Consider the following 461,373-nt stretch of genomic DNA (forward strand, 5'->3'; position numbering starts at 1 on the left):
GTGCCAAGAACACCCAACGCGATAAAGGGTAGTACAGCAGCCCATTGTTTCCATCCTTTCCGGAAACGGCGGCTCATGCTTTCTTGCTTTATCCTTGCGGCATTTAAACCCGGAGTTTCAATCTCCACTGTTATGCACTCCTTCCTATGAATCGCCGCATAGAGCTCTCTCACTTTTTCAAAACCGCCTCAATTTGTTTGGCTGCATCATTGAGGGCGTCCTGCGGCTTCACCTCTCCGCGCATGGCTTTCTCGAATGCCAGTGAAATGATGCCGTCCATTTCGCCGAATTGAGGAATCGGCGTACGGGCTACGGCTGTTTTCATCTGATCGATATATTCTTTAATGAACGGGGTTTCCATCACTTTCGGATCGTTGGCCGCTTTTTTGTTCGTAGGAATCAAGCCTGTTTTCGCCATGATCTTTTGCGGCTCATCGCCGAGCATCCACTTGGCGAACGTCCACGCTTCCTTCGGATGTTTCGAGCTATTGAATATGACCAGGTCTTCACCGCCGACTACAGACTTTCCGCCTCCGTCGCCAGCCGGGATTAAGCCTCTTACCGTGTCTTCTAAAGGTTTGAATTTGGAATCCTTTTCGGCCATCAGCAGGCTGTAGAACCACGGACCGTCATCGATCATCAAATAGTCATTGTTTTTCATGCCGTCCCAACTACTTGGCTCTCCCCCCAGAATCGGCGGGGAAACGAGTCCTTCTTTATTCCAACGTACCATTGTTTCAAGCGCTTTGACACTCCCCGGGCCGTTAAGGTAACCTTCCGCCTTGGTATAATCGTCGCTCGTAAATTTGCCGCCCAAGCTGTAGAAATAAGGAATCATAGCCCAAGGATTGTTGCCGCCGATTGTGATGCCGCCTTTCTTCCCTTTTGCCTTTGCAGCTTTGGCGTATTCTTCCAGCTCTTGCATCGTCTTCGGGGCTTCTTTCTTGCCGATTTCGTCCAGAATCGTCTTATTGTAAATCGCGACCTTCGTGTTGGTGTTGACCGGAAGACCGTAGTAACCTTCACCTTTGCTGTTCTTCAAATAAGTGGTCGCCAAAGGCGCTTCGAACAAGTTCGGCTTCATTTCGTTGAAGCCTTCCAGCTTGCTTACGTCGAGCAGCGCACCCATGCCCGCGAACTCCGGGACCCACACAATATCCATCCGCATCAGATCCGGGGCGGCGTCTCCCGAAACACTGGTAATAACCTGCTGCTTCAGGTTTTCATAAGGCATCCGGGTCAGTTTCAGCTCGATCCCCGGATTCTCCTTTTCGAAGAGGGGCTTGATTTCTTCATTTAAAAGCTTTTCTTCCGAGTCGCTATACGTGTGCCAGTACTCGATGGTTACCTTCTTGCCTGAAGCCGGCGCTTTGGGTTCTGTTGCAGGCTTCTCTGTGCCTGGGGCTGCAGCCGCAGTAGGATTGCTCGTTTCCGTGTTGGATCCGCAAGCCGCCATCGTGAATGCGAACGCTGCAGTCATAACCCCGATAAATACTTTTTTCATTGAACTCATCTTGGGAGGCCTCCTTTGTTTTCGTTGCTTCCCCATTATGGATGTTGATCATTTTATTCGAAACCGTTTTCATTTTGACGATGGTGTCATATATTTCTATATCCGTATTTGTTGTCACCACAGCCGATGTGACAGGTGTTTTATATTCGCATGGATTTTAGAAAAAGAAGACACCTTCCTCCCCTCGTAGCGCGACTATAATAGAATCAATCTCAGTCATAGACTGGAAAGGAATGAAACAATAATGAAACATTTTCGAATTGGCCTAATTGGTCTAGGTGGTATGGCTCAGGCACATATCAAGCATATTCAAGGCATTGAAAACTTCAGCATCACCGCGATTTGCGACGTTACGGAAACCTCTCTCGCCAAGGTAGGTGCACAATTGCAGCTTCCGGAGGACAGATGGTTCACCAATTACAAGGAGCTGATTACGGATTCTGAGGTAGACATCATTGCCTCCGTTACGCCTAACGATGTTCACGCAGAAATAATCCGAGCCTGCCTGGAAGCGAACAAGCCCTTCATGGCGGAGAAGCCGTTTACCCGCACCTTCGAGGAAGCTGCGGATCTGCATAAGCTGTATAGCGAGAACCCTGTCCCAGCCATGGTTAGCTTCGTCTACCGGTACACCCCGGCCTTCAGGTATGCGAAGGAACTGATAGCCCAAGGCAAGATCGGAACCGTTAGAAGCGCTTCCATTCAATATCTGCAGGGCTGGGGAGCGGTATATAAGAACGTGCCTTATCTCTGGCGCTTTAACAAAGAGATTAGCGGAACGGGAACCTTGGGAGATTTGGGCTCGCACATGATCGACATGGCTCACTATTTGTTCGGCTCGTTCCAGGAACTTTCCGCGCAGTTGCAAACGTTCGTTCCCGAGCGTGAAGATCCGTCCTCTGGTCGCATGGTCAAAGTTGAAGTCGACGATTTTGCCAGCTTCCAGGCGCGTCTCGAAAAGGATATCGTCTGCGTGTTCCAAACGACCCGCAATGCTGTCGGCTCCGGCAATCAGCATGAAGCGTCGATCTATGGAGATCATGGCACACTTCACGCTAGTACCGTCAACCCCGATGAGCTCGTTTGGATTTATGAGGACCAAGCAACCGGTCAACTGGTCCGCCAAATTGTCTCCGTTCCCGAATCCGTCAAAATCACGCAGTGGGACGACTTCTTGCAGCTGCTCCTTGGCACGCCCAGAGTAGGCGTACCCGGTTTTATGGACGGATACGAGAATCAAAAAGTGCTGGAAGCCATCGTTCGCGCGGATGCCACAAAGTCGACGGTACGTTTGGATGAAATGTAGTAAACGTTAAGAAAAACCTGGCCACTCGGGCTTGTTGACAAAAGCCTTTTTTTGAGAAATATGACTTTTAGAAGCCCAGTGTTTATGTGGGTTCCCAAACGTCAATTTCTTCATAAAGGTACTTTGTCAACAGCCCCAATTGCCAGATCCTTGAGCCTTACGTTTGGGAAAGAACTTGTCTTTGTAAATCCGCCATCTTCTCGTCTGTAAAGATGAAAAATATCGTTTGAGACACGATCGCAACATCCCCACATGTCTGTTACGATGAGAAACATCTTTCCAGCTTCGCTCAGCGTATAAGACTGCTTTTTTTCTCGTCTGTAAGTATTCAAAACATCGTTAGAGACACGATTTCATTTCCCCACGCCAGTTGTAACGATGAAAAACACCTTTCCAGCTCCGCACTTGCCGTTTGTGGTTGTACGCCGCTTTGCAACTTTCATGGTGACTTGCCTCATATTCCGAGTGCATTTCCCCTTCACATAAACGACAGACAAGGAGCTGCATGAGCAGCTCCTTGTTTCCTTTTTTTTCATAGCTTTGTTTTGCCTTTTATAACGTCGCCACAACCGGATAATGATCTGACGGATAGCGGCCATTGTACATGCTTCGATCGACATAGACGGAACGAACCCGGACATCCGGCGTTACGAAGATGTAGTCGATTGGCTCGCCCGCTTCGCCGCCGCAAAAGTCATGAAAGGTGCAGCCAACCTTGTTGTCCTGTATTGCCGCATACGTGTCGCTAAGCCCCGCTTCCGTCAGAATCGCGATGACTTCGCTGTCCGGTCCGCTATTAAAATCACCGGCCAGAATTGCGGGGATCCCTTCTTGCTCGCACATGGTTCGGATGCGCTCTACAATGAGCCGAATGCCGTTCGTTCTCGCTTCCTCGCTCCTGTGATCCAAGTGCGTATTGAACACGTACAACTCCCTTCCGTCTTGCTGTCTCAGACGTGCCCAGGTGCATATTCGCGGGCACCCGGTATTCCAGCTCGAGTATCCCAGCCGGTCCGGATATTCCGACAGACCGAAGTTCCCGCTCTCAACCGGCTCCAGCCATTCGCGCCGGTAGAAGACGGCGCAGTGCTCGTCTTCATGGCCTCCCTGACGGCCTTTCCCGAGCCAGGCGTAATCCGATAGCAGCGCCTGCAGATCCTGCAGCATGGCATAGGTTCCCTCCTGGGTGCAAACGATCGCTGCCCCCGCCTCTTTGATCGCCTCAGCAGCTTCCGCGTTGCGGTATGGCCATGCGTTGTCACCATCCTGTTCGACATGAACGCGCAGGTTAAACGTCATTACGGTTACATTCATCGTTGACCTCCAATAGAGTTATAAATAACCTGCCAACTTTTTAAGAATTTGCGCTTGTTCGGCCGTTAACTTCTTACCGCTTTGGGCATCCACTTCGTTAAGAAAAGCGTGGAGCATCCCTTCCTTGGCATTTAGATTTCCTCGTATCTCCGCTTCCTGCGCATTCAGAAGCTTGCTGCAAAGTCCATTTGCAATCCCCAGATCGTCCACCGCAAATTGACGAATGAGCTCGCACACCCCGTCATAGGTCACGGATACCTGGAACGTAAACGAAGCGGTGCCGGTGTTTCCTGCCAAGTCTGTAGCTGACACCGTTATATCATGGCTTCCAGGATCGAACGTATAAGCTGGAGCACCGACTAGTGGGGCTGAACAAGGATTGTTGGCCATTCCGGATAAAACGTCTTTAGCCGTACAGCCGATATAGACCGCTTGCTGTACAGTATACGAACGTTCGCCGGAGAATTCAATGACTGGCGCCGTTTTGTCGATGCGGATGTCCATCGTTCGAGGCGTCTCCTTGATGCCCGAGAAGTTCGACGCCGCATACGTAACATTCGTGACCCCTTCCGCAGCGACCGGGAATTGGACCGATGCACCTTTCACGGTCGTAGGAACAATCGGCTGCGCACCGGCAGCGGAATAAGTGATGGAGTAGGCGCGGTTTGCTTCAATCGTTACCACTGCATCCTTGTTGATCCAACCGTTCTCGTTTGGCGAAGGATTGATGCTTGCGACCGAGGTCGGCGGGACAGTATCTTTAACCGTAAGGAAAAAGTCATCATAATACGCCGATGAAATATTATATCGGCTCGTTACGGCGATTAGACTGGCATAAGCCGCATTATCCGGTGCTTTTCCTTTGAGCGTCACCTTCTGCCACTGGGCCAATCTGGATTCATCCAGATGGATTTCGAGCGTGGAAATCGTCGCATTGTTCTTGTCAAAGAATCGGAACATAAATCCCGGTTGGCCTGACTCGATATACAGATTGACGCCCGCTTGGTATTCTTCACCGGGTTTGACCGGAATCTTGTCGCTTTGTACGGCGACGGAAGCTGTCCGCAGCTTATCTGTTATCTTCAGGCTTTTGGAGCCTGAGAAGCTTCGTTCGCCGCTGATTTCATAGCGGTAATCGGCGCCTGTTGCGAACAAAGAAGTCCAGCCGGGAATAACGCCATTATTCACATTCTCTTCCAATCCGGCGTTGCGGACAGGCAGCGCGATGCCCGGCGGCTCCTCCACGATTTCCCCATCAACCTTCATGCGGTATAAAATCGTATTGGTCGCCTGATCGGTAAAGTATAAGTTGCCATCCATACCCAGATCAAATCTTGAAGTATCCGCTAATGTGCGGGATTCCAGCGTTTGAGGATCGATCACAGTCAGTTTGCTATTAAATAGGACATAGAGCAGTCCGTCCTCCGACCACCGAAGCGGATGGTGTGCCCATTGGCTGAAACTCAAGCTCGGATAGATCTTCTTGCTTTTTACAACATTGTACGTATTCGGATCAATCGCGAATATGTACTCGTAAGAGGCACCCCAGATCAAGCCGTCAGGTCCGACGGCCAGATCGCCGATGAAGATCGGTTTCGTCAAGCCGGGAACACGGAGCGGGAATTCTGCGATTTTTTGCTCCTTATCGACATCCCATACGAAAATCTTTGCTTCCTCTTCCGTCGGTTCGGAGCCCAGGCCGCCCCGGATCGTAGTGGAACCGAAAATTTTACCATTCAGGTAAGCTGTACTAAGCACGCTTTGATTCTGAACAACGTTGCGGTGCACTTTCGTTTCCCCCGTTGCCGGGTCGTACACCGTTATTGCGCCGCCTAGCGTCCCATAACCGGATATCGTGGAAATAAACAGTTTACCCTGACCGCCTGTAATATTGACGAGCCGTTCCTGATCGTTCCCGAGCACTGCTAACCGTTTTGGATTGGTATCGCTTGGCTCGGCAGCCAAGTCGTATTCATACAGAGCGCCTTCCGGGTAAACCCCCATGTATACTTTATTGCCTACAGGGTATACGCTGTCCGCTTGCCCGATGCTGAAGGGCTTGGCGGTGTTATCTTTCAGATTGACAAGCGATGATCGCGCCTGCGAACCAGTCGTGATCAGCTGTGTTTTCGTGACGCTCTGGAGCCGGTTCACCACCCCTGGAAGTCCCGGTATGACAGGCGGCTTGAGATAAACCTGCTTGGTCGCGATATTCATCAGTGTCACACCGCCGTCATAACGAACCGTTACCAAGGTTTTGCCGGGCAACTCGGGGTTGTTCGGAATGTCCACCCAATCCGCACCCCGCGAGCCGGAGGCGTATTCCATGCCCGTCAAGGCGACTTCATGCGTGGCAAGATCGAAAGTCTTCAGCTTTTTGTCGGACATGTAATACAGTTTACCGTCCAGCGAGTCCGTGGCGTGCAGTCCTGTCACATTCTCCAATTCTACGTCCAGCCATTTCTCTGTCTGTGTATCGTAAATGTAAGCCTCTCCCGGCACACCGCTGCCATCCGTGTAACGCGCGAACAAATAACGATTGTCAATCGTGTCGAGGTCGTACACGGTATCGTTCTTGACGACAAGGGAAGCTGCAATATCCGTTTTCTCCCCTGTTGCCAAATTCACCCTCACGATTTGCTTGTGTGCAGTTCCCGCATAGACATTGCCGCCCTGATAAGCGATAGAACGCACATATTCTTGATCTAGTGCGCCAATGACACGACCATAATCTTTAGTTTGCTTCGTAGCAGGGTCATATTGATACACTTTGCCGCCGGGATATGTCCCCACATAAACGCGTCCCTGCTCATCCGTTGTAATACTGTTTGGCACGGATTGCCCGTCAAATTGTGCCACTTGCGTAGGCGTATGCGTCACCGGCGAGTAGCTCCAAAGCCTGGCTCCGCTGCCATCGGCCGCCAAGTATAATGTTCCGTCAGGAGCGACCGTATGAGCCCATGAACTCTCCGAAGGGCCGATGGGAATGCTGCGCAGCAGTTTATAATCTTCCAGATCGATGACATTCAAATGTCCCGGCTTCCCTTTGCTCGTCGCATAAAGCACATAATGCCCGTCTTCCCGGCCCACAGTGCCGTTAAATACCGCAACCGTATAATTATTCGGAATTAGAAGCTCTTCCGGAGTCCCATAAGTTTTCTGTGAAAGCCGGCTTCCTTCAGCCGAAGCGGACACGCCTCCCCAACTTGTAAGTAAGATCAAAAAGCATATCATAAATACGAAAACACGATATTTGCTGATTGGCATTACATAACCTCCTTAGCGTTATCGCAGATTATTATGAAATCGATTTCACGAAAATTCGGAACCCGATTCTCAGTTCCTCCTTCACAGTCCGTATGCTCCCACCCTCAAGACCTATTTTTCGTATTTCAAAAGGGTGCCCATGACACTCCCGGGCTGCTCATAATTCCGATAAGCTTCATCCGCACGCTCCAAAGGGAAAATATTAGAAATTAGCGGCTCAACCTTGATACGCTTCTCTGCCAGCAGTCGAACGTATTCGCCGATATTCCTGCCCTCTGTCCAGCGCACATAGCCAATTGGATAATCGCGGTTTTCCAACTCATATTGCGCATCGTACCGGCCGGGACCACCAGCCCGAGAAATAAGAACCTCCGCTTCCTTGCCGAACATAAGCCCTCTGGAAAACTCAGTCGATAAATCTCCAACGATGACGATTTCCCCTTTATCCCGGATCCATGCCAAAGAGCGGTTGATCAGCGCTTCGCCGGGCCCGCCCGCACACAGAATCACGCAATCGGCGCCATGCCCTCCTGTAAGCTGTGCCAGCTTACCCTCCAGCTGCTCCTGATCGTCAAAAGCATGCCCGATCCCTTGCCGCCGAAGCAACTCAACGCGACCGGCATTCACGTCAAGCGCTGCTACTTGAAAGCCAGCCGCAGACGCGATTTGGGCCGTCATTTGTCCCAAAATCCCCAACCCTACAATGACGACGGATTCCCCGAAACGTAAGTCCGCTACGCGCAGCGCATGAATCGCTATAGCTCCCAGCCCGGCAAAAGCCGCTTCTTCCGGGCGGACGTGATCCGGCACCGGGGCCGTTAAATTGGACGGAACGGTCAGCCACTCTGCATGACGTACATAAGGAGCCCCGTAACAAGCTACCCGCTGGCCCGCTTCCAGTCCGGTCACTTGGCTGCCGATCTGTTCGATAACGCCAACGGCACTGTAACCAAGCAGACCCGGTTGTTCCGACGCGCGCTTGATAAACGTCATTTCCGTTCCGGGACTAATCGCCGAATACTCGGTGCGGATCCGCACATGGCCTTCCGGGATAATGCCAAGGTCAATTTCCGTAATGCTAATTTTGCCTTTTACAGCTGCTACTGCCTTCATTCTCATTTTCCTCTACCCGTCCGAAATTCCGACATGCAATCTACCGGCTTTTTGTACGGTATTCGCTCGGAGAGATGCCGTAATATTTTTTGAAAGTCGTGGTGAACGTGGATGAATTCAAATATCCTGTCTTTTCCCCGATTTCGGCGATGCTCAGTTCCGTATGTTTCAAAAATTCTCTTGCATGCGACAATCTAACCTTATTGAAGTATTCCACATAATTAACGCCGAACGTTTTCTTAAAATAGTTCGAGAAATATTTGGGGCTCGTATTCAGCACTTCAGCCATATGATCGAGATATAAATTCTCCATATAGTGCAGTTCGATGTATTGAGAGATGAATTCCGGATTCAGCTTGCTTTTCTGCTCATGACTCCGCTTCCCCGCAATAAAGCGAACCGTCTCAATAAGTGCGTCCTGGATTTCAGCATAACCAAAAGCATGATCCAATTTCCGGCAAAAATCCTTCTCCAGCTTGCAAAGTTCCTTATGTCCAGTTGAAGAATCTTCTAACTGTTTCGATAGATAGAAGAACACACTCTTGGCAATATGCACAAGCTGGTGGTAGTGGACATTGCGATCCTTATTCTCTTCGATGATTTCCTCAATGATGCGTATCCCTTCGCCCTCTTTTCCACTAAACAGCGTATGGGACAGCTTCTCGATCTTCTCAAACGGAAAATATATATCCGCAACGTAGCGTATGGATTCCATGTCGATTACAGCTCGAGACATATTGACATTCCGGTAAAACATACTATTTCTAATGTCTTGATAAGCCTCAATGCAATTTTTAACTTGAGCATCGTACAATTTGCTGACGCATCCCCAAAGCGAGTACCCTTTCAGCTCTTCTTTCACCGCACGATTCACAAAAGACTCCAGGGCATCCATAACCTTCTTCCGCTCAGATGCCTGATCGATTCCGATTAGCGCCACAAATTGCAAATGGCCTGCATGAAACACAGCCGCATGATCCATCTCGCCATTCAACCCGCTGCTCAGGAAATCCGTCATTTCCTCAATTCGCATAGGAGGCTGATCGCTATCACCATGACGTTTCACGTGCAGGGCAGCCATCACAAACTGACGTTTCCGGAAAAAGTCGGAATAATACTTTTGCATCTGAATTTCGTACTCTTGGGTGTGCGGGAAACCATCCAGCATTTGCAAAAAAACGCCTCTGCGCACCTCCGTATCGACAAAATCCATTTGATTTTTTAGCGATTCGTTTTCCGCCTGCACCTTGACAATACCGCTGTATATTTTCCTAAAATCGTTCCCCTTGGCATGCCCGCCGCCGAGCAATTTGAGAATATCTTTAACCGGACGGTACAAGTAGATACTGAGAAAAGCGGATAACAGGACAGCGCTGACGATCGCACTGATCATGATCATGTGATTGGCGGCTGAAACCGAGTTAATGTTTTGGAATTGGTACGGAACTTTATTGATATAAATGTAATCGTTGTACTCCGACTTGTAGAAGTTATATTCGAAATTCTCGCGAGTTAACGATCCTTCCTGCGACGGATTCACATAGACGTCATTTAGCACCTTATCCAGATTCCAATCTTTATCCGTGCTGAAAATCATATTGCGGTTCGTATCGAGGACGATCAGGGAGGCTCCCGGAATCATCGCACTGAGATCGACTTTCTTCAACAGTTTCTCGGCATTGATCATAACCATGACATTCTTGTCGGACATTCGGACTTTATTGCCGTCCATGGCCACCATCAACCGCTGATTCCTGCTCGTTAATCCGTCGTTAGAAACGGAAAAGTCTTCCACCGGGAAAAACGTTAGCCCATGCTTGGATTTGGCAAACGCCCTCCAATACTCATAACTAAGGCTTTCATTTTTGTACTTTTTATCGAAAAGAATCTTCAAATCGCTGGTGCCTTTGGCGGTAATGGCCAAGTCGATGTTATTGTAAAATACAATCACATCCTCGATATAATCTACTGAGGAGGCAAGTCTGGAGATGTTTTCCTGCATCGTATATGCCTTTGTCATATCGATTCGCTTGTCTTCCGCCGATTCAAGATTGTCGTAAGGCAGTCCTTGAATGCTAAACATGAGATTGTTAACGGTCGTAAAGCTGCTGTCGAACGATTGAATGATATTTTTGATGACTAACCGGTTGTTTTGCGTTACTTTCTCGTAGATTCCGGAGATGGAGTTTTTATAGACGACATAGTTGGATACAAACATGATCACGATGACCAAGAGCAATGCGAAAAAGATTTGCAGCAAGCCTCTGTTGGCAATTAATCGATTCATTGGCGTCACCTCATTACCTCTCTCGATGTCATCCAACTAATATTCCACATTTGTCCAATTAACCCTTCTCGGAACCGAGCATCACCCCTTTCGCAAAATATTTTTGAGCAAACGGGTAGATTAATAAAACAGGGATCATGGACAACACGATCGTTGCGTTTTTCATCGCTTGCGGAGCCAGTGCGGCCCGGTCCACAAGAGCGGCGTCATTTTCGGCGTTGAAGATCAGCATATCCCTGAGTACAACCTGCAAGGGGTACATCTCATTATCGCTCAAATAAATCATCGGGATGAAGAAACTGTTCCAATGTCCCATAAAATAGAACAATCCAATGGAAGCTAGCGCAGGCTTGGATAACGGAATGACGATGCTAAACAAGATCCGGTATTCGGAAGCGCCGTCAATGACCGCAGCCTCCCGAATTTGGCTGGACATGTTCTCGTAAAAGCTTTTAAGAATGATCAGTTCCATGGTCCAGATCGCATTCGGCAGCACAAGCGCCCATACGGTGTCCAAAAGCCCCAGCTGCTGAACAACCATATACGTGGGGATCATGCCTGCGTTAAAGAACATCGTCATCACGATCGCCAGCATAAAGAACTTTCTCCCGAAAAATGTTCGCTGCGAGAGCGGATATGCAGCAACCGCAGTAAACAGCAAGTTAATGAACGTCCCTAACGCCGTATAGTATATCGAATTCAAATAGGCTCTAGGTATTTTGTCGTTCTTCAGAACCTCCATATAGGCTCCTAAATTGATTCCTTTTGGTAGCAGAAAAACTTTCCCTTGAATAACGGAGGAGGTTTCACTTAAGGAGACTGCTGTCATATACAGGACCGGATATAAGGTCGCCATGGCAACACCAATCAGAAGGATCCCATTCAGGATGCCGTAGACTGTCCATCTGCGTTGTCCTACCATAGCCCGTTCCCCCCAATCCTTTTGCTCAAATAATTCGCTCCCAAGAGCATAACCATGGCTACGATGGCTTCGAACATGCCAACCGCAGCCGCATAACTGTAATTGGATTCCAACAAGCCTTTCCTATAGACATAGGTGGAAAAAACATCGGCAACGTCATAGGTCATCGGATTATACAAAAGCAGCACTTTTTCATACCCGATCCGGATCATCGATCCCGTTTTTAAAATAAACATCACGAGTAAGGTCGGCAGCAATCCGGGAATCGTAATATACCAGATCATCCGAAATCTGCTTGCTCCATCGACTCTGGCTGCCTCGTACAGCGTTGGGCTTATGCCCGCTATCGCCGCCAAATAAATAATCGCTTCATACCCCATTGTGCCCCATATTTCCGACACGACGTAGATTGGACGGAACCAGTCGGGGTCGATGAGAAAATATTTTTTTTCAAAGCCGACAGCGGACAAAATTTGATTGAATAACCCGTTGGTCGGAGAGAGGAAATCGATGATCATGCTGCTGATAATGACGACGGATAAGAAAGCCGGAAGATAGCTTAACGTTTGAACCGATTTCTTGAACCATTGCACTCTGACTTCATTCAGCATAATGGCTAATAGGATCGGAAAAGGAAAGCCAAAAATTAACGTATAGAAACCTAACAGAAGCGTGTTTCTAAACAGCATCCAGAAATCTTGATTGGTGAAAAACTGGATAAAATGCTTAAGCCCAACCCACTCACTGCCCAGTACGCCCGAGAAGACACTGTAATCCTTAAAGGCAATAATTAATCCGTATAGGGGTCCGTAGCGGAATAAGAGGTAGAAAATGATACAAGGAACAAACAGTATAAGCAGCTGACGATCCCGTCTCATATGCTTGATTGCTGCCGTAAGTCGCGATCGTGTCGTTGGATGTCTCTTCGATGGTGCTGCTGTTGGTGCTGACGATGCGTCTGCGATTGGTTGCTGCACGGTTCCTTCCCTCCTTTACCGATGAAGGGCACCCAGAAGCCGCCCTCTGAGCGCCCGCACACCTTTTCTAGTTGTTCGCATTCTTATTTGCCTGCATCATACCGTTTTTGGGCATCATTGTAGACTTTGATGTAGGCGTCCAGCCCTTTTTTGGCAATCGTTTTTTTCCATTCTTCCCACTGGCTGTCCCCGTATTTTTTATCCAGGATATACTTCGCATTAAATTCTTCGGATGCTTTTTGCAGCGAAGTTTGCAGCTGCGCCAAGGTCGATATTTCTTCATCGGTGAAATTCAAAATAGGGTCGACAGGCTCAAACTTTTTCGCTTTCAAAATTTTATCCTGAGCTTCGCGTTCTTTCTCGGAAAATTTGTAATACACGCTGCGCCGATCCGGCCGCAGGTAGGCACCTTCCAGCCACATCGCATAGCGGTCTTCCAACACGCTGATGTCAACCAGAGGCAAATCTTTCAGCTGAGGATAGACCGGGACGCCATCTTTGCCCCACTCAAAATTCACGCCCTCGACCCCGATGGTCATCAATTCGCCGCCGGACGGGCTCGTCAAGTAATCAAGCAGTTTTAAAGCCGCTTCCTTGTTCTTATTGCTCGAGACAGCCACGCTAAAGTCGGATACTTTAGGCAGCGTTCTTACGTTGCCGGTCGGTCCGACCGGATTAGCATACCGCAGGTTATATGCCGGATTTTTATCCTTAATCTGGTTATAGAATAAGTCCAAACGTCCAATCCAATCCCACGTAACAAAAGATTTCCCGGTAGTCATCTTCGTTGTCCAGGAATCCTGCGTATCCGTCAAAAACTCAGGATCCATCAAGCCTTCGTTGTACAGTTTCTTCATGAAATCCAGCATATCTTTGTGCTCGGGCTGAACGCTGGCATATTTCCAAGTTTTATCTTTCTCGTCATAATAGGCCGGATAATTGTCTACGTTGCCTAACCCCCAACCGAACGACCAATCTCTAAAAATATTGGCGAGGCCTTTCGAGGCATACGGATAGGAATCCGGATAAGCTTCTTTCAATTTTTTGAGCGCTTGATAAAACTCATCCGTATTCGTCCATTCTTGAATACCCAATTTGTCAAAAACATCTTTTCTGTACATGAAACCATGATTAACATCCCGGTTCAGGTTGTAAATCGGCCACGTATACAGCTTACCGTTCTCGTCGCCGTAAGATTTAATCACCCAGCTGTTTTCTTCCATATATAATTTTTTGAAATTCGGAAGCTGGTCGGCGTAGTCGTTGATGGCAACGACGCCTTTTTGTTTGCCGATTTTCTTTAATTCCGCAGGCTTGAGGCCACTGAAAATATCCGGCAGCTTGCCCGAGGCGACAACGACCTTGAGCTTATCTTGGTATGTTTGAGGCGAATACGTTTGGAACTCGACTTTAATGCCTGTTCGCTTCAAAATTTCCTGGACAATCAGCCGATCTTCTTTAATATTGGATGAGTTGCTCGGCAACATCCATGTCAGCGTTGTCGGTTTGTCCACAAGCGGAAGCTTCAAGCCTCCGGTGTCTCCGTAAGGATTGGCTGCTGCGGTAGGTGAACTTGCCGTTGTCGGTGTGCTAACCGCATTGCCGGCAGCGCCTCCGTCCTTGTTCACATTGGCCTTTCCGCTGCAAGCGGACAGAATCGCGATAATCATTGATAATACAGTCATGACGCTGATCAGCCTTTTTGTCATTTGCGTTCCTCCCTTTTATTTGCGGTCTCGCTTCCCTTTTTATCATAAGAGCGCTTCCAACGTCCGTAAATAAAACGATTTCCACCCGCTTGTTTTTTTCTCCGAACCCCCTTGAAAAAACGAAAAAACCTTGATATATCAAGGTTTTTCAGCGTGTAGAGAATGATAAAGAGGTGGAAAATCATGAAAATATAGGAACCGTAACACCATTATTTCTGCTCGCCTCAGCTGCTTCTAAAAAGCGGATGATTTCAAGCGACTCCTTGATATCGAGCGCCGGCCGGCCCGTAACGAACATCGGCACGACCTGTTCCAGCAGGCTGGCATAATACGTTCTATCTGATGAACGGATCTCCGCCCAAGCCGTACCCGCTTTCCGGTGCACAACCGCACCGAACGGGGTTTCGTTTCCACGGACTCCCCTGATCGTGCCGATCCTCCCGTCGCTCCATTTACCGACAATCAGATCATGGGATTCCGTAGAAACGGCAGAAACCGCCACACAGCCTGTGCCCAGAATCGCGAAGAGCATTTCCGCCATGTGGATGCCGTACCAGAAGTAATAAGACTGAGTCGTTTCCACGTTCATAGGTCCATGCACGTCAGCACCGATAATGGGGCCATTCTCGTTTTGTCTAAGCTCAGCAGTCAAGCTGTCGGCGTAACGTAAGGCCGATGCGCTCATGACCGGTACGCGATGCAACGCTGAAATTTTGACGATTTCTTCGGCGTCAATAGTTCGCAAAGCAAGAGGCTTATCGATAAAGACAGGTTTGCCATAGGGAGCGATCCGCTTGAACTGATCCATGTGTACGCGGCCATCTGCGGATATCAGAAGAATCGCATCGCACCGGGCCGCAACTTCTTCAGGCGTATCCACGATTTGAACGCCGTATTGTAGCCGCATTTCTTGGGTAAACCCTTCCACACGCCCGATACTCAAAGGAAAGTCCGGCGATCCTCCCGGATAAGCCATGGTCACTCTGCCTCCGGAAACATGATGCGCGTGATCCTGATCGTTTAACAATTTTGTAAAAGCAACCGCATGCGACGTGTCCAGCCCGATTATTCCTATATTCATGACTCGGCAAGCCATTCCTGCAAATGGACTTTGACAAAATCATCATCGTGCAAATGCGGATAATCCCTATAAATGCGCTCAATTTCTTCGGCCTGCCCCGGAGATAATGTTTCGTGAGGATTCAAGCACCAAGTTCCCTTTAAGAGGCCCTGCCTGCGAAGCACCTCATGGATACCGGGTATGCAACCTGCGAACTGATGCGCAGGATCGAAGAACGCGGCATTCGCATCCGTTACTTGAATGCCCAGAGTCAGCCATTCCTGCGGGATATCACGCCGGTCTCGAAAGACTTTGACGGCTTCCAGAAGCTCCACAGCCTTGCGCGTCCAAACGGCCCAATGGCCGAGCAGTCCGCCGACAATTCTTTTTTCAACCACTTGTCCGTCTACTTTGAACCGGTATGTCGTGAGCAGATCGTTCACAATATTATCATCGTTTCCGGTATACAAAGCAATCTCATCGCGCCTGCTGGAATAACAGACGGCGCGAACGACATCGATCGTCTGGTACCGGTTGAATGGTGCCATCTTGATTGCGACCACATTCGGAATATCCGCGAATTCGCGCCAAAAGTCAAAGCTGAATATTTTGCCCCCTACGGAAGGCTGCAAATAAAACCCAATGACCGGAAATTCCCTTGCTATCATTTCCGTACGCTTCAGGATATCTTTCTCGCTCCATTCCGAAAGCCCACCCATGCTCAGCAGCCCGGCGTCATAGCCAAGTCCTGCGGCGATTTGCGCTTCTTCGAGCGCCTGCTCCGTCGGACCGCACAAGCCTGCCACTTTAATGAAAGGACGGTCGAGCCGGGCTTTGCCGATTTCTTCCGCCGCCAGACGCAGCACCGGTTCATAGAGATTGATCGCCTTATCGCGAATTTCAAATTGCGTGGAATGCACCCCAACGGCAATGCCTCCGGCGCCGGACGCTGCGTAATATCGCGTCAATCCGCGCTGATGGCGTTCGTCCAGCTTGCGGTGCTCATCCAAAGCCAAAGGGTGCGCTGGAATAACCAGACCGTCGTGAAGCGCCTTTGATAACTCAGGGGAAAGCGATTTGTTCTGCGTACTCAATTAAAATTTCCCCTTTCTCTCTTGGAAGTGCGTCGGTTTGTTCCATGTATGCCCTCCGGCTTGAACCCATTCCGCCGCCCAATCGATCATCTGCATCAAGGAAACACGCGGGTAGCCGAATAATTGATGAGATTTCGAAGCATTGCTGAGAAGCGCGGTTTCCGCTTCCGTTCCTGCGAACACCGCTTCTTTGCCAAGTCTTGCAGCCAATTCGCCTGCCGCCCAGCGAATGGACATCGTTTCGGGTCCGGTTACGTTGATGATGGCCGGCGGGTTCGAGCAATGCAATAAGCATCGCAGTGCCATTTCATTGGCGTCCCCCTGCCAAATGATGTTCGCGTGCCCCATGGCCAACTGAATCGGACGCCCCTCGTGTACGGAACGGGCCAGCTCGAGCAGCACGCCGTAACGCATATCAATCGCATAGTTAAGGCGGTATATGGCCATAGGCGTTCCGTTTTGATGTGAGAAATATTCAAAAATCCGCTCGCGTCCAAGGCAGGACTGCGCATACTCGCCCAGAGGTTCGGGCGCTACCGTTTCATTGACGCCTCCGCTGCCAACCGGAGAGAAGGGGTATACATTCCCCGAGGAAAACACAACAATCCGCGAATCCTTATATTTCTCGGCAACACGTCCAGGCAAATATGCGTTCATGGCCCAAGTGAAATATTCTCTGCCCGTCATTCCGAATTTGTTCCCAGCCATATAAATCACATTCTGAACATTCGGCAGTTGCTTAAGCTCATCGTCATTCAGCAGATCGCAGGAGATGGTTTCGACTCCCGCCTCTTCCAGCTCACGCCTGGCCTCCTCATTGGAAAACCGTGAGACACCAATCACCCGCTTCGTCAAACCGCCTTCCCGAATGGCATTCTTCGCCAATCTCGCCAGGCTGGGCCCCATTTTCCCGCCAACACCAAGTACGAGAATATCCCCATCTACCGCGCTTAAATCCTGAATCAGTTTTTCCGACGGTTCCGCTAATTTGGCTTCCAATTCAGCAACAGTCAACATATCTGTTCATTTCCTCCTTTTTCCTTTTCTACTTCCATCATAACGATAGGATCTATATAAAGACAAATCTTTAAATCGTCTTTAAATATAAATAAAGAATCCGTCAGGGGCTTCCCTGACGGATTCTTTTGCTTGTAAATCCTTACGTTTGCGAAGAAGGAGCAAATTAAGTATGGCATCTGCCCGGTTCAAATCAGTAACGATGGAAAACATCATTCTGGGCTCGATTCCATTTTCTAATTCGACTGTAATGATGAAAAACATCGCTATTGCTTCGATCTGGGGTAGCCAAACTGCCCTTTGCTACTCTGTAACGATGGAAAACATCGCTATTCACTCGCTATCCATTTACTTTTACGTCCTGAACGCTGAATAACATCATTCCAGCTTCGATCAGCGTCCCATAGTCGAACTTACTTAGAAAGGTGAGCCAACCGTCCTCGTCCTCCCCTTCCCTGCCGGATGCTTTTTGCTCTCGCCTCTGTCAAACTGAAAATAGTAAAACAATAGAATAATAACTTGCAATGCACCAAGAACTAAGAAGATATTGCTGAATATGAAGCCCTTGGGATACGTATAAGCCGGGTTCCAAGAATTCACATGAGATGAGCCAAGATCCACCATCTTGCTGTAAACTCCTGTAGCTATCCCCTGTGAAATGAAATTCACCATCGAAAACATGCCCATTCCCACGCCAACCTGTTCCTTAGGCAATGTCCTTGAAATTGAGCCTGAAACCGCAATGTTCATGAAAGATTGGCCCACATTGCCGAGAATCAGAAAGCCTGCAATACATAGCGGAGAACCTCCGGAGAAGGTGGATAGTAATACAAAGCAAGTGACTAACAAGCCCGATGCAACATAGATGAGATACGAATTTCCTTTCAAGTCCGCCAGTTTGCCGCCTTTTCGTCCCAATAGGGCCGAGGCTATTGCAGCAGGAACCATCGCAAAACCGATCCAAATAGAAGGCAGCTCTTGGACATCCGACAGCAGCAGTGGACTCAGAAAATAGAACGCGCAGCCAATCCCGTTTATGAGAAAAGAAATCGTTAGCCCGAGTGTATACCTCTTATTTGTAAATAGAGCAGGTTGAACAAACGGTTCGGTTACGGAGCGGATTCGAGCTATGAACACGAGCAGAATGAGTAATCCGCCAATAAAAAACAACCAAGTTCCTTTCGTAACGCTCAAAAGAAATAATGCCACCGTGACAGCTAGCAACCCTCCGCCGACCCAGTCAAATTTTCCATGCATCCCATGCTGTTCCTCCTCTAAGTATTTTCGGTAGAAGGGCAGCGTAACTAAGATGAGAAGAGGTACTGCGAATAACCAGCGCCAATGAACCAAACTGACAATTAATGCAGATATGACAGGACCAAGCGCGCTGCCAAGAGCCAAGCCGACGGCAACCATGCCTAATGCGATACCTCTGCGTTCAGGTGCGAAATAGCGCACGGGGATCAGCATCGCTGTCGCTGGTATGACGGCAGCACCCATCGCCTGCAAGCACCTTCCCGCAAGTGCCATCCAGAATGCTGAAGAAGCCAGGCCGATCAATGAACCGATTGCAAATAACAGCAACCCGTACGTCAACAAATTTTTGAGCTTGTATCTGTCTGCCAGCTTACCGTACGTAACAGCTCCAATCGCGTAAATCAGAATATATGCTGAAGAGAGCCAGCTTACTTGAGCAATGGAAAGATCAAACTCACCGCTGATCTTGGGAAGAGCAATGTTGAACATTAATCCGCTCATCATGGAAATGATAAGTGTGAATAGTAGAATGCGCATGATTTTGTCTCCTGATTGCTGCAGCCCTTTGGTTTCCATGTTTCTCACATTCCTTTCGTTTTGACAGTCAGTACTGACTGTCATTCTATGATTAAAAAAACTAGGGGGTAATTGCCCTAGTGAATATTTGCACACTCTCTTGAATAAATGCGTCTAGCGAAACGGTCGGATAGTTCGTGCGGGCATCCAGATTGTTCATGAATGCGCCGTAGTTCATCATCATGAAGGAGAACGCCTGAAGTTCCGGGTTCGTTCGGATCATTTTGCCTTGTTCGGACATAACGGTGAAGTAATTCGTCAAAAATTCCAAAAGTTGCTGGGGATGCTTCTGAGTTCGTTCACGAAACCCGGGCAAATGGCCTTGTTCCTTCATGCTGATTAGAATCATTTTCCGGTTGCGGTTCATAATCTCATGATACGTCCGGCTGACCAGCATCAAATCTGTATGCAATTCCCAAACAAGCTTTTCGCTAAAAAGCTTTCTCATTTCTTCCGCGTAATGATAACGGTCAAAAGCGGTTTCCAGCAGATTTTGCTTGCTGCCAAAGTGGCGAAACAGCGTCTTCTCGCTCAAGCCGGCCGCGGCCGCAATTTCCATGGTGGATACTTGGCTGTAGCCCTTCTCCGCAATTAGATCGATTGCTGCCAACAGCAGCTTATCATGGCTGCTCAGATTGCTATCGCTGCTCATATTCCCCTCCATACAAATGTCTGTCAGTACTGACTGTCTATACAAATGATAATATTCCAGATTCTTCAAATTGTCAATGGGCCTTTTGTGAAAAAAGCGGGCTCCGCGTCGTTGCGCAAACCCGCTTTCGTCATCCATGAAAGATTCAAATCCCCTGCTCGCTAAGATTCGTGTCGTCAGACACTTGCAAAAATGTAAATGTAAATAGCTGTCGCGGTCTTCCGCGAGGTACCTTTTCCAACCCCGACACTTCCACGATTCCGTTATCGATCCAGCTTAGAAGCAATCGATGTGCGCTTCTTACCGTAATATCAAGCAAAGCCGCCAATTCGTGCACTTTGTATTCATATCTGCCAAACCGGGCCCGATTGTGAAGCAGTTTGCTCAAATAAGCGCTTGTCATTCCGGCGTCTTCTGCCCGTTTGATCAGCTCCGAATCCGTGACGGACAGCACGCTTTGCACTGGGTCGGCCATCTCCAGAGGACCGATTAAAGTTCCATCCTCTCTAACAATGAAACATGCGTTGCCTCCCGCTTCCTTGGCTTTTCTCATGGCTACTCTCGAATTGGTTCCCGCTGCGCTGGCGGATCGTCCGAATCCGATGCCAATGCTTAAAGAAATTCCATGCGTTTTATTCATATCTTTCGCGAGCGGAATCGTTTTATAGCCGCCCGTTGCGCTCTCAAAAAGACCGCGTGTCGTGAAGAACAGATATTCATCCCCGCCGAGATGAGTTAAGTATCCGTCCAGCGATTCTACATAATCCAGTACCATACGATGAATGTCCAGCTTCAGCTTTTGAACCTCATGCTCACTGCTGCGTTGTAGGGCCAGTTTGCCAAAATCGTCGATATTGATCAAACCGACTACGGTTTGAGATTCCTTGCTGCGCCGCGACTCGGTGGAAAGCAGAGCCCTTTCGAGGGCAACGACGATGTCCTGGTCGGAAGGAACCAGCCATTCATTAGGAATGCCCAGCTTGGTTAATTCTTGCGCCACAACCTCTATGCCTGTAAAAGCAATAGAGCAGTTTCCGGCAAGAAACTCTTTTTGATGAAAGTGGACCGTTTTATCCTTGGATGCATACGCAGGTCCGTCATAAACAACCGAGTTCGTACGAGGTATGCCTAAATCCTTCAAAGTTCGCGTGACCATCTTTTCTGTCAAGGTATCTACAGATATTCCCCCGTCGAGCTTGCCTGAGCGCTGCGCGTTAAAAAGTGCTTTATACAGACCTGCATCGGTAATAGGCACGTGGTGCACAGGGACTTCGATAATCGCCTTTTCCTTCACCTTTCTGTGTGAGAGAGGGTCGGATAGAAGGATCACTTCGACTTGATCGCTTATTCGTTCAGCAAGCGACGGCGCTTCTTCCGCATCCCGGAAGATGAGCGGCACGGGAGCAAATGAAGGGAACGACGCTATGACCTTCTTGATTTTATCAATGATAAATGGTGGTCCGATAAGACCGATTGGTATCTGATTAAAATGACTATTATTCCTATGCGTCATAAGGATCACTCCGTCTTAAGCTTGAGATTGCCGAAGCGCCAAACTCGTTCTGGAAATCCGGATCGCCATCAAAGCCGCAAACAAGCATACGAACCCGGCCCCGATAAACGGAATGGTATAAGAACCCATCCATTCTCTCATCAGACCCGTACCATAAGCCGCTGCCGAGGCGCCTAATTGATGAGAGACGACAACCCAGCCGAAAACCATACCGGCCTTTTCCTTGCCGAACTCCTTTGTAGCCAATTTCACGGTTGGCGGAACGGTAGCAATCCAATCCAGGCCGTAAAAAACAGAGAAAATGAGGAGTGTTGTTGGGCCGGAATCCAGCGCATAGGGCAAAAAAAGAAGGGAAAGACCGCGAAGTCCATAATACCAGAATAGAAGCCAGCGACTATCAAACCGATCCGACAACCAACCTGAGGCTGTCGTGCCAATAAGATCAAACAGCCCCATCAACGCGAGTAATCCTGCTGCCAACACTTCCGGAATGCCATAATCGCCGCATGCCGGAATGAGATGCGTACCGATCAGACCGTTGGTCGAAAAGCCGCAAAAAAAGAATGTGCCCGCAAGCAGCCAAAATGTTTTATTCGATAAGGCTGATCGCAAAGTTAGCAGCGGTGTAAGAAAGATGCTGCCTTGAAACGCACTCGGTTTGACAATATCTTCTGAACCATAGGCGGCAGCGCCTACATCATAAGGATGATTTCGCATCCAAAGAACAACAACGACAAGCATGATGAGGACGGCAGCAACGGCCGTATATATCGCATATCTCCAACCTATTTCTACCGTTATTTTGGCAAGCATCGGCAGGAACAGCAATTGCCCGGTAGCCGCGCTGGCGGTAAGCATGCCGACGACAAGCCCTTTTCGCTTAACAAACCATTGATTGGATACGGTTACGCCAAGCACATTCGCCATCATCCCAGACCCTAGACTTGCTACAAATCCCCACAATAATTCAAACTGCCACAAATGCTTCATTAGCGGCGTAACGGAGAGGCTTAATGCCAATACAGCCAGAGAGAATGCCATAACTCTTCGATTGCCGAACTTCGCAAGTAATGCTGCAGAAAAAGGGCCGATCAATCCGTATAAAAATATACCGATCGAGATGACACCTGAAATACCGCCGCGATTCCATCCGAACTCTTTTTCAAACGGAAGCATCAATATGCTTGGCATGGAACGGATACCCGCAGATACGAGCAGGGTAACAAAGGTGATGAGGACAACAACCCATCCGTAATATACACGAGACGACTTGACACTTGGGTTCATCTGCTTTTCACTCCATTTCTAATTTTTGTTGTACATACAAACTTATAGGCGACAACCTTTACTTCTCTAGCTGCGCACTTGACCGTATAATATCAGTAGATAACTGCTCGGATGCTTGCATACCAAGAATTTCTTCGTACCTTTGCCGCAAATTTTTCGATGCTTGACGTATTGTATCTTCCAGTACTTTGCCTTTATCAGTTGGATATACGAGAACAGTTTTGCCCTGCACCTTACGTTCAACCAATTGCTTGCCTTCCAATTTATCGACAAAACGGGTCAGCGTTGAAGGCGTGATGCAAAGTTTTTCCGATAATTCCTTTTGTGAAATGCCAGGGGTTCCGTTGACAAGCCGGATCAGATAACCGTACATAGGTGTCAAACCCGTGGCTGCAAATTCTTCTTCCGCAATCTTCGTTATGGCACGACTTAATCGATTAGCTGTGAAAAATAAACAAGTATGAAGGAAGCTGTCGTCCATGATATACCCTCTCTTTTCCATTTCAATTTTGTATGTACAACAAATATAAATCATCATTTTTCTATTGTCAATCATGAAAAAAAGATACAGATTTCCACTTGGGTCATCTGTATCTTTTTTTCATATCGACTTAGCCGAGAATAGAGCGGATGATTCCAATAATCGCTGTTTTTTCCTGCTCGTTCGCATGCGGTCGTTGTTCTTTTAAATAGCTGAATAATGATTTCCTCACATCTTCATCCAACTCGGATAGCGCCTTTCCCCGTCCATCCCATTCCGGATGCAGATCCCAGAATTCCTCTTTCCATCCGTGAATGAATTCGGTTATTTGATCGGGACGTTCGATGAAAACGCCTAATTCTTCCCCTGCTTCGTTAAAAAACACATAGGTCGGGATGTGATTACGTCCATCAGGGTGCAGATAAGCGGATGCGATATCTTGATTGTCTGGATCTCGAAGTAAAATGTGCAGCTTCAGCTTGCCGGTTGCCTGTTCGATTTTTGCAAATAATGGCAAGTTGGCAACAACATCTCCGCACCAGTCGTGAGCCAACACCAGTACATGTATTTGCTCGGAAAACTTCTCAAAATAAGCCAATTCCAGTTCGTTTAACGAATACTGCTCGAAATTCGCTTGAAGCCTATCAACATTTACTTGAGAATGATCAACAAATTGCTGATACGTTAACGCTTCCTCAAATGCTCTCTTTCTTCTTTCCTGCGAAATTCCCCCTACTTTTTGAAAACTCATGACCGTCATCCCTCCAATAAATACTCCGATTTAAGAATCAAATCTTTTTGATAGGCCAATACTTGATCCCAATCTCCGCTAAAGATCGGAATTCGATAATACCCGACCCGTTCATACAGAGCAGCAGCTTCCGGCTGTTTGGGACCCGTCTGCAGCTTGATGCTGTTATAGCCAAACTCAATCGCCAACCGCTCAATCTCGGCTAGTATCGATTGTGCCACTCCCTTTCGGCGGAAATCCGCACGCGTATACATCCGTTTGACTTCAACCGTGTTTTCATCCAATGGCCGTAACGCGCCGCAACCAACCGGATAACCTTCAGAACGGGCAACCACAAATGCCGCTCGGGGCACTTCGACGTCCGATGGTTTGAATCCCGCGCTTCCATCGGAATCGTAAAGTAAACCCAACTCCGCGCTCAACTCCCTGATCAATTGTTCGGAGTCCTCGCTGCGAATATCCTCAGGAGCAGCAGTAATCGTTGAGATCATTTTCATTTTCCTCCTTTATGCAAGCAAACAACACTTTATATTCACATAATACCCATCAGATTTATCGGTTATCATGAGATAACTGTATCATCTCCTCGCAAACGCGTCTAATAGGTTATTTCTATTCTAGCATTTAATGTTTCTATCATAAGAAGAATGCCCCTGATGGATTGAATTTGACGACTTTTAAGGGCGATGCTATAGTTGGAAAAGAGCCTGTCGACCTAACTTATGGAGACTTTCTTACTTCGCTGAGCAGCCTGGTAAGGGGGTCTTTTCTGTTTGTTAGGCACTAACGCGACAGCCAGCCACAAATTTCATTCGGTAAAATGGAGGAAGAATAATGAGCTATCGCACAATTGGAAAAACGGGGATTCGCGTTTCGAGCTTATGCCTCGGCACGATGTCTTTTGGCGGAATTGCCGACGAAGAAACATCAAGAGCAATTTTTCAGCGGAGCCGGGAAAAAGGAATTAACTTTTTCGATACCGCTAATGTCTATAACGGAGGTCGTTCGGAAGAAATTTTGGGGAAATTGATCCAAGGTTGCCGGGACGAAGTCGTTTTGACAAGCAAAGTATTCTTCCCTACTGGAACGGACGTGAACGCAAAAGGATTGTCCCGCAGACATATTTTCCTGTCGATTGAAGATAGCCTGCGAAGACTGCAAACCGATCGTCTCGAATTTTATTTTGTTCATCATTTTGATTCGCATACTGCAATTGAAGAAACGCTGCGCGCACTCGACGACCTGCAAAGACAGGGCAAAATCCTCTATCCGGCTGTCAGCAACTGGGCTGCTTGGCAGATCGCCAAAGCCTTAGGCATATCGGAAAAGATGGCGTTAGCTCGTTTCGAGCTTATTCAACCTATGTACAATTTGGTTAAACGGCAGGCGGAAGTGGAGATTCTGCCGCTTGCCGAGTCAGAGCAGTTGGGCGTGATTAGCTACAGTCCGCTCGGCGGCGGATTACTTAGCGGCAAATACGGGTTGCACAGCAAGCCCAATCAGGGCCGGCTGGTGGAGCAACCCATGTATGCGAAACGCTATAGCGAAGAAGCTTACTTTCAGGTTGCTGATCGCTTCGCATCATTTGCTAAAGAGCGTGAAGTGCACCCCGCCACGCTAGCAGTAGCCTGGGTGCAAAGCCAACCTGGAATAACGGCTCCAATCATTGGCGCACGCAATGTGGAGCAGTTGGAGCCATCGCTCGCCGCTCTTGAATATACCTTGGATGCGGAGACCCGCAAGGAAATTTCCAACCTATCCATTGCTCCTCCTCCGGCTACTGACCGCAGTGAAGAGGCTTGAACCGAAACATCACGGCATCGTTAAGGTTTCAACTCTGGTACGATATTCGGCGGGATCTGACCAGTTACACCGGCGACTACGTTTCTGGCCGCCATCATGGCCATGTCGAAACGGGTCTTTGCGGTGGCTGAGCCGATATGCGGCAGGGTAACGACGTTTTTCATTGTAAGCAAAGGGTTATTCGGGTCTATCGGCTCTTGCTCGAATACATCCAAGGCTGCGGCTTGAATAAGCCGTTCCTCCAGCGCTTCGATCATAGCCTTTTCATCAACCAGTTGGCCGCGTGATGCATTAATGAAAATGGCCGTCCGCTTCATTAATTTGAAGTGCTCTTTGCGGATCATATGATGCGTTTCAGCGGTCAGCGGGGTCATTACGACGATAAAATCAGACTCACGCAGCAACTGTTCTTGTGTCCGATACTGCGCTTCATACTTTTCCTCGGCGAGCGGTTTACGATTCCGGTTGGCGTACAGGATGTTCATATCGAATCCGAACCTTGCGCGTTTTGCGATCGCATCACCGATTCGCCCCATGCCGATAATACCAAGCGTGGCGTGATGTACATCGGTTCCGAAAAATGCCTCATCAGACGGTCCCCAGCCACCCTGCTTAACCAAGCTGTCCAGTTCGGAAGTGCGGCGCGCGGCTGCGAGCATCAAGGCTAGAACGAGGTCAGCTACTGTATCGTCTAGTACATCAGGCGTATGTGTGCCGATGATGCCATGCTTTTTCATAGCTGCCGTATCAAAGTTGTTGTAGCCGACCGAAATGTTGCTGACAATTTTAAGGCGAGGCGCATGCTGCAGTAAATCGTCATCAATCGTCACTCCTGATTGCAGCAGCCCATCCACATCGGCCAACGCTTGTTTCAACTGCTCCCGGCTGTGCGATTCGCCGCTGGACAAATCTACGATTTCACAATGCTCCGAAATATACTGTCCCACCTCTAGGGGCAGCTTCTTGAGAACGAGTACTCTTGGCTTATTCATTTACCCTATCCACCTCTTTGGTTATCCAGAATGAACACTTTAGCACGACTGCGGTTTGATGCCGTTAAACTAATCTTAACATGAATAACGTTCCGCATGCGCTTGTCATTTTCCTTCCAGAAAATCATCCGAAATAACAAAAGTCACCTATTCAAAAAATCATGGAGTCATTTCATAAATTACGATTTATCCACGGATTTGTCGAGTGGCAAGTCTCATAAAAAACACTCCTTTTGGCTCGCTCTTCCGCAGATTCGAATGCACATCAGGCAACCATCGGCCACTTTCAAAGAAATGAGGGGTAACCTTCGGGTCACCCGCTTGACAAAGAACAAAGGTCTTTATTTGTGAACAAGTTTGATGCTAAATTTCGGAGAAATAGCCATTTCGGGGCTCGAAAGAACAAAAGTCCATAAACAGCGAACGATCTTCGCTAATTATGGACTTTTATTCGTTCGAAGCCTGATCGGTGGTCATTTACACACCAAATGCGTCAAAATGTTCTCTATTTAGAGACCTTGGTTCTTTCCACGACGGGTAAGGGTCTTCTCTACATGCGATGGTTCAGAAACGAACCGAAAATTTTATATAAGACTTCTGCTCCTCGTTTTGGATCCCCAGTTGCTCGGCATACCATATCAAATCCATTTTTTGTAATAAAAAACAAGAAAAACAACAATAATACCAAGACTAGGAGGGTTTGATATGGCGAATATGAACAAACAAAAAATTGTGGCAAGCGTGCCGCAAGAAGGTTTCTGGGGTCATCCCAAGGGATTGTTTACACTTTTCTTTACAGAGTTTTGGGAGCGTTTCTCTTATTATGGCATGAGGGCTCTTCTTGTTTTCTATATGTATTATGAAGTATCGAAAGGCGGACTGGGGATCGATCAAAAAACGGCGCTTGCCATTATGTCGATTTACGGCTCGCTCGTGTATATGTCGGGTGTGATTGGCGGCTGGCTGGCCGACCGGATATTCGGAACGTCAAAAGCCATACTTTACGGCGGCATTTTTATCATGTTTGGCCATATCCTGTTAGCGGTCCCGGGAGGCGCGATAACACTCTATGTATCCATGCCCCTGATTATCCTTGGTACAGGATTACTGAAGCCTAATGTTTCCAGCGTAGTCGGCGAAATTTATAGTGAAGAAGACCGTCGCCGCGACTCAGGCTTTAGCATTTTTTATATGGGGATTAATCTTGGAGGCTTTCTTGCTCCACTCATTGTAGGTACACTAGGCATGAAGGTTAACTTCCACCTTGGATTTAGTTTAGCTGCCGTCGGTATGCTGTTGGGACTAGCCGTATTTTTGTTGACGAAAAAAAACAATCTTGGCCTTGCCGGCACCTTTGTAGCTAACCCCCTCTCCCCATCGGAAAAGAACAAGGTATTCGCCCGGATTGGCGCAGGCGCGGTTCTTATCGCCATCTTCGTGGCCGTTGCCATACCGGCAGGGCTGCTAACATTGCGTACATTTATTGCGCTTGTAGGCCTATTAGGAATTCTGATTCCAACCCTTTACTTTATAGTCATGTACCGAAGTTCTAAAACGACAGCAACTGAGCGTTCAAGACTGATTGCTTATATTCCGTTATTTATTGCTTCTATCATGTTCTGGGCTATTCAAGAGCAAGGCTCGACCATTCTTGCCAATTATGCGGATAAACGTACACAGTTAGACTACGCGGGCATTCATATTTCGCCTGCCTGGTTCCAGTCGTTAAATCCTTTATTTATTATCCTTTTAGCACCGTTTTTCGCCTGGTTATGGGTAAAGCTCGGGAATCTCCAGCCTTCCATTCCTAAAAAATTTTCTTTAGGCCTATTGTTCGCCGGCTTATCCTTCCTTGTCATTCTTTTGCCTGCTTACTTTAGCGGCGTTAATGCATTGGTTAACCCATTATGGCTGGTTCTCAGTTATCTCATTGTCGTCGTCGGGGAATTATGCCTATCTCCCGTCGGACTCTCGGCAACTACCAAATTAGCTCCCGCCGCCTTCTCGGCGCAAACGATGAGCTTATGGTTTTTATCCAACGCTGCGGCCCAGGCCATTAACGCGCAGATTGTTAAATTTTATACGCCTGAATCGGAGATGGCATACTTTGGCGTCATTGGCGGAGCATCCATCGTCCTCGGGATCTTTCTCTTCCTACTATCGCCGAAAATTCAGGGGCATATGAAGGGGATCCGGTAAGTTGCCTTCCTCGCGATCGTTATTTGAAATAGATGGGATTCGTAACGGCAGCCAAGAGCGTTTGACCGACTTCGGAAAAATGGCGCCAAACTTCCGCCCTGTAAAAAGTGCGGCCGGCTGTTTCAGCTTCAAGTTCAGTCCAAAGCTCTCCGTTGGGACTCGCTTGAAGATCTGCCGTATCGTGCTCCGCCAGTGTGATTTCCTGCTCAATCCCTTGATTGCTGATCAGTTTCACTCGATCTCCGGCGCTCAAACGGCTTGCACGCAGCCTTACCGGAGACCTATTCTCCGACATGTCGGCCGTGTCACCCGTCATAGACGAGCCGCACGTTAATTCCATAAAAGGACCGTTAGGCGCATAAGTGATGAACACACGCCCTTTCCCGATAGCTTCGAGAATATCCGCCGCCGTTCGGGCTTCCGCGAACACCCAGGTGCAAGGCATCGCATGCTTCACATACGGGTCCGGCCGGTGCACGTCGCTGCCTCCCACCGCCACCATGCGTCTGCCGGCAAGCAGCTGTTCATGCCACCAGTTCAGCGCTTTTTCATTGCGCGCCGTCCAGGGACCGTTCCAGATTTCGACTCCGTCGAAATCTGCGTTAAAGTCCCATAGCCATGGGCAATAATCGCAATGCGGATGGTTGAGGACGATAGCCGCCCCCCTAGCGCGCGCCTGGCCCATTTTCCGATTGACATCACCTTGTCCGGTTACGCGGAAATCGTCCAAAGGATCGGGAATGCCTAGAAAATTACTATGACCGAAGTTCGTCGTGAATTCCATGCCGGGAATCATGACAATCCGTGTATTCCGCGGGTACGCGGCATTTTGGCTCACCGTGTTATGGTCGGTCATCGCGATGAAATCGCAGCCCAATTGCTCCATGATCGCTGCATGTTCCTCCAGCGTGAATTTGCCGTCGCTGTGCACGCTGTGCGTATGCAAATCCCCTTTCAACCAGCGCGGCGAGCGCAAATACAGCCGTATCGTAACCGTTACCGTGCAGCCTTCTTCCGGCACTTTGTAGGCATTATGCAGCACCGCCCACGAACCGGGAGCAAGCTCTCCGGGAAGATAACCGGGCGTGGCTTGCTCCAGCCCGAGCCAAAATTCGCTTCGCGCGCCGCCGCTCCAGCCCCTTACCCTCCATTCGTCCCGGATACCGAGGTCGATCACTGCTTTTCCCGGGCCATGCGGCTGAACACTGTATGCAACATGGATTTCCTCCATGTTCTCCGGCATTTGAAAAGGTATGTCCAAATAGGCGCTTTCTTCAGAGTGTTCAATCCTGCGGGTTAACGTTATTGTACTGCCCGCTCTTTCCTTTTGGTCCATTTTCCTGCCTCCTGTTTACTCCTTAACAGACCCGAGCATGATGCCGTGGATAAAATATTTTTGCAGAAAAGGATACACCACAAGAATCGGCACCATCGAGACGACGATTTTGGCGGCGTTCAGCGTTTTATCCGATATCTTGGCAATCATCTCCTGCTGGCTGGAGTCGATCTCTGAGATATTCAGCTGTACGACCAGCTGCTGGATATAGGTTTGCAGCGGGTAATACTCCATGCTCCGCATGAAAATCATGCCGTCAAAAAAGGCGTTCCAGTGACCAACCACACTGAACAAGGTGACAGTGGCGAGCGACGGCAGAGAGAGCGGCAGGAAGATTTTAAGCAGCATGTACCAAGGCCCAGCCCCATCCATATAAGCCGCATCGGTCAATTCCTTCGGCATATTGCGGAAAAAATTCATCAGCAGTACGACGTTGAACACCGGAACAGCCCCCGGCAGCACAAGTGCCCATAGCGAATTAAAGAGTCCGAGCGACTTTACGGTCAGGTAAAGCGGGATGACACCTCCGCTGAACAGCATTGTGAAAAGCATGAACCACATGTAGACGTTCCGCAGCGGAAATTCCTTGTTGCTACGGGATAGCGGATAAGCCATCAATACAGTCATGAGGAAGTTAACGCCTCCTCCGAGTAAGACGCGTTTCACCGATACGAAGAACGAGTTCATGAAATGGGGTTCGTCGATGATTTTGCGGTAAGATTCGATATTAAAGCCAACAGGCCAAAATTCGACCAGCCCTCCCGCAGCCGCGGCCGTATTGCTGAACGAAACCGAAATCGTATGGACTACGGGCGCCAGCGAGACGAGCGAGATAAAAAGCATGAGCGCGATCAAAGCTGATTCGGTTAGCCGCGCCGACAGCGTTTTATTCCGTACCATGAGCGTTCACCTGCCTTGTCAGAAGATGCGGTAATTCGCGAATTTGTAAGCGATGCGATACGAAATGACGATTAAGATGAACCCGATGACCGATTTCAGCAAACCGACGGCTGTTGCGAAGCCATATTGGGCTTGGACCAGTCCGACTCGGTACACATAGGTGTCGATAATATCTCCCGATTGATAGACAACGGGATTGTATAGATTGAAGATTTGATCGAACCCGGCATTCAAAATGTTGCCGATGCTAAGCGTGGCGAGCAACACAGTCGTCGGCACCAGACTTGGCAGGGTGATGTACCAAAGCTGCTTGAACCTGCTTGCTCCATCCATCTCGGCGGCTTCGTAGAGAGAAGGATTGATGCCGGCGAGCGCGGCCAGGTAGACGATGGCAGCGAAGCCGAATTCTTTCCAGATGTCGGTGCCCACAACAATAGCGGGAAACCAAGTATTGCTGGTCAAAAACATGACCGGCTCCATCCCGAAACTCTTTAGCGTATTGTTGATAATCCCTCTTAAGGAGAACATCTCAATAATAACGCCGGCCAGAATAACCCAGGACAGGAAGTGGGGAAGGTACACAATCGTTTGCACCCAACGTTTGATCCCCATAAAGCGGACTTCATTCAGCAACACGGCAAAAACGAGCGGGACGATCAGGTGAATGATGATTTTGCATAATGAAATAAAAACGGTGTTGTATAAAATAAGGCCGCTATCGTTAATCTCGAATAAATATTTAAAGTTGTCGAGACCGATCCATTCCGAGCCGAAGATGCCCCTACCGATCCGGAAATCCTGGAAGGCGATGGCAATCCCGAACATCGGGACGACATGGAAAATGATCAGCAGGATAATGCCGGGAAGCAGCATCAGATGGTAATGCTTGTAGTAAGACTTGATGTTCACGTTAGAATCACCTCCGGTCGGTAAGAAAAGAAAGCACCGCCTTACAGAAAAGGAGGTGCTTCTTTATTTACCCTATGTCGATCGATTATTTGCTAGCCGCTTTCAGTTCATTCTGTACTTCTTTTGTAATCTCGTCGCCACCCTGAGCCTTCCAATCGCTAACGAATTTCTCAAACGAATCGAGCGGCTGATCGCCCATGACGATTTTGAAAAACGCTTCCGTCTCCAGCTTTTGCAGGTTCGCCCATTTCCGTTCCATCGTTTTGGTGACGGCTGTATATTCACTGTACACTTTATTGTAGTTTTGTTTCAGCAACTCGGCGGGAACCGTATACCCCCAGTATCCTCTCCAATCCTTGACGACTTTTCGAGGATTCGCTTTATCGCGCATTGCTTTGTCATACATGTCTTTCATTTCCGGATTCAGCTCTTCCGGCTTGATCTCCCCGCTCATCGCTTTTTTGAGCTTATCGGACTTCCGCTCCACGGCATCCGCATAATCATAGGTCGCGTTGCCGATCGGCCAATAGGAAGCGTCGATCGAGAAATCCAGCTTCAAGGCATCCGGATCCACTTTACGCTGTGCGGCGATAAAAGTGTTCGCATAAATCATCGCGGCTTCCGGATTTTTCATTCCTTTCTTGACGACGATGAAGCGGTTGCTGACAGGAACCATCAGATTGTTTTTCTGCCCTTTCGCGTCCATGATCAAATAGGGCGTGAAATCCGCATTCGGATTGTTCGTAAACGTATCCGAGATGATGCCAGTCGCCCACCATGGTCCGAAAAACATGCCCGATCTTCCACTCACGACGGCTGGATCCTCGTTTTTCTGGATGGCGAATTCCTTGTCGATCAAGCCTGCGGCGTACATCTCGCGAAGCTTGCCAAGAGCCTGCTTCGTCTCAGGCAGTGTGGAACCATAGACGACTTGCCCAGAGCTGTCCTTAACCCAATTCGTTGGGTAAGCGTTATATGCTTCGAATAGCCCTTTGAAGTTATGGAAGCTAGCCTTGCCACCGTTTTCGAACGCTTTTTCATATCCCGTTAACCCGATCGTATCCGCTTTGCCGTTGCCGTCCGGATCTTTCTCGACGAACGCTTTGGCAATCGTTGCGATATCGTCGACCGATTTCGGGGCTGGAAGCCCCAGCTTATCCATCCAATCTTTACGGACCCACAGGAAACTCATCGCATCCGCTTGCACGCTGATGTTCGGTATGCCCATTAACTTGCCTTTATATGTAGCCTTTTCAATCGCCTTATTCCCGGTCGAGTTATATAGTTCTTTCGTCAGAGGAGATGCATACTTTTCATATACTTTCGTCAAATCTTCGAGTTGTCCGGCAGCCGCGAGGCTCAGGAACGTTCCTTCGTCGACAAGCATGATGTCGGGAATATCGTTACTTGCAACAGCGAGGTTCAACTTTTGCGTATAATCCGCACCTGATGCGTACCAGAGCAATTTAAACGAAATGTTCGTTTTGTCTTTAATATATCGTGTGTACTGATTGTTTTCCGCCGTGTCTCCTTCCGGGAGCTTCGCACCTGCGGTGACACCTTTAAAGGTCGTGATTTCAATCGGATTCGGCATTTTGAACGGGTCGACTTTTGCGTTTGGTTCAGCTGAAGAAGTGCTGCCGACATCGGTACTAGATGCTGAATTTTGGCTGCTGCACGCTGACACGAGCGTAGCGGCAAGTGCGAGCAGAATAAGCGCTTTCCCTTTTTTCATACTTGTCCCTCCTCTGATAGGCCCTCTACCTTAATCATAGTTAAATTCACGGGTATAGGCGTCAGATTGCGTCTTGAATTTGGGAATATTTCGTCTCGTATTCTATCTCCTCGGCGTCTTATAAGACCAAAATGTACCCCATTGAAGACATATTGTGACCATGTCCCGCTAGTTCGAATGATAACATGGCCTTCTTCCTTTTTCTGCCGTTTTTTGTTAGCTGGGTATGAAGATTGGGTTAAGCGCTATACTTGGCTGTTTAAACCCTTTTCTTTTTTACGAAACTCGCTCGGCAGCAGCCCTGTCATTTCGCGAAACACGCGGCAAAAATATTTTTCATTCGGATATCCGGACTGCGCAGCGACCCATCCGATCGTTTTCCCGGTTTGCAGCAAGAGCGCTTTCGCATGTTCCACTCGAACATCCCTCATGTAATCGTTAAAAGTCTTACCAACAATATCCCGAAAGCATCGGCTGAAATAACTTCGGCTCATATTGACCCGCCCCGCCACCTCAATCAGATGAAGATCCGCCTGAAGCTCGCGCTGAATGTAATCGACAGCTTTCCATATGCTTGCTTTCACTTCTGCAGAATAGTCCTGTGTCCGGATATAAGACTGAGCGAGTGAACGTATTTCGTCCAGCCATGTGACCCAATCGCTCCAATGTGCGTACGGACGACCAAGCAAATTGTCCGGCAGGAAATCACTTCCGAACAGCCTCTTCCAATGATCTGCCGCTACATAAAATAATCGTTCCAACTGCGGAACCGTCAATTTTACACGATCGGTGTCATCCAGTAGATGCCTGAATATCCGCTCATCCATCATCCAATCCGGCCGCGACCATCGCTCCCCGATTTCCTGAAGTTTGTGCATTGAAATTTGATTCTCGATAAGATCAGGTTCGGTCTTTCCGCTCAGCCTGGCAGTCGATTCGGATTCAGCAAGCACTCTCCTCTCGTGTATGCGTTCAACAATCCGGCGCAGAACTTCATCCAGGTGCTCGTCTTCAAGCTCCACTTTGGTAATATAATCCAGTGCGCCGAGCCGTAGCGCTTCCTGAATCAATTCGAAATCCTGATGAAAGGTCAGAACGACCATATCCACTTCGGGATAGCGCTGCTTAACCTCCTTCATCAGGTCGATGCCTGACATAACCGGCATCGCTAGGTCGGTAATGAGCAAGTCCACATGGTATCCTTCCATGAATTCAATCGCCTTTTTCCCGTTGCCCGCCTCGCCTGCGACTCGAAGACCATATGTTTCCCAAGGCATCATGGCGATGAACCCTTTGCGAACCAAATGATCGTCATCCACGATTAACACGTTGATCATTACTGTCCACCTCCTCATGTATAATCGGCAGACGGAGCAGAATCGTCGTTCCGCCTCCCAATTGGCTCTCGATTCGAAAGATCGCAGATCCGCCGAATTGAAATTTGATCATGCGGTGCACATACTGTAGACCGATCCCCATGCCTACTTTTTTGCGAGTCTCCGTTTCCTCACTCAGCAATCGGCGAATTTCTTCTTCCGACATACCGTCCCCATTATCTTTAACGCTAATCATCACGTGCGTATCTCCGTCCTCTTCCACCCCGACCTCGATCACACCTTTGTCTTCAAGACCGTGGTAAAGCGCATTCTCTACGAGCGGTTGCAGAATGAATCGGGGGATCGCCCGTTCAAGCGCCGTATCGTCAGCGTGAATCTTGACGTCGAATTCAAAATTGTAGCGGATGCCCTGCAGTTCAACGTAATGCTTTAACGCTTCGATCTCATCCTTGATACGGGCTTGCCCCCCTTTGCCGAGATTATAATAAAGCACTTTGTTAAGCGTGGAAACCAATCTGTCGATATCTTTTTGCCCGTTGGCACGAGCGAGCCAGCGAATCGTATCGAGTGTATTGTGAATAAAATGCGGATTGATCTGCGTCATCAACTTCTCAACTTCAAGCAGCGCTTTGCTCTGTTCCTTCCGTTCCACTTCGCTGATTAATCCTCCAATTCGGCTTCGCATATCGGCAAATTCCCGATAGATGACGGCGAATTCCGCGATCCGTGACCGTCTGGTCGGAGAAGAATCACTTTTGTTTTTCACATTGCGGATATCACTAATCAGCAGGTTTAGCGGTCTGTACATCATACGCCAGATCATCCATGCGATCAGCACGCTGGCCGCAAGTGTCAGGAATGCCGACAATACGAACTGATTGATCCAGCGGTTGATCTCCATCCTATAGTCTGCATCCGGTATGGCGGCGACAACCTTCCACGACTGGTTGCTGCTCTCTTCGAAACGGTAGTACTTGCTCCATTCGCCCGTTTTCGCGTCTGAGGCGTAAATCGCACCGATCGGGAAATCTTGTTGGTTTTCGCTATAAACGATCCGTCCCTCGTTGTCGACAACGAAATGAGTCAGATTGTTTCCGAATTGCTCGCTTTTAATGATACTTTCGGCCAATTTGAAATTGGTCTCGATATACACGAACACGTCGTCTCGTCCCGGAATCTCGACCTGACGCATGATGGACAGAACCTGGTTGCCGTCAATTGGATTCAGTGAAAGATGGGGTCCGAAATAAGTGATCGTGTTAAAATTGAACAATTTGGGCAGCTTGCTTAGGTCTCTGTTCTCGCGTACGGAAAAGTTCTCGAACAAGGTCTGGTTCTCATTTCCCAGGTAATAAAAAATGAGGCCGAGCGTCGGGTTCGTAAAATGAATCAGATTGAGCTGGCTTTGAATCTCATCTTTCAACAGCTTCTTCTGGTATAGATCGGAAGTAAGATAGCTCTCCAGTTTTTGGCCGACCCGCCCGTCAAAAGCTAGCTGCTGGGACGTATGATTCAACTGGCTCAGCGTATTCTCCAGAGAGAGCCTAACCTGGTGCAAATTGCTTTTCACACCAGCTTCCGCTTTGTTCTTCAGGATCGCATACATCGAAAAATAGGATATCGTACCGATCAGCACTAAAGGGGTGAGCGAGCTGATGAACAACAAAAAGATAAGGCGATATTTCAGCGAATAAGGACGAGATGCGTTCAGTTTCCAATATTTCGAAGTAAACATCTACCAGCCTACTTCCCGATTTTTTGATAGGATTATATCTAGATTTTACGTCGGAAACTTGAAAAGAATGATAGGAAGCGCAAGTTTAGGAAAGCGCTTTCTTATTTGCTGCCAAAGACCACCTTTCCAACATTTATTCAGAAATACAATTACCTTACGGGAAATTGAAATCATGCAGCTTCAGCAGATTATGGAATAAATTCTCTATTAGTGTACCTGATGGACGCAAATTATTTGAAGGAATGTTCCAAACAGCCCTCGAACGAACAAAATTCCATAATTAGCGAAGATTGTTCGTTGTTTATGGACTTTTGTTCTTTCGAGCCCCGAAATAACTATTTCCACGAAATTTAGCGTCAAATTTGTACACTAATAACGACCATTGTTCTTTGTCAAGCGGGTGACCCGAAGGTTTCCCCCTCATTTCTTTGAAAGTGGCCGATGGTTGCCTGATGTGCATTCGAATCTGCGGAAGAGCGAGCCAAAAGGTGTGTTTTTTATGAGACTTGCCACTCGACATATCCGTGGGTAAATCGTCATTCCGAATCCTCAAGCCCCCACAATTAGCATTTTTGCATATTCTACTGTAATTTCCAATACAAGAAACAAAAACAGATCATACTCTGGTAAGAAGTTACCCGGATATGATCTGTTTTTGCATATCTCCCAAAGCTCAAAATCCAACTAGCTCACCAGACAACAACTCAATAACCCGGTCGGCCGGCACAGGTTTGCTGATGAGAAATCCTTGAATTTGATCGCACTGGTACGATTGGAGAAGATGAAGCTGCTCCGGCAGCTCAACCCCTTCCGCCACGACGGTTAACTGAAGCCGGTGCGCCATTTCGATTAAGGTCGAGACGACGACTTGACTTCGGACGTTATCTGCCAGTTGATCGACCAGCGTTTTATCAATTTTCATACATTGAATGGGGAGTTGACATACATATTTCATCGAAGAATAACCTGCTCCAAAATCGTCGATCGAAATCATAAAGCCTAAGTTTCGTAATTCGACGAGAATGTTGATCACTTCTTCAAAGTTTTCGATCGCAAAGCTCTCGGTCACTTCCAGCTCAAAATGGCAGGGATCCACCTTTTCTTCAGCAAAAACACTTTGAATCCGTTCAATAAAATTGGGCTGCAGCAACTGAACACCTGATATATTGATGGCAACAATGAGAGAGAAGTCTGCCGATTGCTTTTGCCAAGCGGTGAATTGCCGGCATGCCGTACGCATAATCCATTCGCCCATATCATTAATCATGCCGGAAGACTCGGCAATGGGAATAAATTCGTAGGGTGAAACTTGCCCAAGCAGCGGGTTCGTCCACCTGAGAAGCGCTTCCACACCGGCGATTTTATTTCGCGCCAAATCCCATTTGGGCTGATAATGAAGGGCAAGCTCTTCGCCTCTTATCGCACATTTTAGGTATTGCTCAATAAGCATTCTTCTTGTCCGAATATCCTCAATCGTTTCCGAATACCAACGGTAATTATTTTTGCCGGTTTCTTTCACATCCAGCATAGCCACGTCGGAACGATGCAGCAGGCTCTCCGAATCGGTACCGTGTTCCGGATACAAGCTTATTCCGATACTCGCTGAAATCGTGGCCTGATAGCTACCCAGCATATAGGGCGCATTGACCGTCTCTTTGATGACATTCGCCAGGCGATCGATTTGGCTAAAGTGGTGAACATCGTGAGAAACGATACAAAATTCATCGCCCCCTAACCGGCATACAAATTCACCTTCCTGCATGCAACGCCGCAATCTCCCGGCAACTTCAATCAGCAGCAGGTCTCCCGTATGATGTCCCATCGTATCGTTGATTAACTTGAATCGGTCCAGGTCGATAAAGATGACGGCAAAGCGCGAATTCAGCTGTTGACTGCGTCTAATCCTGATCTCCAGAAACTCAAAAAATGATTTTCGGTTAGCAAGTTGAGTCAAGCTATCATGATTCGCTTGAAATTGGATCTCGCTTTGCGATTTTTCGAGCGACGACATCATGTGGTTAAACGACTTCTCCAATTGTGTGATCTCGTCTCTGCCGGATTCCTGTATGCGGATCGAAAAATCTTGCTTCGTTTTGATGACATCCATCCCGCCTATTGTATGGTTCAATCTGGCAAATATCGTTCGCTGAAGAACGTAATTGATGATACAAAAGAACACCAATCCGAAAAGGCCGAAGTAGAGCAAGTAAAACATCATGCTTTTCTCTGCTTCTTTATATAATTCTCTCGGCTTAATGAACTGTAAAAGAATGGCAGGTTTATTATCGACGTCTGGAAGCAGAACGAAGCTTTTTATCGTCGAATCATCGGATTCTGTCCAAAATGGCAAGGATCGATTTTTGGAAACGGTTAAGGTTGTGGCTTGTGCAGGCGGTTTAAAAGACGGATCCACAACAGTTAATGTCAGCGGGATGTCTGCTTTTTCAGAAATATACCGAATATAGTTCGAATCCAAAAAACGTGCAAAAACCAAGGTTCCATGAACAGGCCCCTCATTATTGCTCGTTAAAACGGGGTATGAGGCGGCGATCAGAGGCTGCTTGTCCACAATCAATAACCCCTGCTTGCGGGAAGATGCGTCCGGCTGTTCAAAGAAAGAAGCGTGCTCTTTCATAAGCGTATCGATCAATAAACTTGGGTAGTCGAGAGGACGGTTATTGGTATAATCGTAAGCTTTTCCAAAATAGATTTGCTTCCGGTTATTCATCAGAAGTGTAATATTGAGCCGGCTTGATGTAAACAAAGAATCACTGTAATTTACTGTGAGATAAGGGTCGTTGTCAGCAGGGATTGTCGGTCTTGCAATATAGTTGTAGGTATCATCCCACCCCGCATAGTTGATCGTAATTGCGCCAAGATTGGTGTATTCGTCAAAATAGGAAAGCAGGCTTTGCTTCATATTTTCACGCAAACTGTCAAGCTCCATCCGCTCATAATTATGCAGCAGCGCCCTCTCCGAAATCAGGTACAAAAGCGTTAGCAGGCAAAGTGTGGTTAGCCCAACGTAGATCATAATTTTCCGGCGCAGCGACATGGCTGTATCAACCTCCGATGATGTAATCTCTTTTGCAATACCTTTTAGGTTGAAAGGTTGATACCTAACCAAAAAAAACCACATCAAATTAAAAGGAATGTGGTTGTTCTTCTGAATTTGATTATATACGATAACACAGTGAATAGTACATTAGTATTATTTAAATTAAATAGTTTCTAGGTACTAGAAACTATTTGCGATTCAGCCGTTCAGGCGCTGGTTCAGTTCAATACTTTTTTAAATGATAAAAATTGCGCGGGTGTTTGCGGTATTGGTTGGGACTGATGCCAAGCATTTTCTTAAATGTCCATTGAAAGTGAGTCACATTGTTGTATCCGATATGATAAGCGATATCCGTTATTCTGGCATTGCTGTATAACAGCATTTCTTTAGCCTGCCAGATTCTCTTAAATGTAATAAACTCAACAATCGTAAATCCAGTGTTTTGCTTGAACACCCGGCTCAAATAAGAGGGATTCACGCTAATATGCTTCGCGATTTTTTCCAGCGTAATGTCTTCCCGATATCCGGCGGTAATATATTCCATAGCACGACTGACGACTTCTTTGAAATGCACGCCATTTCGAGCTTGATCGAGCATGAGGTATGGTATGTTTTTGGAATACGCCTGACTCAACTCCAAGAGCAGCCATTGGAGCAGCGCTACCATTTTCCTAAGAGAGTATCCTTCCGTATTCCCGTATTCTTCGTGCATCAGCTCAAAGCACCAGTTTAGCTTCTTTTGTAAGCCATCAGCCGTTTGCAACTGGTGGGAAAAGCCGATATCCCGCTTATAGAAGAGCTCCAGCGGATCCACGCCGTCCTCCAGCTGTACCGCACGGGCCAACCGCGGATCGAACATGACAACCAGCACCTCGAACGGTTCCCGGTCGATCAGCTGGCTTTTATGAAGCTCATGGTTGCCGATCACAAATACATCCCCTGGGCCGAATACGTACACCTTATCGTCAATGTAGTATTTGCCTCTGCCCGATTTGACATAGAAAATTTCAAGCGGCTCATGCCATTCGAACGGCATTCTCCATTCGCCTTCATTGCGGTTGATGAATATCTGGAATTCATCAAATCCTTTGAACGTCTTCAAGGATTCGGGCAATTGCGGATCGGGCAGGAAGTTCACGTGGAAACACCTCATCTCTTTCGCTTCAGGGTCTAGATATGTAAGTCCGTTCCATACACTTTTCTGAACGACTCCTTCTTATGATCAAAGGCATCAGGGTCGTTCGATCGAAGCCACGCTGCATACTTCTGGCCGAATGATGCGCCTTCTGACCCCTGGCTGGTATGCGCATCCGCCGCTTCCCATTTTCGTTCCCAGACGTCTGAAACGTCCACCGCATAATTCGGTTCATCCGACCAAAACAGATAAACTTCCCGTGGTTTCCACGGATCGATGCCCTCCGTTAAATGCTCCGGGTAATACCAGCAGCCATCCGCCAAATAAGCCGCCTCCGTCGCTAGGAGCCCGAGCGCCCGATGGTCGGGGTGAAACTCCCATTTTCGCCACGGATCGAACGTGATGAGAATGTCCGGCTTTGCCAGCCGGATCAACCGGAAGATTCGTTCTTTCAAATCCATTGCTTCCGCCAGCGTCCCGTCATCATATTCCAGAAAATGGATACCCCTCACACCTAGTCTGCTGCACGCTTCCTGCATTTCTGCCCGTCTGACAGAGGCGAGGCGTTCCGGTGTGACGGTTCGATCATGCGTACCTTTATTGCCGTTCGTTGCAACGGCTACCGCCACTTCATGGCCTTGTCCTGCCAGCTTGGCAATCGTACCGCCACAGGCAGTTTCATCATCCGGGTGGGCAACGATCAACAAGATGTTCCATTTGTTCATCGATATTCACCTACCTTCCCGCTTATTTAGACAAGATTATTTCAAACCGGTTAACGTAATTCCTTCAATAAACTGCTGCTGCAGCCATATAAACAATGCGATCATCGGCAGCACGGCAAGCAGCATACCTGCCATCAGCAATGGATAATTCGTCATATACTGACCCTGTAAAGAAGCAAGTCCGACTGCAAGCGTCATCTTATCGGGCGAGTTGTTCACGATGAGAGGCCACATGAAATCGTTCCACGACCATAGCGTCGAAATAATCGCAAACGCGGTCAGTCCCGGTTTGGCCAGCGGCAGCATAATGCGCCAGTAGATCATGAAGGGACGGCAGCCGTCAATCTTCGCTGCTTCCTCTAATTCCGCAGGCAACGTCAGGAAAAATTGTCTTAACAAAAAAGTGCCGTACGCGCTAAACATCCCCGTCACCGTGATTGCTTTTAAAGAGTTCAACCATCCCAGATCTTTCATTAGTAAATATTGAGGGATGATAAACACCTGCGCCGGCACCATAAGCACCGACAGCATCACGAGAAATAGCACGGTCCTGCCTGGAAATCGGATTCTTGCAAAGGCATATGCCGCCATAGAGCAGAATAGCAAAGCGAACGCCGTTTTTACGATCGTCGTTGAAACCGTATTCCAATAATACCGTGCAAAAGGCAGCAAATCTAGCACTTGCGTATAATTGCGCCACTGGTATTTAGCCGGCAGAAACGTCATCGGTATGGCCACTGCTTCCGTAGATGTTTTGAGCGAAGTGAGCAGCGCCCATAGAAACGGGACAAGGATCAATACGGCGCCGGCACCCAGCACCCCATGTATGGATAGTCGCTTTAAAGCCGTTGTTCGAGCTTGCCCGCCAGTTTGCGCCACTCTTTTCATGTCCGCTCCCCATTTCATCTAATCGTAGTGAACCCATCTTTTTTGCAACTTCATTTGCAAGGCAGTGAGCAGCAGAACCACGATGAACAATACCGTCGCTACCGCGGACGCATACCCTTTGGCATTGAGTTGAAAGGCCTGCTTATAAAACAAATATACAATCGTGTCGGCATGCTCAATGGCTACCTGACCAATCATCATGTATACCAGATCGAATAGTTGAAACGCGCTGATCAGCGAAGTAACGGTAACAAAAAAGAGCGTTGGCGTCAGCAGCGGAAGCGTAATTCGCGACAGCACGGCCCAAACGCCTGCTCCTTCAATCGCCGCAGCTTCATAATAAGTCGCTGAGATTCCCTTAAGCCCTGAAAGAAGAATGACCGCCTGAAAGCCAATCATGCTCCACACCGCAACCGCTGCTACCGATAGAAGCGCTGTGCGCGAATCCGTCAGCCAGCTCAGACCATCCACATGCAAGGCAGCCAATAATTGGTTGATCAAGCCGTATTCTCCGTTAAGCAGCCACTTCCAAGCGAGACCTACGGCAGCCGGCATCAAAACGACAGGCAAAAAGTAAAGTGTCCGGTAGATGGCAACGCCGCGAATCTTTTGATTCAACAAAACCGCGAGCAGCGTGGAGAAGATCACAAGTATAGGCACGTACAGCGCGACGAACTCCAAAGTATGGAGAAAAGCGCGATAAACCGCAGGATCCCGGATCAGCAGCACGTAATTGCGCATGCCGGTCCAACGATAACGGCCGAAATCGCCCCAATCCGTGAATGAAAAATAAGTCGTCCGGAAAATCGGCCAGATGAACAGGACGCTTAAACCGATCATCATCGGCGCGACCATCAAATAGCCCCAGATGTAATCCTTTCGTTTCACCTCATTCACTCCCTCCCCGTTCTACAATGACTTCCGATTAGCTGAGCAAGCAGCCCAAGCCCTTCTGTTTGACAGCAGGACGTGGGCCGTTGTTTCGATTTTAACTTTTAAAATTTACTTTTAAGGCTTGAGTGTTTCATCGATTTTCCGACCCAACTCTTTGGCCGCAGCTGCTGCTGTTGTTTCGCCGGTAAAGGCTGCTTTGAGCGTTTCCTTCTCTAAGCCGTCCCATTTGGCGGAATTGAGCGTCGCCGGGTATTGAACCGATTCTTTGGCCATGTCGACGAACGCCTGAAGGTTAAACTGCGGTGTCGATTTCAGCCACAACGCTTCGCCGCCTTGGAGCGCCGGGAGCGCTGTTCCATCTTTGGCCTGAATATCCGCCGCTTCTTTGGAGCTAAGGAATTTCGCGAATTCCCATGCTTCCTTCGGGTGCTTCGTCTTGGCGGATACGACGTTGCCGAGACCATGAATAACGCCGGAACGGACTTTATCTTTGGGCAGTACGGCTACATCGACCTTATCTTTCGTGTAATCGTTAGTTGCAAAATCCTTCACATTCCATGAACCGTCCATCAGCATCGCCGCTTTACCGGACTTGAATAAATCCTTCGGATTCGTATCCGACATTTGAGCCAGTGTCGGCGATACTTTATGAACCAGAATCAGATCCGTCTGTAGCTGAATTCCGCGTACACCTTCCGGGGTGTCATATCCGGATTTGGTTCCATCTGAGGAAAGCAGGTTGCCGCCGGCCTCTAAGATGGTATTGTAAAAGCCGATTTGCCCCTGGAACTGCGCCGGCAGCCCCCAGATGCGTTTGGACGGATCCGTCAATTTCTTGGCGACTTCAACCGCTTTATTCCAATCCCAGCTTGCATCTGGATAAGGAAGTTTAGCCTCGTCAAAAAGCTTCTTGTTATACCATAATCCTATCGTATCATAATCCTTGGGAACACCGTAGTGCTTACCCTTGAAAGAATACATATCAACGAGCGATTTCGGATATAGACTCCAATCGAACTTATCCGCATCTGCAAGCTCATTAAACGCCAGTAATTGGTCATTCGCCGCAAATTTGACGATGCTGGAGCCGTTCATCCAGAAAATATCGGGGAGCGTGCCGCCGGTTGCTGCAGTATCCAGCTTTGTCCAATATTCATTCCACGGCGTCAGTTCGATTTTGACATTCACATTAGGATGCGTATCCTTGAACTTGGCAATGATGGCTTCCATCGCCGGTTTCTGAACTTGATCCCACAAACCGTAAGTTAGCGTAACCGCTTCTTTGGACGCCGCTGCAGTCGGTGCAGGTTGACTCGTCTGGCTCCCTTCATTGCTAGTCGCTTTGGGCGTATTGGGCGATTGACCTTCATTGCCTGCATTTCCGCTGCAAGCCGTCAGCGCAACAACTGCGATGATAGAGGCTAGCGATTGCAAAAACCTTATTTTCCTCATACCTTCACTCTCCCTTATTATCATTTTCGGTTTGGAATTGCTAACTCCAATTCTTTGAGTGTGGGCGCTCCGCTGTACCCCCCGACTTTCTCTACACTGCAACTTCCGCAAAAATTGGCGATTTCCAGACATTCGCCGAAGTCTCTGCGCTGCAGCCAGCCATAGATGAATCCTGCGGCAAAGCAGTCTCCTGCACCCGTTGCATCAAGCTGCTTTACAGAACGTACGGTTCTCCTGTAAACCTGACCGGCATATTTGCCGATCGCTCCCTTCTCACCCAGTTTGATGATAACAACAGGCGCAAGCTCAGCTAGAAGTTCCAGCGCTTCTAACGGATCTTCCTTACCCGTAATGGCTTGGGCTTCCTTCAGGTTCGGCATGAACATATCAGCAAAACGGATGAGCTCTCGAATCTCATCAGAAACAAGCCAGTCTTCATCCCACACCGTATCCAGACTGATTGACTTCCCCATTTTACGAACATCGGCGATCAGGTTCGCATACTCCGGTTGTGCGGTGATATGGTAGATGGATGCATCCGAGTTTCGAACAACATCAACCAGCTCCTCGGTGAATTGCTTCGAATGCCGTCTGTCCGAATAAGAGATGAATGTCCGATCGCCGGCGTGATTAAGCACCACCGTTACTTGCGGGTACGGATAAGGATATTGCCGGATAAATTCGAGCCCGACCCCCTCTTTGCGCAACTCGGACAAAATCAGTTCCCCCCATACGTCAGAACCGATTTCCACGGCCAGACCGGTGCGAAGTCCGAGTCTGGACATGGCAGCCGCCGAATTGATCATGCCGCCTGCCATCATGTCCATTTCCTTCGTCCATAGCTCCTCCCCTAACTTAGGCAATGACGCCATTCCTCCGAAAATCAGGTCGCAGCTTGCCGATCCTAACAATATAACGTCATACCTGGCCATTCTAACTTCCTCTTTTCTTAAAGTGGGATAAGTACGACGCATGACCTTCTATGTAGCCGTCTAAAATTTGCCGGGCGAGCGATTCGGAAGCAATAAGCGGATGCATCGCCAGCGCTTCCCATGCTTCATCATAGGAGCCTGAAACAGCAGCCGAAACCGTAAGCCGTTCATACTGCTTCACACCATGCAGCAAACCTTTGCACGATTCCGGCACGGATCCGATTGCGAGCGGCAAGGCCCCGTTTGCGTCCAGAACGCAAGGGACTTCCACGATATCATCCGGCAGCATGTCTGCTATGGCCCCGCGGTTCGGGACATTCAGAATCAAATTCGTCTTGCGGTTATGAATGATGCTTGAAACGATGGAAAGGGCTAATCCCGCGTAACCTTCATTTTCATACAGCGCATGCTGGAGCAAAGAAGGGTCAACCTTATCCGGCTCGGACGTTCGGCCGCTTTCCAAGGACATATAGCTGATCTGTCGCTGCTGCATCGTTTCGTCATATACATGGAACGCATCCTCCATCCGCCCGGACGAGACGGATTGCTGCAGTTGGCTGAACAACTTTTCGTTCAAACGGTTAATTTGTTCCCCTCTTGTCTCTTTGCCGTTAAGAATGTGCTGAACGGCTTGTTCCCGATAATAGTAATAATATAAATACTCATTGGGCAGCATCTCTAATCTTCGGATCAGCTCTACCGAGAAGCAAGACATATGCGGGCAAACCCGGATGAACTCGTCATACCGGTCAATGACTTCCGGCAATCGATCGCGGCCGTTAACCAGCACTTGACGAATCCAGCCCAAATGATTTAATCCGAAATATGCCAAATGAACGGATGCAGGATGCACATTTAGAAAGCGGGCAAGATCAAGCTGCATCGAGGAGGGAGCATCGCAAATGCCAAGAACTCTCACCCTGGAATGCCGGCTCAGCGCTTCTGTAATTAAGCCGGCCGGGTTCGTAAAATTAATGACCCATGCGTTCGGCGCCTCACGTTCAATGATCTCAGCATAATCTAGCATGACGGGAATCGTTCGAAGCGCCATGGCAAATCCGCCGGCTCCTGTCGTTTCCTGCCCGAGAATTCCCAAACGAAGGGGCACTCTTTCGTCGATGACGCGGCCCTGCTCCCCGCCGACCCGAATCGCGGTATATATAAAATCAGCATCCCGTACCGCATCTTGGAAATCGGTCGTCAACTCCACTTGAAATAAGCTGCCCCCCTTGCGGACCTCCTCCTTGATCATCTTTCCGATTGTATGAAGCCGCTCCGGCACGATGTCGTGTATGTATAGCGTCTGAATCGGTATTTCTGTATGCTTTCTTATTAAATCTCGCACCATGGCCAGTGCCCGTACTCCCGCTCCCCCGATTAATACCAGCTTCACGCTTCTAATTCCTCCTTATTCGGTCGGATTAACAAAATTTTATACCAAAATGCTTGTCCTTCGCTAACGATCCTTTGCCGTATATATTAGATATTTTTACCTTTTTTTGCGCCTAAGAAAAAAAGGCCAACCAGATATATCTGGCTGACCTGATGTTCTTATCCAGTCATCATGCTCGCACGAATCAGATGTGCCGTCGTTTCACCCTGACTGTTGTGAATTTTTATTTTCACGTGTTGATCTGAATTTCTCCAGTTGATTAGGATCAGGTCACATTCCTCTAAACTTAGAGGCTCGTCTCCATTTACACTCAGCATTACCCGACCCTCAGTGCAGTAAAATGCCTCCGTCCCTTGCAACGCTCCACCAGCATCCCCGCCGCATGCAACTTCATGAGACGTTCCTTTTTCAATTGACAAAGCCTCCAATTCTCCCCGGCATCCCGCAGCTGTCATCAGATTGAAATCCGTTATCTTCCCTATGCTTCGAGTGACCCATCCTCCGCTGAAGCTCGCCTGCTCGAAGGGCTTTAAAGCCACCCGATGAGAGCCTTCAAATTCAAGAATAACATCTCCCCTTATCACCATCAGCTGCCTCCAATAATCGGGAAGACAGGTGAACAAGGATTGCTCATCATGAATCTGTGCCGAGCTTATTCTCCACATAAAATCACGTTTACTATAATCCGCATCCTCAGGATAAATGGCAAGCTGCGTAGTCGTACCGCCTGACCATGCTGTCGTTACTTGCTCATCCTTTTTAATCACTTTTATCGAAATAGACATGTTACATCTCTCCCTATGAGCACATCGATTGTATAACGAACCATATAACGAACCATCGTCATTATTTATAACACAATTTGACGCTAAATGGTGGCGAAACGTTCAAGTCATGGAGGCCCCTTCCTCTTCACGTCTGTAAAGATGAAAAATATCGTTCTAGACACGATTCCAACTTCCCCACATGTCTGTTACGATGATAAACCATACAAAACTGCATACTACAAAAAAGGACTTGGAATTACCAAGTCCTTCGAAGTTATTTGATCAGAGAGCCCCTGTTAGATCCAGCCGCGCCATTTTATCGCTTCGACCATTCGCTTTAAACCAACAATATAGGCCGCCAATCTCATGTCTACCTGTTTTTGCTTGGACAGTTGGTAAACGTTATAGAACGATTTCTTTAATATTTGTTGAAGCTTTTCGCTCACTTCTTCTTCATTCCAATAGTAGCCCTGATTATTTTGGACCCATTCAAAGTAGGAGACGATCACACCGCCCGAGCTTGCCAACACATCCGGAACGATCAAGACGCCTCTCTGCGTCAAAATTTCCGTGGCCTTCAAAGTCGTCGGGCCGTTGGCCGCTTCCACCAATATCTTTGCCTTAATATCTGGCGCATTATCTTCCGTGATTTGGTTTTCAATCGCAGCAGGCACTAAAATATCGCATTCTTGAACTAAGAGCTCTTGATTCGAAATGACGTTCGTAAACAAATTGGTCACCGTTCCGAAAGAATCCCGCCGATCTAATAAATACTGCACATCCAAGCCTTCAGGGTCATAGAGCGCGCCGTGCGCATCCGATATGCCGACCACTTTGGCCCCAGCGTCATGCAGGAACTGAGCAAGGAAGCTGCCTGCGTTGCCAAAGCCTTGAATGATGACCCTGGCCCCTTCAATCGGAATTCCTGCAACATGCGCCGCTTCTCTAAGCAAAAGCACAACGCCCATCGCAGTTGACGATTCCCTGCCGATCGATCCGCCCAAAACGAGCGGTTTGCCGGTAATAAAACCCGGCGAATCGAATTCCCGAATTCGGCTGTATTCATCCATCATCCACGCCATAATTTGCGAATTCGTGAATACATCCGGCGCCGGAATATCTTTAGTCGGTCCTACCAGCTGGCTGATCGCCCTAACGTAGCCACGGCTTAACCGTTCCAGCTCGCCGAACGAAAGCGTGCGCGGATCGCACTGGATCCCGCCTTTGCCCCCGCCATAAGGAAGATCGGCAATGCCGCATTTAATGCTCATCCACATGGATAGTGCCTTCACTTCTTCTTCGGTAACTCCGGGATGAAACCGGATTCCGCCTTTGGTCGGTCCGACCGCATCATTATGCTGCGCACGGTATCCGGTGAACACTTTCACCGAGCCGTCGTCCATTTTCACCGGGATTCTCACGGTTAGTAAACGAAGCGGTTCTCTTAACAATTCGTACAAGGATTCATCGCACCCCATTGTTTCTAGAGCGGTTTGGATCACTTGCTGCGTTCGACTTAAAACATTCAAGTTTTCCGCCTGCTTCGGCTTCTCTTTCAACTCCGTCAAGGCCTCCATCAAGATCCCCCTATGGTCATGGTACGGATCGTACCTTTTACTGAATCAGTTTCCCGTCTGTGACAACCATTTTCCCCTGCTTGAAAACCGTATGAACGTGGTTAATCCCGAAATGATAAGGAAGGTAAGCCAAGTTATCGGCATTAAAAATAACAAGGTCCGCCTGTTTGCCTGCTTCCAAACTTCCTATCGAATCAGCTCTTCCGATCGCGTGAGCGGCATTGATGGTCACAGCCGTCAGAACTTCTTCCGGCGTCAGGCCTAAATTCAGGCATCCCAGCGTCATAACGAGCTGGATCGACTCGGTTGGCGAGCTACCCGGATTATAATCCGTGGACAGCGCTAGCGCCAGTCCCAGCTCGATCATCCTGCGCGCACGGGCATGGTGCTTCAGCCGCAAATTAAAGGATGTAGCCGGCAAACAAACGGCTATGACGCCAGCCTGCTGCATCGCTTCCAACCCATCGTCCGATGCCGCAATCAAATGTTCCGCAGAAATGCAGCCCAATTTACCGGCTAGCTGTGCGCCTCCCATCGGCTCAATTTCGTCCGCATGGATTTTCAGGCCGAAGCCCATCGCTTTCGCGGCCAGCAGAATTTGCTCCGATTCTTCCACGGAAAATACGCCGTGCTCGCAAAACACATCGCAAAATTCGGCAAGTCCTTGCCGCTTCACTTCTGGCAGCATCTCTTCAATAATCAGCCGGATATAATCTTGGGACCGGCCTTTATATTCTTCCGGCACCATATGGGCGCCCATAAACGTGGAAACCAGATCAACCGGATGCTCTTGATTCAGTTGCCTCACAACCCTAAGCTGCTTGAACTCATCCTGCATCGTTAGGCCGTAACCACTCTTCGCTTCAGCCGTAGTAACCCCGTGAGAAAGCATGATATCCAGGCTTTTTTTCGCTTTTGCGTACAGCTCTTCTTCCGTAGCCAGCCGGGTGGAGCGGACCGTGCTCAGAATGCCTCCGCCTTGAGCTAAAATATCCAAATAGGAAACGCCTTTCAGCTTTAAAGAGAGCTCATTTTCACGGGAACCGCCGTGGACCAAATGGGTATGCGGATCGATCAGCCCCGGGGTAACTAGCAAGCCTTGCGCGTCATGCTTTTGAACCACCGGCAAGCTTCCGATTTCAGCCATAACTTCATCTTCCGGCCCCGCAGCAATAATGATTCCGTCTCTAACCGCTACAGCCCCCATTTGAACTGCCGCTACCTCTGACATTTCACTGCCTTTGCGCGCTTCCTTGCTTCCTTGCATCGTGATCAGCGTTCCAATGTTATGGATCAGCAGGTCAATCCGATTGTTGTCCATCGTTTCTCCCCCTCCAAAATACAGCAAGCCCGATCGGGCTTGCTGCAAATGTACAAGATTTTATTATATGCCCAGCATCGGTACGCGAACGCCGCGCTCCTTCGCCGTTTCAATAGCCAGATCATAACCGGCGTCGGCATGACGAATGACGCCCATGCCCGGATCCGTGTTCAAGACGCGGGACAATCTTTCATCCGCTTCTTTGGAACCGTCCGCGACAACAACCATTCCCGCATGCAGGGAGTATCCCATGCCTACGCCGCCGCCATGGTGGACGGAAACCCAGCTCGCGCCGGAAGCCGTATTCACAAGCGCGTTCAAGATCGCCCAGTCGCCGACAACATCGCTGCCGTCCTTCATGGACTCAGTTTCACGGTTAGGCGAAGCCACAGAACCGCAATCCAAATGGTCGCGTCCGATGACGATCGGCGCGGAAATTTCTCCATTGCGCACCATTTCGTTAATGGCCAGACCCATCTTGACCCGTTCCCCGTAACCCAGCCAGCAAATGCGGGCAGGCAAGCCTTGGAACGCAACTTTTTCTCTAGCCATTTCGATCCATTTGCGCAGATGCGTATTTTCCGGGAATAGCTTGAGCGCCAGTTCATCTGTCTTATAGATATCCTCCGGATCTCCGGACAATGCCGCCCAACGGAACGGTCCTTTCCCTTCGCAGAAGAGCGGACGAATGTACGCCGGTACAAATCCAGGGAAGTTAAAGGCATCCTTAACGCCTTCATCGAGAGCCACTTGGCGAATGTTATTGCCGTAATCAAATACGATTGCGCCCATTTTTTGCAGGTCGAGCATAGCTTGAACATGGTCAGCCATCGATTTCTTGGATAACTTAACATACTGCGCCGGATCGTTTTTACGCAGATCAGCAGCCGCTTCCAAAGAATATCCCGCCGGCACATAGCCGTTAAGCGGATCGTGGGCTGAAGTTTGGTCGGTTACGAAATCAGGTACAATTCCCCGTTTCACAAATTCGGCGAAAACTTCAGCGGCGTTGCCTACCAGCCCAATCGCGAGCGCTTTTCCTTCTGCTTTGGCTTCGTCGGCCAGCTTCAGCGCCTCATCCAAATCATAAACCATCACGTCGCAATAACGCGTGTCGATTCTGCGTTGAATACGAGTCGGATCCACATCCACGCCGATAACAACGCCATCGTTCATCGTCACAGCCAGCGGTTGAGCGCCACCCATACCGCCAAGTCCGGCGGTTAATGTCAGGGTGCCTTTTAATGTACCGCCCGAATGCTGCCGCGCAGCCTCCGCGAAAGTCTCATACGTGCCTTGCAAAATGCCCTGCGTACCAATATAAATCCAGCTTCCAGCCGTCATTTGACCGTACATCATAAGACCCTGCTTATCGAGTTCATGAAACGTATCCCAATTCGCGAAAGCGGGAACGATGACAGAGTTGGAGATCAGAACCCGCGGCGCATGCGCGTGCGTTCTGAACACGCCTACCGGTTTACCGGATTGCACAAGAAGGGTTTCATCCGCTTCAAGGTTCGTCAAACATTCTACAATCTTGTCATAGCAAGCCCAGTTCCGAGCTGCTTTGCCGATTCCTCCATAAACGACCAGATCTTCCGGACGTTCTGCAACATCAGGGTCCAGATTGTTCATTAACATTCGGAGTACGGCTTCCTGCTGCCAGCCCTTTGCCGTCAGCTGTGTGCCATGTGCTGCTCGAATCGTACGTTTAACTGTTTGTTCCATGAATAGTCACTCCTCTATGTTGTGTTTAAACTTTCAAACTAAACTCGCTTCATATATCCCGTCAAGAATGTCAAGATGACATGCATGGCGGTTCTTACCGTCGCTCTGCGCGGGTCTTGCATTGGGTCTACGCATACAAGATCAAAGCCCTTCACCTTCGGATGCCTGCCCAGCATGAACACGGCTTCTAGCAGCTGCCAAGAGGTCATCCCGGCTGGAACCAACGCGGGTACGCCTGGCGCATAAGCTTGATCCAGCACATCCATGTCAACGGTTACATAAATCGCATCCGTTCCATCACCGGCAATCTCCATCGCCCGTTCGACCAAAGTTTCGATTCCTTCTTTGGCTACCTGACGCGCCGTAAATTGGGTGATTCCTTTCTCCATTGCGTATTCATGATAGGCCCTCGAATTAGCGAAGCTATGAAGGCCGATTTGGGCAATGTGACGACCCTCGACCGTTCCCGATTCGATCAATCCGCGGATCGGCGTTCCGTTGGAAGGACCTCCGTCCTCCAAATTCCGGACATCCATATGAGAATCAAGCTGAACAATCCCTACCTTGCCGCCGATATGCCGTTTAAATGCTTTGACGGAAGGACAAGTGATGGAATGGTCGCCGCCTGCGATAATCGGAAACAAATGTGGCATCGCTGCATAGACATTCGTCAGCCCTTGTTCGATATTGGCATGGCAGCGCAGCAAATCCGTTACGTGCATTTGGATATCGCCAAGATCGCGCGCTAGCAATTCTTGCAAGTCGACGCCATGATCGATGCTGTATGTCGTCACACCCGAAAATAATTCACGCAATGCATTCGGTGTCATCGAAGCGCTTGAAATGCTGATCGACGTCTTCGAAAGCGGAACGCCGATGAAACCGATAACGACACTTTCCTCACCATCCCAAGGAGTCAACCACTGCGCAACCTTCGTCTCATACCGATCCCGCCAATTGGAGCGTCTGACAAGCTCCGGTGGATTTAATAGATCAATTCCTTTCAAAGCTGCTTCCCTCCTTTGATGACTCTTGTGTTTTGTTTTTCTATGACTCCATCATACTTAAAAAAACAGACTCTGAATCTAGCCGAATTTGCGGAAAGGTAGCACAATATTACGAATTGATTCGGAATCAATTTTTCGCATGAAAACGCTTAAAAGCCAACCCTTGAGCGGGTTGGCTTTTTGAACTTATATTTAATACGCTAGCACTGGGCAGACGACCTGTAGTCCGACGGGCTGCATCCCATGATCATTTTAAATTTCCGGGCAAAATAGTTCGCATCCTGAAAACCGACGCGCGCGGCGATCTCTTGCACGGTCAATTCCGTTTTTTCCAAAAAGTAAACCGCCTTCTCAATACGAACTTTATTCAAATAGTCGACGAAGCTTAAACCCGCTTCTTTTTTGAATACATGAGCAAAATAATGGGTGCTCAAGTAACAATGCTGAGCAATTTCTTTTAATAACAGTTTGTCCTGATGATGTTCCTTAATATAGACAATGGCGGATCGCACAATGGGGGACACCTCTAGCGCGTGGTCGTCCGATACTTGCTTCGCCAGCTTCCTCCAGTAGGCGCATAGTTTTTTAACAAATTTGTCATAGCGAATCGTACTGTACAAGTCTTGAAGCATTCTTGTATTTTCAGATAAAATCTCAGAAGCATTTCCACCTAAATCGACAATCATTCTCGACAAGGAGATGACCAGATCGTAAGCCTCCGACTTGAATAAATCAATATTATGCTTATATGATTGGGAAAGCCTTTCTAACAACCCGACCAGATAAGTGATCGATCCTTCTTCATCGCCAATCCGGACTCGTGAAAGCAATTCGATTTTTTCTTCGTGCGTCACAGGCTTGGCGCGTTCTTCTTGAATATTTCTTTGTCCTTCATATTGAAAAATCATCCGGTTTCCTTGAAAAAAACGGTCGATCAGCGATTCTTTGGCCTCACTGTAGGAGAGATGAAGCTTGTACGGATCTTCATAAAAGGTGCCGATCCCGGCTGAAACGGAGAATCCCTTCTTATCGACGAAATTTTGAATTTTTCGGACAACACTGTAAGTGACTTGTTTATAGGATGATTCCGTAAGTTGATCCGGTTGGAGTTCCAATAATACGGCTAGTACGCCTTCCCCTACCCATACCCACAGGAACGGCAAGGTGATACTTTCAAAAATCGCTTCCACCAGCACTTGCCCGATCTCTATGCTCCATTGTAACGACTTATCCAAAGCCAAATCAGTGTAACGGTCTATGGATAACACGATAACGATCTGCGGGCGCGTTGCGATGCCAAGACGTTCACGCATTTCTTCAAAATCCGCTTCATGGATTAATGTCCCGGAAATGAGAAGTTGGGAAAAGGACGCCTCTGCTGTATTCAATTTCATTGTCTCATCACCTACCCCTAGCTTAAAAAAGGAAGCCGCTTTGCTCCAAACTTCAGAGAAAACCGCTTCCTTATTATTTTATTGTAGCTCACCGATCATGTCTTCGACTACACTTACAATGTCTCCCTCATGAATTTGTTGATAGATCGTTTCGATGTCAGGATAGAAGAATCGATCTTCCTCTACTGTCGGCACTTTCGTTCGTATCAGGTCATAAACTCGCTCAATAACCGGAGAAGATTTCAGCGGCCGGTGAAAATCGAGTGCTTGTGCGGCTGTCATCAATTCGATCGCCAGTATATACGACAGCTTTTTCGAAATTTGATAGGCTTTCTTCGAGGCCACGTACGCAAAACTTACAACATCTTCTTGATTGGCGCTAGTGGGAACACTTTCTACAGAGGCTGGATGAGAAAGAATCCGGATTTCCCCCAGCAGCCCAACAGCTGTATATTGAGGGATCATATATCCATTGTTTAATCCCGGATTTCTTACTAAATAACTAGGCATCTCGCTCAGGTGAAAATTTACTAATCGATCGATTCGTCGCTCCGCTATTTTCCCCAAATTACCCATGGCTATACACATGATATCTGCCTGGATACCGACATAAGTGCCGTCAAAATTGCCCCCCATTAAGGCAATCCCGTCGTCTTCCTCGGGAACAATAACAGGATTATCACTTACAGAGTTAAGCTCATTATTAATGGTGTAGGCGGCATCCTTCAAATTTCTTTTAGAAGCTCCATGAACCTGAGGAATGCATCTTAAACTTAAAGCATCCTGCACTCGATAGTTTTTATACGTTTCGGCAATTTCACTGTCTTTAAGGATTCGCAATAAATTTTGTGCCGTCTTGGCCTGCTCCTCATGTTGCTTTAAAGCATGGAGTCTTGGATCGAAGGCATGAATCGTACCTTTTAAAGCTTCGAATGACATTGCGCCCGCAATATCAGCTGTTTTCACCGCTTGAATGGCATTAAATAGGGTTAATATGGCCATGGCTGTGACGGATGACGATCCGTTGGTCAGTGCCAGCCCTTCTTTACAACTTAATGTCGTAGGGGTTAACCCTGCTCTTTCAAGAGCCTCTCTGCCTGGAAGGAGTTCCTCCTTGTGCCAAGCTTTGCCCTCCCCAATTAGCACTAACGCCATATGTGCTTCCGGGGCAAGATAACCGACGGATCCATCGCCTGGAGCAAACGGAGTGACTCCTTGATTTAAGAGCGATGCTATGAGCTCTAGCAGTTCCAATCGAACGCCGGAATAGCCACGCCCCAAATGAATGAGCATCATTAGTTGAATCGCTCTGACAACTTCTTTCTCCAGAGGATCGCCTACGGAAACCGCATGGGATCTAACGATATTGCGCTGCAGGGTTTCGGCATCTTCGGTTGAGATGATCTCTGTCACATTGCTCCCGAAGCCGGTCGTTACGCCATAAATGATTCGGTTTTCGTTTAAAAATTTCTCGATCAACCGTCTGGATTGATGAACGCGATCGCAATAGCTTTGTGAAAACGATACTTTTGCCCCATAACGGGCCACAGCGACGAATTCGGAAATCGCAATCGAATGATCCCCGAGAATCACTTCAGTTATATCCTTAGGATGAATAGGTGCATGGGCAGCGTTCATGGATAGCATCTCCTTTAAAACAATAACTACTATAGAATCGTCGTCAGTTCAATATGCATACAAGAGATGTCTGATAGACATCTTTTGGTAATAATTGCTTAATGATAATGAATGTTCTCATCCAGAGCAAGCGATTTCGTCTCCGGTGCCCAAGCAATCGAAACAAGGGTTCCGATTAAAAGGACTACGGTCATGCCAATCATGGAAGGTGTCAATCCCATGGAACTGACGCTTACGGGCAACAAAAATGTGCCAACAGCCGAACCAATCCGGCTTATCGCAGTAACCAGACCAACGCCAGTTCCACGAATTTCGGTTGGAAAGAGCTCAGCCGGATATACTAAGGTAAGATTGGAAGCAGCCGACATCACGAAAGTAAATAAACAGAATATCGTGATAGCCAGGATGTGTGAACCGGCAGGTAAAAGAGTAAGTGCAAGCAAAGATACAGTCAAAACTACGAACGTATTAATTATAAAGCTTCTGCGTGAATATTTCTCTGTAAACCACAGACCGGCAATGGAACCGACAAGAAGGAATAAATTTAGAACTGTGTCCATAAAGAAAGTTTCTTCAAATCCCATTTTAGCTAGAATGTCCGGCAGAAACGTATAAATCGCGAAGTAAGGAATGACTTGACATACATAAAAGAGACCTCCAAAAGCCGTGCGCTTCCAAAGCTGTTTCTTGAAAAGATCTTGAAACCGGTATGATTTGGAGAGATGATCCGAAACTGTTTCATCAATTTCCGCTTGTGGACCGATATGTTTCTTAACGATGTCCCTCGCTTCTTCTACACGCCCCATGCTGATGAGCCATCTAGGCGATTCAGGTGTTCCAATTCGCAGCAAGAGAACGATAACCGCCGGGATGGCCGCACTGGCCAGCATCCACCGCCAGGAATCCGGACCCGTCTTTTGCAGGTAATAACCGACAAGGTTAGATACAACATATCCGACGGTCCACATGACATTTAAGAAAGAGAGCAAAAACCCCCGATGCTTTCTAGGAGCGAACTCAGCCAATAATGTGGAGCCAATCGCGTAATCTCCGCCTAGAGCAAACCCAATCAATATACGCAAGATGAAAAGAATGGCAGGATCATGAACAAAGAATTGTAAGAAAGAAGCTAAAGCTATGACGACAAAATTACCCAGAAATATCTTCTGTCTGCCAATCCGGTCGGATAATCCGCCGAGAAGGAGACTTCCGAAAAAGAGTCCAATCAATGCAGAACTTCCGATTAATCCATTCCAAGTGGGGCTAAGGTTCATTTGCGGACCAATCAAAGTCAGAGCCATACCTATAATGCCAAGTGCGTAACCGTCGGAAAAATTAGAACCAAACGTAAGAGCGGTAATTTTAAGATGAAACCTGTTAAGTGGCGCGTCATCGATTTTGTATGGCTTCATGGATAGTTGTACGGACATAGAATTACCCCCGTTTATGATTAATTTCTTAACTAAGTCCTGATTTACGTATCATTTATGGATCAAGCGTCGAAAAGAACCCCCTTTTTTTATGTCAACTTACCTAACAAAAATACAGGTCTTGTTTTAACATTGCATTACAATGTAATATTTCTTAACACAAGAATACCTTCAAAACCGTTTAATGAATCTAAACAATATTGCCAAACATTAGCACGATTTTGCTTTTAGATACAGAATCAGTCTGATCCGAACATGTTGAATGGCAATTAACAAGTAATGCATTCAGTGTCTTTTTTTACTTTAAAGCGTTTTCAAATTCTGAATACTTCTTTTAATCGGGTACCGTAAATAAATTATAATCGCTCGTTATGAATCACGCTCTGGATAATAATTCGGACTGCTAGCACAATATTGCTGTAATGAAGCAGGACTACAAAGTAAATGCCATGACTCGGATTAGCCCCAATCCATTCAGCATGCCCTAATTTCACAACAAAAATAACCATACAGCATAGGCTGAATGGTTATTTGGGAATCTGGGTATGAGCAAGATGATCCGGTTTCACCCATTGAAATTATACAAAATAAGTGGTCGTCTGTACGAATAAAGCATTAGCTTTTAAACAAACTATTTACATGTATATTTATCCATGGAGGGTATGTATGAAAAAAACTATGATTCTCTTACTGTTGTTCTTTAGCTCTTTTCAAATGAATACCGGATTGACTCAAGCCGTAGTAATGGAAGAAGATTCTTCCATACAAGACCGCAATGCACCACAAATCGAATCGTACTCTTCAGGGAGAGGCAGCTATAGATCGCCTTCCGGTTCATTTTCAGGCGGCGCTAGAGGCGGCAGCTATACGACAGGTCCCCGTTCCCCCTCCTCGAATGTCACCCGCAATCCGCAATATCAGCAGCCCTATCAACCTGCCAACCGTTTTGGAGGTTTCTTTGGCGGATTAGCAACGGGAGCACTCATTGGTCATTTCCTAAACCCATTTAGCGGATTAGGGCAAGGCTATGGGATGGGCGGGGTCTCTATACTTGGGATCTTGTTCTGGATCCTTATTATTTATTTAGCTTATAAATTTTTCAAAAGACTCAGGAGTAAATAATGAAAATCATATTTAATGAACAAGATTTAATCGATTCGGCATGCGTATTTACTGCAGAACGTTATCATGAAAGCATATATGAGCTTCAGGCCGAAATCCGTCATGAACATGAGAATGGAATTACAGCGGTTGTCAACTTTCAAAATGGAAGAGATACCCACCAACTTACCGAACAAGATCTCATAGACGGGTCCGCCATTTACTTGGAAAAGTATCATAATTTCGATCCGAATAAGCTGTCTATAGAACTTATTTTTGAAGTTGAAGAAGGATTTTCGGCAATTATTGAAAAAAGGTAAATTCTCATGCAAAGCGATTCATTGAAAACAAGGAAATATCATTCTCGCTTCTGCCCGCCGTAACAAGTTGGCCTAAGATTTCGCCGACTACACTGCTAAATTTAAACCCATGTCCGGAAAACCCCGCAGCAAAAGCGATATGCGGATATTCAGGATGCGTGTCGATGATAAAATTTTCATCAGGGGTGAGGGTGTACGTGCAAGTTTTTCCCATGATCAACGCCTTCTCGGCAAGGGGCATAAAACTACGTAGAAACATTCTTACTTCTTCTTCGTCCTCTCGAAATGCCCCGAACTGTGGAATGGCTTCATCCGGATTGATAAGTTGTCCTCCATCATGACGCCCTACCTTGATGCCGGCCCCGCTCATGCTGGGAAAACCATAATAATGACCCAATGAGGTTTCAAAAGTAAACGCCGGAAATCGCTCGCTCCCAAATAAATGCTCATCTACTTCAAACCATGCAAAGGTTTTTCTTTTAGTCACAAGCGGCGGATGGATATTCATGAGCGACAGCAACTTAGAAGCCCACGCCCCGGCAGTAACGACTAAAGCGCGTCCTTGAAACCTTTTATCCTCGGTCTGGACCGTTACCCCGGCTGAATTGACATCTAACCCTTGCACGGGTGCATTCGTTAAAAGGGTAGCCGGATGTCTTTCCAACAGTTCCCGGTAAGCTCGGATACATTCCTCACTCTTAAGTACCCCTGATTCTGATTCAAAACATCCCATATAGCCGTCCGGAAGTGAAATCCCGGGCCATTCTTGATGAATTTGGGCGGAATTCAACTTATTCAATGGCAGAGAGTAAACGTCAGAACTCGAAATAACTTGCTGTATGAAGGTAGAATCGTGAGTCCCGACATTCAGGACCCCGGTTTGGTAGAACAATTTCCGTCCCGATTCTTTCTCTAAATCTAACCAAAGCTTGTGGGCTCTAAGCGCTAACGGAACATAGCTCTCCCCTTCTCCATAGGCATGCCGGATGATACGGGTATCTCCATGATGCGCCCCCCGGTCGTGCGGAGGATTGAATGAATCCAACATCAAAACGCTTTTTCCTTGACGTGCCAAATAATATCCTGTAGCCATGCCCATCGAACCTGCACCAACAATAATAACGTCATAAATCAACGAACAATCACTTCCTCTTAAAAATAGATCAACATTGTAACTGAAATCTGGCAAGAATCAACTTTTCATTATTGTAGCACATAATCACCACATTTCATTCTACATATTCGTCCAAGCACGTTCGAAAAAGTGGAATAAAATGTTAATCCGCGAATAAAATTATCAATGCTCTGTCAAAAAAAATGTCGAGGTGTGGAAATGAGTCTAAGAAATGAGGCAAAAGAAATGACGAATAAAAATAAAAAAGGAGAGATCATTCATTATTTAAAAATGAACTACCGAGGGCTCTATCAGATAAACAAAATGGTTATCGAGACTAAAACAAATAAGGGAATGTCCCTTAAGTAGATAAATCTGCTTGAGGAACATCCCTTTGACTTTAAACTGAAGTCATATTCGACGAAACGGTCTCGAATCCAATAAGATGATGACTAATAAATCGAAGAGTACGAGCGGTAATATAAAGGGGATAAACGAGACTTGAGCCTTATTTTTGCTGCTTCTCACTGTTTTTAAATAAACTTTATTCTTGTCTACCCTTACGATCGTGCCTTTGTAAGTCCCATGTGTCGTTTTTATCAAAACCTTATGTCCTAAATAGTTTTTACAAGCCCGATATTTATTTGAAGTGTCCATATGATCTCCTCCTTTCTATTATTCGTAATCTATTCTATGTTTTATTTTGAAATGCGTGTGTGTTAGTAAAAGGGAAGATAGCGGACACAGCAAAAAACTTCCGCATCCAAAGGATGGGAAGTTTTTTTTGTAAAGCTCACTATGAAGCGCTAATCGGCGCCTGTGTCTCAGCCTCTACGATCTCGCGCTTGGATAAAAGCAAATTCAATACAATGGCAGTCATTGAGCCGGACACAATGCCGTTTTGCAGCAGCATTTTAGCGAAATCCGGCAGCGCGTCAAACATTTGCGGGAGGGTCGCCGAGCCCAAGCCCACTGCAATGCTGCAAGCAGCTATCAACAGATTATCCCCTTTACGCAGGTCGACCTCAGCTAGAATGGACATTCCGGAAGCAGCAACCGAACCGAACATGACAATCATCGCACCGCCGAGCACTGCGTTCGGGATCACAGTCGTTAACGCCGCAAGCTTAGGCAGCAAGCCCAGGACGACCATAATGCCTCCGGCAGCAAAAATAACGCTGCGCGATTTAATGCGTGTGAGGGAGATCAGCCCGACATTTTGCGAGAAGGCCGTGTAAGGAAACGCATTGAAGATCCCGCCAAGCATAATCGCAAGTCCTTCGGAACGTAAGCCGTTTACAATCTGATTCTGCTCAACCTTCTGGTCGATCGCTTTTCCCACTGCCAAATATACGCCTGTCGATTCCACCATACTCACCAGATTCACAATAATCATCGTGATGATGGCCGTCAGGCTAATTTGCGGCATTCCAAAGTAGAAAGGTTGCGCAATACTTACCCAAGAAGCTTCCGAAACAGATGTGAAATGGACAATCCCTAGCGCGTATCCGGCTGTCGTTCCGACCGCAAGCCCGATTAGCACCGAGATGGATCGCAAGAAACCGGTCGCCAAACGGTTAACGACAAGAATAACGATCAGCGTTACAAGTGCTAGCAGCAAATTCCGCGGTTGACCGAAATCGGGGCTGCCCTGTCCGCCCGCTGCATTGTTCATCGCTACCGGAATCAGAGAGAGTCCTATAATCGTCACGACCGATCCCGTCACAATCGTAGGGAAAAACTTCAGCAATCTCCCATATAGCGGCGCGGCTAACACGACGAACAAGCCTGATAGAATAATGGCGCCGTATGTGGTTGCCAGATTGGATGCGGAGGCGATGGCAATAATCGGACCTACCGCCGTAAAAGTACATCCCAAAATAACGGGCAATCTGCTGCCAAAAAATCTGGTACCCATCACTTGCAAAATCGTCGCGATCCCGCACGTGAATAAATCGGCTGCGATGAGATAAGCCATCTGCGCCGCAGACAGCTTAAGTGCTCCTCCAACGATTAACGGCACGATGACGGCTCCCGCATACATGGCTAACACATGTTGGAATCCTAAAGTTAATGCTTTTTGTTTACTTAACATCTCGGTAATCTCCCTTAAGCTTGATGGACTAACTTATCGTCATCAATAAAATTCACTTCGCCTGGCGACATCGAAGCGATTCGAGCCAGCGAATGAATGCGCACACCTTCTTGCTCTAATAAAGAACGACCTTCCTGAAAAGCTTTCTCGATCACGCAACCGACACCCACAAGTTCTGCGCCTGATTGTCTGACGATATCGACCAGCCCTACGAGGGCCGCGCCCGTAGCGAGAAAATCATCCACGATGAGCACTTTATCGTTCGCGCTCAGATACTTTTGGGAAATGCTGACTTGATAAGTCTCTTGACGGGTGAACGAATGTACCGAAGCCGCATACACACTCTCCGTGAGGGTGACAGCTTTCTTCTTTTTAGCATAAATAAAAGGTACATTTAGCGCGATCCCTGCAGCCATCGCAAACTGAATCCCGCTAGCCTCGATAGTGAGCACTTTTGTAATGGTGTGCTGGTCAAACAGCCGTGCAAATTCCCGGCCGATCTCCAGCGCAAGCTGCGTATCCACCTGGTGATTCAGGAAGGAATCCACTTTCAACACGGTGTCGGAGAGGATCAATCCCTCTTGGCGTATGCGTTCTTGAAGTAATTTCATCGCGTGTTTATCGCTCCTTTTTTCGAATGAAAAAAGGACAGGTTCCCTTGAGTCATTTCTCAAGTGAAGCTGTCCTTCTGGGTTATTCCCCTATTGGCATAACACAAAAAAGTGCTTGCATCGTTCGGACCCGCCTTTCTTACTCATAGAAAAGAAACGGAACCCTAGATGCGCTTTCACTCATAGTCGGTCGATTCATGGTCGTCCGGTAGAAACTAGTGGGCCATATCCCCACAATTATACGAGTCTATGAAGTTTTACTTTGTATATGGTACACGATCTGCCCTATCGTTTCAAGAAAAAAAACTAGAATGGGACAAATTTCGACATTAATTAACCAATTGGTCAAAATTCCACTCATTGTGTTAAAAAAAGAACACAGCTTCGTAACAAGCCATGTTCTTTCTTTTCATCGTTAAGCTAGATTAATTTCTTTAATCAGTTCCAGAGGCACCTTCGGCTTCCGGTCCTCGGTCAGCAATCCGTTCACTTCCTGCTGCACATCCGTAATCTGCGTGTAACAGAATCCGCAAATGTAGTCTACATCTTTTATAGCCTGTGTAATGTTTCTGAAGCGCTCGATAAAGGCTTCTTGATTCTCAACCTGATTCCCGTAGCCCCAACCTTTTCCTGTCTTAAAAGCTATTCCCCCAAATTCACTGATGATGACCGGTTGACCGCGGTAAGCATACCCTTGCGCCAAGGCGTATTTCCAGTTGTTAAATGTAATTTCGTTATTCACGACCGGGGCTTTATCCGCGTAACGCTTGGAGAAATCAGCGCCGCTTTCCTCATAGTCATGCAAGGTCAGAATGTCAGAAACGGTATGCTCCCAGCCGTCATTTACAATTACGGGGCGATAAGGATCAAGCGATTTGGTCAAGTGATAGATGCTTTCGGTAAATTTCTGCTGCTTAAAATGGGTTAAAATTTGAGGGATCCCCCATGATTCATTAAATGGTACCCAAGTCACGATAGATGGATGATTGTACTGCTGACGAACGATCTCCGTCCACTCCGCAGAGAACCTTTCAATCGCTTCGTCATTAAACTCATAGGTCGCAGCCATTTCAGACCAAACCAGCACACCCTTCACATCACACCAGTAAAGGAATCGGGCATCTTCAATTTTCATATGCTTCCTTACCCCGTTATAACCCATCGCAAGTATGGCATCGATATCCTCAATCAAAGCCTCCTCCGACGGCGGTGTCAAATGACTATCTGTCCAGTAACCCTGGTCGAGAATAAGGCGCTGATAGATAGGCGTATTGTTAAGAAGTACTTTTCCTTTTTCAATCGAAATTTTCCGCATGCCGAAGTAAGAGTACACATGATCAATAATAGCGTCACCTTCATAAAGGACAAATTCCACATCGTATAAGTTCGGACTTTGCGGCGACCATGTGAGTATCTTCCAAGGCCCGTTGGCCTCATGAAACAGATCCAAATCCACTTGAAGCCACGGACGATCGATAAGGAGACTCGCTTCCTTCAGCACTTTCTCCCCTATACTGATTCGCGTTTCTAAACGGAGCGGTTTTGCATTCACAGCCCTGTTCACCTGATATTCAAAACGGACTGTACGATTATCGAGATCAGGTGTCATTTTAACAGCTTTTATATGCGAGGAAGCTACATATTCCAGCCATACACTCTGCCAAATGCCCGTTGTTTGCACATAAAAGCATTCAAAATTATCGTCAATCCAACGCTGTTTCCCTCTAGGCTGTGTGCAGCTCTGAGTGTCTTCCGCTTTCAAAACTAACTTGTTAGACGCTCCGAACTTAAGGTAAGCAGTGATATCAAAAGAAAAAGCAGTGTAACCACCATGGTGCTGTCCGACAAAAACGCCATTAACCCATAGCTTCGCTATATAATCAACGGCTTGAAAATGAAGGATAACTTTGTTGCCTTCCTGCTCCTTCGGGATTTCCAATGCCCGTTCATACCATACATTCGGATGAAATTTTTCTTCTCCAATACCGCTAGCCTTCGTTTCATAAGTGAATGGAACGGTTATTTTAAGATCCCCGTTCAGCTGTTTAAACCACTGCTCCGCTTCCCCAGCGTTGTTGTCGTCGAATCGGAAATCCCATTCCCCATTCAAATTGAGCCAGGAATCGCGAACGAATTGAGGTCTCGGATAATCTTTGATATACATCTTGGTTGTCATATACACTACACTCCTCTAATTTATCTATATTTGTACAAAAACAGTGTTGTATTACTCCGTCACAGAAACCTTATGAAAAATAATATCGGAACGATTGGAAAGCAGGCCGATCTTTCCATGGGTGTAAGCCCGCGGATCATAATAATCAAGTACCGGATCCGACGTTCCGTTCCAGTAGATCCGAATCCGATTGCCGGTAACTTGAACACTCATTTGATAGGTAACATTTTTCAGAATATCCATAGGAACGGTTTTCAGAATTTCCTGTTTCCCGTAATTCACTTTTTTCAGCGCAAGACCGTCTTGATTCACAGACGCATAATAACCCGTGAAAGCATCCTCAATTTGGTGCGGGTAGTAAGATTCATGAACAGATCTGACCAGCAGGCCTGCATCCGTTGTAGGCATCTCCCTAAAATGAAACTGGGCATCCATCCGGTAATTCGTCCAGTCTTCGCTGCCCGCGAAAGTTTTGATGTATTCATTTGCGCGAGTCTCATAACCTCCTTCCGTGGGAATCCACATACCCACCATGCCTTTAGGCACATTGTCTATAGGAGAAAACGCGGTTCCACCGGGATAGAACGATATCGTCTTGAAGGAAAGCGAGCCTTGCACAATCGAGATTTTCAGGTTCTCGAAGCCTTCTTTCAAGACCATGCTGCCGATGCGCATATGTTCCCAAGTCTGATCGGCTTTGCTCCGTTTTGGCAGAACAAATCGCTGCTTATTGTCACCGGCCGTAATCTCGATGGTTGTCTCCGTATCGGTTGGCAGCAGATCCATATCGATGCCATAGGTCCCTGACTGCTTGACCTGAATCGCGTACTGCAGCCAATCTCCGGCTCTCGGCAACACAGCCGCCATGCTTCCGTCATCCGCCGGGATCCCCGGACGCTCATCGGATAATGACTGTGCATACCCGCGATTCTTATCTTTCAAATAATGCACAGCTTCAATATTTCCAGGCACGGGTTTAATGGTTTCGTCATCGCTGCTCCCGTTCGCATCATTGCTAAAAGCGGTGAACAACATGGCAGGAGCGGACTTCGCATCGGCAGCGTACATGTAGCCAATCCCCCCTCCGTGTTCCTGCTTTACTACCTCGAGCTTATGCATATTGTCCCAGAACACCTGAATCTTCCCTTGGGCGCTGGATATGCGGATGGTATGCAGTTTACTTAGATCCGTATCTTTTGGAAGTTGAGCTTTTCCAAGTTCAACCGCTTTTCCGTCATTAACACTCTGCACCGACAGCTCGTGACTACGCGAATCCGTTTCCGTAAACATGTAATTGTTCTCATTCTCATAGGCAAATAAAACACCGATATGGGCTGACTCCTCAGCACCCGCCGCAGCACGGAAGTTATACTCGGCCGTAAACGTTTGTTCCGTCTTAGCTTCACTCACAACAATCGTTCTATCCTTCACTTGCTTCTGTTTCCAACCTGCCGTATTACCGGGAACTACTTCTACAGCCTGAAAATCAGGCATTTTGGCAATGGGCCGATTCATTGCGTAGGTAGGACCAAGCAGAGACATCCGATCCCCGTTAAACTGCAAACGGTCGATATTCAGCTTACGGACAGGCGGACCCAACGTTGATGCCCCTACCAGATTGTGATATACCAAATAGTACGAATCCATATCCGGTCCTAACACGGTTGAGCTATGGCCAAGCCCGTTGAAATCATCATCCGTGCTGATTACGAAGGGGTTGTTTTCCGGTGTCCGGTAAGGGCCTAAGGGGCCTTGATCCGAAATCGAGTAATTGATTCGATACCCTGTGCTGAACACATGATTGCCGGTATAGGTGATCAAGTATTTACCGTTCCTTTTTATAATCGATGAGCCCTCTGTCCAGCGCTGCAAAAAGGCTTCCGGGATCAGCTTATCCGGCCCGAACGTGTAGGGATCCGACATTCCGTTAGCCACTATGCCTCGATCCGATGCATGCGTAAAATACCATTTTCCGTCATCATCAATAAATACCGACCCATCGATCGTCATCCCCAGATTATCCGTTTGCACCGTAAATGGGCCTGTAGGACTTTCACTGCGAAGCACATAATGTCCACCGCCTCCAGGAGACGTGTACATATAAAAGTAACCGTTCCAATAGACGACTTCAGGCGCATAGGCAGCCTTAGTTGCCGGTTCCTCTGTAACGAGCCCCTCCGGCTTCCAATTCGCCAAGTCCGTTGAGCTCCAAGCTTTCACACCCGCTTGGTCGTCCCGGGTACTGCAATATAAGTAATACTTGCCGTTGTAGCGAAGAACGTATGGATCGCCGATTCCATAATCCTCCCACTCGTCTGCCAGTTGCATGGGATTACTATACGTAGGAACTTTGCGCCAACCTTCAATATCCATCCGCTTTGGATCCACTCCCTGACATGAAGCTAATATAACCCCCAAGCAGATCATAACGATAACAGTCACTAGTCTCTTCATTGGTTTACCCCTCCCGTTTTATCCACTTGGGGCGACCTAGGATAGACCTTTGAACTTATCGCGATCCGAATGAAAAAGCTGATTAGCAGAAGAATCCCCACATCAAACCCAAAGCCCTCTGCAGTACTCAGCAATAGCTGGTCCTGATTATGTTTCAAAGTAAATATCATCATATTGCTCATAAGCAGATATAGCAGCACATTTTGCCCTAACACGGTTAAAAATTTCGTATACTTCATTTTTAATGTCAGGACTTTTGCAACCAGGAAATACATGTACACCAAGAATGAAGAGCTTAGGATCCAAAACAATGAAGGCGGAAATCGTTCAGGAAGCCCATGTTTCACCGTCACGTATGCGATAAATATGCCGGTAGATACGAATGAACCCACCAAAAGCTTCCAGTTCCAGCCCAGCCTGTAGCGGGCGACAAACATCCCGATCAAATAGTAAGGGAAATATTGCACCACAGGGAAACTGGCAAACTTTCTGGAGCCGATTAGCAAACCAAGCTGGTTCATCGTCACTTTGTCATAAGGAAAATACGTCGTCATGAGCAGCAAAAGAACGACCACCCAAAAGATGAGCTTTCGCTCGATAAGCCAAGTCAAAGGCTTAAATAACGCCAGACCGACCAACATAATCAGCGAGAACGAGACTAGAAACTCCGACCAACCCGGAATATCCTGCAGCAAGAGAATAGGCTTGACGGTGCTCCAGGTTAGTGGTTTGCGATCCAGGAACAGCCGGTAATAGGTGCCTGAGATATAAAAGGCTATCAACGTTTTCACAGCTGTCGACAGCATTCTTCCACAAACGGCTTTTAACGGCTTACTGTAGTAAGCCAATTGACCAACATAGCCGAAGCTGAATACGAAGCCGCTAAACGTAACTATATTAACGACATCTATCACGCGCTGGGCTCCCGTGTAGACTTCGGGATCACTGAAAAACTGCAAAATGTGACAGTAAACCATCCCGATAACCAGTAGCCCTTTAAAAATATCGATGCTGTAATCTCTTTCCGTCTTCATGAATTACCCCTTAATCCCCGAAAAACTCAGACCTTTAACAATTTGCCGCTCGAAGAACAAGAAGGCAACCATGACGGGAATAGAGGATACGGAATTAATGGCCATAGGTCTTACATAATCTTCCGAATACTGCGACATCAAAGTAGGGATCCCCATCGGCAGCGTAAACAATTCTTCAGAAGTAATTGCGATGAACGGCCATAGGAAGTTGTTCCATTGGGCAATGAACGTAAGAATAACAATGGAGGCTAGAGCCGGTTTCGCTAGCGGCATTACGATGCTGACGTAAACCTTGAGCTTGCTCCCGCCATCTATCTCAGCACTTTCCAGCAGCTCATTGGGAACCGCATCAAAAAAGCTTTTCAGCACGACAACAGCGAACGGCGAAGCCACCGCGGGCAAAATTAAACCTAGATAAGAATCCAGCAATCCCAATTCTTTCACAACCTGATAGAGCGGAATGAGGATCGCTTCGCCTGGAATCAAAAGTCCAGCTAAGATAAATACGAACATAAACTTCTGATAACGGAACTTAATTTTGGACAAAGCAAATGCACTAAGCGAAGTAACCAATAGCGTTAGTACCGTGACGACAACCGCAACGACAAGAGAATTGAACATCCATCTCATCAGCGACGTTTCTCGAAAAATATACGCATATGTTTCTAAGGTATAAGGCGGTTTGTACCAATCCAGTACACCTGTAATTTTCATGCCTTCATCTTTTATAGATACAATCAGCATCCATGAGATCGGAACAAGGAAAAACAGTGCAAGAAGCACCGATAAGGATAAACGCAGAGCCCGCATCTAGACCGCCTCCTTCTTGGCGTTCATTCTCAGTTGGATTAATGAAAGAACAAGAAGAATGGCAAATAGCGCGTAGGACATCGTTGCCGCATATCCCATATGGTTGTTTTTGATGCCTTCCTCGTAAATATACTGAATGATTGGCCGAGTATCCGTACCGGGTCCACCACGCGTAATGATGTAAATTTGCAAAAATACTTTATATGATGCAATGATTTGGAGCAGCAAAATCGTTTTCGTAATGGGACCCAGAAGGGGGAGCGTAATTCTGAAAAACATTTGTCCCTCCGTAGCTCCGTCCAGTCGTCCAGCTTCATAAATATCGTCAGGAATGTCCTGCATGGCCGATAAGTAGAGAATCATGTTGACGCCTACCGTCCACCAAAGGGTAACGGCCGTGATGGCGATCCAAGCTAAAGAGGATTCAGTCAACCAGAAAATCTCTTGATCCGCTGCAAGAATTCCGACTAATTTAAGTAAATTGTTCAGAAATCCCGTATACGGCTGGATCACGAAAAGGCCTACATACGAAACGACAGATACCGATAATACACTAGGCAAGAAAAAGACGCTGCGGAAAAATTTCTGTAATCTCGTTTTTTGATTGGCGATGACGGCGAGCAGCAGAGCAAAGATCAGCATGCTTGGCGTAGATAAGATAACAAAGTACGTGGAGTGCCAAAGCGCACGCCAGAAATTGGCATCCTTTACCATAGCGATGTAATTGTCAAAACCGATGAACTCCATCCTCTTAATCAGCGTCCAGTTATACAAACTCATCTGGAGTCCTTTAATCATCGGGAATATCGTAAACAACGCGTAACCGACCAAAAAAGGCAAAAGAAATAAAAAGCCCAAAATGTCTAGCCGCCACTGCCTTGCTTTTGTTTTGGCGCTCACCCTGACAGCTGCTTTCTTGAATTCAACCTCATTCGTAATCATGCCGCCTCGTTCCCCGCTTTCTTGAACGTAACAAGCTTGAAGTCATCAGCACTTCAAGCTTGTTACCTTGTTTATCAAACAGCACTTATTTGGCAAGTAACGTTTTTAACTCTCCATCGATCTTCTTGAATACAGCGTCAGTTGGTGTTTTATTCAACCAAATCTCATCCAGGTATTTTTTCAAAATGTCATTTTTAGGCCATGTTTTGTCAGACACCTTAGGGAATACAACATCACCTGCAACGCTTGCATAATCGCTTCGGTATTTTAACCCTTTATATTCCGGAGTATCGAGAACCGTTTTATTAGCCGGGATATGGCCTGCTTTCGCCCATATTTGTCCGCCTTTTTCTGCCACATAATTCGCAAATGTAAGAGCAGCTTCACGCTTCTTAGGATCTTCTTTGGCCGTTACAGGCAAGATGATCGTGTGGGAATCTCCCCATGTTTTCGTATTGCCAAAAATATTCGGAATCGCCATTGCACCAAAATCAAGATCTTTCGTTGTCTCCCATGTGCCAGTAGCCCAAACGCCTGTCATCATGATTGCGCCCTTGCCGCTCTGGAATGTTTTATAAAAATCCGGATCTTGCGGCTTGATAACTTTGCTTGTGTAGTACAAGTCCTTGATGTAGTTCGCGGCTTTAATCGCTTTATCCGTATCAATCGCAGGGGATTTGCCGTCATCGGAGATCACGTCATTCCCGCCTTGCTGAGAGTAAAGCGCCCACCAAAGCCGATAAGGATCATCCGCATTATTAGAAAATGCAAATGGAGTTACATCTTTAGGAAGCTTTTCTTTCAATGTGGTCAAAAATTTCACGAAGCCGTCAGCGCCCGGCTCCAGCGTCGGTTTACCGTCTGCGCCGAGCAATCCGGCTGTTTGCAAATGCTTTTTATTGTAATACATGATGAACGGGTGCGTATCGATCGGCACTGCATAATGCTTCCCATTCACTGTCGCAGAGCTCAAAATATTGCTGTTATAGTTATCCCAGTTCAAGTTGATAGTCTTAGCCGTTGCATCCAGCTCGGTTACTACGCCCGCTTTAATGAGTTCAGGCAATTTGGACGTATGAGAGATTCCGATATCAGGCCCTTTACCTCCGGAAACGCCGGTAACCAGCTTGGTGTAATATTCGGCCCACTCTAACTTCACATTTTTCACTGAAATGCTGTCTTGGGATTTGTTAAAGGAACTGATGATTTGATCCATGTAATCGCCATCGCCGCCCGCAAACAGCGTCCAGAATACAAGCTCGGTTTTTTTACCGCCGCTAGTGTCAACCTTCGCCGTTTCTGCAGCTTGTTCTTTCTTTGGAGCTTCGCTGCTGGCTGGAGTTGCGGTTGAGCCACCGTTACTTGAGCAACCTGCCAACAGAGATACCGCCATCGTGGCGCCTAGCATTGACGTTACTAGTTTTCTTGTTTTCAATTCAATCGCTCCCTTTTTAATTTACAAGATACAAAATAAAACAAAAATAATGATTTATAACCGTTTTTATGTATCTTATAAGGGAATAATAACGCTTACAATCAATTTAGTCAATATTTATTTCAAAAATTATGTATAAAATGTGCTAAATCCATTTATTGTTACAATGTTTTTGTTCATAAAGGCAGGACCATACAATTTTATTGTTTTGTATGGCTCGATTTCTTTTCTTTAAACCGTATAGAATACTTTCATGGAGATCCCTTGTCCGTAATCCCCGAATTGGTTGCCGAATAAGTTAATACCGCCCTTGTGAGTCGCATCCTCTTTAACACCTAATCTGAAGTCGATGAAGCTGCTATGCTCAAGCCCTAATTGATGCAAGTTGACCGAAGATACTTGGACATTATCAATGGCTGTCATTGTTCCGTCCACGCTCAACGTTTTTAAGAGTCCGAATTGTGTCGAATTTTCCGGCCACCAGGCTGGATTCAACTTTCCTTTGCGCCCTCCGAAATCGCCTGGCGAAGTCCAGGTTCCCACATCAACGCCGTTTACCCAAAACGAGATGTCCGAAGGCCAATTATTATCGTAATTAGGTGCTTCCGAGCAAATCTCAAGACTGAATTGAACGGAATAAATCTTCGCACCTTTAGGAAGCTCCAGCGGAAAGCGATAATCTGCAAACCCTTTACGGAACCAGATGATTTGGGCGGAAAAGCGGTCAGGATGGAAGAAACCGGCAGGCGAATCCTCCTGAATAATCATTTTTTCCGTATTGGCCATCCCGCAGGTTGGCGATACCTGGCAATTCGTAAAATAGCCGATGGGCATCTCGATCTCATAGCAATTATTATTGGGCCGATCATGATAAAACTGTGGATTTAAAACAATATGAATGTCATGGTAAGTCCTCGTACATACTTTCATGGCGCCTCGGGTTGCCGGCAGCAGTTCGGTTTCAATCAGCCGGGCCTTTTCTAATATCTTTACATTGGACGCTGCCGTTGATACGGGAATCTGAAGCGCGTCGGCAATTTCATTAATGTTCAGTTTTTTTGTATTTAATAGCTGGATAATGTTAACTCTTAAATCCGTTGATAATGCATGAGCGACGAGGACAAGCTCTTCCGGATTTTTTATGTTCAACTCTAACATCGAGTTCACTCCCATTTTTTTGTATGAATACATATATCATATAACAAATATAAGCTTTAGTCCATGCAATCAAACACTGGCCGCATCCAGATTAAACGAAAGAAAAGCCTGAGCCAAATCACTTCTGCTCAAGCCTTTTTATACGTGTGTTCAAGCTTTCAGTTTCGCATTGCTTTGCTTATTCTTCGCCTTCTGTTTCCTCTTGATCTTCACCAGTCGCATCACCGGCAGCTTCATGATCGTGTTCCTGTTGTTCAACAATGTCGGAATCTGTCGTCACTTGAGGAGATAAAGTTCCCGCGGCATGCACAAATGCACTTCTATGTAACTGTCCTACAAATCCGCTGCCCAACACTACACTTGCTGCTACTGTCCCTACAATGAGCTTCTTACTAATAGGTTTCATCTGCCTTCTCCACCTTATCCATTGAAATTTTACTTACAATAGTAAGTGTGTCCACAATTTCTGATATTACGATGAACACAAAATTAACATTCGCTTTACAAGATTATGAAATAGCGTTCACATTCGCGATGTAGTTTAAAATTAGTAAATCTTACTAAGAAGCGAGGAACCATTCAATGAAAAAGACATTGAGAACATGGTTGGGAGTTACATTGACAGGAACAGCGCTGCTTGGCTGGGGCATACCGTCGGCGATTGCAGCAGACAACGGAAAGGCAGTTACGGCTACGGCACTGGCTGACGCTTCGCTGCGCCCGGCGATCGAGAGCCTGAACGGCACGCTTGGTTGGACAGCGGACACGCAGTCGATCACGATCGACGTTGGCGGTACGTTGGCCGTTTTGAAAATCGGATCGACCGATGCGACGATCAATGGACAAGCTGTTAAATTGGACAAAGCACCTTACATGGCGAATGGCGCAACGCTAGTATCGGATGCAACATTGAAGCAACTGCAGAACGTGATGAAAAATACCGATAAACTGTTGTTTACATTTTCGTCCGTCGGCGACTGCCGCATTGACGATACGGTGACCGACGCCTCTGCTCAGGACTTGAAATGGCTGGTCAACACGAAGGTGCTTACTCGCATGCTGGATGAAATGCAAGCTCAGAAATCCAACATGCTGTTCTATAACGGCGATATGATTATGGGCTATACGCCGAACTCCGACGTGAACATTCTTAACCGTGAGTATGCCTTCTGGCGCGGTGTTGTCGGTACGGCATTTGAGCATGGCATGTACGTATTCCCGGTGCCCGGCAACCATGAGACACAAGACAACTATAAGGACGACAAGGGGCAGACGGTAAAAAAATCAACGGTTGCGAACGAAAACACTTGGCGTGATAACATGGGCGATATCATCGTGGACGAAAAGCGATTCGCACAAATTCTAGGCGACCAAATCGCAGGCTGGGATCCGAACAACTATCCGCAGATCGGTGCCGACCACATTACAACGCAGCAGAAGCAGCTTGATTATTCCTTCGATTATCGGGGATCCCATTTTGTTATTCTTAACACGGATCCGACCGGCAACGATTCGCATGCCCCGACTGAGTGGCTGGCGAAAGACTTAGATAATGCTAAAGCGCGCGGCTTGAAGCACTCATTCGTCTTTGGCCATAAATTGGCCTATACATACTACTACGATTCTTCAGCTAAAGTGAGCGGCCTTGATGCGGATATGGATGCGGCAAATGCCTTCTGGAAGGTGATTCAAGACCATAAAGCGACGTATCTTAGCGGCCATGAGCACATCTTCAATGTAAGCCGTCCTAATAACGGAAGCGCCTATCAAGTGGTCGTAGGTTCCGGCGGTTCGCCGTTCGAAGCAAAGAAACCGACGAAAAACCCGCTTGACCGGGACTATGCTTACGTGACGGCAAAAGTGTACGAGAGCGGCAAGGTGCACTTCGATGCTTACGGATTCGACGCCAACTATGGTCCGACGCTCAACTTCATGAGCTGGGATCTCAACCCAGGCTTCTAACCAAACAGAAAAAAACAAGGAAGCCGGTTCTCGAGTGAATGAGAATCGGCTTCCTTGTTTCGTTCGCAAAATAAAAATCCGTATGACAAATTATTGTTGACATTGACACTAGTGCCATACTCTAGTATGTGGTTAAGCTCATATGAAAGGAGTTTTTCCAATGAAAACAAATTCCGGTGCCCATTCAAGGGTGACTATCATCGGACTAGGCCCGATGGGACAGGCAATGGCGAACGTGTTCCTGGATCATGGCCACGAGGTGACCTTGTGGAATAGGACCCCGAACAAGGCAGACGAACTTGTTGCAAAGGGTGCCATCCGGGCAGCCACGGTCAACGAAGCACTAGCCGCCAATGAGTTGGTAATCTTAAGCCTAACGGATTACGATGCAATGTACGCCATCCTCGAACCGGCTTCAGAGCACCTGTCCGGCAAGGTTATCATCAACTTGAGTTCGGACACCCCAGAGAAAGCCCGCGAGGCAGCTAGGTGGTTGAGCGCCAGGGGAGCCCGGCATCTCACCGGAGGCGTGCAGACTCCGCCTTCAGGAATCGGCAAGCCGGAGTCTTCTACTTTCTACAGTGGCCCGAGAGATGTCTTCGAGGTGAGCAAAGAGATTCTGGAGGTGCTGACAAGTACCGATTATCGTGGGGAGGACCCGGGACTTGCTGCGCTATATTACCAGATCCAGATGGATATCTTTTGGACAGCGATGCTCAGCTACCTCCACGCCACTGCGGTGGCCAATGCGAACGGCATCACGGCAGAGCAATTCCTGCCCTATGCATCTGCGACGTTCTCCTCGCTGCCGCAGTTCCTCAAGTTCTACACGCCGCGCATCGACGCAGGCGAGCATCCCGGCGATGTAGACAGACTAGCAATGGGCGTGGCGAGCGTCGAGCATGTCGTTCACACCACCAGTGATGCCGGCATCGACACCTCCCTGCCAGCCGCGGTTCTGGAGATCTTCAAGCGCGGTATGGCAAAAGGCCACTCCGGCGACAGCTTCACCAGCCTGATTGAAATTTTCGGGAAGTCTGCGGTATGACGCTTTGAAATGACAAAGGGAAAGATCCCGGTTCTTAATAAGAGCCGGGATCTTTCTTTATTTCATTATTTCGTTGCTTCAATAAGAGGAAGTTCCGTTTTTGTCATTCCTCGTTTTTCTGCAAAATGTATGATTTGTTTATCCAGCCGATGCTTGACAACTTCCAATGCACTAATCTGACTGTTGATTTGATCCAGCTTTTCTTGATAGGTATCTAGCATTTCTTCACAAAATACATAGTCATCGGGACCATTATCCTCACCAGACAATATGGCCTCAATTTGCTCGGTTGTTAGCCCCAATCCCAAATAGAGTTGAATGATTCTGATCCGTTTAATGGCAGAATCATCGAACTCCCGATAATCGTTTTCAAGGCGCACAGAAGTAATTAACTTCTTCTTCTCATAATGCCTGATGGATCGGGTACTGGCACCGGTTATTTTGGATAATTGACTTATTTTCAAATCAATGGCCTCCTTTGAAAGATGATCAATGAAAAGTATACATGACGGCAGCATGAAACAATAAAAATCTAACTGCGGTTCTACAGATATTTTAATACTTCCTCTTCCATCCAGCCAAGATGAATTTAAAGAAAGAAGAGCCCGGGGATAAACCCAAGCTCTTCTACCTGCTATAGAGTTGTAATGAAGTAATTGGCAGACTCAGTCTGAATTTCTATGCCTTTTTCATTTTGAACCCCATGAAAACTTTCTCTGTACGGGATTTCGTAACTATCTTCGGGAAGTATCTGCTTTGTGCCATTATGGGTCTCAACACTCCCGCTCCCACGAAGAACAATCGCTTGTTTGGATAGATAAGCGTCTAAGGTGTCCGAATACCCCATTAATCCAACATCCTGCAGTTCAATTTCTATCCGGTCTACGTCTTGTTGTTCTTCTTTTTTAATCATGATGCACTTCTCCCGATTGGCCTCGAACCAGCTGCATACTTCTTGTATCGTTAGTTCCTCCAAAGCGTATCCACTCCCAGCTTCTTCAAACTTAAAATCACAAATCCTATTGTGTCTTATCAAGGCGTATTTATTCGGTGATTGGGAGTACCGGCTATGAGGAAGCAAGACGAAATTTCAACGCCCGCTTCTCCATATTCCCTAAATTGATTGTCTACTGTCTGCCCTCGTAGGATGCTGCCACCTTTCACCCAAGACGCGTACCGCAACTATATCTGTTTCGCTTCGAACAGAGCATTCCGGCAAAAAATGTATAAAAGACGCAATCTTTGGCTCATAATATCGCTATCAAATGACAAGGAGTTTTCAATATGAACAGAGAAACGCGTGAAGAAATCGACAATCTGGATACAGCCGTAGAAGCATCGGAAATTCTCCCCGTTCCCGAAGGAGCGAAAGAATTTGTCGATATCATCGGCGACGAAAAATTCGAAACTTATGGCAACCCCGCATCTAACTTTGAGCAGCAATCTCCTTAAGTGGAAGTTGCCCTAATTGAGCCAGGGCAACTTTAGTCATGGTTACCGAAAAAACAGCGATCTTTATCTGCGATTTGCAGATACTCGATCGCTGTTGTGCTGACTTTTCCCCCTCTATCGCCGCCATCGGGCTCCATACCTTCTTCATATCATTCCTCCTCAAAAACATGTTAGGGTTATACGTGTATTTAAAAAAATGATATTATACGGTAATATTAGAGACTAGATCATATATAGCACTTTGCTATTGACCCCCTGCTTCGTTTATCTTTTAGTGTAAGCGCGGATGAATGGAAACATCTTTCAATGCCTTTATAAGATATTTATGATTTAATGAACTTAACGTTAATTGAAATTTCAGGGAAAAGGAGAATATTACTATGAAAATAGCCTCTTTTCTATTACCCAAAGACAAAGTTGCCTATATCACATTGTCAGCTTCCATGCGAGAAGCGTTAGAACAATTAGAACATCACTATTACACAGCACTACCCATTGTTGATAGTGACGGGAAATATGCAGGTACATTGTCGGAAGGTGACCTGTTGTGGATGTTAAAGAATAAACCAGGAATTGATTTTGATAACTTGCATCAAGTACCTGTTAGCGAAATCGAAAAGCATATTCATAATGAGTCCGTTTCGATTAATGCACACATGGAGGATATGCTGGCGCTGGCAGCCGATCAAAATTTTGTTCCGGTTGTGGATGACGAAAATATTTTCATAGGAATTATTCGTCGAAAAGATATAATTGAATATTACATGAGAAACATAACCGATTGATGAAGCCTGTCAGGTATTTGAGGGACACTTCAGCTGATTAAGGAATAAAGTCGCTATTAGCGCCCAGTTGGACGCAATTTCATTGGAGAAATGACCCAAACGGGGCTCGAAAGAACAAATGACCATATATAAAGAACGATGTTCTCTATATATGGTCATTTGTTCTTTAATCGATCCCTAGACGGGGATTCCTCCCCTTTTAGCGTCTCTCCGGACGCTATTAGCGAACGATGTTCTCAAAAGGTGGAAGTAAGGCCGAATGGACGGACTCCCAAGAGCAGGTACAGCCACACAATCAGCATCTTGCCAGCTACTGGGCTTCAACCGATTCGATATTCTGAAACGTATCGGTTACAGCCGATTTCTCTGCCTTCATGCACATGAGTGCGCTGAGAATACCCGATGAAAGCGGAGCTTGGGACTTCTCTCGCCCTAGCAGTACGCCAATGAAATTTTGCGCCAAGGCCGTATCACCGCCAAAATGGGGAAGTTTAGCCGTTTCCAAACGGTATGTTTCTACGCGCGGTGTATGATGCATGAATACGCTAACCTCGTCGCGATACCAATCGAATTCCGCGGTACCGTTGTAACCGATCAAGCGGGCTCCTCGTAAAGCTGCCGATTTTCTTGCATAAAAATTTTGCGAATATATGGCATGCATCCCCGATTCGTATCGAATCATCAGGCTCGCAGAGTCATGATTTCCCGTATCGACGGCAAAAGAACACATGTCCCCCGTCACTTCCTCATGCTTGAAGTTCTTCAACACGTACGGACTTTCTGGACAGGAGCGATACTCCTCGCAATCTACACATGCCAGATTCGCCGGTTTGTTTCCTTTGAAGACTCGCTTCGACTGCATCGCACTGATGACGGTCGGACGCAAACCGAGCAAATAATTGATATAATCCAAATCATGAGTCGCTTTCTGCAAAAACAATCCGCCAGTAAGCGAATCGTCACGATACCAACTATGATAATAAACGCCGCCGTACGGCACATTGTTAACGGCTTGCACATGCTCCACGGTCCCCAGTTTCCCGGAATCGACGATGTCTTTAACTAACCGGACGAGCGGCGTGAATCGAAGCGGGAACGAAACGACCGTCTCGCTGGTTGATTGAGCCGATGCCAGCCTTAGCCGTGCAAGCTCTTCCGGCGTCGTTGCGACCGGCTTTTCCAGAAACAGCGGAATATTTCGCTTCATAACCTTAACCGCCATTTCGGTGTGCAATGTGCAGCGCGTGCCGATCATAACCCCATCCAGCGATATGCTGTCCAACATTTCGTCGGCATCCATAAAGTATTGCATGCTGAATGAGTCTAAACCCTTTGCAGCCAGTAGAGATTTCGTTTTCGGCAGATCGACATCCGCTACAGCGACAATTTCTACACCCATATCAAGTTCCAAAAGTCGATCAACAAACGTGTTCATTCGGATTCCAAAGCCGATGATTCCTATTTTAATCCCCATACCATTCTTTTCACTCCTTGCAATCGCCAGCTTGTGCAATGATGTGCATGATCAACTCTCTTCGGCGAAGTCCAAATAACCCAGCTTGCGCTCCCGATATTCGCGGGGAGTCAACCCGACCGTTTTTTTAAACAGTTTCTGAAAGTAAATCTTGTCGGGATATCCAGACAAATGGGCAATCTCATATACTTTTAAATCAGGGTGATCCAGCAAAAATTGTTTCGCTTTTTTAAGCCGGATCCGATTCATGTAATCCGTAATCGTCTCTCCCGCTTCGCGGCTGAACACTTTACTGATATAGCTCGCGTTGTAGCCGATTTTATTTGCGATATATTTGAGATCGAGCTCGCGGTTGTATTCTTTCTCCAACAGTTTGCGAATCTTCTCGACAACCCCATTCTCTCCAGTTGACGCATCGGCAGCAGCCTGGACAGGGCCGCCACGGCCTTCACCTTCGCCTGTTTTCCCTTGCTCGCAGCGGTTAAGAAGCCGAAACAGTTCATTTTTGTCCATTGGCTTCAGTAAATAATCCGCAGCGCCAACCCGCAAAGATTGCCTGGCGTATTCGAAATCATTATAGCCGGTAAGAATAATGGCAAATACATTCGGCATTTTCCTTTTGGCCTGCTCGATAAAGCTCAGCCCATCCATAACAGGCATCTCGATATCCGTAATAATCACATCAAGTTCGTCCGGCTGCATCCCCGATATGTGCACAAGTGCTTCGAGCCCGTTTGCGTGCAAGCCCACAACGCGCAGTTCCCCGGAATATTTGCTTAAAATTTTGTCGATCCCTTGCCGGATGTGTTCCTCGTCATCCACAATCATGAGATTAAGCATGTTCGGACACCTCTTCCAGCATTAAATTTTCCGGCAAACGTATTGTAATTGCAGTTCCAAACTCTTCTTTGCTTTCCACGCGCAACCCGTAATTCTCTCCATATTGGATCTTGATCCGTTCATTTACGTTTCGCAGCCCGATTCCTCGGCCCGACTGGATCAAGCGAATACCGGAGATGTGCTCTCTAAGCGTTTTCAACGACTGTTCGTCCATGCCATTGCCGTCATCCGTCACCGTAAATACAATATGCATGCCCTGGCGGGCACCGTAAATGCGGATGATTCCATTTCCTACCTTATTCTTAAAAGCATGATGGATCGAATTTTCAACGATCGGCTGAAACATTAATTTCATACACGGATAGTCGTACAACTCTTCCGGAACGTCAATGGTAAGCTTATATTTGCCCGAGAACCTCAAATTTTGAAGAATGACATAATTATTCAGATGTTCAAGTTCGCTGCGAACCGTTACAATCTGATTGCCGTGATTGATGCCGTATCGCATCAGCTTCCCAAGTATAAAAGTCATTTCCGCGACTTCTTCGTCGTCGTTGATCTCCGCCCTCATCCGGATCATTTCCAATGTATTGTAGATAAAATGAGGATTGATCTGGTTCTGAAGGGCAGTAAACTCAGCTTCCTTCTTACGGGCTTGCGTAAACTTGACTTCGTCGAGCAAATTTTGCACTCGAACGATCATCGTATCGAAATGCTTGCCTAGCAATCCGACTTCGTCCCGGTACTTCGGGTTGAATCTTACATCCAGGTTGCCGAGCTGGACTTCCTGCATGAGCTTTTTGATTTTCCTTAGCGGTCTGGTCAGGGCGTAAGAGATGGCAATAGCAATAAAAGAAGCGAAAGCGATAAAAGCAATGGTGGCTAATAGCGTATAATTACGTGTAACCGTCGACTGCTTCGTCGCTTCCTCCAAAGGAATGTAGACGAACATTTTCCAATTCGTCAATGCGGATTTGGCGTACGTGCAAATGTAAGATTTTCCGTCCATACGGATCGGAAACGAACCCCGGCTCGTCGTCGCATTCCGAATCGACTCGTCCGTCGATAAATCGCGGGTTATCATCCGTTGATCGCTATCGTATAAGACCCTATTGGTTTCATCCACCAGGACAGTCTTCCCTTTCGTCACCTGATCAACATCCTGAATTGTCCGGTTAATCGCATTGATGTTCGTATCGAACGCGATAAATCCGATCGGCTCCATGTCCGAAAGCCGCTTTAACTGCCTGATTACCGAGAAGGCATAGTAAGTTGAAACCTTATCGTCCGTCGATACAGCCTGTGTACTTACCAGTCTAGGGCGTCCGTCTCCCTCCTGGGCCATTTCCTCCCACACGGCTTTGACCTCGCCCAGATTGCTCCGGATTCCAGTCGATTTGATATTGTAATAAACATTGCCATACCGGTCGAACACATATACGGATACCGTATCGGGTTTGATTTTATTCAAATTCGCCACATACAAGTCCATGGATTGCTGTTTATCCAGCCCCATATTCGGATCCTCCAGCCAGTACAAAAAATCGCTATTGTACAGCGGCATCTCCGACATGTTGTACAGATCCGTGACGTAATCGTCGAGCTTCGTCATCATATTGGACGTGATTTCCGTCGCGTAGGCCGTTGTGCTCGTTTGGATTGAACGGGAGTAGTAATAGGATGAGCCGTAGCTCACCAGCATGATCGGCAGCGTAACGAGAACAAGAAATACGATCAATAGCTTTTGCTGCATGCTCAGGTTTGTAAATGAGACCCATAATTTGTCCGAGGTCAATTTCTTGCTGCGACGATATTCCCCTTGCATGCCGTTACCTCCTAACTGCAATAGCCACTTGGTTTTACAGCTATTTTACTGCCCCGTTCACGATCCCGGCAAATACATATTTCTGAAAAAACAAGTAGAGAGCCACAATCGGAACCATAATCATCAAAATCGCCGCCGACATCAACTCCCATTCCGTACTTCGCTCTGATGAAAAGTTCATCAAACTTGTCGATACGACCGTCAATTCCTTAGAAGGCATATACAAATAAGGGATAAACATATCGTTATAGATGTTGATGGTTTTAATGATGACAACCGTAGCGATAGCAGGAGCGAGAAGCGGAAAAATGATCATTCTATAGATTTTAAACAAAGATGCGCCTTCCATCATCGCGCACTCGTCGAGTTCCTTGGGGATGTTACGGATAAACTGCAGGTAGATGAAAATCTGCAATACATCCGTCCCAAGATGCAGAATAATGGCCGCAAATAAAGAATTGTACAAATGCAGATTTTTGATGACAGTAAACGTAGCCACCTGCGTGGTGATCATCGGAATAAACGATGCGGCGATATAAGCGCCCATAATGGCGCTTTTCAGCTTGAAGTCGAATCGTCCGAGAATATAGGCTACCATTGTACCGATCGCGACATTGCCGATCACGGCTGCCGCAATAATGATTACCGTATTTAAATAGGCCATGTTCAAATGTGCCCGCTGAATCACAATCGCGAAATTATCGAAATGTAAGAAGCTTGCCGGCAGCTTGAACACGCTGGTTTGCGAAAACTCCTCTTTGCTTTTAAATGCATTCAGCACAAGTATATACGGCGGAAAAAAAATGATGAAGACGGCGCACCACAATACGCCGTGCTTCACGAGACCCCAAAGTCGCTGCTTAAGCATAATCATTGTTCCCACCTCCGAATGATGACCCTTTGCAAGCTGAGCAGAACGATGACGGCCGCAATCAGGGTTACGCTCATCGCCGAGGCAAGACCGAAATTGTTAAAGGAAAAGGCGGTGCCGACCGTTTTGGTCACGAATGTATCGCTTGCGCCGAGGGGGCCGCCTTTGGTCAGGAGAAACGGCAAGTCGAACACTTCCAAGGCGCCGATAACGGTCAGGAAGAGATTCAATTCGATAACCCTTACGATATTGGGCATAATGATGCGCCAAACGGTTTGCAGCCAGGACGCCCCGTCCATTTTGGCCGCTTCCAGCATTTCAGAGGAAATGGATTGTAAAGCGGCCAGATAGATAACCATCGAGAAGCCCATGAATTTCCAAAGATTAATAAAGCCAAGCACATGATTGACAAGCTTCGGCGAACCGAACCAGCTGATAGCCAAATCATGAAAGCCGATTGCTTGCAGAATCGCGTTCAGCGAACCGTACTCGGAATTGAACACATAATTAAACATGTAGGCGACAGCGACGCCGTTCATGATATAGGGCATGAACAAAATCACCCGGTACACGTTGCGTCCCTTGAGCTTGGAATTCAACAGCAAAGCGAAAAATAACCCAAGCGCGTTCTGCAGCAATCCCCAGAGCAAATAAACGAAATTATGCGAGAAGACGGACAATATCTCTTTGTTCGCAAACAATTCTTTGAAATTATCAATGCCTGCCCATGTTTTCTCCGGACTGTAGCCGTCCCATGACAAGAGACTTAAATAAAATAAATAAAGGGCGGGGTAGATGGTAAACACGCTTAACAACGTCAGCGGTATCAACAGAAACAGAACGATTAGAATCCGTTTCTGCTGATTATACGATAAATTCTTGACCATCACGGCTCCTCTTTCTGCTTCTCCTACGTACGCGTACGATCTGCGTTATTTGTTCAATGCCGCTTTGGACGTACTCCATTTTTTGTTGTAATCGTCGAAAACCGTCTTCATATCTTTGGCGATCGCTTCTTGAATGAATTTGAACGGATCGAACTGCATCTTTTTCTCAATCGCATCCACATCTGTGTTAATCGCCTGTGCTTCCATCATGGCCGGCTTGCTGCTCATGAACTGGTCGAGCTGCGGAATACTTTGCTTTTGATCCTTAATCGGCGAGATGATCATATGATCCGCATAATCCCCGGATTGTTCCAGCATGAATTTGATGAATGCCTTGGCAGCCGGTTTATTTTTGCTTGTTGCGCTAACCGCATAAGCCCAGTCATCGCGCATCATGCCTTTGAACGTTCCGCTGTTGTCGTAAGGCAGTGGAGCAAATCCTATGTCCGTAAGAGGCAGCCCGTTTTTGATCAGGTTGGAGAAGAACCAGTTACCGATGTACATCATCGCGGTTTTTCCGGTTGCGATATCTTTTTGGGTTTGATCCCAGTTCGCGGAATATAGGTCTTTTTCCAGATATCCTTTGTCGCTCAGCTGTTTAAGAATGCCTAAACCTTTGCCATATGGACCCTCCAGCGTGAAAGGCGTATCCGTTTTGATTTTATCGTTTCGAAGACCCGTGTTTCCGTAAATGAATTCAGCCGGATCCGTCCAGTATTGCAGCGTCCATCCATCCTTGAATGAGGTAGCCATCGGGACGATCCCGCTTGCTTTCAGCTTGGCTGAATCCGCAAATAGCTCATCTAGCGTAGTAGGCGGTGACGTGATGCCGGCTTTCTCGAACGCTTTTTTATTGTACACAAGACCGTTAAAAGCCACTTGCTGGGAGATGCCGTACAGCTTGCCATTGAAAGAACTAATTTCTTTGAAATAAATTTTGTCGCTCAGTCCGAGATCGTCCAGCGGCTCATAAAACTTCGGAAGCTCTTCCTGCTTTGTTTTTATCAATGACAATACATCGGGCAACTCATTTGCAGCCATCCTGACCCGCATCGTCTGCTCATAATCTTTCAACCCTTCGATTTTCACATTGACACCCGGGTATAACTTTTTAAAATTATCCACGTACTTTTTCAAATCGGTTTCGACCAGCTCGGTTCTATGGGTCGCCCATGTGATATCCCCTTTAATTTCCCCGTTCTGTCCCGCTGCCGCTTTCCCCGGATCAGGAGCGGTAGTACTCCCGTTCTTTTGAGTGGCTGGCGTACTCGTCTGCGCATTCCCGTCATTCGCCGGCTTTCCGGAACATCCCTCAAGCAACGCTGCAAATGCAGTTATGACCAAAGCAATCGTTAATACTTTTTTCATCCCTTTTCCCCCTGACTATTTGTGGTGGTTCACCTAATTTCATGTTAAGTTAATGCACACTACTTTGAAATGGCGTAGATTTGTTTTTATTATCTAATTTTTGTTTGTTTCATAAAAAAATTTCAATCTTGACAACCATGATTGCGATTACATTTTTTTGATTTCAAAATGATCAAGCTTCGTTTTTGTTGAAATTATTATACTTCGACTTTTAATTACATGTCATATATTCTAACATTTATGTGCATAACATTAAAAAAATCTACCTGCGGCTCAGAAACAGAGCGTACAGGTAGAGTCAAAGGTAGAAAATCGGAATTACCACTTCCGACAACAAATACAATGTGTCTAAGCTGCGCGTAACCCATTTAGCTCTAAATTGCAGCAGCCTCTAGCGCATTAATCATTTTCAACATCCGCTTCAGCAATTTCTCAATATCAGGATAGGCAGCAGCAAATTGCTTTGCTAGCTTGTCAGACTCCTTCCTTTGCACCGAATAAACTGTCGAACTTAAATTGTATTCATCCGCAAAGTCATCATTTGCAGGAAGCATTTGCGTTCTAAACTTCACCAACTTGCAGATCGGCCTTCCTGCCGCCAAGAGATTGTGAGCCTCCGCAACATCGGCGGGGTCCAGCACACGGCGTGCCCCCTTCATCGGATGGCTGCAGACTAGCGCAGCGATCATTTCAGTAAGCTCCGTAAAGTCAGCAATCGAGATGCCCGGACTGGAAACGAAATCGCTGTCGCGTTCTACGAACGTATCCAAACGGCCATAGAGCGCCTTTAGTGAATATAAGGTTTCTCGGATATCTATACCCACATTCGTGTCAAACTCTAAAAGAATATCAATGAATGACTCCGTATTCATGCTAGCCTGAAAGGTTGTTCTTCTTTCAATAACTGCCTCCGCCTTGACAGGTAGAACTAAAAAATTATCTTTACGACCGTATTGCTGCAAGACTCCATTCGATAGCCGACCTTTATAGGAGTGGCCGTCTTCCGATTCCATGTGGAATGTTCTCTTTGCCAGATTCATTGCGGTTAAGCTGCCCTTAACGTGAATAGAAACCTCCGTTATGGTGACTTCATTGATAAACGCGCAACTTCTTTGAACCTGTTGGACGTTCAATTCTGCAGATTTTTGTTCACCGTTAGGCGCAGCCCACTCCATACATACGGAAGCCGGGATTTCCAGCAGTGCGTTAAGAAACCGCTCGTATGCCATGACGGTCCTGACAGGCATCTTCGCAAGCCGTTCCCGAAGGATCTCCAAGTCCCGGGTATCGCTAACCAATTGGGCCATACTGCCTGATGCCCGCGTGGCCGGTGTAATCCCGAAAAGGTCAGCCGTGCCGTACGATGCAAGCCGAATAAAGTTATCTCCGCGCGCCGTCTCATAAAAAGCATTATCACCGAGTATTAAAGCCGACGGCTTCCTTCTACTTTCATTCCATCGGTCATCCAGCGCATAAATGACGCTTTGCAAGGCTTCCACTAATTCGTTAGTCATGCAGTCTTTCGCATCACAAGAGCCGTCCGAAATTGCGAGGTACAAGCTGATCACATCCCGCCCGCTTTGGACTGCTTCCATCACAATTTCCTTCCAAGAATACCCAGACAGTTTTCCCCACCTCATCAATCAAGTGAAAGTAATAACTTAATTATAGAATAATCTCCGAGTCAAACAAAAGATGGCCTAACTATGGATCAATAATGTTCAAATACATAATTTTCCCAACCCAATTACATACTAAAAAAAATCGTTGATTAACGGGATGAGGAATAATGCGGGCATTGCTGAAGTGGCTGATCGACACAAGAAGAAAAACGGTTCCTCAACGAAAGAGTGAACAAGCGGTCCATTCCAATTTGGGGGCTATCAGTCCGGAACTGCCTGTTAATAAGGCGGAACTGAACCGTATCTTTAGTGTGATGACCGATCTGGTCATCCGCGAGTTTACGGTCAAACCATCGGATTCACAAGCAATGATCGTGTACTTGAGCGGTTTGACGGATCTTAATGGGCTAAATAACAATGTACTGTATCCGCTTATGATCGAAGGGACCGTGGACCCCAACCCGACTCAATGGGTAAGCCTAGGCAATGTACAAACCGCGATAACCTGGGATCAGGTGGAGCTTTCCATTCTTCGCGGGGGCAGCGTCCTATTTATCGAAGGGCGGTCAGAAGCGTATTTATTGGATACGCATGGCTGGCCGCAGCGCGCCATTGAAGATCCTCAAATCGAAGCTTCGTTAAAGGGGGCGCATCAAGGCTTCGTCGAAACCGGCACGCAAAACATTGCGATGATTCGCCGCTACATTCAAAATCGCGAATTGAAAAGCAAACAGATGGTAGTCGGTACCCGTGGACAGTCGTTTGTAACCCTTTTGTATTTGGCCGATGTTGTTCACCCGGATGTACTTCAAGAATTGGAGGACCGCATCTCACAGGTGGAGGTCGACGCCATCCTGAATACGGGGGAACTGGCGGAATTTATTGAAGATAATCCGTATTCGCCCTTCCCGCAGTTAATGACAACGGAACGGCCCGATGCAGCAGCTTCGCAAATTTTGCAAGGCAGGATCGCCGTTGTAGTCGACCGCTCTCCGGGAGTATTGATCGGTCCCGCCACCTTTATCTCATTCCTGCAAAGCGTTGACGATTACAGCACCCGCTGGCCGATTGCATCCTTCATCCGTCTGCTGCGGTTTATTGCTTTTTTCATCGCGGTATTTTTGCCTGCGCTATATATTGCCTCCATATCGTACAACATTGAGATTATTCCCCTCAAGGCCATATTGTCTGTCGGAGAATACCGCGCTCGCGTGCCGTTTCCACCGCTTCTTGAGGCATTGCTCATGGAAATTACGCTCGAGCTGCTGCGAGAGTCCGGGATCCGTCTGCCGGCTCCGATCGGACAAACCGTCGGCATCGTCGGGGGGATTGTCATTGGCCAGACTGCCGTTCAAGCCGGCTTTGTTAGCAATATGATGGTTATTGTTGTCGCCTCTACGGCGATCGCTTCGTTTATTATTCCCAGTTTCGATATGGTCGCGGCCATTCGGCTGATCCGCTTTCCGATGATGCTGCTCGCCTCTATGTTCGGCGTCATCGGCATCGCCGTCGGTGCAATGACGCTGATTATCCATTTGATTGCGCTGGAATCGCTCGGGACGCCTTACGGCAGTCCGTTCGCCCCAATGCGTTACAGCGATTGGAAAGATTTTATAATTCGATTTCCGATTTGGACCATGGTGACTCGTCCCAAACTATCCAGGGCAATTCAATCGAGACGACAAGGCCACAAACGGCCTAAAGGTGACGGAAAATGAAAAAATATGCGTTTAACGAAATTACAACGATGCAGTATATTTTTTTGATTAACGGATCACAAGTGGGGATCGGCGTTCTGTCGCTCCCCAGCGATTTGGCGAAGATAGCGGGCACGGATGGCTGGATTTCGATTCTATTTGGCTGGTTGTTATCCATTGCTATCAGCTTAATCATCATCCAAGTCATGAAGAGTTATCCGGAAGGAACGCTGATTGACCTGCTTTCCTTTCATTTTGGAAAGTGGGCTGGGAAAGCGGGAGCGCTGCTATCCGCGGTCTACTTCGCAATCGGCTCGCTTACCGTTACCTACACCGCCTTCGGCATCTTGAAGGCGTGGATTCTTCCCGAAACACCCATGTATATGCTCATGCTTTTGTTCATGATTCCGGGGTATTTACTCGCGAGCCATGGCTTACGCATTATGGCCAGATATACGGAACTGATGTTTTTTCTGATGCTTCTGCTGCTCTTATTCTTCTTGTTCCCGCTTAAAGACAGCCATTTGGTTTATTTATCTCCAGTGCTGAAAGAAGGTTGGATGGACATTTTCCTTGCGGTTAAAACAACATTTTTGTCGTTTTTAGGCTTTGAAAACGCGCTGATGCTGTATCCGTTTTTGACCAAGAAACAGTATGCGTCAGTCGGCATTGTCGTTGCGAATACGCTTTCCTTGCTGTTTTTTCTCGTACCGACAGTCGTCAGCTATGTTCTCTTCAGCCCGGATGAAATAACAAAGATTACATGGCCGACCTTAACCATGTTCCGGGTAGTCGAGTTTTCGTACCTGGAACGCTTTGACATCGTATTTCTCACCATATATCTATTCGTATTGTCAACGACGGCAATTCCGTACGCATTTTTTTCCGTATTCAGTCTCAGCCAGCTTTTCGGCAAACAGGACCATCGCCCTTTTCTTAACGTGGCCGTATTAGCTGTATTAGCCTTCTCGGTCTTTTTCGTTCCGAGCTATGTGCAAGTTCAAAAAATGGGGAAATTGTGGAACAATACCGGTATGGCGTATGCGATCGGACTGCCTCTCTGTTTGTGGGTATACCTACGATTCCGTAAGCTGATTCGCGGGGAGCGAATGACATGAGGCGCCTGCGGTCCGCTTTCTTGATACTGACAGTAGTTGTTTTGCTGACCGGGTGCTGGGACCGGCTGGATTTGGAGGACATGACGCTCACATTAATGGTTGGATTCGATCTGGACGACAAGGACAACTTGATCGTATATGTAGCCAGTCCGGTATTCAGCAAAACAGCCAAGAAGAAGGTGGAAAATTTCGGCGTCAAGGTCAAATCGATCCGACAAGCGAGAGCAAGGCTCGATTCAATGGTAACGGGAATGGCTACTGCAGGGAAATTACAGGTCGTTCTCTTAAGCAAACGGCTGCTGCAGCACGAAGATTGGTTCCCCCTCCTCGATATCGTTTATCGGGACGTCCATTTCAACGTCACCGCGAGGGTGCTAGCCGTTGACGGCCCCGTTGCCGAGATATTCGATTTCGATCCGAAGGACAAGCCGCTTCTGCCCTACCATTTGGCCGAGTTGATCGATACCTCGAATAAACGGAACATCGCAGTGAAACGAACCTTGCAGGATTTACATCGGCAAATGGACGACAAAGGGGTGACCGCTTCCATTACCGAGATCAAGAAAGTAAAAGAGATCGAAGTCAAGGGATCTGCGGTTTTAAACGAAAAAGGAAACTACAAGACATTGCTCCGGCTTCAGGAAAGCGCCTTGCTGCTGTTATTAAAGAGCGAGATGAAAAAAAGTCTATCTCTGACCATTCCGGCGCCAAAACAAGCGAATAGTGGGAGTGTGATCGAGCCGAGGCTCAGCTTTAATGTGCAACATACGTCACCGAAATTTAAAATCTCTTACACGAACGGGAGGTTTGATATCGATGTCAAACTGAAGCTCAACGTATCGATCACGGAACGTACATTTGACATGGACATCAAAGAAAACAACAAAAAATTCGAGGATCACATCGCGAAAGAAATCACCAAAGAAGTCGAAAAATTAATTAAAAAATTCCAAAAAAACGCAATAGATCCGGTCGGTTTCGGGATTTACGCAAGAGGTAGTCAGAACAAGGAATGGAAAAAGGTAGAGAATAACTGGGAGGAAGAGTTTGCCAAAGCCTCCATCCATGTTTCTACGAAAGTAACGATTAAGGGAAAAGGTACTTGGGGATGATGGTGAGGAGCAATTCCATATGAAAACTACAGCGGCTTGGTTGATTATCGGCGCATTTTTCGGAGCCTTTGCAGCCGTTCTTTTCGCAGGACTCTTATTTCTGATGTTTGCGAGACCCCTTATCCAATCGATCGTCGGCCGCTTTACGAAACGGTTAATGTCCGAACGTTACTCGTCCAATATATGGGAAATGGTCACGGCTTTGACGCGGACAAGTCCAATTGCAGTCATCGAAAATAGCTTGCGTGCCGCTTCGGGAATGATTATAGAAAGACCTTTCGGAAGCCCGCGCAAATTTCTGAATTTCGACGGTTTGATTTTTTCTCCCGCCCAGTTGGCTGTACTGCCTGCCCATGAATATGCCGAGGTTGATATGACGGTCACGATCGGACCTAAGGCGATAAAACCGTTAACTTTGGACATTCCGCTGATGGCTGGCGCGATGGGATATGGCATTGGCGTAAGCGAAAAAGTAAAGATTGCGATAGCTAAGGGAACGGCTGCCGTGGGTACGCTGACCAATACGGGAGAGGGCGGTTTTTTGCCCGAAGATCGAGCAGCCGCCAAATATTTAATTATCCAGTATAATTCCGGAACTTGGTCCAAAGAGCCCGAAATTCTCAGACAGGCTGACGCCATTGAAATTCATTTCGGTCAAGGCGCGACCGTCGGCACTGCCAGCTTCATTCCCTCCGAGTATATGCAAGGAAGAGCCAGACAAATCATGAAAGTTAAGAACCAGGATGTGATTGTCATCCCCGCCCGTCACCGGGAGATCCAACAGCCCGAAGAGGATCTCAAGAAGCTTGTCGACAAGCTTCGTCAGATGACGGGCGGCGTACCGATCGGCGTCAAAATTTGCGCAAGCGCCCGAATCGAAGCCGACCTGGATATCATCATTCAGGCTGGAGTTGATTTTATTAGTATTGACGGGGGGCAGGCAGGCACTAAAGGCGGCCCTCCTATCTTGGAGGACGATTTCGGGCTCCCGACCATCTATGCCCTTAGCCGTGCAGTTCGTCACCTGCGCTATCGCGGTGTGAAAGATTCGATCACTCTGCTGTCCGGAGGCGGATATGCGAAACCCGGCGATTGTCTGAAAGCACTTGCGCTTGGAGCTGACGGTATTTTTATGGGGACGGCCTTGCTATGGGCAATGACTCATGATCAAGTTACAAAAGCTATCCCATGGGAGCCTCCCACTCAGCTTACTTTCTATCCCGGCAGTATGGCGGATCAGTTTAATGAGGATGAGGCCGCCGTATATCTACAAAACTTTTTTACTTCCTGCGTTGAAGAAATGAAGTTAGCCATTCGGGCGCTTGGTAAAACGTCCTTGCGGCAAGTAAATGTGGGCGATCTTGTTGCGCTTGACGACTGGACAAGCAAGGTGACTAAAATCCCTCTCGCTTATGATCCTGTAGAAACTGCGCCAAATCCAACCGATAGCGCCGTCCCGGAACATTCGACTATGGCAGCAAAAGCCGAGCCCGCCACCGAGAGTCCGATCCGTAATACGAAAGACTGGTTCTCTGCATTGATGAGAAACCGGTAGTCATTCAATTATACTGATCATGAAGGCGGAGTTGAAATCATGACAGATGTTCAGAAATTGATTAAACCTTTCAGAGCCTGGCAATGGACAATGACACAGACTTGGGAGCACCTATTATTTGCTCATTGGCCTGTTGCGCCCCAGACCATCAGCAAGTTCATTCCCGGTGATTTGGAAATCGATACTTTCGACGGACAAGCATGGATCGGAGTCATTCCTTTCCTGATGAGCGGAATTCGTCTGCGCGCCTTACCTCCTATACCATTGATGTCCGCGTTTCCTGAAATCAATGTTCGTACCTATGTAAAAACCGATCAAGGCTCAGGCGTCTATTTTATCACCTTGGATGCCTCTAACCCTTTTGTCGTCGGCGTAGCCAAGTTATGGTACCGTTTGCCATACTTTTTTGCAGATTTGACCTTTACGCATAAACGGGATTCGATGGAATTTAAGGGACAAAGATTGCCTTTCACCAGGAAAGCAGAGTCATTTTACGGGTTATACGGCCCGGGCTCGGACCCTTTCGTACCTCAGGCAGGAACGCTCGAACATTGGTTGACGGAACGCTATTTCTTTTATTGCTCGAATGCCGGCGGCATTTTTCAAGGAGAAGTGCTCCACGAACCGTGGAAGCTTCAATCTGCCGTTACCATGATCAGCCAGAATACGATGACGCAATCGCTCCATCTTCACCTTCCCGAAACTCCGGCCGTCATGCATTACGCCAGAGGCGTCCAAAGCTTGATCGGACCGATTCGCAAATTCCGCCCTATGTCTGAGACAAGGGAAGAAGCTGCTGGCATTTTGCTGCCATCGGGCTCGCGATCATGAAGAACATCGAATAAAGGACTCCCCCAAGGTCATTCAAGACCTTCAATGCTTCCAGCAGCTTGAAGATCATCGTTGCCGCTTCGGCTCTCGTTGCCGAGTTGCCTGCTCGGATCGTGTAGTCTGCATAACCGTTCAATATTCCAGCGGATGCAAAGGAATAGCCGGGCTGGACTCATCTTTGTCCGGCTTCTGTAATTTCCGCTCCCTGGTTACCACCTTTCCACTGCGCCAGCGAATAATGGCGATTTGCAACGATGGTTTCCATCGTTGCAGGAGTAGGATCAACATCGTAGCGTAGCCGCAACGATGTTTTACATCGCTGTGCGGAGGAGTTCCCGCGCACCAGCGAATAAAGGCGATCTGCAACGATGGTTTCCATCGTTGCAGGGGTAGGATCAACATCGTAGCGTAGCCGCAACGATGTTTTACATCGCTGTGCGGGGAAGTTCCCGCTCAACAGCGAAAGATTAATATGGGGTATCCCATTTTATAAATTTAACCCAAACCTCTTTAACTCAATAAAAATCCCTTCCAATCGTTTACCTTTTTCCGTTAACGTATATTCTACTCGCGGGGGAACCTCCGGAAATACCTTCCTATCCAATACCCCATGATCCTCCAACTCCCTAAGTCTGAGCGAAAGTGTTTTCGGGCTGATCCCTTCCATGGATTTCAGCAGGTCGCTGAATCGCATCGTACCTTCGATAAGCAGATCCCGAATGATTAAAAAGGTCCATTTTGTTCCGATCACGTCAAGTGTCTTGGCAATAGGACAAGGCTCACCTGGTGTTCCTTTGGTCAGTTCTATTGGTTCATTTACGTGCATGTATAGGTCACCACCAAATTTTTTTAATGGATTTACTCCAATCATATCACAACAGTATACTTTCGGAAACTATATGAATTAAATATCACTACTTCCAATAATGAAGTTAATGTATATATAATATCGTTGTGAGTCGTTAAGCTGGATCGACGCGATGCTTCACTGTCAGAGCCTGCTGAACATTCACAGCTTATAAATATAAAGGAGTTGGCTAGAAAATGAAAAACATACTCATCATAAATGGTCACCAAAAATATGGTTCGGCGGAAGGAAAGTTAAACCAAACATTGGTCGATAGCACGGTAAGCTTGTTAAAAGAAAACCATAGCGTAAAAACAACCACCCTTCAAAACGGTTATTCCGTCGAAGAAGAACAAAAGAAATTTATTTGGGCCGATACGATCATTTACCAAACACCCATTTACTGGTTTAGTGTTCCCGGGTTATTGAAAACATACATGGATGAAGTATACGCGTACGGTTTATTTTTCAAGGGTGCAGAGCAATATGGAAGAGGCGGATTATTAACCAGCAAATCTTATATGTTTTCAACAACATGGAATGCGCCTGAAAAAGCGTTTAACGATCCTGCGCAGTTTTTTAAAGGAGATAGCTTGGAAGGAGCACTCAGTCATTTGCATCGCGTACAGGAGTTTCTCGGTATGCAGCCTTTAAAGAGCTTTGCCTGCTACGACGTCATCAAAAATCCGAATATCGATAAATTTGTATCCGAACTCGCTTCCCATCTTAAAGGGATCATATAAATCATAACGTGGAATAAGGAGGAACTCTCATGTTACAAAATCAAAGAATCGTCATTATCGGCGGAAGTTCCGGCATTGGTTTGGAAACAGCTAAACAAGTACAAGCGCTTGGCGCAGATGTGATCATTGCCAGCCGCTCTGAAGATAAATTGCAAAGAGCAAAAGAGATTCTGGGGTCCAAAGCTTCCGTTTATACGCTGGATACGACAGATGAACAGCAAGTGAAATCTTTTTTTGAAAAAGTAGGCCCGTTCGACCATCTGGTCGTCAGCGCAGCGGAAACATCGGGCGGATCATTTCTTCAAACGGACTCAGCCCAGGCGCGACAACTGTTCGAAAATAAATTTTGGGGTCAATATTATGCAGCCAAATACGGAGCAACCCAAATTTCGCCGACCGGCTCAATGACTCTATTCTCCGGCGTTGTCGCCTACAAAGCAATGATTGGTTCATCCGCTCTCGGCGCTGTCAATGCAGCGGTTTCGAATTTGGGCCAAACCTTGGCTTTGGAGCTTGCTCCAATTCGGGTTAATATCGTCTCACCCGGTATTATTGATACGCCGTCGCGAAGTAAAATGCAAGAAGACGCGCGCACTAATTTTTATGCAACGGTGGCAAACAAACTCCCATTGAAACGTGTTGGAAAAGCGGAAGATGTAGCGCAAAGCGTACTCTACTTGATCCAAAATAGTTTCGTTACCGGAACCGTTCTCCATGTGGAAGGCGGGCACATTTTAACATAGTGGCATGCGGATCTACCTGCAAAACAATAAAAGATTGCCAACCCTATGGCCAGGAAGGCCGAATAGGAGGCAATCTTTTCCGATTCAACAATATATCTTCATTGATGTTTATTTAATTACAATTGTCGAGACTACTTGGTTGCTTCCCTGCAGCGCGATAGAGTGATTTTGTACAAGCTGTGACATATCTCCGGAAATCGTTACAGCAGGCGAAACACTGTATACAACTGTCTGAACGCTATTGTCGGAATTCACTTGATTTATTGATATGGTTGAAATTTTCCCTTGGCTATCCAGCGTTATGCTGTTCAAAGTGCCAGACACATTCAAATTCTGAACTTGACCGGTGCTTTTCACTTCAATAAGATAAACAGAATTATTGGCGGAGTAAGCATCCACCACATCCCCGGCTTGAAGTGCTGATGCGCTGACTTGCAACCCGTTACGGTAAATATTTGCATTTGGATTCAAATTAAGGGTTACCGTTTGTCCGGCACTATTCGTCACGGTTAATACATTGTTGTTCACAGCGGTGATTACCGTTCCTGTAACTAAGCCATTATCGGTAATCTGAGATGCTGTGCCGCCAGCCGGCTGCGTTACTTCCACGGAAACCACAGCATTATTGTAGGATCTGGTGCTTACCACATCCCCTATTTGCAGTGCAGATGCACTGACTTGTGTGCCGTTGCGGTAAATGAACGTATTCGGGCTAAGCGTTAGATTTACGGTTTGCCCATTACTGGAAATTGTCAACACGTTATTGATCACTAAGGCAGTTACCGAGCCGGTTGTTACCCCGTTATTGGTGTCCGATGTGGAACCGACAGGCTGAGTCACTTCAACAAAGATGACATTGTTGTTATAAGATCGCGTTTTCACCACATCTCCCGCTTGAAGTGCAGACGCACTAGTCTGTACGCCACCGCGATATATGAATGCGTTGGGGTCCAATGTTACAGTCTCCGTTTGTCCGGCATTCGTGAGTTGCAGCACGTTGTTATTAATAGCAACGACTGTACCTGTTACCAATCCATCATTACTGTTTGGCAGCTGATCGCCGGCACGGTCGAGCAATGCAGCTATTTGCGCGCGCGTAACCAATTGATTCGGACGGAACGTATTATCTTCAAAGCCGTTCACAAGTCCTTTTTCAATTGCAACTTCTACGTAGCCGACAGCCCCAGCAGGAATCTTATTCGAATCCGTAAAAGGCAGCTGTACATTCATTTTCGCTTCGGCTTCACTTTGAAGACCGAGTGCCTTAACCAGCAGCGTTGTCGCCCAAATTCGGTTAGCTGCTTGGCCAGGGTTCACCAAATCATCTGATTCTGCGAATAGATTGTTCTCAACAGCTGTTGCCACATAGCCGACTGCCCAGGAGGGTACCAGATCGGCGTCTTTGAAATTCAAATGCGCTTGCATTTTAGCACTCGATTCAGCTGTATTTCGCAGACCCATCAAGCGTACGGCTGCAGTAATAGCTTCAATTCGGGTGACTGAATTCTTCGGCTGAAACGTTCCGTCCGAGTAGCCGTCAAAGATTTGCCTATTAGCTAGATCAGCTATGTACTGCGAAGCCCATTGTACATCATTCCCCAACATGTCACTAAAGTTAAGCCTTAAATTGAAGTTGCCTTTTCCATTTTTCATATAATTATGAGTATTATTATCATACTTGTAATTATCATAGTCTTTGGCAAATGCCGCTGTGCCTGTACCCAAGATCATGCTGAGCGTTAGACCTGAAACAACAAATTTTTTCATCCAATTTTTGTCCATTGATTCATTATCTCCTTTAAACCTATTAGTGTATTATGATTTGCATAGAAAGCTGCGCCTACTGCAGGGAAGATTCAGATCTCAACTGACTTTCATTTTTGTTTTCTATCACCTCTCAATCCCTTCAATTTCTTACACTTTGAATTATATTCCCTGTCTATGAATTCTGTTTGAACAGAAGCTTAACACGGAATAAATGTTAACTTAAAATCACATGAATAGAGTCGAGTCCTAATGATCGGTTACTACTAGGCACCGAGAGGGCGGGGTAAGATGTAGATGATATACTACGATATAAACAAAAATCGGCTCGTTCGCAATGTGCGAACATGAGCCGATTTTTTCTCAACAAATTGCTTCAATTATTGTTAAATACCATCAGCGAATCGTTTTCGAAGCTCTTCAGTATTTTCTGTCATAGCTTTGCAGCTTTTTCAGGAATGTTTCCGCAGTCACATAGGGCATACCGACATTCAAACGGTATATTTCTCTGCTATCCCCCGAATTAATATCTTCTTTGGTGGTAAAGAAATAACGAAAACCCAACTGCTCCGCCTCATTGATAACCGACTGATTATAATCCCCAAAATGGAAACATAGCATGGAAAACTTATTGTCGAGCTCGGTTTTTAACAGGACTTCACCCGCCAGAAGATCATCGCGGACTCTTTTCCTCCGTTCCTCTTCAGTCTCCAATCGCTGTTCCGGTTCCAGAAATATACGATTCGTCAGTATCGGTACCGTGTTTCCTGCATCATCCTTCCTTTTTCGATGAAGATTAAACGTATGCGAATAAAAACTAAATCCTTCGAGTTTCATTTCTTTCAATTGATTCCAGGTCAAAAATGGCAACGCAGGGTAATCGGAATCGATATAACTCACAACGACAAAATTAGTTGCCGCGTAGCCTTGCTTTTTAAGTAAGGGGTATGCCTTCTCATAAAATGACCGGTAGCCGTCATCAAAAGTAATGACGACAGCATTCGGCGGTATGGACTTCTGATGCTCCTGAAAACAAACATACGCTTCGATGGGGATCACATTATAATGATTTTCTTTTAACACCTGCAGATGCTGATTAAATTTCATCGGGGAAATCGTCACGAAGGACTCCTTTTCATCCAAATGATGGTACGTGAGGAAAAGAGCCTTATTCGTATAATGAATTACCTTCGTATCTATTTGCATCCAAGATCCTATAACAAGAAACATGCAGATGATCGCAATTTTCACTGGCCCCACTCCTCCCCCTTTTACTATAAATAATTTTGGAGCAGTGAATATGCCACTAATTTATTGCAGATTGTCTTAAATTATGGCTATGTTAAATCTATATGTTGATTTCCAGCCAAAAATATAACCGCCCTGTTAAGGGCGGTTTATTGTTGGATGCTGCTCCATCCGCTTACATCACATTGTCCATTATCATTATCACCCACAGCCACCACCGTACCGTCAGATTTAAGTCCGAGAGTATGGGCACACCCCGCCGCAACAGCCCTAATGTCGTGCCAACCACTTACATCGCATTGGCCATGCTTATTCAAACCCATAGCCACCACCGTACCGTCAGATTTAAGACCCACGGTATGATAACTACCCGCCGCAACTGCTACAATATCGCGCCAGTCGCTTACATTGCATTGATCATGCTTATTCCAACCCACAGCCGTAACCTTGCCATCCAATTTAAGCCCAACAGTATGAAGATACCCCGCCGAAACAGTCACCATATCGCACCAGTCGCTTACATTGCATTGGCGATACTTATTGTTACCCACTGCCGTTACCGTTCCGTCTAATTTTAGACCGACTGTATGCCAGTCACCCGCCGTGACCGCTACAATATCATGCCAGCCGCTTACGTCGCATTCACCTTCATTATTTCGACCCACAGCCACCACCGTGCCATCCGATTTAACCCCAATGGTACGGCACCAACCTGCCGCAACTGCTACAATATCGCGCCAGTCGTTGACATCGCATTGGGCATGCTTATTCCAACCCACAGCCGTAACCGTGCCATCCAATTTAAGACCGATTGTATGAGCATTACCCGTGTTCGTCGCCATATGAACATTACCAGCAACAACCGCGACGATATGGCACCAATCGCTTACATTACATTGACCGTATTTATTATCACCCACTGCCGTTACCGTTCCGTCAGTTTTAAGACCAACGGTATGACGACGACCCGCCGCTATGGTATCGTTACGCAATTGTTCCGTCTCAAACACCGCTTCCTTCCGTGAAATGTAGTCCATATTTTCCTCCACAAATTAAAAATTCCTGCCTGTCCCTCCGTTTAGCTCAACAGTAAGTCATCCGTCGAAGTCTGGCGTTCGTATCTTTCACAGAAAACAGGCATGAAGACACCAACATGTTTTTCTTATTCGACGTTGTATTCTCATACTCCTTGCTGTCGAGATAGCGGAACCACGCCAAGTAATGCTCCAGGTACTTTGTTGACACCCCGTTGAAACGGTCCATCCATCGTTTCAGTCGGCTATGGTAGCTGTTGACGTTCTGGATATGATACACACCTTTGACGCGCTGTTTCCCATCGGATTTGAAACGATAATGTGCCAAACCCTTTTGATTGGCATAGGAACTGAATGCCCGCCAGGAATCCGTGCAAAGCACATTGGAGTTTGAAAGGTGAGACCCAATTGCTTCATCCAGTTTCGTGGTGCGAATGCGCCCGCGTCCAAGAACGCCTGAGAAGGTCATCTTCTGACGGTCTCGGGCGACCAGCACACAGATTTGGTCGTTGCTGATACCTCGGTGCTTCGCTTTTCCCCTGCGCTTTCGCGGCTTGCGCTCGGTTATGTTCCGCCTGCCCTTTTCCGAGTACAGGAAGTAGGTCTCGTCCATTTCGACAATACCGTGGAATGCATCAGTTGGAACCTGCTTTAACGCAGCGAGAATTTTATGCCGCCAGTAAAACAAGGTCACGAATGAAACCTCTTCATACATCAGTTCGGCGCATTTTCGCAGCGAGAATCCTTCAATCATCAGTTCTATAAAACGAACCCATAGATGAGGTCGCCGCGTCCGCTGGAGAGGCGTATTTGTCAGGTCATTGAACGTTTGGAGGCAAGATTTGCAGCGATAACGCTGACGCTTTACCTCGCCAGCTCGTGTTGTAATTGTGTACTTTCCGATGCGAACAACGGTATGACTATGGCAATGGGGGCAAACCAGCCCGTCTTTATGCTTTTGTTCATGAATTTCATCTATCACTCGGTTAGGTGCCGCACCGTTGGTTCCTGACTGCAAAGAGAGAATAAGCTGTTGCTTGTCCTTACTGTCCAAGCCCTTGGCCAGTTTTATCAGTTCCTTTAAATCCATAGGGTAATCAGCTCCGAGTCATATGATTACCCTCATTATAGAACGAATGTTCGCTTTATTCAAATATCAACATCAACATTCAAGATAATCATAGCCTAATTATAAATCGCAGAAAAACCGTCAGGGTACAATCCCTAACGGTTCCTAAAGTTCTGTTCATTCTTGAGCGTTCATACGGATTCCAATGTTTATCAGTCTGCAAATTCGGGCTGCGGCTGCTTGAACAAGCTCTTCAGCCGATTCTATACATTGCTCTAAATCCATGGGCCGGGGCACGATACTCATCAGCCCGTCGATTCCATGCAGGAGCACATCTTCATAGCCTGAACCAAGACCTCCGGACAGGCAAATTGTCGGAATGCCCGCCTGCTTAGCGATTTTAGCCACACCGACAGGTGCTTTCCCGTGCGCCGTCTGAAAGTCAGTGGAACCTTCACCGGTTATGACCAGGTCCGCATGGGTAACCTTTCCAGCAAAATCTGCAGCATCCAATATGATTTCGATGCCTGGAATCAGCTTCGCTTTTGTGAAAAAAAGCAAGCCTGCCCCCGCGCCGCCGGCAGCCCCTGCCCCTGGAAAATTTGCCATGTCCTTGCCTGTTGCCATGCGGGCAACAGCCGCATAATTCCTCAGAGCATGGTCTAGTTGAGCGACCATTTCGGGTGTCGCTCCTTTTTGCGGACCATAAACCGCCGATGCCCCGAAAGGCCCGCATAACGGATTATCGACGTCGCATGCGACCCTTATTTCCGTTAAGTCAATACGATCATCCAGACCGGATAAGTCGATTCGAGAGAGCCGGGCAAGAGCCGCTCCTCCTAAGGGCAGTTCATCGCCTTCCGCATCCAGGAATTTGATGCCTAATGCCTGTGCTATTCCCGCACCGCCGTCATTGGTTGCACTGCCTCCAATGCCGATGATCAGCTTGCGCAGCCCGTAATCGAGAGCTGCCTTGATCAACTGTCCGGTGCCGAATGTCGTCGTGAGATAAGGATTCCTTTGTTCCTTCGGCACAAGAGGCAAACCGGAAGCAGCCGCAAGCTCGATGACCCCGGTTTCTCCGTCTCCGAGAATCCCCCAATAGCTGTCTATCTCTCTTCCTAATGGTCCCACTACTTTTTCACGGATCAACCGGCCGCCGGTAGCCGTTATAAGCGCTTCTACCGTGCCTTCACCGCCATCGGCAATCGGCACTTTACTTACCGCAGCATCGGGAAATACTTCCCGAATCCCCCGTTCCATCGCATCCGCGACATCAAGGGCGGATAAACTTCCTTTATAGGAATCAGGCGCCAACACAATACGCACGGTACATAGCTCCTCTCTTTCTTTCATGCTAGAAACTGATCCTTCGATTTTACCAACAAAAAGGTCATCTCGAAAGGGTTACTAGAGCGCTAGTCATTGGAATTCGTACAGTGGAAAAGGTACATCGGTGGAAAGTCAAAGGTTGTGGGTGGAAAATATCCAACGCTTTCTTCCAAAAACGAGGAATTTGCCTTTCTACACAGTAAATGCCTGGATGAAATCCAGCGGATGTACGCCAAAAGGTTCCAATCAACGATTTTCATTGGATAAAATCCAATCGCCTGAAACCCGATCCGTATCCGCGTCTTATAACTTAGGATTGGAGTTTTTTTGAAAGGGGCTATCCCTAGGGCCAATTCAGACCTCTTGAGACAGCCCCTTCTTTGGATTGTTACCTTTTCACTTCAACCTTTGCCAATTTTTCGTAGTAGCGAATCAAACTGCCGTGGTCGCAGTCTCCCATCCCATCCACCTTCAATGCCTGCATCATCTCCATGACAGCGGCCGTCAGAGGAAGAGGAACGCCTACTTCATGAGAGGTTTCCAGGACATTGCTCAAATCTTTGATGTGCAAATTGATGCGAAAACCAGGATCAAATTTGCGGTCCATGACCAGCGGCGCTTTTGCGTCCAAGACGGTGCTTCCAGCCAAACCGCCACGTATGGCCTGATAAACAAGCTCTGGTTGAACGCCAACCTTGCTTGCGAGCACGAACGCTTCAGACATCGCGGCGATGTTTATGGCGACCACGATTTGATTGGCCAGCTTCGTTACATTCCCGGCTCCGATGTCCCCTGTAAGAATGACGGAGGCAGCCATCGCTTTCATCACATCATAGCATTTATCAAAAACTTCCTTCTTGCCGCCGACCATCACGGAAAGAGTCCCCTCGATGGCCTTAGGCTCACCCCCGCTTACCGGCGCGTCCAGCATGTCAATCCCTTTTTCCGCCAGTTTCCTAGCGATTTCTTGGCTTGTCAAAGGCGCGATAGAGCTCATATCGATAACGACGGCCCCCGGTCTAGCCCCTTCAATCACACCGTTCGGGCCTAGAACGACTTCATTCTCCTGCGGCGAATTCGGCAGCATCGTGATAATGACCTCCACCTGTTCCGCCAAAGCTTTAGGTGAAGAAGCCGTCTTGGCTCCAGCAGCTGCAAGCTCCGAACTATTGTTGCTGGTAGCGAGAACGACTAGCTCGTAACCCGCTTTTAGCAAGTTTTTACTCATGGGCTTACCCATAATGCCCAAACCGATGAATCCGATTCTCATGTTCATTGAAGAGCTCCCATCTGCTTCAATATGTCAGCCAGCTTATTTCTATTGACTTCAGAACAGCTGGTGTTAGGCAAGATCGAACTTCCGACTTCAAGTCCGATCAGGTTCATGGCCTCTTTTGTCACAACCGGAAAACTGGCGAGATTAAATGCCATGCGAAGAGGAGCCAGCTTAAACTGGGCTTCAAGAGCTCCCTCCAAATCGCCAGCCACAAATTTCTCATAGATTTCAACGACCAGCGCAGGCACAATATTCGCCGTCGAAGCGACACACCCTGCTGCACCATATGCCAAGGAGCCTAAAATCATGACATCTCTTCCAGCCATGACCTTAAATCCCTTATCGCGTGTTCTGCGGATATATTCAGCGGTCAAGGTTAAATCGCCACTGCTATCTTTGACACCGACGATATTGGGAATATCGGCCAGACGTTCAATCAAGTTAGCGGATATATTGTTTCCCACACGATCCGGGTTGTTATACAGCAGCATCGGTAAGGCTGTCGCTTCAGCTACATTACGGAAATGCTTATACAGCTCATCTTCCGAAGGCGTAAGAAACATGGGAGGCAATATCGTAATTGCCTGGGCATTTAACCTTTCACCCATTCTGGCTAACTTCAAACACTCTTTGGTCGTGACAGCCCCGATCCCCATATAAACTGGCACCCTGCCAGCGACTTGCTCGATTGTAATGCGCACCGCCCGCTCCTGCTGATCATGATCCAATCCATAAAACTCTCCGTTGCTTCCCAATGATAAAATGCCGTGCACCCCGCCAGCAATAACGTGCTCCACGACTCTGCGGAGTCCTTGCTCCTCCACGCACTCATCAGCATCAACAGGTGTTACGATGGGCGGAATCACGCCGCGAATCCAACTAGTGTCCATAGCATATGCCCTCAAACTCCGCCAATGCAGCGAGCAGAGCTCTCACATAGCCAATGGAATACCCCCACCCGATGCTGGATGATTTCCAGCCGATGCCCGAATGAGCCCAGCTTTGATCCAAATCGACGCTGTCGCCCTCTAATTGTGTAATATGATCGGGATTGATGCAGCCCTCGTAGCCGACTTTTCGCAGTTCAAGCAAAATTTTGAACACGTTCAAATCGCCGTCGTCGAGCAGCGCTTCTTCAAAGGCTCCGGCTGTAGGAAGGCTTCCTCTTACATTGCGAAGGTGCACCAAAAAAATCTTTCCCTTACGCCCGTAATGATTGATTTCATCCATCACTAAAGAGCTTCCGCCCTCTTCGGCCCGCGTTCCGACGCAATATACGAATCCGACATTTTTATTTGGGAACGCATCGATAATCCGGTGGAAGCCCAGTCCGCCGAAAGGGGTGCCATGATTGGGCGTATCGGATGGATGAACCGTCAATTTCACGTTATAATCCTCCGCAAGGGGAACCAGCGTGCGGAATGCTTCCGTAAAGCGGCTCCACCAGCGTTCCCGCTCCTCTAAGCCGGGAATATCGGGCTTATGCTTCATCAAGCCCAGACTTTCTCCCCGTGCGACGGCTCCGCCCCGCTGCATAGCTTTATAGCCGGACGTCAAGACAGGTACTGTATCTCCGGCAAACCGCTGCCTGGCAATCGGCAAGCCCGCTTCGCCAAACACTTTGACGGCAAGCGCCGAATGTTCCAGCTCCTTCTCACTACCCGGCAATTGATTCATAAATCGTTCCGTAAAATCCGGCAGCGTAACCCGGTTCATGTCGAGCCCAAAGGAACGTACACGTTTGCGCAGCTTAAACAGTTGATCCAAATCCGGATAACCCTGTTCCTTCACGCCTGGAAATGAAGATCCCTTACCGAAATCCACAACATCGACACCGAGCTGGCACATTTGCTTCAAATCGAGATCTGTCAGGTCGCAAGTGTTCACTGTAACCGATATTTTCATCATGGTTTAATCCCCTATTCGCTGGTTTTCTATCATTTAACCCCGCCGGCAGCCAATCCGCTCTTTAAAAACCGTTGGGCTAAGAAATACAGGAAAATGGCTGGCAAGGATGCAATCACGGACGAGCCCATTAACAATCCCCAAACCGCTTGATCCGAAAACTTAAAGCCGGAAATGCCGATATTGACCGTCTGTTGACCCGGGCTGGTCGTCAAAACCAATGCATACAAATATTCGTTCCACGCCAGTGTGAAAGCAAAGGTAGATACAACGGCGATACCCGGAGCCGCAATAGGCAGGATAATTCTGAACAGGGCTTGCAGGCTGCTGCAGCCGTCGATCAAAGCCGCTTCTTCCAGTTCTTTGGGAATCGCCTTGAAATAACTGATGAGCATGTAGCAGCAATAAGGCACGATGATGGTCGGGTAAACAATCAACAAGGCATTTTTATTGTCGCTCAATCCCAGCTTGCTTACCGCCACATACATGGGGATAAACAACACGGCCGTGGGCAGCAGATACGTATAAATAATACTTTGCGAAAAAAAGACTCTCCCCCGGTACCGGAGCCGGGTCATGCTGTACGAGCCTAGAATGCTGATGCTGACTGATATGAGGGTAACGAGCGAAGCTACATAAAGACTGTTTTTCACAAAATTCATGAACTTAGTTTTTTGAAACAGGTCCTTATAATGGGATACCGTCCACGTATCAGGAACCAGAGCAGGCTTCGGTGTATACATAAGCTCATTAGGGGTAAAGGACGATTTCACCATCCAATACACCGGAAACAACGTCCAAATGGTAAAAATAAAGACAATGACGTAAATAAGGGTCGTCTTTCTTACTTTTCTCAAGGTTGATCGCTTCATTCTTGTTCCTCCTAATCATCCGCTTTCATTTTTCTCATGGAGACTACAATCATGATGACTAGAATAGGAACCACGGAACCGGCTACAGCTAGCGCCCGACCCAATAGATTTTGCTGGAAGGCTACTTCATACGTGTAAGTCGAAATAACCGCAGACGCATTTAAGGGACCTCCGCCCGTAATCAAATACACACTTTCAAAGTTGTTAAAGGTCCAAATGCAGGAAAGCAGCGTCGTAATGGTAATGACCGGCATGATCGAAGGAACTGTAATCGCGAAAAACTGCCGTAGCGTGCCCGCTCCGTCGATTGTAGCCGCCTCATACATTTGCGAATCGATGGTCTGCAAGCCGCCGAGCAAACTGAAGATGAAGAACGGAAGTCCCTTCCAAATGTTCACAATGATGACGGAAACAAGCGCCATGTGGATCCCCGATGTCCATGGAACTGGCGTATCAATGATGTGCATACGAAGCAGCAAGGAATTGATAATGCCGTAAGTATCGTCATACATCCACCGCCAGGTGATGGCGGCCACCATGCCGGAGAGCGCCCATGGAATCAACAGGATCATGCGGAAAATACCCCGGCCGAAGAAAGACTCGTTCACCACTACCGCAAGTATCAGGCCGACGACCAGTTTAATACCAACACTTGAGATCATATAGATGAAAGTGTTCTTCAGTACTTTCCAATACTCTCTGTCGGAAAAAATGTGGAGATAATTGTCCAATCCGATAAATTTGGGATCCATACCGACAACTTTGTTTGTAAAGCTTAAATAAATCGCATTAATGAAAGGGAAACCGATGACCACAAAGATAACGAAAGCCACCGGCAGAATTAATAAGTATCCGAGTGTTCGATCATATTTTCTACTTAACTGCTCCATGACAGGAATCACCCTCTGACTGCGTATACTAGGAACCCTTTACTTTTTGCCGTACAGCTGCTTGAGTTCCTGTTCAAGCTGATTGAGAGATTTCTGCGGATCCATCTTCTCTACAACGACTCTTTGCACCGCTCTTGTCGCTAGCTGCATGGATCTTGCCTTGGATCCGAGATCGTCCTCAGGACCCGGATAATTGCTTGAGCCAACAACGTCATTAATCATATTCATCCAGCCTGCGGCTTTATTGTTCGGATCTTTCCAGAATGCCATCTCTTCAGAGCCCTTGAGTACTGGCTGGAATTTCCCACCCATGACTTCAACAAATTTATTATAAAAATCTTTATCATAGAATTCGGTAACAAACTTCTTCGCCCATTTCGTGCCTTTCGCATTTTTGAATATCGCGAATACGTTACCGCCGCCTAGAATAAAGCTGCCTTTAGGACCACCAAGCTTTGGAATCAAAAGCGTATTTTTCTCTAATTCCGGTTTATCCTTCTTGGCCTGATCGTAAATGCTTCCGCTGTTGATAACGAAACCGACCGTACCCGCGAGATAAGCGTTGTTATTGCCGTTATCGTCCCAAGTCACTGAAGATGGCGGCGTTAAACCTTCTTGCCAAAATTTTGCGAGAAACGTAATTGCCTCCAGCGTCTCTTTGGAATTGACCGTAATATTATTGTCCTTATCGACGATAGCTCCGCCATAAGAAAGGATCACATCCCGTACTAGCCCCTCCGCATCGCCTCCGCCTGACTGGCCTAGCGGAAGACCCACGGCATATATGCCATTTTTCGGATCGTTGACTACTTTGGCTTGCTCGTATAGCTCCTGCCACGTTTTCGGTATTGGCAGATTGTGCTTCTCCCATAGATCTTTACGAAGGTAAGCTCCGCCCATTTGGAAGGATTGGGGTACCATGTAATATTTATCTGCGACTACGACAAACTTTTTGGCTCCATCCGTAAAATTGATTTTCGTAATAATGTCCGAAGTGTCCACAAGCTGGTCGGAAGTGACGAACTGCTTGGCAACCGGGTCGTTAGCCACAATAAGATCAGGCGGATTTTTTGCTTCGATCGAGGCCAACAGCTTGGTTTTCAAATCATTCTGAGAGACTACCACATATTCGGTATCAATATTGTTCGCCTTACCGAACTCTTCCACCCGCTGCTTCATGAGGTCGTTATAAGCTTGGGTATATTCCCCTTTGTCCCAAAAGACGAATTTCTCTTTGGGACCATTAGAAGCAGTTGGCGAAGCAGCGTTGCCTATCGGTGAAGAAGTAGCAGCCTTATCTCCTGTGGAGCAGCCTGCAGCAATGGATCCGAGCAAAGCGGTAGCTGCTAAAACAAAACCCAGTTTATTCCGTTTCATCATCTCACCTCATCGTTAGATTTTGTTTATATCGCGTACATGGCGCATAGCAGCGCTTTGAGATATCCGATGGAATAGGCTAGTCCGACTCCGCAAGCTGTACGATTGTCTCCGCTGTGCCGTTCACGATCGTCCCCTTCAAGAAAAGGAATGTGATCCGGATTGATACAACCGTCATAGCCTACTTTTTTCAACGCCATTAGAACCTTGAACATGTTCAAATCCCCGTCATCGAGCAGCGTTTCCTCAAACCCGCCCGAAGTCGGCAGACTTCCACGCACATTTCTCATATGAATCAGGTGAATGCGCCCATGTCTGCCATAATGGTTGATTTCATCAAGCACAAGCGATGATCCTCCCGCTTCGGCGCGAGTGCCGATGCAATAGATATAGCCTACCTGCTTGCTGGGAAAAGCATCCGTAATGCGATGATAGCCTAAACCGCCGAAAGGCGTATCTGTGTTTGGCGTATCCGAAGGGTGCATCGACAGTTTCACCTTGTAATCCTCGGCGATCGGAACAAGTTGACCATAGACGGTCAAGAAATTTTCCCACCACGCTTGAAGCGCTTCGTAAGTCGGGGTCTCCTGGGGCTGCTTGGTGAGTCCTAAGCTCTCCCCTCGGGAGATATACCCTCCACGAAGCACCGCATCATAACGGGTCATCAGGTAATCGAACGTATCGCCGGCAAACCGCTGCCGTACGATGGGAACTCCCGCTTCGCCGAACACTTTCATGGCGTTAACGGTGTTGTCCAGTTCCTTTTCGGAGCCGGGAAGATTGCTCATGAATCTTGTCGTCATATTAGGCAGCGTCACCCGATTCATATCGAGCCCAAAGGAACGAAGCCTGCGCTTAAGCTTCAGCAGTTCATCCAAATCCGGATACCCCTGCTCCTTCACGCCTGCAAAACAGGAACCGTTCCCGAAGTCGAGACAATCGGCTCCCAGTTGAACCAACTGCTTCAAATAACTGTCCGGGTGATCCGTTCTTGCGGTTGTTACAGATATTCTGATCAATGTCCTCATCCTTTCACTGCCACGTCGGTAATTGGGAAACGCTTTCATCTATCTTTGATTATAAAGACTATAGAAATAATAAAAAGGCGGTTCATTCCTCTTTTGGTATCATCTATTGCCATAATAAGGGACGTGCCTACCGAAGAAGTATCATCTTTTAACAAAAGGGAATCATCAAATGCTGAATTGAACAAATTGGGGTACTTCTGCGCAAAATGAATGCTATAATGGTGCCTATAAGAGGTTGTTTACAAACAGACTTTTTCGAATAGAGAGGCGGGCCGCCGGTGTTTAAACTCCTAATTGCTGATGACGAATATGAAATCAGAAACGGCTTAAGCAACTACTTTCCCTGGGGTGATATTGGCTTCGAGGTCGTGAATCAGGCTGATAATGGGGTTCAAGTCATCGAATATTCGGAGAGGCATGAAGTGGACGTTATTCTTTGCGATATCCGAATGCCGATCATGACGGGGATCGATGTAGCGAGGGAGCTTTACCTAAAAAAATCACCCATTAAAGTGATTTTTTTAAGCGGTTACAAAGATTTCGAGTTCGCCCAGCAGGCGTTGGTTTATGGAGTAAAAAATTATATCGTCAAGCCCACCAAATACGATGAGCTAATGAATATTTTCATGAGTATCAAAGAGGAATTGAATCAAGAGAAGAAAAAAGACGCTGCGCCGGAAGCGGGGATTTCCGATAAAGTGATCGCAGTCATCAAGAATTATGTGAAAGAGTGTTACAGGGATGCTGCTCTGGAAGATGCGGCGGAGTTAGTTCATATGAGCCCTTACTATATCAGCAAATATTTCAAGCAAAAGACGGGAGAAAACTTCTCGGATTTTGTCATTTCCGTCAAAATGGAAAAGGCCGCGCAATTTTTAAAGGAAATCGATTATAAAACGTATGAAATCAGCGAAATGATCGGATACAGCAACCCCAAAAACTTTACCCGCACCTTCAAAAAATATTTCGGCAAAAGCCCGCGTGAATTCAGAAATGCGGAATAAAGGTAAAGGATTATGACAATCGAATGAAAAAGATGAAAACCTACCATGCCTTTTTTCTTAAAAATTTGTTCACCTTTTTGATCCCGATGCTTGTCCCTATCCTTATCCTGGGCACGATGTCCACAGTCATCATCAAGAGATATGTAACGGAAGAAATTAACCATAACACGGCCAACATGCTGAAGCAGACCAAGGAAAATGTCGAGTTGATTTTTAACGAGCTTGATTCGCTCAACATTCACTTTATGGCCAATGCAATTGAATTTGCAAATTTAAAAAGCCTCATGCTCAAGCCTTCGCTGGAGCTCGATGACTATAAAGTTCTTGGGACCATAAAAAATCTGATCGATGCCCCCGCCATGGCCATGCCTTATATCGATTCTGTCTACGTTTATTTGGATAATGATAAAAACCGGTTTCTTTCCACAACGTCCGGCGGATTGAACGATTTAGATCAATTTTATGATAAAGAATGGTTCAAGAGCTATCAAAGCCACCAGCATGACGAACTCGTATGGACGGAAAACCGGACCATTAAAAAATATAACTTTGAGAACTCCGCTGTGGAGATAATCAGTCTCTACCGCAAATTGTCCCGAGATCAAGGCGACGGGCTCATTGTATTAAACGTTGATGCTAAATATATCGAAAACCACTTGTCCAATTTGTCCACCCTGCAGGATCAAACCCTGCTCATCTTAGGTCCTAACGGGGACGTTATGTTTAAAAACAAAAAGCTTCCCTACTTTGATAAGCTTCAAATGAAGGAACTCGTCACCGAGGAGCGTTCCTTTTATGAGACAGACCTGAACGGCCAGCCGTTTATCGTTTCCAAGCTGAACTCGGATAAATACGGTTGGACCTACTTATCGATCGCCCCCAAAGCAACGCTCTACAATGTTCCCAACGATCTGAACTTGACGAGCCAACTGCTCCTGCTGTTTTCCTTCTTGTTCGGCAGCGGGTTGACGTATTATTTGACCAGAAAAAATTACCGGGATGTGAAATCAATTGTTACGATTCTGGAATCGGCCGAGAACAACAAGCCATTGCCTGCTTTGCCATCCCGCATCAAAGACGTATACAGCTATATCATTCATCGTATTCTGAAAAATTTTATCGAACAGAACTATTTAAGCATCCAACTGTCCGAACGAAAATATAAAGCACAGGCCATGGAATTGATCGCCCTGCAATCGCAGCTGAATCCGCATTTTCTTTACAATACGCTGGAGACGATCAATTGGAAAATTGCCAGCCTTACCGGGAAGCCTGGGAATCTGAACAAGATGGTAGAAAATCTGGCCGATATTTTGCGCTATTCCTTGGAAGGTCATAACAAGCCCGTCATTCTTCAAAAAGAAATTGCCTATACGTTGAGCTATATCGACATCCAGAAGGTTAGATACCATGATAAATTTGATGTCATATGGGAATATGAGGACACCGTCAACAAATATAATGTGCCTAAGCTAATCATGCAGCCGCTTATTGAAAATAGCATCTACCATGGCATTAAGGTGAAAGAAGGACCTTCTCGAATCAAAATAAAAATTTGGCAGGCCGACGAGATGCTTCATTTTACCGTGATTGATAACGGACTCGGCATTAGCAAGGAAAGACTGGAGCAAATCAGGCACGAGCTCGAGCGTGATATCAGCGAATCGAATCATATCGGTTTATACAACTCGCACAAGCGACTGAAATTGCTTTACGGCGAAGCATTCGGCCTTAAAATCCGAAGCAAATACGGCCGGGGCACAGCGGTCTACTTTACCATTCCGATATGAGGGGACTATCCTTAACCTTTTACCGCCCCTTCCGCTATCCCTGAGACAATGAACTTTTGGAAAATCGCATAGATAACAATAACCGGAATCGCGGTTAACACTAATGCGGCTAAAATTAGCGACCAATCTTTGGTATATTCGCCGAACAATTTATTCGTAGAAAGGATAAGCGTATAATCGTTCACATCCGATAGCATCAGAAGCGGAAGCAGGAAGTCGTTCCAGATCCACAAGAAATTCAGGATACCAATCGTCACGGTTATCGGTAGCAGCAAGGGCAAAATAATGGTGCCAAACGTTCTAAACTGTCCGCAGCCGTCCATGTAAGCCGACTCTTCCAATTCCTTGGGAATGGATTTCACAAATCCGTGATATAGGAAGATAGCCATATTAACGCCGAGTCCAACATAGATGACCGCGAGCCCATAGACGCTTCCTTGCAGCGATAGGGCTTTTGCCGTTTTGACCAGCGGGATCATAATGGAATGAAAGGGAACCAACATGGAAGAGATGAATAAAAAGAAGATGAATCCGCTTATTTTACCAGGCGTCCTGGATAGTTTGTAACCTGCTAGGGAGGCAAATAATAAAATACCGCCGATCCCCAGGAAGGATAGAAGAACCGTATTCATTAGACTGCTAATCATCTGTGTCTTTTGATACGCGTTCACGAAGTTCTCAAAATGAAATACGGCTGGTATTGCCAATATGGAGCTGAACATTTCCCCTTCTGTTTTCAGCGAATTGACAATAGTCATATAGAGCGGAAAAAAAGAAACGATGGCAAACAGCGTAAGCATCACAACAATGAAGTAAGAACCTACCCGCATCAATCTCATGCTTCCACCTCTCTTTTCTTCATGACAAAGACTTGAACAAAGGTAAACAACAAAATAATGACAAACAAGATCACAGATTTGGCGCTGGCATAACCGTACAGGAAGTTATTCGAAAATGCTTCCTCATAAATGTTTAGCGTAATGACCTGCGTGCTTCTTCCCGGCCCTCCGCCCGTTAATCCATAAACGATTTCATATACTTTAAAAGCGCTGTTCAGCGTGAGGAAAAAGCAAATCGTCAGTGCATGCGTAATCATTGGCAGTGTAATATGAACCAAGTTCTGAAAGGGATTGGCGCCGTCAATGATGGCAGCTTCCCGCAAGGACTGCGGTACACCTTGAAGCGCCGCTAAATAGATAATCATCATATAACCGACGCCATGCCATAAGGAAACGATAATGATGGAAAAAAACGATACCTTCGGATTACCGATCCACTCCTGGTTAAAGAACAATACACCCGTCTTCGCAGCAAGCTGAGGAAACACCTGTGTAAACATAAAGGTCCACATGAAAGCACTGATAATCGTACTCACCATGTTCGGCATGAAGAAAATCGTTCGGAAAAAACCTTTCGTTTTTTTCCGAGACTCGATCAGAACGGCTAACACCAAAGCAATCAAATTTTGCAATACGACGATGACAATCACATATTTGAAAGTAAACCACAGAGCATGTGTGAAATTAGGGTCTTCTTTGAGAGCTTCAACAAAATTGGCGAAACCTACAAAGCTATAGTCTTTATTCAGTCCGTTCCAATCGGTAAAGCTGTAATAAAAGCCGCCGATCGTCGGAATCAGCAACAAGGCAGCATAAAGAATAAATGCCGGGGCGACAAATGCGAGCAAGGATAAATGTTGATTCAACTTTTTCGGAAGCACTGCGGATCACCTCACCTGAATAAATAAGAGAAAGACAGCAGGTTCTGCTGCCTTTCAGTACGGGCTTTCATGCTACTTGTTGTTAATCTTGTTCGCGTTTTTCCAAGCTTTATCCAGTCCCGCAATCACATCATCCTGCGACACTTGTTTGGCAAAATAAGACTGCAGAAGCTTGCCGACTTCGTCTTTGACCGCAGGGGGCATGACAGGGTCTTTGTACGATTTTCCTTCCTTTACAAAGGCTAACGCATCAACGACCCAAGGATAGCTTTCAAACGTATGATTCTTCGCAAGCGGATTAAACTTCAGGCTTTTGAAAAGCTCATTCGTCTCCTTATCATCAAGTATGAAGTTAACAAAGTCTCGCGCTACTTCCTTGTTTTTGCTTGCGGATGCTATAGCCAGAGAGGTTGAAACGCTCATATTTATCATCGTAGCGTTAGGATTGTCGTTGATCGGAAACGGTGCTACGCCGATCTGCATATCCGGATTCGATTTGAGAATCGATTCAGCGAACCAAGGCCCATTCACCCACATCGCCGCTTTCCCTTGAGCAAATGCTGCCGCCCCATCAACAGAGGACACTTCAAGCGCTCTTTCTGTACCGTTAGCGTTGACTAGGTCATAATTAGCAAATAGCTGGTTTTTGATCTCGGAGAAAGATCCCTTGTCACTGTTCATACGCTCGATAAAATCTTTGTTGTCGGTATTGGCTAAACCTCCGACCGTCAGTGGAAGAAATAACTGACCCCATTGCTGTTCTTTGTAAGAAAGCTCAAACGGCGTTATTTTATTCTTCTTTAAAGTCTCGACAACCGCTTTCATTTCCGTGACTGTAGTCGGAACTTTTAATCCGAGATCGGCGAACATTTTTTTATTGTACAAGTAGCCCCAGTACAGGGTTTCGAGAGGAACGGCCACTACTTTGTTGTCAATGGTTACCGCCGGTTTGACGCTGTCCAGGAGTTTGTCTACAAAAGGCTCTTTCGAAAGATCTTCCATGTAACCCGCTTTATAATAAGTGGGAATATCATTGATGGCATGAAGCGAGAACACGTCCGGCACATCGTTAGCAGCTAATCTGGTTTTTAAAATTTGACTTGCTTGATCGTTAGGCGGCATCTCCATCTGAACCTTGACGTCAATATTTTTATCCGCCTTCTCTTTAGCTGCGAAATCTGCTACGAATTTGTCGTATTGTTCTTTAAAGCGGGGTTGAGCGAGAAACACTTTAAGGGTCACGCTTTTGGATGCGGCGCTGCTCTCGGCTGCTTTCGCGCCGGTTGTGCTTGCGGGTTGATCGCTATCTCCCTTTGCGCTGCAACCTGCGATCACGGAAACAACGACCACGGAACTGAGTACTGCTTTCCAGCTTTTCTTCATCTTCATTTGACCTCCCTATATGTCACTTGTAATTACGTTTTCATTGTAATCGAAAAATGAAAGCGGTTAATTGGATGGATTTAACCGCTTTCATTGCACTTTTTTAACCTTTGCGCATTTCACCCGGGGCCACGCCGAAATGTTTCTTGAACACGCGATAAAAGTAGGCGACATCTTCATAACCGCACAGTTCCGCTACTGTTTTTATAGGCGTTTGCTCGCTGAGAAGCCATTCTTTGGCACGTTCCATGCGAAGGTGCTGTATATAATCTGTGATCGTGAGCCCAAATTCGCTCCTGAAAGCCCGGCTTAGATATACATTGCTGACAAAAAAAGCTTGAGCAATTTTCTCAACGGTTAGTGATCCTGTGTAGTTGTGATCGATATAAGTTTTTATATCCAGTAAATTCATTTTGTTTTTGTATTTCCGTTCTTGAACCAATTGATCGATTGCTGCGGAATACGCCTTGGTCAAACCTTCAATCATCTGGTCACAAGAGGAAAAATATACGGGTTCTTCCGATAATAATGAGGAAGCTTTAAGCAAATTTTTCATCATCAATTCGTTAAGGAGAAGCATAAATTCTTGATAAATTCGCTCCCACTCAACCGGATCTACGCTGTTGAAGGTTTGCAATTGAATGAGCAGTTGCTGGAAGGTGTGTTCAACTTTATCAGCCTTCAATTCAGCTACATATAGGGACAACGCAGGCATTACACTCTTAATGAGCTGAAGCTGCTCAATATCTAAGGAAAGGGATTTTCGCGGAACCGATATCGCCTCTATTGCAGCTCTGCATTTTTGTAAAACTTGATTCAGTTCCTTCGGATCAATGGGCTTTAACAGATAATCCTTGGCCTGACAGAGAATCGCTTGCTTCGCATAGACAAAGTCATCGTACCCGCTGATCACAATAATTTGGATATGGGGAAAGCATTGGTAAATATGCCGGATGAATGCAATGCCGTCCATCCCCGGCATCCTCATATCCGTAATGACCAAATCGGGCGATAAGCGTTCAATTAATTGGATGGCTTCTGTCCCTTCCTCAGCTTCTCCCACAATCTCCATGCCGTTTGCTTCCCATTCGCCAAACCTTTTAATCAATTCCCGGTTCCATGGTTCATCGTCTACGATGAGGGTTTTAATCATGATTGCTCCCTCCCATTCAAAGGCAAATGAAGTTTGATCATAGTCCCCCTGCCAGGCTGACTGTTTACCGTTATCCCATAAGGCTCTCCAAAATGCATGTAGAGGCGCGCCGCCACATTATTCAATCCGATGCTTTCGCCATTCGTCCATATTTGTTCGGAAGTTTGAGCTAGTCCCATCCTTACACGCTGCAAGACCAATTCGTCCATTCCCAGGCCGTTATCCTCGATCGTAATCTCGATCCCGATTAGACTCCGGTTTACCGTGATATGAATTTCCCAAGCGCCCGTCTTCTTGTCCAGTCCATGTATAAATGCATTTTCTACAATTGGCTGCAAAGTCAGTTTGGGGATCAAACCATTCTCCATACCGGGCTCAATGCTGATTTTTGATGAAATTCTTGATGTAAACCGCTGCTTCTGGATAAACATATAATTGTTGAGGTGTGCCATCTCATGCTGAATGGTCGTCAATTCAACGGGATCTCGGATCACGTAACGGAACATCTCGCTTAATGAACGGATCACATCGTAGATTTCACCCGGACTTTTCGAAAAAGCCATACTGCCGATTAACTGTAAAGTATTCTGCAGAAAATGGGGATTCACTTGCGATTGCAACGCTTTCAATTGAGCTGTCCGCTTCTCCAGATTCATGCTGTATTCCGTTTTAATATACTCTTTTAGCCGATAGGACATATTATAAAAGCGCGATTCAAGCAAACCAATTTCATCTTTTCGTGAAATGACCGGGACTTCGCTATCTTTAATCGGAATCATTCCTTGCATGGATCTTGCTAAATGAACGATCGGCTTTGATGTTTTCCAGGCAACGAACACAGCGATGAGTATGGAAAAGAGAATGGAAATCACGCCGATGACAATCCCATATTGCAGCGTCTTTTGCGCGCTATGATCAATGAAGCTCGTGGGTATTATTTTGAACAGTCTAAGATTACCTGGGTGAATCGTATTATAAAACACATAATAATCCTTAGTTCGGATATATCCGGGACCAGGATCCGTCATTCGCAGAATTTCTGCATGTGAGAAAAAAGGTGTCATCTTGCTTGCCGGTTGATACAAAATTTCTCCTTGTTCGTTGGCAACAAGTACAGCGTGTTCCTGGCCGGGATTTAATAAGTTCAAGGCATTTTCCATGACGGTCCATTTTATTTCCAGGGAAATGCCTCCGAGTCTTGCATGGTCTTCAAACCGATTAATACTTCTAGCCAGATAAAAAGATTGCCCGCTTCCTGCATTTTGAATCGTAAAGTCGATATTTTGGGCAAAAATGGGTTCGATTTGAAACGGAATATGGTTTGGTGTTGTGACTTCTACGCCTTTCAAATTATCAATCGTAAAATATTTGTTGGCGTCTTTTAGAAAAACCTGAATTCCGTTTAAATCTTTGACATTGGAATAAAAAATCGACAAGACGGTATTTGTCACGCCTTTTTGGGCATTAAATGCGATGGCAAAATTCGAATCGTCCGTTTTTCGCATGTTTTCGTTAAAACTCTCATTGATCAACATCGAATAAATAATATTGTTTAGCTGATTGAGCCGGTCTTCCAGATAGCCTGCCGTCCAATCGATTCTAGTCAAATTGGATTCAATGACCTCGGTTTCAACGGACTTTCTTGTGTTTTCAGCTGCCAATAAGGTGACGAAGATAAGAGGAATAGAGCATAATAAAATCATGGTAACAATCAGTTTGTTACGAATACTGCGCCTAAACGGACTAAACAGGAAGCGAAAACATTTTTTTGCCAGAATCATCATAAATCTCACCAGCCTCCATCCTATGCAAACAAACCAGACTACCTTCCTTGGCAGCCTGGTTCATAAGATGCTCGTTGTTGACCTTCCGGGGCTCCCCGCAAAGTAATGTAAGCTTATATCGAAGTCATCTACGCTTCCTCAATAATTGCAAATCCCCAGCGGGATAGCTCCAAGACTTGGCCTTGTTTCACATCCTGTCCGCTCAATAGTTCTTTTCCCTCACCATGCGGATACTTCAAAGACTCGGTATGATCGGAATAATTAAAATAGTAACGAACCGTTTTCCCAAGATCATTGATACCCGCTTTCACGATCAGCGGATGCTGGATATTTTGATCTGCTCCCCATAGTCCTGCATCTTTGACCGCCGTTTCAAGCACCTTCCTCATCACAGCAGCACTAGGCAGGCAACCGACATAGGTAACTGTACCGTTGCCATGACGGTTCTTGGTTATAGCCGCGTAAGCTCCCCAGTGAGGATGGTCGTAGCTTGCCAGCACCTCAGCAGTCGTTGGGGTAAGCAGCTCCATCCAAGTTTCCACCTTATTATGCTCCGCACCAACTTCAAAAGGGTCACCCTTGAATGAAACGGACTTCGGCTCCGCAAACATGCTGTAGCGAATTCCGCAAGCTTCTTGGATCACGCCGGGCTGCAGAGTGGTTCGGACCTTCACATGCTCATCCGTAAAACCGCTTTTAAACGTATAAACGATATGGCCCCCGTTTTTAACAAATGCGTTCAGTCTTTCCAGCAGATGGTCCGAAGCCGCATATAGAGACGGAACGAGAAGCAGATCATAATTTTCTAGCCTATCGCTGTCCGGATGCACGATATCACAGCCGATATTCATCTTAAAAACTTCATCGTACATCAAGCGCACGATGTCGTTGTAGTTGATCTTCCCGCCAGGAAGAGGGAACCATGACAGCGCGGTTAATGCTTCATTGCTGACCAGCATCGCTACCCGATTTGACTTCCGCAGATTGATGAGATGAGGCGACAGCCGGTTAAAATCGCTGCCGATCGTCTTCGCTTCTTCATAAACGGGATTCGATTCGAAATCATGGCTCAGCAAGCCTTTCCAGTACGTTTCGAACGAATTGTGAATCGAGTGCCAATGCCAATAAGAGACCATATTAGCGCCAGAAGCCAGGTGGCTGAAGGCTAGAAGTCTTAATTGGCCGGGATACGGCGTCCAATCGGGGAATGCCTGCGCCTGCGTTTCAAGAACGAAATAGTTGCTTCCTTTCAAAGACCGGGTCACATCGCCGCCAAACGAAATTTCGATTCCCGTTAAGTTGCTCTGAGAAGGATGATAAATGTCCACGCCGGCAATATCCAGCGGTGCTGAAGCGGCGAAATGATCCACATTCGGCTGAACGCCGAACGAGTAGCCTCGCCATTCGAAATCGAAGTTATGCGTAACGAATTGCTCCGGACGCATATATTCATTAACGATAGATGCCTGCCAAGCGAGAAAATCGGTGACCAGCTGCCTTTGGAATCGAGCAAATTCAGCACCCAGACTTCCGTTAATGGTGCCGACGACCGATGGAAAGTCCTCCCAACTGTTAATCCGGTTGCTCCAATAGTCAAGTCCGAACTCCTGATTTAGGCGTTCAACGGTGCCGAACTTGTCTTTCATATATTTCACAAACATGAACTGTACGTTCGCACCTGCGGTTTGATAATGCTTCGTCTCATTATCCACCTGATAGCCGATAATGGCGGGGTGGTCTTTGACATGCCCGATCAGCTTGCGAATGATTCTCTCCGCATAAAACAAATACTTCGGATTGGTGATGTCCATGATTTGACGTGCGCCGTAGCGGCCAGGCCCCTTCGCCGTTTCTGCCAAAACGTCCGGGTGCTCCTTTACCATCCAAGTAGGGATCGCATAGGTTGGGGTTCCTACGATGACTTTGATGCCTGCCTCATGCATCGCGTCCAGCACACGATCAACGTGGGAAAACTCGAATACGCCATTCTGCGGTTCATGCGTGCTCCATGTTGACTCGGCTATCCGCACCAGATTGATACCTGCGTCCTTCATCATCCGGATATCTTGTTCCAATCTTTCATAGGGCATGTATTCCGTGTAGTAGGCTACCCCATATAACAATTCTTTCATGTCATCACCTCATTTAAATACAATCGTATTAAACGATTCAGGTTCAAGATCAAATGCACGAACATTGGTTCCATCAGATAATTGAACAACTTTAGGTTCCTTGAACGGGTTGGCGATGACGACTACTTTCTCCCCGTTTGGCTTTTCAAATGCAAGTGCATTGCCGGTCCATGGACCTTTTAAGCCGATCCGTCTGGAACCCGGAGTAACAAAGTGGGAAAAGTGCTTCATCACGTAGTATTCGGGATTAAAGACAGCTTGGTGCGTCGCGGGATCGATGGTAATCATCGAGTTCTGCTCCCAGCCCCAAGTGCTCCGTCCCTTCGGTTCCAGCACCATGTTCCAATAAATATAAGCGTTCACGCCATTTGTAAAATAGTGCTGATACAGGTTAAACACGTATTTGGCATAGTCCCACGTATTTGTTCCGTCGCCGCATTCATTTTCCGTTTGCATGTAGCGAAGTTCGGGATAGCTCTGAACGGTGCGCTGAATGCCGTATTTCCCTGCCCATTGGTAGCCGACACCTTTTACATATTTATAGGCTTCCGGATCGCTTAACACTGTGAACGCGTATGCGTTAAAATCGGATGTCGATTTTTTCAACCATTCCTGCCATGGTTCCGGCGCATTGATCGTGCCGAGCCAAATTTCAGCATCAATCCCATGCTTGTCGAAAGCAGGCCCCAAATAATCGCGGATGAAATCGCGAAGCTGCTCCCCTGTCCATAAGCAGGAGGGAAACTTCTGATCGGCAACGACTTCATTTTGCACATGAATTTGATGAATGGTAATGCCTTCATTGCGATAGGCTTCTACAAACTTAACGAAATAGAGCGCATAAGCTTCTAAAATCTCCTTTTCCCAGCGTAAAGTCCCGTAATTGTAAGCTCTCGGAAACTTCATCCAGGTTGGCGGACTCCAAGGGGATGCGAAGAATTTGAGCTCCGGATTATAAGCCAGTGCTTCTTTGATATAAGGAATTAAATATTTCAAATCTCTTTCGATAGAGAAATGCTTCATTTCCAAATCCCCATCTGTCTCATTCAGACTATACCACTCCAGCGCGTAATCGCTTGCACCGATCGGAAGACGGCAAATGCTGAACTTATGCTCGCCGTCCGGATGAAACAGGGCATGCATGACTTTGCTTCTTTCCTCATCTGATAAATGACTAAGCGCCGCGAAACCAAGCTCATTGAAACAGCCTCCAAAGCCTTCCACGACTTGAAATTGGTCTGGGGTTATCGTCAGATTGGCGTCGCCGCTTCCAAAATCAGGAACCTCTCTTTCCTTCCATACCGCATCCATTGTGCTTGAAATCCATCGAACATTCGTGCTATCCATCCATTTTGCCTCCAATCGTTTTGTTCATGTATCGTCAATCCCGGATTACTACTCTGACTTGCTCCTTACGTCTCTTTATTATAGATTGAGAGTAGAAAGACAAGCGATTGTCCAAACAACGTGAAATTTACCCAAAACCAAGGTGAAGCGAAATGGAAAAGCATACACATTTTTTAGGATGGAGCAGTGAAGTCCGGTGGCTTCCCGTCATTGATTGGAATGTGAAATTTTACGGGGCCCACCAGCAGCAAGTGAAAAAAAATTGGGAAATGCCGGTAGAAGCCCACATCGGGTTTGAAATCAACCTCATCCTGACGGGTTCTCAGGAAACGCTGATGGAACAGAGCCGCTACTTCTTGCATGAAGGGGACATTATTCTGATCCCGCCAGGCTTTAAGCATGCAAATCGCTGCGCTTCAGAAGATGGGATGACGTATTTTACGGCTCATTTCAACGTGGATGACCCGCTTTTTCGTCAAGAAATGATTAAGAACTCGAAGATTCTATTCCCTTCTGAAACCGAAGAAAATGTAAAGCTGCGCAAAGTCCTCGATCAATGGGTTGAAATGGGGCAGCAGCAAAGCGAGTATACGTTAGCGGACCGGTTCCGCTTACAATCCACCTTGTTCGAATTGTTCGGCATTTTGGCGCAAATCGTCCTCGCGGCGCAAGTTCAGCATGAAAATATTCCCCCCACATCCGTTCAATATGCCAAAGCGATCGCCGAAGCCATTAAAGCAAACTTTAATCCACATGCGCTCATCGATGAAACAGCCGCACTAGACAAGTCATTGCGGATCGAAGAGATCATTTCATCTCTTGGCATCAGCCCGGGATATGGCCTTGAAGTATTCCGCAAAGTGTACGGGATGTCTCCGCGGCACTATTTATCCGAGCTTAAGCTTCATGAAGCTAAGGTGCTAATCCAGCAGCCTGACCTACCTTTAAAGGAAATTGCATCCTTGTTAGGCTATTCGCATCTCTCTCATTTCAGCAGACAGTTTAAACGATGGACAGGCATGAGTCCGCTGCAGTACCGTCAATCCGCAAGAACGGATTAGCTTTTTAAGCATGGAACAAGCACCCTGCGGGCGATTGACAGTGTGCAGCATCTAGCACCATTAGGGAATACAGTCGCTTACAGCGATTGGCAGTTTGCAAGCACCCAGCACCATTTAGAGAATAAAGTCGCTAATAGCGCCCATCTGGTCTCAATTTTATTGGAAATATGCTCCAAACGGATCTCGAAAGAACAAAAGTCTCTAATAGCGAACTATTGTTCTCAAAGAGAAGGAGAAGGAGAGAGAGAAAACTCCGACTAAGGGGACGTTCACCCAAGAACAAAACATCAGCCAACAGACACATATCAGCCTCCAAAATGAATCCTAATTGTCCCACAAATCAGCAATCCCGCATCATTTCCTGTACAGAAAAAAGCTGCCATTCACATGGCAGCTTTTTCTAATCCCCAAGATTGTTCCTATACTGGGTAGGGGTCATCCCAACGTACTTTTTAAACACCTGAAAAAAATATTTTTCGTCATTATAACCGACATCATGCGCGATATCGCTTATTTTGTGGCTTCGATTATGAAGCAGCTCGCGCGCCCGATCGATCCGGATTTTATGCAAATAATCCAGAAAGCTCGTCTTTAACTCTTGCTTGAACAGCAGGCTCAAATACCCCGGCGTGATGAATACTTCCCTGGCAACCGTTTCACGATTAATATCTTTGTGATAATGATGCTGGATATAATCAAGAATGGTTTGAAACATTTTATTGCCGTTTTTCTTCATGTTCAGCTGCTCGCTGACGCTTAGCAAAATATCGGAGATAGCTTGCATGATGTAATCCATGCTGGAGTGCTCGAGAATATGCGTGAGCTCGGCCAAATTTTGTCCGAAGACGAGATCCGTATTGATGTTTTTCTCAATGCAAAAACGATATAGCGCAAAGACGAGAGCAAGTGTTGATTTCAGCACATGTTCTTTGGAGGTCCCTTCCGGCTTCAGCGCGTCGTTAAATTCATTCAATTTGACCAAGATCGCCGCATGATCGCCGTTCATAACAGCCTGGAGAATCGCTTTCTCCTGCGCTAAGGGGTATGAAGTATAGATGGGATCGTCATCTACAGTTGCTTTGTAGTCAACAATTTGTTCCTTCCCCATAAAAACTTTCAAATCCAATGCCTTCATGGCTTCCCGGTAAGATGATTTCAAATGACTGATATCTTTATCGAAGCTTCCGATGCCGGCTGAAACCGAAAATTGCAAATATTTTTTAATATTTTGTTGAACTTGTTCGATATATGGAAGCAATGTCTCCGTTTCTGTCCATTCCTCCGTATTGATGATCACAATGAGATCATCCTGATGCTCGAAAACTGCGCACTTTCTTGTAGCGGAGAGCGTTTCTTCCACAATATTTTTCATGCCGTACTTAAAAAGTTCGATGTCCTCATGCCCATACTTCCGCTGCATCAAATGAAAATTATCGATTTGTAAAATGACCACACCAAAGAACAGATAGGGAAATTCGAAGCCATGGATAAGCAAATCGGCCATAAGCCGATCGTACGGAGGATTCTCGGTCGTAACGAGGCGACTCAGCGTCTTCTCTTTCAGCAAAGGAAAGCTCTCGCGAAAACCGGCATGAAGCTGCTCCAGCTTCCGCACCTGCTTCTGTTCCTCCTCAATCAAATCTTTCAATTTGAGCACGGTATCCAGTATTTCTTGTCTTCGACTTGGCTTCAGCAAATAATCGCTGGCCCCAATGGCAAGCGCCTTCTTGGCATATTCGAATTCGTCATAACCGCTCATGATGACACATTTGATATGGGGGTAATCGGCGGCTACATGCTCAATAAGCGTAAGGCCGTCCATCACCGGCATGCGAATATCGGTCAACAGAATATCAACAGGATGTTGTTTGAGCAGCTCGATGGCTTCCGCCCCGTCTCGCGCTTCCGCAGCAATCGTTATATCATGATCGGGCCAATCAATTAATGTCCGTATGCCGGTACGCGCCCGTTCTTCGTCGTCTACAATCATCAGATGGATCATGCTCTCTGTTCCTCCTGGGTTTCGGATATGGCGGGAATGCTGATTTCCACCCTTGTCCCTTTGCCGGTTTCGCTATGATAGTTCAAACTAAAACCATTTTTATAATAATGCTTAAGTCTTGCATATACATTTTGAATGCCATATCCACTCGTATCTTGAGCCGTATAGACATCGCTCTCGTTGTGGTTTTCCAGCATGTTTCGAACAACCGATTCATCCATACCCGGGCCGTCATCTTCAATGGTAAATTGCAATAAGTCACCGGATCGTGAACCTGTTACGGTCAAATTCCCTCCGCCGCGCTTCCGCTCAATACCGTGAATCAAAGCATTCTCGATAAAAGGCTGCAAAATCAGCTTAAGCATGACGTCGCTTTCTATCTCTTCCGATATATCGATGCGGTAATGTAATAGTTCTTTAAAGCGCATTTTTTGCAAAGCCAAATATAACTCGATGAATTCCTTCTCTTTTTTCACACTTGTGAAACTTTTGCCGCGGTTCAAGCTTAAGCGGAACAATCGGGACAAATTGATGATCATCTCGCTGATTTGGCTTTGACCCGCAGCTTCGGCCTCCCAAAAGATGGTATCCAACATGTTGTACAGGAAATGGGGATTAATCTGAGACTGCAGTGCCTTTAGCTCCGCTTCCTTTTCTTTGAGTTGAAGCAAATATACATCGTTGACCAAGGACTCGATATTGACGACCATGCTGTTATAGCCGCGGCTCAACTCTCCAATCTCATCTTTATACATGATTTCCACCCGCTCATCAAAGTGGCCATTTTGAAACCTTTTCATCGATTTTAATAATTTCTGAATGGGCGAGGTGAGCAGCGATGTTAAAATCATCATAAATGGAATGCTGAGCAGCAAACAGACTAGGATAAGCACAAGGACAAACACTTTGATGGAACTCAGCTCTTTCGTAAGCAACGCCAGCGGAACCGCATATATCGTTTGCCAGCCGTTCTCATTTATCCCGCTGTAGGTGATCAATAAGTCTTCTCCATGTTCTTTTACGACCATCGACCCCGGCGATGTGGAGCTCTTGATTTTTGCGAAAGATGGAGCCTCATCTGCGGACTGATAAAACTCTTTTCCAGCTTTTAATAAGGGATTGCCGTTAACATCGATGATGAGAATCCCGTGATCCTGATCGTATAAATGTTTGAGATACTTATCACGGATCGTATCCAGGTTAATGCCTACGAAAATAAATCCGATCATACTTCCATCCGATACGCTTCGGATAATCCGGCTCATGCCGATTTTCTCATTCGGGTTGTTTTGCAAAAACACGTTGTTTTCATCTTTCAACGGAAACCAGTAGGAGGCGCCATTCAATTCCAGCGTATGTGCATAGATAGCGCTTTTTTGAATAGTCATGAACGCATTGGGTCCGCCGCTGTAATCGCTGGCTTCTTGAAATACGGGCTGTTGGCCCTTGCCGTACAGCGCTAAATAGTCGAAATTTCTTGTGACCAGCATTTGATTCATAATGGACGCCGTAGGTCCCGAATACAGCATGCTTTCCAATTCTTTCGATTCACCGACATTGTTGATAAGTCCTTCCTGCACCACAGAAGCCAGACTAAACACGGTGACCCAATCCGCAATGTTTTTTTGAAGCGCCGTAATGTTGCTGTCAACTTCCTTAATGACACCAAGATTCGTGGAACTGACCTTACTGACAATCTGTTTGCTTGAAGTCTGGTAAGAATAAAAACCAAGCGTTAATGAAATGATTACGATAAATAAATAAAACAAAATGAAAATTTTATATTTAATACTCAAATTCAAATAAAAATTTCCCACCTGGCATCACAAACCTTACCTAAATGAATAAGTACATTTTTGTAAGTATTGTATCCTCTCTGATTTGAATTAACAACGAAGATAAAGAAATATTCGACATTTTTAAACTTTCCCCGCCATTTTTCTACTGACCCGATCGCGCTCGCTTTGCTATGATCGGTTTATGAAATCAACCAAATTACCAAATCAGCTTATAGGGGGAGCGAATATGATGACTCACAAAAGCAAATTTGTTAAGGCCACTGTCCTGACCGCTGCCATCGCCATGATCAGCACATTAGCTGCATGCGGGGGCACTAACACACAAAGTCAAAGTTCTTCAAGCCCGGCAACGGCAGACAAAAAAGAAGGAACTCCTGTTACCCTGCGTTTCTTCTCCAACCTGCCGGATCGCAAATCCGGACAAGGCCTCGCCGAACAAATGTCCATTGACAACTACATGAAAGAAAATCCGAATGTAAAAATTGAAGTTGAAGCGCTTGCCGAAGAACCCTTCAAAAACAAACTGAAAGCCTACATGGCTTCAAACGAGCCCATCGATATCACAATGGTACATGGCGGCGCAGAGTTGAGTACGCTTGTACAAGCCAAATATGTTAAAGAATTAAATCTCAAAGATTATGAAGGAGAAAAGTATAACTTCCTTCCGGGGGTTTTCCGTTCTTTCACCTTTGACAGCAAAATTTACGGATTGCCTAGAAACAGTGATTACGAGGTCATCTATTACAACAAAAAAATGTTTGCTGATAACGGAGTCAAAGTACCTACAACCTACAATGAACTTCTCGATGCGGCAAAAGCGTTCAGAGCAAAAGGAATCACGCCAATGTCTACGAACGGCAAAGATTTGTGGAGTTTTGGCGAGATGTTCCAGAATACGGCTGAGCGCATAAGCGGCGACCAGAATGCGATCCTTGACGCGGTAGATCAAAAGAACGCTTTCGATAAGGATCCAAACTTCCTGCAGACAGCAAAGCTCTTGAAACAGATGCTCGATGTGAAAATGTTCCAAGATGCATTCATGACAGCCGACTACGGCGCATCGCAAAACATCTTCACACAAGAAAAAGCGGCAATGTGGTATATGGGCTCTTGGGAAGCTGGAATGGCGACGAATGATAAACTTCCTGAATCGTTCCGTAAAAATCTTGGTGTCATTAAATACCCTGTTGTTGACGGCGGCAAAGGTAAAGAATCCGACTTGCTCGCTTGGAACGGCGGCGGCTATGCCTTGACGACTTCCTCCAAGCATCCGGATGAAGCTAAAAAGTTTTTCGATTATTTGATGAGCGCTAACCAATGGGCCAAAAATGCATGGGACACAGGCGCAGCCGTACCTGCTCAAAAATATGCATTGACCGGTAAAGAAAGCGAGATTCAGAAGCAACTTACGGATATATTGGTGAATGCTACATCAACCGCAGGCGTGTCCTTTATTGACTATGGAACTCCTGCATTCAAAGATGACGTGCAAAATGCATTCGGTAAATTCTTCGCCGGATCTTCTACACCTGAGCAGCTGGTTGGCGATTTGCAAACAGCGGCCACAAAGCAAAAAAAGTAACCGATAAATGAACAAAAACAGATAAGGACAGGTATCGATTCCTGTCCTTATCTGCATCTATTCGGAAGGAGCCCTAAGAACCATGCAAAAAGTGCTTAGCAACAAACTGGCTATTTTTCTCTTCGTGTTTCCAGGCATTCTATTGTTCATATTAACATTTCTTGCACCGATTATATTGAGCGGTTTCTATTCCCTGACCGATACGCTTGGACCCGGAACCGAAATTCATATGGTCGGACTTCAAAACTTCAAAGAACTGCTTTTCGACGACCCGCGGTTTTGGAAATCGCTCTTAAATGCACTCCTATTAGGACTCGGCTGCATCTTTCTTCAGCACCCCATCAGTATATTTTTTGCCATCATGCTCGACCGTATCGGCGGAAAAGCAGAGAAAGTATTTCGCACCATTTTCTTCATTCCCTGCGTCATCTCCGTTGTCGTCATTTCCAGAATGTGGTTGACCGTATTCGATCCCGAGTTTGGTATGTTCAATAAAATATTAGAGATGATCGGGCTCGGATCACTTAAGCATGCCTGGTTGGGGGACACCCATACTGCATTAGGTTCCTTGCTGTTCATCTTAATCTGGTCAGGCTTCGGCTGGGCGTTACTGTTTTATTACGCAGGAATTAAAGGCATTCCGGAAGATCTGTACGAGGCCGCGCATTTGGACGGCGCATCAGGACTTAAGCTGCATTGGAAAATTACCGTGCCATTACTTTCACCTGTCATCGCGGTTCAAATTACACTGGCTTTGATTACAGCTTTAAAACAAATGGAAACCGTATTTCTTACAACAAATGGCGGACCAGGCGATTCCACGCAATTTTTAGCCGTTTATTTATACAACAAAGCATTCTCCGCGAGCCAATACGGCTATGCGAATGCAATTTCCATACTATTTATTCTCGTATGCTTGATCGCTACGTACGTAAGCAACAAATTAATCCGTAGCGATGTCGCAGAATACTAGGCGGTGATGATATGAAAAAAAAGCATAAAACGATATTATGGATATTGTTCGTTCTTGTATCCGTTGGGCAATTGTTTCCTTTAATTTGGTTAGTCGATTTTTCATTCAACAGCAGCAGCGACTTCTTCTCATCTGCCATTTTGAAATGGCCGAGCTCGCCGCAGTGGCAAAACTATGTTAACGCTTGGGTGGACGGCAAGTTTCCGAAATACTTGTTGAACAGTGTGCTTGTCTCTGCTGTAACCATTGTTTTAACCGTCTTCCTCTCCTTGTCGCTCGCCTATGCGTTCACGCGCATGCAGTGGAAAACACGATCCTTTTTCTTTGCGGTTATCCTGCTCGGTATTATGATCCCGATTCATGCAACGCTGCTTCCTAACTTTGCTATATTCAAAACCTTGGGACTGACGGATTCTTATTTAGGTCTAATCCTGCCCTACACAGCCGTTTCGGTTCCGCTTGGAACCTTCATTTTATCGGGATTTCTACGGAGCATTCCCGGTGCGATCGAAGAATCAGCTGTTATGGATGGCTGCAGCATTTACCGAATCGTCTTTCAGATCATCATGCCGCTTACTATGCCGGCGTTAGTAACGATTGCCGTAACTACATTTTTAAATTGCTGGAACGAATTTATTATGGCATCCACCTTCCTGAGCAAAGATGCACTCAAAACGTTACCATTCTCCGTCATGAATTTTGCCGGTCAATATTCTTCTGACTATGGATCACAATTCGCGGTCATGGTACTGACCTCGATCCCCGCGATCATCATCTATGCCCTCTTTAATGAGCAGATTACAAAAGGTGTCACAGCGGGTGCAGTTAAGGGCTGATCATCAAAAAGATAAAAAACCTTCGAGGAGCGCCTGCATTCAGGCGGATTCACGAAGGTTTTTTGCATGGGGTTACGGTTTGGGCATTTCGTTAAAAAACGCGACATTTTCAATTGGCAGCCTTGTCGTCTGATGTGCCGGCTTAGCTGCTTTCCCGATAGCGATCAGCATAATCGGAACGTACTGTTCGGAAATGCCGAAAGCTTTCATGAATGCGTCTTTGTCGTAGCCGCCCATCGGGACTGTATCATAGCCTTTAGCACGGGCAATTAGCATGAGCTGCATAGAAATCAATCCGCCATCGACGAGTGCGACTTGTCGGAATGCTTCCGACGGCTGGCTTTGGATTCGCTCAACGAATAATTTCGCCGTCTCCTCGGGCATCAAGCCCGCTTTGACCGCCTGACCGTAGATTTCAGGTGCCTTCTTTTTACTTTCCAGGTCGCCAAGAACGGCGATGACGGCAGACGCTTCGACGACCTGCTGCTGATTGAAAGCGATCGGAAGAAGCTTTTCCTTCAATTCCGGCGAGTCGATAACGAGAAACCGCCACGGCTGCATGTTGGAAGAGGAAGGAGCCAAGGTAGCCAGTTCCAGCATTTCAGTCAGCTCTTCGAGCGGGATATTCACTGAAGGATCATAGCTTCGGACGGAGCGGCGTTCCCGAATAACGTTGAAAAAGTTTGGTTGTTCCACCTGTGTGGACACTTGCGAAAGGGTCATCTTCAATCATCCTCCTTGGATTTGATCATCATCTGAGATCAAACTCCATATCTGTGTATATTTTTGCACAGTAAACCCAGTAAAAAAGCGGTATTAACTGTGCTGGATATTACACAGTATAATATCGCCGCCCTCATTCCGTCAACTTCACTTCTTCGTTATCCTTTCAATCATACCTTGTATGCAGCCTGTCCGCCAAGTCCGCAATCGTGTAACGGCCAAGTACCTGGCGGATGCTCTGCTCCATCTCGTCCGTAATATCCGAGAATGCCGCCTTCATCTCAACGCCGAACGGGTGCGTTCCCGTCGTTTCCTTAATTCCGAAACAAAGTGGAATACCGGCCTGGAACGCGTCGTAAACTTCGGCCAACGTAATCGACTCCGGCGACTTTTTCAGCCGGTAGCCCCCGTCACGGCCTTCCCGCGTTTCCAGAAATCCTTCGCGGGCAAGAACTGCAAGCACCCGCCGAAGAAGGGTCGCTTCCGATTGCAAAGAACCGGCGATTTCGACGCTCGGGCAAGTCTGAACCTTTTCTTTGGACAAAATGACAAGAGCCTGAACCGCCAGTCCGAACCACTTCGGATGATGCTTGCCCGTGCATTTTTCCACATCCATTTTTATTCCCCCATATATGTCTGACTATCCATATCCGTTTTTTCCAGGTCAATGAAGACCTGGAGTTGTTTTTCTAATCGTACTTACGGAAGTACATTGCCTGCCGCGCGAAAAATCTCATACCATTCTTGGCGGGTCAAATGGACCTCGCTTGCCTTACAGCAATCTTTTAACCGCTCTATATTCATTGTACCCGTTACCGGCTGCATGCGCGCCGGATGGCGCAAAAGCCATGCGATGGCGATGGTCGTGTTGCTTACTTCATATTTTGCAGCGATCTCATCGATCTTCTGGTTCAGTTCCGGAAACTTATCGTTACCGAGAAATACGCCTTCAAAGAATCCGAATTGGAAAGGTGACCACGGCTGGATAGTGATATCGTTCAGCCTGCAATAATCAAGCACGCTGCCGTCCCGGTTCACGGCGGAGTCATTCTCCATATTCACATTCAACCCATTCGAGATCATTGTGGCGTTGGTGATGCTTAATTGCAGTTGGTTGGCCACAAGCGGCTGCTTGACCGATTTCTTGAGCAATTGAATTTGCAGCGGATTCTGATTGGACACTCCAAAATGCCGTACTTTTCCCGAGCTCTCTAGAAGATCAAAAGCCTCGGCGACTTCTTCCGGTTCCACAAGCGCATCCGGACGGTGCAGAAGCAAAATGTCCAGATAATCCGTTTTCAGCCTCTTAAGAATGGCGTCCACCGATTCCAGAATATGTTCTTTGGAGAAGTCGAACATGCCTTTCCGAATGCCGCACTTGGATTGCAGGATCATCTTCTCGCGAATATCATCGTTCATATGGATGGCATCTGCGAATATTTCTTCGCAGGTACCGCCGCCGTAAATATCCGCATGATCGAAGAAATTCGCTCCTTCTTCCAGCGCCGTCTGAACAAAGCGCTCTGCATCGCTTTTGTCCAGCGAGTTTATTCGCATGCAGCCGACCGCAATAACCGGAACTTCTAGTGTGCTCGTGCCTAGCTTGATCGTTCTCATCTCCGAGTACATCCTCCTTCATGTTCTACTTTGCTCATTAGTTAAACGAATACCCTTACTATTGTCCCATACTTGTATAGCAGGTTTCAAGAATTACAGAATCCGCCATCGGCTTCTCTTAACTTCTCATCCAGCATCTGAAAAACTTGTATCAACGCTTCTTTGGGAACTTGGGAGTACCGGTCACCCATATTAACTTCAAAATAACAGCTGGTCTCGCTTGTTTCTTTTAAATAAGCAGTTAAACCGATAGCTGTTGTCTCATAAATGTCGATTAAGACAGGTTCCAACTTCTCTTTAGGCATATCAAAATGAACATGAAACATATTAGAAACAGGCTCCAAAGGCTTTGTTACAACGGCATGACACTGATTATAAAATCCGGCCAATTCTCTAGCTTCTTCGTAATACTGACCCATCTTAGGCAGCCTTTGTTTAAAATAGTGATCTGCACTGATGATATAAGGATAAAGGCTAATGAGATCACCGCCGTGCCGCCTTTTCCATATTTTCGATTCCTTTGTAAAAACTTCGTCGCCAGCGAGAATCGCTCCGGCAATCCCGCCAATCCCTTTGTAAAACGAAACATAAACACTATCGAAAAGCTTAGAAATTTCAGCAGCCGACTTTTGATAATACGGAACAATTTCGAAAAGTCTGGCGCCATCGAGGTGTAACTTAATCCCTTTTTCGCGGCAATATGCGGAAATGGCTTCAAGATCGCTATAGGCCGGTAACTGACCGCCAATCTCGCGTTGAGGTAATTCCAGCAATAAACATGAAATATCCTCATTCATGTTCAGTACGTCTTCCAGCTGAACCGGTCTGCTTTTATCTGCTAATAATACGGTCTCTATTTGATGCAACTCTTTCAGCCCATCTTCTTCATGGATCTCTAAATGACATAGAGGATGATAGGCAACCTTTTTCCGCCCTTTTTTATCACACCAAATTCTTAAGGCGATTTGTTGTGCCATGGTCCCGCTAGGGAAAAACACCGCTGATTCTTTACCCAAATACTGCGCAATACGATCCTGAAAATCTTCGATCAACTTGCCTGCACCATAAATATCGCTGTCCAGCATCCCATCCATCTCATTCAATGCATCTTTCAATATTTGAATATTTCTTTTGCCATGACCTACTAATGAATAGGTGGTTTGATAAAATGCTTCTGATAGCGTATGATTTCCGTTCAATGGTATGTTGCTCCTTCCGTTGATGCCCAATCGACTTTGAGCATCAATGGAATTATACCACTAGGCAAGACAGTTCGCAGCGGGTCGTGGGACTTTTAACCGAACTTCTGCGGTATAAAAAAAACCTTTACCCTTGGCCCGGATAAAGGTCATCTTTCGATTTTTTCCTTAATTCTTTATTGGATGAGTACTAGTATCCTCAACATCTTTCTGAGGATTTATCATGATTCCCTTCGATACATTGCCTGATGCATCTATGGTTTTTATTAAGATCGTATAGTGCTTACCCTTTTCAATTCCTGATAAAACAGCAGTTTGTATGCCTCTATTAACTTCTATTATGTTTCCAATTTGTTGTTTATTTCTTAGTAGAGTAATTTGAACCTTTTGACCATCCATATCATATGGACCATCCCAATATAACGTCATGCTGTCATCACCTCTGATCACTTGAACATTTTCCACCTCACCTGGAGGAACATGATCTTCAACAGGTACAGGCGGTGGAGTTGGTGCTGTGAAAACCGATGGGTCGCCGAAGGTAAATTTATCAAAGTTATATAACCAATCATTTCCTTTAAACAACATGAATACAATGTGCTTTCCTGTTACCGGTGTTGTAATATCCGCGGAAGAAACTTTGAAGTTCTGCCAACCGCCGGTTCCCGAAATAACACAAGTTGCTATAACGGGGCCATTCATGCCGTCTAACCTTACTTCGATCGTTCCACCACTTGTATCGCTTGCTGCATTTACATAAAATTTAGTTGGGCTTGAGCTTCCAAAGTCTATATAATTGTACATGGCATAGGGGCTCTTAGGACCATAAATGCCAGCAAGGTAAGTTTGCCCTCCGCCATTTTCAGTACCGAAACCCACACCACTGGTGTAATTTTCAGCCTCTAACTTTCCATACGCATCTCTTGCTTTGCCTTTTACCGTTGTAAAAGAGAACCAATCCAAATTGCAGGGTGAGTCGCTTCCATTAGTTCCATGAAAGATCAGATATACGTCATGAACACCTACAGCTTTGGTATCATCTACAGTCGCCATAATATCTACCCAGTTATCCCAATTTCCTAAAGCCGGAATTCCGATAACTCCTGCAGTTGGACCATCCAAGCTGTCTAGCTTCACTTCAATCGTGCCGCCTTGATTGCCGCTTGTTACGTGAGCAGTAACTCCAGCCGCGCCAGGCCCGAAGTCAATTCCTTTATAAGAGGCAAAAGCGTTGTTTTTAATGCCTTCTAAAAATCCCCAGTCCGCATTTTTACTAAGACCTGAACTGCTGTCATAATTACCGGCTTTCAGCCTTGCATATGCATCTGTTTTGGTTGGATCCGTTGCGGTGAATTTAAACCAATTTAAATTAAATAAATATTGATCTTGCGTTTTGGCAAAAACAAGATATAGATCATGAATCCCTGTAATTGTACTTGGATTGCCCTGATCATCCTTAAGAACCGTAACGGCATCCGAATAGTTATTCCAGCCGCCTGTTCCTTGGACGTTTAAGGTACCGACTTTGGCACCATTTACTGAATCCAACCTTACTTCTATGTTACCCCCGCCGGTTCCGCTTGCTGCTCTGGCAATAAAGCCTGTAGCACCAGACGTTCCAAAATCTACATTTTTATACGCTGCATAGTATCCTGGCTGAATTCCACCCAATTGCAACGTTCCTTCTATACTGCCATCCATAATAAATCCAGTGCCGATATTATAGCTTTCTGCTTCTATCTTATTGAAAGCATTTTTAGGAGCATAGGTTAGATCAACATCCTTGGATTCATCCCGTGATAAAACAGTCAATGCTTCAACAGCAGCGGCTGATGACCAGGATTCATAAGTTCCGAAAAGCAACTGCCCTGCCCAATTTCCGTCTACAATATTTTCAGTATTTCTATTGTTCCACGCCATTTGAGTATTAAAAGCAAGCCAGTTGTTGAAGTCTTTGCTAAACGGCTTATAGGTCTTTTCAGGCCCATCATTTAAAGCCTTTTGAAGATAGGCCAAATTGCGGACCAAAATCGTTTTACCACCCTTTAAATCCCCATTTGGTCCTTCATAGTTCAACAAATGATTGGCATCCACTAAATGAGTTTGGGTAAATTTCGCTGCTTTCACCGCATCATCGAGATATACGGTTTTTCCGGTTATTTTATATAGTCCTACAGCTGCGCCTATGAAAGTACCCTGATTGTAATGCGTTGCATCCGGGACAGCGCCATTTTGAAGCTCTATACGGTCAAAAACTTTTCCCTCTCCATCTGTAAGCATCGTTTTGCCCCATCTGTATATATGCGTAGCTGCATCCAGATAGTGATTATCCTTAGTAAGGTTATAAAGATAAACGGCTGCTTCAGCTGCAGGGAAATTGATGCAGGCATTCTTGGTGGTATGCTCACTATTCATCCACCAGATACCCCCATTTGCAAAGTTGTCATCCCACTGCGTATTGTAAACAAAGTCAAAATAATACTTTGCCTTATCTAAATATCTTTGTTCTTTCGTGATTTCGTATGCTCTTGCGCTTGCCATGGCCCACCACATGATATCATCATTGAAGTGGTTGTTTGTCCAATCCGTTCCATACTTGGCTACAGTACCATCAAATATGTCATCAATCTGAGTTCTAAGCTTTGCTTTCAAGGCAGCATTTGATGTATGAACATAGGCATCCATGACCATTTCCCAAAGTTCAGCCTCGACCCAAAAGCCTTGATACTCACCGCCATGATTGGAATTCGTCCAATAATACTTCGCGTTGCTATCCCAAAACTTGGCGTTAAATGCTTCTATGGCCGTGTCTGCATTTGACGAAGGAAGTGCGTATGCTTTTGTACTTCCATTGACTATTGAAGAAACAATAAAGACAAACGCTATAGTCAACCATAAGATTTTTGAACTTTTAATTTTTTCCAGTGCCATATCCTTACCTCCACTGATATGATTTTTAAATTACTTGGAAGACGCTATGACTTTGTTAACCTTGTCGGCCATATCCTTCAGTTCTTTCTCGCCGCCTTTGCCGCCTAGGACATTGTTCCAGACAGAGTCGATGAATGGATTCGCCTTCCCTGCCCAGCTTGTAACGAAACGAACCGGTTGAATACTTGGCGATTTCAAAATATAGTCGATCCCGTCTGCCAAATCTTGATGGCCCGCTTTCTTAAGCGTGTCAAAGTAGGCGGAGGTAGCTGATTTATATGCAGCAGGCGCGACAGGAGTGGATGGCAGCACTTCTTGATACATCGTCGATTCGAGATACTTCAGCACCTTCCAGACCGCATCCGGATTCTTGATAGCAGCCGGGCTGCAAAAACCGACGGCATCATAAATCTCGGCCTGCGTCTTCACCACCGGCTGAGGTGCGAAGCCCCATTCCAGATTCGGCGCATTGCGGATCAGATCGTCCGCCACCCATTGCCCTTGCATTGTCATCGGAATTTTTCCGTCCTTGAAGGACGCCATGACGTTGGAAGCGTCGATAGTCGGAGGCATCATGGAGCCCTCCGCAATTGCTTTCTGATACTTCTTTACGCCCTCGACATACTGGGGACTCACTTCCACCTTCGTCGGATTTACGATCGAATCCGTAAAGGATGCGCCCCCCGCCGATACCGAATAAAGCGATATATTGAATGGATCTGGTCGTCCATAATAGCCATATTGCTGCATACCCCCCTTGTTCGATGCCAGTTTGGCCATATCATTGAAAAACTCGTCATATGTCCAGCCCGTCTTCGGCTCCTGAAGCCCAGCGTCTTTAAACATTTTTTTGTTATAAAACACACCGTACGTATTCAGAAGGCCAGGCAGGCCGTATAGCTTATTATTCCATTTCCAGCTATCGGTGACCCCGGCATAAAAGCCGTCCATAAATGCCTTATCCGAACTTGCTTGGGCCGACCAGTCATAAAGCAGGCCCTTCGCGCCGTTTTGAAGCTCCATGTCGTTGCCAGTCATGAAAATATCTGGGGCTTTCTTGGCCGCGATCATTTCATTGATTTTGATGCCATAATCCTTCAAAGGCGCCGGTACCATTTTGACCGTAATACCCGGGTTCTGTTCTTCGAATTTTTTCATCGAAGCCATAATTTTATTGTTCATTTCCTGAGATTCCCAAGTCATGAGTGTGACTTCGACAGCCGCAGCCTTTTTCCCGCCTGAATCGTTTCCGGACGTTGATACAGGAGCAGTTGTTCCCCCTCCCGGGTTCGAATTGTTCGCACAACCGACGGTCATCCCCAGTGCCAGCGTCAATGCTCCAGCCACACCAATTAATTTAACTGTCTTCATAATCGCAACCTCCTGAATTTGTTTATTTCAAGCCGGCGGAATTGACCGACCCAAGACCTTGCATAAAATACTTTTGACCGAGGAAAAAGAGGATGATCATCGGCAGCATATAAATCAAGTCAGCCGCCATAAAATAATTCCACTGTGTCGTCCAGTTCGATGAGAAAGAAGCGAGGGCAACGGAGAGCGGCCATTTATCCTGATCCACCAAATAGATCAGCGGCTCCAGGTACTGGTTCCAGGATGCGTTAAAAGAGAAAATAACCATCGTGACAATGACCGGCATCGTCATTGGGACAAGTACACGGTTAAGGATTTGAAAATCCCCCGCCCCATCTATCTTGGCTGCCTCGTCGAACGATTTTGGAATTGTACTCAAAAACTGGACGAATAAAAAAGTGTAAGTCGCATTGCCAAGAAAAGCAGGCACGATGATCGGTAGCCATGTATTGTACCAGCCGAGGGATATGAACATATGGAAGATTGGAACAAGACCGACGAAACTGGGTATCATTAGACTACCTACGAAAAAAGAAAACCACATCTTTCGCCCAGGAAATCGAAGCCTGCCTAACCCGTAACCAACGAAGACCGAGCTCACAACTTGACCGATCGTACTGATCACGGTAATTAGCATCGAGTTGCCGAAAGCATGCCAGAAGTGTATCGTCTTCACGCCATCGACAAAGTTTTCGAAATGAAATTCTTTCGGGTACCAATCGGGCGGAATTTTGAATATTTCCGTGTTCCCTTTTAGCGCAATCGTAATCATCCAAAGTATCGGGTACAACATCGCAATGGAACCGATAAGAAGAATCAAGAATCGTACCGAATCCGCTACCGAATACTTGAATCCGCAGATTTCCGTCGTTACTCCCTTAATTATCGCGGTCTTAGTGACGGTCATCGTATTCACCCCCTATGATCATTCTCGTAATATACGAATTGATTGGAATAACGATAAGTGATAAGTGTGAAGAGCATGATGATGAAGAACAAAATCCAAACCTCTGCAATGCCATAACCGAACATTTTATCGTTAAATATATCTCTATAAATCTTGAAATTAAGAAGCAACGCCGAGAAGTTTGGTCCGCCTGGGGTCGAACTGCCTGAGGTTAAAACGATAACTTGGGCGAAAGATTGGAAAGAACTGATGATACCAAGGATGAGCTGGAGAAACAGAATCGGCGTGATCATAGGAAACGTCACATGTGAGAACATTTTCCATCCTTTGGCTCCGTCCATCTCTGCAGCTTCGTACAAGTCCTTCGGCACGGACTGCAAGCTGCTTAAGAAGATGATCATCCCGGAACCTACCTGCCATAATCCGGCTATGATAATGGATAACAGCGCCGTCTTCTCGCTGGTGAGCCAAGTTGACGCCGGTAGACCGAACAAATTCAGTACTTGATTGGCAAGTCCATACTGCGGATGATAAATGAACAGCCACATCGTCAAGGATGCTACAGCAGGTATGACCGTCGGCAAATAGAAAGCGATTCGAAAAAATTTAATAGCGGGCAGAGCACGATTGAGAAGAACTGCAAGAATAAGGCCTAGAACGAGAGAAGAAGGCACATTGAGCAGAACGTAGTAGAAAGTCACCTTCAAGGACTCCCAGAAGGCAGGGTCGACTGTAAACATGTAATGGAAATTCTCGAATCCAATAAACTTGGGCTCGCTATAGCCGTCCCATTCGGTCAATGCGTAGTAAATAGATGAAATCAATGGATAGGCGACGAATACGCTGAACCCGATTATTGAAGGAAGGATGAACATATAACCATTCATCCATTGACGGTAAACCTTAGCTTTGGATGCCACTTTCAAAAAGATTCCCTCCCTTCTTTATTCAATTTTCTTTGAAAGCGCTTTCAAATATTTCGAATTAATGAATGCTTTCGCAATCGAGTGGTCCTTTCCGACGAAGTCGAAGCACTGTTTCATTCGATGATCCGATCCGATAGGCCGCTGGATACAAAATCACCCCCTTTTTCAGTGGTAATTATTTCCTAATTTCAATATAACAGCTTACACAATGCCATGTCAATATATTATTAGTATACCATTTTATATCATGATATTAATGACATATCAAATATTACATCATAAACTTCTTACATATAATTAAAAACCCTCGGACTTATCCGAAGGTTTTCCAGAGGTTAGCACTTGTTTTCGCCCACTACTATAGCAAATATTTTCGAATAAAATACGTTGGCGTACAGCTCCATGCATGGCAATAGCTGTTTATTAAATTACTGCCATAGGGTGATAGCTTTTTATTAATCGGGCTGTAGATTTCCCAGAAACAATCCGCTCCATCTTTGACCATTTCTCCCCAATAAGCTCTCATTTGCTCCACTGCTTTCTCCAGTCTGCCGCTTTCAAAAAGCGCTTCGATCAAATGATGATACATATAGGGTGTTGTCATCCCAATTTCCGGAGGGTTCTCGAATAAACGATCCATCAATCGACCATTTTCCGCTTCGTTCAGCACACCTGCCAGTGCCATCCAGACCTGTGAAGCCCATGAAATCTGCTTATTCGCGCCGCTTACAAAGAAGTTTTGTTCCGCATCCCATAATTGGGTGAGTGCCGCACGGGTCACACGATTGATTTGTTCAGAAATGAACGCTGCTTCCTGATCTTTCTTTAGCTCATCAGCTAGTATATGGCCCCTTTTGAGACAATAAAGCAGAACCGCTTGCGCGGATGCTTGTTTGTTTAACTCCGGATGCCAATCCGTGAAACACCACCATGTTTCATCATCTCGAACTAAACCAGACTCGTCCAGTCGTCTGACTCCGATCTCAATCTGCTCAAAAGCGATCGGCCAGAGCTCGATTAACGCTTCACGATCCTTGGACGCCTCATAATAATCATACAAAGTCGCTACGAAAAAGAGCGAATAATCATAAAGAAGCGTATCGTCGACTAGCGGATTGGGCTTTTCAAAGACACAAGCCCCAACAGCCCCATCCGGGAGTGTCATACCGCCAAATAAATATAAACAACGTTTCACCAGATCATGATGATGGAAGGTCTGATAGTTCGCCAACGCTTGAAGTCTCAAATCCCCGATCCACAGCCTGCGGTCCCGTTTCGGTCCGTCTTCAAATACCGTTTGCATGCAGTCTTGCAGCGTTTTGATGCTGATCGCATCGATGATTTGCAAATCTTCGGGAACGCTACTGGGTAATGGAGTTAGCCTAGCAACATCTGCTGAAGTAACAGCCGTGCAATGAATATTTGTAAATGACACCGTATATTTTCTGGATGTGTCCAGGATCAAAACCTTCATATACCGGAAGCTGTAACGGCGCGGCAGCTGAATGAGAGTAGGAAGAACATCTATGTACAAAGTTTCTTCCTGCAGCCACGATCTGCTCAACCAGCCATTGTAACTGTCAAATGGTTCTGCCACTTCACAAGGCATCTCGCCAAAGATCAGCTTAAGTCCAAGCGGGGCATCTTGTGGACTGCCCACCGATTTCATCGAAAGTGATACATAACCGACTTGATGATCACCAAAATCCAAAATAAAACTATCATCCTTACCGAATGATTTTGATTGTAAATCTTGAATACTCCCAATTTCTTGCGTTCTCCACCCTTGAAAAGCCCCTTCGTCCGCTACAACTTCAATCATCGACTTTGGAAGAATGACCGACTCATGCAAGACTGGCATAAGCTCCTCAGCCAAATCAACGAACTTCTGATGAATACCCATTACACTTCAACACTCCTATCTTTAATGCCTGATGCCCTTATAAGAGAACCAATTCCTCGAGCAAAGCATCAATTTGTTGTCTAGTAATGCCTGTCATCGTGTTTTCACCCAGCTGCTTAATCGTCGATTTTCTAACAAAATTAAGAAAAGGACCCTCGAACAAAGCAGACAAATGCTTCTTGAATATGGCGGTTGCCGCCTCATCCTCCAGTACTTCATTGATTCTTGAATGTTCGCTATAGGTAACGCGGAATAAATCGCTATTGGTATAACTGAATTCATACGCTCCCGAACCTACGATGACGCTAACACCTTGATCGACATCGCGAATCGATTGTATTCCCGGAACCTTCGTATCAAGGAATAACCCGCCTTCTTGCAAACTATCGCTCGCAGCTCCCGTCAAAATAACTTCCGCAGTTGTATTCGCCGGAATACGCAGCTTCACTCGGATTTGCCCCTTATCCACTTGCCAGCTGGACTCAATCCGCCCATATAGGGAGGTATGCGCTGCTTTGGCGTATGTGAGATTGTTCAATCCGAACATTGGCTCGATATGAATCTGCTTGAAGGCCGGCAAGGATCCATTCATATCTAATCCGGCTACTTTGCGGTACATCCAATCGCCAATGGCTCCATAAGCGTAATGGTTAAAAGAGTTCATATCGTCGCTCCAGAAGGAGCCGTCCGATTTGATGCTATCCCAATGCTCCCAGATCGTTGTTGCTCCCTTGGAAACGGAGTACAGCCAGCCTGGGTAGCTTTCCTGCATCAGCAACTTCACCGCTGTCTCGTGGTAACCGTTATTCGAAAGCGCAAAACACAAGTAAGGTGTGCCCACGAAGCCAGTTGTCAAATGATAATCGTTATCCAAAATGAGTTCATTCAAATCCTTAGCTACTCTTGCTCGCACAGTCTCATCAACTAAATCAAACACGAGCGCTAGGACATGCGCGGTTTGTGTCGGCGCAGCTACACGTCCATTTTTCGTCATAAATTCATCCCGGAATGCTTGGATGACGCCTTGATAAAGCGCATCGAATTCGCGAGCATCCTCATCGTATCCCAGAGCTCTTGCGGCATCTCGAACGATGCGTGTAGAGTAGGCATAATAAGCTGTTGCGATCAAAGCAACAGGCGTCGCTCCGATGTAGCTGTTTTCCTTTGCATCCAGTGCTAGCCAATCGCCAAAATGGAAGCCTGTGTTCCATAAATATTCCTGATCGCCTTGCGAACGGATGTAGGAAACCCACCCTTTCATGCTCTCATATTGTTCAGCCAGCAGGCGCTTATCTCCATAATATTGATAAACGGTCCAAGGGCAGATGACTGCAGCGTCTCCCCAAGCGGCCGAATTTTCTCCGCCTACAACGTCCGGCACCACAAAAGGAACCCCGCCATTCGGCCTTTGTTCAGCCTTCAAATCGCGCAGCCATTTCGTGAAGAAAGGTCCGCCTTGGTAATTAAATAACGCCGTGCTGATGAATACCTGGGCATCACCCGTCCATCCCAACCGTTCGTCACGCTGCGGACAATCCGTGGGCACATCAAGGAAATTGCCCCTTTGGCCCCAGCTGATATTGCTTTGCAGCTGATTCACTCTGTCATCCGAGCATTCAAACTCGCCAGTGGGCTCCATATCCGTATGCATGACTTCACCGACAAAAGCATCCAGCGGCAGGCAGTTCTCTTGGCCGGGAAAGCCCTCAACTTTCACATAGCGAAAGCCCATGAAGGTGAAATAAGGCGCATAACTTTCAGGCCCATTTCCTTTTGCGATATAGGTCACGACTTGCTTAGCGGGCCGAAGGTTGCCGAAATAAATATTGCCTTCTTTATCCAGAACTTCCGCATGCTTAAGCTCGATGCGCGTCCCTGCCGCCGCATTTACTGTAAAGCGCACTCGGCCAACCATATTTTGTCCCATATCCAGCACATGATCTCCCGCCGGCGTTACGAAATAGGCTACGGGGCGTATCGTCTCCGTCACACGGGTCGGTGAATTTTCTTGAGGCACAAGCACATTGAGGCTTATATCTTTACAAATTTGTGTGGACTTCCACTCGTCATCCTGGAAATTCGCCGAACTCCAACCGGCCTGTTCCAACCTCGCGTCATAGATTTCCCCGTGATAGATTGTGGAGTATTGTATCGGTCCCGTAGAAGCTTTCCATGTGGAGTCTGTTGCTACAATAGCTTCCGTTCCGTCTTTATATTGAATATGCAGCTGTGCGAGCGCAGCCCGGTGTTCGCCGTATTTATAGTTTTTGTTTTCGAAGCCCATCCCGCTTTTATACCAGCCATCCCCGAGCAGGATGCCGAACCCGTTGCCGTTCTTATTGAGTAATTCCGTTACATCATAGGTTTGAACTTGCAAGCGGTTTGGATAACTGGTCCAGCCCGGTGCCAGCAGCTCATCGGATACTCGAGAACCGTTAACATAAAGCTCATACACGCCTGCTGCTGTTGCATAAATGCGTGCGGACTGAACATCTCCGAGCACCTCAAACGTTTTACGAAGCAGAAAAGCAGGCTCGGACTGCGGATCAATTTCACTTGGATGAGGCGTGATCCACTCGGCTTTCCACTCGCTTTGTTCTAGCAGCCCCATCTCCCACCACGCGATTTCGCTCCATGCAGACTCTCGGCCAAAGTGGTCCCACACTTTTACTTTATAGAGATAACGCGCCCTCGATTTCAGCTCCTGCCCTGCATAACGAATTTGAATCGATTGATCGGATTCCGTATAACCTGTATCCCACACCGGCGAGGTAAAATCCCCATCTTCATTAGCGACCACGATATGATATCCCCGCTGTAAAGTTCCGCGGCGCTCGGACTCGATCTGCCAGCTTAACTGAGGAATTCTTGCTCCAATGCCAAGCGGATTCGTTCTGTACTCACATTTCAATGCCGTAACATGTAAATTCCCCACAGTAATCCTCCTCTTTTCTTAGCCGAAATTAACCTTTAACTGAACCTGCCGTCATACCTGCAACGATTTTTTTATTAAAGAAAATAAACAGGATGAGAGGAGGTAAAGTGATCAGCAAAATATTCATAAATAGCAAATTCCATTGGGTAACGAACTGGCTTTGGAAGTTATACAAGGTCAGCTGCACCGTTGCATTCTTGGCTCCCGGGAAAAAATACAGCGGATTGGTGAAGTCGTTAAAAATGCCCACGGATGACGTCACAATGATCGTTGCCGTTACAGGCTGCAGAAGCGGTAGAATAATTTTATAAAACAGCGTAAACCCGCCACAGCCATCCACCACAGCGGCTTCATCCACTTCACGCGGAATGCCTGACATGAAGCCTTTGTACAACAAGACACCGAAAGGAAATCCAAGTGCAACCTCAACGAGAATGAGGCCTGGCAGCGTTTTGAACAAGCCAAGACCATTCAGCACCCAGATCGTCGGCACGATCGCCGGAGGAATGATTAATCCGGAAAGCACAAGGAAATTAAGCCAAGGTGTCGCACGATCGGTTCTGCGCTGCATCACGTAACCGGCCATTGCACAAACAAGAATTAATACAATAATCGATAAAACTGTCAGCAAGGTACTGTTATAGAACGCACGCAAAAGCATATAATCCCGAGCAGTGATCACCTCTTTCAGATTATCCAAGAGATGAATCGTGGATGGCCACGCTAAGTTCAATAATGAGGACTCTTTCTTATCCTTCAAAGCGTTGATAATGACGAAATAAAAAGGAATCCAAAAGATAACAACAGTCAGAAGAATCGCAATGGCTTCGATGCTTAAACCTCTTATTTTCCTGCTCATAGTTCCGCCTCTTTTCTGTTCAGGTAGGAATAAAGCGGAAGGGCTAACGCGGTTACCACGATAAACAAGATCACGTTTCCTGCCGTAGCGAGACCATAATATCCGCCTTGGTACTGCTTATAAATAATGGACGCGATGAGGTCGGTCGTAAATCCCGGTCCACCTTTGGTCATGGCCCAGACGAGGTCGAAGGAGCGCAAGCCACCGATAAACGATAAAATAATGACGGAGTTCGTGGCGGGACGGCTAAGCGGAAGAATGATATTCCAAAATTTGCGGAAGGCGCCGCCGCCATCCATCTCCAGCGCTTCATAATACTCCTGAGGAATAGAGAGAATTCCTGCGATATAGATGACGGTAGCGAAGCCTACACCTTTCCAAACATCAACAAGCGCTACGGACAACAGCGCAATTCTTGTATCGCCTAACCAATCAGGTCCAACCACGCCAATCGCCGATAGAGCTGTATTTATAAGTCCTTGTGTGGGGTGCATCATCATGCTGAACGTAATTCCGACCGCAATGGTACTAAGCAATGTTGGAAAAAATATGACAGACCGCAGATAACCCTTGGCTCTTATTTTTGAAGTTAAAAATACGCCTAGCAACAATCCTAAGACAACCTTTAACACACAAGTCACAACTGCATAAATGAGCGTATTCTTAAATCCGATCAAAAGTGAAGCTTCTTGGAAAAACATGTTAAAGTTATCTATACCGATAAATGTCCAGGTCGTTAAATTCCATCTTGTCAAACTAAAGAAAAAAGACATAATGGTCGGAAAGATGAAAATCAATACATATATAATGGCTGCAGGGATAAGAAAGGCATATGAGTACGTACGTTTGAATACCTTGGCCACCTAAGATCACTCCTATATTTGGCGAAAGGAGCCGGTCCTGCATCTAGATTGCATCGCCGACTCCTTTCCATTTATTTATTACAATTACCAGCCTTGTAGGCCTAGCTGCTTGGCTTGCTTCTCTACATCCTTGTCGTATACTTCGGCACTTTGCTTAGCGGATTTGATGCCTGCACCGGCTTCTGTTGTAATTTGCGGTAAACTTGATCCTTTGATAGGGGAGACGAATTCCAATGCAGGTGCCGTTTTGTTCGCATCAAAGTAAGGAGACATATCTTTCACAGCTTGCGCTACATTATCAGGCAGCTTTGATCCTTTAACCGCATAAGGACCAGAAGGCTTGGAAGCTGCCGCTTGTGCGGCTACGCCATCCAAGGAAGCGATGAATTCAACGAATTTCTTGGCTTGCTCCGCATGTTTAGTCGCTTTGTAAATATAGGCACCGCTTGGCATCCATACCGTCAAACCATTCGTAGCCGCGTTATCGCCCGGTTGCGCAAAGAAACCGATATCCTTCATTTTGTCAGGGAAGTTTTGTTCAAGTGCAGGGACTGCAAAGGAAAGCATCGGATATTGAGCTCCCTTGCCTTCCGCCAGCATCTTCAGCCCCGCATCGTACGACGTTGCCAAGAAATCTTTGTTCATATAACCTTTTTTAGCGATTTCCTCCAGCTTTTCGAAGCTTCTGAATGCCGCTGCATCCGTCGCATATTTCGCTTTATTCGCTGTATAATCGTCGGCAAACTTCGGACTTACGGCTTGCACATTATAATAATCCGCAAGCACGACCAATTGCGTCGTCCAATCATCTTTATAGGAACCAATGACAGGTGTGATACCTGCCGCTTTAATTTTCTCGCTGTTGGCCATCAGCTCCGACCATGTCTTCGGAACGGAGAGTCCAAGATCGGCATAAATCTTTTTGTTATAGAACCAGCCGCCGCCCATCGTCGAGCCGATTGGGCCTGCAAAGATTTTCCCTTTGGAAGTTACCGTTGGTTTAAAAGAATCAATCACATTCGCTTGGAAGGGCTCATTCGTGAGATCGAGCAAATTTTGTTCGGGATTAAGCGCTTGCATAAGCGATCCGCTGTTATAGAAGAAAACGTCTGTCATATCGCCTGTCGCCAGACGAGTTTTGACGATGTTATCGCCTTCTCCGCCGCCTGGGCGGGTTTCTTGTTCAACGTGGATGTTCGGATATTTCTTTTCAAAAGCCGCGATAACTCCTTTTGCCAAATTGACGGAATCCTGTGTGTTATCGGTCAAAAGTGAGATGGTTACTTTCTCGTCCGCTTTTTTGGAGCTGCTGTCCGCAGCTTGTCCCTTCGTGTCCCCAGATGAAGTGGAAGCTGTTCCGCAGCCTGCGACCACACCTGCTAATAATACCGAAGTGGAAATTGCCGCAACCCATTTTGTTCCCTTTTTTCTCATTTACGAATCCCCCTTATGTTCCTTGATTAGGATGAATCGATTCCTATGCGATACACGGGTTCAATTCCCCGTGCTTTTATCTTAATCTCATTTCCTAACCACCGGCAGTGCGTCATTCTTTTGATTAATGTCCGTATTTTTTAGTTTCCCGCAGAATTCGATAGCTGATCTTTATATTGTCCGGGTGTGAATCCGGTGTATTTCTTAAAGACTTCAGAGAAGTGTCTATAGGTATGATAGCCAACTTTTTCACTCACCTCGTTGACTTTCAGACCTCGGCTAAGCAAGGTTTTGGCAAGCTCCATGCGGATTCGGGTCAAATATTTAATGTACGATTCGCCGACTTCTTCCTTAAACAGCACACTGAAATAAGTCGGATTCATCCCGACATGCTCGGCCACTTCCTGCAGCGTGACATCTCTTGTATAGTTTTGCTCCAAATAATTACGCGCTCGAGTAACAGGAGATTGCTTGCCTAAATCTTCATAACGAACGATCCCTTTCTCTCCCAAAAAATGAGCGGATCGCAGCGCGTGCAGCGCTTCTTGATAACTCAAACCGGCATCCTTCAGTTCCACATAGGTTCGTCCGCTTCCAACGGCGATGCCTGCTTGTTCGGACACCAATAACAGCTGTCCCCAAAATTCAGGTGTGGGCTGCCGGTAATGAACAAATACAATGATTCTCTCATGGCCATGTCGTATATGGATCGCAGCATAATCAGCATGTTCCGGGTTATGAAAGGCCTCAGAAGAGGCAACCAAAACGTTCACCCCTACAAGGGTCTCCGCATCTGCTCCATAAATCTCACGCCATTTCACTTCGCCTTCAGCACCGCCTAATAATAGGTCCAACGTCGCCTTCTCCAGGAGCTCACGCTTACTGTTGTTCACCTTGGTCTTGAGTTCTTGCATTTCTCTCTGCTGGCTGATTTTATCCATCACCTTGCGAATCGCTTTCTCAATGGTCGGAATCGTAATCGGCTTCTCCAAATAATCGGCAACACCTAGATTGATGGCTCTTTTCACATACTCATATTCATTGAACCCGCTAAACACAATACACAGTGTCTCAGGCGCTTCTCCCATAATCTCTTCAATCAGTTCAAGACCATCCATACCGGGCATCCGGATATCGGTAAAAATAAGCTCAGGACGATGTTTCCGAAATAAATCGAGCGCAGACAGGCCATTGTCAGCCGTGCCGATGAGTTCAATCCCAAAGCTTGACCAGTCTATCATTTCACTAAGGCCTTGAAGCACAATGTATTCATCGTCGAAGACCGCTGCTCTAAGCATCTGCATCCCTCTTTTCGCCGAATGGTTGAAAACGGATTTCAATTTGAGTTCCTTGATTCACTACACTTGAAATCGTTAATGAACTCGTCGTGCCATAGTATAGGGTCAGCCGTTCACGCACATTTCTCAAACCGTATCCCTGCTCTGTCACGGCCAAATCAGCTATACCAACCCCATTATCCTCCACCGTAAAAACAAGAAATCCCTCTTCGCGTTTACCGGTCAAACGAATGGTGCCATTACCAACTTTGGGTTCCAGGCCATGATAAATCGCATTCTCCACCAGCGGCTGCAGAAGCAGCTTCATAATTTCCATGCCCATCATGGAAGGGTCTACCTCTTGCACATATTGAAACCGGTTATGATAGCGAATATTCTGTATGGTCATATAATGCTCAATATGCTTTAATTCCTTATAGACCGCAATGGAATCTTTACCTTTGTTCAAGCTCAATTTAAAGCTCTCCGATAATGAAACGGCCATCTGCGCGACATCATGATTTTTTTGAATTGTTGCCATCCAATAGATCGAATCTAAGGTGTTGTATAAAAAATGAGGCTTAATTTGCGCTTGCAGCGCACGAAGCTCAGCCTCCCGCTCCTTTAATTCCGAATGAACAAGACGTTCATTTAATTGTATATTTTCAGAAACTACTCGCTTGAACGTTTCTCCAATTGTCCCTACCTCATCCTGTTCGAACGTTTCTTCAAATTCCCGGGCTCCCCTCGTCCAATCCATCATCATTTTTTTGATTTGCAGGAGCGGACGTGTGATACTGCCGGAAATAAAAATGGAATACAGCAGCGCAATGATCCCCATAGAAACGGCGATGAACGTTGTGACCGTGCGGATTTTGTTCGATTGCTTGAGCAGTTCGCTCACTTTAATCAGATGGATAAACGTCCAATCCGTCGTTTGATTCTGGTATTGGCTGATCAGATACCCCTTTTGCTTCAATTGATCGATAACCGCTTCCTTATTCCCCTCTTTTAAAATGGAATCGCTTGTTAATCCGTTATTAAATACGATTTTGCTGCTGCCAAGGGAATTGTCCAAGGCCATAAAACCGCCGGAATTGCTGTTTTCATTGAATATATTATTGAAAATCGCAGTGGAAATATTAACCACTAATACACCGATCGGCTGACCGTTCGGACTTGACGCATCCCGAAATAATTTTACCGTAGAAAAAGAATTCTTCGACTCACCGAGTATGTCGTAGCCCAGAAAAACAACTTTCCCTTGGTCCCGTAAAGCACTTTGATACCACTCAGATTGCTCTATGAGCCGGGCCTTATCGGGCTTTTCATAAACGCCCGCATCATCGGATCGTCCTGCGCAAAAGGTCTTAAACTCCAAGTTGAATACACAGATTGAGTTTACAAATTTGGTGTCAAACGGATTGTTACTAATCGCTTTTTGCAGCTTATTTGAGGTCCATTCACCGGTCGTGCTCGGTTCACTACTTTGTGGAACGTTGCTGCTGGATAAGACTTCCCTCACCTCATTGTTCACTACGATGGAGCGATTCAAATTAATAATGTTTCGAAATAATAAGTCTGCTACTTCACTTGACGTTTCCAAATGATTTTCATAAGTTTGCGTATTCGTTTCCATCAATGTGTTCTTGGCAATATCGAAAGAAATATAGCCCAAAATGAAGAGCGGGGGCAACGAAATGACGATCATCGCAACCAGAAACCGACTTCGAAGTCGTTGAAAACGAAACTTGGAAAAGAGAAAACGTAACCGATTCTTCATGTTGTGCCTCCTCCCATGCTTTGCAGTAAGTATCAGACCTTCTGAAGGTCATAAAGGTATTATAGCTAGATCAAGCCCAATTACATAATGTGCTTATTTTTTGGGCGGGTGTCCGTTTTTTTTGGAATGCAGAGGAAATGCCTTGCCTTACAACGCCAAAAGAGTCATGCAGCCGCATGACTCTTTCCTCCATATTTCATACAATTCATCAAGCTATTTTCGGATCCAGGCAACCCCATTGCAATCTAAATGAATATCCAGGTATCCAAGCTTATCAACACTGGTAATCAAGACGTCTTGCTTCCTATGGTCAATCTCCAAACCAGTTATACGTACAGGAACCGCATCCTCCTTCAAGTCAATTGGTATGCATACGGTAACTATGCCCATTCTGCCCGCCATATTGCCTTTACCGACGATCACCGGCGACTCCTCTTTGGCTCCATATATTTCTGATACCCAACCAGCCTCGCTACCAACGGAGAAATGACAAGCACCGCTTGTCTTCCATTTCATTTGTAATTGAACGGCGCCTGTTGCATAATCAACGGTTGTCTGCCATTCATGATTGCCGTCGTCAAGGATTCGAACCTGCGAAGATGGAGGCAATTGAAACCTCTGTTCAATATCATGCTCGCCTTCGCCTTCCAACCAATCCACAATGATCAATAAACTGCTCGTTTTCCCGAGCAGCAGCCACCTATGATGCAGTACCGGAGCGTCAAGCCTCATGTAACCGTTATGGGAAGCATCGATAAAATCATACGCCTCCCCCGTGATCCACCGGTTCGTCACACATTCCGCGAGTGGAGTCCCCCATTCCTGCGTGGAAACATAAGGCGTCTGATCCAAACCATCCACCGTTACGGTATTGTGCGCTCTGGTGCTCTTGAAATAACGGCGCCATTCCCCTTCTTCATACGTATACCGGCCGGGATCGAGAAAGAGCAGGTTCCGTTTCCACATCCACTCCAGGTTCAGCGCGTCTGCATGGCCATGAGCCCCGCCCATGGAGGCAGCGTCAAAAAATAAATACTGCTCGGCATCCTTCATCACATAGTAACCTGTTTGAGGGAAGGCTACAGTAGCAGGAACAGGCGGGTTGAAAGACAGCTGTCGTTGTTTGAGCTGCTCGTACTTTTCCACGCCGAACAACCACAGAATTTCTTCGCTCATCTCGCCCATAGTGATAAACGTTTCATCCTCTAGGATCGCACCGAGTAAGGCTAGACGCTCCGTACCGGAACTCACCAGGTCGGAATCGCCTGCCGCCGTCGACCCGTGATCCGGTCTGATCAGTGCATGCGTGTATGCTCCCATTCTGCGTAAGTTGCCCGCATACCATTCTGACATCGGGTAACCCGCCGTCTTCCCCAGTAAATAAGGAGTGCCAAACATCTCAATGCTCCCATTATGGTAATGCGTCGTTAATTCGCTCTGCACACCTTCCGGGCCGATCTGGTGGACGAGGCACAGCTCCAGACGCTCCTTGGCAAATTGTCGCCAAAACGAGGCTCTTGGATGGTCCTCATAAAAAACGCCGATCATAAATAATCCCTGCATATGCATGATGGCATGATTAATTTCCGTGCTCCCCAAATATTGGGTCAAATATTCCGCATGCTCTGCGAGACCGGTTAGAAACTCCTCGTGAAAAGCTTCAGTTATAAACGGACTGCCTTCCATATATTTGAAAGCCGATATCCATGATTGGACACGAAGGCCTACCTCCAATAAGCGCCAAGGACCCGGCTGCTGAAAATAGGTTGCCTGCTCGTAGGCAAGATGCTTCGGAACCGGATTTTGCGTCCTCCAACCGCGCAGGTGTTTGACAAAAGTTTGGACGTACTCCTCTTTTTGTGTCATTAAATAAGCTTTGCCCAGATCCAGCATATACCAGTGCCGGTTGATCCCCCAAGTGAATTCGAGATCTCGGGAAGGATTATAAAGCCAGTCAACCGGCTCTCCCATGTAAACCCAATGATCCATGTTCATCGTATAAGGAACGAGAAACTCATTCTTGCACGCATGCTCTGCTTTCTCGATGGAAGCACTCGCCAGATTCGGATATTCTTGAAGATAATGCTTTGCAGTCTCCTTCAATTCCCGGTTCGATAAATAATAATTCATTGTTGTCTTCCTCCTCTTGATTCGATAAATGTGAAGCAAAAAGCGCCGAAATCTTTCGGCGCATCCGCATATGCTCTTCGATTACTTGGCTAAAGATCCTTGCAGTTTCTGAGCGTCAAAATTCGGATCTGCTTCAATATTCGTTAATCCGGCAGATTTCGCTTTGTCCAAGGAAGCGTTATAACGCGTATTCAGATCCGTAATGATCTGATTCAGATCTCCGCCGTTCAACATATATTTGATGAATGCTTCGGTAAATTTAGCGCCTTCCAATTTGCTTTCAGCAGGTGAAGTCGGATCCGCCGGATAGATGGCGTCATATTTCGTCGGCAGGAAGCCCTCGATGCCGTTAATTTGCGGTTTTTTTGCGGAACTGATGACGGCAGGGATCAGGGAAACACCGTATCCGTTTTCGTAGTATTCTTTTTGGAGATCCAACCCGTATACATACGCCATGAATTTCCAGGCTTTATCTTTATTAGGCGAATCATTGCTAATTCCGATATAAGAGCCTCCCACCACTTGAATCGCTCCATTGATGGTGCCATCCGAAGTTGGAGGCATCGCCGCCGCCCAATGAATTTGCGTTGGGAATTGATCTTTATACACGCCCGGCTCACCGGAGTGATTGAGGTACATACCGATCTTGCCTTGTGCGAATTGCGCGCGGAGCGGATCGATATCCAGACTTTCAACCCCAGGCAGCATGCTGCCGTCTTTATTCATTTGGCGCAGCGCTTCGGCAATATCTTTATACATGCTGAAATCGTAAAGACCGGTTTTGAAATTATAGCCGTTTACGCCCATATTCGTGCTTGCAGGGGCTACCGTGTTTGCTGGACGGCTGAACCCGCCCGGGCTTTTGAATGGGCTGGCGAAGCCATATGCACCGCTCGCCTTGCCTACAGCCGTAATCTTTTTGGCGTCTTCGACCATTTCGGCCAGCGTTTTCGGCGGAGATTTAATGCCCGCTTTTTCAAACAAATCGACGTTATAGATCAGCCGCCACGTTTGACCGGTATTCGGAAGCGAATATATTTTGCCGTCCGCCGTATTTTTGTTCGGAATCAATACGCTGCTAAAACTCTTTTTCATCTCCTCGCTCATGTAAGTATCAATCGGAGCAATATATCCCTTTTTCACATACGTCTGAAAATCATTGATTTGGAGCACATCCGGGGCTTGCTTGCTGGCAAATGCAATATCCACAGATTGCGGATAATTGTCGGCCATGACCGTCATTTCCACTTCAATATTGTCTTTGTTCGTTTGATTGAATGTATCGATTTTGGCTTTCATAAACTCCGCATCATGCCTGTCAGGAGTCCAATATTTAAGCTTGGTTTTAGCCCCCGTGCTTTGCTGGGCGGTTTCTATCGGTTTCGTGCTTGTCGACGAGCAAGCTGTTAAGCTTATTACGATTAATGCGCTTATTGCCGTGGTTGTCCATTTCATTACCATTCCTGTAACCCCCTCTTTAGTAAGTCATTCCGATTGGTTCCGGATAACTGTTTTCATTATAATAGCCCGGTTAAGAGGATCGTGAAGGACATTTCAACTTTGAACGTAGGAAAAAATCACTTTTTGCTTTTCTCGGCATTTCCCATATACAGTTGGCGAAAATCAGTCGGTGTCATACCACTATGTTTCTTGAACAGTTCACTGAAATAGGGCCGATCCTCATATCCCAAAACAAGGGAAATCTCCTGCACCTGCATGCCGCTAATCAGCATTTCTTTGGCCCGCTCCATACGCTGCTGTGTAACATATTGCATAAGCGTCGAACCCGTCTCTTTTTTAAATAAATTCGCAAAATAACTCGGACTCAGGTGAACGGCTTTCGCGCATTCTTGAACGGTCAAGTTCGATAGCAGATGCGTCTCGATATAGGCCTTTGCCTGCATGATTAAATATCGCGCATCCTTCGATTGGCGCCTTTCCATCAGCTCGCAGCCATGTGAACAAATACTCCTCACATATTGCATCCAGCCATGCATCGTTAACGAAGTATCACCTTTCATTTCGGCGAGACTTGCTTCCCACTTAATCCGCTCTTCTTCCGATATGTGCTCAGATAAAACCCGGTACATCGAAAAAGACAATCCATAGAACAAATTCATCATCATATTCGGTTCAGGCGGTACCGGATACTGCGAACATTCCAAAAATAAGTCTTCAAGAATTTGTCCGGCTTTGCTCTTGTTGCCGGATCGCAGCGCGTAGAACAGCTCTTTCTCTTTCTCAAGGGAATATCGGGGCGAGATAGGGCCTTCAATTGTCAATTCACTGAACGGGATGACACTATTGCCGCCGCTGTAGAAGTTATAGGAAAGAGCTGTCTTCGCTTGCTCGAACGAAATGTGGATATTTTGAAGTACATCTACTTCCATGCCAAGACCCATAGAAATGGTTTGTTTCGTATATTTCTCCACATTGCTGCGGCATAGCTCTAGCATTGCGGTTGTTTGAATGCGACTGGGAGGATTGAAAACAACGACAAATTGATTACTGTTTTCACGAATGACAATTCCCTGCGAATGCGAAAATAAAGTTTCCTCTAGGATGTTTTGGACGGCAAAACGGATCAGTTCAACCTCCCCGATCGGCAGGGCCTGGCTCCGCTCCTGAAAATGATCAATTTCCACAACCATTACACTCAAAGGCGATTGCGCCATCTCCATGTTCAAGAATTCCCAACACTTTCCCAGCACTTCTAAATTTGCCTCGTAACGCAACAGGCTCCTCACATACTCCTGACGGAGATAAGGTCTGCTTTCCAGCACTTTCTTCTCCAATTCCTGCATTTTAACGAACTGGTTGCGTTCAGACTGGGTGGCTTGCTTCGCTTTCATGACGGCTTCAACAATTTGGCCTGGTGTAAAGGGTTTGAGCAAATAATCAAATGCACCGAGCCGGACGGCCTCCTGCACATAGGCAAAATCCGTAAAACCGCTAATAAAAATAATTTTCGTCATGGGGGACTCTTCTGCCACAACCTTCACCATCTCGATGCCGCCAAGCTTAGGCATACGAATGTCTGTAATGACGATATTCGGCTTCAACTCTCGGATCAGCCGCAAGCCTTCCGCCCCATCTAATGCCGTGCCTACGATTCGAATACCGTGCTCCGCCCATGGAATTTTATTGGCAATCCCGTTAACAACAGCCTTAATATCATCAATTACGCACATCGTCAAGGTTGTTTCCATTTGGCCAACTCCTCCTAATTCAATGGAATGCTAACTGTCACTATGGTTTCTTTAAAAGGAATGCTCTGCAAATTCATGGAAGCCTTGTCACCATAATAGAGCTGGAGCCGACTCCGAACGTTCCTTAATGCGTAACTTTTCCATGTCAGATGGTACTCTTCCATTTGCTGATTAACTGCATCTACATCCATCCCGCTGCCGTTGTCGATTACGCGCAAAATAAGTTGATCCGCTTGTTCATAAATTTCAATCCGGATTTCTCCGGAATCGGAGTGATCCCGAAATCCGTGAAGAATCGAATTTTCCACCAAAGGCTGAAGCAAAATTTTCAAGATCGGTAATTGCAGCACCGCAGGGTCTTCGATATGGATCGTGTAGGAGAACCGATCTTCATAACATTTCTGCTGAAGGTTCAGATACTGTTTCACATGCTCTATTTCTTTGTCCAATGTCGTAATTTCATTTCCGTTATTTAAACCTAATCGAAACAGCAAAGAAAGCGAAACGATCATCTCTTTGACATCCTCATATTCTTCGCTTTCGCTTTTCCAGAAAATCGTGTTCAGCGTGTTATACAAAAAATGAGGATCGATTTGCGCCTGTAAAGCTTTCACTTCCGATTTGCGCTTTTCTTTCTCTGAAGCCTTGACCTCTTCGATCAGCGTTTGAATTTGCTCGAGCATCCGATTGAACTTATGGCCGACATGACCGACCTCGTCCTCATATTTGCTCGTAAACCGCACTTCCAAATCGTTCTGTTCTACGCGCAGCATCAGGCTTTGCAGCTTATATAACGGCTTCAATAGAACAGATGACAACAGGTTGGAAAAGAATAGCGCTACAATCATACAAGCAATCATGATATACAGAATCAACCAGCGAATATTTTTCATCGGACGAAGCAAATCGGCTTTAGATTGAATACTGACAAGAATCCAATCATTGTTCATCGTCAATTTGGCATAATTGACAAGCAGTTTATCGCCTTTATCGTTGACATACTCAAAATTGCCTTTGCTACCCTGGATCCCATTAAGAAACTCATTTTCCTCATTAAATGGAATCGTTTGCAAAGAGGGGCGAATGACCTGGGATCCGTCTTTATTTAGCAAAAAAAGCCTAACCTGATCGTTGATCAGATTCTGCTCAAGAATTTCTCTCATATATTGCTCGCTCAAGTTCACATCCAAATAAACATCCGGCAAATAGTAATTCGAAAGCGGACGCAGCAATAGTGAAAGCACACGTTTCCTGCTGGAAAATAACTCATCCTCATGCGCAGCGATCCAAAGTGAATTCCACGAATTTTGCGAAATTTCATTAGCGAAAATATCCATAAAGGATTGATGAACAGAACGCGTATCCTTGGTCGAATAGAAATCTCCGATTGGCGTGCTGAGCAAAGCCGATTCGATTGAGGGCTCATTTAATTTCATTTGTGCGAACGGTATTTGCAGCACTGTGAGATCTTTGTAAAAGTTACTTTTCGAATTGGATTGAATATCTTTAACCACATTGTCGTAAGCCTCACTCATCATGAGTGAATAAGAGGAAACCACAATATGTCTTAAATGCTCGTCCAATACCTGCACGGATTTATTCAACGTATTTTGACTCATATCCAGCGCGTTCTGCTCCATCACTTTGGAAGCGAAATAGTACGAAAACATGCCTGTTAAGGTAATGCATATGACCGTGAGGAGAATATAGAGCAACGGGATTCGCTTTTTCAAGGACAGTCGATAATAGCTGAGTTTCACGATAACACCACTCCTTGAAAGCAATTATAGCGTATTTCAACTTAGGTGGAACTGGGGGCGCCTTCCACATGGTTTCCTTTAACCTTTTACAGCGCCAACAGTGACCTGCATGAATGATTTATTGGCAAATACGTACACCACGAGCAGCGGGAGAATGGATAAGCAGGCTCCGGCTAGCATCAATTGTGTTTCTGCCGCAGCACCGATGCCATACCGCAGACCGGCGAGTCCTACCGTCAAAGTTTGCAGCTTAGGTGAGCTCATGGTAAACACAAGCGGTAAAATGTATTCATTCCATGCGCCCTGAAAGGAAAACAACCCTGTGACGCCAAGCGCAGGACGAAGCAGCGGTAAAATAATGCGCCAATAAATCGAATAGAAATTGCAGCCGTCGATCAGCGCCGCTTCATCCAAATCACGCGGGATCCCTTTGAAAAATCCGATCATCATAAAGAAAATCGCCGCATGTCCGCTAATCAGGATAAGAATGACGCCCCATAGACTTTTCTGAAGATGCAGCGCTACCATCAAATCAAATTGAGGGCGCAAAACAACAGCGCCAATCGAGATAAATAACGTACATGCAAGCATGGCCGTATATAGCTTTTTACCAAAAAAATTCACACGGTCCACCGCATAAGCAGCCATCGTCGTCACGATTAATGTACCTACTGTCGTAATCACGCTAAGATAGATACTGTTCCAGGTAAACTTGGCAAAATTGGCATGGGTCCAAGCTTTGGCATAATTGACCAGTTCCCAATGCTGCGGCAGTATTGTCGCTCCGGCGGTTACTTCCAAATTCGTTTTAAACGATCCGAGAAACGCCATAAGAATTGGAAAAAGCATCAAAAAAGCCGTGCCCGTCAGGAATATCCACAGTATTGTTCGAGGAGCAAGAGTTAGAAGAAATTTTGGGTTCATCCTTTTTTCCGTTCGATTCATTGTTATCCCCCTGTCCTCAATAGACATCGTTCAATTTTTTAGATACATAGAAGTAAATCAAAGTAATAGCGCCTACGATCAGGGCAGTTACGAACCCGACTGCACTTCCATAACCGATTTGCTGCATCGATTGCGAGTCTGTAGAAATCCGGAAAAACAGCTTATACAAGTACAGGTACATCACTTCAGTTTTGCCATAGGGACCGCCTTCCGTCAGTACCATGATGCTTTCATAGCCTTTGAGCGAAATCGTAATCGCAAGCATAACGACCATCTGCAGAACGGGGCCCAGCATCGGAATCGTAACGTACCAGAACTTGTGGACCGTGTTAGCGCCATCCAATGATGCAGCTTCATACAAATCTCCGGGTATACCCTGCAAGCCCGCCAAAAAAAGCAGCATATAATTGCCGACCGCTCCCCAAATCGCAATAATGATCGTTGTGAGCATGGCATGATCGGCGCCCAGCCAATTGATCGGAGTGGAAACTAGATGATATTTCAAAAGAAACTGATTCAAAATACCGTTATACGAATTGAAAATAATAAAAAATACAATCGACATGACCGCTGCGCTAAAAATAGTCGGCAAATAATAAATCGCCCTCAGCAAAATCCTGCCTTTCATTTTCCCGTTTAATACAATCGCTAACAGCAAAGAAAGCGGAATCGTGATCATCAGTTTTCCAGCTGCGTAGATCAACGTGTTTTTGACCGAATTCCAAAATTCCATATCTCTGAAAACCCTTGAAAAATTATCGAATCCAATAAAGGAAGGCTGCCCGAAGCCTTGATAATCATAAAACATGTACCTCAAAGCCCACAAAATCGGATATACACTAAGGACTAACGTCAATAACAAGCTCGGAAATATAAAGATATAAACATGGACCTTCTTCATTCTGCCTCTCCCCTTTCTTTGTGTATGATCATTATAGAGGAGAGCGCGAAAAGCATGAGATAGGCGATTCAACTTTCCTAAGGGGAGAATGTTACTATTGTTAATCATTATTTCTCAAAATGACAAAGAGCCGCCCAGACCTATACCTTTGGGCAGCTTCGCTTACATTTTTTGTAGTTTAAATAAACTTATTTCTCGCTGCGTAAACGGTCCAACAGCACCGCAAGCACGATAACAATACCAGTGATAACGGTTTGCCAGAAAAAGCTAACATTTAAAAGCGTCAATCCATTTCTGATTACACCCAAAATTAGCACACCAATAATCGTCATCTGAATTCGGCCAATTCCGCCTGCCAGACTCGTACCTCCGAGGACTACGGAAGCAATGGCATCCAGCTCAGCCATGTTGCCGGCATTCGGCTGACCTGAAATTAAGCGCCCTGCAAGAACGACACCAGCCAATCCAGCGCATAAACCGCTAATTGCGTACACATGAATTAACGTCTTTTCAACCTTAATGCCCGTTAATCTCGCTGCCTCTTCATTGCCCCCAATCGCATAGATATGTCTGCCAAACATCGTGTATTTAAGCACGATAAACATAACAATATATACGGTAAGCATAATGTATATCGGTGTTGGAACCGCCAGCATTTTCCCCGACCCGATAAATTTAAACGGTTCCGAGGCAAGTATGGTAGGTAACCCCCCGCTAATCACATAAGCAGCGCCTCTTATATATGTCATACTGCCTAATGTAACAATAAAGGATGGAAGCTTGGTTCTTGCCGTCAGAAAACCATTGATCCAGCCCGCTAAATATCCCACCGCAATCCCTGCAAACATCGCAATAATAGGGTTAACTCCTTGTTTGGAAAGCAATACGGAAACAACGCCTGCCAGTGCGATTGTAGACCCCACAGACAGATCAATCCCGCCAGTCAAAATAACGAGTGTCATACCTGCTGCAAGAATGCCGTTAACGGATGATTGTTTTAAAATATTGAGGATATTCCCCGTATCCGTGAAATTCGGCGCAAAAATAGCAAGAATGATACAGATACCTACCAATACAATTAACATGCCTAGTTGATTCCAAATTTTCTTGATGGATAGCCGATAATTGTGTTTTCTGTTCACTATTGCTTCCATTCCAGCACTCATATGATCTCCCCCGTTGCATAATACATAATCTTTGCTTGCGTCGCGTCTTCCCGCTGCAGGTTTGCCCGTAACTTACCTTCATGCATGACAAGGATGCGATCACTCAGCGCTAATATTTCCGGCAGTTCAGAGGAAATCATTAACACGGCAAGACCATTTTTGGCTAATTTATAAATAACCTTATGGATTTCAGTTTTGGCGCCAATGTCAACGCCTCTCGTCGGTTCATCTAACAAGAGTACTTTTGGCTTAATGGATAACCAACGCGCGAGCAGCGCTTTTTGCTGATTTCCTCCGCTTAAGCTAACCACCTTTTGTTCTTTACTTGCCGTTTTAATGCCTAATTCCTTAATATACATGTCTGCTTCATTATTGATTTGCGACCAATCCAAGAGCGATGCTTTTCGATATTTAAACATTTCAGCCATCATAATATTTTCTTTGACCGACATATTCAGGAATAGACCTTGTTCCTTGCGGCTTTCCGGTACATGGGCAATGCCGTATCGCATGGCATCCTCTGGAGAAGATATGTTCACCGGTTGACCATTAATCAGAATTTCACCAGCCGATATTTCCGATAAACCAAAGATTGTTCTTACTAATTCCGTTCTTCCGGCCCCGACCAGTCCTGAAATCCCAACAATTTCTCCAGAATGCACCTCAAGCGAAATATCCTTTACATTTTTGTTATCAGATAAGTTCTTAATCTCTAGAACCGGCGTTTTATTTGTAATCCAGTTCGAATGTGAAGGCGGCTTTTGAAATAATTCATTCAATTCACGGCCAACCATTGTCTTAACCAGATGTTCCGGATTGGTTTCGGTGATTGGAACGGATGTAATCCACTCTCCGTCACGCAAGATGGTACAGCGATCCGAAATTTTAAAAATTTCATCCATACGATGGGAAATGTAAACAATCGCAACACCTTTTTGCTTTAATTCATTCATAATCACAAACAGCTTATCAATTTCTTTGTGGGTTAATGAGGCTGTGGGTTCGTCCATCACTAATACTTCCGCTTCTATAGATAAAGCCCTCGCAATTTCCACCATTTGTTGTTGTGCAACACTCAAGGTTGAAACATAAGCTCTGGGATCCAATTCGGATCCGATTGATTTTAATAGAAAATGGGCTCGTTCGTGAACTTTTTTCCAGTCCACCATACCAAACTTATTTTTGGGGAATTTGGTTCCCATCAATACGTTTTCACCTATGGTTATATTCGGAGACAATTTCAGCTCTTGATGAATGACACTGATGCCTTTCTCACGCGCTTCCATGGCATTATGCCATACGATCGATTGACCTCGATACATGATCTCGCCTTTATCTGGACGGTATATCCCTGCCATAATCTTCATCAGCGTTGACTTACCGGCACCGTTCTCTCCCATTAAAGCATGTACTTCACCTTTGTACAGATCGATGTTGATGTCTTTTAATACGGTAACCCCTGAGAATGACTTGGAGATCGCTCGCATGCTTAACACTTGTGACGACGATTCAGTGGAAATGTTCTTCTGAACTTCCGCTTGTACAGCTTCCATGTTCTCACTCCAACCAAATTAATAGTTACTATCATTTATTGACGATTGAATGAATACGATGTGGCACCCGGGTAAAGAGTAACCACATCGCATTAATAATTCGCTACTACCAGCCTTTATAGTCTTTTACGTTATCTGTCGTAATGAAATCAGTTGGAAGCTTAATTAATTCATCCACTTTTTCACCGGCAAGAATTTTGAATGCGGTTTCAACCGCAATGGTAATCATATTAAACGGATTTTGTGCCGAGCTTCCAACAAAGCTTTTGTTTTCTTTCAGCGTAGTAACGGCATCTGGAGATCCGTCCACTCCGACGATAAACATTTCCTTATCGCGACCGGCTTGCTCTGCTGCGATTTTCGCGCCAATCCCAGTCGGATCATTGATCGCAAATACAGCATCGATGGTTCCTTTGCCATTTGCCTGTAAGATCGTTTCCATCTTAGCCAGCGATGTTTCGCGGTTGCCGTTACCATTTTGATTAGCAACGATTTTAATATCCGGAGCTGCTTTGAGCGCTTCTTTAAAACCTGCAATCCGGTCTGTTACAGCGGATACCGGCGGACCATCCAATACGGCAATATTTCCTTTGCCATTCAACCGTTTAACCAAATATTCACCTGCTATGCGCCCTGCTTGAACGTTATCGGAAGTTACACTCGCATTAACGCCGCCTTCAGAAATAGTATCGACTGAAATGATGGGGATTCCTGCTGCTTTAGCTTGACCGACTGCTGCTGCAATACCTTTCGTGTCCACAGAGCTTAGAATAATCATGCTTACTTTTTTCGTAATAAAGTCTTCGATTTGAGAGGTTTGTGTAGCCAAATTATCTTCTGCGCTAACGGTGATAACTTCAGCGCCATGTTTCTTAGCCGCTTCCGCAGCACCTTTAGACATCGCGACGAAGAAAGGGTTGCTTAAGTTTTGTACAGTCAATCCAATGACGACTTTTTTCCCTGGTGTCGGATCTGCCGCTTTAGCTGAACTAGTTGTTGCTGCCGGCGATGGCGCCCCAGATACTGCTGCCGGTTTGGTTTCCGCCGTTTTACCACAAGCCGATAGTGCAAATACAACAAAAAGCAATAACATCATTTTCATGTTTTTCATATTCAAATTCCTCCGAATAATGGATGTTTTTTTATAAAATAAGTTTGGCGAACGATAGAAGAATATGTGATAATTACAGTGAAGTTGCTTTTCTGTGAACATGTTTTTAGAGTCCAATTGGCTATCACGTTTGGCGACAGAAGTAGCCGATTGTCAAGCTCATTAGCATGTTCCTTTCTTTTCCCCCCTTCTATTTGGATATAAACAAATCCCCCAAATGCATTCATGGAAATTCATCTAAACAAAGCCTCACCTCCTATAAGAGTGGATGGTTGTTTTTTTGTGTCTTAATCATACCTGTGAAAAAAACAAAAAATAATAGAAAATTTTCTCGCAACTGTTGAAATTTTTCTACTGAACAAAAAAGCCCCGACCTGGTTATGAATCAGGCTAGGGCTTTATCTTGTTTTTCTACTCTATGACAGGCAACCAAACATTGACGGTTGTTCCTCTCCCTAATTCGCTCTCGAAATGAAGGCCATATGGTTCGCCAAAATGCAGCTTGATTCTAGTATCCACATTTTGCACGCCAATACCGCTCCCCTTCTCAGAAGTGCGGTCTTTTCGGTACATACTTTGGATATCCTCTTGCGACATTCCGATTCCATTGTCGATGACCTGGAGAAGTATTCTGTTCTCCTTGCGTATTCCAGTTATTTGAATTGTACCTATACCCTCATTATTTCTTATTCCGTGATAAATAGCATTTTCTACCAGTGGCTGTAAAATAATCTTGATTGCTTTGTATGAAAGGATACTCTTATCCACATTGATTTCAAAATCCAATTTAGATTTATAGCGCATTTTTTGGATCGTCAAATAGTTTTTGATATGCTCGATTTCGTTAAAAATGGAAATGAATTCTTCTCCCTTACTAATGCTTAAACGGAATAACTTAGCTAAGGAAGCCGTCATCTGGGTGACCTCCTTCGATTTGCCGCTTTCAGACATCCATATAATTGAATCCAATGTATTATAAAGAAAATGAGGGTTTATCTGAGCTTGTAACACTTGCAATTCGCTCTTTCGTTTTAATTCCTGTTCTTTCACATTTTGCAGCATCAGTTCTTTGATCTCTGCCGTCATCCGATTAAATCGTTTACTTAAGTGCCCGATTTCATTCGAGCTTTGAATATCAACCTGAATGTCAAAATTCCCTTTCTCCACTTGCTTCATCGAACTTTCAAGTTGTTTAATCGGTCTCGAAATACGCAAGGATAAAATAATTGAGAGCAGCACCGCTACGATAAGTAACCCAATACCTCCAAAAAGAGTATATGTTTGCAGCTCATCCTTATTTGAGACTAATTCGTCCACATAAGTGACCCCGACAATTTTCCATCCGGTTGCTTGCGAAGTTTTAATCGTGTACATGCGGCTATTTTTACCTTCGGAAGTGACAAAGCTGCTGCCAGGCGTACGCATAACTTGAGATATCAATTCAACCTTCTGATTGCTCGCAATCAATTGCTGGTCCGGGTGATAAACAATGTTTCCCTGGGCGTCCACAATGAAAACATATCCCCGATTCCCAAGTTTAATCTTGTTACAAATATCGTTGATAACGCTATAGTTCAAGTCTACAAGCAGAACGCCAAGCTTTTCGTCGCCGACATCACTGCTGAGTTCACGACTTAAGGATATCACGGAGTTATAGTCGTTCAGAATCATATTTTGTACATGTGAAGAAGAAATAACGACTTTACCCTTCGCTTCAATGGCCTTCTTATACCAGCTTTGTTCCGTCGGATCCACTTGCGGATATAGTTTAATCTTATCGTTGTAAGGGATAATTTCGCCATTAGTACCGAAGATTAGAACCGACGAGATATCTTTTCTTGTATTCAACACGGTATTGAGTTGGAAGGATATTTTCTGTTTCAAGTCCTCCTTCCCGCTTGCCCCCAGATATACCTGCTTCAGTAGGTACTCTTTGATATCATAGCTGGAAAGAACCATTCGTGAAATATTGTCCATATAATTGATATAGCTGTCTATATTCGAGCTTACTTGTCCCATCAGCTGATACGTATAGTCGCGCGAATTTTTTTTCACCGCATCTGTGGAAAGATGATAAGACATCCAGGCAATCACCGTAATCGTGACCACAATTAAACATGAAAAAGCAACAGCGATGGTTGACTGAATGCTTTTAAAACGGAAAAAGTCCATGATTCGATTCCTTGCCATGTTTACGCCCCTTTACACCATTCTGCGATACACAGTCGGGGTCATACCCGTCGCTTTTTTGAAAATCAAATTGAAATAATGGGGGTCCGCATAGCCTATGCGGTTTGCGATTTCGTAGGTCTTCAAATCCGTACATTTAAGCAGTTCCTTCGCCTTCTCCACTCGAATCCGAGTGAGATAACTGATGAAGGTTTCTTCCGTATGGTTTTTGAAGATAAGACTAAAATAGCTTGTGCTTAGAGCCAGATACTTACAAACCATATCCATGGACATATTCGCATCAGCATAATTTTCTTTAATATAGGCTTCCGCCTTCAAAGCTTGGATCTTGCAAGCATTGTTCCTTGCTTCAAGGATGATACCCGTTGTACGCAGACAATATTTTTTTAGCCATTCTTCAACTTCATCAAGTGTTTTCAACCCATAAATTTCGGTCAATGGACTTGAAGATGAACTGTTATGAAGTGTTTCACAAATCTCAAGCTCGTCCAAAACATCCAAAATCGAGACGATGACCTGCTGAATGTGAACATAACAGCGATCCATTGGCAGATAGGATTCTTTCAGATTTTCAATGATTTTCTCAATGATCCCTTCAATCTCCTGCTGAGTTCCCGTCTTTAACGTAGTTGCGAGCTTTCTTTCCCAATGTTTATCGTAGGAAGCACTTTCCCCTGCTCCCCCTTCAATGTCGCCGATATGAATGATTCGATTTTTTCCAAGAAAAAAGCGATAATCAAGCGCATGTGAAGCCTTATTATGAGAATGATGAATTTTTTCCAGAGAAGCGCAAATATCGCCTACACCAATGGACACCGTAAACTTCAGATACTCTCTTACCGATCGATTGATCTCTTCGAAAATTTGCGCGGCCTCTTCACGGAGCGTTTCTATCTGATCGTCAAAGAGGATGACAATTGTTTTTTCATTATTGTTTTGGAACACGATTCCGTTCTTTTTTCTTGAAATAATTTCCCCGGAAATATTACAAACGGCAAAATAGAGCAGTTCGCTCTCACTCTCGGGATAAAATCTTTGCAGCTCCCCATGATCATCTACATCAATGACTGCGACGACAAAATGGGTTCCGGGTAAAGCAATATCCAAATAAGCGAGCTTATCCTCAAGCTTCGTTTCACGGAGTTCTCCTGTAACCAACTGATTCAAGAACCGCTCTCTTACAAGAGGAAGACTCTCTCTAAGCTGCTGCTTCAGCTTGCTTAAATCCTCCACCTTACGATTCTCATCATCAAGCTCCGCCTTTACTCTCGCGAGAATTTGAGATAATTCATCAGCCGTATTCGGCTTTAAGATATAGTCATGCACCTTCAGCTTCAAAGCTTGCTGAGCGTATTCGAACTCATCGTATCCAGTAAGAATAATGATTTTGGTGTTGGGATAATGTTCAAAGAGATAGCGTGACACTTCTAAACCATCCACCAGAGGCATATTGATATCCGTTAACACGACATCAGGTTGAAGTTGTTCAAAGGACCGGAGCACATCACGGCCATTTACAAAGTCGCCAACGAATTCAAATCCCAGCTCATCCCAGTTTAAACTATCTCTTATGCCCTCTCTTACGTTGTCTTCATCATCAGCAATGATAATCTTATACATACCTTTCACCACTATGCTTCTACCAGCCTTTATAGGTTTCTACATTATCTTGCGTAATCAGATCAACAGGAATATGAATCAACGATTCTATCTTTTCACCTTTTAGCACTTTAAAGCCTTCATCCATGGCCAATTTAATCATTTCAAATGGATACTGTGCTGAGGTTGCAACGAAGCTTTTGTTTTCTTTGATAGCCTTCACGGCATCAGGCGCTCCATCTACACCGACGATAAACATTTCTTTATCGCGTCCTGCTTGTTCCGCAGCGATTTTTGCACCAACGCCAGAAGGGTCATTCGTTGCGAATACAGCATCAATTTGCCCTTTTTTATAGGTTTGCAAAATGGATTCCATCACTGAAACCGATATGTCACGGCTGCCACGTCCATTTTTCTTGTCGACTACTCTAATTCCCGGAGCAGTTTTAATGGCTTCTTCAAACCCTGCAATTCGCTCCGTTACGGCAGATACGGGAGGGCCATCAATAACAACAACATTTCCTTTCCCGTTTAAACGCTTAACAATATATTCTCCAGCTAATTTTCCAGCAAGAAAGTTATCGGAGGTGACAACCGTGTTCACGCCTCCATCTGCGTCTACGTCAACGGCAATGACGGGGATCCCTGCCGCTTTAGCTTGACTGACAGCACCCGCTATACCTTTCGAATCTACAGCATTTAGCAGAATCACATTTACTTTTCTTGCAATAAAGTCCTTGATTTGAGCTGTTTGCTTAGCCAAGTCGCCTTCAGCGCTTACCGTGATTACATCAGCACCATGCAGCATAGCGCCCGCAGTTGCGCCTTTGGACATCGCCACAAAGAATGGATTACTTAAATTCTGCAAAGTAAATCCTACCACTATTTCTTTCTCTTTATTTACCGGTTCTGCATTTTCTGTTGCTAAAGGTACAACGGTTGCTTCAGATTTTATAGAAGGTTCCAGTGTTGTACTTGAAAAGCATGCCGTAAGTGTGACCAAAGCAAATATAACAAATGCATACGAACCTACTCTTATCCTCTTCATAATCAACTAACCCCTACAATTTTTTATGTATTATTCGACGAGTACAACTGATTTCCTTTGATCGATGTTCACCACCCTCTTTTACATGCAAAAACAAGCCTAATCCACAATTACGGATTAAGCTTGTTCCCTTCATGTACAATTCGCTTCGCAACCCAGCGATCTTACGAAATCATCTGCTCATTAGATTCCCTCTTATCTCCAACTGTAATCGTTACCGGGCCGAGCAAGCCGCTTGGCTCCTGCTGCATAAAACGGGAGAAAAAATCGTGCTGCTGCTTAGCGAGCGTGTTCGTGACTTCGATTTTCAGGTTGTTTTTGCCATTTAGCAAAAAGCGGCCGATATCAAACGAGTACGGCGGACAAATGCGGGATCGAATATGATCTCCGTTCACCCATACATCCACGGTTTCATAAGCACTTCCCAAATCAAGCTTAACCGGGCGATCGGCGTAATCCCCATCTAACACTGATTCATAACGGAACGTGCCCGAAAATCGAGGAAGCCTGTCGGGGCTGCTCATATTGGCTAGGTGAGCCATTGTTCCCCAAGCCTCGAAATTCGGATAAGACAATGCATCCGCCGTTGATATCGTCCATGGCCCTTGCAGCTCTAAGTGTTGTGCAGCACTTCCGGACACATCGTCCCTTTGCCCTGCATCGAATGAAGCCCCAAGCGACTTAGCCTCTGGTCCTGCGATGAATAAAATAGATTCATAAGGGCTAAGCGTTAAGGAAACCCGACTTCCTTGATTTGTTCCTTCACTTGCAACGGACAAAAGCTCGTTCTGCAGGCCATCGAATGCAAAGAGCTCTCCGCCGACCGACAGATGAACTTTAGTCTCAATGGCGTTGTTAGGATGCTCATTTACGAAAAAGAACAGGTCCAACCCCGGCTGTTCATAGCGATAATAACGCAAATAAGGTTCGTATGTTTCGGCCGATACGTCAATATAGCCTTGCTCCTTTACATGAGCCGCCAGCTCGCTGAGCGCTACTATATTTACGCTCGGGGAGCTCTTTAGCGCACTCAGCAAGGATCTTATATCCGTTCCCTGACTGGAACGAAGCGGCAGTCCATCAACGAACACAATAGGCAAGCGAAGATTCGCCATCTGAACAAGTTTTGTGAGCAGCGGGGCAGGAAGCGCATCGGCATAAGGAACGATGAAGACATCATAGTCCTCCATCCCTACCTGCAGTTTCCCGTTAGCGACCTCAGCGCTCTCGAGCAGCGCATCAACCGGCAGCACGTCGCAATCCACTTGATGGCGCATCAGCTCCTTGACCGGTTTATGAAAGTACATGGCAGAACCCGACCATTCGCCCTCGGCGTGATAAAGTACTGCAGCCGTCGCCCGGTGCCGGCCTCCCGTCAACAGATGACTCATCCGGTTGGTGTAATCGTTAAGTATTTTATAGCTGCGATATTGCGGGTTATGCCCTCGTGCATACAGATGCGGCGGACAATCGCCGTCCGGAAACTCCTTTTGCGAGAACGCGTGCGGCACGAAATAGTTCACCCCGCGCACCAGCATATGATCGGTCAGCCATTTCATCAGCTTCAAACCTTCGGCCCAGCCGTATGCGCCGAACACTTCGGCCATCGTCCGGCCCTTTTTCTTCGGATCGATATGTCCAAGCGATGAAGCGAGCTTCGCCAAACCATAATGGAAAAACTCGCTGTCCGTATCCCCCGCAATCCAGCTGAAGGACGCTTCGTCAAAACCTGGGATCAGCTGGTGCAGAACAACGTCCACGCCAGACATGTCTTGCCCCGACATCGAGCGGAAGAAATGCCCCGAACCGCAGCCCAAGCGGGCATGCACGTTATTATCTTCGATAATATGACCGATATGTTCTACCCCGTGATACCGGCACCATGCACCGATCTGCCCAGAGAAATGCTCGGCATACAACCGGCTTACAACATTCATATAGGCAAAACGCACTGCCCCTGTCAGCTCATCATTCGCCTCATACCACAGCAAAGGGAGCAAGCTTAGATAGGCAGTACCAAATTCCGCATCAAGCAGCGGCAGCATATCGGGAGACCAAGGTAAGGAAACCCTCTTTTTTCCTAACTTAGATTCAAAATCATAAATAGTGCCGTCATTGTAAAATCCCGGCTCATCCGTAAAAAATCCGGCAAATGTCCGGCCAAAATCGTCCCTGTATCGTTCATAATAAGGAACATAACTCGCATCGATCAAAACGCGTACAGACTCGGCCACCAGAGGATTCACATAATCCTTATACTTCTCGTCCGGGCCGACTTGCGTCCGTACAATGACAAATATGCGCCATAACCCTTCCGGGATTTCCCAATACAACACATGATCCTGCACCTGTGCGCTGACGTCGATCAGCTCGCCGGTCAACTCGCCATTGTTCCCGCTCCGTTTGGCCGCAATTACGGCAATCAACGATTCTCCCGCCGCAAGCCACGGTGAGAGCAGAAACGAGGCATCTTTCGCAGGTCCCATCGCGTCGATATGCCGCTCTGCGATAAACATGCGTCGCAGCTCTGCAGGAGCTTCCTTCAAACGGCCATTCGCATGGCCCGTCGGGAAATGGTCATCGTCAAACGCCCATACCCGCATATTCCGCTTTCGCGCTTCATCCATGATGATATCCAAATCAGCCCACCAGCCCGGCCCTAAGCAATCGGGATGCGGCCGAGACTCCACGACGAACGCCTTGATACCGGCTTCGTCGATTCGGGTCAATTCCTCCCGAATCACTGCTTCCGATTCGCCGCGCTGCCACACAAGCGGCATTATATAATTCCCGTGCTTTCCTTCGAGCACTTCATTTAATCGCGAGTTCACTGCCAATCGCCTGCTTTCTATATTCATTCAAAGTAAACGCATCTCCAAAATCAGCCTTTCACGGCACCAATGGTAATACCTTTCACGAAATACTTCTGGAAGAAGGGATAAGCAACAAGAATCGGTACGACGCCGATCACGGCGATCGCCATACGGAACGTTTCCGACGGCAGTGCCGCAAGCGCCTCGCTGGATTGGGAAGCCATCGAGCTGTTGGTCGACAGGAATTGAATGTCGGACATGATCCGGTTCAATATGCTCTGTAAACTAAAGAGATTTGGCTCCGTGATGTAAATCAAGCCGTTATACCAATCGTTCCAGTAGGCGATGCCTTGAAACAACCCGATCGTCGCCATAATCGGCATGGAGAGCGGCAACACGATGCTGTAAAACGTGCGGAGCACGCCCGCGCCGTCAATATTCGCTGATTCCAGCACCGGTGTCGGAATAGTCGTCATAAAAAACGTCCGCATCAATAAGACATTGAAGCCATTCATCAAAAGCCCGGGAATAATAAGCGCCTGAATCGTATTTTTGATCTCGAACACCTGCGTGTAAATCAAGTATGTCGGTACAAGTCCGCCGTTGAACAGCAGGGTAAAGAATACGAAGAAGGATAACGGATTGCGCAGAGGGAGATCGCTCCGGGAAATCGGATACGCCAGAAGCGATGTAATGGCCAGGCTCGCCGTCGTACCGACGACCGTCACCAGGACGGTGATGCCGTACGCCCGGAAAATGCTGGCCGATTGCTCCCATAAGTACTGGTAGGCGGTAAAACCAAGCTGCTCCGGAAAAAAGGAATAGCCGTTTTTGACGATCGTCGTTTCGTTCGTAATCGATGAGATGAACAGCAGTACAAAGGGCAATATACACGTAGCCGCATAAACCCAAAGGACAATATGTCCGAACCACTGCCAGCCGCGGTTTTCTTGTTTCAGCATGTTGGTCTCCCCCTAGAACAATGCATTCTCTTTGTTGATTTTTCGTACGATAAAGTTCGATAGAAGCACGAGCACGAATCCCACAAGCGATTGATATAAGCCCGCAGCAGAAGACATCCCTATATCCCCAAGCTGCATAAGCCCCCGATAAACATAGGTATCAATGACATTGGTCGTATCAAACAGAGCCCCAGAATCCATCGGCACTTGGTAAAACAAGCCAAAGTCGGAATAGAAAATGCGCCCGATCGCCAGCAGCGTCATCATAATGATGACCGGCGTAATAAGCGGTATTGTAATTTTGCGAATTTGTTGAAATTTGCTTGCTCCATCCAATGTAGCCGCTTCGTAATATTCTTGATCGATACCGATGATGGCGGCTAGGTAAACGATACATAAATATCCTGCACCCTTCCAAGTATGGATGAACGTTAAAATATATGGCCAAACGCCAGGTTCGTTATACCAGGACAGTGGATCCAAACCAAGCATCGGAAGCACCGTTTTGTTCATGAAACCGTTATCCATGCTTAGCATCGCAAATACCAAATAACTCACAATAACCGTGGATATCAAATATGGAAGCAGGATAACGCTTTGATAAAATCTCGATAATAACTTGTTTTTGATTTCGTTCAGCAGAATCGCCACACCGACGGCTACAATCAGGTTAATCATGATGAACGCAGCGTTATATAGAATCGTATTTCGTGTGATGACAAAGGCGTCCGTCGTTCGGAATAAATATTCGAAGTTTTTGAGACCGATCCAGTCGCTGCCCCAAATTCCCTTGGCAAAATTCACTTCCTTGAATGCGATCACGAGCCCGAACATCGGCATATAGTTGTTGATGATCAGATAGACGATCCCTGGGATCATCATCATATAATACGGCCAATACCTTTTTAGCAGGCTTTGCTTTCTCCCCATCGTCCGCGTATTCACCCTGCGTCCCCTTCTTTCTCCATTCGTCTAATGTTGTACCTTTATTGTAAAAAAATCGGGACCTTGCCACTATGTCGCGCTCGACTTTTCACTAGTCCGATTTCGACTTGATCGTGGCTTAATTTGCTTAGGACATGCAAAAAGGCCGCCCTTCGCCATGGATTCCATGACTACAAGATCAGCCTTTCGTTTTTGCTACAATTATTTCGCCGTTTTAACCCACTCATCGAGCTGCTTTTGCTTCTCGGCGATGATTTTATCGATCCCGGACGATTTCAGCTTCGCGTTAAATTCCGGCAATACTTTATCCGGGTCCACACTGCCTGTTTCAAGAGCCATCCGATACTGATTGACGACGTTAGTCACCGCTGCATACTCCGTCTTTACCGGCTCCGGATTAAAGGAGAAGCCGAGCGCCTTCGACTTCACTGCATTCTTATTGAAATCGGCCATTTTCTCCCAAATCTTAGGGTCATCACCGTTAAATACATAAGACAGGAACTGGTTCCCGAACATCCAGCCTTGGTTCAGCGTGTAGGCTACGCTTTTAGAATCCACACCAGCCGGATAATCGATCACATTGTCCGATTTCTTCGCATAGTCTTTACCTTCCAAGCCCCAATCCAGCAAGTTGACGATCTGCGGATTCGAGTACATGAGGTTTAAGAACTCCATTGATTTTTGCTGATTCTTGGCATTGATCGGAATACCCCACATAATCGAAGCTACCGAAGACGTAGTTGCATAAGCAGGCGTAAGCGGTACAGTGACAATCGGCATGCCTGCGGAACGCGTATCTTGAAGCTCCATCCCCGGCTTCTGATTCACCAGATACCCCATCCCTTTATTCGCTTTCAATAAAGCCGTATTCGTATCCTTCGTCGTTGCCGCATCCTGCAAAATATATCCGGCGGTGTACCAGCTTCTTAATTTTTTCACAAAAGCAGCATATTCCGGCGTATCGTAGAGGTTCGCAACCTTCAAGTTGTTATCATAATTCGGAAGTACGCCAAGACTGTCGCCAAGCGAATCGAACCACCGGTAACTGTCCACGAAAGAGATGCCGGAAGCTTGCGTAACGAGCGGGGTCAAATTCGGCTCGCCCGCTTTCACCGTTTTAAACACACCTTCGAGGTCATCGATCGTTTTGATTTTCGTCACGTCGATTTTGTATTTATCGAGCAGGTCTTTGCGGAAATTGATTCCGAAATTCGCTGCCAAGTCGCGATTGGAAGGAACTGCATACAGACTGCCGTTGACCTTCGTCGCATTTAAATAATTGGCGTCAAATACTTTCTTGATATCCTGCCCGTACTTCTCGAGCAGCGGGTCCAGTTTGACTAATTGACCCTTGGCCACATAACTTGCATAGTTTCTTCCCGATACGTACATGAGATCGAGCTTCTCGTTGCTCGTCAGCATCAGATTAGACTGCTGCGCCCACGAACCGGCGTTAATCGGCATAAGCTTGACTGTTGCGCCTATTTTCTCCAGCGTAATCTTGTTAATTGCATTCTGCACATCTTGCAGATTGCTCGGAATCTGATTGAACGCGGAGAAAGCTACGTTAAGCTCGTAAGGCGCTTCCTTACCGCCACTAGGCGTAGTTTTTGCGGAAGCGCTCGCGTTATCGGTTGAATTGCCTCCGCAAGCAGTAAGCGTTATCATACTTCCTGCCAAAACCGAACTAAGCAGTATCGTCGTTTTTTTCATTGTACTCCCCCATTTGTCCTGTTTTGTGAACCTACCCTCGATTGTACGCACTTCCGGGAACGCTCACTATGCGCATTTCGACTTTTCATTGGCACGATTTCGACTTCGCATCTATTTTCTTGCATGCTGCCTAAAGTCGCTCGGACTCAGCTCGGTTTGCTTGCGGAACATCTTCGTAAAATGGGACAAATTATTAAACCCGACATGCGTCGCAACGCTAGTAACCGGCATCTCGGTTTTGCTTAACAAATCCTGCGCGACACGCATCCGCTCATGAAGCAAAAATTCCTTCATCGACATGCCGATTTCCTTCTTTAACATACGATCCAAATAGTCCGGATGCAGGAAAAACGGACTCGCGATCTGTTCGCGGCTCAGATCCTGATCAAAGTGCTTCGCGATAAACAGCTTCACCTTTTCCACAACCGAATGGGACTCTTCCATATCATGGGTATGGGCCACCGCTCGATTCAGCATGTGCGAAATCCATTCCAGCATATCCGTTACGGAACGGTTTGCTTGCGTCGATAGCTCGATGGACCGGCTGTCTTTAAACAACTCATGGGCTTGAATCCCTTTTTCCTTGAGGACCGAATAGACGATCTGGATGAAATCATGATGGAACTGATGCAGGAAAGGAACATCGATTCTCGAGTTATTGACGAGCTTCTCTAAATACGCGCTTACTTCGGTTATGATTTGGTCCTTGGCCCCCTGCGTCAAAAGGACCGACCATATTTTCATATCGGGTATCTCCGCGGAAATAAGCCTCTCAGGCCGGACACTGCCCAAAAACACTTGCTTACTGTAAGCAACGTTATTTTTTTTCAGCGTTATAAGCCGGTTAACCATTTCCGGAAGCTTGTGATAATCGGCCGGTTCCCCGACGTAACAAGATAAATCGCAATAAAAATAACGATAGCAGGTAGAGATAAAGGCATTCAATTGACTGCGCAGACTTTGAAGGTCCGCCCTATCACCCAGCGGCAGCGTAATCACGGCAAGGAGTACATTCCGGTCCAGCGTCATCAACTGAGCGCTTAACTGAAGTTCTTGTATCGTTTCCAATGCAGCATTCTTCAGCCCGTACTCCAGGATCTTCTCGTCCCGCAAGGTTAACGGCTTATGCCAGCGCTGCACGTCTATTAATACAGGCAGCATTCGCAGCCCGCCGGGATGCGCGATCTTGCGCTCTTCCATCGCTTTTCGAATCGCTTCCGGATTCGCTGGTATGACCTGGTTGACAATATCAAGCCAAAATTGTTCGATAAACAGCGGATGATGCTGAACCCACGACCGGTTGATCTGAGCCATTTCCTTCACCTTCCGGATCTTTTCGATCACCCTTCGTATAACGGTCGCCAGCTCTTCAGGAGGAATAGGCTTGAGCAAATAATCGAAGCTTCCAAGTTGGATGGCTTGCTTGGCGAACGCGAAGTCTGCATGGCAGGTCAGAAAGACCGTCTCCGTATCCGGGGAATGAACCTTGACCCAGCCCAGTAAATCCAGACCGCTGTCCTGCGGCATCTCAATGTCGCAGAGCATCATATCGATGCGGTGATTGCCGTACACTTCCTTCGCTTGCGCCGCATTATTGGCTGTATGAATAGGGTCGATGCCAAGCCGTTTCCAATCGATCGCGGATTGGATGCCACGAATCGCAAGCGGCTCGTCATCGACGATTAATAAACTGAACATACCAGCGGACCTCCTTACGATGATTGGTCTGGTTCGAGCGGTAGCTTCATCTCCACGACAGCTCCCGAAGGACTTGCGTTCGCGAACGCAAGACTGGCTTGGTCTCCATACAGCAAGCGCAGCCGATGCCACACATTCCAAATGCCGATGTGCTCGCCCTGTTCGTCCACGATCCGCTTGCCGGCTCGAAGCTTTTCAAGCACGTCCTCCGGGAACCCTTTGCCTGTATCCTTGACCGTAATCCGGATATGTTGATCTTGCTTAGATTCCTCGAGCTGGATATCTATAGATAACGACAAGGGTTCGTTCATCTGCGTCGCGTGCTTGATCGCATTCTCGATGAATGTCTGAATCACAAGCGGGGGAACATGGACAAGCGCCAGCGATTCGGGCGCAGTGATTTGGCAATCCAGCGTCTTTTGAAAACGCAGCTCATGAATCCGAACATAATTGCGGACATGCTCAAGCTCTTCTTTTAACGGAAGAAACGTCAGATTACTCCTTAACATATACCTGAAATGGCGGACCAAGCGCAGCGTTATCTCTTTAATCAGCTCATAATCTTGGACTAGTGCCAAGCTGTAAAGAATATTTAACGTATTCAAGAAAAAATGCGGATTGATCTGAAGCTGCAAATATTGAAGCTCCGCTTTCTGCTTGTTTAATTGCTCCTCGTAAACATGGATCGTCAGCTCTTCGATCTGAGCCATCATGTTGTTAAACGTTGCATTCAGCAACTGAAACTCGTCCGATGCCGGGTAAGGTTCGATCCGCGCCTTCACGCCGCCTTCCCCGATTCTCCTCATCACAGCGACCATCCGTTTCAAAGGGATAAGCAGCGTTTTCCGAAGGAAAAGCAGGAAGCCGGGCAAAAGCAGCAAGCCTAGAAAAGAAACAATAAATACGATTTTATTTAGATAAGGAAGGTTTTGTAAAATCGTTTCATTCGGGATCAGCGCAACCAGACTAAAGCGCCCTTTCCGTGAAGGTTCCCCTACCACAAGAAATTCGTTATGCTCGCCAGTCAAGTAATAGCGCTCTAGCGGCCTGCTCAAATCCAATCGATGTTCGGCAATTTGAGGCGTATCGATCAAGGGTTCTCCCTGATCCGTAATGAATAGAGATGTACCATTCTCCCCAAACTGAATCAGCGTCAAGGGGAGCATTAATGTTTTAATATTCACCCAAGCGCCTACGTAGGTGGAGCCCATTTTTTGCATGCGAAACAAGTAAAAATCCCGGTTAAACTGTTTCACATACCATTGGTTGCTCACTGCCTCACCGGAGGAAGCCATTTCCAGCTCCTTCCGGATATAAGAACGGATGGGTTCTTTATCGGCAGGATCCAGCAATTGGCTTTTGCCGACGTCAAGCAAATCTTTCTTTTGTACGGAATAGACGAAGTAGGCATCCACTTTATACATCAAGATATCGGAGGTGAGCTTGTCGGATACATGCAGTTTGGCGAGCATATAGCTATCATCCGAAGGCGGATTGTCCATAATCTGTAGATCAAAATTGTTAGAAAGAAGCGCATTTAAGTATTTGTCCGCTTCCTCCAATCCGCTATCGATCTGACTCATGTACAGCGACATCATATTTTTATTAGACATCGCCACCTGCTCACGTACGACATAAATGGCATAATAATTGTTATAAAATAAACAGGCCAAGCAAAGGCACGGTCACGAGCAAAAAGCTGATGACCAGCTTCAGCCTGATGGAATTCCAAGCGATGTGCCGCATATTCCAAACCATGTGGTCGTTCCCCTTTATCATTGACTGTCGACGAGGCAGGAGCCAAGGTGCGAATCGCGCGCCTTATCCCAACAATACGGCTCGTTTCAGCGACCGACTATAACGTTTTCGACTTTTCGCCCCTACACATTCGACCACTTTAGCATATATGCGTATGTCGGTCTTTGTCGAATCCAGACCGGCTAAAACGGCGTAAGCTGCAAAAATCCCACACCACCGTTCGGTGATATGGGATTCATTCGGGAACTCATCATAGTTTAAATCATGGAAATCCATTCAAGCCCTCGTTAGGCGAACCGCCATATATTGACGGCCCGGCAGCTCGACCTGAAACGCGCCTTCATAAGTGTCCTCCAGCGTGTCGATCACCATATTCCACGTATCGATGACGTCTAACTTATACCGGATCCCCGGCTTCATGCTGAACTTCCTGAAACTCGGTTGATTAAAACCGTAATAAAACAAATAATATTCATCTGCGATGCCTGCCGAAGGTACATCCCACTCCGATTTCAGCGGATTCAAGCCGCCCACCGGTCCTTCCTCCAGGATTCTCCGCAGGAAGGCGATCCGCTCCGGACTTGTTCCGTAAAGCTCGCCGCCTTTCGACCACCATAAGATGTCATCCGCGTGCATGTAGGTTTCCCCATGTCCAACATAACCGCCTCGAATGGCTCCTTCCCAGAAGCGTCGTGTCATTTCCTGTCCCGTGATGTTCCCCCAGCCCATATCAATGTTGCCCTCGTAAGCGCATTCGTCAATCACGATCGGCTTCTTCCATTGCTCGCGCCACTCATTCGTAGCTTCAGCTGTCTTATACACATCGATACGTTGAATACTGCAATGTGTGACCCAAGACCTGTTGTAATCATAGAAACCAAAGCAGTTATGAATGGAAATCAAATGGCGATATGGATCATTGTCTTTGACCACTTGCGCGAAGCGTTCCCAATCATCCGTAGTTTTCGCCCACATGAGATCGTATTCATTGGCGAGTGACCACCATACGTTCCGGTACGCCGCCAGACGGGCTGTGAGGTACCGCAAGTAAAGGTCGTCCGCTGCTGCGTTCATTTCCGAGAAGCCCCAGCGATCGTAAGCGTGGAACAAAATCAGATCGGCTTCGATGCCGAGATCCTGAAGATCCGCGATTCGCCGTTCCAAATGCCGGAAAAATGCCGGATTAAAGCGTGTGAAATCCCATCCCTCCGCTAAAGATCCTTCATATGGATATAGCTCCGGCTCGTTGGCGTTAAACTGGTACGATTTTGGAAACACGCACATGCGCAGTTTATTAAAAGGAGATTTTTGCAGGCTGTTCAGCGTTTGCTCCTCCAGCGCTTCCCCTTGATGCGTCCAAACATAACAGGTCGTACCGACCGGAATGTAGGGCGTTCCATCCTCGTAGGCGAAATGGAATGTATGCCTGACCCGAACAGGTCCATGATTGTCCTGCGAAGGAGCAACAGTTGTGAAGCGGCCTTCAATCCCGCTAAGCGAGCGGGCTGTGCTCTTAGTCCGAAACGTCCACTCTCCTTCCGCATCCGGCATAAAGCGGATCCGGTATATGCCGTCTCCGTCATAGAAGCCGGGCACTTCAACCATCCGGTCCTCGAACTGAAATTCGGCGCCCAGGCATACGTCTACGAACGGATTTCCATGCTTCGGCCCGTGCAGCGTAATCTCGTGAACGTCCCATCTCTCCGTTTGCTTAGGAAAATCGATGCCGGCCGAGCCCGTAGGAATTGATTCCGCCTCATAATCTGCAGCAGGAATAAGTTCCACAACCTCGATCGGTTCATCCGGCACTTCAGCCAGCTCTTTCAGAATCGTGTCCAGCAACTCTGGCGTCCACGTATACGCTTGATTAGCTTCGGCGAGCTGCGGCAGCGTACGCATTTTCATAAACGATAAATAAGGGGAATTCTCCAGGTCCGGTACATGCTTCAGCAAGACGGACCTTGCCGTTCGGTTTGCCCAAATAATGCCGATTTTGGTCTGTTCGGTAAATGCCACGATCTATTCCTCCTCCAACATAATCCCTTTCGCAGGCGAACCTGCCCCCGTAACGGGGGAACCTACAGCTTCTTGGTTAATACGGATTCGACGGCACGCTTCCAGCCCGAATATAACGAATCTCTTATAAATAATTCCATCTTAGGTTCATAAACATCATAGGATTTTGCATGCCCCACAATCTCATCCGGCGAAGACCAGAATCCGACACCTAAGCCTCCCATATAGGCGGAGCCCATGCCGGAAAGCTCGGCGACATCCGATTTAACGACTCTCTGCTCCAACAGATCCGATTGAAACTGCATAAGACTCCGATTCTCAGAGGCCCCGCCGTCGGTGCGAAGCTCTGCAAGGCGCAGACCTGATTCCTTCTCCATCAGTTCAACCGCATCGCGCACTTGATAAGCGATACTTTCAAGAGCGGCACGGATAATGTGCGCTTTGCCCGTTCCGCGGTTCATGCCCGTGATCGCTGCTCTGGCGTAAGGATCCCAGTAAGGCACGCCGAGGCCGACAAAGGCGGGCACCAAATACACGCCATCACTTGATGGCGTCTCAGCCAGCAGTTGTTCCATCTCTTCAAAGGTACGGAACAAGCCTAATTGGTCTCGTACCCATTTGATGCTGTCTCCCGACGTGCGGATGACGGCTTCCAGTGCATAGGTGATTTTTCCATCCATGCCCCAAGCTATCGCCGTGACGAGTCCGTTTCCTGCCTCTTCATGCTTCTCTCCCACATTCATCAGCAGTGAGGTGCCTGTGCCGTAGGTCGCTTTGGCCATACCCGGACGAAAGCACTGATTGCCGTAGAGAGCGGCCTGCGAGTCGCCGATCACGCCGCAAATTGGCACTTGCGAGTCGAATAGCTCCGGATCTTCCGTGTAGCCGAACACAGCGTCGGACGATTTCACCTCGGGCAGCAGTGTTGACGGGACTTGGAACAGCTCGCACATCTCCTCATCCCACTCCAGCGAATGAATGTTGTAAAGTGACGTCCGGCTCGCATTCGTATAATCGGTGGCATGCGCCTTGCCTCCCGTCAACTTCCACAGCAGCCAACACTCGATCGTTCCCGCCAGCAGCTTGCCTTCCGCCAATTTTTCTCGAGCGCCGTCTACATGACTTAGCATCCATGCCCACTTGGCTGCGGAAAAATAGGGATCCAGCAAAAGGCCGGTACGGGTACGGACCTCGCCTTCATACCCCGCCGTTTTCAACGCGGTGCATAGATCTGCCGTCCGCTGGCACTGCCAGACGATCGCCGGATAAACCGGCAGACCCGTCGTCCGGTCCCACATGACCGCCGTTTCCCGCTGATTCGTGATGGTCAAAGCAGCGATTCGATCCGGCTTGATTCCCGCGTTCTCCAACACCTGCTTGACGGTTCTCTTTACGTTATTATATATCTCCAAGGGATCGTGCTCCACCCAGCCGGGCTGCGGATAATACTGCCGGTGCTCAGCTGAGCTTCGCGCAACAATGCGGCCACTTTGATCGACCAGGATCGCCTTCGTTCCCGAGGTACTCTGATCTACTGTTAAGATGTAACGATTCGTCATCGGCGTGCTCCTAGTCGCGAAGCATTTCTAGCGCAAGCTTTTTGATATTGTCCGCGGTTAGACCGTAGTGCGCGAACACTTCTGACGTCTTACCTGCGATGGCAGGCTCATCGGGTATCCCCAGAATGCGCATCGGCACAGGTTGATGCTGAACGACGACTTCGGCAATGGCAGCACCGAGTCCGCCCAGTACGCTATGTTCCTCTACCGTGATGATATGGCCGGTTTCCCGCGCCGCGCGAATAACGGCTTCTTCATCGAGCGGTTTGATCGTGTGCATATTCAGCACACGGCATGAAACGCCCGCCTGCTTCAAAGCCGCTTCCGCATCCAGCGCGATCCGAACCGTTTCTCCTGCAGCGATGATGGTAAGTTCCGTACCCTCACGCATCGTTACTGCTTTACCAAGGACAAACTCATAGTCCTCACTCTCATACACATCTTCGACGGCATTTCGTCCGATCCGTACATAGACGCCGCCTTCGTGCTTCACCAACGCTTCTGTCATCCGTTTCGTCTCGAATCGGTCCGCAGGCAGAACTACGGCCAAGCCGGGAATAGCGCGGGCGACGGCCAGATCCTGCACCGAATGATGAGACATGCCAAGCGCGCCGTAGCTGACGCCGCCACTAATGCCGATAAGCTTCACATTCGTGCCGGAATAAGCGACGTCAACCTTGATTTGCTCGATGCTGCGCATGCTCAGGAAGCATGCAGGCGACGTCACGAACGGCTTTTTGCCGCTATGCGCCAGGCCTGCGGAGATACCGACGATATTTTGCTCGGCGATACCCACTTCTACGAATTGATCCGGGTACGCCTTAGCGAACGGCGCCATCGCGGCCGATCCGCGGGAGTCGCTCGCCAGCACCATGATCTCTTTATCTTCAGCTGCGAGCTGCAGCAGCGTCTCGCATATAACTTGACGGTTAGGAATCGTATTCATGACGTCATTGCACCTGCCCTTCCAGTTTCAACATCTCAAGTCCTGCAGCAAGTTCCGCCAGCGCCTTCTCAAGCTCCGCGTCGTTAGGCACATGATGATGCCAATGCGGTACGTTCTCGGCAAAAGAGATACCTTTGCCCTTCACTGTATTGGCCATGACCAACGTCGGCTTACCCGTAACTGCAGGAGCAGCTTCAAATGTTTCGACGAGCGCACTCATATCGTTGCCGTCGATGGAGACTACGTGCCATCCGAAAGCAGCCCACTTCTCTTCCAGCGGCTCCAATCCCATTACCTCTTCGGTCGATCCGCTGATTTGCAGCCGATTCCGGTCGATAATCCCGACGAGATTATCGAGCTTATAATGAGCTCCTGCCATCGCCGCTTCCCAAACCGAGCCTTCCGCCTGCTCCCCATCTCCCATCAAACAGAATACGCGGTAGCTTTTCCCGCTCCGCTTTGCGGCCATCGCCATCCCGACGGAAATCGCCAAACCGTGTCCGAGCGCGCCGGTATTCATCTCGATGCCGGGCACTTTATTATTCGGATGGCCGATCAATCGGGTGCCGAAGCGACTGAATGTCTCCAGCTCTTCCTTCGGAAAGTATCCGAGATCGGCCAGGATGCACCACAGCGATTCGACGGAATGTCCTTTACTTGCAATGAAGCGGTCACGATCTTCCCATTTGGGTTGGGACGAGTCGATCTTCATAATCCGGTAATAGAGTGCCGTTAAAATGTCCGTATTACTGAGCGAGCCACCCGTATGACCCGTTTTGGCGCCATGAATCATTTTCAGCAGGTTCATGCGAATCTGGGTCGCTTTTGCTTTCAATTCCGTGTTATTCATGTGTCTCCCCCTCCGTTATAAGCCAGTGCCGCGCAGCCAGGCCTGAATTTCCTGCACCGTCGGATCTACCGGATCTGGCGTCAGTCCCGGAATGTAACTGCAGGCCTCATATAATGCCGGGATGACGTTGGCATGAATGCCTACGGAATGGTGCACGTACGGCCCCTTCACAAGCTTCTCTTCCCATAACGGCCAATCGTTCACTTCCACCCATACGTAAGATCCGCGGGTATATGGACCTTGAATGCCGCGCGCTTTCCCAAGGAACAACTGGTATTCGCCATGGTCGCCGTCAAAACGGGCCAATGTCATATCGCCGCCCTTGATTTCCCCTTCATGCGTTCCCGGTGCATGACTGTCGAACAAAAAGTGCTTCCGCAGCTTCGGCTTCTCCTCGACCGACAGGGACACCGGAAAGTTTCCGCAGTGGAAGAGCAGCTCGCCGTTCGGATTTTCCGGATGACGGACCGTCAAGTCTGCGAAGAACGTTGGCGCCGTATTCATCGCGGCAGCCTGCACCATGACCGACGTAATGGCACCATGAATATCCGTTTCGCACGTGACCGGAATTTGCTCATCCGTGAGGATCGCGTTCGCGAGGCAAGGCATGATGCCCATGGCATCCTGCAAAGAGGACCAGCATTGAATGGCAATCGCCGTGCTACCCGTGTTGCGGGCATATTGTCTCATTGCTACTTTCAAGGCTGCAATTCGCTTGATGTCGTCATCCGTTACTTCCGAATAATCAAGCTTCGCTTTAATGTAATCAACCGCTTCCTGCAGCTCAGAGCCATTCGCCTTCTCGATTTTTTTCGATGCCAGCTGAATGTCAACCAGCGTAATTGGAAAAAGCTCGATGCCAAATCGCTCAAGCAACTCGCCCTCATTGCACATCATCGTCCAGAATGAGGACGGACGCGGCCCGATTTGAAGAATCCGCAGATTGCGGAACTGCCGAACCACATTGGCCGCTGCGACAAAATTCGTGAAACCGCGCTCGAAAACCGGATCATTCACCCGGCTGTTGGTCACATAGGTAAAAGGCACGTTAAACCGCCGAAGCACCTTCCCCGTAGCGAACAGGCCGCATTGCGTGTCGCGAAGACGCATGCCGTCCTCAAGCGGCGCCTCGTCACGCGGCCCCCATAGCAGTACCGGCTTGCTTAATGCCTTGCCCACCCGGGCCACGGTGTCTTCCGTTCCGAAATTACAATGCGGGAAGAAAACCGCGTCTACTTGCTCCTGCTTGAAACGGTCGATAATCAGGTCAGCGTTAATATTGTCGTCATACAACAACCCCTCGGAATTAATGCCCTCAAGGTCCACGATATCGATGTCCAGCCCGAAGTTTTCGATTTTCTCCTTAATCATGACTTTGTACTTAAAAGCATCTTCAGCGCTAAACACGAATCTGCGTGTTGGCGCGTAACCGAGTTTTAATTTTTTCATCTACTGTTCCTCCATGGGTTAGATTCATCTTCCGAAATAACTTAACAAAACTAAAATAAAACTAAATTTTAAATTAACAGTGTTCATAAAATTTATGATAAACTCATGTTAACATGACAAATTTTAGTCGTCAATGAGTAGTTTAGTTGATTTTTAAGTGTATTTTAGCTAAATTATAGATTAACAACCTTCTTCTATTGATAAATTCTTCATGAAATAATAAACTAAACTTAACTAAACAAACTAATTGCTAAGATTGGGGTTCATCCACCTATGAAAATGGAAGACATTGCGAAATTGGCTGGCGTATCGAAAGCAGCCGTTTCGCTCGCTTTAAGCGGCAAGTCCGGGATTAGCCCGGAGACACGCGAACGTATTCTTCAGATCGCCAAAGAAAACGACTATTTGCCCAAAACGAAAGCTCCGACTTCTGATAGCATTACAAAATCACTGACCTTCCTCGTTTTTACGAATTCCGGAATCGTGCATGAGCAGTATTACGAGCAGCCTTTTTTTCGCGAGCTGATCCATTATATTGAAGACCGCTGCCGCTCCAAGGGCTACTCCCTGCGATTTTCAACGGTAGATCTGGAATTTTTCGAGCGGGATATTCGCGCCGTTGCCGAAGATAGACTGAGTGATGGGGTTATCCTTCTTGGAACGAACTTAAATCAAAGCGAGATCGGGGATATTGCAAGTAGACTTGGGTCGCATCTCATCGTGCTGGATACGAGTTTTGAGACGCTGCCCGTTCATTTTGTAGGCATTAACAATTTCATGGGGGCGTATCAAGCGGGAAGTCATCTTTGTGAATTGTGGCACCGGGATATCGGCTATATCGCCTCTAACGTAAGAATTCATAATTTCGACGAACGTAAAGAAGGCTTCCTCACAGCTCTTCGAGCGAACGGCTTGGATGTTCCGGCAAGCCATTATTTCTCCGTAGCGCCTACCATGCTTTCCCAGGATGATCTGAAATCGCAGTTTATGCCGCTTTTGAACAATGGCAGCCGGCGCTTGCCCACGGCTCTCTTTTGCGAATGCGATTATATCGCGATCAGCGCTGTAAAGGCATTAACCGAGTTAGGGGTCCGTATTCCGGATGAAGTGTCCGTAGTTGGCTTCGACAATATCTCGGAATCGCTCATCATCTCCCCTGAACTGACTACCGTTCATGTAGAGAAAAAAAGAATGGCACAGTGGGCCGTTGATCTGCTAGTAGAATCCATTGAACTCGGCGAGTCGGCGAAAGCAAAGATTCGGGTGGATACAAGGTTCATCGAGCGTTCGTCTTCCTGCCCCCCTTCCACTGAAAGGTCATAAAAACGCAATAAAAAACTGCAGACAAAGAATAACCGTCTGGATCTTCCGTGACAAACAACATAAAGACCGTTTAAAGCCATCTCACTGGCTAAAAACGGTCTTTTTGCATCTTTGAAAACGAAGTCAGGACTTAATCAATGGCCGCGATCTTCCCTGACGGTCTCACCATACGGTCGAACTCGCTAAGAAAGGTAAGCCACACGTCCTCCCTGTCGAAAAGGAGGCTTATCGAATTAAATATACGTTGCTTGCCCGTTTAGTTAACTGCCAGCTCCTTCTTTGCGATACTGATTCGGCGGCAAGCCAACGACCTTCTTAAATGCAGTGCTAAAGTAATGCTGCGAGTCGTACCCGACTTGAGCTGCGATTTCCACCATTGGCAGATCGGTGGATGTGAGCAGGCGGATCGCATGTTTGATGCGTATTTGGGTGAGCAAGCTGACAAAGGAAATCCCTATTTCCTGCTTAAATACACGGCTTAAATAAACGGGAGATACCTTTAGGTCGCCTGCGACACTTTCAAGATTAAGATCCTGATCGTGAAACTGTTTGGCAATCATTTCCTTAGCTGTACGAACGAATGGCGACAGGCGTATTTCGTTATAGACCTCCGTCTTTGCTTGCAGATAAATAGAAGCAATGTTTTCCACACTGCCGGTCGCAGGCAGAAAGGCCGATACGGTAGTAATTTTCAAATACATAAGAATGGCTTGATCCACCGATTGAACCACGCTGTCAGGCACCGTGTCCCACAACAGAATCACAAGCATCCCCATATGATCCCTGAATTTCACGAACGCGTATGACGATAAAATTTCATCAATGATGTTTTCCATTGCGAACAAATACAATTGGCGATCTTTCTCGGAGAGTAGTTCTTTCCCCCTGGAGGGACTGGGCCATCGAACAATACCGACCTGTACGGGTACTCTTACCGGCATGTTCAGGAAGGAAAGCTGCTCCATGATCTCCCCTTTGCTCAGTTCGCCTTCCATCCACTCGAGACAAAAGCGCTCCCTAAGTAAGGAGAAATTTCGTTCAATTTGCTTGGAGGCCATAAGGAAATGCTCCTCATTCTTAGCTGTTACATCCAATTGTTTCACGACTTTTTCCAATACCGAATGAAGCTGCGGCGGACTAACCGGCTTCAGGATGTACTCGTCCACACCCAAACGAATCGCTTCCTGCGCATAGTTGAATTCATCGTGCCCTGTTATGATGATAAACTTGCATGCAGGTAACCGCTCCCTAATATGACCAATCAAAGTCAGGCCGTTCATGATCGGCATATTCAAATCAACAAGCATGATCCGAACATCATGCCGGATCGCAAGATCCAGCGCTTCTTCTCCGTCCTCTGCCTCCGCCGCAACCGTAAGTCCTAGGCGCGGCCAGTCGACACAGTCTCTGATGCCCTCGCGAATGTTTGGCTCGTCGTCCGCGATCAGTACTTTCCAAACTCGCTCCATGCTATCCCGCCTCTCTTCCTCGAATAACCGGATGAATAATCGTTACTTTCGTGCCCTGCTTAAGATCACTGGTCATATTTACGCCGTAAGCTTCTCCATAAGTCAGTTGAATCCGCTCTTGGACATTCATCAATCCATAGCCTTCCACGGAAGATCCTTCTTCGCCATGTTTCTTTCTCGTTGTGGCAGCGGCAAGCGACTGCCTCAGCAAGGCAAGCGTCTCCGGCGGCATGCCTGCCCCATCGTCGGCAATTTCGATTACTACACGTTCTTCGTCCAGAAATGCGCGAATATCTATGCGCCCCGGGCCGCGCCGTTCCTTAATTCCGTGATAGATGGCATTTTCGACAATGGGTTGTAAAATGACTTTAATCACAGACATTCCCTGTAGCTTGGGGTCAACGTCCAGTCTGTAATTGAGCTTGTCTCGATACCTTGTCTTTTGGATCGTCAGATAGCTCTGAATATGGGCAATCTCTTCTACGATCGGGATAATCTCGTTGCCTTTACTAAGCCCAATTCGGAACAGTCGGGAGAGCGCATCCACCACATCGGTCACCTCATTAGCTCCGCTTTTACGCGACAGCCACTGAATCGTATCCAGGGTGTTGTACAGAAAGTGCGGTTTGATATGCGCCTGCAGACTGCGCAGCTCGGCTTCCCGCTTCTTTCTTTGCTCCTCTTCCACCAAACCGATCAGCTTCGTCACTTGCAGCAGCATCGCATTAAAGCTGCGTCCCAACATCCCTACTTCATCCTGACGCTCATCCTTGAAGCGAATGGATAAATTCCCATCTTCCGCCCGCCGCATGAACGACATCAATTGCCAAATCGGCTTCGATATCGTATAGGATAAGTAACTTGATGCAGCAATCCCTAGCAAACAGACGACGAATATAAAAGAAATGATATACAACCTGATTTCCCGAACTTCCATAACCGTATCTTTGGTTGAGAAAACGCCGACTGTCGTCCAATTCGTAAAAGGCGACTTGCGGAAAATAAACTGCACTCGCTTGCCGTCAATCACTTTAGAAAACACGCCTGTAGGGTTCTCCTCAATCCATTTCAGATCCATTTTGCTTACGATGGGATGCTGGGGTGTATAGATGCTATCCCCTTGATCGTCGATAACGGTCAAATAGCCGGACTTGCCAAGCCTAACGTCTTTAACCGTTTCCGCTATGATACGCAATTTGAGGTCGATCAGCACCACACCTTGGACCGCCTGCGTCTCCGGATCCACAATCGCGCGAACGACAGATACGATGTCCTCGTCCTTATAATTCACATGCGTCGTAACATTGCGACCGGAAGGGTGGCCAATCAGTTTGAAAATCCCTCTCTCCTCTACGGCTTCCTTGTACCAGCTTTCTTCCGTCAGGCTTCTGCTCGATCTTGCATACATTTCATTGCTCAAGTATTCCCCCTTGGCGTTGACCACCATAATACCGGCGACTTCCGAATACAAGGTCGTAAATCCCTGTAAAAACTTCCGCATATCATACATTTCCGATTCCGGTTGTTGGATATCTTCGGATAGAAAGCGCTTTATTTGAGGATTAAATGAAATAAAATAAGTCATGTTCTGTAAGTTGCTTGCGTAGAACTCCAACGATTTATTCACATTGCCGATCAATTGCGAGGTATGGTCGTTGACCTGTTTCTCGATGATGTTGTCTGTCGCCCAGGCAATGAGAATCCCAAGGAAGATGGCCGGCAGCAAGCTGATCAGCAGGAAGTGCAAGATGAGCTTAGCTCGAATCGGCCAGTTGTTCAATTCAAACCAGCGAAGACGGTGCAGCCGACTGATGAAACGGTGATGCCATCCGTTATTTCGCATAATAATTATCCACATTCTGCTGCGTCACAACAGTAATTCCCGTATCAACGGACGGAGGCACCAGAGGAATTCCGGAATGCTTCCAATCAGCCAACGGCTGAACGAATTCATGTTTGAGGTGAAAAAGCTGCATGAGCGACCAATAGCCCATATTCCAGGTCCCTTGCGCAAGCGTTGCGGAAATAACCCCGCTTTTGACCATATCCAATGTACCCTTATCGGTATCAAAACTAATGATTTTCACCTGTTTCGAACGGCTCACATTTCTCACAGCTGTACCTACGCCGACACCTCCGTTCGCTTCTGTTGCAAAAATACCAATCAGATTGGGGTAGTCCGCAAGCAATTTCTTTGCCGCTCGCTCGGATGCCAATTGATCCCCTTTGCCATCTTCTACAGCAATGACCTGCATGTTCGGGTACTGGGTACGAATCGTATCCTGGAAGCCTCTCGTACGTTCTTGGTGGTTTAATTGTCCGGGCAATGTGATCACTGCTGCTTGGCCTGAACCTCCCGTAAGCTCGCTTAACTGCTGCGCTGCTTTCACGCCGGCATTGTAATTATCGGTTCCTAGGAACGAGTAAGCTTTAGACTTCGGAGCCCCCGAGTCAAAAAGCACAATCGGAATACCCGCTTCTACGGCCTTATTGATCGATGCGACCAGCGCATCCGGATTGATGGCCGACACTGCAATGCCCGCTGGCTTTTTTGCGATCACTTGTTCAAGTACAGTTCGCTCCTCGTTGGCATCGTACTGGGTAGCACCCCGATACTCGACGGATACATTTAACATGTTAGCCGCATCTTCAAAACCTTTGAGGCAGCTTTTCCAGTAGTCGATGCCGGACTGAAAATCGACCATGACATATTTTTCTCCAATATCTCCGTGAAGTCCGCCCGCTGAAGCACTGTCAGAACGTTTGGAAGCGTCGCTGAAAGCGTAAACATAAATAAATAGTAAAAAAGTCGCGATTAAAACGGCATAGATCATCAAAAGCCTCTTCAATTTATCTCCCACCTTGTTCGTGATGCGTCTATGCTCCAATTATAGCAAATCGAACGCCGCTCGGATGCGACAAAATCACCCATAAAGGGTGACTTTAAAAGTCCGCTTTCAGAACAGAGAAGGTTGGACGAATTCCGGAGAAGGAGGAACTTAGCGTAGAGGTTTGCTACGAGAGTACCGGAATTCGTTCAAGATTCGATGTCGAGTCACAGCCTGAATTACTCCGTTATCAAAGTGGACTTAGCTTGTTTTGGATTTGTTGTAGATGTCGAAGCCAACGGCAAACAGTAGAACGAGACCTTTGATGCCTTGCTGCCAGTCGATGCCGAGCCCAACGAGCGACATCCCGTTATTCATGACGCCCATGACGAGCCCGCCGATCATCGCGCCGATGACGGTACCGATGCCTCCGGTTGCAGAGGCGCCGCCGATGAAGCATGCCGCAATGGCGTCCAGCTCGAAGTTAACGCCTGCTTTCGGCGTTGCCGCATTCAGCCTTGCAGCAAACACAAGCCCGGATAGTGCAGCTAATGCACCCATATTGACGAATACCCAGAAGGTAACATGCTTCGTTTTCACCCCAGAGAGCTTGGCAGCTTTCTCGCTGCCGCCAAGCGCGTAGATATGTCGTCCCATCACCGTTCGGTTCATTACAAATGTGTAAATAACGACGAGGACAAACAACAAGATAAGAATGTTCGGAATGCCTTCATAAGTCGCGAGCACATACGTGAACACATTGATGATCGCTGCAATCGCAATGAGCTTGGCAGCAAACAAACCGCCTGGCATCACTTCAAAATCGTACTTCTTCTGTGTCTGTCTATCTTTCCATTCCTTCCACACAAACAGCAGCGAAAGCACGATACCAAGGATGATAGTCAACATATGCAGCTTACTGCCGCCAGGCAGATCCGGCAGAAAGCCTGAGCTTATTTTTTGGAAAACTTTCGGAAACGGTGCGATGGTCTGACCTTTCAACACAATCATCGTCAATCCGCGGAACAACAGCATGCCTGCAAGCGTTACGATGAACGATGGGATTTTCACATAGGCCACCCAGAATCCTTGCCAAGCGCCAATTACCGCACCAACGAGCAACGAAATCACGAACGCCAGGATGAATGGCATTTTCATATCCACCATCATAATCGCCGATACGGCACCTACAAAGGCGGCCACGGAGCCTACGGATAAATCGATATTTCCAGTAATGATGACGAGCAGCATGCCGATCGCCAGCACCAGGATGTAGCTATTTTGCAAAATCAAGTTCGTCACATTTAAAGATTTTAACAAAATTCCGTCTGTAAGTATTTGGAATAACAACGTTATCAATATTAAGGCTAGTATCATGCCGTACTGCCTGATGTTGCTTTTAAACAGTTTCGCTAGCGTTTGCATGCGTTTTTCCCCCTGCTTTTGTCATATAACGCATCAACTTTTCCTGCGTCGCCTCTTCTTTAAGCACTTCGCCCGTCATCCGGCCCTCGCACATCACATAAATGCGGTCGCACATCCCAAGAATCTCAGGAAGCTCGGAGGAAATGAGCAAGATCCCTTTTCCCTCCATCGCCAGTTGGTTAATGATCGTGTAAATCTCGTATTTGGCCCCTACATCAATCCCGCGCGTCGGCTCGTCAAGGATGAGCAGGTCCGGCTCCGCTAGAATCCACTTGCTAAGCACGACCTTTTGTTGGTTGCCGCCGCTTAGATTCACTGTTTTTTGCTGAATGCTCGGCGTCTTGATCTTCATCATCTTCCGGAACTTCTCCGCTTCGAGAACTTCCTGATTTTCGTTAACGACCCAGCCTTTGGTCAGCTTCTTTAAACTGGCAAGCGAGATATTTCGTTTAATATCGTCAATTAATATTAATCCGTAATTTTTGCGATCTTCCGTGACATAGGCAATCCCGTTATCAATTGCTTGATTGATCGTGTTCACGTCGATTTCCTTGCCGTTTTTGTAAATGTGCCCGTTAATTTTCTTGCCGTATGACTTGCCGAAAATGCTCATCGCCAGCTCTGTGCGTCCCGCTCCCATCAAGCCGGCAATCCCTACGATTTCACCACGGCGGATATGAAGATCGATGTTATCGATCACCTTGCGCTCAGCCTGGTTAGGGTGGTACACATTCCAACCCTTCACTTCAAAAAAAGGCTCGCCGATTTGGGGCTCACGCAACGGGTAGCGGTGCGTCAGATCACGACCCACCATCCCTTTAATGATCCGATCCTCCGTGACCTCACTGCTTCTTGCATCCAGTGTCTCGATCGTCTTTCCATCCCGCAAAATCGTGATAGAATCAGCTACTTTCGAGATTTCATTCAGCTTATGAGAGATGAGAATCGAAGCGATGCCCTGTTTCTTGAATTCGAGCAGCAGGTTCAGCAGATTGTCGCTGTCCTCTTCGTTAAGTGCAGCCGTAGGCTCATCAAGGATGAGCAGCTTCACTCGCTTCGAAAGCGCTTTGGCGATTTCAACGAGCTGCTGCTTACCTACGCCGATCTCCGAAATCAGCGTATTGGGCGGCTCGCTAAGGCCTACTTTGCCAAGCAGCTCGCGTGTTTTTACAATCGTTTCGTTCCAATTGATGATCCCTTTACTCGCTTGTTCGTTGCCCAGAAAAATATTTTCCGCTATAGATAAATAGGGAATCAGCGCCAGCTCTTGATGTATAATAACAATCCCTAATTGTTCGCTTTGTTTAATGTCCTTGCACGCCACGATTTGACCATCGAATACAATATCGCCATCGTAGGATCCATATGGATAAACACCGCTGAGCACCTTCATCAATGTTGATTTGCCTGCGCCATTTTCGCCAAGCAGCGCATGGATTTCTCCGTGCTTCACCTTCAAATTGACATTCTCAAGCGCTTTAACGCCCGGGAATTCCTTAGTAATGTTCTTCATCTCCAAAATAGCATCCGATACGCTCATCTGTGTTTCACCAGACTTTCTCTGAATAAAATTCGCTCGAAAACGATCAGGGGATTGATGAAAGCAGTGGCAGCCGAAGGCCGCCACCGCGCATCATTTTCAGGCAGGAATATCTTATTTTTGAAGCTGCTCTTTTTTGTAGTAGCCGCTGCCTACTAGTACGGAATCATAATTGGATTTATCGACGGAAACCGGCTCCAGCAAGTAAGCAGGCACGATTTTCACACCGTTGTTGTAGGTTTTTTTGTCATTTACTTCCGCTTCCTGACCTTTCAGGAGTGCATCTGCCATGGCTACCGCTTTCTTCGCCAGCTCACGTGTATCTTTGAAAACCGTTTGCGTCTGCTCGCCGGCAATGATCGATTTCACAGAAGCAAGCTCTGCGTCTTGGCCGGAAATAATCGGCATTGGCTTATCCCCGCTTCCGTAGCCCACTGCTTTCAGAGAGGAGATGATGCCGATGCTGATACCGTCGTATGGAGACAGAACAGCATTTACTTTTTCGGACGAGTAGTTTTTACTCAGCAGGTTATCCATTCTGTCATGTGCAACGGCTCCATCCCATCTCAATGTCGCAATTTGCTCCATCGTCGTTTGCTTACTGCGTACGACAAGTTTGCCGCTATCGATGTAAGGCTTCAGGACGGACATTGCGCCATCGAAGAAGAAGAATGCATTGTTGTCGTCAGGAGAACCAGCGAACAGCTCGATATTAAATGGGCCTTTGCCATCTTTCAGGCCGAGCTTTTGCTCAATGTAGGAAGCTTGCAGCACACCGACCTTGAAGTTATCGAAAGTCGCGTAATAGCTGACGAATTCGCTCTTTTTAATCAACCGGTCGTAAGCGATGACTTTGATTTTCGCGTCGTTTGCTTTTTTCAGAACATCCGTAAGAGACTCGCCGTTAATCGGCGCAATAACGAGGATATTCACGCCTTTGGTGATCATATTCTCGATTTGCGAGACTTGATTCTCAACAACGTCCTCCGCGTACTGAAGGTCCGTTTTGTAGCCAAGCTTTTCGAATTCCTTCACCATGTTGGCGCCGTCGCTCACCCAGCGTTCGGATGATTTGGTCGGCATGGAGATGCCCACTTTGCCTTCCGCTTTAGCCGGAGCCTTCGACTCCGCAGCAGCTGCCGCTGTCGTTGCTTCCGGCGCTGAAGTCGCTTTCGCATCGGTGGTCTGGCTGCCTCCATTGTTGCCGCAAGCTGCAATAGCAATGACCATGGCCAACAACATGAATACGGTTACAATCCTTTTCAAATACAACTACCCCTCTCACGTCTGTGCTTGACTGATACATCCGTTCAGCGGATGCATCAGGTGTAATTTGAGTATAGAGGGGATTTCAAGCGGCGTCTTTTTAGGAAATCTACTACTTTTTATAAAAAATCTACTTTTCTGCGATCCGTGCCGAACTATGAACTAAACTTCGTTGATTTAAATAAACCTGGCCGATGACCAGGTTTATTGCCTAAAGCCGTACGTTTGGAAACGAACTTTTCATTGTCAGTCCGCCATCTTCTCGTCTGGAAAAGTGAAACATATAGTTATAGATACGATTTCATTCACCTCGCCGCTATAACGATGATAAACACACTACCGCTGTAGATTAGATTTATGTCGTTAACAGACATTAGAAAGGAGTATCCCTTCAGTCCTCTCATGAAACATATACTTTCTGGCAATAAGAACAAAATCACCCTGCGGGGTGTTTGCAAGTAGGCAGAGTCAGCGGATTAGAGAATTGGGTCGCTAATAGCGAGCCTGTTTGACGCAATTTTATTAGAGGCATGTTCCAAACGGGGTTCGAAAGAACAAAGGTCTTAAATTAGAGAACCATGTTCGTTATATATGGACCATTGTTCTTTAATCGATCCCTAGACGGGGATTCCTCCCTTTTTAGCGTCTCTTCGGTCGCTAATAGCGACCATCGGATCTCTAAAGGCGAAATCAGCAGAAAGTGACGGACGCCTAACGCGAATCCTGGGCGCGAGTTGTAGAGCCGACGCATGGCTGCGATCAAACCCCGACGTAAAACGAAAAACCGTCAGGGTTTTCCAAGGCCACTGTACAACTTTTTCAGTGGCCTCGGTCTACTCTGACGGTCCTTTTGCGTTTAAGTCTCTCCAGATACTTATTTCTTATTTATTAGAGCTTGAGCATCTCGAAGCAAGTAAGTTGCAGCTTCGCTTGAGACATGTTTACCTGCTTGCGCCTGTACCTCGCTCACGAAACTCTCCACATTGCCTTTATCCAATTTCTTTTGCAAGCTATTGGCAATTCCGGCATTATCGATCCAGTTATTCTTGGTAAAGCGAATGACCAATGCCTTTAAAGCGTCAACGCTTGTCGTCGTCTGAAACGTCACTGTGGCGCTAGCCGTGTTCCCAGCCAAGTCGCTCGAAACCACATGAAATGTATGCGAGCCAAGAGGCAGCATATAAAGCGGGATAGTCGTACCTACCCGGAAAGAATACGTATCCAGCGTTACAGTAGTCCTACTGTTGTCAACCCCCGACATGCCGTCGTTCAGTGAAAACATAGGCGAAATATCCCCAGCATCGCCAAGGTTACTATTTTCCACTAATCCAGAAATGCCGATTGTTGGTGCAACTACATCCAGATTAAAGCTGACTGTCTTCACGGCTTCTACGTTGCCGGCATTGTCTGACGAACGGTAGCTCAGGTTATACTTACCATCCTGATTCATGGTAATGGGTCCCGTATAGGTTTGCCATGTTCCCCCACCATCTAGATTATACTTCGTCAATATTCCACCTGACTGATTGTCGGCAATAAGGTTTACCGTAACCGGATGTATGTACCATCCGTTCCGTCCATCGGGCTGAGATGGTGTTAGAACAGCTCTCGTTGCCGGAATGGGGCTCTTGACCGTTACGTTCGCTACGGCTTTAATCGATGTTCCATCCACTTTGCCATTTACCTGAAATGTACCGCTCTGTGCATACTTCGTCGGATCAATCGCATCCCAACTAACATCTGCGGTGCCCTGACTTGCGTTTTCGTAGATGATCGCAACCGTATCAGGCAGCACCGGGGCCGTGCCGATAGAAGTCGAAACCGCAACAGGCTGAACGCTTTGCACATCTTTACCGTCATAAAGAGCTTTTACTTGTTTCGCTGTCATGGCACCGTTATAAATCCGGAAATCATCTAGCGTTGCATTCAGCTGCGCTCCATTGCCATAGCCGGATACGCCGATTTTCTTAATATCAGAAGTAGCGGTTATGGAATTAAGATCACCGTCTGTATCAATCTCTTGTGCGATACCATTCTTGTAAATCGCCGCTGCCTTGGTCTCCGAATCGAAGGTGAACACTACGTTGGTCCATTCGTTCAAAGGAAGGAAATCATCCGGCGCCGATTTCACAAAGAAATTACCCGTTCCGTCGACCATAACCAAGCTGGAGACATCGCCGTTATAAGTAACAAAAAATCCATTGGCCGCATAATCGTTCTCCGGCTTGAACCACAATAATATGTTCTCATTGCTGCCCATGCTTGCCGTCCGTTTAATCCAATAGGATAGTGTAACTTTACTCGGCTGCAAGTCACTGCTCCTGCCTAAATCTACGTAATTTCCGCTTGTGCCGCTAAAGGTTAAAGCGCCGTTCTGATGGCCGTTCGGTTCCCATACCAGTGATCCTTTCGTCGTTCCATCATGTCCGTTTCCAGATGCATCGGCAACATTGCTGCCGTTTGTCTCGTCAAATTTGTACCGTGTAACCAGTGAAGGGAACGGATCCAATTGGACTCCAGTTACAACAATATTCGCTGTTGTCTTCAAAGTCGTAGATCCGACCACAGTACCCGTTACTGTGAATGCATTGCCTTTTGAGGCATATCGGGCAGGATCGATAGCCTCCCATGTAACCGGAACGTCAATGGTGCTGGCATTTTTCAAATGAGCGGTTACGGTTTGCGGTAATTTGGGTGCAACTTTCTCCTGTGTAGTAAGATTGACTTCATCTAAAGAAACGATATCATCAAAAGGCGGGGCCGCGAGTGAAGCGATATCCGCCGCACTAAGCGCACTGCTATAGATTCGGAAGTCATCTACAATGCCATCCAAATAAGGATCGGCGAACTGGGATTTTCCGATGTAATTATTGATCGTTTTCCCTAAGCTCGAAGGATCGAGCGTGATGTTTGTGTTGATTCCAACCTGCACGCCATCGACATATAGAATCCCGGTTTTTCCGGAGAGGGTGAACGCCACATGTTTCCATACGCCCGTAGGGAGTGCCGGTGCATTGATGACCTGTTCTTGACCCGGCCCATTTCCGGTCGTTGTGATGCCAAACTTCATCCCTCCACCGCCTACTTTCGGCGACAGGTACATATACGTATTTGTTCCGCTTCCGAAGTCGAATATTCTTGCATAGTTACCCAATTTGTTTGCCTTCACCCAAGTTGCAATCGTAATATCATGTACGCGACTCAGGATGCCCGCAGGCATTTTCACATAACTATCCGTGCCGTTTAACTGCAATCCGTTGTCTTGCTTGCCTTGAACCCATGTGGCCGAACCTTTCAGAGCTCCATCCATGCCATTGCCTGTTGAATCGGAGGCTGTAGTTCCGCTTGTCTCATTAAATGAATATTGTACGATAACCGGAGGCAATGGCGGCGCAGGCGCTACCGTCACTTTAACGGTATCTTCGGAAGATAGTTCCGAGTCGCTTACTTGCAGCTTGAATACATAATCCCCGGCAGTGGATACGGTTGCCGTCGTATTCAATGCACCAGCGTCAGCAAACGTTGCCGTACCTGGTCCGCTCACCAAGCTCCAAGCAGCTGTTAACGTACCATCAGGAAGATCATCGTCACTAGCCGTCCCTTTTAAGCTAATATCGTCCGGCAAAATAATTGACTGATCGGCACCAGCATTCACGATCGGAGCTGTATTCGCATCCTTAATTCCTTCTTGAAGCTCAACTGTATAAGCTGCTGCCGTGCCAGCATTAATCGTAAGCGTTGCTTGAGAGCCATAGGCATTCAATTTAACTTGATGCACACCATCGACGAAGATATCGTAGGTCGCTTTTTTAAGTCCCGTGAACGCAATTTTTGTTTGATGCGGCGTACCGGGCGTTACGTTTTTCATGTCCAGGTGAACGAAGTTCTTGCTCTTCGCGATTGTTGCATTCACAAACTGATCTCGATCCAGCTCTAAGTTAAGCTTTTCGGTGATCAGATTTATACGCTTGAACACGCCGTCTTTTGGCGTAATGACGTAGTTCGATCCGCTTTCCGTTACATCTGCGCCATATCCCGTTAACCCGAAAATCGGATCAATCGCCACATCACTGCTCAGAATCTTGATGGCTCCGAACAAGCCTAAATCGGACTCGCCCGTCATCCCTCTCCACCCGTTAAAAAGAGGGCCGCCATCTAGTCCCATAGCGCCGTAGTTTCCTTTTTCCGCTTGATATGTCCATGAAGATGCGCCGATGTTCGCAGGGTCTGAACTAATCTGGCCTGAGTTAATCGCACTGATATTGGCCATTTTGGCAGCGTAAGATAGCCGCTGTTCTACCTCAGGCGCTGCGGAATGATGGCGAATCCAGTCATCCATCGTATAACCGGCGAGTGAAGTCGAGTACTGAAAATTCCACCAGTTCTCACCCGTTATCGTCACCGGGTCCGCATAATAATACCAGATCGGCATTTGCCCGCGATCGGCTCTTGTTTTTGCAATAATTTTGCTCATCATCGTCGTATTGTTGTTCATTTTAGCTAACGTATAAACCGCTTCTTCCCCGGTATTATCATAGCTGTATTCAGAACCATACGGATATGTCGTGTTTTTAAAATTGTTATACTTCGTAGCCATCTTAGCGATGAGATCATTCGCTTCAGCCGTGAATCCCTCGTCCTGCAGGGCTTTGATAATATCAGGCGTCGTCAGCTCTCCCATAAGACCCGTCTCCCAGTTGTACGCAACCGGACCATCATATAGGGCTTTAAAAATATTGTACGTCCGCAGAAGATACTCTTCTTTCGTGTGCTTATACGGCACAAGATCAGGATACATTTTGGCAATCTTATACATGCTGAAGTACGTATTATAAATATGCGGGTACGCGTAGCCACGATATGTCGGCGTTGTATTTGGCTGATTCATTAAGAAATCAGGAACCAAATAATCCTCATGATGTCCATTCATCAAATTAGTCCAAACGGCTGTCTCCAAATAGTCATCTACCGCTTTAACTTCCGACGCAACCGGGACCTGCGAGTTCTTTTCGGCCAAAAATTGTCCGTGCGTTAACCCCCAGTCATCGCCCCATCCCCAATAACCGTTAAATCGGTTTCTGGTCGTTTTATTTTGCATCATCCAATCGTCAAAAACCTTATCTCTAATGCTTCCAGGATCATTGTACTGCGTCTTTTCTACCATAAAAGTGGAATGTCTCTGCAATGCGGCATCAATAGGCTCAATCGCATAAAATTGCAGGACCGTTTTTTCCCCGTTTCCATATTGAACCGTAATATCATTCTGTCCTAGATGACCTAGTGTCAGCTCATAAATCTTGTGGTTGGCATGGGCCGTATTCAGATAAGTGACCGTTGTCTCAGAAGGATACTGTGCGGTAACGGAAGTGATGTCTTTAAACGTATGCAAATCGATCTTGGCCTTCATGTTCGTTGCAAAAATCATCCCCGGCACAACGGTTACGTCAACAAGGCCTTCGTCATAGAGCTTGGCTTTCACATCGTTATCGTCCGCTGTTTTAAAAAACTTAAAAGCATAAGATTTGCTCTCGTTCGGAGCGAGAATCAGGCTTGTATTCGGGAGGTACCCCTTGTTGGTACTCTTGATCACGTTGGAATGGATATAGTAAACATTCAATCCTTCCACCCAGCCTGCCGTATCATTCGTCCAGTTGCTGCCCGGATGCTCCTCTTGCTTCCAGCGGTCTTGATATTCAAAGCCGGCGCCTGTCGCCGCATCAGGAACCAAAAGCATGGAAGGACCGATACCGCTTGGTCTTTGAATCGTGATATACGAGCTGTTATTACCGACAAACGAATGATTCAAAACTCTAGTTTCATAAATGCGGTCATTCGGCGCCTGCCATAGTTCATTAAACGGCAAAGGAAGGCCAAGGTCCCCGATCTCTAGCGTCTGGTTACTCGTGTTTTCAACAGCAATGGTCCATTTGACATAGTCGTCCACCAAAGCATACTTTTCAATAACTTTAAAATTTCGGATCCCCTCGGAGTTTGAAGCGTTTTCATAGGTGACAGTAATTTCATCCCCACTCTTTGTTATTGTTCTTCCGTCGTCGGACTTACTTGTCCAGGCCTTCGTCCATTCCCCGCTTCCAAGCTTGTATGTAAACATCAGTTCACCGAGCCATTGATGGTCGGGCGTATTCTGGTTTGGAGCGTTGGTTGGATTCATCACATATTCCGTCGGGAATACATCCCCTTTTAACTTCAAAGAAGTGATTTCACCATGAGTTCCTGTCTGTATCTCAAAAATATCATTGGATAGATTGTCCGCAAGAGATTCGGCAGATGCCGCCGAAGATAGGAAACACAAAAACATTGCAGTCAAAAAAAGTATAATCGGCAGCATAAGAAGCTTTCTTACTCTTAACCTGTACATATCCGGCCTCCGTGATTCCGTTACTTCCATCCTGGTTACCTCCAATTTAGATGTAGTTACGCTAACCTTTTATCCCAGTAGTAGCAATCCCTTCGATAAAATACCGCTGTCCGAAAAGGAACACGATGACGGCAGGCATGACCATAATGGCAGTTCCAGCCATCAGCAAATTCATTGGCGTGTTATTCGCCCCGCGCAGTGTGGATAACCCCAGCGATACCGTATATTTTTTGGCATCATTTAAATAGACGAGCTGCCCTAGAAAGTCATTCCATACCCCAACAAATGTAAACAACAGGACAACAACGATAGCAGGCTTGATAAGAGGAAGAATGATTTTGCGGTAAATGGTAAAATACCCGGCTCCGTCAATAACCGCCGATTCATCCAATTCTTTCGGAATGGTCATGAGAAATTGTCGCAGCAGGAAGATATTGAAGGCACCCCCTCCGAAAAATGCCGGAATAATAAGCGGCCAATACGAATTGGTCAGCTGTAATTTAGACCACCCGATGTACGTAGGCACCAACGTAACAATGCTTGGCAGAAGGATGGTCATAATGATGAGCGAGAACCAGAAGTTTTTTAGAGGAAACTCCAGTCTAGCGAAGCCAAAGGCCGTTAAGCTGGCTGTAAGACCAACCCCGACTAGCACAGGCACGATAATCATGAACGTATTGAGGAAATACTTTGTAAAGTTGATCCGCTCCATCACTTCGCTGTAGTTATCAACGCGGAACGCGTATGGAAACCAGGCCGGCGGAAACTCCAGAATCTCTTGTAAATTCAATAGGGAAGAGCGAATAATCCAGTACATTGGAAAAAATACGATGATCGATAAGATCAGTAAAACCGTATAAGTTGCGATTCTTCCTCTTAAACGGTAGGTCATTATTTTTTCCCTCCTTCGTAATGCACCCAACCGGATGAGGACTTGAACAGCAAATAGGTGAAAAACGCGACGATGACGAACAGCACCCAAGCCAGTGCGCAGGCATAGCCCATGTTCTGTCGTTGGAACGCTTCCCGATAAATGTAAAAGGCGTAGAACAACGTGGAATTCTCGGGACCGCCTTGCGTCATCGCATACGCTTGCGTAAAGGCCGTAATGGAGTTCACAAACCCAAGAATAACGTTATAGAAAATGATCGGCGACATAAGCGGAATCGTAACGGAACGCAGCTTTTGCCACCAGCCTCCGCCATCGATTTCGACCGCTTCAAGCAAATGGGTCGGGACATCCTGCAGTCCAGCCAAAAAAATGACAATCACGTTACCTGAGCCCCAAACGGCGATGATAATCATGGACAAAACGGATGTATCCGGGCTGTTTACCCACATAAGTTTGTCGATACCAACGAAACTGAGCAAATGATTAATGATGCCAAAATCAGGATTGTATAACCACAGCCATATAATGCTGCTCGCTAACACCGGAATAATCGACGGCAAATAAAAAATCGCACGGAAAGCCGCTCTTCCCTTTATTGGTTGATTCAGAAACAACGCGACGATAAAGCAGAACACAATGGATGCGATGACCGAGCCGATGGAGTAATAAGCGGTCGCTTTGAGCGAATCGAAGAAAAATAAATCGTCTGTGAAAATGTGACGGTAATTATCTAAGCCTACCCATGACTTAGGCTTCAAAATCGTCCAATCCGTAAAGCTTAAATATAAGCTGTACAGCAGCGGGCCTAAAGTGAAAATGATTAGCCCGAGGATCGCTGGCAGAATACAAAGGTATCCAACGATCACTTGCTGCCGTTTAAGGCTTTTGAAACTCGCTGACTGATCTCTGGACATGATCGGGTACCTCCTAAGAGCTATGCTTTAGTAAAGCTAACTTCGTAAGCATTGGCTGAGTTTTCGTGAGAGCAGAGATGTACACAGGAGCAAGACATCAATCGTCGCCTTGCCCCTGAGCTCCTATAGCAGCTATTAGTTCGCTTTGCCGCTCTCAAAGATTGGCTTAATTTTCGGCATCATCTCTGTGATCGCATCCTTAGCTGATTTGGTACCCAACCATACCGGATCAAGTCCCGGATTGAGCACATCGCCGATGCGGCTGTAAGTCGGCAGGAAGAACCAAGGCGTCGGATATGTCGCTTTCAAAGCGTAGTCGATAACCGCAGTTTTGTATTCAGGCGGGTGAACCGGCGATTGCGTCCAGCGTTTGATTTTGTCCGCATCCGTGTACCAGCTCATCTCTGTCGGCATCCATACGCCGCTGTCGATGTTCGCTATGTTTTTCTCCGTATCCATCAACCATTTGTACAACTCGATTGTTTCCTGCGGATGCTTCGAGCTTTTGTAAACAACCATTGGCGTTCCTGTGTTCGTCGTTGCCGGCTTTTTGAAAATAGGCAGAACGCCAATACCGTTCTTAAGTCCGTTTTTTAGCTGTGGATTAATGTTGACAAGCTCCCATTGACCGGAAGTGACCATGGCGACTTTTTTGGAAAGGAGAAGTTGCCCTACGTCGCCAGGCAGACCGGAGGATTGAGCAGCTGTAGGTGATACGTGCTCCACATTGGCTAGATCTGCGACTTTTTGAATCGCTTCGATCGTTTCAGGCTTATCGAGGAGCAACTGCTTACCGTCTTGGCTCGCCTCGCCGCCGCCATTGGAGATCGCAAACGGCGTCCAGAAGAAGTCTGCACTATGGCTGACGTTAATGCCGTATTGTACGATATTTTTGACGTCGAATCCGGCTTCGCCCGGGTGCTTGCCATTTTTATCTTTCGTCAATTTTCTGGCAACATCAAGCATTTGATCCCACGTCCAAGCTTTCTCGGTCTCGGCCGGCGGGTACGGAATCTTTGCTTCGTCGAACATGTCTTTGTTGTAGTGGAGAAGAATGATTTCATTCGCTACACTGTAGCCGAGCAGCTTGCCGTCTGGCGATACGAACTTGTTGCTTTCCAACTTAGGTGTCACGGAGCCGTCTTTGTAATAGGGGGACAAATCCATCAAAATACCCGATTCGGCATATTTCAGCGCTTGCGCTTCCAGCATGGTCGAGATGTCAGGGAGTGTACCCGACGCTGCCATCGCGCTAAGTTTGGCGCCGAACTCTGCTAAAGCAACGTTCTGGTAATCGACTTTGATATTAGGATGCGCCTTCTCAAAGGCGTCCAAGCTAACACGTGTCGATTTCGCTTCTTCGTTGTTCGCCCAGTCGGTGAAGCGGATCGTGACCTTCTCTCCGCCACTGTCAGGCGCTTTAGTCGTCGCTGCCGCCGTGCTTGCAGGCGAACTTACTGCCGGCGCTGCCGTTCCTGTTGACGAAGGTGCGCTGTTCGAGCTGCAGCCAACGATGAAGCCTACTGCTAACGGTATAACGGTACTAACTTTCAACCCTTTTTTCCAAGTTCCCACGTTAACCCCTCCAAATTAGTGTTTATCGTTATGACTTTGACCTATATGCTTAAACCTTTGCAGGTTAAAGCCGAAATCCGATTCCTGCCTTCACTTCTCTTTGACCCAGACCGCCATCTCGCCAATTCCCCGATTCGCCCAAGCATAATAAGGAATAAACTTGGCCGTAAACGGTTCTAGATGAATATCTGCGTCTGCCACATACAGCTGCTGACCCCATTTTTCTCCCCATTCGGTGGAACGCATTCGCTTCGCTGGAACGGATAGCGTCTGGATCCCTCCGAGTAGGTCGGATTCATCTTGGATATCCGGCTCCGAACGGTGATCCAAAAGAATCTGATGCAAATTCGGTCCATTATCCGCTTCTTCCAGGCAATATACGAGCGGGCCCCGCTTAAGCGCGACTTTACCAACAGTTTCTCGAACATCCGGATGTCCCTTCATACGACTAACCGGCATAGGCAGCCGAAGCTCTACGGTATCGCCTGACCGCCACTTTCTAGTGATGTATGCGTATCCATCCTTATACATATCCTGAATGTCGATGGGCGATCTTTCAACGAACAGCGCTGCATCCGGGCACCATTGGGGAATTCGCAGCGCTAAAGTAAACTCAACCTCTTTTTCCTGATCGAAACCGATATCGAAGTTAACCCGTCCATGCCAAGGAAATTGTGATTGCTGGTCGATCCTTACTTGAATACCGTCAATGTCGAGCATCACCTGACTTCCGATAAAGAGGTTTGCATAAACGATTCGATCCTGAACAGCGTATATATACTGCCCTAGCGAAGCGAGCAAACGAGCGATGTTCGGCGGACAGCAAGCACATCCGAACCATCCTTGCCTTTCCGGCTTCACGTGATGCAAATTCTTGTTTTTGAGAGTGGCATCAGGCCAAACTTCAAGCGGATTCACATAGAAGAATCGTTTTCCGTCGCTAGACATTCCGCTTAGAACGGTATTGTACAGAGCGAGCTCCATGACGTCTGCGTATTCGCTTTTTGCTTCGATCTGCAGCATTCGCTGCGCGAAGAAAATGAGTCCAATGGATGCGCACGTCTCCGCATAAGCCGTATCGCTTGGCAAGTCATAATCGAGAGAAAAGGATTCTCCTTGCGCCATTGAGCCGATAGCCCCCGTTATGTACATGCGTTTGCTTACGATATTGCTCCACAATCTCCGGCATGCTTCGAGCAGCTCCTCATCGCCTGTTTCCGCTGCGACATCCGCCATCCCAGAGCACATGTAGACGACGCGCACCGCATGCCCTTCTGCTGTATGCTGCTCCCGTACGGGAACGTGAGCTTGATTATAGGTTCGTTCGAAGACCATATCTAACGTTGGAAAATGGACGCGTCCATTGCGGCGTTGATACTCCATTTCAAAAAAGCTGGGCTTCTTACCTCTTTCATCCAGAAAAAATTGACTAAGCCGCAAGTATTTCTCATTTTGCGTGACGTGATATAGCTTCACGAGCGCCAGTTCAATTTCTTGGTGGCCGTCATATCCATTCAACTGTCCAGGAGCCAAGCCAAACACGTCGTCAATGCAGTCAGCCAGACGAGAGGCGACATCGAGAATTTTACGTTTGCCCGTCGCCTTGTAATACGCAACCGCCGCTTCAATCAAGTGGCCGGCACAGTACAATTCATGACATTCCGCTAAATTTGTCCATCTGCCCTCCGGTTCTTTGAGCGTGAAGTAGGTGTTCAGATAGCCGTCCTTCTGCTGCGCTTTAGCGATAATCTCGATAACTTCATCCGCCAACTGCTCCAGCTCGGAATCTCCGCCCGTCTCGAGCAAGTAACTTACAGCCTCCAACCACTTGGCGACATCGCTGTCTTGAAAAACCATGCCGTAAAATTCGCCTTGCTCCAAACCAGCGGCAATTTTAAAATTTTTAATCGCATGACTGGGCTCTGCCCCTTCGACCCGGTCGTTCAAAGCCTCCCACTGGTAAGGAACGACAACATCCCGGACCAATCGAATATAATCAGACCAAAAGGCGTCCGTGATGCGTACATCCTTCAAAGGAAATGGTCTGGAGATAGATAAATTCGTCATGTACTTGGTCCCCTTTTTTTATAAATATGATCTTTCTGGTAAGCGCTTTAATAGTTATTCTACATGGTGTAATATGGAAATTATATAGCGATTTACAACCACATTTTTAAAAATTACAACCTGTTCTAAGGAGCGTGCAGGAATGAATTCAACCCCAATTCTCCATTTTATCTCGCCCCCCGTGCCTTATTTTATCGATTGCGGACGCGCTTTTTTCCATGTTGGCGAACAGCATATTAGTAGAAACCAGATCGGTGTATTTGATTTAATGGTGGTGACCAAAGGGACTTTACATATAGGGGAAGGAACGACGGAGTGGACGATTCAGAAGGGTGAAGCCTTCATACTGAGACCCGATGCGAGTCACTATGGCTCCACGCCGTGTGATTGTGAAACCGAAATCATCTGGATTCATTTCCAGACGTTTGGCGCGTGGGATGAACTCGGCAGCATGAGCGCCTGCTTGGAAAATCAGAGTACTCTTATCGACAACCACAAGCAAACAGCCTATTTAAATCACAGCGAGGTTTGTTCGATTTTCATTCCCAAGTTCATGAAGCTATCCGAAAAAGCGCTGGACATTCTGGAGCAATTTTTCCAGTTGGATGAAGAGCCAAGGTCACTTCGCAATTGGAAAAGACAGGGCGTCTTCCAGCAGTTCATGCAACTGGTGGACCGCGATTTGGCCGCCACGTCCGATGTAACGGCATTCCATTTAGCCGAAAAAATCGAACTGTTTATCCGCCAAACCTATACCCAAAAAGTGACGAATACGCTCCTGCAACAGGAGCTTAACTACCACCCTAACTACTTGGCCAAATGTATGCTCAAGGTATATGGCGTCACGCCAATGGACTACCTGCTCCAATATCGCATCGAACAAGCCAAAAAGCTGCTTATCCAGACGAAGTGGTCCATGACGCGGATCGCCGAGGAAGTCGGCTTCCAGCACGGTTCCTACTTCTCGTTCTGCTTCTCGAACAAAGAAGGCATCTCCCCGCTGAACTTTCGCCGGAAGTTTATCGGGCATCCGTGATTCTGCTCATTAGAAAAGAAAAGCCTGGCCGATGGCCAGGTCCTTATCTAAAGCTGTATCTTTTGGGAACGAACTTGTCTTTGCCAATCCGCCATCTTCTCTCGTCTGTAAGGCTGTTTGTTTAAGCCTTGTTATGAACTGAAATCGAGCTATCGTTTAGTTCAAGTCGTTAATTTAGCATATACAACAAAGAATACCATCAATTCTCCAATGATCATGTAGTTTGGTACAAGGAACCACAAATCCACTGTGAAAAAAACGCCAAGTAACCCTAATAATAAAGCTAAATGATTTATTCCCAGCCTTAAGTGTGCGTGTCTATATTTATGGAAGACCAACGAGGTTGAAAAAAAGTAGAGAAGCACGGATCCGAAAATAAAACTTAACATAAATGAATAATTGACTTGCTTCAAAAATAACAATTGGATCGAAGCTGCTATCATACACATGGACAAATAAATGAATAAATGGCCGTAGATGATTGTCTGACCGGCAGTTTCTATTGTCTTGTTCACTTTCTTTTCAATACTATCAAAGTATTGCCACCACATCGCAATAATTAATAAAAAAGTTATTGACGCAAATAAAATAGATTGCCATGTCCAGTAACTAGACTGCAATACTTCAAGTATGCTGATTACCGATTCGCCAAAAAGAATGAGTGTAAACAACGAAAAGCGTTCCAATAAATGATGGGTGTTTATGGGGCTTTTCACCAAGTATTTGCGACCGATTAATGGGAGCATAGTATCTACAATAATGCCAACATACAAAACTAAATAACGAATCCACGAGTCAAAGAAAAGTGAGAAAGAAGATATCACCAGTCCAATCCAAAAGCGACTCCCTAAGTAACGGGCAGCGGTCTTGTTATGTGCTTCTTCTTTTTTATGTACTAAAAGATATTGAATGGCGGTCATAGCTCTTAACCCAACATAGCCTATTAAGAATGGAACATAGTTTTGGTCAAAATTAACCGATAGGCTGGCCGTCATGATTAATACAAAAAATAGTTGTACAATCAGAAAAATTCGGTGTGACAGGCTATCTTGTCCAAACCGATTTACAAAGAGGGATTGACCCACCCAAGCCCACCAGATCGGAACAAATATGAGAACGAACTTGATTAAGTATTCCACGGGTATTAAACCAGATTCGACATGCAACAAAACATGACTCGCTTTTGAAACTGCCGCTACAAAAAGCAGATCGTAAAATAGTTCCAACCATGTAACTTTCTTCTCAGCAAATACTGTGTTGTGTTGAAATCCAGGTATGTGTTTATTCATGATTTCGCTCCTCTACATCAAGTCGAAGGTTGCCATTCATTATTTATAATAAAGCAATCTGTTTGCGTAAGCATTCCGGTAATCCGTAGGAGTCAGGCTTGTTATTTTCTTGAATGATTTAGTAAATGAATGACTATCTGGAAAACCCAGCTGCATAGAAATCTCAGTAATCTTTTGATTCGTATCCGTCAGCAGAAATTTGGCCACCTCCATCTTTTCTTGCATGATGAATTGTTTTAAGGAAACACCCGCCATAGAAGAAAATAAGCTGGAGAAATGTTTGGCGTTATAACCAAAATGTTTAGCAAGTTGTATGACTCTTATATTCTCTTGCCGATTCCATTTGATATAGTCCATGACATCATTGTAAAGCTGCTGTTTCAGCAGCTTTTTAGATTGGTTTTGAACCAAAAACATCTGATTGTAAATCTCGCACAAAATGCTGGTGGTCAAGTAATTGTTTAAGGTCTGCTCCCTGTAGCTGCGAATGGAATCCTGCAATTGCTTCAGCATCACAATGAGCTTTTCGGGACTGCGCAGCGCGCCTGTTTGAGGAAGGACGATAACTCCCGGTTCGTATACATGCTCGAAAGCGGCGTCTTGAATCGTTTCATGCCCATGCGTCGAAAAATGCAACCAATAAAAGCTGCAGTCAGACTCTTGGTAGCCAATTTGTTGAGAGCGGGGAGGCATAATCAGGTATTCCCCTTCTCTTAGGGCGAAGCGCTCTGTGCCGCAAGAGATGTACATCGTTCCGCGGGTCTGAATGAATACCTCATAATTCATTAATACTCGGTTCATGTGCTTCCACTCGGGAGTCGGCGAAATGAATTTTCCTGTCATATCCATGACTACCGGTTCATCCACACGGAATTGATACAATACCATAAGAACGGATCCCTGCCCCTTCAGACTTTTTTCACTTGGCTTATGAACAGAGTAGCAGAAATGCAGACGTGATGAAACACTTCCTTTTTGACACAAAATCCAACCTTCTGTTATTTACCATGGAGGTAGAAGAGACTAAGCTTGATATAGTCTCCTTCAGAGAAAGTCAATATTTTATGGAGGGATTGGATATGAAGGGAGCTGTGCCGAGCATGGGGGTTTTGAAGGATATTGGCATGAACCGGGTGGAGTTGACCGGAGCCTATCATGTGAATGCATTCGAGAAGGAAATGACTTATTTGACGAGCTATGATGCGGATCGACTGCTGGTTGGTTTTCGTGAAGTCGCAGGATTGCCGGTCAAAGCCCAGATATATCCCGGATGGGAAAATACGGAGATCAGAGGCCATACATTAGGCCACTATCTTACCGCCTGTGCTCAAGCTTATTCGCAGAATCAGCGTGCGGATCTGCTTGCAAAATTGAATTATATTGTGGCTGAATTATCTGTCTGTCAGCTGGAAAGCGGGTACTTGTCGGCATTTCCGGAAACGCTGTTCGATCATGTGGAGAACAGGAAGCCAGCCTGGGTTCCGTGGTATACGATGCATAAAATAATCGCCGGTCTGATCGACGTCTATGAAGGGACTCGAATCCAAACAGCCTATGACGTTGTGAATAAACTCGGGAATTGGGTCGCGGACCGGACCTCCAGATGGACCAAGGAATTACAGGCTACCGTACTGGCTGTGGAATATGGCGGTATGAACGATTGTCTCTACAACCTGTTCAAATTGACGGGAAATAACCGCCACTTGGAAGCAGCCCATCAATTTGATGAGCTTAGCTTGTTTGAGGCAATCCGGGAAGGCAAGGACATCTTAAAGGGTAAACATGCCAACACGATGATTCCCAAATTCGTAGGAGCCTTGAATCGTTATCTGACATTGGGAGAAAGCGAAGTGTTTTATCGGGAGGCTGCCGCAAGTTTCTGGGATATGGTGGTGTATCACCATAGCTACATCACAGGCGGAAACAGCGAATCCGAGCATTTTGGCGAGCCTGATCTTCTGGATGCCAGACGCAACGACATCACATGCGAAACCTGCAACAGCTATAATATGCTGAAGCTGACGAGGGAGCTGTTCAAGCTTACGCAGGATGTCAAATACGCTGATTTTTACGAGACTACCTATGTGAACGCCATTCTGTCCTCCCAGCATCCGGACACCGGAATGACGATGTATTTTCAGCCGATGGCAACGGGGTATTTCAAGGTTTATAGCTCGCCGTTCGAGCATTTTTGGTGCTGTACCGGCACGGGCATGGAAAGCTTCACGAAATTGAACGACAGTATCTATTTCCAACTGGACCAGCGGTTGTACGTGAATCAATATGTCAGCAGTCGGCTGGACTGGTCGGAACAGAAGGTGAGGATGATACAAACAACGGATCTCCCGTTCACCGATACGGCTCATCTGTCCGTTGAAACGACCGATCAGCAGGAGCAGCATTTGTCCATTTATTTGCGTGTTCCTTATTGGGCTGCAGGCGAGATGGCGGTTGCTGTGAATGGCAGAGCCGTTCAACCGCAGGTCAGGAATGGTTATGCGTTAATCGAACGGGTTTGGAAGAACGGCGACACCGTGCAGATCCAAATCCCGATGAAAGCATCTTTCTCCTCCTTGCCGGATGCGCCGCATGTGGTCGGATTTAGGTACGGTCCAGTGGTATTAAGCGCCGCATTAGGCACAGACGATTTGGTCGAATCCAGGACAGGCGTTATCGTAAGCATTCCGACCAAACGAATGCTCGTGAAAGACTTTATCATCCCTCAAGGTATGCGTGTCCAGGAGTGGTTAGATGGATTCGATCAGCATTTCGTTCGCAAGAATGGCGAATTATCCTTTGTGCTCCGAAATACGGATGAGGACGATCATCTGATCTTTACGCCTCACTATAAGCAGCATAGTGAAAGATACGGGATTTATTGGAAATTTGTTGAGGCCGGTTCGGAGGATTTACTGGAGCATCTGGAGAAAAACAAGCAAGAGCAGCTCATCAGAGAAGCTACTATCGATAGTGTACAAGTAGGCAATGACCAATATGAACTGGAGCATCAGGTTAAAGGGGAGCTTACTCATGCCGGCAGCTTTGAGGGGCTGAATGGCAGAAGAGCTGATCCTGACGGGTGGTTCAGTTATGAATTAAAGGTATCGGCCGGACAAAGGAATGGTTTGTTGGTAACCTTCAGCAATTGGCTCAAGGACATAAGCTTGGAGATCTGGATTGACGGGAAACTGTTAATAACCGAAACCTTAGCGGATGAGAGAAAACGGGGATTCTATGAGAAAATATTTGAAATCCCTGCGGACATGATTGCTCCAGGTCAAGAATCGGTTATGGTCAAGTTTGTACCTATTGGAGGTTTGAACGGTATTTATGGCATTCTTCGGTCCATCAAGTTATGAGATTGTGGGATATATGGGGGGAACAGACCGTTATTGCTCCCCCCTTCCCCAAATTTCACCCCTCATTTTCAAAACAAAGGATATCAAGCCAATGGGAAGTCGGTGATTTCATCAATATTGGTTTAGTAATTTTGTAACCGCTTACTTCGAACGCCTCATTTTGAGTCGTAGTTCAGGAAGGGGGCCCCTTATGAAAAAACCTCTATCGAGGTCATTCAATGATGAGCGACCGCGTGTGGCGAAAAAAAACAGGTTCAACCTGTTGGCCAAATTGTTGATTTCTTACATACTGGTGCTGCTGTTTCCCGTCATCGTGATTCTATTCTACTATTATCCGTATTCGACGCAAGTTGTGAAGCAAAAGGAGATGGACTGGAACGCTCATGTCACTGAACAGGTGATGAACTCGATGGATATATTTACCCGTTATGTGTACAACCTTCCGTCCGAACTGGTGAACAACCAGGAGATCAAGTTGTACTTGGCTCAGGATGACGATTATCAAAGAATCGTCATTGCAAACGAAATGCGAAAATACAATGCGACGGATGCATTCATCGATAATACCTTTCTATATGTCAAAAGTATCGGCTTTTTGTTTGCCAAGACAGGCAGCGCATACACGGTTCACGATTTTGAAAGTCCGGGCGTCGGATATTACTACGAGAACTGGCCACATAAAGCCATGTTCGAGGAATTGAACAGCCTGACTTCGCCGGCTGTCCGCCCCGCTGAAAGCGTCATCGTACCTGGAAACAACCGGATGCGGATGCTGACGTTTCTATCGCCGCTGCCGTTAGGCGGTCTCAACTCTCCAGGGACGGTACTTATCATGGTGAGAGAGGAAACCATTATCCGTCTGATGAAGTCGGTTTCCGAAGCGTATAACGGTGACTTCTTTATTTTTGACCAAAAGGGAAACCGCTTGGTCGCTTCAACCGAAACCTCCTACTCCAATTCGAGTGAATTCAATGATCTGGTGTCCCGCTTGGGCGAGGACCGTTCAGGGTCGGGCATTTACCGGATCAACGGCAAATCATTTATCGTTTCGCACGGAATATCGGATAAAAACGGCTGGAAATATGTCACTCTGATGGCCGTGTCCGAAACGTTGCAAGATATCCGCTCGATCCAGCGCAACACCGTTATTCTTTTTATTTCGATTTTATTGCTCGAAGTCATCGTCATCTATGTTTCCATCCGTAAAAACTATCATCCGATCAGAGGTTTGGTCCATCTTGCCAAAAACCTGTTTACGCCAAGGGAACCGAGAACCATGAACGAAATCGATACGATACGGTACGCACTGGATCAACTTTCCTCCGATAACAGAGGGCTGGATGAAAAAGTGAAAAGCACGCTGCCGGTCATACGCGATAATTTGTTGTTCGAGCTGGTATGCGACCGTTACCCATCATGGGATGCGTTTCAACAGGAGGCCGCTCCGTACGGAGTTTTCTTCAACTATTCTCTTATTTCGGTTGCTGTCCTTTCTTGCGAAACCAGTGAAGGCGGCATCCAGGCGGCTGCGGAATATTGCAGGTCGGAGGAGAACAGACTGCCTGAAGGCCTTCAAGGGTACTTCTTCAACAGCATTTACAATCAAGAGATCGTCTATGTTTGTTCCCACGAACCGCACTTTCAATTAAAAGCGTATCTCTGCGGTCTTCAGCAGGACCTGCTCGAACGGACAAGCATTCGAACGCTGATCGGAATTGGATCGTCGGGACAATCACCGGAAGGGGCTCACCTCTCTTATTTGCAGGCCATTCGCGCAGCCGAACATCTTCGCGTACGGAATCAATACTCGGTTCTTGTTTTCGACGAAATCGAAGTCCAGCAAACCAGCGCAGTTTCCTATTTTGCAGAACAACTGCAATCGCTCGAGCTGTTCATATTAAAAAACGACGTTTCCTCAGTCGAATTGGTCATGGAACGTATCATCGCCTATATCGGCCACGATGGTACGCCGCCGCACATGGTCAGAGTCATTTATTTGAACACGGTTATCGTCATATTCAATGGATTGCAGCGTTTCCGTCAAGGCGACCAAAGCTTGCTGCAATTGACCAGCGTCTCTTCCCTCCACCGTTACACGGTCGAGCAGATGACCGAAATCATGCGTGAAAGCTGCGGCAAGCTTTGCGATCTCATCCGCGACTCGCAGCCGCCTTCACGGACGGCCTCACAAAATGACATCCTTGCGTTCATTGAAGGAAAAGGCCTGCATCCTGAATTTTCGCTGCAGCTTATTGCCGATCATTTCAGCATGTCGATTTCGGGCTTCAGTTATCACTTCAAGAAAACAATGGGACAAAATTTCAAGGAATATATCGATCAGCATCGTATTCAAAAATCGATCGAATTACTTCGGAGATCAAATGAAACGCTGGAATTGATCGCGCAGCAAGTCGGCTATTCGAATCCGTCGAGCTTTATTCGATCCTTCAAAAAAATGGTCGGCATCACTCCGGGCCAATACCGGGATTCAAACAAATGAAAGGAAAGGAAGCTACTCGTTGTCAGACAGCGTGGTAGCCGTTTTTTTTCGTAAAAGTTGCCAACAATACTCATTTTTTGAAGATATGCAATTTTTGAAATTCGCCTGTTAAGATGCCCCTGAAACGGCTTTCAAACGATTTTGTTAAGCGTTTTCAAAAAATGGGCATTCATCAAAAACTGAACGTTTACGCCTCCTCCAGCGAAGATTAAAGTTAGGGTGGAATCGGCAAGGCTTTGCAAGTTACCAACATTTAATGGGGGGATGATGACAGTGCGTAAAAAGTTGGCAGTTGTACTATCGTTGTTCATGGTTTCTGCTGTTGTAATGGCAGGCTGCAGTGATTCTGGATCCAATGTCGGAGGTGAAACCGGAGGAACCAGCAGCTCCGGTTCGGGAAATGCAAGTAAAAGCGGTGCTAAAGTACAATTAACCGCCATAATGGTCAAGCACCCGCTTACCAAGCCGCTTGCTGAAATGGAATGGCTGAAAAAAGTGGAAGAAGAAGCAGGCGTTGAAATCAAGTGGCAGGAGATTACGGCAGACTGGGGACAGAAAAAGGGTACCATGCTTGCCAGCGGTGATGTTCCGGATTTATTTGTTGGTCCTAATGTCATTACGGACGCCGATTTTGCGCAATTTCAAGGCCTTTTCCAAGACTTGACAGATTTGGTCAACAAGGACGCTCCGAATGTTCAATTGATGTTTAATGATAAACCAGAAACAAAAATCATTGCCACGCAACCTGATGGGAAAATTTACGGCTTGCCCAAATATCAACGCTTTTGGCCCGCTTCTGCTACCAGACAATTTATTAATCAAAAATGGCTCGACAATCTGGGATTAAAAATGCCGACAACGTGGGATGAATTATATAACGTGCTGGTTGCCTTTAAAGAAAAAGACGCGAACGGCAACGGTGATCCGAATGATGAGATCCCCATGGACTGGCCGGGAGGTATCGGCGGCTATTTCAATCCTGCTGTTCTCTTGGGAAGTGAGGGCATTACATTATCCGATGGAAGCAGTCAAGGCTATTATGTGGAAAACGGGAAAGTAAAAAACTTTCTGATCGACGAACGCTTTAAAGATTTGGTTATATTTTTGAACAAATGCTATGCAGCCGGGTTGATTAACCCTGAAGTATTTACGCACGATTACACGAAATACCAGTCGATTGCCCGTGGCACCGGAGATACGGCGAAAGTCGGCTTCACATGGGGTTGGGTCGCATCGGACAGATTCGGAGACCAGGTGGCGCCGCAATATGCGTCGATGTCCCCATTAAAGAGGTCAGCGGATTCCAGCGCCAAAATAACTTGGAGCTACGATTACAACTCTTTGAACTATGGAAGCAATATGGTAGTCATGTCGGCGAAAACGAAGAATAAAGACGCGGCTATGAAATTCATCAATAAATTGTATGATCCTAAAATCAGCATGCAAGTCTTGTTCGGATCGGTAGGTCCAAATATCAAGGATAACGGAGATGACAGCTACAGCGTACTGCCGCCGACAGATTCGAAAATGGATCCCGGAACATGGAAATGGACGTCGACAATGGCGGATAACGGACCTATGTATATTACAGATGCTTTAAAATTGAATCTCGGCAAAGATATGAGCGAGGTTCTAACGCAATCCGATCCGTTAAAGAACGCTCTGAGTGTGAATACAAAGACCGACGTCTTCCCTAATTTGTTCATCAAATATTCGACTGCGGACAATAGCACATTAAGCTTGAATAACACGAATCTTATGAATTTGGCGAATCCCAAATTTGCGCAATGGGTTACAAAAGGCGGCATTGATTCTGGGTGGGACGCTTTTGTGAAAGAGTGCCAAAAAGCCGGATTGCAGCAAAATATTGAGATTATGCAAAAATACTACGATAGCTTTATGAGTAAGAACAAATAAAATCGCATGATGATAGATGCTATGCTTGCTTTGCGGAAGGCGTAGCATCTATCCATAAGGGAGAATGCCTGGATGAGCTCTCAAATAAGCGAAATCGGCAAAAATACGGCCGGTATCCGATTTGCTAAAAAACCTACGGTTGCCAGCACATTCAAACGCGACCATCAATTGTGGATCATGATTTTTCCTGCAATCGCTGTCATATTGATTTTTAATTATATTCCGATGTACGGCATTCAACTTGCTTTCCGGGATTATGATTTTTCCAAGGGTCTTACAGGAGGCGCTTGGCGCGGACTCTTTTATTTCAAACAATTTATAAACAGCTATTTGTTTATCGATTTAATGAAAAATACGTTTACCATCAGCTTGGCGTCGATTGTGCTCGGTTTCCCCGCTCCTATTATATTGGCATTGATCCTGAATCAAATCAGAAGAAAAAAAGCAAAGCAAATTTTGCAAACGACGGTGTATTTGCCTCACTTTATTTCGACAATCGTTCTGGTCGGGATGCTGAATGTTCTACTATCCCCGGAAACCGGCATTGTTGGATACTTCATGAAGTCTATTGGTATGGGCGATATCAATTTGCTGGCTTCCACACAGACCTTCATACCTGTCTATGTGCTATCCGATATTTGGCAGCACTGCGGATGGAACAGCATCATTTATCTAGCTGCGCTTTCCACTGTCGATCCACAATTGTATGATTCCGCAAAAATTGACGGGGCCAGTAGATGGCAAATGATACGTTATGTGGATATACCTGCTATTGTGCCTACGATGATTATTTTGTTTATTCTCAGCATGGGGAACGTACTCGGCACCGGCTTTGAAAAAATCTTTTTAATGCAGAACGCGTTAAATCTCCCTGTTTCCGAGGTTATTGCCACTTATGTATATAAAATCGGTATTGTATCCAATCAATTCAGTTACTCGTCGGCTATCGGTTTGTTCAATACGGTCATTAATTTTATTTTCTTGATTGCCGTGAACGCTATCGCAAAGAGATTTTCAAATATGAGTCTATGGTAATCGGAGTTCGAAGGAGGGAGAAGACTTGGGTCTATTAAGCAAAAATGGCAATGACATCGTATTTCGTCTTATTCTTTTTGTGCTTTGTGTCTTGATCTTTCTAATCATTGCATATCCTTTGTACTTTATCATTATTGCATCTGTCAGTGACTCTACCCTTGTTTCCACAGGTCGTGTCTTATTTTTTCCGAAAGGCATCAGTTTTTTCGGATACCAGGAAATTTTCAAAGACGCCCGAATTTGGGTCGGTTATCGAAATACAATGGTATACACTTTGCTCGGAACTTTTGTAAATTTGCTGTTTACTTTACCGGCAGCCTATGTGCTATCGAGAAAAGAATTTTTGGCTAGACGCGCGCTAATGTTAATCTTGGTCGTTACTTTGTTCTTTAACGGAGGCTTAATTCCAACTTACTTATTAATAAAAGGGCTGCACTTGACGAACACAATGTGGGTGTTTATTTTGCCGTTTGCCGTTAATGTGTTTAATCTCATTATTGCCCGAACGTTTTTTGAAACTTCATTGCCGTCGGAACTATATGAGGCAGCTGCAATGGATGGTTGCTCGCATTTCAAGTTTTTTATCAAAGTGGCTATGCCATTGTCCAAAGCGCTAATATCCGTGATCGGCCTTTATTACCTGGTCGCACACTGGAATGATTTCTTTACGGCATTGATTTATATCAGAAAAAACGAGCTGCAGCCGCTGCAAATCATATTAAGAGATATTCTTTTATCAAATCAGGTTTTTGCCAATGGTGCAGGCGTTGGCGGCGATGCGGGAGGCTATGCGCAAAGATATGCCGATCAAATCAAGTATGGGGTTATCATCGTTTCTACGCTGCCGATCTTAATCTTGTATCCGTTTATCCAAAAATACTTTGAAAAAGGCGTTTTGATCGGCTCTATCAAAGGCTGACCGGGCATTGAGATGTGATTTCTAGTTCTGGATTGTGAAACAGGCTACCCCCAAGGCATTGTATGCCTCAGGGGTAGCCTCGTCCTTACTCGCGGAGCAGTTGCTCCGCATTCCATAAAATCTCCTCAGCAGCCGCCTCTTTAATGTGCTTGCCTTTCTGTGCTTCTACCTCGTTGAAAAACAGCTCCAGATTTCCCTTTTCCAGCTTCTTCAGCAAGCTGTTCGTTATCCCGCCGTTGTCGATCGAACCATCACTAGCATACTTATTGATAAGCTTTTGCAGGTAAGCGATGACCGGGGCTAGCCGCACGGCTTCATGAGGATGTCATCGATCGGTTCCAAAATGTAATTTTGCTCACATTGAGGCTCATAGCTATTTGGACAACGCTCCTTTCGCATGGCGATTCATCATCATCCGGCATCAATGAACCGTCCTGTTCTTAAATCACTTGAAAGAGCGGCTGATCCGAAATAAAACGAACGGGAACCTCGGGGAATGCGAGCTGCAATTCCCCGGCCAAGAGCTTCATGCCGGGCTCTTCGCTTTCTGCATGTCCCAGCATGATTAGTCCTTTCCGTCTTCCTTGATAAACGGCATCCCTCACATATTCAGGCGTCTCCCATTCCGGGCCTTCGCCGGCAATGATCAGATCGACTTTTTCAAAAAGCGGTATACCAATAGCGCCTCCGCCTCTATAGCCGGCCAGCAATCCGACACGTTTGCATACCGTCGAAGTATCGCCTACGATACGAACGAAGGGGATATCCAACATTGTCTTCACATACTCCGCAACTTCCCTGATTGTCATCGCAGGAATATCAACTATAGATGAAGCAGGGCGATCCTCGATGACATATTGCTTCCAGTCTAACGACCGCAGTAAGCCCTCCATGATACCATCCGGCCGGTTTTCATGTATAAGGTCATGCAGACGGTAGATCGCAACTCCGGATTCTTCGATCAGCCGTTGTTTTTCCTGATAAACCGGGTCGGACTCCAGCCTTTCATTCCCATCCCGATGGTTATAAAATACGCCTTCATGAGAGATGACCAGATTGGCCCCAAGAGCCAGGGATTGCTTCAATATGTGATGGGTTGCCATGAAAGCGACGGCTATACCAGTGACTTCCGTATCGTCTTTTCCCGCTACCAATTTATCCACAGTAGTATCGCTTGCTTTTGCCGATACGGCCAGACGGTTTAAGATGTCTTTGACGGTTATCTTCATACGCTTCCACCTTCCTGTATTCGCCCTTTTAATAAATCATTCTTCCCTGTTTGTCGGGGATTCCCGATTTCCTGGCAAAATACGTATTGATGATGTCCCTCCATTCCTTGGCGTGCTCCGCCTGTTCTTGCAAGCGCTGCAGCACCTCTACATAACGAACATCGTCGATCAGTCCCTTAAGAGAAGTCCAGGCGCTCACCAAACCGGCAGCCTGTTCCGCACCTTCGAAGTGGCTGTCATAAATATGCTGAATGACCGTTTTGCCGGATTTCAATACATGCGTGTAAGGAACATGGTGAAAGAAAAGCAGCAGCTCGTCCGGGCATTGCTCCAGCGATTCATAACGGCTGGATTGCGGTTCATGATACTGCGTTGTGTAACGGGTCCCGGATTTGAAGGTGCGGTCTACGCCGATACCATGACAATCGGCATAATGATACGTCCCCCACTTCGCATACTCATATCCGTCCACGTTCGGACCGTAGTGATGGCCCGGATTCACCATCCAGCCTACGCCAAGCGGAGCTGTATATTTCTCGTAAATGCTCCATGAATGGAGCAGCATATCCAAAATTATATTTTGCACTTGAGGGGCTGTGCCGAAGGTTATCGCAATCCATTCCTTGGCGATTTCTTCCGAGGAGAGGCACGGGTTCCACGCCAAACGCCCAAATCCGTACAAATTCGCCTGTGCCAGCACGTGACCCGTCCAGTTCATGTCGTCTCCGATATTGGATACGGCGGCGATACCGCCGTAAGTCCGATTGAACAGTGAACCGCTGACAATATCCGCCGTTGTTGAGCCTTGACCTTGTGCATAGGTATCGAAGTCAAGCACTTCTTTCCACTGCGGAACCAGGAAGCACAGGTGCTTTTGCTGCCCCGTATACTCTTGGGTAACCTGCAGCTCCAGCATCTGATTCGTACTTCGCAGCCCGCCAATCAGGGGAGATACAGGCTCACGGACTTGGAAGTCCATCGGCCCGTTTTTAATTTGCAGAATAACATTGTCATGAAACTTCCCATCCAGCGGGGTGAAATGAGCGTATGCGGCTTTAGCCCGATCTGTCGAACGGTCTCGCCAATCCTGCAGGCAGTTGTATACGAAACAGCGCCAAATCACGAGTCCGCCATGCGGATGAAGGGCCTCCGCCAGCATATTGGCTCCGTCGGCATGGTCGCGGCCGTATGTGAATGGACCAGGGCGGAATTCCGAGTCCGCCTTCACCAGAAAACCGCCGAAATCGGGAATATACCGATAGATTTCAACCGCTTTCTCCTTCCACCATTGTTTGACTTCCGTGCTAAGCGGGTCAGCCGTCGTTAAACCGCCTATTTCCATCGTACTCGCGTAGTTGATGCTAAGAAAAAGCGTAATTCCATACGCGCGAAATATAGCAGCAATTGTTGCAACCTCCGGCAGCAGCGCTTCTGTGATCAGCATCGTCTCTTGCCGGTGGACGTTCACATTATTGATCGCAATCGCATTAAGACCGATAGAGGCAAGTATGCGGGCATAGGCACGAATGCGCGTGTAATCTTGCATGATCGCATTCTCTTTGAAAAAAATCGACCGCCCCGCATAGCCCCGCTCGATGCTTCCGTCCATGTTATCCCACTGATTCATCATCCGCAGACGGTTATTCGGGTTATCAATCATATTCAGATGATCGATAGCATCTCCGTTTTGCAGCCTCCGCAGAAACTCAAATACCGCATACAACGCGCCTTTGTCCGACGCACCCGCCAGTATCAGATAACTGTGTTCATAAGTTTTTACGGTTTGGATGATGAAACCGTCCGCTTTCAAGCTTCTGCAATGCTGCGGGTCTATCAACGCTTCCAGCTCAGGAGAATGGCCCCATACCCCTAGTATAATGGTGTGAGATTTTGAAGGACTCGTTGGTTGTGCAGTCTTTTGTCCGAGCAAAGCCGCGATTCCATAGCAAAGCTCATCGACTGCCGTTTGGAATACCTCGGAATGAGCCGAAGCAGCCGAAGCAACCACTTCCTGACACCAAATCCTGTAGTTTTTTAGTATAGCCTCATCGTCTATTCTTGTATGGCGAAGCCAGCAAAGATCCGTTTCTTGATTGTTCATGCGCATCCTGCACCGCCCAATTGAGACTGCTTTCCTTGACCCTCGATCGTCCATAGAATAGCTGTTACGCCGCGAGGATAATATTTGCTGCCGATGATTTCCCCGGCCAGTATTTGATCGCTCCAGCACCAGTACGAAAGCTCCGGATGAAGCAGCCAGTTGACATGCGCCGCATCCGCTGCAGCGCCGTTCTCATCCCAAGGCATGTTCATGATTTCTCTGGCAATAAACTGGGATAAATAAATTTTACTCAACCATGAATTGTTGCTGGTGGAGGAAAGCTTCCAGGAACCGTCCTCGAACAAGCATACGCCCGGCGTAAGCACCGTGTGCAAATGCGTGTTGAGCGCCTGCAAATAATCGCTGAAACGTCCGTTCTTATCAAGCGCCTCCTCGCAGCCCATAAAATAAGGGAATACGAGCCCTTCGATCGCAGGGATGATTCGGGAATCGTTATTTTCGCTTATGACAGCCGGAATATATCCCTCTTCCGTAAGCTGTGCGGCCACAGATGCCGCGCACCGGTCAGCCTGCAGCCCGGCCTCGCGGGATAAATCCGGCGCATTTTCGCCGGCGAACAACTTCTCCAGCCCGACGTATACGGCCCAGCATTTTCCAGCCAAATAAATATTATTCCGCGATTGCCCGAGGGACACATCCAAGCTATCGTACGTGGAAATTTCCGCGCCGCCCTGCGTACGGGAACTGTCCAGGCCCATCAAGCCGTTTCGTTTACCCGCCTCGGGGTGATCCCGGTTCAACATACTCTTGAAGCAGCATTGAATGACGGAAATTGTATTCTCCGTAAATTCACGGTCGTTCGTCTGCCCGATGTAAACGAGCGCGCAGCATAACCAGTTTACAAGCTCTTCGTGGCTCATATAAGAGAAACAATCGTTGATGCCAGCTAATTCGTAAGCGGAATATTGAGGGCGAGAGAATACATTCGCTACCCCCATGTCGTGCGTAAACGTAAGTCCTCCCGGATATTCACGCTCGTCGCCAGGGAATCGCACGTTATCCTCGTAACTGTACCGTTTCACAAACCACTCCAGTTCGTTGCGGACTGTCCACGGGTTCATTTTCATTTCAAAGAACAGCTGATCCGCAGTCAAATCGAGCGTATTCATCATCCGGTACTCGCCTTCATTGACGATCCAGATCGGCTCCCCGGATGCATCGAGCAGCTGCGTGCTGCCATAGTAGCTGTGAATCGAATGATTGAGCATGAACCTCTGATCGTCGGTCAACCGCTGTGCATCCATCCAGCGGTCGGCGGCTTCGCATGAAGCAGTCAGTTCCGCAAAGCGGCTCAGCGCATACCCGGCTACTTCTTCAATGTTCGTAAAATAACGGGTGTAGGCGTACGCTGCATCCAGTCCGGACGTCACAAGCCCTCCGCGGTAAAAACAGACAGCAAACCGGTACGTCCTTTTCTCTCCGGCAGGCACTTCCATCAGTAAAGCGCCTGTTCCGCCAAGACCAAACGCAAAATTATGCGGCAGATTCTGTTCCAAAATGTTGTCCAGCGAAAATCCGAGGGCCGGCGTCACGCCGTCATCCTTGGAAGCGATAGCCGTCAAACGCCCTTGTCCGACTCCTGTAAACCGCCCGCCGCTCGTATCGCTAAGCAGGCGCATTGCACTGTAGCGGTCACTTCCTTCGTAGCCGAAAAAGCCTCTGCGGGCTTTCGCACCCTGCGTATTATCTAAGGTCAGTTCGGCAAAAACGGCGGGTACGAGCGCTTCTTTCATGGGCTCTTCATCCGCCTTTCCCGGCTCGGGTACAGGGCGGACAGGCGAATAAATGCGAAACGTCAAGTCACCCGCCTGCCAAGTATCCGTACCTGTCTTGAACTCGCGCGTAATCGCCGCATCCGCAAAACGAAGAATGACTGCAGATTTACCCTTTTCTCCATGCTGTTCCACATCGTAGCGGGCGCTCTCGTCGTTTCCGGCCTCATAGAACGGAAGCGCTTCATAATAATTGCCGTTGCGAGCCTGAAATCCGATATATATGTTCTCGTCAGCCGGTTTCCCGAGCTCTATTCCGAGTCCGCCTTTTTTACCGCGAAATCCTAAAGTGAAGCTGGCGAACGCGCCGATCGGCGAATGATGCGCATTAAAAAACTTGTTTATATGCGACATAATCGTATCCTTTCCTCCTCTAATCTCACCCCGCCAACCAGGCGGTTTATGTTCATCCTAGCATAATCAAAAGCGTAAAAACCATTGTCAAATCGATCAACATTTTACCCAAATCGAGCATTCCGTGTTATGCTGTTCCTATACGATTTCACCTGCAAAAGGAGAGAAAGTGATGGCCGGCTCATTCCCCCCGCCTAGTTTAGGACATATCATTGACGAAATAATGCTTCCTGACGTAAACACAACCGTGAATTTGTTCGGCATTCATCTGCGCACCGTAAGCGGTGAATGGGAATACCCGCTGCACGAGCATTCACAGTTTGAGATCAATTACCTGTTGGAAGGACAGCAGCTAATGACTGTCGGCGGAAGCAAGCTTCTGCAGCAGCCCGGCGATCTGCTCTTGTTCCGTCCCGGCCACGCCCATTCCAGCCGAAGCGGCAACCGCGAGCCCTTTACCTATTTCTGCATCCACTTCAATATCGACGATCCTCTTTTTTTGTCCATGCTGAACCGCATCGAGCAGACGCTTTTTCACCGCGGGAGCTCGTTGACTAGCCAGGTAATGCCCGTACTATCCAAGCTGATTGACATTACCCGTATAGCCGGATCGGCAACAATCACGCAGCGGATGCGGCTAAACTCAGCGATCTTCGAGTTATTCGGAACACTGTGGGAAGCCGTATCGAATGAAGCTGATCTGATCCCGCCTTCCGCCTACGAAAAAGTCGAGCTGGCCCATCGGATCCGCAGCCAGCTGCATGGACTCGTCAGCCAGCATTTCAAGCAGGGGGTCCCCATCGAGAAGCATTACGGCATAGACGATATCGCCGCCGAGCTCGGTATCAGCACGTCCCATTGCAACCGCGTGTTCCGGCAAGTATATGACATATCCCCGCGCGTGTATTTATCGGAGCTCGTCCTTCACGAAGCGAAACTGCTTCTTGCCAATCCGTTGCTATCCGTACAGAAAGTATCCTCGGTTCTTGGCTACAGGGACATCGCCCATTTCAGCCGGCAATTCAAACGGTGGTCGGGGCTCTCTCCAAGCGAATACAGAAAGCTCTGTTCCGTAGACGAATAGAGGCAGGATGGAAATAATCGCTATTCACATTTATTATGGATAGTTTTGACGTGAACGGACACATGCAGACAATGTATATGATTTTTCGGACACATTTACAGAATCAGGACCCAAATCGCGATCTGTGAATGAAATTTCGAATAGAATCGACTGATTTGATGTGTGCGCCGCTCATTATGTATGAGTTTTTCGCATACATTTTGTGGTCTCCCACAGATTTCAGAGTTGTGAACAGTTAATCGACAGCCTCAATATCATCGTTAACGCATCGATCAGCGTCCCATTTGGGCGAACTCGCTTAGGAAAGTGAGCCACACGTCTCCCCTGAAACTATACTTTCTATAAGATTAGCACGAAAAACCTGGCCGATAGGGCTTGTTGACAAAAGCCTTTTTTGAGAAATATGACTTTTAGAAGCCCAACGTTTATGCGGGTTCCCAAACGTCAATTTTTCCATAAAGGTACTTTGTCAACAGCCCCGATGGCCAGGTCCTTGTCTAAACTCATGCTTTTGAGCGATAGGGGATGGAATTGGGCATGGGGTCCAACCGGTCTCTTACGTCAATTGGGCTCTCTCAAGCTTTTTCTGGCGACTCCCGTACGGTAAGCCGCTTCCATAACCGCATCTCTTACTTTTTCCACGACTTTCTGATTAAATACACTCGGGATAATATAAGTTTCACTCAACTCTTCGTCCGTTACAACAGAGGCGATCGCTTCCGCCGCAGCAAGCTTCATCGCTTCATTGATATCACTCGCTCTGCAATCCAGCGCGCCGCGGAAAATCCCCGGGAAACAAAGAACGTTGTTGATTTGATTGGGCTTGTCGGATCTTCCTGTCGCCATGACCCTGACGTAAGGCTTGGCCAGTTCCGGATCGATCTCCGGAATCGGGTTCGCCATCGCAAAGACAATCGGGTCTTTCCCCATAGATTTGACGTCGTCTACGCTTAAAATGTTAGGAGCAGATACGCCGATAAAAACATCCGCGTTCCTGATCACATCGGACAAACTGCCGACTTCCAGGTTCGGATTCGTCATCTGAGCAAACGCTGTCCAGTGTGGATTCTCATATTGCGCTTCACGATGAATGGCGCCATAACGGTCCACACCGATCAAATTGCGCACACCGGCGGCTAGCAGCATCTTCGAGCAAGCGATGCCCGCCGCGCCGATACCGTTCACAACAACCTTAATATCCGACATTTGTTTGCCGATAATTTTAAGAGCGTTCAATAACCCTGCCAAAAGGACGACGGCCGTTCCGTGCTGGTCATCGTGAAACACCGGAATATCCAGTTCCTGTTTCAAACGCTCCTCGATTTCGAAACAGCGCGGCGATGAGATGTCCTCCAAATTAATGCCTCCGAATACGGGAGCCAATGCTTTGACGATACGGACAATCTCGTCGGGATCTTTCGTGTTCAGGCATATCGGAAATGCATCCACACCTGCGAATTCTTTGAACAGCATGGCCTTGCCTTCCATCACCGGCATCGCTGCCATCGGTCCGATGTCGCCAAGCCCAAGTACGGCTGTGCCGTCGGACACCACCGCGATCGTATTTCGTTTGATCGTCAGCGAGTAGGCCTTGCTCGGCTGTTCCGCAATCGCCATACATACTCTAGCGACACCCGGCGTGTAAACCCGTGACAAGTCGTCACGATTTTTCACCGGAATTTTTGGAGCAATCTCAATTTTCCCACCCAAGTGTACGAGGAAAGTACGATCCGATACGTTAATCACTTTAACCCCATTTAGCTTTTGAAGCGTATCTCCGATCAATAGGCTATGCGACGGATCAAACACATTAACGGTTATATCGCGGACGGTGCTCGTGCGACCTGACGAGATGACGTCAATCCCTACGATGTCTCCGCCCGTGTTCTCAATCGCGGCGGCGATATCGCCGAGCGAGGTTAATTCTTTATCGATTTGAAGCCGAAAAATCATATAAGTGCTGGCACCGCTTGATACAGACATGTTCTCCCCAACTCTCTCTTATATTATTTAAGTGTAACGGCTGCCGAAGGCCGCCATTCAGTTCTTTTCCAAACGCTCCGCACCGGCGATTCCCGGGTTCGTCATTTCATACGGATCAAGAATGGTCTCAAGCTCCTCTTCCGTTAAAACATTATAAAGAAGGCAAAGCTCCCGTACCGGACGCCCCGTCAAAATCGCTTCGCGGGCAATTCTCGCGACGACTTCGTAACCTAAATGCGGGTTGAGCGCAGTGATGACGCCAACGCTTTTTTCCACATACTCTTTGCATCGCTCAACATTGGCTTCGATTTCTTCCAAACAATATACGCGAAATACTTTAAACACCTGGTTCATCATACTGAGCGATTGAAGCAGGTTAAATACGAGTACAGGCTCCATCACATTCAGTTCGAGCTGTCCCGCTTCGGCGGCAAGACAAATCGTATGGTCATTGCCAATGACCTGGAAGGCTACTTGATTGACGACCTCAGCCATGACCGGATTGACCTTGCCCGGCATGATCGAAGAGCCGGGTTGGCGCGCAGGCAAATTCAGCTCCCCGAGCCCGGCCCGCGGTCCGGAAGCCATCAAACGCAAGTCGTTGGCGATTTTGGACATATTAATCATGCAAACTTTCAACGCGGCCGAAACTTCCGTGTAGGCGTCCGTATTTTGCGTAGCATCCACTAAGTGATCGGCATTGACAAGCGGCTGACCGCTGAGCTCGGCAAGCAACTCCACGACCCGCTTAATGTAGCGGGGATCGGCATTCAGGCCGGTTCCAACGGCCGTTGCCCCCATATTCACTTCGTACAAATGATCGCGGGTCTGCTTGATCCGCTTAATATCGCGTTGCAGAACGCGGCTGTACGCTTCAAATTCCTGCCCGAGGCGGATCGGCACTCCGTCCTGCAGATGCGTCCGTCCCATTTTGATAATCCCATCAAATTGTTCCGCTTTTTTACGAAACGCTGTAAGCATCTCTTCCATGGTCACTATCAATTTCTCAATCAAAGAGAGAGTTGCGATATGAATCGCTGTCGGAAAAGCATCGTTGGTCGACTGGGCCATGTTCACATGTGAGTTCGGACTTACCTGAAAATTATCGCCCTTGGTTCCCCCGAGAATTTCGATCGCTCTGTTGGCGATAACCTCGTTGGTATTCATATTGATAGACGTCCCTGCTCCGCCTTGGATCGGATCGACGATAAACTGGTCATGCCACTTACCGTCCCTAATTTCTTGAGCCGCTTGTACAACGGCATTTCCGATTTGCGGATTTAGCTGACGGATTTCCATATTTGCTATTGCAGCCGCATGTTTAACGGTTGCCATGGCACGTATCAATTCTTCGTGAATGCGGTAGCCGGTAATCGGAAAATTTTCTACTGCGCGAAGTGTTTGAATGCCGTAATAAGCTTCACCCGGAACTTCCTTGGAGCCAAGAAAATCTTTTTCCATTCTTACTTGTTCTGTCATTGTCTTTTCCTCCTGAATGTATGCTTATGCAGCCTTTTTGACAGACTGTAAATATTGCTGCCCTTTTTTCTGATCGTATTGCCCTTCCCATTTTGCCATGACGATCGCAGCAATCGAGTTGCCAATGACATTAACTACGGTTCGGGCCATATCCAGAACTCGGTCAATACCAGCGATAAAGGCAAGACCTTCGAGCGGAATTCCGACTGATCCGAGAGTGGCGAGCAAGACTACAAATGATGCGCCTGGAACTCCGGCAATCCCTTTCGAAGTGAGCATCAAGACCATAATCAACATAATTTGAGAGCTGATCGGCATATGAATGCCGTACATTTGTGCAATAAATAATGCGGTAATCGCTTGATACAGCGTGGACCCATCCAAATTAAACGAGTATCCGATCGGTACGACAAAGGAGCTGATCGCTTTCGGCACACCGAACTTCTCCATCTTTTCCATCATCTTGGGGAGCGCCGTTTCGGAACTTGCAGTTGAATAAGCCAGGATGAGTTCGTCTTTTAATATGCGGATAATCGCCATCAGGCTGGTACCGCATAGCTTTGCGATCAAACCAAGCACGACGACCACAAACAAGAACATACCGACATAAACGGCGAGCACTAATTTTCCTAGAGGAACCAAAGAACCGACACCGAATTTGGATACCGTTACCCCAATCAGACCGAATACGCCGACCGGCGCAAATTTCATAATTTGATTCGTTACCCAAAACATGGATTCGGAGATACCCTGGAAAAATGCCAGCACAGGCTTCCCTTTTTCGCCGATCGCAGCAATGCCCAGCCCTAAAAATACCGAGAAGAAAATGATGGCGAGCATGTCGCCGGCTGCGATCGATTCGATAATGTTTTTGGGAACGATATTGACAAACGTGTCAACGAAACTATGACTGGTTACCTTCTCTGTCGTTGCAACATAACTCGAGATATCCGACTTGGCTAGCCCCGCCATATTGACCCCGGTCCCGGGATGAAAAACATTCGCAATGAGCAAACCGAATACGATGGCAATTGTCGTCACAATCTCAAAATAAAGAATCGTTTTTCCGCCAAGTTTGCCAAGCCTTTTAATGTCCCCAACTCCCGCCACCCCGACGATGAGAGAGGAAACGACAATAGGAATCACGATCATTTTAATCAATCGAATGAAAATATCTCCAAGCGGTTGCAAATACGTTCCAATTGCCGGGTTGCCATAAAAAATGGCCCCGACAATGATCCCTAACAGAAGGCCAAGCAGGATTTGTAAAGCCAAACCAAATTTTTTCATACATATATCCCCTTTTCCCGAAATTTATAAAGCGCTTTCTTTAAATAAAAAGTTGAATGTCACTATTGTATGAGGAATCTACTCCAATCTATTTGAATCTACAAATTGAATTTATTTTTACGGAAGAATCGTTCTCCGTCGCATGCATACGCCCTGCATTTGGAATAATGAAGAAACAAAGGATGGATGGTCGTGGAGGAATCAACCCAATGTTGTCGAATTGATGTCGAATGATTGTTACGTTCTTATGAAAGGAGTCAAAAAACCGCATTGAGAGAAAAATGGTTCCTTTTCATGCTGATGATTGTTACGGTTCCGATCGCGGGTGAATTGAATTTTTACCCGTTTCATAATGATTTTCGGGTAAGCCTTGGCACCCCTGCCTTTTTTCTATTCCTGCTCTGGATCCGGTCTGTTTCTCCATTTGTCTCCGGATTGCTTGTCGGAACTTCGGTTGTCATCTTTCGCGTTGTTCTTGATGCGGCAATCGGGACGCACTGGAACTGGACACTGGCTTTTCAACATCATTATCCGGTCTTCTTTTATTATTTGACCTATTCGATCACTTTCGCTGCAGTCCGGATGAACCGGCATCATGACCGGCCGCTTCTGCTCGGCGTATTAGGTCTGTTGGTCGAAATCGCCGCGACATCGGTAGAACTGCTGCTGCGTAATTCTGCGTCCGATCAGATTACTACTATGTCCACATGGAACCAGATTGTTCTTATTGCTTTTTTTCGCAGCTTTTTCGTTATCGGTTTTTTCAATCTGGTCAAGTTGAGGCAAACCAAAGCCGCTGAAGAACAACAGCGAAAAGAAAAAGAAAAAATGCTTTTGCTCTTTTCCGGGCTCTACGAGGAATCCATACAATTGAAGAAAACGTTGTATAATGCAGAAAATATCACCCAGGAAAGCTACGAGCTTTATCAGTCGTTGAAGGAAAGCTCGTTTGCACAGCTTGAAGATTCCGCCCAGAAGGCTCTCCGGATTGCAGGGCAGGTTCACGAGATCAAGAAGGACAATCAACGCATATATGCGGGACTGTCTAGTTTAATCACGCACGAGAGTGATTATTTACCAATGCAAGAATTGGCTGGAATCGTTCTCCACTCCAATCAGAAGTATGCGCAGTCGCTTGGCAAGCAGATTGATTTCACTTTGCAAATTGAAGGTGAATTTCCTTTGTGTCATGTGTACGCCACTTTGTCTCTGTTCAATAACCTGGTAGCCAATGCTGTTGAAGCGCTTAAGGAGTCGGGTAATATCCGAATATGTGTTAAGCGGGAGAAGGATGCTGTCATGTTCAGCGTAGCCGATGATGGTCCCGGGGTTGCCCCGAAACACCGGGAGAAAATTTTCATGCCCGGCTTTACCACAAAGTACGACTTATCCGGCAATCCCTCCACGGGCATCGGTTTGGCTTATGTCAAGCAAGAAGCCGAGCAGATGCAGGGAACCATTAAGGTTGGGCCAGGCATCGGCGGGAAAGGTGCCGAGTTCACCATCGTATTGCCCTTAGGTCAAATTGGAAAGGAAGTGTAATTCCATGCGTTTTTTTATTGTTGACGACGATCCGGCCGTCCGTTCCATGCTGGAACAAATTATCGAGGATGAGGATTTAGGAAGGGTTGTTGGAGAAGCTTCGGACGGAGCGCATGTAGATAACGCCTTACTTGCCATTAAGCAAGCAGACATTTTGCTAATCGATTTATTAATGCCTGATCGTGACGGCATAGAAACCGTACGAGAGCTATCCACAGGCTTCGAAGGAAAAGTCATCATGATATCTCAAGTGGAATCAAAAGAACTCATCGGAAAGGCTTATACATTCGGGATTGAATATTATATCACTAAGCCTATCAATCGTTTGGAGGTTATTTCCGTAATCCGTAAGGTATCTGAGCGGCTGCGGCTGCAGCACTCCATAAAAGATTTTCAAAAAACGCTCAGTACGATAGGCTTTAGCAGTGCATCACCGGAAACAAAGGCCTCTTCCCATGAAAAAAGCATGGTTACCTGCGGAAATTACGTGCTATCGGACCTCGGACTGATCGGCGAAGCCGGCAGCAAAGACTTACTGGAGATACTGGATTATTTATTCCGTAACGAAGGCCATCATCCTATAGAGCAAAGCTTTCCACAGCTTTCTGAAATCTATCAGCAAATCGCCCTAAAAAAATTAGGTCCCTCCGCTTCCGCAGCAGACTTGAAAAAAGAAGTCAAAGCTGCCGAACAACGGGTACGGCGAGCGGTGAACCAAGCATTAACCCACTTGGCTACCCTTGGATTGATCGATTATTCGAACCCGAAGTTCGAGCAATACGCTACAAAATTTTTCGACCTAAGCGATATCCGTAAAAAAATGAAGGAACTGGAGAATGAAGAAAGTGCGGCTCTCAGCTTGATCCGACAAAACACGAAAAAGTTTATTCAAGTCCTTTATTTGGAATCAAAAAGTCTGATGGGCTAGTGAAATAGACTGGAGCGAGTCTATAACTAATAAGCCGGCACCTCATAAGGGCCGGCTTTTGATGTGACTCACCATGATGCCTTGCTAGTTTACATTCAAATAGCTGGCGTTTGCCGTGTAACCGCCGTCCGCTCTCAGGATGATTCCAGACACGTAGTCCGACATAGAAGAGGATAAGAATAAGGCTGGGCCGACCATATCCTCCACTTCTCCCATCCTACCAGCCGGAATACGGACTTCCATCAGTTCCGGCTTATGAATGCCTTTGCCGATCAGATCCTTCACGATCTCCGTACGAATAAAGCCCGGACTAATCGCATTGACTTGAATGTTATACTTGGCCCACTCCACGGCCAAATTCTGCGTAAGCTGCATGACGCCGCCCTTGCTGGCAGCGTAAGCCGCCCGCTGCGGGATCGCCCCATGAGCTACGATAGACGTGATGTTGACGATCTTGCCACCCTCGCCGCGACCGATCATATGCTTGCCTACGTGCTTGCAGCAGAGGAAAGTACCATCCAGGTTAATGTTTAAACACTTGTGCCAGTTGTCCAGCGAGAGCTCCTCTGACGGTGCCACCATCGTAATGCCGGCGCAATTCGCAAGAATGTCGATTCGTCCGTACTCAGTGAGTGCCGCCCGTACCAGTGACTCGACCTGCTCCTCCCGGCTGACGTCGCATGCTACTGTGAGTACGGGAACTCCAAATTGACGGCGAATTCCGTCCGCCTGCTCCTCCAACTGCTCCATCGTACGGCTGACGAGAACCAAGGCGGCTCCTTCCTTGGCATAACCACGGGCGATCGCACCACCGATTCCGCGGCCGCCCCCGGTCACGACGACAATTTTATTATTCAACAGCACGTGCAATCCCTTCTTTCCATCCGCATGTCGAAATTACCTGAAGTAAGTGGGATACTTGGCCTTCAGCTCTTCCTTCTCAAAGTTTACCCGGCTAAGATGCTCATGCATGGCACGCTCCGCATGATCCGGGTTTTTCTCCCGAATGGCGCGGACGATCTCCCTGTGATCGGAAAGAATAATGTCCCAATTATAAGTAGCAGCCAATCGGAGATAACGAATCCGGTTGTAGTGCGTACTGAACTGTTGCAGCAGTCCCCAGGTGCGGGATTTGCCGCAGCCGACGATAATCGACCGATGAAACTCTTCGTCCAACTCGAACAGACGCGCGTAATTATGCTCCTCCACGCAAAGCTCTTGCAGATTAACCAGGTTTTGCAATTGCAGCACCTGTTCGGAATTGAGCAGTTCGCAAGCCTGACGTACGATCGCCGACTCCAGGGTCTCCCGAACAAATCGAGACTCCTCGACCAGCTCCAGATCAATCAACGAAATAATAGAGCCCTTCTGCGGGATCGTTTCGATCAGTTCCTCTTGCCCCAGCTTCACGAACGCTTCCCGAATCGAGGTACGGCTCACCTGCAGCATTTCGATCATTTCTTTCTCCGAGATAAACCGGCCGGGCACCAACTTGAGCTCCATAATGTTTCTTTTCAAGGTTTCATGAACATGGTCACGAATCAATCCCTTGGTATCCCGTACTGCCTCCAGTTTAATATTCTTCATATATTGCTTCCTTTCTTAGGCACATCTGATAGTACAAGTGTACCTGAATTAAGTATTAAAACAAGGGAACCTCGGAAACAAATTGGAACCAGCCGAAATCGAAATGGCTTCCAGGCAGGAATAGGAAGGTTACTTTTTGGACCCCTGTTACTTTTTCAAGTTCAAATACTTGCACTTCATAGCCAGCTGTCTGTATGAACTCAATGCGTTGATTCACCTCGCCTTCCTGATTAGCGAAACGAATATGAACCGTATTTTTATCCAGCGGCGATCGGCCATAGACAACAAGCTTCGATGCCCCTTCGTACGTAAAATCCATTTGATCGATTTCTAAGGAAACGTTATTCCCGATCCCTTCAACGCCGGCTTCCGAGATCGTAAATGTATCGCCGTAGATGCGGTCACATTCCGTGGCGAAATTTTTCTCGAAGGCTCTATTCTGCTTTTGGAACGAAAATCCCTTGATATGCACCTTCTTCTGTAGGACGAAGCAAATGGCAGTGATTCCGCGAAGACGCTTCGATAAATGGTAGGTTTCTTCTTGATACACATTCCACTTCGACGGCTTCTGGTAGATGACATCCGCCAGGAGTTTGCTACCCGCTTCATCCGGCATACCTTCCCAAATTTGCAGCGAATACGCTTCACCGGTCAAAGCAAAAATCGGAATCGTAATCGAGTCGGACCCATACGTACCGAAATCGATATGACGAAACCCGACTTGAGTTTCACCGTCTCGGCTTGTGGCTACTCCCCTCTCGTTTCCATTTCCGACCTCTCCTTTACAATAATCAAATAGGCCGGCAGAAATAAACCCATACGGATCCTTGTAAGCCGTACCGATTCCTTCCGCCTTAAATTCCAACTGGGAGATGAGCTTCGTCTTGTTCGTACCGTTCTTGCTCATGCAGCGAAGCCGGAAATCGCCATCGCCCAATGCAGTTACTTTCGCTTCAAGACCGAATGCTTCTACCACGGCAAGGTTGGAGACAATCCCCGCATCGTTCACTATATTCCACTCGACCTCTTGATAAGAGGTATCGGCGGGGAACAGGTTGGCTCGCACCGTCATCTCTTTTCTCGTTTCGTCTAACTTTTGACCGGATGGGCTTACAATTTCAATTTTGCGTAAAGGGATTTCATCGACAGTCCCCATGGCCGGCGGCAGCTCTTGATTCCTAGTATGTGCGGAAACCCCTTCTATGGATGTTCCATCCCTTAGCGGGAGTACTTCAAATTCCGCAGTACGACTCTCCAAGCCTGCGGATGAAACCTCTACCCGAATTTCGCCGGGCTCAAGTAGAGCCCCTATGATCGCCATGAGTTTGCCGCTGAACAGTCTTCTGCTAATCCCTTTATACGAATCATAGTCCGTGCTGTCGCCATTATCCAAACCAAGCAATCGGCCCGCCCCCGTCACCTCGACACGCACCCGATTGCTCGCATTTTCCACTGGATTGCCATCGGCATCTTCCATGTTGATTTCCAGGAAGATCAAGTCCGCACCGTCAGCGATCAAGCTCTCCTTATCCGGCAGCAGACGAATCCTCTTCGCATCCCCGAAGGACCTTCTTACATCCGTAGCAATTACTCGACCCGTTTCATCATAAGCTATTGCTTTCAATTCCCCGGCTTCATAAGGAAGCTTCCACCAGCCGACCAGCTGGGTTCCATGCTCATGATCGATATCGAAGCTTCCCATGGTAGCTCCATTGAATTGCAATTCGATTTTCGGCGCATTCGAACACACTCGAACATCGATCAATTGACCCGGATTAAAGTCCCAATAAGGAAAAATATGGACCATCGGCTTCTTCCTGCAGTCGGTCCATGCCGATTGGTAGATAAAATACGAATCTTTCTTGAATGTTGCCGTATCCAACTGTCCGAGATAGGAGTTCTTGGTATGATAAGGCGTCGGTTCCCCAATATAGTCGAAGCCGGTCCAGATAAATTGACCTAAAGAGAAAGGTGTGTCCCTTTCTGCGATAATACAGGCCTCGACTGACTTAGCCCCCCAGCTCGTCACACTATTTCCCAAAGCTGAGCACTGCTCGTCGTCATCGGCAAGAATGGACTTCTCGAAAGGAAAGCGGTAAATGCCTCTGCTTTGAACGATGGAAGCCGTCTCGCTGCCATAAATCATCCAGTCGGGATGCTCTTCATGATGCTTATGATAATATTTCTCCGCGTAGTTGTAGCCGGCCACCTTCACAATATCCGCACATTTTTGCGCATTCTCCCAAAGCATATAATTGGAACCGATGGTCACTTTGCCGTTATGCTTCGGATCGTATTTAAGCACCTCGTCCATTAGCAATCGGGTGATTTCTTGCCCTCTTTCATCCGCATGAGTATCGTAAATCTCATTCCCAATACTCCACATCATCAGGCTCGGATGATTCCGGTCCCGCTTAACCCAGCTCTTCACATCGGCTTTCGACCATTCCTTAAAAAATCTCGCATAATCGTATGGGGTTTTGGATCTTTCCCACATGTCGAACGCTTCCGAAACGATAAGCAGTCCCATCTCATCCGCTAAATCCATAAGTTCGACCGCAGGCATATTGTGAGCGGTTCGAATGGCGTTAACGCCCATCTCCTTCAAAATCCGAAGCCTTCTTCTCATGGCTTCTTTATTGAAGGCAGCCCCAAGCGCCCCTAAGTCGTGGTGCTCGCAGACCCCGTTTACTTTCATTCTTGTACCATTCAAATAGAACCCCAGCTGAGGGTCAAGCTTGATTTCCCGAAACCCAATATTCTGAGGTATGCTTTCGATGACAATAAGATCCCGATCCTCTGCGGATTGCTGCAATTGGGTGACAAGCTGGTACAATTGCGGCTCATCCGTACTCCATAAATGAGGACGTATTACCGATAGCATCTGTCGATGAATAGCACTGCCTGCTGCAACCTTGTCTGTCGCAGTTGCTGCCAGCTCGCCCTTGTACAGGATACGGTGACAGATTCGGACGTCCTCATGGAGGCTCAATTCCGTCTCGATTTCTACCTGCCAACAATCGTCAACCCTTTTCGCAGCGGCATATATGCCATCCGTTATGATGTGGTTGCGGCCTCTCGACTTTAGCCACATATTGCGGTAGATGCCGGCCCCCGAATACCACCGGCTATTCGGACTTTGGTGGACGACCTTCACTACAATTTCATTAACCCCGTCCGCGATCGCATCTGTAATCTCGTGTTCGAAAGAAGAATATCCGTACTTCCATTCTCCTACAAAACACTGGTTTACATAGACGGAGGAGTCCATGTAAACCCCATCGAAATATAATAGAATTTGACAGTCCGTTTCTTTCGCGTATGTAAATCTTTTCCTATACCAGCCGATACTATTTTCATACAGATTTAGTGTATTATAGATCAGCCAATCATGGGGGAGGTCCACCGGCTCAAATGACAAGCCGGCGCTATCTGTCACATCAAGGCTGCTCTTGGCAAATTCCCATCCGTTATTAAACAATGTTTTCTTATTCATGGTTTAATCCCCCGCTCTAAACTATCCCAAATACCCCATAAATACATAATGCCTAATGCCCTGTCATACAGGCCGTACCCGGGCCTACAGCGTTCATCCCAAATATGCCGTCCATGATCAGGCCGGGCATATCCACGGAAGCCTGTCTCGTGATAGGCCCTTACAATTTCAATGATATCGACGGTACCGTCACACGCCCTGTGGGACGTCTCGATAAAATCGCTGTTCTCGTAAACCTTCACGTTGCGAATGTGGGCAAACGGAATCCGGTCGGTAAATTCGCGGATCATGGCGGGAATATCGTTGAGCGGATTCGCTCCAAGGGAACCGCTGCATAAGGTTACGCCGTTATAAGGGCTATCCACAAGCTTCAGTAACCTGCGAATACTGTCTCGTCCCGTCATGATACGAGGCAATCCGAATATAGACCACGGCGGATCGTCAGGATGGACCGCCATCTTAATGTTATTGTTTGCCGCCACCGGAATGATCGCTTCCAGGAAGTATTGAAAGTTACTCCATAAATCTTCCGTTGTCACGAATTTATACGCATCGAATAGCGGTGCCAGCAGCTTGAGCCGATCCGGCTCCCAGCCGGGCATCGAAAAGTCGGGGTTGGAAGCGATGAGTCGGACCAGCTCCTCCGGACTCATTTGATCTATTTTGGCCTTTTCATAGAAAAGCGCCGTGGAGCCATCCTCCATCTCTTTGAACAGGTCCGTACGAATCCAATCAAACACCGGCATGAAATTGTAGCAAATTGTTTTCACACCGACCTTGGCCAACTTCTCGATCGTTTTCTGATAATTCTCGATATACCGGTCCCGAGTAGGTAAGCCCAGCTTAATGTCTTCGTGCACGTTTACGCTCTCGACGACCTCAAGGTGAAAGCCGTACGCATCGGCTTGTTTTTTATAATCAAGAATACGGTCCATCGGCCACTCCTCGCCGACGGGAACATCGTGAAGGGCCCAGACGATTCCTTCCACTCCTGGAATTTGTTTGATATGCTTCAATGTCACTGTGTCATTGCCTTCTCCGTACCAACGAAACACCATTTTCATTGTATGTCTACCCTTTCTTCACGGAGAAACTATGCAGCCATTTATATGACTCGGGTATAATTAATACCCAAGCATGCCCTTCGTTTTGTTAAAGATATCATTCGCCATTTTCATATAGCGGGAAGCTCCAATCGATTCGACCTGGGTCACATATGTATTCCAATCGGTACCAATGTTAGCCTGCCCTGTAATAAATTTCAGGGTCATCGTGTCGACGTAATCCATCAGCGGCTTCGAGATCAAGTTCATTTGTTCGCTTTCGTCCGGGTTACCCATGATCGGCGGCGCGAGCATTCTTGGCTTGCGGAGCGTCTGGATCCGGTTGTTATAGTCTTTCTCGCCTTCTGTCATTTTGGACATCTTCAGTTTAGCGGAACCGCCGTAGGCAAAATTACCGCCGCCGAAGCCGAAGTCGACGTTCAATTTCTTCGTAGCCTTCGAATTCATTCCGTTAAATGAAATGTCAGGATTGAGTGTAATGTTGCCGTTTGCGTCCTTCGTGTAAGTCTCGCCTTCAACACCCCAAAGGCTGAGCATTTGGCCCTCGTCGGAATACCACAGCCAATCGACAAAACGAAGCATTTCGATAAACTTATCCTTGCCCAGCTTCTTCAGCGCGTTCTGGCTGATCATAACGCCGTTCTCGAGGCGGGAGGTTTCGATTTGAAGCATGCCTTTCGGACCGCCCGGCTGAACGATCATATACAAGTCGGCGTCCGGCACCTGCATCTTGGTTTTAGAGTCCGCAAGTATTTGGTAGTTGGCGTTCATGACGTAAGTATCGCCTTTATAGAACTTGGCTTGCGCGGTTTTATCGTCCTGCGTGAAGGACTCCGGATCGAGCAGACCCTCTTTGACCAGTTTATTGAGGTATGTTACATAATCCTTGAAATCATTCGTCGATTCGGCAAATTCGAACTGCTTTGTCTGTTCGTTGAACCGAGTGCCGTTGGCAATGCCCCAGCCACCGGTTACGCCATACTGGGCAGCAGTAATATTTAATGTCGATTTCCCATTGAATTCGTCGGACATAACGTACTTCGCACCGGTATACGCTTTCACTTTCTTAAGGGCTTCGTAGAAGTCTTCATACGTCCATTTGCCTTCCAGGCCTTTTACATCGATGCCCGCTTTTTCAAATATGTCTTTCCGGATCATATAGGAGTAGCCTCCGCCCGCCACTTCCCACAAGCCAGGCAGCACATAATATTTACCGTCCGATTTGAGCTTCTGCCGCAGGTCTTTATCCATTCCCCACGCTTTTACAGCCTTCTGATAGTTCGGCATATACTGCACCCAATCGCTGATCGGTACGATTTGGCCACTGGCTACGTATGAGGATTCGTCATAAGTCTTCGGAATAATAAAGGGAGCATCGCCGCTGTTGACCAAGAGTGACTTCTTGTTCTCATATTCGGTGGCGGGGATCACGTTAACGTCAAACGATACATTCGTTTTCTCCTGAATTGCGCTCCAAAGTCTCCAGTCTTTCTTATACGGATAGGTCGGTTGATCGCTGAACATTATGGAGTAGGTTACAGGATCGTTCGAACGGAATGTTGTGCCTTCGCCGAAAGTGTAACCTTGCGGTGCTGCGGAACTTACGCCAGGAGATGCGCTACTGGGCGATTCTATCGTGTCGCTGTTTGTACAGCCTGCCGTACCTATAGCCATCGTTACCGCCAATACAACTCCTAATGCCTTGCTGGATCTTTTCATATTGCCACCCTTTCATCTATCGTATTTTTATGAAACAGGAAACCTGCGATTTCATGTCGGACAAATGCAAACTGCGGTCGCAACTTCCTGAATATAACGACTAGCCCTTCACGGAACCGATCATCATGCCCTGCACAAAATATTTCTGCACGAAAGGATAGAGACAAATAATCGGCAAAGACGTCAAGACCATGGCACAGGATTTAATGGTTGCCGCGATTTGAGCGGTCGCATCGGAGCTAAGTCCCGCTTCGGCCGGATTAATCGAGCTGTCGATGATCTGACGTAAAAAGAGAGCGACCGGCCACTTATCCTTCGTTTGCAAGAAAAGAGAAGGACCGAACCAATTGTTCCAGATGGCAACCATGCTGAACAACACCATCGTGGCCAGAATCGGTTTCGACAACGGAAGCGTAATTCTTAGGAAGATGCCATAGACGCCAAGACCATCCACCGTAGCGGCTTCCTCCACTTCGCTTGGCAAGCTGGCAAAGAAGGTCTTCACTAAAATCACGTTAAAGGCGCTTATGGCGCCGGGAATTACGATAGCCCAAATGGTATCCCGCATATGTAACGTCTTGGCGATCAAAATATAATTCGGAATCAGCCCGCCGCCGAAATACATCGTGAACAAGACGAAAGGGATAAAGAATTTATTTAGGCGCAACTTATCCTTCGATAGAGGATAAGACATCACCGCAGTCGCGGAAACTGAAATGATCGTTCCAATGACGGAGTACAGGATCGTATTGCCGTAATACTTAAAGAAATCCGGCTTGCTCAGCACGGCTTGATACGTCTTATCCGTAAAATCAACGGGAAATATCGTAACCTTACCTGCATACACCGCAGCCTCTGAGCTGAATGACTGCGCGACTAGATATAAGAACGGATACAAGGTCATGATGACGACCAGAGCCATGATGAATCCGTTAAAAACTTGAAACACGCGATAAGATGTAGACTCTTTCATCCGAATGACTCCTATCTACCAAAGGCTCGATTTCGTTGTTTTCTTTGAAATATAGTTCGCGGTCGTGACCAAAATAAGACCGATAACCCCTTCGAACAAACCTACCGCAGTCGCATAACTGAAGTTTCCGCCGGTGATCCCCATCCGGTACACGTAAGTGGAAATAACATCCGCCGTCTTATACGTTAACGGGTTGTATAAGAGCAAGATCTTTTCGAAGTTCGATCCCATGATGCCGCCAATGTCCAAAATTAGCAGCGTCATGATCGTCGGCAGAATGCCTGGAATCGTCACGTGCCAAGCCAGACGGAATCGATTTGCTCCATCGACCTTGGCTGCTTCATACAAATCGGTATTAATGCCGGTCATCGCTGCCAAATAGAGAATCGTTCCCCAGCCGAGTCCTTGCCAAATGCCCGTGGACACATAAATCGTCGGGAACCATTCCGGCAAAGAGATGAATGAAAGCTTTGCAAAGCCCATCTTTTCGATCAGCGAGTTAACCGGCCCCGTCATGGACAGTACTTCTTTAGTCATGCCCGCTACGATGACCATAGAGATAAAATGGGGTAAATAGGAGACCGTCTGGACGAACTTTTTCACACGAATCCTCCGCAGTTCATTCAAAAGCAGCGCAAAAATCAAGGTGAGCGGAAAACGAACGATCAGATACAAGACGCTTAATGTCAAATTGTTTCGGAACGCTTTCCAGAAGGAGGGGTCCTTCATAAACATCTGAAAGTAATTGAGGCCAACCCATTCCGTTCCGAATAGGTTGGTTCCGCCTCTGTATTTACGGAAAGCGATTACATTACCAAGCATAGGCACGTACTTAAAAATGATAAAGTAAATGACGGGAATAATCAGAAAGGAGTATAACTTCCACTCCTTCCTCACGTGTTTCAGAAGAGGGGCATTTAAAACCGCCTTATTTTCAACTGACATACAACCACCACTTTCCCCTGGTAAATGATCTCCCAACTCATATACATCAAGCATTTATTTTACTAGTATGACTAGTATTACTTGAACTGATTATATATGCGCTTCCAATAGATGTCAATACAAATAATGGAAATCGAATATGTCTTATGAGATGCTTAGGATTGCCAATATGGACAAGTTTGTTCAATAAAAAAAGAGAGCGATTATCGCTCTCTCGCCGCCACCTTGAACTCATAGCAGGAAGCATTTCCACCACTGTAGCTGGAGCCCGTTACGGTGATTCTGACATACCTGTATGTTGCATTAAAGGTATCCGTCGTCAAGCCTTGCGTTGTATTACTCGTTCTGTCAAGGATTGTCGTATAGGTCACATCGTCATTACTGCCTTCAATTTTGTACTGGTAAGACCTTGGAAAGGTTGTGCTATTGTACCAGTAGCTTTCAAGCTTGGTAATATTCATGCTGCTGCCTAGATCGACCTTCCACCACTGCGGGTAAGTGTTGGTGACTGCAGCCCAACGGGTAGAGGTTGTGTTCCCGTCATTGGCATTGCTTACAGCATTTCCCGTTTGTACTGAGCTTGCCGTAGCTGTCTTGCCTTGTGATACAATTCCCGTTTGGGTAGTCGCACTCGCCGGTGAACTCCATATGCTCGAGCCAGAGTTATTCTTTGCCTTTACTTGGTATGTGTGAGTTGAGCTAGCTGTAAGTCCTGTATGTGTATAAGGGCTGCTCACGTTACTTACCGTCACACCGTCAACTAAAAGGTCATAGCCCGTAGCTCCTGTAGCGTTATTCCAGCTGACGTTTATCTGAGACATATTTGCTGCCGTTGCGGTCAAACCAGTTGGTACAGACGGTAGGTTTGGATTTGACGCTACTGGGGTGATGGTCATGGCTTGAGGGTTACTTGCGCCAAATTTAATACTCTGTAAAGCTGCTTGACCTGAGGTAAACTCGACGCCAAGCGCGCTTGCTCGGTTGACCAGTCTATAAGTCGTTATCCCAATTAAACTTGTGTTCGTTGCCGCTGAAATCGTCGATGCAGAAGAGGAAGGAGTGAGATAGGCCGGAGTTGCATTCCCAACAGGTAAAAGATACCACTCATCACTGCCGCTTGCAGCTCCGTTTCCTCCATTAGCGCTTGGATTCGCATTTGCATCCGCTGCACCAAAGCTCACCGCTGCTCCCATCGCCCGCGTTGCTTCAGCCGTTGACCCTGATGCCTTCAGAAACTTTCCTGTGGATGTGTTCTGTAATCTGTAGAAACCACTATTTTTGGAAGAATCAAATTCATCGGGAACGGGAACAAATTGCCATTGATTAGCCGTGCCATCCTGAAGTGCATTTCCACCTATTGTGATGGTATAGGCTGCTGACGGCGAAATTGCAGTTCCATTTTGATCTTTTGGCGGATTGTAAGCTGAATAGTAAGTTTGCCCGGGACCAGGATCAGCCAAGGAATAATTGATTTGTTTACCGGACAGATCGGAGATCGTTCTGAATGAACGGCCGCTGACTTGTTGATTGGTAAGACTGCCTATGTCGATTTGGGACAAATAGCTGCCTACCGTAGCCGGAAGTTTACCTACGACTTTAAACGTGTCCGGAGCGCCTAAATCATCCGTCTCGTAAACGTACCCGTCATAGCCGACAGAGCGGTACTTGCCACTATAAGCATTATAGGAAAAGGCATTTTCGTATTGCGTATTGACCGGAAGGAACAACCTTTGCGTCGCTGTATTTTTAAATACCGGGGTGCCGCCGCCTGGTTTAACTGAAGTCAAGTATCCGGTCGAGTTGTTTACTTGGCTGATCCATACCTGGTTGGTTTGGATGTAAACGGTTATCGTAGCGTCCAGAGCCGGATCGGAATAAGAGACGGACGGGATGCTGGTACCGCTTGCATTTTTAATCGTACCGCTCACCGTATTCGCTGTATACGTGTTGCCTGCGGGATCGTTAAAGGTAAAGTCTCCACTGCTTGGAACCTTCGTGTAGCCGATATTCAGAGATGAGCCGTCCATTCCTGTGCCGGTTAAAGTAAGGCTATCCGTCACTGGCGAATAATTTACGGTAAGATTATGATCGCTGCCAGCCCCCATAGGACTGCCTATCCAGCCTGCATAACCTTTAAGTGCAGATCTGGTCCATGTACCGTTATACCAAACATCCCATGAGCCTTCAGTCATTTTGGCGCTGATTGGGGAGCGGGCAAGACTGAAGTAGGTGAGTATGTTGCTATAACCAGGTTTCCAATTAATGTGATTGTTGAAAAGAACATAGAAATAACCGTTTACATTATCTACAAAAAATCTGGTGCCAGCAACTCCATATGACCAAGTCGAGCCTGGGAAATTCGTATTGGTTGCTGCTTCATTGCTATCGTTCCATGGTGAAGTGGCAACCTGCCCAATCAACTGCCAGGTAGCTCCTTTATCTGTCGAGTAGGTGGCCAGGACTCGGTTGTTATGGACACCTGTGGATATTCTTTCATTGTTCGTCGGGTTATTCGTTGCAAATGGAGAGAATTGATACTCGTCGTTGGTCAGTGCATACCAGTATCCGGTATCCGGATCAATCCAGACGCCGATACCGTCGTTGTGGTCATCCTGAAAGGGAGTTGGAATGTCGTATGCTTGGTCGATCTTGTTATTGATGGTTCCCGGCCTATTCCAGTAAGAATTATAGGTTGTTGTAGTGCCCCAATTGGTATTCAACGTACCTAAGTCCTTATTGGTGTTGTATTTGATCCAAGAACCGCCACTGTCCGATTGTTCGTAGTTAGCTAAAGAATACATCCAATGAAAATCCCCGTCCTTGTCGACGAACGCAGAGCCGGCAATATCAGCGGTGCCGGAAGTGAGGTTTGGGACTGCTGCATTTTGTACATAAGTCGGGAAATTCTCTGTCGCCGCATAAGCAGTCTGTAATCCACCCAATACCTGAACCATGAGGAATGCCGAAATAACAATTGGACTTGTAAATTTCACTTTCTTTTTAACACGCATACGATTACCTCCTTGTTTAGTATTTGTTGAAAACCCTTCGGGTTCTTCTTTCCAATCCCCCCACTCCCCCCCTTTCAATTGATTCTTCTACAAATACGTGTAATTTTTATTAATAATCAGCACATTCACTCTCCACTGCGAGCCTTTACAGGTGTGGAATCGTATTTTCACGTAACCGTCCTTACTCTGCGTTAACGGCAAGATATCCGTTGCAAATTCGCCAGCCTTCAGCATTTTCTCAGGTTTCCAAGCGCTTTGGCCTACAATCTCTACTTCCGTGTAGGACGGCTCCCCGTTGTCTCCTGACACAAACAGCAAATCATACCTCCCCCTTGGAAGCTCCACAAGAAACGTCGCATCGCTAATGCCGCCGATAAAATCCCTGCGCAGCTCGTCAGGCTCCCCCCGGTCCATCGCATTGAGCGCTTCCAAGCTCTCCCATCCGATTCCAGAATACGGTTTGAAAATCGTCTCCGGTGTTATTTTGCGGAACGATTGACCAAGAACACCTTCCATATGCACCTGTCTGGGCAGCGCTTTGTAATAATCTTTATCTAGCAATTGCGATTCCACGCCAAAATCAAAGCGGTAGGCAGCCAGTCTCGATTCACGGTAATTACCGGAGTAATAGTCAAAAGTAAAATGGTCGAGCGTCCTGAAATGCTGCGTTTCCTGGTTTTTACCAAGGAATACTCGCCGATGTGTATGGGCTTCGTGAACAAGCGGATAAGTCCTTTGCACGGGTACGTGATCAGGTTTGGATAAGAATAACTCAGGCAGTAAGGATCCGGTTTGGGGATAAATCGCATACTCCCCGTTCTTCTCCGTCTCAAACGAAATCCGTCCATCTTCCTGGTGATAATCCACTTTGCTCCAGGATTGACCATTTTTGCTTGAAACCAATACTTTTTCACTTAAATCAAACGGGTTGCGCATAACAACCTTTGTTCCTGCCTTACTTTGGATATAAACCCAAGATGTGCGACCATTTTTTAACTCAGCGCTAACCTCGAAAGCACCTACTGCCAATAGGCCTTGAAAGGAGCAATTGCTCCATTTCTCATATTTCCCTACCTTCTTCTCTACATCATGATCGTACAAACCAACCGAAAGTTCCTGCTCAGTCTCACCTGAAGGCAGCGCCGGAAACACGTCGATCACACCATCATAGCTTTGCAGCAGCATTTCGTTCACGGCAGCGACCATTTCACCGGAAGCCTCCATCATGTGTGGATGGTATAATGGTTCATTCGTGATGTTGCAGTAGTTCATCCAGCGTTCCGTTTCTTCCGCAAACAAGCCATTGCACCTGAGCGACAAGTCGATGCCTTGCTCATACAGCAGCCTAATCGCCGTGTTGCCCTTGCCCAATCTAGAGGCGGCACAGGAGAGCCAGCCGAATTGAAACATGCCGAATTCAGTCTGATTGGCTGCATAACGAAGTGTATTCTCTGCCCTTTTCCTCAGCAAAGGTTCACTATTTTTGTCGATTTCTCCAATCGGATAAATCGGCATTAGAAGCGAAGGATGACGCAAATGCAGGCCGGCTGGTGCCCATTCTGAATCCAGCATGACATCACCATACCGCTGGCAAATTGTGGTCGGATAAGAGGCCAATTCGTCCACGATTTGCATCCACCTGAGCCGGTCAGCTTCCGCTTCTCCAAGCAGCTTGCCTGATTCTACAGCTATTTTCATCAAATATTTGACTGAGGACAAGGTACAAGTTGAGTTTCGCGTCAAAGGTCCCTGTTCCGGCGAAATATCTGGGAATACATCATATCGTCCTGTTTCAGCATTCACTTGTAAATAACCTTCGAAAAACCTTGCAATCTGCTTAAACAGCGGATACGCCTTTTCCCGTAAAAAATCAAGGTCCATACTGTATCGATAATAGTCCCAAAGGAATTGCGCACACCAAGGCCAAATGCTTAAATACAACGCATGCGGGTAATCACCAGCTACGCCTTCCAACCCATAAAACTGCTTCGACATTTGCTCAGCAAGCCGAACATAGGATAGCAGCCCTTCATTGAACGCTTCAGCCACTTCAAGGTGATTGGCCGTATAAAGCGGCCAAAATGCAGCTTGAATGTTAACGTCCCAGTACCACATGCTGCCCCACTTGGTCGGCTGCTTAATATCCCACAAACCGTTCAATCCGCACGCTTGCTCGCTCATCCTGCCGCCTTTTCCGCTGCAGCAGGCGATTGCGTATAAGTTGATAAACCAGAGATCTTCTATCATTTTATCCGGCAAGGTGATGGAGGAACGAGACCAGAAGCTTTTCCAATGCGCCTGATGATGCGCTACCATGTCATTTACATGCGAGAAAGGCTTATTCAATCTCACCAAAGCAGTATGTAGCAGTTCCTTGGTTTCCTCCTCCGTTACCACTGTTGTTAGCAGTGTCACGTTTTCCTGCGCATCCTTGAGGGCAATTTGAAGACAATCGTTGGAACCGGCGACGGCGCTTCCTTTTGCTCCGATGATCCTCATCATTACGATGAACGAGAACGGATCGTATCGCTCTTTATCTTCACCGTCCGGATAGAAAGTACCCAGGTAGTAAAACGTCGTATCATCCAGTTGATGATACTTCACATTCATATCCACATATCGCCCAAGGGGAACAGACATAGCCACGAACGGTAACAATGATACTTTCGTCTGACTGATTTTTGTTATGACATAATCGCCATCCTGAGCAATCAACGTGCTCACACCAAGCTTATCTTGGTCTTTTTCCACGCATAACTGAACAACTGCCCTTTCAATATCAAGCCCGAGGGAATAATAGTCAGGTTCTGTGAGATCCCCGGAAGGAAATAGGTGAATTTCGCCAGTCGGATAATGGGATGCTCCACCGGAAGGCTTGACATATTTTCTATACATGCTGTTATTTGATAACGCATCGCCATATAGAAATAATGGGTCCTGCTCGGGATTTCGATACAGCTCTTCCGCCAACTTTTTCAGCTCGTCAAAAGTCCGTCCATACTGAAGCGTGAAATCATGACCTTCACCATTCCGGTACTTCTTACTGTAACGATGGAGCTTCTGATAATAAACCTCATAATGATTGAGCGCTAGTGTCAACTTGTTATCCTCGAAATACGCCATGCCGCCAAAGAGTCCATTGCCGATAGGTAAAGCCTCGTTCCAGCTGCTCGGAGCATTCTCGAATGTAACGCTTCTCACATGAACCTCTCCTTCCGCATCCATATCGTGTTAAAAATGTCCATCCTTACTCCTTAATGGCCCCAATCAACACGCCTTGGACAAAATACTTCTGGAGGAACGGATACAGACAAATGATCGGTAGTGTCGAGACCATAATCGCAGCATACTTAATGGTTTCTCCAATTGCATATTTGTCGTCGCCTCCACCTGCCATCATCGAATCCGTATTGTTGGAGATCAAAATTTCACGGAGCACAAGCTGGAGGGGATACGCTTCACGGTTCCGCAAATAGACCAGCGCGTTAAAGTAGGAATTCCAGTGCCCTACCGCATACCACAAAATCATGACTGCCATTACCGGCATAGAAAGGGGAATGACGATTCGGAATAGAATCTTCCAATCGCCTGCGCCATCCATTCTGGCGGATTCCTCCAAACTGACTGGGATGCCTTGAAAAGAAGTTCGCATGATAATCATATTGAACGTATTGATCGCACCTGGAACGAGTATGGCCCACATGGTATTCATCATACCGAGATTGTTCACAAGCAGGTAACTCGGAATGAGCCCACCATGGAAAACCATCGTCACGACGATGAAAAACATGATAATATTTTTAAAATATAGATTTGGCCTGGACAACACATAGGCGCCTATCGCTGTCATGAACAGGTTGATCGTTGTACCGAGCACGACGTATAAAAGAGTATTCTGATACCCTTTCATAATCATAGGGTTCTCGAACACGGCTTTGTATGCGCCAAGATCAAAACCTGCCGGTTTGAGCATTAAACCGCGATGCTGCAGCAATGATGTCGCATCACTAAGCGAAGCGAGTGCCACGTACAAGAACGGATATAGGGTGACCGCGCAAAGTACGAGCATCAATAGTGTATTGAAGTAGCCAAATGTTCGCTCCCCATAAGTTAATTTCATGTGCAAATCTCCTTACCAGAGTTTGTTCTCGCTGATCCGCTTGACGAAGCTATTGGCAGCTACGATCAGAATAAAGCTGATTACCGAGTTGAATAGCCCGACAGCAGCCGTAAAGCTATAGCTTGCCTCTAATACCCCTTTGCGGTAGACATAGGTCGAAATAACGTCCGCTGTTCCATAGGTAAGCGGATTGTAAAGCAGGAGCACCTTTTCACTGCCGACCGTCAGCATATTGCCCATTTGCAAGATAAACAGGATAACGACCGTCGGCATGATCCCCGGAATCGTGATATGCAGCGTTTGCTTCCAGCGGTTTGCGCCATCCATCCTGGCTGCCTCATATAGCGTCGGATCGATCGTAGCCATCGCCGCCAAATAAACGATGGAGCCCCAACCAATTCCTTGCCATATGCCGGACGAAACGAAAAGAAAACGGAACCAGCTTTCCTTTTGCAAGAAATCTATAGGTTCGATGCCAAATGTACCCATCATTTGATTAATAAGGCCATTGCGGCTTAAAAAATCAATCATCATCCCAGCCACAACAACAATCGAAATGAAATGCGGCAAGTAGGAGATGGACTGTACAACCCGTTTAAATACGCTGTGGCGGATTTCGTTAAGCAGCAACGCCAGAATGATAGCTGCAGGGAAACCGAACAGCAGATCGTAAAGGTTAATCAAAATGGTATTCTTGATTAATCGCCAGAAGTAAATACCGTTAAAAAAGCTTTCAAAATGTTTAAACCCGACCCATGGACTTCCCAAAATCCCTTTCGCCGGCGAGAAGTCTTTAAAGGCGATTTGCAATCCGTACATCGGTCCATAATGGAAAATAAGGTAATAAGCAATAACGGGAAGCGCCATTACATAAATGGACCAGTGACGTTTTACATCAGCACGTATGGTTTGCAGGACTGTCGGATTGCGATAGGTTCTCGTTGTCATCGTCTCCCTAGCCTTTCTTTCAAGTTTCTAAAAGAAACGGGGGATATACCTGGCCCATCCCCCATTCAACTCTTTCTTAACGTTTATTAAAGCGTTCCAGTGCTCCTTGCTGGATTTGAATCGCATCATCGATGCCCATGCCCTTAATCTTTTTCACATATTGATCGAAGTTATCGAGCGGCTCGACGCCCATGATGAATTTTAAAAGCATTTCATCCTGATACGTTTGGATGTCCGTTACAATGGAAGCGAATTTGCTGCTCTCGTCCTGCGTCGGAGAAACAAGAGGGATTTTGCGCTCGGCTGTCGGCTTCGACCAGATTTCCAAAGCTTTCTTCTGCTGAGGCAGAGCGAGATATTGCAATTGGAAATTATCGCTGAGCACAAAAGGCGCACTCCACGTTGCACGATTATATTTGGCGATGGATTGCTGTATGCTGGTTCCTGCAGGAGGATTCAAAATTTCGGGAAGAAAGGCTGCTTTGCCATTCTCCATCTTGTAGCTGGTGCCTTCTACACCGTAGTTGAATAGAAGATCGCCTTTTTCACCGTAAGCGTAATCAAGCCATTTCACGGTTTCGATCGGATTTTTGTTGGCTGTCGAGATGGCTGCTCCCACCCCGTTATAGGCAAAATCCTTTTGTCCCCAAATCGCTTTATCGCCTGCTTTCAATACCGGATAAGGAGCAGCTTCCAGATCGAATTTGGGATCTTTGTCCTTCATGAGGCCGGCAAATTTACCAATACCTCCCCCATTAAATGAAACGGTTGCTCCCAAGAGATTGGTCGTCATTTTGTTATCGAATAGTTTATCGTTAGGTGCTGCAAAATCCTTATCAAGCAAGCCTTCCTTGTACCATTTGTTCATTGTGGCCAGGAAGTCCTTGTATTCAGGCTGAATCGGACCGTATTTCACCTTGCCTCCATCTTGGTAAAAGCTGTAGTTGATGCCCCATGCTCCGAGGAAAGGCGCGTCGGTAGCAAATAGATTTTTATCCAGATAAATCGGAATCTCATCCGCTTTGCCGTTGCCATTTGGATCCTTTTCCTTAAACGCTTTCAACACGGTGTACCATTCGTCGATTGTCGTCGGCATGGAGAGTCCCAGCTTATTCAGCCAATCCTGGCGGATCGATGGACCAAAGAACACTCTGACTTTGTCATCACCACGTAAGAACGGGAAGGCATAGATGCTTCCTTCGTCCGTTGAAATTTGCTTTTTCCAGTCGGGATGGTCAGCAAGCAGCTTTTTAAGGTTCGGTGCATACTTGTCGATCAAATCGTTCAATTTAATGATTTTTTTATCTAAAATGGCTTTTTCCGGTCCGCCAGGGTATCTAACAACCGCGCCGCTTGTCGCTCCCCAACTTGCTTCAATCACATCCGGAAGCTCGTTTGTCGCAATCATTAAGTTGAATTGCTCTTGCGCTTGTGGAACTTCGAGAGGAGGATGCTGAAATTCAACCTTCACCCCGGTTACCTTTTCAAGTTCCTTGTACATCCCCATTTCAGCGTATGTTTTCATCTGACCAGAGGCTGCAGGGTGATTCGGAACCCAATAGGTTAATTTAGTCAACTTTGGCTGCTGTGTTTCATTGCTTGACTGCGGCGTTGCCGATGAACTCTTGCCTCCTGTATCACTGCTGCAGGCGGCTGCCGAAGCTACCAGGACAGAAAGCAGGATGACGGATCCAACTTGCTTCAAACTTTTCTTCATTCTTCTTGCCTCCCTTTATATGAGTAACACTAAGCTTGGTTGGCACCGATTATCGTAATCCCGGCACCTGCTTCCAAGTATGCTTCACCTGCATAAACATGAATACTCTCTACTTCTCATTTCCGCTTTATTTTAGTAAGAAATAAGTGCTTGATGAGAAATCATCAGTCCGTATTAGAAATCGTCGGTAGCCGATATGAATGAAAGCAGCCTCAAAGAGGCTGCCTTTTATGAGTCTGAGCCAATGATCTTCGCAAACATCGTCTCACGGTATTTACCAGGCGTTACGCCCTCAAGCTTTTTGAATGCTCGGATGAACACGACATCATTGTTGTAGCCGGTCTTTTGAGCAATCTGCACAATCGTCAGATCCTTGTTCTTCATCAAATGCTTCGCTTGTTGAATCCGTTTGTGGGTGATGTAATCCAGCAAGTTCTGCCCATGATGTTTTTTGAAAAAAGTGGAAAGATATTGCGGTGTCATTTGGATGCGTTCAGCAATTTGCGCCACGCCGAGGTTCGAGTCGCCAAGATGATTATGCACAATGCCGATGATTTCCTGCAGGCGCTGCGTGCTGTGATCCGAGCGTTCCAGATTAAAGGAACGGGTAAGCGTCTCGTAAAGCTCCTTCGTTTTCGTGTACATGCCTTGCGCCGTCGGATAGCTAAACACTTCCTTGATGGGATCGAAATCCGCGCCAAGAACTTCTTCCTGGTTCGTATTCGTCGAGTTAACAATTTTCAAGAGTGTACTCGTCACGTTGAAGAATAAGCATTTGCCTAACTCTGGTGTCATATGGCCGGAATCAAAATTCATCGAGTAAATTTTATCGAGCAGCTTCCCAACATTATCGGTATCCCCGCTGCGGACAAAATTAATGAGCTGTATCTCAATTTCAAGCGGATAATAGTAATGCTGCTTCACCTCGAGGATATCCTGAAAATAAATCGCTGCATGTTTACCCAGAATCAGTCGGTATTCAAGTGCTGCCAGCGCTTCCGGGTAAGAATCACGAATAGCTTTGGGGCCTGAATGTATGCCTCCAACTGCGATGGTTATCCCAATTTGGAATCGTTGAGAGGTGATACTGATGAGGGATTCAGCGATTTCACGGATATTGTCTTCGGCTAAGTTCTCCCTATTCGTCGATAAGTTCATGAGAAACGCAATGCGATCTCGATCAAGCTCGACGGAGAAGCCTTTATGATTAGCCGAAATCAGATCCGTACCGATATTTGAAACGATAAACCTTGCATGAGCCCACTGCTTTTCATCCTCTTCTGCCAAGAAACGAACATCCTCGATCTTAACAATGAGGACTGCAAATCTATCGCTTATGAATTTAAGATCCATAAACTGAAGCGAATCTCCGTTTTCATCCGATATATTCACATCCATGTAACCATTCAGCAGACGGGACAAGTAGTTGGCCCGGATAAACGGTATTTGCTGCGCTAAGGTACTGCGTAGGTATTTTTCTTCATGGATAGAGCCTTCGACGGTTTGCTGAATAAATTCGTATTCATTCGAGGAAGGGCGCATGATCATTTCTTTCCCGCGCATAATCGCTTTTACCGTTTTTTGGAGAGGCTTGTACGTGCGGTAGGCCCCGATACTGACAGCGACAAGCCCGCAAATTAGACATAGGATGAACAAACCGATCGACCAGCTCTGGATTTGATTAACCTGCTGCATAAACACGTCATTCGGCATAATGGACACATATTTCCAACCCGCCTTTTGCGAAGATGTGACCGAAACCACTTGATCCACACTGGCGAGCCGGTAATCAAAGGGCCCCGTACTTTCTTGAATGCGCCCTAGTAAGTCAGTGGGAAACGGTAATTCACTGTTGCTCATGATTGTATTTCCGGCATTATCGATGATGTAAACGGAGCTATGATTGGCAGATTCCATCTGTGCGAACAATTCCTTAACTTGCTCAACATCAATAAGCACGATAAAACTTCCGAGATTTTGGGATTGCGATTGAACGGGAAGTGATTGTATATAGGTGATAACATTCTTCGGTGCTTGATCTATACCGTTCGATAAGGATGCTAAAGGCAAGTAGGACATCTTATGTTCCTTGTCCACAAGCTGACGCCACCCATCGTACGACATGTTCTTAAAAGCGTAATAGATGGAATAAAAGGTCCGAGAGTCCGTCACCAAATCCGATTTAACAATCGTATCGCTGCTAGCGAAGTATACATAGTAATCGAGGATAAAATTGCTGGTCATACTGCGATATTTGCTCATCTTGTCTCTCATGAATTGAATAAACTCGTATTTATCGGCATCTTTCGCGTTAACGGGGATTTTAAGCATATAATCCAACTTCGGATCAAACACAACCTGACGCATTAAATTATCCACTTCCGATAATTTGTTATCGAGTGACAGCTTTAGCTGCTCGAGCATGGCCACATTGGATCTTGTCGTGCTTCTCTCCAGGCTTTGTTCCACCTTGGCATACAAAAAAAGCCCCATTGCAAGCGGTACCAATAATATAAATAAATTGGAGGCGATGATCGTCGAAAGTGCACTTTTGCGACTACCTACAAGGCGTAAAATGAAAGGCATTTTCAAAACAAGTCCACCATCCATTCCGTAAACGATTTACTAGAAATTGTATCTTCTCATCACCAAAGTTGCAAGACGGAATAAGCAGTTTACGGCATAGCAACGAAATAAATACAGCCTGCCTCTGAAGAGGGCAGGCTGTATTTGTCTTAAAAGCTTTGGATGGATGGAATGATTCGAATATCCTTATCCAAATTGGCAAGCATCATGAAATTGCGATTAAAAGTAAAGATGCGTTTTACTTGATAATAGGTCATGGTCACAGCAGTGAATGCTTCGCTGAGCGAGAAACGGAGCTCGGGCCTGTCCAAAAGCAGTCTCCGCGATTCCCCCTCAAATTCGGGGCTGCTGGAGATGATCGCCAGCTTGCCTTTACTCGCTGCTTTATCAATTGCACTCAGAAAATATTCCGCCTGCTGATAGCCGTATTCATTGCGAAGCCATTCGTGAAGATCAAATATAATGGAGTTTGTCGTCACGTAATCACGTTCAAGATCATGCAAATCCAGAAACAGGGAACGGGCTTTTGCATAGTGGGGGTCTTCAGGATTCATAAAAGCGACTAAAGCTGTTTCATCCAGAAAAATGGCATCCTGAATGTTCAAGTGGTTATCCATATGTCAACACTCCTTAATCCTCTAGTTTGCAAATACCATCCAAATATAGAAGTGGGTTTTCTTCCTTTTGATCCACTGAGATGGGGATTGATTTGTCTGGGGCGCTTTTCAGGTGTTGGACAATGATTCCACTGACGATCGCTTGCACAGTCGTATGCTGCATATCGGCGATTGCTTTCAGCTGGGCATAAGTTTGAGGATTGAGTTCTATCATGTTTTCTTCTTGTTCTTCACTTCTTGAAGAAATGAATTCGGAAGCGGTAGACTTCGCTTTTTCGAATTGATTTTGAATGAAGCGTTTGTAATTATTCGCCATCGTGATTCACTCCTTATGCATAGCTTTTATAATAATTCGTCGATTTTTGTCAGTTTCGGTGGGTGATGTCGGGCGGACAGCCGATCCTCTTCTTGTTTACTTTTTCTTCATATTAACTTAATAACTCTCTAATGATTAGAGGTTCACATTAATCTATGCTAATAAAGAATCAATTTTCATATCATATTTTAGGAGGAATAAAGATGAAAAAGAGCTTTCGTCAATTCATTCTATCCACAGGCGCTCTTTTGTTAGCAACAACTCCATTTGCAGTTGTAGCGTCCGCCGATTCTTCTTCAACCACTTCTTCACCAATCAAGCACACGGTAGTTATCTTCCAAGAGAATCGTTCGTTTGACAACTACTTTGGTACGTATCCTTATGCACCTGGCTTTAATCCAGTCAACGGAACGCCAAAAGATGTTAGAAACTTCAAGTATGTAGCAGGTAATGAATTAAGAGATGTAGCCGGCAATGTATATAACCCAGATGATAGTGGAAATCCGGTTTACCCATGGCATGATGAAGGAAAAGCTCATGTTCAACAAGTAGATGTAAATCATAATTATGCTGATATGATCACGATGGTTGACGGCGGTAAAATGGACAAGTTTTACACTGAAAACTCCAAGGGAGGAAAATCCCCTAATTTCACTCCCGGGACAAACCCTCTTCGCGGAAAATTATCCATGTCGTACAACGATTACAACGACGTTCCAGCTCTTTGGCAGTACGCTCAGCACTTTGCTTTAGCCGATAACTATTTCCAACCGGTTTCAGGTCCATCAACACCAGGAGCATTTTATTTGGTTGCAGCGCAATCGGGTAATAATTCTTCCTCACAACAAATTACCGGTGACCCCAATCCCAAAAATGGACCGTTTGGCGGAGATAACTGGGAGGGGCTTTCCTACAATCTTACTTACAAAAACATTGGAGATTTGTTAACGGAGTCGAACAAAACTTGGGCCTGGTATGCAGGAGGCTGGGATGCGGCGAAAGCTGCAACAAACGCTGCAAAACCTGCTACGGACAAGAATAGCCTTGCGACTGTTTCGGATGATGCTCTTAAATATTCACCTCACCATAATCCGTTCCAATATTTTCAAAATTATGAGGACGGGAAATATAATAATAACTTAAAAGACTATAATAATTTCATACAAGATGTTACAAATGGAACATTGTCACAAGTAAGCTTTGTAAAAGGCGGATACGGTGACGATGAACATCCGGGATTGGGCAATCAAAGTTCGCCATCCGCAGAGGATTTTACCGTTAAAACCATTAACGCAATTATGAACAGCCCTTATTGGAAAGATACTGCTATTATTGTCACTTACGACGAGGACGGCGGATTTTATGACCATGTAGCTCCACCAACTGCTGTTAAAACGGCGGATGCATTGGTGGGAGACGGTCCACGTGTACCGGCGCTTGTAATTTCTCCTTACGCAAAACAAAATTATGTCAGCCATGTACAATACGATCATACATCGATACTGAAGTTTTTGGAGAAGACATATAACCTGCCTGCGCTAAATAATCGTGATGCGGCTGCCAACGATTTAAGCGACATGTTTGATTTCCAACTTCCGAACTTCACACCTTACATTTATCAAGATGACAATAGCCAGTCGGCTTCTCCTTGGGGAACACCAGCTAAAGTTCAATTCAATAATGCACTTCTCGCACAAGGAATACCAGGCGAAAATGCCTTTGTACAAACGGACAACACGATGGTACCGCTCCTCGATCTGGCACGTAACCTAAATGCAACTGTATCTTACGATAGCAACACAAACACAGTAAATCTTAAATACAATGGACATACGGTTGGATTGCAGCTGTATTCTAACCAGGCTACTGTAGACGGACATTCCGTCACGCTAAAGGATGCAATCTGGGACAGCCCGAGCAGCCATGGATATATTTCCGCAAAATCGCTTGCTGATTTGCCTAATCTTTCAGTAACTACCGATGCTCAAGGCGCGAACATCCAAACCAAATAAATCTAGTAAAAGGGGGCGGCTAGCCCCCGTCTTCTCAGAAACCCAAAGACCCTTCCGCATTTATCGCGAAAGGGTCTTTGGATTATTTTTTTAATGATTGAGCAGCCAGCCATTCCATAATGCTTATCTTTTTCCCATTGATTGTAGCTATACATTCGTTGTTATAAACATAAATCCATGACCAATGGCCATTGTACTCGTACGGCTTGCCATCTGCTTGCTGATACAAGCCCGTAGTATCATGTACATTCTCAAACAAGGAGAATTGGACATTTTTGGCTCCAGCCTGCACTAACCGGTTATAAGTTGGTATAACAAAGTTGCTTGGAAGTACGATCGGATCTGTTTTAGCCGCAGTGAACCAGATTGGAAGGTTTTTCATTTTCTGAATATCCGTATCACTGATGAGTGTATCCTTTAATGCTTCACAGGTTGGGAAAGCAGCTGCAAAGTAGTCTGGATTATCGCGGATCATCAGCATGGTCATATATCCGCCGTTGGAGTCGCCGCCAATATAGATGCGAGAAGTATCAATATCTTTATTTGCTGCTACATAATTTTTAATCAATGCAATAAGTGATTTCTCATATTTTGAGGTGCCATCCCCAAACCCTGTAAAACCATCCATCCAAAAAGTTGGTGTCTGAGGCGCTAATACGTAGGCTCCATCAAAATAGGATTGTATTTCTTTGGAGGCGAAGTTGACAGCTTTGTTTGCGGAAATAGGGATTGTTGGATCGGTCCCTCCTTCTCCGGCACCATGCAACCAAATGATTAACGGATTCTTTTTGTTATCTTTTGCCGGAGCATAGCTGGCATATGCCAAGGTGATATTATCGTTGGTTGATTTACCTACTGTAAACTCATCTACTAGTTTTCTAGTTCCACCTGCAAAAGTGTTAACAACTAACCCTGAAACTTTTCCCGATGGCGTGCTAATATCTTTCTGTTGAGTGACTGTATACTCGTTCGTAGTCCATGCATTAAATCCTGTTCCTGCCCAATCATAGTTCATCGCTGAACCTAAAGTGACATTCGGACCAATTTGCATTTCCAACACGACATATTTTCCCATTTTGACAGCAGGGTCTCCATCTTTATCAGAAACGTAAGCTTTGGTAACTAACCGATCGCCTTCCTCTAAAAAAGGATTTTTCAATCTATTATCACTTCTTACTACATGTACTTTGAAAGTATCCGTTGTTACGGAGTCCTTTGGTATCGGTTTGCCTACATCAATAATTAACTTTGTAATAGCGGGGCCCCAATCTTCGATTTCTGTAACAGTTTGATAAGAGGTTGATTGCTTCTGTTGCTCAGCAGCCATCGCATTCATGCCGAATGAAAGCATCATACACGTCGCTAAAATACATGTCATTGCAGCTTTAGTGTTTTTTTTCATTCCCTTTAACATCTTCTTATCCCTCCCAATTTAATGATGTTCGACTTTGAAGCGTTTACATGTTTATTATAATAAAACCCCGATACCCTTACTTTTACTTTCCCGACTTAATACTAGTAAAATCCCGACATTTTTTGAACAAAAACATAGGGGATGCTTTGTCAGTATCCTGCCTGTTAACGCAACGAAGCTGCCGATCTATACCGGCAGCCTCGTTGTGATTTCTTAAACCTTTGGGTAATCAACTACAATAACATCTTCCAGAATACCCTCCAGCGATTTAACAAATTAAGCTCAACATTTTATATTCCCTTCTGAGCTCTCTCTTCCGCCCCATGCTCGGGGCTTAGGCCATTTTCCTGAACCCATGCCCACATAGCGGCAAAAATAGGCTGCAAATTCCATCCGCGTTCAGTTAGCTCATATTCGACGTGCAGGGGCACACCGGGATACAGAGTTCGCGTTATTATTCCCTTCTCTTCCAGCACCCGCAGCCGATCCGTTAACGTCTTCGGGCTAATCGGGTTCAGCCTTCGCCGCAGCTCTCCAAATCGTTTGGTGCCTACAAACAACTCCAGAAGGAGAGGAAGGGTCCACTTGCCATCCAAAATTTCCAACAAAGGATCAATGGCTTCGATACAAGAGCGATCCAACATCGGCGTTTCCTCCATAGTTCATTTTATGAAACTATTGCACTTTTTTGTAACTACTTTTCAAATGTACCACAATGCACTAACATTGAAAACAGAAGAAGGAAAAAAATTGCAGATCGCATCAGATGGGAGGAAGGCTACAATGAAAAGGCCTTTTGAAGTGGATGTAATGGAGTACCCGTTCGAAGACTGCTGGCTGCCATACCGCGACGGGAATATTCATTATATTGATGAGGGAAACGGACCGACGGTTCTTCTCCTTCACGGGAATCCAACGTGGTCATATCTTTACAGGAATGTCATTAAGGAGCTGAGCGGTGAATTCCGCCTTATCGCTCCGGATTATCCCGGCTTCGGGATGTCCAAGGCGCCATCCGGCTATAACTTTACACCGCAAGAGCATTCGGAGGCCATATCGGACTTCATCCGCCGCCTCGATTTGAAAGACTTTATTCTCGTGGTTCAAGATTGGGGCGGGCCGATCGGCCTGAATTACGCTGTACGTAACCGCGATCGGCTGAGAGGCGTCGTCGTGATGAACACGTGGGCGTGGCCTGCAAAGCTGCTTCCGCTGAAGTTGTTCTCGCTTATCATGGGAGGTTGGCCATTCGGATATTGGCTGCAGACTCGCCGCAATTTCTTTGCCAAGGTCATCGTTCCCAGCGGCATCCACCAAGCCGAGAAAGTGACGGATAGCTTGAGGAAGGCTTACACCGACCCGTTCCCAACGCCGGCTTCCAGAATTCCGACATGGGTCTTCCCCGGACAGATCCGAAAGGCTCGGTCGTGGCTCGCGGCCATTGAATCGAGACTTTCGTCGCTTTCCGATTTGCCCTCGCAAATATTGTGGGGGACAAAAGACAGCGCCGGCTTCCCGCTTGAAGCGATGGCCAAATGGCAGAGCTATCTGCCGATGAACGAAACCGAAATCCTTGACGATGCTTCACACTATGTGCAGGAGGATCGGCCGGATCGGGTAGCAGCATCAATTCGAAAAATATGGGTAAGAACGTCAGGAGGAAAAATGATATGAAAACTATTTTGTGGGCAACATTAAGCGCCAACGGTAACTATGCACAGTCGAGTCCCGAGAATCCGCCGAAGAAGGAAGCACTTGACGATTTTGCGAAACATGCGAAAGCAGCCGGGAATTTCATTGTCGGACGCCGAACCTTCGAGGCTATGGCGGCCGGCGACGGCGGCCCCTTTGCTGATTTGGATATCGTTGTGGTTTCCAAGAATGTTGACGCCCTCCCGGGGGCAACGATTGCGAGATCGCCGCAGGAGGCCCTGGACTACCTGCAGTTGAAAGGACATCAAACCGCAGTCGTAGCGGCCGGCGCTGATCTGCACAATGCATTTTTAGGTCAGGGGCTTGTCGACGAGCTGATCTTCAATGTTGCTCCTGTGCTGGAGGGTAAAGGACTTCATCTAATGATCGATACAGACAATTATACATTCAAAGATGTTCAGCTTCTGGATACCAAGCCGCTTGGCGGTGGCGTCATTCAGCTACATTACGCGGTTGACCGCTAAACATAAAAAGAAGCTGGATCACTGATCTCAGCTTCTTTATTCTTGCGTACTAACGGCAATATTTCTCCCTTAATGCCAGCGTGTATTGAATCGATTGCTCTAAGCCTTTATCTTGATCTTCAATCATTTTTGCCAAAAGTTCTTCTGGCGGATAGTAATAGTCCTCGGGTCTAATGATATTTAAATCATAAGGAGGCTGTTCAACTTTAAAAGCTCCTTCACCAACTTCAAATACGCCACCGGTTCCCGGTTCTCTTTTGAAAGACACGGAATAAGGGAAACACATTTCCACATTGATACGGGTTAATGTTGATTGTTCTACCAGTATTTTGAAACATTCCTCTGTATCAATATTGCCGGTTCCTATAGGAACTCCGCATACCCGGTAATCCTCGCCATCATGAATAATAATATGGTCTTTAAAATGGGTCGTAAATGCATATGGAGCCAATTTCCTGACAGCCTCAACCGGATCTTCCCATGCCATCATGCCGTTGCCAATATCGCAGTGAGCGCCGACCCATGGGCTGTTCACTTCCTTAATCATTTGAATGACTTCATCCGCAATCTCTTCTTCATGATTTTCTACGGCCAGTCGAATTCTGTATTTCTTCAGCAGCGGGACAAGCTGCGCGATGTCTTGCGGAGCTCTACTCAATTTATCCGGATCATATCCGTCAGTGCAAACGTAAGTCCGAACGACGTCAGCTCCTATCAAATGAGCAGCTTCAATCACTTGCGTTAAATGACCCGGATCCGTTCCACGCGTATCGATCTCAGCAAAAAATCCGTATTTCCGGATTTCGTTTCTTACTTTAGCCAAATATTCAGGGTCAAAAGATTCCAGAACCCCCCATCCGGGCAACCCCGGCCATGGATTAATATTTAACATGACGCCGTCTAATCCTAATTCGGCAGTCCTCTGGATAAATTGAAATACATCCATACGGCCAGAAATGAATTGCAAGTGATAACTTTCAGTTTCCAAACCGATTTTCATAATCTCGCCTCCAATTTGTACCACGCCAAATTAATCCGCCGTTCTCCGTAACGATATCCCCGACGGAATCTATGATGAGATCCGCTAGTCCGCTTAATTCGGCTGTTCCGCTAACACCGGAGAGAACACCGATCGCGAGTCCCGCCGAACCGTTCTTTGCAAATTGAAGATCGACGACCGTGTCGCCGGCGACAGCCACTTCTTCCGCGCTGATATTCGCAATCTCGCAAAATGCTTGAATCATGCTTGGATTCGGCTTTTTCTCGTAATAATCAGAAGTACCGATAAAATCAAAATAGCTTTGAATGCCGATTTTATCCAAAAAGAACTTCGTAGAATCCCGATCATCCGCTGTTGCGATGCCCATTTTAATACCATGCCTGCGAAGCCCATCCAATAAATTGGGCAAATCGGCAGTCGACTTTAGATTGTCCCGGTTGGCTTTGGTTAAGCTGTAAAGCTCATCTGTCATCCAATCATCCAGCCCGTCCAGCCTCTCCTGACTTACATCCGCTTTCGTCAGCACCTGAACAAACGCCCCGTATATATCCTGTGTAGTGCCGCTGGCCAGAAACCCCCTCGGATCTACTTTATTGTCATGAAGCCCGATAGAAATGAGCAAATTGTCCTTCAGCTCCGGGCAATTGGCGATTTCCAGCTTTTCAAGCAAACGATCCGCCAACTGCGTAGCCACCAAAACCCAACTGGAATAAAAATCCATTAAAGTTCCGTCTTTATCAAACAAAATCCCTTTAATCTGTTTCACTTCATAGTCTCCTCATCCGATGTAATCCATTCGATATTTTCCAAAGAAGAGTTCCACGATTGCGGCGCTTGTTGGTCGCAAACGATCACGTTGATCTGGTCAAGCTGCGCGAATTTGCACAATGCTTCAGCACCGATCTTCCCATGATCCGCAAGAATAATTTTTTCTTTCGCCACCTGAATCATCTTGGCCGAAATCGACGATTCTTCCAGCGTATATTCCATAACGCCCGAGAGGGAAATACCTCCCGGCGAAATAAAAGCTTTATTTACACAAAACAGATCCAGCATTTTTTCACAAACTGATCCGCTCGTTGAATACTGTTCTTCATTCAATTCCCCGCCTAACAGAATCACTTTTCCGTGAAACAAACCCTGATTTAAAGAATCCAATAGCGTATGCGATGTAGGTACCGAATTGGTCAGAATGGTGACCTTATTGACACCGCGGAGAGCGTGAGCCATTTCAAGGATCGTGGTTCCTCCTCCCATGACGATCGTATCCCCGTCTCTTACCAACTGCGCGGCCTTCTGAGCCACTTTCTTTTTGTTTTCCAGACTAACATCTTTACGTTGATAGAACGGTGGTTCACCCAGTTGAAAATTGATTTTGACAGCTCCGCCATGCACACGTTTGAGCAGGTCTTCCTTCTCCAGCATATCAAGGTCGCGCCGGATGGTTTCCATCGAAACATCCATCAGTTTGGCTAATTCAGCCGCGTTCACTTTACCGTAAGCTTGTAATCGATCAAGAATAAAGTTTTTTCTCTCTAACGACAAAACCGACATGACTTTCACCCTCCACTATTCTAGCAAGTTGCACGCTGACGCCGGAATCCACACCTTAATGAACAATTCCTCATCAACAGCGCTTTTATGGGGAACATTCAGCTCATCCACCAATAAGTTTACATCTTGTGCTTGAATCTCATAGCGGCGCACGTTGCCGCGAACCGTCAACCTTTTCACGATCCCTTCAAGCCATAGGCCAGGCTCCTGCTGATCGGACAACACATCGTGCGGATGCAGTTCCATAACCTCCGGGCGAATGGCATAGCTTCCGGGCTTGAAAGATTGTCCTGTTAAGCGGGAAAGTTCACGATCCGTCAATACGTTATAGCTGCCGATAAAGCGGGCCACAAATTCGTTTTTCGGGGAAGCGTAAATATGCTCCGGCTTGCCCTGATGAACAATTTTACCGCCATTCATAATGAAAATACGGTCAGAAATCGTCATCGCCTCTTCCTGGTCATGCGTAACGAATATCATCGTCATCTTCAATTCCCGCTGAATGTTTCGCAGTTCGATTTGCAGATTTTTCCTGATTTTAGCATCAAGAGCGCTTAAAGGTTCGTCCAGCAGCAGAATATCCGGTTCCGTGACGATCCCTCTGGCAAGCGCTACACGCTGCTGCTGCCCGCCGGATAATTGATGAGGATAAGAGGATGCTTTATCGGACATATGGATGAGCTCGATCACGTGGTTGACCTTAACGGCAATCTCGTTTCGAGGCCATTTTCTCATTTTCAGACCGAAGGCAATGTTATCGAAAACAGTCATATTCGGAAACAGGGCGTAGGATTGAAAAACCATGCCGACATTTCTGCGCTGCGGCGAAAGCTGGGAAATATCGTTTCCGTTTACGCGAATCGTCCCGCCGTCCAGCTTTTCCAACCCGGCGATGGAACGCAGCAGCGTGCTTTTCCCGCAGCCGCTTGGTCCCAGCAAGGTAACCAGCTCCCCTTTTTCAATCTGGAGAGATACTTGCTTCAGTACAGTAGAATCCGCGTATTGCTTCAACGCTTGATCGATTTGGACGTAGCTCATGATACCTTCTCCTTGATTTCATCTAACTTACGGAAGCGTCTGCCTAATCTCAGCATCAACCACGAAATGGCCGCTACCATAAAAAAGTACGTAATGACAATGCTGCTGGCCAAGTGGCCGTTTTCATTCAAGCGTCTCATTAAATAAATTTGGATCGTTTCATAATATCCGCCGATGAGAAAATTGGCCAGGACGAATTCGCCGATGAGAATCGAGAATGACAATAGAGCGGAAACGAGCATTCCAGTCACCATGTTAGGCAAGATGACGAGTGCGAAACCCTTGATTTTGCTCGCCCCGAGCACTTCAGCGGCTTCCATCAGCCTTTTGGCGTCAATCGTTCGCAAGTTGTTTCGGATACCTTGATACATATAGGGAAGAACGAGTACGTAATACGCTCCGACTAAGATCCAAAGTGTCCCGGATAAGACGATAGGCCCGCTGGAGTATACCTTAATCAATCCTACGGCTGCAACTACGCCGGGAACAGCGAAAGGGATCATGACAAGCGTCTGCAGGACACGCTCCATTTTAGGCAAATACAAGAACACGACAAAGATGGCGACCGACATAGTAACTACACTTAGAACTAGTGTAATTGCAGAAACGAGAAGCGTACGCCCGACTGCTTGTAAAAATCGGGGATCCGTATACAAATTCTCATACGCGCTGAACGTAAAGGATACCGGGAGAATCGTGTGATGCCATTCTTTGGCGATCGAATACAAGAACGTTGCCGCAAGCGGCAGAAAGAGATATAAAAAAGTTGCCGAAATGATCAACATGTGCAGCCATTTTTTCTTCATCGCAAATCTCTCCTGAATCGTCGCATCATACGTTCATTACACCACATCGCCAAGACCATCATCAATCCTAAAATGACGGCCAAAGCGCTGCCGAGTTGCGGTCTGGTGGCAACATCCCCGGCTACAAGCGCGCCGATGCGGATAGGCAGCAAATTATAGCTGCCCCCTACTAAAGCATAAGCTGTTGCATAAGCGCCCATGGCGTTGGCGAGAAGAATGCTGAACGTACCGACAACGCTGGGAAATATGATGGGAAATCCGATGCGCAGCCAAAATTGAAAGGCCGATGCGCCAAGCAAAGCGGCGGATTCCCGCCATTGTCTTTGAATGCCAGAATAGGCTGGGTAAAGCAGCAGAATGGCTAACGGTACCTGGAAATATACATACACAGCCACTAAACCGCTCCAACTGTATAGATTGAACGATCCTGTAATGTACCAACCCCATTCTTTGAATAGGAGCGTAAAAACTCCGCTGTTGCCGAGCAAAATAATGAAAGCAAAGGCCAGCGGCACGCCGGAAAAATTGGAAGTTAGATTGGAGAAGGTCACAAGCCCAGACTGAATCTTAGAAGGCATTCGCGTCATGGAATAGGAGGCGGCGATTGCGATCGCGATACCGATGCCGCTGGCATATACAGAAATGAGCAGGCTGTTCAGCATTCCTTTTGTATAATAGGGATTGGTTAAAGCCGTAATATACTGCTGAAACGTATAGGTGATCCCGTCATCCGCAAGAAAGCTGTCGCGGATCATGGCAGTCAGAGGCAGCAGCTCGAACCCGACAATCAGCAGGGCAAACGGAAGTAATGCAAGGACCGCGAACAGCGTGACTTTGTAATTCATTCGGACAAACCTCACTTCTTTTAATCCGTCATTTGATGTTAACCAAAACTTGTTCTTGCCACAGCTGCGGAATTTTTTTGGATGTTTCATCCCATAATTTAAAATCCGTGACCGGTTTCGCATTTCGATACTGTTCGCCCGGAATCAGCTTCTTGGCGACATCTTCCGGCAATTTGACGTTAGTGCGAATCGGACGGGCATAGCCTTTGGCCAGGTTGATCTGTCCCTCGTCGCTCAAAATATATTCGCGTGCAAGCTTCGCGGCGTTCGGATGTGGCGCATACTTGTTAAGGATGGTTGTATATCCCCCGATGATGCTGCCTTCCTTCATGATGTTAACGTCAAAACGGTTTGGATCGATTTGGTCTTTAAAGCCCAAAGATACAAAATCCCACAAAATCGCAACTTGCACTTCACCTTTCTCCAAATCGGCTTTGGTTACATCTTTCGTAACCAGTCTGTTCTGCTTGGCCAATTTCGCAAAGAAGTCCAATCCGGGCTGAATGTTGCCCTCATTGCCGCCATGCGCGACCGCCGCTGCCAGTACGCCCATCTGCGCTTGCGATGATTTGGTGACATCCGGAATCTGAACTTTATAATCGCCTTTTTCAATATCTTCCCATGTTTTCGGCGGATTTTTCACCTGCGTTTTATCGACAAGCACGGAGATTGTACCTTGATAATCAACCAGCCAGTGGCCGTCCTTATCCTTCGCCCAGTCCGGAATATCGTTCCAGTAAGACGTTTTATACGGCATGGTCACGCCTTTTTGCATGGCGATCGGTCCGAATGCCATCCCTACATCTCCAATATCCGCCGTTGGATTGTTCTTTTCAGCGTCAAATTTGGCGATTTCCTCTGAGCTTGTTAAATCCGTATCCGAATGAGTTAATCCGTATTTGGAGGTAATATTGCCCCAGGTTTCTTTCCAGTTTGCCCAGTCATCGGGCATCCCGACACTGATAACCTTGCCTTCCTGCTTAGCCTTATTTTGAATCTCTTCAAGCGTCAGCTCTTTTGCCGGAGCCGGAGTTCCTGTCGCAGGAGCGGTTTGTTGAGGTGCGCCGCAGGCAGTCATACTCAAAGCCATCACACTAATCATCAGTGCTGATTTCAATGATAGATGTTTTTTCATAATAGATCCCTCCGAATTTTGGGTATTTGTGCGTTTATGTTGTTTTACTGACAACTTTATTGTAAAATCGCAACGTTAACCACAAATCAAATAGGCGTAAATGTTTTGTAAAGAAAAAAAGACTACTTTTCGCCCGATCTCATCCTGGGAAAAGTAACCTTTAAAGTTTGTGAAGCTGTCGTTTATTTCATGTATTCGCTCTCACTCTGGCCGAAATTCCCGCCGCTGCTTACGAAACGATTCCATCTGCCTCATATAGTCGGGATCACCGCTGAGCGCCTGCATGACAGTGCTGAAATTGTCATCAACCGTTTCAATCATGGCATAGTAAGCGGCAACCGCCCGGCGAAATTCCCTATCCGAAGCATCAACCCCCGGCCTCACCTGAAGCCTGCTGAGAAACGGATGGTCGAACACCTGCTGCTCAGCGATAGGCTGCACCCGGTTCAAATAGTAGCGAAATTTATCGCCGTCCGCGATGTACGGATAATGCGGTTGCAGCAAGCTCACTTTTAGCAGCAAAGGTCGTTCCGGCGATCCCGGTCATAATAAGGGTTAAGAAAGTATTCATCAATGAAATTGGTCGCGCCGAGAACTGTATATGCATCCATAACCGAATGGGGGGCTCTTCCGATTTCCTGCCCGCTTGACTTCCTTGGGCTGATCCCATTTGAACTCCTTTACGCTTCTGACTACTCTGCGCCGGTTTCCGCAATCCAGTCCAAATGTGGTGTACGCACAACGGAGTTCCCGGCAAATCCGGCCGTATCGGCTCGATGCTCATCACTCATCAGAAACAATATGTTAGGTCTTTTGCTTTTCATCGCTCCATCCATCCCATCAGGTTCATTGCAGTCTCGCTCAAGTCATCCTTTGTAAATACGCATTGTCCATACAGCTGCTCGAACGGCTTGTTTCGCCTTTAGAATGATTCTATACATACAATCGCCCCAGACGGCGCTCAGCCTTTCATCTGTCAGCTCAATGGTCTCGCTCGCAGCCTGAAGATTGCTTGAGTCATAGTGAATATATACTTTCTCACCGCCGGGGTTCTGTAACAGAATGCTCCCATCGCTGTTAATCAGCGGCATACAAGGAGTCATCAAGTGGACAATAATATCATCGGTTGCCTGAGTAAGTTCAAAATCGTCTACAATCTCGATATATGAGGCTTGGTCTCGATAAAGGCTGCAAGTTCGTTTCCACGAATCGATGCCTGCTGCTTCCGGATAGGCACTGGCGAGATTCATTGATAGTTGTGCCGCTTCATGACGAACTTGGTATTCAACTTCACTTGCTTTATACGCAATTCCAGCCATCTGCTGAATCCCATTCACAATGGGTACATTGTGGTAAGCGGACTGCATCGTCCAAATGTCGTACCGCTCAGGGCTAAACGTCTTGGCGGTATAAGTTCCGACACCGACATCGATAAGAATTGGGTTCCCGTCCGAATATACAAGGAATTGGCCGATATCATTATGATTATGGCTCTCATCGTTATGGCCCCCTTTAACGGCCAAATACAAACCATGGCTGGAGCCTTCCTGCTCCCTGGCAGTCATCACTTCGATACGATTCATCCATGCATCGCGGACATATGGGGGTGTCTCTTTTATTGCCTTAATTTTATCATCAAGTAAAAAGGAAGGTATAAGACGATGAAGTGTCAGCCACCTGGAAAGCGGCGGCTTATTCGTTTGATAGGCGGATGACGCCAATCTTACCAATTGCCGATCCTGGATGCGTGAGCCATAACGGAATACGGTATCGGCCACGATATCAAAACTTGCACTGCTATCGGCAAAGTTGACAAAATAGGTATCGTCAATGTGAACCCGGTATAAATAGCGTCCGATTTCTTGAATCAATGGTTCATCATACAAGTTAATTTGACCTTGGGAAGCTTGGTAAAGCAGTTCCAGACAATCAAACAGCGCCCCTCCGGCGCGATCCCAATAAACCGGACCTTCATCACAGCCGCCGTCCGGACTGCAATCGCCTAAATATCGGTCCAAAGTACGCATTACCTTTTCTATTCCCCGGAAACGGCGCTCTTCATCGCTCTCCATCAACAGGAAACAAGATAAACAATTCGAGTTGATCCACGGATTCCAGTTGTTCATTATCCTGTTCGTTTCCAGTCCCATCCACCACAAATCGGTACGTTCCAAATACGGATCGAAAATCCGGCGTTTCATTTCCAGTCGAATTCGGCCGCAAATATTGGAACTAACTGCATCCAGCGGCTTTTGCAAAAGATAATAAGTGGTTGCCATCAAACTTGCCGTCTCCCCGGCAAACAGATCGATGTATTGGTCGGCAATATTAGGTATGCAGTCGGATGAGCATACTTTAGAAATAACCATATGAGGGGGAGTTACCCAAGAGGATTCTTCGCAAATCGTCCAGATCCCATTGATGATCTGATCGATAAAGCGTCCTTCTCCCTCCATACATTCTGCAAGGACCATGGAAGCGAGTGCTATTCTGCGTTCCTCGTATATGCCCTGAAATCGCATTACATTTCCATTTCTTGCATATTCCATATAATCAATAGCCGTAATGGCAGGCCATGAAAAGTCAAGATACGCTTCTCCCCTGGAAATCCAATAATTTCGAATTGTATCAGATATAGATTCCCATACTTCCCTTTCCTCAACCTTCGGGTACGGCTTATAGTTTTCATACGAAACAAAGAGTCCGGATATATCGTTCACATACCGATTCAAAAGCATTTCAATCACATCTCCCAAATTGTGCATATAGAAAAAAATCCAGCGGGTACGGACAGTTTGAAATATAAAATGAATCGGTTGTAGCCTGCAAGTCGCATTTTTTGCATGAAGCGAGAAATTCGAATAATCAATGCGACTTCCCGATTTTACAAAAAAATAAGGTAGGTACGGACATCGCCGTACCTACCGTTATACCTAAGCGTTCTTATTGAGTCGTTACTGTTAAAATAGGACGATTGCTCGATGTTGTGTTCTCACGCGATCCATAGCTGGCACTGGATGCGCCGCCTACCGTCTGCGAAGCGTAAACCCGGATCGATAGCTTCTTGCCGTTTGCCATTGCGGCAGCCACCTGGCTCGTCACATCGATTTCATGAACGCCGACGGTCGGAGCGAAAGTTGCCAGAACAATTCCGCTAGAAGCAGGTTTATTGCTCCAGGTGATTCCGTTCTCGGTCCACGTATTGTCGCTGACCAATTCCACAACCTGATTCGGAGCACTTGCACCTGCGGTGGTCAAGTTCAATTGAATCTTGGCCGAGGTGACATTGCCGGTAACCGATGTCAGATCATATTTCACATACGCTTCGCGCGAAAAGCCGATAGCATCCGCTTTTACGTCCAGCGTTGCGCTAGTTCCGAAATTTTGGCCGGCATAACTGCCGTCGCGCACATAACTGTCTTCACTTGCTGTGTGGGTAGAAGTCGTCGGTACGGTAAGCTCGAGCACCGGACGGTTGCCGGCTGTCGTATTCTCGTACGCTCCGTAGCTCACATCGGAGCTGCCGCCCAACTGCGATGCAGAGTGAATCCTAACAGACAGCTTCTTGCCTGAGACGAGTGCATTCTGCACTTGGCTCGTCACATCAATTGCATTGACGCCTAAAACCGGAGTAAAGGTTGCGATCACTGTAGAGGAAGCCGGTTTATTGTTCCAATTAATCGTATTTTCACTCCATGTATTGTCACTGACAAGTTCCACCACTTGATTCGGCGCCACGCTGCCTTTGGTAATTGCATTTAGCTTAATTTGGGCAGCGTAAACGGAGCTTGTCACCCCGGACAGATCGAATTTCAGATACGACTCTCGCGAGTATCCGGCATTTGTATCCCATTTGACAACAAGTGAAGGATCGGTGCCGAAATTCGCAGTTGCAGACGCACCGTCTCTTACATAGGCATCGTCATAAGTGTCTAGCACGATCTTGCCTGGCGTCGATTGCGGATTAGACGGCGTTGGCGTGATCGGCGTCGAACCGGAAGATGCGCCCAGATTCTTGAACGTGACTTTGTCGAAGAATACGTTCGATTTGTTTCTCACGGAGAAGCCGGTGCGTCCCGCAGTCGTTTTCAATGCCGGTATATCGCCGTCATAGCTCAAGATATTGTCGACATACAGCGTGTAATGCGTTCCCGTGTAAGTCAGTTTCACTTTATGCGGAATACCTGTCGTAAGCGCTACACCCGGCATATTGATAATGCCTGTATTGCCTTGTGGATCCCAGTATCTCCAGCCGTTTACCGTACCGTCATAACCGATGCGCGTATAGCTGGTCGGCGACGTGTAGCGGATGATAGCTCCCGCCAAATTGCCGGACTGTGGCGTGACGGTGAACGTCATTTCGCCGTCAGCGATATCCGGCGTGTTTTGATCGAGCGCTACCGTCTCGTACCGGTCCGTATTCAGCGACAACTGCTGGCTCACTGCCTGCACCTGTCCATCACCATAAGCGTCAATCCAGCCACCGACTTGACCGTTGTCGAACGTTTGATCCGCAGTCTCGGCAGGCGGTGCTACGGTTCCGAGATCTACAGTGAAATCATCGACGATAAGTTGACTTTTCGATCCGTTCTGAATGAAACGGAAACTGTAATCGTCTGCACTGCCGGTCGTGAACGTCTTGCTGTAAAAATATTTCGAATTATCAAGCGTGTCATTGAACAAGTCTACCATACCCGTTCCATAGCCGCTGGTTACAGCGAATTTAAACGTGTTTGCTACTGTCATGCTGTACGGGAAGCTAACCGTATACGTTGTATTAGGCAACAGCTTCAAGTTGATAGGAATTGTCCTGACTCCCTCTTGAACCGTATCCGCAAGAATTTTTAACGAAGAGTGTCCGTTGATCGTATCGTTCGTATAGCCGGCATGCACATCGGAAATATGCGTATGTCCCGCGTTAATCGGCACAAACGGTCCAAGTCCCTCTTGGTTGCTTTCAAAATCCTCGAAAAAATAATGATTTCCTTGCGGCGCCGGAGAAGTCAGTTCCGCAACCCGTACGTCATCCAAATCGACTTCCGCAGTTTGCGATCCTGCTACCTGGCCTGTTGCCATATAAAGCGTTGCACTGGAACAACCAGCAGGGACTGTAAAGTTCACTTTAAGCCGCTGCATGTTGTTGGTGCCAAGGTTATTGCTATTGATGACAGCTCTCAGTTGCGTGTCGTATTTGTTCGGTACGTTCGATTTGGTCATCGTATTGGTCACTTCCGCGGCGCCATAATCCTTCACGCCGATCGTTACCGTCTGTCCATTCTTCACCTCAGCCCAAACGGATGCTTGATACGTTTTGCCAGGCGTCAGACCTGTGATGGATTGGGAAATCGTAGCGTCAGCGCCGTTATTCCCTTTCACCTGCAGGTAGGCATCTCCGGCCTGGTTGGTTTGAATCGTTACATGACTCGTGCTGCCGCTTGTCGAAGTTATATTCCAGTTATTCAGCATGCGGCTGTCGAAACCAGGATCTTTTACGAAACCGCCGCTGCCGAAGTTCATCGCCGACACCGGCGTAATCGCATCCGATTGACCACCCTTATACACAACGTAAGGCGTATTGGCAACCGCGTTGATGGTGATTTGACCGGAAGTTACCGGCAGATTCGCAACGAGCGTTTTCCCTGTATCTGTCAGTTGATACAAATCTACAGTCGGTACTCCTGCCCAGCTAGCTGGCAGCGTCCAAGTCGTATTGCCGCCGACCGAGTTCCAGTGGTACAATTTCGATTCGTTTTGCGGATCCCACGGCAGCAAATATTGGGTTAACTGAGGTGTTACATATTTCGGATGGTAATCAGCCGCACTAGGAGAAATAATCTTCTTCTTAAACTGTTTTTGATACGTTGCGAGCAGAACCCCATTCTTTCTTAATTCGACTTTTGGGTTGTTGGTGACATAAGTTCCATCATTCGTTACGATACCCGGATCTACGACCTGTCCCGTCAATCCATTCTTGAATGTTACATTGGTCGTTTGATTCAAAGTCGGATCAACAGTCATCTTCATAATGTCGAAGTTTTGCATGTACTTGTCAACCAGGTTTTGGGTAAAGAAGATGTTGATTTGGTCATTAATGGTTTGACCCGTTGTGCTTTGATCTTCATTGGTGTCATTGCCATATCCCATTGCACCTGCATGGCGGGCTCCCAACAGGATCGGGTCGAACATGAACTCATCCGTTATACTGTTTTTAAGAAACCGTTCCACCTTGCTCTCGTTTTCTTGCACATGGTTCCAGATGCTGTAACGGTCGAGCCCGCCGCTCATCTCCGTACCAATCGCCCAACCGTTAGCATTCAATTCATGCGCCAGCTTCCACTGATTATAGCCTTGGCCCGTATACACATCCATGTAAATCCAGCTTAGATTAGGCACATTATCGTGCAATTCCTTCAACCTTGCTGCCAGACCTGTAGGCCCGTTATCAAATGCATCGTTATATTGCTGAATACATTGCGATTGATCCATCGAGCCCCAGCAGGTTGCCGGGAAAATTTTATTGTAATCGAAATAATGCGCTTCAGGATACATTTCCGTATCGTTTAAGTGAACGCCCACATAGGTGTTATATTGACTAGCCCCGTTGACAAGCGTTTTTAGATCATCAATACCGCCCGCTCTCGGATTGATATTAATGCCGTAATCAGGATGACCGGAATCGTGTCCTTCGCCTTGATGACCCTTGTACTCAAGCAGCTGGCCAAAACCATCTGTGTACATGTAAATTTTCTTAATCATATCCAGCGTCCGCAAAAACGGCCATTGGGCTAAGCTGGCGCGAGTGTAAGCGATTTCGGATAAAGTTTTCGGAACCAGATCGTTGCCTTTTGGCAGCATCATGATTTGCCGGTAAGCAATACCGCCATCCTGCCAATCGACCGTCCCGTCTCCGTTCGCATCGTCGGTAATGGCTACCTTCACATAAGGAAGCTCGATTTTTTCTTGAATATTGCCCGAGATCTCCCTGTAATCCCAAGGATAACTCCAAGCCCCCAGCTTCTTATAGCCTGTTTTGCTCACCGTCTGATAATAGTAATGTTTCTCATAATCATGGTAATGGGGATCATTTTTTTGACTGTCCGTCAGCAGTTCGAATGCATTGCTGTACATCGAGGCTGCAAGATCATTCGTGTTCAGAATCACATATGATTTCGCCACTGGCGCCGCATCCGTCGCTTTATTCGAGAGCAGGTTGTACTCTTCCGTTGAACCGTTCCAAGACTTGACGCCGACAGCGGTTTCCTGTGCACCTGCTTGCGTGTCACGGATCGATACTAAGCTGTGGTTCGGAAATTCAATTGTCTGCACAAGTGTGGAACCGTTTTCAATAATGTTTGTCACTTTAAATTCGAGCACGTTATCGACAACGTCGATGACGACTGTCATGACGACATTAATGCTGGGGAAGGAAAGCATATAGGTCGCAGTATCCGTCCCATTCGATACGAAAGAAACTGTTGGTGTGTAGGATACGCCGTTGATGTTGACTGTGGTAAGCGTATCCTCTTGCCCGTACATCACCTTCCCGCTGCTTAACCATTGATACTGGATAACTCGCGGAAATTGATCGTCAATCGTCACTTGCATTTTGGCGGACTGGATCGTGGCAGATGCGGCATAAACCGTACCGGTTCCCGTAAAAAGAGCCGGTATGCCCATAATTTGCGTAAACATGAATCCTGTTGTTAATAACGAAACCAGTTTGCGCGTTCGCTTTGTTTTCATTGCATGCATCTCCTCATTTAGTATGTCTTAAGCTGTCCAGCGCATAAAAGCGCTTTCATTAATTTATAAAGCCCCCTTTCTATAAGTTGGCTTATGTATAACGGCTGGGTGACCAGCTTTCTTCAAGACGATCACCCGCCGTTAAGCCCTACTTCATTACTTACCTTTATTACTTGCCACTCTTAGCTTTATAAGCATCGTTTACTTCTTTTACCAGCTTCTGGAACGAAGCGTCATCCTGCATCGATTTGACGAACTTATCCCAATCATCCAAGCTGTTTTTGCCTACAAGGGTATTGATTTCGTTATCGTAAATTTTCTTCATGAAGTCTGCGCCTTTCTCCACGTTTGTCGGTACATTAATACCGAAAGACGGGTCCGGAACAGAAGACTTGTTAATGGAATCGACGAGGTCGTGGTTGTACTTAATGACTTCTGGCGTCATGTCACCATTCTCAGCTCTGGTGTATTTGTTAAAGTAACCTGGAATCCATTGACCAGGGTTTGGATACTGATTGGCTTTACCGGCATCTGTTTGAACAACGATGGTAGGATTGCTCGTATCCGTATAATCTTTGTCCTTCACACCAAATTGGATCTGCTTCCAGCCTTCCAATGTGTTACCATAATCCATGAGCTCCAAAATTTTCTTCATTTTGTCCTCAGGAACTTTCTTGCTGATCATCAATTGACCGAAAGAACCTGTGCTTTGTTCATAGTAATGTTTGCCGTCCGGAGCCGCAGGAAGCTCATAAGCGACTGCGTCCGCTTTCGGATTTACTTTTTGCAGCTCTTTGATCACGTTTGGCGTATTGTAAATGTCGTAAATATTGCCAAAATACATCCCGATTTTGCCTTGAATAAACATATCTTTTAACTGCTGAGCCTTCATAACCGGATAATCCGGAACGATTAATCCATCTTTGAATGCTTTGCTCCAGTAAGTAAGCGCCGTTTTCATCTGAGGAGTCGAGAAGGCAGGAATCAACTTACCCGAGCTGTCTTTGGCCCATCCTTGCGCAATGGCATTGGTAGTAGCTGTAGAGGAACCAAACATCGAGAACAGGTATCCCTGAACGCCTGGAGTCGCATACGAAGCAAAGCCGTAAGTGTCCTGTTTGCCATCGCCATCCGGGTCGTTTTTCGTAAACGCCTCCATAACTTTATACAAATCTTCGGTCGTCTTAGGCGCCTGCAGACCTAACTTGTCAAGCCAGTCCTTACGAACAATAAGCGATTCATGACCATCGAGCGGTCTAACCCGAGGTACCCCCAACGTTTTGCCGTTAAACGAAAGTGCGCTATAGATGTTAGGATCAATCTTGGATAAGTTCGGATAGTTCTTGATATATGGCGTTAAATCCCAGAATGCGCCTTGCCCCAGCGCTTGCGCCCAATTTTGCTTCGTAATGTCCCACACAACCGTCACATCCGGTAAGTCGTTCGACGCCAGCATGACGTTAACTTTATCATCGTAATTATTCGATGGAACATAAGTAGCATTGATTTTAACATTGAGCTTCTGGTCGACTTGTTGAAGGGATTCCAAATCATTTTTAGGCGCATCATTGTAAGTAGGTGAGATAATCGTGATTTCAGTAGGCCCTTTGGTATCCGCTGCCTTTGTAGACGCCGACGGTTGAGTGTCGCCCGACTTCGTTGAATTGCCGCATGCAGTTGCTACAAGCATAAGTGCCACTGTTGCCGTAAGGCCCGACATTTTCAAATACTTTTTCATAGGTTGTTGCCTCCTCTATTTCTCTTTTGTACGTTGCTGCCCGCCTTTGAGAATCTGTTAACTTTATGACCATTTCTAAAAATCGGCATCCCCCCTCTCAAGAAATATTATTTAGCCCTTCACCGAGCCAAGCGTTAAGCCCTTGACAAAATACTTCTGAAGGAACGGATACACCATGACGATCGGAACTGCTGTAATAACAACTGCCGCCATTTTCACCGTATCCGCCGGTATGACAGACGCAGAGGCCTCGGAAACATCGGCAGGAGTAGAACTTGCTGCCAGCATTTGCTGCAATACTACTTGCAGAGGGCGCAGCGTGTCCTTATTGATGTAAAGCACTCCATTGAAATAAGTGTTCCAATACGCGACACCGTAAAATAAACTGAATGCCGCAATAACCGGCAGCGAAATCGGGAGAATAATCCGGAAAAAGATTCCGATATCCGAACAGCCGTCAATTGTTCCTGATTCCTCCAGCTCAGCAGGAACGTCTTGGAAGAAGCTTTTCATGAGCAGTACGTAAAAAGCAGTCGCTAACCCGGGCAGCAACAGCGCCCAGAAACTGTTCAATAGACCTAGACTTCGAATCAACATATAGTTAGGCATGATACCCGGATTAAACAACATGGTGAATAAAACCGCTGTCAGGATGAAATTTCTGCCTTTCAATCTCTTGCGCGATAAACCGTACGCCAATCCTGCCGTCACCAAGACCGCACAGATCGTACCGATAATCGTAAGCATTGTTGTAATGAAGAAGGAATTAATGAATTGTCCCGACGACAAGATGTAACGGTACGAAGCTAAACTCCATGACTTCGGGAACAGCATCACCGGTGTCGTCAAAAACTCATGCGGATCCGTGAAGGATACGATCGTAATGTAGATGAACGGCAATACGGTACAGAGCGAAAACAAAAACAATATTGTATAGATGAAAACATCTAACCATTTGGAGGAACGATCCATCCTAATACACTCCTTCCTCGCCCATTTTCTTTGCGATACGGTTGGCCGCGACAACTAATATAAAGCCAACAATCGATTTGAACATGCCTGCAGCCACTGCAAAGCTGAATCTCCCTTGCTGAACACCAACGCGGTATGCATACGTATCGAAGACGTCGCCAATACTTTCTACAGGAGCGCTGCTCATCAGATAGACCTGCTCGAAACCTACATCCATAACCGATCCTAATCGCAGAATGAGTAGTACAATGATAGTAGACTTAATCCCCGGCAGCGTGATGTATATCAGCTGTTTCCACCTGCTTGCTCCGTCGATCTGAGCCGCTTCGTATTGTTCGGGATTGATGCTGGTCAGCGCCGCCAGGAAAATGATTGTCCCATATCCGGCATCTTTCCAAATACTTTGCGATGTCAATAACATCCAGAACGTATTCGCATTCGTCAGAAAGTCAATTTTCGTCCCGCCAGCATTAGCAATCAGCCCGTTAACGACCCCTGTGGATTTGCTTAGCAAAATAAAGGATATACCTGCGATGACGACCCATGACACAAAGTGAGGCAAATAGATCGCCGTTTGCACAAATTTCTTAAACCTTACACGGCGCACTTCGTTAAGCATCAATGCCAAGACGATCGGTGCCGGGAAAAAGAACAGGATGTTTAGGAAACTAATCGCTAGCGTATTCCGTAGCAGCTTAAAAAAATCAGGATTTGTTAAGAAGTCACTGAAATATTTGAAGCCTACCCACTCACTCTTCCAGAACCCGAGGAACGGAGAGTAGTTTTGGAACGCTAACGACAATCCCCACATGGGTCCGTATTTAAAGATGAAGAAAAAGAGAAGCCCTGGCGTCATTAATAAATACAAATACTTGTCTCGTTTGAGGGCTGCGCCCCAGCCCCTTAACCATAATGTCATACTTCGTCACCTCTCGTAGCTGCAAGCGCAGATTTCATACTTGCAATATACGATTCATGCTTTGTAGCCTGCAAGACGCAATTATTGCGCAGAGGCGTAAACCAGTCAAACCAAGGCTAATCCAGACCATGTCGCTATCCTTGCGGCAGCGGGAACGCCTGAAACAAAAGATACGACATTCGACATAATTCGACTTATCACAGAACAAAACTCTCTTCATGTGAATCCTGTCACATTTAGCGACATGCAATTCCTACATGATAATCAGCTGAAAATCTATGTAATCGACTTATCACCTGCATTTCCTGCAGGTCATTTACTCAATTTAGGCTAATTTAAGTGATTCGCACACTTTTGACCTGTATGTTTTGCAGGACGATGGCCTTGTTTTGCAATTTCTCTGCAAAATACATGTACTTTTTGCATCTGAGCCGGGAGTCTTGAACCGAACATGCAGATTTCCCGAATACGGCTTTCCTCCGTCAGTTCCCCATCTTCAGGAGTGAGTTGTCTTCACCCGTCACCAAGCTGCAAATTTCACAACTGGGCTTTTATAAATTCTATAATGTCAAAAAAATAATGCTTGCAGGACTTAATCCTGCAAGCATACTTATGTTTTGACTGATTCCCTATACTGTCCGGGAGTCGTCCCGACCTGTTTTTTGAAGACGCGCATAAAATTTTGACGCTGATATCCGACAAGATGAGATACTTCGCTGACCGGCAAATCGGTTTCGGCTAATATTTGCTTTGCTTTCTCAATACGGTATTCCGTCAAATAGTCAATAAAGGCAGTCTGCATGATTTTCTTAAACCATTTGCTAATCTGGAACGTGCTGACACCGCAGTAATCTGCGCATTCTTCAAGCGAGATATCCCGATGATAATTGTCGTGAATGAAGCTTACAGCAGTCATCACCATTCGTTCATACTCGCCATGCCGATTTCCCTGAACGGCATTTATAATTGGTGAAATCAGCGCTGTCACAAACCATGTGTTTATATCCTCGATACTCTTCAACTTGCGCAAATGCGTATAAGGATCGTATTGTTCGAACAGTTGCTTCGGCTCCACTTTTAAGCTGTAAGCCGTTCTCATCGTAGCGGCAAGCAGCTGATTGTAATAGAGAAGCACGCCCTCTGGTGATCTCGCCAGCCTTCTAACGGTCTCCATGAAGTCGTTCAACATGCGCTCCGCTTCCTCTTGATTGCCGAGTTTCAACGAATTCTCGTAATGTTGTTCCAGCTCCACGGGGTAGCTGCTCTCGCTGACCAGGCTTCCTTCGTCATGCAGCACTTTATTTCTCCCCGAAATGATACGCGACTCAAGTGCGAACATCGCTTGTCGGTACAACACCGGCATTTCCTTCGTCTCATAACCGATCCCGCTCAGCCCGACCGTCACTGGGAGATGCAAATAGTTCGAGAGTATATGCCGCATGTTTTCCGCGAAAGCAATGAAATCAGGTTCCTCCTTGTCCGCTTCCGGACTTTCCGGTACACTCCATAACCATGAAACCAGGCTGTCATTGAATACATTGACCGTAACTCCTCGCCAGCCGCTCTGAGGAATAAATTCGTCAATAATATTTTTCATGGAGAAGAGCATAAGCTCTTTGTCACTGTCACGGAATTTCCCCTCATGGGCCGCATCCATATCGAACGCAATCGAAAGCACAGCGAACTCCACTTGATCCGGAAGCTGATAGCGCTTCAATTGTTCGCCTAACTGCTTGTTGGTATAATGTGCAAATTGCCCTTGCAGCAGCTGCAGGACGAAAGACTCGCGAATGATCGGCAGTTGATGTGAAAGCTCTTTTCTTAGTTGAGATGCCGTATCTTTGAGTTCCAGCCAATTTCGATGGACGAAACCCATCTCATCGGAATCAATCTCCGTACCGGAATCACCTCTGATGCTAGCCAGCAATCGTTCTACAGGTCGGTAAATTTTTCGGCTGCCGAAGAATGACCCGCCAACGCTGACAAGGATGAAAAAGAAGACAATGCCCATCGTCATGTACGCAATGCCTCTAGACTTGGCGTTCAATTCTTTCACTGGAATCACATCGATATATTTCCAATGACTGTAGTTTGAAGCGATGCTTGTAACCAGATAGGCTGTTCCATTCCAATTAAAATTATACTTGGACTTCCCTTCACCTGCCTGCAAAATGCTCTCATAGAAATTGCTTGGCTGAATCTCGTCCGATGTCGTTGTAACTAACTTCCCCGAATCGCTGACAACGAACATGAATTGCCCTTTATAGACAGTCGAATCGCCGATGATTTCACGGAATTGACGCGGATCTACTGACGCGATGACAAGTCCAATCGGATCATTGCTGCCGAGAGGAAACTTATTTACCAGTGTAACGCCTCTGTCTGTATCGGTATTGCGGGTCACTGGAAATATCTCATTCAACCAACGAATCCTGTAATTATCTTGCAATTCATGATCTAATTTGTCCCGAACTGACGTACTTAAACCATCAGGTCTGATCGTCCCGTTCGTCGGGGAGATATACGCGATATCCCGGATATAGAGCGCGAGTTCGCGCAAATCCTGGTTCGTATTTTGAAAAGCCCCCAGTATCTTATAAACTTTACTAAAGAAGTCAATCTGATCAACTTTCAAATCCGCGTTGTAATCCGTGAGAAAATAAGGAGAGTTCAAAATTTGCAACAAATTGATCTGAATCGTCTGCAGTTTTTTATCCACATTATCGGAAGCGGTCTTCAAAATCTGGTAATTAGCTTTGTTAACTTCGGTTTCTACAACGGACGAGGCATACAGATAGCTGCCCAGTCCAGTGATAACCGTCGGCACGATCGAAATAAAAAGCGAGACGATGATCATTTTCCTCAGCATCGATTTTTTCCGTTTGGAAAATAAGTCCCTAATTTTCACCTGAAAAGTTCACCTCTCTGTGCTGCAATAACGCGTAAGTATAGGTAGTTTAACCGATGCCTATTGTCGCGAGCAAGGCACAATTTTTGCGAGCGCATTTGATTGCGGTTTCAAGCGGAAAATATGGAGAAAAAACGCGAGCAGGAGCACTGCTCCCGATCGCGTACATAAAATCGAGTTATTTGGACCAAGTCGTAATTATGGCATTGGCATCTGTTGTCAAGACTTGCTTTGCATGGTCAGAAATTTCACCCTGCTTCGCTTTCTCGATATGCTCCAGGACATCTTGCATATGCTTGATCGCCTGATCTATATGCCCCTTGCTGTATTGGTCTAGCGACTGAGTAAATTTGTTTGTAATTTGAGTCCCGAGTGGGCCGCTTATATCACCTGATGCCAAAAATTTAGCGATCAGCTGCTGCGTGGCACTTACACTTGTCGTGATATTCACGGTAATCTGGGTTGTCTTCACATTTCCAGCCCGATCCGTTACGATCATTTGAATCGTATGACTTCCTAATTTCCCTTCAAAGCTCACATTTTGTTGTGCCGCCGTACTTACAACGCCATCTATACTCATCGATTGCGATGCGATTCCGGACAATTGATCTTCTGCTTGCATATTGAACGCGATCAACTGATTATCCTGGAATGTTGCCCCATCCGTAAGCGGACTGCCATTTGCAGTGAGCACGATGGTTGGCGCCGTTTGATCGACACTGACCGTCATCGCTTTGGATTCTTCAACATTTCCGGCGCGGTCCGTCGATCGATACTGCAGCTGATAAATCCCATCACCAAGTAAGAGCGGAGCCGTATACGGCACGAATCCATTGGTCGATTGCGGCCCGTAAACATTCTGCGATACGGATAAAGAATATTCGGTAGACGCTAGACCGGAATTATCATCTTGAGCTACAAGCGTCACTGTAACATTAGAAGTAAACCAGTCGCCAGAGCCCTTTGCACCATTCAAGCTAACTGCGGTAGTCGGTGGAGTACCATCAGGTGTTCCTATCTTCTCATTGGAATTACCACTTTCTCCACCTGCGTTATAGGCGCTGACGGCGAAATAATAGGTTGTTCCATTTTGAAGTCCCTCAACGGTCATGCTGTTCACATTGCCGGCATCGACCGATTTTGTATACACACCGCTGGCTGTTCCGTATTTGACTTTATAACCTGCTGATCTGGAAGATTGCGTCCAATCCAACGTTAACTTACCATTACCGGTTACGACATTATTAAGAACTGGTGTTTCCGGCGGAGCAATCGCGCGGTGCACGTTCACCGTGTACGTTTTCGTCGTAGAATCCGGCGCCGTTACTACGATATTAATCGCATTGTCACCCGTATTCAGACTAATCAAACCGCTTTCTTGTCCGCTCACAACTGGCTGACCGTTCACGGTCAATGTAGCATGGGAATCAGAACCCGAAGCGGTTACTTTGATGCTGCTCACATCGCCTCCCACATTCGCAGTATATGAAGTCGTCCCCGCTGCAAAGGCAGGATTCAATTGTCCGCTCGAAAGGCTCAGTGCTTGCAGATCCGCATTGTTTGACGGTGGGCTAACCAGCGGGATAAGCGTCATATCAAGGCTAGTAGCATCCCCCATCGGCACAATAACATTCGAGCGTGTTGCGTCCACGTACCCCTCTTTACTTGCCGTTACGGTATAGCCAGAGCCTGACGGTATATTCGTTATGGAATATGTTCCGTCCATTGCCGTATAAACTGAACCATATACTGAACTGGATACAGATGCGGTCACAGCTGCCCCGGAAACCGGCTTATTATTGCTGTCTACAACCTTGCCAATAATGCTTCCAGGTGCGGTATACTCGATCACCGGCCAGTACTGGGACATGCTATTCTCTTTAGTCGCAAACTGACTATCTGCAGATCCGCCTCTCAGAAGCGCATTCGATAATTTTATGGATATGTTTTTATCTTGGCTTGCAAGCGCGCTCTTGGCGATATTCGTCACATCAATGACAAATGCAGTATTAAGCACAGGCATAATCGGACTTGCATTCAATTTGGCCCCTATTACTGCAGGCTTGTTGTTCCAAGTAATCGCAGACTCGCTCCAATTATTCTGAACTTGCTCAACATTAATCCCAGGCGATACTGAACCGGCCGTCGTTGGATACAGTTTAATTTTTGCACTACTCACATTAGCCGGCATACTATTCAAGTTAAATTTGTAGAATGCTTCGCGGTTATAACCGAGTGCATCCCACTTGACCGAAGTTGTCGGATCAGCACCATAGTTAGTATCCGCCGACCCGCCGTCACGTACAAATGAATCCGCTACCGCTACGATTGAAATCGCATTCAATGACGTAGCGCTCACAGGTGCGCTCCAATCCGTCGTCTCTGTAGCGTTCTTAGCCCTTACTCTGTAGGTATGGGTAGAATTTAGAGCCAGCCCGGAATGCATGTAAGGGTACATAGCTTGTGAAACTACTTGACCATCTACCTCCAAGTCATATCCGGTTGCTAGATCCGTCTCATTCCAGCTTACGCTGATCTGGGACGGGCTTAAAGGAGTCGCTTTCAATCCTGTTGGTACGGCCAGAGCCGGCGCTGTTGTTACAACGTCAATCGCAAAGTCATCGATGACAAAGTCGATCATCCCTCCACCGTTCTTAATAAACGAGATGTAGGTACTGTCATCATTTCCTGTGACAAAAGTCTTCGTAAATGTTGAATATACGGTATCGCTAACCGATGAAGGAAGCGCTACGTTAGACAAAGTAGTTGAACCGTTGTTCCCCATAATAGCAACAGAATATGCACCATTGTATTGCGAACCAAGCAAATAGTTAAAGCTGACTTTGTACATCGTATTTGGTTGCAGCTTGACGTTGTACGGCACAGTCCTCATGTATTCGCCAGTTTCCGTTGAAGTGGTCTGACGCATCTTCAATGAATAATTGCCGTGGATCGTATCGGTCGTAAAACCGCTATGAGTCTCCGACCTGTGGATACGTCCTACCATCTTGGTCTGTACAAAAGGTCCTATGCCTTCGTCATTGCTCTCAAAGTCTTCGAAGAAATAGTGACTTCCAAATGGCGTCGTATTCATTTCTACAATACGTACGTCATCCAGGTACATATAAGATTGAGGCGTCCCTGCATTTGCAGTGAAGTAAATGTTCGCACTCGTTGAATTAGCCGGCACTGTAAATTCAAGCTTGATTCGCTGCATTTTATTCCGATTGAACCTTAGCGTATTATAGATCTGGTTCGTAAGTTCTGATTTTTCCATCGTGTTAGTAACTTCAGGACCGCCATAGTTTTTGACGCCGATCGTTCCAGTCCTTCCATTAACCTCCATCCACGCAGAAAGCTGATAGGTCTTGCCCGGGGTCAGCCCTGTTATGGTCTGGCTCAATGTCGCATCCGCGCCGTTGTTTCCGCTCACATTCAAAAAGGTCTCGCCAACGTCGCTATTCACGATCTGAATATGGCTCGTGGTTCCGCCAGAAGACGCTGTAGTCCATGCTGAGGTTGCCGGCGATAAGTCATGGCTGTCGAAACCCGGATCCTTCACAAATCCGCCTTCTCCCCAAATCATGACTGGGTTCGTTTGCTCACCTTTGTAGACGACATAAGGCGTATTCGCTGCTGCGTCAATCGTTACCTGACCATTCGTTACCGTAAGGTCCTTCACAAAAGTTTTACCAGTATCGGATAACTGGTACAACTTCACTATACTCATCCCGGCCCAACTGTTTGGAAGATCCCAAGTAGTTGTTCCTCCAGCCGTGTTATAGTGATAGATCTTCGTTTCATTCTGAGGATCCCAAGGAATAAACACTTTGGCGCCTAAATTTTGAATTTCGTAGGTTGAAGTATTGTAATTATTTTGGTATGTAGCAATCTTCTTGTTATCCTTATACAGCTCTACAACAGGATTCGGATCCGAAGTGACTTGTTTGACATAAACATTGTTCGTAAAGTCAATTCGGTTGCTCGACCATTTCATAATGTCAAAGTTTTGCATGTACTTCATTGGCAAGTTGTTCGTGTAGAAAATTTGCATTTGGCTTGTGAGACCTGTGTTATTCCCTTGGTCGTCATTGCCGTCATCGCCATAGCCCATGGAGCCCGCATGCCTTGATTTCAACAGCATCGGGTTAAAGCCATACGAATCTGCAACGCCGTTCTTTATAAACCTTACGACCTGGCTCTTCATCTGCGGAACATGATTCCATACCGCATAATCTTCTAAAGCGCCTTGAAACTCCGTGCCCACAGCCCAACCGTTCTTATTTAATTCTGTTCCGAGCTTCCACTCCGGGTAACCTTGAAAATAATATACATCCACATAAACCCACTTCAGGCCGGGAACATTTTGTCTAAGTTCGGCGAGCCTGTCAACCAATCCGTGACTCCCAAAGTTGGTGGCATCCTTGTACTGGTCGATTAGGTACGCCTGGTCGAGCGAATTCCAACCGGGTACGTGCGGCTGTCTAAGAAGATCTTCACTGTAGTAACGGGCTTCCGGATAAGCCTCGGTAGCATTGATATGTACCCCTACGCTTGTGTTATATTTAGCAGCCTCATTAACAAAATAGTTGAGATCTGTAAGTCCCCCTGCCCTCTTATTGATGTTGATGCCGTAATCTGGATGGTTGGAATCATGGCCTTCAGCCTGATGTCCCTTGTATTCCAGGAACTGTCCGAAGCCGTCGGTATAAAGGGAAATTTTCTTTACCATATCCAGCGTTCTCAAAAATGGCCACTGCGCAAGACTTGCCCGCGTATAAGCGATATGCGCAAAGCTCTTCTTGATCGTGTCAGCACCGTATGGAATTTTCATGATCTGTCTGTAGGCAATACCGCCATCCTGCCAATCTACCGCACCATCATTGTTGGCATCGGGTGTAATGGCAATCTTAGCGTATGGAAGCTCCATAATTTCCATCGGCACTTCTCTGTAAGTCCAAGTATTGTTCCATGCGCCCATTCTCTTATAACCGGTTTTATTCACTGTCTGATAGTAGTATCTGGCTTCATACTTGTCGCCGAGAATTTTGCTGCCCGTGGCCGGCGTAAGATTAATGCTGTTATTATACATCGTTGCAGCAAGCTTATCGGTATTCAAAATAAGATAAGATTTGGCCACCGGGTTTGCGTCAACGGCCTTGGTAGATAATGTGTTAAATTCCTCCTTGGAATTGTCATCGTAATTGACGGAGCCTTTGACATCAACCCCTGTTTCTTGTGCATTAGGCTGATTGTCCCGAATGGATATCAGATTTTGGTTCGGAATTTCAAAGGTCATGACTTTTGTCGTGCCGCTTTCGGTAATATCGCTTACCTTGAATTCGACTACGTTGTCGGTAACCTTGAGATACATCGTCATGGTTACCCCTATACTTGAAATGTTCAGTGTATAAGTTATCGTATCCCCTGCTGTAACACTAGTTACAGTTGGTGTGTATGCTGTTCCGTTAATTTTGACCTGACTCAACGTGTCTTCATTTCCGTAAAATACGGAACCGTTAGACGTTCCTGACCCCAACCATTGGTATTGGATAATTCTAGGGAAAGAATCATCGACTGTCACGCTCAATTTGGTTGACTGAATGGCGGTCTGACTTGCTGCCAAAGCTTTGGTCTCGTCAAAAAACGATAGATTGCCGAACGAGAAAAACTGTGCCAAGAAAAACAAAAGTGCTAGCGTGATTTTTAACCTTCTGCTCAAACTCTTTTGAATACGTTTCCTCATGGTTGACACAATAAAATACCTCCTTCAACTACTCCGTATTTTTAAAGCGCTTTCAAACCTCCCTGCTTCGGTACAATCCTCATCTCTCACCTCCTCTTGTTGCTTGCGCAAAGTTTCTAACTTACTATTCGCAATTTACGATTAATAATCTGTCGCTTACAAGGCGCAATTGTTGCACGGCTTCTTTCTTTTGTTGAATTGAACTATTACGGGCTATTGTCGCAATTATTGCATACAGCCGGAGAAAGCAATCAGAAATGCGACTAAAAAAAAGAGTGACTCCAAATGACCGCTGATTGCGGCATAAAGTCACTCTTTTACTAAAAACCATAGATTTTAATACACATCACGTTGGTAACGCCCTTGCTCTTGCATATCGTTTAGATACGCTTCGGCTGCTTCGCGGGTCATCTTGCCTTCTTTTTCAATGACATCAATAAGTGCGTTGTGGACATCTTTCGCCATGTTTTGCTTATCTCCACAAACGTAGAAGTATGCTCCGTTATCTAGCCATTCAAACAATTGTTTGCTGTTCTCGAGCATTTTATGTTGTACATATACTTTTTGTTCCGTATCACGAGAGAACGCAACCTCTACTTTTGTCAAAACTCCATCTTTTTGATATTTCTCCAACTCGTCCTGATAAAGGAAATCCGTCGCTGAACGCTGGTCTCCAAAAAATAGCCATGATCTGCCTGTTGCTTCATTCACTGCACGTTCTTCGATAAAGGAACGGAATGGCGCAATGCCTGTCCCTGGACCAACCATAATAATGTCTTTATCTTGTGACTCTGGCAGATGGAAGTGTTTATTGGGCTGAATAAATACTGGAAGCGTATCACCTTCTTCAAGGCGTTCAGCAACTAAAACAGAACAAACTCCGTTCCGTTCGCGTCCATGAGCCATATAGCGTACAGCACCGATGGTTAGATGCACTTCCTCAGGATGAGCGGCAATGCTGCTTGCAATTGAATAGAGACGTGGCGTCATTTTTCTTAAAAGAGACACCAATTCCCCAGCTGAAGCTTTCCATGGACCGAAATCGCGTAACATATCAAGCAAATCACGCCCGTTGGTATATTCTTTCAGTTGGTTTGCATGTTCAGCTAACAAAAGATTTCGAAGCTCTTCGTTTTCTGTGAATTCCACGGCCTGTTGTAAAATCTTTTTCGACAGCAGCGTAATTTCAAAGTAAGTGGTTAACGCTTCCTTCAGTGGAAGTGTGTCACCTTCCTTATTAATCATAACTTCCGTTTCTTCATCCCACTTCATTTCCTCAAGAAGCGAAGCCACTAGTTCGGGATCATTTTGCGGGAAAATGCCAAGCGCATAGCCTGGGAGATACGAAAGGCCCGATTCTTTTAACGATAACTCGAGATGCCGAGTTTCTTTACTAGAACCGGCACCATTTAAATTTACATTCTTGAGAACTTTCGCTTGAAACGGATTTGACCTTGAAAATGTTGTAAGGACTTTTTTGTCATCAGTTAACTGCATCGTCTTCACCTCAAAAAATTATATTTATCTAGAATAACACATGAAGAAAAAAAAATAATATATTTTTTTAATTTTTATTCTTTTCTAATAATATGATCGATAGGAAAGCCCCCCCCATCCCGGAAAAGTTTATTTAATGTATTCGTTGCTGACTAAATCATCGGATAACACGCTTGTCGGGATCGTAAACTCCGGTACCCCTGTGGATCCTGGACCTACCTCATATTTATTAAACGTAATCACAAGTTTGCCTTCATTATTGATATAAAAGCTTTGATCAGCAGCAATCGCTTCAAAAATCTTATTGTACGGTTTGGGTTCACCGGCAAGATAATAATACTTCGAAGGATCATTCTTCATCTGTTCCTTCATTTGCATTTTAATGTTTTCACTTATTAAGCTTATATAGCGATCATCTTTAAACAAACTGGGCAAGGTGATCAAAAGCTGATTTTTCTTATCAATCGTATCGTATTTGAATGTAGTTGAGGAAGAACCTACGGTATTAACATAATATCTCCCCACGGATAGTATTTGGTCATTATCGGTCTTTACTACATAGCCGCTGTCCACACCATCATGACCTCCGCCATTTTTCTTTAAGCTTTCCATGCCGGCAGCGAACTCGAGGTACAGCTTTTTGCTTTCTTCCAGGTATTTGCGATTCAATGTGTTTTCCAAAGCTTTATTGTCTAAATTCGTAATGGCCGGCACTTCAATATTCGCCTTAAAATTCCCATCGTCTATCTGATATGTTTTGATTGTAAGCACCTTTACAAGGCTGCCCACGATAGGAACTTCCGAGAGGGCATTTGCAATTGCGGGACTGGCATTAATCCCTGCTACGAATAGAATGGCCGCTGCAGCGATTCCAGCCCATACATTGAAATTTGTCGTTTTTTTTCTATTTTGTTTAATTGCTTTTTTTACGATGAAATCCAATTCCTTCGGAATCGGAATATCCATATGCTGTTGTTTCAATTTCGTTAATTTATCGTCCATTTCACTGTACCTCCTGCAGCATCTTATCATCCATTTTAACCCGCAGCAATCGAAGTCCTTGATACAGGCGTGTTTTTACGGTGTTTAAATTTTCATTTAACACCTCGGCGATTTCTTCTATTTTTAAATCTTCGAAATATCTAAGCACAATGACGCTCCGATATATAGAGGGCAATTCATCCATAGCTCTTTCCAGATCGATATCTTGATAGACGTCGTCACTAGCTTGACCATAGAATTCCAGTACCTGCTCGTCTACCACTTGGATCCTCTTCTGCTTCCTTAAGAAGTCCAAAGAAGTATTCACCACAATCCTGTAAAACCAGCTCTTCACGGATGCTGGATTTTTTAGTTTGCCTAATGATTCAAACGCCTTCTGTATGGATTCCTGAATAATGTCGAGAGCATCTTCCGCGTTTTTTACGTAACTGTATGCTAATCGGTATGCATTTTCTTTATGTTCGGTTATACATGTAATCAGTAAGTTTTCTATATTGCTCCTCATCATGAAACTATAACTCTCCTTATGTTACCCATGTGTCGGCTTTTTCTTTTACTTCACTGAGACGTATGAGTTTAATAAAAAGTTTGGAGAATTTCTAAATAAAATGTTTCCAAATCGATTCACAAAAAAAGCAGAATCCCTTTATAAAGGAATGCTGCTTTTTCCTCGTTTAAGTTTTAATTGTTTCTTTTAAACGTCTGTCCCGCTATTACAAGAATATCTCCATCTACTTTGAATGGAACAGTCGATACCTGTTTATCTGCTACTAACTTCATATGCTCTGAATCCAATATTAAATAGTTCCCTACTGCTACCCCTGCGCGATATAAGACGCCATCGGCTGTAAGCTCCATTAAAGTACCCTTTTGTTGTTCAGTCCATTTCCCGATTAATTGAGATGCGATAGAGGGATCCCCTGTAGCGGCATGGTTCAAAATCAAGTAGTATTCGTTATCTGACAATTGATTTACGACTTGTTGATAGATCGGATAATCATCGCTTTGCGGGTCAAACGGATTCTTCTGTTCATTATGTATAATATATACGTAATTCCCTTTCGAACCTAATACCCTATCCTGGGCATCATGCGGGGCGTCAGCCCAATCCGCTTGCTTAAATACTTCAACGGTAGCCATTAAACTCGCTGGGGAACTCGGATTTTTCGGAAGATATAAAATATCGGTGGTACTCTGCACTTTTTGAGATAATTTCCCTGATTGAATCCCTTGTTCCAGTGCTTCTTGCGGCCATATGGTTGGCCTTACTTTACCGCCGAGAGATGATGGAATTTGCAGCGTGTAACCATATTTGTCTTGAATCAGCTTCTCATCTTCGCGGAACGTGAGGTAGTCGCTTTTCACTTGAAATAACGCTGTATGATTGGTGCCATCCCAATAAACTTGATATCCAAGACTTTGAGCAACACCGCGAAGCGGCAAATAAATCGAATCATTATACGTTAGCGGCGTAAGTTGGTTGCCCTGCTCATCCTTTAAAGCAATTTCATTCCCGCTGACGTTCACATGAACGGCCGGGTTAAGAAATGCCTTTATCTCCGTGAGACTATTATCTGCAAAAGCCCCGGCTGCGATACCAAACGTTAAAGTGGACAGAATTCCTGTTACGATCATCGTATTCTTTTTCATTTTCATATCCTCCAACTAGTGTTTTTTTCTGCTTTACACTAGCAAGACGGTTGAGCTTAATAAATAGTTTGGAACTTAACAAAAGAAAAAACTCCCGCCCTAAAAAAGGTACGAGAGTTAATGAACAATTCTATCCCATCATGCCATAAATAAGACCTGAAATATAAGGAATCAACCAGAGTATCCAAACTATGAGACTGAATTTATGGAATTTCACAAGCATGGTTTTATTTTTGCGAATCAACACAATCGTTGCCCAAATGACATGGAACAACATGAGCCAGAGGGCTAAAAGTCCTGTAATTCCGTGAAAATTGAAGGCAAAGCCGCCTTTAGCTATTTTGCTCATAAGCGTTGTTCCGGCGGAATCACAAATTAATCCAATCCAAAAAATAACGATATGCCAGCCTTTTAAAATCCCTTGAATTTTTTCGCTCCACACGCCAATCGTATAAAAAATGAGAGCAGATGTCATAAAAATGATAGCATAAGGTAACATAAGAAGTCCTCCATATATTTTATATTTTCATGCTTACATCAACGATTGTAGAGAAGTAATATGAACGGACCATGAATGGGATATTACAAAGGAGACGGGTTTCAGGTAAGCGCTTTCTAAAATTGATGAATAAAATGTAAGGATACATTAAGGGATATCCTTTTTTCTTTTCTCTATCCATGCGGCAATATAAATCATTAGCAGCGTGGGCACAATCGTCAACAAGCTCACAATAATAAAAAGCCACTGGTTACTTTGATTGGTCTCGAGAAGCTTGCTCCCCGGCAAATAATATAGAAGAAACAGAGTCCATACAACCGATGCTATGTTTAAGTAGACAAAAGATTTCATTTAGATCACCTGTTTCAACTGTCTCCAAATACAGTGATTCTTATTCAGTTTTATTAATGTTTAAAATGAACTCCCAAGGGAAAAATAGGCATTATTGACCTAGGGCGGTGGATTTCACGCAAAATGAACAATGCTAACCCAACGAACTTTCAACTCGATATGCAAGCGAGCATCGATGCGATTAAAGCGGATTTGTGCAGTACGGAAGATTTGGTTGTAAAAAAAATCGAGTCCGGGAACAACCGCGTTATGGGTATCTTGTATTTAGGAGGTCTTGCTGATCCGACCGACTTGTTAAATAAGCTAGCAGAACATCCCGAAATAAAAAACGATGAAGCTGGAAATATAGATCACCTGGTATCGCTGCTCGAGATAAGAGCAAAAAATAGTGTGGAAACCATCGAAGAAGCCGTTGAAGAATTGATCGCTGGATGTACGCTGTTTCTATTGGAAGGGGCATCTCAAGCTTTATCGGTTGATACGTTTTCCGTCCAAACGAGATCTGTGAAAGAACCGGATAACGAAGTCACGATCAAAGGACCGCATGACGGTTTTTCCGAGTCGTTATCGAACAATATCGCGTTAGTACGGTTCCACTGCCCCTCTTCAAAGCTTAAGGTGGAGTATAAAAAGCTAGGTACATATACGAAAAATACGATTGCAATTTTATCCCTTCAAGGTATCGTTAACGATAAAATTTTGCAAGAGGTGCATAGGCGGATTTCAAACATTCCTTATGAAGACATTGTAGATATCAACTATTTGGAAGAATGGTTGACGGATAACAGGATAACTCTATTTCCTCTCATCGAAACCACGGAGCGACCGGATAAAGTGGCGGGCGCGTTGCTCGACGGAAGAGTCGCCATCATGTTAAATGCGGTGCCGGGGACTTTGCTCGTCCCATTTGTTTTTTTTCAATCGCTTCAGGTGAGTGAAGATTATTATTGGCGCTATCATGTCTCAACGATTCTTAGGATCTTACGGTTTATCTGCACCTTTATTACATTGTTCTTGCCAGCTTTCTACATTGCGACGGTAACCTTCCATCCTGAGTTCCTCCCGACACCATTATTAATGAGTGTCGTTCAAGGAAGCGAACCTGTCCCTTATCCTACGATAGTCGAAGTGCTGATCATGGAGGCCGTATTTGAGATTTTACGCGAAGCAGGGATTCGTTTGCCCAAACAAGTTGGTTCCGCTGTGAGTATTGTGGGTGCGCTTGTTTTGGGGCAAGCGGCTGTACAGGCGGGAATTGTCTCTCCAGAGACGGTTATTCTTGTTGCTTTTACAGGCATTTGCTCGTTTACGATTCCTGCCACCAGCGCAGCCTACGCAGTTCGTTTTATTCGTTTCATTGTCATCCTCTCTGCAGGAGTCTTGGGCTATGTGGGTTTGATGGCAGCTGCCATTTTCATCTTCACTCACTTAACCTCTCTGCGATCCTTCGGTGTGCCCTATCTTTCTCCGATGGCACCATTTAATTGGTCCAATAGTACAGATACATTTATGCGGCGTCCGCTAACAATGAATAAAAAACGTCCGTCTCTTTTTCGAGTGAAAGACTTCATGCGCTTTGGAAAGAAATAGGACGAAGAACGTTTATAAGGTGGTTGTACATGGAAAAAGAGTTCATTTCAAATCGACAGTTCATGCAGCTGCTTGCCGTGCTATCCATTGCCACAACCATTTTATACGTTCCGCAGTCTCTCACTTTGACGACAGGCAGAGACGGTTGGCTTTTTGCACTCATCTTCGGACTTTTTGGATCAATAAATATGCTATTGTTTATCGTTCTGGAGAAACTTTTTCCAGGCAATAGTTTTTTTCAAACTAACCAAATTGTACTCGGGCGCTTCATAGGGGGACTAGTAAACTTTGCCTATATTTTTTATTTTATTGATTTATGTACCTGGGTATTTCGTGAGTTTACTGATTTTTTTCTTATTACGATAGAACCTGCCACTCCCTTTTCTGTGTATTTAATCGTTGCAATTCTTTTGTCCTCCTACGTGGTGCTCCATGGTATGGAAGTGCTTGCTCGGATGAATGAAGTTATTTTTTTTATCATTTTTTTCGCATATCTCTTACTTTGCTTACTGCTGGTCAATCAATATCATCCTGAATATTTATTGCCTGTTTTGGAAAATGGCGTATTTAAGCCGCTTTCATCCTGGGAAGCGCCGACGTCCTACTTTGGAGACGCTTTTATCGTCTGTCTGTTCATGAACCATGTTCGCAAAACAAAGCATACGCCTATTTACGTGACCGGAGGGATACTATTATCTGCATCACTTGCATGCGTTATCGTTTTGGTGTCCACGATGACGCTGGGAGCAGAAACCGTTGGCAAACTTACGTATCCGACCCTATCCCTGATCCGCAATATCAATATCGCGAACTTTGTGGATCGGATCGATATGTTTGTAGTTACGATTTGGATGCTGGGGACCTTTGTCAAGTTCTCCTTTTATTTCATGGGAAGCGTGTATGGTCTTTCAGAGATATTGAGCGTAAAAAAACCGCAGTGGCTCATTCTCCCCATCGCTCTTTGTATGTTTATTCATACAAAATTTAAAGTAACCAGCTTGGTGCAATTATCGACAATTTATAATACGCTCCCTTGGTATTTCCAAACTTTCCAATTATACCTTCCGTCTATTGTCCTGCTTGTGGCCTTGCTTGTGCGTAAAAAAAAGAGCATACAATCTTAACAGGAGGAGAGAACAACATGTCAAAGCAGATCATTTCCATCATGGTCTTGATTGTAATGCTAACCACATTGACGGGTTGTTGGGGGAGGGAAGAACTCAATGAAATAGCTCTTATTCATACGATTGCTATCGATAAAGAAGATAAAAACAACATTCGTGTAACCATTGAAATATCGCAGACGGTTCCACAAGGCCAGTCACCTTCCGGACTTAGAGGAAAGCCCGTATACCTGACTGAAGTAGGGGAAACGCTTTTTGAAGTCGCCAGGAAATTGAGTGCGAATACGACCCGGAATTTGATATGGGGGCATATCAGCGGTATTGCATTCAGTAAAGAAGTGGCCAAAGAAGGATTAAAGAAACACTTTGATATTCTCACTCGTCTGCGCCATTTTCGAAATATGACAAATGTATACATTACAGACGGCAATGCAAAGGATATATTTTCAGCCGTTGTCCCGCAACAAGAATTGACCTCAATCGGGGTTACCGGGCTCCTAAAGGCGCAAAATAGTAGTGGAAGCACCAAACGAGTCACTCAAATGCAAGTTTTTCAGAACTTGACCAATGATTACAATGATTTGACAATACCGGCGCTCCATGTTTATAAGCATCCTATCACTGAGAAATCGTACTTGCGAGTCGGAGGCATGTACGTTTTTGCCAAAGACAAACTGATTTCCTTTATGGATTCTGAAAAAACCAAATCTTATCTTCGGGCTATCAATGAAGCGAAAGAAGCAGAAGAACCGCTTCATTCCGAAGAAAAGAATAAGTCCTATTCTTTTGAAAACACCCATACCTCTGCCAAAGTCATACCTAACTTGCAAAATGGCATCCCAAGCGTCACGATAGAACTCCTTGCTAGCTTTGATGTAGCTGAGGTACAAAAAGAAACGAAGATCGACCCCGAACAAATCGAAAAGTGGAAAGATCAGTTGAATGAGTCATTGAAGGATCAAATGATGGATTTTATTGCCTATACGAAAAAAAATAAGGTCGATCTCGTCGGAATTAAAGAAATCGTTCATCGGAATTATCCCAAGCAGTGGAAAAAGCTCGAAAAGGACTGGGACAAGATTTATCCTGAAATTCCATTCCAAATTGTTGTGAAGAGTAACATTGAACACACGTTCTTGCTTTTATAGCTAATAACCCCCTTCCAACAGAAGGGGGCCATTTATTTTTCTAGTATAATTTTGCTGTGCGGTAATTTGTCGGGCAGCCATTCATATAAACTTTAAATTTCCGGGCAAAGTAGTTAGCATCTGGAAATCCGACTTGACGAGCTATTTCTCGGACCGTCAAATCTGTTGTCTCCAGGAGGTAAACCGCCTTTTCGATGCGAATTTTATTCACATATTCAATAAAACTGAGTCCCACTTCTTTTTTAAATAAATGTGCAAAGTAGTGGGTGCTTATAAAACAATATTGCGCGATTTGCGTCAATGACATTTTTCGATGATGGTTTTCCTTAATGTGGGCGATTGCCATTCGGATGACGGGTGACACTTCAAGCCCATGCCCTTGTTCCAATTGCTTTATCATTTTTCGCCAAAACTCGCATACTTTCTGGACATATTTATCATAACGAATCGTACTTTGCAAATCTTGAATCACTCTTGTACTTTCGGATAAAATTTCTGAAGCATTGCCGCCGAAATCATGAACAATCCTGCACAAGGACATAATGAGATCGAAAGTTTCCGCTTTGAACATGTCGACGCTATTCGTGTATAACTGAGCCAGTCGCTCCAGTAATATTTTTAAATATTGAACGGAACCTTCTTCATCGCCAATTCGAACACGTGCCAGCAATTCCATTTTTTCCTCGTATGCGACCGCTTTTTTCAATCGTTCCCCTGCAACTTTACGTTTTTCGTATTGAAAAATCATGCGATTCCCTTGAAAAAAACGATCGATCATCGATTCTTTGGCTTCCTCATAAGAACGATGCAACATGTAAGGATTCTCATAATATGTGCCAATTCCGGCGGAAACGGAAAGTCCCCTAGCATCCGTTACATTCTGAATGTCCCGAACCATAGAAAAAATTAACTCTTTATAAGTAGGATTTTGTGTGTTTTCCGATTTTAATTCCAAGAGAACCGCTAGTACGCCTTCCGATTCCCACACCCACAGAAAAGGGACGGTTATCGCTTCATGTAAAGCGCTCACTAATTTTTTACCTATATCCATTCTCCAGGAAAAAGGATGTAAAGCGGCTAAATCGGGATACCGATCAATCGAAAGAAGCATGACAACATGAGGAAACATAGTAATGTTCAGCTTCTGTCGCAGTTCATCAAAGTCGGATTCGTGTACTAGCGTACCGGAAATTAATAATTGGGCAAATGCAGCCTGTGAGAATTTTTCCATTTTCATCCCCCTACGAGCTGGACGTTTCCATTTTTCCCCTTTTATTTCGCTATGTAATCTTTATTACCTGCTCCATGAACTTAATAAAATATACGGAAGCTGACCAAGAAAAGCGGTTGGTCAGGTATTACACCCTGCTCAACCGCTTTTTACAAAATCATATCACTTACCTGTATCGATTTCATTGCGCGGTGTCTGCGTTTCATCATCGGCTGAGCCGGTTGTCGCACTTTTGAACTCACGGAACATTTTGCCAAAGCCGCGCCCGAGCTCGGGCAGCTTGTTCGGTCCAAACAGAAGCAGCGCAACAGCTGCGATCAAAACAATATGCCATGGGGATAATGCACCCATAAAGGATACCTCCTTCCTGATTCGGGAACATTCAATCCGGTCTCATAGCGTGTTAAACCGTTAACGGTGCCGACGCGCGAGAACATGCTACCGCGATAATTTCGCTAGCCGCACGTTGTCCGCTTTCTACAGCGCCGTTTAAGAAGCCCTGAAATGAGGAAGAAGTGTGCTCACCGGCAAAGTGACAATTCCCCTCTTGTACACCCTCATAGCCTGCAAACAATGTTGTCTGTCCGACTCTATAGTAGGAATATGAGCCTTTTGAATACGTATTACCCGGCCAATAGTCAAGGGTGACCATCCCATTCCACTTGGCTGTAATGCCTGGTAACACAGGTTCCAGTTGCTGAAGAAATTTGATTGCCTGGGAGTTCAAAGTCCCACTGTTCAAACTTGTCGCGACGTCAGCACCTGCAAATTCAACCAAAATACCAGTTGATCCGGCTTGCGCACGAGTGACCTCCCAGGTATCTTGGTAACCGGTGTCAGAAAATGATCCACCCGTACATCCCAAGTTATACCATGAACGCTCAGTAAATTGTAATTGCAGCTTTGCATTGACTCCCATCCCTAATTGGGTTATGGCCGTTTGTTTCAATTGACTGAAGCCGGTATTACTGAAATCTACGGAGTTACGCAGAATGGAGAACGGCAGGGCAAGCACTACGTGATCAGCAATTACGTCCTGGGTGCCGATACCTACCTTGAAGGTAAGCGTATACGTGGAGTCGCTATTTTTCTTAATCCTAATCAGTTCATAACCGGTCGAAATTTGATTGGAGCATTTCTGGGCAAGAAGTTGTGGAATCTGGTCATTGCCTCCATGGACATGATACTTCCCGTTCGATTTCCCCAGAATGCGCGGTTGCCCGGGCCCGAGTGGTCCTAATATCCAGATGAGATTGAGAGCGTTTAATTCGGTTGAAGGCGCTCCAAACTCGTTGGTATAAGTAAGATCCAGCAGTTTCCCCAAATTTGAGTTCACACCGCCCGGCACGTATTGATTAATCCAGTCTCTAACTGACATGTGATCCAATTCCCAACCACGCGCCGTATAGTTGTTGTACTGCGTGGAGGCCGCTTTCGAGTAATCACTGTGAATTTGTTGCCAAATTGCTTGCAGATCATTAGAAAATTGAGCAAGGCTATAACGCGCACCGTTAACATAATAGAAATCCTCTGTACCCGGTGGTTCCGCATTTAACACATCATCAACGTTCAATCCCAATTCTTGCGAGAGTTGCAGAATATCCGTATGATTCTGGTCGATCAATTCCCCGCCGTGTTCCGCAATTTGTCCGTTAGCAAAATCTCCGCGACGTGTCCAACAACGGCCGCCAATGCGGCTTGATGCTTCATATACCTGAGCGATCAGACCTGCCTGTTTTAACCGATACGCGCATGTAAGTCCAGCCAACCCTGCACCGACAATTGCAATCCGTGGTGTTGCAGCTGCATTTGCCACGATATTGCCAAAGCGCAAAAACGAACTCGGAATGGCAGCGATCGCTCCGATCGTCACTGCCTTTCTCAGAAACTCCCTCCGTGAGAAGGCTTGTTGCATTCTCTCCTCACTAACTTTTTCGACGGATATACCTCTCTTGGATGACTCTGAGGCAATCGAGACGGCGTCCAGCACTCTTTGAAACAACCGGGTTCTTGCCATTTTGGTTATCCTCCCTATTGTGACAGTAATTTAAATGTTGAATGAACGAACATTTTCACACCATTTTCCAGAGCATCCTCATCAATTGCAAACTGTGGATGATGAAGCGGATAAGTAATTCCCTTTTGTTGATTCCCGGACCCTACCCAGAAGTAAGTTCCCGGTGCTTTCCGTTGAAACGCGGAGAAGTCATCACCGGCCAAGATCGGTTTTCTTAGCTCAAGAGCTTCCCTGCCAAACGCTTCGCATACGGTTTCCTCAATAACTTTAGTTACCTGCGCATCATTAATAACGGTGTCATAACCGGAAACAAATTGGAATTCATAAGTTGCTCCATGAGCTTCCGTGATCCCTTTAATCACTCTCTCCAGAAGGGCAGGCAGGCTTTTACGGAACTCGGGATTTAATGTATGTATCCAAGCGACAATCTCTACAGAACTTGGAATGACGCTAAATTCTGTACCGCCTGCAAACTTAGTTATTGAAATGACCGTGCTATCTAGAGGATCATTGCACCTAGAAACAATGTGCTGCAGATTCGTCACAACCTGTGCAGCTACTGCGATGCTGTCAATGGTTTGATGAGGCAATGCCGCATGCCCGCCTTTGCCGTGGATGGTAAGATTAAAATTATCCGATGAAGCCGTCATAGGACCGTAAATGATCCCAATTTTACCGACTTCAATCTGGGGTAACAGGTGAATTGCAATTACGTTGTCTACATTCTCCATAACTCCTGCTGCTACCATCTCTCCGGCACCACCCGGGTGTGTTTCCTCGCCATGTTGGAACAGAAACCGTACCTCACCGGTGATTTGCTCTTTTAGACCTGCAAGAATTTTCGCTGTTCCCAGTAACATAGCCGTATGTCCATCATGTCCGCAAGCATGCATAACTCCAGGTGTTTGGGACGTAAAATCACACTCATTTTCTTCTTGAATAGGCAATGCATCGATATCAGCCCGGATAGCCAATATTTTCCCCGGTCGGTTACCAATGAGACGAGCCATCACACTCGTTCTGGTTGGACGAGAAACCTCCAATCCGCCGAACGACTGAAGCGTATCATAAACGAATTGTGACGTTTTTTCTTCATGGAAAGATAACTCAGGGTTTTGGTGAAGAAATCTCCTCCATGTAATCACATCATTTTTTACTAAATGTACAAGTTCGTTTAGTGTTTGAGATTGTTCTGTTTTCAATGATAAGAACCCCTTTCCAAAATTTACAAAGTCCGATTACAAATCAAGTTTACGAAGAATATCTTGGGGGCTGTCATTAAGCGTACGTTTCATTGGATAGTAATAAACCACTGCGGATACAATTAAGCCAACAATCCAAGCCAGATCCGTTCCGCCTAAATACTTGGAAATCGGACCTTCGTAAAGCGGGGAGCTTACAAAAGGAACCTCCACAAGTCCACCAATGATATAAGCCAGAATTGCGATCCAGTTATATTTACCATACTCACCGTTGATATCGAATATAGCTTTAACGTTATAATGGCTCTTCCGCAAGAAGTAAAAGTCTACCAGGTTAATAGATGTCCAAGGGACCATAAAATACATCAGTAATAGTAAGAAATCAGAGAAGAAATGCATGAAGTTATCTTGAGCCCCAATTGGGACTACCGTACAAACCGCCGTTATAAGAAACATGAGCCAAAACCGGGTTTTCGGTGTTCCGCTAAGCTTTGTAATCGGTTCCAAAGTAGCTATAAGAGACATAAAACCGCCATAAATGCCCACTGGCGCAGCAGCAATACCACCCAAAATGATTATAAGATTAATAATGATTGAGAAATTTGTGCCGACTAATTCGGTAAGTCCTCGTGTCGGATTTCCCTCAAAATCTTTAAACAAAGTTACCATTATTGCTCCAAAGATCATCATCCATGCGCTAGAGATTACGGTCCCGGCATATGTATAAAAGAATGTCTGCTTAGTCGGCGTGTTCGCTGGCAGATAGCGGGAATAATCAGCAACATATGGGGCATATGTAATCTGCCATGTTACCATGATACTCAGTACTAAGAAAAATATTGGCGCATTAAAATGGCCGATCGACCAGGCTTCAGCAGGCATGGGCATTTTCAGCGCAAGAATTGTAAGCACTAAAAACACGACTGCGAAGACAATGGAAAGATACCGATTGATAGAGTGAATTAAATCATAACCATATACCGCAATCACAAAAGTGATCAAGTTGAAAATCACGATCGCGGCTGTTGATGGCATAGGAATCATATTGGTTAATGAATGGCTGTAAAGAATGGCCCCCGTCGAACCAAAGCCAATGTACATAATGAGTACCAGAATGAGAGGCAGAATTGCTCCTATTACACCGAACTGCGCCCGACTCTGGATCATTTGGGGAATCCCTAGCTGTGGACCTTGTGCAGAGTGATACGCCATGAAAATCGCGCCAATGAGGTTACCGGCAACAATGGCTACAATGCTCCAAAATAGATTTAATCCGATTAGCACTGCTAATGCTCCAGTCACCACGGGGACTAGTTGCATATTAATGCCGAACCAAATTGTAAATAAACTTTTCGGGCTGCCATGTCGCTCATTTTCAGGGATGAAGTCTATGCTGTGTTTTTCCACTTTCATCTTCAATCAGTCCTTTCATAAGGAAATTTTTAGGGAATTCACTTTACTAAATCATACTAAAAAAGCGCTTACATTGCATCTAGCCAAACTTGTGAAAAGGTAGCACAATATTGCCGGATAAAGGTACTATCCTGGTTTGAAACGGTAAAAGTGGCCGTAATTAAATAAAGGAGAGGGGCTATCTTGCCCCTCTCCTTTATTTTCCACCGAGTAAAACTATTCCAGACCATTCTCTAACTTTTACATAAAGTTTTACTAAATAGAATTAGGAACCAATTACTCCATCAAATATTTATTCAAAAAATCGTTACGAAACTTTCCGTGCGGATCACAATGAAGGAGCAGTTCTCGGAAGTCTTGCAGCTTCTCGTATAGCGGCTTCAACTGAGCGGGCTGCATGGTAAACAGCTTCCCCCAATGCGGTCGAGCCTGGAAAGGCGCAAGTTGCTTTTCGATAATCGGCAGCACTTGTTTGACCGCCTCCCAATTCGGTTTCCATGTAAAATGGATCGCAACCGAATCCTGATTGTAATTAGGACTCATCCACAAATTATCTTTTGCAATGGTACGAACTTCAGAAACATAAAGGTGTGGCGAGATATGCTCACGTATTCCATTAAGCGCATTCAATGCCTGATAGGCATCTTGCCGCGGCACGAAATACTCGCTCTGCAGCTCCTCTCCAGCACTCGGAGTGAAATCCAGGCGAAAGTGCGGCAATCTCCGGTGCCATGGTCCCGCGATGCCCATTTGCTCGCTGCAATTCTCCGCTGTATGTCCTGGCACTGGATGCCGAGGTGAAGTTGCTAATCGCGCGCTGAAAAACTCAGGTGCCACCTGATCAGAGACTTGATCGGTTAGTTTCCGCTTTAGCCATACTTGATTGAAATTCGCATTCTTCCAATCGGTGAATAGGCTAACACTATAAGCACTGGAAAAAATATCGTCAAAGTGATCGTTTAGTTGCACTAGAGACAGATTATCATAAACATGCTGACTCATTTGAAATGTTGGAATCACATCCAGTGTGATTTTAGTGACTACGCCCAATCCTCCAAGTCCAACAATTGAACCTGCGATATCATGTTGCTCGCGGGAGAATACGACCTTGCCCCCATTCGCCTGAACGATTTCCATAGAATCAACCACTGTAGCAAGATTGCCATTCCGATCACCAGAACCATGCGTAGCCGTAGCGCATGCACCGGCAACGGTTATGTGCGGCAGAGACGCCAAATTATGAAGCGCATATCCATGGTCATGAAGGTATTCACATAGCTCTCCATACCGGATTCCGGCTTCAACAGTTACCTTATTTTGTTCAGTATCTAAAGCTATCACTCGGTTAAGGTTCTGAAGTGAAAGAAGGCTTTCGGCACAATCGGCGATGCTATTAAACGAGTGCCGTGTGCCAAGAACCTTTATTTGCTTACTGCGAGTCACTAATTCCTGTACTTGTTCCACACTTGTGGGAATATGGAGTTCAGAGGTACTATACCTGTAGTTGCCAGCCCAGTTCCAAATATTTTTCATATCTTCACACTCCTTTTTAGAGGCTCAGAGGGAAGCTCTCTCTTTTAAGCGAAGAAGCACCTCTAAGTAAAAAATATTCGTCAGAAAACGTTCATTACCTTTTATTGTAACGTGTAAAGATAGGCTAAACTGCCCGGTCAACGCCATTTGTTATTCCTTCGACAAACTAAAATATTTTTTGTTGACTTAAACTATGGTTTAAGTCGTATCATATTCCTGTCGACAATGAAAGATAAAATTTGGAGGCCTCCAGATGAAGTATTGTTCAATTAGCGAAGCTTCAACCATATTCAATATTCCAGATTCAACGCTACGTTATTATGAAAAAAAAGGACTACTACCACTAATCGAGCGTGATGAAGCTGGGAGGCGGTTATTTTCAGAAAATCAAATTACGCTCCTTGAAATTGTTATTTATTTAAAAAATACGCACATGCCAATAAGTAGTATCAAGCAATATGTTGATTGGGTAGTAGAAGGAGATAACACCACTGAACTCCGACTTGAAATGATGAAGAATCACAAGCAGGCTGTGCTAGCTGAAATTTCGCTAATGACAGAATCCTTAAATGAAATTGACGTAAAAATTACACGTTATACCAAACGCATTCAGGAAAGAAAAGAACAAAAATAATGGAGAAGAGGAACTATAATGAAGCTTTCAGGAAATACAATACTTATTACAGGCGGAAGTTCTGGAATAGGATTAGCTTTTGCAGAGCGCTTTATAAAAGCTGGAAATAAAGTCATTGTTTGTGGACGACGTGAAAATGTAATTCAAAATGCGAAAGAAAAATTCCCTAACCTTATTACTCGTGTAAGTGATTTGGATATTGAATCCGAACGTATAGCGTTGTTTGATTGGGTAACAGTGAACTATCCAGAAGTGAATGTGTTAGTTAACAATGCAGGGATCCAACAACGCTTTAATGTGTTAAAAGCGGATGCGAAGAACAATTGGAGTTATTTCAATAAAGAAATCTCAACCAACATGGAAGCACCTTTCCATCTCGCTATACTGTTCGCTCCATTTTTTGCAGCAAAAGAAGAGGCGACTATCATTAACGTTACATCTGGGTTAGCTTTTACACCGTTTGCGATTGCTCCTATTTATTCAGCAACGAAAGCGGCGCTTCATTCATTTACAATGAGTCTAAGACACCAACTGTCTGAAACGTCTGTTGAAGTAATTGAAGTAGCTCCTCCGGCAGTGAATACGGATTTAGGTGGATATGGGTTACAAAATCAGGGAGAACCATTAGATGCCTTCGCAGATGGAATTTTCAAAGGATTAGAAGAGGGTAAAAAGGAAATTGGATATGGTACTTCTGTGAATCGCTTACGCATGTCACGAGATGAAGTCGACGAATACGTAGAAAATATGTATAAGGCCACGAAAAACACGATTGAATAACGCGCCTAGCTAAAATATTAGGACCATTTAGCAAAAACATTGCCGAGATATTTCGGCAGTGTTTTTATACGCCCTTTTATTTATAAATATAGACAAATAAACTAATACCCTCTTGTTTGATATTGTAGTTCTTAAAAGGAGTTTCTTTTAAAAGTGCCTCAAAATCTCTTTTTGTGTAAGCACCTTGTTTTAGGAAAGTTTTAAATGCAAATTTCACAAAATGCTTGTCAAATCCTTGCATTCCTGTCTCTCTAATTTCATTATTAATATCTTCAGAAGTCGCCTCATAATTCATGTCAATGATTAGGGAGGTTCCGCTTTCTTTCAGCACTCGATACATTTCACACAGCGCCTTTACCGGATCCTTAAAGTTCTTGAATGCAGCACTGCAAATAATAAAATCAAAACAGCTATCTTCACATGGTAAATTAGATGCGTTACCTTCTTTAAAATCAACTGAAACATTTGCTTCTTTTGCATTATTTTTTTCAATTTTCACAAAGTCTGGACTTATCTCGACTCCTGTAACGTTAAACCCTTTCTTGGCGAGTTCAATCGATAAATAACCCGGCCCAGGTGCAACTTCCAAAATATTTGCACTTTTGCTGACTAAAGATGCAACTTCATTCGCATATTGTTGCATTTGAGTCATTCGGCTTTTGCGAGAATTCTTATCATACCACTTTGCAGTTAAGCCATAAATACCGACATCCTTGTTTTTTCGTATGTTTTTCATCATAAAAGTATCTCCTTTAAAATTTGATCGATTCCTTCAGCATCTTATCGATTTCATTATATGGGATCGATCGGCGCGTCTGAACCATCCGGCGGATGAAATGCATCTCCGTCTTCAGACGTAACTAAAACGAAAATCGAAATTGCAGGACGATGATAGCAAAAAAGGGCAGTCCCAAAATTGGGGTTGCCCTCCTTTTATTAATAAACCCATAACCTATTCGGAAAGCCTCTTTATGAGCGAACCGAGCCTGTCTAAATTTTGTTCATTCGCTTCTTCACAAATTGGTTTGAGCTTAATGTATTCTTCACTTGTTTCAAAAGTCTGCCGAAAAGTAACCTCTGTTCCATTGTCTACGTCCTCGAAAGTAGCAGATAGAATAAAGTGAGGTCTGGATTCATGCCTCAGCACAATACGGTCGGGACCGATTTCATGAAAAACGCTACGGTTCGGATAGTTGTCCCCGTTAGGACTATGCATTGTATATTCCCAAATGCCCCCAGGTCTTAAATCGAAAGAGTGGAAAGTATTCGTAAAACCGTTAGGTCCCCACCACTGGGCGAGGAGTTCCGGTTCCGTCCAAGCCCGATACACCAAATTTCGAGGGGCATCGAATTTGCGTCGAGACACAAGTTCAAAGGTTTCTGCGTTACTTTCGCCAAGGGATTTTCCGAGAAGATCCAGCAATACCTTAGTTCCATGCTCACGTTGTTCCGGTGTATCGTGGCCGTCGAAAAACGTTCCCTGTTCTGTAAATATTAATTTGATGCCATCGTTGGTCGGCTTAAATTCAATGGTCGCGATGGAAACCGACATCCGGGTTTCTCCTTGGTCCAAACTATATGTGTATACCAGACGTTCATTGGGAACGATTTCCTGGTAAGAGGCATCAAATGTAAAAACTGGTCCGCCTGGAGGGCCACCCCTGCTAATTTCTCGTCCACCGACGCGGAAGTCAAATTCCTCGGCAGGCTGGAACCAGCGCGCTTTGGCGTTCCGGTTCGACCATGCCGCAAACACCCGTTCCTGAGATGCACGGTAAATGCGCTCAATTTGGAATGTAGAGTGAGTCGTAAATCGTTCGTTCATAAGTAAATCCTCCTCCAAGAGATCTCATGTCTAATTATCATTTAGAAAATCGCCAAGTAGATCGAAATGGCGTTCCCAGTTCAGCCGGTGTTCAATGATATCCTTTTCGTGGCTCATCTTCATCGTTTCCAGGAGTGATATAAATGTACCAATTGAAGGCGGCTCCTGACGGTTCATTCGTTCGGCCAACCGTTCGAGTTCGGCCAGAAGCTTCTGACCGGTTTTTATATTTTTCCGGACCCGTTCAATCTGAATAGCCACGATGTCAGACGGGGTATACGAATGACCTTTCAGCACCGACTGAATTTCTTCAAGCGATAAGCCCAAGTCTTTAAGAGACAAAATTTGTTGCAGCCGTCTGATATCGGCTTCGTTATACAACCGATGACCGGTTTCGGAATGTCCTGACGGTGAAAATAATCCAATCTGATCGTAAAACCGCAAAGTACGGACTGTAAGTCCGGTCAATTTGGCAAGATCCCCTACTTTCCAATCCTGTTGCATAATCCCCTCCTTTCTTTGGTGCTAGCTGTTTACCGGTGTCTTTAGTATAAAACATGACGTTACGTAAGGTGCAAGAAGTTTTTAAAGGTATTACCTTGATGACTTCAAAAAATGTTGTATAATTTTAGTTAATAAAACTAAATAAGGGAGCGATGAAACCAGATCTTTACATGGGCACTTTGATCTGGTAGAGCTAATAGTGCAACCGACCTTCTTCCGTATGAGAGAAGGTTTTTTTGTTCTCTCTTTCTGTAGTCATGAATATTAGGGAGAGGTATGTATGAAACCTAAGAAATTAAGAGGGCTCGATGATCAACTTGTAACGAATCCAAATCATTTATCTGGGGAAGTATTTGAAGAAGAGTACATCATTCAAGAATCAGATTTTTCTGAGGAGAGGCTTAATCAACTGCTCTATTGGGTATTAAGTGAAGGGAAACAAGTATAAGGAGCGAGGCCTGCTTGCCGCTTTTTTTTAGATTGAACTTGCGAAGTCTGTTTTTATCTTATAAAATACTGAATAAACGTTCAGTATATCAGTCTGAAAAGTGGTGATGCATGAATGAATAAAAAGAAGCTGCAAAGCGAGCAGACGAAAAAGAAGGTAGCCGATGCATCCAGAAGTTTGTTTGTGCAAAAAGGCTACAAGGCCACATCGATCGAAGATATCGTGAAAGCAACCGGCTGCAGCGCCGGCAATATCTATTATCATTTCAAGAGCAAAGAAGGGCTGTTTTTATATTTAATTGAAGAATGGAACCGGGAGTGGGAAGAAACCTGGCTCGCCAAGGAACCGATCTACCCAACTACGATCGAAAAATTGTACGGAATGGCCGAACATATGGCACTCGATCAATTGAATCATCCGCTGATCAAAGCCGCTGATGAGTTTTTCAACAATTCAGAGAAGGCAACGGACGTGGAAGAGCGTATTAACGAGATGGTCAAAGGCTATCTTAACTTTAACCGGCAGTTGCTGCAGAGGGGAGTCGACAACGGTGAATTTGAAATCACGAATGTTAACGGACTCGCCATTATCTTGGACAGTCTGCTGTTCGGAGTAAGTGGGCACGCTCGAAGAATGGAAAGGGAGGAAGCGCTGGCGGCTTACCGGTTGGCTATCGATGTGTTTTTGCATGGTATTGGCAAACCATCCGGCTAGCCTTTTTTTTATCATTATCTAGAATGAATGTTCAGTATGTATTTGTTTATTGTTAAGGAGGAGTAAGAAATGGCGTTATTATTAAAAAATCGGGGGGCCGTATTGCTCCTGATGTTAAATCTTTTTTTAGTCTTTACCGGGATCGGCCTGGTCATACCGATTTTGCCTAAGTTTATGGAGAATTTAGGCATTACCGGCAGTATACTCGGCCTGCTGGTTGCAGCCTTTTCGCTGACACAACTTCTTTTTTCGCCGCTAGCCGGCCGATTGGCTGATTCGTTCGGAAGAAAACGATTGATTGTCACCGGCATGGTCGTGTTTGCTTTGTCTGAAGGACTGTTCGGGATAGCCAGTCACCCGGGGTTGCTGTTTGTCTCAAGGTTGCTCGGAGGCATTAGTGCCGCATTGATTATGCCGGCCGTAATGGCTTACGCGGCAGACGTTACGACGAAAGAAGAACGCGCTGCCGGTATGGGCTTTATGAACGCAGCCATCACAACAGGTTTTATTATCGGGCCTGGCATTGGCGGATATATCGCCGAATTTGGTATCCGCGTCCCCTTTTATACCGCAGCAATAGCGGGGATTATCGCAGCCTGTATCACTTTGTTTCTCCTGCAGGAGTCTCTGATTGTAGAAGAAAAGTCAACAGATCTTCCATCCTCTGCGAAACAACAGAGCAGTTTTCTTCTTCAATTGAAGTACTCCTATCGCGAGCCCTATTTTTTAAGCTTGATTATCGTGTTTGTCATGTCTTTCGGACTGGCCAATTTTGAAATTGTCTTTGGACTTTTTGTTGATCATAAATTTGGGTTTGAGCCTAAAGATATTGCCTTTATCATAACGTTCGGCTCAATAGCCGGCGCTGTTGTCCAAGTTTCAGCCTTCAGCTGGATTCTGAACCGTTTTGGCCAGAAACGAGTCATCTCAATTTGCCTTCTTTTTGCCGGAGTGTTTATTCTTATGACCTTGTTCGTTCACAAATTCTGGCTCATTTTTGCCGTTACCTTCATTGTATTTCTGGCGACCGATATATTGCGCCCGGCCATCAGTACCCAGATCTCGATGCTGACCAAGGATCAGCAAGGCTATGTTGCCGGTCTTAACTCAGCTTTTACAAGTCTCGGTAATATTGCGGGGCCTGCAGTAGCCGGATTTTTATTCGATTTGAATATCAATTACCCGTATACGCTCGCATCTATCATTCTTCTTATCTGTTTCGGCTTATCGCTGAGAATTGGAAAACGCAACCTACAGGATGCCGCTATCGGGAGGAATAATTAGAGCCCCGCTTCACGAAAAAAAATGCACCCGAGAATGTATTTGCCGCTCCATTTGGCTCAGCTCATACATCCCGAGATGCATCTAATCCGTCATCAATAGTCTAGCTTATGATTTTCCTGCAAGATAGGCGGCTACTTCAGCCAACCGCGAAGCATACCCCCATTCATTATCGTACCAGGTAGCGATGGATAATAGTTCACCTTGTACTTGGGTTAGAGGCAAGTCAATAATCGAGGAATGTGGATCAGCTACGATACGGGACGAGGCCCACTCCCCTTCCAAAACATCAAGAACGCCCTTTAACTCGCCTTCTCTTGAGGCTTCTCGAAACATATCATTAATCTCTTGTACGGTGCACCGTTTTTCCGTTATCAGATTAAGTTCCGCGATGCTTCCGGTACGGGTTGGAATACGGTAAGCTTTGCCTGTGATTTGCAGGTCGTTCCAAATGAATTTCAGGGCTTTGGCTGCACCTGAGGACGACGGAATGATGTTCTCGGCAGCCGCCCATGAATCCCGGCGGTCCTTCATAGGCTGATCCGTTAACGATTGCGTGTTCGTATACGAGTGTACTGTGGAGAATAAGCCGTATTGAATGCCATAGTTTTCTCTGACCAATTTGACTACCGGTGCAAGTGCATTGGTCGTGCAGCTCGCCATGCTAATGATTTTATGCTTTTCCGGATCGAAGCTTTCTAAGTTGATTCCTTTAAGTAATACTGCGTCGCAGTCTTCTAAGGTTTTGCTCGGACCGCTGACAAGCACCCTTTTGGCGCCGCGCTCCAAGTGCAGCTCAGCTACCTGTCGCGTAACGGCGCGTCCGGTACAATCAATAACCAGGTCAACGCCCAACTCAGCCCAATTTGGCAATTCACTGGCCGAATTTAAATACCGAATCTCCCGGTCACCTATCACGATTGCGCCTTCATGGGCTGATACATTCTCATGCCAACGCTTGTAATTTGTATCCACTTCAAAAAGCGCGGCAAGCGTAGCTTCATCTTTAATATCTGAGATGGAAAAAGGGACAAACAAATTTTGTTGCAATGCCGCCCGAAGGAGCTGTCTTCCGATACGTCCAAATCCAAAAACCGCAATTTTACCCATAATAGCCTCCATATATATTAGATTAGTATCCTTACTACTCATTCAGCCGTTGTACCTGGTCAATCCATTGCATAAATAATTGTACATAACGCTGCAAATATTTGCGTGTCGTTTCATCTGTGAGCTTACGAGTATTTGAATCAATCTTGTCCATCACTTGAGATATATACATTTTTTGAACGGGCATAACATATGACTGGGTGGCGTCCAACGTTTGCCTAATTTGCTGCTGTGAAAGAATCGTTCCTTTTGCGCCAGGCGTTGCACCTATCACACCTGCAGGCTTATGAATGAGAACGGCTGTTTTAGTTGGTGTCGATGCCCAGTCCAGTGCATTTTTCAGTACACCCGGTATTCCTGAGTTGTACTCCGGGCTAACGATAATGATGCCATCCGTCTGTTGAATCAGCTCGCGATAATGCACAACTGGATCCGGCCCTTCTCCATGATCCAAATCCGCGTTATACAAGGGAAGATTCGCAATAGATATGAATTCATATTCTGCGGAATCTACAAGTTCCGGGATCGTATTCGCAATCATTTGATTAAACGAATTTTCCCTCAAACTACCTACAATAATCCCTATTCTTTTTGACATCAGCCAACCTCCGGCATTCATTCTCATGTAATCATACAACACTTTCCATATTTTGTGTGGAATAACTTTACGTTAGGGAGCCTTCTCAACTATCTCAATTTTTATATTCTTAATATTAAGATATATGGCAAAAATTACTGGTAATTATGCACTTTCTCGTTAACAAGCTTTTTAGGCGTAACATCGTTCCCTAACTCATCGATAATAGAAACATTTAACAGCGTCGATAAGACTTGCCCGCGCAAAATTTGTAAATATTGCTTGCGAAGTGCTACCTGTTCCGCTCTCTCGGTGTCCGATAGACCTATGCTGCGTTCAATTCTGCTCAATTCATTAATGCGGTTCAAAATCGGAATCATTCCCTTTACCTCCTCGAATTCGTTTTATCATTATCTTGAATTAATTTATCTTAAATTTAAGATATTATAAATTAAGATAATTGTCAATAGCTTCTTTTCATCACTTTCTCTCCGTATGATAAACCATTTTGTCATGACAGACTCTGCAATTCTTCAATTCAAAGCATACCTGATCAGGGCACTACCGTCACTTTTCAGCTCCCACAATAAGGAATGAACCAAAAAGATAGCCCGCCGGATATCTCCGGCAGGCTTTAATTTTATTTCTTCTTCCATACTCTTTTTCTCAGCATGACTCCCGCAAGGATCAGCGCAAGACCGGCTATCTCTACATATAAATGGCTGGGTTCACCTGTTTTCGGAAGTGTTTGTCCTGGTATTCCTTTAGCCGTTAAAGTTCCGAGAGGAATGTCTTGAACAACAATATCAATGATTGTTTCCGTTTCATTGCCATTTTGATCTTTTAAAACAATAGTGATGTTATCTTTACCAATATAGCCTTGGTCTGGCTTATAGGTCCAGCTTCCATCCGGATCAATGTTTGCCTTACCGTGCTCCGGCGGTTTGCCTATGGATGGAATGGTTCCCTTTGGAACTTCAATTTTACCGTCAATCTGCGTATCCTTATCCGTTGTTCGTTCATGATTATCCGGTTTAGGCGTCGGAGTTGCCGACGGACTTGGCGCTGGCGTTGCCGATGGTGTCGGCACTGGTGTTGGTTTCGACTCACCCGACGGACTCGGCGTCGGCGTTACCACCGGAGTCGGTGTTGGTGTTACCACTGGCGTTACTGGCGGTGTTACTGGCGGCGTTACCGGCCCAGCCACCTTCGTATTCGAAACATTTAAAGTAATACCTGCCGCCGAATTAACCGTTACCGGGTGTTCGCTTGCATCGAGCGCGTATCCAGACGGAGCCGCTGTTTCTTTTACTACATAGTCTCCTGCCAATAACTTCTTGAATACGACTGTACCGGTCGCATCCGTTGTCAGGGTACTGATCAATGAGCGGGTAGAACCTGACTTCCGATATAGATCAAATGTTGCCCCGTTAAGCAGTATTCCATTATCGGCCGAATCCACTTTCTTAACCGTCAACGAGCCTCTGATACCGCTGCCTGTGCCAGATCCGCTGGAAACTCCGACCACAATACTTTTGGTCGTATCTTTGGTCACACTAGTCACATTGTTGCCGCTAAAGCTGACTTTATTGGAGACAGTTTCCTTATCGCCTGCAACGATCAATGATTGATACTCCAGAACATACGCCGTTTTAATCTCATGCAGGAAGTTCAATTCAAAGGTCTGTTTGCCGTCATCGTCCGTGATGATTGCAACCGTATAATCCGTACCTTTTGTTAATTCTGCACCTTTTGTCACATCGCCGTTGGCTGCAACTGTAGTAGCAAATAAATGGAACGAACCGGGAAGCAGCAATTGGTTTTCAGTTGGCGTATCCACAATTTTTGCATCCGATACCGTTGATTGTCCGCGATTGATATTAATCGTCCAGTTGATTTTGTCCCCGTCCTGCACACCGTTCTTGTTGACATACTCGCCCCCTTTGGGGATGGCCACACTCGCCGTCAGGTTACCGGAAACTGGAGCAGAACCGTCAAGTAGTCTTGCCGTATTATCTACTTTATCTCCAATCAGTTTGCTGTCCAGACTTGTTTTAAAGACAATGTAATACGGAGAGGAAATGGGTTGAACGAAAGTCACAACCAGTTTATTGCCGCTTTCGACCGTGTACGTATAGTTGGCGCTATCAACAACCGTCCCTTGAGACGGATCACCGTTCGCAGGAATCGTCATATTATACAAAACCAAAGAATTGGCGACCAATTGTTGACCCGACTCCAGAACATCCTCAACCTTGGCCCCGGCAAGCATTTTACTATTGTAGTTGACACCAATCGTCCATGTCAGCTGTTTAGAGCTTGCGTTGTAAGAACCATTCTTGAATCCGTTATTCATTACTTCATTTCTAGGAGTAAACGTTGAGGTTACGGTTTTGGTTTGTGCATTTAAAGAACTGTCGATCCAATCTATCTTCGCATTATTAATAAAATTGGTCGTGCTGCCGACAGGACTGATCCAATCGTTATTGAATTCGGTTGAGTAGCTAATGGTAACTGGCCCGGATAACGGCTTGTTGAAATTTATTTGGAAGCCTTGATCAATCGCAGAATCGTCTACTGTGTAGTCAGTAGGACTCATCGGCGTGGCTCCCTCTTTTACAGTCAATGAAGCCGGAACGAGGTGAAGTCCCTTATTCGGGAACACATCCGTAATCACAACGTTATTCATCGTTTGGCTGTCACCGTTAACGGTAATATTCCATGCTACCGTCTTGGCATTATAATTAATTGCTCCCACATTCTTGACAATGACCACTTGGTTCATCCCTTGAGTGGCCGTATCGCTATTCCCACCGCCGGACGTTACTTTGTTCGTAATCGTAGCATTGTCGATAACACGTTGAATGGCCTTGGTTTGGTACGTAATTTTGTACGCGGATGAAATCGGATTATTGAATTGCAGCTTGAATCCGCTTTGGTTGGTTCCGGTTGCTGTACTTACCGTATACTGAGCGCCGGGCAACTCACCGCCCAACGATTCGACTCCAGACGAATTTAGAGTAACCGGATATACATGAATAGATCCTGCAACGAGTTCTTCCGAATCGTTAAACAAATCCGTTAAGAAGGCTGCGCCTTGTGCAATGCTCTTTTCATTGTAATTGTACTTAATGGCCCAATCGATGGTTTGCGTACTGGAACTATAACCCGTAGAGGCTTTATCCAGGGCGGTGCCATGCTGCACAGTAACGGTTGCCGTAGCATTAACGGGAGCTTTATTGCTGCCCTCAAATGTTGCTGTGTTGATAAATGAAGTTTTATCAAGATCGGTGACAGGCGTTGTATATTGAACCCGGAATGCCGATTGAATCGGGCTGTCCGTAAAGCTCACTCTCAGTATATTACCCGTTGTGCTAACGCTGTACTTGCTGGCATCAACCAACGCCCCTTGGACGGCCGTTCCGTCCAGATTCATATCCAGATTATAAACAGCGACGGTAACCGGAACGTCCAGACCTGCAGGAATCGGGTCGGTGACTACCGCGTTCTGAACGGAATTCAGCGCCTTATTCACATCAACCGTCCAATCGATGTTCTTCGCATTAAAGCCTTGGGGCACACCGCTTTTACCTATTGTTGAAGTGACGCTTGGCTTGAAGCTGAGCGTAAAGATTTGTTCCCCGCCGCTAATAGGAATTTTGATAATTTGAGTCGTACTTCCCGTTATTTTCTGGGTGTCAAATTGTGTCTTGAACGTCAAAATTCCCTTCACATTATCATGGCTTTCCATATAGTCATTAAAGGTCATTGTGACTTGATGATTATTTTTATTAACGCTAAAAGTTCCTACATCCTCGTCTTCAAACTGAAGAGGGCCGCTGATATCATTGAAAAGCAGGAATTGCTGTGGAAGCGTGAAGGTAAATAAATCCCCGTTGTGGTAACCATGGCCGTTCGGCAAGGACCAGGTATAGTCCAATTGTACCTTGGAACCTTGTTCATAAACGTTTTCCGTTACGACATGGCCCGAACTGTCATATACAGCCATCGTAACGCCGTCGATAATATTGCTTGAAATTGTGGCTGCTTTTGCCGGCATCAAAAAACCAAACCCATATATGCCCTGCATAAAAATCAAAAGCGCAACCAGCAAAGCGCTTGTCTTTTTCTTTAACATTTCTTTCGGCACCTCTACCTTCCTGTTATTGGTTCAATTCATCATAAAGTCACATTTTGTATTGTAGGACTTTGAACTGAACCAAATCTGAACAGAAAGCAAAAAGAACCCGCATCCGGATTCTTTTTGACACAATTCTTATACGTTTGTGTGTTTCCTCAGTGTTTGCCTCACTATGATATACGTCCAAGCAAGCACTAAGTACCGAGCATACTTTATCTCGTAGTGAAAAATCACCTGAGGGGAATGAGTAAACATGAGCGGAGTAGGTTATGGCGGTTCAAGCAGCGCATTTGTCTTGGTTCTTTTTATTCTTTTGGTTATCATCTTAATGACTTTTTCAATCTAAGATTCATTAATCCAACAAAAAGAATATCGAGAAAAACAAAAACGGTCCTATCGCGGGGCAACCGAATGTCCGTGAAGTAAAAATGATCTTCGGGGAAGTAATATACCGTAATGAAAATTCACTTGAGGGGAATGAGTAAACATGGGAGTAGGTTATGGTGGAAGTTGTGCAGGGTACGGTGTTGGTACTAGCGCAGCATTTGTTTTGGTTCTTTTTATTCTTTTGGTTATCATCTTAACGACTTTTTCAATTTAAGATTCATTAATCCAACAAAAAAATATCGTGAAAAACAATAACGGTCTTATCGCGAAATATATGCGAATACAGACCGTTTTTTTTCGTTGTTGGGGGGGTGAATGAGTGCTGAGTGTGCTAAAGGATGTCCAAGCAATTGTATTAAAAATCCGTATAATAGTAGAAAATCATACAGATTTCATTAGGAGGTAATTGTTTTGGGTATGTATACTTCCAGTGGTGGATTTTCGGCTACTGATCTTGTCCTGTGCGTCTTGATGGCTGTTGTTTCGATGTATTATGGAGGACATGCTTTAGCCTGTAACAACCTTGTTCTATGCGCCTTGCTGGGTATCATTACAATGTAAAAGAAAAAGTCCTTGGGGTTCTTTCCCACGGATATATCAAGAGAATCTGGATTTACTTATAGACTAAGCGGGGCGAAAATAAGTTGTGGATCTTCAATTTGTGCATCCTACTTTGGTCGGATAGAGCGGATGGAAACAGATACATAACCCGTCACTATCATATAAATACAGAAGTTATTCCTGCCTTGATATCTTGTATAAACACACATGAGGATGCGGGTTCTCGCTAGATTTGCCTTTTTCGGTGGATAGCACCGGAAATATTATTTTTTACGGCTATAGTAGCATATGCATACCTAATTGACTAGTTTATCCTTTGTGTTCTAGCAATTTCCCTTTGACAACGATCCGATGCGTCGGATTTTCCATAGGATGACAGGTAATCAAGGTTATCTCCCGATCCTTGCCGTTGCCTTCCAGAACCCAGACATCCTCAGGGAGGACATACTGCTTGTCCTGTACTTGATACCAATATTGCAAACTCCCCGTATCTACTTCGATCCAATCACCGACTTCGACTTCGTCCAGCCTGTTGAAATTTTTTCCATATGTCAGGTTTCTGTGTCCGGCGATGGCGTAGTTGCCGACAGCACCCGCTTTACCTGTATGGGCAATACTGGCGACGGATAGCTTCAAGTTCTTCGCCGTCGCATCCGTTAGTATTGGGAGCTTCAGATTTATTTTATCGATGGAAAGGATTCCCTCGATGGGTTCCCCAGTGATCGCCAGTGCCGTTGGAGGTGGGGATGGCTCAACGCTTAGCGGCTTGTTTTCCTTCGTAAGAAAGGGAGTATCCATATTCACCGACTCCCCACTCGGTTCAGAAGCTACCGCATCGATATGCCCGAGAGTATTCTGCCATTGCTTCAATATTTGCTGCTGCCGGTAGCTCTCATAGCGATCATTGATCGTCGGGTATAGAAAAATCGTTATCCCAAGTAAAATCAACAACATCGGGAGTATTTTTCTCATCATTAGGGGTTCCTGCCTTAAAAGTGTGAAATGTCTCATTAACCGTCGAGTATACATATTTACTCAGTTAACCATACCCTACTGAACAAAAAATGAAATTTTCAACAATATGAAATTTCCACTCGATATTACCGATATATAGTCCATAAGACCTATTTGTTTGTATGAAATCCCAATAACGAATCAAGCAATGTTTGTTAGGGAAAAGGAGGTTATGAGAGATGAAAGCGATCATCATTGATGATGAATCCCTTGCCATTAAATTCTTGAGAAAACAACTGTTGGAAGTCGGCGGAGTCGATATTATCGGCACATATACTAACCCTGAGATTGCCGTGGAGGGTGTACTGGAGTTGAAGCCGAATGTCATCTTTATAGATATCAATATGCCTGAGATATCAGGCATTGAAGTTGCAGAAAGGCTCCATAGCCGCTTGCCGCAGCTGGACATCGTGTTCGTCACCGCATATGACGACTACGCTGTTAAAGCTTTTGAAATGAACGCCATAGATTACTTGTTGAAGCCGTCACATGTTGAGCGCATCCGGGTGACAATAGAACGATTAAAGCAATACCAGGATTGCAAAAAAAACATAACAACTGAAGCTCCAGCCCCGCTACTAAGATGCTTTCAATCACTGCAATTCGACGCGGGACAGCCCGAATTTATGACCTGGCGAACAGCCAAAGCCCAAGAGCTATTCGCCTATTTGGTTCATCGGAAAAATCGACCTGTAAGGAAAGATACGCTGCTGGAGCTTCTGTGGCCGGATTCCGATTACAAGAAAGGCTTAACCCAGCTCTATACAGCCATCTATCAGATACGCAAAACGTTGCATGCGATGGGAAGCACCATAGAGATTCAAAACGTTGACAAAGGCTATACCCTCGATCTCAAAAATACCCGGCTCGACGTAGAGGAATGGGAAAACGGCTTGCAGGAGCTGTCGGCTCTAGAGCCCGATACGTTATCCCGATATAAACGACTGCTCGAGCTGTATCGCGGCGATTATTTCGCGGAATATGACTACATCTGGGCGGAAAGCGAGAGAGAGCGGCTGAGGGCGCTTTGGTTCCAGCAAGCTGTTCGTTTAGCAGACTTCTTGGCGGCTTCCGACATGTATGCCGAGGCTCTCTCCCTCTACTACCGGATCCAGCAAGCCTTCCCTTACGCTGAAGAAAGCTACTGGGCATTGATGAAGCTGTTTCAAGCTCAGGGTGACTATGCATCGGTTCAAAGGCAGCACGACAGTCTATGCCTCGTCCTCAGCGAAGAATTCGGGACCCAACCCAATCCGATCATCGAGGAATGGTACCTTCAAAATATGATTCACTCTTAACAAGCACAATTTCAATTTATGTTCAGATCGTTCTGCTACAATTAGTTGATTGACCTATAAGAATTGGAGCAATGAGCGATGTCAAAAATAATGATTGTTGATGATGTATCCTATATGCGTCTACTGCTTAAAACAATGCTCGAAGCCAATGGATATGAAGTCGTTGCCGAGGCCGCGTCCGGGGATGAAGCCATTGAGAAATACGCCATTTATCGACCTGATCTTGTAACCATGGATATAACGATGCCAGGCATGCATGGGATTGATGCCACGAAGGTCATTATCCGTAAAGATCCTTCCGCAAAAATCATCATGTGCTCGGCGATTGCTCAAAAGGAATTTGTACTGAAAGCGATACGAGCAGGAGCTAAGGGCTTTATCGCGAAACCTTTTCAAACGCACAAAATTCTGGATACCATTGAAAGCGTACTTGCAAAGTAGTGACTTTTTATTAACATAGCCAAATGGTGTGTCGGCGGCGGATAGGCTGATTTTTGAGTTTATGAGATAAACTTCTATCGAGGTCTTTCGAAGATGAGCGACCGCGTTCAGAGGTAGGTTTATTCGCCAATAAGAATGCTGTTCCACGCGCTTTAGCGCTGTAAAGAACTTAAACATTCTTATGTGGTAAACAATAAACCGGCACCACAAATATCTTCGAGGTCCCGGTCTTTTTCAATTATTCAACTTCATTTAGCAAACGTGGCATTTTACCTTCATTTTACTAGCGTAATCAAAGGAGTATTGGTAAGCATTGGCCATCTCACCCCACACCAGAACGCCCAGTTTGTCGGCCCAATATAAATATCTCGGATCTTCGACTTTCTGATGCTTCCGCAGGCCATTAAAGCCCATGGCCTTGGTCAGCTCAATATCTTGGACATGGGATTCATCCGAAGGAGCGGTCAAAATCTAGCACGAGCTTCATAAAATAGGGGCGATTATTCAAACAAAGCTTTCCGTTCTCGACACTGATTTTACGCATGCCAAAGTGACTTTTGACCTTATCCGCTTGTGTGCCGTTCTGCAGCATGGTGAATTCGATATCATACAAATTGGGATGCTCTGGCGACCACCAACGACCCAAACCATGATCATTAAAATCATGCAGCGTAATCGTACGGACTTCTTCTTGTCTTCGAACAACAAACTTGTCATCCGCAACGACTTGCCCCTGGAATCGGATGATCACCTGCATGCTGATCTCACCCGAAGCCTGGGGATGAGGCCGTATAATCTACGGCCCCAAAGTGGAGGATCACACGCTTCCCTTCGAAATCAGCAGGCAGCTCAAACCATTTGCGATACCAGACGCTATCATGAAAGCCGGTATCGCCAATACCGCTCAGCTCGCTTTGAAAACAGAAGGGCACCTGAATTGTGCGGGTGAAAGCGTGCGATTCGTGCCAGCGCTCCTGATCACCGACACGCTCGTCATCAAATTCAAACTCCCACGCCCCGTTTAAATTTAGCCAATGGTTTCGCTCGAATTGCGGTCTTGGGTAGTCTGTTCTGAATGGTAGGCTCATCCACTTTCACCTCCTAATTTCTATACCACTGTTGTGTTCTTCACGACCTCTTCATCTTCCGGTGGTTTCTCGTTAACGACGTTCAGTTTGTGTTGCGCAACTCCATATCCAAGCAGAAAAAGTATAATAAGGCCAAATAACCACTTCTTCATTCATAATTTCCTCCTAAGCGTTCATTTACACTAGGATAAGGAAAACTATTTAAAAAGAATTGGGGTAAAAAATAAAATTTTCATTAAATTTACGGACATGGTTCCGACTACACATCCCGATGCTATGGACCCTTTACCGGTTGCTTTTGATTATACCATCTTTCATATCTGAGCGAGAGGCGTTCCAACCGTACACGGCCTTCGTCTGGATCTATACTAGAATTCTTCGAAATCGGAACACATAAGAGACCGGAACACCCTAATAATTCAAGGGGGCCCGGTCTCTTGATAATTGTATGATCGATTCAACAGTTCATCAGCCTCGGTGCCGAGGATATCGATCAACGTGATCTCATTCCCCTCTTTGTCCGTTCCGATGGGAACGCAGATGCATCAAATTACCGCTCAATTCGTAACCATCGTACCAGCCCAGTCGGCATGGTCACTGTTTATCCCGTCTCCTGCATCGGTTACGGTAAGCTTTAGCTGGTTCACTCCTGCTACACTGATATCTATTGTTTTGGTTGCACTCGTTGGATTCATCACCCCACTGTCATATATTTTGTTGCCGTCTGCCCATACCTGAAATACGACGGTTGAGTTAGCACTCACTTCATCGTCAACCCCTACATCAGATTTGAACCTTGAATATTGTCCATTCAGGTTATAGGTTATGTCGCTTATCGCATGGGTTCCTAACCCTTTGGTATAGGTTGTTCCATTCAGGGTTATTGTATTTCCACCAACACTCTTATCCTTTTGTGCCGTACCCCAGCCTGTCGTTGCAGATGCCCAGGCAAGGTCACTTAAATAAGTGGATGTTGGTGTTTGCAGCCTTGCATTTGCCCAATCAGCATGGTCGCTGTTGATCCCGTCTCCAGCGTCGGTTACAGTAAGCACCAGTTGGTTGACTCCCGCTACACTAACGTCAATTGATTTGGTTGCACTCGTTGGAGTCATCACCCCACTGTCATAGATTTTATTGCCGTCTGCCCATACCTGGAAGATAACGGTTGAGTTAGCTCCAACTTCATCATCCACGCCTACATCCGATTGGAATCTTGAGTATTGTCCGTTCAGGTTGTATGTTATATTGCTTATGGCATGGGTTCCAAGTCCTTTGGTATAGGTTGTTCCATTCAGGGTTATTGTGTTTCCACCTACACTCTTATCCTTTTGCACCGTACCCCAGCCTGTCGTTGCAGATGCCCAAGTCATGTCGCTTAAATATACCGTACCCTGCTGTTGTGCGCTTTGTGTGGTTATATTGACAGTATTGCTTGCAGTAGATAAGTTTCCGGCTGCATCCTTCGCTTTTACCGTAAAGCTATAAGCCGTTCCTGCAGTAAGTCCTGACACATTAAAGCTTGTGGTTGTGGATGTACCTGCTAAAGCAGCCCCCTTGTAAATATCATAGCCTGTTACTCCTACATTATCGGTAGACGCTGTCCAGCTGAGCTGTACACTGTTCTGAGTTATATTGCTTGTGGCCAGGTTCGCAGGTGCTGTCGGCGCTTGTGTATCGGAACCGGAACCGCTTCGGAAAAGCTGAGCATTGGGCCAGTCGGCATGGTCGCTGTTAATGCCGTCTCCCGCGTCGGTTACGGTAAGCACTAATTGATTTACACCCGCTACACTAATATCAATGGATTTCGTTGCGCTCGTTGGAGTCATTGTTTGACTATCATAAATTTTGTTTCCGTCCGCCCATACCTGGAAGACAACGGTTGCATTAGAACTTACCTCATCATCAACACCTATAAACGATTGGAACCATGAGTATTGTCCGTTCAGATTGTATGTTATATTGCTTATGGCATGTGTTCCAAGTCCTTTGGTATAGGTTGTTCCATTCAGGGTTATTGTATTTCCACCCATGCTCTTATCCTTTTGCACGGTACCCGAGCCTGCTGTTGCAGATACCCAGTTCAGATCGCTCAAATAAACTTGCTGCGCAATCGGTGTCGTTACATTTATTGCATTACTTGCAGGTGATACATTTCCGGCTGCATCCCTCGCTTTAACGGTGAATGTATATGACGTTCCTTGTGCAGCCAGTCCAGATACAGCATAACTGGTAGAATTTGTGCTGCCGATGATTGTTGAACCGCTATATACATCATAACCTGCTATTCCAACGTCGTCAGTGGATGCTGTCCAATTAAGCTGTACGCCAGTCTGAGTTAAATTGCTTGCTTGCAAGTTGGTTGGCGCTGTCGGAGCTTGGTAATCAACAATCTGCGGACCAACATTACATACTGCACCGCTGTTAACCTGTACATCAACGTAGGATATGGTTTGACCGTACAGAGACTTCGTCTGAGGCGTATTTGCTACACCGTTAACATAGATCGTAGAAGGGGTTCCATAAAATTGAGCTTCCCAGGTAATGGTACCGCCCGAATTATTGGTCAGTGTAGAGTTTGTAACTCCATTGTGTTTAATTTTCAGATCATTTGCACCAACCTTGATATGGTTCATTTCCACCCAAGGTACATCAGTGGTAAGACGTGATATTGTTGAAACTTTGTTATTAGGAGCGTCCGGCTGAACTCCCATCATGCCATCAATAATATTGCTTATAGCTGTGAAGGCAACCTCAGGATAGGTATTTTGTTCGGTCAAAATTTTGCTCAGCCAAGACCAACCGGTTACAGACCTGTTGTAATTATAAAACATCTCTGGAAGATAGGTGGTGGCTTCGACATTCAAGCCGGCATCGTTAGCATTAATATAATCCAGATAAGCATTTGTTCTTGAGCCAAAGTCTCCCAGACCCTTCAGCGGCATGAAAAAGCTGCTCTCATGACCCCAATCACTCTTGAAGTTTCCTGTTGCATCAAAACCGCGTATATACCGTCCGGTAGAGGCATCATACCAATGCGCCTCATAATAGTCTTTCAATCGCTGAGCGCGGTTTTGCCAGAGCGTGCTGCCGCTCGTATTGCCTTTAGCCTTTAAAATTCCTGCATAAGCGAGTAGTGACTGGTATTCCAATCCCAGAGAATCACCGGCAGAGACAAGGTTGTCATTCGTAAATTCAAAGTAAGTGGGAGTAAATTCTCCTGAATTCATCTTAACTACCGGCTGTTCACTCGCCGGATTTGCATCATTCCAAACGACACCGTGATTGGTGAGAAATGGTCCGATGGTTGAATCGTAGTAAGCTGACAAGGTTGGATCGTTGATCCAGTTCGTGTTGCCCGTCCAAAGATACTGTTGGTATGCCTTGTGCATGACATCAAAAGGTGAGGGCAATTCTTTAAAACCCGTGCCATCAATGTAGTACATGATTCCATATGAACTATGGGCCCACAGCGGCCAGCCGTTCTGGCCAGAAATGGTGGAATCACCTGCAAATAATTTCATCATGTTAAAGGTTTCATTATCCAAACCGAGCAAGTGTCCAGCATCCGACTGATGAGAGATATCACGGTTGTAAAAGCTTTCTCGGTTCACATATGCCCCCCAATAACCAGGTGTGAGCGTGGAGTGCGTGGAATCTGCGAGACGCCACCATTCAGACTCGTGCCCCAACATAGGATTTCCAGGGTAGAAGGCTAAGCCCAACGCCCGATTCTTAGCCCAGTTAAAACCATTATTTAAAGTTGCATTCGGAGAATCAATGGTTAGTGTGCTGGCGGGCGGCCCCTGATAGGTCTGGACAGTCAACTTATCGACACGCGGTACTTCACTGGCAGAAACAGCTGTCAACTTCATTACATCACCAGGATGAAGTGCAACCTTGCTAGTTGTATGGTTATCTATGTCTCGCGGGTCCGTATAATTGGTGCCATATCTTTGGGATGAGCCCCATTGATCGACTGCGTTGCCGTTGATTGAAATCGTATAAGCGACTCCATTTTGTACCTGTCCGACAAAGCGTGTAATAATATCGTAGTTTCCGGCCAAACCGTTAAATACGGCACTGGCAGTACTCGTTTGTCCTGATACGCCTTGAGCAAATGTCATGGTTTCGAGGGGCTGATTATTTACATAATTCATGTATGTCACAGTACCTGTCGTGAAATTAGTTAATGCCATGCTTTCAGCTTCAAAAACGTATTGTCCTGCAGCAGCAGTAACCGTTAAGTTAAAGCTAAAAGTAGTACTGGCTATCAATGCAATTACAAGTATAAATAATGGAAATCGACGCATTTCTTCAGCTCCTTTTATTAGAGATTTTTGTCATTTCTTTTTCAAGCTCTACCTCCATTTGAGAATTTAAAATTAAAGGATGACAACCCAAGGCAAGTGGTTAAATTATTTATCTCCCCCTTTGGTAAATATCGGCCATTCACATTTCATTTCCATCGTATCCCATTTTAAAGCGCTTACAATAACGGAATTCTATAGTTCTATTGTTATTTTCTACACTATAGTGGAAGTCTAGTGCCATTAGGTTTAATCCAAATCTGCTGGCCTAATTCTGCCCTTTGCTTGAACGATCAAGAGCAGTCGCCGCAGCGCCTGCTCCATAATCTTAGTTATCTATGCTCGTTAAACAACTATATTTGTGTTTGATTTTCCTTTTTCCTTCTGTTTCCGATAACCCCGCGCGAAGTCATTGGCGCTAGCTCCGGAACTATCCATGGTTTATTGGTGCCCTCGAACTCCGCCCCAATCGTCTCAATAGCTGGGTACCCGCACTCACCTAAAAATCGCTCGTATCTCAGGCTGAAGTCAGTCAATTTTCTTTCACAGAACCCAATTTCCTGCGCGCAATATTGGTATTTGCCTACCATCTTTTGTTTCACCATCTATGTTTAGTTCGTTCGAACCAACCATAAAGTCGACATGGGTCATACTTTGGTTTAATCCACGTTTTAACCGTTCTTCCGGGCTCAATGACTGCCCGTTTACAATACTTGATGGGTACGCATTCCCAATGGCAAAGTGGCATGAGGCGTTTTCGTCATACAACGGGTTCATGAATAATATGCCATGCTTGGCTATTGGAGAAGTGACCGGAACCAGAGCAATTTCACCAAGGTAGCTAGAACCTTCGTCGGATTCAATGATTCCTCTAAGGGTTGCCAATCCCTCATCGGCAGAATAGTTGACGATTTTACCTTCAGTAATGATCAATTGAATGTTATTTATCATTGTTCCGCCGTAATATAGCGGCATTGTACTTCGTAGCGTCCCGTTAACACCAGTTCGGTGAGGTGCCGTGAATATTTCTTCACTTGGAAGATTCGGGAGAAACGGTACATTGTTTTTATTCTTCACGTTGGCGAGACTTATCCATTGGTGATCTTCCGGCAGGTCAACAGTCAAATCTGTACCAGGAGCTGAATAGTGCAGTTTGGTAAATCTATAATCATTTAGGTGATTCGTTCTTTTGCCCAATTCAGACACATGAGTCTCCCATGCTTGGAATGGATTGTTAGTGTTTATGCGTGCGATTTCCAGTATAATATCCCAGAGCTTATTCATGGCATCCACATCGGTAAGAGCAGGAAACAGCTTTTGAGCCCATGACTTTGAAGGAACAGAAATGATACAATAATTAAACTTAAAACTTGCATATTCACTCATAAAATTTCTTAGAGCAGTTGCTTTTGCTCTGCCAGCTCGTGCTACTCGCTCCGGATCAATCCCGATCATAAGGTCAGGATTCGGCAACAGAATCGCTAGAAACGCAGCGCCTTCCGCCACCATGGATTCCATCCAATTGACTTTCCACTGCGGATATTCATCTAATGAATTTTCTGATGCAGACTCTAATCGAATACGGTTCAATTCTGGATCTTCCCAATTTACGTAAACTTGCCTAGCGCCTGCTGCATAAGCCTTCTGTGTTACACAACGAACGAACTCAAAACATTCTATCGGAACTGGAAGTGTATCTTGTCCAATTACGAGGGTCTGTCCTGGTTGCAAATTCACACCAACCCGTACAACAAGATCCGCATACATTTCCAACTTTGATTGTTCAACCATGAAATCACCCTTTTCGCATAATTACTTATCGCCGAGAGGAAAAGCTCTCCAAATTATATTAATTTTTCGACAGATACTTTGCGCTATCCTGCCTTTACTTCAACGGAAATAGAGGAGCTGTATCGCACAAAATTATCTTCTTTTGATCCGACAATGGAAAAAACGAGCGAGCTAATGCGGGCAACTCTTCACTGATGAAGCTCCAATACTTATATCCGTTAACCATATTCGTGTAGTAACTCTGTGCTTTCTCTATTTTCCCGAAGATAAATATACGATCTCCCCGCTTTGGCGACTTTCATTGGCACATTCCAGAAAACGGATAATTTCTAATGTTTCCGCTGCTTCAATATCCGACTGGCCCGTACGAAACATATGCATGATGCGCTCCAGCAATCCTGCGTAGGTCGGCTTGTCATGAGAACTAGCATCTACGAAACTGACGGAATTCGCTCGATGAATCAAAGCACCGAATTGATAGTTTCCTTTACGATTTCCTCTAACAACACCAATACGTCCATCTCGCCAGGTTCCAACTATACAGTCATAATGTTCGCTCGACGTTACAGCAACTGAAACGCAGCCTCTCCCTAAGATTCTGTAAAGCATTTCTACGGAGTGAATGCCATACCAGAAAAACGCTGGAAGCACTGATTCAAACATCATGGGACCATAACAATCCGCCCCAAGGATTACATCGTCAGCTTTCAGCAGTTCTTTATTCAGTTCCTCCGCATAACGAAGCGAAGAACAGCTCATGAGCGAAACTCCATATTTTGCTGCTATCTTAAATATTTCTTCAGCATGCTCGCTGTTGACTGTAAACGGTTTATCAATAAAAACAGGTTTGCCGTAATGGGCAATTTTTCTAAATATATCCAAATGAACTCTTCCATCTACGGAAATAAGCAGCACTGCATCACTCTGCTCAGCAACCGCTTCTGCCGAGTCAAGAATAGATACACCATATTTATGACTTAATTCGTCCGTATACTTATGTACTCTACCAATACTTAATTCAAAGTCTGCAGAAGGTATTCCAGGGAAAGCCACTTCGATTTTACCGCCAGCAACGTGGTAAGGATGAACTGGATCATTTAATATCGATGCAAAAGCGGATACATGAGATGTATCCAATCCGATCATTCCAAGCTTCAATGTTCTCTGCATGTTTTGGTTTCCTTTTCTATACACTCATTTCATTATGCTGCATGTGATCGATAAGCTCTTCGATGCCTCGACGGATTACGGACTCAACCTCCAAAGTAAATGAAGAGGAATACCCAAACACCATTGTCGAGTCTTTGCTTTCATACCCGCCTTCTAGAATTTGTTGAGCTGTCGGAATATAGCCAAGCATTCCATTGCTGTAGCCGACTGGAAGCACTTTTCCATTAGAAAGCGATTTTGCCCATAAACCATACTCGACCACGATCTCGCCATCTATCGCTAGAAAGGCCAGCTTCTCTGCAATTTGTACAAGCTGCATATGCAGTGGAACACTCTGTCGAAGCTGAGCCGGTTTGGCCAATATTTGCCGCTTCCAGAAAGCCGTCATATCATCATCTTCCTCGTGCGGCATCAATTCGTCATCCTTTGGAATATGTTTAAAGTGAAGTTCAACCTGTTTCGTCCAACTTACAAGCCTAGCTGGCTTTAACGTTTCCAGCGGTTGCTCCAGAATGTTTAATACAGTTGCTGCTAATACGTCTCCATTTCTTTCCACGTCATCATGGTCTCCACTATAAAATTTATTATCCTTATATAGAGCAGGACGAATATCCCCACAGAAGCCCTGCAAAAAACAACTTACCCCGTCTCCCAATACCTTATCCAAAGCTTCCATCGCCATCCCGCAATAATCTGAGGTAACTAAATTGGTGTCCGTTGTTGTGGGATGACAGGTAAAGTGAAATAAAACACCTATGATTCGAAGATCAGCTGACATAAAACGAATAACTGTCACTGTAGGATCATTGACTCCGTCTGGATTTGGTGCCATCACAGTAACTCCGTTTGATTGCAATCGACGATTGATGCTTATTCCCTCACAGGTGCCAATTCCTAGCTCGATAGTTACAGGCTCAATATTCATATGTGCTTTCGTTACGGCTTCCTCAACTTTCATCTCAAGAAAATCCACATACTCACTACGAAGCTGCCCCAGTAAGGGGCTAAATTGATTCGAGGTTTGCGGTCCGCCATGGGTATGTGATGCGTGGAATAACATGTCTGACCGTTCGATTCCCCACCTTGCTTTCAGCTTTTTGCAAAGTTCATCCAAACGTTCGGAGCCCCACCAAATGATATCTCCCTGCACAATGAGTTTTTGGTATAGTCTGCCGGAACCATCCTCTTGAATGAATAACCAAACTCGCAGAAATAACCGACTGGACGTTCCTGTACATGCCATCTTTCGACTGGCATATCCCGCTAAAGGTACAGCAAATGGCGGTGTAATATCCACTTTGGCTTTACCTAATTTAGTAGAAATCACTACAAGCTCTCCCCCTTTTATTAAAATACTTTGATACCATTCTTGAAGGTTGCTTCGATCTCCAACCGATCTTCAGCCCATTGGAACAAAACAAGATCAGCAGGCGCACCAATGGATAAACCTTGTGAGGTGCTCCAACCTATTAAACGGGAAGGTTCAATAGATGCGCTCTCCCATGCCTCTGACAAGCTGCAAATGTGGTGTTTCACCATATGCGCAATACAATGCGGTAACATCTGCGCCGAACCAGCCAGTAATTGATCATTCTGCTTCAGATGAAGCCGTCCCTCTGGGGTGAGCACAATGTCGCCCATGACCGGATTATCATATTCGCCAGCTTTCATCCCACTATATAAGACAGCGTCACTAACTAGAATAAGTTTCTCTCGCTTCACTTTCCTTACTACATGAAGAAAGGACAGTGGCAGATGAAATCCATCAGCTATAACGCAAGCTGATAAATTATCGTTGGCTAGCTGCTCCCAAATATAATTGGGATGCCTAGGGAGCGACAAATGCGCGCCATTCCCAAGATGTGTAGATAAAGACGCCCCAGCCGCTATTGCATCAAGAATCTGCTGGGAATTTGCCGAGGTATGCCCGATAGATACAACAACACCGCTCTTGACGCAACGCTCTATGAATGCGATTGATCCCGGCCACTCAGGTGATATCGTGATCAGCTTGATTCTGCCTCCGGATGCTTCCTGCCAGTGCTGAAACAATGTCCAATCCGGGGCAATCACATGCTGCAACGGGTGAGCGCCACGAGCCCCGTCCTCTGGGGAGATAAACGGACCTTCCATGTGAATACACATCATTGCTTCATTCGCAACGGCATCCTCCTCGCAGGCTTGCGCAATTGTACGAAGCAATCGATAGTTATTTTCAGAACTATTGGTAATGATTGTAGGGCAAAAGGAGGTAACACCCTCTTTCCATAAAGCTCGTGACATCCTTTTCAATGTTTCAATCTGTGGCTGCTCTTCATTCACATCTATACCGAAACAACCGTTAATATGGATATCTACAAGGCCTGGTCCGACCCAAGGTAAACTTTCTCCGTACTCCAGTTGATTCGGTATGGCATCCATTTCCACTATCAAACCATTGAGGATCCGAATTTGTACGATCTGTCCACTTGCATAATGCTTACCAACAATGTATCTATTTTCTCCCACACTCATTTGAAGTCACTCTCCACCATTGTCAAAAGAGCCCCTCTGCGCTTTCCATATCCACATAAAGCGTGCAATTGGCGTGGGTTCGTAGAATGGATGCCGGGCAATTTTCCTCAATCGCTCCGAACAGCGTTGCCTCTATGGCTTGTCGTTTCGTAGGTCCTGGAACGACACAAAACATCGTATGGGCTGACAATAAAGTAGGAATGGTTAAGGTTATCGCTTGAGTGGGAACACTTTCCAGTTCCCTGAAGCAGCCATCATTCACCTGCTGCTGCCGAGAAGTCAAATCCAAATCTACAATTTTAACAGCTTCAGAATCGTTAAAGCTTGCTATTGGCGGATCATTAAATGCAATATGTCCATTTTCACCAATCCCGAGAAAAACAATATCTATCGGTGCTTCGTTCAACAAAGCACTGTAACGAAGACATTCCTCTATTGGAGAATTGGAACTATTCAACAAATGAACCTGACCCGGTTGTACGATATCAAACAATTTCGTCTGTAAAAAGTGACTGAATTTCTGCGGCGCTTCATCCGGCAAACCCATATATTCATCCATATGGAATACAGTGATTCGTTTCCAATCAATACCACCCTGCTTGGATAAAGTATCAAGGAATTCATTTTGTGAGGGAGCTGCCGCAAAGATAATCCTCAGTTGCTCTTGTTTCTCAAGAAGTTCTCTAATTTTAACCGCACCCTGAATTCCAGCCATAATCCCCATTTCCTTACGATTTGCGTATACCTGCACATGGAGCCGATCAATTTTATCTGCATGGAGAGGCTTTAACATACTCTCTTTATTGTGCAAATTTTGCAATCCCAACAAAGACAGTGCCGAACCCTCAGCAGGCACGCCACCTTGAGGCACATAATGGGTCTCCATACTGAATAAACCCTGATAATCATCCTGCTCCAATGCATGAAGCTGTCCGATATAATCCACCTCACCCCAACTAATTGGCACACATGCCGCACGAGCATACCCGCGGAAAATCGAGTCTTTTAAATGCACATGACCCAATACATGCTTCACTGCTTCGTAACCATCAGGAAAGGCTTTACGGCCTAAAAACGCTTCATTGCCTGGATCCCATAACACTTTAAGCGCTGGAGAGTCTGTTTTCTCTGTTAAACGACCGACTTCTTCTGCGCATCCGCCATTACAGGCAGGTTCATTCTCCAACAATAGCAACTTACCGCGTTTTTCTGCAGCAGCTGCAGCCTTCCTTAAGTAATTCACGATTTCGTCTTCAAACTGTTCAGGTATTTCTTCTCGCCAAAATGAAAAAATCCGGATACATGAAGTTTTCATCAGATCAGCAAGATTAAAAGCCCTTTCGAGTAAACGAAAGTGCCAAGTTACATCCTCCATTGCCGATTGTCCAAATGTATCACCGCTTCTAACCTCCCGATTTGGATCAAGCGGGCATTTAAATATAGGGGAAGCAATACTGGAAATATAAAGTCCATGTGCTTCAACTCGCTTTAGAACCATCCTGGCTTCCTCATCCGTTAACCCCATAACATTTTTCCCATCTACCATGCGTATCTCAACATGCTGAAGGCCATGTTCCTGAATCCAATGTAAGGCTTCGTCCAAATTAGGTGAAACCTCATCTGTGATAATGCCTAAACGATTAAACACATCATTCCTAGCTCTCTCGATCATAGAATAATCTCCTCTCCTGAGGCCGACGAGGCGCATATAGCTCCGATCAGTTCTACCGCACGCTTGCCATCCAAGCCTGTCACCTTCATCGGGCGTTCTTGTACAATACTTTGCAAAATCTCTTCCAGCTGAAGCTTGTGATATCTATGCGAAATAGCGAGCGGATTAGAAGAGCCGTCACTTACCACGATTTCTGTATCTGATGGAGCCTTTACCCCCTCCACGGTCCAATGGACAATGGATTGTCCTTGAATCTTTACTGTTCCTTTCTCCCCGTAAATATGAATATAGGGAGGAAACCCTGGCTTAATGCTGGTAGAAGATAGAATTGTACCTAATGCGCTGCTCTTAAACTTCACAATGGCTACTGCCATATCTTCCACTTCCAGATCATGTGTTAGGGTAGCGGTTTTTCCATACACAGAATGCACTTCACCCCCAAACCATAACAGTAAATCAATTTGATGAATGCCTTGATTCATCAATGCGCCGCCATCATCCGTTATCGTTCCCCGCCATTCAGCAGTATTGTAATATTCTTGCGTTCGTAAGTAAGGTGTGCCTGCTTCTACTAGCAACAATCTACCTAGCTTGCCTTCATCAATAACTTGCTTGAGATACGCTGCATAGGGTTCGAATCTGCGCTGAGAAATAACGGAAAGACTAACTCCCCTTACCTTCGCTAAATCAATTAATATCTGTGCTTCTATGGCTTGCATGGAGATCGGCTTCTCTACAACGAGATGTTTTCCGCCACTTAGTACTTTCTCACTTATACGGAAATGGCTGCCGCTGCTGGTTGTCACACAAATAATATCGATATCGGAACGGTTGATAAGCTCAAGATAGTCTGTTGTCCATTCACAACCAGAATCCTTAGCAAATGCCTTAGCCCCCTGTTCTGTCCTGCTGGAAACGCAGATTAATCGCGCATTGGGAATTTCTCGGATCGCATCACGATGAAATGCTGCAATACCACCACAACCAATAATGCCATATCCCCAGATCTTTTCCACAGCCCAGCTTCCCCCCTCTTTTAATTACTTTTTGGCAAACATGCTCCATCCACCAAGAATAGGAGGATTTCCTTGATCAGACGCTAGCAGTTCCTGATAGTTTGAAGCCACTTTACGAAAGGCATTGGCATATTGCTCAATCTCATACTTCCGATAATGCTTGAACCAAGGTACTGCGAATAATCGCGTGGAAATCTCATCCGTCACTGGTAAGCCACGATCCAGCTGTCTTACATCTCGCGAGGCATTAGCAATTCGTGTAGGTTTTCCGTGGTTGTACACATCCGCTTCCGTAAACAATGGATGTTTGTGCAAAGGGATATTGCAACCAGGATAACAATCCCCAACTCCCTCAGCACGAACGGCCTCAGTAAAACGTGTAACTGAAAGTCCGCCAAGTTCCTCTGGCTTATAATGGCCGCGTGCCGCATACCACCCACCCATGTAACTGCCGGAGCCTTTGTCTGGTCGGTGCGCTCGTATTCCCTGCACACCTTCAAGCAAATCCCAGAAATAATTCATCGCAAGGCTAATTTGCTCATGCCTCGCATCATAATGCCGCAGCTGAACCCGACCCACTGCAGAGCTAAGCTGGTGCATGCGGAATTTATATCCACCTGATGGCAGTCCAATATAAGGCTTCAGGTCTGCCGTTTGGATTTCGTTGTTATTACGCTCATAATGACCGAAAGCAATAGCACGCTCATAGATCTCACGATCATTGCTCACAAGCATCCCGGCTTCTCCGACAGCCAAAGCTTTCCCAGACATCAGGGACATTCCGCCAACATGGCCAATCGTACCTAGATTCCGTCCTTTATATTTCCCTCCATGTGCATGAGACACATCTTCAATAACCTTCAAATTATGTTTCTGCGCTATAGCCATAATCTCATCCATATCCGCAGGATAACCAAAATAATGGACTACAATGATCGCTTTTGTTCGTTCGCCAATACAACGTTCTATGGCCTTAGGATCAATGCACAACGTAATCGGGTCAATATCCGCGAATACAACCGTCGCTCCAAGCGTATAGGCAGAGGTACATGAAGCCCAAAAGGTAATGCTCGGACAAATCACTTCATCCCCAACGCCCACTCCGCATCCAAACATTGCTGCAAGTAAAGCGCTCGTTCCATTATTAAAGCCCAACGCGTAGTCCACGCCCAGCCATTGGCGAAAGTCATCTTCGAGCTGCTGCGTCACATCCGTTCCTGACATCGCTCCTTTGCGCAACACATCTAATGCAGCTTCCTCGTCCTCCTGTGTAATGATTGGCCAAGTAAACATATTTCCTAATTCTGCTGTAACCGCCTTAGTTCCACCTAATATGGCTAGTTGGCTTCCACTCATATTTTTCATCCTCTCGAGTTGTTTTTAGCGCTCTTTGCAACTTATGATATAATGAGACCCAAAAACGAGCATGCCAAAAAAGGAATGAAACTAGCCATTTTATAACCGGAGGAAACAAATGTATGATCGTTTTTCCAGAATATGAAGATTTGATGGCCATTATTAAATTAAAGAAGGGTGAGCTTCCCCTTCACATTTCTATTCATACCTTAAAGAAGACCTTACTCCATCATCATGATTTTGTAGAACTGTCCTATGTGATTGAAGGCAGCGGTACAGAAATCATCAATGGCATTCCTCATCACCTGCAGCCTGGTACTTGCTCCTTTCTACTTCCACACCACATTCACGAGATCCAAAGCGATTCAGACAAGCCCATCATCAAATACTGCTGTATGTTCGATATCAATATGCTGCTAGGTTCATCTTATGAATCGGAGTTATCCAGCCTGCTTTTCCGCATCGGATCTAGAATTCCTTCCTTCGTCGATTTCTCTTCTCCAATGGCTGATCGTATACACAATATATTTGAGCTTTTGCACGATGATTATCTCAATCCCGTTGGTATTGGAAGAAACAGCTTTATTCGAGCAAAATTGACGGAAGCTATGTTATTATTTGTCCGCGCCTCACATACCAATTATCCAAATGGGCTCCAAGTAGATGAGTTCGACGAGAAAATGAATTTTTGGAAGGTTTTGCAATACATGCATGTCCATTACTCAAAAAAACTAACGTTAGAGTGGCTGTCTCATCATTTTCGTGTTAGTACTCCATATATGAGTCGCTCATTTAAAAAACACTTAGGACGCAGCTTTCTTGAATATTTGCATGGCCTGCGCGTGGAGAGTGCGGTGAGCATGCTCGTTTCCACCAATATGTCTCTTGCTGATATTGCAGCTGAAGCCGGCTTCGAATCCTATCGCAGCTTTTCCCGTGTTTTTCGTGAGCTTCGCGGGCAAACGCCAAGTGACTATCGAAATCAACGGAAAAAATCTCTAGAAAAATCGTAAATCCCTATTTCTCCTTTTAAATTAAAATGCAAAAAAGTATATAAAAACAAGAAAGTAATGCATGTTAAACAGGAAGTTCCAAGAGTAATATAAAAACCAAGAAATCATTAAATGAAACGAAGGAGAATGTTTCATGAATGCCATACCTTGGTTTAAAAAACCTCTTAGAATTGTCGACTTCATTCCACCCAATCCAGAATTAATGGAAACCCTTGATTATCAGGAAGAATTTCTAATCCGTAAGGAGTTAGGATTCAATGCAGAGCACGTTGAAGTTCATGATGTTACCCTCGGTGATGCTGGGATTTGTTTCTATCCGTCTGAATATGCTGTACGAACCGGACGGAACATTCTAAAGGAAATAAGCGAGAACTATGATTCAATTGGAATAAACCCGATTGTCTACGTCAATGTTCATTGGATTTCTCCTTCACTAGCAGAGATCCATCCCGAATGGATCCAAGTATCTAGAGATGGATCCGTTATCCCCAGTTATTATGGAGCCGGTAACTATCACTGTGTTAATTCTCCCTACCGGGATAGTCTGTTCGGTACGATTCGGACCATCGCCGAATATAACATTAAAGGAATTTTTCTCGACGGTCCTGTGTATCGTGTGGAAGGTTGCTTCTGTGAGTACTGTGCTGCTTTGTTTCAAGAACAATACGGCTATTCCCTTTCTTCCATTAGGAGTGCTGCCGAACACCGAGATTTTTTCGACTTCAAGCGTTCCTCCATTGCCCGCTTCATGAAAGACTCGAAAGAAGCGTTATCCTCAGTCAACCCTAATGCCATCATCTATATGAACAGCCCTCAGTTAACACCAACCAGATATTGCGGCCGTGATAACCGTATGACAGTTCCTTATCAGGACTTGCTGATCGCTGAAGGTGGCTTCCTCCATGGCAATCTGCGTGAAACGCCTATTTGGAAGCCAGCAGCAACTGCCATGCTGCTGGAAACTCAGGCTCAAGGCAAGCCTTACTGTGTTGCCATCGCCGGTCGTTTGGCACCTTGGTCAAGATATCTGTTATCAGCGGCTGAAACATGGATCGTACATGCCATGGCAGTGGCGCACGGAGCCAGTACTTGGTATGGCGTCTATAATGACAATAACCGAGACGCTCACATGCAAACAGTTAAGCAAATCAATTCGTTTCTTGAACAGAATGTCGAATATTACACAGACACACGTTCCGAAGCGCGAACCGCCTTGCTTTGGTCCTATGACACAGCAAATTACTATCAATCATCGGCTGAAGAAACCGATTTCACCTCTTTGCAGGACCACTTAGGGGAAAAACTAAAGGGGGACGCACGTGGCTCCTTTATGGGCTGGTTCGATGCCTTATCACGCAGCCAAGTTCTTATAGACATCATTGATGAGACTTCCCTTACGGACAATTCAATCTTCCATTACCGTACTCTCATTCTGCCCGGCATTAGTTGTATGTCGGAAGAACAGGCGGAGCAAATCAAGCGATTTGTACGTAATGGAGGCAACCTCATCGCCACCTTTGATACATCCGTCTACGATGAATATGGCCAAATTCGTGAATATCCTCTATTAGCGGACCTACTAGGGATTACCACAGTCGATGAAATAACAGATTTGCCTTATGATCACATACAAACCGATAAAAATAGAGAATCTTATCTCCATGGCATAGATCAATCGCTAATTCCTGCCCCTATGCTGGCAGTAAAAATAAAGCCTCAACCTGGATCGCAGACGATTATGCACTATCGGTCTAAACAACCAGCCCGATACTGTGACCTGCCACCAATAACGTCACACCCTTTTATGGTCATGAATCGATTTGAAAAAGGATCAACCCTTTATTTTACAGGCAATGTGGACAAAGGCTATGAACATTTCGCTCTTCCCGAGTACCGTAAATTAATGCGTAATGCGCTTACTACTTTCCATCCAGAACGCGTTATTCTGGAGTCGCATCCAGGAATTGAATCGCTCCACCTATCGCTTCGGAGCCAGCCGCAGAGGTTAATGCTGCATCTGATCAACTACACAGGATCGATGACACGTCCCATCGAAAAAGTGATACCTTTGCACAACATCACGATCCGTTTGAATGAAATGCTCCAGCCGGTAACGACAATCCGAAGTTTACGGACGTCTATTCTGCTCCCTTTTCAACAGGAGGGGGATTCAATCCGTTTTGTATTACCGCAATTAGATGAATATGAAGTTATTGTCATCGAATAAATACAGTGTAATGTATGCCATAAAACCAGCACAGTTACCCTTGGAGGTAACTGTGCTGGTTTTATGATTTTTATCAGCTACTTCGTCTCGAATGGTTACTGTCTTCTAGTTACGTTTACAATCATTTTTTCGCTCGATGTGATTCCGGCATTGTTGACCAGTTCAGCGTAATACACGTAAACACCTGCCCCTTTATTTGTGATATTCGTCACTGTTGATTGAGCGGATGGTGAATGATCCGCAATGGTTTGTGTATCGATAAGAACATTGTTTTCATACAAACGATAGGTTGTTCCATTCGTACCCCACCACAAGTTCATCGTGACTTTATAGTTGCCGTCACCATCCCAGTTATCGTTGGACAGAACGGGTACAGCCGGTGCCGCTTGTGTAACAGTTACGGTCAAAACATCACTTTTTGTTGTACCGTAGGCATTAGTAAGCTCAACATAGTAATGATAGGTGCCATTTGTCTTACCGCTTATAGCGGTTACCGCCGTTTGTGCATTAGGAGTGTCGTCCGATAGGATTTTGGTATCGATCAACACATCGTTCTCATAAAGCTTATAAAGCCTCCCATTTTCTCCGTACCACATGTTCATGGTTATATCGTATGTTCCATCATTAATCCCTGTATCGTACCCATTGTTACTGGTAAGAGCGGGTTTACCCGGTTTTGCCGTACTCTTCGATACAATGTTTCCAACAGCATAGCCGATTACATTGGATAGGTTGCCTGCAACATCCCCTCCTCTTGCGTATACCGAATCATTCACAGAAACAACTATGGGATTCACATAAGCCGTCCATATGCCGCTTTCGCCCATTTTATATTCCTTCACCACTGCGTCAGCCGGGTAGGTAATCGTTAGGGTTACATTGGTATTGGTTGGTGTTGTAATATCGGCCGTTACAATTGCATCCGCTGGAGGCGTCTTGTCAATTTGTACGTTTATTGTGTGTTGGTCCTCGACGTTGCCCGCGTTGTCCGTTGAACGGTACGTTACCGCTGTTACTCCTTCATATCCCAACGCGAACGGTGCCGTGTAGGCGATCCAGTCGCTGCTTCCTCCAATCCTGTATTCCATCTTACTTACACCGGAGAGGCTGTCTTCCGCATTTAACGTAATGATAACATCCCTCGTGTACCATCCATTACTGCCATTGGGCGCACTCGGACTTGTTGAGGCAAGGGTCGTTGGCTGGGTATTGTCCACGAGTAAAGCAACGCTAGCCTCCGTGCTTGTTCCACCGAACGTTGCGGTCGCTTTAACATGAACGGTCCCCTCACCTGAAGCTGTCGCTGTCACGATCCCTTGTGCGTCCACTGTAGCTATCGCGCGATCACTAGAGAAGTTAAGGACGGCTTTACCGAGATCAGCCTGCGATCCGTCGCTCATAATGCCGATGACAGTTAAAACAGACTGATCCCCGTTCTTCATGTTGGTTTTACTCGCAGTCAGCGTCACATGATCCAGCGTGATGACGTTCACCTGCAGTTGGCCGATTACGCCCGAGCCGTCGACCGCTGCAGCTTTTACGGTAACTGTACCAGATTCCACGCCGGTTAATATGCCGGTCGTGGCATTGATCTCCGCTTTGCCCGTTCCGTTAACTACGCTCCAAATGACTGCCTTGTTCGAAGCGTTAGCTGGCAGAATCGCCGCGATCATAGGTAGGGCAGCGCCTTTCAGTACGACAGCCGAAGGATTACCCGTTACCATTATGCTTTGTACCGGCACGTTTGCCCCTATCCGAACAAATTTGATACCATCTGCGAGTATAAAGTTACTAGTGGTAAACCCGTTTGTAATGACGACGCTTCCCGATGAACCCGCAAGAAAAGGGGCGCTGCCGATTTTGTTCCATTTGCCGCCGTTTATCGATTGATTCACCTTTACAACGGTGGAACCTGCAGCCCCATTCATGGTGAATGGCGCATCCGTTGTTCCTGCCGTCGAATGGTGCCATTCATACACATCGTACATACCGCTGATCGGAATGAGTGGGGTGTAAATTGCGCTTGCATTGCCGTTCTTGCTCGCATTTAACGCAAAATTCCCTTTATTAGCACCGGTATTGATTCTCGTATTATCCCAAGTTGATCCCGTAAATTTGACGCCTGTCGCATCTGAATTGTCCATCGCGATCTCGATATTATCCGGTATGAGGTCGAACGATACGTTGTCGAATAAGACTTTCCCCAAGCCCGAAAGGATACCGGTCTTGATGGTGATATCCATCGGCTGCGTTACGACGAACGTATTGGCATAATAAGCATATTGATCGGACAGCGAGGTCGGCGCCATCTGATGGTCGCTCACCCCGTCCCACACATTAAGTTCCGCCTGAACGTCCGACCCGCCGGACAGCTTCTTGATATAAGCGGACAGCGAATACGTGCCTGGCTGAAGTACCGTAAATTTCTGAATGAGATCGGTTCGACCGTCGGGTGCACCTGCTGAATCGAACTCAGCAGCAGCCCCACCCTGATATGGATTGTTTGTGTTCACATAGGCATTCATCCCATATACACCTGAGCCCATGCTCCAGTTGTCAAATGTAGCGGACGAAGATCCACAAAGTTGGTCGCCCGATTTTGACTCAAAATTGCCATTTGCGAAAACAGGCGGCAGGTTGCCGGTCCGAACAAATTTAATCCCATCCGCCAGCATAAAGTTGCCGGCGGTAAAGCCGTTGGTCAGGACAACGCTGCCCGTTGAGCCCATATTGAAAGGAAAGCTGCCGATCTTGTTCCACTTAATTCCGTTCGTCGATTGATTCACCTTCACTACCGTAGAGCCCACTCCGTGATTGATCGTAAACGGCGCGTCCGTCGTGCCGCTCGTTGAATGGTGCCATTCGTACACATCGTACATCCCGGCTAGAGGAATGGACGGCGTGTAGATGACGCTTGATTTGCCTTCCTTGCTCGTATTGAGTGCGAAGTTCCCTTTGTTTGCTCCGCTATTCGTTCTCGTGTTGTCCCAGACGTTGGTGGTGCCGGTAAACGTCACCCCCGTCGCATCTGAATTATCCATTACGATCTCGACATTATCCGGTGCGGGATCAAATGATACGTTGTCGAACACCACCTTTCCTGCACCCGATAGAATACCAACATTGACGGTAATGTCCATCGGTTGCGTCACGGTAAACGTCTTTGCATAAAAAGCGTACTGACCTGTAAGGGTCACTGGGGCCAACTGATGGTCGCTGTTCCCTGCCCAAATGTTCAGCTCGGGTTGAACGTCCGTTCCGCCCTCCAACTTCTTGATATATGCGGAGAGCGCATAGGTGCCAGGTTTCGTGATTGTAAACGTCTGGTACAAATAAGTCCGATTGCCCGACGCCCCCGCCGAGTTGAACTCCATAGCATTCAACCCCTGATACGGGCTTGTTTTGTTCACATAAGCATTCGTCCCGTAGACACCTGCGCCCATGCCCCAATTATCGATGGTAACAGCAGCCGGCCCTCCGATCGGATCACCCGACAGTTTCTCGATATCTCCGTTACGGATGATCGTAAGCGGCACATCACCCGTAACACTGCCGATAGCAAGCGGCTCGCTGCTGACGACAAAGACCGTATTCTTCTTCACGATTTTGCCGTTGGAATCTACCGATACTGGATTTCCATAGTTATCAACTACACGAATGATTTTATTACTATTCGTCACGGTGATGTTGAGCAACAGGCTATCCGCAGACAGAATGCTGAGGTAGTTCCCATCCGTACGATGCAAATAATGATTAACCGTCAGAAAATTCTCTCCAGGGAAACCAGAATACGACCCTAAATATTGATCTGCCTTCCTGATCTGATTTTGCATGACGGCCGTCGTCTGAAAAATTTCCGTTGGAGACTGCGAATACCGTGTGACGAACGTATCCGCGTTGGGAACGCCCATAGTGAAAAATTTCGAAAAGCCCGCCGACAGAAAATCCATATATTTCTGAACCGTACCGTATAATTTCGATGTCATGGTTGGATAAGTCTCGTCAAGAGGAAAGAATTCGCCTTGCCACAGCTTCAAATTCGGATGAGTGATCTTCGCCTGAGCGTAAGCGGTGAGTATATCCGGGATTGCGTTGGTACCGCCATACCCATGTACATTATAGATGTCATAGTAACCGACATAAGGTTCTTGCAACGCATCAATCGTCATTTGGCGGTCGGCGGCAGTACCGGAAACCGAGGTGAACCCGCTCGTCGTGACATACAGTTCCAGATTGTTTCCCGTTTCTGTCAAATACTCAGCTTTCACCTTCTGAGCCTGTTCATGAGCGATCTTCAGCATCAAAAAATATTGTTCCTTTGTCCCTGAGAAACCGGCAGGGAGGTAAGGTGGATGAAAGTTTACCTCATTTACGATTTCGTAATATTTCACTTTGCCTGCATAACGTTTCATCGTCTGGTAGACGTAATTAGTCCAATCTGCCCCATTGCCCGGGACTCCATTCTGATCTTGAATATCTTTGGAAACCCAACGATCTGCCGGGTATTGAAGGGAGGAGGGATAACCTTCAGTAGGTATCTCACTAACTGGGGGCCTTGTCGATGCCCAGTTGGAAGGATAGCCCATAACAGCCAACACATCCATGCCGGCAGCAGTCGTCGCTTTCACATATTGATCCGCATGCTCCCATGTAAAATGTCCCTTCGTCGGCTCGATTTTATTCCACAAGAAAACCCTGGCGTCATCCCAAGTGCGGGTAGCGCTCGTATTGATTTTCTTCCATGGGGAAATGTCGTAGCTGTAACTAGAGTGCGTCCCATAATAATTGGCGTAATTGCCATCAGCGACGGTATTATCATTTGTCGGTACTTTGGAAATATCACTCTTATATACGATGGCGTCTCCCGACGTTGGGCTTACCGTTGTTTCCAAATACCAAAACCCCACTTGCCCGTTTAACTGCGGCAGCGTCAACTCCTCCATGCGATAGGTGCCGTCTGCCGGTACAGTAACGATCTTCGGTTCGGTGAACACCACATTGCCGGATGGATCCGTCGCTTTAATACTGACCGTATATGTCTTCGCCGTACTTCCATAATTCACTGTCATAACCGGATAAACGGCCGCTTCATTTTGGTAGAATACTTCTTTCTCATTTCGGAATGCAGGTTTGACGATGCTATACTGGGAGGATGTATGCCACGGGGTAATAAATTTCTGCGATTGAATGGGCTGCCCCAGTGTGACATCCGCCAGCAGGGCCGTGTCCACGCCATGGGTAAAACTGCTTGTGCTGTGCTCCAATTCATTAGCCGCTAGCGCCCGAGTGGAAATTTTCACATTGGTAATGTTATAAGGGGCTCCTCTCTCTATCATAAATTCATAAGGCATGAACTTCTCCATCACAGCATTAACCGTGGTCGGCGAGCTGGTTAGCAAGACACCGTCCTTGTAGATGGCTGCGTAACCGCCAGCGCCCATTTTCCATGTGAAGGCAAGATTGAAGGGCTGGCCGACGACATAGTTCAACTGATTCGGCTGCGCGTAGGCGAACGCACCATTGGTTGCTTCCCCGTTTTTGACGAAAAAGGTAAGCGGCTGATCATATGTAGCCCCCGTCGGCTTCGATGTCGGCGGAGGAATATGGGCGTTGATTAATGTAAACCCTGGTCCACTCTGCTCGGGAATAAGGCGAAATATGAAATCATAATCGTTACCAAACTCCGAATAGGGCTTATCAATACGCGCTGTCAGCTCAATTGTTCCTTCGCTCGAGTTGATAATGCCCGGAGCGAAATCACGGTACCATGTTGCCGTATTCGTGAAGTTGTCCGTGTCGCCGTCCGCGGATGCTGACGTTATGACCATCAAACACGCAGCAAGTAAGGTAACAGACATTAGAAGCATCATACAGATCGATATTTTGAGCAAGCGGTATCTTCTAACTAAATCCGGAAATATGCTATTCGCCATACCTACACCTCCAATAAATTCTTGTTTCTACTGAATCCATCATAAAACACCCGCTCTCAAGCTTTTTCATTCTGCTGCGGTTCATGAATCTCACAAGAACTCGATTAACCACCACCAATTGTTAGCGCTTACATTTTAAGTTTTACCGAAATGCTATTGTTGCTAAATCTTTTTAGAAAACCTAAACGCCATTCATTTAATCCGGGATACACCTCCATTCTCAAGTGGTATGGTACTCATTATAAGGAAATGTACGAAGCTCGCACAACAGGACAGAAACGCGATATGTACGACAAAAATACGGAGTTATCCCATGGTTCTTACTAGGATGGTGATGGTGGGATAGCTAGCATCTGAGGCTTAAGTTTCGCTACTGCTCGACAACCTGATCCTGGCTGGCTGAAAAACTTCAGACCACATTCCTCACCATAATGAACCTGGATTCGTTGGTTTACACTTTTCACGCCATAACCACGAGTTTCTATTTCTAAAACCCCCTTTAATTGCTCTTCCGTCATTCCGACACCATCATCACTCACCTCCAAATATACAAATTCTTCCTGACGAGATGCCCTAACCGTGATGATACCCGCCTTACCTGGTTTAGGTCTAATACCATGAATGACAGCGTTCTCAACTAAAGGCTGCAGAATCATCTTGATAATCACAACGTCCGCAATCTCCTCTTCGATATCGATCTCAAACCGGATTGCTCCGCGATAACGATAATTGATAATGTGCATATAACGGCTGACCTCTTCCACTTCCTCGGACAGTCTTATATGCTCTTTGCCCTCGTTTAGACTGAGCCGAAGAAACTTGGCCAGGGATTCAGTAATTTCTGCAATTTCCTTCGCATCAATGCGTAGAGCACTCCATTGGATGATATCAAGCGTGTTATATAGAAAATGTGGGTTGATCTGGGCATACAGCAGCTTCATTTCCGTCTCCTGCTTGCTAATTTTCACCTGATACACTTCTTCTATTAATGCTTTGGTAGTCATACTCATCTGGTTAAAAGCACGCTGCAATCGAGAATACTCATCATTACCACGAATATTTGTTTCCGTTTCAAATTGTCCTACATCGGCAAGTTTAATTAAACGCATAAGCTTCTTTAGGCGCTTAGTAATAGAGCCTGAAATGAAAAAAGCAGTAATAATGGCAAGAATAGAAACGAATGCAGCCAAGGCGAACATGAAATTTTGAATGGATCTACTATTCATGCCTAAATGCCGCTCGGTCATCAGTAGAGATATATTCCAGTCCAACCCGCTCAACTTGCTATTCACTGCATAATAAGTACCTAAACCGGGACCGAAATGGGTGATCCCTTCCTGACGGGTGGGCAACGAGGACAAAAACTGCTGTTCCAACTTGACATCACCCAAGGGGAGATGCTTGACTCCGATCCTTACACCACCTGTGTGCACTAACGTTTCTGCTCCATCAGGAAGCCTTAGATCGTTAAGAATATCCCATATGAACTTCGAATCAAGCTCAATCATCACATAACCAAGTATTTGTTGGATATGGTTGATATCGTGAATTTCTTTAATAAAGAGCACCTCGTCTGATTGAGCTAATTGTAAGTGTTGAATCACATCAGCATGAAACCATGCTTGCTTCATGCTCCCATTCAGCAATGGCTTTAATGCTGAGTCCTTTTCAAGCTCCCATATACTGAAAAAATTCGGATTTGCTGATAGGAATGCCGGATTGCCCTTCATAAAAAAGCTCACCTTGAGTACATTTCTTTTCCCTTCATAATTGGTAACGTTTTTGTTGAGCACATTGAAGAAATCGATGACTTCGGCCGAAGTCAGTTGACGTTCGGCTACAGTTTGCAATACTTTTTGAATATCATAATTACTTTGTGCCAAATCTGCGATATCATAACCCACGTCAAGTCCAAATGCTACATTCTTCTCCGCTTGCTTCAGCGCTTCTAGATACGCGTTTCCGGTTTGCTCCACAACCGACTTGTGGATCGTTGTATAGGTGAAATAAACCAGTAAGAAAACCGGAACAATAATCAGAATTAAATAGGAGAAAACTAGTTTCGTGCGCAAATTGAGATTGTAATAGAATCCGCTCAGTACATCCGCTAATTTTCTCATCAGCCACGCTCCCGAAATTGTACAGGAATAACACCCACCAGCTTTTTAAATATTTTCGTAAAATAATAAGTATCCTGATATCCGACTAGATTAGCTACTTCGTATATTCTTATTGCGGGATCACGTAGTAACTCCTGAGCCTTCTCAAGTCTCACCATCGTGATATATTCATTAATCGTTTGACCCGTTTCTTTTTTAAATAACCCCTGAAGATGGCCAGCAGACATATATACCTCTTCCGCAAGTTGTTGAATCGTTAGGTTTTGATTGTAGCTCTTCCGTATAATCGCCTCAACAATGCGAATTACCTTACGCGATTTATTATTGCGCGATTCATTGACGATTTGTTCGATGTGAAGAAGCTTTTCGAATACAAATGTCTCTATCTGGGTGCTGCTCTGCATCATTCTAAATTGCTGTAGTGAATCCTGCATCTCTTTGGCCGCTTCGTGTCCGATGATGGCAGCCGCAGAACGAAAAGCTTTGATAAGCAGCTCACTGCAAAGGATGGCCAGAATCAGTATACTGTCCATTTTGTAGAGCCTAATGGATGCAAAAAACTGCTTTAACTCGTCGATTAGTGTTTCAGTCAATCCACTGCCGGTCAGCTTAACGATACGCTCTCTTAAATCTACAATGATCGTAAGCTCTGTAGGTACAGTACTGTCCACATAATAATGGCTGATATCGTCCTTAAGCCGTTTATACTCGCGTTCCTTTTCCATTCTACCGATTACTTTGCCAACAACCTGCATCATCTCTTCACGATTGAAAGGCTTTAGCAAATAATCAATTGCATCCAATTTTATCGAGGCTTTCACATATTGGATATCTTGATGTGCACTAATCATAATGACCATTAGATCAGGGTGTTCGATTTTCAGCGCCTCTACAAGCTTAATACCATCCATGCCCGGCATGACAACATCGGTTATGACTAAATCCGGAACGATCGTCCGAGCGATTCTCAACGCTTCTGCACCATCCTCGGCTTCACCGGCAATTTTAATCCCTAAACTTTTCCAGTCTATTAAATCCCTTAAACCTTCTCTGGTAATATAATCATCATCGACAAGCAGTAATTTGTGCATAAATCAACCTCCAATGATTAGTTTGAGGTGCTAATCAAACAATACACTAGATTGACCACCAGATATATAGCTAAAATTGTTGCAAAAAAGTATAGGGAGGCACACGCCTCCCTATACTTTAAAATCCACGTCCGCTTATTTTTTGGTAAGATTGTTATAAAGTTCTTTTCCAGTTTTAGTAAACCAATCCTGGGAGGCATTGATGACTTCCTGTCTGCCGTTTGCATCCGCTTTTTTGAAATATTCATCTATTGCACTGATGGGGAGCGCTCCATTAATGATCTTGGATACATACTCATTTCGTAGATCTATCAGCGCTCTGCCTTTGGATAGTTCCGCATCCGTCTGCGGTCTATAGTAATTAATATTGAACACAATATCATGGGGTCCAGCTGCCACATAGGAATTCATGTCTGGATTGAGGCCTGCGAGTATCGCATTGGGCAGCCAGATTTCTGGAGTCGTCCACATTCTATAATATAATTTATAAATAATTTGATCATAAATGGGTTTGATAGGTACTAAATTACCGCTTGCATCCTTATTGTAATGAACGCCTTCTTTACCATAGTTGATGAATAATTGCAAATCTTTGTCCTTCAGATATGTATTCAGTAAATCTATCGCTTCATTTTTATTTTTTGCATTCTTCGGAACCATATAATAGTTGGATACTGGAGCAGGAATGATATAGCCCTTTTGTCCTTCTTTCCCCTCAATAGGCGGCATATACATGAGCTTGGCATTCGGGTCTGTTTTGACTAGCGCAGGACGGAATCCATTAGGCTCATAATAGCCAAAGTATCCGGAAGCTGCTTTACCTGATGATATTTTCTCCGCAACCTGCTGCGATTTGTTGAACAAATATTCGTTGTCTATTAGCCCTTCTTTGTACAGCTTAGCCAAGTACGTGAGCATATCTTTTAAATAGGCATCTTGTGCATCAATCAACTTCCCGTCCTTGACAATAAACGGCACAGCAAGGTTATTTAGGCCTGATAAACCAAATGCGCCTGTAATTACATCTAAACCATCCAATGGATTCCCATTGTTTCCACCAGCAGCTACATATGGAATTGTACCTTTACCACTTGGATCCTTTTCCTTGATTGTTTTTAGGAACGTATACAAGTCATCAAGATTTTTCGGAGCTGACAAGTGCAGCTTATCGACCCAATCCTGTCTAACCAAGAAACCGCTTCCTAAATCCTGGTCTTTATATTTTTGATAGGGTGAAGCCGGTATGGCAAGCTTTACCCCGTCTACGGTTACAGCAGCCCATGCGTTGTCAGTTACGTGCTTTTCAATCTCATTGCCAAACTGTTTGACCAGAGGTTCAACGGGAGTGAGCGCACCTTGTGCACTGAATCTCTTGAAGATCGTCAAATCATTCGTATAAATAAGATCAAATACATCGCCTGATGCAAACATCAAATTGTATTTATCAAGCTGGCTTGCTGCTGGAATAATTGTCCACTCTACATTTTTATAGCCTGTTTTCTCTTTAATTGCGTTTAAAAACTGGTTATCACTTTCACTCGCTCCTTGTTCGAAGCCTTGAACTCCACTATTGCTTGGGACTGCAATGCGAATTTTGGCGTTTTTATCGAGCTTAGGCGTTGCAACAGCATTCGTCTCTTTATCTGTAGCTGTAGCACCTTTCTCTCCTGTTGTCTCTTTTGTTTGGCTGCAAGCGGTAAGTAACACCAGCGTAAGCGCCAACAGAACAGACACAAACTTTGCGTAAGTGAAACCCTTTTTCATTTTTCATTCCCCCGATTAACGATTATTGTTTAACAGCGCCAAGCGTCAATCCAGTTACAAAATATTTTTGCATGAAAGGATATACAAGCAAGATTGGCAACGAGGAAATAAAGATCGCAGTAGCTCTGAACGTTTCTGAGGCAATATGGGCAAGTACCTCCGAATTATCTGTACCATTCTGGGTGGCGGCAGAGATGACATTTTGCAAAAATAAGGGTAAAACCAAGACATTCTTTTTTGTTAGATACATAAGCGGGTCCATGTAACTGTTCCAAATACTAACAGCCGAAAAAATCGCGATAGTTGCAAGTATGGGTTTAGATAAAGGGAACATGATACGAAACAGCACGGTTAGATTTCCAGCTCCGTCTATTCTTGCCGATTCTTCTAGGCTAGACGGTAGCGATTCAAAATAGTTGCGAATCAGAATTAGGTTAAACACACTTACCATACCTGGAATAACGAGTACGAGTAAATTATTCATTAGGCCAGTTTCCTTAATGATCAAATAGGTTGGAACCAAGCCGCCATTAAACATCATTGTAAAAACATACATGATATTAATTATCTTGTGTCCAGGTAATTGTTTTCTGGAAATGGCATACCCAACACACGCGGTAAAAAACACTTGCACCAACGTGCCTACAATTGTGACGAATAGGCTGTTTCGGAAAGCAGTGCGAAAGTCAATTGCTGAAATTAAAGCTTTATAAGCATCAAATTGAAAACCCTTCGGCCATAAGCTAACCTGTCCGCTAATTACATAGGTCTCGTCACTAACCGATTTCGCAAATAAAGTGACATAGGGCAGTAAACATATTAAACTTATTGCGATTAATAAGCAGTAATTAAAGACGGTAAATACCTTTTCTCCATTAGACATTCTTTTGTCGAACATGGGTTGAATCCCTCTTTTCAGCTACCAGATTCCACGGTTGGAGTATTTGCTGCTGACTTTGTTCGCAATGATCAACAATATGAAGCCAATAACGGAAGTAAATAGCCCGACAGCAGTTGTATAGCTGTAGCTGGCATTAAGTATGCCTTCTCTGTACACAAAGGTACCAATAACATCGCCCACTTTATAGACAAGTGGATTATAGAATAACAGTACTTGTTCTGTATCGCTACCCAACATTTGAGATATGCGAAGTATGATAATGAATACGATTGTACTTGCGATTCCGGGAAGTGTAATATGCCAGATTTGCTTTAGTTTTCCGGCTCCATCAACTTCAGCTGCTGCATAAAGTTCCGGATCAATCGATGTAAGAGCCGCTAGATAAATGATAGCACTCCACCCTGTTTCCTTCCATGCGGTTGAGGTTACCAGCACACTGCGGAAAAACCGCTCATCTCCGAGAAACTGAATCGGCGATATGCCAAGAGAGCGAAGCAGCGAGTTGACAATCCCTGTGCTTGGAGACAATATATCGACGAAAACCCCAGCGATCACAACCCATGAAAGAAAGTGAGGAAGATAGGTCAGTGTCTGTGTGATACGCTTCACAAACCCTTTCCTCACCTCATTGAGCAGCAATGCCAATATAATGGGCAGCGGAAATTGAAAAATCAATTTGTACAAATTGATTAAAAGTGTATTACCCAGAACACTCAAAAATTTCGGGTCTGAGAAAAGCACCCTAAAATTATCCAATCCCACCCACTTGCTAGCCATAAAGCCATCGAATACTTTATAATTTTTAAAAGCGAGTGCTACTCCAACCATAGGCACGTAGCTGTAAACTAGCAAAACCAGCAAAGGGATTGCTATGAGCATATAAAGATCCCAATGTTGAATGATTCTTTTCGAAAGGATATTCTTTTTACTCGGTGCCAAGCCCATATCAGTAGCTCCTAGCATGTGCTGTTCTGTTATCCTTGCCAAGGTACACCTCAATTCTCCTCTGGTATATCTTAATTATATGGATATACCGTAAGCCCTAGCAACCAGACAAGAACGAGAAATCTATGACAATAATGCGGAGTTATGATGTGGAGGCATGATATATACGATTGCGATGGCACTATAGGAAATAGTAGTCACTCTTATCCTTGTCCAGCAAGGAATACCGTTGAAAATGCTGGTAATGGGCGTTGTACAACTGCCCATTCTTAGCAGGCGAGTAGGTCAAATACAGCTGTTTACGGCTGTGCTCTGATGTATTTACACCACTCTGATGCGGTGTAAAAGAGTGAAACAGAATCATATCACCAGGATTAGTTTCCACAATCTCCCCCGTTTTGAGATCAATTTCAGCCATCTCCTTGGCATTCATACCTCGTAATTCTCCTATATCGGAACGAAGGTGATGATGGTAACCCGGGAATAGTTCAAGCCCGCCATTAACCACTGTCGCTCCGTCTATTGCCACCATCACACTGATAAGTCCTTCTATTGGAAAGCCCTGCCACCAAGCAGCATCCTGATGCATCGCATAGCCAGTTGCTCCAGGCAGCTTAAAAATCAATTTATCTTTAAACAATAGCGGTTCATCCAAATAAATATCACGCAAGGGTGCCAAAATACGTTCATCTCGAACCAAATTATCCATTACCGCGGAAATGTCATGGACGGGATCTAAACGCTCGATCTTAACTTCTCCGTTCGCATAACGCTTATGCCCTGCTCGGATATTATGGATATCCGTATATTGACTCAATGTGAGCAGCTTATCACATTCTGCTTGCAGCACCTTAGCCTCCTGTTCGCTAAATACATTACGCAGTACGAGATACCCCTTGTCCTTGTAGCTTTGAATTTGCTCATTAGAAAGAATGTTTATCCTTTTCATTCGCCAATCTCCTTTACATTTTTTTTTGGAAATCATATAATTATTTCACTTAAATGATCTCTCGTTTCTTATGATACTCCTGATGATTTATGTTTAACATACATTACTTTTTTATATTTCATATACTTTTTTGCATTTTCCAATGGAAGGTAGATACCAGCAATGAACAATATTTGCCTAACACGTTTTTACTATAGTGCACATAAAAAAGAATTTTTACTGGAGGAAGATGTTTACGAGGGATGGGTTATTCTTGCCGTGGAATCTGGTCGGTTTCAATTCTCTCTCGAAGAAGAAAAAGCAGTACTTAAAGAGCCCATGTTTAAAGAAGCTGGATTTGGTGACTTAGTGATTTGCCCGCCTCATATCGTCTTAAGAAGAAAGGTTTTGGAGCCTGTAACTTTCCATTTCATTGAATTTACTTTGGATGGAGAATGTGCAAAAGGCAAAGTTTTAATCAGAGACCTTCAACGCCTTTCTTCAACCTTCAGCTACCTCAGGCAAATTGCTGATGAGCATTTAGAGGATCGCTTTGAATTTGCGAACCATTTAATTAAAGATTTACTGCTTGTGAGTGCCAGAGAACAGAAATTAGCTGAACAACAGTCCCAAAGTAAACAAGATCCTCTTACTGCTCATGCGATGGCCTATCTGGATCAGCATGCTCTTGAAGCGAAATTAAGCATGCAGCTACTGGCTGAAAAACTTGGTATCAGTAATTCTCAACTATCCCGCCGATTTCAAGCTGCATATAGATACTCGCCAATTGAATACGTAACTTTACTTCGACTCCAGAGAGCAAAGTCCTTACTTATCGACACTGACCATACAATCGATCATATTGCTGAGCAATGCGGATACCAAAACGGCTTTTATCTAAGCCGGATTTTTACCGCTAAACTAAAAATAAGCCCTTCGGCTTACCGAAGAACTTATCGATTTTAATAATTACTGTTACCCTTTCAATGAGTATAATGAACTTCCTGCAAACGCCCATCCCGAAACCCGCACTACCCGCTTCGCCTGCTCTGCAACCTGTGTGGGGGCTGTATGTTTATCAGCTTCATATCCCCCAATGGAAGTTATTTTATTCTCTTGGAAATAGGATGATCTTCACTTAACTCTAGCAAATCCCATAGGTTCCCATATAAATCTTTAAATACGGCGACAATTCCATATGATTCTTCTTTAGGCTCTCTAACGAATTCAACTCCCTTTGACAGCATGTCATTATAATCTCTCCAGAAATCATCAGTATTTAAAAATAGAAAAACTCTACCACCTGTCTGGTTTCCAATAAACATTTCTTGTTCCGGTTTCGATGCTTTTGCGAGTAATAAAGTTGTGCCTACAGAACCAGGCGGTGATACTACAACCCACCGTTTATCTTGTTCAGGTTGATAGGTATCCTCAACTAAAGTGAAGTTCAGCTTCATCGTATAAAATTCTATTGCTTCATCATAATCTTTTACCACAAGAGCGATATGAACGATGGATTGAAACATTTTTTGACTCCTCCCGTAAGAGTGAATTATTTTAACCAAACATCCTTATTATACCATCACCCAGTAATTAAGTAATCATTTGTCATTTCTTTTACCGCGCAATCCTGACCGTCACTTCAATGTAAAAAGAGGAACTGCATCGCTGCGAGCCCCTCCAGAAATTCACTGCTGCTTTTCCAGCGCTGAAACGACGGGAACCTTGCCCCGACTGCGGAAGTTGCCATAATAGACAAAGTGAAAAAATCGATGATCTGCAATAAAATACAGACTAGCAATACTCGGTTTGCTCCCCACCGATCAGCCAATGTACCCCCAATGCTATTCCCAACGATACTAGCAGCTCCAAAAAGCAATAAGGTCAAACTGATTCCGGTGCTACTCAGATGGGTGATTTTTGCCAATATCGAAGCGCTATATGTGAAGACGGTGAACGTTGCGGCAAATTGCAAAAGGCCGACAATAAGTGCTAAAAAAGGCGTATACGGTTACCAATTGTCCTGCTGCCGCCATTGAAACGTGTAACCCGTCTGCTACTAATGGTAAAATACCTGCTAAAACAAGAGACCCGGTACCTATAGCAAAGTTTCCTAAAGAAAGAGTTAAGAGTCTTAATCTCATGGTTACTTAACAACCACCCTATAATAATTATTTATTTCGATAGCAAGAATTCGAGCACTGCGTTCAGGAATTCGGCCTGCCGCTCTATATTCGGCATATGGACTACAGGCAGCATGACCAGTTTCGCGTTAGGCACCGTCGCGGCGATCAATTCGTTATGACTGGGAAGAGTTACCGTATCGTACTCTCCGGCGATCACCAATGTCGGGCTGCTGATAAGCGCAATAGTCCGTCGCATATCCGAATCGCGGATCGCGGCATAAGTCCCTGCAAGCCCTTGCGGATTAGTGGAGAGTACCATTGTGCGAAACGATGATATGATATCCCCCTCCGTCTCCAACATATGTGGAGGGAACCAATTCCCAATGAACATGTCGGCGATTTCAGACAAGTTCTCGGCTTGCCGCACGGCGGCTATATTGCTATCAAATGCTTCGGCTGGTCCCAAATTGGATGAGGTATTGCTCAGAATCAGCCGGTCGATCCTCTCAGGAACATGAATGCCGAGCCATTGCCCGACTATACCGCCTAACGAAAGTCCAAGGAAATGCACTTTGCCGATATTGAGCGCGTCGAGCAGTTCGATCACATCCCGTCCCATCCGGTCAATCGAATACGCTCCTGCTGGGGCATCCGAGGCACCATGCCCCCGATAATCGTAACGGAGTACGCGAAAATGCTTCGATAACTCTGCAATTTGTCCATCCCACATGTTCAGCGTGGTGGCAATTGAGTTCGCGAGAACCAATACGGATCCGCTCGCTGGTCCATCAAATCGATAAGCCATACGGTGCCCATCTCCAGTCGTAAAAAATTGTAACCTGCCATTCGTTACAGATTCGTCTAATGTCATTGTCATAGTCTTATTCTCCTTTTCAGTTTGGTTTGGTTTGTTAATGACATTTTATTAAAGATAACGTACAATTTAAATAAGATTAGTAAGGAATTCAGGGTCTAAAAACTTAATTATTTATTTGTCTTAGACTATAAACATTTAAAAATGAGGTGTTGTGTTTATGGATCAAATCGATGATAAAATCTTGTCGGCGCTGCACAATAACGCCCGGATTCCCATTTCCGAGTTGAGCCGAATGATAGCGATGTCGCAGCCTGCTGTAACGGAAAGAGTTCGAAAGCTGGAGGAGCAAGGGGTAATAACGGGCTATCGGGCGGAGCTTTCTCCATCTAAGCTTGGCAAGCATACAACCGCATTCATTTTGTTCAAATCGAATAACTGCAAGGACTTCGAAGCTTTCAGCGAGTCGACTCCTGAGATTGTCGATCTTTACAGGATTAGCGGAGAGTATAATTATTTAATGAAAGTGTTAACGGAAACAAGTGAATCATTGACAAGATTTCTTGATATTTGCAGCGCATTCGGATTTTCCACGACTCTAATTGTTCTCTCAACAAGATTCGAGGATAAAAGTCTTATAGCAAGCAATGCATCGAATGATATTTCACAAGTGCAGCCAGAACGAATTGCGAAGGGAATATAAAGCTGGTCAGGTGAGAAAGTGTGCATTAAAAATGCTGCCGACGAATCGGCAGCATTTTTAACGTCAGGGCGGTATTTTCTGATAAAACTCGGAGTTTAACGATATTTTAGTAATGAATCAAACCAAATACTTTAGATGAAGTGCAGCATCATAGGGTGTCATGCTAGTTCCGGCTTTCAAACGTTGAATAAAGTCTGGGTTTGCGAGGAGCGGACGCCCGAATGCAGCTAAGTCAATCGTTCCCTCGGTTATTGCCGCAGAAGCAGAACCAGTATCTAAATTCCCTACTCCAATTAAGATTCCACTCCAATATTTGCGCACGGCTTGATGGAATGTCATTCCGTTGGCGAAGATTTTTGTAAACTGGTTGGTTGATGGGTGAAGGATAGTAAGACCCAATTCCTTAAAAATATGAATATAGGCCGCTAATGTTTGTTCAGGATTATCCCATGTATAGCCCGGAATATCGTCCTTCATTTCTGAAAAACGAACGACCGTCCTCTCCGCACCTATTTCTGTCACGACTGCAGTTAGAAGCTCTTTCATGAATGTTAAACGCTGGGATAAGTCCCCGCCATATTTGTCCGTCCGAGCATTTGTCGCTTCTGAATTAAACTGGTCAATCAGATATCCATGCGCTGCGTGGATTTCAACCCCGTCAAAACCGGCAATCATGGCATTTCTCGCAGCAGATGCATATTGTTCAATCACTTCCAGAATATCTTCCTGAGACATCTCCTCGGGCATTTCGAAAGGTTTGCGTAACCGATGAACGAGTCCGTTGGCAGCAATGCGAGATGGCGCCTGAGGCGGATAGCCTCCAGTTAATTCATGATGGGTGAGCCTGCCAACGTGCCATAGCTGCGACACGATTGTCCCGCCTTCCAGGTGAACGGCATCAGTTACCTTTTTCCACGCCTTGGTTTGCTCCATAGTATACAGCCCTGGGATACCGAAGGTGCCTTTGGCTCTTGGGCTTGGATTAATGCCCTCCGTAATGATCAGGCCGACACCGTCGGCTGCTCGCTTGCGGTAATATTCTACGACATCGGGACCTACCACTCCGGATTGATTGTCGGCAAAGGAACGAGTCATCGGCGCCATGGCTACACGTGATTGAAGCAGCCAATTTCCAATCGTAATTTGTTCAAGCAATTTATTCGATTCCATCTATATCACTCCTCAGCGTTTACAATTTATTGTTGCCATAATCATACAATGGAATATCTCATCTTTTACATATTAAATTAAAGTTAATACGATAAAATTTTCTGCAATATTATTAAAATATAATAATTTTACATTAGAAATAACGGATTGAATAATTTGGCGGATGAACTGGATAAAAATGCTGGCTCCCACATTTCTTTATATAAAACAAACAAACTCGTCGTATTCTGCTAGAGAACATGACGAGTTATATAAAAAGCCCTATTTAAAAATACGATCAATTTCGTTGATTTCTTCTTCTGTCAGGTGGACGTCTAAAGTTTTTAAATTATCCAGCACTTGCTCTGCTCTTTTTGCTCCGGGAATGACAACATCAATTGAATCATGTGCTAAATACCAAGCAAGGACTACATGAGCAACTTCGGCATTTTTTTCATTTGCAATTTTACGGAGCTGCTCTACCTTGTCTAGATTTTTTATAAATTTATCGCCCTGGAAGTTAGGCATATCTTTGCGTAGATCATTGAATGTCATATCCTTATTGTATTTACCGGCCAGCAAGCCTGATGCTAGTGGAAAGTATGGAATAAACGAAATATTATTCTCTGTCGTATATGGAAAGAATTCTTGTTCCGCTTCACGCTGCAGCAAACTGTAGTTTCCCTGTAATACATCGACATAACCATCCTTATTTGCTTCTTTCAATTGTTCAAGTGAGAAATTAGAAACGCCAATTGCTCTAATTTTACCTTCGTCCTTAAGCTGTTTTAAGACTCCAACCGCCTCATCTTTTGGTGTATCCTGATCTGGAACATGAATATAAAATAAATCTATGTAATCTGTTTGCAGCCTTTTCAAACTATCTTCAACGGCTTGTTTTAAAAAAGCAGGTGAATTATCCATGGCAATATCATTGCCGACAAGTGTAAGGCCGCCTTTTGTTGCAAGGATGAGTTCATGACGCCTTCCTGCTTCTTTTATCACTTCACCAATTAGCTCCTCTGAACGTCCTAATCCATAAAAAAACGCTGTATCTAAAAAATTCACTCCATGGTTGATCGCAGCCCGCACCAAATCTTTTCCTACTTCTTCATTTAAATTAGGAAAAATATTGTGCCCACCTACAGTGCTTGTTCCAAGTCCGATTGGATTGACAACTAAAGCTGTTTTACCAATTCGTGTTTGTTTCGTCATTCTCTTCAACATCCTCTCATTTTGCTTTATTTTTTATGTTTTATCTCATGTGCTTTACTATAAGACATTACGCTACGTAAGGTGCAAGAGGAATATAAAAATAAGTAATCTTAAAGTGCGGAAGATGAAGAAAAGAAGCCATAGAGAAACTATTGATTTCTTGTAATATTTATATCAACTACTAGCTTCCACACTCTTTTTCCTGAAATCGTTCGGCGTGACGCCGTAATATTTTTTGAACATCCTATAGAAATATGACTTGCTCGTAAAGCCTGTTTTTTCGGCAATTTCGGCGACGGAATAGTTGGAGTGCAACAACAATTGTTTGGATTCGTTCATTCTCACATCCTGGATCACATCGCCAAGCGCGTTCATCGAGTGCTGTTTATAGATACGGCTTACGTAAATCGGCGACATGTCGAGTTCGTCCGCAATGGACTGCAGACAAAGATTGGAGTCGGAGAAGTCTCTGACAATAATTTCATTGATTTTTTTGATGATTACCTCATGCTTCGTGCTTTTTTTCTCTTCCAGCTTCTTGCCGATCTGATCAATGAGTCCGGCAAACTGGGTATTGATTTCTTCAATGGTCTCCACCTGATTCAAGGATAACAGGGTTGAAGCCCGCTCCAGTTCAATATCCAGCGCATTGTTCTTTTTGATCGTATTTAACACTCTGTTAATCGTAAGCGTTAATTGTGAAACGGCCAGTTGGGCGACGAGGTAAGGGTACTCTGCCGTTTCGTTAATGATCTCGGCATAGATCCGATTCGCCTCCTCGCTTTTCCCCGTCATGATGCAATCGACCAATTGTTTCTCCTTCTGTACCGGAAATTCATACTCCCTCGAATTCATCTGCATGATCTGTTCGGCAAACAAAATGCAGCCATGACCTTTAAATAACCGGTGTAACGAAGCCTCCATCACCTGATGAAAGGAACGGATGCTTTGGTCTGCAGACGCTTTCTCCGGACCGACTGTAATGGATACGGACAGCTTTAAATGATTCATGATGGAGGCTTGCATCGTTTGAAGCATAGACAGCAAAGATTCGCTGTCGGCCTCGGCCATGGATTCATGAAAGTTAAGCAGAATCAAAATACTGTCCTCGCCAATATCCACGGATTCCGTAACATACGATTCCGAACAAATTTCGGAACAAATATTCATGATTGCATATTTGATCAATTTGATATCGTCGCCATAAGTTTCGAGAAACGCCTGGAAACGATCGATTTTGATTAAAACCATCCTAGATTTATTGGAAACTTCAATCATGGACCCGTGATAGCTTAACTTCTTTTGAAGCACTTCCTGCGGATACGTTTCCCTGCCTTGAATGAGATTGCGCAAAAATTCTTGCCTGATCGTATACAGGCTGTCTCTTCGCTCCGCCTCCAGCGATTTCATCTTGCGAATCACCTTATCGATTGGACGATACAGCCTTAGCGACATGATGACCGCCGTCAATAAGCCTGAGATCAGGATGCCAAGGATGATATACAGTGTGTTATACCGCATCTTGGTAATTTCCCGGGTAATGCTGTCGTACGGGGTTGTGCGGACATATCTCCACCCGAGCGTATCGGGAGCCGTGTAGGAAACGAGCGATTTCATGCCGTCCACATCGTCTACAAAATAACCGGAACTGGAGCTGTTATTCAAAATTTCCTTCATGTATCCGCTTTCCGAGAAATCCGTCAACATCGGATCTTTGCCGTTTGCCGACAATGACATGCCGCTCTGATTAACAATAAATGTCTTGCCACCCGCCGCATCGCTTTCACTGCCTCCGATATCCTTGTTGATCCATGACTCGAAAATATTCACAACGACCGCCGTGTTTAATAAATTCGAGTCGAGAATGGAGTCGTAGCACAAATAGCTGTAGCTGCTTACCTGCGTTTTATCCGAGGAGCCGATCTTATAGGTTCTCGGAATGGGGAGAAAAGGCTTGTAATGTTGATAGTCTTTAAATATCGGCATGATCCCTTCATCGTCCATCTTTTCCTTAGGCTGTACGCCGTTCCGGGTGTAGTTGCTTGAACTGATGTAAAAATCCTCTGACTTGGCGTTATACACATAGATTGATTCGATATAAGGCATCGCCCGGCGATAATTATCGAGCTGTGACATCGCTAAGGTGACATCGTAAATATTCGGTTTCGCATAGAACAATAGCTTCTGAATCGCAGCATCCTGATAAATTTGAAAGGAAAGGGATTTGGCTGTCTCCGTCATTTGGGCAACTTCCCTGCTCGTTTGGGCAAGACTGGCCGAGTCCGATCGGTACACTTGTTTCAACGCGATGTTTTCAAAATTCATGTATAGAATGGTAGAGGCGACAAGCAGTGTACTTGCGATACTGGCGATGATGGTTATTAAGATGCGCGCATACACTTGCTTAGGTTCTCTGGCTCTGTTCGTTCTCACCGTATACTGCATCTCCTTCCTCATAGTTATGCAAATTATACGATTTCCTCTTTTCCCTTTCAATAATATCCCCTTAACTTTGAGCTGGAATTGAAGAAAAGTACTCAATGTTCAATAAAGTCACGAAAGTTCACTCTGCAAACACGCCTATTTTTCAATCATATGCTGAAATTAGAATTTATTTTGCGCCGTCCATGCGTTTATGATTTGGACAGAGCACGAGAGCACATTGACCAAGAGAATCGCCAGGGGAGGAAATCATTACACATGGGAAAAAAGCACGGCTTATTATTTGAACTGAACAAAAATAAAATCATGTTCTTGATGCTGCTGCCGACACTGATTTTTTTTCTGATCAACTCGTACGTACCGATGGTCGGCATCTACTATGCATTTACGAGCTACGACTTTGCCGGCGGGTTGTTCGGAAGTCCGTTCGTAGGGCTTAACAACTTTAAGTTTTTGGTTCAATCCGGAATGCTGACAAAGCTTACGGTGAATACGATCAGTTACAATATCGTGTTTATCGTGTTCGGAAATGCAATGGCGATTTTTGCAGCCATCCTGTTAAACGAAATCAGCGGGAAAGTGTTTAAGAAGCTGACGCAATCGCTTATGTTTTTGCCTTACTTCGTATCCTTCGTTATTTTAAGCGTTCTATCTTACAACATGTTTAATTTTGAAACCGGCTTTTTTAATTCGACGCTGCGATCTTTTGGTTTCAATGCTGTTGACGTCTATAACACGCCGTGGCTATGGACGATTCTGATCCCTCTATTCTACATTTGGAAAAACCTGGGTTACAGCATGGTCATCTATTTGGCTTCCATTACAGGCATTAGCGAAGAGTACTATGAGGCTGCCAGAATCGATGGCGCCAATAAATTTCAACAAATATGGCACATAACCGTACCTATGCTAAAACCTACGTTCGTCATCCTGCTCTTGTTCGCGCTCGGCAGCATCATGAAAGGGCAGTTCGATTTGTTCTATCAGCTGATCGGGAATAACGGCATGCTGTTTAACGCGACCGATATCATCGACACTTATGTCTACCGCTCCCTGAAAGTGAACTTCGACGTCGGCATGGCGACAGCAGCCGGTCTGTACCAATCATTATTCGGCTTCACGCTGATTTTGGTTGTGAACTACATCATTAAGAAAATTAATGACGATTATGCCCTGTTCTAGGAGGAGTAAAAGTGAAAGTACAAGAGTCCGGTACAAAAGCCATTCAATTCATGGCATATGTGATCATTACTTTTCTGACCATCGTTTGTTTGTTTCCGTTTCTGCTGATCTTATCCGGATCATTGACGGAAAATAATTCGATCATGCTCGACGGCTATCATCTCATTCCCAAAGTATTTTCGGTAGAAGGCTATAGCATGGTGTTTAATTTTCCGAAAGACGTGCTGAAAGCTTATGGCGTGACCACTTCATGCACCATCATCGGCACCGTTCTCGGACTGTTTCTCATTACGATGGCCGGTTACGTGCTGCAAAGAAAAGATTTCAAATACCGGAATCAATTTTCATTCTATATATACTTCACCACCCTTTTTGGCGGTGGATTGGTCCCTTGGTATATTTTGTTAACCAAATATCTTCATTTGACTGACAGTTATTTGGCGATCATCTTGCCGCAGCTGATGTCCCCGTTTCTGATTATTTTAATGAAAAATTTCATTAAATTTTCGGTTCCCGACGAATTGACGGAATCAGCCAAAATTGACGGCGCCAACGATTTTTCGATCTATTACCGGGTCATCCTTCCGCTGGCGCTGCCAGGCATCGCCACAGTCGGATTATTCCTTGCCCTCACGTATTGGAACGATTGGCTGCTCTCGTCGTTGTTCATTAACGATCCAGGCAAATACGAATTGCAGTACTACTTGTACAACACGATCAACACGATCACGTTCCTGGCGAATATGGCAAACGGTTCCGGCGTAACGCTTTCCACCAGCATTCCGACCGAATCCACCAAAATGGCGATGTCGATCATCGTTACAGGACCAATCATTCTGCTATATCCGTTTATTCAAAAGTATTTCGTCAAAGGCCTTACCGTAGGCGCTGTCAAAGGTTAACCGCACCCGGTTAGAACCGTCAAGGCTTGTCCTTGAACGGCTAACATATATAATGAAGGAAAAAGGGAGGATTTCAATGAAACGCACATTAAAGGGGTTCTCATCAACAATTGCTGTTGTCCTGGCTTGCTCTGTATTCGCAGGCTGCAGCAGCAGCAAACCGGCAGCCACAACGGAGCCAAAAAAGGAGCAGGCGGCAGCCACAGCAGCCGCTGGCAAAACAGGGCTTGACACTTCCAAAAAGGTTGAATTGCAGTTTTACATGCTGGGTGACGCGCCCAAAGACTTGAGTCTGATTCAAGACGAAATCAACAAGCTGGCTTTGAAAGATTTGAACGCCACCGTTAAGTTCAACTTTACGACTTGGACCGATTGGGAGCAAAAATACAAGCTGCTTCTGTCTTCCGGCCAGCCCATCGACCTGATCTTCACCGCTGACTGGACGCAATACCAGTCCTATGCGAAGAAAGGCGCCTTCCTTCCTTTAGAGGATCTGCTGCCGAAGGCCGCTCCCAAGCTGCAAGCTTTCGTGCCTAAAGATTACTGGAACGGCGTAAAAGTAGACGGCAAAATCTACACGGTTCCGGCTACTTGGAAGGAATATGTAACGGAAGGTGTCGCATACCGCGAAGATTTGCGTAAAAAATACAACTTGCCTAAACCGGATTCCATTCAAAATTTGGAAGCATATTTAGACGGCATCAAGAGAAACGAACCGAATCTCCTTCCGATCGCGGATACGGAGGTTGGAGCTGCCGGAGCGCTGAGACAAATTACTTCAAAGCCTGTGCAAGCGAACTGGATGGTCCCTTACGGTCTTGATATCCAATACGAAACAGCCAGAACAGTAACGCCATACTGGGGTTCCGCGCAGCAGCTGGAGGATTTGAAAACGCTTAAACGATTTGCAGATAAAGGATTCTGGCCGAAAAACGTCCTGAACATCAAAGACAGCGGACATGACATTTTTGCCAGCGGTAAAGCAGCGGCCATTCTTGGTTCCGAAAATCCGAACCGTTACGCCGACTCCGTATCGAAAATCAAATCGATCCATCCGGATTGGGAGCTCGGATACGTGGCTTATCCTTCCCTGCATGGCTTTGCCCAATCGGTTCACCCGGTTCACAACGGCTTTGCGATTCCTAAGAGCAGTGCAAATCCGGAAAGAGCGCTGGCGTTCTATGAGAAAATGGTTACTGACAAACAGTACAACTGGCTGACAGAGTACGGTATTCAAGGCAAACACTTCGACATCGAAGACAGTAAATACTATAAAGCGCTAGGCGATGCCAAGAGCACCGGCTTCTCAAGAGAAGGTATGAACGGTTGGGCATGGAGAAATCCGGAATTCAACCTCTTCGACAAAGACTATGATTCGGTTCTGAAAATGTTCGCAGAATTCGATAAAATGGCCAAACCGGACCTGTTCCAAGGCTTCCCTGAGGACTGGACCCCTTACCAAACGGAAAAAGCAGCCGTTGAGCAGGTTGAGAAGCAGTACCTGTACCCACTTGAAGCAGGTCTCGTTGCCGATGTTGACGGCGGTCTGAAGACGTTCATGGAAAAAGCTAAAGCCGCCGGATTGGATAAAATCCAAGCCGAATACACGAAGCAATGGCTTAAGTACCTGGACGATCAAGGAGTTAAATGATGTAATAAGGTCAGGCACATGCGCAATCGCATGGGCCTGGCTTTTTCCCGTATTCAGCTACTTCCGGGCTTTAGCCCAAGCATCCAGCTGCTTCTGCTTCTCGGCAATGATCTTGTCAAGACCTGCGGATTTCAGCTTCGCATTGAATTCCGGCAAGTTTGCAGCCGGATCTAAAGTGCCTGTTCCAAGCCCTACATTAAACTGATTAACTACGTTGGTGACGGCGGCAATTTCCGTTTTAACCGGTTCGGCATCGAACGTGAAGCCCAAAGCTTTCGAGCGAATTGCGGACTTGTTGAACGCCTTCATTTTCTCCCAAATTTGCGGGTCATCGCCTTCCCAGACTTTAGCGAGGAAGTTGTTGCCGAGCTCCCATTGGTTGAACAAATATCCGGTCTCCTGGACACCGTCAGGCATGGCGATCATTTGATCCGATTTCTTCACATAATGTTTGCCCTCTATGCCGTTATCGATCAAATTCACGATCGCCGGGTCGGCATACATCAAATTCATGAACTGCATCGCTTTCTCCGGATTGCCGCTGTTTTTCGAAATCGACATCATAAAGCCCGTTATCCCGCCGGTCATCGTAACCGGCTTGGTCAATCTGACGGCAACCATTTCTTTTCCTGTCGCTCTGGATTCCTGAACCTCAAAGCCCGGCTTCAAATTGGCGACGTAACCGAACGCTTTGTCGGACTTCACAAGGTTTTGCCCGGTTTCCTGCGAAGTCGCGATATCCTTCAAAATGTATCCCGCCTGATACCATTTCCTGATCAAAGCGAGGGCATCGGCATACTCCTTGCTTTCGTACATATTCGTTACTTTTAGGCCGTTGTCCATACCGGGCAGAACACCGAAGCTGTCCCCCAATGTATCAAACGAGGCGCCGAGCATAATCTCGGCAATGGTTTGGTTCTGCGTCTGCTGGACAGCCGGCGCGACGCCGGGCTCATTATCTCTAATCGTTTTGAACACCGGCTCCAAATCGCTAAAAGTTTTGATTTGACTGAGATCGATATGATATTTGTCGACAAGATCTTTCCGCATCACGAAACCGAAATCCGCCGCAATATCCCTCATGCTCGGCACGCCATAAATTTTCCCGCCGATTTTCGCGCCGTCCAGGTACTCCTTTTCAACGACTTCCTTAATGCCTTTTCCATGCTTGTCGATCAGATCGTCGAGCGGAAGCAGCTGGCCTTTGGCAACCTGGGAGTTGTAGTTGAAAAATGAGGATGAAACGATGAGATCCAGTTTCTCGCTGCCGGCCAGCATCAAATTGATTTGCTGATTCCATGCCGATATATTGACCGGTGTCAATTTGACGGTTGCATTGATTTTCGCTTTCGTGATTTTATTGATTTCATCTTGAACAAGGTTGATATCGGGCAAATTGCCAAAGGTGATAAATGCCATCGACAGCTCGTACGGCGCAGAATCCTTAGCGATTCCATTGTCGTTTTCTTGCTGGTCTGAGGCTCCGCCGCATGCGGAAAGCAGCGTGGACAAAATCATAACAAAGACAAACAGACAAATAAAACCTTTCCATTTTCTGGACATCGAATTACCCCCATATATGTTATATTGGCTACGGAATTCATCGCTCCGGGGTTAGCCTTATCCTTTAACCGCGCCAAGCGTGAGGCCTTTGACGAAATATTTCTGAAAAAATGGATATGCGCAAACGATCGGCAGCATACCGATTACCGCCATAGCCATACGCACCGTGCCAAGCGGAATTCTTGACGTTGCCGCCGATTGGTTAGCCCCCAGGCTCTTCGATTGTAAAAACTGGATATCGGTCAGCATCCGGTTCAATAAATTTTGAATGCTGAACAACTTGGGATTCGTTAAATAAATCAAGCCGTTAAACCAATCATTCCAGTATGAGATGGTGAGCATCAGGCCAATCGTCGCCATAATCGGCAGCGAAAGCGGCATGACGATCCGAACAAATATTTTGAACTCGGAAGCCCCGTCGATATACGCAGACTCAATGACCGGAACCGGGATGGAGGTGCTGAAAAAGGAGCGGATGAGCAAAATATAAAATCCGTTGGTTAACAATCCTGGAATAATGAGCGCCCAAACCGAGTTTTTTAGATGAAAAAGCTCCGTATAGACGAGATATGTTGAAACAAGACCGCCGTTAAAAAGCAAAGTGAAAAAAACGATAAACGATACTACTTGGCGCAGAGGCAAATCGCTTCTGGATAACGGGTAGGCGATCAGGCAGGAAACGAGCAAACCAATCGCCGTGCCAACTACCGTAACGAGCACCGTTATACCGTAAGACCGGAACAAGGCCGTTGAGTCCGCCAACAAATAGACGTAAGCAGCCCAGCTGAATTTGCTTGGCAGGAGCGAGTATCCTTCCTGAATGATGACCTTCTCATCCGTGACTGACGCCATGAACAGCAGCAAAAACGGGAATAGACACGCACAGGTAATGATCAGGAAAATAAAGTTGACGAAAAAAGGGTTCATTTGATTCGATTTCATGAGGTCTCTCTCCGTTCTGTCAGAATAACGCCTGATCGGGGGCTCTCCGTTTGACGATGTAATTGGATAAGATCACCAAAATAAATCCGACAAGCGATTGATACAGCCCGGCTGCGGAAGACATGCCAATATCTCCCAAAGTCATCAGTCCTCGATACACATAAGTATCGATCACGTCCGTTGTCGGCTGCAGCGCCCCCGAGTTTAGCGGAACCTGGTAGAACAGCCCGAAGTCGGAGTAAAAAATACGCCCGATGCCCAGGAGTGTCATCAGTGTAACGACTGGCATGATCAGCGGTACGGTAATGCTGCGAATTTGCTGCCACTTGCTCGCTCCGTCAATCGTGGCGGCTTCGTAGTATTCGTGATCGATGCCGATGATGGCGGCCAAGAAGATGACGCATAAGTAGCCGACGTTGACCCACATATTCACGATCGTCAAAATATAAGGCCAATATTTCGGCTCCCCGTACCATGAGATCGGTTCGATTCCGAATAACGGCAGTACGTGGCGGTTTACAAAACCGTTCTCGACGTTCAAAAACGAAAGCACCAAATACCCGACGATGACCATGGAAATGAGATAAGGCAGCAGTACGATGCTCTGATAAAATCGGGCCAGGAAACGGTTTTTCACCTCATTGAGCAGTATGGCAACACCTATGGCCATTACCAGGTTGATCACAATAAACGCTCCATTATAAAGCAGCGTGTTGCGGGTGATGATAAAAGCGTCCTTCGTTTTGAACAAATATTCAAAGTTTTTCAGCCCAATCCAATCGCTCGCCCATATTCCTTTGGCGTAATTAATATCTTTAAACGCGATAAAGACACCGAACATCGGCAAATAATTATTGATGACAAGATAAATGAGCGCCGGGACCAGCATGAGAAATAATGCCCGGTAACGTTTCAGCTTTTTCATAGCGGTCTCCTTATGGAATTGCCGGAACTTACTTCAATCCGGCAATTCCTTCATCAATACAGGTCAGCACGCGGTCGATTTGTTCATATGAAATAATGGCCGGCGGTTCAAGCCGAATGACAGTGGCATTGTTAATCGTGCCGCCTACCAATATTTTCTTGGCAAACAAATATTTCGCCAGCTCATAACCAAGCTGATTCGTGGCGAACTCCATGCCGATCAACAGTCCCCGGCCCCGCACTTCAACAAGCATATCGGAATGCCTGCTCTGTATTTCCTGCAACTTTTTCAACATGTAGTCGCCTTTCTCTTTGGCCATCTCCGGAATGCCCTCGCTAAGTATCGTATGAATCCCGGCGATAGCCCCGGCGCAGCAAAGCGGATTCCCGCCAAAGGTGGATGAGCCCAGCAAGAATGGGTTTTCTTCCATTGGAGCCCACCATTTCTTTTTGGCTACCATAGCAGCGATCGGCATGACACCTCCGCCAAAAGCTTTGCCTAACGTCATGATGTCGGGCACAACGTTCCAATGATCGACGCCGAACATGGTGCCGGTGCGTCCCATGCCGGTTTGCACTTCGTCGGCAATCAGCAGACATTCATACCGGTCGCAAATTTCCCGCAGCCGAGGCAAATAATCGTCCGGCGGAATGTTGACTCCGCCTTCGCCCTGAATCGGTTCGATCATGACCCCAGCCACGGTTTCTCCCGTTGCAATCAACATGCGAATCGCCTGTTCCACCGCATCGGCATTCCCATACGGAACATGCTGGAAGCCGGGGACGAGCGGCAAATAGGGCTCGCGGAATTTCGCTTTGCCGGAGGCGGACAATGATCCAAGCGTTTTCCCATGGAAGCCGTTTTCCGTTGAAATAAACCATTTTTTTCCTGTTGCGAGGCGAGCCAGCTTGATCGCCATTTCATTCGCTTCTGTCCCGCAGTTAACGAGATAGGAATGCTGCAAATCGCCAGGCGTTATATAAGCGACAAGCTTCGAGAGATAGCCGCGCAGCGGATCTACCATTTCCTGGCTATGCAGGGCATAACGCTTTAATTGCGCTTCTACCGCCTTAACGACTTTAGGATGCCGGTGCCCCAGCAAATAAACGCCGTAGCCTCCGAGACAATCGATATATTCTTCTCCCATCGTATCTCTGAAGACAGCTGCCTCATCTTCCCATTCAACGACAGAGAAGTCCGTCGATACCGATTTGCGGTGCGTCAGAATCGCTTTCGTTACATGGTTGGCGAAATTGTCGACGGAATCGGAAACGATCTGTTTTTTTTGCTCGGCAGTGAGCTGTTCGCTCTCAATAAACCCTAGTATTTCCTCAGCTAGCGATATGGCTTCCGCATTCGTTTTACGTTGCATATTTCCATCACCTTTTCCACTAAAGTTTCTTTTGGTCATGCTACTCTTGATAAACGACTTTGCCATCGATGATGGTCATCACGACCTTCGTTTCCCGGATCATTTCCGGGGAAATATCTAGGAGGTTGCGGTCCAGGACGATAAGATCGGCCAATTTGCCCGCTTCGAGCGTGCCTAATTCCTGTTCCTTGAAAACGCCGTAAGCCGGACCGGACGTATATGCCTTCAGAGCTTCCGCCACAGTAATCCGTTCCTTCGGATTCCATCCTCCCTCCGGCTGTCCGTCGTTGTGGAGTCTGGTTACCGCGCGGTAGATTTCGAGCATCGGGTTGAGATCAACTACCGGATAATCGCTGCCGAAGCCTACGCGTGCGCCGCTCTCCAGAAGTATCTTTATAGCCCATGTATAAGGCTCTCGTTCCACGCCAAGCCGCACAGGATAAGGATTGTCCTCGAACGCTTGAGTTAACGCCATATGCTCAGGCTGCATGGAAGCGATCACACCCAATTCGGCGAAACGGCCGATGTCGTCAGGGTGAATCACTTCGATATGTTCAATCGTATGGCGCGCGTCGCGAATGCCGTTGCGTTTACGCGCTTCTTCATAACAGTCCAAGCCCAGGCGGACCGCGCCGTCTCCGCAAGCATGCAGGCGGACCTGGAACCCTTCCTTATCGGCTTCAACGACCCATTCCTTAGCTTGGTCCGGAGAAATCAGCGTATCTCCTTTTGTTTCCGGTCTGTCCGAATATGGGTCTATAAGCAGAGCCGTATAAATAGCGGGAACGCCATCCAGAAACTGCTTGAGCCCGGAGTATCTCAATTTGCCTGATGCGTACGTCTCCCTCAAATAACGCGCTCGCTCCAGATCGCCATTTAATGTCGTCAGAAAATGAACGCGGGTCGTCAATTTCCCTTCTTTTTCCATTTCAGCATACATATCCAGATCCCCGATTTCCGAACCCGGAACCGGGAAAAAGTCGCTGATGGACGTTATGCCCCATTTGACCGTTTGTTCAAAAAAGCTTTTGTACAGTCTGACCTTCCGAGATTGCGGCAGATTGAAAGCTTCTTGCGCAAGGGCCAGAGCTGTCTCAAATAAAATGCCTGTTGGCTCGCCATGTTCATCCCTTACGATCTCTCCATGAGGTGGATCCGGCGTATCGGCAGTAATATTCAGAAATTCCAACGCCTTGCTGTTCAACCAGGCACCGTGCCCTTCCGCGTTTTGCAAATAGACCGGCCTGTCGGGAATGAACCGATCCAAGGTGCGGCGGTGCGGAAGCGTCTTATTTTCCCAGAACGTATGGTACCAGCTAAAACCAAGGACCCATGGATCTTCAGGCCTTGAGTCCGCAAACGCTTCCACCATTTCGGCGGCTTCTTCCTCCGAAGCTGCATGATACAGATTCACGCAGTCGTGATAAAGGCTGCCGGGCAGCACATGCAGATGAAAGTCGTGAAATCCGGGCATGATCAACCGATCTCCGAAGTGATGAACCTGCGTGTTCGGACCGATCAGTTGCTCAAGCTCCGTGAGATCGCCGACTGCCGCAATCCGGTTGCCCGCGATCGCGATGGCCGCCGGACCCGCCGAATCTCTCGTACCGGTATAAACGGAATTGCTGGAAATTATCAGATCTGCCGGACCCGCGTTATGAACTGACATTTTCGCCTCTCTCCTCTCAAACGAGTGTTACATCGCTACGGTCTTTGAATCGGCAGCGGATTCCGTGCTCTCAAAATGGATCTCCGGCGGACGCTTGCCAAACATCTTGGTCAAATAGAGGAGATAAACAAAGCCGCAAGCAGCCCAAACGATTCCAAGAATCATGGCGTGTTTATCCAGGTTGGTCCATAGCCAAATGTTGAACAAGGCGCCGATAACCGGGAATATCAGGTAGCACACAGTTTCCTTCGCAGAACGCCTGCGCTGTTTGATGTAGTAGCAGAAGATGACGGATAAATTGACGAAAGTAAATGCGACCAACGCTCCAAAATTAATAAACGAGGCGGCAGTTACCAGGTCCAGGAAAAGAGCGGACAAGGAGAAGAGTCCAATCAAAATGACATTATAGACAGGCGTCTTGTATTTGGGGTGGATATAGCCGAATATTTTTTGAGGAAGAACTCCGTCTCTCCCCATAGCGAATAAAAGACGGGAAACACTCGCATGGGACGATAAGCCGGATGCTACGCCGGTTGTAATTAATCCGGCAAGAAAAACGGAGCTGAACAGCGTCCCGCCGATTCGCTCTGCAATTTCTAATGAGGCGGAATCAGGGTTAGCAAAAGAGTTGTAATCGGGAAATACCATATGGCTGACATAGGAAACGAAAATGCAGAGCAAGCCGCCGATTAAGGCGGTAAGTACTACCGCTTTAGGAATTGTCTTCTTGGCGTCGAGCGTCTCTTCTGACAGCATCGTAACGGAATCGAAGCCAAGGAACGATAGACAAAGAATAGCCGCACCCGCTAAAACATAGGAAAACGAGACTTCGGGATTATAGAAGGGAAGCGATGAAAAAAAGGTACCGGTCCCCATGCCTCCGGCTATACCTTTGATGGAGAAAATAACAAACAGTACTAAAACCAAAACCTGAAATGCAATTAAAATCACATTTAAGCTCGTAGTCACTTTAATGCCCAGAATATTGACCAGCGTCAGGATAAAAACCCATGCAACGATCCAAACCCACATTGGAATTGCCGGAAACGCAGCCGAAAGATAGATCGCATTCAGCAAAATATTAATCATCGGGAGGAATAAATAGTCCATCAGGATCGCCCAGCCGACCAGAAATCCCACGTGGGGGCTAATCGATTTTTGCGTATAGGTGTAGGCCGAACCCGCAACCGGATAAGCTCTGACCATCGGTCCATAACTAAACGCGGTAAAGAGCATCGCAACGAGCGCAATGATGTAGGCGGCCGGCAGCATGCCGTGCGATGTTAGAGCGGCTACTCCGTATGTGCCGAAGACGGTCATCGGCGCCATATAAGCCAGGCCGAAAATGACGACGGGAAACAAAGTTAGCGTACGTCTGAGAGAGAATTGGTTTTCCATGGGCTTACCTCCCTAATGATTGAAAAAGATCAGCGTTCTCTCTGGCCCCTACCCTTGGCAAGCCATAACTATCCGTTTTTTTCTATTTACAGCCTCTGCTAACACCTCATTTCATGGCGCATCTCAAAGAAAGCGTTGTCATGATTTACTATAGATTTAACCCCCACGAAAAAACACGTCCATGATGAACGAAAAACGATCTTCATTTTCTGTCATGATGAATGAGAAAAACATCTATCGAGTGTCTCTCTGATCCAATACACGCCTCGACTTCATCTCGAAACGGGGCAGCAGGCCGGAAGCCACATGTTCAACCTCGATGCGCAGGCCGATTCTTTCTCGCAGGCGGGCTTTCAAGTCATCGGCTATATGTTCCGCCGCCTCGATCTGGACGCTCACTTGATTCATTTCGCTAACTGTGGAGTAAATAATGCGGAATTCGCTAATCTGCGGAAATTCGCGGACAATCGCCTCTATGGATTGCGGGAAAATATTGATGCCCCTTACGATGACCATATCATCCGCCCGTCCGATAATCCCTCCCGGGAAGAATGCGTATGAATTTCCGCAAGCGCAAGGAATACTAGCCTTGGTTACCATATCGCCGGTCCGGTAACGAATTAATGGATAGCCATATCGGCCAAGATTGGTCAGCACCAATTCTCCGCTCTCGCCTTCCCGAACAGGCAGCAGGCTGACCGGATCGATTACCTCCGCTATGAACTGGGCTTCATTCACATGAATCCCATTTCGCTGCGAGCAGGAATATCCATACGCGCCCATTTCGGTCATGCCCACGTGATCATATAGCTTCGCATTCCACAAGCCTTCTATGCGATTCCGTACAGAAGGGATCGATCCGCCTGGCTCTCCGGCCGTAATGATGATTTTTACGCGTGAGCCTTTGATATCCAATCCATTTTGCTCTGCGGCTTCCGCAAGATGAAGCGCATAGCTTGGCGTGCACAGCAGCACGGTCACCCCATTTTCAATGATGCTGTGCAGCCTTTCTGCCGACGATTGCCCGCCGCCAGGCAGAACCAAAGCGCCGGCTTTCTTGGCTGATTCATAAGCGGCCCAAAAACCGACGAACGGTCCGAAGGAGAAGGCAAGAAACAGCCTGTCACTGCTCGACACTCCTGCGGATTGCAAAACTTCGAGCCAGCATGCCTGCCACCAATCCCAGCTTTCCTTAGTATCGAGCACTTTTAAGGGTCTGCCAGAAGTGCCCGATGTTTGATGATATCGGATATAGCTGGATTCCGGATAAGAATGGTTGCGTCCAAACGGACCATATTGGATCTGGTCTTCGGCGAGCTCTTTTTTGGAGGTCAGCGGGATGCTTTGCAGGTCGTTTAATGAGCGGACTGGCAAAGAGAGACCGCTTAATTTATTTTGGTAAAACGCATTGCGGTGCATGACAAATGCCAGAAGCTGGTTTAGCTTTTGAAATTGATAGGTTTCAAGGTCGACTTCGTCTTCATGAACGCGATACATTGCTGCCCCTTTACTCATGGATCTTCCTCCATTCAAGGCAATAAAGGAACGAATTCATCCTTTATTTCTTGGCTTCCGTTGTTTTCTTCCAAATTCTCTTCTCTTTGCAGGTTAAACTTCTCCATAACGGGAAGATCGCTGCAGGAGAACAAGTAGGCATCCGTACCGGTTGTATTGACATGTTCATGCCAAGCCCAGTTAGGCACCACCAGGAAATCGCCTTGAGACCAGCTGAATTTGACGCCGTTAATAACCGAATAGCCCGATCCTTTGAATACATGATAGATGGTTGCATGCGTATGCCGATGGGCACGGCCCTTGAAATCGGCCGGAAGCTTTTGCATCCAGGAGGCAATATTAGGGTGCGACGTCAATCCCGTTGACGGATTTATATACTCCACGGCGTAGCCGTCGTAAGCATCAGGCTCGAATTCACTTAATCCGTCCAAAGTTCGCTGGGTCAGGCTCCATTTATAGCTGCCAAGCGGCGCTGCTTTGGGCTTGCGGTCCGATATCGGCCTAACCATCCCTCCAGCATAACGGCGTGACGTATAATTATCCGGGACAGACGGGGATTCGATTTTATCCGGGTATGGTTCGAAAAAAGTGCCGCCGATACTGTAAATCAACGGGATATCCAGGCAATCCATCCAGAGCATCGGCTTGGTGCCGGCGTGGGAATGCCCGTGCCATAACCCTTGCGGAGTCGTCAGGAAGTCGCCTTCCTCCATGAAAATCCGCTCGCCCTGGACGATGGAATACGCCCCTTCGCCTTCGGTAATAAAGCGGAGCGCAGACTGGGTGTGACGGTGAGAAGGCGCCGTTTCCCCCGGCAGAATGAGCTGCACGGCGGCATACAGCGTCTGGGTGGTCGAAGCCCAGCCCCACGGCTGACGGTTCGCGAGCCCAGGATTCTGGAGATAAATCGCCCGTCTTTCTCCGCCGCGGTCCGGCGTGAAGATGTCCTTGGCCTCCATAAGCTTGGCGTAGAGTGTATCCCACTTCCATAAATAGGGGACCGCTTGTGGGTGCGGTTCCCGGTTCATCAGCTCAGGAATGGCGTGCCATAATGGCCCTAAATGAAATCGTTCAATGTTTGTATTGAAATCCAGAACCTGCTGACTTTGAAAGAAATTGTTCTTTTCCATCCGGCTTCCCCCTTTTAAATCTGGCGGTTGACTTGCTCGTATTGCTGGAGATTTCGTTTTAACTGATTCAGGTGCGTTTGCAGATGCTCGATCAAAAGATGCGAAACAATGAACGACATCGGTTTGGTGCCAAAACGCGGGTTTCGGCTCGGAGCTTCGATATCCAGATCCTCGTCGCGGATCGAACTCAGTACGCTCTTGGCAATCTGATTATTGTGTAAAATTCCTTGCCTTATTTCGTCCAATTCGCGATGCTGCGCAGAGGCTACCGCCGCCAGCCTTCCTTCGTGCTGCAGGCCGCGCCCCCATTCCATGCCGGGGGATTCCACGACGCGCTCCAGCTCCTTTAACCAATAAGGGACGGCCTCGTCTAAATGGCAAAGAATTTCCATTATGGACCACGCCTCTTCGGACGGCTTCCAGCGCAAAACCGCTTCCGATGATCCTTCCGTTTCACGAATCAACTGGTCCGTCAACCGCTCCATTTCTTGAATGGCCGTTTGTCGCCTGTTCATCGCGATTCCCCCTGTCCAATCCTTTTGACCTGATTGGTCAGCACACCGATCAGATCGATCTCGATGCTCACCACATCCTCATCCCGTAAAAACACTTGCGGCTCTCTGGCCACGCCGACTCCCCCGGGCGTCCCGGTCAGCACAATATCGCCGGGCTCAAGGGTCATGATGGCGGAAAGGAATTCCACCAAATAAGGGACGGTGAAAACGAGATTGTTCGTATTGGACCGCTGCCGCTCTTCGCCGTTGACCGTCAGTACGACTTCCAGACCGGCAGGATTTGCTATTTCGTCCGCGGTTACGAGACAAGGCCCCATCGGAGCGCTCCCCTCCACGGTTTTTCCTTGCAGCCATTCAATCGTTCTGCGCTGGAGGTCGCGGTAGGTAACATCATTCGCGATCGTATACCCGGCAACATACGACAGGGCGTTATACTGCGAGACGTTTCTGGCTCGTTTGCCGATTACAAAAGCGAACTCCGCCTCGTAATCCAGCTGGTCCGAGATGGGATAGAACGGAATGTCGTCCTGAGGGCCGATGATCGTATTCGCAAACTTGGCGAAAACGACCGGATATGGCGGCAGCTCCCGGCCCATCTCCAGAATATGCTCCCGGTAATTGTGCCCGACGCAAATTATTTTGGCCGGATTCCGAACGGGAGCTTCCAGGCGCACATCGGCGATCGGCAGCTTCACTTTACGCGTAAAGCCGATTTCGCTAAGAAGTGCAAAATCGACAGCTTCCTTGGCCATCGCCATGCTTTGTTCGCCGCCTTGCAGGAATTCAACCATATTGGCAGGCACATAAGCCTCAGCAATAAGCGCTGCCCGGAGCTGCCCCCGCGCCTTCAGCATTTCTTCGCATGCATAATTCAAATCGATGATCTGATTCCCGGCGATTGCGCCGATTCTTTGATTTCCATCATAGCTAAAACTGACTAAACGCATTTGCAGCTCTCTCCTTTATCGAACGTAAAACCCTTGATCGTACAAGCCAATCGGCCAATAGCCGGATTCAAAAATTGCAATCAAGGGAAGGAAAGGATTTTCTCCCCATTCCCCCGTTTCCGCAAACATGGCCCAGCCCACAGCAAGCGCGCTGATATACAGTGCCGATCCTACAGCGTATTTAAGCGTCATTTCTCCGCATGCTTCAAAAGCCTGATATGCGCCGTCATAGGCTGCATGAAATACTTTGACCATTAAATCGCCTAACATGGAAAACAACTCATCCCGCCTCCCTGCCGTCTCTGCAGCCTGGATAATTAGCTCCGGGATCGGAAACAATGGCTCCCAAAGCGGGCTTTCCGCCAAATTCAGCCCGCCAATGACGGCGGGAAGCTCCTGCAAGGAGAGCCAGCGAATCGTGAAATCTGATACTCCAAATCCGTATCCAAAGGAGCTAAGGAGATGCTGAACAAAAGGCTGGCCTTGCTGCTCTTGCGCCGAAAACCACTTTATATTTTGGATTCTCAAAGCCAGGGATGCGACTTGCTGACCTTGCGGGAATCCGGCATTCGCGTTGATGGACTTCAATAGATCTGCCATGCTACCATCTCCCAAGGTGAAATTTGAAACCTATTAATATTTGGTGCTCATCTTCACATGGTTCGTTCTCGGCCCGTAAGGCCCCTCGTCCAGCCATCTGCCAAGACCGGGCACAATGGAAGAAAGCGATGCCGCAAGCTCGCGCTTCGTATTCATATAGTGGGAACTGCCTTGAATATGCTCAAGCGCTATGCCTGCGCAATCCCGGTTATATTCCGCCGCAAATTGCCGCTCACTCGCTGCGGCCAGAATCACCTGTTCAGCTTTGGCGCGATCGTCTGCCTCTAGGGCTGCGGCAATCGCTCTTGCGGACAGCAGTGCGTCGGGTACGCCCGAATTTAATCCGCGCGCGCCGAAAGGAGCGAACAGATGGGCCGCTTCGCCGACCAGCAGCACCCGCCGGTTTACATCCGTATAGGAATCGGCAACCGCCTGGTAAAATTGGTACGTGGATACCCACGTAATCCGTTCGGCGTATTTCGGATCCATCACTTTAGGCAGCCACTTGCGCACGCCGTCTACGCCACCAAAACGCTCCGGGTTATCGCCTTCCAGCAGCTGCAAATCGATTCGCCAGCCGCCGGTAAAAGGCACATACAGCACATTGCGTCCGCCCATCTCGGGATGCTTGTAGTGGAAAGTTCGCTCAAGCGGCAGCGGATTGTCCGGGTCTTCCTTCACATCGACCACCAGAAACGAATCGCTGGAACGCGGTCCCACCAGCTTGATGCCCAGCTCCTGCCTAACGACAGAGCGGGAGCCGTCAGCGCCGATGATATACGGGGCGGTCCATTCGGCCCCTGAATCCGTCGTTAATGTGACGCCGCCTTCGGCCGTTTTCACTTGTTTCACAGGGGTATTCCAGATGAATTCCACACCTGCATCGAGACAGGCTTGATACAGATGCCTTTCAATTTCCACCTGCGCAAGACTCGTGAAGGCCGGGAGCTCGTTTGGCGGAGGCGCGGGATAAGCTTTCCTGTATACTTCTTTACCTTGAAACAGCGTGCGTTTTACCGGCCAGGTGAGGCCGTGTTTGGCGAGCGTGAAGCCAAGCCCCGGCTTGATCAGCTCCATCAATTTGAGCGTAGCGTTATGAATATAGATGGCACGGCTCCCTGGACGGATACGTTCTTGAGGCTCCGCCTCCATAATGGCCGCCGGAACTCCGAGGCTGTGCAGGGCGAGTGCCGCAATCATGCCTACGGGCCCTGCGCCGATCACGAGAACGGGCCGTTGATTTTGCGTTTGCGAACTCATAAGGTGTCCTCCTCAGCAAATAACTCGTTTAAAATTCGTTCTTTTAACTGGACCTTCTGGATTTTACCGCTCGGTGTCATGGGCAGTTTATCGGTAAAAATAATCTTGTCGGGAACTTTATAATTCGCCAGTTTTCCTTTTAAGTACATTTTGATATCATCCTCAAAAAGAACCGCGTCTTTCAGTTTAATGACTGCGCACGTTTTCTCGCCCATAACCGGATCCGGCACGCCAATAACGGCAGCTTCCAAAATGTCGGGGTGCCGGTAAAGCAGCTCCTCGATCTCTCTGGGGTAAACGTTATAACCACCGCGAATGATCATCTCTTTCTTTCTGCCGACAACCTTCAAGAAACCGCTTTCATCAATGGTGCCAAGATCGCCCGAATAGTACCACCCATCCTCATCTAAAGCCCCATCCTGATCATCCCTATTGAAATATCCGATCATCACGCCCGGACTTTTGCAAGCGATCTCGCCGACTTCACCGGCTGGCAATTCGTCCCGGCGCATGCCGACAATCTTGATCTCGGCTCCCTCAACCGCCCTGCCGACCGTCTCCGATTTACAACTCTCATCGTCATCAAAGCCGGTGATCGTCAATGCGGCCGACGTTTCCGTTGCGCCATAGGAGACGCAAATATCGCAGCCCATGCGCGACCGGATTTGCCTGATCGTCTCAGCCGGGCAAGGGGCGGCGGCGATGATGCCCGTCCGCAGCGAGGTAAGGTCGAAGGTATCGAAGTCAGGATCGTTCATCTCCAAAATAAACATGGTCGGAACTGCGTGATGAACGGTAACCTTCTCCTGCTCAATGAGCGCCAGGGCCGTATTCGCGTAATATCTTTCCATTAGCACCATGCGGCCACGGCATACGATTGAACAAATCAGGCAAGAGACGAGACCAAAGACGTGGAATAACGGCACAGGCACCAGGAATACGTCGTTCGGCGTGCAAGCTAAACCATCGGATGTAATCGTGCTCGTATAACAAATATTTTGGTGGCTGAGCACGACGCCTTTCGGAAATCCCGTACTCCCCGATGTATACAAAATCGCCAAGGGATCGCTCCAATCCGGCAGTTGAACATCCTTAAGACGGAGGTTTTTCGATTCTCGAAGCAGCGCTTCATAATACCGGTAAGCTCCGTGGACATGGCGCACCGTGATCATCGTTCTGGCAGCAATCGCTGCAGAATCAAGAAAATCACAAAAATCCTTGCTGACGAAAATAACTTTGGGGTCCGCATTGCCGACAATGAACTCAACTTCTTGCAGACGGTATCGGGGGTTGAACGGGACGATAATGGCTCCGATGCGCGCTGCTGCAAAGTAAATGATGACGCATTCGTGCCAGTTCGGCAAGCTTACGCCGACCCTGTCCCCTTTTCGGATCCCTTGCGCAAATAAGACAGCGGCCAGCTGCTCCGACTCCCGCTCAAGCTCTCCGTAGGTCATTCTTCGTAAACCGTCGTACAGCACTTCTTGATCCGGACTTTCCGTGCAAGCCCTCTGTAAAAGCTGCGGGATCGTTAAGGCATACTTCCCTTCGCCCATGTCCTCTCCTCCTAAAAGTTTTGCGGAGCAAAACTGACTTCGTAAGCATCCGCTTAAAGTCGCTCCCAGATGGCTGCGATGCCTTGCCCCCCGCCGATACATACCGAAGTTGCACCATACTTTTTCTTTCTTCGCCCAAGCTCATAAAGCAGCGCAAGAACGATGCGCGTACCTGACGCGCCTAAAGGATGGCCGAGCGCAACCGCGCCTCCATTCACATTGCCGATAGTCGGATCGAAGCCAAGCTCCATCTGACAGGCCAAATACTGCGTCGAAAACGCTTCGTTGATCTCGATTAAATCGAGATCGGCTATCGTCATGCCGGCTTTTTGCAAAGCCTGCCGGATCGCAGAGATCGGTCCGATTCCCATGTACTTCGGATCTACGCCGGTTGCGCTCCAGGATACCAGACGCGCGATCGGCTTTAAGCCCCTTGCGGCGGCATATTCGGCCGAAGCAACGATCACAGCCGCTCCTCCGTCGTTGATGCCGCTTGCGTTCCCCGCCGTAATCACGCCGCCCTGCTTAAAAGCAGGCTTCAGCTTGGCGAGCGCTTCCCTGCTCGTATCCGCCCGCGGATGCTCATCCCGGTCGACAAGACGCGTTGATTTCTTCTCTGCTACCGGAACCGGCACGATTTCCTCTTGAAGCACGCCGGATTCCATCGCCTTTACGGCTTTTCGATGGCTGTTGTACGCATGCTCATCGGCTTCTTCTCTCGAAATCCCGTAGCGCGACGCCACATTCTCGCCTGTGCCTGACATCGTGCAATCGCCGTAAGAATCGTACAGCGACTCCCACAAATAATCCTGCATAGGCGCAGCGCCCAGGGCAAGACCTGTCCGGGCTCCCCGAACGACATGCGGAATTTGGCTCATATTTTCAGCGCCGCCGGCCAGCACCGCCCGGCTATCGCCCGTCAGAATCAATCTGGCCGCCGAAGTGATCGCCTCGAGGCCGGAGCCGCACAGCCGGTTGACCGTAAGCGCCGGAACGTGAACCGGCACGCCTGCCTTCAAACTGACATGGCGGGCGAAAAAGACGGCATCCGGGCTTGATTGAATGACGTTGCCGAAGACGACGTGATCCACCTCTCCCGACTCCACTTTGCTTTTCGCCATAGCCTCTTTAGCGGCGATTACAGCTAAATCGATGGCTGAAATGTCCCGGAAAGAACCGCAAAAACGGGTAAACGGCGTTCTTGCTCCCTCGATCAATACAATGTCCGTTCCCTTCACTTTTATCAACTCCTAGCGGCCCACGTAATTCGGCTTGCGCTTCTCGAAGAAAGCCGTCATGCCTTCCTGGCGGTCTTGCGTCGTAAATGTGTTGCCGAAGCACACCGATTCAATCGTTATGGCATCATTCAAGTCCGTGTCGGCTCCCGTTTGCACCGCCGTCTTCATCATGCGAAGCGCGACAGCGGGCTTATCCGCCAATTTGGCAGCCCACTCATGGGCTGCGTCAAGCAGCGCGTCATGCGGCACAACTTTATGGACCAACCCGCAATCCAAGGCTTCCTGCGCCGAAATCATATCGCCGAAATAAAGCAGCTCTTTCGCCTTCGCCTGGCCGATGAGCCTTTGCAGCCGTTGGGTGCCGCCGCCGCCGGGAATAATGCCCAAATTAATTTCAGGCAAGGCGATTTTGGCGTGCTCGGAGCTGATCCGGAAATCGCAGCAAAGCGCCAGTTCGCAGCCTCCGCCCAAGGCAAGACCGTTGATCGCCGCAATGATCGGCTTTCCGATATTGGCCGCTTTGTCGAAAGCCCGGCGTGAAATCTGATTCCATTTGCTCATACCGGCCGCGTCCAAATCTTTCATCTCCGACATATCGGCGCCGGCCGCAAAGGCACGCTCCCCGCTGCCTGTCACAATCACCGCTTGAATCCGGTCGTCCTGCTCGATATCGCTTAAGACTTGATACAGCTCGATAAACAACTGCTTATTCAAAGCGTTCATCGGCGGCCGGTTCAATTGGATCACAGCCGTTTTTCCAATAACGGAGCAGTCTAACGTCTCAACATTCATCGCTTTTTCTCCTTATACTCAAATAGTCTTATTGGTTGTAGTCATACCAGCCTGCCCCCGTCTTTTTGCCAAGACGGCCGGCGCGAATCAATCTTCTTAACGAGACGGGAGCCGCAAACCGGTCGTCCTTCAATTCCTCGTAAAAATAATCCATCACATGCAGCCCGATATCCACGCCGGCGAAATCCTGAAGCGCAAACGGCCCCATCGGATAATTGAGCCCGAGCGTAACGGCTTTATCGATATCTTCAGCTGTGGCGACGCCTTCTTCCAACAGCCGGATCGCCTCGATAAATTGCGGAATCATAATCCGGTTGACGATAAAGCCCGGAGAATCCTTTTTCACTTCAATCGGCTCTTTTCCCATTTCCCTGGCCAAATTCATCAGCAGCTCGATCGTCGCATCGCTCGATTTAAAGCCTCTGACGACCTCAATCAGCTTCATAATGGGCGCCGGATTGAAAAAATGTATGCCTGCTACGCGTTCCGGGCGTTTGGTCGCTTCAGCCAGGGAAGTAATCGAAAGTGACGATGTGTTCGTGGCCAGAATCGCTTCCGGCTTCAGCACTTCATCCAGTCGGCGAAACACATCCTTCTTGATTTCCAAATCCTCAACAATCGCTTCAATGACAACGTCCGCATCCGATAACCGCTGCAAATCGCTTGCGGCTTCAATTCGCGACAGCGCCGCATCCCGCTCGGCTTCGGGCAGCTTTCCTTTTTCCGTTAATTTGTTTAAAGCGGAGCCGATTCTGCCGAGTCCTTTCTTGACCAATTCGTCATTCAAATCGAATAGGACGACGCGAAAACCTCTCTGTGCGGCAAGCTGGGCAATCCCGCTCCCCATGGTGCCTGCTCCGACAACGCCTATAATGGTTACTGTCATGAATGCATCTTCCTTTCAAATTTGGCGATGAGATGATGAAGTCAGAATATGACGAATTTCTTCAGGCAGCAGCTGTGCCTTTAACACCCCGTCCGACATGGAGACCCATGCCCGAATCTCATACCCCTCCGCAATCAATTCATCCTCGCGGTAGAACATATGCTTGATTTTCAAGACCTTGTTCTTCACTTCTTCGATGACGGATACGAGCTTAATGTAGTCGCTAAAATGGAGCGGCCGCCGGAACTGGCAGTACGCTTCGACAAGCGGGATCCCTTTTTTCTCGGACAGGAGCTTGCTTGTGGCAAAATCGATCGATTCAAACATCTCGTGCGTGGCCTGATCCATCCATTTGTAGAAATTCGGATAATACACAATACCGGCGGCATCCGTATCCGCGAACCGGACTTTAAACTCCCAAACTGTACTGTACATGGCTGTTCCCCCTACTTGTCTTTCATTTTACTTGCAGCACCTCCAAGCGAACATGTTCGCCGTGTACGAAAAGAAATCCGCTCATTTGTCCACCGTGCAGGATAACCCGGGCCTGCTTTAGTCCAATTGAAGGTCCGCGCTGAAAAGATCGTGCAATTTATAAGCGAGCATGAGATTAAAGCGCTGTTCGGCGTCATCAATGTCGCTTGTCAACAGACCCCTTATTTTCTCCAGTCGGTATTTCAATGAACTGCGGTGGATATAGAGGATTTCGGCTGCATCTTTGATGTTGCCGTTCGTTTGCAAATAAACCCTGAGCGTATTGAACAAGTCCCTGTTCTTCCCGTTTCCAACCCGCAGCAAGGGTTCAATATACGTTTTAATAAATAAAGGCACGGCGAGCGGATCGTCCAAATGATACAGAACGGAATAACAACCGAGCTGCTGAAAGCTGAGATACCCTTTGCTCGGAAAATGGGCGCATAGGATGGTCAATGTTTTTTGCGCTTGTTTGTAGCACAGCACGTAGTCTTCGATGTGATTCGCTTCTTGACTGATGCCGGCGTAGATGGCGGCGCGGTGAAACTCACCCAAAATGAGCTTCCGGACGCGTTCATAAAAGCTTTTCCAGAAATCGCCTTTTGCTCTCTCCTGCGGCACAATCGCGATCACATACTCGTCCTTGCGTGTCAGTACGATCCCAGGCTCCGTGCGGGATACATAGTCCCGAATCCGCTCCCGGATCCAGTTCCTTCTGGCATTCGCTTCGAACAAGTCCGACTTCTGCTCGTCCTTCTCGAATTCGATCATAAAGATGCCGATCGTATGCGGCTCATCGATGTTCCAGTTGAGCAAGTTCGCATTTTCCCTGATCTCGCTTTGATCCTGGATATGATGCGTCAACAGCCGATGGATAAAGCCGTCCTTAACCTGTTCGCGTATATCAAGAACAGCTTTCTGTTTAATAAATTGAACCGCATAAACATTCAGCGCATGGTTAAGCGTCATTTTCAGCACAATATCCAGCTTGCTTCTGGGCATGATGAGCCCCAAATATCCGAGAACCTCGCCGGCGCCGACGACCTTCCAGATGCCCGCTTCAAATTGCTCCTCCCTCGCAATCCAATGCTCCAATTGCCTGCTGGATTTGAATCTTTTCTTTTGCTCATCGACGCTATGCATGAGGAACCCCAGGCAAGCATCGTCTTTTTGCAAGATGGCGCTGGAAGCGATATGAAAAAAGCGGTCGAACAACAGGACGGAGCAGCTCATCATTTGGGACAGAAACGCCGTAATTTTCCCGAAACCGTCATCCTCGAGCGTATGCTTGACCATTTCCTGCTGATGCTGCATGAACTTCTCCAGCCTGTTTTTTTGGTCTTTTTCGCTGCTGTACAACCTGTTGTTCTCAATGAGCGACGAAACGTGGGAAGCTATAAATTGCAGCAATTCCAAATCGTCGGATGAAAAAAGCGAACCTTCCCCGCTCAAGACATGCAGGACACCTATCGTTTTCAAATTAATGGTTAAAGGCATCGTTATTTCTTGTCCGCCGATCAGTTCCAGATAAGGAAAAATGGTGGTGAGATCGTACAGCTTAAGATCGATTTGCTCAGGGAGGGAAAAGCCCCCATAGGACGGAACGTGAAGGACCAGACAATCGGCGCGCTCATCGTACAAATAGACGGCGGCCGCTTTGGCGCCTGTCCCTTTACCGGCCCGCTCCACGATACTTTCAATGATTTGCTCCAAGGAAGAACCGTCCAGATAAACATTTTCTTTTAACCATTCAAGACCTTGGATGCGCTTGATTTCTTGTTCTTTCTGCTGGGCCAGGGCGAATGCGGTCGCGATGTCTTTGCCGTACTCTTCAAAAAGCGTATCCGCCTCAAGCAGCAAGGGGACAAAATGCCTGAATCCGATCACACACAATCCCAGGCTGATCTCCGCCTCGGTCCGGATCGGGATCGTAAACCAGGTCTGAAACCGTTCCTCATCGAGGCATGATAATAACCTCCACTCCTCCTTCCCGTCGATAACGTCGAATGATGTGAACGATTCTTGGAAAATGCGTGGGGTACACGCCCCGGCAACCATCGGAAAGCAAGCTTCAAATCGGGCGGCATTGCCCATCTTTGCTTTCATCTGAAGCTGCATGCGTTCCACGGTTATGATAGCCATGTAGTCGCATGCCAATTTGGAGTGAACGGAATCGATCAAATAGTGCAGTGTTTTATCCAGCGTGTCGAACTGAATCATCTGTCGCGCCGTCTTGCGCAGATGGATATCCAGCTTGCTCATGAGAATTTTTTGCTTCCTCTGGTTGGTCATCGTGTTCCCGGCCCCCTATACTGAAAAGAACCACCGTCTACTTATCTAGCAAGTAAAAGGTGGCTCTGCTTATTCGAACATATTCAAGTAATGAATGTCGACAGCTCCCGTTGAAGGCTCTCGACCATCGTTTGCAATTGTTTGGCCGTTACGGACAATTCTTCCGTCTGGGCAAGCTGCCGCTCAACTACCGCTCCTACGCTCCGCGTACTGGAAGAAGTCGACTCCGCCGACCGGGTTACCTGACTCAGCGTGGATGTAACGGTAGCGAAGCCGGCCAGCACTTCCTTGGTGAAGCTGAAGACATCCGCAATTTGTTCAACGACAACATGAACGTCGCGATCGATGGTTTCAAATTTGCACTGCGCTCCGGAAACGATCTGATTGCCGGTCTCGACATTTACCGTTACATCCTGCATGGCTTTAACGGAAAGGCGGGCCCGATCTTGAATCGATTCGATCATTTCCGTAATGCGCTCGGCAAACTTTTGGGACTGGGCAGCAAGCTTGCGCACTTCCGATGCGACTACAGCAAATCCTTTGCCTGATTCGCCCGCTCTGGCCGCTTCAATCGAAGCGTTAAGCGCCAAGAGATTGGTCTGGGTGGCAATGTCGGTAATCGCTTGAATCATGTCTTGAATTTGAAACGATGTATTCACCAGCGTTTGTATGGATGTAGATGAAGAATGTACGGATTCCCGGATCCGGCTCATTTGATCGCTAACTAACTCCAGCGCCTGCTTCCCGTCAAGTGAATTTGCAGAAGCACTCCTGGAAGAAACGCTGACCTGTTCAGTATTTGCGTAGATCAATTGCAGCCCCCTCGTCATCGAGTCCATCGCCTGGGCGCTCTGCGTGACATGATTTAATTCCGCTTCAGCGTCTTGGGCGACCAGCTCCATTTCATCCGCAATCGTATGTGTAGCGGCTGCAGTCTCGTGGGCATGAAGGCTGAGGGCATTCGAAGTCGAAGCCAGCTGATTCGCCACACCGGCAACATTCGTATGGATTTGATCCAACAGCTTTTTGAGGTTATGTCGCGTTTGTTCGTAGGTTCTCGCGAGCAATCCCAGCTCATCTCCGCGCTTACGGAGCCCGCTTGAAACTTGACGAGTGAGGTCTCCTCTTGACAGCATATCCATCAGAGAGGCCAGCTTGCGAATCGGACGCGTAATCCGCAGCTGCAGCATGAGCATCAACAGAACGGCGATGACAAGAACAACGATGAGAAACACAATCCCCATTTGCCGAAATTTGACCGCGACCGCATTGCTGGAAGTGAGCGGATATTGCAGTGAGATCACTCCGACCGGTTTTCCGCTTAAATCGCTGAGCGCGGATATCACAAGCGCTTCTTTATTTTTATCGCCTGCTGCCGTGTAGGAATGAAAGGAAGCATCTTGCATTGCTTGGCCGAGATAGCCAAGAAGCAGCGACTGCGGACTGCTCTTCATTGTGGTCAAAAATTGCCGGTTACTTGATAGCAGAGCAACATTGACATTGAACTTCTGCGAAAGATCCTGCAATTCGGGAATCCCGATGAAATGGCCCAGTATCAGAATACCGCCACAAGGATTATTGCGGTCATTATCCGTAATCTTGACGGCATTGATGACGGCGATCCCTTTGGAGGTTTGCATCAAACCGGTCAGCTCCATGTTCATCTGAAGCTGTTTCAGCAAATCGGCGTCCTGTAAGCTTGTCTTAAACTCTTCCAAGTCTCCCGCCTGAGTCAGAATGCTTCCATTAAACGCGAGCGTAACGGCGAAATGGATGTCCGGATTGTTCATGACCGCTGAGTTAATGTTCTGATCGATCCAGCCGATGTCGCGCTTCAGAAATGCACGATTGTAATCCGTCCAATGCGCATTATTGTCTGCTACCCCCGAAAGAAGCTCTGCACGGTCGGACAGCACTGCGCGCGATGTATGAATCACGGACAGCGCATGGTTCTCGTCGATCTTCCCTAACTGGGCGAGAACGCTGTGATAAAGCCAGTATCCGGCGCCTAACAAAGGAAAAACGAGCAGTACAAGGATAACGATAATGACTTGTTTGTTCGTGCTCATTTGACTTCCAGCCGTTCGGTTGGCGTCTCCTCCGTACCGCCGTTGCCGTTTGTCGCTTGCTTGAACTCCCGGAACATTTTGCCGAATCCTCGCCCCAATTCCGGCAGCTTATTGGGGCCGAATAAGAGCAAAGCAACGCCTGCGATCAAAATAATATGCCATGGCGATAATGCACCCATGCGAACACCTCCGATTACGAAGAATTTGGTCGATTTGGCTACCTGTGCGCTACGGTTACTCCCAATTTGGCCAATACTTCTCTGGCTGCCCGTTGTCCCGTCTCGACTGCGCCATTCATGAACTGCTGATTTTGCAGGGACGTGTATTCCCCGGCAAAGAAGCAGTTGCCTTCAGCCTCTCCGAAAACCCCTCTGAATTTGGTCATTTGTCCTGCTTTATAGCAGGAGTACGAGCCTTTGGCCCATTTATATCCGGGCCAATAATCCAGCGCTGCAACTCCCGTATATTTGGCAGTCAGGCCAGGCATATCGCGTTCAATGAGCGGCAGCATCCTGGAAACGTTGTACTGTGCGTCTCCGGCGCCGAAACTATAGCCCAAATCGCCGCCCGTAAAGTTGGTTAAGATCGCCGTCGAACCGGATTGGCCTACAGTTGAATCCCAAACCACCTGATAGCCGGTATTGGAAACGATCTCGCCATCGCTGCCAAGCGAGTGCCAGTAAGGTTCTGTAAACTGCATGGCCAGCTTGGAATTCGTCGAAACGCCCAATTCGGCAATCCCTTTAAGCTTCAGGCTTCTGAAGCCTGCCTTACTCAGATCGACATCCCTTAGTGTGGAAACTGGCAGAGCAAGAATCACGTAATCCGCGGTCACGCTCGGCTGGCTGCCGGAGAAACACAGCGTATAGGTGCCATCATTATTCTTTTTAAGCGCTTGCAGCGGAGCTGATGTCATAATTTGCCCACTCAGTTTATTGGCAAGTCCCTTTGGAACCTGATCATTTCCGCCATGAATATGGTACCGCTCATCGTGCCCGACGCCAAATGGCGTGTATTCGTCTTTGCTTGCCGTACTCATGGCGTACAGCATCCAAAGGGCGCTCAATTGGCTGCTCTCGAGGCCTGCGCTGGAAGTCCAGGATAAATCGATCGATTTGCCAAGCATGGAATTCATTCCTCTCGGCACATTGAGATTGATCCAGTCCTTAATCGACATGTTGTCCAATTGATAGCCTCTGCTCGTGTACTGGTAGTAGAACGTATCGCTTCCGGCATCCTGAACGTCCTTTTGCAGCTGGTTATAGATCGTTTTGAACTCTGTGGCAAGCGATGTAGGAATCGAACCGTCAAGAATCACTCTGAAATCGCCAACCTCCAGCGCCCATAAATCGTCCACTTGCAATTGCAGCTCGCCAATGAGGCCGAGGAGCTCGGTATCTTGAGAATTGACCAGCTCTCCGCCATGCTCGCTTGTTTGTCCATTGGCAAACGAAGTCCTGTTCGTAAAGCAGCGGCCGCCGACGCGTGTCGATGCTTCATACACCTGAGCCTGGATGCCCGCTTGCTTCAAGCGGTAGGCCGCTGTCAAACCTGCCAGCCCGGCGCCCACGACAGCAACGCGAGGCGCAGTCGCCGCATTGACTAATTTGGCACCAAAGTTAAAGAGCGATGGCGGAACGGCCAGCACCGCTGAAGCCAGCGCCGCTTTTTTCAAAAAATCTCTTCGCGTAATGCTCTCCTGCACTTTTTCCTCTACGACTTGTTCAACAGGAACATTTCTTCTAGCCGATTCTCCCGCAATACTAGCCGCTCTCTTTAACTGCCGCATGAAAGGACTTTTTGCCATTGTTCATTCCCCCATTCAGTTTTTGGTTTACAGCTTTATTCAAATTTCATCATGACATGCTTTAAGCGGGTATACTCCTCTAAGGCGTAGATCGACAGATCCGACCCATAACCCGACATTTTATGTCCGCCGTGCGGCATCTCGCTCGCCAGAATCAGATGCGCATTCGTCCATACTTCGCCGAACTCCAGCTCTTTACTCGCCCGCATGGCGCGATCCAGGTTCTTGGTCCAGACGGAGGACGCCAATCCATACTTGCAATCGTTCGCCATGGCAATCGCTTCTTCATCAGTTCTAAACGGCATAACGGTAATGACGGGGCCAAACACTTCCTCCTGTATGATCTCGTCGGATTGCTTAGCTCCGGCGATCACGGTAGGCTTGTAGAAAAAGCCGGGACGATCCAAACGCAAGCCGCCGGTTAATACCGTGCAACCCGCTTGATGTACGGCGCGCTGCACCATCTCATCGATTTTATGGAGATGCGCTTCGGAAATAACGGGACCTACCTGCGTATCCGGCAGCAGCGGATCGCCAATTGCCGTGCCTTCAACGAAGGCGATCAATTTTTGAATAAACTCGTCGTAGACCGTTTCTTGAATATAGATTCTTGTTGCAGCCGTACAGTCTTGCCCGCTGTTGTAAAACCCTCCGGCCATGGCCCAGAATGCGGCGTCATCCAAATTCGCATCATCGAACACGATAAACGGCGCTTTGCCGCCCAGCTCCAAATGCAATTTTTTCATAGAGCCTGCCGCTTCCCTGGCAATGGAAATACCGGCGCGCACACTACCTGTAAGCGCTGCCATTTTAACTTCGGGATGGCGCACCAGCGCCGCTCCCGCCTCCGTGCCGCGCCCGGTCACGATATTCAGAACGCCAGGCGGCAATAGCCCGACGCTCAATTCCGCCAGCTTCAAAGCGGTTAACGGCGTAAGCTCTGAAGGCTTGAGCACGACCGTATTGCCCGCAGCGATCGCCGGGCCGATCTTCCAGACGGCCATCGCCAGCGGGAAATTCCAGGGAGCGATGGAACCGATGACGCCAAGCGGTTCCCGGCGCAGCATACTGTTATGTTGCGCCATATACTCGCCTGCCACTGGTCCTTGCAGCATTCGCGCCGCACTGGCGAAAAATCTCAAATTATCGACGATGAACTCGATCAAATGCGTTGAGAATTGGATCGGCAGTCCCACATTTTGCGTCTCCATAACAGCCAGTTCATCCGCATGCACTTCGATCCGGTCTGCAAGCTTTAATAAAGCCGTGCTTCTTTCGCCCGGGGTCGTATGCCTCCATGTTTTGAAGGCGCTGCTTGCAGCTTGAACGGCTGCTTCGATGTCCCCCTCATTGCAAGCGGGCGCTTCCGCGATCGCCTCTCCGGTTGCCGGGTTGACGATGACATCATATTGATGGCTAAGGCTTTCTACAAATTGCCCGTTAATGAAGATTTGCTTTCTAAGCGTCATACACGGCGTCTCCTCTTCAACTTTTGCTATTCTAACAACCACTGCTCGAAGCGTTCTTGTACTTTGTCGAAATTGGCGATCCAATAGGAATCGTCAGCTGCGATTTGTATTTTTTGCAGTTCAGGCGTTACCCCAAGACGTTTCTTATCCGCATCCGACAATTGGTCGATCGCTTTTTGATTCGCCGGCGCGTAGTCGGCGTGTTTGCCGTAATCCACTTGCACATCCACCGAGGTCGCAAAAGCAACGAATTTCATCGCCAAATCTTTATTTTTCGTGCCTTTGGGAATGACCCAGCCCAAGTAAGAGCGAAACGCGTTCTCATAAGTGAATGCTACCGGCGTCCCTTTTCTCTTTTGATCCGTCAGTGCGCCGTCATAGCCTGTGGAAAGGGCTGCCGTTCCGTTGGTTAACAAATCCGGCACCTGTGCTCCGCTGGTCCACCATGTTTTGAATTCCTTTTTAATTTCATTCAGTTTCTTGAAGGCGCGATCCAAATCGAGAGGGTATAGTTTATCTGGCGTTACGCCGTCAGCAAGGAGCGCCATTTCCATCGTTGGAGCCGGAAATTTATAAGCGGAGCGCCCGCCGGGAAACTTCTTCAAATCCCAAAAATCCGCCCATGTCTTAGGCGCTTCAGCCGCACTGATTTTATTGGAATTCCAGCTGATTACGGTAGCAAAAGAATCCGAAGCAATGAAGTTAGCGGTCGCCGTTTGATCGTTATATCCGTCTTTCTTGACGATATTGTAGTCCAAAGGCTCGAACAGCCCCTGCTGGCCGGCTAATTTCCCGTAGAAAGAGTCCACATTCACGACATCCCAGGTGACGTTGCCGCTGTCCACCATCGCCTGCAGCTTGCCGTAATCCGGCGGCGTTTCAATTTCAATTTTCACATTGTATTTTTTCTCAAAAGCGTCGTAAACCGCTGCTTTCCTATACCCGACCGAGTTGGCGTCCCAGTCAACAATCGTTAGCTTCTGCGGGCTCGTTTGACCTGAGGTGCTTGTAGCTCCCGCAGCTCCCTCCTCATTCTTACCGCATGCGACCAGCGAAGCGCTTAAGGCGAAGACGGAAACCATCACAACCAGTTTTTTTAACATTGTTAGTCCCCCTTTTTAATCATTCGTTTCTCGCTGCTGGAAGTGATCCAGCCCTGAACTAAAAACAACGCTATAGTCATGAAAATCAATACGGTCGATACGACAGCGATGCTCGGATCGATACTCGTGCGCAAGCTTTCCCAATACTTGACCGGCAGCGTTTTGGTGTGGGCCCCGGACATAAACAGTGAAATGATCGGCTCGTCAAAAACGATGGAAAATGCGAACAGCGCTCCCGAGAACAAGCCTGTTTTCATTAAAGGAACGGTAATTTTGAAAAATGCGCCGACCGGCGTGGAGCCCAGTCCCATGGCCGCCAATTCCAGATTGCGGTCCACTCCCTTCAAACTGGCGGCGACCAGCGTAAACACAATCGGAATCGCGATGACCGAGTTGGACAAAACCATCCCTGTATACGTATCCGCTAACTTAAACGGAGAGAAAAAATGATACAGCCCGATCGCAACGATCACCGTGGGAACGACCATGGGTGACAGCATTAAGGGGACAAAGATGTTCTTTCCCCAGAAATTCAAGCGAGTAAAGGCGAGCGCCGCCATCGTTCCTATAACGAGTGAGATCAGCGCTGTGATGACACCGATGATCAAGCTGCGAGAAAACACTTGAATCCAAACTGGATTTTGCAACACCTTCTCGTACCAAACGAGCGAGTACCCCGGCGGTGGAACTTGAAAATACGAAACAGATGTAAACGATAACGGGATGATAAGTACGATCGGGAGCAGGAAAACAAACAAAATAACGGCCACCAGAATTCTCAGCAGCATGTTAAATCACTCCCTTCAATGCGGAATGATTTCTGAAAATCAGGAAAGGTACGGCAATCAAAAGCAGGGTTGCGCCCAAGAGAATGATGGAAAGCGCCGCCGCCATATGCCAATTCAGCGTGACGTTGATAAAATTGGCAATCAGATTCGAAATCATCTTGTCTTTCGGACCGCCCAAAATCACGCTCGTAATATAAAAGCCAAGACTGAACACGAAGCAGATGAGCACGCCTGCGATCACGCCGGGCATCGACAACGGGAGCAACACGTCGCGAAACGCTCTCCATGGCCGGGCTCCCATCCCTTCGGCCGCTTGCAGCAATCGGCCGTCGATCCCTTTCATCACGGAGTAAATACACAAAACCATGTAAGGGAATAAATAGTGCACCATGCCGACAACGTTGCCTGTCGACGTATATAACAAGTGAAGCGGCTGATCGATCAAGCCAAGTCCTAGCAGCACTTTATTGATAACCCCTTCATTCTGCAGCATAACCATCCAGGTAAATGTGCGAATCAGCACGCTAATCCAAAAAGGAATCATGATGAGCGACATCGTGATGCTTCTCCATGTTTCCGACTGCATCTTGTAGAGCAGATAAGCGACCGGATAACCAAGCAGTAAAGCGGCTAAGGTAGCTATGAACGATATTTGGAACGTATAGAGGATGACTTTTAAATACACCGGCGTAGTAAACGCTTGCATAATATACTTGGTTGTATAATGAACACCGTCATGCACGCCGAGCTTCATGATTTTAATGATCGGGAAAAAGGTTAACAGCAGCATATATAAAGCCGGAATGATAAATAACAGCCATTTGATGCCTGGAACCGCGGATAAGATCCCCGTTTTCCTTTTTAATGGCAATGCCGCCGTTTGCGTTTGCAAGTTCGTCATATGCAGGGTTCACCTCACTCTCCTTCGCTGCTTACGAAGCGGGCATCCTTTCAATCGATTCGTCATCAGGAATCAGCGAGGCCTCCTGTGCATTCCACCCGACCTGAATCTCATCGCCGGCTGCAATATCTCTGGAAGCGGCATAAGGCAGTTTGATATTGATTTGCTCGTTCGTACTCGTCAGGGCGTCAATGCGGAAAGAATCTCCGGTATACGTTTTTTCCAGTACTTTCGCTTGAACTACGTGGGAATATGTCGTTTCTTCGCGTACGATATGGATATTGGCCGGCCGAACCGCGATCAGTACAGCAGAGCCCGCAGCGAGGTTAGTTTGAGCCTCCATCTGAACGACATGCCCGTTTAAAAGCCTGACGGCGGACACGCCTGCTTCCGATTGTATAACCTCCCCGCGAAACCAGTTGATCTCGCCAATAAAAGAAGATACGAATTTGCTGCGAGGGCAATTGTACAGCCCTTCTGGCGTATCGATCTGTTCAATTCTCCCTTTATTCATGACGCAAATACGGTCCGACATCGTCAGCGCTTCTTCCTGGTCATGCGTAACGTTGACGGTGGTAATTCCCAAATTTTCTTGAATATGCTTGATTTCGAACTGCATTTGATGGCGCAAGTTTTTATCAAGCGCCCCAAGCGGCTCATCCAGAAGCAAGAGTGGCGGGTTGAAAACGATGGCCCGCGCGAGGGCGACCCGCTGCTGCTGACCGCCGCTCAACTGGTTCGGATACCTTGAAGCGAAATCCTCAAGGCGCACTGTTTGCAGCGCTTTATGCACATGATCTTTGATTTCCGGTTTCGGAATTTTTCGCAGGCGGAGCGGATAAGCGATATTGTCAAAGATCGTCATGTGCGGGAATAAGGCATAGTTTTGAAAAACCATGCCGATATTGCGGTCATACGCTTTCTTTTTGGTAATATCCTGACCGTCCAGGAATATCGCTCCGTCATCCAGCGCTTCAAAGCCGGCGATGAGTTTGAGGAGTGTTGTTTTCCCTGAACCGCTCGGTCCCAGAATGGTGACGAATTCGCCTTTATCGATGGATAAATGGACATGATCAACAGCTACATATTTTTTGTAGCATTTTTTCGCGCTTCTGATCTCCAAATGAGCTGTCATGAAAATTTCGCTCCAATCCTTTATGTCTGCCTGTCAAAAACGATGCTGCCATCCATGACGGTGAGTTCTACCTTTGCATCTTTGATTTTATCCGTCGGCACCTGGAACAAATTGCGGTCGATGACGATCAGGTCGGCTAGCTTGCCTGCTTCGAGCGTCCCGAGTTCATGTTCTCGGAAAACGCCATAAGCAGCCGTCTTTGTATACGCTTTCAACGCTTCGGCCAGCGTAATCGCCTCTCCCTCGTTAAAAAGCTCGCCTTCGGCTACAACCCTGGTTACGGCCCGATAAATTTCCAGGAACGGGTTCAGCGATACGACAGGGTAATCCGTGTTTAAGACCACTTTTGCTCCTGAATCCAGCAGCGATCTGATCGCGAATGTATTCGTTTCCCGCTCGCCGATGCAGGAAAAATAGTGCTTCTTATTAATCAGCTCCATATGCTCCGGCTGCATGGATGCGAGGACGCCCAGCTCTTTAAAGCGCGGGATATCTTCGGGGTGCACGACCTCGATATGCTCGATCGTATGTCTGGCATCCCGAGTCCCGTTCCGGCGCTGCGCTTCTTCAAATAAATCCAGCGCATACCGCACGGCGCCGTCTCCGACCGCATGAAAACGAATGCGGAACCCTTCCCGGTCTGCGGCAAGCACGTACTCCCTCATTTCCTCGGGAACGTGCGGACCGCGGGAATCCGGCATGTCCGCGTAAGGCTCCACAAGGTTGGCCGTGTGGGTCGTCACGACGCCATCGAGAAATTCCTTCAAGCCTGAAAACCGGAGCTTGCTTGAATCATACTTGTCCCGGTAAAATTTGGCTCTCTCCATATCCCCGTCGAGACCGATTAAGAAATGAATCCGCGAAGTCAATTTCTCTTCCCGCTCAAACGCTTCATAAAGTTCAATTTCATTGATTTCCAAATCCGTCACTTTAAAAATATCTGTCAATGAGGTAACGCCATACGTGGCTGCCTGGCTCAAAAACGATTCAAATACTTGTCTTTTCCGGCCTTCGCTTAGCTTCATCGCATGCCTGGAAGCGATACTGGCCGCCGCTTCATACAAAATTCCCGTAGGCTCCTGAAACTCATCCTTCATAATTTCCCCGTGCTTTGGATTCGGTGTATTCCTGTTAATGCCGAGCAGTTCAAGAGCCTTGGAATTCACCCACGCCATATGGCCGGAGGCGTGGAATAAAAATACCGGACGGTCCGGAATGGCCGCATCCAGTGAAGCACGATGCGGCAGCTTCGGCACATCCCATTTCGTATGGTACCACATGTAGCCTTGAACCCATAAATCATCGGGCCGCGATGCGGCAAATTCCGCCACTCTGGCAACGACTTCTTGTTCCGAACGGGCATCGAGCAGATTGACATGGTCCTCCATGAGGCAACCGGGAATAATATGAAGATGCAGGTCGTTAAAGCCCGGCATAACGAGTTTGTCTTCATATCGGTAAACCTTGGTGTGCGGCCCGATCCGTTCCTTCAATTCGCTTTCTTCGCCAACCGCCGCAATCCTGTTGCCGTTAATGGCAATGGCTCCTGGCTTCGGCGAGCTTTCGACGCCTGTAAATACGGCATTACTGATGATAATCATATCGGCATATTCATCGCGCTGCTTGGATGGCATAGCTTACCTCCATCGTCGTATTATTGCTTCTTCGTTTCACTGATCGTGATATAAAGCTCTACATTTTTATTCTTCAAATAGGATATATAAGTTTCCGGATTCACACAGAGCTCCGGCGGTTTGACGCCTTTCTCCGTAATTTCGCCTTTCAAGAGCATTTGGGCAACGATGGAAGCCGGTATCGCCGTTGCGTACTGCGTTGGACTGGCTGCCCATTCATCCTGATATCGGGTCAACAATTCAAGCCTTACGGTTGTCCGGTTGCCGTTTTTCCATCCTTTGACCTCAACAAGCAGCGAGTCTGTTCCCCAGACCGGCTTCTCTTTCTTGGCCAGCACTTTGGACAGCAGCGAGACAAGCTGGCGACGGGGCACTGTCCCGTCTTCCAACTCATTCGTATCGATGAGTCCCATTTCATCCAGCATTTTGATTTTCTCGATTGTCGCCGGATCCCATGTATCTTTATACGTAATTTCTTGCACTTCCGGGAAGCTGGCAGGCAGGGTGGCTAGCTCGGAATGAATAATGGAGTACGTTTTCTGAATGCCCAAAGACTCATGGAAATGGGTAAATTCTTCATCTGCCAAAGGGGGGATTTCAACTAACTCGCCATTTTTTACAGCGTTAGCGTTTTTAACCGCTTCATCAATGATCGTATCCGCAGCAAAAGCAAAGGTTGTTCCGGACGAAGTAGAACCGTAGCGGATATGGATTTCTTCCGCAATATCCAACAGGTTAACGCCATACCGGCAAAATACGTTCGAAGTGCCCGGATCCGAGCCCATGCCCGTAATCGCGAGAATATCCGCTTCCTTCAATCGGGCATCCAATTTCAGTTGCTCGTTCGTATATTTGAAGAGCCCGCCCAAATCAAGTATGCTCACTCCAACGGCAGAAGCCGCTTGCATGGCATCCAAATTAAAGACATAATTCATTGCGTTAACGCACACTTTGCCTTGGCGCAAAACGGATTTTGCCGCTTCCGCATCTCTAATGTTCAAGGTCTTCGTCGTGATCTCTTTACCCACCCATGCGGCCAGCTCATCCAGCTTCGCTTGATCCAAATCGGCAGCGATGACTTCGACTCCGCTCTCCGCCAAATCTTTGACGATAACTTTACCTATTGTGCCTGTCGCACCAAGTACTACGACTTTATCCAAGTGAAATCCTCCTTTATTGCGGCAGCCATCCGGCTGGGGAAACGTTTAATTTGATATTGATTTGCTTCGGCTCCAAAAATTGTCCAAAACCGTATGTGCCCAAGTCCCGGCCGATCCCGCTCATCTTAAAGCCGCCCCACGGCGCTTCATTGTAAGTGTTGTGATACGTATTGATCCAAGTAATGCCCGCCCGAATTTTTCGAATCACCCTCATCGCTCTTGATGAATCGTTCGTAAATACGCCGCCGGCCAAACCAAATTTGGTGCCGTTCGCCAGACGAATGGCTTCATCTTCCGTAGCAAACTTTTGAATGACGAGCACTGGTCCGAAAATTTCTTCCTGAACGATTCTCATCTCAGGCGTCGTATCGGTAAAAATGGCCGGTTCCATGAAATAGCCCTTGCCTTCAATTCGTTTGCCGCCGCAAAGCAGCGTCGCGCCTTCATCCAAACCGATTTTCACATAGTCCAGCACGGTTTCAAGCTGATCCTTGGATACGAGCGGACCCATTAACGTGTCCTCTTCGATACCGGGACCCATTTTGATTTTCTTCACCTTGACTAACAATTGCTCGACAAAACGGTCATACAAGCTTTCTTGTAGAATCAAGCGGGAGCCCGCTGAGCACACCTGTCCTTGGTTGGCGAAAACGGCAAACAGCGCATATTCGACCGCCGCTTCAAAGTCCGCATCTTCAAACACGACAAGCGGCGATTTCCCGCCCAGCTCCAGGCTCAATCTTTTCATCGTCGGCGCAGCCTTCTGCGCAATGGCAACCCCTGTCTCGGTGCCGCCCGTAAAAGAGATTTTATCGACTAACGGGTTCTCGGATATCTCATTGCCGATGGTGGAGCCGGGTCCCAAAACAAGGTTAAGCACACCTTTAGGGAAATTCATTTGATCGATGAGTTCAAACAATTGAATCACTGTAAGCGGTGTCACGGAAGCGGGCTTAACGACCACCGTACATCCCGCAGCGATTGCGGCCGCAATCTTCTGGGTCGCCATCACGAGCGGATAATTCCATGGCGTAATTAACGCCACCACCCCGACAGCTTCTGAGACAACCATGGCCTGTACGTCGTCCGGAACGTCATATACCTGCCCATGAGGCTTCGTCGCCAGCCCGGCGAAATAACGGAACTGATTCACGGCATCGGCCACATCGTATCTGGCTTCTTGGATCGGTTTCCCGTTATTGAGCGTCTCCAGCCGTGCAAAATCTTCGGAGCGCTCCTCTAATCGGGTTGCCAGTTGAAGCAGCAGTTCGGCGCGGTCTCTCGCCTTGCTTTCCATCCAACCGTCTTCGTAAAACGCACGGTGCGACGCTTCAATCGCCGCTCTAACGTCATCCACATCGCCTTCCGTTACAACCGCAATCACTTCTTCAGTAGCCGGATTCAAGATATTGCGGGTTTTCCCGCTTCGTCCGGTCACCCATTCTCCATCTATATACATCCGCTTGATCTCCATTTGATTGCTCCTCCTTTCTGCAATTCACTATAGCGCTTTCTTTTCCATTTTAATCCGATATGTCCCAGAATACTATTGCGTTCAGGGATAACTTATCATATATTTACTATCACTAAGGGATAATATCCAATTTCTTATCGGGAGTGTAAGTAACATGAAAGTTATCGAAGCTCTACAGCTGCCCTCGCTCCAGCCGGCCAAAGTCGTTGCAGGTGCGGAAGGCCTCCATCGGACGATCCGTTGGGTCTCTATCGTTGATCTGCCTGACCCGCTATCTTGCGTGAGTTCAGGAGATTTGCTTTTGACAACGGGCTACGGGTGGCCCCGTGATGAAAAAAAACTGCAGGAGCTGATCGTCGGGTTTTCCAAATGCGGACTTGCCGGGATCGGACTCGCCGTCCCCGAATATTTCGCCAATATGCCCTTATCCGTGCGCAAAATCGCAGATGAGCTGAAGTTTCCGATCATTGAAATTCCCTGGGAAGTACAATTCAATCATGTTACAGAAGAAATCCTCAGCTCCATTTTGACCTATCAATATAACCTTCAAGAACAGTCGGAGTTCATTCATCAAGAGCTGATGCGAATCGCTTTGGACGCCAACGATCTTCAAGAAATTGCTCTTACACTCGGGCAGCTGATTAAACGAAACGTCATTATTCAGCATCCGGAAGGCCCCGTACTTGCTGCTTATAACTTGGACAAAGACGGGTTCGAAGCCAAGGAACAATTATTCAATCAAGAGATGTTCGTCTTTCGAAAAGAACAAGTGCAGCATGTACCGCTGGGTTCCCTGTCAAAGCCGATCCGCATTGCTTCCGAGCCGGAAGCCGGTGTACCGGAAAGGGTGCTATGCCCCATTTCGATCAAAAGGGAGCTGGTCGGTCTGTTGTGGATCATCGAGGGACAACAGCCGCTTCGCGAAGTAGACTTGCGTGCCGCACAATCCGCCTCGATCGTCATGGCGCTCCACATTGCCCAGCAGCGAGCGCTGGCCTCGCTCGAGGCTCAGCTTGGCTACTCGTTCCTGGATTCCTTATTTGAAAGCGAGTCCAGTACAACCCCGCAGCTCTTGCGCAGGGCGGAGTTGTTAGGCTTCGAACCGGACGGCATTTATTCCGTCGGCGCCTTTATTATGGATGCTTCCGTTCCCTTGACACGCGATGGAATCGTAAAACGGGAACGGCTCGCCGAAAAATTGAAACGGAGCATGCAAGAGCTGAAAATACCGTCTGTGCTCTCTCTGACGCAAAACCAAATTATTTTCTTAATTCCAGACCGTGTGCCGTCCGAAGAAATCTGGAAATCGATGAAGGATGCGAATCTCTCCCTTGCCGTCAGCATCCCTCACCGGGGATTTAACAATGTGCGATTAGGCTACAGGGAAGTTAACTCTATATTGCCTCATATCCAATTCGGTCAGCTCCATCGTTATCAAGACTTGCTGGTGCCCCGCGTCCTCATGGGGGATCTGGATGCACGATCGTCGTTTCTGAGCAAGCTGTTTGACCCGCTTCAAAGAAACAAAAACGGCAAAGTTCTGATCCATACTTTATTGGCCTACGCCAATCAAGGCTTTCAGCTCAATAAAACCGCTGAGGAATTAAACATTCACCCCAAAACGATGCGCTATCGATTGGATCGGGCCATTACACTTGGGGATTTCGATCTCGAAAAAGCGGAAACACAGTTCCATCTTCAATTAGCCGTTCGTCTTTATGCGTTGGAAAATCAAGAGCATTGAACGATCAACACGAAAACAGCGGTTCACTTCCAGATATCGCTGGGTTGTGACCGCTGTTTTCCGATTTAACTGAATATACGCCGAAGCTCCTTGGCAATTTCGCCCATGCAGTCTTCCGCTTGGGGATATAAGCCAATTTTATCGATAAAAGCATGATCCATCCCATTGTATTGAATCAGCTTCGTGCCTACGCCGGAGCGGGATAATTTCTTCGCGTAGGCCTCGCACTCCACACTCAAGTAATCATATTCCGCAACCACAATTAACGTTTCGGGCATTCCGCTCAAGTCATCGGCCAGCAGCGGAGATACATACGGGTCTGTAAGCAGATTTTCTTTACTGCCCAAGTAAAGCCCAAAAAACAAATCTTTGCTCTGTCCCAGCCCTTTTACGATTTCTACAATATGCTCCCGATGATTGCGGATATCGTACTTTTCAAGATTCCATGAAAAGTCTTCCGTCTCCACGCCTGCTATGTTCACGGCTGGATAAATGAGCGCTTGAAAACGAATCATATGCGTACCAAGATTTTTGTCCATCAGCGCGCACACCGTTGCCAGATTGCCGCCTGCGCTATCGCCCGCAACGGCGATTTGCTCCGGATTAACGCCAATTTCATCCGCGTGGGCATGCACCCATTGAACAGCCTCAAAGCAATCGGTCAATCCGGCGGGGAACGGATGCTCGGGCGCAAGCCTGTAATCGACTGAAATCACGACCGCCCCGGCTTTCTCCGCCAACGATTTGCACGGATTTTCGACCACATCGACAGACCCCCCGATAAAACCGCCGCCATGGATAAATACGACCGCAGGCAAACGTCCTTGCTGCGATGGCGTGTAGATCCTCACCGGAATTGGACCGTACGTGCCTGGAATGGTTTGGGAAACCGTACGGATCGGACTGCGGGTGACATCATCGTTCGCCCATCCCATCATCGCTCTTATCTGCTTCACGAAGCCCGAAACATCCGCCGGATCAACACTTAAACTGCCAGCTGAGGATATAGGATCCGCATGCTGGAGCAGAACGTTATATACTCTCGGATCCAGTTCTCCGAAATGATCAGAGTCGGGAATAGGTTTAATGATAAAATCATAGCCGCTCGGTTGTAGATAAATTGTTTTTTCATCCAATTTGGCAAGCAGCTCTGCATATTGGCTTTGATCAGTCACAGCAATGCGACCTCCTTCATAATGGCTTTCATTTTTTCAACGATTTATTCCATGTGTTCTGTATCTCTTGCAAGACCTGTTCCGCATTCAATTGTTTGCCGACGTATTTTTGATAAGTAGATACATAGTCCTGAATATTTGCCATAATGTTAGGCATTTCGTAAAATTTCCAGGCATCGACTTTTCCTTGCTGGATATACTTGTCGATATCCGCTCCCATCGGACCTACATCTTCTTCCGTCACTTTCACTGTTTTTAATGCGGGAATAAATCGGAAATCTTTCGCGATGAACTTCTTACCCGCATCGGAAGTCGCAAACCATGTCAAGAATTGCTTCGCTTCTTCTTTCACTTTCGAATCTTTATTCACAACAAAACTAAATGGAGGACTTACATAAATCCGGTCATTGAACGCCGCATCCTCACTTACCGGCATCGGCAGTACCCCTACTTTCATGCCAGGGTTCATTTTGTCAATCATCGGCTGAATCCAATTACCTTCCTGAATCATTGCCGCTTGTCCGGTAATAAACTGTGTTACGCCATTGTTATAGTCGGTGGTCAGAGGCGTCTTATTGCCGTATTTGAGCGTAAGATCCAGAAGCTTCATAGATCCTTCGAACGATGGATTTCCAACGACCTTGGCTTTGCCGGCCGCCATATCTTGGATAAACTGCGTCCCGCTCGGTTGCTGCTTGGAAACGGCGTTCCCGAGAAATTGTGCGAGGGTCGACAGCTCTTGATAAGGATTAACGAAAGGCATAATTCCGGCAGCCTGCAATTTTTTGGATGCTTCCTCCAATTGCGAAAGCGTTTTCGGCAGTTCTGTTATGCCGGCTTTTGCAAATAGGTCCTTATTGTATAGAAATCCATATCCTTCCAGATTCAGCGGCAGCCCGTAGGTTTTGCCGTCTTTCGTAATCGGTAATTTCGCTACATCGAGAAGGTCGTTAACCCAGCTCTGATCCGACAAATCCTCCAGGTGCTCCTGCCATACGCCCAGCGTGTCATATCCGCCATTGGCAAAAATGTCCGGCAGTTCGCCGCCGGCGAATTTGGCTTTCAAAGCCGCGTCGTAATCGCCGGAAATGACATTGTTGAATTCGAGATGCACGCCGGGATGCGTCTTCTCGTATTCCTCTTTCATCTTGTTAAATTGATCGGCGAGCTCAACTTTAAAATGCATAATTTTCAGCGTAACTTCTTTTTTGGAACCGCTCGCTGCCGTTTTTCCAGCTTCGTTCGTATCCGTTTTTTTCTCCGAACCGCAGCCGGAGGCAATCATTGCAATCGACGTTGCGATTGCTGCCGTTTTCAATAGTGCGTGCTTCATCTCATTTGCAGCCCCTTTTTTTGTGTTCATGTGCTTTCTGTTTATCAGTTTACTTATCCGTTCATCCAGTGAACACTCATTAGAATGACTCAAAGGTGGATAATTATGTCCTTTTCATGTGTAAGGGAACAGACCGTTATCCTTTAACCGCGCCTGCGGAAATGCCCTCTACGATATACCGCTGCAGCAGCAGGAAAAATACCAGAATCGGCATAATGGCCATAACGAGAGCTGCCAGCGCAAGATCCCACTGTTTGGTGTACTGTCCAAACAATGCATTCATCGCCACCTGCAGCGTTTGCAATTGCTTGTCCTGCATCATGAGCATCGGCAGCAGGAAATCGTTCCAGAACCAAAGACTGTTAGAAATAACAATCGTAACCGTCATCGGCATGAGCAGCGGGAACACGATCTTCCAAAAGATCCCGTACGGCGTACAGCCGTCGACGACAGCCGCTTCCTCAATCTCGGCGGGGATCGATTTCACGAACCCATGATACAAAAACACGGAGAACGATACGCCAAGTCCCAAATAACATAATACCAGCCCGCCAAGGCTATTGAGTATATTCAACCATCCGGCTACTTTCATCAGCGGAATCATAATCGCTTGAAAAGGAATGACCATCGCTGCCAAAAATAAGGAGAACAGAGTCCGGTTCAAAGCGTTCGGAGTCCGAACCAGCTTGTACGCCGCCATCGAGGCGATAAGCACCAGACCCAGGTCGCTAAGGACCGTGACGATCAGCGTATTTTTTAACGCATTCGGAAAATGAAGAAACTCCCATGAACGCATATAGTTTGACCAGTGTAAGCTTTGTGGCAGGCTGGCCGAATTTTTCAGCACTTCCGCGAACGTTTTGAGCGAGTTGACCACGACAAAATAGAAAGGTGCGAGAAACAATAACGCTGCTGCAATCATGATGAGCTCGATGATCAGGAGCTGCCATGAATATGTTCTTTTTTCCATTACATCTCCACCTCCTTCTTCTTCGTCACAGCCACCTGGATGGAAGTTACAATCATCACGACAATGAAGAAAATGAACGCCTTTGTTGTTCCGAGGCCATAGTTGTTGTTTTGAAACGCCTCATTATAAATGTTCATCGAGATCGATTCCGACGATCGGAACGGACCGCCTTTGGTTAAAGAGAAATTCAAATCAAACGACTTGAAAGCCCATGAAATCGTTAAAAACAGGCATACCGTAATCGCCGGCATGATCAGTGGGAGAATGATGTGGCGTAAAATCTGCCAGCTCTTGGCCCCGTCTATCTCGGCAGCCTGCAGCAAATCCGCGGGTACATTCGTTAATCCGGCAATATAGATGACCATTAAATAACCGGCTCCTTGCCATATGCTGACGATGACGAGCGCCCAATAGGAGGTGGTTGCCGTCCCCAGCCATTGCAGATTAAAGAATGCAAGGTCCGTCATTTTGCCTAGTGTCGCAAAGCCTTGAACAAAAATAAACTGCCAGATAAAGCCTAATAGCAAGCCTCCCAGTACATTGGGCATAAAGAGCAGTGTACGCAATACATTCCGCGACTTCAGCGGCTTCGATAACAGATACGCAAACGCAAATCCAAGCGCATTGGTAAACACCAGAACCGCTAGCATGTAACGGAACGTAAACCAAAACGAACTGTAAAACTGCTTATCCGCGCTCAAAATTTTCTTATAATTGTCGAGCCCTACCCACGTTACTTGCCCCGAAATGCCGTTCCAGCTCGTAAACGAGTAATAAATGCACAAAACCACCGGAACCGCAATTATGATTGCATAGACCGCCGCTGCCGGTCCGGTAAAAATCAATTGCTGCATCCATGGGGATACCCACCATTTCCTCATTGCTTTCATCCTTTCATGCTGTCGCGCTTTATAGTTGTCATTATAAGACGCGGCTGAAAGCAACTCCACGGACTGCCTTGAGCATTAAGTGGATTTTTCTGACCATCGATGCTATAGTGTTTAAAAAATCGACAGAAAGGTCATCACGATGCGGCTTCTAAAAACTAGCATTCGAAACCGATTGTTTGCCCTGCTTTTGCTATCCACCGTTATCCCAATCTTTACGTCCATCATTATTACTTACTTCTATAACAAAGAGTCTTTAAAAAACAGAACGATTGAAGAAAACAGCTTGATCATCAATGTCGCGAAAACCGACCTGTATGGTTATGTGCAGTCGATCATTAACAACTCCTTGACCATTTACGCGAATCCATTCTTGGACCGCATTTTATCGGAGCAATTGCCGGATTATCAATTAGATTCTTACGTTTTGGCGTCCGCGCAAGCGATCGCGCACCAAACCAAAGATATTGCTCAGGTCTTTCAATATTATTTTATCAATCACCGTGGTTATCTGCTCTATCAGGACAATTTTCTCAGGAAAACCTATGAATTCAACCCGCCTTTTTCAGTAAAACCTTCGCCTTACCAGGTCTATATTGAATCTACGCATCTAAGCGGGGATTACGGAATAGGCCGGATTTCCGAAGTGAAACAGGAGCCTGTATTCACCGTTATTCGGCCTTTGTACAAGGTGCCAAGTACCGAGATGATCGGCTGGCTGGCCATTGACGTCAAGCTGGATGCCCTGCGGTCGCTTGCCTCACAAATGTATAATCAAAAGAAAGAAGACCTGTTCATTTTGGATGAGCATGGAAGCGTTCTCTACGCATCTGACGAGAAGCTTGGCGGGAATCAGCTTGAAGAAGGCTGGGTTGAGCAGATTTTGAACAGCGGAGAGGAAAGCGGCAGTCTAGAATCGAAAAGCTCGGCTTTCAGCGGCATCATGATCTATTCCAAGCTTAAAGTGGCTTCCACCGAATGGACGATCGTGAAGCGCATTCCTTATAATTCTTTGTATCAGCATGCACGGACGCTCACATGGATCAATACGGTAGTAGCCTGTGCATTTCTGTTACTAAGCATTATCGCGATCTATGTCGTTACCATCCGGTTCACTATGCCGATTAAACAGCTCATTCGCCGGATCACGAAAATCGAAAGCGGTCAATTGGACGAGCCGATCGATATTAACCGTGAAGATGAAATCGGCATTCTTGCGCAGCGGTTCCGCATGATGATGCATACGATCAATGACTTGATCTTGCGTGAATATAAGCTGAATCTAGCTAACAAAACGAATCAGTTAAATATGCTGCAGGCCCAAATCAATCCGCATTTTATGAACAATGCGCTGCAATCCATAGGTCATACGGCGCTCGAAAGCGATGCTCCAAATGTATACGCTTTAATATCTACTTTGGGGCAGATGATGCATTATAGTATGGATACGAACCAGACCGTTGTTTCTGTTATGCAGGAACTGGATTACGTCAAGCAGTATTTGTTGCTGCAATCACAGCGGTTTGAGGATAAATTACAAGTTAAATACGACATCGATCCGGCATCATTATCCGTTCAAATTCCGAAGATGATTGTTCAACCCATTGTTGAAAATTTCTTCAAGCACGGTTTTAATCCGCTAGCCGGCGTCGGACAAATTCACCTTCAGACCTTTATTGATGAACATCGACTCGTTCTAATTGTTCGCGATAACGGAACAGGCATTCCGAAAGAGCGCTTACAATTATTGCGGAGCGAAATCGCGCATATCGCGAATGACTCCATTGAACCGCTTGAGGGCATTGGACTTAAAAATGTGATGCTCCGTTTGCAGCTCTACTATGGCGACACCGCCGAATTGGATTTATCCGAATGCGAACCCAGCGGTCTGCAGGTACAGATCGCAATCCCCGTCGAAGGCATCGTAGAAAGGGCATAGACATATGAAAGCACTTATTGTTGATGATGAAAGACATGTTAGAAGCTCCGTCCGCAAACTCATCGATTGGGGGCAAGAGGGCGTTTCAACCATCCTGGAAGCCGAAAGCGGCAGCGAAGCGAAAGCGATCATTCTTAACCAACAGCCTCAGGTTGTAATCACCGACATCATGATGCCTGATCTGACAGGCATTCAGCTCATGGAGTGGCTGGAGACGAATCATCCCACCTGCAAAAAGATTGTCATCAGCGGCTATAACGATTTCGAACTCGTGCGAAATGTGGTGAAATATGGCGGAACAGACTATATTCTCAAGCCGATCGTTCCTGCCCAGCTGTTGGAAGCGATTCGCAAAGCGGTTCGCGAATGGTCTGATGATGAGCGGGAACGGCAGGATTTTATGCGAAAGAGCATCGAAGTGAATGGTTTAAAGCCGCTGTACCAAGATCGTCTGCTTTCCAAGTTCATTGAACATCCCGAGCACAAGGAAGATTTGTTCCGCGAGTTTCCTCAGCTCGCCGATGTCCAGATTTGCCGGGTCGGCGTTACCCAGCTCGAATGGGTCGGCAGCCGGTTTATGAACAAATTTTCCAAAGATATCGACTTGTTGTCCTTTGCAATGACGAATATTTTTAATGAAATTCTTGTCCGCAATGACAGAGGCATTGCTTTTCGCAATTGGAACAGGCACGCGGAGATTGTTATGCTCTTTTGGGGAGAACTGGCTCAAGCGGAACAGCTGTTAACCGAGGTTACCCGAATGATTAAGCTCATGTACAATGTAAATCTGGCTGTCGGACTCGGGGATGCGGCGGCGTTTCCTGACAAGGTACGCGACTCGTATCTCCAGGGGTGTAAAGCGCTGCACTCGCGCAATCTGCTTGCTCCAAGTTCCCTGATCCATGTATTTCAAGCGGATTTCCCGCGCCGATCGCCTTCTCTTCGATTCACTGATTACGCGGATAAAATATGGATGTCAATAAAAACAAAAAATCCGGAGAACATCCGCGAGGCGGTTCAAGAATGGATGAAGCCGCTCTCCGAACTTGACACGATTTCTCTTGAACAGTTCAATCTCTGGCGAGACGGGTTGAATGTGACGATAACCGATTGGTTGACCGAAGCTGAGCATTCTGCCGATCCCCTGCCGGATTTCCCATTACCTTGCGATGAGCTCGGAAATTTTTCTCTCGCCATTTTTCAAGAGGCGCTCTTTGAACGGTTTATTCGGCTTTCCGCTACGGTCACGCCAAATGCCGGCAAAAACAATACGATGCAGGAAATCGCTTTATATATCCAAAATCACTACAATCGCGACATTACCTTGCAGGAAATATCCCGTATATTTTTCTTGAACCGCGATTACATTTCCCGAAGATTCAAGCAAGAATTCGATGAGACGATCGTGAATTATATGAGCAAGATTCGGATCGATAAAGCCAAAAGATTACTGAAACAAGCCGACATGCCGATCGGCGCAATTGCGCAAACCGTAGGTTACGAAGACGAAAAGTATTTCAGCAGAGTGTTTAAAAAATATGAAGGCATGACGCCTAAAGAATTTCGAAATCAATAGGGTCGCTTTCATTGAATATTGATTTGTCAAAAGGCCCCGACCCTGAGGCAGCCTCGTTGTTTAGTTATTAAGTAACTCGCCAAATTCGAGGACGTGTCCAACAGTAGGAATATAGCTTCGAACGATAGGTTCATTGGGTTTGGGCTCGATTAAAAATCGTCATAGCTGAATCTCCTTTTTATTCGATCTTTGTTATGGCCTTTGATTGAGTCGTCGCAAATATACTTGGCATTATACCGACCGTAGCCTTGAAAGACCGGCTAAATAAATAAATGCTTGAAAATCCAGCTTCTTCAGCAATAGTCGTTAATGATTTCTTGCCTTCAATGATTTTTATCTTGGAATGTTCAATTCTTATGTGGGTCAAATATTTATGAATAGTAATTCCAAGCTCTTCTTTAAATAAAAAGGATAAATGATTGGTCGATATACCGACATGTTTACTTATTGAATCATTATCTAATTCAGGGTCCCAAAAACGTTCATTGATATGATTAATCGCGCTTTCTATTATTGCCCAGCTCTTAGTTACTTTTCCTTCTTTTTCTTTACGCTCCGCCTGGCCATTTAAAAACAGAACTAATAATTCCAAACAAATCGATTTCAATATCAACAAATAATTCGTGTTTCGATCCAAAAACTTCTTATACATGATTAAAAATCTTTTCTTTAAATCGATTCGATCCGATAGATGCAAATGGGAAATTGGGGCCATGGAGGCAAACTGCATTTCCTTCTCCACTCTTATTTTTTGCTGCTCTAAGGTTATGCCAGTTTCTTTCCATGCCACTCGTTTTTCATCATAATACAGATCAAAATGGAAAATATATTGAATTAATGGAAGCGTTGAGGTAGAGCGAATGATGTGTGACATAAGTGGATGCATCAGGAGAACGTCGCCTTCTTTCACATGGTATTTAACACCATTCAAAATAAACTCCGCTTCTCCTTGTTCGATATACGTATAAACATGGTCGTAATCCATCCATTCCCCAGCCAGAGAGTAAGATTTAAGAATTTTTACAGATCTTACGAAAGGTGTAATATTATTCATCCATGACTCCATCGAATCACCTCCTGTTAGCCAGTAAGCATCGCCATAAGGGTGAATGCTCTATTCGCAGATAATGGATCTAAATCCCTGCATTCCCTGCGGATCATCCTCCAAGTATAACTGAAGCGTATTCATATTTTCCATATCCCTTCAAACAAACAATTCATTGCGACGGCTGCTTGTGAGATTTCTACCAAAGACTTTAGACCTTCGCGAAACTGCTCCTCCGTCGATCGCTCCAATGCCAGCACGCGTTAATCCTCTCAGCATGATGTTCCCTCCCTATGACCAGTCAAAGAGAACTCCATTGTACTGATCCTTATTATTTTTCAATCCTTCATACGCCTCTTTCGCTTGTTCCGGCTTCAATACATGACTGATTAATGGTTCTATTTGCAGCCGCTTCTGTTTCATGAGCTCGAAAACAATGTTCGAATTTCTCACTAAAGAATGTTTAGCAAACTCGTTAGGTTCAACCGGATAGCGCCATTCGTGAGCTCCCTTAAACGTAATACAACCTTTACCGATAAGATGACAGGATTTGAAAACCTCCGTAACATCTGTATTGTATTCACCGCGGGGAGTACCTAAGAAAATGATCTCTCCGAATTTTGCAATCCAGTCTAGACTTTCTACAGCCACTTTAGATACACCGGATGCCTCAATATGTGTAGATACTCCGACACCTTTAGTGATATCAAAAATTTGTTGTTTTACTGTTCCAGATTCCCCATTAAGAATGAAATTCACACCACAATCTTGAGCAATACGCAGCCGCTCTTTGGATAAGTCAACACCTATAATGTTAGCTCCCTGTAGTTGTGCAAGTTGAGCCGCCATATTCCCAACAAGCCCGAGACCTGTAACGCTTACAAAGTCACCCAGCTCTATTTGGGAAACACGAACAGCTGTAAAAGCTACCGTAGCCATGCGAGTAAATGGCACCCATCTTAAATCCAAGTTTTCTGGAACTTTGAGAAATGTCCCTGTTGTGGGAACAACCTGCAACTCTGAATGATCACCGTAGTGAAAAACAATATCACCCGCCCTAAAATGGTTAACATCATCACCACTTTCAACGATTTCGCTCACGGAAGCATATCCAGGAGTGGTTGGCAGATGGGCCCAACTTTCTTTACCTGATAACATAGCCAGCTCAGTTCCTGGGCTGATTAAGGAATAAATTTTCCTAACTAGAACCTCTTGCTCATTAAGATTTAGTTTAATAAAATCCTCTTCAACAGTATCCACCTGCCATGGACTTTCAAACACGATCTTTCTGTTATTCATGACTTGCACTCCCTTTGTATTATTCTCAAAATTGAGTATAGAAGAATTTATTAAGGGTGTCTTTACTAGAAATAACGATCTTTTATCGAAAAATACGATTTTAAATTTAAGTCGTGGGATGGGGCAACTACGTTGGAAAAGGAAGTAGAACGAAGCCATATATAAGATAAGGAAAGGGCAGGTCGAATGTAACCATTCGTCTGCCCTCTCAATAATCAATTTTTTATTGTTGCATCAAAACCGCTTATTTTATATACCCAGTTATTGATATGCCCTGATGTCCACAAGTGACCACCAACTGGTGGAGCTGCCCGTCAGTGTAACTTTAATGTACTGCGCTTGGATGATGGGGAAATTCACCGGAGACTCAAATTCCTCTTGCTAGCAAGAATTTAATAGGTCCGGACGATCGTTCGTGGTGCTGGTGCAAAAACGAACGAACCCAATGCTTGGATTTAATATCGCATATGGTCAAAAAGGGGCGGTTCGAATGTAATCATTCGCCGCCCCTTATTGTCGTTCAACTTAGCTTTTTTCGCCATCCTTCAATTTAGTCGTCGAGCTCAATTAAATATCTTAAGCGCATCAAGAAGCATATAAGTTCCGGATTTTTTCACGCCCTTGAAAGTATGAGAACCACTGGACAGCCCGGATATGCTGTACACCGTTTGTTGGGCTAATCTGGTCGCGTTATAGGCGCTCACGGTTTGTTTAAACACGTTATCCACGTAGATATCGATATCACCTCCTGAGGGATCTTTCTCCGTTATGAAGTCAATTCCCGTTCCCGTAAACGTATACTGAAAAGAATCGTTGTTCGTTTGGGTCCATTGCACATCATCGTTGTAATCTCCAAAACCTCTGCCGCTGCTGTACCACCAAGTGCCTGTATAGATGATGCCGCCCGCATTATTGTTTAGCATTTGATACCCTTTATAAACCTTAAAGGAATCGACAATTCCATATGAATTGGTTTTGTTAACAATTTTGATTGTATGGCTTCCATTGGACAGGCCGCTAATGCTATATACCACTTGCTTGAGCAATCTCGACCCATTATATAGATTTACATTTTGCTTCAATACATTGTCGATATAAACATCTACGTTGCCCATGTCCGAATTCTTCTCGCTTAAGTAATCAATCCCTGTGCCTGTAAACGTATATTGTGCAACGGCTCCAATCACATTGGAATAATGTACATCATTATTATAATCGCCGAGATTCCTATCTTTTTGATAGCTCCAGCCGCTGTCGTAACTAATGGAAGCATCGTCGTCATTCACTGTTGTAATACCGCTTCCGTTCCCAACTGTCATATGAATTCTAAAATAACGTTCTCCTCCGCCTGACGTATGAAAGTCCCTTGGATAGAAGATGTAAAAATCATTGCCAACTGTAGAATTATCATCTGATGTACCGTTGGAAAGACTCATAAAGGTCGAATACGGCATGCGGAAATCCGTGCCGCTCTGAGCAGCGTCAATGACTGTCTCTTCACCCCAATTTAATCCATCGGTAGACGAGTATAACAACAGCCTGCTGCCACCTTCATCATTCACAGTAATCAGATATTTGCCAAGTCCAGGGACATAAGCGGCATCTGAGTGGAAATCCCGGAGATTATGACCTGCATAGTAGTCCAATCCAACATTTGAAATCGTTCCCCCAGGGATGATATTCGAGCCCGTTCCACCCATTGCCGGTTCAGTCCAAGTACCGTTATTGTACTTATAAAAAGGTGTTATCGTATTGCTATCAATAGCGGTTTTAATCGTGGCTAGTGATGCTTTGGCGACACTCATTCTTTTTTCAGTACCTGTTTGTTCATTGTAATAAATATATAGATCGCTACCCACTACCAAAAAAGGAACTCCGGCAACATTACCGGCAGCCGAATTCACTCCGTTAGTAACAGGTTCTTTATAATTAACATGCGGACTAAGAACGTCACCTAGATATTTCCAATTCATACCATTGTCAGTTGACTTTGCCAAGCCAAGATAGAAGCAATCATTCGCTGAATTGGACCAATATCTTTCTCTATGGACAAGTCCTAGCAATGTACCATCGGCATATTTATATACACCAGATATCCAGGTCAAACCGTCCCACCCATTATGATCCATGCTCACGTTGCCGACAAAATTCTGGAAAGGGTTGCTTGGCGGCCCGTAATACAGCTTGAAAGCATCCCATTTGGCATTCAAAACATACAAATTATTGGCGTCTTTTTTCCATGTTCCTAACGAAGCATCCATATATGGATTAACTGTAGCATTCTGATCTGTCGACGCATTGTTAATGAACTCGGGTCCGTCAAAGGTGAGTCCTGCTACAGCAGCGCTTGCAGGTTTACTAATCAGCCATATAGACAAGAAGCATACCGCTGCTATCAATAAAGACTTGCCCCAAATTGAAAATCCCTTCTTTTGATCATGAATTGTGGTTAGCATTATCACAAGCTCCTTTCAAATTGTAGTATCTTCCCATCTCAACTTTTGAATTTTCCGTCTTAATGATTCACTCTCAGAGAATCTAAAATGAGATACGTTCCTGTTTTCTTCACAGCTTTCAAGATATGTGATGTATTGGAAAGTCCAGAAATGCTGTAAACCATTTGTTGTGGTAATCTGGTCGCGTTATAGGCGCTCACGGTTTGTTTAAATACGTTATCCACGTAGATATCGATATCACCTTCCGAGGGATCCTTTTCCGTTATGAAATCAATTCCCGTTCCCGTAAATGTATACTGAAAAAAATCGTTGTTCGTTTGCGTCCAGTGCACGTCATCGTTGTAATCCCCAAAACCTCTGCCGCTGCTGAGATTCCAAGCTCCCGTATAAGTGATTCCGGGGTCCGTATCGTTATACTGAATCTTGGTGCCGCCGGTAAAGCTCAATTTATCTAACAACATATAAGTTCCGGACTTTTTCACGCCCTTGATCGTATGAGAACCGCTGGACAGCCCGGAAATGCTAAACACTGTTTGTTGGGGTAATCTGGTCGCGTTATAGGCGCTCACGGTTTGTTTAAACACGTTATCTACGTAGATATCGATATCGCCTTCTGAGGGATCCTTTTCCGTTATGAAGTCAATTCCCGTTCCCGTAAACGTATACTGAAAAGAATCGTTGTTCGTTTGGGTCCAGTGCACATCATCGTTGTAATCCCCAAAGCCTCTGCCGCTGCTGAGATTCCAAGCTCCCGTATAAGTAATACCTGCGTCCGTATCGTTGACTTGAATTGGAGCCGCTACGGTGAAGCTCNCCGTATAAGTAATACCTGCGTCCGTATCGTTGACTTGAATTGGAGCCGCTACGGTGAAGCTCAACTTATCGAGCAGCATATAGGTTCCTGACTTTTTCACCCCCTTGATGGTATGCGAGCCATTGGACAATCCAGTAATGCTGTACACCTTTTGTTGAGCTAATCGACTGGCGTTATAAGTACTCACCGTTTGTTTAAACACACCATCCACGTAAATATCGATATCGCCCTGCGAGGAGTCTTTTTCCGTAATCACGTCAACGCCCGTTCCCTTAAACGTATATTCAAAGCTATCGTTATTCGTCTGGGTGTAATGGACGTCATCCTTATAATCACCCAAGCCCCTGTTGTAACTTCGCTGCCAAGCTCCCGTATATTTAACCCCGGTATCGTCATCATTAGCAGTAACAGAACCACCACTAGCTACGACTCTAAGCAATCGCGAAGCATGCGGAGCCAAGCTGGTTGAACTGAAGCTCGAGTTAAAGGTGCCAAGATCCGTATGGGTCCAAAGATCTCTTACGGATGCTGAGCCGTTCAGTCCAATGTCGCTCCAATTGACCGTGACTGTCGCCGCAGAGCTTCCCAGGTTAAATAGTCCAACCGTGTAGCTGCCATCACCATTATTGGCATACCAAACCTGCTGGTTAGTCGTAGTAACTGTTCCGACAGGCTGTGCTGGATGACCCGCTTGGTCAACAGCAATCACCTCATCATTGGTCAATAATCCAAGGTCAAAGCTGTCCAAATTGGTTAAATCACTGCCTAGGTATAATTGTGCGGATGATATCGCCCAAAATGTCATGGCCGACTGACGTTCATCCTGCGTCAACCCATCCATTGCACCATTACCAACATCCAAGGAATCAAAATCATTCCATCCCCCCGGACCTGCATCTCTCCACCATGACACCGCATCCGGAAAACGCTGGACGACGCTACTCCAATTTGTTAAGGAAACTCCCGCACAATAACATTCGACATCCCATTGGACGCGCCAGCCGTTTGCATACTTCTTCCAAGTATCTACATAATTATGATCCAACGCCCAAGAAAGCTCGAACCATATATTATGAGGCGCCAATGCGGCTGCCCAGGCCGCCACGTCGCCACGTGCATCAATGGAAGTGTCATTATGTCCGGAACCGGGCGTTACGCTGTCGAACTTAATAAAATCGACTCCCCAAGAGGCAATTTGGTCGGCAACGGAGTTGATATAGCTCTGCGCGCACGGTTTGGAGAAATCAATTTTATAATTTAGATTCCAATAATCCGCGGTTGTTAAGGGCTGAACCGCAATGTCTTGCGTATGGCAGGTGGTTCCGTATATCGGATAATTGCCGTTGTAGGTGTCTTTTGATATCCCAGGGATCATATAGAGGCCGAGCTTCTGACCGTTATTGTGAACATAGTTGACCAAATCCGTAATTCCGTTCGGGTATAATGTTGTGCTCGGTACTGGACGCCCATAACCATCTAAGCCCCCACTCCATCCTGCATCGATATTGATATAATTATAGCCATGAGATTGAAGTGTCGTATGCATAGCATCGGATTCAGCTTTAATTTGTGCGGCGGTAATCCAGCTTTGATTGTTCGTATAAACTTGCATACTGTAGCTGCTCCAGCCCATATAAGGCTTTTGGGCAAGACCATTATTGGAAGCGTTTGCATTTTGGTTGTTTGAAACAAAAACTGCTGCTAATGCGAGTATGAAAATTGCGATTAGACGCCCCAACTTTATTGGATTCAACCTGTAAACCATTTTCATTCATCCTCCTTTTGCTAGGCGTGCTCATTGAGCAAGCGCCCTATCGAAACGAAACGATAAGGCGCTTGCTTGAGATCATTGTTATGTGTTTGCCATCGTTTTACTTCTTACTAAAGGTTGAAGAGTCGTACGATTTTTGCATAATATCCAAATAACTTTTCAAATCCAGACCATCGAAGCCTTTCACGTAAGCGTCCCAGTCTTTATCCAGGTTTTTGTTGCCTGTAATAAATTGAAGTGAGCTTTGGTTGACGTAGTTGGTGATATTCGTCTGCAGCATGCTGGCCTGATCCGCAGTATTCGGGTCGATCCACAGTGCCCAGTACGGGAATACTTGCTTCGGTTGTTTGTTGTCGTAATTGTTTTTGGTCGCTTCGAACAATCTGCGCTCGTAGGCCTTGTCGCTATAAATATCAGTTGACTGCACCAATGAACCTCGGAACTTACTGTCCGATAAGTATTGTCCCAAGGAGATCCAATTGTTGTTGAGGTTTTTTTCGCCGGCTTTTAGCGGAATCGGAGCATAAAGCGGCTGCATCGAATCGTCCAGCGCCTTTTCTCCAGCCTGCGGCTTGCGCCAGTCGACATTTTCTAAGCCGACTTGGGACGCGAGCTGACCGTCTATCGTGTACATATAATCCAGCGCCTTGATGGCGGCGATTTGCGCTTCATTGCTCGCTTTATTCGTTAGGACAAACGATGTGCCCGGATTGCCCGCATAGCTGAATGTAGAATAAGAGACGTTGCTCGGTCCGGCAATTGGCGGAATTGAGTCGTAATCCTTGGAAAACCGATTTCCGTCCGCAATATCGACGAAGATCGCGGGATGCATGCCTGCACCTGCGCCCAAAATTTGCACGTCTTTATTCTCGCCGATCTTTTTGAACGAGTCGGCGTTTTGCGTGAAGGCACCCGGGTCGATAAGCCCCTCGTCGTACAGCGACTTGATATACTTCAGTCCTTCTCTCCATTCCGGCTTGTTGGCTGCAATGTCCACTTTGCCGTTATTCAGGTTCAAGTAGGTGTGGTCATCGTCGTAAATGAAGGCATTCATCAGAAATGGAACAACGTGCACGCCATACGTTTCAATGGAACCGGTGAGCGGAATTTCGTCCGCCTTGCCGTTGCCGTTCGGGTCTTTCGTCTTGAACGCCTCCAGCATTTTCTTGAAATCGTCAGTAGTTTTCGGCGTTGTAATGTTGAGCTTCTTCATCCATGTGCTGTTCACCCACAGCTTGTTGGGGAACGAGCAGTGATAACAAGCGGCAAACTGACCAAGACCGTAGATCTTGCCATCAGGAGCAGTATTCATCGCTTTGTAGTCGGGGTAGGTGTCAAGCGTTTTCTTGATGTTCGGAGCGTACTTGTCAATTAAATCGTTCAGTGGAAGGAATACGCCCTGCTGGCCGTAGCGAAGCAAATCGCTTTGAGTGAAATGATCGATATAAGGAACAAGCAAGAACATATCCGGGTAGTCTCCGCTGGCCAGCGAGATCTGTCTTTTCTCCGGCGCGCCGTCAAAAGGTACCGTTGTCCAGTTGAACTTGATATTAAACTTTTGCTCCAGTTGCTTGGAAAACCAACTTGTAGCCAAATCCTGGTTGCTAGATGTGTCTTGGTCCGCAAATACCTTGATGGTGACCGGATTGGAAGTTGTTGGCTGTGCATTGTTTCCTGGGGTAGCAGTGGCAGTGGCAGTGTCGCTGCCGCCCGTACTGCTGGTGTTGGAGCAGCCCGCCAAAACCGTGCTGATGGCAAGCGCGCAGATCGTTGCCGTTAACCATGTTCTCTTCAACATATAACCTCTCCCTTTTTTAAGAATTTTTAAGATGAGTCCGAATTTTGAGTCGGCCAGCCTACATAGGCATCCCTCCTTTCCTTGATGGTCGCTCTTGCGGTCCACTACCCTTTGACGGAACCGATCAGCATCCCCTGCACGAAGTAGCGCTGAACAAACGGATAAATGAGAAGCACCGGCAAACTCGATATGACGATGATCGAATATTTCATCAGGCTCAGCAACTGCTGCTTCTCTGCTATTTGCCCCGAGTCCAACGTGCCGGTATTCGCGTTTAGAATTAAAATCGATCTGAGAAACAGCTGCAGAGGAAACAGCTTGTCGGATTTCAGATAGATAAGGGCATCGAAATAAGAATTCCATTGGCCTACGGCATACATCAAGGCTAATACAGCGAGAATCGGCTTGGACAGCGGGAGCACGATGCTCAGCACAAAACGGATATCGCTGCAACCGTCGATCTCGCTGGCTTCCGCAAGCTCATCGGGAATCGATGTGGAGAAGAAGGTGCGGGCGATGATAACCTGCCACACCCAGATGGCGTTGGGAAGCAGCAGCGCCCAGCGCGTATCGATCAAGCCGACGGCTTTCACTACCATATAAGTCGGAATCAGTCCGCCCGAGAACAACATCGTAAATACGATGAACACCATCAGCCCGCTGCGACCGAAAAGCGTTTTGCGGGATAAAGGAAAAGCGATCATCGTGGTCAAGATGACGCTGATTGCCGTACCGCAAATCGTATAGAATAACGAATTCGCGAAACCGGTTACAATCTGACTGCTAAGAAAAGCTGCTTTGTAGCCGATCAGAGTCGCTTCGACCGGCCAAAGCCATACGCGGCCTCCCGATACAGCGGAAGGGCTGCTGAACGAAGAGCTCACGATAAAAATAAGCGGATATAACGTAAAAACCAATACAATCGTCAAGACCAGGTAAATAACTCCAAGAAACAACCGGTCTCCGAGCGATTCGCGGACGGTTTGCTTCATGCTTGCCATTGCGGTAGCTCCTTTCTGTGCGGTACCTTTACCAAAGACTGTTGTTGGATAGCCGTTTGGCAATCGTGTTGACCAGAACAAGTAATATCAAATTGATGCAGGAATTGAATAATCCGACCGCCGTCGCAAAGCTGTAGTTGGCATTCAACAATCCGATTTTGTACACGTAGGTGGAGATGATCTCGGAAGTTGTCGTATTGAGCGGATTTTGCAATAAATAGACTTTTTCGAAGCCGATCGCCATGATATTGCCAACGTTCAGAATCAGAATGATGACCGCTGCAGGCAGGATGCCCGGAACATCCACGTTCCATATTTTCTGGATGCGCGAGGCGCCGTCGACTTTGGCCGCTTCATAGAGAGAAGGATCAACCCCGGACAGAGCCGCCAAATAAATAACGGCAGAATAGCCGGCGGTCTGCCACACATCGGACCAAACGTAGATCGACCGGAACAAGCCCGGATCGCCCAGAAAATTGATGGAACCGATCCCGAAAATACCGATAATTTTATTAACGAGGCCCAGTTTTGGCGAAAGGAAGAGCATGATAATGGAAACCATGACCACGGTGGAAATAAAATAAGGCGCATAAGTCACCATCTGGAGGGTGCGCTTGAAGCGGCGGTTCTTTACTTCGTTCAGCGCAAGTGCAAGAAGGATCGGAATCGGAAAGCCGACGGCCAGCAAATATAAGGACACAAACAGCGTGTTCTTCAGTAACGTCTTGAACACCGGATTATGAAAGAATAAATTGAAATACTTCATTCCGACCCATGGACTGCCCCAAATTCCTTTCATCACATTGTAGTCCTTAAAGGCCAGCACCGCATTCAGCATCGGAATATATTTGAAAATAACAAAATAAAGGACCGGCGGAACAAGGAGCAGGTAAAGCTGCCAATGCTTTCTGAAGCTTTTGCCCGCGCTCGTTCCGAATGCAGACCATGTTCCCTTCGCCTTTCTCCGCTCTTGTTTCGCGGTTATTACCGTTTCCAAATCAATTCCCCCTTATGTCATGAATTTCCAAGCTTTTTGATTTCTCGTTTCGAACGACGAATGACAGCGCTTTCCGTAAAACTGATTCTAAGTGAAAACGGTGCCTGCCGTAAGGTACAATTTCTCCTTTTGCGTACAAATCCACCGTATTTACAGGGGACAATTTTCAGCGGACGGCCTTTCCTGCCACATCGGTCCGTTAAACCTCAACGAACCGAATCGTCTCGCCAGTCATCGTGTCCACACTATTGCGAAAAGAACAAAAAAATCCCGATTGCATCCGGGATTTTCATTCCTAAACCGATTGCCTATAAGAGCTCGGGGATTCCCCCATTAACCGCTTAAAAGCCCGTCTAAACGAATGCGAGCTGTTATAGCCGACTCGCGAAGCGATCTCATCGACGGTGTACGCATTTCGCCGCAATAATTCCGCAGCATGATCCAATCTGACTTTTTCCAAATGGTCGGACAAATTGACCCCCGTTACATCCTTGAACAATTGGGAGATGTATTTCTCTGGCCGCTCTACCCGTTCGGCGATCTGATATAACGTCAACTCGCAATCCGCATACATTTCGTCTATCACTAGTTTAATTTGCTCGACAGTTCTCGTATGCATATCGTTCTTCCGGCTCAGAATGATGTCACAAAGCGCATCCATGATTGAATTGATCACGCCGTGAACCGATTCGACCGTTTCTGCCCGTTGAACATCGGCGATTCGCTGCTTGATGCTCTCGTAATGCTCCGATTCCAGGAAAGTTTTCTGATCGAGCAGCTTCATGAAGGTGCCCTGCATCTCCACGGAGAGTTGACGCCTCATCTCGACGGAAAGCTTCCGGTTGTGAAAATTTTCATCGATGATGGACTGGATGATTCGCTTCGCTTCATCGATATCCCCCGACCGGATCGTGCCGATAAGCCGAAGCTCCGTCTCGAGCGGGTAATAGTAGGTTATGCTGTCCGTGCGGGTGCTGCTGTACCACAGAATGCCTTTCCTGTTACTATAAACTGCGAACTCAAGCGCCTGTCTAGCCTGCTCATATGATCGGCTGATCTCCATGATCGAAGAGAAGGGGTCTCCAAGCGCCGCAGTAACCGTTATCCGGTATTCGTCGAATACGATCGAAGCAAATTTCTTCAGCGTATGCTCGACCGCAGCTCTGCCGGAGTCGGCAGTCGAATTACCATACTCGCCTTCGAAAATCGCCACAAGCCGGTCAGAACCTAGATCCGTCATTCGGATCGAGCTGTCCAGATCGGCCAAAGCCTGCTTCAAGAGCAGCCTGGCGGCGTTCAGTTCGTTCAACACTTCGACACTATCCATCCCGGTATATCCGTTAATCTGCAGGATGCCCGCACAGCCGGTATCGCTCAATCTAACGTCCGATTGTGAGCCTGCGGCGACGATTTCTTCCTTCGATTGGAATTCGCCCGTAAGCAACCGTTTCAGAAAAGCGTCCCTGATGACCGGGAACTGCCGGGTTAATTCGTTCTCGAGAAGCTTATTCGTAGTGAGCATGGCTGAGATATTGCCCTGAAGAAAATCGTACTCGTTGCGACCCGCAACGCCATCCTTGCCGAATTGCTCCCTCATGACGTTCAGCAGCCTATTGATCGGCGCGCTGTTCCGGTAGGACAGCAGAAGTCCGGCCATCAGCCCGATCAGCAGCGCGGTGCCGGTCACCATCCATGTAATATGCTTGATTTTGTTCGCATTCTCCATCAGCACCGGTCTCGGAATGCCGGCCATGTAGACCCAACCGTTCTTTTGGGAACGTATGCTGATCACAAGATCGTCCCTGTAAAACTGGCTGACCTTGTTCTTGTCAAAACGGGAGTCCGCAGCCATCCGTTCGATCTCCTGCTCGCCGATGCCGATCGAGCTAATCGCTCGTCCCTGTTCGTCGCTGACCTGCACCCATCCGCCGTACTTTTCTTGAAGGTTTGACAGCAAATTAGCGATCGTACGTTCATCGATGATAATGACTACGGTGGCAGGCGACGAACCGTTGAAGCTGTCGAGCGGGAGCGACTGCATATACGAAATTACGGCCGTATTCTCGCCTTTGTTCATATAGGGACGAAGCGGCATGATCTCGCTTCTGTGCGTGCGTTCGAGAATCGTCCTCTCCCATTCCTCGACCGAGAGATCAGTATAATACGAAGACTGGTAATAATTCTCGGGCCGATAATAGGTGGTGCCCGTCGTCACGATTACCTTATAATTGTTTAAGTAGATGAAAAAATTTTGCAAAAAATCGTTCGTTTGGCTGAATGCCGTTACTTCCTTCATCAAGCTCCATATTCCGAACACCTGCGTCTTGTCCGTCGGCTTTGCGTTCATGAGCACGCTCAGCTCAGGGTTAAGCGCCAACTGTCGGGTGAAGCTTTCCACCTCTGCCATTCTTCCTTCGAGAAACTCCTGGGATTTCTGAAGCTGCGTTACACTGCTCTCGATGGAGACGGATTGCGCAACTGAAATCGACGTCTGGTATGACATATAGCCGGCCAAGCTCGGTATGATCAAGATGACGAGATAAGAGACCAGAAATCTGCGAAACAATCTGGAGTGCTTAGGCACGATCTATACTCTCCTTTCGTTTGGATAATGAATGCGTTGCTTGCCGATCGCGAACAATGTATTCTGTCAACTCCGCGAGCGGATCGTCGGTTTTACCCTTCAAATGCAATTTTAGAAAAATCAGTGATAGCGCTTTCAATACAACTAAGTTTAAAGCCTAACCGACTTCTCCCACAAGGTACATTTGCGTTTTTCTGCATCCAAAAATCCCGTTTTGGCCGATGAAGATGAAGTCCACCATTCCCTACACGCCTCGTCCCTAGCGGCTCCTGGCATGGAGCACTAATTTGAAAACCTTATCTAATCCGATATTCTTCAAAGTATACCGCTTTTTATTAGGCGGACAGGGGTTGTTTTCAGCGATGATTATTCTCGCGATCACTTTTACCTTATCCGCCCTGTTATCAATATTGTACCGCCGTCGCAACTTAAGCGGCTGGGAACCATTTATTTTTCAACTAAAGGCTATTTTTGATCTGTTTTAATAATTGCACCAAAACCCTCTGGATCATAGTCCACATCAATGAACATCGTTCCCTCATCCTTTAACAGCAGACCCTACGGTCAAAGCCTTTTCAACCTGTTCACTAAAAAGCACATAAACGAGCACTGTAGGTAGGCTGGCAATCGTCATCGCCGCTCCCATTGCACCCCAATTCGTCGTAAATTGTCCTTGGAAAAAGAGCAATCCTAGTGGGAGTGTCTTCAAAGACTCTTTTGTAATCAAAATTAAGGCCATGGTGAATTCATTCCACGCCGATAAAAACACGAAGATCACCATTGTCGCAATCGCCGGCTTAATAATCGGCAAAATAATCGTGTAAAAAGTTCGGTAAATACTTGCCCCATCCATACAGGCCGATTCTTCCAACTCAACGGGAATACTGCGAAAAAACCCGTAAAATACCATGCTGGAGAACGAGATGTTGAATGCGATATAAGGTACGATTAATGCGCCATATGTATTGGCCAAATGGAAATCTCGAACTAGTATCGCAAGCGGAATCATAATCACTTGAACGGGAATGAACATGCCGATGACCACATAAATGCGAGCAACCTCCTTTATTCGCCACTGCATTCTCGCGACTGCATAAGAAAATGTGACTGAAAGGAGGATTGTACCCACGACGGTTGATGCGGCCACGATTAGGCTATTCCCGAAATAAACAGGTACGTTAAACCGTGACCAGGCATCCATATAATTTTCAAACCGGAAGTGCGTCGGAAATCCAAAAGGATTTGTCACAAAAATCTCGTTATTATTTTTTAACGAATAGAACACCATCCAGAGAAGGGGGTACACGCTTAACGCCGCATATATCCATAAAAACGCTCCGAGAAGCGGATTCTTCTTTCTTAGTTTTATCATCGCTTGCATCCTCAGCACTCCTTAAAATGTTATCCGCTCGCGAGCGATAAGTCGGTTAATAGCCAATGTTACAATCAAACATTCGATGACCAGAAAGGCAGCAGATGCGCTTCCGTACCCAAACTCTCCGACTCTAAAGGCCGAGCGATACATCAGATACGTCAGTGTATAGGTGGAGTTTCCAGGTCCGCCTCCCGTCATGATAAACATATTTGCGAATGCATTCAGACCGCCAGTAATGGCCAGTACCAAGCAAAATTTGTACGTTTCAGCAAGCATTGGTATCGTGATTTTCAAATGCGCTTTAATCTTAGTTGCTCCATCGATGCGCGCTGCCTCGAGATACTGTTCCGGCACTGATTTGACCGCTGCCAACAGCAGTGCAAACTGATAGCCCATGTATTGCCAAGCATTCACAAAAGCGATCGCGAAGATAGCTGTCTTGCTATTTGTCAGCCAATCTTGCCGATAAGAGATGCCTAGCACCTCGAAAAGTTTATTAATGAGGCCATACTCGCTGTTATACATGGCGAGCCAAAGCTGACAGACGACTGTGATCGATAAAACGACAGGAATAAAATAGCTGATGCGCAGCAGCTTACTACTTTTGAAACCCTCAGCTACCGCGAAAGCCAACACGGTACCAATTCCGATCTGAACGATGGCCAAAATAGCTGCAAACACTAGGCCGTTATATAGCGATGTGTAAAATATATTGTCTTGAAACAACCGGATATAATTATCAAGAAATATAAAAGTGCCCTGACTTAGGCCATCCCAATCGAAAGTACTGCGATAGAACGTCTGGATGATCGGATAAAATACGATAACCGTATACAATAGGAGCGCAGGCAGCGTAAATAAAAGAATCGCCGCTTTGTTGCCCATAAATTTACTCATGCCATCACTTCCTCTAATTAGTGAAAAACTCACACTGGTTTCTAGCGATCCAGTGTGAGTCCCCTTCTTTTAAAAATTCTTTATTTCGCTGCAACCACAGCTTTACTCACATCTTTAATAAATTGATCCGCTGTATAATTACCTGTCAACAGGTTTTGCGTAGCATCTTCAAGCGTTGCTTTAAATTTAGGGTTGGAAAGGCCCCAAGAGAATGCAGTTGTGCTTGTGATTTTAGGAATATCTTTCGATAGCTGCTCCATCATCGGCGGGAACTGTTTCACAACAGGCTTATCTACTTTTGTTGCAACAATCGGATTACTGCGATTAGTGAATTTGTATTCGGCATATTTTAAAGAAAGGAAGGATGCTACTTTAGCTGCAAGTTCTTTATCCTTCGTATTCGCAGATACCGCATAGCCGCCAGGACCGCCGCTTCCGCTGAATGCTGTCTTACCCTTTTCGTAAGCTGCAGCGTCTGCCGCCGGAATATACATGTAACCGACTTTATCGCCCAATGCTTTCGTCGCTGCTTCGATCTCCCACTGGCCGTTGATGAACATTGCAGCTCTGCCTTCATGGAATAATGCGGCAGCTTGATCATAATTCAGATTGGTCGCACCCTTAGGCAGCATCCCTGCTTTAACAAGCTCGACGATATTTTCTGCTGCCGTTTTGTAGGCCCCATCTTCGACCTTCGCTTGGCCTTTATCCAGCTTCGTAATGCCGCCTGGCTCAGATCGGGTAACAAACATATCATAAAGGGCTACGCAAGGCCATTTTTCTTTTGCGAATATAGAGAGCGGCGTAATGCCTTTACCATTGAACGTTTTGACAGCTGCCATCATTTCATCATAAGTGGTAGGCACTTTCACGCCACTTTGCTGGAATAAATCCTTGTTATAGTACAAGAGCGCCACTTCATTTCCTGCATATGGGAAGGCATAGGTATGGCCGTCATCGGATAAGAGTGTGTTCATCGCGCTTGGCTGCATTTTATCTTTAAAGCCGAATTTGGTAACATAGTCATCCAGGACGAGAATGTTGTTGGATTTTTTAAAGGTATCAATAAGGTCCAACCCCGCTTGAAAAATATCAGGGAGGTTGCCGGTTGCTGCATAGGTCTTCAGCTTCTGACCGTCGTCTTGCGCCTGAATATCCAGTTCCAGTTCAACGTTCGGCATTTCTTTCTTCAACTCGGCAACAGCGTAGTCATAAGGGGTTTTTGTATCTTCATCAGCATATTGCGCATAGATGCGAAGCTTGACCGGTTTGGCGTCATCCTTTTTGACTTCCGCAGTTGTAGCTGCTGGAGCAGGTGCGCTTGTACCAACAGCATCCTTCGTTGTATTCGAGGAGCTGCATGCCGCCAGACTTGATACAGCCAGCATACTTGCAAGAGTTACTGCCATTTTCTTCATTTTTTCGACCTCCCAAGTGAACTTCTCATGTTTTCAATTCCAAGTATAGTGGGAAGCCGGTCGTTTGATAATGTAAAAACTGTGGGCTTCTTGTAAAATCCGCACATCGATCGCTTTGAGTCAGTGCCGGTTGTTTTCGTATTCACTAGGAGAGTAGCCGAAAAACTTTTTAAAGCTTTTGCTAAAATAGCTCGGGTCACTGAAACCGGTCAGCTCGGCAATATCCGCAAGCCGGATGTTGCCCTTGCCCAGCAGTTCCTTCGCCTTATGCATCCGAATATGGATAACATAATCCGTCACGGTCATGCCGATTTCTTTCTTGAAAACAGCTCGCAGATAGCTCGAATTTATGAATACTTGCTGTGCGATTTGCTCCAGCTGCAGCTCGGGGTCCGAATAACTCTGCTCAATAAACGCTTTCGCCGCTTGCGCGATTTTGGAAGAACGCGTCTTTTTGTGTTGGCTAGTATACTGGATTGCCCGCTCGAACAGCTTCTTAATCCACGCCAGAGTAGCGTCAATGGATGCCAGCTTTTTGATTTCACTGTAAGGGAAAAACGACTCACCGAAGCAGTCCTCAATCGGATGTCCGATTTCGGTTACATACGAGAGACATACAGAAATGAGACCCATGCTAATGACATAAGTATAATCAAGTGACAACCGTTGCTCGCGAATTGATTGGAAGATGTTTTCCAATTGCGCATTTACCTTGTCCAGATTATGCATGCGGAGTTGAATCAATAGTTCTTCATTCTCTTCCGCCTTATAAAAAGATTGAGAGCCTGTCTCCAGCCTCTGAGTCCCATAAGCAATGACACGGTCAGTACCGAGTATGAATTTATATTGGAGCGCCTCTAAGGCTTCCAAATAGGAGCTGCGAATCCCTTTATAGCCCGTCTGGCTTCGTCCCACACCGACCGTTATCGTCAATTTCAAATATTTCTTAATTAAAAAACAAAGTTTTTCATAACCGTCCAACGCTGGTATCTCGTGCTCCATCCCGGAACGATGCTCCACCAAACAAATAATCCGGCCCTCAGGTCCGTTGAAAATAAGATGGTTCTCACTCTCTTCAAGTGCCTCGTTCAAAATATTGGTAACCGCATATTTCCAAAGACGCCGCTCGCTCACTTTATTCCATTTTTGGTCCATGTTATCGATCTCGATACAGGCTACGATGAAGCAGGGGGCATCGAACGATTCTCCAAATTGCTGAAGCTTAAACGCTGTTTCCGTATCTGAGTGATCATAATCCGAACCCAAAAGATGATTCAGAAAGCTTTCTTTCATCAACTGCAAATTTTCCTTAAGCGTCGATTTTTCTTCCTGCGCTTTTTGATGCTCCTTTTGCAATTTAATCAGTGTGAGTACCAACTCTTCTTTAGTAAAAGGTTTCAAGATATAGTCCTCGACACCAAGCTTGAGCGCCTTTCGGGCGTAATCGAACTCATTATGGCCTGTAATTAATACAACACTCGTCGCAGGGAAGCGCTCTTTTATTTGCTCTGTAAAGCTTAATCCATCCATAAAAGGCATTGTAATATCGACTAGAGCGATATCAGGAAGGTGCTGCTCTACTTGTTCCAAAGCCTCAACGCCGTTCTTGGCCTCTGCGCATATTTCAAAACCATATGCTTCCCAATCGAGTGCCGTGCGTAAATATTCCCGAAAAATCGACTCATCGTCGACAATCATGATCTTTTGCATCGTTATCCTTCCTCGCTGTGAAAAGGGAGACAAAGCGTAACTTCTGTGCCTCTTCCTAATTCGCTTTCCATTCGAATACCATACTCTTCACCAAAATAAAGCTGTATGCGATCATGAACGTTACGCAAGCCGTAGCCGACCGTATAATTCGCCGCCGAGGCTTCTATGAATTGAAGAGCCTGAAGCCGTTCTTCGGACATACCGATTCCGTCATCCGTTACTTTCATTCTAATCTTTCCGTTTGCTAGTTCGCCTGATACCTTAAGCAGACCGAAGCTTCCTTTTGCTTTAAGTCCATGGTAAATCGCATTCTCTACGAGTGGCTGAATGGTTAACTTTGGGATAAGCCCTGTCATGATATCTGATGCGATGTCTAATTCAAAATCGAACACATCGGAATATCGGATTCGCTGTATGGATAAGTAGTCCTTTACGTTGCGTATCTCTTCCTCGATGGTAATTGTTTCTCTTCCCTTGCTCAAAGCAACACGGTAAAAGTCCGCAAGCGCTTTCGTTGTTCGCTGCACATCCCTGACTCTTCCCATCTCAGACAACGTATAAATGACATCCAGTGTATTATACAAAAAATGAGGCTTAATTTGCGCCTGAATCAGTGCAAGCTCATATTCCCGCTTCTTCTTTTGTTCAAAGTTAATGTTGTTGAGGAGCTCTTGAATGCGTCTAATCATCGCATTGAACCCTGATGCCAGCAAACCAATCTCATCCTCGGAATTGACCTGAAATTCAAGATCCAAATTTCCCTCTTTGACCTTTTTCATATGTTTGGTTAACCCCATAATCGGCTTTGCAATAAGCTTGGACAGCATGCCTGCTCCCAGTAGGGCAAAGAACAGACAAACCGTGCCGATGATCGCAATGAGAAGTGTGATTTTTCGCGTATCCGCTGTGAGGGATTGAAGGGGCACCATGGAGATGAGCTTCCAGCCAAATCCGGGCACATCCGAGCTTACGACAACGGTTTTTCCGTTCTCAAAAGAAGTCAGATCAGACGTATTATCCGTTGACACGATCCATTTTTTCATGACGGGATCTGCTACTTCCTGTAAAAGATCCCGAGGTTCCTGCGACGAGATGACAACCCCTTTATTATCGGCAATGAAATAACTGCCGTCTTGAATCGATCCAATTTTTTTATATATGGCAGCCAGGGTGCTCTCTTTAATGTTAAGTACGAGTATCCCCAGCTTTTGCCCGGTATTAATATTCACGATACGCTTGCCTAGCGTCATCAAGGGTTCATGTGAATCCTGCGTCAAGTAATCCCGCCGCTGCATCGGCAACCAGATATTCGTTCCGCTGGAGGCATCAATTTGCTTTAGCATAGCGCTGTCGATTAAGGCTTCAGGGTTCCGTTCCATGAAAAGGCTCGAACCGTAAACCCGATTGTTCGTATCGATGAAAGCAGCTGATTGAACGTCTGGGAACACGAGCAGCGCAAAGCTAAGCTGATTCGTAATCTGCGTATACATCTGAAGACTCGTTGCCATGGCCCCTGGCGCAAACTGGTCATCCACAATCACCTTATTGAGATTAATCGTCAGCATGTTCGCACAGCTCTCAACATTGGTCAACATTCCAGTAATACGGGTAATAATAAGCGAAGAGTTATCCGATACGTTCTTAATCGTCTTTTTGACAATCGCATTCGTATAAACTTGGTTGGATACAAGACCCAGAACAAACAAAGGAATAAAAATCAATGGAAAATAAATGAATATGATTTTATGGCGGATGAGTCGATTGCGAAACCAACTATTTGGATTTAACCTTTTGAAAAAAAGCATAGATTCCCCCTGTATATTCATAATTCCGAGGGACGGTGCTTCATCCGATGGAGCATATCCACTGCTTGTAAAGTCTCCAGCACGAGCAGCTCCCGCTCCTTTTTAACCTAACAAGTCTTTAGTTTGTATAATATGCATCTTCTATTTATTGTATCGTATTTTTCTAACAGTGGCTGAAACGATCCTCATGTAATTATTGCTAGGATGACCAAACTTGTTAAAGTTGCCATATCGGCAAACGAACCTCGACAATCGTCCCAACACCTTCTTTGCTATGAAAGATGAGACTTCCAGCATGTTCATGAATGATCTTTTTACAAACGGTTAATCCAAGTCCTGTGCCTTTTTCTTTTAGACTGTAAAAAGGCTGCCCAAGTGTTTCCATCCTCTCTTCCGAAATCCCTATTCCTGAATCTTTCACAGAAACTAGCAAGAATCCCTTCTCTAGTCTTGATTCTACTTGAATCTCTCCCCCCTTTGGCATAGCTTCTATCGAATTCTTCAATAGATTAATGAATACCTGTTTCAATTGATTCTCTACGCAAAGAATAAAAGGAAGATTTGGTTGAAGCTGAACTTTCAGAACGATATTATTCATTAATGCTTGAGGGTGTAAAAGGGTCGTAACTTGCTCTAAAATGCCTTCTATATTTGATTCCTTAACACTTTGTGCTTGTGGCTTGCCTAAATAAAGCAATTCGTTTGTAATTGCTTCAATCCGGCATAGCTCTTCGAACATCACATCTAAGTAATAAGGGTTTGATGATTCCTTCTTCAACATTTGTATGAATCCCTTAAGGGTTGTTAAAGGATTTCGAATTTCATGAGCGATTCCAGCCGCAAGCTCACCCACTATGGAAAGCTTCTCAGCGTCTCTTATCACCTCTTCTGTTTTCTTTCTATCCGTTATATCGCGGCTGATGGAAATGATCTTTTCAACTTCGCCATGATCATTATGGATAGGTACATAATGACTTTCAATCCAAACCCACTTACCATTTGCATGTTGGTATCGGTACTCAATTTGAGATGGCTTCTTCTCGGTTATCACGTTAGACCAAACTGGGTTAATAAGCACATAGTCATCCGGATGAACCAAATCAAACAACCGACCTCTAAACTCATCGACATCAATACCAAGAATCAATTCGTGTGAAGGTGACAAATATATTGGCAATCCATTGCGATCTGATACCGAAATAAGATCGGTTGAATGCTCTGCAATTAACCGATAATTAGTTTGACTTATTTCTAATTCTTTCTTAGAACGATGGAGTTCTTCATTTATTTCAAAAATGTGCTGATGAAATTCCATAAAGTGGTACGCAAAAATCGATCCCAATACAAAAGTAACTGCAAATTCCAGAAGCTCCGCATTAATAACACGATCATCTCGTATCCAAAAATCAAAACATATTTCAGCCATGACTCCAACAGAAATGATATACCATTGTTTCGACTTCTGAATTTTGGAGATCATCACGAGTTTTGTGATAAGCAATGTACTAACAATACTCAGTATATAGGATGAAATTGGTAAATTAGGAATGAAAAATACCCAGAAAATTGATACTATTGCGGTAGAAGTAAGAGCTGGAATCCATCCCCCATAAAAAAGTGAGAGAATCACAACAAGTTGCCGTAAATCATCTATGTCGCCTGGCAATCGCTTGTGGACATACATAATACAAGCACCAATCAGCCCATAGATGAAACCAAAGATTAGTTTATCACGATTGGAAGAATGTTTGTTTAGCGGCTCACGATGCTTGGTATAGTATTTTGAAATCAGAATAAATGAAGAAATATGCAAACTAATATATATAATTAACTGTAGTATCATCTTGGTCGCCTCGTTTGATTTTTGTAAAAAAACATGGTTTTGTCGAATAGACCCTTTAATAAATGGTTTAGTACAAATAAAAAATAGGTCGCTCCATAAACGACCTTAAAATACTTCCCCCCTAATGATATTTAAAAACCGAAGAGACGCATTAAGGCTGGCTCAGACTTTTCGGACTCTAAATGAAGATCACGAAGCGTTAAGAGATTTGGTTCGTGCTCGCTAGGAAGGATAAGATCCTGAAGCTAGACGCATTGCCAGGAATCGTATATTGGAAATCAAAACGTGGCTTATGATACTAAAAAAGGAAGATTTGAGATTTTGGCTCTAAGGCAATACACCGGTGAGGAGAACTCTCTTGTTAAGCTACCTACTAGGCACCTATTGTTAGCCGAACTTGAGCCGTTATTTCGACGCAGTTTTTAACAGCACTACCATGGACTTCGACAGCAGCCATCTCAAATCACTCCTAAATTTCGCCATGATTCGACATATTTTTGTGGATATTATATATTATTTTCCGAATATATTAAATAGTTTTGTTTGTGTGAAATAATAATAATTATTTTATAATTTGATCTGTTTCTGCGGCAGCGACTGCAAACAGGCAGTATCCAAGCAAGATACCAGATTTTTCGGATCAGAAAGCTGCGGGAATTGCCCGAACAACTCAGCGTTTTGATCAAATTCATATTATTCTCAAGTCCACCTTTGCTAGCTTCTGTCAAGTTTTACTCAATTAGAGAGCGAATGAAGTGTCACTAACCGAGATTTCCACATGTATTGAATTCCAGATTTAGGGAATTATAAACTAGGAATTTAGTGGAAAGACGAGGTATGCAGCATGGTCAATTACGCGGACAACAAAGGAGAAACGACCTATACAAGCAAGCTTGAGCCTTCTTCTTCCTCTATCCCTGTTCACGTTCAAGCTGCTGTTCAACAGCTAAAGGACGGTTATTTTCAACATGTCGATGATCTCTTCGTCCGTTATAGTAACACCGCGTCGGCGTCATCCGCCCTTATTTATATTCATACGATCGTAAACCCGGGCATCCTGGAACGCGATCTGCTTCCGTATTTGAATCAGGCGGTCGAGCATGCGGATGCTGGCAAGAAGCTGTTCGATCGGCTGAAGGAGTACATTCCGATCGGGCAAATCAATCAAACAACCGACATGGCCCAGGTCGCCGTCATGCTTCTGCAAGGACAAGCTGTTCTCTTTATCGAAGGAGAAACGAACGCGTATTTGTTCCAAGCGCAGCTCGTTCACCAGCGGGCCATCGAAGATCCTTCCACGGAACCGAGCACCTCCGGCGCCAAGGAAGGTTTTAACGAAAACCTGGATACCAATATAGCCCTCTTACGCCAGCGCATCCGTTCTCCGCTGTTCAAGAACAAGAAATATACGATCGGCAATTTAACACAAACGCGCGTTGTTGTCGCCTATATAGAAAGCGTGACGAATCCGGCTGTTACCGAAGAAATCGAGAAACGGATCGGGTCCGTGGAGCTCGATGCCCTTCAGTCCAGCCACCAGCTGATCGAGTTTATCCAGGATCGGCCGTACAGCTTGTTTCCCCTAATCGCCACGACGGAACGTACGGATCGAATCGTTCATCACCTGCTGAGCGGCGGATTCGCGATTATCGTAGACGGGACGCCGTTTGCGCTCTATGGCCCTATCAATTTCCTGGAACTGCTCCATGCGCCGGACGACTACAATTTCTCAGCATGGGCGGGCACTTTTTTCCGGATGCTGCGGTTTACGGCGATGTTGATTTCAATCTTCATGCCTTCGCTTTACGTCGCGTTGACCAGTTTTCATCACGAGCTGATTCCGACTTTCCTGACCTACAGCATCATTGCTGGCCGGGAGCGAGTCCCGTTCCCTGCTATCGTCGAAGTGCTTCTCATGGAGGGCACCTTTGAACTCCTTCGGGAAGGCGGCATTCGCCTACCCAAAATCGTCGGCAGCGCCGTCAGCATTGTAGGTGCGTTGGTTATCGGGGAGTCCGCCGTAAGCGCCGGTATCATCAGCTCGCAGATGGTTATCATCGTATCGATCACCGCCATTTGCTCGTTCACGATTCCTAACTACAGCCTGGGTATCGGTCTCCGCTTGATTCGCTTCGCTTTCATTTTGCTGGCGGGCTTTTTAGGCTTTTTCGGCATCGTGCTCGGTATGATGTTCTTATACCTGCATTTAACCGGTCTTAGATCAGTAGGCGTGCCTTATTTGACGCCTGCGGCGCCATTTCGAAGGAAAGAGATGCGGGACTCGCTCCTGCGCTATCCCGCCAGCAAGCTGAACACCTATTCCGAGTTTCTGGCTGAAGATGGAAGCCGACTTCGATTTCCCGAACCCGTACAATCATCAGATGACAGGAAGTGATCCGAATGAACCTTTCCGAGAAAATGACGCCGTTGCAGGCGGCCGGCCTGCTCGCATTGCTTATCGCGACCCAGAACCATATATTCGCACCTTCGATCATGGCCCACTTCGCCCATGAGGACATGTGGATTTCGTCCTTGCTATCCGCCTCGATCGCCGTCCTCTTTTGCGTATATGCGGTTTGGCTGGCCGGGCAATTCCCGAATCGCACGCTGATTCAATTTCTGACCATTTTGCTCGGCCGCTGGGTGGGCAAAGCCATTGGCATCTTATACTTGGGGTACTTTCTTTGCCTAACGGTGATTTATGTTCAACTGCTAGCAACCAGCTTCAAGACACTCTTCCTGCCGAAGACGCCTCTCATTGTGTTTGTCGTCTTCATCGTTTCGTATTCCATTTATGGGGCGGCTCAAGGGATCAGCGCTTTAGGCAAAATGAGCACGCTGGTCATTCTAGCGCTGCTTTCAACAATGCTGATTCTGATCGCGTGCACGCTTCCGAGCGTGGAGATGACCAATTACCTGCCTATCCGGCAATCCTCTTGGTTCGATATCATTCATGCCTCCCTGTTCAACCTGACTTCTTTCACCCAGAGCATCGTCATCACGATGCTGTTTGCGTTTGTTCAGCCTGACAAGATGAAGAACGCCAAGAAGTACGTGATCTGGGGAAGCGCACTCGCTTTCGGCGTGACCAGTCTGCTCGTGATCGAGGAAATCGGCGCTTTCTCCGCGAATCAATTGGAAATGCTGACGTTTCCAACGGTTGAGCTCATTACCTTGTTCCATTTCGGCGAATTCTTCGAGCGAGCTGAGCCGATATTTGTATCGGTATGGGGAGCCGCGATGTTTCTGGTTATCGGCATGCTGTTCATCAACTGTCTGACGATCATCTGGCATTTGCTAGGCCGTTCCGGCGGATCTGTTTCCAAACGGCTTCCACTTCTATTCGGCGCCGCCGTTCTTTTTCTAAGTTTGTTCTATTTGCCGAATACGCAAAAGCTTTCCTATTTCCTGCTACATAGATGGACCTACTTGTCGTTGGTATTCCAAATCGGGATCCCGCTTCTTCTCGGATTCGCCTGCATGATTGCCAGAAGGAGAATGCCTCATGCGGACAACGCAGATGCTTAAATTAGCGCTGCTGATGTGCGGATGCCTGCTCTTGGCCGGCTGCTGGGACCGTAAGGGGCTTAATGAAACCGTCTTCCTGACGGCCTTCTCGGTCGATAAAGGGAGCCGCGAGAAATACGAGGTCACCTTCCAATGGGTGAATCCGAAAACATTCTCTCAGTATCCTTCCGTCATCAAGGCGCCGACCACGGTCTACACCATCGAAGGAAGCTCGATCGAAGAGGCAGTGGGCAAGCTGACCGAGATCTCCTCCAGATCGCCGAGCTTTTCGCATTTGGAAGCCGTCATTATCGGGGATGAGGTTGCGTGGGAGGGCATTCACGAAATTCTCGACAAGATCGGAAGAACCATTCAAATCCGCCGGAACAAATTCCTGCTGGTGGCCGAGAAGAAAGGCAAAGACTTGCTGCAAGCCAAAACGCTCTTCTCCGTCCCTGCTTTCGATTTAAGGGAGCTCTCAAGTAGTAATCAGACTTCGACGTACTTGCAGGTGAATTACAACAAGTTCATGCAATTCTTTAAAGCTGCGGAGTCGACCTCGTTCCTGCCTATGCTGAATGCCGTCTCTCCAAAGGAAGACCACTCCCCTGAGAAAGGCGTCCGGAACACGCTCCTAAAGGTTGAAGGGATGACCTTCTTTCAAGGCGACCGTGCCGTTTATCGGCTCGATGGCAAACAAACGAAAATGTGGTTATGCGTTCGGGGGAAACTCCGAAAGGGTACGCCCCTCCTTTGGAAAGAAGGCTCCCGTACGCTTGCGACCTTCAAAACCATTTCGCAGTCGAGCAAATTTGACTTGAAAGATAACGGCTCCCCCGGTTCCGCCGATCTCGACATACGCGTCACGGTCAACACGGACGAGATCTACGGAAATGTGAGCACCTCGGACGCGCAGGATATCGAGAAAATGAAATCCGGCCTGGAAGAGACATTAAAGCGTGAGATTAGCCAGTTAATCGCGAAAACACAGCAGAGCGGAAAGGATCTATTCTTATTCGGACGGGACATTCGTACGCGGCATCCACGGAAGTGGAAGCAGTTGAAGGGAGACTGGGCGGATACGTATCCATCGCTTGTGATTAAGGTGAACGTGCATGTCAAGATCGTCAATTCTGGCATGCTGACGCGCAATGTGCTGAATTAATGGCTGGTGCGCCAAATAAAATAAGCCAGGAGTTCCTTCATGGCTCACCTGGCTTAGCTTATCATATTGGCTTTGGCCAACACATCTGTCTGTGCACCTTCGCACCTTGATGATTAAGTTCTAATTGAAGCACTTTATCCAGTTGATCTTTGGCTTGATCATATTGGCCCTTTCCGATTAAACCGAGTCCCCGCATGTACAAACAATGGATCTCATTACGTCTATTCATATCGTCTTCAAACACGAGAAAGTCAGGCAGTGAAACAGCAAAATAATCGATTTTCACATCATCAAATATATGTTTCTCCGCATAGTCGATAAGTTTGTTGAAGCGTCGCAGCGCCTCTTTGTCGTTGTTAAGCTTTAACCAAGCCATGCCTTGATAAAAAATCATATCCGGCGGTTGATCGTTATAGAACATCGCACTGGCCGGTTCCTCCAAACCTTGTGAAGCAATATTGAAACACGCCCTTGCTTGATCCAACTTATTCATACCTTCGTAAGCACATCCCAGAAAATAGTAAATATGATTTTCTTGAGCGCCGGTCAATTTTCCTTCTCCAAGGTTTACAGGATATACAAGCGCTTTTTGAAGAAAATCTTCTGCTTGCGCAAAATCCTCTTCATTCAGAGCTTTCTTGGCCAGTTCTACATGAGCAAAAACATATTGACCAGTAACCTTGCCTTCTCCACCTTCCCAAGGATGAAAATTTCGGCTATTTAGCTTATCGATGGCCTGCGTCTGATCACCAAGAGAATTCAGCAAAGTAATATACTCCAAATAAAGATCGTCGCGTTTCTCTACAAGTACGTAGTGCTTTTCCAAATTTGCAATGCGTTTCTCCGGGGAATACGCAAGTTTTTTATACAATTGATCCAATTCAAAGAAAACACGTGCGTCCGCCGGATTACATTGAAACGCCTTTTCAAGCGAAGCAAGCGCTTTAGCCGATTCATTGCTTTTATTGAAATACGCCAATGCTAAGTTACGATGAACAGTAGCGAAATGGGTTTCAATGGAAGCCGATATCTCCCAATGAGCTATCGCATCTGCATGGCGCTTTTTGTCGTACATCCAGTTGCCGAGATAGTAATGGGCTTTAGCATCCTTCGGATCAGCGGTGATGGCGCTCTCCAAAATTTGCAGATCGAACAGATGATTCGGAAAACAATAATCGGGCGTGGCTGCTTGCCCTGCACGACGATGACTTGCGGCCTGCTCGTGCGAACCGAGTTGCTCATATAAGTAGCCGAGAGCATAATGCAGCATCGGATATGCACCCTCGTTATTGTTTGATAATAGCCGCTCCAGTACGGCTATAGCCTCTTCAAACAACCCGCATCCGGCATAGTCCGAGCATAAATTCATGTAATTGTGAACATCTTCTCTCATCAACCGAGAGAGCTCACTGGCGACTTCCAAAGCTTGACCGGATTCATTTTGAGCGATCAGAATTTGAACAATTTCATTCTGTGCGCCAAAGTCGGCAATATCCAGATTCATTGTTTCCTCAGCAAAGGATTTAGCCTCATCCAAGCGCCCAAGCTTTCGAAGAAGTGCTGTTTTCAAATGTCGCGCTTTATAATTATGAGTATTCCGGATCAGAGAGCGCTCCACTAAATCCAACGCTTCCGCAAAAGACTTGTTCCAGCAAGCAATTTGCGCTAGCGAGAAGTAGCCGGCATCCTGCCAGCCAGCCGACCATACCGCTTTATAAAAAGCGGAGAATGCTTCCTCTAAACGGCCTTGCTGCTTTAGCGTTACGCCTAATTGATAGTAAGCTTCACTGTCGTAAGGATTCGGGTTGCGCCAAGTTAGCGATGCCACCGCTCTTCGGAAATGAGCCTCGCTCTCCGTAAATTTACCGCGACGCAGAAGCAGCGTGCCGTAAGCGACATTAATCCGAATGTCATTTGGATCTCGTTGTAATCCCTCCAAATAGTATATTTCCGGCTCAAACGTAGCGTGTCGGTATTGCTCCAAATGTAAACCCGCCAAATACAATTGCTCATTTGTCTTCAATTCTACAGGTGTGGGTAATGGCTTAGCGGCGTCAGGTACTTGCTCAATGTCGGATCTTTTCGGCATATAGGAAACGAGCAGTTTACCGTTCGCATCCGTGACGCTAACCGTCAAATCATGCAGTTGCTCCCCTTCATCCAACGTAATATTTTGGTTGAAAGTGGAGATTGGTGAAAGCTCGTGAGCTACTTGAACATATATACCTCTTTTACCCTTTAACGTCACGATTGCTCCTTCAAATAATGAAGTGGCGTAAGCTTGGATGACAGCTTCACGCGTCAATTCATTAACTTCCAGATTAACCGCAGCATCGATTGTCGCGTTTTTAACGACCCCGATATTCTTATAGGGCATGAAATATTGGGTAAATGATTTCTCTTCATAAGGCTGCAGCCATGTAAAATCAGGCTGATTATCTGTATAGACACCTGTCATTAACTCGATATAAGGTCCGTCTTCATCCGTCAGATTTCGGTCCCACGCTTGCCCGAACTCCCCGTTTCCCCAGGTCCACTGTTTTTTACCCGGTGATACATGATGATTAGCGACATGGAGGAGACCGGCGCCAACCCCGTGATCATAACCGCCGACGAAATTATAATCCGACTTGTAAGCCATATAAGAAGTCGGTACAGGTATATTTTTGTAGCGTGAAATATCAACGCCTGCGGAATAATCCATTTTGTAATAGGTCCCTGTTGCGATCGGGAACCGCGATACGTCACGTTTGCCATGATCGAAGACAGCCGTTACGTCCGGAGGAAATACCGACTGTGTATGATCATTAACCGCAATGGCAGGGTTTGCCCACCAGAGGAAAGTTTGGGGCTCAGGCGTGCGATTGTATAATTGTGCATGAATTTCTAAATAAGCTTTACCTGCATACAAAGTGAAGCCTGTGGTCACCTTGGTTCCATACATACGATCGATTTCACTCACCCAAACGGTGGCGCTGCCATCTTTATTTTCGGCTAAACGGTACTCAACGGGGCCAAAAGTATTCGGACGATGATGCTGAGGCCAATTAAATTCGATCCCGCCGGATATCCATGGACCTGCCAATCCGACCAAAGCAGGTTTAATTACTTGATTATAATAAACGAAATCATATTGATTCGTTTTATCAAGCGCCCGGTAGATCCTACCGCCAATTTCGGGCATAATCTCAATACGCACATACTCATTCTCCAAAATAACCATCAGGTAATCTTTAGGTTTTTTCTCGTCTTCAATCCGCTCGATAACTGGATGCGGATATACGCGTCCTGAACTTCCTTGATAAACCCGTTTTTCCAAAAACATCGGATTTTTATCCGGTTCCCCGACCCCGTAAGTTGGAATTGAAACTGTTTCTTCCCATACGCGAACTTGCTGATCGATGTGACTCAAAGCGCTCACTTCCTTGTCTCGATATCATTAACTCTAGAATATGCGTTCTCTAGGCTCCCTTGGCCCAATTCCAGATCCAGATGCCATTCGTGCGATTTGGATGATTCAATAACAACCGACGTACCGTTAATTAGTGCCATTTCAAGCGAATCATAATATCCGATTCCTGGCTCCAAAGCGCAGGTCACACGATCGTTGTACTTCCCTTCATCAATCCAAATACCAAGATACGGCACCTTATGCACATCAACCGATACACGCAAATAATTGCCGCTTTCCCGGCCGTATAAACCTGACCATCCAGCAGGAACGACACCCGGATAATAGAACTTTTTCCCGTCTGCTATAGGCTCAGGCTGAATGTTCAAGTAGGAGGAAACATCATATTCTTCCCCAATCTGCAGCTTCCTGCCGCCATAGACGCATAGCATATTGCGCATGGAATCAGGCAGTACAATCTGCGTCGGCTCCGAAATCGAAAATTGCGGATGAGCCGTCCATAGAAAGGGAAGCTGATCTCCGCCTAAATTATCGACCTTGTACGCCAGCCTGACATGCCCCGTTGTCAGAAAAGAAATGGTGCGGGTCAGACGATAGGGAAGCCCAATCCCACTTACAGAACATACAACGGACTGATCCTGAGTTTCACAGTTCCACGGCAAAGACCACACTTCTCCATGGTCGGGCAATTGAACAGCCACATGCTCATTTGCACGAACGGTACAAGCGTTGATCGTCGGAAAACATTCATCCCATCCGCTCATATCCCAATCCGTAAACGCCGATCCATAAAAGGGCTGTACAAACGGCCGGCTTCCGGAATCAAGCAGCCATTCCTTGCCGCTTGGCTTATAAACAAGAGAAACGATCTTTCCCCCGATATCCGGTACAATCTCGACTCTCACCCTGTCATTCTCAATCACGAAAGATTGGCGTTCTTTGTAGATCGCGGGATATACTTGCACTTCTTCATGGCTTGGCATGGAATATTTCCCTTCCAGACGACGTCATCATCCTACCATCATTAAAGTCGTTTTAGTCGGATCAATTTACTGTCGAAATCGCCTCTTAGATTTAGGCTTAGTCCTACATTCATCAAGTTTTTGCCCTTGAATCGTATGGGTTGATGCTCAAGGTCATCCACCAGATAATCCGCGTTTGGATCTAGCCCTTGAAGACATATTCTCGGAAATTCGTCGGCAAAGCGTTGTGCGTGCAAAAAATTGAATACAACGGCTTCTTCGCCATCATGACTTACATATTGGTATGCGGCAGATTGGGATTCACGCAGTGTTTGCAAACGGAATAAATGTCCTGTCGCTATAACAGGCCTGATTTCTTTATATAATTTAATAAAGGCTGATGCCTCTTCGAACTCCTCGTCCGACCAAATCTTGAGATTAGCTCCTATCCCTAATCCGCCCATCATCGCACTGTGAAACCGGAAGGATAAGGGCAACTTTCTTCCATTTAAACTGTGTGGCGAATCGGTGACCCAACACATCATGATTTGAGGACTGTATACATAAGAAAAGCCCTCCTGAATGCTCAGCCGATCAAAGGCGTCGGTATTGTCGCTTGGCCAGACCTGATCCGCATACCTCAGCATGCCCAAGTCGATTCGCGATCCGCCGCCAGCGCACGCTTCGAACTCGACGTCCGGAAATCTTTTTCTCAATTCAGCCCATATCTCATATAAATTTTGCACATGCCTAATCCATATGGCGTTATGAGGTTTTAGGAAATCGTCACCTGCTCCGGGTTCTGTAATCGTACGATTGATATCCCATTTAATAAACGAAATCTGATAAGTACTTAAAAGCTTTGTCATGAAATCCAATATAAATTGTTTCACTTCCGGCTTACCCAAATTGAGCATAAATTCATTCCTTAGTTGGGTGCCTTCACGTGTAGGGAAATGATAAATCCAATCTGGATGCTCCCTAAAAAGGTCGCTATCGGGATTCACCGCTTCCGGTTCCACCCATATGCCAAAATCCATCCCTAAGCTCGTAACTTCATCAATCAGTTCCTGCAAGCCATTTGGAAATTTATCCGGGTTTACATACCAGTCACCAAGTCCCGACTTATCGCTATTTCTGCTGCCAAACCACCCATCATCCACAACGAACAGCTCGACGCCAAGCTTGGCGGCGGCTCTTGCCAGCTCCTTTTGCCCTTCGGCATTCACTTCAAAATAAGTGGCTTCCCATGAGTTATATAAAACCCTCCGATGACCACGGGACGGAAGAATATGTTTCCTTTGATAACTATGCAGGATTCGGCTCATCTCACCGAACCCATGCGAGGTGTAACCTCCTGTAAAAGTAGGGGAAGTTAACGTCTCCCCGCCTTGCAGCAAAATCGAACAATCATAATCGTTCATTCCGCCAACAACTCGCAAGTGATTAAAATTCGTCTTCTCGGCTACGATTTTCCAATTCCCGCTCCAACCCAGCATACCGAACCAAACCTTGCCGGAAACTTCATCTGCTTTTCCATTATCGATAGCAAACCAAGGGTTCGCGTGCGGCCCTGTGAAACCTCTTCTCGATTCAAGTGTTTTCTTACCCTCCGTCAATTTCATCTCCCTCAACTGGAACTCCCCGGCCCATCTTCCTGTAACGTGCGTTAGACGATAATCGGAGAGAACGGGTAGAGACCATGCAGCGGACATCATTTGATCGATGACTATATCATCCTTACTTTGATTCAGCACCTCTGCATACCGCTCAATTAAATCGTGATCAGGAATAACTCTATAATAAATTTTTACCCATAAATCATAATGAACATCTTTGAATGTAATAACCAAGGTCTCCGTGGAGCAGTTTGGCATATTTTCCGTTGAGACATCCTGCTCTTCCCTTTGAATGGCAAATCCGATATATGTCATTTTCAAATCCCTAACGCCGTCATGAAACCGAGCTTTCAAACAAGGTTCGACATAGCTGCAACCGCCTGCATAGCTATATTCCTCCTTTTCTCTTTCAACCTCAGCATCAAATGAGCTGTGATGGCGGCTTTTCAGAAGAAACACGCATTCCCGCGCATCGACGACTTCTCCCCAATAGACATGCTGCACGCTCCCCTTTTCATTGATGCCGAAGAGATAGGAGGTGCTTCTCGTTTGAATTTCGAACAGTCGCAAATCTTCATGAAATGTTATCGGCAAGGCAGACACCTTCATCTGTTTATTTTTTAGATCATCATTTTACTTATCCTTTAATTGCGCCGGCGGTAATGCCTTTTACGATAAATTTCTGCATCAGCAGGAAGAAGGCAATGATCGGGATCATCCCCATCACCGCGTAGGCAAAAGCCAAATTCAGGTCACTGCTATACTGACCGAAAAAATAATACTGCTGTAATGGGATCGTACGAAATTTATCTTTTTGGAGAAAAAGCAACGGAAGCAGGAAATCGTTCCATATATACAAAGTATTTAATACCATCACCGTGGCCGTTACCGGCTTTAATAAAGGAAAAATGATTCGAAAAAAGATACCAGGCACAGAACAACCGTCTATTTTTGCCGCTTCTTCAAGCTCTCTCGAAATCGCTTTAATAAACCCGGCATAAAAGAAAACACCTGTTTGTACGCCAGCGCCACCATAAATTAGCATGATGCCCCAGTGGGTATTAATCAGATTCAACATTTTCCCCAGTCTATAAAGCGGAAGCATAGTAACCTGAAAAGGAACCATGATCCCCGCTAAAAACAAGAGAAAAATCAATTGATAGAATATGCTTTTTCTGCGTGCGATCGAATATCCGGCAAGAGAGGAGACGGCAATGATGAGAAGAACGGAACCTGTGGTGATGATGAAACTATTCAGGAGTGCCACAGGGTAATGAGAAGTATTCCACGCGTGAATATAATTTCCAAGGTTTACTCCCCCAGGGAGCGAATAAAAGGACAGAAAAGTTTCCTGACTTGTCTTCAATGACATTAATAAAGCAACATATAATGGGAAAAGTACGACCAGCGCCAAAATCAAAATAATTGTAAATACAATAGCATGGACCTGTTTCACTATAATTCCACTTCCCTTTTTCTAAAAATCTGAAGTTGAATCATCGTAACCAGAACCAGAATGATGAAAAATATCATGGATAAAGCGGTCCCGTATCCACCCTTATGAGAGGCAAAGGATGCCCGGTATATATAGATCGATAGTACGTCAGTGGAAAAACCGGGGCCTCCGTTCGTTGTCACATACACTAAATCGAACACCTTTAATGCTCCTGTTAACACCAGTACCATATTGATTGTGATCGATGGTGCGATTAGCGGTAGCGTCACATGCCAGAATGTGTGTAAGATCCCTGCACCATCTATTTCAGCACTTTCTACTAATTCGCTGGGAATATTTTGTAATCCGGCAATATAAATGATCATCGGTGTGCCGATACCTTGCCATACAGCAATTGCAATGATTCCCCAAAGCGCATAGTTAGGGTGCCCTAACGGACTCGTAACACTTTCAACTCCAAACAGTTTAAATAAATTAGGTACACCTTTGCTGTAGTTATAACTCCAAACAAATCCGGATAAAACGATGGATATGACGCTCGGCAAAAAGAAAATCGTTCTAAATAGGTTTCTAAACTTTAGGAACGAATCCAGAACAAGTGCCAATAATAAAGATAGGAGATTTACTAAAAAGGTCAAAATAATTGCATATTTGAACGTGTTCGAGAGCGACCTCCAAAAATCACTATCCTTAATGGCATGAACATAATTGTCCCAGCCAATATAATGGAGCGTTTGGGAGACACCATCCCAATCGGTAAAGGAATATTTGACCCCCATGGCTAGTGGTAATACAACGGCAAATAGAAATAAACACAATCCTGGAATTACAAACAAAATGTACCATGACTCAGCCCGCCAAGTTCGTTTCAAAACTTTCATGATCCAGTCCTTTCTTGAAGATAACAGCAGCAAGAAGAATGAAGAGCCTGTCAGACGAAGGAAACCATTGAACGTCTAACAGACTCCTATGCCATCACAACAAAGTTACTTAAGCTTATTTATGATTCTTTTGTACCCAATCGTCCATATCTTTAATAATTTCATCCGCTGTCATCTTATTGAAAAAATATTTTTGCAAGTCTTGACTGAATTGGCCGCCCCAATCAATGGTCGTTTTTGCCAGATACGCCTGGGAATTATAAATATTACCTGCCTCGATGTAAGGCTTTAATTCATCGACAGCCGGAGCGATATTGGTGATCGAGCCTTTGACATAGCTGAGCGATTTAACATTATTAACCCATGCGTCTCCGCCTGCTTTACTTCCCATGAAAGCCAGGAATTTCAAAGCTGCTTCTTTATGTTCCGTTTTGCTGCTAACAGCCAAAGAAGCATCCGGGTTAAATTCCAGCTTGTTTTTGCTTGCATCGTTGCTAAACGGATAAGGGAAATAGCCTACATCATTTTTATAGAAGTCAGGATTCTTTTTCTCAATGTCCTGCAGCGGCCAAGTCCCCATGTACATCATCGCCGCATCACCCTTGGCAAACAAATCGACTGCTCCGTTATAATCCACGCCAAGCTGATCTTTGTTTCCATATTCAAAATATTGTTTGGCGTGATCGATCGTAACTTTCGCCGCAGGGTTATCTGCGAATTTAGCCTGACCCTTCTCAATTTTTTCGAAAAAGTCCGGTTGATTGGCGATAAGTGCCGTATTGCTAGGAAGATCGCGAGTAGACCACATGGCAAGCGGCCACCCGTCCTTCCAACCGAGGGCAAACGGTGTTTTACCCGAATCCTTAATTTTTTTTGCTGCTGCCATGAGTGCATCCCAGGTTTTAGGAATCTCTAAGCCCAGATCTTTGAAAATTTTCTTGTTATAAAATACGGCAATAGGACCGCTATTTACCGGCATGATGTAGTTTTTCCCATCGGTTGCTTGATCTTTAAGGACACCCGAATCAAAATTTTTCATAAACGGCTGGTCTGTCAGGTCTAGCAAGTATCCCCCATCCACAAGCGATTTAGTATTGCTGCCCGAATTCAGAGAAAATACATCAATAACATCCCCGCTGGCTACTTTTGTTTTCAACAGTGTATAGTAATCATCATACTTAACCGGCTGGACTTCGACCTTAATATTCGGATTTTCTTTCTCGAATTGGTCGACAATTTTCTGAACGCCATCGGTGACGTCGCTCTTGAAGTGCATGAAAGAGATTGTAACCGGCTCTTCCTTTTTCTCGGTCTTGTTGGTACTTGAAGAAGTCGCCGCAGCGCTTCCCGCCGGAGTGGATCCGGGCGAATTCTTGGTATCCGTATTTCCGCACCCCGCCAATAAGCTCGTAAAAAGGAGGGTACATAAAGTAATTTGGATTCGTTTTTCCATGCCATTTCCCCTTTTCTTCATTCATGTAATGATGAACGTATTGTTCCTCTATTTCTGATTGTAGCGAAACGCGCTTGATGCAGTAATACAAAATCTTGTGAAGCAGATGTTCATTATTTTGTAATGCCTATACGCTTTCACACGATTCACGGTATTCCGTAGGCGTTTGGCCTGTGAATTTTTTAAACACCTGACTAAAATACCTTTGGTTTTCATAGCCGATCAATTCAGCAATTTCATTGACCTTCCGCTCGGATGAACGGAGCAATTCACAGGCTTTCTCCATACGAAGTCTGGTCAAATATTCGATAAAATTCTCATTTGTGAATGCCTTAAACAACTTACTGAAGTAGCTGGGATCCAGGTGAAATCTCATAGCCACATCGACCAAGCTTAGTTCTTCAAAATAATGCTTGCTTAGAAAACCGGTAATCTCCTGCACCGGAAACGAAGTGTCTTGATCTCCCAGATGCATGAAAGCTTCTGAAATCAGAGCGCTCATCTTATGAATGCACAGCGTTAATCCATCGAGATCCAGTGCATGCTGGAGGACTTGATAATCAGAAATGGCCTGATTGGAATAAGAAATCTCCTTCATTCCGCTGGCTATGGTTTCCGACAATTGTATATACGCTAGATGAACCTCTTGGATAAGAATATCCTTGTATAGGGCAGTTTTTCGCAAAAATTGCTCAAGCATGGTTTGGATTGCCTTTTCATTTTTGTTAACGAATGCCTGCTTTATCGTTTTCAAATCAAAGATACTCAAAATCTCCGCATGGGAAGGCGTCGTTATTGATTCAGCATCAGAAATGAACAAGCTGGATACATGAAATGGATTGTTCCACAGCGCTGCAAGCGCTTCATCAAATGCGGCCGGCAGTGTTTCTAATCTCTCATACTCACGACTGATTCCCGCAACAATGTTAACTTTCAGCATATCGAACACCGCATGTTGGAATTCAGCTAAAATCTGTGCGATTCCAGCAGCTCCATAGTAAGCCGAAGGCATAATTATACATAGTTTCATCCTGTCATCTGCCGTAAACATTAGCGGTGTATCGCTTTTTAGAATGTCAGAAAAAATATTTTCCAGACTAAACATGAGCAGGTCAGCGTTGCCGTGAAATTTGCTTACTGCCACCTCATTAAATTGCCTGAATGCCAACATAACCATGCGATATTTTTCAAAAGTACGTTCGAGTTTAAAAGCTTTCAATGGATTCGCCATATCGGACTGATTCATAATTCGCTTATGGGAAACATGCTGCAGAAAAACTTCCCGCTTTAATTTCCAAACCGAGTTCGCATGATATTGCTGCTGAAGCGCATCCATATCTTTCTGCAGAGTCTCGATTGCCTTCTTGATGGCGTTCATCAAATCCCCAATAGACACGGGCTTAAGCACATAATCGCACACCTGGTACGTTAAAGCTGCTTTTAAATATTCAAATTCCGAATACCCGCTGATCACAATGACCTTGATCTCCTTATGCAGCATAAAGAGATTTTCCAGAAATTGTTTGCCATCCATAACCGGCATATTCATATCGGTCACGACAATATGAGGCTTGCTAAGCTGTATCAGTTGCAGCGCTTCTTCCCCATGCTTGGCTTCTGCGACAACTTCAACATTAGCGGAAAGCTCGTCAATTAATTTGCAAATCGCTTTTCTTCCCCACTGTTCGTCGTCGACAACCATCACTTTATACATGATTATTTCCTCTCTTTTACATCCGGAATGGTGATATAGACGCTCGTACCTTGACCTAAGACGCTTTCAACACGGATCCCGTACATCGGCCCATATACCATCTGCAGTCGCTCATGTACATTTTTCAAACCAATCGACACGCCTGAATAAACAGACAATGACTTTTGATCTAATACATCTTGCATCTCCGCGAGCAGCTTTGCATCAATGCCTGGGCCATCGTCTTTAATTAAAATTACAATAGCATTGTTATCCCTTATCGCAGATATGTGAAGATGAAGTTCTCTATTAACTGTTTTCCCTAAAGAATGAATGATTGCGTTTTCAATAATCGGCTGCAGGACAAACCGTATCATAGGATATTTCCTAAACTCTTCAGCCACATCAATCTCTGTTTGTAAAAGCTCTTCAAACCGGAACTTTTGAATATACAAATAATTATTAATATGAAGCAATTCCATGCCTAAGGTCGATTCCTTATTTCCTTCATAGAAGCTGTACCGAAACATATCTCCCAGCGCGCTGCACATTTCCTGAATTTCATATTCTCCGTTGAGGACCGCTTTCCCGCCAATGGTCTGCAGTGTATTATACAGGAAATGAGGATTGATCTGTGTTTGCAAAGCAATGATTTGCGCTTCCTTATTGCGTAATTTCATTTCATACTCCGATTCGATCAAATCGCTGATTTTTCGAGTCATGAAATTAAAATTTCTCGCCAACTGCGAAATATCATCGCTCCAATTATTTACTTTTAACGAAACGGCAAAATTTCCATTCCGCAGGGCACTCATAGCCCTACCTAACAATTGAATCGGTTTGGTAATATAGTGCTGCGACATTAAGGAGAATAAATAAATAATCAAGATCACCGCAAATAGAATTAATAAGGTGAGATTAAAAATATATTTACGGTTTTTATTCAACTCCGTACTGGGGTAAACAATATCCAGCTTCATATTGCCGTGATCCAGATAGGAGGTACCGATCAATAGTTCACGCCGGTCATTGAAATTCAACACATGCTTCAATTTCGCGCTTGGTGATGGAGGATCGGAAAAGCCTTTGACATCTTGATCATATTTCGTATCGGTTTGATAAAACCTGTCCCCCCGCGAGTTTTGCAGGACAATCACATTTGGAGCGCGATTATACTTTTCGACCATCTTCTGAATATCTTTATTTTGTATGATAAAAAGAATCGTACCGATTTTATACTTGTAATAAGGGTCGTAAACGGAAATCGCATATACAAAAAAGGACTGCTCTAAAGCAGAATCTTTGTAAGTCGTCATAAAGGTATGTTGAAAGGGCAAATTCAACAGATCTTCCGAACGGGGGATTTCTTTTACAGGCTGAAGGGAATCGTAAAAACTTGCCCTGGACCAACTTTCTTCGAGTGTATTCTTTTTTCCGTATAGCATGATTTTGATAACGTCTTCGTTCTGACTCTGGAGCAGCCTGAAATAATTGCTTAAGGAGTCTCTAACGTTGATGATATTAGCGTTGTTATAATCGTTGCCATTTTCCATAAGATTCATGATATTTTTAAACCCGTATACCTGCAGGGCCGAATAGGAAAAATTTCTGAAATACTTATCCAAATATTCGCTCAAATAATCCGCGTTCTGATCTGCGTTGCGGTACATCGTAGTCTCCAATAATTCTGTACTGGTTTTATAAAATAACATAGCTAACAAAAGCAACGGGACCATTGAAATCACTACACTGATCCAGACAATTTTCGTTTTGATGCTTCGATTCAAGAATAGCTTAATCATGCTGCTAGCCCCCTATAATTCTTCCTCTATTCTACCTCAGGGTATCTGAAATACAATCCAACAAATTGTATGATTGATGTTCATTTTTTTGTTTCACAAAAATTTTAACATAGAAAGCACAAAATCTTTTATTTCATCTCACTCCTCTGATATCTAAAATAAATTCACGGCTAACGGTTTGGTGAGCCGTAATCCAAATCAGAGAGGTGCGTTGGAAATACCATGGGAATGCGTTGGTTAACCGGTGTATTGATTTTATGTTTAACCTCATCTTCATTTGTTGTCTTCCCGGCGGAATCAAAAGCAAATGAAAAAGTATCAATCACAAAGTCGCATCAATTGGTCAAAGCCACAAACGGCCAGTACACCATTTCCTACGATTTGCAGACAGGGATTGGAGACATTGCGTTTAACGAGAATAAAATGGTTACTCAATTCCATTCCGATATTAAGGTCGCCGGCCTTGATCAACGTTACGCTTCGACAGATACTGCGAAAAGAAAAGCAACATGGAAAAAGATTGAGGAAGATAAGTACGGTTCTAACGGGCAATTACTGACAATATCCAATGAACTGGATAAAGGGCCGACAATCATCCAAAATTTTTATCTGTACCCCGATAATTCCTACCTGATGACGGAGATAGAAGTACAAAGCAAAAATCCGCTTACTGTCGAAATTATGGAGCCTATTTCCGCTTCAAAACTGGATATAGGTGAGGGATCGGATAAACGGATCTTCACTACACCTTATTCTAACAATTTTGACTTTGGCGTTGCACCTGTTCATAATTTCGGTAACAGCCAAAATGAGACGGATCGAGTTTACGGTGCAAATGAACCCTGGGGACCTTTTAACGGAGTTAGCCATTGGGTTACCGCCGTGTTTGACCAAGGGAATAATCGTGGGATAGTAGCAGGCGCAGCCACCACTAAGAATTGGAAAAGCAGTCAAAAACTCATTCAAGCACCAGCTCCTAATGCGCCCCTCGACGGCTTCTCCTTGTATAACTGGGGTGGGTCTCAGATCGGTAAGGACATCGTCTCCGATAAATTCTTCTTGGGATATTTTAATGATTATCGAACCGGCCTAGAGACATTTGGCAAAGTTTATGAAAAAGGCGAACCCAGATTGAAATGGGAAGGAAATGTTCCCGTCGGATATAACACTTGGTATTCCCACTATTATGACTATTTGACCGCTGACGCAATGTACCCGCTCGTTGATTATGTAGCGGAGAATTTGAAGCAGAAGGGCTACCAATATTTCAATCTTGATGCGGGATGGGAGAAAGCCGACGGCGATTGGACGGCGGACCCTAAAAAATGGCCGGTACGCGTTCCCGGTGAAGACCCTATGAAAAGCTTCGCAAACTACATACACGCCAAAGGGCTGAAGGCGGGCATTTATTTCAATCCGTTTAGCGTTCAAGAAAGTTATTTGGATAATCCAATTCCTAACACTACGTTTAAGTTCAGGGATACTGTCCTAAAAGATGCAGCGGGAACCTTGATCAAAACCTATATCGGTACTTACGCACTAGACCCGACTCATCCGGGTGCTCAGACTTATATACGTGATACCATACAGCGCTACGTCGACTGGGGTTACGATTACGTAAAAATCGATTTTCTTGATGTAGGTATGCAGGAAGGCGCCCACTACGACGCATCCCAAAATGGTATTCAAGCCTACAGAACAGGTTTAGGAATTATCCGAGACACGATTCTTGCAGCAGGTCGGCCTATCTTTATAGATGAATCTATAGCTCCTTTATTGCCGGGCGGTTTTGCCCATGGCCGCAGATCGGGCTGTGATACCACAATTGGCGTGCAAAACTATTCAGGCTTTGAAAGGCAGGCATTCAATACGCAGGCTTCTTGGTTCTCCAACGGAACCATATATTCGTATAACGATCCAGACATGATCATGCCTGAAAATTTTGCAAACGGATTTTGGTATAAATACAGCCAAGCGGATGGTAAACTTCTTGCGACTACAGTGGCAATGGGTGGCGGTAGCTGGCTTGCTGGCGATAATGTCCCTTTTTTGACAGAGGAACGCTATGGAATTTTGCGTAACAGCGGTTTGCTGGATCTTGTCCAAAAAGGAAAGGCAGCAAAACCTGTGAAGATGTCCAACTTCTATCACTTAGATGAGCATGCCCCAGCTGTTACCTATCTCGACGATGGTGAAGGAACTCGCTATGTTGGAATGAATAATTGGAGTGATGCACCAGCCGAAATTTCAGTTTCCTTTCACGATCTTGGGCTTCAGGAGGGCAAAACTTACGCCGTGGAAGATGTCTATGATGGTATTACACTTGGGACATTTAAGGATAAGTTTACAAAACATTTTGACGTAAAAGATTCAACGATCCTAAAAATAAGCAGTGAAACCGGAGTAACCCCAACTCCGCTTCCTAAAAATCTCGCACTGGGGCAAACCGTTACCGTATCTACTTACGGAGATAATTCCGGCTCGGCTGTTGTTGACGGAAACCCGCATACCAGTTGGAGTCCGAATGCTTTGAACGATCAATGGGTAGAAATAAATTTTGCAACCGAAACTACCTTAAACCAAGTCGTCATTAAAGAGCTTAGAAACAATACAACCTTCGGAATTGCGAATTATTCCTTACAATATTGGGACGGCTCAGCATATGTCAATTTGACGAAAGGGTATACGGTGGGTGATTGGAAGACGATCAACTTCCCTGATATCACCACATCAAAGATTCGTTTATCCATTCTTTCCGCGAATCGTTTGCCGGTTATAGGGGAAATAGAGGCTTATCATAACAACGCTACGAATACAGAACGGCTTCGCATTGATCAGGATAATAGTACAGCTCCATTTAGCAAATACAGCGATATCCGTTCTAATACGCAGCGAATGCAGGTGTTTGACATAACGAAATCAGATATTCCTAAAATGGACATTTATCTGTATGAGAGTTATGTCAACCAAGTTCCAAAAGATAATTTGTACATGGACATCGTTCAATTAAACGATCAATATATTCCAGTAAAAACACTGTTTAGTGCATCTTTACCGCCTTATAATATTCCGGGAAATTTGACGCCGTATTCCATCTATCCCCGTTTGAGCAAACTGGATACGAATGCGCATTACGCCTTTATCCTGCGTTCACCAAATTCTGTTGATGACGGTTCAATCAACAACAAATATGGGTTTGGATATCATGATAGCGATCCGTATTCGAAGGGCTTTGAACGGCTTTCTAATGACGGCGGTCTGACATGGGTGACGGAAAACGGCGGGAAACGAGACCTTATGTTCAATATTTATCAATAAACATAAGATTGCCGATCTTTCCTGAAAGTAGGGAGATCGGCTTTTTGCTTACAACAAACGTATTATGCTTTTTTATGTTTTTTTATATTTTTGCAACCAAACCCGAATTCCAACAAAATCGACAGCAACACCCCTGCCAAAAAACCATTGCTCAACAGCGGTTGCAAAACGACCGGCAGGGACGAAAATATTCCTTTCGGCATATGCATGATGCTCAAACCGGTCATGATCGGCAACCCAAGACGATAGACCACAAGTGAATCCAGCGTATACGCTTTGATATTACGGAATACAGTACCCAGCATTTGCAAGAAAGCTACAAACAATACAGCACTTCCAACGCTGACCGGTAAGGTGATGAAAAGCGAACTGACGGAGGGATTCAGTCCGATAAGCACGAATACGCCTCCTCCCAAAACAAACGGCAACCTGCGAAGTATTCTCGTGCTTTCCAAAAATCCGATGGTGGAGGTGTACGGACCGTAAGGCACTATTCCGAAGAGAGCGGATACTGATGTGTATAGGCCTGTCAGCACAAAGCTGCGCTTGTATTGGCTCTTCGTTGTGACCCGACCGTATATTTTCTCAGCCGATGTGATGGAAGCTACTGAATTGGCCATATTGATTAAGCCTGCAAGTAAAGAAACAATGATAATGCCGACGGATAAATGAGGTGTACCCCACGGGAATATGACGAACAGGTGCGAATCGCTAACAGTTGATTCCGGGATTGAAGCTGGAAAAGCCACCAGATAAACTACCCACCCCACAAGAATGCCGATAAGAATAGCAAAATTGCGGTACCAGCCCGTACCTTTCAAACTAAGCCAGCTCACCAACCCAATCAGAAAAAAAGAAACAAGCGTTTCCGCTCCATTCACTTGCACATTACCTTCCCGGACTATCATACCATCAAAAAAGACAAAAATTAGCTGGGTAGTCAACAAAAATAAATATACCGTGATGGAGTAGGTCGTAAATCCCCGCATGATTGTCTGGCTCCAGCCCGTCACACCTAAAACGACAGTAAGAAGGCCGGAAAGAAAAATTCCGACTGCGAGCGATCCTCCGACATCCGACATTGTCATGCCCATCGTTGACGATAGACTGCTCAATCCAATAATCAAGGTCCACCAAATACCTTGCGGTCCTTCCAATAACGCATATTTGTGGCCAAATATAGCCTGCAAAATGCTTCCCGCACCAGTAACGATAAACGAACAGCGTAGAGCAGCCATCATTTGATCGCCGGTCAGATGAAACGCCGCTGCAACAGAAATCGGTATGACAATCGTATTCGCAAACATAAAAAATAGCCATTGCACGGCTGCCAGTGCAACAGGTATCCAGCCCTTTCTGGACATTAGCATCCTCTCTTCCTCTCTTGGTCTGTTAACCATGAAGAAAAGATCCGGCGTGAATGCCGAATCTTTCCTTGGTGGCTTATTTATGAACTGGTGGCCGCCTTCTGGAGCAAATCGCTGGCAATTCCCTTGAAGTCGACCCCGTTTGTGCTCTCCACTTTATCTATCCATTCCGGGTGAATAGCGGATGCCCCGCAGTAGGCCCCGCATATTGAACCTACAATGGCGCCGTTCGTGTCTGCATCGTCCCCGATATTAATGACTGACAGGATGCCTTCATTGACTTGCCCCGATACGGCATAGAAGACACCCAATGACAGCGGAACAGATTCGTAGCTTTTCATCCCCGCTCCTATATGGGCATACAAGATTTCACAAATGTCCTGGACCGGTTTATCGCGATGCTGATTAACCAATTGCATGGCCAATCGTATTCTTGCCGCAATTGAAGGTCCTGGTTGATCGTATCCGCTCGATTCACCAAATAGCGCGCCGTCAATTGCCGCTTCCATTACCTCGTCAAGCGTGCAATTTCGATCCATTGCTTTGGCAATGGCGGCCGCTACCGCGCAGGCTGATCCCACGCCGGCCCTGCTTCCGTGGGAAGGAAGCGCTGAGGCGGCAGCATCTTTGATAGCTTTTGCCACGTTACCATGATAATAGATCCCAACGGGACCGACGCGCATCGCAGCTCCGTTCGTGTCGCCGTTTTTCCCGGCTTCCACGTAATTCCCTCCGGAAAGGATCGTCCCCAGAAACTTGCGCGTACTCGGTCCGATCACTGTCGATTCCAGCATCTTATGCTTCTCGGCCCATTCTCTCATTTTTTCGACGAATAAGTCCGTATCGAAACGTCCCGCTTCTATGAGAACGGAAGAAATGATCAAGCTCTCCTGCGTGTCATCTGTAATGCCGCCCGCCTCAACGGAGGCGTGAGCGGTCTGCTCTTTGTCAGGCGTCATAAAGTCCGTAATTCTGCCGTAAATTCTCCGAATCTGGGAAGGCGACATAAACGAGGCGGGCATGCCCATTGCATCGCCGATGGCGGTTGCAATTAAACTTCCGTAAGCTTTATCCAACAAATTACTTTCTCTCTCCATCGTCCCTCACCTTGCCTTCTCTATCATTTCTGTAATGCTATCATAAGTAAAAATTCCATGCGGCCCCATAAAAGTCGTGGTGATAGCGCCGCAAGCACTCGCGATCCGAGCGGACGTTGTCATATCATAGCCTTGTGAGAGCCCGTACAGGAGGCCTGCAGCAAAGCTGTCTCCCGCACCGGTCGTATCTATGCTGTTTACCTGAAAAGAATCCAAGGAAAATGATGAGTCCTCTGTCCACACCTGCACACCGCGGCTTCCTTTTTTCAACACCACATAGGCAATGCCCTTCTCCCAATAACGGGATAGATCGCGGTATCCCCAGGCCATTGTCCGCTCCAGAATGTCCAGTTCGCTTTCATTGGGGATCAGTATATCGGCTAGCTCCAATACAGCATGAAGCGTATCCTTCTGTATGGATGCGACCAGCGGACCGGGATCAAATACGAGAAACGCTCCCGCTTCTTTAAGCTTCTTCAATTGTTTCAAGATTACATGAGTAAATTCCGGTTGCAGCAAATAATATCCTGTAAGGTAAATGTGAGATATCTGAGTAAACGGGATACCCTCTAGCATTTGGGGCGTAAACTCTGCTTCGCACCCTTTGTAGGTCAGAAAGGTTCTTTCCCCGTCATTTTCAATGATCGAAATGCAGTAACCCGACTTGCTATTGTCAACATACCGGATTGCCAATTCCGAGAACTGCCGCTCTTTCAAATAAGAGCGGATAAGCTGTCCCCAGGCGTCGTCGCCGATTGAGGAGACGATATGAGGGTTTAATCCGAGATTTTGCAGCGTCGATCCTACATTGACGGCGCACCCGCCTACCCGGAAGAAGGAATCCGCGATAAGGACATCTCCCCCTCTATCAGGAGACTTGTCCACCAACGCGTATTGATCCACAATGATGCCGCCGAAAATAAGAATTTGCGTTAAAGTCATGGTCATTTCCTCACTCCGGCAACAGGATCTGGTTGTCAGCGTTCCAGTTCAGACAAACCTCATCGCCCTGACTGAATACAGACGCACCGGTATCATTTTGCAATTGCACTTTCATTTCCTGTCCATTCACATCAATCAGATAGGTCGATAAACTGCCAACATACGTGATGAATTTAATCGTACCTTTGACCCCCGTATCGTCGGTATCCGCCTTGCTAAGACGAATCCGTTCCGGACGAATGGAAACGATAATCGTTTGGCCCGGTTGGATAGCAGTGTCGGAAGCCGGCGCCGGAATCGTCATATTCCCGCCTTGATCGATAGAAAGCAGCATCCGATCGCCGTTCATTTCCCGTACGGTGCCCCGGAGAAAGTTCGAGTGCCCGATAAATCCGGCGACAAACGTGTTTGACGGCTTCTCATAAATGGCGTTCGGCGATCCGATCTGTACAATTTTACCGCCTTTCATGACGGCTATACGGTCCGAAAGGGTCATGGCTTCTTCCTGATCATGCGTGACAAAAATTGTCGTGATGCCGATCTCTTTCTGGATCATTCTGAGTTCAATTTGCATGGCGGTGCGCAAATTTTTGTCGAGCGCGCTCAAACTTTCGTCAAGCAACAAAAGCGACGGCTTGATGACGAGCGCTCGGGCCAAAGCGACGCGCTGCTGCTGTCCGCCGGAGAGCTGTCTCGGCTTTCTTTGCTCAAAGCCGGTTAGCTGTACCATCTCCAACGCTTTCGCCACTTCTCTGCGAATGTCCGTGCGCGCCATCTTTTGCTGTTCCAATCCATAAGCGACATTCTGAGCCACGGTCATGTGCGGGAACAAAGCATAGCTTTGAAAAACCATCCCGATGTTCCTGCGGTAAGGAGGGAGTGCATCGATGGTTTGCCCACTGATTGAGATCGTGCCTTCGTCCTGTCTTTCAAAGCCGGCTACCATCTTCATTGTGGTCGTTTTCCCGCACCCGGACGGCCCGAGTAAGGATAGGAAGGTTCCTTTTTCAATGGAGATGTCGATCTTGTCCAACACCCTGTTGCCGTTAAATGATTTCGTAAGATTACTTATTTCCAGATATGCCATAGCAACCTCCTACTTGAAGAAAAATTTAAGCGATGTCCTCATGATGGTCACGATAAGAATGATAATCAATGTGGTAGCCGCCAGCAGGATGGTCGATACCGCGTTGATTTCCGGTGTAAAGCCAAATTTAATGGAAGCGTAAATTTCGATTGGCAGCGTGCTGGATCCGCTGGGAATCAAAAAGTAAGACAGAATGAAGTTATCGAAGGAAATGACAAAAGCCAGGAACCCGCCTGCCAGCATGGCCGGAAACAACAAGGGCAGCGTAATGCGAAAGGCCGTTGTCCACTCATTAGCCCCAAGATTGGCCGATGCGTCGTTGATCGATAAATCCATGCTTTGCAGCCTGGCTTTGATAACCAACACCGCGTACGGCAGCGCGATGACCACATGGCCGATCAGCAGCACCGTGTAATTTTTATCGATACCGAGCGCGCTGAGCAGCAGCAAAATGGATAAGCCAAGAATGAGCCACGGGATTGTCAGCGGCAGAATCACTAGCGAATTAATCGCATTAGTGAGTTTAGAATTCGTCTGAACTAGCCAAAGCATAAGCATCGTAGCCAATATCACACAGATAACTGCGGTTGCTAAAGCGATGTATACACTGGAGAGAGCAGCGCCTATCAGCTTGTCATCCCCAGCGAGTTCGTGGTACCACTTCATGCTGAATTCAAAAGGCAACGCGTTGTATCTGGATGCATTGAATGACATCACCATAAGCACGAGGATGGGGGCGTAGAGAAACAGCATAACCAGCAAGGCATAGGTCCAGCCAAGCCCTTTTTTAATCATCTTTACACCTCCTCTTTGGAAAACCGGGAGAGTAGCGCCATGGAGAGCAAAATGATCGCCAGCAAAATAAAGGCTACGGCAGCTCCGAAATTCCACCCGAAGATTTCAAAAAATTGATCCTCGATGACCATGCCTATGACAGAGCCTTCCGTTCCCCCTAGAATCCGCGGTTCGACAAACGCTCCCAAGCTCGGGACGAACACCAGAATACAACCGGATATGATCCCTGGTTTGCTTAGTGGAAGAACGACCCGCCGAAACGTGGTGATCGGCCCTGCTTTCAAGCTTTTGGAAGCTTCTATCAAGGAATTATCCACTTTCTCCAGGGACAAATAAATCGTAATGACCATGTACGGGAAAAAGATGTGAACCATCGCGATGATAACCGCATACTGGGTAAACATAAGACCGAGTGGTCCCGAGCCGATCAAGTGCAGCTTTCGCAGCAAAATCTCCAGAATCCCTCCATCGCGGAGAAGATTTTGCCAGGAATAAGCCCGCACAAGCTGGCTTGTCCAGAATGGGATGATGATCGCTACCAGCAGCAGATTTTTACCGTTACTGATAATTTTGACCATCACATAGGCCATCGGATAACCGATCAAAAGACAAATCAAAGTAACGTAAAAGCTGATGCGGATCGTTTTCCATGTTAACTTCAGATAGAAATCTTTCTGGAAAAAATCCAAATAGTTCTGAATCGTGAAATGCCCGCTAGTCCCGTCGGTTAAAAAGCTGTAATACACCATGATAAAAAGGGGAATCACGCAGAAAGACAGGAGCAGGAACACAGCCGGACTCATCAGCCAAATCTTTTTATTCAAAAGAGCTCACTCCTCATGCTTGCATTTAATGCGATTTTACTTCCTGCCAGATCTCGTTCCACTGCTTCTTCTCGTCGTTAGTCCGATAAGAAACAAACTTCAGCTTGGCGATCGTCCCCTCGTCGAGGCCCATTTCCTTCACGAACGCTTGATCAAGGCTGCTGCTGACATCTTTGTTGACCGGAGCCGGTCCGCCCTTGTTCACCCAATTTTCCTGGAACTTGCGGTCGATCATGAAATCGATAAATTGATGCGCCAGATCCACATTTTTGGACCCGTTCACGATTGCCCAGTTATCTACCCAACCGATCGCGCCTTCTTTCGGAATCACGTATTTGATGTTTTGCCCCTGTTTTTTCATAGATGCGGTTTGACCGCTCCACATGAGAGCAATGTCGATAAATTTCCCTGCGTAAAGTTTGGAAAATTCATCGCCGCTTTTCCAATACGTCCGGTTCAACGGCTTTTGATCAATAAGCTTTTTCTTGATCGCTTGCAGGTCCGAAGGGTGGTTAGGATCCTGACCCAGTGCTAACGCAGCGGTCATGATTGCATCGTTGAAGTCGTCTCGGAAGGCGATTTTCCCTTTGTACTTATCATCAAACAAGGCTCCAACAGAATCGATCGGCTCTTTGATAACATCAGGATTATAAGCGATGGCTGTCGATCCCCATACCCATGGGACCGCGTAAAGCTTGCCGTCCTTGTAATTCTCGGGAAGCTTTTTAAACGGCTCGTAAATATGGCTGAAATTGCTAAGCTTGGCCGTGTCGACCGGTTCTAAGAGCCCTTCGTTGATCGCATCGGGTAATATAGAAGAGTTCGGCAGTACGACATCTATGCTTCCTTTTTTGCTTGTTTTGAGTCTTGTCAGCAGCTCTTCTTCAGATGCCATATATTCGTGTGTGACTGTAACGTTGTACTTGGCTTCAAACTCTTTAACAACTTCCGGATCGTTGGAGCCGTAGTCTTTCCAATTAACGACTGTAAGCACTTTTTTCTCGGAAGAAGGCTTGGCGCTGCCAGCTCCGACGTTAGGCAATGATTTGTTTCCGCAAGCGCTTGCAAAAAGAAGCATTGCAACCATGGTTGCAGCTGTAAGTGTTTTTCTCATGTCTTAATCATCTCCTTGAAGGTTAGATTCAGATGCGCATCACAGTTGGTTCACATTCGTCATGATTTTAAATTCAACAAGCGGACTATAGATAACCGTTACTTTCTCGATTTCTACATTGTTTTGACCGAACACGCTGCCTTCCGCTTTCAATAGGGATAATTGTTTCTTGTCTACTTGCAAAATCTCTTTCGCCTTTTCGTTTACTTCGACAGGCAATAAAGATATTTCCGTACGCCCAGGATAGATCTGATATTTTTCCCGCATGATATGGTATAAAGATTCTTTTTCGAAGTCATATCGCTCTAGGCCTGGAAACAAAGAAACCGGAATCAACGAGGTGTCGATCGTTAAAAATAGCACCGTATCATCTTTCTTGACCCCCCGGGCCCTGACCAACTTGAAATAATCCTTCCCCTCTACTTGCACGATTTTCTGTTCCAGCACTTTGGATACTGCAGTTTCACCGCGGTTTTTCAAATAGTCCGTAAAGCCACCAAAATTAAATATGCTGTACTTGAGCTGATTTAAACGAACAAAAGTTCCCTTTCCGCGAATTTGCTCCACCAATCCTTCGGTTACTAATAAGGATATCGCGTTCCGAATCGTCCCTCGGGTCGTATCGAACAGTTTCATCATTTCCGTTTCAGAAGGGATGGCTTCCCCCTGTCTATACTCTCCGTTCATGATCTTCGATCGAAGAATTCTTTGAAGTTGAATATAGAGGGGGGCAAAATCGTTCTTGTCTAAAATGGTAGTTACCTCCTCTAGTTGTTTAGTCATACAGATATACACTTATGTGTACAAGTTGATTGTAACAGATACTGAAACCGGTTGCAATACGGATCTGCACAAATGTCTGTTCCAAAAAAATGGAATACGCCATGGGTAAATTAAGCAGCAGCTGATTCCCAAAGGAAATGTTCCCCTCTGAGGAATGTCAGCTTTGGAATTGCCGCACTATATGATCGGCCGTCCGGATCGCGAGGGCTATCGTCGTCAACGTCGGATTCGCCGCAGAAACGGAAGGCAACGCGCTGTTGTCCGCCACGAACAAACCAGAAACGCCGAAAATCTCGCCATGTGGATTTGCCGCTGCCGTTTGCGGGTCGCTGCCGATCCTGCACGTTCCAGAGAAATGTCTCGAACGTCCTGGATACAAAACACAAATTGGGGATTTTAAAGTGACCCCCAGAACTTTGACCACATGCTTTACGCCTTCTATTGTTTGACGAATAACTTGTTTATCCCTCTCGCTGTAAGAAAAATGCACTTGCACTTCCGGAAATCCGAATTTGTCCTTCTTGAGAGGATCCAAAGTCAAATAATTGTCAAAACGAGATTCGGTTTTACCTGCTCCAAAAATAAAAAGATCCAACTCCTTAAGTACCGT

The 461,373-nt window shown here is 46.3% G+C and carries 344 protein-coding genes, 4 pseudogenes and 2 riboswitches (2 of these 350 running past the window's edge); of the genes and pseudogenes, 61 read left to right on the forward strand and 287 right to left on the reverse strand.

The annotated features are described in order from the left end of the window. Positions 1-128, reverse strand: the start of a protein-coding gene (locus tag ACFQZT_RS03995) for a carbohydrate ABC transporter permease (protein ID WP_379296765.1). 835 nt of this gene lie to the left of the window's left edge; 128 of the gene's 963 nt are visible here — the first part of the coding sequence; it begins with the start codon at positions 126-128; its stop codon lies beyond the left edge, outside the window. Between the two features lie 41 nt (positions 129-169). Further along, a complete protein-coding gene (locus ACFQZT_RS04000) occupies positions 170-1,513 on the reverse strand; it encodes an extracellular solute-binding protein (protein WP_379296767.1) in 1,344 nt (447 codons plus the stop codon). Between the two features lie 244 nt (positions 1,514-1,757). On the opposite strand from ACFQZT_RS04000, the gene ACFQZT_RS04005 reads away from it, so the two are divergent. Continuing rightward, on the forward strand, positions 1,758-2,819 hold the full coding sequence (locus ACFQZT_RS04005; protein ID WP_379296769.1) for a Gfo/Idh/MocA family protein: 1,062 nt from the start codon (positions 1,758-1,760) through the stop codon (positions 2,817-2,819). Positions 2,820-3,371: 552 nt separating this feature from the next. Here the strand turns inward: ACFQZT_RS04005 and ACFQZT_RS04010 are convergent. The 10 genes from ACFQZT_RS04010 to ACFQZT_RS04055 all read right to left on the reverse strand — a co-directional run bounded on the left by ACFQZT_RS04010 (position 3,372) and on the right by ACFQZT_RS04055 (position 17,579). Continuing rightward, a complete protein-coding gene (locus ACFQZT_RS04010) occupies positions 3,372-4,133 on the reverse strand; it encodes an endonuclease/exonuclease/phosphatase family protein (protein WP_379296771.1) in 762 nt (253 codons plus the stop codon). Between the two features lie 18 nt (positions 4,134-4,151). Next, a complete protein-coding gene (locus ACFQZT_RS04015) occupies positions 4,152-7,400 on the reverse strand; it encodes a hypothetical protein (protein ID WP_379296773.1) in 3,249 nt (1,082 codons plus the stop codon). A 111-nt stretch (positions 7,401-7,511) separates the two neighbouring features. Further along, positions 7,512-8,513 (reverse strand): zinc-dependent alcohol dehydrogenase, encoded by a 1,002-nt coding sequence (locus ACFQZT_RS04020; RefSeq protein WP_379296775.1) that lies wholly within the window; start codon positions 8,511-8,513, stop codon positions 7,512-7,514. Positions 8,514-8,553: 40 nt separating this feature from the next. Further along, on the reverse strand, positions 8,554-10,800 hold the full coding sequence (locus ACFQZT_RS04025) for a helix-turn-helix transcriptional regulator (protein ID WP_379296777.1): 2,247 nt from the start codon (positions 10,798-10,800) through the stop codon (positions 8,554-8,556). Between the two features lie 58 nt (positions 10,801-10,858). Further along, on the reverse strand, positions 10,859-11,722 hold the full coding sequence (locus ACFQZT_RS04030) for a carbohydrate ABC transporter permease (protein WP_379296779.1): 864 nt from the start codon (positions 11,720-11,722) through the stop codon (positions 10,859-10,861). Continuing rightward, positions 11,716-12,600, reverse strand: a complete 885-nt coding sequence (locus tag ACFQZT_RS04035) for an ABC transporter permease (RefSeq protein ID WP_379297948.1) — start codon at positions 12,598-12,600, stop codon at positions 11,716-11,718. The genes ACFQZT_RS04030 and ACFQZT_RS04035 overlap by 7 nt, the downstream gene beginning before the upstream one ends. A gap of 182 nt (positions 12,601-12,782) precedes the next feature. Further along, positions 12,783-14,408, reverse strand: coding sequence for an extracellular solute-binding protein (locus tag ACFQZT_RS04040; protein ID WP_379296781.1), 1,626 nt, complete (start codon positions 14,406-14,408; stop codon positions 12,783-12,785). Between the two features lie 181 nt (positions 14,409-14,589). Continuing rightward, on the reverse strand, positions 14,590-15,489 hold the full coding sequence (locus tag ACFQZT_RS04045) for a Gfo/Idh/MocA family oxidoreductase (protein WP_379296783.1): 900 nt from the start codon (positions 15,487-15,489) through the stop codon (positions 14,590-14,592). Further along, on the reverse strand, positions 15,486-16,562 hold the full coding sequence (locus tag ACFQZT_RS04050; RefSeq protein WP_379296785.1) for a dihydrodipicolinate synthase family protein: 1,077 nt from the start codon (positions 16,560-16,562) through the stop codon (positions 15,486-15,488). The genes ACFQZT_RS04045 and ACFQZT_RS04050 overlap by 4 nt, the downstream gene beginning before the upstream one ends. After that, entirely contained in the window at positions 16,563-17,579 is a 1,017-nt protein-coding gene (locus tag ACFQZT_RS04055; protein ID WP_379296787.1) for an NAD-dependent epimerase/dehydratase family protein, read from the reverse strand. Positions 17,580-17,751: 172 nt separating this feature from the next. Here ACFQZT_RS04055 and ACFQZT_RS04060 point away from each other — a divergent pair, with 172 nt between their 5' ends. After that, positions 17,752-17,955: a hypothetical protein gene (locus tag ACFQZT_RS04060; protein WP_379296789.1), complete on the forward strand. Its 204-nt coding sequence runs from the start codon at positions 17,752-17,754 to the stop codon at positions 17,953-17,955. Between the two features lie 41 nt (positions 17,956-17,996). Here the strand turns inward: ACFQZT_RS04060 and ACFQZT_RS04065 are convergent, their stop codons facing one another. The 7 genes from ACFQZT_RS04065 to ACFQZT_RS04095 all read right to left on the reverse strand — a co-directional run bounded on the left by ACFQZT_RS04065 (position 17,997) and on the right by ACFQZT_RS04095 (position 24,587). Then, a complete protein-coding gene (locus tag ACFQZT_RS04065) occupies positions 17,997-19,412 on the reverse strand; it encodes an MFS transporter (RefSeq protein ID WP_379296791.1) in 1,416 nt (471 codons plus the stop codon). Positions 19,413-19,473: 61 nt separating this feature from the next. Next, on the reverse strand, positions 19,474-20,064 hold the full coding sequence (locus ACFQZT_RS04070) for a TetR/AcrR family transcriptional regulator (protein WP_379296793.1): 591 nt from the start codon (positions 20,062-20,064) through the stop codon (positions 19,474-19,476). Positions 20,065-20,209: 145 nt separating this feature from the next. Next, the gene (locus ACFQZT_RS04075; RefSeq protein WP_379296795.1) at positions 20,210-21,577 is read right to left on the reverse strand and encodes a hypothetical protein; all 1,368 of its coding nucleotides are present in this window, start codon (positions 21,575-21,577) and stop codon (positions 20,210-20,212) included. A 15-nt stretch (positions 21,578-21,592) separates the two neighbouring features. Next, entirely contained in the window at positions 21,593-22,864 is a 1,272-nt protein-coding gene (locus tag ACFQZT_RS04080) for an MFS transporter (protein ID WP_379296797.1), read from the reverse strand. Positions 22,865-22,922: 58 nt separating this feature from the next. Then, on the reverse strand, positions 22,923-23,345 hold the full coding sequence (locus ACFQZT_RS04085; RefSeq protein ID WP_379296799.1) for a MarR family winged helix-turn-helix transcriptional regulator: 423 nt from the start codon (positions 23,343-23,345) through the stop codon (positions 22,923-22,925). A 130-nt stretch (positions 23,346-23,475) separates the two neighbouring features. Continuing rightward, positions 23,476-24,096, reverse strand: a complete 621-nt coding sequence (locus ACFQZT_RS04090) for a thioredoxin family protein (protein ID WP_379296801.1) — start codon at positions 24,094-24,096, stop codon at positions 23,476-23,478. 5 nt (positions 24,097-24,101) lie between these two features. Next, complete coding sequence (locus ACFQZT_RS04095; protein ID WP_379296803.1) at positions 24,102-24,587, reverse strand: GNAT family N-acetyltransferase; 486 nt, start codon at positions 24,585-24,587, stop codon at positions 24,102-24,104. A gap of 343 nt (positions 24,588-24,930) precedes the next feature. On the opposite strand from ACFQZT_RS04095, the gene ACFQZT_RS04100 reads away from it, so the two are divergent. Then, positions 24,931-25,899: an aldo/keto reductase gene (locus ACFQZT_RS04100; protein ID WP_379296805.1), complete on the forward strand. Its 969-nt coding sequence runs from the start codon at positions 24,931-24,933 to the stop codon at positions 25,897-25,899. A gap of 20 nt (positions 25,900-25,919) precedes the next feature. Here the strand turns inward: ACFQZT_RS04100 and ACFQZT_RS04105 are convergent, their stop codons facing one another. After that, positions 25,920-26,891: a 2-hydroxyacid dehydrogenase gene (locus ACFQZT_RS04105; protein ID WP_379296807.1), complete on the reverse strand. Its 972-nt coding sequence runs from the start codon at positions 26,889-26,891 to the stop codon at positions 25,920-25,922. 705 nt (positions 26,892-27,596) lie between these two features. Here ACFQZT_RS04105 and ACFQZT_RS04110 point away from each other — a divergent pair. After that, positions 27,597-29,090 carry a peptide MFS transporter gene (locus tag ACFQZT_RS04110; RefSeq protein ID WP_379296809.1) on the forward strand — a complete coding sequence of 498 codons (1,494 nt, stop codon included), beginning with the start codon at positions 27,597-27,599 and terminating at the stop codon, positions 29,088-29,090. A 19-nt stretch (positions 29,091-29,109) separates the two neighbouring features. Here the strand turns inward: ACFQZT_RS04110 and ACFQZT_RS04115 are convergent, their stop codons facing one another. The 22 genes from ACFQZT_RS04115 to ACFQZT_RS04220 all read right to left on the reverse strand — a co-directional run bounded on the left by ACFQZT_RS04115 (position 29,110) and on the right by ACFQZT_RS04220 (position 58,381). Then, positions 29,110-30,426, reverse strand: coding sequence for a CehA/McbA family metallohydrolase (locus tag ACFQZT_RS04115; RefSeq protein ID WP_379296811.1), 1,317 nt, complete (start codon positions 30,424-30,426; stop codon positions 29,110-29,112). A gap of 15 nt (positions 30,427-30,441) precedes the next feature. Then, on the reverse strand, positions 30,442-31,326 hold the full coding sequence (locus ACFQZT_RS04120) for a carbohydrate ABC transporter permease (RefSeq protein ID WP_379296813.1): 885 nt from the start codon (positions 31,324-31,326) through the stop codon (positions 30,442-30,444). Between the two features lie 18 nt (positions 31,327-31,344). Continuing rightward, positions 31,345-32,235, reverse strand: a complete 891-nt coding sequence (locus ACFQZT_RS04125) for an ABC transporter permease (protein ID WP_379296815.1) — start codon at positions 32,233-32,235, stop codon at positions 31,345-31,347. Positions 32,236-32,320: 85 nt separating this feature from the next. Beyond that, the gene (locus tag ACFQZT_RS04130) at positions 32,321-33,970 is read right to left on the reverse strand and encodes an extracellular solute-binding protein (protein WP_379296817.1); all 1,650 of its coding nucleotides are present in this window, start codon (positions 33,968-33,970) and stop codon (positions 32,321-32,323) included. 245 nt (positions 33,971-34,215) lie between these two features. After that, positions 34,216-35,307, reverse strand: a complete 1,092-nt coding sequence (locus tag ACFQZT_RS04135; RefSeq protein ID WP_379296819.1) for a response regulator — start codon at positions 35,305-35,307, stop codon at positions 34,216-34,218. After that, complete coding sequence (locus ACFQZT_RS04140) at positions 35,282-37,042, reverse strand: sensor histidine kinase (protein WP_379296821.1); 1,761 nt, start codon at positions 37,040-37,042, stop codon at positions 35,282-35,284. Before ACFQZT_RS04140 ends, ACFQZT_RS04135 begins: the two co-directional genes overlap by 26 nt. Before the next feature lie 673 nt (positions 37,043-37,715). Then, positions 37,716-40,097, reverse strand: a complete 2,382-nt coding sequence (locus tag ACFQZT_RS04145; RefSeq protein WP_379296823.1) for an EAL domain-containing protein — start codon at positions 40,095-40,097, stop codon at positions 37,716-37,718. Positions 40,098-40,323: 226 nt separating this feature from the next. After that, the gene (locus ACFQZT_RS04150; RefSeq protein ID WP_379296825.1) at positions 40,324-41,238 is read right to left on the reverse strand and encodes an AraC family transcriptional regulator; all 915 of its coding nucleotides are present in this window, start codon (positions 41,236-41,238) and stop codon (positions 40,324-40,326) included. Positions 41,239-41,270: 32 nt separating this feature from the next. Continuing rightward, the gene (locus ACFQZT_RS04155) at positions 41,271-41,960 is read right to left on the reverse strand and encodes a PIG-L deacetylase family protein (RefSeq protein ID WP_379296827.1); all 690 of its coding nucleotides are present in this window, start codon (positions 41,958-41,960) and stop codon (positions 41,271-41,273) included. Positions 41,961-41,996: 36 nt separating this feature from the next. After that, positions 41,997-42,848 (reverse strand): carbohydrate ABC transporter permease, encoded by an 852-nt coding sequence (locus ACFQZT_RS04160; RefSeq protein ID WP_379296829.1) that lies wholly within the window; start codon positions 42,846-42,848, stop codon positions 41,997-41,999. Between the two features lie 18 nt (positions 42,849-42,866). Continuing rightward, a complete protein-coding gene (locus ACFQZT_RS04165; RefSeq protein WP_379296831.1) occupies positions 42,867-43,736 on the reverse strand; it encodes a carbohydrate ABC transporter permease in 870 nt (289 codons plus the stop codon). Between the two features lie 120 nt (positions 43,737-43,856). After that, a complete protein-coding gene (locus tag ACFQZT_RS04170) occupies positions 43,857-45,194 on the reverse strand; it encodes an ABC transporter substrate-binding protein (RefSeq protein WP_379296833.1) in 1,338 nt (445 codons plus the stop codon). A 20-nt stretch (positions 45,195-45,214) separates the two neighbouring features. Continuing rightward, complete coding sequence (locus ACFQZT_RS04175; protein WP_379296835.1) at positions 45,215-46,126, reverse strand: carbohydrate kinase family protein; 912 nt, start codon at positions 46,124-46,126, stop codon at positions 45,215-45,217. A gap of 1 nt (position 46,127) precedes the next feature. Continuing rightward, positions 46,128-47,519, reverse strand: a complete 1,392-nt coding sequence (locus tag ACFQZT_RS04180) for a family 4 glycosyl hydrolase (protein WP_379296837.1) — start codon at positions 47,517-47,519, stop codon at positions 46,128-46,130. Between the two features lie 158 nt (positions 47,520-47,677). After that, positions 47,678-48,304, reverse strand: coding sequence for a HutD/Ves family protein (locus tag ACFQZT_RS04185; RefSeq protein WP_379296839.1), 627 nt, complete (start codon positions 48,302-48,304; stop codon positions 47,678-47,680). A 278-nt stretch (positions 48,305-48,582) separates the two neighbouring features. Continuing rightward, positions 48,583-49,863 (reverse strand): Glu/Leu/Phe/Val family dehydrogenase, encoded by a 1,281-nt coding sequence (locus ACFQZT_RS04190; protein WP_379296840.1) that lies wholly within the window; start codon positions 49,861-49,863, stop codon positions 48,583-48,585. A gap of 37 nt (positions 49,864-49,900) precedes the next feature. Beyond that, positions 49,901-51,184, reverse strand: coding sequence for an imidazolonepropionase (hutI, locus tag ACFQZT_RS04195; RefSeq protein ID WP_379296841.1), 1,284 nt, complete (start codon positions 51,182-51,184; stop codon positions 49,901-49,903). A 63-nt stretch (positions 51,185-51,247) separates the two neighbouring features. After that, on the reverse strand, positions 51,248-52,912 hold the full coding sequence (gene hutU / locus ACFQZT_RS04200) for a urocanate hydratase (RefSeq protein WP_379296842.1): 1,665 nt from the start codon (positions 52,910-52,912) through the stop codon (positions 51,248-51,250). Between the two features lie 38 nt (positions 52,913-52,950). After that, complete coding sequence (locus tag ACFQZT_RS04205; protein WP_379296844.1) at positions 52,951-53,919, reverse strand: agmatinase family protein; 969 nt, start codon at positions 53,917-53,919, stop codon at positions 52,951-52,953. 200 nt (positions 53,920-54,119) lie between these two features. Continuing rightward, entirely contained in the window at positions 54,120-55,313 is a 1,194-nt protein-coding gene (locus ACFQZT_RS04210) for a helix-turn-helix domain-containing protein (RefSeq protein WP_379296846.1), read from the reverse strand. Positions 55,314-55,391: 78 nt separating this feature from the next. Then, positions 55,392-56,951 (reverse strand): histidine ammonia-lyase, encoded by a 1,560-nt coding sequence (gene hutH / locus ACFQZT_RS04215; protein ID WP_379296848.1) that lies wholly within the window; start codon positions 56,949-56,951, stop codon positions 55,392-55,394. 98 nt (positions 56,952-57,049) lie between these two features. Beyond that, positions 57,050-58,381 (reverse strand): MFS transporter, encoded by a 1,332-nt coding sequence (locus tag ACFQZT_RS04220; protein ID WP_379296850.1) that lies wholly within the window; start codon positions 58,379-58,381, stop codon positions 57,050-57,052. Between the two features lie 666 nt (positions 58,382-59,047). Here ACFQZT_RS04220 and ACFQZT_RS04225 point away from each other — a divergent pair. Together ACFQZT_RS04225 and ACFQZT_RS04230 are read left to right on the forward strand one after the other, a co-directional pair. Then, entirely contained in the window at positions 59,048-59,503 is a 456-nt protein-coding gene (locus tag ACFQZT_RS04225; RefSeq protein ID WP_379296852.1) for a hypothetical protein, read from the forward strand. Then, positions 59,503-59,802, forward strand: coding sequence for a DUF2653 family protein (locus ACFQZT_RS04230; protein ID WP_379296854.1), 300 nt, complete (start codon positions 59,503-59,505; stop codon positions 59,800-59,802). Before ACFQZT_RS04225 ends, ACFQZT_RS04230 begins: the two co-directional genes overlap by 1 nt. Positions 59,803-59,806: 4 nt before the next feature. Here the strand turns inward: ACFQZT_RS04230 and solA are convergent, their stop codons facing one another. The 11 genes from solA to ACFQZT_RS04285 form a co-directional block, all read right to left on the reverse strand. Beyond that, positions 59,807-60,991: an N-methyl-L-tryptophan oxidase gene (gene solA, locus ACFQZT_RS04235; protein WP_379296856.1), complete on the reverse strand. Its 1,185-nt coding sequence runs from the start codon at positions 60,989-60,991 to the stop codon at positions 59,807-59,809. A gap of 721 nt (positions 60,992-61,712) precedes the next feature. Further along, positions 61,713-63,011, reverse strand: a complete 1,299-nt coding sequence (locus tag ACFQZT_RS04240) for a nucleobase:cation symporter-2 family protein (protein WP_379296858.1) — start codon at positions 63,009-63,011, stop codon at positions 61,713-61,715. A gap of 14 nt (positions 63,012-63,025) precedes the next feature. Next, complete coding sequence (locus tag ACFQZT_RS04245) at positions 63,026-63,622, reverse strand: xanthine phosphoribosyltransferase (RefSeq protein ID WP_379296860.1); 597 nt, start codon at positions 63,620-63,622, stop codon at positions 63,026-63,028. A 163-nt stretch (positions 63,623-63,785) separates the two neighbouring features. Continuing rightward, a riboswitch (purine riboswitch) is annotated at positions 63,786-63,887 on the reverse strand. 150 nt (positions 63,888-64,037) lie between these two features. Continuing rightward, positions 64,038-65,798: a glycoside hydrolase family 2 protein gene (locus ACFQZT_RS04250; RefSeq protein ID WP_379296862.1), complete on the reverse strand. Its 1,761-nt coding sequence runs from the start codon at positions 65,796-65,798 to the stop codon at positions 64,038-64,040. A gap of 51 nt (positions 65,799-65,849) precedes the next feature. Further along, positions 65,850-68,252, reverse strand: coding sequence for a family 43 glycosylhydrolase (locus ACFQZT_RS04255; protein ID WP_379296864.1), 2,403 nt, complete (start codon positions 68,250-68,252; stop codon positions 65,850-65,852). Continuing rightward, the gene (locus ACFQZT_RS04260) at positions 68,249-69,286 is read right to left on the reverse strand and encodes a hypothetical protein (protein WP_379296866.1); all 1,038 of its coding nucleotides are present in this window, start codon (positions 69,284-69,286) and stop codon (positions 68,249-68,251) included. Before ACFQZT_RS04260 ends, ACFQZT_RS04255 begins: the two co-directional genes overlap by 4 nt. Before the next feature lie 3 nt (positions 69,287-69,289). Then, a complete protein-coding gene (locus tag ACFQZT_RS04265) occupies positions 69,290-70,096 on the reverse strand; it encodes a carbohydrate ABC transporter permease (RefSeq protein ID WP_379296868.1) in 807 nt (268 codons plus the stop codon). Beyond that, positions 70,097-71,038, reverse strand: a complete 942-nt coding sequence (locus ACFQZT_RS04270; RefSeq protein ID WP_379296870.1) for a carbohydrate ABC transporter permease — start codon at positions 71,036-71,038, stop codon at positions 70,097-70,099. A gap of 85 nt (positions 71,039-71,123) precedes the next feature. Then, positions 71,124-72,473, reverse strand: a complete 1,350-nt coding sequence (locus tag ACFQZT_RS04275) for a type 2 periplasmic-binding domain-containing protein (RefSeq protein ID WP_379296872.1) — start codon at positions 72,471-72,473, stop codon at positions 71,124-71,126. A 231-nt stretch (positions 72,474-72,704) separates the two neighbouring features. Continuing rightward, positions 72,705-73,631, reverse strand: a complete 927-nt coding sequence (locus ACFQZT_RS04280; RefSeq protein ID WP_379296874.1) for an ArsR/SmtB family transcription factor — start codon at positions 73,629-73,631, stop codon at positions 72,705-72,707. A gap of 178 nt (positions 73,632-73,809) precedes the next feature. Then, on the reverse strand, positions 73,810-74,037 hold the full coding sequence (locus ACFQZT_RS04285; RefSeq protein WP_379296876.1) for a hypothetical protein: 228 nt from the start codon (positions 74,035-74,037) through the stop codon (positions 73,810-73,812). Positions 74,038-74,213: 176 nt separating this feature from the next. Between ACFQZT_RS04285 and ACFQZT_RS04290 the strand changes: the two genes are divergently transcribed. Continuing rightward, complete coding sequence (locus ACFQZT_RS04290) at positions 74,214-75,593, forward strand: stalk domain-containing protein (RefSeq protein WP_379296878.1); 1,380 nt, start codon at positions 74,214-74,216, stop codon at positions 75,591-75,593. Between the two features lie 160 nt (positions 75,594-75,753). Continuing rightward, positions 75,754-76,641, forward strand: coding sequence for an NAD(P)-dependent oxidoreductase (locus ACFQZT_RS04295; protein ID WP_379296880.1), 888 nt, complete (start codon positions 75,754-75,756; stop codon positions 76,639-76,641). Positions 76,642-76,706: 65 nt separating this feature from the next. Here ACFQZT_RS04295 and ACFQZT_RS04300 read toward each other — a convergent pair whose 3' ends face one another. Next, positions 76,707-77,105 carry a MerR family transcriptional regulator gene (locus ACFQZT_RS04300; RefSeq protein WP_379296882.1) on the reverse strand — a complete coding sequence of 133 codons (399 nt, stop codon included), beginning with the start codon at positions 77,103-77,105 and terminating at the stop codon, positions 76,707-76,709. 170 nt (positions 77,106-77,275) lie between these two features. Further along, entirely contained in the window at positions 77,276-77,722 is a 447-nt protein-coding gene (gene ymzB, locus ACFQZT_RS33995) for a protein YmzB (RefSeq protein ID WP_483874871.1), read from the reverse strand. 203 nt (positions 77,723-77,925) lie between these two features. On the opposite strand from ymzB, the gene ACFQZT_RS04310 reads away from it, so the two are divergent. Beyond that, the gene (locus tag ACFQZT_RS04310) at positions 77,926-78,093 is read left to right on the forward strand and encodes a hypothetical protein (protein ID WP_379296886.1); all 168 of its coding nucleotides are present in this window, start codon (positions 77,926-77,928) and stop codon (positions 78,091-78,093) included. On the opposite strand, the gene ACFQZT_RS04315 is transcribed toward ACFQZT_RS04310, so the two are convergent. Further along, on the reverse strand, positions 78,068-78,241 hold the full coding sequence (locus ACFQZT_RS04315) for a hypothetical protein (RefSeq protein ID WP_379296888.1): 174 nt from the start codon (positions 78,239-78,241) through the stop codon (positions 78,068-78,070). The genes ACFQZT_RS04310 and ACFQZT_RS04315 overlap by 26 nt on opposite strands. Positions 78,242-78,473: 232 nt before the next feature. On the opposite strand from ACFQZT_RS04315, the gene ACFQZT_RS04320 reads away from it, so the two are divergent. Beyond that, a complete protein-coding gene (locus tag ACFQZT_RS04320) occupies positions 78,474-78,878 on the forward strand; it encodes a CBS domain-containing protein (protein WP_379296890.1) in 405 nt (134 codons plus the stop codon). A 310-nt stretch (positions 78,879-79,188) separates the two neighbouring features. Here ACFQZT_RS04320 and ACFQZT_RS04325 read toward each other — a convergent pair whose 3' ends face one another. From ACFQZT_RS04325 to ACFQZT_RS04355, 7 genes are all read right to left on the reverse strand, one after another. Continuing rightward, positions 79,189-80,352 (reverse strand): Gfo/Idh/MocA family protein, encoded by a 1,164-nt coding sequence (locus ACFQZT_RS04325; RefSeq protein ID WP_379296892.1) that lies wholly within the window; start codon positions 80,350-80,352, stop codon positions 79,189-79,191. Between the two features lie 51 nt (positions 80,353-80,403). Continuing rightward, complete coding sequence (locus tag ACFQZT_RS04330; RefSeq protein WP_379296894.1) at positions 80,404-81,192, reverse strand: response regulator; 789 nt, start codon at positions 81,190-81,192, stop codon at positions 80,404-80,406. Next, positions 81,185-83,017, reverse strand: coding sequence for a cache domain-containing sensor histidine kinase (locus tag ACFQZT_RS04335; protein WP_379296896.1), 1,833 nt, complete (start codon positions 83,015-83,017; stop codon positions 81,185-81,187). Before ACFQZT_RS04335 ends, ACFQZT_RS04330 begins: the two co-directional genes overlap by 8 nt. Before the next feature lie 40 nt (positions 83,018-83,057). Continuing rightward, complete coding sequence (locus ACFQZT_RS04340) at positions 83,058-83,891, reverse strand: carbohydrate ABC transporter permease (protein ID WP_379296898.1); 834 nt, start codon at positions 83,889-83,891, stop codon at positions 83,058-83,060. Beyond that, a complete protein-coding gene (locus ACFQZT_RS04345) occupies positions 83,888-84,775 on the reverse strand; it encodes a carbohydrate ABC transporter permease (RefSeq protein WP_379296900.1) in 888 nt (295 codons plus the stop codon). The genes ACFQZT_RS04340 and ACFQZT_RS04345 overlap by 4 nt, the downstream gene beginning before the upstream one ends. A 45-nt stretch (positions 84,776-84,820) precedes the next feature. Beyond that, the gene (locus tag ACFQZT_RS04350) at positions 84,821-86,143 is read right to left on the reverse strand and encodes an ABC transporter substrate-binding protein (RefSeq protein ID WP_379296902.1); all 1,323 of its coding nucleotides are present in this window, start codon (positions 86,141-86,143) and stop codon (positions 84,821-84,823) included. A gap of 374 nt (positions 86,144-86,517) precedes the next feature. Continuing rightward, the gene (locus ACFQZT_RS04355; RefSeq protein WP_379296904.1) at positions 86,518-87,738 is read right to left on the reverse strand and encodes a hypothetical protein; all 1,221 of its coding nucleotides are present in this window, start codon (positions 87,736-87,738) and stop codon (positions 86,518-86,520) included. A 194-nt stretch (positions 87,739-87,932) separates the two neighbouring features. On the opposite strand from ACFQZT_RS04355, the gene ACFQZT_RS04360 reads away from it, so the two are divergent. The 5 genes from ACFQZT_RS04360 to ACFQZT_RS04380 are packed head-to-tail and all read left to right on the forward strand — an operon-like array spanning position 87,933 to position 94,078. After that, positions 87,933-89,483, forward strand: a complete 1,551-nt coding sequence (locus tag ACFQZT_RS04360; protein ID WP_379296906.1) for a spore germination protein — start codon at positions 87,933-87,935, stop codon at positions 89,481-89,483. Then, the gene (locus ACFQZT_RS04365; protein WP_379296908.1) at positions 89,480-90,580 is read left to right on the forward strand and encodes a GerAB/ArcD/ProY family transporter; all 1,101 of its coding nucleotides are present in this window, start codon (positions 89,480-89,482) and stop codon (positions 90,578-90,580) included. The genes ACFQZT_RS04360 and ACFQZT_RS04365 overlap by 4 nt, the downstream gene beginning before the upstream one ends. Next, on the forward strand, positions 90,577-91,692 hold the full coding sequence (locus ACFQZT_RS04370) for a Ger(x)C family spore germination protein (protein ID WP_379296910.1): 1,116 nt from the start codon (positions 90,577-90,579) through the stop codon (positions 91,690-91,692). Before ACFQZT_RS04365 ends, ACFQZT_RS04370 begins: the two co-directional genes overlap by 4 nt. Positions 91,693-91,711: 19 nt before the next feature. Continuing rightward, positions 91,712-93,247 carry an FMN-binding glutamate synthase family protein gene (locus ACFQZT_RS04375; RefSeq protein WP_379296912.1) on the forward strand — a complete coding sequence of 512 codons (1,536 nt, stop codon included), beginning with the start codon at positions 91,712-91,714 and terminating at the stop codon, positions 93,245-93,247. A gap of 39 nt (positions 93,248-93,286) precedes the next feature. Further along, positions 93,287-94,078, forward strand: coding sequence for a YqjF family protein (locus tag ACFQZT_RS04380; RefSeq protein WP_379296915.1), 792 nt, complete (start codon positions 93,287-93,289; stop codon positions 94,076-94,078). On the opposite strand, the gene ACFQZT_RS04385 is transcribed toward ACFQZT_RS04380, so the two are convergent. Next, the gene (locus ACFQZT_RS04385) at positions 94,017-94,214 is read right to left on the reverse strand and encodes a hypothetical protein (RefSeq protein WP_379296917.1); all 198 of its coding nucleotides are present in this window, start codon (positions 94,212-94,214) and stop codon (positions 94,017-94,019) included. The two genes, ACFQZT_RS04380 and ACFQZT_RS04385, sit on opposite strands and share 62 nt — an antisense overlap. Before the next feature lie 351 nt (positions 94,215-94,565). Continuing rightward, complete coding sequence (locus ACFQZT_RS04390; RefSeq protein WP_379296919.1) at positions 94,566-94,904, reverse strand: winged helix-turn-helix transcriptional regulator; 339 nt, start codon at positions 94,902-94,904, stop codon at positions 94,566-94,568. Positions 94,905-95,122: 218 nt separating this feature from the next. On the opposite strand from ACFQZT_RS04390, the gene ACFQZT_RS04395 reads away from it, so the two are divergent. After that, positions 95,123-95,668, forward strand: a complete 546-nt coding sequence (locus ACFQZT_RS04395) for an NAD(P)H-dependent oxidoreductase (RefSeq protein WP_379296921.1) — start codon at positions 95,123-95,125, stop codon at positions 95,666-95,668. A 29-nt stretch (positions 95,669-95,697) separates the two neighbouring features. Next, complete coding sequence (locus ACFQZT_RS04400) at positions 95,698-96,411, forward strand: SDR family oxidoreductase (protein WP_379296923.1); 714 nt, start codon at positions 95,698-95,700, stop codon at positions 96,409-96,411. Positions 96,412-96,519: 108 nt separating this feature from the next. Here ACFQZT_RS04400 and ACFQZT_RS04405 read toward each other — a convergent pair whose 3' ends face one another. The 12 genes from ACFQZT_RS04405 to ACFQZT_RS04460 form a co-directional block, all read right to left on the reverse strand. After that, the gene (locus ACFQZT_RS04405) at positions 96,520-98,193 is read right to left on the reverse strand and encodes an S-layer homology domain-containing protein (protein ID WP_379296925.1); all 1,674 of its coding nucleotides are present in this window, start codon (positions 98,191-98,193) and stop codon (positions 96,520-96,522) included. A 402-nt stretch (positions 98,194-98,595) separates the two neighbouring features. Then, on the reverse strand, positions 98,596-99,426 hold the full coding sequence (locus ACFQZT_RS04410) for a polysaccharide deacetylase family protein (protein WP_379296927.1): 831 nt from the start codon (positions 99,424-99,426) through the stop codon (positions 98,596-98,598). 146 nt (positions 99,427-99,572) lie between these two features. Next, positions 99,573-100,460, reverse strand: coding sequence for an RCC1 domain-containing protein (locus ACFQZT_RS04415; protein WP_379296929.1), 888 nt, complete (start codon positions 100,458-100,460; stop codon positions 99,573-99,575). A 46-nt stretch (positions 100,461-100,506) separates the two neighbouring features. Then, positions 100,507-101,547: an IS1595 family transposase gene (locus tag ACFQZT_RS04420; RefSeq protein ID WP_379296931.1), complete on the reverse strand. Its 1,041-nt coding sequence runs from the start codon at positions 101,545-101,547 to the stop codon at positions 100,507-100,509. Positions 101,548-101,703: 156 nt separating this feature from the next. Then, positions 101,704-102,855: a glycerate kinase gene (locus ACFQZT_RS04425; RefSeq protein WP_379296933.1), complete on the reverse strand. Its 1,152-nt coding sequence runs from the start codon at positions 102,853-102,855 to the stop codon at positions 101,704-101,706. Between the two features lie 391 nt (positions 102,856-103,246). Next, entirely contained in the window at positions 103,247-104,134 is an 888-nt protein-coding gene (gene garR / locus ACFQZT_RS04430) for a 2-hydroxy-3-oxopropionate reductase (RefSeq protein WP_460871560.1), read from the reverse strand. Further along, complete coding sequence (gene dapA / locus ACFQZT_RS04435; protein ID WP_379296935.1) at positions 104,131-105,024, reverse strand: 4-hydroxy-tetrahydrodipicolinate synthase; 894 nt, start codon at positions 105,022-105,024, stop codon at positions 104,131-104,133. Before dapA ends, garR begins: the two co-directional genes overlap by 4 nt. Then, complete coding sequence (locus tag ACFQZT_RS04440) at positions 105,014-106,042, reverse strand: mannonate dehydratase (RefSeq protein ID WP_379296937.1); 1,029 nt, start codon at positions 106,040-106,042, stop codon at positions 105,014-105,016. The genes dapA and ACFQZT_RS04440 overlap by 11 nt, the downstream gene beginning before the upstream one ends. Before the next feature lie 29 nt (positions 106,043-106,071). Next, entirely contained in the window at positions 106,072-106,911 is an 840-nt protein-coding gene (locus ACFQZT_RS04445; protein WP_379296939.1) for a carbohydrate ABC transporter permease, read from the reverse strand. Positions 106,912-106,922: 11 nt separating this feature from the next. Next, entirely contained in the window at positions 106,923-107,801 is an 879-nt protein-coding gene (locus tag ACFQZT_RS04450; RefSeq protein WP_379296941.1) for a carbohydrate ABC transporter permease, read from the reverse strand. 39 nt (positions 107,802-107,840) lie between these two features. Next, entirely contained in the window at positions 107,841-109,181 is a 1,341-nt protein-coding gene (locus ACFQZT_RS04455; protein WP_379296943.1) for an ABC transporter substrate-binding protein, read from the reverse strand. Positions 109,182-109,204: 23 nt separating this feature from the next. After that, a complete protein-coding gene (locus ACFQZT_RS04460) occupies positions 109,205-110,197 on the reverse strand; it encodes a mannonate dehydratase (RefSeq protein WP_379296945.1) in 993 nt (330 codons plus the stop codon). Between the two features lie 287 nt (positions 110,198-110,484). On the opposite strand from ACFQZT_RS04460, the gene ACFQZT_RS04465 reads away from it, so the two are divergent. Beyond that, on the forward strand, positions 110,485-111,210 hold the full coding sequence (locus ACFQZT_RS04465; RefSeq protein WP_379296947.1) for a response regulator transcription factor: 726 nt from the start codon (positions 110,485-110,487) through the stop codon (positions 111,208-111,210). A 23-nt stretch (positions 111,211-111,233) separates the two neighbouring features. Further along, complete coding sequence (locus ACFQZT_RS04470) at positions 111,234-113,000, forward strand: sensor histidine kinase (protein WP_379296949.1); 1,767 nt, start codon at positions 111,234-111,236, stop codon at positions 112,998-113,000. Positions 113,001-113,011: 11 nt separating this feature from the next. On the opposite strand, the gene ACFQZT_RS04475 is transcribed toward ACFQZT_RS04470, so the two are convergent. The 7 genes from ACFQZT_RS04475 to ACFQZT_RS04505 form a co-directional block, all read right to left on the reverse strand. Next, positions 113,012-113,839: a carbohydrate ABC transporter permease gene (locus ACFQZT_RS04475; protein ID WP_379296951.1), complete on the reverse strand. Its 828-nt coding sequence runs from the start codon at positions 113,837-113,839 to the stop codon at positions 113,012-113,014. Further along, positions 113,836-114,720, reverse strand: coding sequence for a carbohydrate ABC transporter permease (locus tag ACFQZT_RS04480; protein ID WP_379296953.1), 885 nt, complete (start codon positions 114,718-114,720; stop codon positions 113,836-113,838). Before ACFQZT_RS04480 ends, ACFQZT_RS04475 begins: the two co-directional genes overlap by 4 nt. A 72-nt stretch (positions 114,721-114,792) precedes the next feature. Beyond that, complete coding sequence (locus ACFQZT_RS04485) at positions 114,793-116,103, reverse strand: ABC transporter substrate-binding protein (protein WP_379296955.1); 1,311 nt, start codon at positions 116,101-116,103, stop codon at positions 114,793-114,795. Positions 116,104-116,206: 103 nt separating this feature from the next. Continuing rightward, the gene (locus tag ACFQZT_RS04490; protein WP_379296957.1) at positions 116,207-117,256 is read right to left on the reverse strand and encodes a response regulator transcription factor; all 1,050 of its coding nucleotides are present in this window, start codon (positions 117,254-117,256) and stop codon (positions 116,207-116,209) included. Then, positions 117,253-119,040: a sensor histidine kinase gene (locus ACFQZT_RS04495; RefSeq protein ID WP_379296959.1), complete on the reverse strand. Its 1,788-nt coding sequence runs from the start codon at positions 119,038-119,040 to the stop codon at positions 117,253-117,255. The genes ACFQZT_RS04490 and ACFQZT_RS04495 overlap by 4 nt, the downstream gene beginning before the upstream one ends. Before the next feature lie 128 nt (positions 119,041-119,168). Next, the gene (locus tag ACFQZT_RS04500) at positions 119,169-121,172 is read right to left on the reverse strand and encodes a beta-galactosidase (RefSeq protein ID WP_379296961.1); all 2,004 of its coding nucleotides are present in this window, start codon (positions 121,170-121,172) and stop codon (positions 119,169-119,171) included. Between the two features lie 9 nt (positions 121,173-121,181). Next, entirely contained in the window at positions 121,182-122,483 is a 1,302-nt protein-coding gene (locus ACFQZT_RS04505) for a glycoside hydrolase family 30 protein (RefSeq protein ID WP_379297952.1), read from the reverse strand. A gap of 188 nt (positions 122,484-122,671) precedes the next feature. Between ACFQZT_RS04505 and ACFQZT_RS04510 the strand changes: the two genes are divergently transcribed. Further along, positions 122,672-123,580: an AraC family transcriptional regulator gene (locus ACFQZT_RS04510; protein WP_379296963.1), complete on the forward strand. Its 909-nt coding sequence runs from the start codon at positions 122,672-122,674 to the stop codon at positions 123,578-123,580. 400 nt (positions 123,581-123,980) lie between these two features. On the opposite strand, the gene ACFQZT_RS04515 is transcribed toward ACFQZT_RS04510, so the two are convergent. After that, positions 123,981-125,582, reverse strand: coding sequence for a response regulator (locus ACFQZT_RS04515; protein WP_379296965.1), 1,602 nt, complete (start codon positions 125,580-125,582; stop codon positions 123,981-123,983). Continuing rightward, on the reverse strand, positions 125,579-127,384 hold the full coding sequence (locus tag ACFQZT_RS04520) for a sensor histidine kinase (protein ID WP_379296967.1): 1,806 nt from the start codon (positions 127,382-127,384) through the stop codon (positions 125,579-125,581). Before ACFQZT_RS04520 ends, ACFQZT_RS04515 begins: the two co-directional genes overlap by 4 nt. 223 nt (positions 127,385-127,607) lie before the next feature. Between ACFQZT_RS04520 and ACFQZT_RS04525 the strand changes: the two genes are divergently transcribed. From ACFQZT_RS04525 to ACFQZT_RS04535, 3 genes are all read left to right on the forward strand, one after another. After that, entirely contained in the window at positions 127,608-128,963 is a 1,356-nt protein-coding gene (locus ACFQZT_RS04525; RefSeq protein WP_379296969.1) for an extracellular solute-binding protein, read from the forward strand. A gap of 82 nt (positions 128,964-129,045) precedes the next feature. After that, complete coding sequence (locus ACFQZT_RS04530) at positions 129,046-129,936, forward strand: carbohydrate ABC transporter permease (RefSeq protein ID WP_379296971.1); 891 nt, start codon at positions 129,046-129,048, stop codon at positions 129,934-129,936. Between the two features lie 11 nt (positions 129,937-129,947). Continuing rightward, a complete protein-coding gene (locus ACFQZT_RS04535; RefSeq protein ID WP_379296973.1) occupies positions 129,948-130,772 on the forward strand; it encodes a carbohydrate ABC transporter permease in 825 nt (274 codons plus the stop codon). 72 nt (positions 130,773-130,844) lie between these two features. On the opposite strand, the gene ACFQZT_RS04540 is transcribed toward ACFQZT_RS04535, so the two are convergent. The 38 genes from ACFQZT_RS04540 to ACFQZT_RS04725 all read right to left on the reverse strand — a co-directional run bounded on the left by ACFQZT_RS04540 (position 130,845) and on the right by ACFQZT_RS04725 (position 185,821). Further along, on the reverse strand, positions 130,845-131,495 hold the full coding sequence (locus tag ACFQZT_RS04540; protein ID WP_379296975.1) for a nitroreductase family protein: 651 nt from the start codon (positions 131,493-131,495) through the stop codon (positions 130,845-130,847). Between the two features lie 166 nt (positions 131,496-131,661). Next, positions 131,662-132,111, reverse strand: a complete 450-nt coding sequence (locus ACFQZT_RS04545) for an RrF2 family transcriptional regulator (protein WP_379296977.1) — start codon at positions 132,109-132,111, stop codon at positions 131,662-131,664. A gap of 83 nt (positions 132,112-132,194) precedes the next feature. Then, on the reverse strand, positions 132,195-133,112 hold the full coding sequence (locus ACFQZT_RS04550) for an aldo/keto reductase (RefSeq protein ID WP_379296979.1): 918 nt from the start codon (positions 133,110-133,112) through the stop codon (positions 132,195-132,197). An 86-nt stretch (positions 133,113-133,198) separates the two neighbouring features. Then, positions 133,199-134,311 (reverse strand): threonine aldolase family protein, encoded by a 1,113-nt coding sequence (locus ACFQZT_RS04555; protein ID WP_379296981.1) that lies wholly within the window; start codon positions 134,309-134,311, stop codon positions 133,199-133,201. Between the two features lie 168 nt (positions 134,312-134,479). Then, positions 134,480-137,242, reverse strand: a complete 2,763-nt coding sequence (locus tag ACFQZT_RS04560; RefSeq protein ID WP_379296984.1) for a carbohydrate-binding protein — start codon at positions 137,240-137,242, stop codon at positions 134,480-134,482. A gap of 30 nt (positions 137,243-137,272) precedes the next feature. Then, positions 137,273-138,613, reverse strand: a complete 1,341-nt coding sequence (locus tag ACFQZT_RS04565; protein ID WP_379296986.1) for an ABC transporter substrate-binding protein — start codon at positions 138,611-138,613, stop codon at positions 137,273-137,275. Positions 138,614-138,635: 22 nt separating this feature from the next. Then, positions 138,636-139,520, reverse strand: a complete 885-nt coding sequence (locus ACFQZT_RS04570; RefSeq protein ID WP_379296988.1) for a carbohydrate ABC transporter permease — start codon at positions 139,518-139,520, stop codon at positions 138,636-138,638. 5 nt (positions 139,521-139,525) lie between these two features. Beyond that, on the reverse strand, positions 139,526-140,440 hold the full coding sequence (locus ACFQZT_RS04575) for a carbohydrate ABC transporter permease (RefSeq protein WP_379297955.1): 915 nt from the start codon (positions 140,438-140,440) through the stop codon (positions 139,526-139,528). 364 nt (positions 140,441-140,804) lie between these two features. Continuing rightward, positions 140,805-142,349, reverse strand: coding sequence for an alpha-L-rhamnosidase-related protein (locus ACFQZT_RS04580; protein WP_379296990.1), 1,545 nt, complete (start codon positions 142,347-142,349; stop codon positions 140,805-140,807). A gap of 37 nt (positions 142,350-142,386) precedes the next feature. Then, the gene (locus ACFQZT_RS04585; protein WP_379296992.1) at positions 142,387-145,284 is read right to left on the reverse strand and encodes a family 78 glycoside hydrolase catalytic domain; all 2,898 of its coding nucleotides are present in this window, start codon (positions 145,282-145,284) and stop codon (positions 142,387-142,389) included. A gap of 28 nt (positions 145,285-145,312) precedes the next feature. Further along, a complete protein-coding gene (locus ACFQZT_RS04590) occupies positions 145,313-146,143 on the reverse strand; it encodes a carbohydrate ABC transporter permease (protein ID WP_379296994.1) in 831 nt (276 codons plus the stop codon). Next, positions 146,140-147,006 carry a carbohydrate ABC transporter permease gene (locus tag ACFQZT_RS04595; RefSeq protein ID WP_379296997.1) on the reverse strand — a complete coding sequence of 289 codons (867 nt, stop codon included), beginning with the start codon at positions 147,004-147,006 and terminating at the stop codon, positions 146,140-146,142. The genes ACFQZT_RS04590 and ACFQZT_RS04595 overlap by 4 nt, the downstream gene beginning before the upstream one ends. An 84-nt stretch (positions 147,007-147,090) precedes the next feature. Beyond that, entirely contained in the window at positions 147,091-148,440 is a 1,350-nt protein-coding gene (locus tag ACFQZT_RS04600) for an ABC transporter substrate-binding protein (RefSeq protein WP_379297000.1), read from the reverse strand. 140 nt (positions 148,441-148,580) lie between these two features. Beyond that, a complete protein-coding gene (locus ACFQZT_RS04605; protein ID WP_379297003.1) occupies positions 148,581-149,738 on the reverse strand; it encodes a response regulator in 1,158 nt (385 codons plus the stop codon). Beyond that, entirely contained in the window at positions 149,731-151,500 is a 1,770-nt protein-coding gene (locus ACFQZT_RS04610) for a cache domain-containing sensor histidine kinase (RefSeq protein ID WP_379297006.1), read from the reverse strand. Before ACFQZT_RS04610 ends, ACFQZT_RS04605 begins: the two co-directional genes overlap by 8 nt. A gap of 213 nt (positions 151,501-151,713) precedes the next feature. Beyond that, entirely contained in the window at positions 151,714-153,630 is a 1,917-nt protein-coding gene (locus ACFQZT_RS04615; protein WP_379297008.1) for an alginate lyase family protein, read from the reverse strand. A gap of 81 nt (positions 153,631-153,711) precedes the next feature. Further along, a complete protein-coding gene (locus ACFQZT_RS04620) occupies positions 153,712-155,091 on the reverse strand; it encodes an ABC transporter substrate-binding protein (protein WP_379297010.1) in 1,380 nt (459 codons plus the stop codon). A gap of 116 nt (positions 155,092-155,207) precedes the next feature. Continuing rightward, complete coding sequence (locus ACFQZT_RS04625) at positions 155,208-156,839, reverse strand: helix-turn-helix domain-containing protein (protein ID WP_379297012.1); 1,632 nt, start codon at positions 156,837-156,839, stop codon at positions 155,208-155,210. A gap of 14 nt (positions 156,840-156,853) precedes the next feature. Beyond that, positions 156,854-158,599: a cache domain-containing sensor histidine kinase gene (locus ACFQZT_RS04630; protein ID WP_379297014.1), complete on the reverse strand. Its 1,746-nt coding sequence runs from the start codon at positions 158,597-158,599 to the stop codon at positions 156,854-156,856. 78 nt (positions 158,600-158,677) lie between these two features. Beyond that, complete coding sequence (locus ACFQZT_RS04635; protein ID WP_379297016.1) at positions 158,678-159,544, reverse strand: carbohydrate ABC transporter permease; 867 nt, start codon at positions 159,542-159,544, stop codon at positions 158,678-158,680. 16 nt (positions 159,545-159,560) lie between these two features. Further along, a complete protein-coding gene (locus ACFQZT_RS04640; protein WP_379297018.1) occupies positions 159,561-160,445 on the reverse strand; it encodes a carbohydrate ABC transporter permease in 885 nt (294 codons plus the stop codon). 188 nt (positions 160,446-160,633) lie between these two features. Continuing rightward, entirely contained in the window at positions 160,634-161,611 is a 978-nt protein-coding gene (locus ACFQZT_RS04645; protein ID WP_379297020.1) for an ABC transporter permease, read from the reverse strand. Further along, a complete protein-coding gene (locus tag ACFQZT_RS04650) occupies positions 161,608-163,164 on the reverse strand; it encodes a sugar ABC transporter ATP-binding protein (protein ID WP_379297022.1) in 1,557 nt (518 codons plus the stop codon). Before ACFQZT_RS04650 ends, ACFQZT_RS04645 begins: the two co-directional genes overlap by 4 nt. Before the next feature lie 106 nt (positions 163,165-163,270). Next, a complete protein-coding gene (locus ACFQZT_RS04655; RefSeq protein WP_379297024.1) occupies positions 163,271-164,275 on the reverse strand; it encodes a substrate-binding domain-containing protein in 1,005 nt (334 codons plus the stop codon). Positions 164,276-164,686: 411 nt separating this feature from the next. Then, entirely contained in the window at positions 164,687-166,465 is a 1,779-nt protein-coding gene (locus ACFQZT_RS04660) for a sensor histidine kinase (RefSeq protein ID WP_379297026.1), read from the reverse strand. Positions 166,466-166,477: 12 nt separating this feature from the next. Beyond that, on the reverse strand, positions 166,478-168,085 hold the full coding sequence (locus tag ACFQZT_RS04665; RefSeq protein WP_379297028.1) for a response regulator: 1,608 nt from the start codon (positions 168,083-168,085) through the stop codon (positions 166,478-166,480). A 19-nt stretch (positions 168,086-168,104) separates the two neighbouring features. Next, positions 168,105-169,112, reverse strand: a complete 1,008-nt coding sequence (locus ACFQZT_RS04670) for an ABC transporter substrate-binding protein (RefSeq protein WP_379297030.1) — start codon at positions 169,110-169,112, stop codon at positions 168,105-168,107. A 164-nt stretch (positions 169,113-169,276) separates the two neighbouring features. Then, positions 169,277-171,970, reverse strand: a complete 2,694-nt coding sequence (locus ACFQZT_RS04675) for a glycosyl hydrolase family 2 protein (RefSeq protein WP_379297032.1) — start codon at positions 171,968-171,970, stop codon at positions 169,277-169,279. Positions 171,971-171,993: 23 nt separating this feature from the next. Continuing rightward, a complete protein-coding gene (locus ACFQZT_RS04680; RefSeq protein ID WP_379297957.1) occupies positions 171,994-172,884 on the reverse strand; it encodes a carbohydrate ABC transporter permease in 891 nt (296 codons plus the stop codon). A gap of 15 nt (positions 172,885-172,899) precedes the next feature. Next, the gene (locus tag ACFQZT_RS04685; RefSeq protein ID WP_379297959.1) at positions 172,900-173,817 is read right to left on the reverse strand and encodes an ABC transporter permease; all 918 of its coding nucleotides are present in this window, start codon (positions 173,815-173,817) and stop codon (positions 172,900-172,902) included. A gap of 216 nt (positions 173,818-174,033) precedes the next feature. Further along, the gene (locus ACFQZT_RS04690) at positions 174,034-175,545 is read right to left on the reverse strand and encodes an ABC transporter substrate-binding protein (protein ID WP_379297034.1); all 1,512 of its coding nucleotides are present in this window, start codon (positions 175,543-175,545) and stop codon (positions 174,034-174,036) included. A gap of 111 nt (positions 175,546-175,656) precedes the next feature. Beyond that, positions 175,657-177,243: a response regulator transcription factor gene (locus tag ACFQZT_RS04695; protein ID WP_379297036.1), complete on the reverse strand. Its 1,587-nt coding sequence runs from the start codon at positions 177,241-177,243 to the stop codon at positions 175,657-175,659. A gap of 14 nt (positions 177,244-177,257) precedes the next feature. Beyond that, the gene (locus ACFQZT_RS04700) at positions 177,258-178,856 is read right to left on the reverse strand and encodes a sensor histidine kinase (RefSeq protein ID WP_379297038.1); all 1,599 of its coding nucleotides are present in this window, start codon (positions 178,854-178,856) and stop codon (positions 177,258-177,260) included. Between the two features lie 421 nt (positions 178,857-179,277). Continuing rightward, on the reverse strand, positions 179,278-181,017 hold the full coding sequence (locus tag ACFQZT_RS04705; protein ID WP_379297040.1) for a DUF5605 domain-containing protein: 1,740 nt from the start codon (positions 181,015-181,017) through the stop codon (positions 179,278-179,280). Between the two features lie 62 nt (positions 181,018-181,079). Beyond that, on the reverse strand, positions 181,080-182,576 hold the full coding sequence (gene glpK / locus ACFQZT_RS04710) for a glycerol kinase GlpK (protein WP_379297042.1): 1,497 nt from the start codon (positions 182,574-182,576) through the stop codon (positions 181,080-181,082). A 10-nt stretch (positions 182,577-182,586) separates the two neighbouring features. Next, a complete protein-coding gene (locus ACFQZT_RS04715; protein WP_379297044.1) occupies positions 182,587-183,522 on the reverse strand; it encodes a transketolase family protein in 936 nt (311 codons plus the stop codon). A 4-nt stretch (positions 183,523-183,526) separates the two neighbouring features. Next, a complete protein-coding gene (locus ACFQZT_RS04720) occupies positions 183,527-184,372 on the reverse strand; it encodes a transketolase (RefSeq protein ID WP_379297046.1) in 846 nt (281 codons plus the stop codon). Positions 184,373-184,387: 15 nt separating this feature from the next. Then, positions 184,388-185,821: an L-fucose/L-arabinose isomerase family protein gene (locus tag ACFQZT_RS04725; RefSeq protein WP_379297048.1), complete on the reverse strand. Its 1,434-nt coding sequence runs from the start codon at positions 185,819-185,821 to the stop codon at positions 184,388-184,390. A 273-nt stretch (positions 185,822-186,094) separates the two neighbouring features. Between ACFQZT_RS04725 and ACFQZT_RS04730 the strand changes: the two genes are divergently transcribed. After that, complete coding sequence (locus ACFQZT_RS04730) at positions 186,095-187,144, forward strand: LacI family DNA-binding transcriptional regulator (protein WP_379297050.1); 1,050 nt, start codon at positions 186,095-186,097, stop codon at positions 187,142-187,144. 260 nt (positions 187,145-187,404) lie between these two features. On the opposite strand, the gene ACFQZT_RS04735 is transcribed toward ACFQZT_RS04730, so the two are convergent. The 12 genes and pseudogenes from ACFQZT_RS04735 to ACFQZT_RS04790 all read right to left on the reverse strand — a co-directional run bounded on the left by ACFQZT_RS04735 (position 187,405) and on the right by ACFQZT_RS04790 (position 207,499). Beyond that, positions 187,405-188,613, reverse strand: coding sequence for a response regulator transcription factor (locus tag ACFQZT_RS04735; protein ID WP_379297052.1), 1,209 nt, complete (start codon positions 188,611-188,613; stop codon positions 187,405-187,407). A gap of 1 nt (position 188,614) precedes the next feature. After that, positions 188,615-190,456, reverse strand: a complete 1,842-nt coding sequence (locus tag ACFQZT_RS04740; RefSeq protein ID WP_379297054.1) for a cache domain-containing sensor histidine kinase — start codon at positions 190,454-190,456, stop codon at positions 188,615-188,617. Continuing rightward, the gene (locus tag ACFQZT_RS04745) at positions 190,446-191,462 is read right to left on the reverse strand and encodes a substrate-binding domain-containing protein (RefSeq protein WP_379297056.1); all 1,017 of its coding nucleotides are present in this window, start codon (positions 191,460-191,462) and stop codon (positions 190,446-190,448) included. The genes ACFQZT_RS04740 and ACFQZT_RS04745 overlap by 11 nt, the downstream gene beginning before the upstream one ends. A 240-nt stretch (positions 191,463-191,702) precedes the next feature. Then, on the reverse strand, positions 191,703-192,866 hold the full coding sequence (mmsB, locus tag ACFQZT_RS04750; RefSeq protein WP_379297058.1) for a multiple monosaccharide ABC transporter permease: 1,164 nt from the start codon (positions 192,864-192,866) through the stop codon (positions 191,703-191,705). Beyond that, complete coding sequence (gene mmsA, locus ACFQZT_RS04755; protein WP_379297060.1) at positions 192,841-194,406, reverse strand: multiple monosaccharide ABC transporter ATP-binding protein; 1,566 nt, start codon at positions 194,404-194,406, stop codon at positions 192,841-192,843. The genes mmsB and mmsA overlap by 26 nt, the downstream gene beginning before the upstream one ends. Positions 194,407-194,520: 114 nt before the next feature. Next, on the reverse strand, positions 194,521-195,672 hold the full coding sequence (gene chvE / locus ACFQZT_RS04760; RefSeq protein WP_379297062.1) for a multiple monosaccharide ABC transporter substrate-binding protein: 1,152 nt from the start codon (positions 195,670-195,672) through the stop codon (positions 194,521-194,523). Between the two features lie 874 nt (positions 195,673-196,546). Continuing rightward, a complete protein-coding gene (locus ACFQZT_RS04765) occupies positions 196,547-198,220 on the reverse strand; it encodes an OmpL47-type beta-barrel domain-containing protein (protein WP_379297961.1) in 1,674 nt (557 codons plus the stop codon). Then, positions 198,194-201,991, reverse strand: a pseudogene (locus tag ACFQZT_RS04770) (DUF5695 domain-containing protein); the annotation flags it as partial. The pseudogene ACFQZT_RS04770 and the gene ACFQZT_RS04765, both read right to left, overlap by 27 nt. Before the next feature lie 121 nt (positions 201,992-202,112). Next, complete coding sequence (locus tag ACFQZT_RS04775; protein WP_379297065.1) at positions 202,113-202,943, reverse strand: carbohydrate ABC transporter permease; 831 nt, start codon at positions 202,941-202,943, stop codon at positions 202,113-202,115. After that, positions 202,943-203,857 (reverse strand): carbohydrate ABC transporter permease, encoded by a 915-nt coding sequence (locus ACFQZT_RS04780; RefSeq protein ID WP_379297067.1) that lies wholly within the window; start codon positions 203,855-203,857, stop codon positions 202,943-202,945. The genes ACFQZT_RS04775 and ACFQZT_RS04780 overlap by 1 nt, the downstream gene beginning before the upstream one ends. Positions 203,858-203,992: 135 nt before the next feature. Beyond that, on the reverse strand, positions 203,993-205,432 hold the full coding sequence (locus ACFQZT_RS04785) for an ABC transporter substrate-binding protein (RefSeq protein WP_379297069.1): 1,440 nt from the start codon (positions 205,430-205,432) through the stop codon (positions 203,993-203,995). A 90-nt stretch (positions 205,433-205,522) separates the two neighbouring features. After that, positions 205,523-207,499, reverse strand: a complete 1,977-nt coding sequence (locus ACFQZT_RS04790; RefSeq protein ID WP_379297071.1) for a glycoside hydrolase family 127 protein — start codon at positions 207,497-207,499, stop codon at positions 205,523-205,525. Positions 207,500-207,641: 142 nt separating this feature from the next. Between ACFQZT_RS04790 and ACFQZT_RS04795 the strand changes: the two genes are divergently transcribed. Next, on the forward strand, positions 207,642-208,535 hold the full coding sequence (locus tag ACFQZT_RS04795) for an AraC family transcriptional regulator (protein WP_379297073.1): 894 nt from the start codon (positions 207,642-207,644) through the stop codon (positions 208,533-208,535). Positions 208,536-208,696: 161 nt separating this feature from the next. On the opposite strand, the gene ACFQZT_RS04800 is transcribed toward ACFQZT_RS04795, so the two are convergent. Continuing rightward, a complete protein-coding gene (locus ACFQZT_RS04800; protein ID WP_379297075.1) occupies positions 208,697-209,824 on the reverse strand; it encodes a low temperature requirement protein A in 1,128 nt (375 codons plus the stop codon). Positions 209,825-209,863: 39 nt separating this feature from the next. Beyond that, entirely contained in the window at positions 209,864-210,712 is an 849-nt protein-coding gene (locus ACFQZT_RS04805) for a helix-turn-helix transcriptional regulator (protein WP_379297078.1), read from the reverse strand. A gap of 191 nt (positions 210,713-210,903) precedes the next feature. On the opposite strand from ACFQZT_RS04805, the gene ACFQZT_RS04810 reads away from it, so the two are divergent. The 5 genes from ACFQZT_RS04810 to ACFQZT_RS04830 all read left to right on the forward strand — a co-directional run bounded on the left by ACFQZT_RS04810 (position 210,904) and on the right by ACFQZT_RS04830 (position 219,554). Then, positions 210,904-213,183, forward strand: a complete 2,280-nt coding sequence (locus tag ACFQZT_RS04810; RefSeq protein WP_379297080.1) for a beta-L-arabinofuranosidase domain-containing protein — start codon at positions 210,904-210,906, stop codon at positions 213,181-213,183. Positions 213,184-213,373: 190 nt separating this feature from the next. Then, positions 213,374-215,683 carry a helix-turn-helix domain-containing protein gene (locus ACFQZT_RS04815; protein WP_379297082.1) on the forward strand — a complete coding sequence of 770 codons (2,310 nt, stop codon included), beginning with the start codon at positions 213,374-213,376 and terminating at the stop codon, positions 215,681-215,683. A gap of 309 nt (positions 215,684-215,992) precedes the next feature. Next, positions 215,993-217,600 (forward strand): ABC transporter substrate-binding protein, encoded by a 1,608-nt coding sequence (locus ACFQZT_RS04820; RefSeq protein WP_379297963.1) that lies wholly within the window; start codon positions 215,993-215,995, stop codon positions 217,598-217,600. 177 nt (positions 217,601-217,777) lie between these two features. Beyond that, positions 217,778-218,635, forward strand: coding sequence for an ABC transporter permease (locus ACFQZT_RS04825; protein WP_379297965.1), 858 nt, complete (start codon positions 217,778-217,780; stop codon positions 218,633-218,635). 25 nt (positions 218,636-218,660) lie between these two features. Continuing rightward, on the forward strand, positions 218,661-219,554 hold the full coding sequence (locus ACFQZT_RS04830; protein WP_379297084.1) for a carbohydrate ABC transporter permease: 894 nt from the start codon (positions 218,661-218,663) through the stop codon (positions 219,552-219,554). A gap of 85 nt (positions 219,555-219,639) precedes the next feature. Here ACFQZT_RS04830 and ACFQZT_RS04835 read toward each other — a convergent pair whose 3' ends face one another. The 4 genes from ACFQZT_RS04835 to ACFQZT_RS04850 all read right to left on the reverse strand — a co-directional run bounded on the left by ACFQZT_RS04835 (position 219,640) and on the right by ACFQZT_RS04850 (position 225,031). Then, positions 219,640-219,864 (reverse strand): hypothetical protein, encoded by a 225-nt coding sequence (locus ACFQZT_RS04835; protein WP_379297086.1) that lies wholly within the window; start codon positions 219,862-219,864, stop codon positions 219,640-219,642. Between the two features lie 130 nt (positions 219,865-219,994). Further along, positions 219,995-220,783, reverse strand: a complete 789-nt coding sequence (locus ACFQZT_RS04840) for a Nif3-like dinuclear metal center hexameric protein (RefSeq protein ID WP_379297088.1) — start codon at positions 220,781-220,783, stop codon at positions 219,995-219,997. 28 nt (positions 220,784-220,811) lie between these two features. After that, positions 220,812-222,884, reverse strand: coding sequence for an alpha-glucuronidase family glycosyl hydrolase (locus ACFQZT_RS04845; protein WP_379297090.1), 2,073 nt, complete (start codon positions 222,882-222,884; stop codon positions 220,812-220,814). Continuing rightward, a complete protein-coding gene (locus ACFQZT_RS04850) occupies positions 222,881-225,031 on the reverse strand; it encodes a glycoside hydrolase family 52 protein (protein ID WP_379297092.1) in 2,151 nt (716 codons plus the stop codon). Before ACFQZT_RS04850 ends, ACFQZT_RS04845 begins: the two co-directional genes overlap by 4 nt. Before the next feature lie 172 nt (positions 225,032-225,203). On the opposite strand from ACFQZT_RS04850, the gene ACFQZT_RS04855 reads away from it, so the two are divergent. Next, positions 225,204-226,115 carry an AraC family transcriptional regulator gene (locus ACFQZT_RS04855; protein ID WP_379297094.1) on the forward strand — a complete coding sequence of 304 codons (912 nt, stop codon included), beginning with the start codon at positions 225,204-225,206 and terminating at the stop codon, positions 226,113-226,115. Between the two features lie 561 nt (positions 226,116-226,676). Here ACFQZT_RS04855 and ACFQZT_RS04860 read toward each other — a convergent pair. From ACFQZT_RS04860 to ACFQZT_RS04870, 3 genes are read right to left on the reverse strand one after another with little or no spacing between them, the layout of a single operon-like run. Then, a complete protein-coding gene (locus ACFQZT_RS04860) occupies positions 226,677-228,098 on the reverse strand; it encodes an NAD-dependent malic enzyme (RefSeq protein ID WP_379297096.1) in 1,422 nt (473 codons plus the stop codon). A 57-nt stretch (positions 228,099-228,155) separates the two neighbouring features. Beyond that, on the reverse strand, positions 228,156-229,577 hold the full coding sequence (gene aspA, locus ACFQZT_RS04865) for an aspartate ammonia-lyase (protein ID WP_379297098.1): 1,422 nt from the start codon (positions 229,575-229,577) through the stop codon (positions 228,156-228,158). 24 nt (positions 229,578-229,601) lie between these two features. Continuing rightward, positions 229,602-230,867, reverse strand: coding sequence for a cation:dicarboxylate symporter family transporter (locus ACFQZT_RS04870; RefSeq protein WP_379297100.1), 1,266 nt, complete (start codon positions 230,865-230,867; stop codon positions 229,602-229,604). A gap of 270 nt (positions 230,868-231,137) precedes the next feature. Between ACFQZT_RS04870 and ACFQZT_RS04875 the strand changes: the two genes are divergently transcribed. After that, entirely contained in the window at positions 231,138-232,409 is a 1,272-nt protein-coding gene (locus ACFQZT_RS04875; RefSeq protein WP_379297102.1) for an ATP-binding protein, read from the forward strand. Between the two features lie 4 nt (positions 232,410-232,413). Further along, the gene (locus ACFQZT_RS04880) at positions 232,414-233,337 is read left to right on the forward strand and encodes a DNA-binding domain-containing protein (RefSeq protein WP_379297104.1); all 924 of its coding nucleotides are present in this window, start codon (positions 232,414-232,416) and stop codon (positions 233,335-233,337) included. 84 nt (positions 233,338-233,421) lie between these two features. Here ACFQZT_RS04880 and ACFQZT_RS04885 read toward each other — a convergent pair whose 3' ends face one another. The 15 genes from ACFQZT_RS04885 to ACFQZT_RS04955 all read right to left on the reverse strand — a co-directional run bounded on the left by ACFQZT_RS04885 (position 233,422) and on the right by ACFQZT_RS04955 (position 256,436). Further along, the gene (locus tag ACFQZT_RS04885) at positions 233,422-234,201 is read right to left on the reverse strand and encodes an SDR family NAD(P)-dependent oxidoreductase (RefSeq protein ID WP_379297106.1); all 780 of its coding nucleotides are present in this window, start codon (positions 234,199-234,201) and stop codon (positions 233,422-233,424) included. 33 nt (positions 234,202-234,234) lie between these two features. Beyond that, positions 234,235-234,924, reverse strand: a complete 690-nt coding sequence (locus tag ACFQZT_RS04890) for a GntR family transcriptional regulator (protein ID WP_379297108.1) — start codon at positions 234,922-234,924, stop codon at positions 234,235-234,237. A gap of 55 nt (positions 234,925-234,979) precedes the next feature. Then, complete coding sequence (locus ACFQZT_RS04895; RefSeq protein ID WP_379297110.1) at positions 234,980-238,420, reverse strand: glycoside hydrolase family 2 TIM barrel-domain containing protein; 3,441 nt, start codon at positions 238,418-238,420, stop codon at positions 234,980-234,982. Further along, positions 238,417-239,484 (reverse strand): mannonate dehydratase, encoded by a 1,068-nt coding sequence (gene uxuA, locus ACFQZT_RS04900; RefSeq protein WP_379297112.1) that lies wholly within the window; start codon positions 239,482-239,484, stop codon positions 238,417-238,419. Before uxuA ends, ACFQZT_RS04895 begins: the two co-directional genes overlap by 4 nt. Positions 239,485-239,544: 60 nt before the next feature. Next, positions 239,545-241,203, reverse strand: coding sequence for an ABC transporter substrate-binding protein (locus ACFQZT_RS04905; RefSeq protein WP_379297114.1), 1,659 nt, complete (start codon positions 241,201-241,203; stop codon positions 239,545-239,547). Between the two features lie 100 nt (positions 241,204-241,303). Further along, entirely contained in the window at positions 241,304-242,176 is an 873-nt protein-coding gene (locus tag ACFQZT_RS04910; RefSeq protein WP_379297116.1) for a carbohydrate ABC transporter permease, read from the reverse strand. Between the two features lie 15 nt (positions 242,177-242,191). Then, entirely contained in the window at positions 242,192-243,121 is a 930-nt protein-coding gene (locus ACFQZT_RS04915; protein WP_379297118.1) for an ABC transporter permease, read from the reverse strand. A gap of 203 nt (positions 243,122-243,324) precedes the next feature. After that, positions 243,325-246,132 (reverse strand): discoidin domain-containing protein, encoded by a 2,808-nt coding sequence (locus ACFQZT_RS04920; RefSeq protein WP_379297120.1) that lies wholly within the window; start codon positions 246,130-246,132, stop codon positions 243,325-243,327. Positions 246,133-246,219: 87 nt separating this feature from the next. Beyond that, complete coding sequence (locus ACFQZT_RS04925; RefSeq protein ID WP_379297122.1) at positions 246,220-249,333, reverse strand: glycosyl hydrolase family 95 catalytic domain-containing protein; 3,114 nt, start codon at positions 249,331-249,333, stop codon at positions 246,220-246,222. A 46-nt stretch (positions 249,334-249,379) separates the two neighbouring features. Further along, entirely contained in the window at positions 249,380-250,252 is an 873-nt protein-coding gene (locus ACFQZT_RS04930) for a carbohydrate ABC transporter permease (protein ID WP_379297124.1), read from the reverse strand. Positions 250,253-250,264: 12 nt separating this feature from the next. Further along, positions 250,265-251,200 carry an ABC transporter permease gene (locus tag ACFQZT_RS04935; RefSeq protein ID WP_379297126.1) on the reverse strand — a complete coding sequence of 312 codons (936 nt, stop codon included), beginning with the start codon at positions 251,198-251,200 and terminating at the stop codon, positions 250,265-250,267. A 76-nt stretch (positions 251,201-251,276) separates the two neighbouring features. Continuing rightward, positions 251,277-252,917, reverse strand: coding sequence for a type 2 periplasmic-binding domain-containing protein (locus ACFQZT_RS04940; RefSeq protein ID WP_379297128.1), 1,641 nt, complete (start codon positions 252,915-252,917; stop codon positions 251,277-251,279). Positions 252,918-253,145: 228 nt separating this feature from the next. After that, positions 253,146-255,503, reverse strand: coding sequence for a helix-turn-helix domain-containing protein (locus ACFQZT_RS04945; RefSeq protein WP_379297967.1), 2,358 nt, complete (start codon positions 255,501-255,503; stop codon positions 253,146-253,148). Between the two features lie 149 nt (positions 255,504-255,652). Next, on the reverse strand, positions 255,653-256,120 hold the full coding sequence (locus tag ACFQZT_RS04950) for a type II toxin-antitoxin system VapC family toxin (RefSeq protein ID WP_379297130.1): 468 nt from the start codon (positions 256,118-256,120) through the stop codon (positions 255,653-255,655). A gap of 13 nt (positions 256,121-256,133) precedes the next feature. After that, positions 256,134-256,436: a hypothetical protein gene (locus ACFQZT_RS04955; protein WP_379297132.1), complete on the reverse strand. Its 303-nt coding sequence runs from the start codon at positions 256,434-256,436 to the stop codon at positions 256,134-256,136. 203 nt (positions 256,437-256,639) lie between these two features. On the opposite strand from ACFQZT_RS04955, the gene ACFQZT_RS04960 reads away from it, so the two are divergent. Then, complete coding sequence (locus ACFQZT_RS04960; RefSeq protein ID WP_379297134.1) at positions 256,640-258,448, forward strand: alkaline phosphatase family protein; 1,809 nt, start codon at positions 256,640-256,642, stop codon at positions 258,446-258,448. 82 nt (positions 258,449-258,530) lie between these two features. On the opposite strand, the gene ACFQZT_RS04965 is transcribed toward ACFQZT_RS04960, so the two are convergent. Then, the gene (locus ACFQZT_RS04965; RefSeq protein WP_379297136.1) at positions 258,531-259,862 is read right to left on the reverse strand and encodes a prolyl oligopeptidase family serine peptidase; all 1,332 of its coding nucleotides are present in this window, start codon (positions 259,860-259,862) and stop codon (positions 258,531-258,533) included. 290 nt (positions 259,863-260,152) lie between these two features. Then, positions 260,153-260,506, reverse strand: a complete 354-nt coding sequence (locus ACFQZT_RS04970) for a winged helix-turn-helix transcriptional regulator (protein ID WP_379297138.1) — start codon at positions 260,504-260,506, stop codon at positions 260,153-260,155. Between the two features lie 139 nt (positions 260,507-260,645). Here ACFQZT_RS04970 and ACFQZT_RS04975 point away from each other — a divergent pair, with 139 nt between their 5' ends. Both ACFQZT_RS04975 and ACFQZT_RS04980 read left to right on the forward strand, forming a co-directional pair. Further along, a complete protein-coding gene (locus ACFQZT_RS04975) occupies positions 260,646-261,536 on the forward strand; it encodes an alpha/beta fold hydrolase (RefSeq protein WP_379297140.1) in 891 nt (296 codons plus the stop codon). Further along, positions 261,533-262,039 carry a dihydrofolate reductase family protein gene (locus ACFQZT_RS04980; RefSeq protein WP_379297142.1) on the forward strand — a complete coding sequence of 169 codons (507 nt, stop codon included), beginning with the start codon at positions 261,533-261,535 and terminating at the stop codon, positions 262,037-262,039. The genes ACFQZT_RS04975 and ACFQZT_RS04980 overlap by 4 nt, the downstream gene beginning before the upstream one ends. A 49-nt stretch (positions 262,040-262,088) precedes the next feature. On the opposite strand, the gene ACFQZT_RS04985 is transcribed toward ACFQZT_RS04980, so the two are convergent. The 21 genes from ACFQZT_RS04985 to ACFQZT_RS05085 all read right to left on the reverse strand — a co-directional run bounded on the left by ACFQZT_RS04985 (position 262,089) and on the right by ACFQZT_RS05085 (position 293,091). Continuing rightward, positions 262,089-263,039 carry a sugar phosphate isomerase/epimerase family protein gene (locus ACFQZT_RS04985; protein ID WP_379297144.1) on the reverse strand — a complete coding sequence of 317 codons (951 nt, stop codon included), beginning with the start codon at positions 263,037-263,039 and terminating at the stop codon, positions 262,089-262,091. Next, on the reverse strand, positions 263,017-263,805 hold the full coding sequence (locus ACFQZT_RS04990) for an HAD family hydrolase (protein WP_379297146.1): 789 nt from the start codon (positions 263,803-263,805) through the stop codon (positions 263,017-263,019). Before ACFQZT_RS04990 ends, ACFQZT_RS04985 begins: the two co-directional genes overlap by 23 nt. Continuing rightward, positions 263,802-264,593, reverse strand: a complete 792-nt coding sequence (locus tag ACFQZT_RS04995; RefSeq protein WP_379297148.1) for a DeoR/GlpR family DNA-binding transcription regulator — start codon at positions 264,591-264,593, stop codon at positions 263,802-263,804. Before ACFQZT_RS04995 ends, ACFQZT_RS04990 begins: the two co-directional genes overlap by 4 nt. A 15-nt stretch (positions 264,594-264,608) precedes the next feature. After that, the gene (locus ACFQZT_RS05000) at positions 264,609-265,631 is read right to left on the reverse strand and encodes an ABC transporter ATP-binding protein (protein ID WP_379297150.1); all 1,023 of its coding nucleotides are present in this window, start codon (positions 265,629-265,631) and stop codon (positions 264,609-264,611) included. Continuing rightward, positions 265,628-266,437 carry an ABC transporter permease gene (locus ACFQZT_RS05005; RefSeq protein ID WP_379297152.1) on the reverse strand — a complete coding sequence of 270 codons (810 nt, stop codon included), beginning with the start codon at positions 266,435-266,437 and terminating at the stop codon, positions 265,628-265,630. Before ACFQZT_RS05005 ends, ACFQZT_RS05000 begins: the two co-directional genes overlap by 4 nt. After that, a complete protein-coding gene (locus tag ACFQZT_RS05010; protein ID WP_379297154.1) occupies positions 266,434-267,282 on the reverse strand; it encodes an ABC transporter permease in 849 nt (282 codons plus the stop codon). The genes ACFQZT_RS05005 and ACFQZT_RS05010 overlap by 4 nt, the downstream gene beginning before the upstream one ends. A 28-nt stretch (positions 267,283-267,310) precedes the next feature. Next, the gene (locus ACFQZT_RS05015) at positions 267,311-268,417 is read right to left on the reverse strand and encodes an ABC transporter substrate-binding protein (RefSeq protein ID WP_379297156.1); all 1,107 of its coding nucleotides are present in this window, start codon (positions 268,415-268,417) and stop codon (positions 267,311-267,313) included. A gap of 201 nt (positions 268,418-268,618) precedes the next feature. Continuing rightward, a complete protein-coding gene (locus ACFQZT_RS05020) occupies positions 268,619-268,939 on the reverse strand; it encodes a hypothetical protein (RefSeq protein ID WP_379297158.1) in 321 nt (106 codons plus the stop codon). A gap of 170 nt (positions 268,940-269,109) precedes the next feature. Then, entirely contained in the window at positions 269,110-269,241 is a 132-nt protein-coding gene (locus tag ACFQZT_RS05025) for a hypothetical protein (RefSeq protein WP_379297160.1), read from the reverse strand. A gap of 42 nt (positions 269,242-269,283) precedes the next feature. Beyond that, on the reverse strand, positions 269,284-271,155 hold the full coding sequence (locus tag ACFQZT_RS05030; RefSeq protein WP_379297162.1) for a heparinase II/III domain-containing protein: 1,872 nt from the start codon (positions 271,153-271,155) through the stop codon (positions 269,284-269,286). 205 nt (positions 271,156-271,360) lie between these two features. After that, positions 271,361-276,160, reverse strand: a complete 4,800-nt coding sequence (locus ACFQZT_RS05035) for an endo-alpha-N-acetylgalactosaminidase family protein (protein WP_379297164.1) — start codon at positions 276,158-276,160, stop codon at positions 271,361-271,363. A 169-nt stretch (positions 276,161-276,329) separates the two neighbouring features. Beyond that, positions 276,330-277,898: an extracellular solute-binding protein gene (locus ACFQZT_RS05040; RefSeq protein ID WP_379297166.1), complete on the reverse strand. Its 1,569-nt coding sequence runs from the start codon at positions 277,896-277,898 to the stop codon at positions 276,330-276,332. 111 nt (positions 277,899-278,009) lie between these two features. Continuing rightward, entirely contained in the window at positions 278,010-278,870 is an 861-nt protein-coding gene (locus ACFQZT_RS05045; protein WP_379297168.1) for a carbohydrate ABC transporter permease, read from the reverse strand. 1 nt (position 278,871) lies between these two features. Continuing rightward, complete coding sequence (locus ACFQZT_RS05050; RefSeq protein ID WP_379297170.1) at positions 278,872-279,789, reverse strand: ABC transporter permease; 918 nt, start codon at positions 279,787-279,789, stop codon at positions 278,872-278,874. Between the two features lie 610 nt (positions 279,790-280,399). After that, positions 280,400-282,697, reverse strand: a complete 2,298-nt coding sequence (locus tag ACFQZT_RS05055; RefSeq protein WP_379297172.1) for an AraC family transcriptional regulator — start codon at positions 282,695-282,697, stop codon at positions 280,400-280,402. Positions 282,698-282,875: 178 nt separating this feature from the next. Further along, a complete protein-coding gene (locus ACFQZT_RS05060; protein ID WP_379297969.1) occupies positions 282,876-288,443 on the reverse strand; it encodes an endo-alpha-N-acetylgalactosaminidase family protein in 5,568 nt (1,855 codons plus the stop codon). A 336-nt stretch (positions 288,444-288,779) separates the two neighbouring features. Beyond that, a complete protein-coding gene (locus ACFQZT_RS05065) occupies positions 288,780-289,940 on the reverse strand; it encodes a sulfite reductase subunit alpha (RefSeq protein ID WP_379297174.1) in 1,161 nt (386 codons plus the stop codon). Between the two features lie 129 nt (positions 289,941-290,069). After that, the gene (gene rsiV, locus ACFQZT_RS05070) at positions 290,070-290,942 is read right to left on the reverse strand and encodes an anti-sigma-V factor RsiV (RefSeq protein WP_379297176.1); all 873 of its coding nucleotides are present in this window, start codon (positions 290,940-290,942) and stop codon (positions 290,070-290,072) included. Between the two features lies 1 nt (position 290,943). Further along, positions 290,944-291,450 carry an RNA polymerase sigma factor SigV gene (locus tag ACFQZT_RS05075; RefSeq protein ID WP_379297178.1) on the reverse strand — a complete coding sequence of 169 codons (507 nt, stop codon included), beginning with the start codon at positions 291,448-291,450 and terminating at the stop codon, positions 290,944-290,946. A gap of 173 nt (positions 291,451-291,623) precedes the next feature. After that, positions 291,624-292,592 carry a stalk domain-containing protein gene (locus ACFQZT_RS05080; protein ID WP_379297180.1) on the reverse strand — a complete coding sequence of 323 codons (969 nt, stop codon included), beginning with the start codon at positions 292,590-292,592 and terminating at the stop codon, positions 291,624-291,626. A 130-nt stretch (positions 292,593-292,722) separates the two neighbouring features. After that, entirely contained in the window at positions 292,723-293,091 is a 369-nt protein-coding gene (locus tag ACFQZT_RS05085; protein WP_379297182.1) for an HsmA family protein, read from the reverse strand. Between the two features lie 474 nt (positions 293,092-293,565). Here ACFQZT_RS05085 and ACFQZT_RS05090 point away from each other — a divergent pair, with 474 nt between their 5' ends. The 3 genes from ACFQZT_RS05090 to ACFQZT_RS05100 are packed head-to-tail and all read left to right on the forward strand — an operon-like array spanning position 293,566 to position 297,304. After that, the gene (locus tag ACFQZT_RS05090; RefSeq protein WP_379297184.1) at positions 293,566-295,032 is read left to right on the forward strand and encodes a spore germination protein; all 1,467 of its coding nucleotides are present in this window, start codon (positions 293,566-293,568) and stop codon (positions 295,030-295,032) included. A 29-nt stretch (positions 295,033-295,061) separates the two neighbouring features. After that, positions 295,062-296,156 carry a GerAB/ArcD/ProY family transporter gene (locus ACFQZT_RS05095; RefSeq protein ID WP_379297186.1) on the forward strand — a complete coding sequence of 365 codons (1,095 nt, stop codon included), beginning with the start codon at positions 295,062-295,064 and terminating at the stop codon, positions 296,154-296,156. 17 nt (positions 296,157-296,173) lie between these two features. After that, entirely contained in the window at positions 296,174-297,304 is a 1,131-nt protein-coding gene (locus ACFQZT_RS05100; protein WP_379297188.1) for a Ger(x)C family spore germination protein, read from the forward strand. Positions 297,305-297,344: 40 nt separating this feature from the next. On the opposite strand, the gene ACFQZT_RS05105 is transcribed toward ACFQZT_RS05100, so the two are convergent. The 6 genes from ACFQZT_RS05105 to ACFQZT_RS05130 all read right to left on the reverse strand — a co-directional run bounded on the left by ACFQZT_RS05105 (position 297,345) and on the right by ACFQZT_RS05130 (position 304,700). Then, on the reverse strand, positions 297,345-298,535 hold the full coding sequence (locus tag ACFQZT_RS05105) for a helix-turn-helix domain-containing protein (protein ID WP_379297190.1): 1,191 nt from the start codon (positions 298,533-298,535) through the stop codon (positions 297,345-297,347). A gap of 162 nt (positions 298,536-298,697) precedes the next feature. Further along, positions 298,698-298,886: a twin-arginine translocase TatA/TatE family subunit gene (locus ACFQZT_RS05110; protein ID WP_379297192.1), complete on the reverse strand. Its 189-nt coding sequence runs from the start codon at positions 298,884-298,886 to the stop codon at positions 298,698-298,700. A gap of 52 nt (positions 298,887-298,938) precedes the next feature. Beyond that, the gene (locus tag ACFQZT_RS05115; protein ID WP_379297194.1) at positions 298,939-300,552 is read right to left on the reverse strand and encodes a flavin monoamine oxidase family protein; all 1,614 of its coding nucleotides are present in this window, start codon (positions 300,550-300,552) and stop codon (positions 298,939-298,941) included. 14 nt (positions 300,553-300,566) lie between these two features. Further along, on the reverse strand, positions 300,567-301,754 hold the full coding sequence (locus tag ACFQZT_RS05120) for an amidohydrolase (RefSeq protein ID WP_379297196.1): 1,188 nt from the start codon (positions 301,752-301,754) through the stop codon (positions 300,567-300,569). A gap of 36 nt (positions 301,755-301,790) precedes the next feature. Beyond that, positions 301,791-303,167 carry a purine-cytosine permease family protein gene (locus ACFQZT_RS05125; RefSeq protein WP_379297198.1) on the reverse strand — a complete coding sequence of 459 codons (1,377 nt, stop codon included), beginning with the start codon at positions 303,165-303,167 and terminating at the stop codon, positions 301,791-301,793. Positions 303,168-303,443: 276 nt separating this feature from the next. Further along, positions 303,444-304,700, reverse strand: coding sequence for an FAD-binding protein (locus ACFQZT_RS05130; RefSeq protein WP_379297200.1), 1,257 nt, complete (start codon positions 304,698-304,700; stop codon positions 303,444-303,446). A gap of 253 nt (positions 304,701-304,953) precedes the next feature. Between ACFQZT_RS05130 and ACFQZT_RS05135 the strand changes: the two genes are divergently transcribed. After that, positions 304,954-305,334, forward strand: a complete 381-nt coding sequence (locus tag ACFQZT_RS05135; RefSeq protein WP_379297202.1) for a MerR family transcriptional regulator — start codon at positions 304,954-304,956, stop codon at positions 305,332-305,334. Between the two features lie 18 nt (positions 305,335-305,352). Beyond that, on the forward strand, positions 305,353-306,114 hold the full coding sequence (locus tag ACFQZT_RS05140; protein WP_379297204.1) for an SDR family oxidoreductase: 762 nt from the start codon (positions 305,353-305,355) through the stop codon (positions 306,112-306,114). A gap of 76 nt (positions 306,115-306,190) precedes the next feature. Here ACFQZT_RS05140 and ACFQZT_RS05145 read toward each other — a convergent pair whose 3' ends face one another. The 4 genes and pseudogenes from ACFQZT_RS05145 to ACFQZT_RS05160 all read right to left on the reverse strand — a co-directional run bounded on the left by ACFQZT_RS05145 (position 306,191) and on the right by ACFQZT_RS05160 (position 308,443). Further along, a complete protein-coding gene (locus ACFQZT_RS05145; RefSeq protein ID WP_379297206.1) occupies positions 306,191-306,853 on the reverse strand; it encodes a class I SAM-dependent methyltransferase in 663 nt (220 codons plus the stop codon). A gap of 213 nt (positions 306,854-307,066) precedes the next feature. Beyond that, positions 307,067-307,480 carry an SRPBCC family protein gene (locus tag ACFQZT_RS05150; RefSeq protein WP_379297971.1) on the reverse strand — a complete coding sequence of 138 codons (414 nt, stop codon included), beginning with the start codon at positions 307,478-307,480 and terminating at the stop codon, positions 307,067-307,069. Positions 307,481-307,510: 30 nt separating this feature from the next. Then, positions 307,511-307,939 (reverse strand): annotated as a pseudogene (locus ACFQZT_RS05155) (SRPBCC family protein); the annotation flags it as partial. A 30-nt stretch (positions 307,940-307,969) separates the two neighbouring features. Continuing rightward, a complete protein-coding gene (locus ACFQZT_RS05160) occupies positions 307,970-308,443 on the reverse strand; it encodes a MerR family transcriptional regulator (protein WP_379297208.1) in 474 nt (157 codons plus the stop codon). A gap of 136 nt (positions 308,444-308,579) precedes the next feature. Then, positions 308,580-308,663: riboswitch (cyclic di-GMP riboswitch) on the forward strand. Positions 308,664-308,723: 60 nt separating this feature from the next. Between ACFQZT_RS05160 and ACFQZT_RS05165 the strand changes: the two genes are divergently transcribed. The 3 genes from ACFQZT_RS05165 to ACFQZT_RS05175 all read left to right on the forward strand — a co-directional run bounded on the left by ACFQZT_RS05165 (position 308,724) and on the right by ACFQZT_RS05175 (position 310,889). Beyond that, positions 308,724-308,891 carry a hypothetical protein gene (locus ACFQZT_RS05165; protein ID WP_379297210.1) on the forward strand — a complete coding sequence of 56 codons (168 nt, stop codon included), beginning with the start codon at positions 308,724-308,726 and terminating at the stop codon, positions 308,889-308,891. Between the two features lie 114 nt (positions 308,892-309,005). Continuing rightward, positions 309,006-309,605 (forward strand): TetR/AcrR family transcriptional regulator, encoded by a 600-nt coding sequence (locus tag ACFQZT_RS05170; RefSeq protein WP_379297212.1) that lies wholly within the window; start codon positions 309,006-309,008, stop codon positions 309,603-309,605. 69 nt (positions 309,606-309,674) lie between these two features. Beyond that, positions 309,675-310,889, forward strand: coding sequence for an MFS transporter (locus tag ACFQZT_RS05175; RefSeq protein WP_379297214.1), 1,215 nt, complete (start codon positions 309,675-309,677; stop codon positions 310,887-310,889). A gap of 105 nt (positions 310,890-310,994) precedes the next feature. Here the strand turns inward: ACFQZT_RS05175 and ACFQZT_RS05180 are convergent, their stop codons facing one another. From ACFQZT_RS05180 to ACFQZT_RS05195, 4 genes are all read right to left on the reverse strand, one after another. Further along, positions 310,995-311,996: a type I glyceraldehyde-3-phosphate dehydrogenase gene (locus tag ACFQZT_RS05180; RefSeq protein WP_379297216.1), complete on the reverse strand. Its 1,002-nt coding sequence runs from the start codon at positions 311,994-311,996 to the stop codon at positions 310,995-310,997. A 34-nt stretch (positions 311,997-312,030) separates the two neighbouring features. Further along, positions 312,031-312,594: an NADPH-dependent FMN reductase gene (locus tag ACFQZT_RS05185; protein ID WP_379297218.1), complete on the reverse strand. Its 564-nt coding sequence runs from the start codon at positions 312,592-312,594 to the stop codon at positions 312,031-312,033. Between the two features lie 134 nt (positions 312,595-312,728). Continuing rightward, positions 312,729-312,953, reverse strand: a complete 225-nt coding sequence (locus ACFQZT_RS05190; protein WP_379297220.1) for a DUF896 domain-containing protein — start codon at positions 312,951-312,953, stop codon at positions 312,729-312,731. A gap of 260 nt (positions 312,954-313,213) precedes the next feature. Beyond that, positions 313,214-316,711, reverse strand: a complete 3,498-nt coding sequence (locus tag ACFQZT_RS05195; protein ID WP_379297222.1) for a collagen binding domain-containing protein — start codon at positions 316,709-316,711, stop codon at positions 313,214-313,216. 256 nt (positions 316,712-316,967) lie between these two features. Here ACFQZT_RS05195 and yjcZ point away from each other — a divergent pair, with 256 nt between their 5' ends. Then, positions 316,968-317,060, forward strand: coding sequence for a sporulation protein YjcZ (gene yjcZ / locus ACFQZT_RS05200; protein WP_379297224.1), 93 nt, complete (start codon positions 316,968-316,970; stop codon positions 317,058-317,060). Positions 317,061-317,971: 911 nt separating this feature from the next. Here yjcZ and ACFQZT_RS05205 read toward each other — a convergent pair. Beyond that, complete coding sequence (locus ACFQZT_RS05205; protein WP_379297226.1) at positions 317,972-318,637, reverse strand: class D sortase; 666 nt, start codon at positions 318,635-318,637, stop codon at positions 317,972-317,974. 218 nt (positions 318,638-318,855) lie between these two features. Between ACFQZT_RS05205 and ACFQZT_RS05210 the strand changes: the two genes are divergently transcribed. Together ACFQZT_RS05210 and ACFQZT_RS05215 are read left to right on the forward strand one after the other, a co-directional pair. Beyond that, positions 318,856-319,974 carry a response regulator gene (locus tag ACFQZT_RS05210; protein ID WP_379297228.1) on the forward strand — a complete coding sequence of 373 codons (1,119 nt, stop codon included), beginning with the start codon at positions 318,856-318,858 and terminating at the stop codon, positions 319,972-319,974. Positions 319,975-320,052: 78 nt separating this feature from the next. After that, positions 320,053-320,415, forward strand: coding sequence for a response regulator (locus tag ACFQZT_RS05215; RefSeq protein WP_379297230.1), 363 nt, complete (start codon positions 320,053-320,055; stop codon positions 320,413-320,415). A gap of 279 nt (positions 320,416-320,694) precedes the next feature. Here the strand turns inward: ACFQZT_RS05215 and ACFQZT_RS05220 are convergent. From ACFQZT_RS05220 to ACFQZT_RS05270, 11 genes and pseudogenes are all read right to left on the reverse strand, one after another. Continuing rightward, positions 320,695-321,503, reverse strand: a pseudogene (locus ACFQZT_RS05220) (glycoside hydrolase family 2 protein); the annotation flags it as partial. A gap of 20 nt (positions 321,504-321,523) precedes the next feature. Beyond that, positions 321,524-321,655 (reverse strand): hypothetical protein, encoded by a 132-nt coding sequence (locus ACFQZT_RS05225; RefSeq protein WP_379297232.1) that lies wholly within the window; start codon positions 321,653-321,655, stop codon positions 321,524-321,526. A gap of 405 nt (positions 321,656-322,060) precedes the next feature. Beyond that, a complete protein-coding gene (locus ACFQZT_RS05230) occupies positions 322,061-325,813 on the reverse strand; it encodes an NPCBM/NEW2 domain-containing protein (protein WP_379297234.1) in 3,753 nt (1,250 codons plus the stop codon). A 540-nt stretch (positions 325,814-326,353) separates the two neighbouring features. Further along, positions 326,354-327,601, reverse strand: a complete 1,248-nt coding sequence (locus ACFQZT_RS05235) for an aminopeptidase (protein WP_379297236.1) — start codon at positions 327,599-327,601, stop codon at positions 326,354-326,356. Between the two features lie 125 nt (positions 327,602-327,726). Beyond that, positions 327,727-327,845: pseudogene (locus tag ACFQZT_RS05240) on the reverse strand (esterase family protein); the annotation flags it as partial. Between the two features lie 8 nt (positions 327,846-327,853). Next, positions 327,854-328,771: a Gfo/Idh/MocA family protein gene (locus tag ACFQZT_RS05245; RefSeq protein WP_379297238.1), complete on the reverse strand. Its 918-nt coding sequence runs from the start codon at positions 328,769-328,771 to the stop codon at positions 327,854-327,856. Positions 328,772-328,787: 16 nt separating this feature from the next. Further along, the gene (locus ACFQZT_RS05250) at positions 328,788-330,098 is read right to left on the reverse strand and encodes a neutral/alkaline non-lysosomal ceramidase N-terminal domain-containing protein (protein ID WP_379297240.1); all 1,311 of its coding nucleotides are present in this window, start codon (positions 330,096-330,098) and stop codon (positions 328,788-328,790) included. A 20-nt stretch (positions 330,099-330,118) separates the two neighbouring features. Then, positions 330,119-331,285 carry an N-acetylglucosamine-6-phosphate deacetylase gene (locus ACFQZT_RS05255; RefSeq protein WP_379297242.1) on the reverse strand — a complete coding sequence of 389 codons (1,167 nt, stop codon included), beginning with the start codon at positions 331,283-331,285 and terminating at the stop codon, positions 330,119-330,121. Between the two features lie 22 nt (positions 331,286-331,307). Further along, positions 331,308-332,957, reverse strand: coding sequence for a TIM barrel protein (locus ACFQZT_RS05260; protein ID WP_379297244.1), 1,650 nt, complete (start codon positions 332,955-332,957; stop codon positions 331,308-331,310). Further along, positions 332,954-333,973 carry a Gfo/Idh/MocA family protein gene (locus ACFQZT_RS05265; protein ID WP_379297246.1) on the reverse strand — a complete coding sequence of 340 codons (1,020 nt, stop codon included), beginning with the start codon at positions 333,971-333,973 and terminating at the stop codon, positions 332,954-332,956. Before ACFQZT_RS05265 ends, ACFQZT_RS05260 begins: the two co-directional genes overlap by 4 nt. A gap of 24 nt (positions 333,974-333,997) precedes the next feature. After that, on the reverse strand, positions 333,998-335,329 hold the full coding sequence (locus tag ACFQZT_RS05270) for a DegT/DnrJ/EryC1/StrS family aminotransferase (protein WP_379297248.1): 1,332 nt from the start codon (positions 335,327-335,329) through the stop codon (positions 333,998-334,000). Between the two features lie 122 nt (positions 335,330-335,451). Between ACFQZT_RS05270 and ACFQZT_RS05275 the strand changes: the two genes are divergently transcribed. After that, the gene (locus ACFQZT_RS05275) at positions 335,452-336,342 is read left to right on the forward strand and encodes an AraC family transcriptional regulator (protein WP_379297250.1); all 891 of its coding nucleotides are present in this window, start codon (positions 335,452-335,454) and stop codon (positions 336,340-336,342) included. 133 nt (positions 336,343-336,475) lie between these two features. Beyond that, positions 336,476-338,569: an alpha-amylase family protein gene (locus tag ACFQZT_RS05280; RefSeq protein WP_379297252.1), complete on the forward strand. Its 2,094-nt coding sequence runs from the start codon at positions 336,476-336,478 to the stop codon at positions 338,567-338,569. Positions 338,570-338,664: 95 nt separating this feature from the next. Here ACFQZT_RS05280 and ACFQZT_RS05285 read toward each other — a convergent pair whose 3' ends face one another. The 7 genes from ACFQZT_RS05285 to ACFQZT_RS05315 form a co-directional block, all read right to left on the reverse strand. Continuing rightward, a complete protein-coding gene (locus ACFQZT_RS05285) occupies positions 338,665-344,502 on the reverse strand; it encodes a golvesin C-terminal-like domain-containing protein (protein ID WP_379297254.1) in 5,838 nt (1,945 codons plus the stop codon). A gap of 323 nt (positions 344,503-344,825) precedes the next feature. Continuing rightward, complete coding sequence (locus ACFQZT_RS05290) at positions 344,826-346,622, reverse strand: sensor histidine kinase (RefSeq protein WP_379297256.1); 1,797 nt, start codon at positions 346,620-346,622, stop codon at positions 344,826-344,828. Continuing rightward, positions 346,622-347,713, reverse strand: a complete 1,092-nt coding sequence (locus ACFQZT_RS05295) for a response regulator transcription factor (RefSeq protein WP_379297258.1) — start codon at positions 347,711-347,713, stop codon at positions 346,622-346,624. The genes ACFQZT_RS05290 and ACFQZT_RS05295 overlap by 1 nt, the downstream gene beginning before the upstream one ends. Positions 347,714-347,848: 135 nt before the next feature. Continuing rightward, a complete protein-coding gene (locus ACFQZT_RS05300) occupies positions 347,849-349,477 on the reverse strand; it encodes an extracellular solute-binding protein (RefSeq protein ID WP_379297260.1) in 1,629 nt (542 codons plus the stop codon). Positions 349,478-349,499: 22 nt separating this feature from the next. Beyond that, on the reverse strand, positions 349,500-350,375 hold the full coding sequence (locus ACFQZT_RS05305) for a carbohydrate ABC transporter permease (protein ID WP_379297262.1): 876 nt from the start codon (positions 350,373-350,375) through the stop codon (positions 349,500-349,502). Positions 350,376-350,396: 21 nt separating this feature from the next. After that, entirely contained in the window at positions 350,397-351,365 is a 969-nt protein-coding gene (locus ACFQZT_RS05310) for an ABC transporter permease (RefSeq protein WP_379297264.1), read from the reverse strand. Positions 351,366-351,504: 139 nt separating this feature from the next. Then, positions 351,505-352,272: a phytanoyl-CoA dioxygenase family protein gene (locus ACFQZT_RS05315; protein WP_379297266.1), complete on the reverse strand. Its 768-nt coding sequence runs from the start codon at positions 352,270-352,272 to the stop codon at positions 351,505-351,507. Positions 352,273-352,434: 162 nt separating this feature from the next. On the opposite strand from ACFQZT_RS05315, the gene ACFQZT_RS05320 reads away from it, so the two are divergent. After that, a complete protein-coding gene (locus ACFQZT_RS05320; protein WP_379297268.1) occupies positions 352,435-353,217 on the forward strand; it encodes a helix-turn-helix domain-containing protein in 783 nt (260 codons plus the stop codon). Between the two features lie 137 nt (positions 353,218-353,354). Here the strand turns inward: ACFQZT_RS05320 and ACFQZT_RS05325 are convergent, their stop codons facing one another. The 3 genes from ACFQZT_RS05325 to ACFQZT_RS05335 form a co-directional block, all read right to left on the reverse strand. Continuing rightward, positions 353,355-353,777 carry a VOC family protein gene (locus ACFQZT_RS05325; RefSeq protein ID WP_379297270.1) on the reverse strand — a complete coding sequence of 141 codons (423 nt, stop codon included), beginning with the start codon at positions 353,775-353,777 and terminating at the stop codon, positions 353,355-353,357. A 116-nt stretch (positions 353,778-353,893) separates the two neighbouring features. Beyond that, entirely contained in the window at positions 353,894-354,082 is a 189-nt protein-coding gene (locus tag ACFQZT_RS05330; protein WP_379297272.1) for a hypothetical protein, read from the reverse strand. A 344-nt stretch (positions 354,083-354,426) separates the two neighbouring features. Next, positions 354,427-355,254, reverse strand: coding sequence for an alpha/beta fold hydrolase (locus ACFQZT_RS05335; protein WP_379297274.1), 828 nt, complete (start codon positions 355,252-355,254; stop codon positions 354,427-354,429). A 157-nt stretch (positions 355,255-355,411) separates the two neighbouring features. Between ACFQZT_RS05335 and ACFQZT_RS05340 the strand changes: the two genes are divergently transcribed. Then, positions 355,412-355,894, forward strand: a complete 483-nt coding sequence (locus ACFQZT_RS05340) for an Lrp/AsnC family transcriptional regulator (RefSeq protein ID WP_379297276.1) — start codon at positions 355,412-355,414, stop codon at positions 355,892-355,894. Between the two features lie 117 nt (positions 355,895-356,011). On the opposite strand, the gene ACFQZT_RS05345 is transcribed toward ACFQZT_RS05340, so the two are convergent. The 3 genes from ACFQZT_RS05345 to ACFQZT_RS05355 all read right to left on the reverse strand — a co-directional run bounded on the left by ACFQZT_RS05345 (position 356,012) and on the right by ACFQZT_RS05355 (position 360,691). After that, positions 356,012-357,064 carry an oxidoreductase gene (locus tag ACFQZT_RS05345; protein WP_379297278.1) on the reverse strand — a complete coding sequence of 351 codons (1,053 nt, stop codon included), beginning with the start codon at positions 357,062-357,064 and terminating at the stop codon, positions 356,012-356,014. 261 nt (positions 357,065-357,325) lie between these two features. Continuing rightward, positions 357,326-358,258 (reverse strand): aldo/keto reductase, encoded by a 933-nt coding sequence (locus ACFQZT_RS05350; protein WP_379297280.1) that lies wholly within the window; start codon positions 358,256-358,258, stop codon positions 357,326-357,328. 174 nt (positions 358,259-358,432) lie between these two features. After that, a complete protein-coding gene (locus ACFQZT_RS05355) occupies positions 358,433-360,691 on the reverse strand; it encodes a helix-turn-helix domain-containing protein (RefSeq protein WP_379297282.1) in 2,259 nt (752 codons plus the stop codon). Between the two features lie 228 nt (positions 360,692-360,919). Here ACFQZT_RS05355 and ACFQZT_RS05360 point away from each other — a divergent pair, with 228 nt between their 5' ends. The 3 genes from ACFQZT_RS05360 (at position 360,920) to ACFQZT_RS05370 (ending at position 364,435) form a co-directional block, all read left to right on the forward strand. Beyond that, on the forward strand, positions 360,920-361,882 hold the full coding sequence (locus ACFQZT_RS05360; protein ID WP_379297973.1) for an ABC transporter permease: 963 nt from the start codon (positions 360,920-360,922) through the stop codon (positions 361,880-361,882). A 50-nt stretch (positions 361,883-361,932) separates the two neighbouring features. After that, positions 361,933-362,784: a carbohydrate ABC transporter permease gene (locus ACFQZT_RS05365; protein ID WP_379297975.1), complete on the forward strand. Its 852-nt coding sequence runs from the start codon at positions 361,933-361,935 to the stop codon at positions 362,782-362,784. A gap of 76 nt (positions 362,785-362,860) precedes the next feature. Continuing rightward, on the forward strand, positions 362,861-364,435 hold the full coding sequence (locus ACFQZT_RS05370; RefSeq protein ID WP_379297284.1) for an extracellular solute-binding protein: 1,575 nt from the start codon (positions 362,861-362,863) through the stop codon (positions 364,433-364,435). Between the two features lie 57 nt (positions 364,436-364,492). Here the strand turns inward: ACFQZT_RS05370 and ACFQZT_RS05375 are convergent, their stop codons facing one another. The 30 genes from ACFQZT_RS05375 to ACFQZT_RS05515 form a co-directional block, all read right to left on the reverse strand. Then, entirely contained in the window at positions 364,493-365,998 is a 1,506-nt protein-coding gene (locus tag ACFQZT_RS05375) for an ABC transporter substrate-binding protein (protein ID WP_379297286.1), read from the reverse strand. A 57-nt stretch (positions 365,999-366,055) separates the two neighbouring features. After that, on the reverse strand, positions 366,056-366,940 hold the full coding sequence (locus ACFQZT_RS05380) for a carbohydrate ABC transporter permease (RefSeq protein ID WP_379297288.1): 885 nt from the start codon (positions 366,938-366,940) through the stop codon (positions 366,056-366,058). A gap of 19 nt (positions 366,941-366,959) precedes the next feature. Then, positions 366,960-367,865 carry an ABC transporter permease gene (locus ACFQZT_RS05385; protein ID WP_379297290.1) on the reverse strand — a complete coding sequence of 302 codons (906 nt, stop codon included), beginning with the start codon at positions 367,863-367,865 and terminating at the stop codon, positions 366,960-366,962. Between the two features lie 28 nt (positions 367,866-367,893). Next, positions 367,894-369,237 carry a putrescine aminotransferase gene (locus ACFQZT_RS05390; protein WP_379297292.1) on the reverse strand — a complete coding sequence of 448 codons (1,344 nt, stop codon included), beginning with the start codon at positions 369,235-369,237 and terminating at the stop codon, positions 367,894-367,896. A 40-nt stretch (positions 369,238-369,277) separates the two neighbouring features. Further along, entirely contained in the window at positions 369,278-370,906 is a 1,629-nt protein-coding gene (locus ACFQZT_RS05395; RefSeq protein ID WP_379297294.1) for an amidohydrolase, read from the reverse strand. 27 nt (positions 370,907-370,933) lie between these two features. Further along, a complete protein-coding gene (locus ACFQZT_RS05400; protein ID WP_379297296.1) occupies positions 370,934-372,304 on the reverse strand; it encodes an APC family permease in 1,371 nt (456 codons plus the stop codon). A 234-nt stretch (positions 372,305-372,538) separates the two neighbouring features. Then, positions 372,539-373,819: a phenylacetate--CoA ligase family protein gene (locus ACFQZT_RS05405; protein WP_379297298.1), complete on the reverse strand. Its 1,281-nt coding sequence runs from the start codon at positions 373,817-373,819 to the stop codon at positions 372,539-372,541. A gap of 14 nt (positions 373,820-373,833) precedes the next feature. Continuing rightward, a complete protein-coding gene (locus ACFQZT_RS05410; protein ID WP_379297300.1) occupies positions 373,834-374,949 on the reverse strand; it encodes a cupin domain-containing protein in 1,116 nt (371 codons plus the stop codon). A gap of 14 nt (positions 374,950-374,963) precedes the next feature. Further along, a complete protein-coding gene (locus tag ACFQZT_RS05415; RefSeq protein WP_379297302.1) occupies positions 374,964-375,464 on the reverse strand; it encodes a DinB family protein in 501 nt (166 codons plus the stop codon). Further along, positions 375,461-376,411 (reverse strand): fumarylacetoacetate hydrolase family protein, encoded by a 951-nt coding sequence (locus tag ACFQZT_RS05420; protein WP_379297304.1) that lies wholly within the window; start codon positions 376,409-376,411, stop codon positions 375,461-375,463. The genes ACFQZT_RS05415 and ACFQZT_RS05420 overlap by 4 nt, the downstream gene beginning before the upstream one ends. Before the next feature lie 15 nt (positions 376,412-376,426). Beyond that, complete coding sequence (locus tag ACFQZT_RS05425) at positions 376,427-377,011, reverse strand: hypothetical protein (protein ID WP_379297306.1); 585 nt, start codon at positions 377,009-377,011, stop codon at positions 376,427-376,429. A 33-nt stretch (positions 377,012-377,044) separates the two neighbouring features. Continuing rightward, a complete protein-coding gene (locus ACFQZT_RS05430) occupies positions 377,045-378,271 on the reverse strand; it encodes an FAD-dependent monooxygenase (protein WP_379297308.1) in 1,227 nt (408 codons plus the stop codon). Next, a complete protein-coding gene (locus ACFQZT_RS05435) occupies positions 378,268-379,827 on the reverse strand; it encodes a class I adenylate-forming enzyme family protein (RefSeq protein WP_379297310.1) in 1,560 nt (519 codons plus the stop codon). Before ACFQZT_RS05435 ends, ACFQZT_RS05430 begins: the two co-directional genes overlap by 4 nt. 53 nt (positions 379,828-379,880) lie before the next feature. Continuing rightward, positions 379,881-381,065 carry an acetyl-CoA C-acetyltransferase gene (locus ACFQZT_RS05440; RefSeq protein ID WP_379297312.1) on the reverse strand — a complete coding sequence of 395 codons (1,185 nt, stop codon included), beginning with the start codon at positions 381,063-381,065 and terminating at the stop codon, positions 379,881-379,883. A gap of 12 nt (positions 381,066-381,077) precedes the next feature. Continuing rightward, on the reverse strand, positions 381,078-381,857 hold the full coding sequence (locus tag ACFQZT_RS05445) for an enoyl-CoA hydratase/isomerase family protein (RefSeq protein WP_379297314.1): 780 nt from the start codon (positions 381,855-381,857) through the stop codon (positions 381,078-381,080). Between the two features lie 28 nt (positions 381,858-381,885). Beyond that, positions 381,886-382,692, reverse strand: a complete 807-nt coding sequence (locus ACFQZT_RS05450; RefSeq protein WP_460871732.1) for a 3-hydroxyacyl-CoA dehydrogenase family protein — start codon at positions 382,690-382,692, stop codon at positions 381,886-381,888. Continuing rightward, the gene (locus tag ACFQZT_RS34000) at positions 382,637-382,762 is read right to left on the reverse strand and encodes a putative zinc ribbon protein (protein ID WP_460871618.1); all 126 of its coding nucleotides are present in this window, start codon (positions 382,760-382,762) and stop codon (positions 382,637-382,639) included. The genes ACFQZT_RS05450 and ACFQZT_RS34000 overlap by 56 nt, the downstream gene beginning before the upstream one ends. Next, complete coding sequence (locus ACFQZT_RS05455; RefSeq protein WP_379297318.1) at positions 382,759-383,178, reverse strand: acyl-CoA thioesterase; 420 nt, start codon at positions 383,176-383,178, stop codon at positions 382,759-382,761. The genes ACFQZT_RS34000 and ACFQZT_RS05455 overlap by 4 nt, the downstream gene beginning before the upstream one ends. A gap of 117 nt (positions 383,179-383,295) precedes the next feature. Then, a complete protein-coding gene (locus ACFQZT_RS05460) occupies positions 383,296-385,509 on the reverse strand; it encodes a helix-turn-helix domain-containing protein (protein WP_379297320.1) in 2,214 nt (737 codons plus the stop codon). Between the two features lie 83 nt (positions 385,510-385,592). Beyond that, positions 385,593-387,578, reverse strand: coding sequence for a methyl-accepting chemotaxis protein (locus ACFQZT_RS05465; RefSeq protein ID WP_379297322.1), 1,986 nt, complete (start codon positions 387,576-387,578; stop codon positions 385,593-385,595). Then, positions 387,575-387,757 (reverse strand): Sec-independent protein translocase subunit TatA/TatB, encoded by a 183-nt coding sequence (locus ACFQZT_RS05470; RefSeq protein ID WP_379297324.1) that lies wholly within the window; start codon positions 387,755-387,757, stop codon positions 387,575-387,577. The genes ACFQZT_RS05465 and ACFQZT_RS05470 overlap by 4 nt, the downstream gene beginning before the upstream one ends. Positions 387,758-387,795: 38 nt before the next feature. Continuing rightward, entirely contained in the window at positions 387,796-389,385 is a 1,590-nt protein-coding gene (locus ACFQZT_RS05475) for a flavin monoamine oxidase family protein (protein ID WP_379297326.1), read from the reverse strand. Between the two features lie 35 nt (positions 389,386-389,420). Beyond that, positions 389,421-390,854: a gamma-aminobutyraldehyde dehydrogenase gene (locus ACFQZT_RS05480; protein WP_379297328.1), complete on the reverse strand. Its 1,434-nt coding sequence runs from the start codon at positions 390,852-390,854 to the stop codon at positions 389,421-389,423. Between the two features lie 26 nt (positions 390,855-390,880). Then, complete coding sequence (locus ACFQZT_RS05485; RefSeq protein WP_379297330.1) at positions 390,881-391,957, reverse strand: ABC transporter substrate-binding protein; 1,077 nt, start codon at positions 391,955-391,957, stop codon at positions 390,881-390,883. Positions 391,958-391,959: 2 nt separating this feature from the next. Continuing rightward, positions 391,960-392,745, reverse strand: coding sequence for an ABC transporter permease (locus ACFQZT_RS05490; protein WP_379297332.1), 786 nt, complete (start codon positions 392,743-392,745; stop codon positions 391,960-391,962). Between the two features lies 1 nt (position 392,746). Beyond that, positions 392,747-393,646, reverse strand: a complete 900-nt coding sequence (locus tag ACFQZT_RS05495) for an ABC transporter permease (RefSeq protein WP_379297334.1) — start codon at positions 393,644-393,646, stop codon at positions 392,747-392,749. Between the two features lie 31 nt (positions 393,647-393,677). Beyond that, the gene (locus ACFQZT_RS05500; protein WP_379297336.1) at positions 393,678-394,781 is read right to left on the reverse strand and encodes an ABC transporter ATP-binding protein; all 1,104 of its coding nucleotides are present in this window, start codon (positions 394,779-394,781) and stop codon (positions 393,678-393,680) included. Positions 394,782-394,801: 20 nt separating this feature from the next. Then, positions 394,802-396,415, reverse strand: a complete 1,614-nt coding sequence (locus tag ACFQZT_RS05505; protein WP_379297338.1) for an amidohydrolase — start codon at positions 396,413-396,415, stop codon at positions 394,802-394,804. A 20-nt stretch (positions 396,416-396,435) separates the two neighbouring features. Next, positions 396,436-397,575, reverse strand: coding sequence for a saccharopine dehydrogenase family protein (locus tag ACFQZT_RS05510; RefSeq protein ID WP_379297340.1), 1,140 nt, complete (start codon positions 397,573-397,575; stop codon positions 396,436-396,438). A gap of 13 nt (positions 397,576-397,588) precedes the next feature. Next, positions 397,589-399,049: an aldehyde dehydrogenase family protein gene (locus ACFQZT_RS05515; RefSeq protein ID WP_379297343.1), complete on the reverse strand. Its 1,461-nt coding sequence runs from the start codon at positions 399,047-399,049 to the stop codon at positions 397,589-397,591. Between the two features lie 154 nt (positions 399,050-399,203). On the opposite strand from ACFQZT_RS05515, the gene ACFQZT_RS05520 reads away from it, so the two are divergent. Continuing rightward, on the forward strand, positions 399,204-400,793 hold the full coding sequence (locus ACFQZT_RS05520; RefSeq protein ID WP_379297345.1) for a PucR family transcriptional regulator: 1,590 nt from the start codon (positions 399,204-399,206) through the stop codon (positions 400,791-400,793). Positions 400,794-400,858: 65 nt separating this feature from the next. Here ACFQZT_RS05520 and ACFQZT_RS05525 read toward each other — a convergent pair whose 3' ends face one another. The 4 genes from ACFQZT_RS05525 to ACFQZT_RS05540 form a co-directional block, all read right to left on the reverse strand. Beyond that, the gene (locus ACFQZT_RS05525) at positions 400,859-401,968 is read right to left on the reverse strand and encodes an alpha/beta hydrolase (RefSeq protein ID WP_379297347.1); all 1,110 of its coding nucleotides are present in this window, start codon (positions 401,966-401,968) and stop codon (positions 400,859-400,861) included. A 28-nt stretch (positions 401,969-401,996) separates the two neighbouring features. Further along, positions 401,997-403,301 carry an ABC transporter substrate-binding protein gene (locus ACFQZT_RS05530; RefSeq protein ID WP_379297349.1) on the reverse strand — a complete coding sequence of 435 codons (1,305 nt, stop codon included), beginning with the start codon at positions 403,299-403,301 and terminating at the stop codon, positions 401,997-401,999. A 136-nt stretch (positions 403,302-403,437) separates the two neighbouring features. Further along, on the reverse strand, positions 403,438-404,271 hold the full coding sequence (locus tag ACFQZT_RS05535; RefSeq protein ID WP_379297351.1) for a carbohydrate ABC transporter permease: 834 nt from the start codon (positions 404,269-404,271) through the stop codon (positions 403,438-403,440). Beyond that, the gene (locus ACFQZT_RS05540; RefSeq protein WP_379297353.1) at positions 404,271-405,152 is read right to left on the reverse strand and encodes a carbohydrate ABC transporter permease; all 882 of its coding nucleotides are present in this window, start codon (positions 405,150-405,152) and stop codon (positions 404,271-404,273) included. Before ACFQZT_RS05540 ends, ACFQZT_RS05535 begins: the two co-directional genes overlap by 1 nt. A gap of 148 nt (positions 405,153-405,300) precedes the next feature. Between ACFQZT_RS05540 and ACFQZT_RS05545 the strand changes: the two genes are divergently transcribed. Next, positions 405,301-407,097: a sensor histidine kinase gene (locus ACFQZT_RS05545; protein ID WP_379297355.1), complete on the forward strand. Its 1,797-nt coding sequence runs from the start codon at positions 405,301-405,303 to the stop codon at positions 407,095-407,097. A gap of 4 nt (positions 407,098-407,101) precedes the next feature. Then, positions 407,102-408,673: a response regulator transcription factor gene (locus ACFQZT_RS05550; protein WP_379297357.1), complete on the forward strand. Its 1,572-nt coding sequence runs from the start codon at positions 407,102-407,104 to the stop codon at positions 408,671-408,673. A gap of 178 nt (positions 408,674-408,851) precedes the next feature. Here the strand turns inward: ACFQZT_RS05550 and ACFQZT_RS05555 are convergent, their stop codons facing one another. From ACFQZT_RS05555 to ACFQZT_RS05620, 14 genes are all read right to left on the reverse strand, one after another. Then, entirely contained in the window at positions 408,852-409,739 is an 888-nt protein-coding gene (locus ACFQZT_RS05555; RefSeq protein WP_379297359.1) for an AraC family transcriptional regulator, read from the reverse strand. Positions 409,740-410,009: 270 nt separating this feature from the next. Beyond that, a complete protein-coding gene (locus ACFQZT_RS05560) occupies positions 410,010-411,017 on the reverse strand; it encodes a zinc-dependent alcohol dehydrogenase (RefSeq protein WP_379297361.1) in 1,008 nt (335 codons plus the stop codon). Positions 411,018-411,580: 563 nt separating this feature from the next. Then, positions 411,581-413,473: a hypothetical protein gene (locus ACFQZT_RS05565; protein ID WP_379297363.1), complete on the reverse strand. Its 1,893-nt coding sequence runs from the start codon at positions 413,471-413,473 to the stop codon at positions 411,581-411,583. Between the two features lie 59 nt (positions 413,474-413,532). Continuing rightward, positions 413,533-416,058 carry a glycoside hydrolase family 27 protein gene (locus ACFQZT_RS05570; protein WP_379297365.1) on the reverse strand — a complete coding sequence of 842 codons (2,526 nt, stop codon included), beginning with the start codon at positions 416,056-416,058 and terminating at the stop codon, positions 413,533-413,535. 100 nt (positions 416,059-416,158) lie between these two features. Next, complete coding sequence (locus ACFQZT_RS05575; RefSeq protein WP_379297367.1) at positions 416,159-417,856, reverse strand: extracellular solute-binding protein; 1,698 nt, start codon at positions 417,854-417,856, stop codon at positions 416,159-416,161. 104 nt (positions 417,857-417,960) lie between these two features. Beyond that, positions 417,961-418,857: a carbohydrate ABC transporter permease gene (locus ACFQZT_RS05580; protein ID WP_379297369.1), complete on the reverse strand. Its 897-nt coding sequence runs from the start codon at positions 418,855-418,857 to the stop codon at positions 417,961-417,963. A gap of 28 nt (positions 418,858-418,885) precedes the next feature. Beyond that, entirely contained in the window at positions 418,886-419,695 is an 810-nt protein-coding gene (locus ACFQZT_RS05585; protein WP_379297977.1) for an ABC transporter permease, read from the reverse strand. A gap of 454 nt (positions 419,696-420,149) precedes the next feature. Beyond that, the gene (locus ACFQZT_RS05590; protein WP_379297371.1) at positions 420,150-422,438 is read right to left on the reverse strand and encodes a helix-turn-helix domain-containing protein; all 2,289 of its coding nucleotides are present in this window, start codon (positions 422,436-422,438) and stop codon (positions 420,150-420,152) included. Positions 422,439-422,976: 538 nt separating this feature from the next. Further along, the gene (locus tag ACFQZT_RS05595) at positions 422,977-423,819 is read right to left on the reverse strand and encodes a carbohydrate ABC transporter permease (RefSeq protein ID WP_379297373.1); all 843 of its coding nucleotides are present in this window, start codon (positions 423,817-423,819) and stop codon (positions 422,977-422,979) included. Positions 423,820-423,831: 12 nt separating this feature from the next. Next, positions 423,832-424,710, reverse strand: a complete 879-nt coding sequence (locus ACFQZT_RS05600; protein WP_379297375.1) for a carbohydrate ABC transporter permease — start codon at positions 424,708-424,710, stop codon at positions 423,832-423,834. An 80-nt stretch (positions 424,711-424,790) separates the two neighbouring features. Then, a complete protein-coding gene (locus ACFQZT_RS05605) occupies positions 424,791-426,128 on the reverse strand; it encodes an ABC transporter substrate-binding protein (RefSeq protein ID WP_379297378.1) in 1,338 nt (445 codons plus the stop codon). A 120-nt stretch (positions 426,129-426,248) separates the two neighbouring features. Next, the gene (locus tag ACFQZT_RS05610) at positions 426,249-427,838 is read right to left on the reverse strand and encodes a response regulator (protein ID WP_379297380.1); all 1,590 of its coding nucleotides are present in this window, start codon (positions 427,836-427,838) and stop codon (positions 426,249-426,251) included. 2 nt (positions 427,839-427,840) lie between these two features. Then, positions 427,841-429,643: a sensor histidine kinase gene (locus tag ACFQZT_RS05615; protein ID WP_379297382.1), complete on the reverse strand. Its 1,803-nt coding sequence runs from the start codon at positions 429,641-429,643 to the stop codon at positions 427,841-427,843. 217 nt (positions 429,644-429,860) lie between these two features. Next, positions 429,861-431,486, reverse strand: coding sequence for an ATP-binding protein (locus ACFQZT_RS05620; RefSeq protein WP_379297385.1), 1,626 nt, complete (start codon positions 431,484-431,486; stop codon positions 429,861-429,863). Between the two features lie 844 nt (positions 431,487-432,330). Here ACFQZT_RS05620 and ACFQZT_RS05625 point away from each other — a divergent pair. Genes ACFQZT_RS05625 through ACFQZT_RS05635 form a run of 3 tightly spaced genes read left to right on the forward strand, consistent with a single transcriptional unit; the run spans position 432,331 to position 436,158 of the window. Further along, positions 432,331-433,881: a spore germination protein gene (locus ACFQZT_RS05625; RefSeq protein ID WP_379297387.1), complete on the forward strand. Its 1,551-nt coding sequence runs from the start codon at positions 432,331-432,333 to the stop codon at positions 433,879-433,881. Between the two features lie 5 nt (positions 433,882-433,886). Continuing rightward, positions 433,887-435,014 (forward strand): GerAB/ArcD/ProY family transporter, encoded by a 1,128-nt coding sequence (locus tag ACFQZT_RS05630; protein WP_379297389.1) that lies wholly within the window; start codon positions 433,887-433,889, stop codon positions 435,012-435,014. Next, on the forward strand, positions 434,992-436,158 hold the full coding sequence (locus ACFQZT_RS05635; protein ID WP_379297391.1) for a Ger(x)C family spore germination protein: 1,167 nt from the start codon (positions 434,992-434,994) through the stop codon (positions 436,156-436,158). Before ACFQZT_RS05630 ends, ACFQZT_RS05635 begins: the two co-directional genes overlap by 23 nt. Positions 436,159-436,219: 61 nt before the next feature. On the opposite strand, the gene ACFQZT_RS05640 is transcribed toward ACFQZT_RS05635, so the two are convergent. The 8 genes from ACFQZT_RS05640 to ACFQZT_RS05675 all read right to left on the reverse strand — a co-directional run bounded on the left by ACFQZT_RS05640 (position 436,220) and on the right by ACFQZT_RS05675 (position 449,436). Then, positions 436,220-439,570: a DUF5107 domain-containing protein gene (locus tag ACFQZT_RS05640; protein ID WP_379297393.1), complete on the reverse strand. Its 3,351-nt coding sequence runs from the start codon at positions 439,568-439,570 to the stop codon at positions 436,220-436,222. A gap of 5 nt (positions 439,571-439,575) precedes the next feature. Beyond that, on the reverse strand, positions 439,576-440,553 hold the full coding sequence (locus ACFQZT_RS05645) for an aldose epimerase family protein (RefSeq protein ID WP_379297395.1): 978 nt from the start codon (positions 440,551-440,553) through the stop codon (positions 439,576-439,578). A 41-nt stretch (positions 440,554-440,594) separates the two neighbouring features. Further along, a complete protein-coding gene (locus ACFQZT_RS05650; RefSeq protein WP_379297979.1) occupies positions 440,595-442,754 on the reverse strand; it encodes an alpha-galactosidase in 2,160 nt (719 codons plus the stop codon). 34 nt (positions 442,755-442,788) lie between these two features. Then, on the reverse strand, positions 442,789-443,607 hold the full coding sequence (locus ACFQZT_RS05655; RefSeq protein ID WP_379297397.1) for a carbohydrate ABC transporter permease: 819 nt from the start codon (positions 443,605-443,607) through the stop codon (positions 442,789-442,791). Beyond that, complete coding sequence (locus ACFQZT_RS05660) at positions 443,607-444,488, reverse strand: carbohydrate ABC transporter permease (RefSeq protein ID WP_379297399.1); 882 nt, start codon at positions 444,486-444,488, stop codon at positions 443,607-443,609. Before ACFQZT_RS05660 ends, ACFQZT_RS05655 begins: the two co-directional genes overlap by 1 nt. Positions 444,489-444,603: 115 nt before the next feature. After that, complete coding sequence (locus ACFQZT_RS05665) at positions 444,604-445,941, reverse strand: ABC transporter substrate-binding protein (RefSeq protein WP_379297401.1); 1,338 nt, start codon at positions 445,939-445,941, stop codon at positions 444,604-444,606. Positions 445,942-446,068: 127 nt separating this feature from the next. Then, positions 446,069-447,655: a response regulator gene (locus ACFQZT_RS05670; protein WP_379297403.1), complete on the reverse strand. Its 1,587-nt coding sequence runs from the start codon at positions 447,653-447,655 to the stop codon at positions 446,069-446,071. A 2-nt stretch (positions 447,656-447,657) separates the two neighbouring features. Further along, on the reverse strand, positions 447,658-449,436 hold the full coding sequence (locus tag ACFQZT_RS05675; protein WP_379297406.1) for a sensor histidine kinase: 1,779 nt from the start codon (positions 449,434-449,436) through the stop codon (positions 447,658-447,660). 222 nt (positions 449,437-449,658) lie between these two features. On the opposite strand from ACFQZT_RS05675, the gene ACFQZT_RS05680 reads away from it, so the two are divergent. Further along, positions 449,659-452,754 carry a discoidin domain-containing protein gene (locus ACFQZT_RS05680; protein ID WP_379297408.1) on the forward strand — a complete coding sequence of 1,032 codons (3,096 nt, stop codon included), beginning with the start codon at positions 449,659-449,661 and terminating at the stop codon, positions 452,752-452,754. 62 nt (positions 452,755-452,816) lie between these two features. Here the strand turns inward: ACFQZT_RS05680 and ACFQZT_RS05685 are convergent, their stop codons facing one another. The 9 genes from ACFQZT_RS05685 to ACFQZT_RS05725 form a co-directional block, all read right to left on the reverse strand. After that, a complete protein-coding gene (locus ACFQZT_RS05685; protein WP_379297410.1) occupies positions 452,817-454,124 on the reverse strand; it encodes a uracil/xanthine transporter in 1,308 nt (435 codons plus the stop codon). 77 nt (positions 454,125-454,201) lie between these two features. Further along, a complete protein-coding gene (locus tag ACFQZT_RS05690; protein ID WP_379297412.1) occupies positions 454,202-455,218 on the reverse strand; it encodes an ADP-ribosylglycohydrolase family protein in 1,017 nt (338 codons plus the stop codon). Between the two features lie 6 nt (positions 455,219-455,224). After that, the gene (locus ACFQZT_RS05695; protein WP_379297414.1) at positions 455,225-456,166 is read right to left on the reverse strand and encodes a carbohydrate kinase family protein; all 942 of its coding nucleotides are present in this window, start codon (positions 456,164-456,166) and stop codon (positions 455,225-455,227) included. 4 nt (positions 456,167-456,170) lie between these two features. Further along, positions 456,171-457,247: an ABC transporter ATP-binding protein gene (locus tag ACFQZT_RS05700; RefSeq protein WP_379297416.1), complete on the reverse strand. Its 1,077-nt coding sequence runs from the start codon at positions 457,245-457,247 to the stop codon at positions 456,171-456,173. Between the two features lie 9 nt (positions 457,248-457,256). Further along, on the reverse strand, positions 457,257-458,042 hold the full coding sequence (locus ACFQZT_RS05705) for an ABC transporter permease (RefSeq protein WP_379297418.1): 786 nt from the start codon (positions 458,040-458,042) through the stop codon (positions 457,257-457,259). Positions 458,043-458,044: 2 nt separating this feature from the next. After that, a complete protein-coding gene (locus tag ACFQZT_RS05710; RefSeq protein ID WP_379297421.1) occupies positions 458,045-458,866 on the reverse strand; it encodes an ABC transporter permease in 822 nt (273 codons plus the stop codon). Positions 458,867-458,891: 25 nt separating this feature from the next. Further along, positions 458,892-459,980 carry an ABC transporter substrate-binding protein gene (locus ACFQZT_RS05715; protein ID WP_379297423.1) on the reverse strand — a complete coding sequence of 363 codons (1,089 nt, stop codon included), beginning with the start codon at positions 459,978-459,980 and terminating at the stop codon, positions 458,892-458,894. A 39-nt stretch (positions 459,981-460,019) separates the two neighbouring features. Then, entirely contained in the window at positions 460,020-460,763 is a 744-nt protein-coding gene (locus ACFQZT_RS05720; RefSeq protein WP_379297425.1) for a GntR family transcriptional regulator, read from the reverse strand. Between the two features lie 157 nt (positions 460,764-460,920). Next, positions 460,921-461,373, reverse strand: the 3' end of a protein-coding gene (locus ACFQZT_RS05725) for a GMC oxidoreductase (protein ID WP_379297427.1). The gene runs 1,170 nt beyond the window's last position; only the last 453 of its 1,623 coding nucleotides appear in the window; its start codon lies beyond the right edge, outside the window; the stop codon is at positions 460,921-460,923.

It is taken from the genome of Paenibacillus sp. GCM10027628, from assembly GCF_042676385.1.
In the GTDB taxonomy this organism is placed as follows: Bacteria; Bacillota; Bacilli; order Paenibacillales; family NBRC-103111; genus Paenibacillus_E.

What these genes read in the sequence shown, in the direction of transcription:
- ACFQZT_RS04000 (WP_379296767.1), bottom strand. Translation starts at nt 1,513, where the DNA reads ATGAGTTCAATGAAAAAAGTATTTATCGGGGTTATGACTGCAGCGTTC.
- ACFQZT_RS04005 (WP_379296769.1), top strand. Translation starts at nt 1,758, where the DNA reads ATGAAACATTTTCGAATTGGCCTAATTGGTCTAGGTGGTATGGCTCAG.
- ACFQZT_RS04010 (WP_379296771.1), bottom strand. Translation starts at nt 4,133, where the DNA reads ATGAATGTAACCGTAATGACGTTTAACCTGCGCGTTCATGTCGAACAG.
- ACFQZT_RS04015 (WP_379296773.1), bottom strand. Translation starts at nt 7,400, where the DNA reads ATGCCAATCAGCAAATATCGTGTTTTCGTATTTATGATATGCTTTTTG.
- ACFQZT_RS04020 (WP_379296775.1), bottom strand. Translation starts at nt 8,513, where the DNA reads ATGAAGGCAGTAGCAGCTGTAAAAGGCAAAATTAGCATTACGGAAATT.
- ACFQZT_RS04025 (WP_379296777.1), bottom strand. Translation starts at nt 10,800, where the DNA reads ATGAATCGATTAATTGCCAACAGAGGCTTGCTGCAAATCTTTTTCGCA.
- ACFQZT_RS04030 (WP_379296779.1), bottom strand. Translation starts at nt 11,722, where the DNA reads ATGGTAGGACAACGCAGATGGACAGTCTACGGCATCCTGAATGGGATC.
- ACFQZT_RS04035 (WP_379297948.1), bottom strand. Translation starts at nt 12,600, where the DNA reads ATGAGACGGGATCGTCAGCTGCTTATACTGTTTGTTCCTTGTATCATT.
- ACFQZT_RS04040 (WP_379296781.1), bottom strand. Translation starts at nt 14,408, where the DNA reads ATGACAAAAAGGCTGATCAGCGTCATGACTGTATTATCAATGATTATC.
- ACFQZT_RS04045 (WP_379296783.1), bottom strand. Translation starts at nt 15,489, where the DNA reads ATGAATATAGGAATAATCGGGCTGGACACGTCGCATGCGGTTGCTTTT.
- ACFQZT_RS04055 (WP_379296787.1), bottom strand. Translation starts at nt 17,579, where the DNA reads ATGTTGACTGTTGCTGAATTGGAAGCCAAATTAGCGGAACCGTCGGAA.
- ACFQZT_RS04060 (WP_379296789.1), top strand. Translation starts at nt 17,752, where the DNA reads ATGGCATCTGCCCGGTTCAAATCAGTAACGATGGAAAACATCATTCTG.
- ACFQZT_RS04065 (WP_379296791.1), bottom strand. Translation starts at nt 19,412, where the DNA reads ATGGAAACCAAAGGGCTGCAGCAATCAGGAGACAAAATCATGCGCATT.
- ACFQZT_RS04070 (WP_379296793.1), bottom strand. Translation starts at nt 20,064, where the DNA reads ATGAGCAGCGATAGCAATCTGAGCAGCCATGATAAGCTGCTGTTGGCA.
- ACFQZT_RS04075 (WP_379296795.1), bottom strand. Translation starts at nt 21,577, where the DNA reads ATGACGCATAGGAATAATAGTCATTTTAATCAGATACCAATCGGTCTT.
- ACFQZT_RS04080 (WP_379296797.1), bottom strand. Translation starts at nt 22,864, where the DNA reads ATGAACCCAAGTGTCAAGTCGTCTCGTGTATATTACGGATGGGTTGTT.
- ACFQZT_RS04085 (WP_379296799.1), bottom strand. Translation starts at nt 23,345, where the DNA reads ATGGACGACAGCTTCCTTCATACTTGTTTATTTTTCACAGCTAATCGA.
- ACFQZT_RS04090 (WP_379296801.1), bottom strand. Translation starts at nt 24,096, where the DNA reads ATGAGTTTTCAAAAAGTAGGGGGAATTTCGCAGGAAAGAAGAAAGAGA.
- ACFQZT_RS04095 (WP_379296803.1), bottom strand. Translation starts at nt 24,587, where the DNA reads ATGATCTCAACGATTACTGCTGCTCCTGAGGATATTCGCAGCGAGGAC.
- ACFQZT_RS04100 (WP_379296805.1), top strand. Translation starts at nt 24,931, where the DNA reads ATGAGCTATCGCACAATTGGAAAAACGGGGATTCGCGTTTCGAGCTTA.
- ACFQZT_RS04105 (WP_379296807.1), bottom strand. Translation starts at nt 26,891, where the DNA reads ATGAATAAGCCAAGAGTACTCGTTCTCAAGAAGCTGCCCCTAGAGGTG.
- ACFQZT_RS04110 (WP_379296809.1), top strand. Translation starts at nt 27,597, where the DNA reads ATGGCGAATATGAACAAACAAAAAATTGTGGCAAGCGTGCCGCAAGAA.
- ACFQZT_RS04115 (WP_379296811.1), bottom strand. Translation starts at nt 30,426, where the DNA reads ATGGACCAAAAGGAAAGAGCGGGCAGTACAATAACGTTAACCCGCAGG.
- ACFQZT_RS04120 (WP_379296813.1), bottom strand. Translation starts at nt 31,326, where the DNA reads ATGGTACGGAATAAAACGCTGTCGGCGCGGCTAACCGAATCAGCTTTG.
- ACFQZT_RS04130 (WP_379296817.1), bottom strand. Translation starts at nt 33,970, where the DNA reads ATGAAAAAAGGGAAAGCGCTTATTCTGCTCGCACTTGCCGCTACGCTC.
- ACFQZT_RS04135 (WP_379296819.1), bottom strand. Translation starts at nt 35,307, where the DNA reads ATGATCAACGTGTTAATCGTGGATGACGATCATTTGGTTCGCAAAGGG.
- ACFQZT_RS04140 (WP_379296821.1), bottom strand. Translation starts at nt 37,042, where the DNA reads ATGTTTACTTCGAAATATTGGAAACTGAACGCATCTCGTCCTTATTCG.
- ACFQZT_RS04145 (WP_379296823.1), bottom strand. Translation starts at nt 40,097, where the DNA reads ATGTCGCTGCGCCGGAAAATTATGATCTACGTTGGGCTAACCACACTT.
- ACFQZT_RS04155 (WP_379296827.1), bottom strand. Translation starts at nt 41,960, where the DNA reads ATGAACAAATGGAACATCTTGTTGATCGTTGCCCACCCGGATGATGAA.
- ACFQZT_RS04160 (WP_379296829.1), bottom strand. Translation starts at nt 42,848, where the DNA reads ATGAAAAGAGTGGCGCAAACTGGCGGGCAAGCTCGAACAACGGCTTTA.
- ACFQZT_RS04170 (WP_379296833.1), bottom strand. Translation starts at nt 45,194, where the DNA reads ATGAGGAAAATAAGGTTTTTGCAATCGCTAGCCTCTATCATCGCAGTT.
- ACFQZT_RS04175 (WP_379296835.1), bottom strand. Translation starts at nt 46,126, where the DNA reads ATGGCCAGGTATGACGTTATATTGTTAGGATCGGCAAGCTGCGACCTG.
- ACFQZT_RS04185 (WP_379296839.1), bottom strand. Translation starts at nt 48,304, where the DNA reads ATGTCTATTTCGATAAAAGTGATTAAAAAGGATGAGCAAGTAACGACA.
- ACFQZT_RS04190 (WP_379296840.1), bottom strand. Translation starts at nt 49,863, where the DNA reads ATGGAGGCCTTGACGGAGTTGAAAGAGAAGCCGAAGCAGGCGGAAAAC.
- hutI (WP_379296841.1), bottom strand. Translation starts at nt 51,184, where the DNA reads ATGGACAACAATCGGATTGACCTGCTGATCCATAACATTGGAACGCTG.
- hutU (WP_379296842.1), bottom strand. Translation starts at nt 52,912, where the DNA reads ATGGAACAAACAGTTAAACGTACGATTCGAGCAGCACATGGCACACAG.
- ACFQZT_RS04210 (WP_379296846.1), bottom strand. Translation starts at nt 55,313, where the DNA reads ATGAAATTGAATACAGCAGAGGCGTCCTTTTCCCAACTTCTCATTTCC.
- hutH (WP_379296848.1), bottom strand. Translation starts at nt 56,951, where the DNA reads ATGAACGCTGCCCATGCACCTATTCATCCTAAGGATATAACTGAAGTG.
- ACFQZT_RS04220 (WP_379296850.1), bottom strand. Translation starts at nt 58,381, where the DNA reads ATGTCCGTACAACTATCCATGAAGCCATACAAAATCGATGACGCGCCA.
- ACFQZT_RS04225 (WP_379296852.1), top strand. Translation starts at nt 59,048, where the DNA reads ATGAAAAAAACTATGATTCTCTTACTGTTGTTCTTTAGCTCTTTTCAA.
- ACFQZT_RS04230 (WP_379296854.1), top strand. Translation starts at nt 59,503, where the DNA reads ATGAAAATCATATTTAATGAACAAGATTTAATCGATTCGGCATGCGTA.
- ACFQZT_RS04240 (WP_379296858.1), bottom strand. Translation starts at nt 63,011, where the DNA reads ATGTTAAGTAAACAAAAAGCATTAACTTTAGGATTCCAACATGTGTTA.
- ACFQZT_RS04245 (WP_379296860.1), bottom strand. Translation starts at nt 63,622, where the DNA reads ATGAAATTACTTCAAGAACGCATACGCCAAGAGGGATTGATCCTCTCC.
- ACFQZT_RS04250 (WP_379296862.1), bottom strand. Translation starts at nt 65,798, where the DNA reads ATGACAACCAAGATGTATATCAAAGATTATCCGAGACCTCAATTCGTT.
- ACFQZT_RS04255 (WP_379296864.1), bottom strand. Translation starts at nt 68,252, where the DNA reads ATGAAGAGACTAGTGACTGTTATCGTTATGATCTGCTTGGGGGTTATA.
- ACFQZT_RS04260 (WP_379296866.1), bottom strand. Translation starts at nt 69,286, where the DNA reads ATGAAGACGGAAAGAGATTACAGCATCGATATTTTTAAAGGGCTACTG.
- ACFQZT_RS04265 (WP_379296868.1), bottom strand. Translation starts at nt 70,096, where the DNA reads ATGCGGGCTCTGCGTTTATCCTTATCGGTGCTTCTTGCACTGTTTTTC.
- ACFQZT_RS04270 (WP_379296870.1), bottom strand. Translation starts at nt 71,038, where the DNA reads ATGATTACGAATGAGGTTGAATTCAAGAAAGCAGCTGTCAGGGTGAGC.
- ACFQZT_RS04280 (WP_379296874.1), bottom strand. Translation starts at nt 73,631, where the DNA reads ATGTTAGAGTTGAACATAAAAAATCCGGAAGAGCTTGTCCTCGTCGCT.
- ACFQZT_RS04285 (WP_379296876.1), bottom strand. Translation starts at nt 74,037, where the DNA reads ATGAAACCTATTAGTAAGAAGCTCATTGTAGGGACAGTAGCAGCAAGT.
- ACFQZT_RS04290 (WP_379296878.1), top strand. Translation starts at nt 74,214, where the DNA reads ATGAAAAAGACATTGAGAACATGGTTGGGAGTTACATTGACAGGAACA.
- ACFQZT_RS04295 (WP_379296880.1), top strand. Translation starts at nt 75,754, where the DNA reads ATGAAAACAAATTCCGGTGCCCATTCAAGGGTGACTATCATCGGACTA.
- ACFQZT_RS04310 (WP_379296886.1), top strand. Translation starts at nt 77,926, where the DNA reads ATGAACAGAGAAACGCGTGAAGAAATCGACAATCTGGATACAGCCGTA.
- ACFQZT_RS04315 (WP_379296888.1), bottom strand. Translation starts at nt 78,241, where the DNA reads ATGAAGAAGGTATGGAGCCCGATGGCGGCGATAGAGGGGGAAAAGTCA.
- ACFQZT_RS04320 (WP_379296890.1), top strand. Translation starts at nt 78,474, where the DNA reads ATGAAAATAGCCTCTTTTCTATTACCCAAAGACAAAGTTGCCTATATC.
- ACFQZT_RS04325 (WP_379296892.1), bottom strand. Translation starts at nt 80,352, where the DNA reads ATGGGGATTAAAATAGGAATCATCGGCTTTGGAATCCGAATGAACACG.
- ACFQZT_RS04330 (WP_379296894.1), bottom strand. Translation starts at nt 81,192, where the DNA reads ATGCTTAATCTCATGATTGTGGATGACGAGGAACACATCCGGCAAGGG.
- ACFQZT_RS04335 (WP_379296896.1), bottom strand. Translation starts at nt 83,017, where the DNA reads ATGCAAGGGGAATATCGTCGCAGCAAGAAATTGACCTCGGACAAATTA.
- ACFQZT_RS04340 (WP_379296898.1), bottom strand. Translation starts at nt 83,891, where the DNA reads ATGATTATGCTTAAGCAGCGACTTTGGGGTCTCGTGAAGCACGGCGTA.
- ACFQZT_RS04345 (WP_379296900.1), bottom strand. Translation starts at nt 84,775, where the DNA reads ATGGTCAAGAATTTATCGTATAATCAGCAGAAACGGATTCTAATCGTT.
- ACFQZT_RS04350 (WP_379296902.1), bottom strand. Translation starts at nt 86,143, where the DNA reads ATGAAAAAAGTATTAACGATTGCTTTGGTCATAACTGCATTTGCAGCG.
- ACFQZT_RS04355 (WP_379296904.1), bottom strand. Translation starts at nt 87,738, where the DNA reads ATGGAAGCAGTCCAAAGCGGGCGGGATGTGATCAGCTTGTACCTCGCA.
- ACFQZT_RS04360 (WP_379296906.1), top strand. Translation starts at nt 87,933, where the DNA reads ATGCGGGCATTGCTGAAGTGGCTGATCGACACAAGAAGAAAAACGGTT.
- ACFQZT_RS04365 (WP_379296908.1), top strand. Translation starts at nt 89,480, where the DNA reads ATGAAAAAATATGCGTTTAACGAAATTACAACGATGCAGTATATTTTT.
- ACFQZT_RS04370 (WP_379296910.1), top strand. Translation starts at nt 90,577, where the DNA reads ATGAGGCGCCTGCGGTCCGCTTTCTTGATACTGACAGTAGTTGTTTTG.
- ACFQZT_RS04375 (WP_379296912.1), top strand. Translation starts at nt 91,712, where the DNA reads ATGAAAACTACAGCGGCTTGGTTGATTATCGGCGCATTTTTCGGAGCC.
- ACFQZT_RS04380 (WP_379296915.1), top strand. Translation starts at nt 93,287, where the DNA reads ATGACAGATGTTCAGAAATTGATTAAACCTTTCAGAGCCTGGCAATGG.
- ACFQZT_RS04390 (WP_379296919.1), bottom strand. Translation starts at nt 94,904, where the DNA reads ATGCACGTAAATGAACCAATAGAACTGACCAAAGGAACACCAGGTGAG.
- ACFQZT_RS04395 (WP_379296921.1), top strand. Translation starts at nt 95,123, where the DNA reads ATGAAAAACATACTCATCATAAATGGTCACCAAAAATATGGTTCGGCG.
- ACFQZT_RS04400 (WP_379296923.1), top strand. Translation starts at nt 95,698, where the DNA reads ATGTTACAAAATCAAAGAATCGTCATTATCGGCGGAAGTTCCGGCATT.
- ACFQZT_RS04405 (WP_379296925.1), bottom strand. Translation starts at nt 98,193, where the DNA reads ATGGACAAAAATTGGATGAAAAAATTTGTTGTTTCAGGTCTAACGCTC.
- ACFQZT_RS04415 (WP_379296929.1), bottom strand. Translation starts at nt 100,460, where the DNA reads ATGGACTACATTTCACGGAAGGAAGCGGTGTTTGAGACGGAACAATTG.
- ACFQZT_RS04420 (WP_379296931.1), bottom strand. Translation starts at nt 101,547, where the DNA reads ATGGATTTAAAGGAACTGATAAAACTGGCCAAGGGCTTGGACAGTAAG.
- garR (WP_460871560.1), bottom strand. Translation starts at nt 104,134, where the DNA reads ATGAACATGAGAATCGGATTCATCGGTTTGGGCATTATGGGTAAGCCC.
- dapA (WP_379296935.1), bottom strand. Translation starts at nt 105,024, where the DNA reads ATGGACACTAGTTGGATTCGCGGCGTGATTCCGCCCATCGTAACACCT.
- ACFQZT_RS04440 (WP_379296937.1), bottom strand. Translation starts at nt 106,042, where the DNA reads ATGATGAAAATATCGGTTACAGTGAACACTTGCGACCTGACAGATCTC.
- ACFQZT_RS04445 (WP_379296939.1), bottom strand. Translation starts at nt 106,911, where the DNA reads ATGAAGCGATCAACCTTGAGAAAAGTAAGAAAGACGACCCTTATTTAC.
- ACFQZT_RS04450 (WP_379296941.1), bottom strand. Translation starts at nt 107,801, where the DNA reads ATGGAGCAGTTAAGTAGAAAATATGATCGAACACTCGGATACTTATTA.
- ACFQZT_RS04455 (WP_379296943.1), bottom strand. Translation starts at nt 109,181, where the DNA reads ATGATGAAACGGAATAAACTGGGTTTTGTTTTAGCAGCTACCGCTTTG.
- ACFQZT_RS04470 (WP_379296949.1), top strand. Translation starts at nt 111,234, where the DNA reads ATGAAAAAGATGAAAACCTACCATGCCTTTTTTCTTAAAAATTTGTTC.
- ACFQZT_RS04475 (WP_379296951.1), bottom strand. Translation starts at nt 113,839, where the DNA reads ATGAGATTGATGCGGGTAGGTTCTTACTTCATTGTTGTGATGCTTACG.
- ACFQZT_RS04485 (WP_379296955.1), bottom strand. Translation starts at nt 116,103, where the DNA reads ATGAAGAAAAGCTGGAAAGCAGTACTCAGTTCCGTGGTCGTTGTTTCC.
- ACFQZT_RS04490 (WP_379296957.1), bottom strand. Translation starts at nt 117,256, where the DNA reads ATGATTAAAACCCTCATCGTAGACGATGAACCATGGAACCGGGAATTG.
- ACFQZT_RS04495 (WP_379296959.1), bottom strand. Translation starts at nt 119,040, where the DNA reads ATGATGATTCTGGCAAAAAAATGTTTTCGCTTCCTGTTTAGTCCGTTT.
- ACFQZT_RS04500 (WP_379296961.1), bottom strand. Translation starts at nt 121,172, where the DNA reads ATGAAAGAATTGTTATATGGGGTAGCCTACTACACGGAATACATGCCC.
- ACFQZT_RS04505 (WP_379297952.1), bottom strand. Translation starts at nt 122,483, where the DNA reads ATGGATGCGGTATGGAAGGAAAGAGAGGTTCCTGATTTTGGAAGCGGC.
- ACFQZT_RS04510 (WP_379296963.1), top strand. Translation starts at nt 122,672, where the DNA reads ATGGAAAAGCATACACATTTTTTAGGATGGAGCAGTGAAGTCCGGTGG.
- ACFQZT_RS04515 (WP_379296965.1), bottom strand. Translation starts at nt 125,582, where the DNA reads ATGATCCATCTGATGATTGTAGACGACGAAGAACGGGCGCGTACCGGC.
- ACFQZT_RS04525 (WP_379296969.1), top strand. Translation starts at nt 127,608, where the DNA reads ATGATGACTCACAAAAGCAAATTTGTTAAGGCCACTGTCCTGACCGCT.
- ACFQZT_RS04530 (WP_379296971.1), top strand. Translation starts at nt 129,046, where the DNA reads ATGCAAAAAGTGCTTAGCAACAAACTGGCTATTTTTCTCTTCGTGTTT.
- ACFQZT_RS04535 (WP_379296973.1), top strand. Translation starts at nt 129,948, where the DNA reads ATGAAAAAAAAGCATAAAACGATATTATGGATATTGTTCGTTCTTGTA.
- ACFQZT_RS04540 (WP_379296975.1), bottom strand. Translation starts at nt 131,495, where the DNA reads ATGACCCTTTCGCAAGTGTCCACACAGGTGGAACAACCAAACTTTTTC.
- ACFQZT_RS04545 (WP_379296977.1), bottom strand. Translation starts at nt 132,111, where the DNA reads ATGGATGTGGAAAAATGCACGGGCAAGCATCATCCGAAGTGGTTCGGA.
- ACFQZT_RS04550 (WP_379296979.1), bottom strand. Translation starts at nt 133,112, where the DNA reads ATGAGAACGATCAAGCTAGGCACGAGCACACTAGAAGTTCCGGTTATT.
- ACFQZT_RS04560 (WP_379296984.1), bottom strand. Translation starts at nt 137,242, where the DNA reads ATGGCACTGGAAAAAATTAAAAGTTCAAAAATCTTATGGTTGACTATA.
- ACFQZT_RS04565 (WP_379296986.1), bottom strand. Translation starts at nt 138,613, where the DNA reads ATGAAGACAGTTAAATTAATTGGTGTGGCTGGAGCATTGACGCTGGCA.
- ACFQZT_RS04570 (WP_379296988.1), bottom strand. Translation starts at nt 139,520, where the DNA reads ATGACCGTCACTAAGACCGCGATAATTAAGGGAGTAACGACGGAAATC.
- ACFQZT_RS04580 (WP_379296990.1), bottom strand. Translation starts at nt 142,349, where the DNA reads ATGGGTATTCATCAGAAGTTCGTTGATTTGGCTGAGGAGCTTATGCCA.
- ACFQZT_RS04590 (WP_379296994.1), bottom strand. Translation starts at nt 146,143, where the DNA reads ATGAGCAGGAAAATAAGAGGTTTAAGCATCGAAGCCATTGCGATTCTT.
- ACFQZT_RS04600 (WP_379297000.1), bottom strand. Translation starts at nt 148,440, where the DNA reads ATGAGAAAAAAGGGAACAAAATGGGTTGCGGCAATTTCCACTTCGGTA.
- ACFQZT_RS04605 (WP_379297003.1), bottom strand. Translation starts at nt 149,738, where the DNA reads ATGCTTAGAGCAGCGGTCTTCGACGATGAATACATTGTGCTTCAAGGC.
- ACFQZT_RS04610 (WP_379297006.1), bottom strand. Translation starts at nt 151,500, where the DNA reads ATGAAGAATCGGTTACGTTTTCTCTTTTCCAAGTTTCGTTTTCAACGA.
- ACFQZT_RS04615 (WP_379297008.1), bottom strand. Translation starts at nt 153,630, where the DNA reads ATGAATTATTATTTATCGAACCGGGAATTGAAGGAGACTGCAAAGCAT.
- ACFQZT_RS04620 (WP_379297010.1), bottom strand. Translation starts at nt 155,091, where the DNA reads ATGGTAATGAAATGGACAACCACGGCAATAAGCGCATTAATCGTAATA.
- ACFQZT_RS04625 (WP_379297012.1), bottom strand. Translation starts at nt 156,839, where the DNA reads ATGGAAACAACCTTGACGATGTGCGTAATTGATGATATTAAGGCTGTT.
- ACFQZT_RS04635 (WP_379297016.1), bottom strand. Translation starts at nt 159,544, where the DNA reads ATGAATCGAACGGAAAAAAGGATGAACCCAAAATTTCTTCTAACTCTT.
- ACFQZT_RS04640 (WP_379297018.1), bottom strand. Translation starts at nt 160,445, where the DNA reads ATGAAGAAGGTCCATGTTTATATCTTTATATTTCCGAGCTTGTTATTG.
- ACFQZT_RS04645 (WP_379297020.1), bottom strand. Translation starts at nt 161,611, where the DNA reads ATGAGTGCTGGAATGGAAGCAATAGTGAACAGAAAACACAATTATCGG.
- ACFQZT_RS04650 (WP_379297022.1), bottom strand. Translation starts at nt 163,164, where the DNA reads ATGGAAGCTGTACAAGCGGAAGTTCAGAAGAACATTTCCACTGAATCG.
- ACFQZT_RS04655 (WP_379297024.1), bottom strand. Translation starts at nt 164,275, where the DNA reads ATGAAAAACATGAAAATGATGTTATTGCTTTTTGTTGTATTTGCACTA.
- ACFQZT_RS04660 (WP_379297026.1), bottom strand. Translation starts at nt 166,465, where the DNA reads ATGGCAAGGAATCGAATCATGGACTTTTTCCGTTTTAAAAGCATTCAG.
- ACFQZT_RS04665 (WP_379297028.1), bottom strand. Translation starts at nt 168,085, where the DNA reads ATGTATAAGATTATCATTGCTGATGATGAAGACAACGTAAGAGAGGGC.
- ACFQZT_RS04670 (WP_379297030.1), bottom strand. Translation starts at nt 169,112, where the DNA reads ATGAAGAGGATAAGAGTAGGTTCGTATGCATTTGTTATATTTGCTTTG.
- ACFQZT_RS04675 (WP_379297032.1), bottom strand. Translation starts at nt 171,970, where the DNA reads ATGAATATAGAAAGCAGGCGATTGGCAGTGAACTCGCGATTAAATGAA.
- ACFQZT_RS04685 (WP_379297959.1), bottom strand. Translation starts at nt 173,817, where the DNA reads ATGGGGAGAAAGCAAAGCCTGCTAAAAAGGTATTGGCCGTATTATATG.
- ACFQZT_RS04690 (WP_379297034.1), bottom strand. Translation starts at nt 175,545, where the DNA reads ATGAAAAAAACGACGATACTGCTTAGTTCGGTTTTGGCAGGAAGTATG.
- ACFQZT_RS04695 (WP_379297036.1), bottom strand. Translation starts at nt 177,243, where the DNA reads ATGTTCAGTTTATTAATCGTCGATGACGAGCCGCTTGCGATTCGTGGC.
- ACFQZT_RS04700 (WP_379297038.1), bottom strand. Translation starts at nt 178,856, where the DNA reads ATGTCTAATAAAAATATGATGTCGCTGTACATGAGTCAGATCGATAGC.
- glpK (WP_379297042.1), bottom strand. Translation starts at nt 182,576, where the DNA reads ATGACGAATCGTTACATCTTAACAGTAGATCAGAGTACCTCGGGAACG.
- ACFQZT_RS04715 (WP_379297044.1), bottom strand. Translation starts at nt 183,522, where the DNA reads ATGAATACGATTCCTAACCGTCAAGTTATATGCGAGACGCTGCTGCAG.
- ACFQZT_RS04720 (WP_379297046.1), bottom strand. Translation starts at nt 184,372, where the DNA reads ATGAATAACACGGAATTGAAAGCAAAAGCGACCCAGATTCGCATGAAC.
- ACFQZT_RS04725 (WP_379297048.1), bottom strand. Translation starts at nt 185,821, where the DNA reads ATGAAAAAATTAAAACTCGGTTACGCGCCAACACGCAGATTCGTGTTT.
- ACFQZT_RS04730 (WP_379297050.1), top strand. Translation starts at nt 186,095, where the DNA reads ATGAAAATGGAAGACATTGCGAAATTGGCTGGCGTATCGAAAGCAGCC.
- ACFQZT_RS04735 (WP_379297052.1), bottom strand. Translation starts at nt 188,613, where the DNA reads ATGGAGCGAGTTTGGAAAGTACTGATCGCGGACGACGAGCCAAACATT.
- ACFQZT_RS04740 (WP_379297054.1), bottom strand. Translation starts at nt 190,456, where the DNA reads ATGCGAAATAACGGATGGCATCACCGTTTCATCAGTCGGCTGCACCGT.
- mmsB (WP_379297058.1), bottom strand. Translation starts at nt 192,866, where the DNA reads ATGCAAACGCTAGCGAAACTGTTTAAAAGCAACATCAGGCAGTACGGC.
- mmsA (WP_379297060.1), bottom strand. Translation starts at nt 194,406, where the DNA reads ATGAGCGTATCGGATGCTATTTTGGAGATGAAGAACATTACTAAGGAA.
- ACFQZT_RS04775 (WP_379297065.1), bottom strand. Translation starts at nt 202,943, where the DNA reads ATGACCTACCGTTTAAGAGGAAGAATCGCAACTTATACGGTTTTACTG.
- ACFQZT_RS04780 (WP_379297067.1), bottom strand. Translation starts at nt 203,857, where the DNA reads ATGTCCAGAGATCAGTCAGCGAGTTTCAAAAGCCTTAAACGGCAGCAA.
- ACFQZT_RS04790 (WP_379297071.1), bottom strand. Translation starts at nt 207,499, where the DNA reads ATGACGAATTTATCTATCTCCAGACCATTTCCTTTGAAGGATGTACGC.
- ACFQZT_RS04795 (WP_379297073.1), top strand. Translation starts at nt 207,642, where the DNA reads ATGAATTCAACCCCAATTCTCCATTTTATCTCGCCCCCCGTGCCTTAT.
- ACFQZT_RS04800 (WP_379297075.1), bottom strand. Translation starts at nt 209,824, where the DNA reads ATGAATAAACACATACCTGGATTTCAACACAACACAGTATTTGCTGAG.
- ACFQZT_RS04805 (WP_379297078.1), bottom strand. Translation starts at nt 210,712, where the DNA reads ATGGTATTGTATCAATTCCGTGTGGATGAACCGGTAGTCATGGATATG.
- ACFQZT_RS04810 (WP_379297080.1), top strand. Translation starts at nt 210,904, where the DNA reads ATGAAGGGAGCTGTGCCGAGCATGGGGGTTTTGAAGGATATTGGCATG.
- ACFQZT_RS04815 (WP_379297082.1), top strand. Translation starts at nt 213,374, where the DNA reads ATGAAAAAACCTCTATCGAGGTCATTCAATGATGAGCGACCGCGTGTG.
- ACFQZT_RS04820 (WP_379297963.1), top strand. Translation starts at nt 215,993, where the DNA reads ATGGTTTCTGCTGTTGTAATGGCAGGCTGCAGTGATTCTGGATCCAAT.
- ACFQZT_RS04825 (WP_379297965.1), top strand. Translation starts at nt 217,778, where the DNA reads ATGATTTTTCCTGCAATCGCTGTCATATTGATTTTTAATTATATTCCG.
- ACFQZT_RS04840 (WP_379297088.1), bottom strand. Translation starts at nt 220,783, where the DNA reads ATGAAGATAACCGTCAAAGACATCTTAAACCGTCTGGCCGTATCGGCA.
- ACFQZT_RS04845 (WP_379297090.1), bottom strand. Translation starts at nt 222,884, where the DNA reads ATGAACAATCAAGAAACGGATCTTTGCTGGCTTCGCCATACAAGAATA.
- ACFQZT_RS04850 (WP_379297092.1), bottom strand. Translation starts at nt 225,031, where the DNA reads ATGTCGCATATAAACAAGTTTTTTAATGCGCATCATTCGCCGATCGGC.
- ACFQZT_RS04855 (WP_379297094.1), top strand. Translation starts at nt 225,204, where the DNA reads ATGGCCGGCTCATTCCCCCCGCCTAGTTTAGGACATATCATTGACGAA.
- ACFQZT_RS04860 (WP_379297096.1), bottom strand. Translation starts at nt 228,098, where the DNA reads ATGTCTGTATCAAGCGGTGCCAGCACTTATATGATTTTTCGGCTTCAA.
- aspA (WP_379297098.1), bottom strand. Translation starts at nt 229,577, where the DNA reads ATGACAGAACAAGTAAGAATGGAAAAAGATTTTCTTGGCTCCAAGGAA.
- ACFQZT_RS04870 (WP_379297100.1), bottom strand. Translation starts at nt 230,867, where the DNA reads ATGAAAAAATTTGGTTTGGCTTTACAAATCCTGCTTGGCCTTCTGTTA.
- ACFQZT_RS04880 (WP_379297104.1), top strand. Translation starts at nt 232,414, where the DNA reads ATGCGTTTTTTTATTGTTGACGACGATCCGGCCGTCCGTTCCATGCTG.
- ACFQZT_RS04890 (WP_379297108.1), bottom strand. Translation starts at nt 234,924, where the DNA reads ATGAAGAATATTAAACTGGAGGCAGTACGGGATACCAAGGGATTGATT.
- ACFQZT_RS04895 (WP_379297110.1), bottom strand. Translation starts at nt 238,420, where the DNA reads ATGAATAAGAAAACATTGTTTAATAACGGATGGGAATTTGCCAAGAGC.
- uxuA (WP_379297112.1), bottom strand. Translation starts at nt 239,484, where the DNA reads ATGAAAATGGTGTTTCGTTGGTACGGAGAAGGCAATGACACAGTGACA.
- ACFQZT_RS04905 (WP_379297114.1), bottom strand. Translation starts at nt 241,203, where the DNA reads ATGAAAAGATCCAGCAAGGCATTAGGAGTTGTATTGGCGGTAACGATG.
- ACFQZT_RS04910 (WP_379297116.1), bottom strand. Translation starts at nt 242,176, where the DNA reads ATGAAAGAGTCTACATCTTATCGCGTGTTTCAAGTTTTTAACGGATTC.
- ACFQZT_RS04915 (WP_379297118.1), bottom strand. Translation starts at nt 243,121, where the DNA reads ATGTCAGTTGAAAATAAGGCGGTTTTAAATGCCCCTCTTCTGAAACAC.
- ACFQZT_RS04920 (WP_379297120.1), bottom strand. Translation starts at nt 246,132, where the DNA reads ATGCGTGTTAAAAAGAAAGTGAAATTTACAAGTCCAATTGTTATTTCG.
- ACFQZT_RS04930 (WP_379297124.1), bottom strand. Translation starts at nt 250,252, where the DNA reads ATGAAATTAACTTATGGGGAGCGAACATTTGGCTACTTCAATACACTA.
- ACFQZT_RS04935 (WP_379297126.1), bottom strand. Translation starts at nt 251,200, where the DNA reads ATGACAACGAGAACCTATCGCAATCCGACAGTCCTGCAAACCATACGT.
- ACFQZT_RS04940 (WP_379297128.1), bottom strand. Translation starts at nt 252,917, where the DNA reads ATGAAGAAAAGTTTGAAGCAAGTTGGATCCGTCATCCTGCTTTCTGTC.
- ACFQZT_RS04945 (WP_379297967.1), bottom strand. Translation starts at nt 255,503, where the DNA reads ATGCCTTTCATTTTACGCCTTGTAGGTAGTCGCAAAAGTGCACTTTCG.
- ACFQZT_RS04950 (WP_379297130.1), bottom strand. Translation starts at nt 256,120, where the DNA reads ATGGATAACCACTTGAACATTCAGGATGCCATTTTTCTGGATGAAACA.
- ACFQZT_RS04955 (WP_379297132.1), bottom strand. Translation starts at nt 256,436, where the DNA reads ATGGCGAATAATTACAAACGCTTCATTCAAAATCAATTCGAAAAAGCG.
- ACFQZT_RS04960 (WP_379297134.1), top strand. Translation starts at nt 256,640, where the DNA reads ATGAAAAAGAGCTTTCGTCAATTCATTCTATCCACAGGCGCTCTTTTG.
- ACFQZT_RS04965 (WP_379297136.1), bottom strand. Translation starts at nt 259,862, where the DNA reads ATGTTAAAGGGAATGAAAAAAAACACTAAAGCTGCAATGACATGTATT.
- ACFQZT_RS04970 (WP_379297138.1), bottom strand. Translation starts at nt 260,506, where the DNA reads ATGTTGGATCGCTCTTGTATCGAAGCCATTGATCCTTTGTTGGAAATT.
- ACFQZT_RS04975 (WP_379297140.1), top strand. Translation starts at nt 260,646, where the DNA reads ATGAAAAGGCCTTTTGAAGTGGATGTAATGGAGTACCCGTTCGAAGAC.
- ACFQZT_RS04980 (WP_379297142.1), top strand. Translation starts at nt 261,533, where the DNA reads ATGAAAACTATTTTGTGGGCAACATTAAGCGCCAACGGTAACTATGCA.
- ACFQZT_RS04985 (WP_379297144.1), bottom strand. Translation starts at nt 263,039, where the DNA reads ATGAAAATCGGTTTGGAAACTGAAAGTTATCACTTGCAATTCATTTCT.
- ACFQZT_RS04995 (WP_379297148.1), bottom strand. Translation starts at nt 264,593, where the DNA reads ATGTCGGTTTTGTCGTTAGAGAGAAAAAACTTTATTCTTGATCGATTA.
- ACFQZT_RS05000 (WP_379297150.1), bottom strand. Translation starts at nt 265,631, where the DNA reads ATGAGCTACGTCCAAATCGATCAAGCGTTGAAGCAATACGCGGATTCT.
- ACFQZT_RS05005 (WP_379297152.1), bottom strand. Translation starts at nt 266,437, where the DNA reads ATGAAGAAAAAATGGCTGCACATGTTGATCATTTCGGCAACTTTTTTA.
- ACFQZT_RS05010 (WP_379297154.1), bottom strand. Translation starts at nt 267,282, where the DNA reads ATGAATTACAAAGTCACGCTGTTCGCGGTCCTTGCATTACTTCCGTTT.
- ACFQZT_RS05015 (WP_379297156.1), bottom strand. Translation starts at nt 268,417, where the DNA reads ATGAAAAAACATCTATCATTGAAATCAGCACTGATGATTAGTGTGATG.
- ACFQZT_RS05025 (WP_379297160.1), bottom strand. Translation starts at nt 269,241, where the DNA reads ATGAAAAGCAAAAGACCTAACATATTGTTTCTGATGAGTGATGAGCAT.
- ACFQZT_RS05030 (WP_379297162.1), bottom strand. Translation starts at nt 271,155, where the DNA reads ATGCTTTTGAATCGGTATGTGAACGATATATCCGGACTCTTTGTTTCG.
- ACFQZT_RS05035 (WP_379297164.1), bottom strand. Translation starts at nt 276,160, where the DNA reads ATGAAAACAAAGCGAACGCGCAAACTGGTTTCGTTATTAACAACAGGA.
- ACFQZT_RS05040 (WP_379297166.1), bottom strand. Translation starts at nt 277,898, where the DNA reads ATGAAAAAGTATTTGAAAATGTCGGGCCTTACGGCAACAGTGGCACTT.
- ACFQZT_RS05045 (WP_379297168.1), bottom strand. Translation starts at nt 278,870, where the DNA reads ATGGATCGTTCCTCCAAATGGTTAGATGTTTTCATCTATACAATATTG.
- ACFQZT_RS05050 (WP_379297170.1), bottom strand. Translation starts at nt 279,789, where the DNA reads ATGACATTATGGTTAAGGGGCTGGGGCGCAGCCCTCAAACGAGACAAG.
- ACFQZT_RS05060 (WP_379297969.1), bottom strand. Translation starts at nt 288,443, where the DNA reads ATGAGGAAACGTATTCAAAAGAGTTTGAGCAGAAGGTTAAAAATCACG.
- ACFQZT_RS05065 (WP_379297174.1), bottom strand. Translation starts at nt 289,940, where the DNA reads ATGCAGTTAACTGATGACAAAAAAGTCCTTACAACATTTTCAAGGTCA.
- rsiV (WP_379297176.1), bottom strand. Translation starts at nt 290,942, where the DNA reads ATGGACGATAAATTAACGAAATTGAAACAACAGCATATGGATATTCCG.
- ACFQZT_RS05075 (WP_379297178.1), bottom strand. Translation starts at nt 291,450, where the DNA reads ATGATGAGGAGCAATATAGAAAACTTACTGATTACATGTATAACCGAA.
- ACFQZT_RS05080 (WP_379297180.1), bottom strand. Translation starts at nt 292,592, where the DNA reads ATGAAAAAGAATACGATGATCGTAACAGGAATTCTGTCCACTTTAACG.
- ACFQZT_RS05085 (WP_379297182.1), bottom strand. Translation starts at nt 293,091, where the DNA reads ATGTTACCTTATGCTATCATTTTTATGACATCTGCTCTCATTTTTTAT.
- ACFQZT_RS05090 (WP_379297184.1), top strand. Translation starts at nt 293,566, where the DNA reads ATGAACAATGCTAACCCAACGAACTTTCAACTCGATATGCAAGCGAGC.
- ACFQZT_RS05095 (WP_379297186.1), top strand. Translation starts at nt 295,062, where the DNA reads ATGGAAAAAGAGTTCATTTCAAATCGACAGTTCATGCAGCTGCTTGCC.
- ACFQZT_RS05100 (WP_379297188.1), top strand. Translation starts at nt 296,174, where the DNA reads ATGTCAAAGCAGATCATTTCCATCATGGTCTTGATTGTAATGCTAACC.
- ACFQZT_RS05105 (WP_379297190.1), bottom strand. Translation starts at nt 298,535, where the DNA reads ATGGAAAAATTCTCACAGGCTGCATTTGCCCAATTATTAATTTCCGGT.
- ACFQZT_RS05110 (WP_379297192.1), bottom strand. Translation starts at nt 298,886, where the DNA reads ATGGGTGCATTATCCCCATGGCATATTGTTTTGATCGCAGCTGTTGCG.
- ACFQZT_RS05115 (WP_379297194.1), bottom strand. Translation starts at nt 300,552, where the DNA reads ATGGCAAGAACCCGGTTGTTTCAAAGAGTGCTGGACGCCGTCTCGATT.
- ACFQZT_RS05125 (WP_379297198.1), bottom strand. Translation starts at nt 303,167, where the DNA reads ATGAAAGTGGAAAAACACAGCATAGACTTCATCCCTGAAAATGAGCGA.
- ACFQZT_RS05130 (WP_379297200.1), bottom strand. Translation starts at nt 304,700, where the DNA reads ATGAAAAATATTTGGAACTGGGCTGGCAACTACAGGTATAGTACCTCT.
- ACFQZT_RS05135 (WP_379297202.1), top strand. Translation starts at nt 304,954, where the DNA reads ATGAAGTATTGTTCAATTAGCGAAGCTTCAACCATATTCAATATTCCA.
- ACFQZT_RS05140 (WP_379297204.1), top strand. Translation starts at nt 305,353, where the DNA reads ATGAAGCTTTCAGGAAATACAATACTTATTACAGGCGGAAGTTCTGGA.
- ACFQZT_RS05145 (WP_379297206.1), bottom strand. Translation starts at nt 306,853, where the DNA reads ATGATGAAAAACATACGAAAAAACAAGGATGTCGGTATTTATGGCTTA.
- ACFQZT_RS05160 (WP_379297208.1), bottom strand. Translation starts at nt 308,443, where the DNA reads ATGCAACAGGATTGGAAAGTAGGGGATCTTGCCAAATTGACCGGACTT.
- ACFQZT_RS05165 (WP_379297210.1), top strand. Translation starts at nt 308,724, where the DNA reads ATGAAACCTAAGAAATTAAGAGGGCTCGATGATCAACTTGTAACGAAT.
- ACFQZT_RS05170 (WP_379297212.1), top strand. Translation starts at nt 309,006, where the DNA reads ATGAATAAAAAGAAGCTGCAAAGCGAGCAGACGAAAAAGAAGGTAGCC.
- ACFQZT_RS05175 (WP_379297214.1), top strand. Translation starts at nt 309,675, where the DNA reads ATGGCGTTATTATTAAAAAATCGGGGGGCCGTATTGCTCCTGATGTTA.
- ACFQZT_RS05180 (WP_379297216.1), bottom strand. Translation starts at nt 311,996, where the DNA reads ATGGGTAAAATTGCGGTTTTTGGATTTGGACGTATCGGAAGACAGCTC.
- ACFQZT_RS05185 (WP_379297218.1), bottom strand. Translation starts at nt 312,594, where the DNA reads ATGTCAAAAAGAATAGGGATTATTGTAGGTAGTTTGAGGGAAAATTCG.
- ACFQZT_RS05190 (WP_379297220.1), bottom strand. Translation starts at nt 312,953, where the DNA reads ATGATTCCGATTTTGAACCGCATTAATGAATTGAGCAGAATTGAACGC.
- ACFQZT_RS05195 (WP_379297222.1), bottom strand. Translation starts at nt 316,711, where the DNA reads ATGTTAAAGAAAAAGACAAGCGCTTTGCTGGTTGCGCTTTTGATTTTT.
- yjcZ (WP_379297224.1), top strand. Translation starts at nt 316,968, where the DNA reads ATGAGCGGAGTAGGTTATGGCGGTTCAAGCAGCGCATTTGTCTTGGTT.
- ACFQZT_RS05205 (WP_379297226.1), bottom strand. Translation starts at nt 318,637, where the DNA reads ATGATGAGAAAAATACTCCCGATGTTGTTGATTTTACTTGGGATAACG.
- ACFQZT_RS05210 (WP_379297228.1), top strand. Translation starts at nt 318,856, where the DNA reads ATGAAAGCGATCATCATTGATGATGAATCCCTTGCCATTAAATTCTTG.
- ACFQZT_RS05215 (WP_379297230.1), top strand. Translation starts at nt 320,053, where the DNA reads ATGTCAAAAATAATGATTGTTGATGATGTATCCTATATGCGTCTACTG.
- ACFQZT_RS05225 (WP_379297232.1), bottom strand. Translation starts at nt 321,655, where the DNA reads ATGAAGAAGTGGTTATTTGGCCTTATTATACTTTTTCTGCTTGGATAT.
- ACFQZT_RS05230 (WP_379297234.1), bottom strand. Translation starts at nt 325,813, where the DNA reads ATGCGTCGATTTCCATTATTTATACTTGTAATTGCATTGATAGCCAGT.
- ACFQZT_RS05235 (WP_379297236.1), bottom strand. Translation starts at nt 327,601, where the DNA reads ATGGTTGAACAATCAAAGTTGGAAATGTATGCGGATCTTGTTGTACGG.
- ACFQZT_RS05245 (WP_379297238.1), bottom strand. Translation starts at nt 328,771, where the DNA reads ATGCAGAGAACATTGAAGCTTGGAATGATCGGATTGGATACATCTCAT.
- ACFQZT_RS05255 (WP_379297242.1), bottom strand. Translation starts at nt 331,285, where the DNA reads ATGAGTGTGGGAGAAAATAGATACATTGTTGGTAAGCATTATGCAAGT.
- ACFQZT_RS05260 (WP_379297244.1), bottom strand. Translation starts at nt 332,957, where the DNA reads ATGATCGAGAGAGCTAGGAATGATGTGTTTAATCGTTTAGGCATTATC.
- ACFQZT_RS05270 (WP_379297248.1), bottom strand. Translation starts at nt 335,329, where the DNA reads ATGAGTGGAAGCCAACTAGCCATATTAGGTGGAACTAAGGCGGTTACA.
- ACFQZT_RS05275 (WP_379297250.1), top strand. Translation starts at nt 335,452, where the DNA reads ATGATCGTTTTTCCAGAATATGAAGATTTGATGGCCATTATTAAATTA.
- ACFQZT_RS05280 (WP_379297252.1), top strand. Translation starts at nt 336,476, where the DNA reads ATGAATGCCATACCTTGGTTTAAAAAACCTCTTAGAATTGTCGACTTC.
- ACFQZT_RS05285 (WP_379297254.1), bottom strand. Translation starts at nt 344,502, where the DNA reads ATGGCGAATAGCATATTTCCGGATTTAGTTAGAAGATACCGCTTGCTC.
- ACFQZT_RS05290 (WP_379297256.1), bottom strand. Translation starts at nt 346,622, where the DNA reads ATGAGAAAATTAGCGGATGTACTGAGCGGATTCTATTACAATCTCAAT.
- ACFQZT_RS05295 (WP_379297258.1), bottom strand. Translation starts at nt 347,713, where the DNA reads ATGCACAAATTACTGCTTGTCGATGATGATTATATTACCAGAGAAGGT.
- ACFQZT_RS05300 (WP_379297260.1), bottom strand. Translation starts at nt 349,477, where the DNA reads ATGAAAAAGGGTTTCACTTACGCAAAGTTTGTGTCTGTTCTGTTGGCG.
- ACFQZT_RS05305 (WP_379297262.1), bottom strand. Translation starts at nt 350,375, where the DNA reads ATGTTCGACAAAAGAATGTCTAATGGAGAAAAGGTATTTACCGTCTTT.
- ACFQZT_RS05315 (WP_379297266.1), bottom strand. Translation starts at nt 352,272, where the DNA reads ATGAAAAGGATAAACATTCTTTCTAATGAGCAAATTCAAAGCTACAAG.
- ACFQZT_RS05320 (WP_379297268.1), top strand. Translation starts at nt 352,435, where the DNA reads ATGAACAATATTTGCCTAACACGTTTTTACTATAGTGCACATAAAAAA.
- ACFQZT_RS05325 (WP_379297270.1), bottom strand. Translation starts at nt 353,777, where the DNA reads ATGTTTCAATCCATCGTTCATATCGCTCTTGTGGTAAAAGATTATGAT.
- ACFQZT_RS05335 (WP_379297274.1), bottom strand. Translation starts at nt 355,254, where the DNA reads ATGACAATGACATTAGACGAATCTGTAACGAATGGCAGGTTACAATTT.
- ACFQZT_RS05340 (WP_379297276.1), top strand. Translation starts at nt 355,412, where the DNA reads ATGGATCAAATCGATGATAAAATCTTGTCGGCGCTGCACAATAACGCC.
- ACFQZT_RS05345 (WP_379297278.1), bottom strand. Translation starts at nt 357,064, where the DNA reads ATGGAATCGAATAAATTGCTTGAACAAATTACGATTGGAAATTGGCTG.
- ACFQZT_RS05350 (WP_379297280.1), bottom strand. Translation starts at nt 358,258, where the DNA reads ATGACGAAACAAACACGAATTGGTAAAACAGCTTTAGTTGTCAATCCA.
- ACFQZT_RS05365 (WP_379297975.1), top strand. Translation starts at nt 361,933, where the DNA reads ATGGCATATGTGATCATTACTTTTCTGACCATCGTTTGTTTGTTTCCG.
- ACFQZT_RS05370 (WP_379297284.1), top strand. Translation starts at nt 362,861, where the DNA reads ATGAAACGCACATTAAAGGGGTTCTCATCAACAATTGCTGTTGTCCTG.
- ACFQZT_RS05375 (WP_379297286.1), bottom strand. Translation starts at nt 365,998, where the DNA reads ATGTCCAGAAAATGGAAAGGTTTTATTTGTCTGTTTGTCTTTGTTATG.
- ACFQZT_RS05380 (WP_379297288.1), bottom strand. Translation starts at nt 366,940, where the DNA reads ATGAAATCGAATCAAATGAACCCTTTTTTCGTCAACTTTATTTTCCTG.
- ACFQZT_RS05385 (WP_379297290.1), bottom strand. Translation starts at nt 367,865, where the DNA reads ATGAAAAAGCTGAAACGTTACCGGGCATTATTTCTCATGCTGGTCCCG.
- ACFQZT_RS05390 (WP_379297292.1), bottom strand. Translation starts at nt 369,237, where the DNA reads ATGCAACGTAAAACGAATGCGGAAGCCATATCGCTAGCTGAGGAAATA.
- ACFQZT_RS05395 (WP_379297294.1), bottom strand. Translation starts at nt 370,906, where the DNA reads ATGTCAGTTCATAACGCGGGTCCGGCAGATCTGATAATTTCCAGCAAT.
- ACFQZT_RS05400 (WP_379297296.1), bottom strand. Translation starts at nt 372,304, where the DNA reads ATGGAAAACCAATTCTCTCTCAGACGTACGCTAACTTTGTTTCCCGTC.
- ACFQZT_RS05405 (WP_379297298.1), bottom strand. Translation starts at nt 373,819, where the DNA reads ATGAGTAAAGGGGCAGCAATGTATCGCGTTCATGAAGACGAAGTCGAC.
- ACFQZT_RS05410 (WP_379297300.1), bottom strand. Translation starts at nt 374,949, where the DNA reads ATGGAAAAGAACAATTTCTTTCAAAGTCAGCAGGTTCTGGATTTCAAT.
- ACFQZT_RS05415 (WP_379297302.1), bottom strand. Translation starts at nt 375,464, where the DNA reads ATGAACAGGCGACAAACGGCCATTCAAGAAATGGAGCGGTTGACGGAC.
- ACFQZT_RS05420 (WP_379297304.1), bottom strand. Translation starts at nt 376,411, where the DNA reads ATGCGTTTAGTCAGTTTTAGCTATGATGGAAATCAAAGAATCGGCGCA.
- ACFQZT_RS05425 (WP_379297306.1), bottom strand. Translation starts at nt 377,011, where the DNA reads ATGGCAGATCTATTGAAGTCCATCAACGCGAATGCCGGATTCCCGCAA.
- ACFQZT_RS05430 (WP_379297308.1), bottom strand. Translation starts at nt 378,271, where the DNA reads ATGAGTTCGCAAACGCAAAATCAACGGCCCGTTCTCGTGATCGGCGCA.
- ACFQZT_RS05435 (WP_379297310.1), bottom strand. Translation starts at nt 379,827, where the DNA reads ATGGGCGAAGGGAAGTATGCCTTAACGATCCCGCAGCTTTTACAGAGG.
- ACFQZT_RS05445 (WP_379297314.1), bottom strand. Translation starts at nt 381,857, where the DNA reads ATGAATGTTGAGACGTTAGACTGCTCCGTTATTGGAAAAACGGCTGTG.
- ACFQZT_RS05455 (WP_379297318.1), bottom strand. Translation starts at nt 383,178, where the DNA reads ATGTACAGTACAGTTTGGGAGTTTAAAGTCCGGTTCGCGGATACGGAT.
- ACFQZT_RS05460 (WP_379297320.1), bottom strand. Translation starts at nt 385,509, where the DNA reads ATGACCAACCAGAGGAAGCAAAAAATTCTCATGAGCAAGCTGGATATC.
- ACFQZT_RS05465 (WP_379297322.1), bottom strand. Translation starts at nt 387,578, where the DNA reads ATGAGCACGAACAAACAAGTCATTATCGTTATCCTTGTACTGCTCGTT.
- ACFQZT_RS05470 (WP_379297324.1), bottom strand. Translation starts at nt 387,757, where the DNA reads ATGGGTGCATTATCGCCATGGCATATTATTTTGATCGCAGGCGTTGCT.
- ACFQZT_RS05475 (WP_379297326.1), bottom strand. Translation starts at nt 389,385, where the DNA reads ATGGCAAAAAGTCCTTTCATGCGGCAGTTAAAGAGAGCGGCTAGTATT.
- ACFQZT_RS05480 (WP_379297328.1), bottom strand. Translation starts at nt 390,854, where the DNA reads ATGACGCTTAGAAAGCAAATCTTCATTAACGGGCAATTTGTAGAAAGC.
- ACFQZT_RS05485 (WP_379297330.1), bottom strand. Translation starts at nt 391,957, where the DNA reads ATGTTAAAAAAACTGGTTGTGATGGTTTCCGTCTTCGCCTTAAGCGCT.
- ACFQZT_RS05490 (WP_379297332.1), bottom strand. Translation starts at nt 392,745, where the DNA reads ATGCTGCTGAGAATTCTGGTGGCCGTTATTTTGTTTGTTTTCCTGCTC.
- ACFQZT_RS05495 (WP_379297334.1), bottom strand. Translation starts at nt 393,646, where the DNA reads ATGACGAACTTGCAAACGCAAACGGCGGCATTGCCATTAAAAAGGAAA.
- ACFQZT_RS05500 (WP_379297336.1), bottom strand. Translation starts at nt 394,781, where the DNA reads ATGACAGCTCATTTGGAGATCAGAAGCGCGAAAAAATGCTACAAAAAA.
- ACFQZT_RS05505 (WP_379297338.1), bottom strand. Translation starts at nt 396,415, where the DNA reads ATGCCATCCAAGCAGCGCGATGAATATGCCGATATGATTATCATCAGT.
- ACFQZT_RS05515 (WP_379297343.1), bottom strand. Translation starts at nt 399,049, where the DNA reads ATGGAGATCAAGCGGATGTATATAGATGGAGAATGGGTGACCGGACGA.
- ACFQZT_RS05520 (WP_379297345.1), top strand. Translation starts at nt 399,204, where the DNA reads ATGAAAGTTATCGAAGCTCTACAGCTGCCCTCGCTCCAGCCGGCCAAA.
- ACFQZT_RS05530 (WP_379297349.1), bottom strand. Translation starts at nt 403,301, where the DNA reads ATGAAGCACGCACTATTGAAAACGGCAGCAATCGCAACGTCGATTGCA.
- ACFQZT_RS05535 (WP_379297351.1), bottom strand. Translation starts at nt 404,271, where the DNA reads ATGGAAAAAAGAACATATTCATGGCAGCTCCTGATCATCGAGCTCATC.
- ACFQZT_RS05540 (WP_379297353.1), bottom strand. Translation starts at nt 405,152, where the DNA reads ATGAGGAAATGGTGGGTATCCCCATGGATGCAGCAATTGATTTTTACC.
- ACFQZT_RS05545 (WP_379297355.1), top strand. Translation starts at nt 405,301, where the DNA reads ATGCGGCTTCTAAAAACTAGCATTCGAAACCGATTGTTTGCCCTGCTT.
- ACFQZT_RS05550 (WP_379297357.1), top strand. Translation starts at nt 407,102, where the DNA reads ATGAAAGCACTTATTGTTGATGATGAAAGACATGTTAGAAGCTCCGTC.
- ACFQZT_RS05555 (WP_379297359.1), bottom strand. Translation starts at nt 409,739, where the DNA reads ATGGAGTCATGGATGAATAATATTACACCTTTCGTAAGATCTGTAAAA.
- ACFQZT_RS05560 (WP_379297361.1), bottom strand. Translation starts at nt 411,017, where the DNA reads ATGAATAACAGAAAGATCGTGTTTGAAAGTCCATGGCAGGTGGATACT.
- ACFQZT_RS05565 (WP_379297363.1), bottom strand. Translation starts at nt 413,473, where the DNA reads ATGCTAACCACAATTCATGATCAAAAGAAGGGATTTTCAATTTGGGGC.
- ACFQZT_RS05575 (WP_379297367.1), bottom strand. Translation starts at nt 417,856, where the DNA reads ATGTTGAAGAGAACATGGTTAACGGCAACGATCTGCGCGCTTGCCATC.
- ACFQZT_RS05580 (WP_379297369.1), bottom strand. Translation starts at nt 418,857, where the DNA reads ATGGCAAGCATGAAGCAAACCGTCCGCGAATCGCTCGGAGACCGGTTG.
- ACFQZT_RS05585 (WP_379297977.1), bottom strand. Translation starts at nt 419,695, where the DNA reads ATGCTGAATGCGGTGCTGGCCTTTAAGGACTACAATGTGATGAAAGGA.
- ACFQZT_RS05595 (WP_379297373.1), bottom strand. Translation starts at nt 423,819, where the DNA reads ATGCAAGCGATGATAAAACTAAGAAAGAAGAATCCGCTTCTCGGAGCG.
- ACFQZT_RS05600 (WP_379297375.1), bottom strand. Translation starts at nt 424,710, where the DNA reads ATGAGTAAATTTATGGGCAACAAAGCGGCGATTCTTTTATTTACGCTG.
- ACFQZT_RS05605 (WP_379297378.1), bottom strand. Translation starts at nt 426,128, where the DNA reads ATGAAGAAAATGGCAGTAACTCTTGCAAGTATGCTGGCTGTATCAAGT.
- ACFQZT_RS05610 (WP_379297380.1), bottom strand. Translation starts at nt 427,838, where the DNA reads ATGCAAAAGATCATGATTGTCGACGATGAGTCGATTTTTCGGGAATAT.
- ACFQZT_RS05615 (WP_379297382.1), bottom strand. Translation starts at nt 429,643, where the DNA reads ATGCTTTTTTTCAAAAGGTTAAATCCAAATAGTTGGTTTCGCAATCGA.
- ACFQZT_RS05620 (WP_379297385.1), bottom strand. Translation starts at nt 431,486, where the DNA reads ATGATACTACAGTTAATTATATATATTAGTTTGCATATTTCTTCATTT.
- ACFQZT_RS05625 (WP_379297387.1), top strand. Translation starts at nt 432,331, where the DNA reads ATGGTCAATTACGCGGACAACAAAGGAGAAACGACCTATACAAGCAAG.
- ACFQZT_RS05630 (WP_379297389.1), top strand. Translation starts at nt 433,887, where the DNA reads ATGAACCTTTCCGAGAAAATGACGCCGTTGCAGGCGGCCGGCCTGCTC.
- ACFQZT_RS05635 (WP_379297391.1), top strand. Translation starts at nt 434,992, where the DNA reads ATGCGGACAACGCAGATGCTTAAATTAGCGCTGCTGATGTGCGGATGC.
- ACFQZT_RS05645 (WP_379297395.1), bottom strand. Translation starts at nt 440,553, where the DNA reads ATGCCAAGCCATGAAGAAGTGCAAGTATATCCCGCGATCTACAAAGAA.
- ACFQZT_RS05660 (WP_379297399.1), bottom strand. Translation starts at nt 444,488, where the DNA reads ATGAAAGTTTTGAAACGAACTTGGCGGGCTGAGTCATGGTACATTTTG.
- ACFQZT_RS05665 (WP_379297401.1), bottom strand. Translation starts at nt 445,941, where the DNA reads ATGGAAAAACGAATCCAAATTACTTTATGTACCCTCCTTTTTACGAGC.
- ACFQZT_RS05670 (WP_379297403.1), bottom strand. Translation starts at nt 447,655, where the DNA reads ATGTATAAAGTGATGGTTGTCGACGACGAACAGTGGGGAAGAAAAGCG.
- ACFQZT_RS05675 (WP_379297406.1), bottom strand. Translation starts at nt 449,436, where the DNA reads ATGATTAAGCTATTCTTGAATCGAAGCATCAAAACGAAAATTGTCTGG.
- ACFQZT_RS05680 (WP_379297408.1), top strand. Translation starts at nt 449,659, where the DNA reads ATGGGAATGCGTTGGTTAACCGGTGTATTGATTTTATGTTTAACCTCA.
- ACFQZT_RS05685 (WP_379297410.1), bottom strand. Translation starts at nt 454,124, where the DNA reads ATGCTAATGTCCAGAAAGGGCTGGATACCTGTTGCACTGGCAGCCGTG.
- ACFQZT_RS05690 (WP_379297412.1), bottom strand. Translation starts at nt 455,218, where the DNA reads ATGGAGAGAGAAAGTAATTTGTTGGATAAAGCTTACGGAAGTTTAATT.
- ACFQZT_RS05695 (WP_379297414.1), bottom strand. Translation starts at nt 456,166, where the DNA reads ATGACCATGACTTTAACGCAAATTCTTATTTTCGGCGGCATCATTGTG.
- ACFQZT_RS05700 (WP_379297416.1), bottom strand. Translation starts at nt 457,247, where the DNA reads ATGGCATATCTGGAAATAAGTAATCTTACGAAATCATTTAACGGCAAC.
- ACFQZT_RS05705 (WP_379297418.1), bottom strand. Translation starts at nt 458,042, where the DNA reads ATGATTAAAAAAGGGCTTGGCTGGACCTATGCCTTGCTGGTTATGCTG.
- ACFQZT_RS05715 (WP_379297423.1), bottom strand. Translation starts at nt 459,980, where the DNA reads ATGAGAAAAACACTTACAGCTGCAACCATGGTTGCAATGCTTCTTTTT.
- ACFQZT_RS05720 (WP_379297425.1), bottom strand. Translation starts at nt 460,763, where the DNA reads ATGACTAAACAACTAGAGGAGGTAACTACCATTTTAGACAAGAACGAT.